Raw genomic sequence first — 446966 nt, forward strand, 5'->3', positions numbered from 1 at the left:
GACGGCTCCGACGCCGTGTCGGACTGGCCCCTGCTGAACGCCCTGCTGAACACGGCCTCGGGCGCCAGTTGGGTGTCGCTGCACCACGGCGGCGGGGTCGGCATGGGCTATTCCCAGCATTCCGGCGTCGTCATCGTCGCCGACGGCACGCCGGAGGCCGCCCGTCGGCTGGAGCGGGTGTTATGGAACGACCCCGCCACCGGCGTCATGCGCCACGCCGACGCCGGCTACGACATCGCCAAGGCCGCCGCCCGTGAGCACGAACTCAACCTTCCCAGCCTCGCCTGATCCAGTGTTTCAGGGCTGATCGACAGCCCGCCCCGCCTTCGAGGAAAGTCGCATGGAATTCGCCGCCGTCGCCCTGCCTCTGGCCCTGGGGATCATCATGTTCGGCCTCGGGCTGGATCTGACGCCCGCCGACTTCGTGCGCGTGGCTAAACAGCCCAGGGCGGCCGCCGTCGCCCTGGGCTGTCAGTTGCTGGTGCTGCCAGCCATCTGTTTCGCCCTTGTGCTTCTGTTCCGCCTGCCGCCCATCCTGGCGGTGGGGATGCTGCTGCTCGCGGCCTCGCCCGGCGGCACGACCGCCAACCTCTACAGCCACCTGTTCCGGGGCGATGTGGCGCTGAACATCTCGCTCACGGCGATCAATTCGGTCATCGCCGTCGTGACCCTTCCGGTCATCACCAACCTGGCCATCGCCTGGTTTCAGCCCGGCGACCTCAGCGTCGGCCTGCAGTTCAAGAAGACGCTGGAGGTGTTCCTGATCGTTCTCGCGCCGGTCGCACTGGGCATGACCGTGCGGGCGCTGAAACCGGGCTTCGCCAAGGCCATGGACAAGCCGGTACGGATCGCCTCGGTGGCGATCCTGGTCCTCGTGATCCTGGGATCGGTGGCCAGCAGCTTCGACCTGCTGGCGGCCAACGTCCTGCTGCTCGGCGGGATCGCCATCGTCTTCTGCGTCCTGAGCCTGACGGTCGGCTACGTCGTTCCGCGCCTGCTGAAGATCGAGAAGAGCCAGGCGGTGGCCAGCGCCTTCGAGGTCGGCATTCACAACGCCACCCTCGCCATCGTCATCGCCCAGGGCGTGCTGCAGCAGCCGGAAATGTCGCTGCCGGCGGCGGTCTATGGGGTGCTGATGTTCCCGATCGCGGCGCTGTTCGGCCTGTGGATCTCACGGCGGCCCGGCTGAGCCGCAGCCAGAAAAGAAGCAGACATGACCCTTATCCTAGGCCAATCCCCCCTCACCCTCGCCCAGTTGCGCGCCGTCCTCGACGGCCCTGTGACGGTCGAACTGGCGCCCGCCGCCTGGACCGACGTGGACCGGGGCGCGGCCGTGATCGCCGACATCGTGGCCCAGGGCCGCACCGTCTATGGCGTCAACACGGGCTTCGGCCTGCTGGCCAACACCTCCATCGCGCCGGAGGATCTGGAGACGCTTCAGCGCAATCTGGTGCTCAGTCACGCCTGCGGCGTCGGACCATTGCTGCCCGACGCGGTGACCCGCCTGCTGATGGTGCTGAAGATCGCAAGCCTGTCGCGCGGCGCGTCTGGCATTCGTCGCGAGACGCTTGAGGCTCTGATCGCCCTGGTCAATGCCGACATCCTGCCCTGCATCCCATCCAAGGGTTCGGTCGGCGCCTCGGGCGATCTGGCCCCGCTGGCCCATATGTCCTGCGTCCTGATCGGCGTGGGCGAGGCGCGGCTGAACGGCGAGACGCTGGAGGCTGAAGCGGCCCTGGCCAAGATCGGTCTGACGCCACTGACGCTCGGCCCCAAGGAAGGCCTGGCCCTGCTGAACGGTACACAGTGTTCGACGGCGCTGGCTCTGGCGGGCCTGTTCGCAACCGAAGCCGTGTTCGCCGCCGGCATCGCGGCCGGGGCCTTGTCGGTCGATGCGCTTAAGGGCTCCGACGCCCCCTTCGATCCGCGCATCCATGCCCTGCGTGGCCAACCGGGCCAGATCGCCGTCGCTGCACGCCTGCGTGAACTGATGACCGGCTCCGCCATCCGCGACAGTCACCGCGACGACTGCGCCAAGGTGCAGGATCCCTATTCCCTGCGTTGCCAGCCCCAGGTCATGGGCGCGATCCTGGATGTGCTCAACACCGCCGCCGCCACGCTGGAGCGCGAAGCCAACGCCGTGACCGACAATCCGCTGGTCTTCATCGAAGACGGCGACGTCATATCGGGCGGCAACTTCCACGCCGAACCCGTTGCTTTTGCAGCCGATCAGATCGCTATGGCCCTGTGCGAGATCGGCAATATCTCCGAGCGCCGCACATCAATCCTGGTCGATCCGAAGATGAGCGAACTGCCGGCCTTCCTGGTCAAGGAAAGCGGCCTGAACTCCGGCTTCATGATCGCCCAGGTGACCGCCGCCGCCCTAATCGCCGAGAACCGCATGGTCGCCCATCCTTGCAGCGTGGACACGGTGCCCACCAGCGCCAATCAGGAAGACCACGTTTCCATGGCCACCCACGGCGCGCGGCGCCTGCTGGACATGGCCGAGAACACGGCGACGGTGTTGGGCATCGAACTTCTGGCGGCGGCGCAGGGGCTGGAGTTCCACCGCCCCCTGACCAGCTCCCCCGCCCTGGAACAGGTCTTCGCCATCGTGCGAGAGGCGGCCGCCCCCTATACCAGCGATCACTATTTTGCGCCCGACATCGCACGCGCGACAGAAGGCGTGCGCGACGGTCGCTATCGGGCCTTCGCCGCGGACCTCCTGCCCTCAGCCTGACGAGTCAGCCGCCCAGAATACCCAGGTGTTCCAGCAGGATCGCCGTGCCAAGGCCGATCAGGGCCACGCCGCCGATAATCTCGGCAGACTTGCCGAACCGGGTTCCCACGGCCTTGCCGATCAGCATGCCGATGGTGGTCAGGACGAAGGTGGTGAAGCCGATCGAGGCGGCGATCACCCAGATGTTCACGCCGATGAAGGCCAGACCCACGCCGACGGCCGCCGCGTCGATGCTGGTGCCGATGGCGGTGGCGATCAGGGCCCAGGGGCCGGACCGGCGCGGCGCAGCGTCGTCTTGCGCATCGCGCGGCTTGGCGCCTTCCCAGATCATCTTGCCGCCGACGATCAGCAGAAGCGTGAAGGCGATCCAGTGATCCACCTTCTCGACCAGGCCTGCGGCGACGATGCCCAGTCCCCAGCCGATCAGGGGCGTGATCGCCTCGATGACGCCGAACACCAGCCCCGCCTTGATCGCGTCCTTCACGGCCGGACGATGCGAGGCCCCGCGTCCCACGGCGGCCGCAAAGGCGTCCGTGGACATGCTGAGGGACAGGATGGCGATTGTTCCCGGGGTCATGGACTGCACTCGACCGGACGCAAGACAGCGGCTCCACTCCGGCCGGTGCGGCGGTGGAACGCGCTGGTCTCGCTAGGCGGTGATGGTCCGCTGATCGCGCCACGCGCCGAAACGCGAGTGTGTTGACACGATCCCGACGTCTCGACGCCGGAAGCTACTCCCCAACAGGAGGCGGTCCTCTACACGCGGCGCCGACGGATTGGCAACCGTGCAGATCAGTCGAAGGGGTGCAGCGGCGCCCGTCTCAGAGCCGCCAGATTGGCGGAGTTGGTGCAGAAACAGGCGGTTCTCAGCTGTCGAATGACCAGCTGGAAATGATCCACGACGGCCTCGGTCGAGAGCGTCGCCGCCGCCAGAACCCCCGCCGCCTGCCCCGCCACGTCCGCCCCGAGCCGAATCGCCTTGGCGACATCCAGACCGTTGCGCACGCCGCCAGATCCAATGATGACGGCGTCCGGGCAGGCGCGCCTGACGTCCACCAGCGCGTGGGCCGTCGGCGTGCCCCAGTCTGAGAAGACGGCGGCATGGGCCTTGTCCGCCGGATCGACGGCGCGCTCGCCCTCGACCAGACCCCAGTTGGAACCGCCAGCTCCGGCAACGTCTACGGCAGCCACGCCCATGTCCACCAGTCGCCGCGCCGTGTGGCCCGACAGGCCGGCCCCCGTCTCCTTGACGACGACCGGAACCTCCAGCTTGCGGACCAAGGCTTCCAGCGCCGCCCCGACGCCCCACCAGTCGCGGTCGCCCTCGGGCTGACAGGCTTCCTGCAACGGGTTCAGGTGAACGACCAGGGCGTCGGCGTCGATCATCTCGACCGCCCGCCTGGCTTCGTCCAGCCCGAAGCCCCGCGTCAACTGGGCGGCGCCGATGTTGGACAGGATAAAGGTGTCCGGCGCCCGACGACGCAGTGTCCGGTCCAGACCGCCCGCCGCCCCGCCTTCGACCGCCGCGCGTTGCGAACCGACGGCCAAGGCGATGCCCAGATGCTGGGCCGCCTCGGCCAGGCGCGCATTGATCGCCTCGGCGCGCGTCGGTCCGCCGGTCATGGCGCTGATCAGCAATGGCGCCTTCAGCCGCCTGCCCAGGAAGTCGGCGCCGAGGTCGATCTTGTCGTGATCCAGATCCGGCAGCGCCTCATGGACGAAATGCACCCGGTCGAAACCCGCGTCGCGCGCGTGTCGGCCGCGCCCGGCCAGCACCACGTCCAGGTGTTGATCCTTGCGATTTGGCGGGGTGGCGTCGGTCATCGCCTTATTTCGGCATCACGACGACGGGCGCCTCATCGTGAGCGGCGGCCGATGCGCCGGCCGGTTGACGCTCGACCGTCAGGGCATAGGCGCCCGTCTGGTTGGGGCCATAGGCGCGAGCGCGCACCAGATACCAGCCATCGTCCGGCGCGGTCCAATCCAGCTTGGCGTGGGCGTCCGACAAGCCGTCGTCGTCGGTGGCCAGGCTGGAGAAGTCGCCGTCGTCATCGACTTGACCCAGGTCGATGAAGGAATCGAAGGCGTTCGAGACCATGGTGATCCGCAGTTTCTCGTCCTTCTTGGCCTGGAACCGATAGGCGTCGAAATAGGCGCCTTCGTCGCTGAGCGCCGCGCTGTTGGACAAGGTTCCACGAACCGTCCCGCCGACCAGCAGGCTGCCCGGCTTGGGTTCAGGCCCGCGATCCAGCAGTTCGAGCGCGTAAAGCCCCTTGCCTTCCGAATCCAGCGGCGAGGCCCGCACCACATAGTCGCCGGCCGACGGCAGGGTGAAGTTCAGGCGCGAATCCGTGCCTTCCGCCAGGCCGTCGTCATCGCTGGCCAAGGCTTCGAACGTATCGCCGACCTCGCCGACCTCCAGATAGGCGTCGAAGTCGCCCGAGCGCAGGATCGCCTGGACGCGCTGCCCTTCCGTTCCGGTGAAGACATAGGCGTCATAGCGTTTGCCGTCGTCGCCCTGAGGGTCTTCTTCCGTGATCTCGCCCTCGACCTTCTCCCCGAGGGTCGCCGGGGTCGGTGGAGGCGGCGGCGCGGTTTCGGTCAGCTTCAGCGTATAGTCGCCCTCCGCGTCGTCGTTGAATCCGCGCGCCTCGATGATGTAGTCGCCATCGGCGTCCAGGGTGCGGGCGATGCGGGCATCCGTTCCCGATCCGGCGCCGTCGTCATCCTCGGCCAACACGGTATCGTCCGATGCGCGTCGTAGGGTCAGATAGGCGTCGAAGTCGCTGGACTTCATCTCGATGGCCACGCGCTGGCCGTTGGTGCCGGTGAAGCGATAGGTATCGGCGCGCTGGCCGCCGTCGTTGACGGCGCTGTCTGACCCCAACTCGCCCTTGATCTCGTCGCCCACGGCGATGGGCTTGGACGGCGCGGCGGGCGGTGCCTCAGCCAGACCCACCTCATAGCGGCCCAGGCCGTCTTCCAGCGACGTGGCCCGGATCACATATTCGCCTGCCGTCGGCGCCGTGAAGGTCAGGCGCGAATTCAGTCCGCCGCCAGGCGCGTCGTCGTTGGAGCCGATCTCCACAAAGTCGGGACCGTTCATCCGCCCGACCCGCACCAGGGGATCGAAGGCCTCGGAATCCAGCGTCACGACGAACCGGTCGCCGGCGTTGGCGCGGAAGGCGTAGGCGTCATAGCGGCCGCCGTCCTCCTGCTCTGGATCGCGCGCGGTCAGTTCCCCGCTCTCGGTCGCACCGAGGCGGATGCCGCCAGGTCGAGGCGCGCGGGGCGCAGCCGGACGTTCCTGCAGCGACAGGCGATAGTCGCCGCCGTCCAGCCCGCTCAACGTCCTGGCCCGCAGGACATAGGCGCCGGCACGTTCGGGCGTGAAACGCAGACGCGCGTTCGTGCCGTCCTCCAGACCGTCGTCGTCAGTCGCCAGCGGCTCGCCCTCGGCGCCGTCCGCATAGATGGCCAGATAGGCGTCGAAGGCGTCGGACCTCAGAATGGCTTCCAGTCGCTGGCCCGCCCGTGCGTCGAACCGATAGTCGTCATAACGATATTCGTCGTCCGTCGCCTTGCCGTCTGCGTCCGTCAGGGCGCCGTTCACCGTCGCGCCGATCCGCAAGGGTTGCGCGTCCTGGGCCAAAGCCGGCGCGGCGGCCCAGAGAAGGGCGACGGTGCTGACTGCGGCGACAAGAGACGGACGATTCATGAATTCCTCCAGCATTGGACGGGGATCATAGACGCCGAACCGTGACGGCTGTAAATCGCCGCCATCCTCATTTCCCGCCAGACGGAGCTGCCATGTCGGCCCAATCCACGCCTGCGACCCTGATCGACGGCAAGGCCTTTTCGGTCGCCTTGGTGGAGCGTGTCGGCGCGGCCGTCGCCCGACTGGAGAGCGCACACGGCGTCAAACCCGGCCTGGCCGTCGTCATCGTCGGCGAGGATCCCGCCAGCCAGATCTATGTGCGCAACAAGGGCGAGACGACCCTGCGCGCCGGAATGCGCTCGGACACCCATCGCCTGGCCGACACCACCAGCCAGGACGAACTGCTGGCCCTGATCGCCCAGTTGAATGCGGATGCGGGCATCCACGGCATACTGGTGCAACTGCCCCTGCCCGCCCACATCGACGCCTCGGTGGTGCTGGACGCCATTTCCCCGGACAAGGATGTGGACGGCTTCCACGTCGTCAACGCCGGTCGTCTGGCCGTCGGCCTGCCGGGCCTCGTGCCTTGCACCCCTCTGGGCTGTCTGATGCTGCTCAAGGATCAGTTGGGCGATCTGTCGGGTCTGAACGCCGTCATCGTCGGCCGCTCCAACATCGTCGGCAAGCCGATGGCCCAGCTTCTGCTCGGCAAGAGCTGCACCGTGACCGTCGCCCATTCGCGCACGCGCGACCTGTCCGAGGTGTGCCGCCGCGCCGACATCCTGGTCGCCGCCGTCGGTCGCCCCGAGATGATCAAGGGCGACTGGATCAAGCCGGGCGCGACCGTCATCGACGTGGGCATCAACCGCGTCCCCTCGGCCGATCCGGTCAAGGCCGCCGAGGGCAAGACCCGCGTCGTCGGCGACGTGGCTTTCAAGGAGGCGGTCGAGGTCGCCGGTCGCATCACCCCGGTGCCGGGCGGCGTCGGCCCCATGACCATCGGCTGTCTGCTGGCCAACACCTATTCGGCGGCCTGCCGCATCAACAATATCCAACCGGAGCCATTGGACGCTTGATGCATTCATGCGGCGGGTCAATATTCGACCCGACGGCGATCTGCGCCGACAGGGAGATGTCATGGTTCGCCTCAACGCTCGCGCCGTCGCTCTGACCGGCGCTCTGATGATCGTCCCCGCCGTCGCCGGCTGCGGCTACAACACCATTCCGACCAAGCAGGAGCGTGCTGAAGCGGCCTGGGCCGATGTTCAGAGCCAGTATCAGCGCCGCGCCGACCTGGTTCCCAATCTGGTCGCCACCGTCCAGGGCGCGGCGATCCAGGAACGCACCACCCTGACGGACGTGATCAACGCCCGCGCCCGCGCCACCTCGGTCAACGTCTCGGCCGACGACCTGGATAACCCGCAGGCCTTCCAGCAGTATCAGGAGGCCCAGGGCCAACTGTCCGGCGCCCTGTCGCGCCTGCTGGTCACGGTCGAGGCCTATCCCCAGCTTCAAGCCAACCAGAACTTCCTGACCCTGCAGTCGCAGCTGGAAGGCACCGAGAACCGCATCGCCATCTCGCGCCGCGACTACAACGAGGCTGTTCGCGACTACAACACCACGCTGCGCACCTTCCCGCAGGTGATCTGGGCCAAGACGTTGCACGGCGGCTCGCAGCCGATGCAGTTGTTCAACGCCACCGCCGCCGCCCAGTCTGCGCCCCAGGTCAACTTCAACCTGAACGCCCCGCCCGAAAACGCCTCGGCGCCCGGCGGCGGCGCGCCGACCGTGGCGCCGGGCGCGACCCCGCCCGCCCAGTGACAGGCCTTCAATCGGCGGCGTTGCGTCCGACGGGCCTCGTCGCCCTCCTTCTGTGTCTGGTCGCCGCCCTGCTGTTTGCCTTTCCGGCGGCGGCCCAAACCAAGATCGACTTTCCGCCCCTGACCGGGCGCGTGGTCGATCAGGCCAATCTGCTGGATCCCGCGACCGAACAGGCTCTGACGGAAAAGCTGGCGGTTCTGGAGGCCGGCAGCACCGACCAGCTTGTCGTCGTGACCGTGAACAGTCTTCAGGATCGGGAGATCGAGGACTACGGCTATCAGCTGGGTCGCGCCTGGGGCATCGGCCAGAAGGAAAACGACAACGGCGCCCTGTTGATCGTCGCCCCCAACGAACGCAAGGTCCGCGTCGAGGTCGGCTATGGGCTTGAGCCGATCCTGACCGACGCCTTCTCGTCTCAGGTCATACGCGACGACATCCTGCCGTCCTTCCGCGACGGCGATTATCAGGCGGGCGTGGTCAATGGCGTGGACGCCCTGATCGCCCAGCTGTCGCTCGATCCTGCAGAGGCTCAGGCTCGGGCTCAGGCGGCTGCGGCGCAGCAGACTGACACCAAGGCCGAGTCCATCATCCCGGTTGTCATCATCGCGGCCATCTTCCTGTTCATGTTCCTGATCGCCATGCGGTCCGGGCGCGGGCGGCGCAGCAACGTCGGATCCGTTCTGCTGTGGGCTGCATCCGAAGCGCTGCGAAGCTCGGGACGCGGCGGCGGCGGATGGGGCGGCGGCGGTGGAGGCTTCGGTGGCGGTGGCGGTGGGTTCGGCGGAGGCGGCGGCAGCTTCGGCGGCGGCGGCGCCTCGGGGGGATGGTGATGCAGATCACGGACAACGACCGCAGCCGAATCGCCGAGGCCATCTCGGCGGCCGAGCGACAGACGTCGGGCGAAATCTTCTGCGTGATCTCGCGACGGGTCTCCACCTACCTGGACGTCAGTCTGGCCTGGGCGGCAGGCGCCGCCCTTCTGGCGCCCATCGTCTTCATTCCCTTCTTACTGGATTTCCGCTGGCCCGGCGACGGCTGGGAAGCCGCGCATGATGCCGCCCAAGCCGCCACCACGGGTCAGGCCCTGGCCCTCTATGCCTTGTCTCAAGCCTTGGTCTTCGTCGGCGTCTTCCTGCTGACGCGCATTCCCGCCATTCGTAGGCTGGTCACGCCTGCCGGGGTCCGTCGTGGTCGCGTCAGAGAAGCCGCCTTGCAGCAGTTCCTGGCCCAGGGCGTCCATGTCACCACCGAACGCACCGGCGTCCTGCTGTTTGCTGCTCTGGACGAGCATCAGGTCGAGCTGATCGCCGACGAAGGCATCTACGCCAAGGTGGATGAGGATGCCTGGGCCCAGGCGGTCGCCGTCCTGACCCGCGAACTGCGGGCCGATCGTCCAGTCGAGGGTTTCGCGGCGGCTGTCGATCTGTGCGGACAGGTTCTGGCCCGACACTTCCCGCCGCGCCCCGACAACCCCAACGAACTGCCCGATCACCTGATCCTGCTCTGATCGTCGTATCGGGGTCGCATTCGCGCGCCAGAAGGCCTAGCCCACGCTCAACGCCCACACAGCTGCACGCCATGCCTCGCCTTCTCACCTATAATGTCCATCGCTGCGTCGGCACGGATCGACGGCTGGATGTCGGCCGTATCGTCGCCGTCATCGGCGAGTTCGAGCCAGACATCGTCTGTCTTCAGGAACTGGACGTCGGCCGCGTTCGCACCGGCAGCGTGGACCAGGCGCAGGCGATCGCCACAGGTTTGGCCATGACCTCACGCTTTCACCCGGCGATGCGGGTCGAGACCGAACAGTATGGCGACGCCATCCTGACCCCCCATCCTGAACGCCTGATCCGCGCCGGCGCCCTGCCCACCGTATCCGGCATTCCGGGCCTTGAGCCGCGCGGCGCCATCTGGTCCGAGATCGAGATCGACGGGGCCGCCATCAATGTCCTGAACACCCATCTGGGCCTGGTCCCCCGCGAACAGCGGCTTCAGGCGGCAGCGCTGGCCGGCTCGGGCTGGGTCGGCGCCTGCACGGGACCGACGCTGCTGGCGGGCGACTTCAACGCCACCTCCATCACCCGCCCCTATCAGACCCTGTGCCGCAGCCTTCAGGACTGTCAGCGTCAGCTTGGCTTGAAGCCCAGCGTGAAGACCTTTCCCTCGGCCTTCCCCGCCATCCGCATCGACCACTGTTTCGTCAGTTCGGAAATCCGCATCCGCGCGGTGCGCTCGGCCTTTTCGCCCCTGGCGCGCGTGGCCTCGGACCATCTGCCGCTGATCATCGATTTCGATGTGGTTCAGCCCGGCGCGTGACCGCCCTCGGACGCCGGTCGGGTGCGTTGGGACCGTTTCAGCCGCTTCCACGGCCGCCAGGCGTCGGTCGAGGAGGTCGGGTCGCCTAACTGCCACTCGGCGAACATCCGCTGGATGCGCGTCGGCGGGTCAGACCCTAGCGGCTTCAGCCGATCCGTCTCGAAGCTGCAAATCGCCGCCCCGACCGAGCCGAATACGCCCTCGACCGCCGCATAATCCTTAGTCGCCACGCCCAGCCAGTGGGCGATGGTGCGGTGACGATAGGCGGTGATCACGGCTCGCCCGGCGTCATCCGTCGGCTCGGCGGCGATGTCGCACTCCGAGTCCAATCCCATCGAGCGGTTGTTCAGGTTCGTGGATCCGATTCTCAGCAGCCGGTCGTCGATGATCGTCACCTTGGCGTGGACGATGATCCGGTCGCCATGCTCCGTCAGGGGGGCGAAAGCGAAGAAGCGGTTGTAGGTGTCGGCCTGCTCAAGCCGATGCAGCACCTCGGCCCGCGCCGTGTCCATGGTCAGGCTGTCGAACCAGCTGGGGCTTTTCGCCGTCGAGATGACGATCACCTGCGGCCCGTCCACCTCGGCCAGCCGTTCGGCCAGGGCGGCGGCGATGATCGGCGAGGTGAAATACTGGTTCTCGAAATAGATCAGTCGCTTGGCGCGACGAATGGAGTCCAGATGCAGCGCCTCGTTTTCGCGCACCTCGTGACGACCGGACCATTTGGGCTCGGTGCGGGCGATGCCGACCGGCACGTCGGTCATCTGCACCGGTACGCCATCCGGCCAAGGATCGCCTTCGACCTCATCCGGAGTAGTGCGTTCCCACGTCGCCTTGAACCAGCGCTCCCGCGCCAGATCGCCCAGCGCACGCGCCGCCGGCCCGTCCATCACGGCCATGACCTCATGCCGGGCCTTGCAGATCAGGCCGCTGGGCAGGGCGCGGCGCGGATCGCCGTCCAGATGCTCGTCGGAATCCCAGCGGTCGGTCGAGATGTCTCCGCCGCCGCAGAAGGCCACCTTGTCGTCGATGACGATGACCTTCTGATGGTGACAGGCGCCGATCGGCCCCGGCGAGTCCAGCCGGAACTCGACCATTCGCTTGCGGAACCAGCGCTGCGCCCGGTGAGGATAAAAGCCCTGCGACGCCGCGATCAGCAGCGGCGACTTCCAGATCAGCAGTCGCACGTCCAGATCCGGCTTCTTCTTCACCATCATGCGCAACTGGCGACCGATCTCGGCTGATTTGTCACCGGGCCGTGTCTCTGGGTCCAGGTGCGTGCGGGGATCGAACTGCCAGCCTAGCAGGACGATGGACCTCTCGGCCTTGTGCAACGCCGACGACAGGGCGTCGAAATAGGCCTCGTTCTCCATCAGCACCGAAAAACGATGCGCGACCGCAGAGGTCCACAGGCCTGGACCGGGCTCCAGAAGACTACCTTCGTAACTGTCGCCGCCTTGCGTCATGCGACCCATCTGCCTGATTCGCGTGACACGGTGTCGGAGCGTCCGCATCCTCCGTTCCACGCACGTCTCGTCGGGTCAATCTTTCAGGGCGGGATTGTGACGTTCGTCGATTTGGCGCATAAGGAGCGTAGCCATACAGGCAGCGAGGGAGGGTAGAATGCAGGGGCTTGTCGAACTGATCGCTGGCTTCATCGCCCTGCTGGCCGCCGTCGTCCTGTCGCAGTTCGGCGTAGACACCCACACACCGAACCATGCCGACCGCGAAGTGCGCCGTGTCGCCGAGTGTCGCGACGCCGGATCACAAGCGCCCCTGCTGTCCGAAACCCAGCGCGACTGCTGATCGCATCGCGCCTTCTGGTGCGTCGGCGCAGCGGTTCATCGACAGGTTGCGGTCTTGAGTCGGTTTCGTCCGCACCAATCATGCTCTAGGGTTTCCTCGGCGCTGTCGGACGCCCGCGTAGAGATCGAGTTTTAGAGCTGATGAAGTCTCCCAAACGGCCGCCGCTTAAGCTGACCGACGACGAAGGCGTTACGCCCGTCGAACTGTCGATCACGGACGAGACGCCGTCGGATGATGCGACTTCAGAACTCGAACCGATCCCCGAGCCTGATTTTGAAATCATTCAGCCGACGTTCGAGGCGCCCCCGTTCGATCCACCCATGTCCGAGCGCCGTCGCCGTCGCCTGTTGGAAGAACAACGCCTCGCCGAGGAACGCGCCCTGGCGGCGGAACGTGGCCCCATCGAGCCGGAGCCGATGGCAACGCCTGAACTGAGCGCAGAGCCTATGCCGGAATCGACCGCCGCCGTCGAAATGGCCGTCGCCGCAGGAAAGCCGCCCGCAACCTTCGAACTGTCCAACCCGCCGACCGTAAAGACGGTCGCAGCCAAGACTCAGCCCGAACCTTCCGGCCGGCACGCCTATCTGATCTCCGGCATCGCTTCGGCGCTCTGGATCGGCGGCGTCACGTCCTGGGCCGCCTATGAGTTCGGCGCCGGCGGGACGGAGCTGGATCCGCTGCGGATCGCCATCTATGTCCTGATCGCCCTGGCCCCGGCCGGTCTGGCGATCATGCTGGCCCATGCCGTGCGTCAGGGGGCCGGCCTCGCCGCCGAGACCCGTCGCGCCCGGCAACTGGCCGAAGCCCTGGTCGCCCCGACCGCCCTGGCCGCGCAGCAGACCGGCGAAGTCCTCCAGTCGCTGCGTTCCGACATCGACCATGCGACGCTGGCGGCCGAACGCGCGCGCAACGACATGGCCCTGCTTCGTGAAGCGCTTTCGCAGGAAACCACGCGTCTGAACGAGGCGGCCGAGAACGCGGGCCGCACCGCCCGACGCCTGACCGAAAACCTGGGGCGCGAGCGCGACCAGATGCAGACCCTGGGCATCCATCTGGACACCCAGGCCGCCGGCGTCATCGACGCGGTGGAACGGCAATCCCGCATGGTCGCCGACGCCTCCGACCTGGCGCAGGCGCAACTGCGTGAGGCCGAGGCCGCCCTGGCCGCCCGCGCCGCCGATCTGGCCGCCGCCGCCGGCGAGGCCCAGGACGCCGCGCGGATCGCCTCCGACGATCTGGCGCGCCAGACGATCCGTCTGGAAAACGCCGGCACCGGCGTGGCCGAACAGATTCAGTCTGTCGAAGAAGGCCTGGGCCAGCAACGCGCCGCCCTGGTCACCGCCGCCTACGCCCTGCGCACCGATCAGGAGGACTTCTCCGCCCAGGTCGAGAGCCAGCGCGCGCAGTTGATCGAACACCTGTCCGCCACGCGCACCGCCGCCGGCGATCTGGATCGCACGTCCCAGACCTCGGTCGAGTCGATGCGCGACCTGGTCGAGGCCGCCGCCGATCAGTTCCGCGCCCTGGTGGACATGTCGCAGCGCGAGGCCGACGGTTTCGATTCAGCCACCAAGGTCGCCCTGGACCGCTTCGAAGCCCTGGCGGCCGAGGCTCGCGACGCCCTGATGGAAGAAACCCGCCGCGCACTGGAGCAGATGCGGGCCACGGCCGAGGATTCCCGCGCCGCCGCCGCCGACGCCGCTGAACAGGCCCGTCTGCGCACCGACCGCCTGGGTGAATCCCTGTTCGAAGCCGCCCAGAAGGCCGATACGGCCGCCGACGCCCGCATCGCCGACGCTCGCCGTATCGTCAACGAAACCTCCGGCCTGGTGGACGAGGCCGGCGAGCGGATGGCCAATCGACTGGAGACCCTGGTCACGAGACTGAGTTCGGCCCTGTCGGAGATCGACACCGCCGTCGCCGACATCGACGAACGCGCCGCGCGCTTGCCGCAGGAGGCCCGCGCCCGCGCCGACGCCGTCCGCGCCACGGTCGAAGACGGTCTCGCCGCCCTGTCCGCCGCTTCGCGCAAGGCGGCAGAAGATACTGAGGCGCTGGATGTCGGCTTCCAGGAACGGGTGCGTCGCAACTACGACATGCTGACCGAGGCCGTGCGGCTGATGGGCGTGGTGTCGGGCGACGCGTCGCCACAACGCCGTCGCGAGCCGCCCCCGGAAATCGAAGCGCATCCCGAGCCTCGCGCGTCGCGCATGTCACCGCCGGAGACGCCGCCAGAAGAGCGCCGGTTCGGCCTGCGCAGTCGCCTGCGGCTGGAACCCGCCGAAACTCCGCGTCCACCGTCGGAAAATCGGCTGGACTGGAGCGATCTGATCTCAGGCGACGACGAGAACGAGGCGCCGCTGGAGTTGGATACGCCCTCCCCTTCGCCCGCCGAAGCCGAGGCCCTGTCCGAGCGCGTGGCCGCCGCCATCCGGCGCATGGGCGTGGATCCCAACGCCCTATTGCCCCGCTCGCGCGTCGAAGAAGCCGCGCGCGCCATCAGCAACGGCGATCCCGACGCCGCGCGCCAGATCGTGCGCCGTGTCGCCCCGGCCGCCGTGCGTAGCGTCTCGCGCCGCGTGCTCAGCGACGCCGAACTTCGGGCCGACGCCGAACGCTATGTCCGCAACTTCGCCGTCATGTTGAACGCCTCGGCGCGTGCGGGCGACAGTGCGGCGGTGCAGACCAGCCTGGCCTCCGACGGCGGCCGCGCCTTCATGTTGCTGGATGCGGCCGTCGGCGACCTGGGTTAAGGATCATCAGGACTTGACCGCGTTCGGAAGTTGCCGCCTCTTGCGCGTCACCGAACTGTCATGGATGGGGCTATGGCCGGCACGATGAACGAGATCGACGGCTCTGGCAGCGTTGACCGCCGCCCTGGCATCATCATCTGCACCTACGATGGCGAAGACGACGGCTGGGATCTGGTCGAGAATCTGTCCGGCGAAATCTGGAGCCCCATCGGCGCCCGCGCCGTGCCCATCGCCGCCGCCGACCCCGACGAACTGGTCTCGACCCTGGTCGCACGCCTGAGCAGCGGCGATTGCCGCGCCGTCTTGCTGGTCGGGCGCACGCACAAGGGCTCCGGTTTTCGGGTTCAGATGCGCGCCGAGAACCGCACGCTGGATTACAAGAACCGCCTGTCCAGCACCGGCCCCGGCATCGCCCGCACCACCGCACCCGTCGCCGACATGCTGCGCGCCCTGACCGCCGCCGGCCTGCAAGCCGACGCGTCGTCGGAGGCCGAGGAAGATGTCGGCTCCTACCTTCTCTACCGCGTGCTGGCGGACCTGCCGGACGGCCCGCTGACGCCCTCCGTGGGCCTGTTGCGCGCGGCTGCGCCAGCCAACGAGGCCGCTGTGCGCAAGGGCATCAAGGCCGCCGCCTCCGCGATGGCCAGCCATCTGACGCCGCTACCACGCGCCGGTTAACCCTTCCTGATCACAGACATTCGAGATGCGCCGGGTTAGGGTTCTCGAATGCCAGTGAGTCGCAATCTGATCGTTTTCGCCGCCCTGAACGGCGCCATGGCCGTCGCCGTCGGGGCCTTCGCCGCGCACGGGGCCGGGCCGCAGATCAAGACCCTGCTAACCACAGGCGCCCAATATCAGATGGTCCACGCCGTCTTCGCCTTCGGATGCGCCCAGTGGATCGCCGGCGGGCGGTTGGCGCAGATCGCCGGTTGGCTCGGCGCCTTGGGAGGCTTGATCTTCTGCCTCTCCCTGGCCTTGATCGCCTTCCTCAGCGCCCCCGCCTTCGGCGCGGTTGCACCGGTGGGCGGCCTGCTGATGATCGCCGGCTGGGTCTGCCTGGCCATCGCCGCGCTTCGTTCCTAATCGCTTCGTCCTCGCAGAAAGACCGCCCCTCCATGGCCTTCCCTACGCCCGCCGAGCCGCGTCGTGTGCTCCACCCCGAGATCGAATCCTATGCCTCGGGCTGGATGACGACCGAGGGCGTGCACGAAATCTATTACGAGGAATCCGGCAATCCGGACGGTCTGCCCGTCCTGGTCCTGCACGGCGGACCGGGCGGCGCGGTGAACCCCGGCATGCGTCGCTTCTTCGACCCGGCCGTCTATCGCATCATCATGTTCGATCAGCGCGGTTGCGGCCTGTCGCGGCCCCATGCCTCGCTTGAGGACAACACCACCTGGACCCTGATCGACGACATCGAGCGTCTGCGGGTGCTCTGTGGCATCGACAAATGGGTTGTGTTCGGCGGCTCTTGGGGTTCGACCTTGTCGATGGCCTACGCCATCACCCATCCTGATCGGGTCATCGCCCTGCTGCTGCGCGGCATCTTCCTGCTGACGAAGAAGGAACTGCACTGGTTCTACCAGGACGGCGCCTCGATGATCTTCCCCGACGCCTGGGAACGTTTCGTCGCCCCCATCCCCGAGGCCGAGCGCGGCGACCTGATGGCCGCCTATTACAAACGTCTGATCGGCGACGACGCAGCCGAGCGCGAACGCTGCGCCGTGGCCTGGTCCAGCTGGGAGGGCGAAACCGTCAGCGTCGAGGGCCCCAACGCCCGGCCGGACAAGTTCGCGGAGCCTGATTTCGCCGTCGCCTTCGCCCGGATCGAGAACTGGTTCTTCACCAACGCCGGCTTCTTCGAGGAAGACGGCTGGCTGCTCAAAAACGTGGACCGGATGCGTCACATCCCGTGCTGGATCGCCCAGGGGCGGTTCGACGTGGTCACGCCGATCTCGGGCGCCTGGGCTCTGCACCGCGCCTGGCCAGAGGCCCATCTGGACATCGTGGGCGACGCCGGCCACGCCTCGTCCGAGCCGGGTATCGTCGACAGCCTGGTCCGCGCCGCCGACTGGGCCGCGACCCTCCAGGCGTGAAAAGCCGCCGCGCCCAACAGCGCGGCGGCTCTCCTTGTCTTAGAAATCAGAACCGCTTTGCGCTGCGGTCGTCGATGCTCCACGCGCCGGGACCGGCCGTGAAGATGTAGAGGAAGACGAAGCAGAACAGGATGGCCGCATCGCCGCCGTTCACCGCCGGATAGGGGCTGCTCGGGAAGTGGAACATCCAGTAGGCGACCGCCATCTGGCCCGAGGCGATCAGTGCAGCCGGTCGTGTGAACAGGCCCAGGATCAACAGCAGGCCGGTGACCAACTCGATCAGGCCGCCGATGCCGAACAGCGACAGCAGCTCCTGCTGACCCGGCTCGGCCCCGGCGGGAAAGCCGAACACCTTGACGACGCCATGCGCTAGGAACAGCAGGCCGGAGACGATCCTCAGCGCCGCCAGCGCGTGAGAAGACCAGCCATTCACTTGATTGAACATTTCTTTCCTCGGCTTTCAAAAGCGGACGTCACGGTCGGAACGGGTCCGACCGTGAAGCTTGACCCTAAAATCAGGCGGCGTCCACCAGCACGATCTCGGCGTCCGACAGCGCCTTGACCGTCACCACATCCTCCTGGGCGATGGCCGCGCCGTCGCGAGCGCTCAGCTTGATGCCGTTGACCTCGACCTCGCCCTTTGCCGGCACCAGATAGGCCCGGCGGTCGGCGCCCAGCGGATAGTCGGCGCTGTCGCCCGCCTTCAACGTCGCCGCCACGATCCGCGCATCGGTGCGGATCGGCAGGGCATCCGTATCGCCCTCGAAGCCCGAGGCCAGGACCACGAACTGGCCCGAACGTTCGCCTTTGGGGAAGGGCTTGGAGCCCCAGCTGGGCGCCTCGCCACGCTTGGTCGGCTCGATCCAGATCTGGAAGATCCGCGTCAGCTCCGGCTCGGCATTGTATTCGGCGTGGCGGATGCCGGTGCCCGCGCTCATGACCTGGACATCGCCTGCCACGGTGCGGCCCTTGTTGCCCAGGCTGTCCTCATGGGTGATGGCCCCATCGCGGACATAGGTGATGATCTCCATGTCGGCGTGCGGATGCGGCGGAAAGCCAGAGCCGGCGGCGATCTCGTCGTCGTTCCAGACCCGCAGATTGCCCCAGCTCATCCGCTTGGGATCATAGTAGTTGGCGAAGGAGAAATGGTGTTTGGCGTTCAGCCAGCCGTGGTTGGCGCCGCCGAGGGATTCAAACGGTCTACGCTCGATCATCGAACTCGTCCTTTCGCGTCGGAACCGTCCGACGCCTTTGCTTGACGCCAAGATAGAGATCGGCGACCGAACAGAAATAGAAACAATCGAAACTCATCGTTTCACGACGCGGAGCCGCCCATGTCCCGCCTGCCCGACCTCGAAGCCTTGGCCATCTTCGCCAAGGTCGCCGACAGCCAGTCGTTCTCCGGCGCGGCCGAGACCCTAGGCCTGTCCAAGGCCACGGTGTCCAAGGCGGTGACGCGGCTGGAGCAGCAGCTGAAGACCACCCTGCTCCATCGCACGTCGCGCCGGTTCGCCCTCACCGACGCGGGTCGAACCCTGGCAGCCCGCGCCGCCCATATGCTGGCCGAGGCCGAGGGCGCGGTGTCCGAGGCGTTGGACATGTCCGTCACCCCGCGCGGCCTGGTGCGGCTGGCGGCGCCCATGTCGTTCGGCATGGCCTATGTCGCGCCTGCCCTGCCCGAGTTTCTGGCCACCCACCCGGACGTGTCCATCGACCTGCACCTGTCGGACGAGGTGATCGATCTGGTCGGCGGCGGCTTCGACTGCGCGCTGAGGATCGCGGCCCTGGCGGATTCGTCCCTAACGGCGCGCAAGCTGCGGCCCGTGGCGCGCGCCCTGGTGGCCTCGCCGTCGTATCTGGAACAGCGCGGTCGCCCGACCCACCCCGACGACCTGGCTCGCCACGCCTGCCTCGGCTACGCCTATATGCCCAGCCCCGACACCTGGCGGTTCACCAATGATGCAGGCGAAGAGGTCGTCGTGCATCCCCGCGGGCCGCTGCGGGCCAACAACTCCGACGCCCTGACCGCCTCGCTGTGCGCGGGGCTGGGCCTCTTCCCCCAGCCGGACTTCATCTACTGGAAGGACGTCGCCGACGGCTGTCTGGAGACGGTAATGACCGACTGGCGCCTGCCGCCGATCGCGCTGCATCTGGTGGCGCCCAGCGGCGGCCCGCGTCCCGCACGGGTCACCGCCTTCATCGATTATCTGGCCGCCAAGTTCAGCGGGCCGCTCTGGCCCGGCGACACCGTTGGACGCTGAACCCTTAGCCGCACTTCACTTCGCGCACGATGCTGGTCGCCTCGTCATAGACGAAGTTCACCCGGTTCTCGCGGTAGTCCATCGTCGCCGCGCAGGTCGTGCACAGAACCCGGAAGGTCTGGCCCGCAGGCGCGGTGGGGATGGTCGAGCGGTTGCGCCCGACATAGCTCTGATAGTCTTCGACCTTGCAGGCCTTGAAGGCCGTTTCCGAACCCGGCGCGGGCTCGGCGGTTTGCGTCGGCGCACAGGCCGACAACGCCAATGCGCCGGCGGCCATCAGGGTGCTCACGATAATCTTCATAGTCTTCTCCTTCGCGTCAGCCGCAGCGAACCTGTTCGATGACGCCGGTTTGCTCATTGTACAGAATGTTCAGCCGATAGGCCGAGAAGTCGTGGGTGACCGGGCAGGTAGTGCAGGTCACGCGTCTGTTCACAACGTCCACCGGGACCGGGATTTCGGTGCGAGACCGGCCGACGAGATACTGCATCTCGCCCGCCTTGCAGACATCGTCGGTCTGTGCGGTCGGCATGCGGCTGCCGACCGGCGGATTCATCTGTGCCTGTTCGATGGTGCGAGGCGCAGGCGCATCGGCGACAGGCGTCGAACAGCCCGCCAGCAGAACCATCCCGATCAGGCCGCCTTTTCCCAGCGCCCTTCGTCGGTCTGACGCCAGTAGGCCAGGTTCGCGCCCTGCCCCTTCAAAGTCTTCCAGCGCCCGCGCGCGTGCTGCAACGCCGGCTCGTCCCGACCGTCGAAAATAATGAAGCATCGTTCGAACCCTTCCGTCGCGCCCAGTTCTGCGTCGTCAACGATGAACAGCGCCTGAGCGCCGTTCAGGTTCTCTCCCGATTCGCTCAACAGCACAGGCTGACGATCCGCATTGGGCTGATCCGCCCGCCCGTGCGGCAGGAAACTGTCGTCACGAAAAGTCCACAGCGTCTCGTCGACCTCGTCCAGCCGATGCGAATGCGACGACTTGATCAGCGCCCGCCAACCCCGCTCGATCGTTTTTTCGAGCAGGGTCGGCAGCACCTGATCCAGCGTCGACCGCTCCAGGTGGTAGAACCAGATTTCGGGCTTGTCGCTCACCCGGCTCTACCTCCGGCGATCAGGCTTCGTAAGTGTCGGCGACCATGCGATCCAGCGTGCGCACGGCGAAGCCGACGCCGCCTTCCGGCACGGTGGGGCTGGGGCTCTTGTTGGCCCAGGCGGTCGGGGCGATGTCAAGGTGCGCCCAAGGCACGCCGTTGGTGAAGCGTTGCAGGAACAAGGCGGCGGTGATCGAGCCGCCGGCGCGGCCGTTGCCGGTATTCTTCACATCGGCGATCTTGGAATCGATGTGCTGCTCGTAGATGGCCGGGATCGGCATGCGCCAGAAGTTCTCGCCCACCTTCTTCGACGCCGCCAGGATCGGATCGGCGACATCGTCGGAGTTGGAGAAGACGCCTGCGTAGTCCAGGCCCAGGGCCACGATCATGGCGCCTGTCAGGGTGGCCAGGTCGATCATGAACTTCGGCTTGAAGCGCTGCTGCGTGTACCAGAGGGCGTCGGCCAGAACCAGGCGACCCTCGGCGTCGGTGTTGATCACCTCGACCGTCTGGCCCGACATCGACACGACCACGTCGCCCGGACGCTGGGCGTCGCCGTCCGGCATGTTCTCGACCAGGCCCAGAACGCCGATGACGTTCGCCTTGGCCTTGCGGCTGGCCAGGGCGATCATGGTTCCGGTCACGGCGGCCGCGCCGCCCATGTCCCACTTCATGTCTTCCATGCCGTCGGCCGGCTTGATCGAGATGCCGCCGGTGTCGAAGCAGACGCCCTTGCCGACGAAGGCCAGGGGCTGGGCCCCCGCTTCGCCGCCGTTCCATTTCATGATCGCCAGCTGGCTTTCGCGACGGCTGCCCTGGCCCACACCCAGCAGGGTGCGCATGCCCAGCTTCTCCATCTCGGCCTCGCCGAGGATTTCGACCTCCAGGCCCAGGCTCTCCAGCGCCTTGACGCGCTTGGCGAACTCGGCCGGATACAGGACGTTGGCGGGCTCGGACACCAGGTCGCGAGCGAAGATCACGCCGTCAGCCACGGCCGACAGCGGCTCCAGCGCAGTCTCGGCGGCGCGCAGGTCGGAGGTGACGACGCGGATCGCGGTGATCGACGGAATCTTGTCCGGCTTTTGCGTCGTGCGATATTTGTCGAAGCGATAGGCGGCCAGACGCGCGGCGAAGCCGACGCGGGCGGCCTGCTCCGGCGCCAGGTCGGAAGCGTCGATGGTCAGAACCTCGGCGCCCGACAGTTTCACGGCCGCATAGGCGTTGCCGCCGAAAGCCTCGACCGCCAGATCGTCCAGCTTGTCCTTGGCGCCCGCGCCGACCAGCAGCACGGTATCGGCGTTAACGCCGGCCGGTGCGGCGACGCTCAGGCTCTGGCCGGCCTTGCCGGTGAAACGGCCCTTGCCGGCCGCCTTGGTAAGGGCGCCGCTGGTCTTGGCGTCCAGAGCGGACCCAGCCGGCGTAAACGCACGGTCTTCAAAAATCGGAACCGCCAGAATCTCGGCGGCGTCCACGGCGGCGACGAACTCGATCTTCATTCAAACAACTCCAGCCAGGCCCCACCCGGCGTCTGCAAAAGGCAAAAAGACAACGGCGCGTCTGCTTGTCGCGGACGCGCCCTGATGTGCTACTAGATGCGCCTCAATATCGCCGCCTGCAACCGGGCGAAGTCCAACCGCCCATGAACCTGATTCAAAGATACCTTTTCCGCCAGATCCTGTTCCCCGTGATCGCTGCGTGCGCAGCCTTGGCGGGAATTGGGATTCTGAGCCAGAGCCTCGACCAACTCCAGGTCATCGTGGAGCGGGGTCAGAGCGTGTGGGTCATGATCAGATTGACCCTGCTGGCCCTGCCGCAACTGCTGTCGGTGATTCTGCCCATCGGCCTTTTCGTCGGCGCCCTGATCGCCCTGACGCGGTTGCAACGCGAACAGGAACTGACGGCGGCTTTCGCCGGCGGCATGACGCGCTGGCAGTTGATCTCGCCCGCCGCCCGCATCGCTGTTCTGGTCGCCTTGGTCACCCTGCTGGTCAACGTCTTTATTCTGCCGTGGGCGCAGCAGGAGGCCCGGCGTCAGGCCTTCGACATCCGCACCGACCTAGCCGCCCTGCTGGTCGAGGAAGGCCAGTTCGTCCAGGCGCCGGACGGCCTGACCGTCTATGTGCAGCAGATCGAACAGAACGGCCTGCTGAAGAACCTGTTCGTCTATCTGGACGACAAGGACAAGGTCACGACCTGGAACGCCTCCGAGGCTCGGTTCAGCCGTGACGCAGGCGGGACGCCGGTCCTGACAATGCTCGACGGCTCGGCCCAGCGTTACTCGTCGGGCGGCGTGCTGGAGACCCTGTCGTTCGGCCGATACGACTTCTCGCTCGCCCCCTTCGTCGGCGTCACCGACACGATCCGCTACAAGCCGACGGACCTTTATCTGCGCCAGTTGCTGAACCCGACGGCCAAGGTGATCGAAGTCGCCGGATCGCGGGGTGAACTGTTGGCCGAGGCCCATTCGCGCCTGTCCTCGCCGCTCTATGCCCTGGTCGCCATGGCTCTGGCCCTGTCCGCAATCCTGGGCGGCGCCTTCAGCCGCACCGGCTATACGCTGCGGATCGCCAAGGCGGCGGGCCTGTTCCTGCTGCTGCGCGTCATCGGCTATGGCCTCGTCGCCGCCAGCGCCTGGAATGGCTGGATGAACATTCTTCAATATGTGGTGCCCGTCATCGCCATCGCCGTCGCCCTGCGCGTCCTGTTCCGCGCGCTGAAGCCGCGACGCAGCAAGCGCTGGCTCTTCGTGCGCGACCTGAAAGCGAGGTTCGCATGACCACGGCGCTCATGCCGGCCCGTCGTTCGCCGCATATTCCCCGTCTCGGCGGGATTGAACGCTATGTGCTGGTCCAGCAGCTCAAGTCGCTGGGCGTGGCCCTGGCCGTGATCTCGGCCCTGGTCATGCTGATCGACTTCGTCGAGGTCTCGCGCGGCGTCGGCTCGGCTCAGGATCTGTCGGCGGTGCGGATCTTCGGTCTGGTGCTGCTCAAGTCGCCGTCGGTGATCGTGCAACTGATGCCGTTCGTCTTCCTGTTCGGCACCCTGTCGGCCTTCATCAGTCTGAACAGGCGCAGCGAGCTGATCGCCATGCGCGCCGCCGGGGTGTCCGCCTGGCGCTTCGTCCTGCCGGCCGCCGGCATGGCCTTTGTCCTGGGCGTGCTGACCGTAACCGTGCTGGGACCGCTGGCCTCGGCCGGCGACGGCCTGTGGCAACGCGAACGCGCTCGCATCTCCGGCACGGCGCCCGGCGGCGACCCCAAGGAGGCGATCTGGCTGCGCGAAGGCGACGACCAGCGTCAGATGATCATCCGCGCCGGACAGCAGGACCGCGCCAACGCCCGCCTGCTGAACGTCAGCTTCTTCATCTACACGACCGCACCCGGCGGCGGCCGCACCTTCTCCGAGCGGATCGACGCCAAGTCGGCCTCGCTGAATGCGGGCGCCTGGCGCTTGACCGACGCGGTCGGCGCCCAGATCGGCCAACGCGCTGTGACCTATTCCAGCCTGACCCTGGTCTCCAGTTTGGCCGACGAAGAGGCCTTCGACCGTTTCGCGCGCCCGCAATCGACCCCCTTCTGGTCCCTGCCCAACCAGATCAGCCGGATCGAGAACGCCGGCTTTACCTCCACGGCCTACCGCCTGCGCTTCCAGCAGCTTCTGGCCACGCCGCTGGTGTTCGCCGCCATGTCCATCTTGGCCGCCGCCTTCTCGCTTCGGCTCATGCGCCTGGGCGACCTGGCGCGGATGAGCGTGTCCGCCGTGGTCCTGGGTTTCGCCTTCTTCTTCCTGAACCAGTTTTCTTCGGCGATGGGATCGGCCGAGGTCGTGGCGCCCTTTGTCGCCGCGTGGCTCCCGCCCGTTCTGACGGCGCTCGCAGCCTTTACCTTGCTGTTCTATACCGAAGACGGCTAATCGGGCGCTCGCTTCTCAGAATACGGATGGCCTATGCAGGGTGATCGCCGCGATCGGCGCTTCAACGCTTTCAGAGCAAGGCTTCTCGCCGGTGCGACCCTGGTCGCCTGCGCGCCCTTCGCCATGCCTGTTCTGGCGCAAACCGTTCCGGCCGCGACCACGACCGCGCCTGCCGACGGCCTGCCGCCCGAAGCCGTCTATGTCGATGCCGACAATGCCCGCCGCGAGGGCGACAACATCGTCGTCAGCGGCACGCCCGAAAACCGCGCCTATGTGCGCACCCGCGGCCATGTGCTGCGCGGCGAGAATCTGTCCTATGACCTGAACGCCGGTTCGGCGACCGGCGAAGGCCAGGTCGAGGCGATCGCGCCTGACGGAACGGTCGTCTACGCCAGCCGTCTCGAACTGGACAAAGACCTGACCACCGGCGTCGCCGTCGATTTCGCCACGCGCCTGTCGAACGGCGCCAGCCTGATGGCCGCCACGGCCGTGCGCCGCAGCGAAAACGTCAACGAACTGAACTACGCCCGCTTCACCCCCTGCCCCATCTGCGACGACGGCGGGCCGAAGACTCCGACCATCTCGATCCAGGCCGAGAAGGTGGTGCAGGACGAGCAACTGCGAGCCATCCTGTATCGCAACGCCGTCTTCTACATCGGTCCCGTACCGGTCTTCTACACCCCCTTCTTCGCTCACCCCGACCCCACGGTAGAGCGGGCGTCGGGCTTCCTGGTGCCGATCGTCAACTATGACGAAGGGCGCGGCGTCTCGGTCGAGGTTCCCTACCTCCACGTCGTCTCGCCGTCCGAGGACTGGTTGATCAGCCCCCAGATAAACACCTCCGTCGCCCCGCTGCTGAACCTGCAATGGCGCCGCCGGTTCGCCAACGGCATGATCGTGGCGCGCGGCGGCTATACCTACGCCCGCGAGTTCGGCGATTTCGATCTGGACGGCGACGGCGACTTCGAGAGCAACGTCGATTTCGGCGACCGCAAAAGCCGCAGCTATCTGCTGTCGCACGGCGAATTCGATCCGTCCGGCCCTTGGCGCTTCGGCTTCACGGCAGAGCGCACCTCGGACAAGACTCTGTTCGACCGCTACGATATCCGCGATCCCTATCAGGACAACGGCCTGTACTACGGCGACCGCCGACGCCTGATCAGCCAGATCTACGCCGAGCATCAGACCGACCGCTCCTATGTTTCGGTCGCCGCCTTCTCGATCCAGAGCCTGCGCCTGAACCCCGCCTTCGCCGCGAACGACTTCCGCGACGCCAACGGCTTCAAGGTGTTCGAGAACGACGACACCCTGCCCCTGGTCGCGCCGCTGATCGATGCGCGGTGGGAGCCGCACGAACTGGTCTTCGGCGGGCGTCTGCGCCTCAAGGGCTCGGCCGTTTCGCTTTATCGCGACGCCTTCGTTGGGACTCCGATTCTCAACCCCGAGATCGTGCCGGCCGTCACGACGGGTCTTAGCGGCGTCGACAGCCGCCGCATCACGGGACAGATGGAATGGCGTCGCACCGTCATCCTGCCGGTCGGGATCCGCGTCGAGCCCTTCATCGACACCCGCGTCGATCTCTATTCCATGTCCGACCTGCCGCCGATGCTGGGCATCGACAGCGACGCGACCGTCAGCCGCTCGCGCCTCAGCGCCGGCGTGGATGTCAGCTATCCTCTGGTAAAGCGCATCAGCGACGCCGACATCATCCTTGAGCCGGTCGGCCAGCTTTCGGTCTCCAACAAGGTCAGCCTGGATCGCCGCATCCCCATCGAGGACTCCCAGGTTCTGGAACTGGACGAATCGTCCCTGTTCCGCATGGATCGCTTCTCGGGCTACGACCTGCTGGAGGGCGGCGTGCGCCTGACCGCCGGCGGACGCGCCACCATCCGCTGGGCCGAGGGTCGCAAGGCCAGCCTGTTCGTCGGCCGCAGCTATCGCTTCGACCAGCAGGACGAGTTCCGCACCTCGATCCCCGACGATCCCGCGCGCCTGTATGATCCGACGGGTCTGGCCGCCGAAACGTCCGACTGGGTGGTTCAGGGCGACTATTCGCCGTCCGACCGCATCCGCAGCTGGGTTCACGCCACCATCGACGGCTCGGGCGACGTGCGTCGCGCCGAGGCAGCCGTCGATGGCCGCTGGGGCCGTCGCAACCTGGCCACCGTCAGCTACATCCTGGATCAGTCGAATCCGATCGATGGCGTGCTGAACAGGAACTACGAGTTCGTCCAACTGGCGGGTCAGCAGTTCGTCTATGGCGACTGGGGCGTCGCGGTCGCCGGCATCGCCGATCTGGATCAGAACGAGATCACCCGATCCGAAGTCGGCGTGCTCTTCGACGACGATTGCCTTCGCTTCGAACTGGGCTACCGCCGCGACAATACCCGTGCGCGGCCCGGCGGCCCGTCGGAAGGCATCTATGTGCGCCTAAACCTCGCCACTTTCGGAGGTTCAGGTTATGGACAGGGCGATATGCGTTGAGCATGACGCTTTACGGGGCGCGACCGCCTGCCGGCCTGGCTGGCGGACCGCTGTGAGGAATCAGGACGACCAATGGGTTTGATGCGTTATTCGACGGGGGCTGCGCTCGCGGCGTTCCTGCTCGCCGGTTCTGCCCATGGCCAGACGGCGCCCGCGCCCGTTCAGGCTCCCGCGCAAGGCCCTGCGGCCGGCGCGCCCAATCCTGCTGGGGAGGAGGCGCCCGCCACCGCTCGCGCCGAACCCCAGTTCGAGATGGCCGACGGCATCGTCGCCACCGTCAACGACAAGATCATCACCGGCTATGATCTGCGCCAGCGCATGCTGATGCTGATCGCCTCATCCCAGGTCCAGCCGACCGAGCAGAATCTGCCCGCCATCCAGCAGGCCGCCCTCAACGCCCTGATCGAAGATCGCCTGAAGACCCAGGAGATGGCCAAGTTCGAGAGCCTGAAGGTCACGGACGAAGAGGTCGATGCCGAGATCGCCGAAATGGCGCGTGCGGCCGGCACGGCGCCCGCCGCCTATCTGCAGTTCCTGCAACAGGGCGGCATTCAGCCCGCCGCCTTCCGCGAGAACCTGCGCACCCAGATCGGCTGGGGTCAGCTGATTCCCGGCCGTTTCAACAGCCGCGCCCGCCCCAGCACCCTGCAGGTCGATCAGGAAGTCCGTCGCCTGAACGAAGCCGCCTCCAAGCCACAGTTCCTGATCGGTGAAATCTACATCGACGCCGCGCGCGTCGGCGGCGCCCAGGCGGCGCTGAACGGCGCCCGTCAACTGGTGCAGCAGATCATCGGCGGCGCGCCTTTCCAGGCCGTCGCGCAACAGTTCTCCTCGGCCCCGTCCGCCAACGCCCGCGTCCCCGGCGACGCCGGCTGGGTGGTGAAAGATTCGCTGCAACCGGCCGTTCAGACCGTCCTGGAACAGCTTCAACCGGGTCAGTTGTCCAACCCCATCGTCGTCGATGGCGGCGTCTACATCCTGTATCTGCGTGACAAGCGCGACGGCGCCTCGACCAGCCTGGTCTCGCTGCGGCAGGTCATGGTCGAACTGCCCGAAACCGCCTCGGAAGCCGATGTCGCGGCCGCCGACGCCAAGCTGGAAGCGATGCGGACCGGCCTGACCTGCGACAACATCATCTCCCAGGCGCGCGCGACCGAGGGCGTCCTCGGCGCCGACCTGGGCGAATCCGACGTCGCCAACCTGGCGCCCCAGTTCCAGCAGTTCGCCCGCACCGGCGAGATCGGCACGGTCTCCACGCCGATCCGCACACCGCTGGGTCTGCACCTGGTCGCCGTCTGTGGTCGTCGCGTGGGCGGCCCGGAAGCGCCGAACCGCCAGCAGGTCGAAAACCGCCTGCGCGCTCAGAACCTGGCCGTGCTTGAGCGTCGCTATCTGCGTGACCTGCGCAGCGACGCCCTGATCGAGTTCAAATGACCCCAGCGGTCGCGCCTCTGGTCCTGACGCTGGGCGAACCCGCCGGCGTCGGGCCCGAGATCGTGGCCGCCGCCTGGAAGACGCTGAACAGCAAGACCTTCGCCTTCGCCGTCATCGGCGACGCCGCTCTGCTGCGCGCCCAGGGCGTTCCCGTCGTCGAGATCAATGGCCCCGGCGACGCCCAAGGCCGCTTCGCCTCCGCCCTGCCGGTCATCCACCGTCCGCTGCCCGCGCCGGTCGAGGTCGGACGCCCCGACCCAGCCAACGCCGCCGCCGTCGCGGACGGTATCGAAGAAGCCGTCAGCTTCGCCCTGTCCGGCGAGGCGTCCGGCGTCGTCACCGCCCCCATCGCCAAGGCGCCGATGTACGCCTCAGGCTTCCGTTTTCCCGGCCATACCGAGTTCATCGCCGAACTGACCGCCGACGCCCCCTATTCCGGCACGCGCGGGCCCGTGATGATGCTGACGGCGCAAAACCTGCGCGCCTGCCTGGTGACCATCCATGTGGCCTTGGACCAGGTGCCGGAACTGGTCACGGCCGAGCGCGTCGCCCGAACCGCCCGCGTGGTCCATGAAAGCCTGAAGCGCGATTTCGCCATCGCCCGTCCGCGCCTGGCCATGGCCGCCCTGAACCCCCACGCGGGCGAAGGCGGTGCGCTCGGTCTTCAGGAACTCGACATTCTGATCCCTGTCGCCGAACAACTCCGCGCCGAGGGAATCGACATCACCGATCCCAAACCGGCCGACACGATGTTCCATGACGAGGCCCGCGCGACCTACGACGCCGCCATCTGCATGTATCACGACCAGGCCCTGATCCCGGTCAAGACGCTGGACTTCTGGGGCGGGGTGAACGTCTCGTTGGGCCTGCCCATCATCCGCACCTCGCCCGACCACGGCACCGGTTTCGACATCGCAGGCAAGGGCGTCGCGCGCGCCGACAGCCTGATCGCCGCCATTCGTCTGGCTTCTGAGATGGCGGCGGCGCGCGCCGCGCGCTAACAGGGCGTGTGACCGACCTTCCCTCCCTCCGCGAAACCCTCGACGCCCACGGCCTGCTGGCCAAGAAGAGCTTCGGCCAGCATTTCCTGCTGGACCTCAATGTGACGCGCAAGATCGTCCGCCTCGCCGGCCCGTTCGACGGCCGGGCCGTGATCGAGGTCGGCCCCGGCCCCGGCGGCCTGACCCGCGCCCTGCTGGAATCCGACGCGGGCCCCGTGGTTCTGGTCGAAAAGGATCCGCGCTTCATTCCCCTGCTGACCGAACTGGACGACGGCTCCGGCCGCCTGACCATCGTCGAGGCCGACGCCCTGAAGGTGAAGGAGGCCGATCTGGTCTGCGGCCCCGCCCATATGGTCTCCAACCTGCCCTACAACGTCGGCACGGCCCTGCTGATCAAATGGCTGACCGGTCCCTGGCTGCCCTACAGCCTGACCCTGATGTTCCAGAAGGAAGTCGCCGAGCGCGTCGCCGCTGCGCCGGGCGACGACGCCTATGGCCGCCTGGCGGTCATTTCCCAGGCCGTCTGCACCGCCCGCATCGTCATGCACCTGCCCGCCGCCGCCTTCACCCCGCCGCCCAAGGTGGCCTCGGCCGTGGTCCATCTGGTCCCGCTGGACGAGCGCCCATCGCCTGAACGCCTGAAGAAGCTGGAACGCGTCACCGCCGCCGCCTTCGGCCAACGCCGCAAGATGCTGCGATCCAGCCTGAAACAGCTGGGCGGCGCGGCCCTGTGCGAGGCCGCCGGCATCGAGCCGGACGTGCGGGCTGAAACCGTGGACGTGGCGGGCTTCCTGCGTCTGGCGGATGCTCTGGCATGACCGTCGAACCCTTCCGCGCCATCACCATCAGCCGCCTAGCGCATCAGTTGAAGGCGAAAGGCCGGTCGATCATCCATATGGAATTCGGCCAGCCCTCGACCGGCGCGCCCGCCGCGGCCATCGCCCGCGCGCATGAGGTGCTGGACGCCGACGCCATGGGCTATTGGGAAAGCCCCGACCTCCGCGCCCGGATCGCACGCCTGTATGACGACCGCTACGGCGTCATGGTCGATCCCGACCGCGTTCTGCTGACCTGCGGCGCCTCCCCCGCCCTCGTCTTGGCGCTCAGCACCCGCTTCAGGCCGGGCGACCGCATCGCCCTGGCTCGCCCCGGCTATGTCGCCTATCGCAACACCCTGCGCGCCCTGCATCTGGAACCGGTCGAGATCGCCTGCGGTCCCGAAACCCGGTTCCAGCTGACCGCCGCCCAACTGGAAGCCCTGGATCCCGCCCCCGCCGGCGTCATCATCGCCAGCCCCGCCAATCCGACGGGCACCATCATTCCAGACGCCGAACTCGCCGCCATCGCCGAGGTCTGCCGCGCGCGCGACATCGCCATCGTCTCGGACGAGATCTATCACGGACTCAGCTACGTCGGCCCGACCCCGTCGATGCTGCAGTTCGCGCCCGACGCCGTGGTGATCAACAGCTTCTCCAAATACTGGAGCATGGCCGGCTGGCGCCTGGGATGGCTGCTGGTCCCAGAGGCCCGGATCGACGCCGCCCGCGCCTATATCGGCAACATGTTCCTGACCCCGCCGTCGCTCAGCCAGCACGCCGGCCTCGTCGCCATGGACGCGGTCGATGAGTTGGAAGGCCATATCCACAACTACGCCCGTAACCGCCAGTTGATGCTGGACGCCCTGCCCGCCCTGGGCCTGAAAAAGATCGCGCCGCCGGACGGCGCCTTCTACATCTGGGCCGACATCGGTCATCTGACGAACGACAGCGTGGCCTTCTGCGAACGATTGCTGCGCGACACCGGCGTCGCCACCGCGCCCGGCGTCGACTTCGACCCCGTCGACGGCCATCGTTTCATCCGCTTCAGCTTCGCCGTCTCGACGCCGGAGATTGAAGAGGCGCTTAACCGCCTGCGCCCCTGGTTCGCAGCCTTGACCTAAGCGGCTTCGGCCTGCCCGCCCGACGACGTCGCCTTGTGCAGGGCGTCGTAGAGCTTGCGAGGCTCCAGCGGCTTGGCCAGCCAGTCCGTCATCCCCGCCGCATAACAGGCCTGAACCTGCGCATCCTCGGTCCCCGCGCTGAACCCGATCACCGGAACCGCAGCGTTGATGCCCCCCGACGCTCGCAGACGGCGCGTCGCCTCATTGCCGTCTATGCCCGGCATGTTCACATCCATCAGCACGACGTCGAACGGCCGTTCGGCCAGCAGCGCCAGAGCCAGATGACCGTCCGAGGCTGTCGCCAGGTCCACGTCCAGCGGCTGGAGCACCAGGGCGATGGTGCGACGGTTGATCTCGTGATCGTCCACGGCCAGCACCCGGATACGGCGCGCCAACACCGGCGCCGAGGCATCCAGGCTGTTCTCGGCTTCCGTCGGCTCGCCCGCAGGCAGGTCGACGCACAGGGTGAAGGCGGCCCCCTGTCCCGGCACGCTCTCGACCGTCAGGTCACCGCCCATCAATCGCGCCAGCTCGCGGCTGACGGTCAGGCCCAGCCCCGTCCCGCCATAGGTGCGCGCCACCTCGGCCGATCCTTGCGCGAACGGCGTGAACAGTCGGCTCATGGCTTCAGGCGTGATGCCTGCCCCCTGATCGGTGACAGTCAGGGTCAGACGATGGCGGTCATCGGCGCGAGGCGCTGCGGCCTGCAGCCGGATCGTGCCGGCCGGCGTGAACTTGATCGCATTCGACACCAGATTGTTGATGATCTGGCGCAGACGATAGGGATCGCCCCGCAGCCAGACGGCGTCCCCTTCGCCCCCCGACATCTCCAGCGTCAGTCCCTTCTCCGCCGCCGGCGCCGCCCAGAACCGCGCCGTGTCGCGCATCAGGTCGCCCAGTTCGAAGTCGCGGCTCTCCATCGACATCGCCCCGGCCTCCATCTTGGAGTGGTCCAGCAGGTCGTTCAGCATCCCGGTCATCAGCTGTCCGGCGTCAATGATCAGGTCGGCGGTCTCCTCGCGTTGCTCGGGCAGTTTGCCGCCGCGAATGACGTGGGCGCCGGCCAGGATGGCGCTGACGGGCGTGCGCAGTTCGTGGCTGACGATTGCCGCCATTGCCGCGCGATCCGCCATGGCCGCCTGCGCCTGCTCGAGCCTCTGCTCGGCTTCTGCGCGCGACTGGATCTCAGCCTGACGTGCAGCGTGCACCCGCCAATAGACGTTCAGGATCGCCCCCGCGAACAGGGCGGCCGACAGGGTCATCACCACGACGCCGTGGGTGTCGCCCTGAAGGATCTTGACCACAGGCATCAGCGTCAGCACCGCCAGATAGGGTCCGCCGCCGATGAAGAAGATCGTGCGCGAGCCGATCCCGGACGCCACATTGGTCAACAGACCGCCCGCCAGCGTCAGGGCGGCCAAGGTCACCAGGGCCGGATGATTGGACGACCAGATGATCAGCGCCATGCCGCCATAGGTCGTCGCCATCAAGGTTGTGGAGGCCAGGGCCAGTGCGACCCAAAACCGTCGGCGGGAAGGTTCTGCACGCCTGAATGGCGCCATGGCGACTAATTCGAACGCCTGAACCAGCAGCGCGACGGCAAGCCAGAGTGGAATCCACCGTCCCATGTCGGCCGCATACATCGCCCAGGCGACCACGACTGCCAGCAGAAGCCTCACCGGAACCTGCTTGACGCGTTCCTTGGCGCTGCTAGCCAAGAGAGGCCCGATTGAATCCAGAAAACGCATGATACCCCCGTTCACCGCCTAACGTTACGTCAAGAGGGCGAACAGGACGTAAACCACGCGTGTCCAGCCGCTAGGGAATGTTCCCTATCGCTGCATTTACCGTCTGAAACCTTCTGTCTGGCAAAACGGCTTCAGTAGCGTAGCGTTGAGTAACCCGCAGCGCCGCCGGTCACCCCCACGGCTTGCGGCGCTGCTTTTTATTCAGACGACCTCGCGCAGCAGCGCGGTGCGATAATCCTCGACCCACAGGTTACGGAACCGGCGCGACCGCTCCGCATGATAGATGTGGGCCAGTTCGGCGTAGGATCGGTCGAAGTCCTCGTTAACCAGCACATAGTCGAAAGCGTCGCAGTGTTCGATCTCGCCCTTGGCGTTGGCGACACGGCGCTCGATCACGTCGTCGGCGTCCTGCGATCGCGTCACCAGACGTCGGCGCAGCTCTTCCAGACTGGGCGGCAGGATGAAGACGCGCACGGCGTCCTCCGGGCATTTCTCGGCGACGTCGCGCGCGCCCTGCCAGTCGATGTCGAACAGGACGTCGCGCCCCTCGGCTAGCGCCCGATCCACTGGCGCGCGCGGGCTGCCGTAGCGATTGCCGTGAACGTCCGCCCATTCCAGGAAGGCGTCCTGGTCGATCAGCCGCTGAAACTCGTCGTGCTCGACGAAATTATAGTCGCGCCCATGCACCTCGCCCGGGCGAATGCCGCGCGTCGTCATGGAGACGGACAGCTCCAGCCCGCCATGGTCCGCCATCAACCGGCGACACAGCGACGTCTTGCCGGCGCCCGACGGGCTGGCGACGATCAGGAGGACGCCCCGGCGGGGCGTGCGTTCATTCGACATTCTGGACCTGCTCACGCAACTGTTCGATGACGGCCTTGAGCTCCAGGCCGATTCCGGTGAGCGCGGTGGTAGCGGATTTCGAGCACAGCGTGTTGGCCTCACGCATGAATTCTTGCATCAGGAAGTCGAGTTTACGCCCGGCGGGCGCCGAGGCCACAAGCTGACGCGCCGAGGCGACGTGCGCCGTCAGCCGATCCAGCTCCTCGCGCACGTCCGCCTTGGTCGCCAGGACGGCGGCCTCCAGGAAAATCCGGTCTTCCAGGCCCGGCGCATCCAGCGCCAGTTCAGTGATTCGACGCGTGAAACGCTCGCGAATGGCTTCGACCTGGGCTGTCGCCTCGCCTTCGGCCTGCATCGTCAGCGTCTCGATCCGGGCGATGAAGTCTTCCAGCACCGGCGTCAGCTGCGCGCCCTCGTTCTGGCGCGAGGCTTTCAGCGCATCCAGCGCCTCTTCGACGGTGCGGGCCATGGCCGCCTCCACCGCAGCCCGCGCCTCTGGATCGTCCACCTCTTCCGGCGCCTCGATCACGCCGCGCAGGGCCAGCAGGCCGTCGGCCGACGGCGGCGTCGCGCCGTCCTCAGCCAGTTCATTGGCCAGGGTCAGATAGCGCGCCAGCACGGCGGCGTTGATCGTGACCGCCGCCTCGCCTGCCTCTGCTCGTTTGGCCTGGACGCCAACAGTGACCTGGCCCCGCGCGAAACGCGCCTGGCCCGCCGCCTTGGCCGACCGCTCCAACGCATCGAAACCGTTCGGTCCCCGGAACCTGATCTCCAGATTGCGCCCGTTGACCGAGCGCGCCTCGACCGACCAGGTCCAGCCCTCGCCTGCCCCGTCCGCCCGGCCAAAGCCGGTCATTCCAGATAGGCTGCTCATCGTGATCCCTGCGTCGCGCCTGCCGGAAGCGTGATCGTCGCCTGTCCGCCCGCAACGGGCGCAGCGGCCGGCTCGGTCGTCATCGGCGCCGCACTGGTCCCAGGCGTCACAGGCGGAGCGGCCTCGGGCGGCAGTCCAGCCTTCTGCCGCTCGATCTGGCGCCAGCGCGCCACGTTCTGCAGATGCTCGTCATAGGTCAGGGCGAAGGCGTGTCCGCCCGATCCGTCGGCCACGAAGAACAGGGCCGGATCAGCCGGCGGGTTCAGCACGGCCTGCACCGCCTCCTTGCCCGGATTGGCGATGGGCGTCGGCGGTAGGCCGTTGATCTGATAGGTGTTCCAAGGTGTCGGCGCCAACAGCTCGGAGCGCCGGATGCCGCGCCCCAGCGGTCTTCCCTTCGTCACGCCATAGACGATGGTCGGATCGCTCTCCAACCGCATCCCGGCGCGCAGCCGGTTCGAGAACACCGCCGCCACGCGCGGGCGCTCGGCCGCCAAGGCCGTCTCCTTCTCCACGATCGAGGCCAGGATCACTGCCTCCTCGGGCGTGCGCGCGACCGTAGCCGGCGAACGCTGGCTCCACAGCAGGCGCAGGTTCTCGTTCGCCGCACGCTGCATCCGGTCGATCACCGACTGACGCGTATCGCCGCGCGAGACCTCATAGGTGTCGGGCCACAAGCTGCCTTCCTCGGGCGTATCGGCGACAACGCCGGTCAGCACCGGCTCCTTGTTCAGGATGTCCACCGCCTGCAGCGACGACCAGCCCTCAGGCAAAGTCACAAAATGGCGCATCACCCGTCCCTCGACCAGCAGGTTCAGCACCCCAGCCAGGGACGTGCCCGACGGCACCTCGTATTCGCCGGCTCTCAGCCGACGATCCGCCCCGGTCAGGGTCGCCGCCGCGCGGAACAGATCCGTCGAACGGATCACCCCCGCCGCCTTCATCCGCGCCGCGATGGCCGAGACCCCCGATCCGCTGGCCAGGGTCACGACCGTCTTGTCGCCCTGCCGCGCCGACGGCCCCGGCGCATAATAGATCGCCCACACCGCGATCAGCGCGGCGAGCAGGAACAGGCCGAAGGTGGCGGACGCGGTCAGCAGCGAGACCGTGAACCCCGACCGCCCGCTGGATTTCTCGACCCGTCCCCGCCCGAACATCTCAGTCGACCTTCTTGAAGATCACCGAGGCGTTGGTGCCTCCGAAGCCGAAGCTGTTGGACATCGCAACATCGATCTTCATCGGCTTGGCCTTGTTGGGGACCAGGTCGATGGGCGTCTCCATCTCCGGGTCGTCCAGATTGATGGTCGGCGGCGCGACCTGATCGCGGATCGCCAGCACGCAGAAGGCCGCCTCGATGGCCCCGGCGGCGCCCAGCAGGTGCCCCGTCATCGACTTGGTCGAACTGACGGTCAGGTTCTTGGCGTGATCGCCGGCCAAGCCCTCGATCCCCTTCAGCTCGATCCAGTCGGCCATGGTCGAGGTGCCGTGGGCGTTGACGTAGTCCAGGTCCGACGGCTGCATCCCCGCCCGTTTCAGCGCCATCTTCATGGCCCGCACCCCGCCTTCGCCGTCCTCGGACGGGGCGGTGATGTGATAGGCGTCGCCGCTCATGCCGTAGCCGACGACCTCGGCGTAGATCTTGGCCCCGCGCGCCTTGGCGTGTTCGTATTCCTCCAGCACCAGGATCCCGGCGCCCTCGCCCATGATGAAGCCCGCATGGCCCCGATCATAGGGACGCGACGCCTTCTCCGGCGTGTCGTTATAGGCGGTGCACAGCGCCTTGCAGGCCAAAAAGCCCGCGATGCCGATCGGCACGACCGAGCTTTCGGCCCCGCCCGCCACCATCACATCGGCGTCGTCCAGCGCGATCATCCGGGCCGCGTCGCCGATGGCGTGGGCGCCGGTGGCGCAGGCGGTGACCGCCGCATGGTTCGGCCCCTTCAGCCCATGCCGAATCGAAATCTGCCCACCGGCCAGATTGATCAGGGCGCTGGGGATGAAGAAGGGGCTGACGCGTCGCACGCCCTGTTCCTTCAGGACGATGGCCGTCTCCGCAATCGGGCCCAGGCCGCCGATGCCGGAGCCGACCATCACGCCGGTGCGCTCCTTGTCCTCGTCCGTCTCGGGCTTCCAGTTCGCGTCGGCCAGGGCCTCGTCCGCCGCCGCGATGGCGTACAGGATGAAGTCGTCGACGCGCTTTCTGTCCTTCACGGACATGATCTTTTCGGGGTCGAAGTCGCCTTCGCCGCCGCCGCCACGTCCATCGACGCTCGGGATTTCTCCGGCGATGGTGCAGCCATAGCCCGTGGTGTCGAACGACGTGATCGGACCGATGCCCGATCGTCCTTCGACGATCCCCTTCCAGCTCTTCTCGACGCCCCAACCCAGGGGGGTCAGCAGACCGATGCCCGTAACGACGACGCGGCGCATGGTGCGTGCTCCCTTATCTCCAGCCCGACCTTTCAGAATCATCGCGGATTCCCAAGGGTCAGAAACAGTAAAGGCCGCCGGGCGTCTCCGCTAGGAGCGCCGGGCGGCCCTGTGAACCGTCAGCCTGTTCGGCCGATGTCGGCGACTGAAATCAGCCGGCCGACTTTTCGTCGATGAACTTGACCGCATCGCCGACCGTCTGGATGTGCTCGGCGGCGTCATCCGGGATCTCGATGTCGAATTCTTCTTCGAAGGCCATCACCAGCTCGACGTTGTCGAGCGAGTCGGCGCCCAGGTCGTCGATGAAGCTGGCCTTTTCCGTAACCTTGTCCGGATCGGCGTCCAGGTGGTCGATGACGATCTTGCGAACGCGCTCTAGGGTGTCGGACATGAGTGTCTCTCTGCCTGTTTGAAATCGCCGCGGAGGCGGGGGTAGCTAAGAAATCGCCGTCTCACGGCAGCGAAGGCGACGCAAGCCCGAAAGCCCGAACCGCCGTTGCATCTAGCCCTTTAGCACAGGCTTTTGGGCTGGAAATAGTCTGTTGCGCGTCGTGATGACGGCAGACGACCTTAAATCATCGCCATGCCGCCGTTCACATGCAGGGTCTGGCCCGTCACATAGGCGGCTTCGTCGGACGACAGATAGACGGCGGCGGCGGCGATCTCGTCGCCCGAACCCAGTCGGCCGGCCGGGATACGGGCCAGGATGGTCTCGCGCTGCTGGTCGTTCAGCACATCCGTCATCGGCGAGGCGATGAAGCCCGGCGCGATGCAGTTGACGGTTATGCCGCGCGACCCGACCTCCTGCGCCAGCGACTTGGAAAAGCCGATCATGCCGGCCTTGGACGCCGAATAGTTGGTCTGGCCGGGATTGCCGGTCACGCCGACGACCGAGGTCACGCCGATGATTCGGCCCGACCGGCGCTTCATCATCCCCTTCACCGCCGCGCGGGTCAGGCGGAAATAGCTCTCCAGATTGATCTGGATGACCGATTGGAAGTCCTCGTCCTTCATCCGCATCAGCAGGCCGTCCTTGGTGATGCCCGCATTGGCCACCAGAATGTCCAGCGGCGCGCCCGCCGCCGCCTCGGCCGCTGCGACCAGATTGTCGACCGATTCCGGGTCCGACAGGTTCGCCGTGGCGAAATGCGCCCGCTCACCCAACTCCTTGACCAGATCCGCCAGCACCGCCTCGCGCGTGCCCGATAGCACCACGGTCGCGCCCTGGGCGTGCAGCGCCCGCGCCACGGCCCCGCCGATCCCGCCCGTGGCGCCGGTCACCAGGGCGGTCTTGCCTGCAAGATTGAACATCTGTTCCCTCTCCTGTTCCTTCTCCCCTTGCGGGAGAAGGTGGCCCAAAGGGCCGGATGAGGGGTCACGCGGACCCCTTCGGTTAATCACTATAGAGGGAGACGGCTCCAGCCGAGAAACCCCTCATCCGTCGCGCGTCGCGCGCCACCTTCTCCCGCAAGGGGAGAAGGGTCACAACGACTTCGCGAAAGCTTCCAGCTCTTCCGGCGTATTTAGCGGCAGACACTCGGCCTCCGGCGCAATGCGCTTGGCCATACCGGTCAGCACCTTGCCCGAGCCGATCTCGACGAAGCGGGTCGCCCCACCTTCGCCCGCCATCCACTCCATGCTCTCGCGCCAGCGCACTCGGCCGGTCACCTGTTCGACCAGCAGTCGGCGGATGACTTCAGGATCGCGCTCCGGCCGCGCCAGCACATTGGCCACCACAGGCACGACCGGCGCCAAGATGGTCGCCGACGCCAGCGCCGCCGCCATCTCGTCCGCCGCCGGCTGCATCAGCGGGCAGTGGAAGGGCGCCGAAACGTTCAGCGGGATCGCCCGCGCACCCAGTTCCTTGGCCTTCTCGATAGCCCGGTCCACCGCCGCCTTCTCGCCCGAGATGACGATGTTGCCGTTGTTGTTGTCATTGGCGACCACGCAGACACCGATTTCCGAACCGGCCGCCGCCGCCGCTTCCGCCAGGGCCAAATCGGTCTTAGGCCCGATCAGCGAGGCCATGGCGCCCTGCCCCACTGGAACGGCGCGCTGCATGGCCTGGCCGCGCAGCTTCAGCAGCCGCGCCGTATCCGACAGCGACAGGGCCCCCGCCGCCGCCAGGGCCGAATATTCCCCAAGCGAGTGACCGGCGACATAGGCCGCCTTCGCCACGTCGAAACCGAACTCGACCTTCAGCGCCCGCATCGCCGCCACGGACACCGCCATCAGGGCCGGCTGGGCGTTCTCGGTCAGGGTCAGCTGGTCCTCGGGCCCTTCGCGCATCAGCACCGACAGCTTCTGGCCCAGGGCCTCGTCCACCTCGGCGAAAACGTCGCGCGCGGACTGGAAGGCGTCGGCCAACTGCGCGCCCATGCCGACGGCCTGGCTGCCCTGGCCCGGAAACAGAAGTGCGAGGGTCATCGACCCCTCCCTGAATCATTGATCAAGAGCGCGGACCCGTAAGGCCAGACTTCCGTGAGGGCAAGCGGGGTGGCTGCCGTCATGTCCTCCCCACTTCGTCGGGAGGAGGACCGCACCACGTCCCACAGGCGCCTCTCCCTCCCCTTCATGGGGGGGGGGGACGATCGCGCAGCGATCCGGGTGGGCCGTAAGAGCAGGGGCAGTGCTTCACACGCCCCCACCCCGGCTGCGCTCCCCTTCGCCGCCCCTCCCCATGAAGGGGAGGGAGAAACGCGCTCAGCCATCACAATGCCGCTGGTGCATTCGCAGCGATTCCAATCGCTTGCCGATTTATGTCCCCGTTCTCCTGCCCACGGGGTCAAACCACCGCATAATATACCCGTCCCGTCGCCCGGAGGGCTCGTAAGGCCTGCGACCTTGCGGCGGCGGGAGCGGATGGAACGGGAGCGGGTCTGGAACGGCCCGCGCCGACATCGACTCATGGAGCGGTGTCGGAGGGTCGAGGGGGATACTCGATCGCACTCGGGACAGTCCTCGCAGGGACTGCCGACCCGTCGCAGGCTTATGGGGTTAGGCGATAAGACCGCCACCGCTCGACGCCCCGAGCTTGCAGGCCAACCTTCCGCGCGGAGGTCAACCCTTCGTCGAAACGGTACTTACAAACTCACACTCCGGGCGAAGGTCCGGCGCTCCGCCCAGCCCTCCAAGAATGGGCCTCCTTCCACGCCCCGGCTCGCGCCGAGGGCGGGCTCAGACGCGTCCGGTCTTTCTCAACAGTCTATCCCGCGCCGCATTGACGCGCACGGCCAGGCCTTTGGTGCCGCCCTGATCCGGGTGGGCGCGCGCCATGGCCCGTTTCCAGGCCGCCCGTATCTCGGCCTCGCTCGCCCCCGCCCCCACGCCCAGAACGGCGCGGGCGTCGGCTTCGCTGATCGGTTCGGATCGGATCACGGGCCGGATGCGCGAGGACCAGGCCAGATAGAGCCCCGCCCCCGCCAGTACCGCCGCCGTCAGCCACGATCCGCGAAACGCCGCCAGAGCGCCGCCGGCCAGCATGACCGCCCCCAGCAGGGTCGCCGTCACGCGCCAATGCGCCCGACCGCGTCGCTCGGTCTGCCGGCCCAGTCGCACCAGCGCCCAGACGGCGATCGCCGCCAGGGCCAGCCAGATCAAGGCCATCAGGAAATCAGGCCGCCACGTCCAAAGGGCTGAGCGCCTGTTCCAGTCCCATCGCCTTCATCAGATTGCGCATTTCCTGGCGTGCGGCGACGTGGGCCAGCGACACCGCCACAGGCCGGATGTCGTTCGACAGGTCCGCAACCGTCAGGCCAAACGGGAACAGTTCGCGATAGATGACCCGGTCGCGCAGGCCCGGCCCGACGCGGAAGCCGACCCGTTTGGCCAGCTTGGTCATCCGCTCTTCCAGACGTTTGCGGTTGCGCGCCTCGGCGACGGCCAGGCGATTGGTGACCACCAGCCAGTCGATGGTGGCGTGACGCCCCTGGGCGATGGCCCGCTGCTTGCGCGCCTCCCAGACGCTCTCGGAATAGATCGACGGCTTCAGCAGATCCAGCGTCACCGGGTCGACGTCGCCCAGCAGGTCGAAATCGACGAAACTGTCGTTCATCGGCGTCACGATCTGGTCGGCGCGGGCGTGAGCGGCGTTCGAAACGGCCGTGTCGCCTCCGGGGGTGTCGATCAGGATGCAATCCACGCCCTGCGCCGCCGCCTCGTCGAAGGCGCGCTCGAATACGGCGATCTGTTCGGCGACATCCGCCTTGGCCAGGGCCTTGCCGTCGCCCATGTCGGGAATGAAGGGCTGCGGCAGCGTCTGCCCATTCGCGGCCAGCCAGGCAAGGCGATTGTGGAAGAAGCGCTGCATCGACCGCTGGCGCAGGTCCAGGTCGATGATCGCCACCGTCCGGCCAGCGTGCAGCATGCCGGTCACGATGTGGATGGCTAGGGTGGACTTGCCCGCCCCGCCTTTTTCGTTGCCGAGGACGATCACATGCGGCTGCGTCATTCGAGGGAATCCTCTGTGCTGACCACGCGACTCAAGCTGCGCGGTCCTAGGTCCGGCGAGATTCGGCTTCCACGCCGCAAACGTCAACGGAACCTTAACGCAGACCTGTGGACGGCGAGCGGGCGGGCCTCAGCTGTTGCGCGCGCACCATGCGTCCGCGACATCGGCCGACCGGCACACGGTGGCGGCGGTTTCGGTCGAGACCGGCCCGACCTTCAGCCGCGTCAGGCTGCGACCATTGACCTGAACCTCTTCGAACACCGGCGACAGGCCCGCCAGATCGGACTTGCCCTTCAGCCGCGCCCACGCCTGTTGCGCGCCGGCGGGACTGGAATAGGCGCCCAGCTGAATCGTGCGCCCCTGCGTTGGAACACTCAGGCTGGCGGGACGCAACATGGGCGCCTGAAACCGCGCGACCGCCTCGTCCGTTGCGGCCTTGACGACGGCGGGCGCCGCCGCCTGGACCACGGGCTGGGTGACGCGGATGACGGCGTCGCGCAGACCCGTATCCTCCGCCTCGTGGCGAATGTCGGCCTGGGCGTCGCGGGCGTCCCACATGGCGTGCGGGTCCATGACGGCGACCTTGACCGGCGTAAACCGGGCGGGGCGCAGACCCTCCTGCTCGGCGGATCGATGTCCGCCGTCGCGGGCGCCGGGCGTAAGCGGAACGTCGATCGCGGCGACGTTCTCGGCCATCGAACGGAAGCGATGAGGATCGCTGTCCACCGCCCCGCAGCCGGCCAAGGCCAGGCCGCCGGCGCAGGCCAGGGCGATCAGAACTGGACGGGTCGCTTCTGCGGGCGTCATAAGCACGACCCTAGAGCCCAGACTTTGCGGTCTGGTGCATCAACAGGCTTAAGCGGAAAGGTTAATCGCTTCATAATGATAGACGCCGCCCCCCTCCCCGTCGTCCGCACCGTCGCCGAACTGCGTGCGATCGTCCGAGACTGGAAACGACAAGGCCTGAGCGTCGGCATGGTTCCGACCATGGGCGCCCTGCATGAAGGCCACCTGACCCTGGTGCGCGAGGCCGCGAATCGCGCCGACCGCGTCGTCGCCTCAAATTTCGTCAATCCGACCCAGTTCGCCGCCCACGAAGACCTGGGCAAATATCCCCGTCAGCAGGAAGAGGACGCGCGCCTTCTGGCCGGCGCCGGCTGTCACCTGATGTTCGCGCCTTCGGCCGAGGAAATGTATCCCGACGGCTTCGCCACCAGCATCGCCATGGCCGGTCCGGCCCTGGGCCTGGAAGGCGATTTTCGGCCTCAGATGTTTGGCGGCGTCGCCCTGATCGTCACAAAGCTGTTCAACCAGGTCCAGCCCGATGTCGCTGTCTTTGGCGAGAAGGACTACCAGCAGCTGATGGTCATCCGCCGCTTCGTGCGGGATCTGGATCTGCCGGTCGAGATCGTCGGCGCCCCGACCGAACGCGACGGCTGGGGCCTGGCCCTGTCCTCGCGCAACGGCTACCTGTCGGAGGCCGAGTTGGAGATCGCGCGGCGTTTGAACGGCATTCTGGCTGAAGCCGGCATCCAGGCCGCCAGCGGTCGCCCCCTGCCCGGCGTCGAGCGCGAAGCCTATGCCGCCATCCTGAAAGCCGGTTTCGAGCGCGTCGATTACGTCGTCATTCGCCATGCCGAGGATCTGACGCCGTTCCGCAACGACATCGTCGACGCCCCCGCCCGCATCCTGACCGCCGCCTGGCTGGGCAAGACGCGCCTGATCGACAATATGGCCGTCTGAAACGACAGGGGCCGCATCCGTTCGCCGGATGCGGCCCCTTTCAGATCAGCCGATGGCGCCGACGCAGCCCTCGGCCTCGCCCGGCGCCAGGTCGGCGTCGGTCAGGGCGATGGTCCAGCCGTGATGCGTATTCAGGCCCCAGCGCCGGGCGCCGCCTCCGTCGCCCGCGTCTCCGCCGGCCGTCACCACGACGCGGCGGCCTTTCGGCAAGGCCGGCGGATCGATCTTGCCCACGGCCAGAGACGTCGGCGTCTCGCCGCCGTATCCGTCGAACACGCTGAGCATCGACCATTCGCGACGCAGGCCCATCCACCAGGCGTCCTCGGTGTTGATCGCCAGCACCGCGATGCCGTGCCCCTCGGCGGCGAAGGCCAGGGCCTTCTGTGGATCGCGCACCATTTTGATGTCGGCGGCGGCGCCGAAGCGCAGGCGGGCGCCGTCATAGGCGCGGGTCGGTTCAATCGGCGCCCAGACCTGGACCTGCAGCCGGCCCTGGCGCGCCAGGCCCCAGCCGACGATTTCGCGCCACAGATGCTCGACCGCCTCGGCGTTCTCGGGCTGAGCCTGTTTCAGCATCCGCGACAGCACGGTCTGCTCGCGGTCGGGACGAAGTTTCGTATGCGGGCCTGTCGGCGCATCCTTGGCTCGGCCCACGGTGGCGGCGACGGCGAGACGCTGCTCGAACAGGGCCAGTATCTGGTCGTCGATGCTGTCGATTTCGGCGCGCAGCGCGGCGAGCGCCTGCTGCTCGGGCGTCAGGTCGGCCATGTCAGGCCACACTTTCTGGACGTTGGAATTGGGCATGGGATCGGGCTTTCGGCATTCTGGATTTCGATATGTGCAAGGGCGAACAGCCGCTCTGATCCAGAGCGGTCGCCGGTGAGACTGTCAGGGACGAAGTGCGCCCGACGCCTCAGCCGGCGTATCGAAAGCCGTAAAAGCCGTAGCCGAAATAGAGGCCGGAAACCGCGCGCGAACGGTCGGAAGAAACAGAAAGAGCGCGCTGGCGGGACATGGTCCGGTTCCGGTTATGCGGATCGTTTTGCGATCCGTGCAGGTCTTAAGGACGCAAAGACCGTGCGCCGTCAACCCTCAGGGAAGCTCAACAGGACAAAACGCGTCTGATTATCGCTGGAATCCTGCAAGTCGTTGCGCAGGATCGACAGGCCATAGACCTCGGCGGCGCCGACCGGGGCGATGGCCGCCCGCGTTGGATCACCCGCTTCGGCGACATCGCGCGCCGCGCCTGCGGTGTCGTAATGCTCGATCACCTCGACGTTCAGGCCGGCCAGCGTGCCCTTACACTGGGCCAGGGCGATGGGGTGGCTTTCCACCGTCTTGATGTCCGACAGCCGCGCGCCCGGCGTCGCCATCAGGGCGTGACGGATCGGCCGCCAGACCTCGGCCACAGGCTTCACGCCAAGTCCGCCCACCAAGGTGGCAGCCGGCTCCACCATGCCGATGGTCGAGTTCTCGACCGGGATCAGGGCGCAGCCGCAATCGCCAGCCCGAAGCGCATCCAGCGCCTGGACGAAGGTCTCGAACGCCACCGCCTCGTCCCACGGCCGCAGCGCCAGGCAGGCCTCGTGGCTGAACGAGCCGGGCGCGCCCTGATAGGCGACCCGACCGGGTTTTTCGTCAATCTGAGCCGCAACTTCCATCGATCACTACCTCGGAGTCGTCCCGATCTGGCGCTGCGGAGATGGCGTCACCATGACCGGATCGGCCCGCATTTTAGGCGCTGACGGGGCCTAGGCTGCCGCCGACTGCGCGACCCGCCCCGCCTTGAGCCGCTCGGCGACCAGGAAGGCCAGCTCAAGCGCCTGGTCGGCGTTCAGGCGCGGGTCGCAGTGGGTGTGGTAGCGGTTGGACAGGTCATCCTCTGTCACCGCCTGGGCGCCGCCGATGCATTCGGTGACGTTCTGGCCGGTCATTTCCAGGTGAACGCCGCCAGGGTGGACGCCCTCGGCCTCGGCCACGTCGATGAAGGTCCGCACCTCGCCCAGGATCCGGTCGAACGGCCGGGTCTTGTAGCCGTTGCCGGCCTTCAGCGTATTGCCGTGCATCGGGTCGATCGACCAGATGACCCTGCGGCCCGAGGCTTTCACTTCGCGCATCAGCTTGGGCAGGCGCTCACCCACCTTGTCGTGACCGAAGCGGCCGATCAGGGTCAGGCGGCCCGAGACATTGTCCGGGTTCAGGGCGTCGATCAGCGGCAGCAGGTCGTCGGCCGTCATGGTCGGCCCGCACTTCACGCCGATTGGGTTCTTGATCCCCTTCATGAACTCGACGTGGGCGCCGTCCAGCTGACGGGTGCGCTCGCCGATCCACAGCATGTGGGCCGAAGTGTCGAACCATTCTCCTGAACCGCCGTCCAGCCGCGTCAGGGCGCTTTCGACGTTCAGCAGCAGGGCTTCGTGGCTGGTAAAGACCTCGACACGGCTCAGGTCCGGATGGGTCTCGGGCGTGACGCCGACGGCCTCCATGAAGGCTAGGGCCTCGGTGATCTTGTCGGCCAGTTCGCGGTACTGGGCCCCGGCGGCGTTGTCGCCCGCGAAGCCCAGGGTCCAGCGATGGATGTTGTACAGGTCGGCATAGCCGCCGCCGGCGAAGGCCCGCAGCAGGTTCAGGGTCGAGGCCGACTGGTTGTAGGCCCGGATCAGGCGCTGGGGATCGGGCGCGCGCTCTTCCGGCGTGAACCCCATGCCGTTGATGATGTCGCCGCGATAGCTGGGCAGTTCGACACCGTCGATCTCTTCCAGCGGCGACGAGCGCGGCTTGGCGAACTGGCCGGCGATCCGACCGACCTTCACCACAGGCTTGCGGCCGGCGAAGGTCAGGACGACCGCCATCTGCAGGATCAGGCGGAAGGTGTCGCGGATGTTGTCGGTCGAGAACTCTTTGAAGCTCTCTGCGCAGTCGCCGCCTTGCAGCAGAAAGGCGTCGCCCCGCTCCACCTGGGCCAGTTTCGACGTCAGGCGGCGCGCCTCGCCGGCGAAGACGAGCGGCGGCAAGGCGCGCAACTCGTCCTCGACGACGGCGAGGGCTTTGGGATCTGGATAGTCCGCCGGCATGTGCAGGGCGGTCTTGGTTCTCCAGCTTTCGGGGGTCCAGCGTGTCATCGTGCAAGAATAGGACTTTGCGCCTGTCCAAACAACGAAAAGACGGATGGATTTTGCGGTAAAGCGTCAGTCTTCGGCGGGCGGCGCCTTTTCAGTCGCGGTTTCGGCCTTGCGTTCGGCCTTGGCCGCCGCCTTCTCGGCCGCCTTTATGGCTGCAGCGCGGTCGCGTTCCTGACGCTCGAAGCTGTAGTTGGGTTTGCGGGCCATTGGCGTCCTCGTCTCATGTCCTAGTCTGACGGTGAAGGTGGCGATGCATCGCGTTCAACGCAATCGCCAAATCCTGCCGCGCACGGATTGCTCCTCAGAGCAGCCGTTCCTTGCGTGTCAGAATCTTCGTCGTGGCGTCCAGCGTGATCAATATGCGAGCAAGAAGTGTCATGGACGATAAACGCCTTAAAGCACTCCGCGTTCAGTCCCGCGAACCTTCGTCGCACCCAACAGGCGAGCCACAATGACCCAACCCATCCTGCTCGGCGGCGTCGAGGCCGGCGGCACCAAATTCATCTGCGGCGTCGCGGACGTCGGCGGCAGGATCATCGACCAGATCCGAATCCCCACCACCACGCCAGACGAGACGCTGGATGCGGTCGCCGCCTTCTTCGTCGAGGCCCAGGCGCGGCACGGCACGCTGGCGGCGCTGGCGATCGGCAGCTTCGGTCCCCTCTCCTTGCGCTCTGACGCGGCCGATTACGGCACGATCACCACGACGCCTAAACCCGGCTGGAGCAACGTCAATCTGCTCGCCCATCTGCGGCGCACGCTGGATGTGCGGATGACGCTAGACACCGACGTGAACGGCTCGGCCATCGGTGAAGGCCTGTTCGGCAGCGGAAAGGGCCTGGAGACCTTCTGCTACGTCACGGTCGGGACCGGCATAGGCGTCGGCGTGATGATCGGCGGCGCGCCTCATGGCGGGGCGAACCATCCCGAAGCCGGTCATATCCGCCTGCCCCGCGCAAAGGGCGACGAGACGTTCGCGGGCGTCTGCCCCTTCCACGGCGACTGCCTGGAAGGCCTGACCAGCGGCCCCGCCCTTCACGCCCGCTGGGGCGAGCCGGCCGAGACCTTTGCGACAGACCACCCGGCTTGGGCGATTGCGGCCGAATATATCGCCGGCCTCTGCACGAACCTGACCTACACGTTACGGCCCGAGCGAATCATCATCGGCGGCGGCGTGATGCAGCCGCAGATGTACGATCTGGTTCGGCAGGCGCTCATCCGCCAGCTGGGCGGCTATGACGCCAGCCTCCGCGATCTCGACATGGAGGCCTATGTCGCGGCTCCGACCGCCGGCGCTTCGGCTGGCCTGATCGGCGCCTTCGCACTCGCCTATCGCTCGATCACAGGCCAATGGCCGCAAGACTGGGCGATGCAAGGCTAGATCGGAAATGGGGAAGATGGTGGACGCGACAGGGATTGAACCTGTGACCCCCTCGGTGTGAACGAGGTGCTCTCCCGCTGAGCTACGCGTCCTTGCCTTGCGGAGGCGGCGACATAGCCCGGTCGCCGCCCCCGCGCAAGCGTCCGTTTCAGATTCCGGCGGCTCGAACCCCTTCGGCCGTGTCGGCCTCCGGGTCACCCGGCAGCCAGGCGACGTGACCGTTGTAGATGTCCTCGTTCAGGATGCCCTCCTCCTTGGCCACCAGCACCGGCACCAGCATCTGGCCGGTCACGTTCGTCGCCGTGCGCATCATGTCGATGATCCGGTCGATGGCGACGATATAGCCGATGCCTTCCAGCGGGAGACCGGCCGTAGACAGGGTCAGGGTCAGCATGACGATGCTGGTCCCCGGCACGCCCGCAGTCCCCAGCGAACCCAGCACCGCCGTCAGGCCGATCAGGATGTATTGCGTCAGGGTCAGGTCGATCTGGAAATACTGGGCGATGAAGATCGAGGCTATGGCCGGATAGATGGCGCCGCAGCCGTCCATCTTCACATTGGCGCCCAGGGGCACGGCGAAGGCGGCGTAGGCCTGAGGCACGCCCAGACGCTCGACCGTCTGGCGCAGGGTGATCGGCAGGGTGCCCAGCGACGACGAGGTGGCGAAGGCCGTCTGCTGGGCCGCGAAGGCGCCGCGGAAGAAGCTGGTGACCTTCAGCCCATGCAATTTCAGCAGGCTCGAATAGACAATCAGGATGTGGAACAGGCAAGCGGCATAGATGGCGCCGATGAACTTCAGCAGTGGCAGGAGCGCCTCCCAGCCATAACCGCCGACGACCGAGCCGATCAGGCCGAACACACCGATGGGCGTCAGCTGGATCACCCAGCGGGTGATGCGGAAGATAACGGCCGCGCCCTCGTCCACCAGCCGCCGCACCCCCTGCGCCCGGTCGCCCAGCGCCACCAGCGCCATGCCCACAAGGGCGGAGAAGAAGATGATCTGCAGCACCTTGCCCTCGGCCAGGGCCGCGAACGGATTGGTCGGCACCACGCCGATCAGCACCTCAAGCGGCGTGGGAATCACCCGGTCCTTGACCTCGCCCAGCGGCAAGTTGGACAGGCCGACGCCCGGATTGATGATGTGCCCGAACGCGAACCCAACCAGCACGGCCAGCAGCGAGGTGATGGCGAACCACACGATGGTCCGCACCCCCAGCCGCACGGCCCCCGCCCCCTCGCCCAGTTTGGCGATGGAGCTGGCGATAGTGAACAGCACCAGGGGCGCCACCACCATGCGGATCAGGTTCAGATAGACGTCGCCGATCGGCTGAAGCCAGACCTCAGCCTGCTCCCGCAGGATCAGCCCGGCGATGATGCCGAGGATGAAGCCGGCGGCGGTGCGCTGCCACAACGGAATTTTGAAAAATCTGGCGAGCATGGAGTTGCTTTCAACAGGGGTGCGCCAATCTGTCCATCGCGGCGTCGATCCGCAACCGCGCCGGCGATCATTCAGCCGATAGATTTCTTGTCGGCGCCCCTCAGAATTTCAGCGCCTTCATGACGTAGAAGTCCGACAGGATGCCGTCGATGGCCTCTTCAACATCCTCGAAGTCGTCGATCAGCACGTCGGCGCCCAGGTCCTCGACCGGCACGGGCGTGAAGCCGAAGGTGACCAGGATGCACGGCATGCCCGCATCCTTGGCCGCATCCGCGTCGGGCGCCGCGTCCCCGACCATGATGGCCCGCTCTGGATCGCCGCCGGCCTTGACGACCGCCTCCTTCAGATGCGCGCCCGACGGTTTGCGGGCGCTGACCCGGTCCGGTCCGACGATGGCGGCGAATTGACGGGTCAGGTCCAGCTTTTCCAGCAGCATTTCCGACAGGTCCGACCGCTTGTTGGTCGCCACGACCAGGATCGCTCCGCGTTCGCTCAACCGCTCCAGCGTCTCCACCACGCCCTCGAACGGCTGCGACCCGTCGGCGATATGGGCGGCGTAATCGACCAGGAACCGTTCGAACAGTTCGTCGGACTTCGCCCGTTCGACCGAGGCCCCGGCGGCCTCGAACCCATGAACCAGCAGCGCCCGCGCGCCCGAACCGATCAAGGTCGAGGCGGATTCCATCGGCACGGGCGGCAAACCCTCCTCGACCAGCAACCGGTTCAGAGTTCCGATCAGATCCGGCGCGGAATCGACCAGCGTCCCATCCAGATCGAAGGCGATAGTCCAGCCTTCCAGATCGCGATCGGTCATCCACATCTCCCGCTGGCCCGCATGATGGGCTAGATCGCAGGACGACTAGACTGCGAGACGATTCATGACCAGCCAGACGCGCGCCCGCGCCGCCATCATTCTCGCCGCCGGCCAGGGCACGCGGATGAAGTCGCCCCTGCCCAAGGTGCTGCATCCGGTGGCCCATCGCGCCATGCTGGACCACGCCATCGACGCGGCCGAGGGCCTGGGCTGCGAACGGATCGTCGTCGTGGTCGGAACCCACTCCCCCGAGGTCCGCGCCCATGTGGTCAAACGCCTGGGTGAGGCCGCTATCGCGGTCCAGGATCCCCCGCTGGGCACTGGCCACGCCGTCCGTGCGGCCGAACAGGCGCTGAAAGGCTTCGACGGCGAGGTGGTCGTCACTTACGGCGACGTGCCCCTGCTGAAAGCCGCCGACATCGAATCCGTCTTCAACGCGGACGGCGTGACGGTGATCGGTTTCGAGGCCCGCGATCCCGGCGCCTATGGGCGGTTGATCCTAGACGGCGACGCCTTGACCGCCATCACGGAGGCCAAGGAAGCCTCGGCCGAAATCCTTGCCATCACCGCCTGCAACTCCGGCGTCATGGCGGCGCCCGCCGCCCTGCTGTTCTCGCTGCTGGCGGATGTCCGCAACGACAACGCCAAGGGCGAATACTATCTGACCGATGTGGTCGAACTGGCGCGTCGCGCCGGCCATCCGACCCGCGCCGTCTTCGCCGCCGAGGACGCCGTCATGGGCGTCAACTCCCAGGCCGAACTGGCCCAGGCCGAGGCCCTGTTCCAGACCGTCCAGCGTGAGACCTTCCTCGCCGCCGGCGTGACCATGAGCGCGCCCGACACCGTCCATTTCGCCTGGGACACCCAAGTCGGCGGCGGAACCGTGATCGAACCCTTCGTGGTCTTCGGCCCCGGCGCGGTGATCGAGGGCGGCGCCCGCATCCGCAGCTTCAGCCACATCGAGGGCGCCCGCGTCGCCTCCGGCGCCGAGGTGGGCCCCTATGCCCGCCTGCGTCCCGGCGCTGACCTGGCCGAAGGGGTCAAGATCGGCAATTTCGTCGAGGTGAAGAACGTCAAGATGGCCCAGGGCGCCAAGGCCAACCACCTGGCCTATCTAGGCGACGGCTCGGTCGGCGCAGGCGCGAACATCGGCGCCGGGACCATCTTCTGCAACTACGACGGCTTCAACAAGGCCCGGACCCAGGTCGGCGCCGGGGCCTTCGTCGGCTCGAACTCCAGCCTGGTCGCCCCGGTCGTCATCGGCGACGGCGCCATCGTCGCCTCGGGCTCGGTGATCACCGAGGACGTGCCGGCTGACGCCCTGGCCTTCGGCCGTGCGCGACAGATCCTCAAGCCGGACGCCGGTGCCGCCTTCCGCGAGAAGGCGAAAGCTCAGAAAGCCGCAAAATCCAAATGAGCGACATCCAGAAGAAGAACGCCGGCGAAGCCGCCGCCGCCCATGTCGAGGCCGGCATGGTCGTCGGCCTGGGCACCGGCTCGACCGCCGCCTGGTTCGTCAAGGCGTTGGCGGCGCGGGGCCTGCCCGGGCTGTGCTGCGTCCCGACCTCGGAAAAGACCGCTGACCTGGCGCGCGAACTGGGCCTGACCCTGTCGACGCTGGAAGACACGCCCCGCATCGACCTGACCGTCGATGGCGCGGACGAGGTCGGTCCTGGCCTGGCCCTGATCAAGGGCGGCGGCGCGGCCCTATTACGCGAGAAACTGGTGTGGGAGGCGTCGGCGCGCTGCATCGTCATCGCCGACGCCGCCAAGGTGGTGCCGGTGCTGGGGATCTTCCCCCTGCCGATCGAGGTGGTCGCCTTCGGCCACAAGACCACGGCCAATCGTATCGCCGACGTCTTGATCGATCATGACATCAATCAGCCCGCCCGCGTCCGCCAGGCGGATCGCGGCCTGGTCCGCACCGACGGCGGCAATCTGATCTATGACGCGGGCTGCAAGGCCATCCACGATCCGGTCCGCCTGGCCGACGATCTGAAGCTGATCACCGGCGTCGTGGAACACGGCCTGTTCCTGGACCTCGCTGACCTCGCCATCATCGGCACGGATGAAGGCTTCGAGGAACGCCTGCCCTAATAGACGCCCTTGCGGCTCAATACAGCCGGGATCGTGCGCGCCAGGATCATCAGATAGACGCGCACCGTCCGGTTCCTGACCAGCCAGACGTCCATCGCCACCCGACGCGGATAGGGCACGTCGTTGCGGCCCGACACCTGCCATAGGCCCGTCAGGCCCGGCCGCACGGCGCAATAGTCGGCCAGCCGCCGCCCATACAGCGTCGCCTCGTCCAGCACGATCGGGCGTGGTCCGACCAGCGACATCTCGCCCCTCAGCACGTTCAGCAACTGCGGCAGCTCATCCAGGCTGGAGACGCGCAAGACACGGCCCAAGCGCGTGACCCGCGTATCGCGTCGAAACTTGCGCGCCGCATGCCATTCCGCGTCCACGAGGTCCGGCAGGCTGGCCTCGGCGTCGATGGTCATGGACCGAAACTTCAGGCAGTCGAACACCTGTCCGCCTCGCCCGATCCTTTGCTGGCGGAACATCGCCGGTCCCCCGTCCTGCGCCCTCACCGCCAGGGCGGTCAGCGCCAGCAGCGGGAGCAGGATCACTAAGGCGCACGATGACAGAACGACATCCAGAATGCGGATCGGGCCGGAACCGTCGTTGCTACGCCGTATGGTGACGGGACTTGCAGGTTCAACCCGACGCCCGGCAACCTCCATTGTCGACATTCATCCAGTCCCCCCAGAATCATCATTTCTCAGGGTTGTGGAATTATCAACCTAAATGCGACAGCCGCCGCATCGAGATTGACCGCCAATCAACATGCTACCATAAGTTGATTGTGACCGAGAAATCTCCCCGATCCAGCGAACCAACTACTGTTGATGCCGAACCGCGCTGGTCCGGCCTCCGGTCTGTCGGCTTTATCGTCGGCCTCAGCGTGCTTCTCTGGATTCTGATCGCGACCGGGGTCTATCTGGCCGTCCGAGCCATCCTCTGATCAGTCGCCACCCCACCAGCTCAGCGCGAAGGCCGTGCGCTGCCCATCAACCGAAACCGTTCCGGTGATGACGGGCGTCTGGTCGCCGAGATTGCGCCGCGCCGTCGCCAGCGCGCCCTGGTCGATCCGCCCCTGCAGCCGCACGACGCCGCCGCCCGGCGCGGAACCTGTCATCTGCACAGTGTTGTCGGCGATCGCATAGGCGTCTGGGTTCACCCGCATCGCCCCCTGCGGCCCGACCAGCGACAGGATCAGCGGCGGCGAGCTGCCTTGTCCCGCCTCCCAGGCCGTGAACGCCGTCGCCTGACCGACAAACAGCGACGCCTCCTGGCTGCTCCCCTGGCCGACAGGGCGATAGTCGCCCGAGATGTCGGCGCTCAGTCGATGACTGAACCGTGCGGTTTCAGGCGTCGGCGCCGCCGCCTCCCGACGCTCGCAGGCGCTGAGGGCAAGCAAGCCCATGACGACGATCGCACCAAGGCGCCGTCTCATCGATCCAGCGCCTGATCCAGCGCGCGGAAGCCGGCGATGGCGATCTCGGTCGCGCTGGTGAAGACCGACGGCGTGATCCGCTCGAAGGTGTCGCTGGGGCGGTGATAATCGGGGTGATAGTCCACACCCATGTAGAGGAAGGGCACGCCCGCCGCGTGGAAGGCGCCGTGGTCGGACGCCTCGACCCAATTGTTCTCGCCCGTATCCTGCGGCGTGTCTTTGCCGAAAGCGAAGGACACGGCCCCGTTCGGCTGCACGACCTCCAGCACTGGTCTCAAGTTGGGATGTTGATAGGTGCCGGTGACCCACAGATGGCCGTCGGTCTCGGCCCGCGCCGTCATGTCGAAGTTCAGGTTCAGGCTGATCGACGACAGCCGCACCGGCGGCGCCTTGACGAACTCGCGCGCGCCCAACAGACCCCGCTCCTCCCCGTCCAGAGCCACGATCAGCACGCTGTGTTCCGGCGGCTGGGCCTTCAGCCGCGCAGCCAGCTCCAGCATGGTCGCCACGCCCGAGGCGTTGTCGTCCGCGCCATGGAAGATCTGACCGTCGTTGACCCCCACGTGGTCGTAGTGCGCCGTCACGACGATATAGCGATCCGCAACGCGCGTTCCGGGGATCAGGCCGACAATATTGACGCCGCTGAACGTCTTGACGCCTTCGCGCGTGCGGCCCAGCGCCTCGAACGGTTGCAAGCGCCCGAACGGCGGCGCCTGCACGCCGATGGCTTCCAGCCGGGACACGATATAGGCGCGGGCCCGCTCTCCGCCCGGCGATCCGGTGTCTCGCCCCTCCATGTCGTCCGCCGACAGGATGCGAACGTCCTCCAGCAGTTGGCTCGGCCCCGTCGCGACGGGGGTGACAGAGGCGACAGGCGTCGTTGCGACGGGAACGGCGTTGCAGCCGGTGATTATCAGGGCGGCGCCGGTCAGGACAAGGCAGAGAGTCGAACGATTCATACAGGCTCCAACACAGAATCCGGACCCTAGCGCCGACCGATCGGGCCGTCAGCCTACGGTTCTGTCATCATCGGCTTTGCGCGATGCACGGCCGCCGCGACAGATGATATGACGGCGAAATGGCCTCCGCGATTCCTCTCGAAACTCCTGTCGAAGATCTGACCGCCGAAACGGCCGCCAAGGCCCTGGCCTGGCTGGCGGCCGAGATGGCGCGCCACGACGCCCTTTACGCCGAGGCGACGCCCGAGATTTCGGACGCGGACTACGACGCCCTGCGCGCCCGGAACCTTGAGATCGAGGCCGCCTTCCCCGACCTGGTCCGCCCCGACTCCCCGTCCAACAAGGTCGGCGCCGTCGCCTCCAGCCAGTTCGCCGAAGTCCGCCACGGCGTGCCCATGCTGTCGCTGGACAACGCCTTCGATGAAGGCGAGGTGCGCGACTTCGTCGCCCGCATCGCCCGCTTCCTGAAACTACCCGCCGACGAACCCATCACCTTCGTCGCCGAGCCCAAGATCGACGGCCTGTCCGCCAACCTCCTCTATGTCCATGGCAAGCTGACTATCGGCGCCACACGCGGCGACGGCCGCTCCGGCGAGGACGTCACCGCCAATCTGAACACCATCGCCGATGTGAAACAGACCCTGGCCGGCGAGGACTGGCCCGACCGGATCGAGATTCGGGGCGAGGTCTACGCCCCCAACGACGCCTTCGCCGCCTTCAACGCCGCAGCGGAAGCCGAGGGCCGCCGCACCTACGCCAACCCCCGCAACTTCGCCGCCGGCTCCCTGCGCCAGAAGGACGCCCGGATCACGGGCAAACGCCCGCTGAGCTTCTTCGCCTACGCCTGGGGCGAACATTCCAGCGACTTCGCCGAGACCCAGTGGGAAGCCCTGCAAAAGCTCAAGACCTGGGGCTTCCCCGTCAACGCCCGCTCGCGACGTGTCGAGGGCGCGGAAGGCCTAATCGCCGTCTATCGCGAGCTGGAACGCGACCGCGCGACCCTGGGCTATGACATCGACGGCGTGGTCTACAAGGTCGACCGCCTCGACTGGCAACGCCGCCTGGGTTTCGTCGCCCGCAGCCCCCGCTGGGCCATCGCCCACAAATTCCCGGCGCAACAGGCGACCACAGTGCTGGAAGGCATCGACATTCAGGTCGGCCGCACCGGCTCCCTGACCCCCGTCGCCCGTCTGCATCCAGTCACGGTGGGCGGCGTCGTCGTCCGCAACGCCACCCTGCATAATGAAGACGAGATCGAACGTCTGGACGTCCGCATCGGCGACACCGTCCGCCTCCAACGCGCCGGCGACGTCATCCCCCAGATTCTGGGCGTGGTCCCCGACCAGCGCCCGGCCGACGCCGTCCCCTATGTCTTCCCCGACGAATGCCCGGTCTGCGGCTCCGAGGCTGTGCGCGAGGGCGACGAGGTCAAGCGCCGCTGCACCGGCGGCCTGATCTGCGACGCCCAGATCGTCGAACGGCTGAAGCACTTCGTCGGCCGCCGCGCCTTCGACATCGAGGGCCTGGGCGAGAAACAGCTGGTCGCCTTCAACGCGCGCGGCTGGATCAAGGAGCCGGCCGACATCTTCCGCCTGGCGCGCGACGAGGCGCGGCTGAAGGAACTGGAACGCGAAGACGGCTATGGCGAAACCAGCATCCGCAACCTGGTCGTCGGCATCGACGCCCGCCGCGTTATCTCGCTGGACCGGTTCCTGTTCGGCCTGGGCATACGTGACATCGGCGAACAGACCTCCATCGTCCTGGCCCGCGCCTTCGAAACCTGGCCCGCGCTGAAGGCCGCCTGTCTCCAGGCCGCCTCGGGCGTCTCGTCGGACGCCTGGACCACCCTGGCCGCCGCCCACGCCATATCGCCCCGTGTCCTGACCCTGATGGCCGAGGCCACGCCCCCCGCCGCCGATCCCTGGCCCGAGGCGACCCTGGACATGAAGATCAGCCAGGCCTTCCCCGGCATGGCCGCCCCCGCTCGCCGTTCGCTGGCGACGATGACGGACGACTGGTCCGGCCTGGTCGAACTGGCCCGCGTGGCGCGCGAGGAAGGCCCGTCCGAAATGCTGAACCAGATCGCCGGCGTCACCGGCGTCGGCCCCGTCGCCGCCCTGGCCCTGGCTCACTTCTTCCACGAGCCGCACAATCTCGAAGTCGTCGCCGCCCTCGAAGCCGAGTTGACCGAAATCCTCGACGCCGAACGCCCGAAGTCCGACACCCCGGTCGCCGGCAAGACCGTCGTCTTCACCGGCGCCCTGGAACGCTTCACCCGCGACGAAGCCAAGGCCCGCGCCGAAAGCCTGGGCGCCAAGGTCTCGGGTTCGGTGTCGAAGAAGACCGACTATCTGGTCGCCGGCCCCGGCGCGGGATCAAAGCTCAAGGACGCCGAGAAGCACGGCGTCCAGGTTCTGACCGAGGACGAATGGCTGGCCCTGATCGACGACCAAAGTTGACTTAAGGTCCGGTTTTCGTTGGCGATACCCGTTGTTTCAGCCTTGTTTTCAACTGAAACCGGGATCAACGTCGCCTTCAACGGGCGGCGCAACCGCCCGACGAAAGGGAACGACTATGAAGATCAAGATCATGCTGGCCGCAGCCACCCTGGCGGCCGCCCTCGCCTCCCCGGCCCTGGCCGGCGATCCGACCGGCCTGTGGCAGACGCCGACCAACGGCGGCCAGGTTCGCATCGCGCGCTGTGGTCAGGCGCTGTGCGGCACACTGGTGACTTCGAACCATATCCGCACCGACGCCAACGCCCGCGACACGCAGAACCGCGACACCGCCCTGCGCAGCCGCACGCTTCGCAACCTGCCCATGCTGACCGGCTTCACCGGCGGCCCGACGGAATGGCGCAACGGCTCGGTCTACAACCCGGCTGACGGCCGCACCTATCGCGGCACCATCACCATGACCGGGGACAACAGCCTGAACCTGCGCGGCTGCGTCGTCGCCCCTCTGTGCAAGACCCAGACCTGGACCCGCATCCAGTAGGATCGAAGCCCCGTACAGACGAAAGGCCCGGCCGGAGCGATCCGACCGGGCCTTTTTCGTGTCCGCCTATCGGCCTTAGCGATTCAAGGCCGCCCGCGCCGCCTCGGCATAGCGGTGCCCCGTCGCGGCGCCCTTGGGGAAGACCGCCTCGATGCGCGCCAGATCCTCGGGCGTCAGGACAACGTCCGCAGCCGCCGCGTTCTGCTCCAGGGTCGCGATGAGGCGTGTGCCGGGGATCGGAACCAGATCCTCGCCCTGCGCCAGAACCCAGGCCAAGGCCAGCTGGGCGGCGGTGACGCCCTTGTCAGCGGCGATGGTCTTCACGGCTTCCACCAGATCCAGGTTCTTCTGGAAGTTCTCGCCCATGAAGCGCGGATTGGTGCGACGGAAGTCATCGGCGTCGAGATCGTCGATCGAGGTGATGTCGCCCGACAGGAAACCCCGGCCCAGCGGGCTGTAGGGCACGAAACCGATGCCCAGTTCGCGCACGACCGAGAACAGCTCCTCCTCGGGATCGCGCGTCCACAGCGAATATTCCGTCTGCAGCGCCGTGATCGGATGGGTCGCATGGGCCTTGCGCAGGGTCTCCGGCGCGGCCTCGGACAGGCCCAGGAAGCGGACCTTGCCCTCTTTTACCAGTTCGGCCATCGCCCCGACCGTCTCCTCGATCGGCGTGTCCGGATCGACGCGGTGCAGATAGTAGAGATCGACGTGATCGACGCCGAGGCGTTGCAGGCTGCCCTCGATGGCGCGGCGAACATTGGCCGGGCTGCCGTCGGTCATAAGCTTGGTGCGGTCGGCGTTGTAGTTGATGCCGAACTTGGTGGCGATGAAGGCCTGGTCGCGCCGGTCCTTGAGCGCCTTGCCCACCAAAACTTCGTTGGTGTGGGGACCGTACATCTCGGCGGTGTCGAACAGGGTAATGCCGAGATCGAGCGCGCGATGAATGACCGAGATGGACTGGGCCTCGTCCGAGCCGCCGTAGAAGGCGCTCATGCCCATACAGCCCAAACCTATGGCCGAAACCTCGGGGCCGTTCGGACCCAGCTTGCGCGTCTTCATGAGGCCTTCTCCTGTCGATGTGGGGGATCGACCCAAAACCCTAAAGTGGGGGGCCGATAATCAGGAGATGGTCGCTGCAACAGCGGGCTTCAAGCCCGGCCGCGCTTTGCGATGGTACCGCCTCTCAGGCTTGAACTGAGGACCTCCGGTTCCACAAACCGGCGCTCTAACCAACTGAGCTAAGGCGGCCCGCGCATCGCGAGGCGCGTTCTCTACCGGGCCTGCGGGAAGCGATCAAGCGACTTCGTGACATTTCGCGAGAGATTTCAGACGCAGACTGCACAAACGAACAACGCCCCGGAGATTGCTCTCCGGGGCGTCTTGTCTATTGCCGTGGCGATCACCCGAGGGTGAAGGGCACCCGGACGCGGAACGTGGCGTCTTGAGCCGCACCATCGACGGTCCGCGGGGACAGTTGTCCACGCTGAACCACCCGAATGGCGGCGCGGCCGAAGCCCATGCCGGCGGGCTCTTCCGAGATCACGCGGCAGTTCGCCGGTGCGCCGTTCGAGCGCGCAGTGCACTCGACCGTAGCCGAACCGCTGATTTCCCGCTCCAGCGCACGCGCCGGGAAGTCGTCAGCAGTAGGACGCGGCTGACGCGACCACTGAACGTTGGTGATCGTCGACGGGCGCGGCGGAGCCGGAGGGGCGGGCGGAGGCGGCGGTCCAGGAATATTGACGGGCGGACCCGTATATTCGACGCGGTCTTCCTTCTTCGTCGGCGTGATGTTCACCGGCGGAGGCGGCATGACGTTGGGAACCGGGGCCGGAACGCGCACCTGAAGCTTTGGCGGCGGAGGCGTATCCGTCGGCGGAGGCGGCGGGGGCGGAGGCGGCGGAGGCGGCGGAACCGGCTCGACCAACTCGACCTCGACGGACTCGTCGACGTAGTTGAACTCCTTCAGCTTGAACTTCGACTGTTGCAAGAAGAAGATCAGCAGAGCGAACAGGATGGTGACGACCAGCAGGCAGACGATCAGCACGGGGTAGGACACCCCCATGAAGCCCTTGGCCTTCGGTACGTCGTAACGACTGCGATGATATTCGACGTCTGTCATTCTATCTCCGCACCCTAATTCGTCGCCTGGTCTTCGCCGACCAGTGCAACACTATAGAAGCCGTTATCCTGGAGCGCATTCATGACCTGCATGAAGTCGCCGTAACGGGTGTTCTGGTCGCCCCGAATGAAGATCCGCTCATCCGCCGGGTTCCGCGCGCCGATCTGTTCTTTCAGATCGTCACCCAGAGATCCGACGTCGGTCCTGAAGTCGCCCACATAGACGTCGCCGTCATTCTGGATCGAAATATAGACCGGCTTGGGCGGGTTCGGGGCCGCCTTGGCGACGGCGATTGGCAACTCTACCGGCACCGACACGGAAGCAAGCGGAGCCGCGACCATGAAGATGATGAGCAAGACCAACATGATATCAACGAAAGGCGTGACGTTGATGTCGCTGTTGGCCTCGACCTGGTTGCCGCCGCCGCCCGATTTAATCTTGGCGGCCATCCGTCTTATGCTCCCTTGTCGAGCTGACGCGAGATGCCGTTCAGCAGCTCAGCAGCGAAGCCGTCGGCGCGGGTGCCGTATGCGGCGATCCGCGTGTTGAAGTAGTTGTAGAACACAACGGCCGGGATAGCGGCGAACAGACCGATACCGGTGGCCAGCAGGGCCTCGGCGATACCCGGAGCAACGACGGCCAGGTTGGTCGTGTTGGACTGAGCGATGCCGATGAAGGAGTTCATGATGCCGTAAACGGTGCCGAACAAACCGACGAACGGACCGATCGAACCGACCGAAGCCAGGAACTGCTGTCCGCCCGACAGGCGCAGGGCCAGACCGGATTGAACGGCGGTGACGGCGGCGGCAGCGCGGCCCAGAGCCGAGTCGAGGTGATCGCCCGTGACGGACAGACCGGCCTGACGCGACAGCTCGACTTCCTCGGTGGCTGCGGCGGCCATGTCGGCCAGCGGGTTGCCGTCGAACTCTTCCTGGGTCGAGACGGCGCGCATGTCAGCGATGGTGCGGGCGCCGCGGAAGCTTTCGAGGAAGTTGTCCGTCTTGCGGTTCAGAGCGCCGAACTCGAACAGCTTGATGAGCAGAAGGGTCCACGAGAGGATGGAGGCCAGCATCAGGCCGGCCATGACGACCTTAACGACGACCGTAGCTTCCATGAACATGGAGATCGGCGTGATGTCGCCGCCGTGACCGCCGCCAACGGCTTCGTTCATGCTTTCGGGGTTGGCCGCGTCGGCGGCCGGAGCCATTGCCGTCGGGGTCGCCGCAGGTGCGGCAGCCGGGGTCGGCTCGGCCGGGGCCTGAGCCAGGACCGGCGAGCTCGCCATCAGCGCGGCGGCGCCCGCCATGGCGAGAAGGATGTTCGTCTTTTTGCTGTTCAGCATAATTCGCCAGTTCCTGCTTGGTCTGACTCGTGGAACCAAAGGTGCGGCCATAGTCAGCGACCGCCCCCCAACCTGAAATGTTTCCTTCAACGCGCCCCGTCCTATCGAGGATCCGAGCCCGCTGAAATCTTCGGTAGAGACTGTCCGGTCGCCCGCCCAGCCTCTGATGATCGAACCTTCGGAGAGCGCGTCTCCTGTAATCCGTATTAACGCCTCCTTGGGAAGGCGTCTCAACCCTTTGACGAACCCTTACCGGAGCGTCAAGGGACAAGAGCGGCTTTTAACCCGTCGAGAGACATGGAGAAAAGTTCCACCCAACCCCACATTAAAACGTAGAGACGCGACGTTTTCATGATGATCCAGCATCATTTAGAGCAGGATTGCCGGAAACCGGCCTCTCATGAGGGAAACTTCCCTGAATGGTCGAAACAAAGACCATTCCCTCCATCACCCGCACGTTGACCCTACGACGCAAGGCGTCCCGGCAATGGATGATGCCGCAAACGTATGACGTTGTGATGTGAGATAAGTGATGGTGCCTGGAGGCGGGTTCGAACCACCGACACGCGGATTTTCAATCCGCTGCTCTACCAGCTGAGCTATCCAGGCGCCGACGCGGCGTCGCGAGAGGCGGGTCTATAGGGGAGGCTTTTCCGCCTGTCCAGCGCCCAATCAGTCCTTTTCGCCATCATCTTCGGCGCCCTCGTCCAGGGCGGCCGGAATGGCGTAGCCGCCGGTGAACCAGCGCTGCAGATCGACCTCGGAACAGCGGCGCGAGCAGAATGGTTTGTATTTCGGATCGGCGTCGGCCTTGAGGCAGATGGGGCAGGTCGCCATGGCTCAACTCTCTTCTATTCGAGCGCGTCCGACGGGGACGGCGACATCGGCCTGCACATGGCCCCGCGGCCCCAGTCGCGCCGCCAGTGGGCCCGCAATAGCGGCTTCCTCGGGCGCGCAGCGTGCGGTGATGCGCGGAGATAGTGTGTCGGACAAGAGCTGACGCCGCAGAGATCGCACCAGCGATAGGGCGCGGGTCTGGACCGAGGGGCGTCCACTGGCGTCGAACAATACCTCCTCAATCGGCGTGCGTCGCCAAGGCAGCGACACCTGCAACAGGCCGAATCGACTGATGGGTCCGAAGACGGCTTGCGGTTCATGGGCGAAGGCGGCCCTGGCGCTCTTGGCCTGCGCCTCGGCGTCCTGACCATCCCCGACCAGGTCGATGACGACCAGACCGGCCCAGTTCCGAAGCCCGATCAGCCGCGCCGCCTGTCTTAGCCCCTCACGATTCGCGACCGCCCTCGCCTGTTTCGGATCACGACCGGGTATAGAAGCGAAATCGATGTCCACGGCCACCAGGGCGCGGGTGCGTTCAATAGCCAAGTCGATTCCGTGCGACCCGAAGACGCAGGACCGGGCCAGGGCCTCTTCTTCAGCCTCTATGACCGCGTCGATGGCGGCGAGTCCGACGATTGATTCCTCGCCTGGCGCGAGTTCGCGCAACTGTTCGGCGACGCTGGGCGCGGCCTGAAGCAGGCGAGGTGTCCCCTCCCCCGACCCTAGACAGCGAACCACAGCGCCCTTGCCGGCCCGAGGCTCAGCGGTGACGACGACTTCCAATCGTTCGCCCTGGCTCAATTTATCGTTCCGGGGGAAGGGCAGGAAGGCAGCGGCAGCCGCACCGATATCGACGAAGGCGCCGCGCAAGCCCTGATTCACCTCGGTCACCCGCCCGATTGACCGTGCGCCGAGCCGCGTCTGGGCCGCGTCGTCGTCACGATGGATCAGAAGATGGGTGTAGCGCCCGTCGCGCATGACCGCGCCGCGCGTCTCGCCGGGCGTCTCGTCGAGGAAGACCTCGACCGCGCCGCTCATGCGCGCCAGCCGACGCCGTTCAACAGCTGGACGGCCTCATAAACCGGCAACCCCATCACCGACGGATGGCTGCCGACAATTCGCTGGACGAAGGCTCCGGCCGGCCCCTGGATGCCATAGCCGCCTGCCTTGCCGCGCCAGTCGCCTGTGGCGACATAGGTCGCGATCTCGTGGTCCGAAAGCGGCTTGAAGGTCACGCGCGTCTCATTGACCCGCGACGACAGCTTGCCGTCGCGCACCACCGCCACGCCGGTGAAGACGCGGTGATTGCGGCCGGACAGCAGTTTCAGGAAACGGATCGCCTCCGCCTCGTCCGCCGCCTTCTCCAGGAAGCGACGACCGACCGACACGACCGTATCGGCGGCGATAACCACGGCGTCGGGGCGCCGTGCCGCTACCACCTGGGCCTTGGAGGTCGCCAGACGTTCGGCGAGACGCGACGGCGTCTCGCCCTTCAGAGGCGTCTCGTCGATGTCGGCGGGATCGATATGGTCGGGCGTAATCCCGACCTGCGCCAGCAGTTCGATGCGGCGCGGACTGGCCGAAGCCAGCACCAGTTCGGGACGACCCGCGCTCACTTACTTGAAGCGATAGGTGATGCGACCCTTGGTCAGGTCGTAGGGGGTCATTTCGACCAGGACCTTGTCGCCGGCCAGCACGCGGATGCGGTTCTTGCGCATCTTGCCCGCCGTGTGGGCGATGATCTCGTGGTCGTTCTCAAGCGTCACGCGGAAGGTGGCGTTCGGCAGCAGTTCGCTGACGGTGCCGGGAAACTCAAGTAGTTCTTCCTTAGCCATGCGGCCTCTCACGCCCGATTAAAATGCGTTCGACCCCACGCCGGGCGGGCGCGAGGGGCGGAATGGAGGGGCCTAATGCCCGAAAACGCAGAGATAGTCGAGGTCAGCCGCGACGGTAGAGCGCACACAGTAACGTAAACAGCCGCCGCGCCGTTTCATGATCGACGACGATCTTGCCGTCCAGTCGTGTCTTCAACTGGTCTGCCCCCTCGTTGTGCAGGCCACGACGGCCCATGTCGACCGATTCGATCTGGATGGGGGACGAGCCGCGCAGGGCCTCGTAATAGCTGTCGCAGATCAACAGATAGTCTTTGATCACGCCCTTCAGCGGCGTGAGGCTGATGGCGTAGGTACGGCTGAAGTTCTCGCCGTCGATGTCGAACACCAGTCGGTTGTCCTGCAAAGACAGCTTGAGCTTATAGGGCCCACTCTCGGCGCCCACGGGCTCGAAGCTGTTCTTTTCGACCAGATCGAAGATGGCGACCCGGCGCTCGTGCTCGATCTCGGCCGTCGCGGCCGGCAAGGTGAGCGCATCCAGTTCGACAGAGGCCAGCTTGTGAGGACCGCTCATGCCGCACTCCCTTCATCGCGTTTGGGGGCGTCCAGATCCGGACCGTCGAGGTGGGTCGGCGCGACCCGCGCGGGCCACCGCTCTGAAATGTCGGTGACCACGGCGTCCAGGCATTCGACGTCGACCCGCAAATCCCCGCCGCCGGCGAACATCAGAATGACCTTGCCGCCGGGCGCATCCGTCGGGATGAAATCAAGCGCCAGCAATTCCAGCGAGGCGTCTGGGCTACGCGACAGGCGACGGCTCTTGACCGCCAGCACGTCGCCGAACTGCATGGCGCACATCACCCGCGTCCCGCCGCATTCCCAGCAGAAGCGGCTGAAGGCAATAGTCAGGGTGCGCGCACTCTTCTCCCACACGATATCGACCGGCCGCAGGATGGCGTCCTGCAGCGCTGCGGAAATGATCTGAAGATCGTCGGCATCCTCGGCCAGCAGGCGCAGCGGCTCGACCGGCGCCTTGGCTTCGGAGATGACGCCGTCGATCTCAGTGCTCATCACCTGTTCCTTTTATGCGTCGAATGTCCGCGCCGCACGCGCCGAGCTTTTCTTCCAAACGCTCGAAGCCGCGATCCAGATGATAGACGCGTCCGACCGTCGTCTCACCTTCGGCGACCAGGCCCGCGATGACCAGGCACATGGAAGCCCGCAGATCGGTCGCCATGACCTGGGCGCCATGCAGCGCCTCGACACCGTTGACGTGGGCCTCGCCGGCGTGGACCGAGATGTCCGCCCCCAGCCGCGCCAGTTCCGGCACGTGCATGAAGCGGTTCTCGAAAATGGTCTCGCGCACCGTGCTGACGCCCTCGGCCGTCGTCATCAGGGCCATGAACTGGGCCTGCAGGTCGGTGGCGAAGCCGGGATAGATGGCCGTCTCGATGTCCACGGCCTTAAGCCGCTGCTTCGGATCACGCTTGATCAGCACGCCGTCGGCGGTGGGCGATACTTCGACCCCAGCCTCGATCATCTTGTCGGTCAGCGAGCCGATCAGCTCGGCCCGCGCCTTGGTCAGGCGCACCTCGCCGCCCGCCATGGCGGCGGCGACGGCATAGGAGCCCATCTCGATCCGGTCGGGAATCACTGACCAGGTCGTCCCGTTCAGCGACGAGACGCCGGTGATGGTCAGGACGTCGGTGTCGATGCCCTCGATCTTGGCGCCCATGGCCGTCAGACAGTGGGCCAGATCGCCGATCTCGGGTTCGCGCGCCGCGCGGCGCAGCACGGTCGTCCCCTGCGCCAGAACGGCGGCCAGTAGGGCGTGTTCAGTCGCCCCAACCGAAACGAACGGAAACTCGATCTCGGCCCCTCGCAGCCCTTTGGGCGCGCGAGCAGTGACATAGCCCTCGTCCAGCTCGATCTCGGCGCCCAGCGCCGTCAGCGCCTGAAGGTGCAGATCCACCGGACGCGCGCCGATTGTGCAGCCGCCGGGCAGCGAGACCTTGGCCTCGCCTGTGCGGGCCAGCAGCGGCCCCAGCACATTGAACGAAGCCCGCATCTGGCGAACCAGATCATAGGGGGCGAAGGTTGAGGTCAACTCGGCCGCATGAAACAGGCTCTCCTGCCCGTCCGCGCCGTCGCGCTCGGTCACTTCGATGCCGAACTGGCGCAGCAGCTGGCCCAGGAACCGGGTGTCCGCCAGACGCGGCATATTGGTCAGCAGCAACGGCTGATCCGTCAGGATCGAGGCGGCCATCAGCTTGATGGCGGAGTTCTTGGCGCCGCTGACGGGAATATCCCCGAAAAGCTGGGCGCCGCCCTGAATGGCGATACTGTCCATAACGTCCTTAAGCGCGCCCGAAGGAAACGCCTCGGGGGGATGGTTCTCTAGCAAGCGGTTGGGCGCTTGCCAAAGGGCTGCGAGGTCGCGAGCCGATGACTTTCAGTTGCGAGGCGTCAGTTGCTGTCGCGCGGCGCAGCCGGCGTCCGCGCCGGGGCCTTGCGGCGGCGCAGGTTGGCGCGAAGCGCCGAAGCCAGACGGATCGCCTTCTCGGCCTTGGCCCGCGCAATCTCGAATTCCGGCCCCGATTCGACGGGCGGCGTCGCCGCAGTGGCGGCGGCAGGCGTATCGGCGTCATGCGGAGGATGAGTCATGGCCGGATGATGCCGTGATAACGGGCCATGTCCAAACTTTCTTTCGGAGGATCAAAAAGGCGCTTCCCTCCCCGGAAGGGTTTGGCTATACGGCCGCTTCCTCAGTCGGGGCCGCCGTAGCTCAGTGGTAGAGCGCATCCTTGGTAAGGCTGAGGTCGTGGGTTCGATTCCCCCCGGCGGCACCATCTGAGAACTGAAAAGGCCCGGCTTTCGCCGGGCCTTTTTGAGTTTTCGGGGCGGGCCTTGAGGCCGTCAGTCGTAGCCGTACTGCCCACGGCGATACGGATCGCGGTCGTCTGCATCGCCGTCCTTGCTCCAACTGAAGCCCATGGACATCGACTTGGTGGTGGTGTCCGCGCCATAGCCCCGACCGCGCCAGCCGCCGCCGTAGGGCGAGTAGAAGCCCGGTCCACGCAGGCCGTAACCGCCGTAACCATAGCCCCAGGGCTCGTTGCGCCCCTCGCGATAGGCCAGGTCCAGGCGACCATTCTCGCCGACAGGCAGGGAGACGGCGGCGCCATAGCTGCGATAGCCGCCTGTGCCGATTCCAGCCTCGACCATGCCGTGCATTTTGCGCTCGGCCGGCGGACCGGTCTCGGCGGCTTCGTCGAAGCTGGCGCCCGGCGTGCGCGAGCTGATCCAGTTCTGGATCTGCTGTTCGGTCGTCAGGCCGTGCGGAGCAGCGTCCTGGGCCGTCGGAGCGGTCACCGATTCCTGAGGCGCGACGGCCATGGCCTGGGCCAGGGTCGGGGCGTTGGACGGCGCGGTCGTGACGACACCGTCGGGGTCACCGCCCGCCGCGACAAGGGCCGCACTCGCCAAGAAACCTGCAATCAGCATGGGCCGCCTCCGTTCGAAATCATCCTAGCACAGCGATTGAGGCCAAGGTCAGGCGGCGCCGTCGCCCCGCCGAAGCGGGTCGGGCAGAGCCTCACCTTCGGCGACGAAACTGAGCGCGACCGAGTTAATGCAATAGCGATTTCCAGTCGGCGGCGGGCCGTCGGGGAAGACGTGACCCTGGTGACTGCCGCAACGGGCGCACTGGGTCTCGATGCGGATCATGCCGTAGCTGGTGTCGCGAATCTCGTGAACGTGGCGCTCGTCCACCGGCTGAGTGAAGCTGGGCCAGCCGGTGCCGCTCTCGAACTTGGTTCCGCTCCTGAACAGCGGCAGGCCGCATTCGCGGCAACAGAAGACCCCTGCCCGCTTCTCGCCCAGCAAAGTGCCGCAGAAGGGCGCCTCAGTGCCGTGCGACAGCAGGACGCGTTTCTCCTCGGGGCTCAGGTCGGCCTCCAGACGGGCGCGTTCCTCATCGTTCGGCGGAGTCAGGTCGAAGCCCGACGGCGAACGCAGGCTTTCGTGTGTTGGGGCGAGATCGGTCATGATCTGCAAATGGGAAGGGGCGGGCCGGGGTTCCACCCCCTGCCCGCCCCCTGTTCCGCCAGATACAGCGATTTCTTACTGGAACAGCGTGCCGACCCAGGCGCGCACGGCGGTCTCGTCGGTCGCCGAGCCCGTGTAGGCCAGGCCCTGCGCCGGGGTGAACGGTGCGTCGTTGCCGCGCTGACGCGTCGTCCAGGCCTTGTGACCATAGGTCAGCTCGGCATAGTTCGACGGCAGGCGCAGGACCGTGGGCTCGATGAAGATCGAATCCTCGGCTGTGACCGAACCGGCCAGGCGCACGTTCGGCAGGCGCGTCAGCAGGTCCAGCGTATCCAGGCAGCCGCTGGTGCAGCCGCTGTCGACCAGGACCACCACCTGACCGGCGACCAGGTTGGCCGCGCCCGTATCCGCCACGGATGGACGGCCCGGCATGGTGAAGGTCGGCTGATTGGCGGCGAGCGCCGAATCGAAGGCTGCGACGATGGCTTGAGTCTGTTCGATCACCGGACCGGATTCGGCGACGAAGCGCGGATCGGCCTGCATCCGCGCCAGGGTGTCGGCGAACCACTGACGGTTGGCTGTCGTGGCGCGATAGGTGATCGAGCCGGCCTCAGGCTGGCGGCTGACGGTGAACTCCGGCGTCCAGATGCGGTTGGCCAGGCCATAGCCCTTGCCCGTCGCGTTCAGCGATGCGCCGTTCGCGCCGCGCAGATCGATGACCAGGCCTTGGGCGCCGCGAATAGCGGGCAGTTGGGCCTCGACGGCGGCGAAGAAGGCGTCCCATCCGGCGTCGTCGGCCAGGGTGTGGACGTGGATCCAGGGACGGCCGTCGACCGTCTCGACCGACAGCGGATTGGCGCCGGGCATATAGATGGTGGCGCGGTAGGCGGCCTCCAGGCTGGCGGCGTCGGCCGGCTGGGGCTGCATCTGGAAGTCACGATCGCGACGACCGACCTTGAAGGTGCACAGCGACGGCACGCCGCCGGTGAAGGGGTTGTTGCGGTTCCACAGCAGATAGGGGGCGGTGCGGACGCGACCGGCCTCGGTCGTCAGATCGCCTTCCCAACGGTCCAGCCGCTCTTCGGCCAGTTGGGCGGCGGTTTTGTCGCCGCATTTGACCAGGGTCGCCCCGACTGGCGGCACGTTGCGCACGCCCGGCTTCACATAGGAGACGACATATTCGCCGTTGCGCCAGGCCGTGGTCACGCCCGGCCAACTGGTCGCGAAGAACGGACCGAGGCCCTCGTAGGTCGGGCGGATCGCGATGTTCGAATCGCGGAAACCGTTGGCGTAGTAACGCATCAGATAGGCGTGGCTGTCGCCGCTGTTGACGCGGCCGACCTTGCCTTGCGCGTCGGCCAGACCGGCGTCGATCCAGGTGCGGAAGGCTTCGCTGGGCGCGCCGGGGATGACGGCGGCGGGGTGGTTGGCGGCCAGGGCGTCATGCGCGGCCTGAAGGTCCTGTTGCGCCAGGGCGCGAAAATCCTGTGCGACTGCGGCGCCGGCGGCGACGGTCAGCGACAGAACGGCGGCCGATGCGGCGGCGATCATGCGGTTCATGGAGGTTTCCTGCGGCCTTCTATTTCAAGCTCGTGGCGATGGTTAAACCTCATGCGTCACGCGCTTGCCAACCCCGCAGGTCAGGATTTCGCCCGATTGTCACACCACCTGCGGCGATGCGGCGCGCTCAGAGCGGCGCCACAGCCTCGGCCGCCGCGCCGAATATCCGATCGAAGCTGCGTCGCAACGCCTCGTCCGCCTCGTCCATGGTCGCCAGCACGCCCAGATCGACCAGGCTGGTGACGCCGTGGTCCTGAATGCCGCACGGCACGATGCCGCCGAAATGGTCCAGGTCCGGCTCGACGTTCAGGCTGATGCCGTGGAAGCTGACCCATTTGCGGACCTTGACGCCGATGGCCGCGATCTTGTCCTCGCGCGACCAGCCCGGCCCCTTGCGCTCGACCCAGACACCCACACGCCCAGCTCGGATATCCGCCTCGATGCCGAACTGGTCCAGCGCGCCGATCAGCCACAGTTCCAGCCCGCGAACGAAACACCGCACGTCCTTGCCGCGCCGGTTCAGGTCCAGCATCACATAGGCCACCCGCTGGCCGGGACCGTGGTAGGTGAACTGCCCGCCCCGTCCCGTCCGGTGCACCGGGAAACGGCCCGCATCCAGCAGGTCCTCGTCCTTGGCCGAGACCCCGGCGGTGTAGAGCGGCGGATGTTCCAGCAACCACACCATCTCCTGCGCCTTGCCCGCCGCGATGGCGGCGACGCGCGCCTCCATGAAGGCTTCGGCGGCGGCGTAATCGACATAGCCCCTCGACACGGCCCATTCGACGGGCCGCCCGTCGTCGAGACGCAGTTTCTGAAGGGACGGGCTTAACGGCTCAGCAAGCATGACGCTTCAATGTGATCGACGAGGCGTTTGCGCAAGAGACGGCCTTTCAGTGATCGAGAGCTTTACGTGACCCAAATCAACGCCGTCGACGTCGAAATCTCCGTGGTTCTGGGTCGATCAGTGCTGCCGATGTCGCAACTGCTGCGCATGGGCCGTGGCGCGGTGATCCCCCTGGACGCCGCAGAGGGCGACGAGGTCTGGATTCTGGCCAACAACTACCCCGTGGCGCGGGGCGAGATCGAGATCCGCGACGACCGAATCGCCATCACCGTCACCCGCCAGGCCGACGTCTATGACTTCATGGCCGGGTCCGCCTGAGGCTCGCATTCGCCGCTCTCCACGAACCGTTCAATTCGCCCTTTCCTTTTCCGGCGGCTTCGTCTATTCGCCGCCGCTCCGATGCGAGCGGTCGTGGCGGAATTGGTAGACGCGCAGCGTTGAGGTCGCTGTGGGGCAACCCGTGGAAGTTCGAGTCTTCTCGACCGCACCATCTGGCTAAACAGGGCGATTCATCGGCTAACTACGGCTGGACATACCAAGGGAGGCGACCACGTGAACACCACGGACTCCGCCTTCGCTCCAGCCGAAGCGCCCGATAACGAAGACCACGCCGCTCTGGACGAGGACTATGTCCTCACCCCTCAATTCGTCGAGAAAGTCGTGGACGCCGCCGACGACGGCGATGGGGTGCGACTGCGGTCACTGCTGGAAGACCTGCACCCGGCCGACGTCGCCGACCTGATGGGCTTCCTGACGGCGGAACACCGCGCCGTCGTGGTGCTGTGGTTGCCGCCGGAACTGCTGGCCGAGACCCTGCCCGAGCTGGACGACAACATCCGCGAGGAGGTGCTGGAGCGCGTGCCGCACGGCACCTTGGCCGTGGCGCTTCAGGAACTGGACTCCGACGACGCCGCCGCCGTGGTCGAGGATCTGGAGGACGATCAACGCGAGCGGGTTCTGGCCGCCATGCCCGAAGTCGATCGCGCCGCGATCGAGAACAGCCTGGGCTATGACGAGGAGTCCGCCGGTCGCCTGATGCAGCGCGAGGTGATGGCCGCGCCCCAGTTCTGGAGCGTGGGCGACACCATCGACCACATACGCAAGCAGGGCGACGACCTGCCCGAGCTGTTCTTCGACATCTATGTGGTCGATCCGTTGAACAGGCCGGTCGGCGGCGTGCCGATCAGCGGACTGTTACGCGCCGCGCGCAGCATCGCCCTGTCCGACCTGATGGAGCCGATCAACGTGATCGCCGTCGGTCAGGACCAGGAAGAGGTCGCCTATATCTTCGAGAAATACCACCTGATCTCTGCGCCGGTTGTTGACGCCGGCGGGCGGCTGGTCGGCCAGATCACCGTCGATGACATCGTCAACATCATTCAGGAAGAGAACCGCGAGGACATCCTGCGTCTGGCCGGCGTGTCCGACGAGGACCGCGGCTCGTCCGTGTCCGAGATCGTGCGCGGTCGCGTGCCGTGGCTGGCGATCAATCTGGCGACAGCGGCCCTGGGCGCCAGCGTCATCGGCCTGTTCGAAGGCACGATTCAGCAGATCGTCGCCCTCGCCGTGCTGATGCCGATCGTGTCCGCCATCGGCGGCAACGCCGGCACCCAGGCTCTGACCGTGACCGTGCGTGCGCTGGCGACGCGCGAACTGAACAGCTCGAACGCCCCTCGCACCTTCTGGCGCGAGATGGCGGTGGGCCTCGCCAACGGAATGATTCTGGCGCCCCTGATCGGCATCGCGGCCGGTTTCTGGTTCCGCGACGAAGACTGGAAGATCGGTCTGGTGATCGGCGCCGCCATGATCCTGAACCTGCTGATCGCCGCCAGCATCGGCGTCCTGACGCCCCTGACCCTTTCCAAGCTGAAGTTCGACCCTGCCGTGTCGTCCGCCGTGTTCGTCACGGCGACCACCGACTTCTTCGGTTTCTTGATCTTCCTTGGTCTGGCCACACTGGTGCTGCTCTAGACATCATCCACGCCGATCCGGCGCGGGCCTTGCTAATGATCGTGCGAGCGCCGCGCGCCTGTTTCCAATTGGGTCAACTGTGTCTGACGTCCTCCCCAAGCCCGGGCCCAAACCCGGCCCCAAACCCAGCAAGGTGTCCCGCGAGGGCGTCCTGCTGATCAAGAGCTTCGAAGGCTTCCGTCCTCGCGCCATGCAGCGCAGCGACGGCCGATGGGTGATCGGTTACGGCCACACTCATTCGGCCCGCGAGGGCGCCACGGTGTCCGAACAGGACGCCGAACTGCTGATGCAATATGACCTGATCCCTGTCGTGAAGGCTGTGGCCGATCATGTTCGCGTGACCCTGAACCAGCACCAGTTCGACGCCCTGGCCAGTTTCGCCTTCTCCATCGGCGCGGATCGGTTCGCGTCGTCCGACGTGGTCGAGCAGTTGAACGCCGGCGCCGCTCGCCAGGCCGCCTTGGCCCTGTCCGAATGGGCGGATGACGCCGCCGCCGAAAAGCCGACGCGCCGACGCTCGGCCGAGCATGCGCTGTTCAACGCCGCGCCCGGCGCGCCCGTGACCCTGGCCGATCTGCTGGCTGCCCCCCTGCCGTCTCCATTCGAGACGCCACACCCGACCCTTGCCGCCGTCGAGGGCGCGCTGGACGAAGCCGTCGCTCCCTTCCCCGCGCACGACGAGACCGCCGCGCCGGCTGCGCCTCAGCCCCATTCCATCTATCCCGCTACAGCCGTCGGTCCCGTCGCCGCCAATGACCTGCAGGCGCAGCTAGAAGCCGAGCCCCTCGCCGCCTCGAAGGCAGAGTTCACCAGCGCCGAGAAAGCCAGCGTCGTCCTGACCGCGCCGGGCCTTTCGGAACCGGAGGCCGTTGCACCCGTCGATGCCGAAGTCGAGCCGACCTCCGAACCGGACGCGACACCCGTCGAACAGCCGCCGAGCACGCGCGAAGTCGTCGCCCGCGCTCGGGCCGCGAAACGCCCCGGTTGGGGCGAGACGGCCACCTTCCTGATCATGGGCGGTCTGGGCATGCTGTCCTTGGGCGTCGCCATGGCGGCCTTTCGCCGCGCGTCGGTGTCGAACAGCAGCGACACGGCCACCGTCGCCTGGGTGCTGGCTCTGATCGCCGTCGCCTGCGTCGGGGTGTCGGGCTACAATCTCTATCGTCGCTGGGGACGGGCTGACCGCACCTGACAGCGCTTGGCGAAAGGCCGTGCGCAATGCTACGCCTCAGCGCATGAGCATTCCCTTCGCGCCCCAATCCATGGAATTCGGCCTTGGCGAAAACGCCGACGCCATCCGCGACACGACCGCCCGCTGGGCCGCTGATCGCCTGGCCCCTCTGGCGGCCGAGATCGACGAGAAGAACGCGTTCAAGCGCGAGCTTTGGCCCGAAATGGGCGAACTGGGCCTGCACGGAATCACGGTCGAGGAAGAGTACGGCGGCCTGGGCCTGGGCTATCTCGAACACGTCGTGGCGATGGAAGAAGTGTCGCGCGCCTCGGCCTCGATCGGCCTGGCCTACGGGGCGCACTCAAACCTTTGCGTCAATCAGATCCGTCGCTGGGGCACGCCCGAGCAGAAGCAGAAGTATCTGCCCAAACTCATCAGCGGCGAACACGTCGGCTCTCTGGCCATGTCGGAGGCCGGGTCCGGTTCCGACGTCATGTCGATGCGCACCCGCGCCGACAAGAAGGGCGACCGCTACGTCCTGAACGGCACCAAGTTCTGGATCACCAACGCCCCCCACGCCGACACCCTGGTCGTCTACGCCAAGACCGATCCCGAGGCTGGCTCGAAGGGTTGCACCGCCTTCCTGATCGAAAAGGGCATGAAGGGGTTCAGCGTCTCCAAGAAGCTGGACAAGATGGGCATGCGCGGGTCGGACACCGCCGAACTGGTGTTCGAGGACTGCGAAGTGCCCGAGGAAAACATCATGGGTCCGCTGGGCGGCGGCGCCGGCGTGCTGATGAGCGGTCTGGACTATGAGCGCGCGGTCCTGGCCGCCGGCCCCCTGGGCATCATGCAGGCCGCGCTGGACGTGGTCCTGCCTTACGTTCGCGACCGCAAGCAGTTCGGCAAGCCCATCGGCTCCTTCCAGCTAATGCAGGCCAAAATAGCGGACATGTACGTCGCCCTGAACAGCGCCCGCGCCTATGTCTATGCCGTCGCTCGCGCCTGCGATCAGGGCAAGACCACCCGCTACGATGCGGCCGGCGCCATTTTGCTGGCCTCGGAAAACGCCGTGAAGGTCAGCCTTGAGGCTGTCCAGGCCCTGGGCGGCGCCGGCTACACCAAGGAATGGCCGGTCGAGCGCCTGGTCCGCGACGCCAAGCTGTATGACATCGGCGCCGGCACCAACGAAATCCGTCGCTTCCTGATCGGCCGGGAACTGCTGGGAAGCTGATGGTTTGTCTCCGCACAAGGAGACAGCCGATGCCCGCCAAATCCGCAGCCCAGCAAAAGGCCGCCGGCGCCGCCCTGTCGGCCAAGCGCGGCGAGACGCCGAAGTCGAAGCTGAAGGGCGCGTCCAAATCCATGGCCGCGTCCATGACCGAGACCCAACTCGAAGAGCTCGCCGCCACCAAGCGTAAGGACAAGCCGGAGCATGTGCAGGACTGAGACATAGGCGAATTATCTGATCGCCTTTCCGTTCTGTAAGTGGCGATCCAAGCGCCGACCGCCTAGATGGGCGCAATCCCTAGCCGAGCGCCCTGCCTGATGCCCGCCCAACCGCCTCCGAACGACGACCTGCGGCGGTTTTCCGACGTCCTCGAAGATCTCGGCCACGCCCCAGAACCCAAGCTGACCATGGCCGAACTGGTCGCGTCCTTCGGCGAGCGCGGCTTCGGGGCGATGATACTGATTCTGTCGCTGCTGGCGCTCCTGCCTTGGCCTCCTGGCGGCAAGGCGGTCTTCGCCGTGCCGATCATCCTGATGTCGCTGGAACTGGCGTTCCAGAGACAAACCGTCTGGCTGCCGCGCTGGATGTTGAAGGCCTCGGTTTCGCGAAGCGCCTACAACGCTCTGATCGCCACGCCCTTCGCCGCCCCGGCCTGGCTGCGCCGCTGGGTCCTGTCGTCCAGAGTTCGAATCGCGCAACGCCGCTACATGTTCGCCGACGGCATCCGGCGGGCCGTGCGTCGGCGGCCAAAGGGCGCCAGCGTCCTGAAACTGGTCCGCGCCATCGAAAGGCTGACCCGCCCGCGCCTGCCCCTGCTGACCGGCGATGTCGCCGACACCTTTACCGGCCTGGTCTGCGTCGTGCTGGCGCTGATCATGGCCCTGCCCATCCCATTTGGAGACGCCCTGCCCGGCATCGCCCTCGTCCTGTTCGCCCTGGGCATGATGCAGCGCGACGGGGTGGCGATCCTGCTGGGCATGCTGGCGACAGCAGCGAGCGCCCTGTACCTGTTTCTGATCTGGGCGACGGTGGTCGAGGTCGGCGAACACGTCGCCGGTTGGTTCGCTCGCTTGTTACACTGACCGCCAAGGAAAAGGGCCGCCGAGTTTTCCTCGACGGCCCTCCACTGTCTGACCGCGAACGGCCCGACTGCAACTCAGTCTGAAAGGCTCAGACCAGGCCCTCTCCGAGGACCAGGGTCGCGGTCGCCGCTCGCGATTGATGACAATGAGACACTGGATCACCTCCTTTCGACTGTTGAACAGGGAGATGAAACATAAGCTGCCTCAACGCCTTGCGCCAAGAGGCTTCGCGTTATCGTGACCGCGTCGATCTATTGCGTGGGCGACGCCCCGCCCGAAAGGCCCTGCATGATCATTCGATTGATGTCGATCAGGTCCTGAAACGTCTCTTCCCCCCGCATCACCGCCGAGGAGTGGCGATTGATGAACAGGCTCAGGGAAATGATCTGCGCACGCATGGGCGCCCCCAGGGCGTTGGCGGGATCGCTGCAATCGCCGGCCAGCGTCGACCACAGGCGCCGGTTCCAGTCCAGCGCATCGATGCGCGTGGCAAGGTCGGAGGGATCGACGGTCGAGGCATGAACCAGCGCGCGTGTGACCTGACCGAAAAGACGGTACTCCAGGTCGCGCGGGCTCTCAGCTCTCGCTGTCGCCGCTGTGTAGGCCTGAAGCGACATTCAGCACTCTCTCTTCGTATTCGACAATCTTACGAGCCGACATCAGGGCCTTGTAGTATTCTCGCGCCAGCACGTGACGCGAGGCCGAGACGCATTCCGCCAGGATGGCCGGGTTCTGCGTCGCGCCCATGAACTCTGTGATCCGCAGCGCCAATTCGTCGTAAAACTTCGCCGCAGAACTCTCTTCCAGATACATCATCATGATGGGGAAGTAGATGCGTCGGGCAGGCGTGATGACGTCCTCGGCCTGCATAATGTCCTTCTCGCGCAGGACACTGGCGCGGTTTTGAAGGATCAGTACGCCCCGTCGGTCGCCATTCTGGACCACAGCGCCATTCAGGACGAACTTTTCGCCGGGTTTCAGCGACAGCTTCAAGGCCATTGAGGACCGAACTCCAGATGGAACCGAGCCGGTCGTATCCGACAGGCGTTGAATCGAACCTTAGCCCGCCATCAGTTAACCATCTCTTGTGAACCGGCCCCGCTGGAACGCGTATCGTCGCCGCTGCGTTGGTTTCTCGAAGAGGAGACGACAATGCCGGACAACGATTATCAGGATGATCAGGAACAGTCGGAAACTTTCGACGAGACCCATCTGGACGACGAAGGCGACGGTGAGTTCCTGCTCGACGAAGCCGATCAGGTATTGGACGTGACGCAAGCCGACGGTGACGCCGACGAAGAGGAGTTCGACGAGGACGCCGAGGTCGATCTCGACGATCAGTTGGCTTTGGACGGGATCGAGCGCGAGGCCGACGCCCTGCTGGGCGTGGACGGCGAAACCCGCAGCCAGTCCGACGCCGACGGCGAGCCCCAATCAGCGCCCAACGAAATCGAACTCGTCTATTCCGGCTTGATGGAAAATGAGCGCGGTGCCCAGGCCAGCGCCGCCCATTGGGAGGCCAAACGCCTCTCTGACGACGACATCTCTGATCTGGGCTACGGCCCGGACGGCGAACAAGACACTCCGGCTACATCAGGGCCGGCTCGATAAGGGAGACATCGACATGACCGATAACAAGGCACGCCAAGACGCCTCGTCCGACACCCCTCACGCCAAGCGCAGCCCGTCCGAAGACGGTATGCCCGATCAGTTGGACAAGATCGAAAAGAGCGAAAGCCGCCAGGAGGCCCTCGTCGATGAAGGCTTGGAAGAGACCTTCCCCGCCAGCGATCCTGTCTCGGCCAAACGCATCACCTGATCACTGTTCATGCGGATAACGATCCGCTACCCATTTCGTGGAGACACGGAGTGGGTTTTTCATGAGCCGGTTCGAAGGCACTGATCGATACATCGCCACCGGCGATCTGAAGGTGGCGGTCAATGCCGCTGTGGCGTTGGAACGCCCGCTGCTGATCAAGGGCGAACCCGGCACCGGCAAGACCGTGCTGGCCTATGAGATCGCCAAGGCGTTCGACGCGCCGCTGATCACCTGGCACGTCAAATCCACGACCAAGGCCCACAGCGGCCTCTATGAATATGACGCCGTCAGCCGTCTGCGCGACAGCCAGTTGGGCGAGGCGCGCGTTCATGACGTCCGCAACTATCTGAAGAAGGGCAAGCTGTGGGAGGCCTTCACCGCCCCTGCCCGCCCCGTCCTTCTGATCGACGAGATCGACAAGGCCGACATCGAGTTTCCCAACGACCTGTTGCAGGAACTCGATCGCATGGAGTTCTACGTCCAAGAGACCGACGAGACGATCCGCGCCGAGGTCCGCCCGATCGTCATCATCACCTCCAACAACGAAAAAGAACTGCCCGACGCCTTCCTGCGTCGCTGCTTCTTCCATTTCATCCGCTTCCCCGATCCCGAAACCCTGTCGGCCATCGTCGATGTCCACTTCCCCGGCATCAAGCCCCGCCTGGTGTCCGAGGCGCTGAAGACCTTCTACGAAATCCGCGACACCCCGGGCCTGAAGAAGAAGCCATCGACATCCGAACTGCTGGACTGGTTGAAGCTGTTGCTGGTCGAGGACATCGACGCCGAGACCCTGCGCGAAAAGACGCCAAACAAGCTGATCCCGCCGCTGCACGGCGCCCTGCTGAAGAACGAGCAGGACGTGCATCTGTTCGAACGCCTGGCCTTCCTGAACCGCCGCGAAGGCTCGCGCCCCGGCGGCTGATCGCGTGATTACCGCGATTTCACTGGATTGGACGGCAGCAGCGCGCAGTATGGAGGCCACGAGAGGTTCGACCATGCGTCACGTCCTGCTTTATCTAGCCCTCAGCGCCAGCTTGACCGCCTGCGACGGCGACAACTCGGTGCGGATCACCACCACCTCGTCCGGCGACGATCAAGGCGCGGGCGTCCTGAAGGTCATCGACGCCCTGCAATGCCCCGACAGTGTCGGCGTTCTGACCCGCAAGGGTCTGATCGCGGCCGGCGGCACGAGCTGCGTCTATGGCGGACCAAAGGGCGCCGACGTGGTGCTGCATCTGGTCAAGCTGGACGGACGTTCCGTCGATGACGTGCTGCGCGATTTCGAGACGCGGGTCAGCACCGACCTGCCCCACACTGTGGCGCGTCTGGCTCCCGGCGCCGGCGACGCCTCGCCCGCGCCATCGACGACAGAGCCGACCGAGACCGCCTCGGTCCAGGCGCCCGGCGTGGATATCCGGGCGCGTGGCGACGACGCCTCGGTCAATCTTCCCGGGCTGAAAATCGAGACCCAGGGCGATAACGCCAGCGTCCGTATCGGCGGCATCAACATCCAGTCCAAGGATGGACAGAACATCCGCACGGAAACCTCCAGCGTCAGCATCGACACCAATGACAAGTCCACACGCGTGCGCACCCGTGCGCCGGGCGCCGCCACCCGCATGACCTACATCCTGGCCGACGATCAGCCCAGCAACGCCGGATGGCGCCAGGTCGGGTTCGAGGCTAGAGGCCCCAGTGGCGGCCCTATCGTGGTCGCCGTGGTCCGGTCCAAGGATCGCGAGAACGGCCGCATCTTCGACGACGCCAAGGATCTGGTCGCGCTGAACGTCGGCCGCTGACGCCCGTCGAAAGGGCCCCTTTTCCCCGTCCATCAGCATGGATGGGCCCATGCGGCTTGATCCCGGCGCGTCTTTGGGTCACCTGACCCCCCGACAAGCGATCAGGACACGCCCTTTGGCCGAGCGCACACCCAAGAAGAACGCACCGCGCGCATGGCAGCGCATGCTGTCAGGCCGTCGTCTGGACCTGCTCGATCCCTCGCCCTTCGACATCGAGATCGAGGACATCGCCCATGGCCTAGCCCGCGTCGCCCGCTGGAACGGCCAGACCATCGGCGAACACGCCTTCTCGGTCGCCCAGCACTCGTGCGTCGTCGAAGAGATCGCGGCCCACATCAAGCCGGGCCTGGATCCGAAATGGCGCCTGGCCGCCCTGCTCCATGACGCGTCGGAATACGTCATCGGCGACATGATCTCGCCGTTCAAGGCGGCCCTGGGTTCAGGCTACAAGGACTTCGAGGCCCGACTGGAGGCCGCCATCCACCTGCGATACGGCCTGCCGCCCAAGACGCCGCAGACGATCAAGACCCTGATCAAGAAGGCCGACAAGGCCTGCGCCTTCTTCGAAGCGACGCAACTGGCCGGCTTCACCGAAAAGGAATCGCTGGGCTTCTTCGGCAGTCCGCCCGAGGGCTACAGCCTGACCATCGAGCCTCAGCCCGCGCCCGTCGCCCAGGCCCGCTATCTGGAACGCTACCGCGTCCTCGCTGGCGCGGTCGGCCTGATCCCCGCCGACGACGCCTGGCACACGGAATAGAACCATGACGCAAGGGGCGGAGGACGGCGTTCGCATCGGTCTGTCGGCGGTGGTCATGACGCTGAAGGCCCGCCAGGCCGTCGTCCTGACCACCCCGGCCGAGGACGGCGCGCGCGCCCTGCCCTTCGGTCCGTTCGACCCCTTGCGCGACCGCACGTTCGAGCGCGCCCTGCGCGACTTCGTGACGGCCCAGACTGGGTTCCGCCTCGGCTTCGTCGAACAGCTCTACACCTTCGGCGACGCGGGCCGCGCCTCGCCCCGCGCGACACCCGGGCCCGGCCGTCACCGCGAGGTCTCCGTCGGCTATCTGGCCCTGACGCCCGACGCCGCAGAGGGCCAGACGCACGACGCCCGTTGGGACGCCGTCTTCGACTTCTTCCCCTGGGAAGACCGACGCGGCGACCACGACGCCGCTCTGGCCGACGGCCTGCTCACCTGGGCCGCCGGCGACGAACACCGCTTAGCCCGCGCCCGCGCCCTGTTCGCGCTGACGCCTGAGCACCGTTGGAACGAGGAGCGGGTGCTGGAGCGCTACGAGCTGCTGTATGAGGCGCGCCTGGTCGCCGAGGCTTGGCGCGACGCCAATCAGCCTTCGCCCCGCCCCATGCCCGGCCGCATCATGACGTCGGATCACCGACGCATCCTGGCCACCGCTCTTGGTCGCCTGCGCAGCAAGCTGAAATACCGCCCTGTCCTGTTCGACCTGACCCCCGGCGTCTTCACCCTGTCCCAGCTTCAGGCCGGCGCCGAGGCCGTCTCGGGCCTAAGCCTGCACAAGCAGAACTTCCGGCGCGGGGTGGAGCGAACGGGCCTGGTCGAACCCACCGGGCAGCTCTCCTCGACCACAGGCGGCCGACCCGCCGAACTGTTTCGATTCAAGGGCGTGGACGCCCAAACCGGCGCCGCGCCGGGCCTGTCCCTGCCCGCCCAAAGATAGCGTCGGATTTCTTTCACAGACGGGTTGCGAAGCGCTGCGGCTCCGACTAGAGAAGCCCCTCGCTCGACCAAGCGATATCGGCGCCGCGGAGAGGTGGCAGAGTGGTCGAATGTACCGCACTCGAAATGCGGCGTGCCTGGAAGGGTACCGTGGGTTCGAATCCCACCCTCTCCGCCATCCGTCAGCGTCGGCGCTGACAACTGCCAAATTACACAGATCATTGAAGTTTAAAGCGCGCCGCGAAACCACTCGCGCTCGCTGTCGCCTATCGCGCACAAGAAAAAGAGGCGGCCTTTCGACCGCCTCTTCCAAAATGATTCATCATTGAAAGGCCGAGCCGCCGCAGCGGCTCGGCCTTCCGATCAGAAGCGATACCGCGCGCCGACGTAAACCTGGCGACCGGTGTGGTGATAGACGTAGGTGCTGTCACGCGAGGTGCCGATGTCGCCGTGGTTCTGGCGGTTTTCCTCATCCGTCAGGTTCAGACCCTCGACCGAAATGCTCAGATTGTCGGTGAGGTTGTAGGAGGCCGAAGCATCGATCGTCGTGGTCTCGGTCTTGCCCTGATACGGGATCAGGCCAGTCGCACCGTTCGACCCCGGAACGTTCTGGAAATAGGTGTCGCGATAGGCGGCGGAGACGCGGGCGTTGAACTTGCCGTCGTCGTAATACAGCGTCGCATTCCAGGCGTTCGGCGACAGATTCACCAGGTCAGCCGTGACAAAGGCTGCGCAAGTGGCTGTTACGCAATATTGGATCTCGGACTCGACGTGCGTGTAGTTCAGTTGAGTGCCCAGGCTGGAGAGCAGGCCCGGCAGGAACGAGAAGGTCTGCTGATAGCTGATCTCAAAACCTTTCAGCGGCCCGCCTGGCGTATTGGTCGGCGTACTGAACTGATAGGTGTCGTTTGCGGGGCGTGCGCCGGCCGGGAATGCAACCGGATTTAGCGTCGTCAGTTGGCTGTAGGACAGCGGCTCCGTCGTCGTCTGCACATAGGTCGAAATGTCCTTGTAGAAATAGGCGAAGGACAGCAGAGCCTCAGGCGCGAAATAATACTCGACCGACAGATCGTAGGTCGTGGCCCGATAAGGCTCCAATTCCACATTGCCGAGCGACGCCGTGTTGGTGGCCGCTCCGACCGCGCTCAGCGTAAAGACCGGCACGAGGCTGGTGACTGGCGGCCGCGCCATGACCTTGGCGGCACCGACGCGGACGATCAGGTCCTTCATCGGCTCGATTGAGATGTTCAACGACGGCAGGGTGTCGTCGTACTCGTTCTCCCCCCTCACCGGCGTGGCGACGCCCCCGACATTGGAATAGCCCAAGGCATCAACCTCAGTCTTGACCTGACGAACGCCGACGTTGCCTCGGAACGGAACCCCCATCACTTCGGTGTCCCAGTCCGCCTGAACATAGGCGCCGGTATCGGTTTCGGTCACATCGCGCCAGTTGCCGTAGGTCGATGTATTGCCGTTCAGGCCGATCAGACGGAAGTCGCCGCCGGCTACGCCAGTGTCGCAGTTGCAGTTGTAGTTCCAGACGGACTGAAGCGCGGCCAGATCGGGACGGACCCAGGAGGTCGCGGAACTCGAAGGCAGGTCGAGGTTACGGCCGAAGCCTTCGAGCAAGTTCGTGACCGACGCCATCGTCGTCCCCGCCGGAAGGGCCGGAGAGCCATTCGCGTTGTTGGGGCGCGCGAAAGCTCGGCTGCTGGATTCATATTCCTTCCGGCTGACGCCGGCCTTCAGGGTTAGCCAGCTGCTAAGATCAAACTCGAAGCTGGCTTCGCCCGTTGTATAGACGTTGTCTTGGAAGTTGGAGCTGATGCGAAGTTCCGAACGCGGCTGGGCGCCGGTCGGCCCGACCACGCTCCACTGTGTCGGATCCGCAACGTTGAAGCCCCAGTTGATCGCAGGCAAATCCCGGTTCTGGCGGAAGTCGTAGGAATAGCCATCGACGTTCTGGCGGTCGATGATGGCGCTGACCTGAACCGGGTTGGCGAAGCTGGATTCGGCGCGACCGATCAGACCATCGAAACGCAGCCGATCCGAGAACTCATGCTTGACCCCAAAGGTCATCTGCTTGAACTCGGTTTCCAACTCATCGAACCGCTGCTCGCTGCGAATGTCCATATCGTCGAGCTGGGCGTAGATCATCTCGCCGGTGTCGGGATCGACTTCGAAGTTGACGATATCGACCTGCGGCTTTCCGCCTTGGTCAGCGCCGCGGCTCAGCGACCAGGCTTGCAGGAAGTTCTCGCTACGGGTCGAGTCGAGCTTGGAATACAGCATATCCAAGGTGAAGAGCGTCGGGCCGTTACCCGGCCGCGCCTGCAACGACAGGGTCGCGCCCAGACGTTCCTGGCTATGCTCCAGGCTGCCGTAGCGCGGAATACGCGGATGGTAGGTGCGTGCGGCGTTGGGAAGGACGCTGCCGTTCTGGAAACCGCCGTCGGCGCTGGCTGGCCCCCAGCGGACCGAGCTGAAGCCCTCTTCCAGGCTGTCGCGTTCGCTATAGGCGATGGAGAACAAGGCGCCGAGCTGATCGTCGGCCCAGGTGTTGGATACCAAGGCGGCAAAGCGCGGGCTCCAGTCTTGCGACAGGTCGTTGTAACCGTATTGGCCAGACACGGCGCCTTGGAAGCCGACCTTGTCGAACGGCCGGCTGGTCTGCAAATCGACGGTGGCGCCCAGCGAGCCTTCCTCAACCTCTGCCGAGGCGGTCTTGCGCACCGTGATGTTGTTGAACAGCTCAGAGGCGAAGACGTTAAAATCGAAGCCGCGACCCCGGTTCACGCCGCCAGAGGAGTCGGTCGCGCCGGTCGAGGACTGGGCTTCGGTGCCGTTGATGCGGGTGCGGGTGAACTCCGAGCTCAGACCGCGCACGGTGATCGAACGCCCCTCGCCCGCATCGCGATCGATGGAAACGCCGGGGATCCGCTGGATCGATTCGGCCAGGTTGGTGTCTGGGAAGTCCGCAATGTCTTCGGCGGAAATCGCATCGACGACGCCGGCTTCGCGGCGCTTGATGTTCAGGGCGTTCTGCAAGCTGGCGCGGAAACCGGTGACGACGATGTCGTCAACTTCGGCCGCGTCGTCCTGTTGAGGCGCAACGGCCTCGGCCGTCTGGGCGGCGGCCTCATGCGCCATCATGGCCAGGGCGAGCGCGCCCAGCGACGCGGTGGCGACCAGCGCATGGCGCGCAAATTTGTGGCGTTGGGTCATTCTCTTGTCTCCTCCCAAGTGTGGCATGCCGAGGATCGAAATGTCCCCGTTCCAGCCGCCCGCTGCTGGCGGGCGACACCGGTGTCAACGCTTGTTTGCCAAGCTGCTGCCACCGGTGTCATAAATGTTTAGCCACACATGTCGCCGTGTGGCAAGAACGTGACCGCCATGATCTCGAATTTGTAATCTAGCGAATACAGCAGTGCTCAGAGGCTTCTGAACCAACGCCCAGCGCGCAAGACGCTGGCGAGAGGAGGGAAGAATGATCTTCAAGACATACACTTCAGTGTTTTACACGCAGACGGCGGTAAGAACGATGTTCCAGCCCGTTGTCGGTGTTGCGACATGATCACCAGACGCTCGGCTATCGCCGCCGGCCTCGCAGGCGCCGCCTTGCCCTTCGCGGCAAGAGCTGATTCTCACGATCCCCAGGTGCGCACCACGGCTGGGCCGGTGGTCGGAATGCGCCGCGAGGGAGTCAACGTCTTCAAGGGCGTGCGTTACGGCGCGCCGACCCGACGCTTTCAGCCGCCGGAGCGGCCCACCCCTTGGCGCGCGCCAATCCGCGCCACCGAATACAGCGCGGCCTGCCCTCAACGCGGCGAAGAGGCGAATCAGAGCGAGGACTGCCTGTTCCTGAATGTCTGGACGCCGGGGACCGACGCCGCCAGACGGCCCGTGATGGTCTATATCCACGGCGGCGCCTATTCGAGCGGGTCGGGATCGGACCCGCTGTATGACGGGACGCGGCTGGCGGCGCGCGGCGACGTGGTGGTGGTTACCTTGAACCACCGGCTGAACGTCTTCGGCTATGCCTATCTGGCGCGGCTGGCGCCGGGGTTTGAGGACTCGGGCAACGTCGGTCAGATGGATCTGATCCTGGCGCTGCAGTGGGTGCGGGACAATATCGCGGCCTTCGGCGGCGACCCGTCGCGGGTCATGCTGTTCGGCCAGTCGGGCGGCGGAGCCAAGATCGCCACCCTGATGGCCACGCCCGCAGCCCAGGGCCTGTTCCACCGCGCCGCGACCATGAGCGGCCAGCAGGTCACGGCGTCCGGCCCGATCAACGCCACGACGCGGGCGACGGCCTGGCTGAAGGCCCTGGGCTTGACGCCGGACCGGGCGGCCGAGGCGGCGACGATGCCGGTCGAACGGCTGCTGGAAGCGCAGAGCGCCGAGGATCCGATCCTGGGCTTCGGCGGCGTGTATTTCGGGCCGGTGCTGGATTTCTGCACCCTGCCCCGCCATCCTTTCTATCCCGACGCGGCGCCTCTGGGCCGGTCGATCCCGATGATCATCGGCAACACTCGCGAAGAGACGCTGGGCTTCATGGGCAATGATCCCAACAATGTCGGCCTGACGTGGGAGACCTTGGCCTCGCGGTTATCGCCCGGCGTCATGCGGATCGACATCACGCCCGAGGCGGTGATCGCCGGCTATCGCGCCATGCATCCCGACTGGTCGCCCGATCAGGTGCTGATCGCCGCCACGACGGCGGGCCGGTCCTGGCGCGGGGCGGTGATCGAGGCCGAGGAACGGGCCAAGGCCGGGGCGCCCGCCTGGGTCTATCAGCTCGATTTCCCCGGCGAGATGGCCTCGGGTCGCAAGGGCGCCTTCCACACCGCAGACATCCCCCTGGTGTTCGACAATGTCGAGGCGGCCGGCTCGCGGACGCGGGGACCGGGTGCGCAAGGCCTGGCGGACCGGATGAGCGACGCCTTCATCGCCCTGGCCCGCGACGGCGATCCCAATCATGCCGGCCTGCCGCGCTGGGACCGCTATGAGTTGCCTCGCCGCCAGACGATGCTGATGGACGTGCAGCCGCGCATGGCCGATGACCCACGCGGCGACGAACGGGCCTTCTTCTCGGCCATTCCCTACATCCAGCCAGGAACCTAAAGCGCGAAATCGAGCCGGGCGGTCCAGGTGCGGACCAGATCGGGCCATACCTGAGCGGGCTTGCCCTGGATCAGACGGATGCCGAAACCGTGGCCGCCTTCCTGGAACAGATGCGCCTCGGTCGGGACGGCGGCGGCCTTGAGCGTGGTCAGCAGTTGCAGGCTGTTCTCGACCGGCACCGAGGCGTCGTCGATAGCATGCAGCAGGAAGACGGGCGCCGCGCCCCCCCAGTTCATCCGCTGCAGAGAATAGGCCGCGATGCGCTCCGGCGACGGCGTCTCGCCCAGCAGGTGGGTGCGCGATCCGGCGTGGACATAGGGGTCCGCCATGGTCGCCACAGGATACATCAAGACGGTCAGGTCCGGGCGAAGCGACAGGGCGTCGGCGGCGTCCGTTGGCGCATAGGTCGCATCCGTCCGCGCACTGGCCAGACCCGCCAGATGCCCGCCGGCCGAAGCGCCTAGGACGGCGATCTTCTTCGGATCGACCCCATAGTCGGCGGCCTGACTGCGGATCAGCCGGATGGCGCGCTGCGCGTCCTGAAGCGGCGCATCGGCCCCGGCGGCCCATCCGTCGGCCGGCAGGCGATAGCGCAGCACGAAACAGGTCGTGCCGCTGGCCGCAAAGACGCGCGCGACGTCGTAACCCTCCTTGTCCAGCACCGCCCAGCGATAGCCCCCGCCGGGGATCAGCAGCATGGCCGAACCGTTCGGACGCTCCGGCCGGAACACGGTCAGGATCGGGTCGGTCGTGTATTGGGCGTAGCGGTCATGAAAGGCGGGATCGGTCGAGCGCTCGGGCACGATCGGCGTGACCGTCACCCCCTGCCCGCCTGGCGCGCCGTCGGGCCACAGGCGGATGATCTCGGTCGGATCGGCCGGACCAAGGCGTCCGCCGTCAGCGATCGTCTGCGCCCATGCGCCCTTGACCCTCAAGGCCATCCCGGCTCCGGCCGCCAGTCCAAGAAGCGTCCTGCGTTCCATATCCATCGTCGTACCTCGCATATTTGAACGGAAAACGGCCAGACGATCGCTCGCCCGGCCGCAATCCTCGATGCGTCAGGGCCTATGCCCCAGCGCCGTTTTTCAGACCTTGGCCGGTTCGTATTTCGGCATGATAAGGTGAATGACCAGAAGCGCGATCAGATAGACCGAACCGGCCACGATGAAGATGGGCGTGTAGGTGCCGATCTTCTCCAGGATCTGGCCGACGTATTTGGAGAAGACCATCCCCCCGATACCGCCCAGCATCCCGCCGATTCCGACCACCGATCCCACGGCCTTCCTCGGGAAGACGTCGCCGGGCAGGGCATAAAGGTTGGCCGAGAAGCCCTGGTGCGCCGCTGTGGCCAGGCCGATGATCAGGACCGCGACCCACAGGTTCGACGCCTCTGCGGCGAACATGACCGGCACGGCCAGCACGGCGCACAACAGCATGGTCAGCTTGCGCGCCTTGTTCAGGCTGATGCCCATATGCATCATCCGCGACGACAGCCAGCCCCCGCCCACGGAACCCACGTCCGACAACAGATAGATGGCGACGATAGGCGGACCGAAGGTCTTCAGGTCCAGGCCGTAACGCTTGCCCAGGAAGTCCGGCAGCCAGAACAGGAACATCCACCAGATCGGATCGATCAGGAATTTGCCCGCCGCATAGGCCCAAGTCTCCTTAACGGTCAGCAGCTTGAGCCAGCCCACCTTCTCGTCCGTGTCGGCCGGATCCTGTTCGATATAAGCCAGTTCAGTCGCCGACAGGCGCTTTTGCTCGCGGGGCTTGCGATAAACCAGCAGCCAGATCGGCAGCCAGACCAGACCCAGGACGCCGGTAATGACGAAGGCCATTTGCCAGCCGAACGACAGCACCAGAATCGGCACGATCAGGGGCGTGACGATGGCCCCGATGTTGGTGCCGGCATTGAACAGGCCGGTCGCCAGAGCGCGTTCCTTCTTGGGGAACCACTCGGTTACGGCCTTGATGCCGCCCGGGAAGCCCCCGGCCTCACCGGCGCCCAGCACCATCCGGGCCATGATGAAGTGGGACAGATCGCGCGCGCCGGCATGCAGGATATGGCCAACCTGCCAGATGGCGAATGCGATCCCCAGCCCCCACCGGGCCCCGATCTTGTCCATCAGCCGGCCCCAGATCGCATAGAACAGGGCATAGGTGGCCTGAAACCAGAAGACGATGTCGGCATAGTCGGTCTCCGACCAGCCCATCTCGACGGACAGGGTCGGCTTGAGGAAGCCGATCATCTGCCGGTCGACGTAGTTGATCACCATGGCAGCGAACAGCAGCCACATGATCAGCCACCGGTACTTGCCCGGTGACGGCGCCTTGATCTGGATTGGCGGCGCGACGGAAGCGTCTGACATGGTTATAAAAACCCGTTCCTAAATTTCCTCGACGCTTCCCTGCTCTTTCCGTCCCTGAACGGCGGCGGGGTGGGCGTCCGATGATGTTTACTTGGCCTCGGCCCTGACGACCGAACAATGAAGTTCTGCGATACCCTTGAAGATGCACACGGCCTCGTCGCCCGCGTGGACACGGTGAACGCCGGTGACGGCGCCGGTCGAGACCAGCGTGCCCGCCTTCAGCGGACGGCCCCAGCGCGCGCAATGCTCCAGCAGGAAGCGCACCGATTCCATCGCGCCGCCGGCTAACGACAGCGAGCCGCCCGTGCCGACGCTGGCGCCGTTGATCACGGTCTCGACCTTGATGCCGTCCAGACGCTCGCGCCAGTTCTCGACCTCGGGACCGATCATCAGCCCGCCGTTGTTGCCGAAGTCGGAAGCCACGACGGCCGAGCCCAGGTCGTTGATCGCCGAGAGAGGGCTGCCGGCCAGTTCGACGCCGATGAAGACCTTGTCCACGGCGGCCGTGGCCTCCTCAGTTGTCCAGTCGGTCTTGGCGGGATCAGCGTCTGCGCCGATGCGGGCGATGAATTCCGATTCGACGGCGGCGAAACCGCCCTCGATCTCGGGCAACGGCACGACGGTGTCGCCGGGCGCGGGCCAGACGTTGCGCGCGAAAATGGCGCCGGCCAGGCGGTGGATGCCCAACGTCGGCTGTTGCGCCGGCGGCACGCCGCCCACCTTCCAGCCCACGACCTCGTCGGGGAAGAGACCGATGGCGATGTCCTGAATGGCGTAGGATTCGGCCATGCTTTGGGGAATCGCGCCCGGATAGTCGGGCGTGCAGCGCGCAGCCAGGCGGGCCTCGACGAACTGTCGGGCGATGTCGGCGTGGTCGGCCGACAGGGCGGCGGCCGGACCGGAATCCGGGACGGGCGTCGCGCTCATTGGGCGTGGCTCGCGAATGAAGGGGTCGAAGTCAAAGCAGTCGCCTCGTGAATAAGCTTCGATAAGAGCGGCGAAGGAAACCGGTGTCAATGCGCTTTAGCAACGCCCCATGGCGCTGACCGCGAGTCGCGGCTATGCCTTTGCATTGCACATAGAGAAGGAGCCGAACCTTGGCTCAGGACGATCCGCGATCCGGCAAACCGGGCAAGCGGGCCACGATCAACGATGTCGCCAGAGAAGCGCAGGTCTCCAAGAAGACCGTCTCGCGGGTCATCAACCAATCGCCGTTCGTCAAGGAAGACACGCGCGAACGGGTCAATGCGGTCATCAAGACCCTGGGCTTCACCCCCGATCCCCAGGCGCGCGGCCTGGCGTTCCGGCGCTCGTTCCTTGTCGGCCTGATCTACGACAACCCCAGCCCGACCTATGTCGTGAACATGCAGCAGGGCGTGCTGGATGCGCTGAAGGGTTCGGGGCTGGAGCTTGTCGTCCACCCCTGCAACCGCAACTCCCCTACCCTGCTGGAAGACATTCGCGGCTTCGTCGAGCGTCAGCGGCTGTATGGCGTCATCATGCCGCCGTCGGTGTCGGAGGACGAACAGGTCATCGACCTGTTGCGAGACCTGGACTGCCCCTATGTCCGTATCGCCTCCGTGTCGCTGGACGAGCCGCAGGCCATGGTGGTCACCAACGACTGGATCGGCGCGGCCGAGGCGGCGGCGCATCTGGCGGACCTCGGGCACCGGCGAATCGGACTGGTGCGCGGCCCGGACCTGTTCCGGTCGTCCGCCGTCCGTGGCAAGGGGTTCCTGGACGCCCTGGCCGAGCGGGGCATACCGCTGGACCCCGCCTATGACTTCAAGGGCGCCTATACGTTCGAATCGGGCGTTGAGGCTGGGCATGCCCTCTTGGCGCTGGATACGCCGCCGACCGCCATCTTCACCCTGAACGACGACATGGCCATCGGCGTGATGCAGGCGGCGCGAGATCGCGGGCTGGAACTGCCGCGAGACCTGTCGGTCGTCGGCTTCGACGACCTGCCGATGGCGGCGCGGGTATGGCCCAACCTGACATCCGTGCGCCTGCCGATCCGCGACATGGGACGGATGGCGGCCGAGAAGCTGCTGGCGCCGATGCGCGGCGTCGATCCGGCCAAGATGCAGCAGCCGGAAGTCCGCCCGGCCCTGGTGGTGCGCAAGTCCGCGATCCCTGCGGCTTGAAAAAGTCGGTCGGCGCGCGTGATCGCGCGCCGACCTCTATGTCTTAAGCCGTTTCGAGAACGGGCTTGGCGGCGAGAACGCCCTTCAGATACTCGCGAATGCCTTCGTCCGTGGCGTTGGCGAAGAAGTATTCCTGGAAGCGCTCGCCGGCGATCGCGGCCTTCAGCAGGTCCTGGTCCATCGTCTTCAACACCGTCAGCATGTCGTGGCAGGTCACGGCCTTCAGGTCGCTGAGGACGCCACGGTTCTTGCGCATGATCTCGGCCCGCTCCTTGGGATAGCCCAGGCCGCGCTCGCCTTCGAACAGCTTGCGATAGACGTCCTGAAGGTTCAGTTCGGCGGCCCAGCCGAAGCCTTTGGCGTAAGGCATGGCGATGGCGTTGCCGTCATTGATCTGGCCGAACAGGAAGGCGTCGGTGGGGTCGATGATCAGACCGCAGAAGACGCCCGGCATGGCGTTCGCGGCCAGCATCGAGCCCGTGCCCGTGCCGCAACCGGTGACGACGAAATCGGCTGCGCCCGAATTCAGCAGGATGCCGGTCAGGACGCCGTTCATCACATAGGTCAGCGACGCCTTGTCCTCGGCCGCATACATTCCATAGTGGAAGACTTCATGGCCCAGGGGTTCCGCGACGGCGGTCAAGGCGGCATGCACCGTCTCGCTTTTGGCGGCCTGGCTGTTTTCAATGATGAGAGCGATCTTCATGGGGGAATCCTCAAGACGGTGGCGAAGCGATGCCGAACAGATGTCGGCGATTATGGTGTAATCCATTGCATCATAATATGACACCGGTTACCTAGTCCACAGAAGGACGGACGCAAGATCCGTCAGTGGCTCGCGCTGCGAGCTTCCAGGGAGAGCCGCATGTACGACCCCATGTACGACAAGGTCTATCAGGCCACCCATCCCGACATGATGGACGGCGCCACGAACCAGCAGCTGCGGGATCGCTATCTGATCGAGGGCCTGTTCGTTCCGGGCAAGATCAGCCTGAACTATTCCCACCACGAGCGGATGATCATCGGCGGCGCGACCCCGGCCCAGACCGCCCTTACCCTGCCCACCCATTCGGAGCCGCCGTCGCTGGCCGGCGCGGCCTTCCTGCAGGCGCGCGAACTGGGCGTGGTCAATATCGGCGCCGCCGGTTCGATCACCGTTGACGGCGAGACGATCGAACTGGGCTTCCGTGACGGCCTTTATGTGCCGATGGGATCGAGGGACGTCAGCTTCGCCTCGAACAACCCGGCCGAGCCCGCGAAATTCTATCTCGTCGCCACCCCGGCCCACGCCCGCTATGACCTGACCAAGATCTCGATCGACGAGGCCGTGCCGCTGGAAATGGGCGCGCTGGAGACGTCGAACGAACGGACCATCTACCAGTATGTCGTGCCGGCCAAGGTGAAGTCCTGCCAGCTGCTGTTGGGCGTGACGGTGCTCAAGCCCGGCTCGGTGTGGAACACCATGCCGCCGCACATTCATGACCGCCGTTCGGAAGCCTACCTCTACTTCGGTCTGGGCGAGGACGACCGCGTCTTCCACTTCATGGGCGAGCCGGACAAGTCACGCCACATCGTCGTCGCCGACGGCGAGGCCGTGATCTGCCCGCCGTGGTCGATCCACACGGGCGCAGGCACTTCGAACTACACCTTCATCTGGGGCATGGGCGGCGAAAATCTCGACTACACCGACATGTACAAGCTCGACATCTGTCAGTTGAAGTAATCAGGACAAGAGGAAGAAAAACATGAGCAATCCGTTCGATCTGACCGGCAAGGTCGCCCTGGTGACCGGCGGCAACGTGGGTCTGGGTCAAGGCATCGCCCTGGCTCTGGCCGAGGCCGGCGCCGACATCGTCTCCGTCGCCCTGTCGGATTCCGACGACACAGTCGCCAAGGTGCAGGCGCTGGGCCGTCGCGCCCACGCCATCAGCGCTGACCTGACCTCGATCGAGCCGGTCGAGCGCGTGGTTCAGGAAGCACTGGCCGCCATGGGCCGCATCGACATACTGGTGAACAACGCCGGCCTGATCCGTCGCGCCGACGCCGTGGACTTCACCGAAGCCGACTGGGACCTGGTGATGAACATCAATCTTAAGACGGTCTTCTTCATGAGCCAGGCGGTCGCCCGCCTGTTCATCAAACAGGGCGACGGCGGCAAGATCATCAACATCGCCTCCATGCTGTCCTTCCAGGGCGGCATCCGTGTGCCCTCCTACACAGCGTCCAAGTCGGGCGTCGCCGGCCTGACCAAGCTGATGGCCAACGAATGGGCCCCGCACCGCATCACCGCCAACGCCATCGCGCCCGGCTATTTCGCCACGGCCAACACCCAGGCCCTGCGCGAAGATCCCGTCCGTTCGGCCGAGATCCTGGGCCGCATCCCGGCCGGTCGCTGGGGCGAGCCGTCGGACCTGGGCGGCGCGGCCGTCTTCCTGGCCAGCCGGGCCTCGGACTATGTCCAGGGCGCCATCCTGCCGGTCGATGGCGGCTGGCAGGCGCGCTGATACCCAGCTAGCCTTGCGACCATGACAGACCACGCCTCATCCAGACGCATCCTCTGCTTCGGCGAGATGCTGCTGCGGTTTTCGCCGAACCAGAACGAACTGCTGATGCAGTCCCCCGCCCTGACGATCCGTCCGGCGGGGGCCGAGGCGAACGTCGCCGTGTCCCTGGCCCGCTTCGGCGCGCCAACCGGCATGGCGACGGTCCTGGCCGACAATGCGCTCGGCCGGGGCGTGCGCGACGAGGTGCGCAAGCACGGCGTCGACACCTCGCCCGTCGTCTTCAAGCCTGGGCGGATGGGGCTGTATTTCCTCACGCCCGGCGCCGTGCGTCGCCCGTCGGAGGTGCTGTACGACCGCGGCGGCTCGGCCTTCGTCGAACATGTTCACACCGCCTTCGACTGGGATCAGTTGCTGGACGGGGTCGAATGGCTGCACGCCTCGGGCGTGACGCCGGCGACGGGGCCAAACGGCTCGGCCGCTGCGGTCGCCATCATCGAGGCCGCCGTCCGCAAGGGCGTGATGGTCAGTTATGACGGCAATTTCCGCGGCAAGCTGTGGGAGCAGTGGGCCGGCGATCCGCCAACCACCCTGGGCAAGATGCTGGCCGGCGCCACCGTCGCCTTCGCCGACGACCGCGACTTCGCCCTGGTGCTGAAGACCCGGTTCGACAGCGCCGACCCGGCCGTTCGCCGCCGCGAGGCCGCCAAGGCCGCCTTCGCCGCCTTCCCCCGTCTGCAACGCATCGCCTGCACCCTGCGCGTCCAGGACAGCGTCACCGACCAGGCCTTGTCGGCGGTCATGCTGACCCGTGACGGGGACAATGTGATCGAGACCAGCGCCGAGGCCATCCACATGGCCGGCGTCGTGGACCGGGTCGGCGGCGGCGACGCCTTCGCCTCCGGCGTGCTGTTCGGCCTGTGGAGCGGATGGTCGGACCAAGAGGCGCTGGACTTCGGCTTGGCCGCCGCCGGCCTGAAGCACTCCGTGCCGGGTGACTTCAACCTGTTCACGGCCGACGAGGTGCGCGCGGCCATGGGCGACGGCGGGTTCGATATCCGCCGCTGAGGCCGCAAACATCGTGATTTGCTGGAGGCCGCGTGGAGAAGTCCATGCGGCCTTTTTCATTGGCTTGCTAGGACTAGGAAACCGGTGTCAGTCATGCTTGAGTGGCGCTTCGAAACGGTCGCCAAGAACCGTCCGAGAGAGGTCACACCAGGAGTTCCCATGTCCGTAACGTCCATGAACCGCCGCGCTCTGCTGGCCGCCGGCGCCGCCGCCACCTTCGTCGCCGCATCCGGCCCAGCATTGGCCCAGGCCTCGCCCGAGCGCGCCGCCGTCCTGGACGCCATGAAGCGCGCCGCCCGGTTCATGAGCGAGGAGGCCGCCGTAGAGGGCGGCTATGTCTGGCAATATCTGCCCGATTTCTCGCGCCGCTGGGGGGAACTGGAAGCCAGCCCGACCATGATCTGGGTCCAGCCGCCCGGCACGGCGACCGTGGGCCACCTGTTCCTGGACGCCTATCACGCCACCGGCGACGCCTTCTATTACGAGGCCGCCAAGAAGGCCGCCGACGCCCTGGTCAAGGGCCAGCACCCGGCCGGCGGCTGGAACTACGTCATCGACACGGCCGGTGAAGAGTCGCTGAAGCAGTGGTACGGCACGGTCGGCGCCAACGCCTGGCGGCTGGAGGAATTCCACCACTATTACGGCAACGCCACCTTCGACGACGCAGGCACGGCCGAGGCGTCGCAACTGCTGCTGCGGGTCTATTTGGAGAAGAAGGACCGCAAATATCTGGCGCCCCTGAACAAGGCGATCAGCTTCGTGCTGGAGAGCCAATATGAAAACGGCGGCTGGCCCCAGCGCTATCCGTTCGTCCAAAACGGCGGCCTGCACGGGCGCGCAGACTATACGCCCTACATCACCTTCAACGACGATGTGGCGGGCGAGAACCTGGAGTTCCTGATCTATGCCTATCACGGCTTGGCGCGGAACGGCCGGGGCGATGCGAAGATCCTGGACGCCATCAACCGCGGCATGGACATCTTCGTGAAGACCCAGCAGCCGCAGCCGCAGCCGGCCTGGGGCCTGCAACACTTCCCCGACACGCTGAAGCCGGCCGGCGCCCGGACCATAGAACCCCAGGCCTTCGTCACCCATGCGACGGGAACCAACATCAAGTCGATGCTGGGCTTCTATCGCCTGACCGGCGACCGCAAGTATCTGGCGCGCCTGCCCGAGGCCATGGACTGGCTGGATCAGGTGGCGACCAAGCCGCCGCTGAACACGGCGGGCCGCACGCACCCGACCTTCGTTCTGGAGGGCGCCAATACGCCGATCTACATCCACCGGCGCGGTTCCAACATCGCCAACGGCCAGTATTACGCCGACGACAACCCCACCAATCTGATCGTCCACTACGGCTCGTTCCGCAACGTGGACACCCCTGCCCTGCGCGCCGAATATGCGCGCCTGTCGGCCCTGCCGGTCGATGAGGCCACACAAGGCTCGCCCTTGAAGGCTCGTCCCGGCTCGCTGAACCTGCCGAAATATTTCACGCTTCAGGACGTGGACGTCTGGGACATGTCCAGCGACGCGCGCCGTCCGACCCCCCCGCACGCCAACCGCGCCGCCGAGGTGATGGCCGGGCTGAACGCACGCGGCTACTGGTCCACGCCTCTGACCACGACATCCAATCCCTACAAGGGACCGTCCCCCACGACGGTGACCGGCGGCGAGTATCAGATGACCCGCGTCGGCGACCTGTGGGACACTTCGCCCTATCAGACAGACTTCCCGGTCGAGGGCGTCTCAACCTCGGTCTTCATCCGCAACATGGGCGACCTGATCGAGGCGTTGGGCGTCTAAGGATCTGGGCGTCTAAGGACCTGGGGACCTAGAGATAGGCCCCCACCTGCCAGGGCACGAACTCGTTGTCGCCGATGCCCAAGGCCTCGGACTTGGACGGCTCGCCCGAGGCGACATCGAGCATCTTCTGGAAGATGACGGCGCCGACCTCGGCCAGGCTGGTCCCGGTCAGCACGGGCGACGCGTCGATGTCCATGTCCTCGTCCATCCAGTTCGCCAGTTTGGCGTTGGAGGCGACCTTGATCGACGGCGCAGGCTTGGCGCCGAAGACTGAGCCCCGGCCCGTGGTGAAGACGATCAGATTGGCGCCCGAGGCGATCTGACCCGTGGCCGAGCAGGGATCGTAGCCGGGGCTGTCCATGAAGCTGAGGCCCCGCGCCTCCAGCGGCTGCGCATAGCCGATCACGTCGTTCAATGGGGTCGAACCCGACTTGGCCACCGCGCCCAGCGACTTTTCCAGGATGGTGGTGAGGCCGCCCTTCAGATTACCGGGCGACGGATTGTTGTTCAACTCCATCTGGTGCCGGTCGGCGTAGTCACGCCACCAGGCCAGGCGAGCGTTCAGCTTGTCCGCCACCTCTTGCGAGGCGGCGCGACGCAGCAGCAGGTGTTCGGCACCCCAGATCTCGGGGGTTTCAGACAGCATGGCCGAGCCGCCGTGGGCGACCAGCAGATCGACAGCCGCGCCGAGAGCCGGGTTGGCGGTGACGCCGGACCAGCCGTCCGAACCGCCGCACTGCAGACCGACGGTCAGGTGGGAGGCGGACACCGGCTGGCGTTCGATCTTCGCCGCCTCGGCGACCAGATCGCGGACGACCTCGATCCCGGCCTCGATGGCGCGGGCGGTGCCGCCCGCCTCCTGGATGGTCAGGGCGCGCAGGTGCGGACCGGCGTCCAGACCCTCGTTGGCGAGCCAGGCGGGGATCTGGTTGGCCTCGCAGCCCAGGCCGACGATCAGGATGGAATGGAAGTTCGGGTGCTTGGCGTAGCCGGCCAGGGTCCGCTGCAACAGGGTCACGTCGCTGCTGAGCGACGAGCCGCCGCAACCGCCCTGGTGTGTGAAGGCGACGACGCCGTCCACGCCGTGGGGCAGACTGGAGTCGGGGAAGGCGTCGGCGATGCGGCGCGCGACGGTGGCCGAACAGTTCACGCTGGTCAGTACGCCGATGTAGTTTCGTGTGCCGATGCGACCATCCGGGCGGACGATGCCGTTGAAGGTCGCGCCCGACAGCGGCGCGGGCGGGCGTAGATCAGCGCCGACCTCGGCCTCACGCCCGTCCTCGGCCATGGCCAGGTTTTGGACGTGGACGTGGTCGCCGGCGGCGATGGCGGTCCTGGCGCGGCCGATGACCTGGCCATAGCGGCGGACCAGCCCCCCCTCCTCCACCGCATGGCGGGCGATCTTGTGCCCGGTGGCGATGGCCGCGCGGGCCGGCGCGTCCAAGCCGTCGGGCGTATCGCCGGTCGCGATGTCGTCCAGGGCGATGGCGACGTCGTCGGCGGGGTTCAGGATCAGGACGCGGCTCACGGCTGCACTCCAGTATGTCCGCTCATCACTTGGTCTCGTCCACGATCTGGGCCGCCGCTTGAACCGCGCCGTTCCGACTGAGCGACAGATAGGCGCGGGTGACGGCGGCCACGAACCGATCATCGGCGGCCAGGGTGGGCGGGAAGACGGCGGACAGGCTCAGCAGGGCCGATACCCGCGCCGGGTCGCTCTCGGCGTCGGCCAGAAGCGTGGCCGTCTGCGGGGCGAGGGGATCATCGACGGCGAAGGTCTCGCCGCCTTCGGTTACGCCCGATTGCCATTTCATCCAAGAGGCGACGCCCAGCGCCATGGCGTCGATGCCCTGCCCGGCCGCCAGACGTTCTGCGGCCCCGGCCAGCAGCCGCTGGGGCAGTTTCTGCGAACCGTCCATGGCGATCTGGCGGGTCCGGTGCATCAGAGCTGCGTTGGAGAACCGGGCCATCAGCGCGTCGCGATAGGCGGGGATGTCCAAGCCCGGCGGCGGGTTCAGCGTCGTCTCCGCCTCGTCCCACAGGGCCTCGACATAGGCGCGGAAGGCAGGGACCGCGACGGCCTTGTGGACATGCTCATAGCCCGACAAGGCGCCAAGATAGGCGATGGCCGAATGGGCGCCGTTCAGCAGGCGCAGCTTGGCGTCTTCCCACGGTTCGACCGCATCGGTCAGTTGCACGCCGAGAGACGCGAAGTCCGGCCGTTCGCTGGCGAATCGGTCCTCGATCACCCACTGGGTGAAGGGCTCGGCCTTGACCATGCCCTGGTCCTCGACGCCGAGACGGGCCGTCAGGCGGGCGATGTCGTCGGGAATGGTCGCGGGGACGATCCGGTCGATCATCGTCTGCGGGAAAGCGCCTTCGGCCTCGATCCAGTCGGCCAGCGAAGGGTCGATCCGACGGGCCATGGCGATGACGCCGGCGCGGATGCGCTTCCCGTTGTGGGGAAGGTTATCGCAACTGATGACGGTGAAGGGCTTGAGGCCTGCGCCCTTCCTCGCGCGCAATGCTGCAACGATGAAGCCGGGCGCGGTGCGGGGCGCGGCGATATCGGCCAGATCGGCGGCGACATCCGCGTCGTCCAGCAGCAGGTCGCCGGTCGCCGGGTCGAGGCGATAGCCCTTCTCCGTCACGGTCAGGGTGACGATGTGAACGTCGGCGTCGGCCATGGCCGCGACCAGGGCGGCGGGATCTTCCGGCCCAACCAGAACGCCGCGACCGGCGCCGATCACGCGCAGATGTTCGTCAGATCCGTCGCGGACGACCAGGGTGTAGAGGCCGTCCTGGGGGTTCAGTTGGTCGCGCACGCCGGGCGACCGCAGCGAGGCGCCCAGCACGCCCCAGCGCAGGTCGCCGCTCGCCAGGGCGTCGTCGAACACGACCGCCTGGTGGGCGCGGTGGAAGGCGCCGATGCCCAGATGGACCACGCCGGTCTTCACCTGGGCGCGGTCGTACCCGGGAATGGCGACATCGGCGGGCAGGGCCGAAAGGGCCGTGTCGGAAAGACGGGTCACAGCTTATAGGCCGCCTTGACCAGACCATAGGTCAGGGCGTGGGCCAGTTCGTGGGCCTCGTCCTCCTCCATCCGATGTTCGACCACCAGCTTGGCCAGGAAACCGCAGTCCATGCGTCGGGCGACGTCGTGACGGGCCGGGATCGACAGGAAGGCGCGGGTGTCGTCGTTGAAGCCGACGGTGTTGTAGAAGCCCGCCGTCTCGGTGACCTGCTCGCGGAAGCGACGCATCCCCTCGGGGCTGTCGTGGAACCACCAGCTGGGGCCCAGCTTCAGCGCCGGATAGTGGCCGGCCAGGGGCGCCAGTTCGCGGCTGTAGCTGGTCTCGTCCAGGGTGAAGAGGATCAGCGACAGGCGGGTGTCCGACCCGAACCGGTCCAACAGCGGCTTCAGCGCCCGGACGTAATCCGTCCGGGTCGGGATGTCGCATCCCTTGTCGCGGCCGAACCGGTTGAAGACGGTGGCGGAGTGGTTACGGAAACTGCCGGGGTGCAACTGCATCACCAGCCCGTCCTCGACCGACATCGCAGCCATTTCGGTCAGCATCTGCCCCCGGAACAGTTCGGCGTCGGCAGGCGTCGCGGGAGCCGTCGAGACGCGGCGGAACAGGGCCTCGGCCTCGACCTTCGACAGATCGGCGGTGAAGGCGGTCGGGTGGCCGTGATCGGTCGAGGTGGCACCCATTTCGGCGAAGAAAGCGCGTCGGTCGCGCAGGGCCTGGAGGTAACCGTCCCAGCTCATCGTATCGCGACCGGTCTGTTCGGCCAGAACTTTCAGATTGTCACGGAAGCCCTCGTAGTCGGGGTCCAGCACCGGGTCGGGACGATAGGCGGTCAGCACCCGCCCCTTCCAGCCCGAGGCCTTGATGGCCTTGTGATGCTCCAGCGTCTCGAGCGGCGACTCCGTCGTGGTCAGGACCTCGATATTGAACCGCTCGAACAGGGCGCGGGGGCGGAAGGCGTCGGTCTTCAGCGCGGCGTCGATGACGTCGTAATAGTGATCCGCCGTCTCGGCCGACAGCCGCACGTCTATGCCGAAGGCCTCAGCATAGACCCAGTCATGCCACATCCGCGACGGCGTGCCCCGGAACAGGTGATAGTTCTCAGCGAACCGACGCCAGATCTTCCGCGGATCGGTCTCGACCGGGCCGCCGTCCGCGCGGGGAACGCCCAGGTCCTCCATCGCCATCCCTTGCGAGTGCAACATGCGGAAGACGTAGTGGTCGGGCGTGATCAGGAGTTCAGCCGGATTGGCGAAGGGCTCGTTCAAGGCGAACCAACTGGGGTCCGTATGGCCGTGCGGGCTGATGATCGGCAGGCCCTTGATCTCTGCATAGAGGCGCCGCGCCACCGCGCGGGTGTCGGCGTCGGCCGGAAACAGGCGATCGGAATCGAGCTTGAGCGGATGAGCCATGACGTCCTTCACTGGTCCTCAATACGGAGGCGTTGGATCGCCTCGCGAGACTGATCCCCACCAGATACTATGCCGGGGAGAAAAAGACACCGGTTACCACGATATTGGAGAACCAGTTGCTGACACGAAGGCGCGCACTAGTGCGTTTTGTCCGCCGACGGATGCAAGGTCGCCTTGCGTCCCGGCGCGAGGCTGGACATAAGGGCCAACACCGCACTCGCGGGCCGGCTTAGCTCAGTTGGTAGAGCGCCAGTTTTGTAAACTGGATGTCGCGGGTTCGATTCCTGCAGCCGGCACCATCTCTATGCGACCATCGGGGACATGGCCGACACAACCAACAAGCTGGGCCACAAGATCGGTGCGCGCGGCGGGAGAACCCGCCAGGCGATCCTCGACGCGACCCAACGCCTGTTGAACGAGCGGCACTACGGCGAAATCCGCGTCGCCGATCTGGCCCTGGCGGCGGGCGTATCGCCGTCGAATTTCTACACCTATTTCAAGACGGTCGAAGAGCCTGTTCTGGCATTGTGCGAGGTTGCGGCGACCGATTTCCAGGGTCTGGCGACGCATTTCCAGGCCGACTGGCCGGGTGACAAGGCCTTTGCAATCGCCCGCGCCTTCATTCTGGACGTTATGGCGATCTGGCGAAGCCACGGCCAGGTGCTGCGGGTCGAACATATGCTGGCGGACAATGGCGACGTGGCCTTCGTCGAGAGCCGGGTGCGCCGGCTACGCCGCCTTCACCTGGCCATCGAACGCCGCGTGGCCCAGGCCCATGCCAGCGGCCTGCATCCCAAGGACTATAATCCGCGCCTGGCCTCGTACCAGATCGCCTCGATAGCAGAATCGACGGCGGCCAGTTTCGACCTGCTGCGGCGTGCTGACACGCCGGAAGCTATTCTGGACACGGCGGCCATCATCATCGTCAAGCTGACGACCGGGCGTTAGAGCCCCAGCGGCCCGTATAGCCAGGTCAGCCATATCCCCACGGCCAGGAAGACGCCAAAGGGCAGCTTTTCGCTTCCGCTGACCGTGCGACGCACCACCAGCATGCCGAAGACGAGGCTGAGGCCGACGGCGCAGGACCACAGCAGCACGCTGGGCAGACCGATCCAGCCGACCCACGCCCCTGCCCCGGCGAACAGGAAGGGATCGCCCCCGCCCAGGCCGTCGCGCTTGCGGATCGCCTTATAGAGCCAGCCGACCAGCCACAGGCCGCCGAACCCGACCACGCCCCCAATCAGATGCGACAAGGCCAGATCCCAGCTCGTGCAAATGGCGACGACCAGACCCGTGGCGATCAATGGCAACGTCAGGACGTCGGGAAGCCAGAAGTTCTCGCCGTCCACAATGGCGATCAGAAGCAATTGCCAGCCCAGCACCGCCGTAGCCGCCATCAGAAAGACGGACGTCCCGCCGCCGGCCGCCCAAAGCGCGGACCAAATGCCGACCGCCCCTGCCGCCAGTTCGATCAGCGGGTAGCGTTGGGAAATGCGAGTCGAACACCGCGCGCAACGGCCTCGCAGGGCCAGCCAGCTGAACAGCGGGACCAGCTCCCAGGCGCGCAAGGGCTGGTCGCAGCCCCGGCAACGCGAGCGCGCCACGACGATATCCTCGTCACGCGGCAGCCGCACGCTGACGGCGCCGATGAAACTGCCGAAAATCAGGCCCAACCCGCCCATGACGGCGGCGGCGATCACAGGGTGCATCGAGACGTCCAGACGGCGGCGAACCGCCTTGGCTTAGCCGCCTCCGAGCGCCACCGCCACATGATAGGTCACCAGCGACGCCAGATAGGCCAGACCGAACATGTAGCCGATCATGATCCAGGTCCATCTCCACGAGTTGGTCTCGCGCTTGACCACGCCCAGAGTCGCCACGCACTGGGGCGCGAAGATGTACCAGGCCAGGAAGGATAGAGCCGTCGCCAACGACCATTGCGCCGACAGGGTCGAAGCCAGGAGACCGGTGGCGTTCTCGGTGTCGGCAATCGCGTAGGTGGTGGCCAAAGCCGCCACCGCGACCTCACGCGCCGCCATGCCGGGGATCAGGGCGATGACCATCTGCCAGTTGAAGCCGATGGGCGCGAAGATCGGCTCCAGCGCCCGACCCAGCATGCCGGCGAACGAATAGTCGATGGCCGGCAGGGTCGCGTTCTCGGGCGGATAGGGGAAGGTCGCCAGCACCCACAGGATGATCACAGCGGGCAGGATGATGCGGCCGGCGCGGTTCAGAAAGATCTTGGCCCGGAGCCACAAGTTGAAGCCCACGCTCTTCAGGTCGGGCGTCTTGTACGTCGGCAGCTCCATCATGAAGGGCTCGACCGCCCCGCGCCAGAACACCTTGCGGATCACCAGCGAAACCAGAAGCGCGCTGACGATGCCGGCGGCGTAGAGGCCGAACATCACCAGACCCTGCAGATTGGCGAAACCCCAGACTGTCTCGTTGGGAATGAAGGCCGCGATGATCAGCGTATAGACTGGTATCCGCGCCGAGCAGGTCATCAGGGGCGCGACCAGGATGGTGGTCAGGCGGTCGCGCTTGGAATCGATCACCCGCGCCGCCATCACGCCGGGAATGGCGCAGGCGAAGCTGGACAACAGGGGAATGAAGGCGCGGCCGTGCAGGCCAGCCCCGCCCATGATCTTGTCCATCAGGAAGGCCGCGCGGGCCATGTAGCCGAAGTCTTCCAGGGCGATGATGAACAGGAACAGGATCAGGATCTGCGGCAGGAAGACAAGCACGCTGCCGACGCCGGAAATGATTCCGTCCACGATCAGGCTTTGCAACAGGCCATCGGGCAGGACATTGGCGACCAGACCGCCCAGCCAGCCGATGCCGGCCTCGATGCCGTCCATCAGGGGCGCGGCCCAGCTGAATACGGCCTGGAACATGACGAACAGAAGGGTGAACAGGATGACGAGGCCGGCGACCGGATGCAGCAGGATCGAATCGATCTTGCCGGTCAGGGTGTCGGGCCGCTCGGGCGGGCGCACGCAAGCCTTCATGATCCGCTCGGCTTCACGGGCGGCGGTGCGCAGCTGGGCGGCATCGGGGCTATGCCACTGGCTTTCGGAAACGGCGGCGACGGCGGCCCGGTCTTCGATGGCGGCGATCAGATCGTCGATACCGCGCTTGCGGGTGGCGACCGTGGTGATGATCGGCACGCCCAGTTCGGCGCCCAGCCTTTCCAGATCGATCCGCAGCCCCTGACGCTGGGCGATGTCGTACATGTTCAGCGCCAGAACCATGGGCCGACCGACCGCCTTCAGCTCCAGGATCAGACGCAGGACCAGGCGCAGGTTGGTGGCGTCGGCGACGCAGACCACGACATCGGGCGGCGTCTCTCCGGCCAGACGCCCCAGGACGGCGTCGCGCGTGACCTCTTCATCGGGACTACGTGCGCGCAGGGAATAGGTGCCGGGCAGGTCCAGCACCGACATGGTCCGGCCCGAGGCGGCGCGGATCAAGCCTTCCTTGCGCTCCACCGTGACGCCGGCGTAGTTGGCGACCTTCTGGTGCGCGCCGGTCAGGGCGTTGAACAGGGCCGTCTTGCCGCTGTTGGGATTCCCGACCAGGGCGACGCGAGCGGTCTTCAGGGCGATGTCCATCAGTTGGCCTCAGACCGGGCGGCGTCCAGCTTTATCGTCAGGCTCTCGGCTTCATGGCGGCGGAGGGCCACGCGCATGTCGTCCACCTTCATGGCGATTGGGTCCTGACCGAATAAGCCTTCGTGCAGCAGTTCGATCTGCGCGCCCTCGACGAAGCCCAGTTCGAGCAGGCGGCGCTCCAGCTCGACTGCTTCTCCTTGATGGTGACAATGGGCGCCCACCTGGACGATGACGCCGCGATCGCCGCGTCGGGCCTGGCTCAGCTTGATGGTGTCAGTCAATTTTACGCTCGCACGGGCGAGGCCGCTCCCCAGCGGCTCCGCGTTTCTTTGACACTGATTATCAGGTGCGAGCCCCCCGCGTCCAGCAGGACAGCTTGACCAATTGCCGCGCCGACGCATTGCGCTATCACAGGCTGAACAGGAGCCGCCATGACCCGTTTCGCCCTCGCCGCCCCGCTTCTTCTTGCCCCCATCGTCGCCTTGGCCGCCTGTGGTCAGGGCGAGCCGTCATCGACGGCCCCGACCAAGCCCGTTCACGTCCTGACGGAAACGGAGAAGGCGACGCTGCTGGCCTCCCTGCCCGCCCCTTACAATGCTGGCGATCTGGAGAACGGCCGCCGCGTCTTCGCGCGCTGCCGCGCCTGCCACACCATCGGCGAAGGCGGCCCAGACATGGCGGGGCCGAACCTGTACGGCGTATTCGGGCGAAAGGCGGGGGATCGGCCGCGCTACAACTATTCCAACGCCATGCGCACTGCAGACTTCACTTGGGATGCGGAGAAGCTGGATCACTGGCTGGAGAACCCGCGCACCTTCCTCCCCGGCAACAAGATGACCTTCCCCGGCCTGCCCGACGCGACGGATCGCCGTGACGTCATCGCCTTCCTGAAGGTGGAGACGGGTTACCAGCCTGAGCCGGCGCCCGCCTCCTGATCCATCAGCCTTCCGGCAGTTCCTTGGGTCCGCCTTCGCGCATTTCCTGGGCTTCCCATTCCTCGATCTTGCGCGAGGTCCATTCCGGCGACTTGGTGAAGCGGGCTAGGACGCCATAGATCACGGGCACCACGAACAAGGTCAGGACGGTGGCGAAGATGGCGCCGGTGAAGATCACCACGCCGATCGTCTGACGGCTGCCGGCGCCGGCGCCCTGCCACAGCACCAGCGGCAAGGCGCCGAAGGCGGTAGCGATCGAGGTCATGATGATCGGCCGCAGACGCAAGGACGACGACTCGATGATCGCCTCGCGGATCGACCGGCCCTGGTCGCGCAGCTGGTTGGCGAACTCGACGATCAGAATGCCGTTCTTGGCCGCGACCCCGATCAGAATAATCAGTCCGATCTGGCTGTAGATGTTCAGGCTGGACCCGGCCATCAGCAGGCCGAACAGCCCGCCCGCCGCCGCCAGCGGAACCGTCAGCATGATGACCGCCGGCGTGATCCAGCTTTCGAACTGGGCCGCCAGCACCAGGAAGACCAGCAACAGCGCCAGTCCGAAGGCCGCGAACACCGCTCCGCCCGCCTCCTGCTGGTCGCGGGCCGCGCCGCCCCACTGAGTGACGACACCGCCCTGGGGCTGTTTGGCCGCCTCGGCGCCGAGGAACTGGATGGCGTCGTCGATGGTGGTGCCGGGGTTCAGGTCGGCCTGCAACGAGATCGACCGCTGACGATCCAGACGGCGACGGTCCGGCGTGTCACCGCTGGTCTTGGTGGTGACCACGGCCGACAGCGGCACCAGTTGCCCGCCACCGGTTGCGACATACAGGGCCTCCAGGTCCGCGACCTCACGCCGGTTGTCGCGCTCGGTTTGCAGGATGACATCGTATTCCTGCCCGCCCTTGATGTAGGTGGTGGCGGTACGCGATCCGAACATGGTCTCCAGCGTGCGACCGATGGACTGGGACGACACGCCCAGCGCCGCCGCCTTCTGCGGATCGACATCGACCAGCAGGCGCGGCGAGTTCGGCTCATAGTTCAGGCGCGGACGCGAGAAGCCGGGATTGGCCTGGGCCGCCGCCAACATCGGTTGAAGCCAGTTGTAGATCTGCTGGTAGTCGGTGCCCGTGGCGATCAGCTCGATGGAGTTGGAGTTGCCGCCCCCGCGTTGGAAGGCGCCGGGGGTCGAGGCATTGACCTGGGCGTCCGTCTGCCCGCGCAACTTGCCGTTCAGTTCCTGGGCGATCTCGGCCGCCGTCCGGTCGCGCATGGACCAGTCGGCAAGGGTCAGGACGGCGTTGCCGGAGTTGAAGCTGCCGCCGCCGAAGCCCGGCGCGGAGACCAGATAGCTGTCGGCCTCGCCGTTCGCCTTGTATTCAGCCAGCAGAGGTTCCAGCCCCAGCATGATCTTGCGGGTATAGTCAAAACCGGCGCCCTCGGGGCCGGCGACGCGCACCGTCACCCGGCCACGATCCTCGTCCGGCACCAGTTCGTTGGGCAGGGTCAGGAAGATGCCGCCCGCCCCCGCCGCTACCAGCAGGATCAGGGCGCCGACGCCGATCACCGCTATCCGCCGGCCCAGCATCATGTCCAGCGATCGCGCATAGGAGCGCTTCAGCCGATCCATGCCCCAGTCCACCCGACGCGCGACCCAGCCGCCGCCGTGCGCTGGTTTCAGAATCTTGGACGCCAGCATCGGCGACAGGCTGAGCGCAAGGAAGGCGGAGAAGGCCACGGCGGCCGCGATGGCCGCCGCCAGTTCGACGAACAGTCGCCCGACATATCCCGGCAGGAACAGCAGAGGCGCGAACACCGACAGCAGCACGATAGTCGTGGCCACGACGGCGAAGAAGACCTGACGCGCGCCGCGTTCCGCCGCGACCAGAGGCGGCTCGCCCAGGTCCAGACGACGCTGGATGTTCTCGACCACGACGATGGCGTCATCCACCACCAGGCCAATGGCCAGCACCAGAGCCAGCAGAGTCAGAAGGTTCAGCGAGAAGCCGAGCGGCGCCAGGACGATGAAGGTCGCCAGCAGGCAGATGGGCGCCACGATGGACGGAATAAGCGCCGCCCGCAGACTGCCCAGGAAAATAAAGTTGACCAGGGCCACCAGGGCCATGGAGATGCCGATGGTGATCCAGACCTCGTCGATGGCGTGCGAGGTGAAGACCGAGTTGTCCGACCCGATCTCGATCGTCACGCCCGGCGGCAGAGTCGGCCGGATTTCGTCGATCATCTCATGGACGCCGTCGGAGATGGCGAGGTCGTTCGACTGGGCCTGACGTGTCACAGCCAAGCCGATCTGGTCCATGCCGTTGCCGCGGAACAGGCGACGATCCTCCTCCGGCGCCTCCTCGACGCGGGCGACGTCGCCCAGACGGGTGACGTAGGTCGGCTGGCCTTGAATAATGGCCGACGAGCCGCTGCCCGTCCCTGTGGCGACGGACGCCGAGGCCGAGGCCGAACCGGCGGTGCCGATGGGCAATTGTCGGAAGTCTTCCGGCAGGGCGTAGGTGCGCGCCACGCGGACGGTGTAGTCCTTGTCCGTGGATTCCAGCGAACCGGCGGGCAGTTCGACGTTCTGGTTGGTCAGGGCCGTCTCGACGTCGTTGACCGTCAGGCCGCGCGCAGCCATGGCGGCGGAATCCAGCCAGAGCCGCATCGAATAGCGCTGCTCGCCATAGATGTTGACCTGGGCCACGCCGGGCACGGTCGCCATCCGATCGACCAGATACCGGTCGGCGTAGTCGGTCAGCTGAAGCCTGTTCATGCTGGTCGAGCGCAGGAAGACGATGATGATCGGCTGGCTGTCGGAATCGGCCTTGGCCACTTCCGGCGGGTCAGCCTGGTCCGGCAGGCGTCCGACCACGCGACTGACGCGGTCGCGCACGTCGTTGGCGGCGTCGTCGATGTTGCGGTCCAGCGAGAACTCGATGTTCACGTTCGAACGGCCGTCGCGGCTGGTCGAGTTAATGCGCTCGACGCCCTGGATGCCGGCGATCTGCTGTTCGACAGGCTCGGTGATCCGGCTCTCGATCACCTCGGCCGAGGCCCCGGCATAGGTGGTGTTGACCGAGACGATGGGCGGATCGACGTCCGGCAGTTCGCGAACAGGCAGGAAGAAGAAGGCCGCCGCGCCGATAACGCACAGCACGATAGCGGCGACGGCCGCGAAGACGGGCCGCCGGACCGAAACGTCGGACAGCATCATTGGGCGGCGCCCGACTTGCGGTCGGCAGCCGACTTGCGATCTGCGCCCGCGACGCTGACCGGCGCGCCCGGCTGGATGCGGTTCAGGCCTGAACCCACGATACGGTCGCCGGGTTCGATGCCCGACAGGATTTCGACGAAGCCGTTTTCGACGGCGCCGGCCTCGACCTCGACGCGCTGGGCGGTCGAGCCGTTCTGGCCGGGCGCAATGCGATAGACGAAGGCGCCGGCGCCCTCATATTGAACGGCCGATTCCGGGGCAGCCGCCGCCTGGCGCTGGCCCTGCTGAACCACGACGCGCAGCAGCATGCCGGGGCGGATGCGGCCGCCGGGATTGGCGAACTCGGCGCGGGCCGTAGCGGCGCGGGTCGTTTCGTTGACGCGGGTGTCGATCAGGGCGATCCGGCCCTGGAAGGGTTCGTCGCCATAGGCGTCCGCCGTCGCCGTCAGTTGGGCGCCGGGCTGAAGCAGGTTCAGGTAGCGTTCCGGCAGGGGAAAATCGACGCGAATGGTCGAGGTGTCGTCCAGGGTCGCGATCACCGCGCCCGGATTGATCAGCGTGCCCGCCGTCACCGTCGTCAGACCCATGCGGCCCGCGAACGGCGCGCGGATAACGCGGTCGCCGCGTCGCGCCTGTGCGGCCTCAAGCGAAGCTTGGGCGGTCTCCAGCCCCGTCTCGGCCTGTTCCAGCATCACCTGGGGCGCGATGCCCCGGTCGGCCAGGGCCTTGTAGCGATCATATTCCCGCTGGGCCTGATTGACGTTGGCGCGGGCCTCGATGATGGCGGCGTCTTCCTCGCGCGCCTGAAGCTCGACCAGGGGCGCGCCGGCCGACACCAGCTGGCCGTCGGCGAACAGAACGCGCGTGATCAGTTCGGTGGTCGAGGAGGTGATGTTCACCGACCGCTGCCCGCGCGCCACGCCCAGCACCCGAATCTGGTCCGAAAACTGACGCTGGCCCACGACGGCCTGCGACACCTCCTGTCCGCCACGTCGGCCGCCTGCGGCGCCCGGCCCTTGGGCGGACTTTTCGTCTCCGGTGGTGATCTTGACGATGGCGGCGACGACCATCAGCCCCAGTAGAACGGCTGCGGCGATGAGGAAGAAGTGACGTTTGATCACGCGGGGGTCTCTCGGTCAGGGGGACGCCGCATGCATTACCGGGTAATGAAGTGCGCGCAATGTTACGTATCAGTAACGTGGCGGATCACATTTTCCGTCGCAGAAATCTTCCCCTAAAAACGACGCCACATCGCCAGGACAGGCCCACGGGCGATTGCGGCCTCTCGGCCTGCGACGGTTTGTCTCCATCCGGCCTGCACGCTCCAGCCCCCGAAATCGCGCACCACCGAGGTTTCCAGCGATAGCCAGCGCGACCCGCCGTCCGCCGCCCCGCCGAACGCCTGGCCCAGCACCATCCAGTCGCGACCGATCCGCGCGCCCGCCGTGGCGTCGATGCGCGTCTCGTCCGGCAGGCCGTCGCGCAGGCGCCGCGCGGCCTGAAGCTCGACGAACGATCCGTCCATGCCCCAGCGCGCGCCCATTTCGCCCAGGGATCGGCCGACCGACACCCGCGCCTCCCAATCGTGCTCGCCGACGCCCGGCTGGGCATAGCCGGCGTTGCGCCCCTCCCCGGCCCAGGTGTAGCCGCCATATAGGCTGACGGCGTTGCGGTCGTCGCGCCAGACCTGCCAGGTCGCGCCGATCTCGATGGGGCCGCGCCCGTTGTAATCGACGAAGGCGTCCTCGCCGTCCTGCCAGTCGGCCTTCAACTGCAGGGTCAGCCGGTCCGATGCGCCGTATTCGGCGAACAGGCCCAGCGCCGCGTCGCGCCGTTCGCCGGGCAGGTCGCGCTCCTCGCCAGAGGCGTCGAAACCGCTATCGGCGCTCAGCCGCTCATATTTGACGATCGCCTGCCCCTTGCCTTTGGGCTGAACCCAGGCGCCGGCGAAGGCCGGAGCGGGCGTCAGCGCACCTAGCGCCAACACCGCCGCAGCCCCGGCGAGACCTAGGCGTCGTAGCCCGGCGACTTGCGGTCCAGCTGACGCAGGGCGCCCGGCCAAGCCAGGGAGGAGATGAAGCCAATGCCCCGCCCCTGTTCCTTGGTTTCCGCCTGCGCCTCGTCGGGGGCCAGCAGAATGTGCTGACGCCCGCCCGACAGGGCCGCGACCTGCTGCGCGCAGGCCCTCTCCAGAAAGAAGATGCCGATCCATGCCTGAGCCGCCGTTTCCCCGACCGCCAGCGTGCCGTGGTTTCGCAGCAGCATCAGCGGTTTGTCCCCCAGGTCGGCTACCAGACGTTCGCGTTCGTCATGGTTCAGGGCCAACCCCTCGTACCCATGATACGCAACCTGATACTGTAGTAAACACGCGTTCTGGCTGATCGGCAGCAAACCTTCGGCCTGGGCCGCCACGCCGACGCCGTTCACGGTGTGCAGGTGGATGACGAACTTGGCGTCATCGCGCGCGGCATGGACGGCGGAGTGGATGGTGAAGCCCGCCGGATTGATGAAGTGGGTCGTGTCCTGGACGATGTTCCCTTCCAGATCGACCTTCACCAGCGACGAGGCCGTGATCTCATCGAAATAGAAGCCATAGGGATTGATCAGGAAATGATGCTCGGGCCCCGGCACACGCGCCGAGATATGGGTGAAGATCATGTCGTCCCAACCGTGCAAAGCGACCAGCCGATACAGGGCTGCCAGCTCGACGCGGACCTGCCATTCGGCCTCGGACACGCGCGATTTGATCGAGGGACTCGTTCCGTCCGCCATGGTTTCCTCCTGCCTCTGAACGGGCTTTGAGAAACCGTCGCCCTGCCCGCGTGCGCCGTCAACCCGCCATGACTGATGTTGACGCCGCGTCATCAGGCAGTCGTTAGCTTTGCTTAACGCCGTCTTCACGACCGCGCCTTATGGTTAAGCATCGTCGTCGGTTCGGGGAGCCGCTGTGTCTGTCGTTCAATTGGAGCCGCCCCGCGACGCCTGGGACGACCGGACCGTTTCCCAACTTCTGACCCTGGCGCAAAGCCGCTCGGCGGAAGACCGCCAGCGCCTGCTACTGAAGGTCACCTCCCTTTGTGAAGCCACGCGTCCGCCAGCCGAGGTCGGACCGCTGCTCAGCGACATTTTCCTGACCCTGGCCGCCCAGGCCGAGAGGGACATTCGTCTGGCCCTGTCCGAGCGTATCGCCCGCGTCGATTGGGCGCCGCCCGCCCTGATCAACATGCTGGCGCTGGACGAGATCGAGATCGCCCGGCCGGTCATCACCTCCAGCCCGCTGCTGAAGGACACCGATCTGATCCGGCTGCTGATCGAGGCGACGCTGGAGCATCAGATCGCCGTTGCGCGCCGGCCCCAGCTGTCCCGGCCCGTGGCGGACACGATCATCGACCGGGGCGAGGCCGTGACCATGACGGCCCTGGCGTCGAATCGTTCGGCGGACATCAGCGAAGACGCCATGCGAAAGCTGGTCGATCATTCGCGGCGCGTCGCCGGCCTGCGCGCGCCTCTGACGCGTCACCCCCGCTTGAACGAACAACTGGCCCAGCAGCTCTACCAATGGGTCGGCCAGGCCCTGCGCCAGTCGATCGGCGAACGCTTCCGCATCGACGACGCCCAGTTGAACGCCGCCGTCCAGCAGGCCGCCGCCAAGGCCGTGGGCAGTCCCGAGTGGCGCGTGGCCACGACCAGTCGGCTGGTCGAGGAACGCGAACGCAGCGAGATGGAGCGCCGCCTCGTCGACAAGCTTCAGGCCGCCGGTCAGCTACGTCCCGGCCTGCTGATCAGAGCGCTGCGCGAGCAGAGGTTCGAACTGTTCGAACAAGCCCTGGCGGCCTTGGGCGGTTTCAGCGACGCACAGGTGCATCAAGCCGTGCGCGCCCCGACCGCCGAACCCCTCTATCTGGCCTGTATCGCCGTAGGCGTGGACAAGGCGGTCTTCGCCTCATTGCTGGTCGAGGTGCGCAAGCTGTCAGGCGGCCTGCCTGCCGACGGCGGCTGGACGGCGACGCCGATGAACGCCCATTCCGCCTCGCGCGCCTTCCGCCAGATAATGGAAAAGCCCGCGATCGTTTGACTTCGCCGTCAAGCTCGGCTCACGTCCCGCCGTGACCCAGCCTCGATCCTCTCCCATTCCGGCCTCGCCATCCTTGGCCTTCGTCGCCAGCGACCGGCCTGAAGCCCAGGAGGCGCGCAAGGCCCTGATCGCGCGTTATGGCGCAGTGCCCGAGGCCCAGGCGGACGTTATCGTCGCCTTGGGCGGCGACGGCCAGATGCTTGAGACGCTGCATGGCAATCTGCGCGGACGCACCCCCGTTTACGGCATGAACCGCGGTTCGGTCGGCTTCCTGATGAACGACTATGAGGAGGACGGCCTGCTGGAGCGAATCGCCGCCGCCGAACGCACCGTCATCCATCCGCTGCAGATGGACGCCTGGACCGAGAGCGGCGAGGTCCATACCGGCCTGGCCATCAACGAGGTCTCGCTGCTGCGTCAGACGCGCCAGAGCGCAAAGCTGCGGATCACGGTCGACGACCGCGTGCGGCTGGAAGAACTGTCCTGTGACGGCTGCCTGGTGGCGACGCCGGCGGGATCGACCGCCTATAACCTTTCGGCGCATGGCCCGATCATTCCGCTGGACGCCCGCATCCTGGCCCTGACGCCGATCAGCGCGTTTCGGCCCCGTCGCTGGCGCGGCGCCCTGTTGTCGCATGGCGCCAAGGTGCGGTTCGAGGTTCTGGAGGCCGACAAACGCCCGGTCTCGGCCACCGCCGACAACTTCGAGGTCAGGCGCGTCGCCCGCGTCGAGGTGCGCGAACGGCGCGACCTCAGCCTGACCATGCTGTTCGACGCCGGACGTTCGTTCGACGAACGCGTGATGGCCGAACAGTTCGCCAACTGATCCGGTCACGGGTTCTTAAGCTCGATCCCGTACTTTGCCGTCAAAGTCCTATGGAGCCCGCCATGAGCAATCCGGCGCAAATCACCCCCCCGACGAACGCCCTGCGCATGAAGGTCGGCGGCGGTTTCGGCATCAACGCCGACGCCATCGCCCGCGCCGAAGAGGCGTTGAAGGCCATGTCGGCCCAATTCGGCCAGTGGCTGAACGACGAAATCGTTAAGCTGGACAAGGCCCAGGCCGACATTCGCGAACAGGGCTACAATCCAACCACTGCCGAAGCCCTGTATTTCCGCGCCCATGACTTGAAGGGTCTGGGAACGACCTACGAATACCCGCTGGTGACGCGCATCGCCGGTTCGCTGTGCAAGATGCTGGACGACGCCGATCGTCGCATGACCGCGCCGGTTGTCGTACTGGACGCCCACATCGACGCCATCCGCGCCGTGGTCCGCGACCAGATCAAGACGGACGAACACCCCACCGGCCGCGCCCTGGCCGAAACCCTGGAAGCGCGCGTCGCAGACCATCTCGCAGGCTGAAACGTCCCCCCTCAGCCATGATGCGAAAGGCCCGCCGAATGGCGGGCCTCTTTTTATGCGGCGTTGGCGGCGGACAGCGCCGGAGACGGCGACTGATCCAGCCGTTCCATCAGATAGGCCAGGTCGTCTCGCTGGACATTGGGGCGCTGGGTCAGGAACCGTTCCAGCATCTGCTCGCGGAAATAGGCGCTGGACGTGTCGATCCCCTCGGACGCCAGCATCCTCCAGGTATCGACCCCCGCGCGGAAGGCCTGGAACAGGCGCGGCGGCAAGCCCGCCCGGTCATAGATGGCCTTCAGCCCCAGCGGCCCCGCGTCATGTACCATAAGCCAGGCGCGGTGATGGGGCGTGTTGGCCAGTTCGGCCAGGCCGTGTTCGAACATCGCCATCTGACCGCGCGCCAGCCCGCGCAACAGCAGCGAGGCGTTCAGGACGCGACGCGCGTTCAGATGGGTCATGAAAGCGGCCAGATCCGAACTGACGGCAGCCTGATCGACCAGATCGACAGTCGTGCGCTCGCGCGCATATTGAGCCAGACGGATGGCGGTTTCCGGCGCGACGGCGTGGCGGCTGATCAGATGCTCGCGCACCGCGTCGCTGGCCAGCTGGATCAGGCGCTCAGTCACGCTCATCGGCAGGACCTGGCGATAGGCCACGGCCGTCAATACCTCTGGCGCCTCGGCGAAGCGATCGACCACGGCCGCCAGCGCGGCTTCCGACAGGTCGGCGTTGTCGTTGGCCGCCACAGTGCGAACCGCCTGTTCGCAGCCTTCCTCGGCCAGCACGGTCGCGACATCGCGCGACACGCGCGACCGCCCCGCCACCGCGACCTGACGCACGACAGAGCCGGCGCGCACGATCTCGATCAGATCCTCGTCGCTGAAGGCCGGAGAGGCGGCGATGATCGGCAGGGCGATGCTGTCCAGATCGCCGGCCAGCTTGCGTGCCACATCATTGGGGATCAGGTCCGACGCCTTCAGCGTGACGGCCATGGCGCGTCGCACCAGTTCGGCGGCGTCATTGGCCAGCAGACGCAGGATTTTCTGCGCCGCGGCCCGGTCGTCCTCGTCAAGGTCGGCGCGTTCCATGTTGCGGCACAGCTTGTGCGCCGCCTCGGCCCGTTCATCGTCGTCCGTCGCCTTGATGAGGCGTCGAATATCCACTTCTGTGAGGCGTGCGCGGAAGGCGATCATGGACGGCTCGTCATGGAATCGGGCGTGGATCCCAGAATGAGACTGCCATGCTTAACGGCTGGTTTACCATCGGTTGCAATGCAACGACTCAGGTCGATTGTTTGCCATTCGGCGAGAAAGCGCCGCCGAAACCACTGCCGGAGGATCCGTCCTGACCAAGCAGCAGGGCCAGCAGCCCCTGATCCTGCTTCAGCCGATCCATCCGCGCCGCCAGCATCTGATCCTTGTCGCTCAGATTGGGGACAGAATACTTGGTTTCGCCCGTCCCGGCAGCCGGCGCGCCCTCGCCCGCCGTGCGTTGCAGATTCGCGTGAACCTCGGCGACGGTGGCGGCGCGTCCGCTGCGATAGAAGATGCTGCGATTGGCCCGCGCGGCCTCGGGGAACATGGCGACGGCGCTGGCCCCCGGATTGCGATCCATCGCCTGCATCAGGCCCGCCGCCCCCGCCGGACCCAGGAAGTGGGCGGCATAAAGATCGCCGGCCCCCGGCTCCTTGCCCGTTCGACCGCGCAGATAGGCCGCATTCGAGGCCGTCAGCTCGGCCGCCATGGTCGAGGCGGCATGGGGATCGAAACGCAGGTCCAGCACCACATTGCGCGCCGAACCCTCCACCCGCCAGCGCCCGTCCGATCCACGATGGATCAGGTCGGCGTACTGGCCATAGCCGTGCTGGGCGCCGTGCTGTTTGACGGTGCCGAGCCAGGTCTGTTCGATGAACTGAAACAGGCCGGCCGCCGAAGAGGTCGGCGCCTTGGCGGACGGGTTCATCGCACTCTCGCGACGCGCCGTCTTGATCAGAAAGTCGTAGTCCACGCCCACAGCGTTAGACGCGCGCCGAATGGCCGCCTCTACCCCGCCTGTCGATGGAATCGCTCCGATGCCCATGTGCGGATGGTCGGCGAACGTAGTTAACCAACCCTTAATTCTTAACGCCGCCGTTAACGGATCGACATTGGTCGAACCCCGAAACCTCCGCCGCAAAGCCGCCACAACCTGCGCGCTCAACTTGCAGTTACGGGCGCTGCGGGGGCGGTGAACGAGGGAGTGAAGTTATGATGATCCGTGCCGCCGGTGGCCCCGGCTTGATCAGCCCCATCGACTTCGGGGAACGCAAGAAACCCATCCCGCGCTGGATGCTGGGCGCCATCGGCGTCTCGGTCGTCCTGCACGTCGCGGCGGGGGTGGCGCTGTATAATCAGCGGTTCGAGTTGAGCGGGATGACGCAACCCGCCGAGCCCGACAAGCCCATTGATGTCTTCTTCCAGACGCCGCCCAAGCCCAAGCCGCTTCCGCCCACGGTCACGGCAGCCCCGCCGACGCCGATCCACAAGCCGGTGTTGACCGTGCCCGCCGATGTGCCGACGCTCGCCCTGACGCCGCCCGAGAACCCAGCCAATACGGCTCCGCCCGGACAGGTGATCGTCAGCACGGCGCCCACCGGCGTCGAAGGCGGCACGGCCACGGTCGAGACCCCGCCGCGCCCGCCCTCTGTGATCAACAACCCGACCTGGGCCAGCCGCCCGTCGCCGGCGCAGATGGCGCGCGCCTATCCTACCCGTGCAGCGGAGAACGGCACGCCGGGTTCGGCCAGCCTCAGCTGCATGGTTCGCGTGGACGGCGGCCTGACCGGCTGTCGTGTCGTGGGCGAAACGCCGAGCGGCCAGGGCTTCGGTCGTGCGGCCCAGAGCCTGACGCGCGACTTCCGCATGAACCCGCGCACTGTGGACGGCCGACCCGTCGACGGCGCCACGGTCAACTTCACCGTCCGCTTCGCGATGGCGGGCTAGAACCGACCAGGATCGAGGGCGCGGGCTTCCGTCGAGGCCGCCCGCCCCTCGATCGCATCGGCGACAACCGCGCTCACCAGCGGCCCCAGCAGCCAGCCATTCCGACGCGGCGCCAAGGCCATGAACAGACCCTGCTCGTCCGGCGCAGCGCCTGCCAGCGGCAGACCGTCCGCCGTCGCGCCGCGCACGCCCGCCCGCCAGTCGATGTGCAGCGGTTCGGGCATCCGATCCAGCACGCGCCAGGCCGCCTCCGTCAGACGTTTTGACGTCTCCGCATCCGGCGCGGTGTCTCGCCGCCCCGGCTCCATCGTCGCCCCGATCACCGCACCCGAGGCCATCGGCGCGATATAGGCCCCCGGCCCGCGCACGACATGATCCACCAGATCTCGGGCGGCGACGCCGATCTGTCCCCGGATCGGCTGGATGGCGTCGATCAGAACCCGCGCTGACTCAGGCAGACCCGCGACAGCCTTGCCCGCGCCAGTCGCCAGCACCACCGCCTCGGCGTCCAGCAGCTTGTCGCCGACAGAGACCCGCCAGCCGTGATCGGTGCGCACGATCCCCGTCACCCGCCCTATGATGACGGCCTCGCCCATCGCCTGCCTCAGCGCCGCCAACGCCTGTGCAGGATCGACCTGATAATCCTCGTCGGTCGTGACACGGTCGCCCTCGCGCCGAGCGTCGAAGCCCAGCGCACGCAGTCGCGCCTCCATCCCGTCTACGTCGCCGCCCCGCCATTCGGCCGGTCGATGCGCCAGAACGATCTCCGCCGCCGCCGCGAACGCGGGCCACAGGTCGCGCCCCGCCCGGAACAGCCGGGCATGATCGGGCGACACGTCGTCGATTGCCGATTCCATCGCCGGCGCGATCATCCCCGCCGCGACCAGTGAGGCGTTCACCTCTCCCGGATCGACCACCACCACCGCCTGGCCGCGCCGATGCAGTTCGAACGCGGTGCACAGGCCAAGCACGCCGGCGCCGACGATCACGATGGGAGGGGGAGACATCACGGGCCGTCTGATCGACCCGCGACGCCCCTATTGCAAGATGCCTGCGCCTATTCCGCCGCCATTGAGGCCGCGCCCGCATCGTCCAGGCGCGCGACCAGGGCCGTATGCTGGTCCCACAGGGCGGTGGGCAGCCGGTCGCCGAACTGGCGATAGAAGTCCGGGATCAGCGCCGCCTCCTCGGCCCAGACGCCCGCATCCACGTCCAGCAGGATCGAAAGCTGCACCGGCGTTAGATCCAGACCCGACAGGTCCAGCGCAGCGACTGACGGCACGCGACCAACCGCCGTGTCCACCGCCTCGGCCTCGCCGTCGATCCGTTCGCTGATCCATTTCAGCACGCGCGCATTGTCGCCGAATCCGGGCCAGACGAACCGCCCGTCCTGATCCTTCCTGAACCAGTTGACGAAGAAGATGCGCGGCAGTTTCGACGCGTCGCGCCCCTGCCCCATCTTCAGCCAGTGCGCGAAATAATCGCCCATGTTGTAGCCGCAGAAGGGCAGCATGGCGAAGGGATCGCGGCGCAGTTCCCCGACCTTGTTCTCGGCCGCCGCCGTGCCTTCGGACGCCACGGTCGAGCCCATGAAGACCCCGTGCTCCCAATCGAACGCCTCGGTCACCAGAGGCACGGCGCTGGCCCGCCGACCGCCGAACAGGATGGCGTCGATCGGCACGCCCCTGGGATCTTCCCATTCCGGCGCGATGGCCGGGCACTGGCTGGCGGGCGCGGCGAAGCGGGCGTTGGGATGCGCCGCCGGTTCGCCGGACGCCGGATCGTGCGGCTGGCCCTTCCAGTTCGTCAGGCCCTGCGGAGCCTCCTTGGTCAGCCCCTCCCACCACACGTCGCCGTCCGCCGTCAGGGCGGTGTTGGTGAAGATGGTGTTGGTCGCCAGGGTCTCCAGCGCATTGTGGTTGGTGTTGCGGCTGGTGCCCGGCGCGACGCCGAAAAAGCCGGCCTCGGGGTTCACGGCATAAAGCCGCCCGTCCTCGCCGAAGCGCATCCAGGCGATGTCGTCGCCGATGGTCTCGGCCTTCCAGCCCGGCAGGCTGGGTTGCAGCATGGCCAGGTTGGTCTTGCCGCAGGCGCTCGGGAAGGCGGCGGCCACATATTTCGCGCGCCCCTTCGGATCGGTCAGCTTCAGGATCAGCATATGCTCGGCCAGCCACCCCTCGTCGCGGGCCATGATGGAGGCGATGCGCAGGGCGTAGCATTTCTTGCCCAACAGGGCGTTGCCGCCATAGCCCGAGCCATAGGACCAGATTTCCCGCGTCTCGGGGAAATGCACGATCCACTTGTCGTCGTTGCAGGGCCAGGGCACGTCGGCCTGCCCTTCGACCAACGGTGCGCCCAGCGTATGGACGGCCGGCACGAACACACCTCTGTCGCCCAACTGGTCCAGCGCCGGCTTGCCCATGCGGGTCATCACCCCCATCGACAGGGCGACATAGCCGCTGTCAGTGATCTCGACGCCCAGGGCGCTGATGGCCGATCCCAGCGGCCCCATGCAGAAAGGCACGACATACATCGTCCGCCCCGCCATGCAGCCATCGAACAGCCCGTCCAGACGCGCGCGCATCTCGATCGGATCGGCCCAGTTGTTTGTGGGACCGGCATCGGCCTCGTCGTCCGAGCAGATGAAGGTCCGGCTCTCGACCCGCGCCACATCGCGCGGATCGGACGCGGCATAGTAGCAGCCCGGCCGCTTGTCCTGATCCAGCGCCTTCAGCGTGCCCTTGGCCAGCAAGTCGGCGGTGATGGCCGCCTTCTCCTCTTGCGACCCATCGCACCAGTGGACGCGGGCGGGCTTGGTCAGGGCGGCAATCTGCTCGACCCAGGCGACGAGGCCGGAATGGGCGGTCGGCGCCGGATGGAGTCCGGGTGTGGCGGAAAGGGGCAAGGGCGTCTCCTGAGCGAATCGGCCCGACGATCTGACGCCGTCGTGACCTTCAGCACGCGACGATCACGCACTGTTACAGGCGAAATGCTCCGGTCTTTCCGCCACGTCAAACCGTGCAAGAAAGCGCCGATGTCCACCGGTGTCTCCGGCAAAAGATCGCAGGTGTCAGCGGCGCGATCGGGCGCTAGAAGGGCGTGTGCAAACGCTGGATTCCCTCTCCGCCCTGCCTGACGGCGCCCTCAGCTCGCCCGCTGCGCGTCGCAATGCGGAGGCGATTCTGCAGGTCCTGCGCGCCCATCTGCCGGCGCGCGGACGCGTACTTGAGATCGCCTCGGGATCGGGCCAACACGCCGCCGCCTTCGCCGCCGCACTGCCTGGCCTGGACTGGACGCCCAGCGACCCCAGCGAACAGGCGCGCGACAGCATCACCGCCTGGACGCGCCAGCTCGCGCTGGCGAACCTGAACCCGCCGCTGGCGCTCGACGCGGCCGATCCGACGACCTGGCCCCAGGGGCCAGTCGATGCGATCTATTGTGCGAACATGACGCACATCAGCCCCTGGTCGGCGACAGAGGGGCTGATGGATCTGGCAGGTCGCGTCCTGCGACGCCCCGGCGGTCTATTGGCGCTCTATGGACCCTATCGCGAGGACGAAGTCGAATTGGCGGCGTCGAACGCCGCCTTCGACGACAGTCTGAAGGCGCGAAACGCTGAATGGGGTCTACGCGACCGTGAAACGGTCGAGGCCCTGGCCCGCGCGCATGGCCTTGCGGCCACGCTGCGGGTTCAGATGCCGGCGAACAACCTCATCCTGCTGTTCCGCGCCGTCTGATCAGGCGATCGCGCCAACGATCTTGGACAGTGCGCCGTTGTCGCTCAGCAGGGTCACGGCGCCGTCCTTGAACACCGCGCCATCGGCCTCGGCCGAAACGCCGAAGCTCTCGGCCGCCAGGGCCACGCCGTCAGCAAAGGCGATGACCGTAAGGGCGTTGGCGCGCGCCAGATCCAGCAGCGACTTGACCGCCGCCAGCGACGCCTCGTCCGTCGAACCGCCCGGCACGACCAAACCCTTCAACCGACCTTCGATGATGTCCTTGGCCGTCGCAGTGGCCAGCACGGTCACGCCGCCGGTGATCAGGCTGGCGTCGCCCGTCGAGATCGGGGCCAGACCCACGCCTTCGGCTCGCAACGCGCCCTCCACGTCGCCCAGCTCGCCGAACTCCATGTCACGCCGCATCACCAGCCCCATGCGCAGACGGGTGGGAACAGGACGGTTATAACCGGTGCGACGGGGGCCTGCGGAAGATTTGTTTTGAGCGAACAAGACGTCTCCTTGAAATGTTTCAATACTGATCCAGATTCGACAAGCGACGCTGTCGAACCGCCCACGCCAATGATCAGAAAAACGAAAATCGACGGGTCCGACGGCTGTCGTCCCGCACTCTGGATCATTTGTGGAATGCCGTCAGATATAGTGGCGATCCCGTCAGGATCAACCTGCCAATTCGAACAGACTGGCCTTCCTGATCCTGAAAACCGCGTTTGGCTTGCTCACGCGCCTGCCCGGCTCTAGACAGCGACATCGACTAGACGACGGAATCGCATGGCCTTCACCCGCACCTATGACGGCGAAGAACCCGTTCGCGTGAACAAGTGGCTGGGCCAGACCGGCGTCTGTTCCCGGCGCGAGGCCGACACCCTGATCGCCAACGGCCTGGTCTCCATCGACGGCGAGACCATCAGCGATGCGGGCCGCAAGATTCAACCCGGCGAGACCCTGACCCTGAACGACACGGCCCAGGCGGCCCTGGCGTCGGGCATGACCCTGGTGCTGCACAAGCCGGTCGGTTACGTCTCGGGCCAGCCCGATCCCGGCAAGATTCCCGCCGTGCGCCTGCTCACGAAGCCCAACCGTATCGGCGAGGGCGAGATTCCCGCCCGTGACGCCTCCCTGCCCCCCATCGGTCGGCTGGACGAGGATTCGCGCGGTCTGTTGCTGCTGTCGTCGGACGGCGTCGTCGCCAAGGCGGTGATCGGCCCGGCGTCGGAACTGGACAAGGAATATCTGGTCGTCGTCGAGGGCTTGATCACCGAGGGCAAGCTCAGCCGCCTGCGGCACGGCATGGAACTGAACCACAAGCCGCTTAAGCCCGCCCGCGTGACCCAGATTGGGCCGCAGCGAATGCGGTTCATCCTAGATGAGGGTAAATACCGCCAGATCCGTCGCATGTGCGAACTGGTCGGGCTGGAGGTCGTGGACCTGTACCGCACCCGCATCGGCCCGCTGGAACTCGGCGACCTGCCGGAAGGGCGCTGGCGTCATCTCACGAACGAAGAGCGCGCAATGCTCATCGCCCATTCCGCATCCTGAGTTCAGCGCCCTAATCCAGGGCCCTGAACCACTGATCCAGCAGCTGCGCCTCGGCGCGGCGCGCCTCTGTGCGTTCGGCCGCCTCCGCGTCCACACCCCACTGGTCTTCCTGGAACAGCTCGTCGATCCGCGACAGGTCGAACGCCGCGCCGCCGTCCAGCGCGCCCTGCTCCACCGCCATGGCCAGCACCGCCGACCCCAGCAACGGCACGGCCGTCGCCAGCCCCGTCAGGCGGAAGTCATCCAGCGACAGGGCGTGCGCCTTGACCCGCGCGATGGCGTCCGGCGACTGCGGCCGATGCACGATGCCGGCCACAGGCTCCAGCACCACGCCCATCTCGCGCGCGGCCCAGTCGCGCCACGGCCCCCATTCTCGCGCCTGGCGCTCGACCAGCGGCGTCGGATGTTCGGCCAAGTAGCAGACCACGTCCGATCCGGCGTAGGCGGCGATCTCGTCCGCCACCGGCTCGCGCGCCTGACCGATCCGGTCGATTGCGGTCGAGGCCAGCCGCGTCGCCGGCATGGTCGAGGGATCCAGGAACTTGCCCTGCGCCGCCCATTCGTCGGCGACTAGCTGGGCTGCGGCCTGCGTCGGCAGGACCAGCGCCGCCTTGTCCGGCGTCTTGGGCGTGCGCCCGTCCAGCAGCACGGCCCAGCCGCCGTCTGCATGCGGACCGACGACCGCCTCCTTCCAGAAGCGCGAGATTCGGTCCGGCGACTGTTCGACGAAACGCGGGCGATGCGGGGCGGGCTTGTCAGTCATCAGAAGTCCGTTGAAATCAGGCCGGCACGACGTCGAAAGCCAGCGTCAGACGCGACGCCTCGCCGCCGAACGGCTGGGTGCCGTGCCACATATAGGAAGGAAACAGCACCAGCGTCCCCGGCTGGGGCTGCACATGGTGTTCGGCTGCAAGGTTCGGCAAGCTGGGCGGCGCGCCGAACCGCAACCAGCCCTCGCGCCCCTCGCCCGCCACTGCAGGAGGCAGTTCGATATGGCAGGCCGACGACAGCCAGCCGTTCGAATGAATATGGTCGGCGTGAAACCCGTTCGGCCGCAACCGCACCGACCAGCTGCCCTGGATGCGATAGTCGCCGGTATTGCGCGCCCTCAACGGATCGTCGCCCTGACCAACCGCCGCCATATAGTCGCGGATCGGCCTGTCGATGGCTTGGAAGAAGGCCCGGATAGCCGGATCGTCGCTCTCGGACAGCGCGGCGGCGGTCTGCGATCCCCCGCGCAATGACTGCCCCACCGGATGGGTCTTCAGCGTGTGCAGTTCATGCAGCGCCTTGGCCAGATCGACCAGATAGGCCTCCAGCGACGCCCAGCCTTGCGGCGTCTCCAGCCGATAGGGACGCACGAAGGCGTCGTAGTCGTACATCCGGCCATAACGATCATCGCCCAGCATCCGCCAGGCGGTCGCCTGGAAGGCCAGCACATGCTGGTTCAACGGCTCTCGCGCCCGCAGCGCCTCGATCAGAACCAGCGCCGCCTCGGCCTCGCCCAAGGCCAGTAAACACTCGACCTGGGTCACCATGATCGCCGCGACCTCGCCGCCGGCCAGCGCCGCCGCCCGGTTCGCATGATCCAGGGCGCGTCGCGCATCCAGCATCAGGCACGCCTGCGCCGCCGCCAGCTCCCCCGGCCCATCCAATGGCCCGGCGACCAGCGTGCGATAGGCCCGCTCCGCCTCCCCGGCGTATTCCAGCAGCCGCGCCTTGATCTGACGCGGCATGGGCGCGGCGGGCGATGCAGCGATGGCGATGTCCAGCGGCGCGCAGGCGGCCTCAAGATCGGCGTCGCGCATCCAGATCAACTGGCACAGATCCCTAAGCGCATCGCCATAGCCGGGCCGCCGCGCCAGCGCCTGACGATAGGCGTCTTCGGCCTCATCGAACCGGCTCTGCGCCTGCAAAGCTCTCGCCAGCACCAGCCAGGTCTCCGGCGCATCCCCGCCGATGGCCATGGCGCCGCGACAGGCGGCCTCCGCCTCGGCCGCCCGGCCCAGATCGCCCAGGGTGGAAGCTAGATTGTGCCGCGCCGGCACGCTGTGCGGTCGAACCGCGACCAGTCGCTGGGAGGCAGCCGCGCTGTCCGCCAGACGCCCCGCACGTTTCAGCAAGTCGGCCTGGACCGACAGGGCCTGCCACGGCGCATCGGCCTTCGCGACCACCCCCGCCAGAACCTGAAAGGCCTCGTCCAGCCGCCCGGCGGCGACCAAGGCCTTTGCATGCTCGACCTGTGCCTGCCCGACCGCCGTCACCGGATTCGCTTCACGCCCAGGAAGGGATCGTCCTCCGCCTCGTCCTCGGAGAAGCCGAAGTGGGCGAAGCCGGCCTTCATCTCGGGGCTGAGCGGCGCCGTGACCTTCAGCGTTCCGCCGCGCGGGTGATCCAGCTCAATGCTGCGCGCATGCAGTTGCAGCTTCAGCGGTCCGGATAGTTCCTTGGATTTCTCGTCGCCGTATTTCGGATCGCCCAGGATCGGGTGACCGATCCCCGCCATATGGGCGCGCAGTTGGTGGGTCCGTCCGGTGAAGGGCCGCAGCGCCATCCAGGACGCCCGGTGCGAGGCGCGGCTGACGGTGCTGAACGCGGTCTCGGCCGGCTCGGCCTTGGGGTCCTTACGCTCGGCCGGGCGCATCATCTCGAAGTCGTTGATGCCGGTCTTCTTCAGCGGCATGTCGATCTGGCCCGAATAGGGTTTCGGGTTGCCGATCACGATGGCCCAATAGGTCTTCTTGGCCTGACGCCGCGCGAAGGCGCCGGCCAGCCGCTTGGCCGCCTCCGGCCCCTTGCCCAGCAGCAGGACGCCCGATGTGTCGCGGTCCAGACGGTGGACCAGCCGCGGCCGGTTGACCCCCTCGCCCCAGGCTGACAGCAGACGGTCGATGTGGCGACTGGTCTTCGTCCCACCCTGCACCGCCAGGCCGTGCGGCTTGTTGATCGCAATGACCATGTCGTCCTCATAGAGGACCAGCGACTTGACGAACCGGATGTCCTGTTCGGACAGGGTGTGCATGTCCCCGGCCTGGCGCGAGGTGTCGTCGGGGATCGGCGGCACGCGAACAGCGGCGCCGGCGGTCAGGCGGCCTTCGGGCTTGATGCGGGCGCCGTCCACGCGGATCTGGCCGCTGCGGGCCATCTTCTGCACCTGGATGTTCGACAGGTGCGGCCAGCGGCGGCGGAACCAGCGGTCCAGGCGAATGCCGTCCTCGTCCTCTGCAACGTAGATCGTCAGGACTTCGCGTTTCGGGGCGTCCTTGGCGGCGTCTTTTTCAGCGTCATGCGGCTCGTCCGCTGGAGAATATTCGGTCAAAGCGGAGCTCCAAAGGCGCGGCGGGCGATCATCAGGCCGACGAACAGAGCCAGGATGGCAAGAACCACCGAGCCGGCCACATAGGCGCAGGCCAAGCCGATCTGGCGGCGCTCGATCATCTGCACCGCCTCCAGCGAATAGGACGAAAAGGTCGTGAACCCGCCCAGCACGCCGACGGCGGCGAACAGCCTGACGGCCTCCTGCTGCGCCCCGCCCCGGAACGCCAGCCATCCGACCAGCAAGCCCATCAACAGGCCGCCGACGACATTGGCCGCGAACGTGCCCAGCGGCCAGCCGACATTAGGCGCCAGCCGGCCGACGGCGAGCCCCAGCCCATAGCGGGCCATGGAGCCGATGGCTCCGCCCGCCGCAACGAGAAGTAAACGTGTCATCGTGCGGCCTTCTATACGCCGCACGCGCCGAAAGCGATGGTCAGCGCGGGATAGAGCCCTGTACCGAGCGCGCATCATAGGCGTTGGGCCGGTCCGGCTTCTGGCCTCGACCCAGAACGACTTCCAGCGTCGTCGAGGTCGGCTGCGGACCACTGAAGTTCAGCCCCACGCCCACGCCTACTCCCGATGCGGAATAGCCTCCGTAGCGGCTGCTGCCGCCGCCGATGGACACGCTGGGACGAACCCCGCCCGCCCCACCCGGCCGCCCGTCAGTCCAGCTCTGGGTAACCTCGAACCAGTCATAACCCTGCTCGGTCGTCAGATCTGCGGCGCGCAGCAAGGCCCAGTCAGCGACACGCCCGGCGGCCCCGACGCCATTATAGCTGACGCGATAGCGGTTGGATTCGATCCGCTGCTCTGAATACCCCTGCCCGCTCGGTCCCTGCTGGGCGCCATAGGGGGTCAGGCTGGCGCAGGCGCTCAGCGCGAGGGCGGAAAGGCCGGTCAAGGCGATGGCGAGACGCTTCATCATAGGTATCCTTTCAACCACATAGCGCCAAAACCGACACGACGTTCCCTCAAGAGACGGGCGACCTACAGGCCCAGAGCCGCGCGAAGTCTGGCGAAGTCCTCGGGCGGGGGGGCCTCCACCGTCGTCGTGCCGCCTTCGGGATGGGGGAAGCTCAGCCTGGCGGCATGCAACATCAGACGCGGCGCCGGCCCGACCGGGGTGGTCAGGGCGCCGCCGTAACGCACATCCCCAATCAACGGCCGACCGATATGGGCCATATGCACCCGCAGCTGGTGCATCCGCCCGGTCAGCGGCTCCAGCTCGACCACTGCCCCCTCAGGTCCCGAGGCCAGGGTCCGGTATTTGCTCTGCGAGCCCTGCGCGCCCGACGCATCGAAGGCGACGACGCGCATATAGCTTTCGCGACCGATTTCCTCGCGGCGCAGCGGGGCGTCGATGGTCGCAGACGCCGGTTCGGGTGCGGCCGACAGCAGGGCCAGATACTGTTTCCTGAACCGCCGCATCTGCAGCGCCTTGCCCAGAAAGCTCGCCGCCGGCTTGGTCTTGGCCGCCAGGATCACGCCCGAAGTGTCGCGATCCAGCCGATGCACCAGCTCCGGCCGCTTGCCGTTCGACCGCGCAAACGCCCACAACAGATCGTCCAGCGTATGCGCCTGTATCCTTCCGCCCTGGCTAGACAGGCCCGGCGGCTTGGAAAAGGCGATGACATGGGCGTCCTCGTGGATCACCCACGAACGGACGGCTTCGATGTCTGCGGGCGAGAGCTCTACGGGGGCGCGGGTCACCGCGCGTCCATACGCGACGACACGGCCGTCGTCAGCCCATCAGCGCAGAACGCCGCGTTTGCGCATGTTGAAGGCATAAACGAACAGTAGAACCGCGATCAGCAGGATGACGAACGGCATCCAGCCCATAACCGCCATTTCAGCCGGAGCAGGCGGTAGCGGGTCGATGAATTTGCCATAGATCAGGCTGGCCAACGCAGCGATCAGCGACAACGCGAAGGCCTGAACCGCCCAGCGTCGTCGCAACAGCAGCAGCACCGAACCGATCACCGCGCCCCAGACGCCCAACGTCCACGGAACATAGATCCAGGCCGGCATGGCCAAATGATAGTCGATCATGGCCTGATCGAAGCCCATCTCTCGCATATAGGCCTCTCCCCGCGTCGTGGTCTGGATGAAGTCGAAGGCTCCGAACCCATTCCACAACAAGGACAGCACGCCCACCAGCCACAGATGCCAGGGCGTCTTAACCGTCTCGCTCATCGTCCCCTCCCAAGGATGTCAGACGGAGACGCTAGACCCGACGCGGGCGCGCGACAATGAACGGCGTTCAGTCAGACGCGCCCTCGGCCTGCATCCGCGCCCGCATCTCGGCCCAGCGGTCCAGCCGCGCCTTGACCTTCTCCTCATGCCCCTCGCCCTTGGGCTTGTAGAAGGTGCGGCGTTCCATCTCGTCGGGGAAGAAGTTCGCGCCCGAGAAGCCCTCGGGCGTGTCGGGGTCGTACTGATAGCCCTTCCCGTACCCCAGCGACTTCATCAGCTTGGTCGGGGCGTTGCGGATATGGGCGGGCGGCATCAGCGAGCCGGTCTCATAGGCCGCCTTTTTGGCCGCCTTGAAGGCTTCGTACACCCCCACCGACTTGGGCGCGGTCGCCAGATGGACCACAGCCTGCGCCAGAGCCAGTTCGCCTTCGGGACTGCCCAGGAAGTCGTACGCATCCTTGGCCGCATTGGCCACCAGGATCGACAGGGGGTCCGCCTCGCCGATGTCCTCGACCGCCATCCGCACGATCCGCCGCGCCAGATACAGCGGATCTTCGCCCCCATTCAGCATCCGCGCCAGCCAATACAGCGCCGCGTCCGGGTCCGACCCCCGCACCGATTTATGCAGGGCGGATATGAGATTGTAATGTTCTTCTCTCGACTTGTCGTAAGCCGGTGCGCGCCGCTGCAGCACGCCGGCCAGCCCCTGCACGTCAAGCCTCTCGCCTTCAGGCAGGTCGAACAGCACCTCCGACATGGTCAGCAGATAGCGACCGTCGCCGTCGGCCAGGGCCAGCATGGCCTGACGCGCCTCTGGCGACAGCGGCAAGGCCTTCTCCATATGCGCCTCGGCCCGCGCCAGCAGCTGATCCAGCGCCGCATCGTCCAGCCGCTTCAGCACATAGACTTGGCTGCGCGACAGCAGCGCCCCGTTCAGCTCGAAACTGGGGTTCTCGGTCGTGGCCCCGACCAGGGTGACGACCCCGGCCTCGACGAAGGGCAGAAAACCGTCCTGCTGGGCGCGATTGAAGCGGTGAATCTCGTCCACGAACAAGAGCGTCGATTGCCCCGCCGCGCGCCGCATACGCGCCGCCTCGAACGCCTTCTTCAGATCGGCCACGCCGGAAAACACCGCGCTGATCGCCTGATATTCATAGCCCGCCGCCTGGGCCAGCAGGCGGGCGATGGTAGTCTTGCCGGTGCCGGGCGGCCCCCACAGGATCATCGAGCCCAGCCGCCCCGCCTCGATCATGCGCCGGATCGGCCCGCCCGGTCCCAGCAAGTGATCCTGGCCGACCACCTCGTCCAGCGTGCGCGGACGCAGGCGGTCGGCCAAGGGCGCGTCGGGAGGCAGAATGCCGGAGGCTTCGAACAAATCGGTCATGCGTGCGACCTATGTAGTCATTCGCCGGGCGCTTTTCACGCGCTAGTATGGCGGCCCGCCAAGGAGACCGCCTTCATGACCGCCGCCAATCCGAACCAGGGTCCGACTGCGGGCCTGACGCCCCATCTGACGATCCCGTCGCGCGGCGCCTCGGCAGCGGTGGATTTCTACATCATCGCCTTCGGGGCCGAGGTGCTGGACCGCAAGCTGGCCGACGACGGCGAACGCCTGATCCACGCCCATCTGAAGATCAACGGCGCCAGCGTCATGCTGAACGACGAGTTTCCGGAATACGCGGGCGGCCAGGACGTGCGTCCCGCCGGCGTCACCCTTCACCTCCAGGTCCTTGATCCTGACGCCTGGTGGACCCGCGCCATGACCGTCGGCGGCGCAGAACCCGTCATGGACATGGCCGACCAGTTCTGGGGCGACCGCTACGGCGTCCTGCGCGACCCCTTCGGCCACACCTGGTCCATCGGCGGTCCGACGAAGGGCTAAACCTTAACGCAGCATGCCGCGGATCTGGCGGCCGCCGCGGTTGACGACGACCTCCCACGGGCCGCGACCGGAACTGGCGGTCTCGACGTCGCGGGCGCTGGCGATGGCGCGGCCGTTGATGCTGACGATCAGATCGTTTTGGCGGAAGCCCGCGCGGGCGGCGTAGCCTCGGCCCGAGACGCCGGTGACGATCACGCCCGTCGCGAACGGATCGCCGCCCAGCCGGTCGGCCAGGGCCGGGTTCAGGGCCACGACCTCGGCTCCAGCGAAGGGACCGGCGGCGATGGTGACGCCCTGTTTCGGGTCGGCGTCGCCCGGCAAGGGCTGAACGCGGGCCGTGAGGGTCTGCGCCCGGCCGTCGCGCAGGATGGCCACCTGAACCTGATCGTTCGGATTGCGTGAGCCGACGCGGTAGTTCAGCCCGCCCTGGTCGTTGATTTCCTGACCATCGACGGCGGTGATCACGTCGCCCTGGCGCACGCCCGCGCGGGCGGCCGGGCCATTGGCGTAGACGTCTGTGACGACGAGGCCTTGCGGCCGGGTCAGGCCCAGGCTGCCGGCGATGTCGCCGGTGACCGTGTCGCCCTTTAACCCCAGCCAGGGCCGAACGACCGTGGTCGCGCCGCCCAGCGCCGAATCCACCACGCGCTTGACCATGGCCGCAGGCACCGCGAACCCGACCCCGGCCGACGAGCCTGAGCGTGAGAAGATGGCGGTGTTGATGCCGATCAGGTCTCCGTCCATGTCCACCAGGGCGCCGCCCGAGTTGCCGGGGTTGATGGCCGCGTCGGTCTGGATGAAGGAGCCGCTGTCGGAAATGCCGGTCTCGGTCCGGTTCAGGGCCGAGATGATGCCGTTGGTCACGGTCTGGCCCACGCCGAAGGGATTGCCGATGGCCAGGACCAGGTCGCCGACCTGCTGCTCTTCCTGATCGTCGATGGCCAGAACCGGCAGGCGGTCGCTGACGTTTTCCAGCCTCAGCACGGCGATGTCGCTGCGCTGGTCGGCCAGGATTACTGTGGCGGGAAACTCGCGCCTGTCGTTCAGCACGACCTTGATCTGCTGGGCGCCGTCGATGACATGATTGTTGGTCACCACGATCCCGTCCGAACGGACGATGACGCCCGACCCGACCGATTCCGCCACCCGCGCCTGGGGGATGCCGCCGCCGAAGAACTGGAAGAAGGGATCGGCCTGGACCCGCTGCACGCTACGGGCCGAGATATTGACCACGGCGGGCGCGGCGGATCGCACCACGGGCGCAAAGCTCGATTTCATCCCCGCCGCGTCGGACGGCGCCGCGCGCGTCGGCTGGGCGAACTCGCCCTCCTGCGCTTTCGAACTGTTGGGATTGCCGCACGCCGACAGGGCGAAGGCGGCGGCGAGCACGATCGATCGGGTCTTCATGGGCATCCAGAAAATCAGGCTTCAAGCGACGCCATACCGCACCCCGTTTCGGGCCGGATCAAGGCGTGGAGCTCCGATCAACGGACAAGCTTTCGGCCCGTTCCGTCGGGCGCTCTGGATAATATTACAGCTCAGCAGAGGCTCGAACCTTGACGCCCCATTCCCTGCGGCGGACTGTCGCGGCGCCCCGATCCAGTCTGCAAGAGCCCCTGATGATCCGTCCCTGCCTGCGCGCCGCCACTCTCGCCTTCCTGCTCGTCTCGACCGCCCCCGCCGCCCTGGCGCAACAGGCCTCGACCTATCCGCCCGCCCTGCCCGCAGCCCTGCCGCCGATCCCGGAGGCTCAGGACGTCGCCTACCCCGGCGTCATCACGCTCGACGTCGACGCCACCAACCTGGCCCAGCACATCTTCGCGGTGACCGAGACCATCCCCGTCGCCCAGGCCGGTCCGATGACCCTGTTCTTCCCCGAATGGCTGCCCGGCAACCACGGCCCCGTCGGCCCCATCGCACAGTTGGCAGGCATCGAGATCACCGCCGACGGCCAGCGCGTCGAGTGGGTGCGCGACACCCTGCACCCCTTCGCCTATCACGTCGTCGTCCCGGCCGGCGCGACCGCGTTGAAGATCACGATGCAGCACCTGTCGCCGACGGCGGCCAACCAGGGCCGCATCACGATGACGCCCGAGATGCTGAACATTCAGTGGGAGAAGATGCTGCTCTATCCCGCCGGTCACTGGTCGCGGAACATCACGGTCCAGCCCACGGTCAAGTTCCCGACCGGCTGGCAGTTCGGCACGGCGCTGGAGCCCCAGACCAAGACCGGCGACGTCCAGACCTTCAAGCCGGTTAATCTGGAGGTCCTGGTGGACAGCCCCGTCTTCGCCGGCCTCCACTATCGCCAGATCGACCTGAACCCCGGCGGCCGTTCGCCGGTGCGCGCCAACTTCGTCGCCGACGAGGCCAAGAGCTTGGAGGCCACGGACGAGCAGATCCAGATCCTGCGCAATCTGGTCGATCAGATGGACCGCCTCTACGGCGCGCGCCACTTCGACCACTACGACTTCCTGATCGCCATGACCGACAAGCTGGGCGGCATCGGGCTGGAGCATCACCGCAGTTCCGAGAACTCTGTCGATCCCGCCTTCTTCACCGGCTGGGACACCCATCTGGCCGACCGCGACCTGCTCAGCCACGAGATGAACCACTCCTGGGACGGCAAGTGGCGCCGCCCCGCCGACCAGTATGTGCCCAACTTCAACTCGCCCCTGCAGAACAGCCTGCTCTGGGTTTATGAGGGCCAGACCCAATACTACGGCCAGGTCGTCGCCGCCCGTTCCGGCCTGCTGACCAAACAGCAGGCGATGGACTCTCTGGCCATGACCGCCGCCACCTTCGACACCCGCGTCGGTCGCGAATGGCGCGCCATGCAGGACACCACCAACGACCCGATCATCAGCCAGCGCCAGCCCAAGGGCTGGTTGTCGTGGCAGCGTGACGAGGACTACTATTCCGAGGGCCAGCTGATCTGGCTCGACGTCGACACGACGATCCGGGAGAAGACCAACGGCCGCAAGTCGCTCGACGACTTCGCCCGCGCCTTCTACGGCGTCCGCGACGGCGACTATGCCCCCGCTCCCTACACCTTCGAGGATGTGGTCGCGGCCCTGAACGGCGTCGTCGCCAACGACTGGGCGACCTTCCTGCGCACCCGTCTGGACGCCGACGGCCCCGACGCCCGCGCCCCGCTGGACGGCCTGGCGCGCGGCGGCTGGCGGCTGGCCTATTCGGACACGCCCACCGACTACATGAAGACCCTGTATGCCGAGCTGAAGCGCAACGACTTCACCTATTCCCTCGGTTTCCAGACCGGCGAAGCGAACAAGATCCGCAGCGTCCAGTGGAACAGCCTGGCCTTCAATTCGCGTCTCGCCGCCGGCATGGAGATCGTCGCCGTCAACGGCCAAGCCGCCACCGCCGACCGCCTGAACGAAGCCGTCACCGCAGCAAAGGACCCTGCTGTCCCCATCACCCTGATCGTCAAGGACGACGACCAGTATCGCACCGTCATCTTCGACTACCACGACGGCCTGCGCTACCCGCGCCTGGAACGGATCGCGGGCACGCCCGACCGCCTGGGTGACATCCTGACGCCGCGCAGGCGCTGACCCACGTCACCTCCCCATCGGCGAAGGCCGATGGGGAGGACAGGCGATCGCGTCAGCGAGCGCCAGGAGGGGGCGACTCGGTGTCAGAAGCTGTTGTGGTCATCACTACGGCCTGAGTCGCCCCCGCCTGGTCGCTCCGCGACCTGTCCTCCACGCGCCTTCGCGCGCGGAGAGGTGACGTTGTGTCCCTTGACGCATCGCGCCGCGCCCCCGACGGTGCGGCTCCCCCTGCCGATGTGGATGACCTGATGCCGCGTACCCGCCTGACCGCCGCCTGCCTCGCCGTTTTGATGACGGCCGCCGCCGCTCCGGCCCTGGCCCAGACCTTCCAGTCCACGCCCGTCGTCACCGACGCGACCCAGGCCCCGCTGGCCCTGCCCCGCGCCCAGCCGGCCATCCCCGCGCCCCAGGACACGCCCTATCCCGGCGTCATCCAATACCGCGCCGACATCACCGATCTGGACCGCCGCATCATCAACGTCAGCCAGACCATTCCCGTCGCCGGCCCGCTGACCTTGCTGTATCCCAAGTTCCTGCCCGGCAACCACGCCGCCACAGGCCCGATCCAGCTGATCTCCGGCCTGACCGTGACCGCCAATGGTCAGCGGATCGAGTGGCTGCGCGACACCCTGGACCCCTACGCCTTCCACCTCGATATCCCCGCGGGCGTCACCAGCATCGACGTCGCCTTCCAGCAGCTGACCCAGCCCGACAGTTCCAACTGGCGCGTGCTGATGACCCCGGCCATGGTCAATCTGCAGTGGGAGAAGGCCATCCTCTATCCGGCCGGCTATTTCAGCCGCCATATCCAGGTCGCCCCGAGCGTGGTCCTGCCCGCCGGCTGGAAATACGGCACGGCCCTGAGCACAGCCTCGCAAGACGGCGACGTGGCGACCTTCGCCCCGACCGACCTCTACACCCTGATCGACAGCCCCATCTTCGCCGGCGCCCACTATCGCCGCGTGGACATTGACCCCAGCGGCGACCGCATCCACCTGAACCTGCTGGCCGATGAGGCCAAGGGCCTGGCCGCCACAGACGACCAGCTGAAGCTGTACGAAAACATGGTCCAGCAGGCCGACCGCCTGTTCGGCGCCCGCCACTTCGACAACTATGAGTTCCTGTTCGCCCTGACCAATCAGATGGGCGGTATCGGGCTGGAGCATCACCGCAGTTCGGAGAACACCGGCGCGCCCGACTTCTTCACCAACTGGACCAAGAGCGCCGGCGACCGGGGCCTGCTGCCCCACGAGTATGCCCACTCCTGGAACGGCAAGTTCATGCGCCCGGCGGACGAGCTGACCGCCAACCACAACGTCCCGACCCAGAACACCCTGCTGTGGGTCTATGAAGGCCAGACCGAATATTGGGGCGATGTGCTGGCTGCCCGTTCGGGCCTGCATTCCAGCGAGGTGGCGCTGGCCACCCTGGCCAATGTCGCCGCCTTCTATGACGAGCAGCCGGGCCGCCAGTGGCGCGCGCTGCAGGACACCAACAACCACAATCTGCTGGGCTATCGAGTGCCGGGCCAGTTCCCCTCGTGGATGCGCGGCACCGGCGACTATTACCGTGAAAGCCTGCTGGTCTGGCTGGACGCCGACACCCTGATCCGCGAGGGCACGAACGGGCGCAAGTCCCTGGACGACTTCGCCAAGGGCTTCTTCGGCCACGACGACGGCGAATGGGCGCCCCAGGGATACAGGTTCGAAGACGTTGTCGCCGCCCTGAACGCCGTCTACCCGCACGACTGGGCCGAGTTCCTGCGCAGCCGCCTCGATGCCGTCGGTCCGGACGCCAAGGCGCCCCTGGCCGGGATCGAACGCGGCGGCTGGAGGCTGACCTACACCGACACGCCGTCGGCGGCGGAGAAGTCGGTCCAGACCGGCTGGGCCAACGATTTCCAGTATTCGCTGGGCTTCACCCTCAGCGGCGACAAGCTGACCAACATCCGCTGGGGCGGCCCAGCCTTCGAACAGGGCATCGGCGCCGGCTGGAGCCTTGTCGCGGTCAACGGCAAGGCCGGCTCGGCCGAGGCCTTGCGCGACGCCGTGACCGCCGCGAAAGGCACCGACGTCCCCATCGAACTCCTGCTGAAATCCGGCGACCGCTTCCGCACGGTCGCCTTCGCCTACCACGACGGCCTGCGCTATCCCCGCCTGGAGCGGATCGAGGGAACGCCGGATCGCTTATCCGACATCTTGGCGCCCAGGCGGCGCTAAGGCCGTCTTCCTCCCCAAGTCCTGGGGAGGAAGACTGGGGGCGGCAAAAGGCTTTAGTCTTTCGGCTTCGCGGTGGCGGCGGTCGCATCACCGAGCACAAGCTGAGCGAATCCCATAGAGGCCACGAGCGCCTCAAGCGTGCAGCGCACGTGGTGATCCTCGACCATACTGGACCTTTCGGCGTCTGACAGACCTGCGCGATAGGCGACCAGTACACGATCCCATCGGCTCACGTTTCCACGCCCCGCAAGCTTGCCCATGTAGTAGGTGACGTTCGAAACGATGGCGACATTCTGCGCCTCGTCGACGCCTGCCGTCTCCATCCCCACCATGACGCATTGCATGTCCGCAAGGTCGGCGCCCTCGACCCGAACGGTCTGCGCCTTCGGCTCGCCTGCCAGGCCCGCCACCGCGGCCAGAGCCGCAAGTCCTGCGAAACCCAAGATCACGCCTGGCTCTTGATGCGCGCCAATTCGAAGCCGTCCACGACCTGATCCCCGACCGCCGCATTCACGCTTTCCACCACCCCATCGAACGGGGCGGTCAGGGCGTGTTCCATCTTCATGGCTTCCAGCACCACGACCGGCTGGCCCTTGGTCACCGCGTCTCCGGCCTTGACCGGCGTGGCGACGATCTTGCCGGGCATCGGAGAGCGCAGGGAGCCGTCGGAGACGGCGCCGGCAGATGTGCCGCGCGGCCCTTCCATTGAAACGCGGTAGGGCTCGCCGTCATCAAAATAGATTGTCGTCGCGCGGTCAGGTTCAAAGTGAATATATTCGGCGACCACGCTGTCATCGATCTCAAGCTGGCGACGCTTCCCGTCCACGAAAACTGTCTGAGTGAGTCTCGCGTCACTGTTCAGTCGAAAACCCTGAGCGCGACAACGTTGAGACCACGGCGAAACATAGTCTTCCCCTATGTCTTCAATGCCGTAACGCAAAACACGGGCGGCTTGCTGTAAAGCTCGAGCACTGATCTCGCGAGTCGTAAGTGCTCCCCCCTCCGCCGCGATGAAACCCGTGTCCACGTCGCCCGCGACGAAGCGCGGATGCACCAGGCAGCGTTTCAGGAAGCCGGCGTTGGCCTTGACCGGCCAGACCTCGACCTCGCCGGCCGCCTCGGCCAGACGCGCCGCCGCTGCCTCGCGGGTGTCTTCATGAACGATCAGCTTGGCGATCATCGGGTCGTAGAACTGGCTGACCTCGCCGCCCTGCTCCACGCCGGTATCGACGCGGATGCCGTCCGGCATGACGAAATGCTCCAGTCGGCCGATCGAGGGCAGGAAGCCGTTCGCCGGATCCTCGGCATAGAGGCGCGCCTCCATGGCCCAGCCGTTGAGTTTGATTTCGTCCTGCTTCAACGGCAGCGACTCGCCCGCCGCGACGCGGAACTGCCATTCGACCAGATCGACGCCGGTCACGCTCTCGGTCACCGGGTGCTCGACCTGCAGCCGAGTGTTCATCTCCATGAACCAGATGCCGTCGGCCTTCAGCCCGTCAGAGGCGTCGGCGATGAATTCGATGGTGCCGGCGCCGACGTAGTTCACCGCCTTGGCCGCCTTGATCGCCGCGCCCGTCACGGCGGCCCTCACGGCCTCGCTCATGCCCGGCGCCGGCGCCTCTTCGATCACCTTCTGGTGGCGGCGTTGCAGCGAGCAATCACGTTCATACAGGTGGACGACATCGCCGTGCTTGTCGCCAAACACCTGAACCTCGATATGGCGCGGACGGGTGATGTAGCGTTCGATCAGCACCCGGTCGTCGCCGAAGGCCGCGGCCCCCTCGCGCTTTGCGCTGGCCAGACCGGCGGCGAAGTCGGCCGGATCGTCAACCCGCTTCATCCCCTTGCCGCCGCCGCCCGCAACCGCCTTGATCAGCACCGGATAGCCGATCCGCGCGGCCTCGGCCGTCAGGGTCGCCTCCGACTGGTCCGCGCCCTGATAGCCCGGCGTCACCGGCACCCCGGCCTGGATCATCAGGTCCTTGGCCGCGTCCTTCAGCCCCATGGCCCGGATCGAGGACGGGTCAGGCCCGATCCAGATCAGTCCCGTCGCCGCGACCGCTTCCGCAAAGTCCGCATTCTCGCTCAGGAAGCCATAGCCGGGGTGGATCGCCTCCGCCCCCGTCGCCTTGGCCGCGGCCAGCACCTTGGCGCCGTCCAGATAGCTTTCGCGCGCCGCCGCCGGTCCGATCAGCACCGCCTCGTCGGCCTCGCGCACATGCAGGGCGTCGGCGTCGGCTTCGGAATAGACGGCGATGGTGCGTAATCCCATCCGCTTGGCGGTGCGGAAGACTCGGCAGGCGATTTCGCCGCGGTTGGCGACAAGGACGGACTTGAACATGAAGCGTTCTTAGCCGGATCGTGCGAGGCAGGCGAGAGCTTCTCCCTCCCCTTCATGGGGAGGGAGAAGCGCAGCGTAGCCAGGGTGGGGCCGTCATGACCATTTCGCTCACGCCCCTTCGGGCCCCACCCCGATCGCTCCGCGATCGCCCCTCCCCAAAATGGGGAGGGAGAGTATTCAGCCGCCTTCACAAGCTTTAAGCCCGACCTCATGTCCCTGCGCTCCCTCTTCGTCACCCAGGTCTATGAAGCCTCCCTCGCCGACGGCCGGGGCTGGCCCGAGTTCAACGAACAGCTGATCGACGTCATCCGCATGATGGCCGAGGAGGATGCGGCGGGCCGCCGCTGGTGCCGCGACAACGCCTATCGGGGCTATACCTCCTACGGATCGCTGAATGACCTGCCGCAGCGGTTCCCCGAGTTCGCCGAGCTGAAACGCCACCTGGATCGCCACGCCGTCGCCTACGCCAAGGCGCTGAACTTCGACCTGGCGAGGAAGCCGCGCCTGGACAATCTGTGGGTCAACATCCTCAAGCCCGGCGGCGGCCATACCGGCCATATCCACCCGCACGCCTTCCTGTCGGGCACCGTCTATATCGACATCCCGGACGGCGCCTCGTCGCTGAAGCTGGAAGACCCCCGTCTGCCCTTCATGATGGCTCGCCCCTCGGTGACCGAAGAGGCGTCGGAGGCCGAACGGCCGTTCGTGTATTTGAAGCCCCAGGCGGGCACGGTGCTGATGTGGGAAAGCTGGCTGCGGCACGAGGTGCCGACAAACCTGGCCAAGGCCGACCGGATTTCGATCAGCTTCAACTACGCCTGAACCTTAAGGCCGAACCGGCCGCCGAAAGCGACGGCCGGTTCAGTCGCGATCAGACCGTCCAGCTAGCCTTGCGCTTTTCCAGGAAGGCCAGGACGCCCTCGCGGCCTTCGTCCGACACGCGGGCGCGGGCGATACGTTTGGCGGTCTCGTCCAGCAGGCCCGAGTCGATCTTGTGGTGGGCTATGTCGTTGACCAGGCGCTTGGCCTCGCCCATCGCACCCGGCGCATTGCCGGTCAGGCTGTCGCTCAGCATCGAGATGAACTCGTCCACCGAACCCTCGGGCAGGACCAGGTCGATCAGGCCGGCGTGGGCGGCGTAGTCGGCGTCGAAGCTGTTTCCGGTCAGGAACAGCTGACGGGCGCGGCGGGCGCCGATAGCTTCGACGACATAGGGGGCGATGGTCGCCGGGATCAGGCCCAGCTTGACCTCGGAGAAGGCGAACCGCGCACCCTCGACCGCCACGGCCATGTCGCAGGCGGCGACGATGCCGGCCCCGCCGCCCATGGCGTTGCCCTCGACCACGGCCACCGTCAGGGCCGGAATGTCGTGCAGCGCCTTCAACATTTTCGCCAGGCCCATGGCGTCGTCGCGATTGTCGCTCTCGGACCAGCCGGCGGCGTCGCGCATCCAGTTCAGGTCGGCGCCGGCGCTGAAGGTGCCGCCCGCCCCGCGAATGAAGACGGCGCGCACGCGGTCGGCGCCGTGCAGGGTCTCGAACGTCTCGTGCAGCGCGGCGATGGTCGCGGCGTCGAAGGCGTTCTTCTTCTCAGGCCGATTGATGGTGATGAAGACGATGCCGTCGGTGGTCGAATCGATCTGGACCAGGTCGTCGTTCGCGTCAGGCGCGGCATCGGGGACCAGCGGCTGGGCGATGGAATTGATCTCGGCCGCCTCGGCGTCGGTCACGTCCAGGGCGTTGAGGTCGGCGTCAGTGGGTTTGTCGGTCATGGAAACTCCTTCGATCGGAGAACGCAATGGGATGCGATCTGTGCCTTCTCCCCTTGCGGGAGAAGATGGCTCGCGAAGCGAGACAGATGAGCGGTCTTCCTGCGCCCAACCTCATCGCGTGTCGAGATTGAACCGACCCCTCATCCGAGCCCTTCGGGCCCACCTTCTCCCGCAGGGGGAGAAGGAACAAAATCACATCCTGAACAGGCCGAAGGTCGTCTCGGGGATCGGGGCGTTCAGGCTGGCGGAAATCGCCAGGCCCAAGACGTCGCGGGTCTGGGCCGGGTCGATGACGCCGTCGTCCCACAGGCGGGCGGTGGCGTAATAGGGATTGCCCTCGTCCTCGTACTTCTGGCGGATCGGCGCCTTGAAAGCCTCGGCGTCGTCCGCGCTCCAGGTCTCTGCGTCACGGTGAACCGTTGCCAGGACCGAAGCCGCCTGTTCGCCGCCCATGACGCCGATCCGGCTGTTGGGCCAGGTGAAGAGGAAGCGCGGCGAATAGGCGCGGCCGCACATACCGTAGTTTCCGGCCCCAAAACTGCCGCCGATCAGGACGGTGAACTTGGGCACCTCGGCGCTGGCGACGGCCGTGACCAGCTTGGCGCCGTCCTTGGCGATGCCGCCAGCCTCGTACTTGCCGCCGACCATGAAGCCACTGATGTTCTGCAGGAACAGCAGCGGGATCTTTCGCTTGCAGGCCAGTTCGATGAAGTGGGCGCCCTTCTGGGCGCTTTCCGAGAAGATGACGCCGTTGTTGGCTAGGATGGCGACCGGATAGCCCCAGATGCGGGCGAAGCCGCACACCAGGGTCGAGCCGTACAGGCTTTTGAACTCGTCGAACTCTGACCCGTCCACCAACCGGGCGATGACCTCGCGCACATCATAGGGGGCGCGGACGTCGTCGGGGATCAGGCCGTATAATTCTTCGGCTGCGAAGGCCGGCGCGCGGGGTTCGCGCACGTCCATGTCCACGGCCTTGGTCGTGTTCAGATTGGCGACGATGGACCGCACGATCTCCAGCGCATGTTCGTCGTTCTCGGCCACATGATCGACCACGCCCGAGCGGCGGCCGTGGGTCTCGGCCCCGCCCAGTTCCTCGGCGGAGATGACCTCGCCGGTCGCGGCCTTCACCAGAGGCGGACCGGCCAGGAAGATGGCGCCCTGGTTGCGCACGATGATCGTCTCGTCCGACATGGCCGGCACATAGGCGCCGCCTGCGGTGGACAGGCCCATGACGCAGGCGATCTGGGCGATGCCCTTGGCGCTCATCCGGGCCTGGTTGAAGAAGATGCGGCCGAAATGGTCGCGGTCGGGGAAGACCTCGGCCTGGTGCGGCAGGTTAGCCCCGCCGGAGTCCACCAGATAGACGCACGGCAGGCGGTTCTGCTCGGCGATCTCCTGGGCGCGCAGGTGTTTCTTCACCGTCATGGGGAAATAGGCGCCGCCCTTCACCGTCGGGTCGTTGCAGACGATCATGACCTCGCGGCCCGACACCCGACCGATCCCGGCGATGACGCCGGCGGCCGGGGCCTCGCCGTCATACATGCCGTGGGCGGCCAGCTGACCGACCTCCAGGAAGGGCGAGCCGGGGTCCAGCAGCCGCTCGACACGGTCGCGCGGCAACAGCTTGCCACGGGCCACATGGCGCTCGCGCGACTTGTCGGACCCGCCACGCGCGGCCTTGGCCACATGATCGCGCAGTTCGGCGACCAGGGCGCTGTTGTGCGCATGCAGGGACTTGTATTTGGGGCTTTGCGGATCGACCGCTGACGTCAGCTTCGGCATGAGGTTGGTTTAGGCGGGGTCGCGAGGCGTCACAAGCGCCTGCCGTCATCCTTGCTTCCCTGCCCCTTTTCCCCTATAGGCCCCGCCTTTCCAGGGCTTCGGTCCTGTCGTGGAACACCAAAGGGTTGGACGTTCGGTCCGGCCGCCGCGCCAGGAGCCATCGTGGGGATCGACTTACCCGGTCGTTTCCACGCCGACGCCCACAAGGGAGAATACCGCATGGCTCTTTACGAGCACACGGTCATGTCGCGCCAGGATATCTCGGCGCAACAGGCCGAAGCGCTGAACGACACCATCAAGGGCTTGATCGAACAAGGCGGCGGTTCCGTCGCCAAGATCGAGTACTGGGGTCTGCGCAACCTGACGTACCGCGTGAAGAAGAACCGCAAGGCTCACTATTCGCTTCTGGCCGTCGATTGCCCCCCGGCCGCCATGGCCGAGGTCGAGCGTCAGCTGTCGATCAACGAAGACGTGCTGCGTTGGCTGACCGTCCGCGTCGAGGAACTCGACCTGGAACTGTCGCCGCTGCTGGCCCGCCGCGAGCGTGAACGCGAGCGTGAGCGCGAGCGCACCCCGCGCGAAGACGCCGCCGCCGACGCCGAATAAGGAACCCGGAACATGACCGATACAACCGCCCCGACCCCGGGCGCACCGGCTGGCTCCGGCGCCGCCGGCCGCCGCCCCTTCTATCGTCGCCGCAAGGTCTGCCCGTTCTCGGGCGCCAATGCGCCGAAGATCGACTACAAGGACGTGAAGCTGCTGCAGCGTTACGTCTCCGAACGCGGCAAGATCGTGCCCTCGCGCATCACCGCCGTCTCCCAGAAGAAGCAACGCGAGCTGGCCAAGGCCATCAAGCGCGCTCGCTATCTGGCCCTCCTGCCTTACGTGGTGAAGTGAGATGAAGGTCGTTCTGCTTGAACGCGTCGAGAATCTCGGCGCCATCGGCGACGTCGTGTCCGTCAAGGACGGCTTCGCCCGTAACTTCCTTCTGCCGCGCGACAAGGCCCGTCGGGCCACCGCCGCCAACCTGAAGGCGTTCGAACTCGACCGCGTCGCCATCGAGCAACGCAACGACAAGAACAAGGCCGATGCACAGAAGGTCGCCGACAAGATCGACGGCCAGACCTACATCATGATCCGTCAGGCCGGTGAAACCGGTCACCTGTACGGTTCGGTCGCAGGCCGCGACGTCGCCGAGGCCATCCAGGCCGAAGGCGGCAAGGTCGAGCGTTCGCAAGTCGTCCTGAACACGGCGATCAAGAACCTGGGCGTCCACGAAGTGCCGGTCCGCCTGCACGCCGAGGTCCGCGCCACGGTCAAGATCAACATCGCCCGTTCGATGGACGAAGCCGAGCGTCAGGCCAAGGGCGAGGACGTGATCCGCAGCCAGTTCGACGATGAGCGCCAGGCCGCCGAGCAATCGGCCCAGGAACTGATCGAAGGCGGCGCCGGTCAACAAGAAGGCTTCGGCGACGAAGCCTGATTGACCCCCGGCCTTCGGGCTGGATCGCCAAGACATCAAGGGCGCGTTCCGCAAGGGACGCGCCCTTTTTGCTGCGCGCCGCCCGCCGCCCTGTCTATGACAAGTTTACAACAAGCAGTGATCGTTGTTCGTCTGGAATACGACTTAGACAAAGAGCTTGCTTGACGTCGCCGCTTTGCGGTCACAGCCTCCAATCACGACCGATTTCGGCCCGAACGGCGAAAGATTATTGCGCCCGACGACGAGCCGGCCGAGGGGCGACGGCATGGCGGCCTGTCGAACGTCCGCGCACATGGCCGTCGTGCTTTCGTCGGGGATCATCAATGCAAATCGGACACGGCCGTCGGGCCCTGCTGGCCTTCGCTTCCACCAGCGCGCTTTTCATGGCGTCATCCGCCTTCGCTCAAGTCACGCCGCCGCCGACTGACGACACGACCGAAGTGGGCGAGATCATCGTCACCGGCACGCGCACCGTGGGCCGCAGCCGCCTGGACAGCGTCGCGCCCGTGGATGTGATCACCGGCGAGACCCTGGCGAAACAGGGCACGGGCACAGAGCTGGCCGCCGCCCTGGCCGCCACCGCCCCCTCGATCAACTTCCCGCGCCCGGCCATTTCTGACGGATCCGATCACGTCCGCCCGGCGACCCTTCGCGGCTTGGCGCCCGATCAGACCCTGGTGCTGATCAACGGTCAGCGCGGCCACGTCGGCGCCCTGGTCAACGTCAACGGCGCACTGGGACGCGGCTCGACCGCGTTCGATCTGAACACCATCCCGTCGATCAGCCTGGGCTCGGTCGAGGTCCTGCGCGACGGCGCCTCGGCCCAATACGGCGCCGACGCCATCGCCGGCGTCATCAACCTGCGTCTGCGCGAGGCGTCGAGCGGCGGCGGCATCACCGCCAACTACGGCATCTACGACACCGACTTCACCACCGCGCGCGGCGACCACAGCCGCCGTGACGGCGAACAGACCTCGCTCGCCGGCTGGGTCGGCCTGCCCCTGTTCGGCGATGGCTTCCTGACCCTGTCGGGCGAGGTGCAGAAGCGCCAGCCCACCAACCGCTCCGACTATGCCGCGACCAGCGCCGTGAACGGCGGCAGCGCGACCACCGTTATTGGCCGTTTCGGCGACCCCTATACCGAGGCCTACACGGGCTATTTCAACGCCGGCAAGCCGCTGAGCGGCGAATGGGAGGCCTATGCCTTCGGCGGCTATCAGAAACGCAAGTCGGAAGCCGCCGCGACCGCCCGCGCCTTCAACAACTCCAACAATGTTGCGGCCATCTATCCCAACGGCTTCCTGCCGATCATCGCCGCCGACATCACCGACTACAACATCTACGGCGGCGCCAAGGGACCGGCCTGGGGCTTCGACTGGGATCTGTCGGTCGGTTATGGCCGCAACGAACTGGATTACAGCGTCCTCAACTCACTGAACGCCTCCTACGGTGCGGCGTCGCAGACCGAGTTCGACGCCGGCTCGCTCAGCTACGGCCAACTGACCATCGGCATCGACGCGGTGAGACAGGTCGAGGTCAATCTGTATGAGCCGTTGAACGTCGCCTTCGGCGTCGAGTATCGCCGTGAGGACTTCAGCGTCTCGGAAGGCGAACCGACCTCCTACAACAAGGGACCGGTCACCGCCGGCGGCGCAGGCTCGCAAGGCTTCCCCGGTTTCGCGCCGTCCAACGCCGTCGATGTCGATCGCAACAACATCAGCGCTTACATCGATCTGGAGGGCAAGTTCTCCGAACAGTTCACCGTCGGCCTCGCCGGCCGTTACGAAGACTATTCCGACTTCGGCGATCAGTTCACGGGCAAGATCTCCGCACGGTACGACTTCACCGACGCCTTCGCCCTGCGCGGCGCCATCTCGACCGGCTTCAAGTCGCCCGCTCTGCAGCAGCAGTTCTTCAGCTATGTCGCCACGAATCTGGTCGCGACGAGCGCCGGCGTCGTGCTGCAGCAGAACGGATCGTATCGAGTGGATGATCCCATCGCCATCGCCCTGGGGGCCAAGCCGCTGGAGCCTGAGACCTCAACCAACTACTCCCTTGGCGCCGTCTTCCGTCATGGAGGTTTTGAGCTGACCGTCGATACATACCGCATCGATGTCGCGGATCGGATCATCTACTCCGAAACCCTTGGCGTTTCGCGTCCCAGCCAGACTGCACAGTCCACTGCGGCGATCCAGGCCTTACTGGCTCCGTTCGGCGTGACCGGTGCTCGGTTCTTCCTGAATGGTGTCGATACTTCGACCAGCGGCGTGGATGTCGTCGCGCGTTATCGCACGCAGCAGGACATCGGCCGGTTCGATTTCACCCTGGCGGGCAACTTCAACTCGACGGAAGTGACCAAGACCCCGGCCGTGCCCAGCAACCTGACCATCGCTCCATCCGACGCGTTCCTGTTCGACCGGTCATCGAAGCTGTCGTTCGAACAGGGCACGCCGGAGCAGAAGATCGTCGCCAGCGTCGATTGGTCCTTGGGCGACTTCGGCGCGACCCTGCGCGGCACCAGCTACGACAGCGTCCTGGTCGCCAACAACAACGCCACGCTGGATTACGAGACGGGCGACGCCCTGCTGCTGGATCTGGAAGGGCGCTACACCCTGCCCTTCGGCGTCGCACTGGCGGTGGGGGTCAACAACCTGACCGACGAATATCCGACCGCCACGCCGATCAACATCAATGGCGCGACGGGGTCCGTAGGCTATCCCAGCTACTCGCCCTACGGCTTCAACGGCCGCTTCTTCTACGGTCGTCTGAGCTACAGCTTCTAAGGCGACCGACAGATCCAAGGAACGGGGCGCTCTTCGGAGCGCCCCGTTTTGCATTGCGATAGATTTTCTACTGGCCTACCGCAGAAAACATGGACTTCTGCGCTGATTGACCCGCCGCACCTTCGCCCTGATATGGCCATGACCGCCGGGATCTCCCCGACCGTGCGGTTGGAGACGGCGATGACGAACACCCCCCATTTCGCGGCGATGCTGCCCGCCCGTGGGCGATGTTGCGGCTGAGGCCGCACGACACCTGAACTCCAGATCGACTTCAAAGCTCGCCGTAACCAGCGGCGGCGATGCGCGCTCGCGCCAAAAACAAGCCTTAGGAAATCTCTCAATGCGCAATACCCTGCAACGGGCCGCCGCCCCGGCCCTGTTCGCGACCGTCTCGACGCTCGCCCTGCTGATCGCCGCCCCTGCCTTCGCCCAGACCGCTGAACCCAGCGTCGATGACGCCGCCCAGGTGGACGACATCGTGGTCACCGGCACGCGGGTCCAGAACCGCTCGCGCCTGGACACCCTGGCGCCCGTGGACGTGGTGACCGCCGAGGCGCTTCAGACGCGCGGCACGACCGAGTTCTCCACCGCCCTGGCCCAGGCCGTCCCGTCGCTGACCTTCCAGCGGCCGTCCGCCAACGACGGCACGGACTCGATCCGCCCGATCACCCTGCGCGGCCTGTCGCCGGATCAGACACTGGTGCTGGTCAACGGCACGCGTCGCCACGCCTCGGCCCTGGTCAACGTCAACGGCGTCGTGGGTCGAGGCTCGGCCGCCGTCGACCTGAACACCATCCCGACCGGCGCCTTGGACCGGGTCGAGGTGCTGCGCGACGGCGCATCGGCCCAATATGGTTCTGACGCCATCGCCGGCGTCGTGAACCTGCGCCTGAAGGAGGCCTCCAGCGGCGGCGGCGCCAGCGTGACTTATGGCCAGTATTTCACCACGGTGAAGACCGCGCGCGGCGAACGCGACGAGCAGGACGGCGGCACGGTGACGGCCTCGGCCTGGCAGGGTTTCTATCTGGGCGACGACGGCTTCCTGACCCTGTCGGCCGAATATCTGAACCGCGAATCGACGAACCGCTCGGACTACGACCCCCGCGCGACAGCGAACGGTGCGATCACCGCCCGCTTCGGCGACCCGGACGTGGAGCAATGGACGGTCTTCGCCAACGCCGGCAAGGGCCTGGGCAATGGCTGGGAGGCCTATGGCTGGGCCGGCTATCAGGACCGCGACAGCGAAGGCGCCGCCTTCCCTCGCCTGTCCGACAACGCCAACAATGTCGCCGCCATCTATCCCAACGGCTTCCTGCCCAAGGTGGCGATCAACTCGAAAGACGCCTCGCTGGCCGGCGGCCTGCGCGGCGAACTGGCCGGTTGGAACACGGACGTCAGCCTGACCTACGGCCGCAACGCGCTGGACTTCCGCACAGAGGATTCGCTGAACTCGACCTATGGCGCCGCTTCGCCGACCAGCTTCGATTCCGGCAGCCTGATCTATGATCAACTGGTGCTGGGCACCGACTTCAGCCGAGAATTCGAGGTCGGCCTGTCGGGCGGCCCGCTGAACTTCGCATGGGGCCTGGAGCAGCGCTGGGAGAACTACATGATCGAGGCGGGCCAGCCCGAGAGCTACAACCGCGGCCCGCTGGGCGCCAACACGGCCCTGACCGGCGGCGCCCAAGGCTTTGTCGGCTTCCAACCGTCGAACGCCGTCGATGTCGATCGCGACAACTTCGCCGCCTACGCCGACGTGGAAATCCCCCTGACCGACAAGCTGCGCGTCGAGGGCGCCGTGCGGTTCGAGGACTATTCCGACTTCGGCGACACCCAGACGGGCAAGCTGTCGGCCCGCTATGACTTCACGCCCAGCTTCGCCCTGCGGGGATCGGTCTCGACCGGCTTCCGCGCGCCTTCGCTGCAACAGAGCTTCTTCACCTCGACCGCCTCGGTGATCCAGAACGGCGCCGTGGTCGAAACCGGCACCTTCCCCGCCACCAGCGCGGTCGCTGCGGCCCTGGGCGCGCGTCCGCTGAAGGCCGAGACCTCGACCAACTATTCGCTGGGCGCCGTCATCCGCCTGGGCCGGTTCGACCTGACGGTGGACGCCTACAAGATCGACATCGAGGACCAGATTGTCCTGTCGGAACTGATCAACCGCTTCTTCTCTCCCCAGGTCGCCAGCCTGCTGGATCCGCAGGGCATCCAGGCGGCGCGCTTCTTCCTGAACGGCGTCTCAACCTCGACCGAGGGCGTGGACATCGTCGGGCGCTATCGTCTGCCGACAGACACGCTCGGCGACTTCGACTTCACCGTGGCGGCCAACTTCAACGACGTGTCGGTCAACAGCCTGCCGACCTCGTCGTCGGTGCTGAATCCGGTCCCGACCCTGTTCGCCCGCCAGCGCATCCTGACCATCGAGGACGGCACGCCCGACACCAAGGTCTCGGCGGCGGCGGACTGGAGCCGGGACAAGTGGGGCGCCACCGTGCGCGCCACCTACTATGGCGATGTGCTTCAGGCCGGATCGGTTGCGGCCAACGACTACAGTACGGGCGCCAAGACCGTCGTCGATCTGGAAGGCCGTTTCCAGCTGACGGAGCGCGTCGGCGTGGCCATCGGGGTGGACAATGTGTTCGACGAATACCCGGACTTCGTGCCGGGAACGCTGAACTCCAACGGCGTGCTGGGCTTCCCCTACTATTCGCCGTTCGGCTTCAACGGGCGCTACGGCTATGCGCGCGTCAGCCTGAAATGGTGAGGTCGAGCTGACGAGCCATGAGGCAAGGGCGCTCTGCGGAGCGCCCTTTTCTTTGATCGGATTACGAAAGCTTCAGCTTGGCCCCTCCACCGCGCCGCAGTTGCGACACATATCAGCGTTCAACCTTGGCCTTGCCAGAGGGGGCTTTGGAGGGGACCGACATGAAGACCAGATTGATTGCAGCAGGCGTCTTGGCGCTTTCGCTGATCGCCGGCGCAGCCAGCGCCATGACGGTGCAGGAGTTCCTGACCACCGCCAACGCCATCCCCCAGAACCCGACGGCCCTGCTGCGCTCCGACACGCGCCGGCTGATGGCCGAGTTCCGCGGCGCTGTCCGCACGGTTCGGACCGAACAGACCGCAGCCACGACGGCGGGACGCACGCCTGCGACCTGCATGCCGGACAAGGTCGGGTTATCGCCGAACCAGATCCTAGCCCGCTTCAACGCCATCCCCGCCGCGCGTCGCAACATCAGCGTGACCCAGGCGATGCGCGAATGGATGGCGGCGGAGTACCCCTGTCCATAAGGCCAGATGGATCGACGATCCTTCGCAGGACGGACGAAATCCGATTGAGGAATTCCGGTTCGTCCCCAGCCCCAACGATCTGTCCACGGCGCAGGCGGCGTCCCCGTCTGACGTAGAGGCGTGAGAGGGCTAAAGCGTTAATCGATGAACGCCTTCGCCCCCATGCCCTTCTCGTCCTCGCCCCTGGAAAACGGCGGCGTCAGTTCGATGCCGCATAATCTGGAAGCCGAGCAGGCGCTGCTGGGCTCGCTGATGTTCGACAACGCCGTGTTCGAGCGGCTGAACGACCGGCTGCGCGGGGTGCATTTCTACGAACCCTTCCACCAACGTCTGTTCGACGCCGTCGAGGATCACATCCGCCAGGGCATGCTGGCCGAGCCCACCATTCTGATGGAGCGGTTCAAGCAGGACCCGGCCTTCCAGGAGTTCGGCGGCCTGCGCTACCTCGCCGACCTGGTCGACCGCGCGCCCCCCGCCGCCAACGCCCCCGATTATGCCCGCGTCGTCTATGACCTGGCCCTGCGCCGCGACCTGATCCGTATCGGCGGCGAGATGATCAAGGAGGCGCCCAATCCCGAAACGCCTGCCGACGAACAGATCGAACAGGCCGAACAGACCCTGTATTCGCTGGCCGAGACGGGCAAGCCTTCGTCCGGTTTCGTCAGCTTCTCCAATGCCCTGTCCGGCGCCGTTCAGATGGCGGCCGAAGCCTATCAGCGCGAAGGCAAGCTGGCCGGCCTGGCCACCGGCCTGAACGATCTGGACCGCAAACTGGGCGGCCTGCACCCTTCCGACCTTCTGATCCTCGCCGGTCGTCCGTCGATGGGCAAGACGGCGCTCGCCACCAACATGGCCTTCAACGTGGCCCGCGCCTATCAGTGGGAGCCCACGCCGGAGGGTCGCAAGACCGTCAACGGCGGCGTGGTCGCCTTCTATTCGCTGGAAATGAGCGCCGAACAGCTGGCGATGCGTATCCTGGCCGACGCCTCGGGCGTGTCGTCGGACAAGCTGCGCAAGGGCGAGATCGACGCCACCGACTTCGGCAAGCTGCGCGACGCGGCGGTCGAGATCGGCGAGGCTCCGCTCTACATCGACGCCACCGGCGGCCTGTCCATGTCCAAGCTGGCCGCGCGGGCGCGCCGCCTGAAGCGGATGGAACACGGGCTGGACCTGATCATCGTCGACTACCTGCAACTGGTCACGACCGGCAACGCCGGCGGCCAGAAGAACCGCGTGCAAGAAGTGTCCGAGATCACAGGCGGGCTGAAGGCCTTGGCCAAGGAACTGTCGGTGCCGATCATCGCCCTGTCGCAGCTGTCGCGTCAGGTGGAGCAACGCGATGACAAACGCCCCCAACTGTCTGACCTGCGCGAATCCGGCTCGATCGAGCAGGACGCCGACTGCGTGATGTTCGTCTATCGCGAAAGCTACTACCTGGGTCGCGCCGAACCGCGCGAGGGCACCGAGGAACACCTGCAATGGCAGCAGGACATGGACCGCCTGCAAGGCCAGGCCGAGGTCGTCATCGGCAAGCAACGCCACGGTCCCATCGGCATCGTCAAACTGGCCTTCGACGCCGACACGGTGCGCTTCGGCAATCTGGCGCATGGGTATGAAGAGGTCAGCTACGAGTAGGCGGCTGTTCCATCGACCGGAACTTGGCGCATAAGGGCGCAATGACTGTCTCTGTCCCCGCCCCCGCCGCTACACCCGCCGTCCTGTCCGTCGATCTCACCGCCCTGGCGCGAAACTACCACACGCTGGGCGCCGTCAGCGGCCAGCCGGTGCATCCGGTGGTCAAGGCGGACGGCTATGGGCTGGGGGCGCAGGCGGTGGCGACGCGGCTGATGGCCGAGGGGGCGCGGACCTTCTTTGTGGCGCGGGCGGCCGAAGGTGTGCGGCTGCGGGCCGCGCTGGGGCCGCAGGACTCCGATGGTCCCGTCATCTATGTTCTCGACGGATGCCACGGCGACGACGCCGAGAGGCTGAAGGCGGCCGATCTGCGGCCGGTGCTCAACCATCCGGAGCAGATGCAGGCCTGGGCGGCGGCGGGCGGCGGGACGTGCGGCCTGCAGATCGACACCGGCATGAACCGGCTGGGCGTCCGCCCCGAGGATGCGCCCGAGGCCTTCGACGGCCTGGCCCTGGTCCTGACCCACCTGGCCTGCGCCGATGAACCTGCCAATCCGATGAACCGGCGCCAGCGCGACGCCTTTGCAGGCGTGGTGGATCGCTATCCGGGCGTGATCCGGTCCTTCGCCAACTCCAGCGGTTGTTTCCTGGGCCCGGATTTCGCCTTCGACACCGTGCGGCCGGGCATCTGCCTTTACGGCGGCGGACCGGAGGGGCGGCCCGATCCCCGGATCTCGCCCGTGGCTGCGCTGACGGCCCAGGTGCTTCAGGTGCGCGAAGTGCCGGCGGGCGAGAGCGTCGGCTATTCGCGCGGCTTCATCGCCGAGCGCCCGATGCGGGTCGCGACGGTGGCGGCGGGCTATGCGGACGGGCTGCTTCGGTCCTACTCGCCCCAGGGCGCGGTGTGGATCGCGGGCGAGACCCGACCGCTGCTGGGCCGGGTGTCGATGGACGTCTGCGCAGTGGACATCACCGGCCTGGACGTCGCGGTCGGCGATCCGGTCGAGTTGTTCGGCGCCAACCGCTTGCTTGACGACGCGGCGGCGGCTGCGGGGACCATCAGCTATGAGTTGCTGACCTCGATCACCACGCGCGTGCCGCGTCGCTACTTAGATTAGACGGCGCGCAGAACCGCTGTTCAGCGCGCATCCTTGACCACCTCGCCGCCCTTGACGACTACGGGCACGGTCTGGAGTGTGGTCACGTCGGCCAGCGGATCGCCCGCCACCGCGATCAGATCGCCATAACGGCCCACCGATACCGCACCCACATCGGCCTCGCGTCCCAGGGCCTGCGACGCGTTCCAGGTGGCGGCGCGAATGGCCTCGGCTGGGCTCATGCCATAGCGGACCATGACGGCGAACTGCTCGGCGTTGCGGCCGTGCGGATAGATGGCGGCGTCGGACCCGAACACCATGCGCGCCCCGGCGTCGTGGGCGCGGCGGAAGTTGTCGCGCTGGGCCTGGGCGATCTCGCGGTCCTTGCGCAGATTGTCTTCCGTGACGCCGAACTCGGTGCCCGTCGCCTGGGTGAAGTCGGTGTTGTAGATGTCCATCGACAGCCACGTTCCGTGCTCGCGCGCCAGGCGGATGCCTTCGTCGTCGATCAGCGAGGCATGTTCGATGGTGTCGATGCCGGCCCGGATAGCGGCCTTGATGCCCTCGGTCCCATGGGCGTGGGCGGCGACCTTGAGGCCCCACATGTGCGCCTCGTCCGCGACGGCGCGCAGTTCGGCCTCGGTCATCTGCTGCTGGCCGGGTTCGGTGTTGTGGGAGAAGACGCCGCCGGTGGCGCACACCTTGATGACCTGGGCGCCGTATTTGCGCACCTCGCGCACGCTGTGGCGCGCGGCGTCGGGGCTGTCGGCGTTGTATTCGTTACGCATCTCCATCGCATGCGGCATGCCGGTGTGGTCGCAGTGACCGCCTGTCGCGCCGAAAGAGACCCCCGCGGGGACGACCCGCGGCCCCTCGACAAAGCCCCCGTCGATGGCCTGGCGCAAGGCGACGTCGGCGAAGGGCGGGCCGCCCAGATTCCGCACCGTAGTGAATCCGGCCATCAGCGTCGCGCGCGCATGCGGAACTTGCAGGATCGGCTCGAAGTCGTCTGCGAACCGCAGAGCCTCGAAGCCCGCGACATAGGGGGTGCCGCCCAGGTGGACATGCATGTCGATCAGGCCGGGCAGTAGGGTCAGCCCCGGCAGGTCCAGACGCTTAGCATCCGTCGGCAGGTCAGCGGGGACCCGGTCGCCGACGGAGACGATACGACCATCGGTGATCACCACCACAGGCGCGGCGACATAGACGCCCCGCTCGACATCGACCATGCGGTCGGCGGTGACGACCAGCGTCTCGGCCCAGGCGGCGCTCGCCATCAAGGTCATCGCCAGCGTCGCTGCGCCGGCGACTGCGCGTTTGCAGAGTGTCATGAAAATCCCCGTCCCCGTGATGCGCCGATCCTGCCACGGAATCGGCGGAGGGGAACGGGGAAAGCGATCAGAGGCCGGTCGCGGCGGGGGCCGTCAGCCAGGAGCGCTGACTTCGACCCCCACCGCGCGCCGGGTCTATCTCAGTAGCCTGCGCCCATGGCGGCCAGACCAGCCGTCGAGGCGACGAAGGTCAAGGCGATGGCGCCGAGGATGGCGGCCATCACGGCGTAAATCACGATGCCGGCGATCAGAATGACGATGTAGTAGACGACCTTCTTGTCTTCCGGGACCTTCATCAGGATCGGCAGGCCCAGGAACAGCAGGACCAGGCTGTAGATGCCGCCGATGATCGACACCCAGCCCAACAGCGGGATCAGGTTGAACACGCTGGCGATCCATGAGGCGGTCGAGGCATAGACCGCCAGCTTCATCGCCTGCACCGGATTGGGCGCGCCGCCGAAGCTGGACGCCAGGGCGTTGATGATGAGGCCCAGAATGAAGACGCTGGCCAGCGACAGGCCATACGAGACGATGGCGAGCACCAGGGCGCTGACGATCGAGGCGTGGCCGAAGACCAGGCTGCCGATCAGCGTCGCGACCGGACCGATGGCCGCCAGGATCATCGCGTAGCGCGTGAACAGGCTCTTGTTGGTGGCGAACTCGCCGTCGATGCGCAGCCATTCGATCTTGGGCTGAAGCAGGATGCCCTTGACCCTGGCGACGAGCGCCGGATCGACGGCGGGTTGGGAATGGGACGTCGGATCGGTCATGGGCGCCTCGGCGATGGATAAGATCGGATGTTGACGTTGCGTCGCCTCAAGTAGCAAGGGCGTGCGACAGATTCTCAATACCTTGTTATGGCAAAGGTTGCACCTGCGTCCGAAACTGTCGTGGATACGCTCCATGCGTTGTCGAACAGGCGGCCCAAACCGTTCGACCTGCTAAGGAAGCCCATGGCTCGCGATTCCGCCCTCTACGTCTGTCAGTCCTGCGGCTCGGTCCACGGCAAATGGTCGGGCCAGTGCAGTTCCTGCGGCCAGTGGAATACCCTCAGCGAAGAAAGCCGTTCGGCCCCGCCCGGCGCGATCAAACCTTCGGCTGCGACCTCGGCCCGGACGCGCGGCATTCAGTTCGAGACCCTGCAATCCGACACGCCCGAACCGCCGCGCATCATCACGGGCGTGGCCGAGTTCGACCGCGTCTGCGGCGGCGGGGTGGTGCCCGGCTCGGCCATCCTGCTCAGCGGCGACCCCGGCGTAGGCAAATCGACCCTGTTGCTGGAGGTCGCGGCCAAGGCGGCGCTGAAGGGATCGCGCGTCGCCTATATCTCGGGCGAAGAAGCCGTCGAGCAGATCCGGGCGCGGGCCAAGCGGATGGGTCTGGCGGATGCGCCGGTCAATCTGGCGGCGGCGACGGCGCTGCGTGAAATTCTGGGCACGCTGAAACGCGAGCATTTCGACATCGTCATCGTCGATTCGATCCAGACCCTGTGGTCCGACGTGCACGAGAGCGGCCCCGGCTCGATCACCCAGGTCCGGGCCTGCGCCGGCGAAATGGTGCGACTGGCCAAGTCCCAAGGCGTGGCGGTCATCCTGGTCGGTCACGTCACCAAGGACGGCCAGGTCGCCGGTCCTCGCGTGGTCGAACATCTGGTCGACGCCGTCATGACCTTCGAGGGCGAGCGCGGCTATCCGTTCCGCATCCTGCGCGCCGGCAAGAACCGCTTCGGCGCCACCGACGAGATCGGCGTGTTCGAAATGGGCGACAGCGGTCTGCGCGAGGTCGCCAATCCGTCCGCCCTCTTCCTGGGCGAGGGCAAGGAGCGGGCACCCGGCGCCGCCGTCTTCGCCGGCATCGAAGGCTCGCGCCCCGTGCTGGTCGAGATGCAGGCCCTGGTGTCCAAATCCGCCTATGGCACCCCGCGTCGGGCCGTGATCGGCTGGGAGACGGGGCGCCTGGCCATGGTGCTGGCCGTGCTGGAGGCCCGCTGTGGTTTCGGCTTCGGCGATCAGGACGTCTATCTGAACGTCGCGGGCGGCCTGCGCATCAACGAGCCCGCTGCGGACCTCGCGGCGGCGGCGGCCCTGATCAGTTCGGCGACCGGCGTCTCCCTGCCCCAGGGCTGCGTCGTCTTCGGCGAGATCGGCCTGTCGGGCGAGGTCCGCAGCGTCGGCCGCGCCGAGGCCCGCCTGCGCGAGGCCCAGAAGCTGGGCTTCGATCAGGTGCTCAGCCCGACGCTGACGGCCAAGACCAAGGGCGTGAAGGTGACATCGGTGACGCGTCTGACGGATGTGGTCGAACGAATCTCGCAGAACCGCTATTAGACCCCGGTAGCAACCGCAGGATCCCGAACGCGTGACCGGATACGACGTCTTCGCCATTGTGGTGATCCTGTTTTCCGTCGCCGCCGGCTGGGTGCGCGGCGGGGTGCGCGAGATCATCACCCTGCTCAGCGCGACCCTGGCGGCCCTGGTGGCGCTGATCAGCCTGCCGTGGACAGCAAGCATCGGCCGGTCGTTCGTGGATCCCGAATGGGCGGGGTCGATCCTGGCGGCCGTCCTGACATTCTTCGTCGTCTATTTCGGCCTGCGCCTCGTCGGGTCGATGATCTCCAAGAGCGCCAAGGACAATCCGCACCTCGGCGGCGTCGATCGCATGTTCGGCCTGCTGATCGGCGGCATTCGCGCCCTGGTCCTGATCGGGGCGGTGCATCTGGTCGTCGTGGCGGCCCTGCCGGGCGAGCGAACGCCGCGCTGGCTGACAAATGCGGCCCTCTATCCGGTCAGCGCCATGGGCGCCCGCGCCATCCAGATCGTTCTGCCCAGCCTCGGGCGTGGGGCCGACGCGATCACGCCGGTGGTCGATTCGTCCGTACGCAGGGGGTTTTCGGACGACGAAGCCTTGCCCCCGACGCAATCAGAGCCTAACTCGCCGCGCGAAGCCGCCCCTTAAGTTTCCCCGGTCATCGGAGCCCCACGATGCGCCACCATATCGCCGATCCCGTCGTTCACCGCGAGCACTGGCGCGAGCCGGAGGACGACCAGCTGCGGCTGGAGTGCGGCGTCTGCGGCGTCTGGGGCGCGGACGAGGACGAAGGCTCGGCGATCGTCGCCCTGGGCCTGCACGCCCTGCAGCATCGCGGCCAGGAAGCCTGCGGTATCGCCAGCGTCAAGGACGAGCGGTTCCACACCGAACGCCACCAGGGCCTGGTGGGCGAGGCCTTCGGCGGCGCCGACCTGATGACCCGAATGCCCGGCCGCGCAGCCGTGGGCCACACCCGCTATTCCACCGCCGGCGGTTCGTTCCTGCGCAACATCCAGCCGATGTTCGCCGACCTGGACCAGGGCGGCATCGCCATCGCCCACAACGGCAACCTGACCAACTTCAAATTCCTGCACAGCCAGTTGGTCAGCGAAGGCGCCATCTTCCAGTCGACCTCGGATTCCGAAGTCATCCTTCACCTGATCGCGCGCAGCCGCAAAGCCAAGATCGTCGACCGATTCATCGACGCCCTGGCGCGGATCGAGGGCGGCTATGCGCTGGTCGCACAGACGCGCACCAAGATGATCGGCGCGCGGGACCCGCTGGGCATCCGGCCGCTGGTGCTGGGCCAGGTCGGCGAGGCCTGGGTGCTGGCGTCAGAGACCTGCGCCCTGGACATGATGGGCGCCACCTTCGTCCGCGACGTCGAGCACGGCGAGATCGTGGTCATCGACGACAGCGGCTTGCGTTCGCTCAAGCCCTTCCCGGCGCGCGTCGCCCGCCCCTGCCTGTTCGAATACGTCTATTTCTCGCGCCCGGATTCGGTCGTGAACGGTCGTTCGGTCTATGAGGTCCGCAAGGAAATGGGTCGGGGCCTGGCCCGCGAGCTGGGTGTCGACGCCGACATCGTCGTGCCGGTGCCGGATTCGGGCGTGCCGGCGGCCCTCGGCTACGCTCAGGAAAGCGGCATCCCCTACGAGATGGGCATCATCCGCAGCCACTATCTGGGCCGTACCTTTATCCAGCCCAGCCAGGGCGCCCGACAGAAGGGCGTGCGCATGAAGCACAGCCCGAACAAGTCGGCCCTCGCCGGCAAGCGCGTCGTGCTGATCGACGACTCCATCGTGCGCGGCACCACCTCGCTGAAGCTGGTTCGCGCCGTGCGCGCCGCCGGCGCGACCGAGGTCCACCTGCGCTCGGCCAGCCCCCAGATCCTCTTCCCCGACTTCTACGGCATCGACATGCCGGAGCGCGCCCAACTGCTGGCCGCCAACAAGACTCTGGAAGAGATGCGCGACCTGCTGGAAGTCGATTCGCTCGGCTTCCTGTCCATCGACGGCCTGTATCAGGCGATGGGCGAGACCGGCCGCAACAACGCCGCGCCCCAGTTCACCGACCACTATTTCACCGGCGACTATCCCACCCGCCTGCTGGATCGCGAGATCGAGGAAGGCGGCCGCGAGTTCGGCGCCAAACAACTGTCTCTGCTGGTCAGCGCCTGACGGACCTCAACCCTGGTCCTGGGCCGTGTGGAACAGGCGGATGATCTGGACCTGGCCGCCGTCATCGCCGTCGGTCAAGGCGTAGACGATCAGGTATGGCGCGCCGGTGACGAGCTTCTCATACGTCCCCGGCTGCTTGCCCGGTCGCCCGATGGGCCGCTTGGCCAGCTTTTCCGTCGTCTCGATGATTCTCAACTCGATCCGTTGGGCGGCGGACAGATTTCGCTGCGCCAGATAGTCGATGGCATGGGTCAGTTCGATCAAGGCCCGCCGCGACCAGACGACGGCGCGCATCAGGATTCGTATTTGGCGATGGTCTCGCGAATCCGACGCATGGCCTCATCGTGCGGAACGACATCGCCATTGCGAAAATCTTCCAGGCCCTGCTCGACGGCCGCCATCATTTCCAACTCGCGATCTACGTAGCCAGAGATCGCGCGTTCAGCGAGAAAGGACTGGGTTCGTTGGGTCTTCTCGGCAAGCAGCCCTAGCCGCTCCTTGAGCGTTCCGCTCATGCGGACAGTGACGGTCGTGCTGGCGGCCATGGCGGAATGCTCCTGTGCACATCTGAACACAGGATAACACATTGACCCGTCGCATCGCCACTCCTACCACCCCAGCATGACTGAAGCCCTGCCCCTGAAAGACCGTATCGCCCTCGTCGTCGGCGCCTCGCGCGGCATCGGCTATGAAAGCGCGCTGGCCCTGGCCAAGGCGGGCGCGCACGTCATTGCGACCGCTCGCACCCAGGGCGGGCTGGAAGAGCTGGACGACGCCATCTTCGCCGCCACGGGCCGCCACGCGACCCTGATCCCGTTCGACCTGGTGGACGGCGGCGCCATCGACCGACTGGGCGGGGCCATCTTCGAACGGTTCAAGAAGCTGGACATCTGGGTCCATGCCGCCGCCACAATGGGGCCGTCGGGCCTGACGCCAGTGTCCCACGCCGATCCGCGCGAGTTCGCCAAGATCGAGAAGACCAACTTCACCGCCGTCTATCGCCTGATCCGCTCGCTGGAGCCGCTGCTGCGCGCCTCTGACGCCGGTCGCGCCATCCAATTCACCACCAGCGTGGCCAGCGCGCCCAAGGCCTTCTGGGGCATGTACGCCGCGACCAAGGCCGGCGCCGAGGCCCTGGTGAAGGCTTGGGCCGACGAGATCGAGAGCACGCCTGTCCGCGTCAGCATCGTCGATCCCGGCCGCATGCGCACGGCGATGCGCGCCCAGGCCTATCCGGGCGAAGACCCGTCCGGCCTGCCCCACCCGTCCGAGATCGGGCCTCTGGTCGTCGAACTGGCGAACGGCGACGCCACGCCCCCGCTGACGATCCGCTTCCGCGACTGGAAGGCCGGACCGACGACGGAAGCGCTGGTCTAGGCCGGGGTCAGCCCCAGGCGCTGGCGCCCGGTTCCTCGCGGAAGGCAAAGTCGCCGTCGGTCGATATCGACAGGTCGCGCCAAGCGTCCATCTCCGTCGTCAACCCGGCGATCTTGCCCTCGATCATGCGCACGGCGTCCGTTCCGGCCGCCCATCGCACGGGCGGGTTTTCCGCATCCGCCAAAGCCACCAGCGCCTGCCCCAGCTTGGCCGGATCGCCCGCCTGGTTATGGCTGCGAGCCTCATAGAATTCGCGTAGCGCAGCCGAGGCCTGGGCGTAGTCGGCGATGGGGTTGGCGGCGTAGACGACCGAGGTCGCGTCTAGGAAGTCGGTGCGGAAGAAGCCCGGCTCAACGATGGTGACGTGGACGCCAAAGGGGCCGACTTCCTGGGCGATCGACTCGCTGAAGCCCTCGATGGCGAACTTCGACGCGCAATAGATCGCACCGGACGCCCCGCCGACCATGCCACCCACGGACGAGACGTTGAACACATGGCCCGAACGCTGGGCGCGCATGACCGGCAGGACGGCGCGGGTCATGTCGAACAGGCCGAAGACATTGGTGTCGAACTGGCTGCGCGCGTCCTGGGCGGTCGTCTCCTCGAAGATGCCGAGGTGGCCGTAACCGGCGTTATTGACCAGCACGTCGATGCGGCCGAAGCGAGCCACGGCGGCCTCGACGGTGGCGGCGATGGCGGCAGCATCCGTGACGTCCATCGCCACGGACAGGACAGTATCGCTATCGGGGCCAAAGGCCTTGATCAGGGCGTCGCGATTTCGACCGGCGACGACGACGCGGTCGCCGGCGTCCAGGGCGGCGCGGGCGATGCCCGCTCCCAGGCCACGGGCCGCGCCGGTCACGAGCCAGGTCTTTTGAGTTGTCGTTGTCATGGGAAGTCTCCTCTGTCTGACGATGTTGAGAAGACGCCGTTTCAGCCGGATGGTGTTAAGTCGATCCGGGCGAAGTCTTGCACGATCCTGTCAAACGCGCTCGCCCGCTTGCGCACACCCAGAGACAGGCGTTGGATGTATCCATGAGCTTCTTGCCGGAAATGACGGACATCGTCGCGCGCCACGCGCCGCCCGATCTGTCGCGCTCCGCCGTGCCGGGCCTGCGCCTTTATGGCAGCGACGCCCCGACGCGGATGGTGGCTGTTCCCTACGATCCCATGCTGTGCCTGGTGGTGTGCGGAGCCAAACAGACGATCCTGGGCGAGACCGTCTATTCCTACCGGGCCGGCGATTGCCTGGTGGTGTCGGCTGAACTGCCGGTGTGCGGCAGCATCATCGAGGCGCCGTACCGCGCCCTCAGCTTCGATCTGAACCCCGCGACCATCGCCGGCCTGATGCTGGAGATCGACGCCCCCGATGCCTCGGATCAGCCGCCGCCGACCGGCCTCCAGGTGACCCGGCTGGAGAACGAACTACTGGAGCCCATGGCGCGCCTGCTGCGCCTTCTGGACCGACCGGGCGAGATCGCCGTGATGACGCCGATGATCGAGCGCGAACTGGTCTGGCGCCTGCTCCACAGCCGGCACGCCGCCACCGTGCGTCAGATCGGCTCAGCCGAAAGCCGCCTGTCGGGCGTCAGCCGCGCCATCAGCTGGATCCGCGCCCACTACGCCGAGCCGATACGGCTGGACGCCCTGTCGAACATGGCCGGCATGAGCCTGTCGACCTTTCACCGCCATTTCCGCACCGTGACGACCATGAGCCCGCTGCAGTTCCACAAACAGGTGCGGCTGCGCGAAGCGCGCGCCCGGTTGCTGACCGGCGTCGATGGCGCGGCCGAGACCGGCTTCGCCGTCGGCTACGACAGCCCCTCCCAGTTCAGCCGCGAATATGCCCGCCAGTTCGGCCTGCCGCCCGGTCGGGACGCCGTGCGGATGCGCGAAAGCCTGATGGTCGACGTGCCGACCGGGAGCCGAGCCGCTTAGGGCAGGTGCGCCAGAACCCGCAGCCAGCCCTCGGCCTGGGCCAGGTCGATGGCTTCGAACAGCGGGATCGCCAGCAGGAAGACCAGACCGTCGCGGATGGTCGTCAGGAAGAAGGACGGCCGGACCGACAGTTCCGCCTCGTCGCGCCACAGGGCGAAGTTGGGCCAGAAACGCGGTGTCCGGGCTTTGTAGGCCGCGTATTCAGTCCCAAAGGTCGCGCCCAGCCAGGCTTCTTCACGGCGAACGGTCAGGTAGAAGACCGCTAGGGACGCCAGGGTGAACAGCACCGCCAGGGTCAGGCTGCCGCTCTGGGCACCGATGCCGAAGGCGCCGAAGAAGCTGAAGATGTAGAGCGGATTGCGGCTGATCGAGTAAGGGCCGCGCGACACGATCTCGGCCTTCTTGCGCCCACCGATATACAGCGAGCACCAGGCACGGCCGACGATCGCGAAGACGATGGCGGCCAAGCCCACGGCCTCGACGCCTTCATGCAGCGGACTGTCCACGCCCGTCACGGACTGGGACACCATGGTCAGTCCGATCAAGGCCAGCAGGGCGACGAGGACGGCGCCCTTGCGGATTTTCTGCACCGCCTGAAGGTCGAACACTGGGATCGTGGTCATGACGCGCTCCGATTGATCGGAAAACTCAAGCGCCGCTTTGCGCGGCGGAGCAAGCGGTATGTTTGCGAGCGAAAATCGGTCTCGGCAGGTCTGAGACGAAGGGTTCACAGCCCTTCCAGAATATCCGCCAACTCCGCCGGCCAGATCGTCTCGGTCGTGGTGCGGATGTCGGCGATGCTCCACCAGCGATGCGCCACCAGAACGTCCCGCTCCTCCTCGGTCCATCCGGCGGACGACAGGTCGAACGCCTCGGTGCGCAGCAGGAAGAACCGCTGATCCACATCGGCCATGCGGCCGTCGGGCAGGCGGAAACTGACGCGGACACGCGCGACCTGCGGGCCGGGATCGGCGACGACCAGCCCCGTCTCTTCGCAGAGTTCCCGACGGGCCGCGTCCTCATAGGTCTCGCCCGGCTCGGCGCCGCCGCCCGGCGTGGCCCAGAAGGCCGTGCCGGCCAAAGGGCCGTTGGAAAAGACAAAGTGGAACAGCAGCACCCGCCCCTGCCCGTCCAGGATCAGCCAGCGCGAGGTCGGCCGGTCGGGAAGGACGGGCGCGACCGCGTCGGTCACGCCGTCACTTCTTGGCGCCGCCCTTTTGGCCCGTACGAATCCGGCCGGAACGCGAGACCTGACGCGCGCCGCCACGGGCGCCCTTCTGGACCGCAATGGACGACCCGGCCTTCTTGGACGCGCTGGACTTCAGGCCGCCCAGGACCTTGGGCTGGGCCTTGCGAGTCTTCTTCTGCTCCAGCGCCTTGCCAGGCAGTTTGGACAGCGCCTCTTCCTTCTCGGCCTTCTTGATCACCCGGCGCGGCGCGGTCTTGGCGTCGCCCTTGTAGCGTTCCGGTCCCGACTTGGCGCCGCCCTCGGCATAGGGGTTCACCCCGCTGGATTTGACGTTCAGGCGGATCGGCGTGCCCGGCAGGTCGAAGCTCTCGCGGATCGAGTTGACCAGATAGCGCTTGTAATGCTCCGGCATCGACTCGGCGCGGTTGGCCATCAGCACGAAGGTCGGCGGACGGGCCTTGGTCTGGGCGATGTATTTCGGCTTGATCCGCTTGCCGTCCACGGCGGGGGGCGGGTGCCGCTGGGTGGCCATGGCCAGCCAGGTGTTCAGATCCTTGGTCTTCACCTTGACCGACCAGGTGTCATAGGCCTGAAGCACCGCAGGCATCAGGCGTTCGACGCCCCGGCCCGAATGCGAGGACAGGGCCACGAAGGGCGAACCCTTCAGCTGGGGCAGCTTGTCCTCGGCCATGCCCTTCAGCTTGGCCATGCGGGCCTGGGGCTCGTCTTCCAGGTCCCATTTGGACGCGACATAGACCAGGGCGCGGCCTTCGCGCTCGACCAGGTCGGCCAGCTGCAGGTCCTGGGTATCGAAGGCGTCGTCCTTGTCCATCATCAGGATGACGACTTCGGCGAAGGTGATGGCCCGGATGGTGTCGGCGACCGACAGTTTCTCCAGCTTCTCCTGCACCCGCGCCTTGCGCCGCATCCCGGCCGTATCGACCAGGCGGATGTTCTTGCCCTCGAACTGCCAGTCCACCGAAATAGAGTCGCGGGTGATGCCCGCTTCCGGCCCGGTCAGCAGACGGTCGTCGCCGATCAGACGGTTGATCAGGGTGGACTTGCCGGCGTTGGGACGACCAATCACGGCGATGCGGATCGGCTTATCCGGCTCGTCGATCTCTTCGATGAAGATGTCTTCGGAGGCGGCGCGAATAGCCTTGTACAGGTCGGCCATGCCCTCGCCGTGCTCGGCGGAGATGGCGACCGGCTCGCCGAAGCCCAGGGCGTGCGCCTCGCCGACGCCGCCGCCGCTCTCGCGGCTCTCGGACTTGTTGGCCAGCAGGATGATCGGCTTGTGCACCTTGCGCAGACGCTCGGCGAAGATCCGGTCCAGCGAGGTGACGCCTTCGCGGGCGTCCATCATGAACATGACCAGTTCGGCGTCGTCCAGCGCGGCCTCGGTCTGCTCACGCATCCGGGCTTCCAGGCTGTCGTCGGTGACATCCTCGTAGCCGGCCGTGTCGATCAGCGTCAGATCCATGTCGCCGATATTGCCGTCGGCGTAGCGCCGGTCCCGGGTCACGCCGGGGCGATCATCGACAAGCGCGAGGCGCTTGCCGACGAGGCGGTTGAACAGTGTCGATTTGCCCACATTGGGGCGGCCGACGATGGCGACCTTCAGAGCCATGTCGGCTTTCTAGCTTAGTTCGGGCTGAAAATCAGCGGATGCAGATCAGCTGACCGTTATCGGTCAGCACGTACAGGGCGCCGTTGTAGGCGGCAGGCGCGATATAGGCGGGCGCGCCCAGCTTCAGGGTCGTCTGCGCGGCGCCGGTCTTGGGATCGAAGGCGACGGCCTCGCCGAACGAGTTGACCATCACCAGGCGGTTGGAGGCCAGCAGCGGCCCCGACCATTGCGGCGTCAGTTCGCGGTCAAAGAAGCCGAAAAATCCGCCTTCCTTGCGGATGCGACCTTCGTTCAGCTCGCGTGTCCAGTAGATCTGGCCGGTGTCGCGATTGACGGTGATCAGCTGACCCGACTTCGACACCACAAAGACGGCGTCGCCGACCGGCAGGGGCGCATTCACGCCCGTCACCGGCAGTTGCCACTTGGGTTGGCCCGACCGCAGGTCCAGCGCCGACAGCACGCCAGAGTGGCTGACGCCATAGACCATGCCGCGGCTGATGACCGGACGGCCCGCGACGTCGCGAACCTCGGACAGGGCGCTGGTGCGGCTGGTGCGCGACAGGGTTTCTTCCCACACGGCCTGACCGTTCAGCGTGCTGAGGGCGACCAGTTGGCCCGAGGCGAAGGGCGCGACGACGGTGTTGCCGCTGACGGCCGGGCTGGAGGCCCGCATGACCCGCGCCGGCTCGGCGATGCCGCGATAGGTCCAGTCCTGAGCGCCGGTGGCGGCGTCGAAGGCGAACAACTGGCTGTCCACATCGACGACGAAGACGCGGTTGCCCGACACGGTCGGGGCGCCGTGGATCGGGGCGTCCACCAGCTGGGTCCAGACCACCGCGCCGGTGTTGGCGTCCAGCGCCGACATCGACCGATAGCCCGATGAGACGAATACCTTGCCGCCGCCCACCGCCACGCCGCCGCCGAAGCCGCCGTTGCGATCGCGCTCAGCGTTCTTGACGTTGGCCTTCCACAGAACCTCGCCGGTGTCGGCCGACACGGCCGACACAGTCGATTCGCCGTCCAGCACGAAGATCTTGCCGTCTGCGGCCACGATGGGCGCCATGACGTTGCCGACGCGGGCCGAGCCCTCGCCGATGTTGCGCTTCCAGGCGATCTGGAAGTTCGGAGCCGCGATGACGTGCTCGACCAGGTTCTCGGTCGTTCCGCCGGGCTGGGTCCAGGCCGTGATCGCCTGGGGACCGGGAAGGAAGTAGTCGCGGCCCGACAGGGCGGCCGACGGGGTCAGCGTCTGTTCGAACTCCAGCACCGAAATCCGCTGACCGGCCGATGCGGTCGCCCCCGCCTCCTCCTGGCCGCCCAGGCCGAACGGCAGGTTGCGGCGCACGGTGCCGCAGGACGCCATGGTCGCGGCGACGCCGCAGATCAGCGCGACTTTCAGAACTCGGTTCATCTGGGGCGTCCTGTAAGGGGTCGTCACTATTGGGCGGCCGGGGCGGCGGCGGGGGCCGCTGCAGGCGCCGAAGGGGTCATCGCATTCGCGGCGCCGGGGGCCGGCGGCGTGGCCTTGGCGGCGGCGTCGATGATGGGCTTGATCGCGCCTGCGGTGCCGGCGTCGATGGATTCCACCGCGATCTGGGCGCGTTGACGCACCGAATCCGGCACGTCCTGACCCAGTTGCAGCAGGACGAAGGCCTCGCGGGCCTCCTTGGTCTTGCCGTGCTGGAGACGCGCCAGGGCTAGGGCTTCCTGGGCGAAGGCGTGCAGCGGACGGTCATCCTCTGCCAGCGGCGTCAGGCGGGCCTCGATATCGGCCAGGGGCGCGGTGTCCATGATCAGGAAGGCGGCCTTCAGCGCGGGCGGATCCGACAGCAGTGGATCGCTGGACGCCTTGGCGGCTTCGTCGAACAGGCGGACGGCGTCGGGGAACTTGTTGGCGCTCACGGCCAGGCCGGCCTGCTGTTGCAGAGCCAGGACCTTGTAGGCGCCGTTGCCTTCCTTGACCGCTTCCTCGAAGGCGGCGCGGGCGTCCATCGGCTTGTCGGCCCTCAGAGCCTCCATGCCGCGATCATAGGCCTCGGCGCCCTTGCCGGCCTTGTTCGTGTTGAGGCTGTCCCAGCCCCACCAGCCCAGCGCGCCGATCAGGGCGACCACCAGCACCACGCCGAAAACGGGCAGCCAAGTCTTGGCCAGGCGCTTCACCTTTTCGGAGCGAAGCTCCTCCTCGACCTGCTCGAAGACATCAACCACTGAAACGTCGCCCCAAAATCGCGAAATGCAAACCGGCGCGGACCCTAGAAGGTCGGCTCCCCGCCCGCAACGTCGTCCGTTACTGCGAAGCCGGCTTTTTCGAGAAGTAGGTCTCGACTTCGGCAGGAAAACGGCGGGTTTTCACATCGGCGGCGAAAGCGGCGGCCGCGCGGTCGATCTCTGTGCGCAGATCGGCGTATTTGCGCACGAACCGCGGCGTCCAGTCGAACATGCCCAGCATGTCGTTGATCACCAGCACCTGACCGTCGCAGGCGGCCGATGCGCCGATGCCGATGGTCGGGGTGTCGATGGTCTCGGTGATCTCGCGCGCCAGCGATTCGGCGACGCCCTCGATGACGATGCAGAAGGCGCCCGCCTCTGCCGTGGCCTTGGCCTCGGCCATCACCCGTTCACGCTCGTAGTCGGTGCGCCCCTTGGCCTTGAACCCGCCCTCGGCCAGGATCGCCTGGGGTCGCAGGCCCACGTGGCCCATAACGGGAATGCCGCGCTTGACCAGGAAGGCGACGATCTCGGCCAGTTCGATGCTGGTTTCCAGCTTCACCGCCTGGGCGCCCGTTTCTTGCATCACCCGCACGCAGTTGGCGTAGGCGATCTCCTTGCCGCCCTCGTACGAGCCGAACGGCATGTCCACGACCACCATGGCCCGCTTGGCGCCCCGCATGACCGCCTGCCCATGCAGGATCATCATCTCCAGGGTGACGCCCACCGTATTGGGCAGGCCGTGAACCGCCATGCCCAGGCTGTCGCCGACCAGCAGCACGTCGCAGTGCGGGTCCAGCAGGGCCGCCATCGGCGCGTCATAGGCGGTCAGGCAGACGATCGGCTCGCCGCCCTTGCGACCGGCGATATCGGGAACGGAGATCCGTTTCACGGTCTCCTGCGTTTGAATGGACATCCGGCGGGCCTCCTGTCTGAACGCGGTTCAGATAGGCCCGCCCGCCGGCGAAGTCACCTTCAGACGTCCTGCGACAACCGCGCAGCGCCCGCCGCCAGCACGGCCGCCATGGCCCCGGCCACGATCCAGAAGGCCAGAACACCTGTGCCGCTGGACAAATCGACCGAGCCGACACCCAGGCTATCCAGTCCCGACTGGGCCGCGCCCTGCGCCGTCGCCGCCGCCGCGCGAAGTCCCTGGTCCAGCGTCGTCTCGCCGCCAGAGGCGAAGTTCACGCTCAGCCCCTCGCGAATCGCCAGCGCCCCGCCGACCAGCCCGGCCACCGTCAGGGCGAGCACCCGCCAGCGCGACTGCTTCTCCATCCGCGCCTGCAAGGTCGCCAGGAACAGGGCCTCGTCGGCCAGTCGCGGGCTTTGCGCGAACATCCGCTCGATCATCGGATCGAATTCATCAGCCGACATGGATCGACCTCCCGTCGCCCTGCGCCGGTTGAAGCCGCGCGCGAAGTTTATCCAGACCACGTTTGACATGGGATTTCACCGTTCCGAGCGGCAAATTCATGGCCGCCGCGATTTCGGGATGTGACATCCCCGCGCCGTGGCACAGGGACACGCACACCCGCTCGGTTTCGTTGAGCGTCTTGAGCGCCTCGTCCAGATCCATCAGGCCGCCGCGATCGACCACGACATCCGCCTGATCCGTCTCGACCTCGGCGACATAGCGAGCCTCCTTGGCGACCCGCTTCAGATAAAGCCGCGCAGCGATCTTCTTGATCCAGCCCGCAAAAGTCCCCTGCCCGTGAAACTCAGCGCAGCGCTGAAACCCTTGCAGGAAGGCGTCCTGCGCCACGTCGTCGGACAGGGACGGCGTGGCCCCCATCCGTCGCAGCAGCCCCCGCACCGCCGACCCGTGCCGACGGACCAGTTCGCCATACTCTCGCCGCCCGCCGGCCGCCGCCTGGGCGGCCAGCTCGACATCGTGGAAATCACGCAGAGATTTGCCCATGACAGCCCCCTTTGCTGTCCTCCGTCAGTCCGCGCCCTTGTTGAAGAAGCTCAGCACGATGAAGGCCAGGCCGATGGTCACGGGGATGCAGGCGATGCCCAGCAGACCGTTGTCGACATTGTTGTTCCAGCCGCCGCTCCATTCCGTAACGACGGAGAAGGCGGCGATGCCGATGCCGGTCGCCAGCCAGATGATGCCGCGTCGGACATCCTTGGTGCGCGACGGCAGGCTTTTCTGCACATCCTTGGTCATCACATCGATCAGTTCGGGCGGCAGTTGCTGGCCCTTGTCGACCGCGTGACGCACGGTCTCCTGCATGTCGCGCTTTTCGCGATATTTCAGGAAGGTGGGGCCGAAGACGATGGCCGTGATCGTGCCGAACACGGCGAAGATGGCGAAGAGCGGAATGAAGTCTTCCATGACGAGTATCCCTTGAACCGTTGCAGCAGCCTGATGCGGCGGCCTTCTGATCACAAGAGGCTGCGGGATGCGCCCACGGATGCGCCGCGTTACGTGAAATCTTCGTAAGGTCGCCGTTCCAGCCGCCGCCGGTTCGGTCTAGGGTCCGAACATCAACCTTCAGGAGCGCGTCCCATGGCCCATGTCACCTATCGCATCGTCGAACACGACGGCGGCTGGGCCTATATGTCCGGCGGCACCTATTCCGAGACCTTCGCCACACATGACGACGCCAAGGCCGCGGCCGTCCGCGTTTCGCGCGAGCAACGTGTGCCGGACGAGACCGCCTCCATCGAATATGCGACCGCAGACGGAACGTGGGTGACCGAGCGCGCCGACGGCCATGACCGCCCCATCACGGATGTCGAGGGCTGAACACGGCGTGATCGGGCGTCGCACCCTTCTGGCCGCCGCAGCGTTCGCGCCGCTGGCGGCCTGCGCCTTCACCCCGATGGCACGCCCCGCCGCCGGGCTCCGGCTCGTCACCTTCAACATCTGGCACAATCTCGGCGACTGGACAGCGCGTCGGCCGCTGCTGATCGCGGCGCTGAAGGCCCAGGATGCCGACGTCATCGCCCTTCAGGAAGTGCTGGAGGACGCGAACGTCGGCCTGGAGAACCAGGCCCGAATGCTGGGGCGCGAGCTGGGCGGCTATCACGTCGCCTTCGTCTCGACCGATCCCGAGGGAGCGCCGCGCCGATACGGCAACGCCCTTCTGACCCGCCTGCCGGTGCTGGCCGAGGATTCGATCAAGCTGGAGCCGCTGGACGATTTCCGCACCGCGCTGCGTCTTCGCGTCTCGGTTCAGGGACGCCCGGTCGATGTGGTCGTCACCCATCTGGCCTGGCAGCCCGACGCCGGCCCGGTGCGCGCCCGTCAGATCTCGTCCTTGCTCAGTTGGCTGCCGCAGGAGGGCGTGCCCCTGATCGTCATGGGCGACTTCAATGCGCCCTTGGAGGATTCAGGCCTGGCGACCCTGACCGGCCCGCGCTTCCTCAGCGCCCCGCCCCGCAATGCGGCCTCCACCACCCTGAACCCGGCCAAGGGCCACCCGAACCGCGTCATCGACCACATCTTCGTCGAGCCGGAGTTCTTCGCCCCCGTCGAGGCCTACGTCTTCGGCGACGCGCCCACGAACGGCGAATATCCCTCCGACCACTTCGGCGTCGCTGCGACCGTCCGGCTCAGGTGAGCGCGGCGGCGTAGACCTCGGGCTTGAACCCCACCAACCGCCGATCCCCCAGGTCCAGCACCGGCCGTTTGATCATCGACGGCTGCGCCATCATCAGCGCGATCGCCTTGGCCTTGTCGATGTCCGCCTTGTCCGCATCCGGCAACTTCTTGAACGTCGTCCCGGCCCGGTTCAGCACCGTCTCCCACCCATGCTCGTCGATCCACTGCCCCAGCTGCCCCGCATCCGCCCCGGCCTTCTTGTAGTCATGGAAGACATAATCGACCCCCTGCTGCTCCAGCCAGACCCGTGCCTTCTTGACCGTGTCACAGTTGGGAATGCCGTAGAGGGTGTAGGTCATGGGTGTCTCGGGATGTCGGATTCGTGCGGGCGAGTTCATAGCCGTTTTCGACCCTCAGTGAGACGTCTGGCCGCTCAAGTCTAGGCGCGGGACTCAGCTAGCGCACGCTCTTCGCCTAGACCGTCGGTATCGTGCCGCCGTCGATCACATACTCGCTTCCATGGATGGCGGCCGCCCTGTCCGAAGCAAGGAAGGCGATCAGCTCGGCGACCTCCTCGGGTTGCGCCGCTCGCCCCAAGGGGATTCCGCCCAAGGCCTTCAGCACGCCCTGGCGAGCGTCTTCCACCGTGCCGCCCGTGCCCTCCGCGATCCTCTCCAGAAGAGCGCCCGAGGCCTCCGTGGCGATCCAGCCCGGCGACACGACATTGACCCGAACGCCCTTCGGCCCAAGCTCCTTGGACAGGGACTTGCTGTAGGTGGACAGGGCCGCCTTGGCCGCCGCATAGGCGGTCGTGGATTCCGGCAGCGGCAGGGTCCGCTGAATGGACGAGACGTGGATGATGGCGCCGGAGCCGCGCGCGATCATCTGCGGCGCAAGCAGACGATCCAGGCGAACCGCCGGCATCAGGTTCAGATCAAGCTCGGCGCGCCAGTGGTCATCCGTCAGGGCGGCGAAACCGCCGGCCGGCGCGGACGATCCGCCCACGACATGCACCAGAATATCCACGCCGCCCAACCGATTGACGGCGGCTTCGGCCAAGGTCTCGCACCCCTCCAGGGTCATCAGGTCGGCCGCCATAAACTCAGCCCCAGTCGAGGTTTCCGGGGCCGAACGCGCGGCAGTCATGACCTGCGCTCCACCCGCCAGGAAACGCGCGACGGTCGCCCGGCCCGCGCCCTTGGTGCCGGCGGTGACCAGAACACGTCGGCCATTGAACTCGGAGGGATCAAGACGCGCGGTCACAGCGAGATCTCCAGCGTGCGGATGGCGTCGCCTTCCAGTGTGAATCGCAGGGTGAACCGCAAGGGACTGCCCTTGAACGCACCAAACGTCAGGCCCTCGACGACAACCTGGCCGCCCTCATGGCGCATGGCGTCCGGCGTAAAGACCGCCTTGCTGGCGACTATGGACTCCTCGATCCACCGCCTCAGCTCGGGATGCCCATGATGGCGTCCCCCATCATCCTGAACAACGGCGTCAGGTGAAAAGGCGTGCAGCATGCCATCGACATCGAGGCGCGAATTGGCCTCCACATAGTTTGCGATCGGCTTGGGAAGGTCGGCAATCATCAGGAGCTCCGGGTTGGATCGTTGCGTTCGATCCAAACTGGAAATAAGCTTGCGAGATGGCAAGTACGGACGAAAAAGTAAGGTACTCACCTGAAGGTGAGCGCGTCGACTACACCCCGCAGACGGCGGCGCAGAGCACGCAGAACGTGATCCGAGTGCTAGAGGGGCGATGGAAGCTGGTGATCCTGTTCCAACTGTTCGGTTCGAACGTTCGTCGGTTCTCGGAACTGGAGCGCGCCATCCCCGGCGTGTCGCAAAAGATGCTAATCCAGCAACTGCGTCAGCTGGAAGTCGACGGCGTGGTCGCGCGCATCGTCCACGCTCAGGTTCCGCCCAAGGTGGAATATCACCTCACGGAATGGGGACAGTCGCTTTGTCCCGTGCTCGACAAGCTCCTGAACTGGGCCGAGGCGGCGCCGGTCGATGTCCGCGAGCGTCTGATCGAACGCGATCAGCCGACGCCTATTCCAGCCTAAGCCCGCGAACGATCCGCAGCGTTTTCAGTCACTTCAAGTCCCGCAGCGTCAATCCGAGCCAACGCCCTCCAAGCCCCAAAGGATCATCTTGGTAAGCTTGGAAACACAATGTTCATCGGGCAGCGCTAGGATCGTCTGAACGTCACGATGCGGTTCCGTACATGAACATTTCCGCCGCCTTCACGCGCTTAAGGGCCTTGATGAAGACCCGCGCGGCGCGCTCCGCTGCGTTGATGATCGGTACGATGAAGGCGATGATGGCTGCGATGGTTTTCGCGGTTTTCAGCAACCTGTCCACCATCCAGACCGCTGACCGCTCGGTGCTGCACACGGCCGCGGTCGAGAGGGCCGCAGCCGACCTGCTGGCTGCGGCGCTGGATCAGGAAACCGGCGTAAGAGGCTATTCCGAAAGCAATGGCGACCGCGCCTTCCTGCAACCCTATGTCGCCGGAGAGCAGGAGTTCGCCGATGGTTTGTCCACCCTGTCGCGCTTGACCGCGGACAACGCGTCGCAAACCATCCGACTGAACAAGCTTCGTCTGGCCATGATCCGGTGGCGGTCCATCTACGCCGACCCGCAACTGTCGCGGCCGCAGAGCGAGGCTCGGGATCCGCTATTGGCCGAACGTGGCCGTCTGGCCATGGACGACCTGAGACGGTTGGTGGGCGACCTGCGGGCGGAAGAGGCGGCGCTGACGTTGGAACGCGAGGATGCGCGTGACCGGGCCTATGCATCCGCCCGTCTGACAGTGGCCGGTGTCGCGCTGGCGGCGCTGGGACTGGGCGCCAGCCTGGCCATCTGGGCGGTTCGAGCCTCAGCACGACGGGAGCGCGAGACCCTCGCCTACGCCAAGGCCAAGACCCAAACCCTGGCGATCGTCAGCCACGAAATTCGAACGCCGTTGAACGGCATGCTGGGCATGCTGCAAGTCATGGCGAACGAGCCGATCCCCCCGGCGCAGAAGGAGCGCCTGGAAGTCGCGCTGGAATCCGGCGAGACGCTGACGGCCCTGCTGAACGATCTGTTGGACGCATCGAAGATCGAGGCCGGCCGCCTGGAACTGTTGAACGCGGATTTCGATCTGGCACGGCTGCTGGCCCGCATGGATGCGGCCTTCGGCGAGGTGGCGCGCAAGAAGGGCGTGGTCCTGCGGATCGACGTGGCCCCAGACGCCGCTGGCGACTGGATCGGCGACAAGGTGCGCATCGGCCAGATCCTGGCCAACCTGATCTCCAACGCCGTGAAGTTCACCGACAAGGGCGAAGTGCTTGTGTCCGTCGGCGCCTTGGGCGCGGGCGGCCTGCGCATCGCGGTGCGCGACAGCGGCGTCGGCATGGACGAGACCACACAGGGGCGCCTGTTTGCACCCTATGTTCAGGCGAGTGCGGAAACGGCCCACAAGCACGGCGGAACGGGTTTGGGTCTTTCGATCTCTCGTTCTCTCGCGCGGATGATGGGCGGCGACATCACGGTTGAAAGCGAACCGGGCCAAGGCTCGTGCTTCACCGTCGAGCTTCCGTTGACGCGCGGCAAGACCGCCATGGCGGACGTGGACAGCGGACCTGTCCTGGCCGATCTGCGCATCCTCGCGGCCGACGACAACGCCGTGAACCGCCAGGTTCTGTCTGCCATCTTGCCGAACCTCGGCATGCAGGTGACTGTAGTGAACGACGGCGATCAGGCGGTCGCGGCCTGGCGGGACGGCGACTATGACTTGGTCCTGCTGGATCTGCGCATGCCGATCTGCGACGGATTCGAGGCCGCCCGACGCATCCGCGCCGAAGAGACGCCGGGACAGCGCACGCCGCTGATCCTGTTGTCCGGCGACGTCTCCACCGAAGTACGCCGGCAAGGTGTGGAAGCCGGGTTGGACGGCTTCGTCGCCAAGCCGCTGGAAATCCACGCTCTGATCGAGGCGATCACCGCAGCCCTCCCCCCCGCCAAGCGCCTGGCGGCCTGACGATCCGATCAGAACCGTTTGGTCAGACCCAGGCTGAACACCCGACCGCGTGGATCGGCGACGACCGGGTCGTAACCCAGGGCAAACTGCGCCAGCGGCGGCGCCTTGTCCGCGACATTGACCACCCCGACCGCCAAATCGAGGTCGGCGCCGAGGGTGCGGCTGTAGAGCAGATCGACCGTCGTCTGGCTGGCGATGCTGACGTCCGTGATCCCGCTACGGTCGTTGGCGTAGCCGTCGATATAGTGGACCAGGGCCGTCACGGCGTGGCCGCCGCCGCTCCAGCCCAGGGCGAACTCCCCGCGATTGCGCGGCAGGGACCGGCCGATGTTGTTCAGATTGGTCGATCCCGCGCCCGACACCTGGGCCGCCGAGGCGTTGAGCCGAATGTCATAGGCGTCCACATAGGTCCAGGTCGCAGCGGCCGACGCCTCCCCGCCCCACAGGCCGTGGCGATAGCGAGCCGAGAGGTCGATCCCTTGCGTCTCGATGGACGAGGCGTTGACGAAATAGAGCTGGACGAAGGTCAGAGCGCCGCTGGGCGAGCGTGTGATGCGGCCCTGCGCATCCGTGCCGCTCAGGCCCCCGGCCGAATCCGCCGCCGCCTGATCGATGATGGCTTGCGCCGATTCCTTGACCACCTGGTCCGTATAGTCGAACCGCCAGGCGTCCAGGCCCAGCTCCAGCCCCTCTATCGGCTTCCACAGCGCGCCCAGGCTGAGGCTCTCGGACTTCTCGGGCTTAAGGTCGGCCCGGCCCGAGGTCAGGGTGTTGACGAAGACGAAGGCGCCCCGGTCGAACACCGACAGCTGCGACGCCTGGGCGCCGGACTGGGCGTAGACCGACGGCGCGCGGAACCCCTGCCCCCAGGACGCGCGCAGGGCCAGGGTGTCGGTGACATCCCATCGGATGGCCGCCTTGGGGCTGAACCGGCCCTCGTCGCCGTCATAGGATTCGTAGCGGCCGGCCAGCTGCGCTTCGATCCGGTCGCCCAGATGGAGGCGCGCCTCGGCGAAGGCGGCCAGCGCCTCCTGATCGCCCTCGAAGTCGGGCGACACGCCCGCCGTCAGCAGGTCGCCCGCATTGACCAGATCGCTCCAGTCGTGGCGGAAAGCGCTGCGGCGATACTGCGCGCCTATGGCGACATCGACCGATCCGCCGCTCCAGGCGAAGGCCTCGCCGCTGGTCGAGGCGTCCGCCGTCGTCAGGGTGGATGCGCCGCGCAGGCCGGTCGAGCCGATCAGACTGTCGATCAGCGCGGCGCTGTTGGCCGTGCCGGTCCCCAGATAGGCGCTGCCGAACGGGTTGAAATACTGACAGCCGCCGACGCCGGGCGCGCCGGTCGCCGGGTTGCAGCCGGCTCCGCCCAGGCCGTTCAGGGCGTCCTGCAGGGCGCTGCCGATGGTGTCGGGCTTGTCATAGGCGACGTGCTGACGGCTGCTGGTCGCGCTCAGGTTCCAGGTCCAACCGTTGGAAAACCGTCCGTCCAGGCCGCCGGCGATGCGCCAGGTGCGATAGTCGAACTCGGCCTGCGACGCCCCTGCCTCCGCACCCAGCAGACGCCCCCGGAACAGCACCGCCTCGCCGAACGGATTGTCGGGATGCGACGCCGGCACCGTCAGCGACCGCGCCAGGATCGGCAACGACGGCGACTGGCGCGCGATGGTGTTGGTCGCCGACCAGGCCGCTTGCAGCGACAGGGTCATGTCGCCCACCGGACGACGATAATCCGCAAACAGCTGCGTCCGCGTCTCTTCCGGCGTCAGATCGAAGAAGTCGGAATAGTCCAGCCGGCAAAACGAATCCGTCGGCGCGTTCAGATAGGCGCTGGCGAACGCCGGATCGCCGCACGCCGGATCGGGCGAGAACCCGTTGCGGCTGGGCCGAAAATAGGAGCCTGGCTTGCCATAGCTGGTCACGGCGGTCCAGGCGGCGCGGCCGTAGCGTTCAGCCTGGGTGAAGTCCCGCTCGTCCGATCCCAGGGCCGACCGATGGAAGTGCGACGCCGCCAGCGTGAGGTCGCCGCCCAGTAGTTTCAATCCGCCGACAGCCTCGATCACGCTCTCTTCCGACCCGTCGGCGACGGCGTATCTGGCGCTGACCTCGGGCCAGGCGACATCGCGCCGGGTGATGAAGTTGACCACCCCCGCCACCGCATCCGAGCCATAGACGGCCGAGGCGCCGTCCTTGACCACCTCAACCCGCTGAAGCGCGATCATCGGCACGAGCGAGTTGATATCGACGAAGGCCGAGCCATCCACCGCCACCACTGCGCTGTTGGTCCAGCGCTGACCGTCGACCAGCACCAGGGTCGATCCCAGGCCCAGATTGCGCAGGTTGAACTGAGCCGTGCCCGAGCTCTGCGGCTGGTTCAGTTGATCGACCTGGGCTTCCGAGCCCGAGTTGGCTGTGACCAGACGGACCAGTTGTGACGCGTCGGCGATCCCGGCGGCGGCGATCGTCTCGCGCCCCACCGTCTCGACCGGCGCGATCCGGTCCCCGCCCGCGATCCGCGAGCCGGTGACGACGATGTCCTCGACCTGTGACGCGTCCTGCGCCTGCACGGCCGAGGCCGTCAGCCACGCGACCGAAGCCGTCGCCATCAAAATCTTGCGCTTCATCATCTCAGGCTCCCCGCGATCCGAGGCGGGCTTCTAGCCAGCGCCGCTGGATTGCGAAAGATCAATTTTGCAGTTTTGCAAATTCGATTTCAGCTGAGACCTATCGCGCCATTGATCCGGCGATGTAACCGGTTACGGTGCGGCAAAACAGAAACGGCCCAACGAAGGGTCCAAGGAAAGCAGGAAGCATGGCGAACGTCCGTCTGGTCGACGTGAAGAAGGCGTTCGGCGCCGTCGAGGTGCTGAAGGGCGTCGATCTGGAGATCGACGACGGCGAGTTCATCGTCTTCGTCGGCCCTTCGGGCTGCGGCAAGTCCACCCTGTTGCGCACCATCGCCGGTCTGGAAGAGGCGACGACGGGCCAGGTCTCCATCGGCGACCGCGTGGTCAACGACCTGTCGCCGTCGGATCGGGGCATCGCCATGGTGTTCCAGTCCTATGCGCTTTACCCGCACATGACGGCCTATGAGAACATGGCCTTCGGCCTGAAGCTGGCCAAGACGGACAAGGGCGAGATCGACCGCCGCGTCCGCGCCGCCGCCGAGGCGCTGAGCATCACCGACTATCTGGACCGCAAGCCCAAGGCCATGTCGGGCGGCCAGCGCCAGCGCGTCGCCATCGGCCGCGCCATCGTGCGCGAGCCCCAGGTCTTTCTGTTCGACGAGCCCCTGTCCAACCTGGACGCCGCCCTGCGGGTGCGGATGCGTTACGAGTTCGCGCGCCTGCACGCCGAACTGAAGACCACCATGATCTACGTCACCCACGACCAGGTCGAGGCCATGACCCTGGCCGACCGGATCGTGGTGTTGAATGGCGGTCGGATCGAACAGGTCGGGGCGCCGATGGAGCTTTACGACCACCCCGCCAACCTGTTCGTCGCCGGCTTCATCGGCAGCCCCAAGATGAACCTGCTCGCAGCCGAGATCGTCGAGGCTTCGGCTACCGGCGCGACGGTGAAGACCACGGCCGGAGAGACGATCCGCGTCGCCGTGGACGGCGCAACCGCCAAGTCTGGCGACGCCGTGACCCTGGGCGTCCGCCCGGAACATCTGACCACGACCGGCGACGGCGATGCGCTGAACGCCGAGGTCATGTTCGTGGAAACCCTGGGCGCGACGACCATGGCGCATTTGAAGCATCCGGCGTCGCAAGACACGCTGACGGTCCAGTTGGCGGGCGAACTGCGCGCCAAGGCCGGCGAGCGATTGACGCTGCACGTCCCCGCCCGACAGGCGCACCTGTTCGACGCGAGCGGCAAGGCGTTCAAACGCCTCTAAGCCCTTCTCCCCTCGGGGGAGAAGGTGGCTCGCGGAGCGAGACGGATGAGGGGGTTGCTTCCGCAGCCTCGCTCTTACCGTTTCGAGGCGGATAAATACCCCTCATCCGAGGCCTTCGGCCCCACCTTCTCCCCCAAGGGGAGAAGGGTCAGCGCAACTCCACCCGCCGCGCCCCTGCCGGAATCACCAACTCGTCGCCCGCCCACGTCGCCGCCCGACCGTCGATCCGCACCCGTTCCGGCCGTCCCTGCCCCGCCGGCCATTGCAGGACAAACCCGCCCGGCGGCGTCGCCCCGTCGCCCAAGGTCAGCACATACGCCTGCTGTTCCTTGCGATAGGCGTAAGTCAGCGGGCCATAAGCGGTGCGCAGGTCGCGCACGCCGACGCCTTCTTCCGAATCCAGCCACGCCTCCGGCACGCCCGCTGCCAGCACCAGGGCGTGGTCGCGGTCCCGTTCGTAGGCGAACAGATCTAGGGCCGAGCGAATGTAGTCCGAGCTGATCCAGGCGTGCGGCATGTCGCCGATGAAGCGGGGCTCGCGCTTTTCGCGCCCCACCACCTCGGCCCAGCCGTTCCAGGCCTCGGGCCGGCGGTCGGCCATCAGGAAGTCCAGCACCGCCAGGGCGCGGTCCTTCTGGCCCAGCCGCACATAGGCGCCCACCAGCCGCCATTCGTAGGGGGTATAGTCCTTCCACGCCGTGCGATTGGTCAGCCGGTGCTGGAAATTTTCCCAATAACGGTCGAAGGTTCGCGCCATGAGTTCGGGCGGAAGATTATCCTGCTCGCCCGACGGCGACAGGGCGATCGTGGTCGAGGTGGCGTCGAAATCGCCCCGGTCGGCGGCGCCTGCGATCCAGTCGATGTCGTGATGCTGGGCCGTCGCCGTGATTGAGGCGCGGATATCGGCGGCGAACTGGTCCCGCGCGGCGGCATAGCGGGCGGCGGCCTCGGCGTCGCCCAAAGTCTCGGCGATGAAGACCGCATCCTTGTAGCCCAGCAGGCCCCAGAAATCGTCCCAGTAAGAATAGGCCGCCTTGTCCGAATAACCCTCGTGGCTGATCGTCGGCGGCAGCAGGCCGTACAGATGGCGCTGGTCGGGGGTCTGGAAGGCGGTGGTGCGGGTGGAGGCGCGCAGATCGTCCATATAGGCGACGGCCTTCTGAACCTGGGGCCAGACCTGGCGCAGCAGGGCCTCGTCGCCCGTGTAGCGATAGGTCTCGGCGGCCAGGAAGACGAACTCGCCGTGGCTGTCGTTCTCGGGCACCGGATCGGCGCCGCGCGCATCGACGCAACACGGGACCTTGCCGTTGTCGAACACATAGGGGGCGTACCAGCGCAGATAGTCAGCCGAATGCTCGGCCATGCCCAGCCGGTTCAGCCCCTCGGCCATCATGGCCCCGTCGCGGATCCAGGAGCGGTTGTAGCTGCGGGTGCCAGGCTGCAGGATCGGCCCCTGACGCGACATCAGCATATGGGCTAGGGACGACTTCAGCGCGTCCTCGATCCGCTGGGCGGCGAGCGGCAGGGTCAGGTCCACCCGGTCCAGCTTCTCGCGCCACTCCGCCGCCAGCGCCTGCTCGGCCTGATCCAGCGCGGCGACGCCCTGCCCGGCCAGCGGCGGATGGCCCGCCAGGGGCGACAGGAAGCCGAAGGTGCGTGTCTCGCCGGGCTGAAGCATCACCTCATACAGCAGGGCGCCGGCCGGCAGGTCGGTGGCGTCGGAGACGGCGACCGGCTCGCCGGCGGGCCGTCGCGCCGTCGCCAAAATCAATGATTGAGGATCAGCCCCTGCATCGAAGCTAGAAGCGGCCACGGCGTCCGGCGCGGTCAGGGGCTGGACCCGGACGTCTTCGTTCAGCGTCAAGCTCGCGCCGTCCCAAGCAATCCGCTCCACCGACGCGACGCCGCCCGGAATGGCCAGAAACTGCACCGGCCCGTTGACTTGGAACGGTCGCGCCGTCAGGGCCAGGGTCAGGCTGCGCGGCCGGTCGGAGGTGTTGGTCAGGTCATAGCGGCCCCACAGCCGCGCCCGGTCCGGCGCACCATCGGCGAAGCTGGTGATCTTCAACGTCCAGTCGTCGGCGGTCCAGGTCACGGACGGTATGGGCAGGTCGTCGTCCCTCAGCCCCTGTTCGATATTGACGTCGGCCCAGGTGATCAGCCGCCCGTTGTCGACCACGAAGGGTTCGATGCTGGGGCCGGCGCGGCGCAGTTCGATGGCGCCGTCCTCGCCGATCAGACCGCTCTCTCCGCCGCCGTCCACGCCGACCAGGGTCCAGTAGGGCTGTTCCCCGAAGAAGCCGCGTGGATAGAGGCCTCGCCGGTTCTCCTTGGCCACCGCCTCCACGAAGGCCGTAGCGTCCTCGCCGAAGGCCAGGGGTTCGACCTCGATCTCGTTCAACGCATAGGTCGTCGCCGGCGCGGCGCCCAGCCGCTGGCCCGCGCCAGAGGATCCGACCACGTCGGGCGCCGGAACGGGCCGTAGCGGCTCCAGCTTCAGCCAGCGCGCGGTCGCCTCGGGCGTCCGCAGCCAGTCGACGCCGCCGTTGCCGCCCTGGACCGAAACCAGCTCGCGCCAGTCACGCCCATCGGTCGAGGCCGAGATCCGATAGTCCGCCGCCGCCCCCCGCTCGCCCCAGCGCAGAGTCAGGCCGCCGAACTCGCGCTCGTATCCCAGGTCCAGGGTCAGAGCCGACGGTTCGCCCACCGGCGGGGTCCAGGCGGTCTTCGGGTCCAGATCGACGGCGTTGGCGGCGGTCGTCTGCGTCCGGCCGTCGCCGGCGACCGGCTGCGGCGGCACGGCGGGGTCGACCGGCAGGGCGCGAAGGCTCAGTTGGTCGATCTCGACCGCTCCCTTGCCGCCTTCGGCCGCGACCACGACAAACTCGACCCGCTCGGCGCGGCGCAGCACCGTCTCGGGACTGGGGCCCCACGCCTTGGACACCTGGCGGCGCTTGATCACGAACTTCGTCCAGCCGTCGGGAAAGTCGTAACGCGCCGTTTGCTTCCACCAGACATTGTCGGCCGAGGCGTCGGTCAGCTTGACCTCGAAGGTGTTGGCCGGCCCGGCGCCGCGCAACCAGAAGCTGATCTCGTAATTGTCGGGCAGGTCGACCGGCAGGGCGCGGCTGAGCACCGCATAGCCGGCCTTGCCGTCGAAATCGTAGTCGAGCCGCACCGCCTGCCCATCATGCCCGGCGACGGCGGAGACGACGGCGTGAACGTCGGTCGAGGCGCTGGCCTGCCACCGCGAGGCGTCGTCCATGCTGTCGAGAACGCGCGTGTCCTGCGCTACGGCGGGGGCGGCCATGAGGGCGGCGCTGAGAGCGAGGGCGGAGGTCAGGATACGCATTCGGATTACTCCAATGGCCCCCTCCTGCAGTCATCCTCGGGCTTGTCCCGAGGATCCATACGCCCCGGTGTCGAAGGCGTGCGTCCCGTTGTCGACGGTGGCTATGGATCCTAGGCACAAGGCCTAGGATGACGGCTTTGGAGGAGTGGGAATGGGAACAGGAATCACCCCTTCACGCTGCCCGCGAGCATGCCGCGGATGTAGTAGCGTTGCAGGGCCAGGAAGAGGATCAGCACGGGTGCGACCGTGACGACGGCGCCGGCCATCATCAGTTCGATGTCCTGCACATGCTCGCGCGACAGGGCCGCCAGCGCCACCGGCAGGGTGTAGTTCGACTGGTCCGTCAGGACGATCAGCGGCCACAGGAAGTCGTTCCAGCTGCCCAGGAAGACGAACAGGCCCAGGGTGACGATGATCGGTTGCAGGGTCGGCAGGACGATGCGGCGGAAGATCTGGCCCTCGCTGGCGCCGTCGATCCGGGCGGCCTCCAGCATCTCGTCGGGAATGCTCAGCGCATACTGGCGCACCAGGAACAGGCCGAAGATCGAGGCCAGCCACGGCACCAGAGCGCCGGCATAGGTGTTCACCAGCCCCATCCCCTTCAGCATCAGAAACAGCGGCAGGGTGCCGATCTGGGCCGGCACCACCAGGGCGGCGACCAGGAACTGGAACAGCCGCTCGCGCCCGGTGAACTTCAGCTTGGCGAAGGCGTAGCCGGCCGGGACGGTGAAGCTGAGCGCCAGGATCGTCGCCAGGGTCGCCAGGGCGAAGCTGTTCCACAGATAGCGGCCCATGCCCTGGTTCAGGAACAGGTCGCGGTAATGCTCCAGCGTCCAGCGCGACGGCACCAACGGCGGCGGGAAGGTCGCGGCTTCGCCGGTGGGCATGAAGCTGACCGACGCCATCCAGACCAGTGGGAACAGGACGACGAGCGCGATGAGCGCAACGGCGAGGTTGAGGAAGATGGAGCGGATTTTCATTGGTACGCCCCCACCCGCTTGGCCACGGCCAACTGGACCAGGGTGATGGCCAGGATGCACAGGAACAGGACGAAGGCGACCGCGCTGGCGGAGCCCAGGTTCCACCATTTGAAGCCCTCTTCGTACATGAAGTAGAGCACCGTCACCGTGCTCTGGGCCGGGCCGCCTTGCGTCATCACATAGGGTTCGGCGAACAGCTGGAAGAAGCTGGCCACCGAGATGATCGAGACCAGCAGCATGGTCGGCGCGATGGCCGGCAGGGTGACATGGCGGAACTGTTTCCACGGCCCAGCGCCGTCGATGCGGGCGGCCTCATAGAGGTCGTCCGGCACGGTCTGCAGCACGGCCAGGAAGATCAGCATATTGTAGCCGAAGATCTTCCAGACCACGAACATCAGGATAGCGGGGATCGAGGTCGAGGGCTGGCCCAGCCAGTCCACCGCCGGCAGGCCGATGCTCTCCAGCCCCCAGTTGATGACGCCGTAGCGGGTGTGCAGCAGATAGCGCCACACTACCGCCGTCGCGACCAGGGTGGTCACATAGGGGGCGAAGAACATCACCCGCCAGATCGGCCGCCACTTCACCACCCGCGCATTCAGGATCACCGCCGCCACCAGGGAGGCCGCGATGGACAGGGGCACGCCCAGGACGGCGAAGGTCAGGGTGTTCTTCATCGCCCCCCAGAACAGCGGATTGGTCATCAGCCGCTCGTAATTTTGCAAGCCGACGAAACGCAGATTGTCGAGGTTCGCCAGGGCGTAGATGTCGAAGTCGGTCAGGCTGAGCAGTAAGGCCGCAATCACCGGAAGGGCGAAGAACATGCCGATGGCGATCAGGGCGGGGGCGACGAAGGCCCAGGCGGCGCGTTCGCGGGCGCCGCGTTCCCGCGACGGCTTCACCTTCTCTAATGTCGGATCGACGACGGTCATACGGCCCTGCCCTGTTCGATCATCCAGCGGCGCTTTTCCAGAAGCCGGTCTGCGCGGCGGTCGATCTCGGCGGCGGCGGTCTCAGGGCTGTATTCGCCGCGCACCATCCGTTCGGCGACGATCTGCATCTCTGTCACGATCCGCTCCCACTCCGGCACCTTGGGCACAGACTTGGCGCGTTCCAGCTGAGCCCGGAAGGGCGCCAGCATCGGGTCGCGTTCGACCTGGGCGATGTCCCAGGCGCTCTGGCGCGCGGGCAGGTCGCCGACGATGGTGTTGAACCGGGCCTGGACCGCCGGTTCGGACAGATAGCGGACCAGGGCCCAGGCTGCGTCCTGATGCGGCGAGGACTTGAACACCGCCAGGCTGGAGCCGCCCGGCGCCGAGGCGCCCAGGCCGCTCGGTCCCGGCACCCCGGCCGTGGCCCAGTTCGGCTGGAACGACGCCGGCAGGCGCGAACGGAAGTCGCCGACGCTCCACGGGCCGGAGAAATAGAAGCTGAAATAGCCGCGCGCGAACTCGGTCCAGACGTTCGAGATCTGCGCCGAAGACGCCAGGGGCGCCAACCCCTCGACGAACAGGCTGCGATAAAAGGCCAGGGCCGCGATGAAGCCGGGGCTGGAGAAGTTGCCCCGCGTGTCGCGATCGCTCAGCAACGGCTCGTCGATCTGAAGCCCGAATGTCAAAAGCTGCTCGAACTCGTTCAGCGGCAGCAAGATGGCGAAATTGTCGCCGCCCGCCGCCCGCTTGACCCCGTGCATGGCCCGCTTCCATTCGGCCCAGTCCTGCGGCGGCGCGTCGAAACCCGCGCGGGCCAGCAGATCCTTGCGATAGAACAGCAGCCGGGTGTCCACATACCAGGGGGTGGTCATGGCCCGGCCGGCGATCTGGTTGGTCTCCAGCACCGCCGGAAACTGGTCGGTCAGCAGGTCGGCGGCCTCGGGCGGGGTCGGCGACAAGGCGCCGATAGCGCTCAGCTCCGCGACCCAGGTGTTGCCGATCTGGCTGACGTCCGGCAGCGAGGCGCCGGCGTAGGCGGTCAGCAGCTTCTCGTGGGCCGCGGTCCACGGCAGGGGCTGGACCTCGACCCGGACGCCGGGATTGCGCCGTTCGAACTCGGGCATCAACTGACCGACCGTCCCGCCCTCATTGCCCATGGCCCAGAAGCGCAGCACGGTCTCGCCCGACCGGCGTGGGGTGCAGGCCGCAGCCGCCCCTCCCGCCATCAGGGCCAGCGCGCTCCTTCTGTGTGGATTGGGCCTGTGGGCCGTCTGCGTCATGCGTTCAGCCATCCGCCGGTGAAGCCTGCGATCTCCAGCCCACGGCGGATATTGGGCTCGCCGCGCATATAGCGCCAGACGAAGTCGGACCTGTGGTTCTCGGTCATGATGACGATCGGCCCCTGGTCGATGCCCAGATAGTCGCCGTCCACCCAGCCGACGCCGTCCACGATCTTGCCGTGCTGCAGCGGCCCGTCGCGCACCGTAAGGGTCGGGTTGAAACTGTCGAAGAAGCCCCACTCGGTATAGATGCCCGCCCCGTATTTCTGCTTCATCGCCTTGACGCAGGGCACGACGATCTCGGGCGCGAAGGCGATGGAGCCGACGGCGGCCGTCGGTGCGATGGTGCCGTCGTCGCGCTCGCCCGGGCCGCGCGCGGAATAGCTGAAGAACTCGCGCTCCTTGCCGTCGATGACCTGTTTGAAGTCGCCCGGCCCGTCGCAGGCCGTCAGGCCCCAGACCTCGGACGAATAGCCGACCCAGCCCGCGACATTGTCGTGGGCGTATTTCTGCTGCGCATAGACGGCGCGGCGGCTGTTCTCGAAATAGTCGAGTTGTTCGCCCAGCTGAACAGACTGACCTCGCATCCAGGCGTCCTGAATGCCGCGGAAGTCGATAAACATATGGCTGTACTGATGCCCAAAGATGGGCGCGAAATTCAGGTGCCAGCTGCCCCAGCGGTCGGTCCAGCTCTCGTCGTAGCTGGCGGCCCATTCGTGCCAGACATTGACCGACACCGGATGGGTCGGGCTGCCCACGGCCAGCAGCAGCACCAGCATGCCCTCGTTATAGACGTGCCAGTCCGAGGGGATGAAGCCGCTCTCGGGATGCCAGCCCATGGTGATGCGGTTGTCGCGGATGACGGCCCAGGGCCATTCGATCCGTTCGTAGATGGCCTGGGCCTTCTGACGGATTTCCGCCTCGTCGGCATGACGGCCGTCGAAGTAGCGGGCGGCGAACAGCATCCCGCCGATCAGCAGGGCCGTATCGACGGTGGACAGCTCGTTCTGCGCGAACCGCAGCCCGGTCTCCATGTCCAGGAAATGATAGAAGAAGCCCTTGTGCCCCGCCGTGCCGGTCGCTTCCGGTCCCTGCGGCAAGTCATGGAAGAACCGCAGCGTGGTCAGGGTCCGCTCGCGTGCCTCGGCCCGGCTCATCCAGCCGCGCTCGACGCCCACCGGCCAGCAGGTCAGGGCGAAACCAACCGCCGCCACCGAACAGAAGGACGGCGTCGGCCAGCGATCCGGCGTCAGGCCCGTGCGCCGGTCCGTGACCTTCTCGAACCAGCGGAACGTGCGTTCCTGAAGCTCGGCGATCTCGCGATCCAGCCTCAAGGGCCGCCGCTCCGTCCCGTTCACCGCCCCCGTCACCGCCTGCTGCGCTGCCGCCCCCACCGGAACCCCGACCGCCACCGCGGCCGCTCCAGCCGTCGTTCGCATCAGAAAGTTTCGGCGGTTCATGGGCACGCTCACTGTTTTACTGAAATCACAAAAGAAAGGCCGCCTTCCGACAAGCGGAAGACGGCCAAGGCTCAGGCTTTTAGAAGGAGTAACGCAGGCCCACCTGGAAGCTGCGGGTGGGCAGGAAGACCCCGGTTCCCGCGCCGTAGCGTGGGCTGTTGAAGCCGGTGTCGAACGCATTGTAGTTGGTGAAGTTGAAGATGTTGATCGCGTCAGCGATGAACTCGACCCGCTGTCCGCCGAAGACGTCGAAGCCCTTGGTCAGGCGCAGATCGACCTGGCGGTAGGCGAAGTTCAGACCCGGCAGGAAGGCGCGCTTCTCCGGATTTCCAGCATTCCAGCAGATGTTGGGGCCGCCGGCCGGTGCGCTCGGGCAGTCGTTGATGTTGTACGGCAGACCCGAACCCAGGGTGACGATGCCCGACAGCAGGAAGTCGGCGGGCAGGCCCAGGGTGCCGGACGCCACGATCCGATGGCGTTCGTCCGAGGACGACCGGAACTCCGGCGACAGTTCCGGCGTGTTGTAGTCGAAATCGAACGCGCCATAGCCGTTGTCCCGGCTGCCGTTCTGGGTCGCATCCATATAGGTGTAGGCGAGATTGAAGCCCCAGCGATCCTCGGCGTTGTAAGGCTTGTCGGCGGTGAAGTAGATCGCCTTGTAGTCCCGCTCCTTGTCCGTGTTCTGGAAGAAGATCGTGTTGCGGAACTGCGTGAAGCCGACCGATCCCGGCGTCGGGCCATTGAACCGACCACCGGTTTCCGTCAGGGCGTTGGCGATATACCAGGCGGATTCACCCTCGGTATGACCGGCGGCCAAGGTCAGGGCCGTCTGCCAGCGTCCAAACTTCTGACGCACGCCGATGTTGAACTGATCCGTGCGCGGGGGCTCGAAGTCGTTCTTGACAAGGAAGACCTCGCCCGCGCCGGGGCTTGCCGCTAGCAGCGGGTCGAGACCGGCGGGCGTCAGGTAACGCGGATCCCAGGCGATCGTCTGCTGCCCACCGACCGGACCACCGGTGTTGGAGAAGTAGATGCTCTTGTTGAACTGGAAGGGCTTGAACCGCTCGTCGAAGGCGAAGTTGAAGCCGACACGGTCGTAGTAGCGGCCTGCGCCACCGAAGATGACCGTCTGCTCGTCGCCGAAGACGTCATACGAGAAGCCGAAGCGCGGTTGGAAGGCGCCCTTGAACGCCTTGCGATCACCATCGGAAATATAATCCGCAGGGTTGAAATAGGACGGGAAGTCGTAGCCCGGCAGATTCTGGATCGCTGCCAGCATGTCCCGGATGGAGTCGGGCGTGCGGTAGTCGTTGTTGACCGCATTGTCCTCGTAGTCCCAACGGATGCCGAGGTTGATTTCCAGCTTGTCGGTGATCTGCCAGTCGTCTTGGATATACAGGCCGATGACGTTGTTATCGACGTCTGCCGGCGGCACGGCGACGCCTAGGTTCACGGCGACCGGGATCGTCTGGCTGCCATTGATTTCAGAACGACCCTCGATATCGTAGACGAATGTCGGGTTACGTCCGAAGTCCTTCTGCACGAAGTAATTCTGCATCGAATATTTCGCACCGATCTTGATCGTGTGCGTGCCCATCCAGGCCAGATCCGGGATGGTCAGGTCGTTGCGGATCGTCGTGCTCTTCTGCTCCAGGAACTGGGCATCGGCACGACCGCCGGCCGTAAAGACGGTCGAGTCGCGGTTGTTGATATTGTACTGGAAGCCCGGCGTGGTCGCGCTGTCATCGCGGAAGATGACGTATTCGCGGCCATAGTCGGAGCCGTTGATCACCGACTGCTCATAGCTCGACTTCAGATAGTCGATCGCGAACTCGTTCAGGAAGCGCTGACCCTGGAACTGGTGTCGCAGGTTGAAGGCCTGGGTCTCGCCGTTGTTTCGGGCTGCGCGGCTTGGGGCGTTCTGGCCGCTGGCGCCGCGAATGTCCTCTTCCTTCTTGTATTCGGTGCTGAACTCCAGACGCTGACGGTCGTCGATCTGCCACGACAGCTTGCCGAAGAAGACGTCCTGCTCGTAGGGCGTCGAGACCGTGCCCAAATCCCCAGCGAAGAAGTCGTTGTATTCGGTGCGGTTCAGGAACGACTGAGCCACCCGTTCTTCATCCTTGCGCTCATAGGCGCCGAAGAAGTGCAGGCGGTCCTGGATGATCGGTCCGCCCAGGCTGGCGCCGTATTGCAAACGACGCACCGGGGCCTTCTCGGCGCCGCGACGCTCGGAAATCTGATCCTGAGCGACCCAATCCGGGTCCTGATAGAAGGCGAAGACGTCGCCGTGGAACTCGTTGGTGCCCGACCGGGTCACGGCCGTGACGATGGCCGAACCGGCCTGCTCGTACTCGGCCTTGAAGTTCTGGCTGATGACGCGGAACTCCTGCACTGCGCCTTGAGGGAAGGGCGTGCCGCGGCTGTCGTCCTGGCCGGCGACGCCGCCGTCGCTGATCAGCGACTTGCGGTTCTGACCGTCGATGAAGACGTTGATCGCCTGGGCGGTCTGACCGCCGGCGGAGATCGTCCGCTCGCTGTCGTCCTCGGTCACGCGCAGGCCGGGAGCCAGGGCGGCGAAGTTGAGGAAGTTGCGGCTGATCTGCGGTAGGTTGTTGATCTGCTGCTGCGTCACATTGGTGGCGACCTCGGGCGTGCGAACCTCGAAGACGCGGCGGCCGGTGACGACGATCTCGCCCAGCTCGGTGGCTCCGTCCGTCGCTGCGCCGGTCGTGGCTGCTGCGGCCACGTCGAGGTTCAGCGTGCCGACCTGACCCAGCGAAAGGGTGACGGTCTCCTCAGCCGTCTGGCCGTCGGCGCTGGTCACCTGCACCCGATAGGTGCCGGGACGTAGGCCCGAAAGGACGTAGCGCCCGTCTGCGCCGACGCGCGAGCGGGTCGCGTAGCCGGTGGAGACTTCGGTGGCGACGACCGTCGCGCCGGTCTCGACCGTCTGGCCGTCGAAGACGGCGCCACGCAGCGTCGTCGTTGCGTTCTGCGCCTGGGCGGCGCCGACGAACGCCATGCTTATGGCGATGGCCGATGCGGCGGCCAAGGCGGCCTTACGCGTGTTGAACTGGTTCATCCTGAGCTCTCCCCTCCTGATGGGATCGGTTTGCGGCGACATGGCTGGACCTACCCTTTGTTGAACCTGGCGGACGATGCCGCCGCGGTGGACTGGCGTTCGACCAGGATCGGCCGAACGATTTCGCAAGCGGTGTCCTGGGCGTCGGCGTGCTGTCCGGCCTGAACGAGACCGATCAGGCGTTCGACGCCTCGACGGCCGATTTCCGCGATATTGACGCGCATGGTGGTCAGCGCGGGCCGCATCAGGGCGGCGATGGGCACGTCGTCGAACCCGACGACTGCGATGTCCTCGGGGCAGCGCACGCCGGCTTCCTGGAAGGCCAACAGGGCGCCGACGGCCATCATATCGTTGGCGGCGAAGACGGCGTCGGGCCGTTCAGGCATGGCGAGCAGTTGTGTCGCCGCGCGGTGGCCCGAGGCCTGGGAGAAGTCGCCCTCGACGATGATGGGGGCATGGCCGTCCAGCGCTGCGGCATAGCCCGCCGCACGCGTGTCGGCCTCGATGTTGCCGGCGGCGCCGCAGATGTGGGCGATGCGACGGCGTCCTGTGGCGATCAGATGTTCGACGGCGCCGACGGCGCCCCCGTGGTTGTCGATCATGATGGCGGCGCGTCCCGCATCGGCCGTTCCGCCGTTCATCAGCAGCACAGGCATGCGCCCGGCGAACTCGGACGCCAGGTTCGCGGCGCCGAGATGGGGCGACAGCACGATCATGCCGTCCACCCGGCCCCGCATCGACCGAACGGCCGCCAGGGTGTCGTCGGCCCCGTCATGCGAGCTGGAGACGATCAGGTGTTTGCCGTGGGCGCGCGCAGCCAAGTCCATGCCGCGGATCAGCTCGGAGAAGAACTCGCCGAACAGGTCGGGCAGGATGACGCCGATCGTGTCGTTCTTGCTGGTCGACAGGCTGCGGGCGCCGAAGTGCGGCACATAGCGAAGATCCTCGACGGCATCGAGAACGCGCTGGCGTGTCGCGTCCGATGTCACGCCCAGTCCGTTCAGCACGCGGGAGACCGAGGCCACCGACACCTGGGCGCGTTCGGCCACGTCGCGCATGGTGGCGGCCTTGGCGAAAGGCGGCCCTTCCTGCCGTGCAGACGCAACGCTGGGCGCAGCCATGTCCAATCGGATTCTCCCTGCTCCCTACCGTCCCGGCTCCTTCTCGAAGATCCGTCGATAGATGATGTAAGCGGTTACATGACACAGGAGCAATGTGAGCCGCAAGCCATGTTCGGCCGCATTTCGGGCTATTTTTCAGCGAAGCTTGGTCGTCGAAAACGCCGAGTAAAGACGCACCTTCCGACAAGCCGTTGCGGACGCTGGATTTTTTCAGGTTGCGTCCGCGAACGCCGTCCCCACGGCCAGGCTGCGCCGCGCGGCTTGGTCGCACCGGCGATGCGCTGGTCGAATTGACCGACCGGACACGAAGACGCCCGCACCATCGACGGGCGCGGGCGTCATCATCGATCGACCTTGTCAGGCGGGATTCAGATCCGACAGCCGGCCGCGCAGCATCTGCAGCATGGCCGAAAAGTCGCGACCGCCATGACCGATGCCGTCGAACAGGGCGTACATGGCCTCGGCCTGCGCACCCAACGGTGTCGAGGCGCCCGATTTGGCCGCCGCATCCTGGGCCAGTTTCAGATCCTTCAGCATCATGGCCGTGGCGAAACCGCCCTGATAGTCGCGGTTCGATGGCGCGGTCGGCACTGGGCCGGGCCAGGGATAATAGCTGGTGACACTCCAGCACTGACCCGAAGACTTGGACGCAATCTCGAAGAAGCGCTCGGGATCCAGGCCCAGCTTCTCGGCCAGGGCGATGGCCTCGCAGGTGCCCAGCATGGAAATGCCCAGCAGCATGTTGTTGCAGATCTTGGCCGCCTGCCCCGCCCCATGGTCGCCGGCGCGGATGGTGATCCGGCTCATGGGCTCCAGCGCCGCATTGACGCTAGCAAAGTCGCCCTCGTCGCAACCGACCATGAAGGCCAGCGTGCCCGCATCCGCCGCCGCCGTGCCGCCCGACACCGGGGCGTCGGCGAAGGCGTAACCGGCGGCCTTGGCCAGACCGGCGACCTTGCGCGCCGTCTCCACGTCGATGGTCGAGCAGTCCAGCAACAGGGCCGACGACGGCGCCGCGCCGATGATCAGTTCCGAATAGACCTTCAGCACATGCGGCCCGGCCGGCAGCATGGTGATGACGACCTCGGCGTCCTTGACGGCCTCGGCGACCGATGCGGCCGCAACGCAGCCGGCCGCGCTGGCCCGCTCCAGCGCCTGCGCCGACAGATCGAAGGCGGCGACCTCGTGGCCCGCCTTGGCTTGGTTGGCGGCCATGCCGCCGCCCATATTGCCCAGGCCGATGAAGGCGATCTTGGTCATGGTCTCTCTCCGTATGTCGGCGTCGTGGTCAGGCCAGCGGCGTCCATTTGTCATTGTCCGGCAGGGGCGCGAACAGCGCATCCAGCGTCGCATCGGTAACGCCCGACAGGTCCGCCGGGGACCATTTCGGGGCATTGTGCTTGTCCACGATCACGGCCCGCACGCCTTCCTGGAAGTCGTGGGTCGCGCCGATCCGGCCGCTGACGGCGTATTCGACGGCCATGTTGTCGCTGAACGACACGGCCTTCGCCCCCTCGCGGATGTGGCGCAGCGTGACCTTCAGCGAGGTCGGCGACTTGGTCTTCAGCGTCGCCAATTGCGCCAGGGCCCAATCCGACCCGTCCGCCTCCAGCGCCGCAAAAATCTCCTCGACCGTATCGAAGGCGAACAGCCGGTCGATGGCCTCGCGATGGGCGGTCAGAGGCGCAGGCCCGGCGTCCTTCGCATGACGGGCGGCGACCGCAGCCGGATCGGTGGGATCGGCCAGCAGATCGGCCTTCAAGGCCTCGACGGCGTCGCTCGGGACGAAATGGGTGTGGATGCCCAAGGCCACCGTATCCGCCGCCTTCAGCCGTGCGCCCGTCAACCCAATCCAGACGCCGGTCTGGCCCGGCAGACGCGGCAGGAACCACCCGCCACCGACCTCGGGATAGAGGCCGATGCCCGTCTCCGGCATGGCGTAGGTGGTGCGTTCGGTGGCGATGCGGACATCCGCCGGTTCCGAAATCCCGACCCCGCCGCCCATGACGATGCCGTCGACGATGGCGGTGATCGGCTTGGAATAGCCCAACATCAGGGCGTTCAGCCGGTATTCGGCCAGGAAGAAGGCCTTGGCGTCCACGCCGTCGCCCGCCCCACTGTCCGCGATCATGCGGATGTCGCCGCCGGCGCAGAAGCCGCGCTCGCCTGCGTGATCGATCAGGACGGAGGTCACCGCCGCATCCTCGCGCCACTCCAAAAGCGCCGCAATCATCGCCTCGCACATTGACCGGTTCAGCGCATGGATCGCTTTGGGCCGGTTCAGGGTGATGCGACCGACGCCAGCTTCGATGAGGGCTATGATTTCGGAGTTATCGATCATTCGAAAGCGTTCCTAAAAAGCGCCAAGCCTTTCCATCCATCACCATTCAGCTCTGGAGAAAGCTGACCAATGATGAGGCCAACCCAGCCTTTGCGTTCGTCACCCATCTTGTCTGCTATTTCTTTGGATAGGGAGAATGGTCTCCAACTAACCATGTCGCCTGGCTTGAGACGGGGGCCGTACGGAGCGGAGGTTTCCGCAATGGTCTCGAAGCCTCCCCCGTCGCCACAAACGTGGATGAGCGCAACCTGAATACCGTCGTCACGCTCCAGCACACTTTTCGAAGCACCAAACAACTTGGATGGGTCCAAAACAACGGCTGGCAAATCGGAACCGGGGCGAATTTTACAGACCATGTAGGCCGACGCATATTCAATAGCCGCTGCCCCATCCTTAAAAACCAATGGGTATGGGAGTCCAAGCGGCGACCTTCTGGATTTACCCCAGCCGAACATTTTCACCTCCGATTTTGTCCTACCGCGCCATCTCCCGCGCGATGATCACGCGCATGATCTCGTTGGTCCCTTCCAGGATGCGGTGAACCCGCAAATCCCGGACGATCCGCTCCAGCGGATAGTCCTTCAGATAGCCATAGCCGCCGTGCAGTTGCAGGGCCTCATCGGCGATCTGGAAACAGGCGTCGGTGGCCAGCCGCTTGGCCATGGCGCACCATTTGGTCTTTTCAGGGTGGTCGGTGTCGATGGCCCAGGCGCCGCGCAGCACCATCAGCCGCGCCGCCTCCAGATCCGTGGCCATGTCCGCCAGACGGAACTGCAACGCCTGGAACTCGCCGATCGGACGGCCGAACTGTTTGCGCGTGGCCACGTAATCCTGAGCCGTCTCCAGCGCCAGCCGCGCGCCGCCCAGCGAACAGGCGGCGATGTTCAGCCGCCCACCGTCCAGCCCGGCCATCGCGTAGCGGAAACCCGCTCCCTCTTCGCCCAGCAGATTGGCAACCGGAACGCGGCAGTCGTCGAACTGGACGATGGCGGTCGGCTGGGCGTTCCAGCCCATCTTGCGCTCCTGCGCCCCGAACGACAGGCCGGGCGTCCCGGCCTCGACGACGATGGCGGACACGCCTTTGGCCCCGTCCCCGCCCGTACGGACCATGACGACATAGAGGTCGCTTGTCCCTGCACCCGAGATGAAGGCCTTGGACCCGTTCAGCACATAGTGGTCGCCGTCACGCACGGCCGTGGTCCGCAGCGCCGCCGCGTCCGATCCCGACCCCGGCTCGGTCAGACAATAGGAGGCGATTTTCTCCATGCCGACCAGATCCGGCACGAACCGCGCGCGCAGATCGTCCGAGCCGAACCGGTCGATCATCCAGGTCGCCATATTGTGGATCGAGATGAAGGCCGCCGTCGCCACGTCGCCGCGCGACAGCTCCTCGAAGATCAGCGCCGCCTCGACCCGGCCCAGGGCCATGCCACCGTATTCTTCGCCGGTATAGATGCCGCAGAAGCCCATCTCGGCCGCCTGCTTCATCACCGCGACGGGGAAGTGTTTCTCCTCGTCCCAGCGGGCCGAGTGCGGAGCCAGTTCGGCCTCGGCAAAGGCGCGCGCCGCGTCCTGTATGGCGCGCTGATCGTCGGTAAGGGCGAAATCCATGATCTCTAAACCTGCTCCGTCATCCTCGGACTTGATCCGAGGATCAGACGCGGGGGCGAATTGTGAGTCCCCGTCGTCGCATTAGCGGCGGACAATCCGGCCCTCGGGTCAAGCCCGAGGGTGACGGCGTTTTGGGGTCAGCGCATCGTCGGAATGACGAACGAACTGTCCGAATGCTCCAGCGCGCTGTCCGGCCAGCGGGCCGTCACGGTCTTGGTCTTGGTCCAGAAGCGGACGCCCTCCATGCCGTGCTGGTTGATGTCGCCGAAGGCCGAGCGCTTCCAGCCGCCGAAGGTGTGATAGGCGACCGGCACCGGGATCGGCACATTGATGCCGACCATGCCGACATTGACGCGGGCGGCGAAATCGCGGGCCGCGCGGCCGTTCTGGGTGAAGATGGCGACGCCGTTGCCGTACTGGTGGTTCGACGGCAGGGCCAGCGCCTCCTCGAAGGTCTCGGCACGCACGATCTGCAGGACGGGGCCGAAGATTTCCTCCTGATAGGACGACATCTCGGGCTTCACATGGTCGAACAGCGACGGGCCGATGAAATAGCCCTTCTCGTGCCCTTGCAGGCTGAAGTCGCGGCCATCGACGACCAGTTCAGCGCCTTCCTGAACACCCTTTTCGATCCAGCCGGCGACGCGGTCGCGGTGCTGGGCGGTGACGACGGGGCCATAATGGGCGCCGGCGTCGGTCGAGACGCCGACGCGCATCGACGGGATTTCCGCCACCATTCGCTCGCGCAGTTCGTCGGCTGTCTTTTTGCCGACCGGGACCACCACCGGCAGGGCCATGCAGCGTTCGCCGGCCGAGCCATAGGCGGCGCCCGCCAGATCCTTGATCACCTGGTCCATGTCCGCGTCTGGCAGGACGATGCCGTGGTTCTTGGCCCCGCCCATGGCCTGGACCCGCTTATGGTTCGCCGCGCCCGTCTGATAGACATAGTGGGCGATGTCGGACGAACCGACGAAGCTGACCGCATGAACCAGTGGATGGGTCAGGATGGCGTCCACCGCCGTCTTGTCGCCATGCACCACGTTCAGCACCCCATTGGGCGCCCCGGCCTCCAGCATCAGCTCTGCCAAGCGCACCGGCAGGGACGGATCCCGCTCGGACGGCTTCAGCACGAAGGTGTTACCGACCGCGATGGCCACGCCGAACATCCACATCGGGATCATGCCGGGGAAGTTGAACGGGGTGATGCCCGCCACCACGCCCAGCGGCTGGCGCATCGAATAGACGTCGATGCCGGGGCCTGCGCCTTGCGTATATTCGCCCTTCAGCGCGTGGGGGATGCCGCACGCGAACTCGATCACCTCAAGCCCGCGCTGGATGTCGCCCTTGGAGTCGGCGATGACCTTGCCGTGTTCGCTGCTGAGCAGCTCGGCGAGCTCATTCATCCGCGCCTCGACCAGGCGCTTGAAGTCGAACATGACCCGGGCCCGGCGCTGGGGATTTGTCGAGGCCCAGCCGTCGAAAGCGTTCTGCGCCGCCTGGACCGCACGATCGACCTCGCCGGTCGTCGCGAGCTGCACGCGCGCCTGAACGTCGCCCGTGTTGGGATCGAACACGTCGGCGAAACGCCCGGACGCGCCGTCGAAGGCCGCACCGTCGATGAAGTGGCGGATGTCGCGCATGGCCGGATCTCCCTGATCGTTCTTTTGTTCGCCTATGGCTATCACCCCGGCGCGCGTGTCGATAATGCAAAGTTGCAGCCAGCTTTCTGCGTTTTTGCATGACAGGAACATTCGCGATGTTCGACTGGGACGACCTTCGCATCTTCATCGCCGCCGCGCGCGCGGGATCGCTGGGCGGCGCGGCCGTGCGCCTTGGCGTCGATGCGGCCACCGTCGGGCGACGTGTGGCGCGGCTGGAAAGCACGCTGAAATCCACCCTCGTCGTCCGGTCCACCACTGGGCTTCAGCTGACGGCGGCGGGCGCCCAGTTGCTCGACATGGGACTGGAGGCCGAAAGCGCGATGGAGGCCGCCGCTCGCGTAACCCAAGCCGACACCTTGGCCGGCGTCGTCCGCATCAGCGCCTCGGAAGGGTTTGGCGTCAGCATCGTGGCCCCCGCCCTGCCCGCCTTGCGCCGCACCAGTCCCGGCCTGCGGATCGAACTGGCGGCGACCTCCGGCTTCCTGTCGCCGACCCGGCGCGAGGTGGACATGGCGATCACCCTGGCCGCGCCCGACGCCGCGCGCCTGATCGTCGAGCCCCTGACGCCCTATCAGTTGGCCCTCTACGCCTCGCCCGACCATCTGGCGCAGCACGGCGCGCCCCAGACCATCGACGACCTGACCGCCTTCGACATCGTCGGCTATATTGACGACCTGATCTATGCGCCCGAGCTACGATACCTCGACGAGGTGCGCCCCGGCCTGACGCCTCACGTCGCCTCGTCCTCGATCCGCGCCCAGAAGGAAATCATCGCGGGCGGCGGCGGCATCGGCGTCCTGCCCTGCTTCCTGGCCGAAGGTCTGGTGCGCGTCCTGCCGTCCATCCTGATCGAGCGGCGGTTCTGGCTGGCCACCCACAGGGACGTTCACGACACAGCCCGCATGCGCACGGTTCGCACATGGCTGAAGGCCTTGTGCGAGGCCCGCCAGGCCAGCCTCAGACCGTTCTGAGCCCACCACGCGATAGCGGTGTGTTTTTTCTGACGCAGGGTGTCGGGTTTTCCAGCTTTCAGGGAACAGAGGTCGGGCTCAAATCTTAATAGAGGGCGAACGAGGCCCGTTATGACCCTGACCCTTAGCCTGACCCTGATCACGACGCTTTTGGGCGCTCCGACTGCGCCCATGCTCAAGGACGCGGCCTTGTACGCCGCGCCCAAGGCCGCTGTGGAGCAGACTTTTGCACCACAGGCCTCCACCGAGCGGTTCAGCGTTCGCCTGCGCTGCACGGCGCTGGCGTCGGGCCATGTCACGGACTGTGTCGTTCTGGAAGAAACGCGTCCGGGTCTCGGCTTTGGTGAAGCGGCGCTGGCCCTGATGGACGGCGCGGAAGTGACGCCGATCATAGAACGCGGTCGGGCGGTGGATGCCCCATTCGAACGCACCATCGACTTCACGCCCTGAGCCCAGCGTCGCTCGAAGACACGCCTCTCACCCGAAGATATACTGACATCGCATTCAAACTCGTCTGGACGCTAGGTCCAGGTGACGTTCGAAACCGACGGCTCACCCAGACGATTGGGTGAGCCGCTTTTCGTTCAGCGTGTCGGAGCGATGCGCCAGACTGTGTTGGACAGATCGTCGGCTACCAGCAGAACGCGCTTGTTCGGATCGAAGGCCACGCCAACCGGGCGGCCGCGCGCTTCGCCGTTCTTCAGGAAGCCGGTGGCGAAATCGACCGGCGGGCCCGCCGGGCGACCGCCGTTGAAGGGCACCCAGGCGACCTTGTAGCCGGACGGATCCTGGCGGTTCCAGCTGCCGTGCATGCCGATGAAGGCACCATTGGCGAACGCGCCGCCGAAGCCGCCATTGCGGGCGAAGTCGATGCCCAGCGCCGCGACGTGCGAGCCCAAGGCGTAGTCGGGCGCGATGGCCTTGGCGACCATCTCCGGGTTCTGCGGCATCACGCGCGGATCGCGGTTCTGACCCCAATAGCTGTAGGGCCAGCCATAGAAGGCGCCGTCCTTCACCTGGGTCAGGTAGTCCGGCACCAGTTGCGGGCCCAGCTCGTCGCGCTCGTTGACCACCGACCACAACAGGCTGGTCGTCGGCTCGATGGCCAGGGCGGTCGGGTTGCGAATTCCGGTGGCGATGGTCCGGCGGGCGCCGGTCGCGCGGTCGATCTCCCAGACCACGGCCCGCTCTTCTTCCACGGCCATGCCGCGTTCGCCGATGTTGGAGTTGGAGCCGATGCCGACATAGAGCTTGGTCCCGTCGGCGCTGACGGTCAGGGCCTTGGTCCAGTGGTGGTTGATCCGCGAAGGCAGTTCGGTGACCCGCTCGGCCGGCGTCGCGATGCCGGTCTGGCCCGGCTGGAAGGCGAAGCGGACCAGCGCGCCCTGTTCGGCGACGTAGAGAGACCCATCGACATAGGCCAGGCCGTAGGGCGCATCCAGGTTTTCGACCAGGACGGTGCGCAGTTCGGGGATGCCGTCATTATTGGCGTCGCGCAGCAGGGTGATGCGGTTGCCGCCTTTGATCTTGGTGTTGCCCTGTTTCTTGATCACGCCGGCGATCACGTCCTTGGGCCGCAAGGGCGGAGCGTGGCCGCCGCGTCCCTCGGCGATCAGGACGTCGCCGTTCGGCAGCACCAGCATCTGGCGGGGGATTTTCAGGTCGGTGGCGAAGGCGCTGACGGTGAAGCCTGCCGGCACGGTCGGCGTCTCGCCGTTCCAGTTTGCGGGCGGGCTGATCTTCATCGCCGGGACCAGGGTTTCGTTGACCTGGGGCAGGTCGGGCGTGGCACCGGTCTGGTTCAGCTTGGGATCGCTGGCGTTGCCGCACGAGGCGACTGTCAAGGCCATGGCGAGGGTCGCGGCGCTGGCGGCGAGCATATTCTTGTTCATCGGACGCTCTCCCGCGCGGCATAGGCGGTCCAGCCGGCGACCAGGACCAGGATTGTGCAGAGGACGGACAGGATCAGGCCGAATGCGCCGACCGAGCTCCAGGCGTCCTGACTGTGCTTAAAGGCGTTGACCAAGCCCAGCACCCAGGCCAGGGCCAGGGCGACCAGATGGATCAGCGCGCGGCGCGACCGGCCGAAAACGAAATCGACAATGGAAAAGATCCCGGCGACGCCGCCGAACACCAGGGCGCCGGCGATCAGCCAGGCCGAGAAGTTGGTCCACTGGATCTCGGCCGTCTTCAGATAGGCGATGTCGGTGAACAGGGCGAAGGTGAACAAGGCGATCGGAAACGCCAGCAATAGGCCGTGCAGCGGTCGAACGACCGCGCCTGATAGTCCGTGGGTGCTCATATCGGCCCTCTCCTGAAGTCTAGCTTGGCTAACCGTCTGATCGGGAAATGGTTCACCCGCTTTGAATATCGGCGCCGCGTCATTTCCGCCCGACGGTCGCTCAGACTGGCGCCAGAAGCACCAGGGTCTGAAACACCACGCCGATCCCGCCCAGCAGTCCGCCTGCGACCGCCAGTCGAAGGCCGAAGGCGCGGGTCTCGTCCGTGGGCTTCATTCGCAGCCAGACGATGCAGCGCCAGCAAAGGCCGGCGATCACCAAAAGACAGATCAGGCTGAAGACCAGCCCCGCTCCGTTCCACGCCCCGGCGTCGTCGCGGGCCACGTCGCTGGCGCTCGACAGCAGGTAAAGGCCCATAAAGTGGGCGGCCCAGATCAGCAGGCCGCCCAGCATCAGCAGCCAGAACCTCATGCGCCCACACCGGGGAACAGGCGGATCAGCAGGGTCGTCGCCGCCCCCTGAACCGCCGTGAAGGCGACGAACAGGGCGACCACTTCAAAGGTCGCCGGGTAGCGGGACGACACGAGACCACAGAGCCAGCGCAGCAAGACGAACGGTCCCATCAGAAGCGAGATGCCGACGAACGTCCCCTGCCAGGCCAACAGCGCATAGACGGTCGCGCCCTGGCTGGACGCGTCGGGACGCAGGCCCGAGTTCCACCAGGCGGACGCCTCCGCCGCGAAGGCCCCGCCCGCCGCCACGGTCGCGGCCAGCATCAGGACGGCGGCGATGCCGGCGCTGCGGGGCCGGTCCAGTTTCAGTGCGCCTTGAGACGCCCAGGCGCCGACGCCGGCGGCTGCGAGCAGGCCCAGCGTCAGCGGCAGCGAACCGATCTCCGGCGGCGCCTGCCACAGATCCGGCCGACGGCTCCACAAGAAGACGTAGGAGAAACAGGCCATGATCGCGACCATGCCCGACACGATCAGGGTGATGACCATGGCCCACCAGCCATGACTGCTGGGGCCGGAGACATAGGTCGGCAATCGCACGCCGCCGCCCACATCCACCGTCGCCGGGCCGCTGGGCCGATCCAGGCCCCAGCACCATTTGAGGATGCAATAGATGGCCAGAACGCCGCTGATGACCGACGCCAGATAGGCCTGGATCGTCAGGATCAGGAAGAATCCCGCCGTGAAGATCGCGCCCCACACATACCAGCTGGACGGCCGGGGCATGCGTTGCAGATATTGCGGCTCGGCGTTGATCGGACTGGTGATCATCGTCTCGCGCTCGCCACGTGGCGCGCCGGGCAGGAAGTAGCGGCCGGCCTCCACGTCTCGCGCCAAGTCGGGCTGGTCCCAGACGGGATACAGGCTCTTGATCACCGGGACAGAACGCAGCGAATACCTGCCGGACGGCAGCCACTCCAGCCCCGGCCCGCCGAAGACATTGCCCGCGTCCTTGTTCCCGAACGGACGGAAGTTGCGGACCATGTCGACGACCCACAGCAGGACCGCCAGGCCGAACATGAAGGAGCCGACGGTCGAGATCATATTGGGCAGATCCCAGCCTCGCTCCGGCAGATAGGTATAGACCCGGCGCGGCATGCCCATCAGCCCGGTCAGGTGCATGGGCATGAAGGTCACGTTGTGGCCCACGAACATCAGCCAGAAGATCCACTTGCCCCACCGCTCGCTCAGCGGCCGGCTGCTGGACATCGGGGTCCAGTAGTAGATGGCCGCGAAAAGGGGGAAGACCATCCCGCCGATCAGGACATAGTGCAGGTGAGCGACGATGAAATAGCTGTCGTGGGCCTGCCAGTCGAACGGGACCATGGCGACCATCACCCCGGTCAGCCCGCCCATGACGAAGATCATCAGCCCGCCGACCGCGAACAGGCCGGGCGTGTTGAACCGCATCTTTCCGGCCGCCAGGGTGGCGATCCAGGCGAAGACCTGCACCCCCGCCGGAACGCTGACGGCCATGGAGGCGGCGCTGAAATAGTTGATCGAGATCTGCGGCATGCCCGTGGTGAACATGTGGTGGGCCCAGACGCCGAAGCTGATGAAGCCCGTCGCCAGCATGGCCAGCACCACCAGCCGATAGCCGACCAGCTTGGTCTGGGCGACCGCCGGGATCAGGGTCGACATGGCCCCCGCCGCCGGCAGGAAGATGATGTAGACCTCGGGGTGGCCGAAGAACCAGAACAGGTGCTGCCACAGCATGGGGTCGCCGCCCTTGGCCGCATCGAAGAAGGGCCAGCCCAGGGCGCGTTCCAGCTCCAGCAGAAGCGTGGACAGGATGATCGACGGAAAGGCGATGATGATCATGCAGGCGAAGATCAGCATGGCCCAGGCGAAGATCGGCAGCTTTTCCAGCGTCATGCCGGGCGCGCGGGTCTTCAGCACCCCGACGATGATCTCGATGGCGCCGGCGATGGCCGAAATCTCGATGAAGCCGATGCCCAGCAGCCAGAAGTCGGCGTTGATACCCGGCGAATAGGTGGTCGAGGTCAGCGGCGGATACATGAACCAGCCGCCGTTCGGCGCCAGGCCGAAGAACAGCGAGGCGAAGAAGCACAGCCCCCCGACCAGATAGGCCCAGAAGGCGTAGGCGCTGAGCCTCGGGAACGGCAGGTCGCGCGCGCCCAGCATCTGGGGCAACAGCAGTACGCCCAGCGCCTCGACCGCCGGGACGGCGAACAGGAACATCATCACCGTGCCGTGCATGGTGAAGATCTGGTTGTAGGTCTCCTGCGCCAGGAAGCCCGTCATCGGAAGGGCCAGCTGGGTCCGCATCAGCAGGGCCAGCACGCCTGCCAGCACGAAGAACAGCATGGCCGCGCCGACGTAATAGACGCCGATGTAGTTGTTGTTGATCGCGGTGATCCACTCCCACGGACGACGCGGGCCGCACCAGACCTCTTCGAGCTGCTCCAGCTCGCCCTCGGGCCGGGGCTCGGTCGTGGGGAAGCGTTTGTAGAGTTCGGGATCGAACCCGGTTTCCGAACTCATTTCAGGCTTTCCAGATAGGCGGCGACGGCGCGCACGTCCTGGCCCGACAGGACCGCATAGGACGGCATCCGGTTACCCGGCTTCAGGCTCTGGCTGTCGGAGATCCAGCCCGCCATCGTCCCCTGATTGTTCGGCAGGATGCCGGCGCCCAGCGTCTGACGCGATCCGACATGGGTCAGGTCCGGGCCAGCCAACCCGTTCGCCTCGGTCCCGCGAATGGTGTGGCAGGCGGCGCAGCCCGAGGCGGCGAAGACGTTGCGCCCCTGGTCGATGAGCGCCAGCGGTCCTTGGGCTGACGGCACGGCGGCGGCAGGCCGCGACTGGCGCTCAAGCCACGCCGCATAGTCTTCCGGCGCATGGGCCACAACCACCAGCCCCATCAGGGCGTGCGGCCCGCCGCAATATTCCGCGCACTGACCGCCATAGGTTCCAGGCTGATCGGCCTGAAGGCGCATGAAGTTGCGACGGCCGGGGATCATGTCGGTCTTGCCGCCCAGGCGCGGCACCCAGAAGCTGTGGATCACGTCGGCGCTTTCCAGCTCGAACACCACCGGCTGTCCGGCGGGGATGTGAACCTCGTTGGCGTCCTGGACGATCTCGCGACCCTGGCCGTCCAGATAGGCGACGCGCCACCACCACATCTCGCCCGTGACGCGCACCCGCATCTCGCCCGGCTTTGGCGCATCGGCGACCCGCGCCGTCGTGGTCAGCCCATAGATCAGCAGGCCCGTCAGCACGACTACCGGAAACACCAGGCCGGCAATCCAGATCAGCCGCTCGCCCCCGACCCGCCGCTTCCACTTGCGCGGCCCGAACAGGGCGACGCCAAGCGCGACCAGAACCACGACCATCACCACCGCCGCCATGACGAACAGCACCCAGGCCACGGTCTGGATCGGTCCGGCGAACGGTCCGGCCGGGTCGAGCACGGGCGGGGGCCAGCCAGCGATTCCGGGAGGAGCTTCAGTCTTCATCGAGCGTATACAGATAGGCCGCGATGTCGCGGGCTTGGTCTTGCGTCAGGGGCATGGGCGGCATGGCGGTTCCGGGGTCCATCGACGGCGCGTCGATCAGCCAGCGGATCAGGACATCGGGCTGGTTCGGCAGGCGCCCGGCGATCAGGGGCCGCGCGCCAAAACCGGCCAAGTTCGAGCCCGACCGTCCCTCGGGCCAGGCGACGCCGGGAATCCTGTGACAGGCGGCGCAACCGACCTCCTCGATCACCGCCAGTCCTGCGGCCGCGTCGGCCTGAACCACCGGCCGGGGCAGGTCGGCCTTGTCCACGCAGGCGCACAGGGCAAGCGCCAGCGCGCCGACCGTCACCCGTCCCATCGCCTCGCCCGTCGTCCTAAAACCCATCCGCCCCCCAAAGCTTCGCCTGACCAATCCCCTTGCCGGACGGAGGTTCCCGACTGCGACATGGAGCCCCGTCGAAATCCAATGCGGAACCTCCGCCATAAGCAGGTGTTGCACAGCCGTGCGCGCCACCCTTTCCGCCCTACTCCTGCTGACCGGCCTGTCCGCCTGCGATTCCACGCCGGGCCAGACGGATCGCGCTTTTGCCGCAAACGGCCAGGTGATCGCCATGAGCGGCGGGGCTGGCGGAGCGGCTAACGCCTGTTTCACCTGCCACGGTCTGGACGGCGGCGGAGACGGCGTGGCGGCCCCGCGTCTGGCGGGTCTCGACGCCGGCTATCTGCAGAAACAGATGGAAGACTACGCCTCAGGCCTGCGCCCCGATGACGCCATGACCCGTATCTCCAAGGCGCTGGACCAGCAGGGCCGGCGCGAGGTCGCAGCCTATTATGCGTCCCTGCCCGTTCCACAAACCCAGGTGCCGGCCGCGGCCCCCGCGCCCGCGATCTATCTCCAGGGCAACGCTTCACGCGGCATCGTCGCCTGCGCCTCCTGCCATGGCGCGGACGGTCAAGGGTCCGGTCAGGGCGGCAATCCCCAGATCGCAGGCCAGCCCGCCGCCTATACGTTGGAACAGATCCACCGCTGGAAGTCGGGCACGCGCCGCAACGATCCGCGCGGGGTCATGGCCGCCGCCGTCAAATCGCTTTCGGCCCCAGAAGCCCGCGCCATAGCGTCCTGGCTGTCGACGCAACCCGCTTCTCCAGCGCCCGCCAGCGCCGCTGCCACCGGGTCCGCTTCCGTTGCCGCAGCGGCACGACCGGCAGCATCGCGTGAAACACGTCGTCCCTATCGATCAGATGGTGCTTGAGCGCCGCGCCCGCGTGGATCGGGATCATCAGCAACAGGGTCACGACCAGGCCCCAGTGCATCCATTCCGCCGCCGCCTCGATCGCCCATAGCTGAGTGTTCGACAAGTCCTGAAGCGGCAACAGCGGCCATTTGATGAAACCCAACGTCTCCAGCTGCCGCGTCCGATCCGTCGCCGAGATCATCGCCCAGCCCGACAGCGGCAAGCCGAACAGGCAGATGTAGAAGACATAGTGGGTCACATGGGCGGCCATGCTCTCCCACCCCGGCTTGTCCGCATCATTGATCAGATTGGGCGCCAACAACCGCCACGACAGCCGCCCGATCACCAGGATCAGCATCAGCACCCCGACTGCGAAATGCAGGTCATAGGCCGCCATCATCGCCCCGCCCGCGGGTTGACGCCCCATCCACCAGCCCCAGCCGAGCTGGAAGATCACAAGGGCCGCCATGACCCAGTGAAACAGGATGCCGACAGGCGAATACCGCCCCTCGTCATGGTGCCCCGCCGCCCATGCGAGCAGTTGCGTAAATAGCTTCTCGATCACGCCGCCCGCGCCTCGACATCAGGCCCGATCATTTGACCCAGCCGCCAAAGCGCCGCGAACAGATACAGCGCCGCTGCCGGCGCCCACATGATCAGCCCGGCCGCCTGCTGGTCCTCCAGCGGCGTCATGCCCCAAGCCAGGGTGGTGTAGGCATGCGGCGCATAGACGGCCTGCCCCGCAAAGGTCAGCACCGCTCCCAGCAGCCCCATCGCCAACATGGCCGCCAGAAGCGCCACGACCGCCGCCGGCGCCGTGGTCGCCCGCGCGCAGGCCCAGAACCAGACTGCGCTGGCAAGCAGACTGATCTGCATCACCCAATAGGCGCCGTCATTTGACAGGGCGGCGAAATAGGCCCCTGGCGCATGCCAGGCCCAGAAAATGACCGCCTGAACCGCCGTCGCCAGCAACAGCGACCCATATCGCCTGACCGGCAAGGCGCCGGCCAGCAGAGGCGCGGCCACGCCGACCAGCAAGACGTGATGCACCGTCCGCGCCGAGAACAGCGCCGAACTCAAAGCGCACAAGGGCGAGACGAACCCCACCGCCAGCACCGCCATCGCCGCCAGACCAAAGACGCGTCGCCGCCCTTCGAGCCGCAGCGCAATCAGACCCGTGGCGACGGCCAGAACCACCAGCAACACCGGATCCAGATTCCACCGCCACTCGCCGAAGTCAGGGGCGACGCCGCAATAGGGCGTCCACATCCCCCCCGCCCTTATAATCGCACCTTCGGCTGCCATACGCCCCCCTCAAGCTTATGCTTGAAAGCCGATCATGGCCTCAACGGTTCCCGTAGAAATGAATTGGCATCTTATCGGGTCGCCGTGGACGCTCCGCGACATCTTCGATCGGCGGCCCAAAGTCTGGTGGATGCACGACTGCGCCCCTTCGTCGCCGGCGCAATCACAGTATTGGTCATCGTCGGCGAGATATGCACGGGCGCGCTGCCGTTGCCCAGCTATCTCCCATCAACTCGCCAGAGACGTTCCGTTGATGTCCCCCACCGACTTCACGCCGGTCAACGTCATGGCCACCCGCATCTCCTTCTCGAACAGATCGAGTAGATTGCCCACGCCGGCCTCACCGCCCGCCGCCAAGGCATAGACGAAGGCCCGGCCCAGCATGACGGCGTCGGCGCCCAGGGCGATGGCGCGCACCACGTCCAGCCCGTTGCGAATGCCGGAATCGACCAGGATCTTCAGATCGCCCTTCACAGCCTCGGCGATGGCCGGCAGGGCGCGGGCGGACGACAGCACACCATCTAACTGACGCCCGCCGTGGTTCGACACCACGATGCCGTCGGCGCCGAAGCTGACCGCGTTACGCGCGTCCTGAGCGTCCAGTATACCCTTGATGATCATCGGCCCGTCCCAGAAGTCGCGGATCCACTGCAAGTCCTTCCACGAGATCGACGGATCGAAGTTGTTGGCCAGCCAGCCGATATAGTCGGCCAGGCCCGTCGGCTTGCCCAGATAGGCCGAGACATTGCCCAGGTCGTGCGGCCGGCCGTTCAACCCCACATCCCAGGCCCACATCGGATGGGTCATGGCCTGGACCATGCGGCGGATCTCGGCATTGGGGCCGCTCATGCCCGAATGGGCGTCGCGATAGCGCGCGCCGGGGGTCGGCATGTCGACGGTGAAGACCAGAGTCTTCACCCCCGCCGCCCTGGCCCGCTCCAGCGCATTCCTCATGAAGCCCCGGTCGCGCAGCACATAAAGCTGAAACCACATAGGCCGGTCGATGGCCGGCGCCACCTCCTCGATCGGACATACCGAGACGGTGGATAGGGTGAAGGGCACGCCGCGTGAGGCCGCCGCCCTGGCCGCCTGAACCTCGCCGCGCCGGGCGTACATGCCGGTCAAACCGACGGGCGCCAGGATGATGGGCAGGCGCAATGTCTCGTCGAACAGCCGGGTTTCCAGACTGAGGCTGGTCATGTCCTGCAGCACGCGCTGGCGCAGCGCGATGGCCTGCCAGTCCTCGACGTTGCGGCGCAGGGTCTGTTCGGCGTAGGCGCCGCCGTCGATGTAGTGAAACAGGAAAGGCGGCAGCTTGCGCCGCGCCGCCTCTCGGTAATCGCCCGGCGACGAGATGATCACGCGCCCGTCCTACTGGAAGTTGGCGAAGGCGCCGCCGTCAACCAGCAACGCCGCGCCGGACATGTAGGCCGCCATGTCCGAGGCCAGGAAGGCGACGACCGAGGCGATGTCCTCGGGCTTGCCCAGACGCCCCAGGGGGATGCGGCCCTCCATGTATTCACGCTTGGTCGGGTCGGCGAGATCGTCCTTGTTGATGTCGGTGGCGATGGTGCCTGGCAGGACCGAGTTGCAGCGGATGCCGTGACGCCCCAGGGCGACGGCGCAGGATTGCATCAAGCTGTGCACCCCCGCCTTTGTCGGGGTGTAATGGGTCTGCATCTCGCCGCCGACCAGGGCCGAGATCGAGCTGATGGCGACGATGGCCCCGCCCCTTCCCTCGGAATCTTGGCCTTGTTTCACCATCTGGTTCGCCGCCGCCTGGGTCATGAAATAGGCCCCGTGCAGATTGACCTCCATCGTGCGGCGCAGGGTCTCGACTGGCATGTCGAGGAAGGCGTGAAACGGACAGATGCCGGCGTTGGAGACGAAGACGTCCACGCGCCCGAACGCCTCGACCGCCGCATTCACGAAGGTCGTCGCGCTGTCCGGTTGGGCCACGTCGGCGTCGACCACGATGGCCTTACGGCCCAGGGCCTTGATCTTGGCGACCACCTCGGCGGCGACGGCCTCGTCCTTGTAGGTGTTGAGGGCGACGTTCGCGCCCTGGCGTGCGGCTTCTATCGCCGTCGCCCGTCCAATACCCCGCGATGCGCCCGTGATCAGGACGACCTTGTTTTCAAGCAGCATGCGGGCTCCGACGTTTTACTGTGTTCAGGGTTTCGGCAACCAACCGAGGTCGGCGCTGATGGCGTTGGCGGCGTCGGTGACGGTCTTGGTCAGTTCCGTCATCCGGGCGTCGGACATGTATTGGGCGGCCGAGGAGACGCTGAGCGCGGCGACGATATGGCCATCGACCGAACGGATCGGGGCGGCGACGCAGCGGATCTGGTCCTCGTTCTCTTCCAGGTCGAAAGCGTAGCCCTTCTGGGCATAGCCGTGCATCCGCTCCAGCCAGACGGCGCGGGCCGACGAATCATAGGGCGCACCCTCGGGCGCATAGAAGTCGATCCACTCAGGCTCGGACTTGTCGAGAATCAGGGCCTTGCCCAGACCGGTCGAGGCGATGGGATGCCGTTCGCCCAGGCGCGAGCCGATGTTGATGCGGCGGCGACCGGCGACCTTGTCCAGATAGAGAGCGTGGCGACCGTCCAGGACGCCCAGATGAACCGTATCGTCGGTCTGGGCCGACAGCTGTTCCAGCCAGGGCCGGGCGACGCGCGGCAGATGCATCTGCTGGCTGGCGGCATGGCCCAGCTCCAGCAGTTTCGGACCCAGGCTGTAGCCCTCTCGCGGGCGGAACGACAGCAGGCGACGATCCACCAGGGCAGAGGCCAGGCGGTGGGTCGTGCTGCGGGTCAGGTCCAGCTTCTCGGACAGCTCGGCCAGAGGCAGAGAGCCCTCCATCAGGGCGTCGATCACGTCCAGGCCGCGCAGCAGGGTCTGACTGCCGGACGCCTTGGCGCCGACTTCTTCTTCCCCATCGACCTGTGCGGTCTTGATTGACGCCACTCGTCCCATTTCGTAATCCTCATTCTCAGAATGTAGCAAAACACGCAAGCTTGTCCGGAAAACAGGATCGAGTTTGACGCGGCGCACGGAGGAAAGCCAGTGAAATCCCGCATGATGGGAGCAAATCACCAGATGCCGGTGATTTCTCAATGAGCCGCCTTCCGAAGATCAAACACGTCCGCGCCTTCGTCGTGAAGAACGAAGGAACCGGCGGTGGGGCCGACTATCACGATCAGGGTGACGGTCACTGGATCGACGACCATATCGCTACGCCGATGGCGAAATACCCCGAATATCGCCAGAGCCGCCGCAGCTTCGGCATCAATGTGCTAGGCACCCTGGTCGTCGAGATCGAGGCCGAGAATGGCGTGGTCGGTTTCGCGGTGACGACCGGGGGTGAACCCGCCGCCTACATCGTGGAGAAGCATCTGGCCCGTTTCCTGGAGGGTCGCGATCCGTCCGAGGTCGAGAAGATCTGGGACCAGATGTATTTCTCGACCCAGTACTATGGCCGCAAAGGTTTGGTCGTGAACGCCATCTCGGGCGTCGATCTGGCCCTGTGGGATCTGCTGGGCCGCCTGCGTCAGGAGCCGGTCTTCGCCATGCTGGGCGGGGCGGTGCGCGACGAGCTGACCTTCTACGCCACCGGCGCGCGGCCCGACAAAGCCAAGGAGTTGGGCTTCATCGGCGGAAAGATGCCCCTGCACCACGGCCCCGCCGAAGGCGAGGAAGGTCTGCGCAAGAATCTGGCCGAGCTGGAAGCCATGCGCAACGCTTGCGGCGACGACTTCTGGTTGATGTTCGACTGCTGGATGGCGCTGGACCTGAACTACGCCACCCGCCTGGCGCATGAAGCACACAAGCTCGGGCTCAAGTGGATCGAGGAGGCGCTGAGCCCCGACGACTACTGGGGCTATCAGGCGCTGAAGAAGAATGCGCCCAAGGGGATGCTGGTCACCACCGGCGAGCACGAGGCGACCCGCTGGGGCTTCCGCATGCTGCTGGAGATGGAGTGCTGCGACATCATCCAGCCGGACGTGGGCTGGTGCGGCGGCGTGACCGAACTGATCAAGATTTCCGCCATGGCCGACGCCAAGGGCGTGCTGATGATCCCGCATGGATCGTCGGTCTATTCCTACCACTTCGTCGTGACGCGCCATAACAGCCCGTTCGCGGAGTTCCTGATGATGGCCCCCGGCGCCGACGAGGTGGTGCCCATGTTCCATCCGCAACTGATCGGCGAGCCGGTTCCCGTGAACGGCAGGCTGAAGGTGCCCGACACGCCCGGGTTCGGCGTCGAGCTGAACCGCGACATCGCCCTGCTTCGCCCCTACGCGCGCTAAGACGAAAGACACTCAAGAATGAAACTGCTGCGTTATGGTCCCAAGGGCCAGGAAAAGCCGGGCACGCTGGACGCCGAGGGGCGCATCCGCGACCTGTCGGGCGTTGTCGCCGACATCACGCCGGATCAACTGCATGGCGCGGCGCTGGAGGCGCTGAAGGCCATCGACCCGACCACCCTTCCCCTCGTCGAAGGCGAGCCCCGCTATGGCGTGCCGGTCAACGGCAGCCGCAAATTCATCGCCATCGGCCTGAACTTCGCCGACCATGCCGCCGAATCCAACCTGCCCATCCCGGCCGAACCCGTCGTCTTCACCAAGGCCATCACCTGCCTGAACGGGCCGAATGACGACGTGATCATTCCCCGCGGCTCGGAAAAGACCGACTGGGAAGTCGAGCTGGGCATCGTGATCGGCAAGCCCGCCACCTACGTCACCCAGGACGAGGCGCTGGATCACGTCGCCGGCTATGTGCTGATCAACGACGTGTCCGAGCGCGCCTATCAGACCGAGCGCGGCGGCACCTGGGACAAGGGCAAGGGTTGCGACACCTTCGGCCCCGTCGGCCCCTGGCTCGTCACCACCGACGAGGTCGGCGACGTTCATAACCTGGACATGTGGCTGGACCTGAACGGCAAGCGGATGCAGACCGGCAACACCAAGACCATGATCTTCGGCGTCGCCGAGATCGTCTCCTATCTGTCGGAGTTCATGACGCTGGAGCCCGGCGACCTGATCACCACCGGCACCCCGCCCGGCGTCGGCCTGGGCCAGAAGCCGCCCCTGTATCTGAAGCCCGGCGACACGGTTCGCCTGGGCATCCAGAAGCTGGGCGAACAGGGCCAGACCTTCGTGGAATGGACCCGATGAGTGCTTACAAAGGGCGGTTCGAAGGCCGCACCGCCGTCGTCACCGGCGGCGCCTCGGGCCTGGGAAAGGCCTCGGCCGCCCGCATCGTCGCCGAGGGCGGCATGGTCGTGCTGTGGGACCTGAACGCCGATGCGCTGAAGGCGACGGCCGAAGAGGTCGGCGCGACCCACGTCGTGGCCCTGGACGTGTCTGACGCCGACGCCGTCGCTGCGGCGGCCGAGCAATCGAACACGGCCCTGGGCCGCATCGACATCCTGATCGCCTCGGCCGGCATCACCGGCGCCACCGTGCCGGTGCACGAATTCCCGATCGACAGCTGGAAGCGGGTCGTCGACATCAATCTGAACGGCGTCTTCTACTGCTCGCGCGCCATCGTGCCCTTCATGTTGGCCAACGGCTATGGCCGCATCGTCAATGTGGCCTCGGTCGCCGGCAAGGAAGGCAATCCCAACGCCAGCGCCTATTCGGCGTCCAAGGCAGGCGTGATCGGTTTCACCAAGTCGCTGGGCAAGGAACTGGCCGGCAAGGGCGTCATCGCCAACAGCCTGACCCCCGCCACCTTTGAAAGCCCGATCCTGGCCCAGATGCCGCAAAGCCAGGTCGACTACATGCGCTCCAAGATCCCCATGGGCCGTCTGGGCGAGGTCGATGAGAGCGCCGCCATGGTCTGTTTCATGGCCTCGGAAGAATGCAGCTTCACCACCGCCTCGACGTTCGACACGTCGGGCGGACGCACGACCTACTAGGCGCGCGCGGGTGGCTTCTGATCTTCGTATCGTCGATGGCCACGTCCACCTGTGGGACCTGTCGCGGGCGCGCTATGGCTGGCTTCAGGACGATCCCCTGCCGAACAATCCGGCGGGGGACATGTCGCCCATCGCGCACGAGAACTATCTGCTAAAGGACTACCTCGCCGACACGGCCGGCTGGCGCGTGGACAAGATCGTCCACATCGAGGCCGGCCAGCCCATCGGCCGGCAACTGGCCGAAACCGATTGGCTCCAGTCGCTGGCGGATGACTACGGCTATCCGCACGCAATCGTCGCCGGCGCCGACCTGCTCGACCCCGACCTCGACGCCCTGCTGGAGGCCCACGCCGCCCGGCCGCACGTGCGCGGGATCCGCCAGATCGTCTGCTGGCACGAGGATCCGCTGAAGACCTATACCGACCGCGACCTGCTGCGCGATCCGCAGTGGGTCGAGGGCTTCGCCAAGCTGGCGCGTCACGGTCTGTCGTTCGACCTTCAGCTCTATCCATCGCAGATGGGGACCGCCGCCATCATCGCCGCGCGCCATCCCGACATCCCCATGATCGTCAATCACGCCGGCCTGCCGACCGACCGCGACGACATCGGCATGGAGCGCTGGCGTACGGGCCTGCGCCTGCTGGCCGCCCAGCCCCAGGTCTCGATCAAGATCTCGGGCCTGGGCATCACCGACCGCACGTGGACACCCGACAGCATCCGCCCCGTCGTTCTGGACTGCATCGACGTCTTCGGGACCGAGCGGGCCATGTTCGCCTCCGACTTCCCGGTCGAGAGCGTCCACGGAAGCTTCGACGCCTTCTACTCCGCCTTCGCCACGATCACGGCCGACTTCTCGGCCGACGAACGCGACCGCCTGTTCGCCGCCAACGCCGAGGCGATCTACCGCATCTGACACCCAGTCCGCCGAAGCCGCAGCAAGACGGCTAGGCCCGAGGAAATCCAGGAGAGTAACCCCATGGTCATCGAGACCGACGCCGCCCACACCCCCGGAGGCCTGGCCAAACCCGCCGGTTCGCTGAAGGGGCCGCTGGCCTTCGCCATCGCCTGTTTCCTGATCTGGGGCCTGGCCTACGGTCTGCTGGACGTGCTGAACAAGCATTTTCAGGAGACGCTGAGCATCAGTCAGGCCGACAGCGCCTGGCTGCAGATCGCCTATTTCGGCGCCTATCTGCTGCTGTCGATCCCGGCGGGCATGTTGCTGCATGCGCGAGGCTACAAGTTCGGCATCGTGTCGGGCCTGGCGGTCACCGCCATCGGCGCCCTGTTGTTCATTCCGGCGGCGGGCGCGGGCGCCTTCCTGCCCTTCGTCGGCTCGATGTTCGTGCTCGCCGCCGGCCTGTGCATCCTGGAGACCAGCGCCGATACCTACGTCAACGTCCTGGGCGATCCAGCCAAGGCCTCGCAGCGGCTGAACCTGGCCCAGTCGTTCAATGCCCTGGGCGTCTTCTTCGGCCCGCTGATCGGCGGCGCCGTCTTCTTCAGCCCGACCACGACCGAAGCCCTGGGCGGCGCGACCCGCTCGATCCAGATCGTCTACGGCCTGATCGCCGTCGGCGTGGTCCTGTTCGCCCTCGCCGTCTGGCGCGCCCGCCTGCCGGAGACCGGCCTGTCGGACCACGGAAACGCGGTTGAGGGCGACGCCCCCGCCCTGCCCCTGTCGAAGCAGCCGCACTTCATCGCCGGCGTGATCACCCAGGCCCTCTACATCGGCGCCCAGGTCGGCATCGGCGCCTATTTCATCAATCTGGTGACCCACAACTGGCAGGGCCTCACGTCGCAGCAAGGCGCCTTCATGCTGTCGCTGGCGGCCATCGGCTATCTGGTCGGTCGCTTCTTCGCCACCGCCCTGCTGCTGAAGGTCAGGCCCCGCGTCCTGCTGACCACCTATGGCGTGATCAACGTCGTCCTGACCCTGGTCGTTGCCGCCGGCATCGACAAGGTCTCGCCCATCGCCCTGCTGGCCGTCTTCTTCTTCATGTCCACCATGTTCGCCACCATCTTCGCCCTGGGCACCACCGGCCTTGGCGCCGGGACCAAGAAGGCCTCGTCCCTGATGGTCATGGCCATCGGCGGCGGCGTCCTACTGCCTTGGCCCATGGGCAAGATCGCGGACTTGTACGGCGCCAACGTCGCCTTCCTGCTGCCCGCCGTCTGCTTCGCCGTCGTCGCCTGGTACGGTTGGAAGGGCGCCGGCCTTGGACTGAAGAAGGATGCCGCCTGATGCGTCTTCGCACCGCCCTGCTCGCCTTCACCCTGCTGGCCGGCCCCACAGCCGCCTGCGCCCAGACGGTGACGCCTACCGCCGCCGTCGCGCCCGCCGCGCCGATAGATCGTCACGCCCTGGTCACGCGCCACAACGTCAGCCTGACCGCCATCGACCGCCATGCCCCGATCATGCTGGGCAATGGCGACCTGGGCTTCACCGCCGACATCACCGGGCTCCAGACCTTCCCGGAACAGTATTCGGAACTGTCGCCCCTGCTGACCATGGCCCAGTGGGCTTGGCACAGCTTTCCCAATCCGAACGGCTATACCGAACAGGACGGCCTGATCGACGTGCCCGTGCCGGGTCGGGGCGAACAGCCCTATGCCTGGATGAAATCATGGGACGTGGCGGAAACCCAGCCCGCCTACACCTGGCTGCGGGCAAATCCGCATCGGTTCTCGCTCAGCCGCATCGGCCTGACCTTCGCCGACGGCCAGCCGCTGGACTTCGCAAAGGTCTCCGACACGCGCCAGACGCTGGACCTGTGGTCCGGCGCTCTGACCAGCCGCTTCACCTATGACGGCCAGCCGGTCGAGGTCGTCACCCGCGTCCACCCGACGCTGGACATCGTCATGGTCGAGATCGCCTCGCCTCTCGTTGCAGCCAATGGTCTGGGCGTCCAGGTCCGCTATCCCGGCGTGAACCCCGCCATCAATCCCGACCCGACGACGTTCGAGGCGTCGGGCGCGCAAAGCCTGAGCGTCGTCGCCCACGACACGGGCGACGTCCGCATTCGCCGCACCTTGGACGACACCACCTATTATTCCGGCATCACCGCTTCCGGTAAGATCGAACAGAGCGGCGCCGACACCTTCCGCGTGGCCGCCGCTGGTCGCGACCGGCTGACCGTCATGGTCCGCTTCGACCAACAGGCCCAGACGCCCGCCACGCCCGCCTACAGCGCCGGCGTCCAGGCGACGACCGCCCACTGGAACCGCTTCTGGACCCAGGGCGGCGCCGTGGATTTCACGGGCTCGACCGACCCGCGCGCGGCCGAGCTGGAACGTCGCGTTGTCCTGTCACAGTATCTGTCAGCCGTGAACGGCGCCGGCGAATTGCCCCCGCAGGAAGAAGGGCTGTTTTCCAACAGCTGGTACGGCAAGTTCCACCTGGAAATGCACCCTTGGCACGCCGGCTGGCAGGCCATGTGGGGCCACCCCGACATGCTGGAGCGCAGCCTGCCCTGGTATGTCGGCAATCTGGACAACGCCCGCGCCGAAGCCGCCCGTCACCATGTGAAGGGCGCCTGGTGGCCCAAGATGGTCGGGCCCGAGGGCCGCAACAGCCCCAGCCTGGTCTCGCCCTTCATCATGTGGCAGCAGCCGCATCCGATCCTGCTGGCCGAACTGGTCTGGCGCGCCGAAAAGGATCCGGCCGTGCTGGATCGATATGGCGAGGTGGTCGAGGCGACCGCCGACCTGTTGGCCTCCTGGCCCATCGAACACGGCGGCCGGCTGAACCTGGGCACGCCGATGATCCCGGCCCAGGAGAACTACGATCCCCTGACCACGGTGAACCCGACCTTCGAGGTCGAGTATTTCCGCTGGGCGCTGGAAACCGCGCAAGCCTGGCGTGAACGCGAGGGCCAGGCCCGCCGCGCCGACTGGGATCAGGCCCTCGCCAAGATCGCGCCGCCGCCGATTAAGGACGGCCTGTATCTGCCGATCGAGAACCTGCCGGACTTCTGGGAAACAGCCATGTCCGACGCCTGCCGCAAGCACGCGGCGGCCGCCCAGTGCAAGAACCGCGACCACCCCTCCTTCCTGATGGCCTATGGCTTCATCCCCGGCGCGCGGATCGATCCCGCCGCCATGCGCCGCACCTTCGAGGCGGTGGAGCAGACCTGGGACGTGCGCCAGACCTGGGGTTGGGACTTCCCGATGATGGCCATGACCGCGGCCCGCATCGGCGAGCCGGAAAAGGCCGTCGATTGGCTGTTCGCCGACCTGAAAAACAATCAATGGGGCGTCACCGGCATGACCCCGCGCGTTCACCTGGACGAGCACGCGGACGAACTCGTCCCCGTCTCGGCCGGCGCCGGCGGCGTCGAGATGGCGGTCAATCCCGACGGTCCCGGCTATCGCCGCGCCGCCGAGACCTATTTCCCGTCCAATGGGTCGCTGCTGATGGCTGTCGGCCTGATGGCGGCGGGCTGGGACGGATCGAGCGGCCACGCCCCCGGCTTTCCGAAGGACGGCTGGACCGTCCGGGTCGAAGGCCTGACCCCCGCGCCGTAATCAAAAAGAAACCGAGAGGAACGCCCCCAATGACGACCTCCAGACGCACCGCCCTGAAAGCCTTGTTCGCGGCCCCCGCCGTCGGCGCCTTCGCCACGACGACCGCTCAGGCCCACCAGGCCGTGCCCGCCGCCCCGCCTGCGCCGGGCCAGACCCCCGTCTGGCCCGCGCCCAACACCGCACCGCCCTCGACCCAGGAAACGCCGATCGAACGGCCGCGCTGGGACGGCCCCGTGCCCACCGAGTGGGTCGATCCCAAGACCGGCCACCTTATCCGCCGCGTCTCGCCCGACGGCGGCGGCGGAAAGCCCTATTTCTACAAGAACATGTTCCTGCCGCCCAAGGCCGGCGAGCCCGACCTGATGGTCATCTCGACGCCCCAGGGCATCTCGACCGTCGATCTGGCGAGCTGGGCCGTCAGCGTCCTGGTCCCCGATCACGACGCCGACCTGATGTTCACCGGCCGCAAGAGCCGCAACGTCTATTATTCCGTCACCGCGCCTGGCGAAGGCCAGTTGATGGACCGCGCCAAGACCCTGTTCGTCATCGACGCCGACACCAAACAACGTCGCGAAATCGGCCGGATTCCGAACGGCCAAATCAACTCGGTCAACGCCGACGAGACCCTGCTGCTGGGCTTCGTCGCCTACGACAGCCAGCCGCTTCAACCGACCGTGCCCGATCCCCGCAATCGCCGCTTCGACCAGGCCGAATACGAAGCCAATGGGCCGGACGGAAAACCGCTGAACTTCGCCCGCGCCAAGGGCGTGCGGATGCTCCAGCGCTGGGCCGCCCGCTATCCGATGGAGATCTTCGTCATCGATCTGGCGACGGGCGAGCGGCGCGTGATCCACAAGACCAACGAATGGATCGGCCACACCCAGTTCTCACCCACAGATCCGCAGCAGATCATCTTCTGCCACGAAGGCCCCTGGCACCGGGTGGACCGGATGTGGGCCATCCGCGCCGACGGCACGGGCCTGAGGAAGACCCACCAGCGGACGATGAACTTCGAGATCTTCGGCCACGAATGGTTCAGCCCGGACGGAAAGCAGGTGCTCTATGACCTGCAGACCCCGCGCGGTCAGGTCTTCTGGGTCGCCTCGGTCGATCTGGAGACGGGCCGTCGCGTCTATCGCCGCGTCGAGCAGAACGACTGGTCCGTCCACTACAACGTCTCGCCGGAAGGGACCCTGTTCGCCGGCGACGGCGGCGACGGCGACATGGTCGCCCATGCGCCCGACGGCAAATGGATCGTCCTGCTGCGTCCCGAACCGATCGTCGACGCCGATCCGTCCAGCGACAAGGACGACCAGATCTTCGTCGAATATCTGCGGTCGGAACGGCTGGTGGACCTGTCGAACCACGACTACCGGCTGGAGCCGAATCTGACCTTCACGCCGGACGCCAAATGGATCGTCTTCGTGTCGAACATGCACGGCGCCAACCACGTCTATGCCGTCGAAGTCGAGCGCCGCGCCTAGAAACATCGACAACTTGTCGAGACCCGACGCCTGAGTTGTCGAGGTTTTGTCGAGAATTTTCGACGGATTGTCCCGGCCCGGACATCAGCTTGTTGCAAAATGCGGGAAGCTGTTGCAATAAACGACACGTCGCAAATCCGACTATGCGCGACAGCATATCAAAAAATGACACCGGTGCCAGATGGCCGCCGGGATGGGGAGAGAACGAATGCGACGGACCAACACCCGGACTCTGTGCGCCGTTGGCGTATCCCTGGCGGCCCTGATGGGCGCTTCGTCGGCGCTGGCTCAGACCGCCCCGGCCGCCGAGCCCGTGACGGGAGAAGCCGTCCAGGACGACGCAACCGTCGTCGATGAAATCGTCGTCACCGGCTTCCGCTCCAGCCTGCAGCAGGCGCTGAACATCAAGCGCAGCGAAGCCGGCGCCGTGGACGCCATCTTCGCCGAAGACATGGCAGACTTCCCTGATCAGAACCTTGCCGAGGCCATTCAACGCCTGCCCGGCGTGACCATTGAACGCGTCAACGGCCAGGGCACGACCATCTCGGTTCGCGGCCTGGGCTCCGACTTCACCCGCACGCGCATCAACGGCCTGGAAGCCCAGGCCGCATCAGGCGGCAACCGCAACCGCAGCTTCGACTTCTCCATGTTCGCGTCCGAGCTGTTCAACAGCATCAAGGTGCGCAAGACCCAATCGGCCGAGATCGAGGAAGGCTCACTGGGCGCGACCGTCGATCTGCAGACCGGCCGCCCGCTGGACTTCAGCGGCAGCGGCTTCAACTCCGCCCTGTCGGCGCAGGCCTCGTACAACGACCTGTCGGAGAAGACGATCCCGCGTCTGGCGGGCCTGCTCAGCTGGTCAAACGAAGACCGCACATTCGGCGCCCTGCTCTCGGTGGCCTACTCCGAACGTTCGCCGATCCTAGGCAGCTTCAACACCACGCGCTGGCAGAAGGGCAATCCGCTGGACGTCAATCCAGTGACCGGCTCGCCTTACGGACGTGGTCAGAACTTCGGCAACTGCATTCCCTGCACGACGACGGCGCAGCGTGATGCGGTCCTGAATGCCTTCTATCCGCGTATCCCCCGCTACACCCTCGGCAATACTCAGGAAGATCGCCTGGGCATGACCGGCTCGCTGCAATGGCGGCCCAGCGATCGCACCGAGGCGGTGGTGGACGTGCTGTGGTCGCGCTTCAACTCGGAACTGGAAAGCCCCAACATCGAGGCCTGGTCGTTCAGTCGCGCCAATGTGAACAGCGTCGTGGTGCGCGACTACGAGATCGACGCAGACAAGAACATCCTGTCGTACGGCGTCTTCGACAACATGCTGGTTCGGGCCGAGAACGGCTTCACGCGTAACGAAAGCAACTTCTACCAGGCGTCGCTGAACGTGCGCCACGACTTCACGGACCGCCTGCACGGCAATCTGAAGATCGGCGCCAACCGTTCGGAAGCGCGCACGCCGATGAACGTCGCCTATGCCTTCGAGGCTGCTGGCGTGAACGGCTACAGCTTCGACTTCCGAGAGGATGACCGCAAGCCGACGATCAACTACGGCTTCGACGTCACTTCAGGTCAGCGTTTCACCCTGGTCAACGCCACGCGCAGCACCTCCGGTGGCAATTTCGACAACCAGGTCGGCGCCGGTTCGCTGGCCTACGACTGGTCCGACTCGCTGACCTTCAAGCTGGGCGGCGAATACCGAACCTATGGGTTCGAGACCTTCGGCCTGACGCGCACCAAGACCAATCCGACCGGCGCGGACCGCCTGACGGGCGTGGACAGCATCGGTCGCGTCGTCGACATCTCGGGCGGCGTGGATGCGGGCGCGGGCTCCGACCTGTCGTTCATCGTTCCCGACATCTCGAAGATCGCCGACTTCCTCAGCTTCTACGACGACCCCTTGGTCGCCAACCGCAGCGAGCGGGAAGTGGACGAGACGGACAAGGGCGTCTTCCTGCAAGCGGACTTCAACACGACCGTCGCCGGCATGGTCCTGCGCGGCAACGCCGGCATCCGCTACGCCCAGACCGAGGTCACGGCCAAGGGTTGGCAGACGATCGTTGCAGGGACGCCGCCCGTCACCACCTACGACTACGTCACGACCGAGAACGACTACGAAGACGTGCTTCCGTCCTTCAACCTGGCGCTGGAACCGCGTGAGGACCTGGTCATCCGCCTGGGCGCCGCCAAGGTGATGTCGCGTCCGACATTGGGCGACCTTACGCCAGGCGGCAGCGTGTCTCCGACCACGCGAACCGTCTCCTACGGCAACCCGCTGCTCGATCCGTTCCGCGCCACCAACTACGACTTCTCGGTCGAATGGTATTTCCAGAATGAAGGCCTGCTGGCCGGCGCCCTCTTCTACAAGGACATCGACAGCTTCATCACGTCCGAGACGGTGGGCATTCCCTACAACCAGTTGGGCCTGCCGAACGAACTGCTGCAAGGCGCGGCCTCCCCGACCGACATTTTCCAGGTCACACGTCGCCTGAACGGCGCAGGCGGGGCGCTGAAGGGGATCGAGATCCAGTACCAGCAGCCTTTCACCTTCCTGCCCGGCCTGTGGTCCAACTTCGGCTTCACCGGCAACGTCACCTGGGTCGATTCCGAGGTCAGCTACGGCACGGCCGGCAAGAACCGTCTGACGGGCCAGTCGAAGAACACCGCCAACGCGACCCTGTATTATGAGGACGGCCCCTTCCAGGCCCGCGTCTCGGTCGCGCACCGAAGCCAGTATCTGCTGTCCTTCCCCGGCTCGAACGGCAACTCGGAAGAGGGCGTCAACGACACCACCAATATCGACGCCTCCATGTCGTACGAGTTCACGCCGAACCTGACCTTCTCGCTCGAAGGCATCAACCTGACCGACTCTTATACAGATCGCTACGTCGATGTGACGGACCGAGTGTCCGACTACCGTCACACCGGCCGAGAGATCGCCGTGGGATTGCGCTGGAAGTACTGATCTTCCCTCCCTGACGCTTCTAGCGCGATAGACTAGAGGCCCGGAGCGAACCGCTCCGGGCCTTCTTTTTGTTCGGCGCTTAAGGTTTGCAGGCGGGTGTCAGGCGACCCGTGGGCGCAGGCCGGTGACACCCATCGAGTCCGTCACCTTGGGGCCCTTGCCGTCGAGGGTGTCGATTTTGCAGTCGCGGAAGCGCCAGTTCTCGGCGTTGGCGATGGCGCCTGCGTCCTGCACGTCCCAGTCCAGCCGTTCGAAGGTGAAATCCTTCAGCGGCGCCTCGGGATAGGCGGCGGCCGCGAAGCCGACCTTGCCGCCGACCGCCTTGATGTTCGACAGGCGGACATCGTGGATGCGGGGGATGCCCTGCTCGCGCGGGACTGGCGTGGCCAGGGCGCGCCAATAGTCGGGGATGTCGGTGATACCCGCCGGGATTTGGGCGTAGCTGTAGTTCGGATACCAGTTCAAATTGACCTGCATCAGCGTTCGCACGTCCTGCAGATGGATGTCGCGCAGGCGGATGTTGGAGATGACGCCGCCGCGCGTGTGGCCCGACTTGAAGAAGATGCCCAGCGGCACGGGGTATTCGATCCGCAGGCCCGAAACCTCGATGTCGTCGAAGCCGCCCGAGGTCTCGGAACCGAAGGTCATGCCGGCCAGGGCGTCGCGGACGATGCAGTCGCGGATCTTCACCTGACGGCACGGGCGAGCGACGCGTAGGCCGTCCCAGTCGCGACCGGCCTTGATGCAGATGGCGTCGTCGTTGACCGACAGGTCGCAACGCTCGACCAGCACCCGCTCCGACGAGTCGATGTCGATCCCGTCGGTCGAGGGACCACGGCCGCCCAGATTGTTGCGGATGATCAGGTCGGCGACCTTCACATCGCGCGAATAGCAGACGTGAACGGTCCAGAAGCCGGACCGCGCCAGGTTCAGGCCCGACACCTCGACCTGTTGCGAGTCATAGATATGGATCAGGCGCGGGCGGCGGCAATCGTAGTCGGCGGCCCAGCGCAGGTCGCGCGGGTCATAGTCCCGGCGCATGGCCCAATAGCTGTCCCAGAAGACCTTGCCGTCGCCATCGACCAGGCCCTCGCCGGTGATCCTGGCGTTCTGCTGTTGATAGATGTTCAGCAGGCCGGCGGGCCAGTCCATCTCCACCCCGGCGACGCGGGTGCGGACCAGGGGATAGGCGGCGACATCCTGAAGCCCCCGAATGGTCGCCCCACGCCCGATCATCAGGGTCACGCCGGACTTCACGAACAGGGAGCCGGACAGATACAGGCCGGGCTTCAGAACCACTGTCCCGCCGCCCTGCCCGGCCGCAGCATCAATGGCGGCTTGGATTCGGAGTGTGTTGATCGTCTCGCCGTCGCCGACTGCACCGAAGTCGGCCGCGTCAAATATCTTTCCGGCCGTCGCTTGGGCCAGCGCCGGCGTCGCGGCGGTCAGCGCCCCGGTAAGGCCAAGCTGCAGGAGGGTGCGGCGATTTGCTAACAATGGACATTTCCCACATTCTGTTCTTTCGTCTCACGATAACGGACGATATGCTCATGGCAAGGCCGCTGGAGATGCGCAGCCGATTGGCCGCACTTGAATTGACACCGGTTGCCATGCCGCGCCGCCCCCTTTTGGACGCAAAGAAAACAGAGCGACGCCAGGATGCGTCGTCGGAGGAAAAGCTCATGTCCCTGCCCTCTCGCGCCGGCGTAGGCCTGATCGCCGCCCTGATGTCGACTGTCGCCCTGCCCGGCTCCGTTGTGGCGCAGGCGGCCCCCGTCTTGGCGCCAGGCGTCGAGGCGGCATGGTTGACCCCCCGTCCTCGTCCCGCGCTCTACACCGAGGCGACCGGCCTGCCGTCGCGGCAGGAGACTATGGCGGCGGTGGAATATGTCGCCTCCGCGCAGATCGCGGCGATGGCGGACGAACCACTGGCCCTGTCGACCGGCAGCAACCTGACGCAGATGTCGTCGAACTGGGTGGCGGCGACCTTCTATGTCGGCGCGGCGCGCCTGGCGCGGGTTTCGGATGACCCCGAGACGCTGCGTTTCCTCAGCGCCGTAGCCGACCACTACAACTACAGTCTCCGCGGCGCGCGGTCGGGCAAGACCCTTCTGAACGCCGACGACATCGCCATCGGCGATCTTTATCAGGAACTCTATGCCCGACGCGGCCAGGAGGGCGTGCTGATGCCGCTGCGTCAGCGGCTGGACTGGCAGGTTCCATACCTGGCCCGCGCAGAGGATACGCCAGCCCTGGTGTGGTGGTGGGCCGACGCCCTCTACATGGCTCCGCCCGTCCTGGCGCGGATGTCGGTCATCACTGGCGACCCCAAATATCTGAATGCGGCGAACAAGGAATGGCGACGCACGGCGGAGCGTCTCTGGGTTCCCGAAGAGAAGTTGTTCCTGCGTGACGAGCGGTTCAAGGATGAGAACCACCGCGACGCCGACGGCGACCGCATCTATTGGTCGCGCGCCAACGGCTGGGTCATGGGCGGCCTGGCGCGCTGGCTGGAATCGATGCCGGCGGACTTCGCCGACCGGCCGTTCTACATCGACATGTTTCGCAAGATGGCGGACCGCATCGCCGGGCTTCAGCAGGAAGACGGCCTGTGGCGCGCCAGTCTGCTTGACCCCCAAACCTATCCCGAGGCCGAGACCTCGGGCTCGGTCTTCTATGTCTATGCCCTGGCCTGGGGCATCAACCACGGCCTTCTGGATCGCGACGTTTACCTGCCTCACGTGCTGAAAGGCTGGGCCGCGCTGAACCGCCACGTACTGCCCAGCGGTCTGGTCGGCGCCGCCCAGAAGACGGGTGACCAGCCGGTCGCGACGGCGCCGGGAGACGTGGGTCTTTACGCCAGCGGGACCTACATCCTGGCGGGCCTGGAGATCGCCGACCTGAACGGGCCGGCTCAAACGCTTCCTGAAGCCGAACCCGTCCGCGACACCCCTGAGGTCATCGCCGCCACGACCCCCGTTCCCCCCGCGCCCGTGACCGTCGTGGGCCCCGAGGAGACGCGTCGGCGTGAGTCCGAGATGCGCGCCACGGCCGCCCTGTCTTACGATCCCGCAGCCCTCGGCCGGCCCGCGACCATCGAGCGACTGACCCCGCCGACGCCGCAAGAGCAGATCCCGCGCGCCGTCGCACGTTTTGCTCCCGACCGGCTGGACGATCTTCTGTGGGAGAACGACCGCGTCGCCCACCGTATCTACGGCCCGGCGCTGGAGGCGCGCGAGGCGCCCTCCGGCTCTGGCATCGACGTCTGGGCCAAACGCGTCCGCTACCCCTTCATGGACCGTCAGCTGAAGTTCCCGAACTATCACACCGATCGAGGCGAGGGGCTGGACTACTACGACGTCGGGCGGGGACGCGGAGCCGGCGGCCTCGGGATCTGGTATGACAACAAGCTGTGGACCAGCCGCAATTTCTCGACTTTTGAGATCGAGGAGACCGGCGGTGACGAGGCGCGCTTCAGCGTCGCCTACCGCCCCTGGCCAGTCGATGTGGTCCGCACCGTGTCGGAGACACGCGAGTTCAGCCTGCCGCTGGGGTCCAACTTCACACGCATGACGTCTACGCTGACCTCGAACACGGACGCGCCGCTGATTGTCGGCATCGGCATCTCCAAACGACGTAACGAGAACGGCGCCGGGTTCGTCACCCGCGACGCCGAAAACGGGCGTCTGATGTTCTGGGAACCCGACAGTCCTGAACACGGCAGCCTGGGCATCGCCTTGGCGGTCGATCCCGACACGGTCGAAGGCTTCGCCGAGGACGCCGACAACTATCTGATCCTCGTGCGGGTCACGCCGGGGCGCCCCTTCACCTACTATATGGGCTCGGCCTGGTCCGGCGGCCTCGACTTTCCCGACCGACAGTCTTGGGACGCCTTCGTCGCGGGCCATCGCTTCGATTTCCAACCCTGAAGATCGAGCGCTCGGGGCTGGCAGGCCAGCGTAAACCGGTCCTCCTCCTGAGCGCAGGACCTCATTCCATCAAACCGCTATCGCAAGCGGCAATACTCACCAGCGGCGGGTGCTGTCCGCCGCTCAGTTCCGGATTTCCGCCGCCTTTTTATCGATTTACTATCGATAGTCGGAACGCTGCGAGAGTGGAAACTATTCCCACTCGATTGTTCAACGGTTCAGAAGGTGCTGATTTATCAGCGCCTTTTCCTTGGCCATAGAAGCATACCGTCAGCATTTGCGTTATCAAAGTGAGGCTTATGAAAACAAAGACGAATTTGCTCGCGATAAAATTCGAGTGATGTCGCTGTCGATCGACAGACGCAGACAAAGGTGGGTTCTGCAAGCTGCAGCCATCGAGATCTCAAAGCCGCATCTTATACCAACCTATCCATACCGACACGCTGGAATTCGCCTTAAGCCGAGACCGTCATCTCAGTCATCGGGGATCGTCATCAATGCGCCAGTTGCCCACGTTGGCATATTGCCGAACAGCTACCGGGTCCCGCCTATGCCGTGGCCGACGCCCTGGCGAGCTACCGGATCGATCGCTGGCGCGTCCAGCTGAACGCCTACAACCTCTTCGACGAGAACTATGTGGACTCCGGCTCGCCGACGGGCACGCGCACGGTTCTGCTGGGCGAACCCTTCACGATGAAGCTTTCCGTCGGATTTGCGTTATAGGCGCCGCGACGCTGGCGAAGTGAGACCCAGGTGAGACAGAAGACCAGCCCGGCCGGGAACGGCGCCGATCTGCGCCAGAGCGTCTGGCGCTGGCATTTCATGGCCAGCCCTCGTTGAGGTCGGCGCACGAGGTGCGGCTCACCCGGGGGGTCTGTTTTATGCTGCGCAAGTCACTGCTGCTTTCGAGTTCGATATGGCTGGGCGCGGCCCTGCCGGGGCAGGCGCAGGAGCCGGCCGAACCCGCCCTCCTCGACGAGGTGGTCGTCACCGCCACGCGAACCGAACGCAATCTGCTCGAGGTTCCTGCCAGCGTGACGGTGCGCAAGATGGAACAGCTCTACAGCGAGGGCTTCCTGTCCAGCCCGGACGAGCTCCGCGGCGTTCCCGGAGTCTTCTTCCGCCGCGGCGAGGGCGACAACGACGAATTCCCCTCGGTCAGCATCCGCGGCGTCACTGGCAATCACGGTAACGACACCTTCCTCGCCCTCGTTGACGGCATCCCCTTCATCAGCGGCAATGAAGAGGTCTTGCTGAGCGAAGTGCCTTTCGCCGCGGTGGACCAGATCGAGGTCGTGCGAGGCCCGGTTTCGGCGCTCTATGGCCGCGGCGGCATCTCGGGCGCGGTGAACTATATCACCCGGACGCCGCGACGCGACGCGACTACCCTGGCGGTTTCCGCCGGCTCGGACGACTACTATCGCGCCGGTCTGACGGCGGAACGGGTGTTCGACGCCGGCAGCCTGCTGGCCGACGTCAGTCACGAAGAGTCGGAAGGCTGGCGCGAGTCCAACGCGCGGCGGATCTTCAACGTCTTCGTCAAGGGCGTGGCGGATCTGACGCCGGACACCACCCTGACCGCCTATGTGAACTACGGCGACCGACGTCATGAGGTCGGCAGCGTCATTCCGACTTTCGCCGACGGCACGCCCGTCGATATCCTGGGCGGGCGGGAAGGCGCGATCCAGTATGGCGCGCCCTTCAGTGTGACCGAGACCCTGATGGGCGCGGTAAGGCTTGATCATCGGCTCAACGACGACCTCAGTCTGCAGCTTACGGCCCATGCCCGACGCGCCGACAGCAACAACCTCCTGAACTTCTATGACGCCTGGCTGTTCGATCCGGCCAACGACATCTTCGGGGTCAACGGGTTCGAGGCTACGACCCGGTCAGACACCGCCTTCCTGGAAGCGACGGCGAACTGGACGACCGGCCGTCACGACATCGTCGGCGGCGTGAACATCGAACGCGTCGATCTGGTCGGCCAGAGCATCTGGTCCGGTCAGAACGGTTTCACTTTCGCCTGCGGCTTCAACTTCTTCGCCATCAATCTCAACTATCAGACCGGCGAGGTGGTGAACGCCGGCGCGCCCTGTTTCGTGCGCCAGCTCGAGGACGACACCGACACCACCAACCATTTCTGGTCCGCCTTCCTCCAGGACGAGATTCGCCTGACCGACCGGCTGACCCTGACCCTCGGTGGACGCTACGACAGTTTCGAACGGGAGACCCTGTTCAAGCCGACCTTCGCCGGCGACGTCGCGCGCACCCTGAACGACGACGAGAGCGCCTTCTCCCCCAAGGCCTCGCTCAGCTACGATTTCAGCGGCGGGATGATCTACGCCGCCTATGGTCGCGGCTTCAGTTCCAACTTCGGCCCCACCTTCCAGTGGGACGCGAACCAGTATGAGCGCGACAGCCGGCCGACCACGCTGGACAGCTATGAGGTCGGCATCAAGGGCCGCCCCCTGGAGCGCCGACTCACCTACACCCTGACGGGCTTCTATCTGGAACAGAAGAACCGGCTGTTCATCATCGACAACGACGATCCGGCGGGGCCGCCCAACCTTGCGACGACCGGCCAACTCTATACCTCCCGGGGCATTGAGGCGACAGCGGATCTCAGGCTCGACGAGGCCACCTCCCTGCGCGGCAGCTACACCCTCACCCAACCGGAATGGCAAGAATATGAGGTCGGCGGCCTGGTCCTCACGGGCCTGACGCCTACGGGCGTGCCGGAGCACATGGGCTTCGTTGAGCTGGGGCATCGGGTGAACGACCGGGTCGAACTCAAGGCCTCCTGGGAGATGTACGGCGACTATTTCGTCACCCGCGACAATGGCGTGAAGGCCGGGGGGTACGCTCTGCTGAACGCCTCGGCGCGAATCGACCTTTCGCCGTCCCGGGGCCTCTCGCTCGACCTGGCCGCGACCAATCTCCTCGACGAGGCGTACGACTATCTGTTCGGCGGTCAGAGCGCGGCCACCCATCTGACGCCGGGGGTTCTCCGCCAACTGCGCGCCACCCTGCGGGCGCGCTTCTGATGAGCAGAGCGATCGACCGTCGCCGGATGCTGGCCGCCTCCGGCATCGGCGGCCTGGCGCTCGCCCTCGGCGCCTGCGATCCCCGGGCGGCGGAGCCAGGATCGGGACCCGCGGCCGGCGCGGGCGAACAGATCCCCCTGCGTCACGCGCGCTACCTCAAGCTGGAGCGCCACGACGGCTTCATCGTCGCCCGATTGCGCGCCCCGGTCGCCGACCAGAGCGGCGGTCAGGCGCAGGAACAGGCGTTCGTCCTCGTCCTCGCACCGAAAGACGGCCCCGCCCCTGTGCTGACGGGCGAACTGCGGCAGGCGACCGTGATCCGCACGCCGGTGCAGCGGATCGCGGCCAACGCCAGCCCCGATGAAGCTTTTCTGGCCCAGTTGGGGGTCAAGGACCGGCTGGTCGCCGTGGGCGGTCTGACCTCCTACGACGACGAGATCCGCGCTCGCGCGGTGGCGGGCGAGATCGGTCAGATCGGCTACAACTGGCACGCCCCGCCCAACCTCGACGTTCTGGTGGCAGCCGATCCCGATGTCTTCCTGATGCGGCTTTCGGACCTGTCGCACACTCCCGCGCTCGATCGCGCACAGGCGTTGGGCGTCACCGTGGCCCCGACGTTCGCCGAGGACGAGCCGACCTATATGGGCCGGGCGGAGTGGATCCGTCTGCACGGGATCCTGACCGGTCGCGAGGCCGAAGCTGAACGGCTGTTCGGCGAGATCGAGGCGCGGGTCGCGGCCCTCAAGGCCATGGTCGCCGACCGGCCCCGGACGCCGGTCCTGTGGGCCTATCCAAACGGCGGCGACCGATGGATCGCCACGGTGCGCGGCAGCGAACACGCCTATCTGCAGGATGCCGGCGGCGAGAACCTGCTCGCGCGGCAGGAAGACCCGGCCCGCTATTCCTCCGAAACGATTTCCACCGAGACCCTGCTCCCACTCGCCGACCGGGCCGACGTCTGGATCGTCGGCGACATTCACGCCGTGCCCCCGCGAAACCCCGCGATCGCCGGCAGCTTCCGCGCATGGCGCGAGGGACGGCTTTTCGGCAACACCGGGCGTATCAATCCGCGGACCAACGCCTGGGCGCGTTCAACGCAACAGCCCGAGCCGCCGCCCCCGGGGGCGGCGCCTTTGGCCCAGCCAAGGCGGCGCTGCTGGCCCGGCATGTGCGGGACGCCTGTGACGGACTCGACGGCGTCGCGAACGGCATTGTCGCCAACCGCGCCGCCTGCACGGCGGAGCGGACAAGGCTGGAGTCCCTGCGCTGCGTGGACGGCGTCGATGCCGGCGACACCTGTCTCTCGGACGCCCAACTCGCCGTCGTCAACGCCTGGACCGCCGACCACGCCTTCCAGGGATCGAACGCCACCTATTCAAGCAAGGGGTATGCCTTGTCCGGCAATGAGGACGACCCGTCCGGCTTCGGCCTTTGGGCCACCGGAAACGGCGATGTCCGCCAGAGCGGCTACTTCGTCATGCAGGACAGCACGGTGCAGTACTATCTCGCGAAAGATCCGAAGGCCGATTCGCTCGGCTACACGCCCTGGGACCGCAACCCGCAAGCCCTGGACGCGATGGCGGCGCTCAACGATGCCACGGACCCGGACATCGGCGCCTTCATCGCGCACGGCGGCAAGCTCATCGTCTGGCAGGGTGGGTCGGACGCCGCGCTCAGCGTCGACTCGACGATCGACTACATGATGCAGATGGCGCGGGCCGTGGGCCCGGAGCGTGCGGCGGCAGCGACCCGTTTCTACGTAGCGCCCGGCGTGAACCATTGCGGCGGAGGCGTCGGCCCCGACCAGACCGACCTCCTCGTCGCCCTGGATCGTTGGGTCATGGAAAACGCGGCGCCGGCCACCTTGTTGGCGGAAAAGTTCGACGCCGAGGGCGCGCCGGTCCAGTCCCTGCCGCTCTGCCAATACCCGCTGTATCCACAGTACGCCGGACCGCCGAACGATGCGGCTGCGTCCAAAAAGGCGGCTAACTTCATTTGCGTGGCGCCGCAATCAGATGGGTCATAGCGCCAGCCGAACGCGTTCCGCTTCGTCGATCCCTGTCGACCCTGATCTCATTCCATTGCCGGCCCCGACCATGAAGTCGCAGCCTGCGTCGATCTCCGCCCCCGCGCATTGCGTCCTAACACAAAGGAGTCACCCATGATCAGAACCCTCGCCCTGTCCGCCGCTCTGTCCTTCTCATCTCTCGCCGTCGGTCCCGCCCTCGCCCAGTCGTCCGTCACGCAACCGTCCTCCGGCCAGACCGCGACCGCCGCCTTCGCCCTCCCGGCCCTACCCTATGCCGCAGAAGCGCTTGAACCGGCGATCGATGCGGAGACCATGCGTGTTCACCACGGCCGGCATCACAAGACTTATGTCGACAACCTCAACGCTGCGGTAGCGGCTGACCCAGCGCTCGCCGGCGTCTCCATCGAAGACCTTCTGGGCCGCGTCTCCACCCTGCCCACGGCCATCCGCAACAACGGTGGCGGCCACTGGAACCATAGCCTGTTCTGGACTCTGCTCGCGCCCGTCGGTCAGGGCGGCGAACCTTCCGCCGAGCTGACGGCGGCCATCACCCGCGATTTCGGCTCGATGGACGCTTTCAAAACCGCCTTCAACCAAGCCGCCACGACCCGCTTCGGCTCCGGCTGGGCCTGGTTGATCGTCAAGGACGGCAAGCTGCAGATCACCTCGACAGCCAACCAGGACAATCCCTTGATGGACCTTGCCGAGGTCCGTGGCGCGCCTGTACTCGCCGTCGACGTCTGGGAACACGCCTACTATCTGAAGTACCAGAACAAGCGCGCTGACTACCTCACCGCCTGGTGGACCGTCGTGAACTGGAACACGGTCAACCGTCTCTACGCCGAAGCGCAGTAGCGCCTTTCCATCACCCCGCGCCGTCGTCTGACGGCGCGGCGCCGCTCCGGGGATCTTGATGACCGACGACTATCGCCTCACAGCTGAAACGCCCTCCCCCGCCGACTATCTGAGACTGCGCGTCGAGGCGGGTCTTTCACCGAAAACGACCGAGGGCGCGGCGGCCGGCCTGCCCAATACCGTCTATGCTGTGGTGATCAGACGGAATGGCGAGGCTGTCGGGATGGGCCGGATTATTGGTGATGGCGGCCTCTTCTTCCAGGTGGTCGATATCGCGGTCCAGCCCGCACACCAGGGCCGGGGACTGGGCAAAGCCATCGTCGCCGCCCTGGTCGATCACTTACGAGCAACCGCCCCCAAGGGGGCCTATGTCAGCCTGATGGCGGATGGAGAGGCGCATCGACTCTACGCCCAGTTTGGCTTCGCGCTTACCGCACCTCGCTCGGTTGCGATGGCGTTCGTGATCTAGGTCGCTGGAAGACGCGCCTCCACACGAAGCCCCCCATCTGCTGACCGGAGAAACTGCACCTGTCCCCCATGAGCCTTCACAGTGGCGAGGACGATGGAAAGGCCCAGACCGCTCCCTCCGGTAGGGGCATTCGACGCGCGGAAAAAGCGCCGTCCCAAACGATGCAGATCCGAGAAGGCCACGCCCGGTCCGTCGTCCTCGACGATCAAGCGTCCGGAAGTCGGGTCGTAGCTGATCAGGATTGAAGACTCTGCGTGCGCCTGTGCGTTGGCAAGGAGATTGGCGGCCGCTGCCCCGAAGCGATCCGGATCCACATTCAGCAGGGCGTCACCTTCGACGATCGACACCCGGGAATCGCCTTCCGCTCCCGCAAACAGTGATCGGAGCGTCACCCAGCGGCGATCTTCGTCGCTAACCGGCATCTCGTCCTCGCGCGCCAGGGCGAGAAGCCCCGTGACGAGGCGGGCGGTGCGATCGACAGAGGTCTGAATCTGCTCCAGCGCGCGGCTTCGAACGGCAGGATCCGAAGACGACGCCGCAATCTGCGCCTGGACACGCAGCCCTGCCAGAGGCGTGCGCAACTCGTGCGCGGCGGCGGCCGTGAACTCGGCCTCGCGACGCCGCGCTGCGCCAAGGCGTGACATCAGGTCGTTCAGCGCCAGGGCGAAGGGACGGAGTTCGCGGGCGTCCGGCGATACGTCCAACGCCGTCAGATCTTCCGCATCCCGTACCGCAAGGCTGCGGGTCATTTGTCGAATAGGGGCCAGCCCCCGCCCAACCGACCACCAGATCAGCACGCCCAGCGCCAGCAGGCCGAGGACCGCCGGACCGATCAAGGCGGTGACGACATTGCCGACCAGGTGTTCGCGAACGGCCAGATTGTCCCCGACCATGACCCGGAAACCGGCGTCACGATCATGCACCGTATAGACACGCCAGCGCTCGCCCCGGATCGTGCGCTCAGAAAATCCGTCGCCCCCTTCCGACAACCGCTCGGCAGGCGCGCTTTGGGAACGGCCGATCAGATCGCCTTCCAGCGACCAGATCTGGCAGGAGAGCTGACGGTCGTAGACATCGGCGGCCCCGGTGTCCGGAGCCTGGATCGCCGGGCGCACGCTGCCGGCCTGCATCAAGGACGAAACCATGCGGGCCGACTCCATCAGGCGCCGGTCCAGCACCCGTTGCACTTCGGCTCGGGTTTGGATTTCAACCCAGACGACCGCGCCGCCCCAGACCAGGGCGGTCACGAGCGCGAGAGTGACGAACAGACGCAAGCGGATCGAGCTCATTGCAGGGTGTATCCCACGCCGCGGACGGTGCGGATGAAGCCGGCTCCCAACTTGGCCCGCAGATAGTGGATGTGCACTTCCACGGCGTTGGAGCCGATCTCCTCCTGCCAGCCGTACAGGCGTTCTTCCAGCTGACTGCGCGAGAGGACCTGTGCGGGCCGTTCCATCAGGGCCTCCAGGATAGCGAACTCACGTCTCGAAAGGGGCAGGTCCCCCTCTTCACGCCAAGCCAGACGCGACTTGGGATCGATGGTCACCCCGCCGTGGCGCAAGGCGGGGGTCGAACGTCCGAGCAGGCGACGCCGCACCGCGCGCAATCGCGCGGCCAGCTCGTCGAGATCGAACGGTTTGCCGACATAATCGTCCGCGCCGGCGTCCAGACCCACTATGCGGTCCCGACTGTCATCGCGCGCCGACAAGACCACCACGCCGACATCCATGTCGCGCTCTCGAACGAAACGCAGCACCGAAAGGCCGTCGCCGTCAGGAAGACCCAGGTCCAGCACGACCGCATCGAACGCCGAGCTTTCCAGCGCCGCGAGGGCGTCCTCGACCCGCCCGACGACCTCGACCGTCCAGCCACAGGCGCTGAGCCCGACCTGGAGGCCGTCAGCGAGAACGGGATCGTCTTCTATGGCGAGCAATCTCATGCGTTGTGACGTGCAAGCTCCGGCTTAAGCCTGACTTAAGCTCGCTTGCCCACGAGATGGCCATGAGGTTTTTCCGCCGACTGCTGCCCGCCGCTCTCGCTCTTCTGTCCTTCGCCCTACCGGGTTCGGCCTTGGGTCAGGCTCCGCTTTCGCCTGACAAGGCCTTCGCCCTGACGGTGACGCGTGAGGCTGACGGCGACCTGGCCTTCGCCTGGGACATTGCGCCTGGCCATTATCTCTATCGTGACCACACCGTCGCCAGCACGCCGGGCGGGAAGGAGTCTCTGCCGCTGGAACTGGCCGCCGGCGAAACCAAGGACGATCCGGGCTTCGGCGTCGTCGACGTCTGGCATGACGCGGGTCGCGCGATCCTGTCGGCGCAGACGTTGACGCAGGCCGGCGAGCCGACGTCGGTCAACATCACCTATCAGGGCTGCCTCGAAGACTCGATCTGCTACCCGCCGATGACGCGCACCATCGACGTGCCGACCCGGCCGCAGTCCGACGTGGCCGCGCGGGAGGCCGATGCGCAGACCGCACAGGCCGCGGCCATGCTGGCGATCCAGGCGCCGGGCGCTGCACCCGCGCCCGAGAACGACGAGGGAGCGGCGGCGCCTTCGCCGGTCGCGTCATCGCCGGCGGTCACTCTGGACGCCAACCCGGGCTTCGTCGATCGCCTGGCGCTGCAGGGCGGGGCGACCTGGGTCCTGCTCTCCTTCTTCGGCTTTGGCGTGCTGCTGGCCTTCACGCCCTGCGTCTTTCCCATGTATCCGATCCTGGCCGGCGTCATCGGACGCGGCGTGGACGGGCGCGGTACGCGCCGAGGCCTGATGCTCTCGGTCGCCTATGTGCTCGGCCTTTCCATCGCCTTCGCCCTCCTGGGCGTCGCGGCCGCCTGGTCCGGACAGAACCTGCAGATGGCGCTCCAGTCGGTTTGGGCCGTGGGCGCTCTGGCTGTCGTCTTCGTCATCCTCGCCGCCTCCATGTTCGGCGGCTTCGAGTTGCAACTGCCCTCGACCTGGACCAGCCGCCTCTCCCGCGACGGCGGCGATGGCCGGCGGTCCCTGCCCTCAGCCGCAGGTCTGGGCTTCGTCTCCGCCCTTATCGTGGGGCCTTGCGTCACCGCGCCCCTGGCGGGCGCCCTGCTCTACATCGCCCAGACCGGCGACGTTGGGCTGGGCGCGGCGGCCCTGTTCTTCCTGGGCCTGGGCAAGGGGGTGCCCTTGATCGTGTTCGGCACGGTCGGCGCGCGCTTCCTGCCCAAGGCCGGGCCGTGGATGGACCGGGTGAAGATGCTGTTCGGCTTCATCTTCCTGGGCATGGCCTGGTGGCTGGCCAGCCGCATCCTGCCGCCGAACGCGACGCTGGCTCTCGGCGCGGCGCTGGCGCTCGGTCTGGCGGCGGCCCTCGGCCTGTTCCAGCCGCTGAGCCCGAACCTGAGAAACGGCGTCGCCCGCGTCGCCGGCCTGGCGGCCGCGACCTGGGGCCTGTTGCTGCTCGTCGGCCTCAGTCTCGGGGCGGACGACCCTTGGCGTCCGCTTGAGCCCCTAGCGCGTCCCGCCGGAGCCGCAGCCGCCGCGCCGGTCGAAACCGCGGCGGTCGTGCTGGATCAGACGGCGCTGGACCGCGCCGTCGCCGATGCCGGCGCGCGCAAACGTCCCGCCCTGGTCTATTTCACCGCTGACTGGTGCGTCAGCTGCAAGGTGATCGAGCGGACGGTGTTCGAGGACCCCGCCGTCATCGCCAGCCTTTCGAACACCGACCTCATCAAGGTCGACGTCACGCGCAGCACGCCCGAGGCGCGCGCGCTTCTTGAGCGGCACGGGGTGGTCGGACCGCCGACGATGATCTTCCTTTCGCCCTCGGCGACCGAAGCGCCGGGCAGCCGACTGATCGGAGAGATGTCGGCCCAAGACGTCGCATCCGCCCTGCAGAGCGCCGGAGCCGCCGCATGAACGCCATCACCCTGGGCCCGCTCGTCCTGTCGGGAGAGCGGTTCGCCATCATCGCCGGCGTGTTCGTCTTCATGATCGGCGCCGGACTGCTGGCCAGCCGGGTCAGCCCGCGCTTCAATCTGTGGAGCACGGTTCTGGTCTTCGGCGGTCTGGCCACCGCCCGCCTCGGTCACGTGGCGACGCACTGGGAGTATTTCGGGGCCGACCCGTGGCGAGCGCTCGCGATCTGGCAGGGCGGGTTCAGCTGGATCTGGGTCGCGCCGGTCATGATCCTGGCCACGATCCTGCTGCTGCGCACGACGCGCGAACGCGCCTGGGCCATTGCGCCTGTGCTGGCCAGCGCCCTGGTTTGGACTACCGCCCATCAGTTGGCCTCGGCGACGCAGCCCATGGCGCCGCCCGCCCTGACGCTGGCCGCGATGGACGCCCCGCCCATCAACCTCTCCGCTCCGGGCGACCGGCCCACGGTGATCAATCTCTGGGCCACCTGGTGCCCGCCCTGCCGGCGCGAGATGCCGGCTTTGGCCCAGGCCGAAAAAGCCCATCCGAATGTGCGCTTCCTCTTCGTCAACCAGGGCGAGGGCGAAGCCGGCGTTCGGGCCTTTCTGCAGAGCCAGGGGCTGGCCCTCGACCATGTGCTGTTCGACGAGGCCATGGCGGTGCCCCGCCACTACGGCACGGCCGGCATTCCGGTGACCCTGTTCCTCCACGCCGACGGCCGTCTGGCCAAGGCCCACATGGGGGAAATCGCCCCCGAACAGATCGCGACCGAAATCGCGCGTCTGCACTGACCCCTCGCCTCACGGAGCTTCCATGAACCGCACCTTCGCCCCTGCCCTCGCCGCCGTCCTGGCGCTCGCCGCCTGCGGCCCCGCCGACGCCGACAACGGCGCGGCGCCCGCCAGCCCTTCCGCCGCCTCCGGACAAGACATGCCGCCCATCGCCCAGGTCGGCTTCAACGATCTGCTGCGCGACCCGGCAGCGCCCTTCATCGGCGCCGAAAACGCCGATGTGACCATCATCGGCTTCGTCGATTACAACTGCCCCTACTGCAAGAAGATGCAGCCGGAGATCGACGGCCTGCTGAAGGCGGACCCCAAGGTGCGCGTCCTGTACAAGGACTGGCCGATCTTCGGCGACGTCTCGGAGACCGCCGCCCGGACCGCCCTCGCCGCCAGTTACCAAGGCAAGTACGAGGCCGTCCATAACGCCTTCATGCTGTCGCCGTCGCGCATCGGCGACCAGGCGGACATCACGCGTCTGGTCCAGTCGGCCGGCGTGGACATGGCGCGCCTGAATCAGGACCTGGCCGATCACCGCGCAGACATCGACGCGGTGCTCGACCGAAACGGCCGAGAAGCGGCGGCCCTGGCCCTGCAGGGCACGCCCGCCTTTATCATCAACGGCAATCTGATCCCCGGCGGCATGCCCCAGGCGCAACTCGAAGCGGTGATCGGTCGTATCCGCTCCGGACAACCGCTGCGCTGAGACCGGCCATGACCACCTTGACCCTGCTCCAGCTGAACGACCTGCACGGCTATCTCGAGCCGCATCCCGAACTGGTGCGCACCGAAGGCGGCTGGCGGTTCGAACGGCTGGGCGGGGTCGCCCGCATCGCGCGCCTCTTCGAAGAGGCGCGCGCCGAAGGTCCATGCCTGACCCTGGACAACGGCGACACCTTCCATGGCACGCGGGTCGCCGTCGCCAGCCGGGGCGAGGCCTTGGTCCCGATCATGAACGCCCTGAAGATCGACGCCATGACGGCGCACTGGGAGTTCGCCTATGGCCCCGCGGGGTTCAAGGCGTTGGCGGCGCGACTGGATTATCCCGTCCTGGCCGCCAATGTCTTTCGCAAGGATGACGGCGCGCCGGTGTTCGACGGGCGATGGGTGTTCGAGCGCGGCGGTCTGAGGATCGGCGTGATGGGCCTGGCCTGCCCCATCGTCGACAAGACCATGCCCCCCGCCTTCTCCGAAGGCGTGCGGTTTGAAATGGGTGTGGCCGAAGCCCGCGAGCAACTGCACCAGCTCCGCGAGGAGAAGGTCGATCTGGTCGTCCTGCTGTCGCACCTCGGCTTTCCGCAGGATCTGAAGTTGGCCGCGGAAACACCGGGCATCGACGTGATCCTGAGCGGCCATACCCATAACCGCCTGCACGAGCCGGCCCGCGTCGGCGACACCCTGATCATCCAGTCCGGCTGCCACGGCGCCTATATCGGCCGGCTGGACCTCGAGATTGCAGAGGGCCGCGTGTCCCTGCGCCGCCATCGGCTCATAGCCGTGGACGCTGGCCCCCAAGACGATCAAGTCGCCGGCTTGGTGGAGACGGCCCTGGCGCCCGAGCGGGAGCGTCTGGCGCGCGTCGTCGGCCGCACGGCCATTCCCCTTCACCGCTACGCCATGGCGAGCGCGCCGATGGACGACGTCCTGCTGGCGGCGGCGGCGCAGGCAGCGGGCGTGGACATCGCCTTCTCGAACGGCTGGCGGTATGGCGCGCCCGTCGCGCCGGGTCCGGTCACTCTGGGCGACCTCTACAATATCGCGCCGATGAACCCGCCCATCTCGCGCACGACGCTGACCGGAGCCGAGTTGAAGGCGATGCTGGAAGAGAATCTTGAGCGCACCTTCGCCGCCGACCCGTATGAGCAGATGGGCGGCTACATCAAACGCTGCCGGGGCCTCACGGCCTTTGTGAAGCTGGAGAATCCCAAGGGGCAGCGCCTTGATCGCCTGCTGGTCGGGGACCGACCTTTCGAGCCGGAGGCGGACTATCCGGTGGCCTTCGTCACCGCCCAGGGCGTGCCCGAACATTACGGGCGGGACCGCCGGACGCTCGACATCGACACTGTGGGCGCGCTTGAATCCTGGTTCGCCGACCATACGCCCGGCGAGACCGATCTGCCCGCCAGCGTCCTCATCATATGAAGGAACACCTTATGGACTCCGTCGCCGCCCGCGACTTCTGGAATAGCCGCTATGACCGCCAGGACTATCTGTTCGGCAAGACGCCCAACGCCTTCCTGGCCGCTCAGATCGCGCGGCTCCAGCCCGGCATGACCGCTCTGGCGGTCGCCGACGGCGAGGGACGAAACGGCGTTTGGCTCGCCGAACAGGGCCTGACCGTCACGACCACGGACATCGCCCCGCGCGCGATCGAGAAGGCCCTCGCCCTGGCCGAGCGACGCAGGGTCACACTGGACGCCCAGGTGGCGGACCTCGAGACCTGGGCCTGGCCGCAGGATGCGTTCGACGTCGTGGTCGCCGTCTTCATTCAGTTCGCCCCGCCTCCCCTGCGCGACCGACTTTTCGAGCGTATGAAGGCGGCCGTGAAGCCTGGCGGCCTGTTCCTGCTGCAGGGCTATCGGCCGGAACAGATCGCCTATGGAACGGGCGGTCCGGGCCAGGTCGAGAACCTCTACACCGAGGCGCTGCTCCGCGACGCCTTCGCCGACTTCGACATCCTGCATCTGAAAAGCCACGACAGCGACGTCTCCGAAGGCGCCGGCCACAGCGGCCGGTCCGCCCTGATCGATCTCGTCGCCCGCCGTCCCTGACCCCCAGCGCCCGCACACCGGAACCGGCCATGAAAACCCTCCTCCTCGCCCTGTCCCTGGCCGCCTCCCTGGCGGCCTCCCCGAGCTTCGCTCAAGCTGTTTCAGGCTTCGGCGGCTTCAAGCCCCTGCCCGAGGCCGGCGAACAGCCGGATCCGTCGCGCGTCTATCGGGTCATCTTCGACGTGTCCCAGGGCGGTCCGGACGACAGGCCGCTGAAGGGACTGGATCGCGTTGCGCGGCTGGCGAATATGCTGGCGGCGGGCGGCGTGGACGCCGACCATCGTCAGATCGTCGTTGTGCTACACGGCGCCGCCACCCCTGCGGTCCTCTCCGACGCCGCCTGGGCCGCGCGCGGCAAGGGCGACGCCAACCCCAACAGCGCCCTGATCCGCAGCCTCATCGCCGCCGGCGTCCAGGTTCGGCTGTGCGGCCAGGCCATGGCCGGGAACGGCATCGCGCAAGCCGACCTCGAACCGGGCGTGAGCGTTGATCTCGCCGCCCTGATGACGGTCATCCACCTTCAACAGGCCGGATATGCCCTGGTTGTGAACTGACGTCTCGGCATAGGCGGAACCTTCACTGGCCATAAGAACTATTAGTTTGGGTAAGTGTGTATGTAAGTGTTCAATGGGGCGTCTGAAGGAGACATCGACATGACCGGACTGCCCCGCCTCAACGAACCCGCCCCCGACTTTCACGCCCGCACCACGCACGGGGATCGCAGCCTGGCCGATTACCGCGGCAATTGGCTGATCCTCTTCTCCCACCCGTCGGACTTCACCCCGGTATGCACGACCGAGTTCATCGGCTTCGCCAAGCACGCGGATGAGTTCGCCGCTATGAACTGCGAGCTCCTGGGGCTCTCGATCGACAGCATCTTCTCGCACCTGGCCTGGACCCGGAACATCAAGGAGAAGTTCGGCGTCGAAATCCCCTTCCCCATCATCGAGGATCTGAAGATGGAGGTGGCCCAGGCCTACGGGATGATCCACCCCGGGGCGGCCGACACCTCGGCTGTCCGCGCCACCTTCCTGATCGATCCGGAAGGCAAGCTGCGCGCCATGGTCTACTATCCCATGAGCAATGGCCGCAGCATCGAAGAGTTCGTTCGGCTGCTCACCGCGCTCCAGGCGTCCGACGCCAACGGGGTCGCGACGCCTGAGAACTGGCGCCCTGGCCAACCGGCTATCGTCCCTCCGCCCAAGACCGCCGAGGCGGCCGAGGCTCGCGCTTCCGAGGGTTACGTCTACACCGACTGGTATTTCTCGACGCGCGACCTCCCCGACGCCCCGAAAGCCGCCTGATCGGACGCTGGCCGGACCGCGCAAGCGGTCCGGCCCTGTTCTTCGCAAACCAAACGGAGCCTTCATGCAGATCATCGACCACGGCGGAGCCCGCATCGCGGCGCTCCACGACAAGAAGACCGGCAGTTGGCAATATGTCGTCTCCGACCCGGTCAGCCGCAAATGCGCGATCATCGATCCGGTCTGGGATTTCGACGAGAAGGCGGCGGCGACCTCGACCCGCAACGCCGACGCCATCCTGGACTACGTGAAGGCTGAAGGCCTAACCGTCGAATGGCTGCTGGACACCCATCCCCACGCCGACCACTTCTCCGCCGCGCCCTACCTCAAAGAGAGACTGGGTGCGCCGACCGCCATCGGCGAGAAGGTCATCGGCGTCCAGAGGCTGTGGAAGGACATCTACGGCCTGGACGACGACTTCCCGACCGACGGTCGCCAGTGGGACCGTCTCTTCCAGGCCGGAGATACGTTTGCTGTCGGCGACCTGCAGGGGCGGGTCATCTTCTCCCCAGGCCACACCCTGGCGTCCATCACCTATGTGATCGGCGGCAACGCCTTCGTCCACGACACCTTGATGATGCCCTATGCCGGCACCTCGCGCGCCGACTTTCCGGGCGGCGATTCCAAGGCCCTCTACCGAAGCATCCAGGACATCCTGGCCCTGCCCGATGAGACCGGCATCTTCGTCGGCCACGACTACGGTCCCGATGGCCGCGAGCCCGCCTGCTTCAGCACCGTGAGAGAGCAGAAGGCGGACAACATCCATGTCGGCGGCGGACGCGGAGAGGCGGATTTCGTGCGGCTTCGCGACGGCCGGGATGCCACCCTTCCCCTGCCGAACCTGATGCTCTACGCGCTTCAGGTGAACATCCGCGGCGGGGTGCTGCCGCCACCCGCCGAGGACGGCCGCATCTATTTCAAGATCCCCGCCAATCACTTCGCCGCGCCCCAGGAGAACTCTTGATGCGTCCTTCCACCCTGGCCCTGGCCGCCCTTTTGAGCACGACGGCCCTGGCCGCCCACGCCCAGACGCCCGCCGATCCTCTTCATGTCTACGGTCCGGGCGGCCCCGCCCCCGCCATGCGCGAAGCGGCGAAGGCCTATGAAGCGCGCACCGGTCGCGCCGTGGCCGTCGTCGCCGGACCCACGCCCCAATGGCTGGACCAGGCCAAGGCGGACGGCGACCTGATCTTCTCCGGCTCCGAGACGATGATGACCGACTTCGTCAGCGCTCTGGAGGGCCGCATCCGCGCCGAGGCGGTCGAGCCGCTCTATCTGCGCACCGCCTCCATTCTCGTTCGCCCGGGAAATCCGAACGGCATCGGCGGCCTGGAAGATCTCTTCCAGCCGGGTCGCCGAGTCCTGGTCGTCAACGGCGCGGGCCAGAACGGCCTGTGGGAAGATATGGCCGGTCGCACCGGCGACATCGCCAAGGTGCGCGCCCTGCGTCGCAACATCGTCGTCTACGCCCGCAACAGCGCCGAGGCCCGACAAGCCTGGATCGACGGCCCGACGCTCGACGCCTGGATCATCTGGGGCATCTGGCAGGTCGCCAATCCGGACCTCGCTGATGTGGTCGAGGTCGAAGAGCCCTATCGCATCTACCGCGACGCCGGCGCCGTTGTGACCGAGACCGGCCGCCAGGACGCCGACGCCCAGCCGTTCCTTGAATTTTTGAAGTCCGACGAGGGAGCCGCCATCTTCGCGCGCTGGGGCTGGCGGACCGGCCAACCTTAAGCCTGCCTTAAGGTGAACCCCGCGGTGTCGGCGGCATGGCCAACCGTCGCTCCTTCACCCTGAACCGCCGACACCTGCTCGCGGCGGCCGCGGCGCCGCTCTGGCTCTCGACAACCGCCCGAGCCGCATCGGCGCCCGCCGCCTTGAACATCAGCGCCCTGACCGCAGCCTTCTACGCCGCCCGCGGCGGACGCCCGGCCTGGGCGGGGCCAGCGCGCCGGCAAGCCATGGACGCCCTGGCCCTGGCGGACCGCCACGGTCTATCAGCGCCCGACGGTCTGGCCCTAAGTGAAGCCGAACTGACCCAGGCCGTCCTGACCCTGGCCGAGGCGCTCGCCCATGGCCGGGTCGACCCGGCATCCGTCGAGACCCTTTGGGAGATGGGTCGCAACCAGGTCGATACGCCGCCGCTGCTGGCGACGGCGGTCGACGACGGAACGTTGGCCGAGACGATGGCGGGCCTCGCTCCCCAGGACCGCGGCTATCAGGGCTTGTGCGACGGCTTCCTTCGCTATCGCGCCATCGCCGACCGCGGCGGTTGGCCGCCCTTTGCCCTGGGCGCGACGATCGAACCGTTTGCGTCCGACCCCCGCCTTCCCGCCCTCCTGCCGCGCCTTCGGGTGGAAGGCGATCTCACCGACGCCGCCGCCGCGATGGTCGGCCCGTCTGGCGGTGACTACGGGTCGGTGCTGCAAGAGGCCGTTCGGGTGTTCCAGGTGCGCCACGGTCTGGAGGCGGACGCCCGCATCGGCCCGGCGACCCAGCGGGCGCTGTCGATTTCGGCCGAGGCCCGTGCTCGCCAGATCGCGCTCAATCTGGAACGCCGCCGTTGGCTAAAGAGAGACGTCGCCCCGGAGCGGATCGAGGTGAACACCGCCGCCTCCATCATGGTCTACTGGAAGGATGGTCGGCCCGTGCATTCGATGCGGGTCGTGACAGGTGACGCCGACAATGCGACGCCCAGCCTCGAACGGCCCTTCGCCTCGGTCGTCGCCAATCCGCCCTGGACGGTCCCGACCTCCATCGCCCAGCGCGAGATCCTGCCGCGCGGCGCCGCCTATATGCGGGCGAACAACATGACGATCCAGAACGGCATGGTGGTTCAGCGCGCCGGCCCGAACGCCGCCCTGGGCCAGGTCAAGTTCGAACTTCAGGACAGCTACGCCATCTTCCTGCACGACACCCCGTCGCGGGGTGCGTTCGACCAGAGCTTCCGCCATCTCAGTCACGGCTGCGTGCGGGTGCAGGACGCCGTCGGCTTCGCCCGCCTTCTGCTGGCGCCCGACCCCGAGAGGCTCGCCCGCTTCGATGCCGCGCTGGACAGCGGCCAGACCGTCCGTGTGGCGACCGGTCGGCCGATCGACGTACGTCTGCTGTATTGGACCGCCTTCCTGGACGGCCAGGGCCGCGTCGCCTTTCGCGATGACATCTATCGTCGCGACACCCGTCTGGCGGAGGCGTTGGGTATCGCCCTGCACCTGCCGCGGCCCGACGACCGGCGCGCCGATGCTGACGACGTCGGCCCCTGACGGTTATTCGGTCGTGCGGCCGTCGAAATGCTCGTGGTCGGCGGAGGCCTCTTCCACCGTGGCGTGAACCGTCCCGTCGAGATGCTCCGGCGGGCCATAGAGGGTGTAGAGCCGAAGCGGCTCGGACCCCGTGCTGACCACATTGTGCCGGGCGCCCTGAGGGACGATGACCCCGTCGTCCGCCTTCACGGCGTGACGAACGCCGTCGATCCAGATTTCGCCCTCGCCCGCCTCGATGCGGAAGAACTGGTCGCGGTCGTCGTGGACCTCTTCGCCGATCTCCTGACCGGGCGGAATGGCCATGAGGACGAGCTGCAGATTGTGGCCGGTGTAGAGAACGCGGCGAAAGTCTGTGTTCTCTTCCGTCAGACGTTCGATATTGTCGATGAAGCCCTTCACGAGAGTCTCCTGTGCGGGTTGGCCGTCAGCGACGTGCGACGGCGGTGATGCGCGCGAACTGAGCCGTGTCGCCGCGAGCCGGCGTCGATGGACGGGGCGCCGGGGCGGCGACGCGCGCGCCGACCGCCTTCGCATCGCCGCAGAAGATTTCGTACAGCATGCCCATCACCGCCTGGGCCCGTTCGTCGGCGATCGAGTAGAAGATCGAGCGCGACTGCCGACGCGTCTTGACCAGACCGTACTGGCGCAGCTCAGCCAGCTGCTGGGACAGCGCAGGCTGTTTGATGCCCAGGTCCGCCTCGAGCTGGCCCACCGACCGTTCCTCCTCGGCGATGTGGCACAGGATCAGCAGCCGGTTGGCGTTGGCCAGCTGGCGCAACAGCTCTGCGGCCTCCGGCGCCTTTTCCTTCAACCGCTCCATGGCGGCCGCTTGATCGTCGGTCATGCGCGGCGCTCGCGATAGTACCAGGGCGCATCGCCGTCACCGTCGGCGATGGCGGCGTCCAGGGTGGTGGCGGCCGGCTCCAGGAGAGCGTCGCCGGGCGTCCAGCCCGCCGGCGTGGAGGCCGCCTCGCGGTCCGAGGTCTGCAGGGCGGTCACGAGACGCAGCAGTTCATCAACCGAGCGGCCGATGTTCATCGGGTACCAGCTGATGGCGCGCACCACGCCTTCGGGATCGATCACGAAGGTGGCGCGCACCGTCGCGCTGTCGCTCGAGCCGGCGTCCACCATGCCGAAGGCGTGGCCGATGGCCATGGAGGGATCTTCGATGATCGGGAACGGCACCTTCACGCCGAAGCGGCGGTAAATGTCCTTCAGCCAGGCCAGGTGAGAATACAGACTGTCCACCGACAGGGCCATCAGATCGCAGTCGATCGCCGCGAAGACGTCGGCCTGCCGGGCCAGGGCCACGAACTCGCTAGTGCAGACCGGCGTGAAGTCCGCCGGATGCGAGAACAGCACCAGCCAGCGTCCACGGTAGTCGCTGAGGCGCTTTTCGCCCTGCGTCGTGCGCGCGCTGAAGTCCGGCGCCGTATCGTTGATGCGCAGGGCGCGCATTGCGGGGGGATAGACGGCTGGCCCGGTGTCGATCGTTTCCATAGCCGCAAGCTAAGCGCTTCCCACCGTTTCCGCTATATTAAAATACATACTTGCACGAACTATGAATGGGTATATGTGTTGAGTCACCGAAACGGAGACACGCCATGTCCTCGCCCATCCCCGATCCCGCCCGCGACCACGCCGCCGACATCGTGCGCGCCGCGCTGGGCGATCCTCGCCAGCGCCCTGTCGTCAGGTCATTCTTCGACGAGGCCACCTTCACCGTCAGCCATGTCGTGCGCGATCCCGGCTCCGACGTCTGCGCCATCATCGACAGCGTGCTCGACTACGATCCGGCGTCCGGCCGCACCGCCCACGCCTCGGCGGACGCCCTCATTGATTACGTGAAATCCGAAGGTCTCACGGTCCAGTGGCTGTTGGAGACCCACGCCCACGCCGATCACCTGTCGGCGGCGCCCTATCTCCAAGAAAAGCTCGGCGGTCAGCTGGCCATCGGCCATGAGATCCTCACCGTCCAGGCGGTCTTCGGCAAGATATTCAACGAAGGGACCGACTTCCGCCGCGACGGCAGCCAGTTCGACCATCTGTTCAACGACGGCGACCGGTTCGAGATCGGCGGGCTGAAGGCCACGGTGCTGCATGTGCCCGGCCACACCCCGGCCTGTCTGGCCTATGTCATCGGCGACGCTGTCTTTCCCGGCGACACCATGTTCATGCCCGACTACGGCACGGCGCGCTGCGACTTCCCCGGCGGCGACGCCGGGACCCTGTATCGCTCGATCCATCGCCTGACCTCCCTGCCGGACGAGGCGCGGGTCTTCCTGTGCCACGACTACAAGGCGCCTCCGGGCCGGACCGAGTTCGCCTGGGAGACCACCATCGGCGCCCAGCGCACCGGCAACATCCATATCCGCGACGGCGTCAGCGAGGACGAGTTCGTGGCCATGCGCACCCAGCGCGACGCCACCCTGCCCATGCCCAGGCTGATCCTGCCGTCAGTCCAGGTGAACATGAACGGCGGCCGCCCGCCCGAGCCCGAGGACAATGGGGTGCGCTACCTCAAGGTCCCGCTGAACGCGCTGTGAGGCGAGCCCCCCCATGCCTGAACCCATTTCCTTCGTCTGGCCGCTGGCCGGCGGCCTGCTGGTCGGCCTGTCCGCCGGCCTTTATCTGCTGCTGAATGGGCGCGTGGCCGGGATCTCCGGCCTGACCGCCGCGGCGACCGGCCTGTCGAAAGGCGCGCCGCGCACCCTGGACCTGCTTTTCATCGCCGGCCTGCTGGGCGGCGCGGCCCTGGCCTCAGCGCTGATCCGCAGGCCCGAGGTGCAGATCACCTCGGACATCTGGCTGCTGGTGCTCGGCGGCCTGATCGTCGGTTTCGGCACCCGCTGGGGCTCGGGCTGCACCAGCGGCCACGGCGTCTGCGGCCTGGCCCGCCTGTCGCCCCGCTCCATCGTCGCCACCGGCGTCTTCATGGCCGTCGCGGCCCTGACCGTCTTCGTCACCCGCCACCTGTTGGGAGGCCTGGCATGAACCGGCTGATCGTCGCCGTCCTGTGCGGCCTGCTGTTCGGCGCCGGCATGGTGGTGTCCGACATGATCAACCCGGCCCGCGTCCTGGCCTTCCTGGATGTGACGGGCGCCTGGGACCCCTCGCTGGCCTTCGTCATGGGCGGGGCGCTGATCCCCTCCGCCATCGCCTATCTGATCCGCCGGCGCATGGAGACGCCGGTCGCGGCCGAGACCTTCCATGTGCCTGAGAGCCGCACCATCGACACCCCTCTGGTCGGCGGGGCCGTCCTGTTCGGCCTGGGGTGGGGGCTGGTCGGTCTGTGCCCCGGCCCGGCGCTGGCGGCCCTGACGACCGGCGCCTGGCAGGCCTTCGTCTTCGTCGGCGCCCTCGTGGCCGGCATGGCGCTGTTCCGCCTGACGCTCGACCGAAACGCCTGAACCAGAAAAGACCCTAGGGAGACAAAGCCATGGATATCCGCCCCCTGGACGAGGCCCTATCCGCCTCGCCCCAGATCGCCCCGGAAGACCTGCCCGCCATCGCGGCCCAGGGTTTCCGGTCGGTGATCTCCAGCCGACCCGACGGCGAGGAGCCCGGCCAGCCCAGCGCCGAGGCTCTGCGCCAGGCCGCCAAGGCCGCCGGCCTCGCCTTCGCCCACGTTCCCGTGGTCGGCGGCGCCATCTCCGACCAGGACGTGGCGGACTTCCGCGAGGCTCTGGCTGACCTGCCCCAGCCCGTGTTCGGTTTCTGCCGCACCGGCACGCGCACGACCACCCTGTGGGCGCTCACGAACGCCGGCTCGGAGAGCCCCGATCATCTGATCGCCCGCGCCAAGAGCGCCGGCTACGACCTCGGCGCCCTGCGTCCCCGTCTTGAAGGAGCCGCGTCATGAGCGCCCAATACGCCCTCCTGGATTCCTGCGATGTCCTGATCGTCGGCGGCGGATCCGCCGGCATCGCCACGGCCGCCAGCCTCCTGCGCCGCCGCCCAGGCCTCGATGTTCGCATCGTGGAGCCGTCCGAACATCACTACTATCAGCCCGGCTGGACCATGGTCGGCGCCGGCGTCTTCACGCCCGAGCGGACCCAGCGCCGCACCGAGGACCTGATCCCCCAAGGCGCCCAGTGGGTGCGTGGCGCGGTCGCGGCCTTCGACCCCATCCATGATCGCGTCGAACTGACCGACGGCCGCTGGATCGGCTATCGGATGCTGGTCGCGGCGCCGGGGCTGAAGCTGGACTGGGCGGCCATCCCTGGCCTGGCCGAAACCCTGGGACGCAACAACGTCACCTCCAACTACGGCTACGAGACTGCGCCCTACACCTGGAAGCTGGTGCAGGCGATGCGCAGCGGCCGGGCGATCTTCACCCAGCCGCCCATGCCGATCAAATGCGCCGGCGCCCCGCAAAAGGCCATGTATCTGTCAGCCGACCACTGGCGCGACAACGGCCGCAACGACATCGAGATCGAATTCCACAACGCCGGCCCGGTGTTGTTCGGGGTCAAGGACTACGTCCCGGCGCTGATGGAATATGTCCGCAAATACCGCATCGACCTGAACTTCGGGTCGAAACTCGTCGCGGTGGACGGCCCGGCGCGGATCGCGACCTTCGCCGTGACGGGTGCGGACGGCGAAGTGCGCCAGGCGCGGCGCGAGTTCGACTTCCTGCACGTCTGCCCGCCGCAGACCGCGCCGGACTTCATTCGCGAAAGCCCGCTGGCCGCCGAAAGCGGCTGGATCGAGGTGGACGACGCCACCTTGCGCCACAAGCGGTTCGAAAACGTCTTCGGCCTGGGCGACGCCTGCTCGGCGCCCAACGCCAAGACCGCTGCGGCCGCCCGCAAACAGGCGCCCGTCGTGGCCGAGAACATCCTGTCGCTGCTGGACGGCCAGCCGATGCGGGCGGTCTATGACGGCTATGGCTCATGCCCGCTCACGGTCGAGCGCGGCAAGATCGTCCTGGCCGAGTTCGGCTATGGCGGCAAACTTCTGCCAAGCTTCCCGAAATGGATGCTCGACGGCACGAAGCCGACCCGTCTGGCTTGGCACCTGAAGGCTCAGGCCCTGCCCGAGATTTATTGGCTGGGCATGCTGAAGGGCCGCGAATGGCTGGCCAGTCCCGAGCACGTCGAGCCCGCGATCCAACCTCGTCCCGCCGTCGCCTGAGCCGGATCATGGACCTGTCCCCGCTGCAGTACGGCCTCGGCGCCGGCGCCGGCTCGCTGGTCGGCTTCACCCTCGGCCTGGTCGGCGGTGGCGGGTCCATCCTGGCCGTGCCGCTGATCGTCTATCTTGTGGGGGTCAAGGATCCGCATCTGGCGATCGGCACCAGCGCCTTCGCCGTCGCGGCCAACGCCTTCGCCAATCTGCTCAACCACGCGCGCCACGGCACGGTGAAATGGAAGATCGCCGGCCTGTTCGCCTTGGCCGGCGTCTTCGGCGCCTTTCTCGGCTCCAGCCTGGGCAAGGCGGTTGACGGTCAGAAGCTGCTGGCTCTGTTCGCCGCGCTGATGCTGGTGGTCGGGGTGCTGATGCTGAGAGGCCGCTCGGCCTCGGGGGACCCCGACGTGGTGCTAACGCCGGGCAATGCGCCGAAGCTCGTGGGAGCCGGCGCCCTGACAGGGATCATGTCCGGCTTCTTCGGCATCGGCGGCGGCTTCCTGATCGTCCCTGGCCTGATGGTCTCGACCCGCATGCCCATCTACTATGCGGTCGGCTCGTCGCTGGTCGGCGTGACGGCCTTCGGCCTGACGACGGCCTTCAACTACGCCCTGGACGGCTGGGTCGACTGGCCACTGGCGGCCGTCTTCATCGGCGGCGGGGTGTTGGGCGGTCTGGTCGGCGCACGGCTGGCCAAGGCCCTGTCAGGACAAAAAGGCCTATTGAACACAGTGTTCGCCGGGCTGATCTTCGTCGTCGCCTTCTATATGCTTTACCGCAGCGCCGGCGCGCTCGGCCTGATCGGGTGAGACCACACCATGGAACTTGACGCCCTGATCCTGGCGCGGATGCAGTTCGCCTTCACCGTCGCCTTCCATATCGTCTTCCCCGCCTTCTCCATTGGCCTCGCCAGCTATCTGGCCGTGCTGGAGGCCCTGTGGCTGAAGACGGGGCGAGACCTCTATCTGAACCTGTTCAAATACTGGCTGAAGATCTTCGCCGTGGCCTTCGGCATGGGCGTCGTTTCGGGTTTGGTCATGTCCTACCAGTTCGGCACCAACTGGTCGGTCTTCTCCGACAAGGCCGGACCGGTCATCGGCCCCTTGATGGCCTATGAGGTGCTCAGCGCCTTCTTCCTGGAGGCGGGTTTCCTGGGCGTCATGCTGTTCGGCCTGAACCGCGTCGGCAAGAAGCTGCACTTCCTGGCCACCCTGATGGTCGCGATCGGCACCTTCGCCTCGGCCTTCTGGATCCTGTCGGTCAACAGCTGGATGCAGACCCCGCAAGGCTACGCCATCAACGAGGTCGGCCAGTTCGTACCGGCCGACTGGTTCAAGATCGTCTTCAATCCCTCCTTCCCCTATCGCCTCGCCCACATGCTGCTGGCGGCCTATCTGACCACCGGCCTGGTGGTCGGCGCGGTCGGGGCCTGGCACCTGATGAAGGAGCGGACGAACAAGGGGGCGCGCAAGATGTTCGCCATGGCCATGGGCATGATCCTGGTCGCCGCCCCGGTCCAGATCTTCATCGGCGACATGCACGGGTTGAACACCCTGGAGCATCAGCCCGCCAAGGTCATGGCGATGGAAGGCCATTTCGAAAGCCACCCGGACGGGGCGCCGCTGATCCTGTTCGGCATTCCTGACCGCGAGGCGGCCACCGTCCACGGCGCGGTCGAGATCCCCAAGCTGTCGTCCCTGATCCTGAAGCACGATCCGAACGCGCCCCTGGCCGGTCTGGACACCATCGCCCGCGCCGACTGGCCGCCGGTCGAGATCGTCTTCTGGTCCTTCCGCGTCATGGTCGGCCTGGGCATGGCCATGCTGCTGCTGGGGCTCTGGGGGCTTTATGCTCGCCTGCGCAAACGCCTCTACGATGCGCCCTGGCTGCACCGCTTCGCCCTGATCATGGGGCCGATGGGCTTCGTCGCCGTGCTGGCGGGCTGGATCACCACCGAGGTCGGCCGTCAGCCCTGGACCGTCTATGGGCTGCTCCGCACCGCCGACAGCGCGGCGCCCCTGGCGGCGCCCGCCGTCGCAACCTCCCTGGCCGCCTTCGCTGTGGTCTATTTCACCGTCTTTGGCGCCGGGGTCTTCTACATCCTGCGTCTGATGAGCCATGCGCCGCACCGGGACGAGCCGGGCGTGGCGGAAACCCCGATCCGCACGGCGGGCATCACCCCCGCCCCCGCCATCGACCCGGACCGCCCCATCCCGACCGGCGAGGAGACCGATCATGAGCGTTGATCTGACCCTGGTCTGGGCCGGCCTGCTGGCCTTCGCCGTCTTCGCCTATATCGTCATGGACGGGTTCGACCTGGGCGTCGGCATCCTGTTCCCGACGCTGAAGGCCGGGGACCAGCGCGACAAGGCGATGAACTCGATCGCCCCGGTGTGGGACGGCAATGAGACCTGGCTGATCCTGGGCGGCGGCGGCCTGTTCGCCGCCTTTCCCCTCGCCTACGCCGTGTTGATGCCGGCGGTCTATACGCCGATCATCGCCATGTTGCTGGGCCTGGTCTTCCGGGGCGTGGCGTTCGAATACCGCTGGCGCACGGTGCGGGCCAAGCCCGTCTGGGACGTCGCCTTCTTCGGCGGCTCCCTGCTGGCCGCCTTCTCCCAGGGCGTCACCCTGGGGGCCATCCTGCAGGGGGTCGAGGTGTCGGGCCGCGCCTATGGCGGCGGCTGGTGGGACTGGCTCAGCCCCTTCAGCCTGCTGACCGGCGCCGCCGTCGTCGTCGGCTACGCCCTTCTGGGGGCCACCTGGCTGAACATGAAGACGGAAGGCGCGCTCCAGACCCACGCCCGCGCGCAAGCCTGGAAACTGGGTCCGGCGACCCTGCTGATGATCGGCGCGGTCAGCCTGGCCACCCCCTTCCTCGACGGCGAATACGCCCGGCGCTGGTTCGACTGGCCCGGCGTGCTTCTGACGGCCCAGGTGCCGTTGCTCGTTCTGATCGTCGCGGCCGCCTTCTTCTGGACCATGCGTCAGAAGCGCGAAGTCTGGCCCTTCCTGCTGTCGCTGGGCCTGTTCGCCGTCACCTTCGCGGGTCTGGGCGTCAGCGTCTTCCCCTACGCCGTGCCCGACGAGATCACCCTCTGGCAGGCCGCCGCCCCGGCCTCCAGCCAGCTGTTCATGCTGGTCGGCGCCCTGATCCTGATCCCGATCATCCTGGCCTACACCGCCTATGCCTACTGGGTGTTCCGGGGCAAGGTCGGCGACGACGGTTACCACTGATGCGTCGCGACTCCAGAAACGGGCTCCGGCAGGGCCTTTGGTTCGTCGCCCTCTGGGTGCTGGGCGTGGGTGTCCTGGGCGTGATCGCCTATCTGCTGCGCGGCGTTCTCAAGCTGGCCGGCGGGTGACGCCGCAGGCGCCGAACCGCTGGCCCTGGCCGCCGCTCATCACGGGCGGCGCCGTCCTTGTCGCGCTCATCACGGCGCGTCTATGGACTCCGCCCGCCCTCTTCCCCGGCGCCTTCGCCGCCGGCGGCCTCCTGGTCGGGCTCGCCCTTGGTCTGGACCTCTGGGCCATGCTGGAGATGCGGCGGCGGCGCGCCAACATCTTGCCGCACCGGGCGGCGACCGCTCTGGTCACGACCGGTCCGTTCGCCTGGAGCCGCAACCCGATCTATCTCGCGAACGGGCTGCTTCTGCTCGGCCTCGGGGGCCTGTTCGACAACGCCTGGTTCTTCGTGGCCGCCCCCGTCGCCGCCTTCGCCACCGACCGTCTCGCCATCCGGCGCGAGGAACGACACCTGGCGGCCCTCTTCGGCGCGGCGTGGTCCGTGTACGTGGGCCGGGTGCGCCGCTGGCTGGGCCGGCGGATGACGTCGTGATCCCCTTTCGCCCGGCCCACAGACGCCTCCCTATCCCGTCGCTTCGTCACTACCGTGAGGTTACGGGGCGCGGCATGTGAACCAAGCAGCTATGCTCCGCTCATTACTCCGCAATCATCTCGTCAGGGGGCGCCTTATGACTGCCCCTCACTCCCACTCGATTACACAAATTACCCCAAGCCGCTGATCGGCTTGGGGTTTTTTCTCGCATCTCGGTCGCCGGACCGATTGAATAACCGACAAACGGGAAGTATTCTGAAAACATTCAGAAAATTCTAAGCAATAACATTTGCGTGAATTCGTCATCTTTTGCGGTCTATCGGACTTTCTGAGCACCGAGATGCAATGCAACGAGTTCGATTCGCCTTGCCACTTTGCACCATCACTCGGACGTACACTGTATCTCATGCGCATGTTCGTCGTCGAGCTTACCGGCTCGATCGTATGGCGATAGCGACAAGCGTCGTCGATGCCTGTCATGCCGCGCTCGACGACCGGAATGCAAACGCCGCACTGGCTTTGCGGCCGACGGCGTCCTGATTTTCGACGACGGCGGGACTGGCCGATCGGTCTTTCGCCACGAGGACGACAGATGGCGGATTACGCACATCCGTTGGTCCTCGGACGCGGTGCCCTGATCTCGCGATCAGGCGGCGGGAGTCGCTGACGCTCCCTTCTGGGCGAGCCAGGCGTCGATCAGGGTGATTTCGCGCTCCTGAGCCGAGATCACCGCCTGGGCCAGGTTCCGCGCTTGGGCGTCCTTGCCTTGCGCGAGCTCCACACGGGCCATCGAGACGGCTGCGACGTGGTGACCTCGCATCTGCGTCATGAAGTCGATGTCCGCGTCCCCGGTGAAGGGAGGCATCGCCTCCATCATCGTGTTCATCGATGCCTTGTAGCCTTGGGTGGCGACGGAGTCGCCGGGCGCAGGCGCAGCCATGCCGCCCTCCATTCCGCCATGGGCGTCCGCCGCTGCGGCGGCCTCAGGCGCGGCTACGGCGGGCTCTTCGGCTTGCGGGGAACAGGCCGTAGCCAAGGCGCAGGCGGCGAGGACGAGGCTGATGCGTTTCATGACGGCTCCTTGGGATCCGACGTTAGCGACCAGGAGGGCCCATTCGTTCCGCCAACTCTACCGTCCGGCCCGCGCCAAGAGCTCGATCAGCTCGCCGGCCTTGGCCTTGCGATCCTCGGGATCGTCGCCGGTCATGGCGCCCATGACGCAGTGGTCGAGGTGATCCCGTAGCACTTCGGTCTCCACGCGATGGAGCGCGGCTCGAACGGCCTGAAGTTGGGTCAGCAAGTCGACGCAATACCGGTCATCTTCAACCATGCGGGAGATTCCCCGCACCTGGCCTTCGATCCGGCTGAGCCTGTTGAGGACTTTGGGTTTCGTGTCGGTTTGCATGCGGCCTGTCCTCCTGAGCGCCCCCATATACCCCAGACGGGTATCTTGCGATATACCCCCCATGGGTATATGTGAGCCCTTCGGTCAGCCGGAGAGAGCGACATGTCCACGCATCCTCACAATCATGCCTCGGGTCACGCCTGCTGCGGGGCGAAGGCCTTGGATGGCGCGGCTACGGTCAAGGATCCCGTCTGCGGCAAGTCGGTCGATCTCACGACTACCGCTCACCGAGCCAGTCATGGCGGTCAGGACTATTTCTTCTGCTCGGCGGGGTGCCGGACCAAATTCATCGGCGATCCGATGCGTTACCTGAACCCTCGCGTGGAGGCCGAGCCGGCCGTTCCCGGCGCCATCTACACCTGCCCGATGCACCCCGAGATCCGGCAGGAAGGCCCAGGCTCCTGCCCGATCTGCGGCATGGCGCTTGAGCCGGAGACGGTCACGGCGGAAGCCCCGCCCAACCACGAGCTGATCGACTTCACCAGACGCTTTTGGGTTGGTCTGGTCCTGACCCTGCCGGTCTTCGCCCTGGAAATGGGCGGACACCTGGCCAATCTCCACATGTTCATCCCGGGCCAGATGTCGAACTGGATCCAGTTCGCTTTGGCGACCCCCGTGGTTCTCTGGTGCGGCTGGCCCTTCTTCGAGCGCGGCTGGACATCGCTGCGCACCCGGCGGCTGAATATGTTCACCCTGATCGCCATGGGGGTCGGCGTGGCATGGCTTTACAGCGTCGTGGCCGTCGTCGCGCCAACCCTGTTCCCGCCCGCCTTCCTGAAGGCCGACGGAAGCGCGCCGGTGTATTTCGAGGCGGCGGCGGTCATCACCGTGCTGGTCCTCGTCGGGCAGATTCTGGAACTGCGCGCCCGCGAACAGACGTCGGGCGCGATCCGAGCCCTGCTGGACCTCACGCCCAAGACCGCGCGCCGAATCCGGGCGGACGGCGTCGATGAAGATGTCTCGCTTGACCAGATCGCCGTCGGCGACCGCCTGCGGGTAAGGCCCGGAGAGAAGATCCCGGTCGATGGCGAACTCCTGGAGGGTCGGGTCGCTGTCGACGAATCCATGGTGACCGGCGAGTCCATGCCGGTGACCAAGGATGTCGGCGACCGCGTCGTGGCCGGCGCGCTCAACAAGACCGGATCCTTCATCATGCGCGCCGACAAGGTGGGCGCCGACACCCTGCTGTCGCAGATCGTCCAGATGGTGGCCCAGGCCCAGCGCAGTCGCGCCCCGATCCAGCGGCTGGCCGATACGGTCTCCGGATGGTTCGTTCCCACGGTGATCGCGATCGCCCTGCTCGCCGCCGTCGTCTGGGGCCTGGTCGGTCCCGAGCCCCGTTTGTCCTACGCCCTGGTCGCCGCCGTTTCGGTGCTCATCATCGCCTGTCCCTGTGCGTTGGGTCTGGCGACGCCGATCTCGATCATGGTCGGGGTGGGACGTGGCGCCCACGCCGGCGTCCTGATCAAAAACGCCGAGGCGCTCGAACGCTTCGAGAAGGTCGACACTCTCGTTCTGGACAAGACCGGCACCCTGACGGAGGGCCGTCCGTCGGTAACGGCGATCCTGCCCGCCCTCGGCTTCGTTGAAGCCGACATCTTGCGTCTTTCGGCCAGCCTCGAGCGGGGCAGCGAACATCCGTTGGCCGACGCGATTGTCCGGGCAGCCAAGGACCGGGACATCCCCCTTACCGAGGCCGTGGACTTCGACAGCCCGGTCGGTCGCGGCGTTCGCGGGACGATTGAGGGCCGCCAGGTCGCCCTGGGCAACACCCGTTTTCTCGGCGAGCTTTCGATCGACGTCTCCGCGCTGGAGCCGAAGGCGGAGGCCCTTCGCCACGACGGCGCCACCGCCATATTCGTGGCGATCGACGGAAAGGCGGCCGGGGTCATCGGCATCGCCGATCCCATCAAGGCCACCACGCCGGCTGCGATCCTCGCGCTGAAAGCGGCCGGTCTGCGGCTGGTGATGATGACCGGGGACAACCGGACGACGGCCGAAGCGGTCGCGCGTCGCCTCGGCATCGACGAAGTCCAGGCGGAGGTTCTGCCGCAGGACAAGGCGTCTGTCGTTCAACAGCTTCGTTCGCAGGGTCGGATCGTCGCCATGGCGGGGGATGGCGTCAACGATGCCCCTGCCCTCGCCGCAGCCGATGTCGGCGTCGCCATGGGGGCGGGTTCGGACGTCGCCATCGAGAGCGCCGGCGTCACGCTGCTGGGCGGTGATCTGCAAGGCATCGTGCGCGCACGGCATCTGTCCCGTGCGGTGATGGGCAACATCCGCCAGAACCTCGTTTTCGCCTTCGGCTACAACGCCCTTGGCATCCCCGTGGCGGCTGGCCTGCTTTATCCCGTCTTCGGCTGGCTTCTCTCGCCTGCCCTTGCGGCGCTCGCAATGGCGCTCTCCTCGGTCAGCGTCATCGGCAATGCGCTGAGACTGCGCGCGGTGAGGCTTTAGCCAAGATAGGCAATCAACAGTCCGCCCACCCACCTAAGGGAGGAACCGGCTGTGACGGGCCGGATTGATTTAGACGCTGACCGCAGTCTCCAAGCATTCGCAGCGGCAGGCGATGACGAACTGAAATTTCTGAAGAGGATACGGACGATGTCTCATCAACAGATGGACCACGGCGGTCAAGGCAACGCTCGTGGACTTGGCCCTTACCGAAGCCTGTACCTGGAGTTGGCGCTCGACTTCGTCATCATGTACCTGGTCATGTACACGATGATCGCCACGCTCGGTCACTTCTATCTCAACCTGAACAACGTCTACATGACCCTGATGATGGTCGCGCCGATGGCGGTCCTCATGCTCGTCTTCATGCGGTCCATGTACCCGTCGCGCAAAACAAACCTGGCCATTGGCGCGGTCGCGGCCGTGATCTTCGTCGGCAGCTTCATCGGCATGCGCACCCAGGCGTTCGTTGGCGACGACGAATTCCTGCGATCGATGATCCCGCACCATTCCGGGGCTGTGTTGATGTGCGAGCAAGCCTCCCTGACAGATCCGGAGATCATCGCTTTGTGCGACGGCATCGTGCGTGGTCAACAGGCGGAGATCGCCCAGATGCAGGCGCTCCTCGAGAAGCGTCGCCGCTGACCCCGGCGTGCGGGGGAAGGCCTCAGCCGCCGCCCGCTTCCTCTTCATGAGGGACGCGGTCGTGTGGCGCGTAGAGAAGCAGAAGGCCGGGACCGGCCAAACGTCTGGAGACTGAGTATGCGTTACTTCCACCCCGCGCCCTTCATCGCCGTCGCGGCGGTCGTGGCCTTCGCCGCCGGACCGGCGGCGGCCCACGCTCGCCTGGTCAGCGCCACCCCGGCGCCCGACTCCACCGTGGCCGCGACCCGGACGCTGACCCTGACCTTCAGCGAACGCAGCGTTCCCGCCTTTTCCGGCTTCGACGTCGTCAATGCGGCGGGGGAGAAGATCGCGATCCGCACCTCGGTGGCCGAGGACGGCAGGACCCTCACGGGCGCGCTGGCTCGCCCGCTGGCCGCCGGCGCCTACCGTGTCGACTGGCGTATCGCGTCGAGCGACGGCCACCGCATGACGGGATCCTACGCCTTCACGGTGCGCTGACGCCGTGCTGGAAGTCGCGGTCATCGCGCTTCGCTGGCTTCAATACGGCGGCGGCGTCGTCCTTCTCGGCGCGCCGCTGTTCCTTCTCTACAGCTTCAAAGACGCCGACGCGCCGAACCTGGAATGGTCGCGACCGACATTGCGCCTCGCCGCGATCATCGTCGCGCTCGGCTCGCTCGCCGCCCTGGTGGCACAGACGGCCGTCATGGCGGGGTCGCTGGGCGAAGCCGTCAAACCCGCGTCCCTGTCCTTCATGGTCACCGGCACGGCCCTGGGCATGGCGATGGTCGTGCGGGCCGCCGCCGCCTTGCTTGGGCTCGTCGCCTTGGTCGCCCTGAAACCCGGTCGCGCGCTCTGGAGCGTGACGGCCGCCTTGGGTCTGATCGTGGCCGCCAGCTTCGCATGGACGGGTCACGGCGCGGCCACCGAGGGTCCGGGCGGGCCCATCCATCTTGTCGCCAACATCATTCACGCGGTGGCAGCGGCCTTGTGGCTGGGCGCCCTGGCGGCGTTGACGGCCCTGCTTCTGCGCCGAGCCGGTCCGGACGACTTTGCAATCCATCGCGCCCTGCATGGCTTCGCCGGCCTTGGAACGCTCGCGGTCCTGTTGCTGGTGCTGACCGGTCTCGTGAATAGCCGGTTCCTGATCGGTCCCGAGCGCGTGGCGTCGATCGCGGGCAACCTCTACGGCCAGCTTCTGGTCGCCAAGCTCGTCCTCTTCGGTTTGATGCTTGCGCTGGCGGCGAGCAACCGGTTCCGGCTGACGCCGACACTGGGCTATGCGCTGGAGACGGGCCAACCCTCCGTCGCCGCCATGAGCGCTCTCCGGCGCAGCCTGTTGATCGAAACGGGTCTGGGACTCGCCCTGATTGGCGTCGTGGCGGTCATGGGAACCCTGCCGCCCCCGGCGTCTCTGTAGGCTCGATTGCGATGATCAAAATGAGATCGTCGCTCCGCCGACCGTTGAAGTATGATCAGACAATGCCGTTCCTGCGTCATGACCTCCTCCGACTGACGACCGCGCTGCTCGCGGCGTTTGCCGTGCTGTTCGTGTCCACCGCTTCGATCGCCTGCGAAGCTCCGGTCGATCAGGATATGGCGTCCATGTCGATGAGCGGCGACGGCGTCCCGTGCGAGCCGAAGACCGTCAGGATCTCGTGCCATAAGGCGTGTCTGGCCATCTGCCAGGGCCTTGTCCCCCAAGGCGGTGAATCCACCCCCGCACGGGTCTATGCGTCTGTCCTCTATCCATCCCTTGATGCGCGGCATGCCGATTTCACCGTGGAGGCGGACGACCCGCCCCCACGACGCTGATCCTGTTGAAGATGACCGGACTCATTCAATCAAACAGAGATCAAAACCATGAAACGCACTCTCACCCTCGCAGCCCTGGTGCTGCTGGCTTCCGGTTCAGCCGCCTTCGCGGCCGCGCCGGACGCCGTGGCGCAGGCCGTATGCGCTTGCTGCGACGCTATCGCAGCCTGCGCGGAAGCCTGCACCTGCTGCTGATCGTATTATCGGGGACGCCCGCCCGCGAGGGCGGGCGTCTTCCCGATGTTCCTCACCGACGTCGCAGGGCCGGCGACCCGCTGGCGCGGGCCTGAGCGTCAGCCGGGCGCGCGCGACGACCAGTGAATGTGGTGGATGCGCCAGCCGTCGGCATGGCGTTTGAGGACCATGGTTTCGGTCGTCAGGCGGTCTACGGCGCGGCCGTTGAATTGGCCCGTGGTGCGGCCTTCGCTGGTGATCCAGGCGATGTCCCCGTCGGCCCATCCCGATCTGCGCGTCACCGTCGCTTCAGAGGCGGCGGCGAAGGCGGCGTCCGAGCCCAGGTGATGGGACGCATACTCGTCGCGCGATCGCTCCGCGCCACCCTCCTCGAAGATCATCACATCCGGCGCCATAATTGCCAGGGCGACGTTCGTGTCGCCGGCCTTCAGGGCGACGTGAAAGGCGTCGACGGCCGCCGCCGCGTCCGCAGCTTCCGCGGCGACCGAGCCGGCGGCTTGGGCATGCCCGTGGGCGTGGTCCTGGGCGAAGGCGGGTGTCGCCGAAAGAACGGCGAGCGACAGGACGAGGGCGAGAGAGGTGCGGGACATGGCGAACTCCGGATTGTGGGTGATCTGAACGGGCTGAGCGCGATCTGCGTCAGGCCGGCGGGTTGTGGCGGGCGAACACGCGGGTCGCGCCCGAGCGAAGCACCAGCAGGGTGTCGTAGGGCTCCTTGCGCCCCTGCGGCGTCTCCATGCCGGGCGAACCGAGCGGCATGCCCGGGACCGCGACGCCCACCGCCGCCGGTCTCTCGGTCAGCAGTCGAATGACGTCCGGGGCCGGCACATGACCCTCGACCAGATAGCCATCGATCAGACCGGTATGACAGGAGGCGAGCGCGTCCGGCATGCCCCGGCTGCTCCGGACCGATTGAAGGCTTGGAAGGACGGTGATGGTGGTGGTGAAGCCCGCCTGGCGCATGTGCGCGATCCAGGCGTCGCAGCAGGCGCAGGTGGGCGTCTTGAAGACCGTGAGGTTTCTGGACGGACGGGTCTGGGCGCAGGCGGACCCGCCCATGCCGATGAAGACGGCCGCGCCCATGAGTAGACGACGGTTCAGATTGGCGGGATTCAAAAGGGTTCTCCCTGATCGCTGTGGACGGATCGCTGCGCCTCGACAGGGTCGGCGCGCTGCGGCGCCAGCCGCGCCCGCAACCACCGTCGGCCAGGCTGCTCGACGAAGACATGGATGGCGGCCGCGGCGGCGAGCGTCAACACAAGCATGGCGGCCAGTTCGACCAGGCCCATTCGATAGTCCGCACCCCAGCCGGAGAACGCCTGCGCCGCATTGCGCCACACCATCAGGATGGGGATGTGGACGAGATAGAGGGCGAACGACGCTTCGCCGGCGAACAGAAGGACGGGGTGAGACAGGAAGGTCCGGACCGGAGCCTTGGCCAACAGGGCGAGCGACAGGATGAAGGGACCGGCCGCCGCCACGATGACCCGGTCGTCGGCGCCGATCTGCATGAGCGTCAGCAGCAGGGTCGTGGCGACCAGGGCGCCCATGAGGGACATTCGCGGCGAAGGCGTCCAGCGCTGACCGAGATAGTAGAGGCCAATGCCGTAGAGGAATTCGGGAATGATGCGCAGGATCCCGAGGCTGTCCTCGGCGCGAGGCAGCATCCGGCCGAACCAGGCGCGGTAGAAGGCGTCCAAAGCGACGAAAAACAGCATGGCGAGTGCAATCAGGACCCACGGCCTGGCCCGCAGCCGGAGCGCGAGGGCGGCATAGGCGGGGAAGGCCAGATAGGCGAACCACTCCGCCGACAGCGACCAGGCCGGTCCGTTCCAGAGCGCCATGCTCTCGCGCGGGAACCACGCCTGTACGAGCAGAAGGGTGCCCGCGAAGTCGACGGGATTAAACCGGCCAGGCTCCAGCCCGACGCCGAACACCGGCGCGATCAGCACCAGCCCAAGCATGGCCAGGAGGATGAACAGGTGAGCCGGATAGATCCGGGCCAGGCGCGCCGCCAGGAATCGACCGTAGTTCGGGGCCCGGTCTCCCTGCAGGTAGACGTGGGTCAGGATGAAGCCCGACAGGATGAAGAAGACATCCACGCCCAGGCGCGCGCGGTTCAACAAGCCCGCGCTCTCCGCCGGGAGGGTCCAGTAGAGCTGGAAGTGGAACAGCACGACGCCGAGGGCGAGAAAGAACCTCACGCCCGTGAGCGGATCGAGCACGTCGGGGAATGGAACCCGCCTGGGCCCTGCTCTGTCGCTCACGTCTTTTCCCCGGACGACAGGGCGCGTCCCGGTCGTCTCTGGTATCTACGCGGGCGACGGCTCGTCCCCTCGTGAGGGGACCGGAAGGCCGGCGCGTATGGCAAGTGGGGCGTGACGCAGGTGCGCAATGACTGACGACATGAATGAGTTGATCGCAGCGGTCGGGCCGGGCGACGCCGGCCGGCTGGTCGGCATGGAAGACGCGGTCTGGGTGCGGATCGGCGAACGCAGGGAGCGTGCCCGCATGGGTCAGGTTCGGGTCGCCGCCGTTGCGCTCGCTCTGGTGATTGGCGTCGCGAACGGAGGGCTGATGCTCGTGGCTCCACGGCCGGAGCCGTCCGAGATGCGGATTTTCACGGTCTCGGCGGGCTTGTCGCCTCTCTCCGGCCTGGACGTTCGGGGATGAGGGCCGCCTGGAAGTCGATCGTTATCACGGCCATCCTGGCCGCGCTGGCCAGCGGCGCGGCGACCTGGGCGAGCGCGACCTGGGTCATGCGGGAGCGGCAGCCGCCAAGCCTGCACAGCGTCGTCCATGAGAAACTCGACCTGAGCCCTGAGCAGGATCGACGGCTCGACGTGGTCGAAGCCCGGTTCGCCGCTCTGCGGCCGGCGCTCGAAGCGGAAGTGCGCGCGGCCAATCGCGAACTGGCGGCCGCCATCGCCGCCAGTGACGGCGACACGCCCCAGGTCCAGGCCGCGGTCGATCATTTCCACGCCGCCATGGGCGATCTGCAGAAGGCGACAATCACCCATGTGTTCGAGATGCGATCCGTCCTGACCCCGGCGCAGGCCGAGGTGTTCGACGCCGCGGTCGTCGAGGCCCTGCACGACGACGCCGGCTAAGCGGCGCGCGTGTGTGCTGAGCAGAGCATCGAGGCCCGTGCGGCGACCGGAGACCGGGCCGCCTTCACCGCCTTGATGGCCGCCACAAAGGCCGATCTCTACCGGTTCGTGCGCCGCTATGTCGGCGACGAGTCCGAAGCGCATGACGTGCTTCAGGAAAGCTATGCGTCCGCCTGGCTCGCCCTGCGGCGGTATGATCCGGCGCGGCCGTTCGACGTCTGGCTTCGCTCCATCGCCCTCAACAAATGTCGAGACTGGGGCCGGCGGCGCGCGGTCCGCCGGGTTGTGCGCGGCGTCATGGGCCTGGAGGCGCCCGAGGCGGCGGCGGTGGGCGACGATGCGCCGTCACCCGAGACACGGCTGGACGATCAGCGCAGGGCCGAAGCTCTGCAACGCGCCTTGCGGGACCTTCCCGACGCCCTGAAGGGGCCGCTTCTGCTCGCCACGCTCGAGGGACGGTCTCACGCCGAGATCGCCTCGATCCTCGGTATTACGCCCAAGGCGGTCGAGACCCGCGTCGCCCGCGCCCGCAAGACCTTGACGGCGGCTTTGGCCCAAGCTTCCGGCGGAAACGCTTGACCTTGCCCTGATGGGAAGATGCACAAGCTGCAATCCCGACGTCTGCGGCATCCTGACGCGAGGGATACGCCGCCCGGCCGCGTATCTGAACGAACGGCTGAATAGCCCGACCAAGGAATTTCTCGCCTATGTCCACGCCCCGCCTCGATCGCCGAACGCTTCTCCGTGGCGCAGCCGCCGGCGGCGGGCTGCTGGGCCTGCAGGGTCTGCTCCCCGCCTGGGCGCAAACCGGATCGGCGGGACTGCGGGCGGATCTTCCGACGCTGACGGGACCGAACATCGACCTGACCGTCGGACACACGCCCTTCACCGTGGGCGGCCGCACCGGCCATGCGGTGACCATCAACGGCGTTCTGCCGGCGCCGCTGCTACGCCTTAGAGAAGGCCAGAACGTCCGGCTAGCGGTGACCAATACGCTGGACGAGGACACCTCAATCCACTGGCACGGCCTGCTCGTCCCGTTCCAGATGGATGGTGTTCCTGGCATCAGCTTCCCCGGCATCAAGGCCCGTGAGACCTTCGTCTACGAGTTCCCGATCAAGCAGTCGGGCACCTTCTGGTATCACAGTCACTCTGGCCTACAGGAGGCGATGGGTCACTACGGCCCAATCGTGATCGACCCGGCGGGCGCCGATCCGGTCGCCTACGACCGCGAGCATGTGCTGGTCCTGTCGGACTGGAGTTTCATGCATCCGCACGAAATCCTGGCCAAGCTGAAGAAGAGCCCGGGTTACTTCAACCAGCAGCGCACCACGCTGGCGGGGCTCATGGACGGCAGCGACCGCATGAGCCTGGAGGAACGGCGCATGTGGGGCCAGATGCGGATGGACCCGCGCGACATCCTCGACGTCAGCGGGTCGACCTACACCTATCTGATCAACGGCCATGGACCGCAGGAGAACTGGACCGGCCTGTTCCGGCCCGGCGAGCGGGTGCGGCTGCGCATCATCAACGCGTCGGCCATGTCCATCTTCAACGTTCGCATCCCGGGCTTGCCGATGACCGTGGTGCAGGCCGACGGCGAGAACGTGCGCCCGGTCGAGACGGACGAGTTCCAGATTTCGGTCGCCGAGACCTACGACGTCATCGTCCAGCCGACCGAGGACCGCGCCTACACCATCGTCTCCGAAGCCATCGACCGGTCCGGCATGGGCCGGGCGACCCTGGCGCCGCGCCTGGGCATGACCGCCGAGGTCCCTCCCCTGCGAGAGGTCCCGAACCTCACCATGCGCGACATGGGCATGGGCGGAATGGATCACGGCGCGATGGCCGACATGTCCGGTATGGATCATGGCGCGATGGCCGGCATGGACCACGCGGCTCCGGCCCAGAACGCGCCCGCGGCCGGCGAGATGGCCGGGATGTCCATGTCGGGCATGAACATGCGCGATCCCGAGAACGCTCCGCCCGACATGGCGGTGGGCGTCGGCGTCGATGCGATCGCCATGGATCCCGCCAACCGTCTGGGTGAGCGTCCGATCGGTCTCACTACAGTCGATCATCGCGTCCTCGTCTACACCGACCTGGTGTCGCTCCAGCCGAACAAGGACCCGCGCCCCCCGTCTCGGACGATGGAGATCCACCTGACAGGCAACATGGAGCGGTTCATGTGGGGCTTCGACGGCCGAAAGTTCAGCGAACTGGTCGAACCGATCCGCTTCGAGCGCAACGAGCGGGTGCGGGTGACCCTGGTCAACGACACCATGATGGCCCACCCGATCCATCTGCATGGTCATTTCTTTGAACTGGTGACCGGCGGACCCACCGGTCACCAGCCCCTCAAGCATACGGTCAACGTCGCGCCCGGCGGCAAGGTGACCTTCGATCTGACCGCCGACGCGCCCGGCGACTGGGCCTTCCACTGCCACATGCTGATGCACATGCACGCCGGCATGTTCAATGTTGTGACGGTGCGGCCCATGGACGGAGCCGCGTCATGAGCCGCCTCGCCGTCGCCCTCGCCCCGCTGGTGCTCGCCGTCAGCGCCTTCAGCGCCCAGGCCCAGGACACTCACACGGGCCACACTATGCCGGCGACCGCGGCGCCGGCCCGACCGGCGCAGGATCCGCACGCCGGTCACGTCATGCCGCCCGCGCAGACGCCGCCCGCCGCGGATCCGCATGCAGGCCACCGGATGCCGGCGCAGCCCGCGCCCGTAGACCCGCAGGCGGGACACCAGATGCCGGCGGCGACGCCCGGCCAGGCTGATCCACACGCGGGCCACGACATGTCGGCCATGTCACCCGCGCAGACCGACCCTCACGCCGGGCATGACATGTCGACCATGAGCATGGGGCCGCCCAATGTGGCGACCAGCGCCGACAACCCCGGCCGTCCTCCGGAGGACCCGCTCCCGCCCGCCGCCCTGGCCGGCCCTGTCCACGCTGCCGATCTCGTCTTCGGCGCCGAGGCCATGGCCGCCTCTCGCCGGACCCTGATTCACGAAAACGGCGACGTCCGCACCACGGCCGTCATTCTCGATCGCCTCGAAGCCGGCTTCGGCGACGGCGGCGAGACCTACCTCTGGGACGTCCAGGGCTGGACGGGCGGCGACATCAACCGCTTCTGGTGGAAATCCGAGGGCGAAGGCGATTTCAACGGCGCGCTCGAGGACGCCGAAGTCCAGGCTCTCTACAGCCGCGCCGTGACGCCCTTCTGGGACCTCCAGGCCGGCGTGCGACAGGACTTCCGGCCCGACGGCGAAGATACGACGCATCTGGTCCTCGGCCTGCAGGGCCTGGCGCCCCATTGGTGGGAAGTCGACGCCGCCGCCTTCCTGTCGACCGACGGCGACCTGACCGCCCGCGTCGAGGCCGAATACGACCTGCGCATCACCCAGCGCCTGATCCTTCAGCCCCGCCTCGAAATCGACGCTTCGGCCAGCGACATTCCGGAACTGGAGATTGGCTCGGGCGTGTCCTCGGTCGAGGCGGGCCTGCGACTGCGCTACGAGTTCCGCAAGGAGTTCGCCCCCTATGTCGGCGTCGAGTGGAGCCGCGCGCTCGGAGACACAGCCGGCTACATCGAAGCCCGCGGCGGCGAGGCCGAGGACATCCGGTTCATCGTCGGCCTCAAGGCCTGGTTCTAACCGAAGGAGACCACCCCTTGATCCGCATTCTCACCCTCACGGCGGCCCTGGCTTTCGCCGGCGCCGCCTCCGCCCAGGATCCGCACGCCGGCCACAGCATGCCGGCGCAGGCCGCCGCGACCCAGTCGGGAGTCACGACGGCTCCCGCGAACGGGGCGATGACCCAGGGCTCGCCGGAACGCTTCAGCGTCACCTTCCCGCATACGATGGTCCTCAAGACGGTCACGCTCACCGCCGAAGGTCAGGCCCCGGTCGAAGTGAGTGTCCCCGCAGCGCCCGCCGCCGCGACCGTCGGCGTGGCTCTTCCGCGTCTGGCCCCAGGAACCTACACTGCCGCCTGGACCGCCGAGGGCCCGGACGGCCACAAGATGTCCGGCTCGGTCAGCTTTATGGTTCACTAGGAGAACGACGATGAAAGTTTCCAACCTGCTGGCCGCCGCCGGCGCGATCCTAACCCTGAGCGCCGGCGCGGCCCTCGCCGCCGAAGGTTGCGAGTGCTGCAAGGACATGGCCGCGGACGCCGCCATGAGCTGCTGCGACGAGATGAAGACCGAGCCCGCCCCGCCCGAGACGACGCCGCCCGCCCCGGCGCCGTCGGATACGCCCGCGCCTCAGGGCCACGCCGACCACAACTGATCGTCGCATCGATGGTTTCCGGCGGTTTCCCGTGGGGGAGCCGCCGGACGCCTCAGTTCTGGATAAGGCGGATCAAGTTTCCGTCCGGGTCGATGAGCGCGCCGATCCGCAGTCCCGACTCCTCAAGCTTCGGCGCGTGCAGGCGAGGGTGGCCCCAGCAGGTTTTCGGCAATCCTGAAACGACGCACTCTGCGTAAAACCCGTCCAGGTCGTCCAGCCGCAGGCAGCAGCTGAAGTTGCTGGTCAGCGGATCCACGTCCGGATGCGGGAAGAACTCCAGCGTCAAACCGCCCCTTTTCAGGATCATCCAGCCTTTGTCGCGCCAGTCCTGTTCGAAGCCCAGTCGAGTGTAGAACTGGGACGTAACTTCGAAATCCCGCGACGGTAGGTTGGGCGTGGCGTGGTCGGTCACGGCGAACTCCGGGAATGCAGCAATGCCGCCGTAGCCTAGCTGCAACACCCCTTGCCATCTACCTGGATCGGCGGACACGGCACGTCGGCATAGGAGCAGAACACGCAGCAGTCGCCGGGTAGGGGCTTCAGCTTCACGCCGCAGCCGAGACAATCGTAAAACCAGATGCAGGCGTCGGTGGGCATGGTCTCCGTCGCGACATGACCGCAATCCGGGCAGGTCAGCGTCGAGTCTAGAACGATGGCCCGGGTCATCGCATGGCCGCCAGTCGCGTCATGGCCCACGGCTCGATGTACGGCTGCCAGGCCATGGACAGGACGATCAGCAGACTGGCGATCACCAGCAGCCAGAAGGCGAGCCGCGAAGGGTGGCGGCAGGCCCCGTCTTTCCGACACATCCGCAGGCGACGCCAATGCAGCAGCCAGCCCGCGGCCAGGATGACGGCGGCCAGAAGCGTCAGCCAGTTCCGCGCACCCGCGATGACCGCGGCGCCGGCGAAGGATACGCCCGCCACGGACAGAGCCAGAGGCAACACACAGCACGCGGCCCAGGCGAACACCGAGGCGACACCGCCGAGGGCGGCCGAGGCGCTGACGGCGACCTCGGGCATGCGGGGCCGGTCGTAATCGATGGCCATGGGACCTCCCGTTCGATTTCTGCTACAGGCTACAACCCGTAGCCGCTACGGGATCAAGAGCCATGTCCGCACGAAGTTTGACGATCGGGCGCCTCGCTGACAGCGCCGGGGTGAACCTGGAAACGGTGCGCTACTACGAACGTATCGGGCTGATGCCCGCGCCGGCCCGGACCGAGGGCGGCCACCGCAGCTATGAGCCGGAACACGCCCAGCGTCTGCGCTTCATCCGCCGGTCGCGCGAACTGGGCTTCGGCATCGACGCCATTCGGCGCCTGATCGCGCTGAGCGAGCCGGGCGTTCAGGCGTGCTGCGAAGTCCGCGACATGGCCCAAGACCACATCGCCAGCGTGGACGCCAAGATCGAGGATCTGCAGAGGCTACGGAAAGTGCTGAGGCAGGCTGTGGCCGACTGCAGTGAAGGCGGACGGGTTAGGTGCCCGGTGATTGATGAGCTGGGCTCGAGCTAGCGTCGAAGATACGACCCTGTGCCGATGACAGCGGTCAGCCTCAGTGCCGTGAAGGCCTGATCGACGCGGCCGCCTCGCGGCAAGCATCTTCGCAACGCCGGCATTCTTCGGCGCAGATACGGCAATGCTCGTGCATCTCGGCGTGCTTCTCGCACTCGATGGCGCAGTCGGCGCAAGCCTCGGCGCAGGTCTCGAGCATGCGCTTGATCAAGGCCTCGTTGCTGCCGGCGCGCCGCACGGCGAGCCCGGCCGTAGCCAGACAGACATCGGCGCAGTCGAGATCGAGCCGGATGCACTGGGTCAGGTCCCTGACCATCTCCTCGGCCAGGCAGGCGTCAGCGCAGATGCGGCATACGGCGGCGCAGCCGTAGCCCGCTTCGATCGCGCGAATGAGGCTGTCGTTCACGCTGCCGCGTACGTCGGGGTGGGTGCTGATCATTGGTTGGATTTGCATCGGAGGCTCCCTCGGGTGATCGGGATCCAACCCCGGCGCCGGGACGATGTTCCGAACGGCGACGCCTCCCGACCTCGTCAAACCCGTACTTCGCCGAGCCGAGATCATGTGGAAATGCGGTGGACCGGACATCAGGGGCCGGCCGGCGACCTCAAGCTCACATGCATTCGACCACGGATCACTGAACCGCTTGCGATTTGGATCTCCGCACTTGCCCGCGAGTTCATCTACAATCGGCGGCGCAACCGAGATTGTGGGGTCGGCGGGCTCCGGAACAGAGAGGCGCTGGTCTTGAGCCAGGGACGTAATGCGTCGGCCCGGGCGCGCCGGGCCGGCCTCGTCCTCGCTGCCCTCGAGGGCCGAAGGCTCGTCTTCGCGAGCGGGCCCGCGCGAAAAGTCAGCCTGTTGGTCGCGCGCGCCGTGTTGCGCCTTATACGGCCGGGCGGAGGCCGTTGCCGCTCACATGCAGTTTTTGGCGCCTTCGGGGCCCCGCAAGCGTCGGCGGGCTAGCTCTCGACGCCACGGTTCGCCGCAGCGGACGCTTCGCCTCCGGCTTCCGCCGGCTCCTCAATCCCGTCGCCCATGACCATTCCACGGGGATCAGCGCTTGCGTGACCGGCCTCGTACGGTCGCGATACGTCAGCGAAGGCATGGTTGCGAGACCCCGGGCGCCTCAGGCGAACGGATTCGCTTGGCCGGGCCGGCCGAGCAGGGGGCTGTGTCCTGCCCGGGCGGGTGCGGGCCTTCTACCAGAGGTTCCGCTGCGATATGGGCGGACTTAGCCGGCGCTCAACGCCTGGGCGACGTCAGGTCAGGGCGCGACAACTGCGCCCGTCGCCAAACCGGCCCGCGCCCGCCATGGTGGGATTTGGACTCCCAAGGAGCGCTCACTTTGGTTCAAACTCGCCCGCGCTTGTCCCGCCGGACCCTCGTGTTCGGCCTGCCCCTGGTCGCCGTGGCCGGCCCGGCCCTCGCCGCGCCCCCGAAACGGATGATCGCCTACAAGACGCCATGGTGCGGCTGCTGCGGCGGCTGGATCGCCCACATGCGCCAGGCGGGCTGGATCGTCGAGGTCGTCGAGCGCGAGGATCTCGCCCCGATCCGGGCCCGGCATGGCATTCCGGACCGCCTCGCCTCGTGCCACACAGCGGTGGTCGGCGCCTACGCCATCGAGGGCCATGTTCCGTCGAGCGATGTCGAGCGGCTGCTCGGCGAACGCCCCGCCGCCCGCGCACTAAGCGCGCCCGGCATGCCGGCGGGCTCGCCGGGCATGGAGGCCGCCGGGCGCGAACCCTATGCGACCGTCCTGATCCTCAACGACGGTTCGACCCGCGTGTTCGGTCGCCACAACGGGGCCTGAGAAGGCGCACCGCCGGCAGTCACGACGGTTGACGACGCGGCGTCCAGCGCAGCAGGCGCATGGCGTTGGCGGTGACCAGGACCGTGGCTCCGGTGTCAGCGAGGATGGCGGGCCACAGGCCCGTCACCCCGATCACGGTGGTGACCAGGAACACCGCCTTCAAGCCTAAGGCGATGGTGATGTTCTGCCGGATATTGCCCATCACTCCGCGGGACAAGGCGATCATGTCGGGAATGTCCCTGACCCGGCCGTGCAGGACGGCGGCGTCCGCCGTCTCCAGGGCCACGTCGGTGCCGCCGCCCATGGCGATTCCGACATCCGCCTGGGCCAGGGCCGGGGCGTCGTTGATGCCGTCCCCAACCTTGGCGACCACCAGACCCTCGGCCTGAAGCGCCTTGACGATCACCAGCTTGTCCTGCGGCAGCAGCTCGGCCCGGGGCTCGATGCCCAGCGCGGCTGCGACCGCCTCCGCCGTGCGGCGGTTGTCGCCCGTCAGCATGACGGTGCGGATGCCCCGCCCCTTGAGGTCAGCCAGCCCCTGGACCGCGTCGGGCCGCGCCTCGTCGCGCATGGCGAGGAAGCCGGCGACGCCATCCCCGACGACAAGGACGGAAACCGTCTTGCCCTCGGCGTTCAGGGCGGCGATGGCCGCGTCCTGGGCCGGCGTGATCGGGGCGCGTCGGGCCGCGGCCAGCGGCGAGCCGAGGAATATGCGTTCGCCGCCGACCTCGCCTTCCACGCCCTCCCCCGGAATGGCCTGGGTGGCCGAGGCCGGCGGCGCCGTGATCTTGTCCGCCTCAGCTCGGGCGAGGATGGCGAGGGCGAGCGGATGGCTCGATCCCGTTTCCAGCGCGGCCGCCAGCGTCAGCAGGGTGGAGGCGTCCCGCGTTCCGGCGACGACGTCCGTAACGACGGGCTTGCCGGCGGTCAGGGTCCCCGTCTTGTCGAAGGCAATCGCCGTGATCTTGCCGAGCGTCTCCAGCACGGCCCCGCCCTTCATGAGCAGGCCGCGCCGGGCGCCCGCGGACAGGCCGGCGGCGATGGCGGCCGGGGTGGAGATGACGAGGGCGCAGGGGCAGCCGATCAGCAGCACGGCGAGGCCCTTGTAGACCCATTCGCTCCACGTCCCGCCGAACAGCAGCGGCGGCGTGACCGCGACGAGGGCGGCGAACACGAGCACGCCCGGCGTGTAGATTTTCGAGAAGCGGTCGATGAACCGTTCGGTCGGCGATTTCGATTCCTGCGCCTCCTCGACGAGACGCACCACCCGGGCGATGGTGTTGTCCGAGGCCGAGGCCGTCACGCGCACCCGCAGGACGCTGCCGCCGTTAATCGTGCCGGCGAACACAGGATCGCCCACGACCTTGCGCCTGGGCACGCTCTCGCCCGTCACCGGGGCCTCGTCGAGGTCTCCCGCGCCCTCGATGATCTCGCCGTCCGCCGGAACGCGGTCTCCGGGCCGGACCAGGATGATCGCGCCCACCGCCACGGTCTCGGCGGCGACCTCCGTGGTCACCCCGTCCGCCTCGACGAAGGCGGTCTTGGGCACGAGGGCGGCGAGCCCCTGGATGCTCTTGCGCGCGCGTCCGGCCGCCACCCCTTCGAGCATCTCGCCGACCAGGAACAACAGGACGACGGCGGCGGCCTCTTCCGCGGCCCCGATGAAGACGGCGCCGACGGCGGCGATGGTCATCAGCATTTCGATGGAGAAGGGCGTGCCGTGGCGCGCCGCCGAAAAGGCGCGCGACGCGATCGGAATCAGCCCCACGGCCAGGGCGGCGAGGAAGGCGTATCGTTCGAGGGAGGGGAACAGCGTGCCCAGTCCATAGGCGGACAACAGCGCCAGGCCGCAGAGCGCGGTGAGGCGGGCCTTGCCGGTCCACCACCACGGGGCGCCCCCGGCCCGGGCGGCCGCCGGAGGTGGGCCCGCCGCCGCAGCGACGGCTCCGGACGTCGGCGCGGCCGCTTCTCCGCTGTAGCCGAGGTTGCGCAGTTGCTGCAGGACCGCCTCGTCGGCGAGGTCTCCGCCATGCCGGATCTTGAGCACGCCGGTCTGCACCGCCACCGAGACGTCCTCGACGCCCGGCAGCCTGCGGATCGCCGTGTCGATCTTGCGGCCGCAGCTGGCGCAATCCATCCCGGTGACCCGGTATCGGCTTTCGAGGGGTTGCGCCGTCATGTCTGTTCCTTGTGATCTCTATAGGGCAAGGCTACCTCCTCCAGCGACTGTAGGTGCAAGCTAAAAAATGAGCCCGCCGTTCCCTTGGAGTGGAGAGCGCCGTCCGACGAACCCTGGAGGCGGGCCCAGCCCCTCGATGACCTCGCCTTGTCCGCACGACCGTGAGACCGCGCCGCCAACGGCCGCACAGGTGGAACGCGCCCTGGACGCTGCCGCCGCCAGCGTCGCCGCCACCGGGGACAAGCTGACGCGCCCCCGGCGCAGGGTGCTGGAGCTCCTGCTCGTCGCGGGCGCTCCGGCCAAGGCCTATGATCTCGTGGCGACGTATCACCGGGAGGCCCGCGTCGCGACGCCGGCGACCGTCTATCGGGCGCTGCAGTTCCTCGAGACCCGCGGTCTGGTTCATCGTCTTTCCAGCCTTAAGGCCTATGTGGCCTGCGATCCCGAACGCCTCGGTTCGCCTGCGGTTTTTCTTCTGTGCGACTGTTGCGGCTTCTGTCGCCAGATCCCTTCGTCCGGCATGGCGTCGCTGGGCGCGGCCGCGACAGCGGCGGGCTACGAGATCGAACGGATCACGCTCGAAGGCCAGGGTCTGTGTCCGGCCTGCCGCCCGCAGCGCCCCGGCGCGGCCCGGGATCTGGCCCCCCAGACAGGGCCGGAGGTGGCCGCGGGGTCCGGGCCCACAAGCACTGAGCCGCGCCCCTGATCAAGCCCGGGGCGGGTCGATGGCGGCCTGCCCCGGGCGCCCGGGCGCGGCGACGCCGGGGCCCGCGGCCCATTCCATGGCCTGTTTGGTGGCGGCGGCCGACATTCGGGTCGCCCCCCCCCGTCGGGACGGACTAAGCCAGGTCTGGACCGGTCGGTCGAAGCCGTAGCGAAACACGGCGGCGGCCACGAACGCCCCGACCAAGCCGATGGCCCACAGGACCCAGCGAACGTCGGACGACCACGCCTCCTGTCCAAGGGCGTCGAGCAGGCCGAACCAGACGATGCGGCTCACCTCATTGGTGAGGAACATCGAGAACGACATTAGGGCCAGATGCTCGATCAGCCGTGAAGGACTGCGCACCGGCACGGCGCCGGCGGCCCAGATGATCACGGTCATCAGGCCCAGCGACAGCAGGCTGAAGGCGCCGAAGGCCTGCAGCCCCACGAGCGCGAAGGCGGCGGCGAGGCCGATCGCCCTGGCCCGGTGTGGCGCGACACAGACCCGCGAACCGTAGAAGGCCGCCGCGACCCCGAGCAGGAAGAGCGGCAGGGCGCGCAGGATGCCGTAGCGCATCGGCAGGCGGTAGATCGGATCGCCGAGCCACAGCGAGGCGGCGATATCGGCGGCGACGACGAGGAGCGTCGCGCCGATCACCACTGCGACCGGCGGCCAGCGCCACAGGGCGCGGCAGATCCAGGGCAGCAGGAGATAGCAGCCGATCAGGGCCGAGAGGGTCCAGGTCGGGGCGTTCCACCCCTGCCCGCCCGGCACGCCATAGGCCTGGACCAGTAGCACCTGCGCGGGCAGTTGCGACCAGTCGAACCAGCGCGGATTGCTGGGCGCGATCCCGGCCAGGGCGGCGCCGCCGACGAGCAGCACCAGAACGAGGCTGACCGCCAGGTGGGCCGGAATGACCCGCAGCAGGCGCTGGCGCGCATAGGCGCGCAGCGAGGCCTGTCCGGACGCGAGGCGATCACCGTAGATGCGGGCCAGGACATAGCCGGAGTCGATGATGAAGAAGTCGGTGAGCAGATAGCCGCGCTCGAAGACTGGATGCAGTTGTCCGAGAGGCACAGGCGCGGCCTCGCGGAAATGGTAGAGGATGATCAGCGCCCCTACGATAAAACGCAGCGCGTCCAGCCAGCCGCCGCGCGCGATCCGGATGGGGCGAGGCGACGGCTCGGTCAGCGCGGCTTCGGGCATTCAGTCAGCCTTCCGTGGCGCAGACCCGGCGGCGGCGCTGCGGTGCTCATGTGGACGCAGGACGATCTGGTCTCGCGAAGCGTAGAGAACGGCCGTTCCCAAAACCCAAACGACGACCAAGCCTCCGACGACCATCAGTCCTGGCCTATCGCGGGGTCCAAACACAAACGAGCAGCCGATCACGCCGCCCAGAATGGCCCCGTACCCAAAATGCAGCGGCACCTTGTGTGCGCCCAGCAGCAGAAGGGCCATGCAGAAGACCAGGCCTCCTGCGAACAGGCTGACCCCGATGGCGACGAGCGTATCGAGCACGGGCCGTGGCTTCAGCGGGCGTGTCTGGAGCCGCCGCCTCCCTCGTTGGCGATAGCGGCCTTCCCGCCAACGGATGCTCCGGCCGCGTACGGTGAAGCGTTTGCCGGCCACGAGTCAGGGCCTTGCGTTGGGTGCGCGCGTGTCCTCATGGCGCGCAAGAAGGATTCTCATCCGGACAATTTCGGATTCCTGGGCCCCGATGATCTCATCGGCCAGATTGCGCACGTCGCGGGCTTCGCCATGCTCGACGGCGATCTTGGCCATCGCGAGCGCACCTTCGTGTTGAGCGATCATTCCGCGCAGGAAGTCGATGTCGGCGTCGCCCGTGTAGTTGATGCTCATGGCCTGGTGCATCTGCGCGCTGGCCTCGCGATAGGCGCGGGTCGACGCGCTGTCTTCGGGCGCGCCAGCGTGGCTTGCCTCGGTGTCGATCGGGCGGGCCTCCACCGGCGGCGGCGCAGGCACTTCGCGGGTTTGCCGCGAGATCATGCCGAAAGCGAAAGCCGACAGGGCAAGAAAGACGGCGACGATGGAGGTCCATCCGAAACGCTTCATGACGATGTCCTCGGGAGACCCGGCGAGACGACGGGGCCTGCCGGGATTGCGGTTAGAAGAATGGGCGCGGCCCGGTCGCGGTAGCCGAGCAGGCGCAAGGCGTTGAATACCACCAGGAGGGTCGATCCCTCGTGGAGCGCCACGGCCGGACCTATGCCAAGGCCGAGGATCGTCGCCGGCACAAGGAAGGCGACGATTCCGAGGCTGACGTAGAGATTCTGGCGAATGATGCGCCGCGTTTGTCGGCTGAGACCGACGGTGAACGGCAGTTGCGACAGGTCGTCCGACATCAGGGCGACGTCAGCGGTTTCGAGCGCAACATCGGAGCCGGCCGCACCCATCGCAATTCCGACGGTCGCCGTGGCCATGGCGGGGGCGTCGTTCACCCCGTCGCCGACCATGGCGATCTTGCCGTCCGCGCGGAGGCGTTTGATGGCGTCGACCTTGTCCTCGGGCATGAGGTCGCCCCAGGCTTCTGTCAGACCGACTTGTCCGGCGATCGCCTGGGCGGCTTTCTGATGATCGCCCGAGATCATGATCATCCGCCCGATGCCTAGGGCTCGAAGAGCTGTCAGGGTCGGTCGCGCCGCCGCGCGAGGGGTGTCAAGAAGCCCAATGACACCGAGATCGCGCGTGCCGCGTCGCACCACCATCAGGGTTCGCCCCTGCAGTCGCAACTGAGCGACGACAGAGGTTGTTTCGTCGCCGAGCGGCGCGACGCCGTCGACGCCGAACATCTCCGGCTTCCCTATCCAGATCGTCTCGCCAGCCAGCAGGGCGGTCACACCCCTGCCCGTCAGGCTCTTCAGGTCAGTCGCGGCCGGGATGATCGTATCGCGCAAGCGTTCGGCGCCGTCGCGCGCGATGGCCTCCGCCAACGGGTGGTCGCTGAGCCGTTCGACCGCCACAGCGACCGCCAGAAGATCGCCCTCCTTCGTCCCGCGCACCGTCATGACGTCGGTGATCCGCGGCCGTCCCTCGGTCAGGGTGCCGGTCTTGTCGAAGGCGATGGCGTTGAGCGAGCCGAGGTTCTCCAACGGCGCGCCGCCCTTGATCAGGACACCGGCGCGCGCCGCACGGGCGACGCCCGAGAGGACGGCGCTCGGGGTGGCGATGGCGAGCGCGCAAGGACTCGCGGCGACCAGCACGGCCATGGCGCGATAGAAGCTGTCGCGGAACGGCTCATCGACGACGACCCAGGCGAACAGCAGGACAAAGGCGAGCGCCAGCACCACAGGCACGAAGATGCGTTCGAACCTGTCCGTGAAGCGCTGGGTCGGCGACTTCTGCGTCTCGGCCTCACTCACCATCCGAACCACCTTGGCCAGGGTGGTGTCGCTCGATGTGCGGGTCGTCTCAATCTCGATGGCGCCTGAGCCATTGATGGTGCCCGCGAAGACGAGAGACGGCGATCCGACCTGGGCCGGTCTCGCCCGCGCCGCCTCGGGGTCCGCGACGGGCTGCTTGTCGACAGGCATGCTTTCGCCGGTCACGGGGGCTTGGTTGATGCTTGTGGTGCCGACCACGACAAAGCCATCAGCGGGCAGTCGTTCGTTTGGACGCACCACTACGGTATCGCCGACGACCAAATCTTCGACAGGCAATTCGACGACCTGCCCGTCGCGTCGCACATGGGCTGTCCGGGGGGCAAGCTCGGCCAGGGCCTCGATCGCGCGTTTGGCGCGGCCCATGGCGTAGTGTTCGAGCGCGTGGCCGATGCTGAACAGGAACAGCAGGAGGGCGCCTTCGGCCCAGGCCCCGAGCGCCGCCGCGCCTGCGGCAGCAACGAGCATCAGGGTGTCGATCTCGAAGCGCTTTTGTCGAAGGTTCTCGAAAGCCTCTCGCACCGTGAAGAAGCCCCCGAAGATGTAGGCGACGACGAAGAGGGCGATGGGGATCCAGCCCGGAAGGCCTGTCGCAAGCTTTTCCAGGGCGAATCCAAAGCCCAGGGCGAGGCCGCTGGCGAGGGCGAAAATCAGCTCGGTATTGGAACCGAGAAGGCCGCCGTGACGGTGGTCGTCGGACTCGCTTTCGGCATGGTCCGGTCGTGTTGTGCTGGTGGTCATGAACATAGTTCCGGCTGGGGGGCGGCCCTTGCGGGTCGGCTATGGCGGCCGCTCTCGGCGACCGACGCGATCGAGAGGGCGGGATCACGACCTGGGTGGCGGCGGCGCATACTGCTGCTTGGCTCTGGCGTCGTCCGCTTGCAGGTCGTCATCCCGCTCCTCCCAACCTCAAGGCAGGGGCAAGACGGCGTTGAAGCCGCTGAGCCGCTGAAGTTGTTCGAGCGCCTCGAAAAGCGGAAGCGCGAGGAGGAAGACGAAGCCGTCGCGCACCGTACGGACGAAGAAGACAGGCCGGATCAGGACTTCCGCCTCGTCCCGCCAGAGGGAGGGCTTGGGCAGGAACCGGGGGGTGCGCTCGCGGTAAGCTTGGTAGTCGTTTCCGAACGTGTCGGAGAGGTAGCGTTCCTCGCGACCGACCACGATCCGGAACACCGCCCAACAGGCAAGAGCGAAAATCAGGCCGACGCTGAGGCTGCCGGATTGGGCGCCGATGCCAAACGCGCCGATGAAGCTGAAAACGTAGAGCGGATTGCGGCTGACTGAATATGGTCCTGCGGAGACGATTTCCTGCTTCTTCCGACCGCCTATGTAGAGGGAACACCAAGCCCGGCCGATGATGCAGACCATGATGGCGATCAGACCCAGATGCTCGACCGGATGCTCGAGCACGGGCCAGGATGTGAAGAGCGCCGCGCAGACAACGAGAACCAGCCCGCCGACGACAATGCCCGCCTTGCGCCACCGTTGGACGGATTGAATGTCGATCGATGATCCGCCGGTGGCTTCAAGGGACGGCGGGCCGGACTGATCGGTGTTGACGGCTTTCGAGACGCCGGAGAGATCATCGGAGGAACGACGCCGCATCATTGCGCCTTCTCCTCACCCGGACCATCACGCGCCGCGTCGCGCAGAATGTCGATGCCACCCTTGAGTGCGATAGCGGCTACGAGCACCCCGACTACGAGATCCGGCCACGCCTGGCCGAGCCAAAGCACCAGTCCTCCTGCGATAAGGATGCCCCCGTTGGAGGCGAAATCGTTGAAGCTGAAAGTCTCGGCGGCCTTCATGTTGACGTCGCCGCTATGCTGGCGGCGGATCAACTGCAGGCAGATGAGGTTGATGATCGCCGCGACGATCGCGAGCCCCATCATGGTCGGCCCGATCGGTTCTGTTCCGACGAGGAATCGGCGGCCGGCGTCCAGAAGGACGCCGGCGCCGAAGATGAGGAGCATGACGCCCGAGAAGCGCGCTGCGCCCCGCTTCCACGAGCCGGCCCGGCCAATCGCGAGGAAGCTGATCAGATAGACGGCGGCGTCCGAGGCGTTGTCGACGGCGTTGGCCAGCAGGGCGCTGGAGTCGGCAGACCATCCGCCGACTCCGAGCGCGACCGCCAGGCCCGCGTTGAGCGCGAGAACCGTCAGCAGGGTGCGCCCCTGCTGACGGTCGTCCTGATTGCGAGCAATCAATCCTCGACCCCCTCGTCCTTGCGGTGACGCACCGCCTTGGCCGCGAAGGTCGGCAGAACCAGCAGGGTCAAGGCAGTCGCAGTAAGAAGGCCGCCGATGACGACGGTCGCCAGAGGCTTTTGAACCTCGGCTCCCGCCCCATGGGCGATCGCCATCGGGATGAAGCCGACGATGGCGACGAAGGCCGTCGTCAACACCGCCCGCAGCCGGCTGGATGCGCCTTCGATCGCCGCATCCCGAGGCGCGAGACCAGCCTGCAACCGCTCGCGTATGGCCTGCATCAGGACAAGCCCGTTCAGGGTCGCCACGCCCGAGACGGCAATGAACCCGACGGCCGCAGACACCGAGAACGGCATCCCCCGCAAGAGCAGCGCCAGGGCGCCGCCGATTAGGGCAAGGGGTACGCAGGCGAAGACAAGTCCGGCCTCCGCAAACGACCCCAGGGCCATGAACAGCAACACCCCGATCAGGACGAAGACGATCGGAATGACGAGGCCCAGCCGCTGTTCGGCCCGCTTGAGGTTCTCGAACTGACCGCCCCAGGTCAGGCGGACGCCCGGCGGGAGCTGGATCTGGTCGACCTTCGCTTGAGCGTCAGTGACGAAGCCGCCCAGATCACGGCCGCGGACATTGGCCTGAACCACCATCCTGCGACTACCGTCGTTGCGGCTGATCTGGTTCGGCCCCTCGGCGCTCTGGATGCGCGCCACAGAGGACAGAGGCACGGTCACGCCCGTCGAGGAGACGATGGGCAGGGCCGCGAGCGCCGCCGGATCGTTCCGTGCACCGTCCGGAAGACGAACAACCACGTCGAAGCGGCGATCGCCCTCGAAAATCCGGCCTGCCTCCGCGCCACCGATTGCGGCCGAGACCGCTTCGGAGACGTCGGCTGCCGACAGGCCGTAGCTGGCCGCCGCGAACCGATCGACGCTGACCGTCAGAGTCGGCAGGCCCGACGCCTGTTCGACGCGCACGTCAGCGGAGCCAGTGGTTTGCCGCAGCGCGCCGGCCACCTCATCGGCGACCCGCTGCATGGTGTCGAAATCATCGCCGTAGACCATCACCGCGAGGTCGGTCCGAACCCCGGAGATGAGCTCGTTGAAGCGGAGTTCGATGGGCTGGCTGAACTCGAAATTATTGCCGATCTGCTGATTGGCAAGCTCTTCGAACCGCTCGAGCAGGGCTTCCTTCTTGAGACCGGAATCAGGCCAGTCCTTACGGTCTTTCAGAACGATGACGCTGTCCGAAATGTTGGGCGGCATCGGATCGACGGCCGCCTCGGCGGTGCCGGTCCTGGAGAACATGGTCTCGACTTCCGGCTGGGCGGTGATGACCCGTTCCAACGCCATCTGCATGGCGAGGGACTGTTCCAGCGACGCCGAGGGAACACGCAACGCCTGCATGGCGATGTCGCCCTCGTCCAGAGTGGGGATGAACTCCCGTCCCAGGGACGAGAAGGCCAGACCACCGACAACGACCGCGCCGAGCGCCGAGATCAGGACGATCTTAGGACGATCGACGGCGGCGCGGATGGCCGGCTGGATCCAACGCCGCGCGTGGCGGAGCAGGAAGGTCTCATGTTCGTGGGCGTGGCCGTGTTCGTCGGTCTCGACCTTCTTGGGTTCCCGCACCAGCAGGGCCGTCATGGCCGGAACGAAGGTGAAGGAGAAGATGAAGGCCCCGACCAAGGCCAGCATCACCGTCGCCCCCATGGGGACGAAGGTCTTGCCCTCCACCCCCTCAAGCATCAGCAGGGGCGTGAAGACCAGCAGGATAATCAGCTGACCGAAGGCGGCCGGTTTGACCATCTTGCGGGCTGCGGCAACCGCGACATCAAGGCGTTCCCGACGGGTCAGAGCCCGTCCCAGATCGATCCGCCGCTGCGACAGCATCAACAAGGTGCTTTCAACAACGATGACGGCCCCGTCGACCAGAAGGCCGAAGTCCAGAGCGCCCAGGCTCATCAGGTTTCCACTGATGCCGAACCGGTTCATGCCAATGACGGCGAAGAGGAAGCTGATGGGGATCATCAGCGCTGTGATGCTGGCCGCACGAATGTTGCCGAGCAGCAGGAACAGCACGACGATGACTAGCAGGGCGCCCTCGGTGAGGTTACGCGCCACGGTCGAGATGGTCGAGTTGACCAGGGCGCTACGGTCCAGAACAGTCACCGCCTCGATGCCTGCGGGCAGGGTCTTGCGAACTTCCTCAAGGCGCTCCCCGGCCGCCTGGGCCACCGTGCGGCTGTTGCCGCCAGCGATCATCAGCGCCGTTCCGAGCACGGCCTCGTGGCCGTCACGGCTGGCGCCGCCCAGGCGCGGAGCCTGGCCGATCTCGACAGTGGCGACATCGGCGACCCGCACGATCAGGCCATTCCGGTTGACGACCGGCGCCTGAGCCAAGTCCTCCACGGTGGAGGCCAGGGCGTCTGTGCGAACCGTCAAAGCTTCGCCGGCGCGCTGGATGTAGCCCGCGCCAGCCTGGGTGTTGGCGCGGTCGAGAGCCTGGATCAGGTCACCCATTCCCAGGCCGTAGGCGGAGAGACGCGCGACGTCGGGACGGACCGCGTACTCCTTCACATAGCCGCCGACGGTGTCGACGCCGGCGAGACCGGGGGCGGTCCGCATTTGCGGCGCGACGATCCAGTCCTGCACGGTGCGAAGATAGGTGGCGCGCTGCTGCGGGGTCGAAAGCAGATCGCCTTCGGGCGTCAGATAGGCTCCGCCCGCCTGCCAGCCCGTCTCACCAGGCTTGGCGAGGTTCTGACTGCTGAACGGCTTGTAGTCGATCGTCCACATCAGCACTTCACCGAGGCCCGTCGTGATCGGGGCCATGGTCGGCTCTACCCCTTCGGGCATGGCCTCCCGCGCGCCGGCAAGGCGTTCAGCGACCTGCTGACGGGCAAAGTAGATGTCCGTCTGGTCAGTGAAGATAACGGTGACCTGGCTGAAGCCGTTTCGGCTCAGGGATCGGGTCGTCGTCAGGCCGGGAATGCCGGCCATGGCGGTTTCAATGGGATAGGTGACCTGCCGTTCGATCTGTTCGGGCGCAAGCGCCGGAGCGACCGTGGTCACCTGGACCTGGCGATTGGTGATGTCCGGCACGGCGTCGATGGGAAGCCGTGTCAGTTCGAGCAGTCCGTAGGCCGCGACAAGCGCCGTGGCGAGGACCACGAACCATCGGAATTTAACCGAGAGTTCGATGATGAATTTGAACATGCGGTGCGCCCCTAGTGACCGTGCTCGGCCTCGCCCTTGGCGAGCTCGGCTTTGAGGAGGAAGGCGTTTGTGCCAGCGACCCGTTCAGCCCCGGTGAGGCCGCGCAGGATTTCAGTCCGCCCCCCGGCCTGACGACCGGCGAGCACCGGACGGGCCTGGAAGCCGTTCGGGACTTGAACGAAGACGACGGTGTTCCCGTCGACGGTCTGGACGGACTCGGTCGGAACGGTGAGACCGCCCGTGGTTTCGCCCGTCACGATCGCACCGGTAACGGCGGAGCCGGCCGGTGGGAGGACGGAGCCCGTCGGTCGGGCCCGGATGACCGTGGCGCCGCTCTCGCCGCCCGCGCCCGCGGCGACGCCGGTGACGACGGCGTCAAAATCGCCGCTCGGGCTGCTGACCCGCAGAGGAGCCCCGGCTCGTACATTGGCGGCCAACGCAGGCGGCGCGTTGAAGACGAGCTCAACCCTGGCCGGGTTCGTGACTTCGGCGACAACGCCACCCTGGGCGACGAAACCGCCCGGCCCGACCTGAACGCTGGTCACGACCCCGGCGATGGGGCTGGTGACGCTGAGGCGGCCCGACGCGTTGGGCGAGCCCGCCGCGCTGGACCGCGCGCGAGCCGCCCGTGCGCCGGCTTCGGCGCTGAGCAGTTGCGCGCGGGACGCCTCGACTTCCTGTCGGGCGACGACGCCCTGATCCGCCAAATTGCGGTTGCGTTGATAGGCCTGGCGCGCCGCCTCGGTCTCAGCGGCCGCAGCGTCCGCATCCGCCCGGAAGGTTGCGGCTTCGCCGCTCACGACGCTCGCCAGAGGCTGGCCGATCCGGACCGTCTGACCCGGCGCCACGAGAACCCGCTCAACGCGCCCGCCGACGGACGCCGCGACAGCGGCGCGCGCGTCGATCATTGGCTCGACCCGCCCGGAGAGACGGGTTTCCGCCCCCCCTCCCCGACCGACGCCGACCACAATCAGGCTCGCGGCCTGGGCCTGGGCCGCGCTCAGTGCGACGAAGCCTTCTGGCGCTTCGGCCTCGCCTTCGGCATGGGCGCCTTCCTCCGCGTGACCCGCCTCACCTTCGGCAGCGGCCGGTGCGGCCGCTGGAGCGGCATCCGGTCCGCGTGTGAGCAGGAAGAGCCCGCCTCCACCGAGAAGGACGATGGCGGCGGCTCCGCCGATGAGCAACGTCTTGTTGGATGTGCGCTTGCGCATCACTGGGCTCCTTGGAAGGGGGCGCGGCCGTCCTGGCGCGCAAGTTCGATCTCGGCCTGGACGCGCGCGAGGCGCGCATCGACGGCAGACGTCCGGGCAGAAATCAGGGCTGTGCGGGTGACCCGCAGTTCAAGCTGGGAAATGCGCCCCGCTTCGGTTCCGATTCGCGACAGGCGATAGGCTTCCTCCGCAGACGCCACTCCCGCATCGGCGGCGGAAACCCGGCTGACGGATGCGGCGAGCCGCGCCCGCGCCGCGGCGCGATCGGCCTGGGCTTCCTGACGGGCGCCAAGGAGCCGCGCATCCGCGGCACGGAAGTCCGCCTGCGCCGCAGCGATGTTTCCGCGGTTCCGGTCGAACAATGGCAGCGGCATGCTGACGCCGAACGTCAGAGCCGTTGCGTCTTCCATCTCGTAGCGACGGACACCGACGCTGGCGTTGATGTCCGGACGAGAGCGTATCCGCTCGACGTCGATCCGGCGTTCGGCGGCCGCCCGTTGCGCTTCCGCGACACGAACGGTCGGTGCATCCGCTGGCGCCACAAAGGCGGGGGCAGGCGGCAGGTCGAGCAGGCTGGTGTCGATCGTTGTTACTGGCGCCGCCAGCATGGCGACAGCGGTCAGCCTGGCGAACGCCGCGTCGCGTTCGGCGATGGCCTCATCCCGCGTGGCGCGCGCTGCAGCTGCTTCGCTTTCACCCTGAATGCCGCGTAGCAGGGGCTCGCGCCCTTCCTCGACGAGAACAAGGGCGGCCCTTGCATCGGCGATGGTCAGGGTCAGGCTTTCTTCAGCGAGGACGGCCCGCCTTTGGGCGGCTTCCGCATCGGCATAGACCTGCGCGAGTCTTCCAGCAGCGTCGATGACGGCGAGATCGCGCTGCAGAGCCGCTGTCCCAGCCTCCGCGCGGGCGACATTGACCCGAGCGGTCCGGCGTCCCCAGAGCTCGAGGTCCTGGCTGATCGACAAGGTGGTTTCGGCATTGGCGTAGCCCGAGAAGGGCCCCGTGCCGAAAGCGTTCTCGGCGTCGAGAGCGATCGTCGGATTAGGCCTCGCACGGGCCTGGCGGACACGTGCTTCGGCGGCGTCCGACAGGGCGCCGGCTTCAAGGGTGGCCGGGGTTTGACCCAGCTGGGCGAGCAGCTCGGCGAAGGACGGCGCGGGGTCAGCCCAAGCGGGACTGGCCAGCACGGCCGCGAATGCGGCCAACGCGCAGCCGACCGCGAAACGCGGCGGCCTGCGATATGAGGGAGGCATGATTCATCTTCCAGAAATTTGACACGAGTTCGCGCGCACGGCGGCGCAGACGTCCGGTCAGACTCTGGGAGGGCGCTTCAGGCCGTCGGGAGAGATCGACGACGGAAAATCACTCGAGGGGAAGGCGTGAACAGGCCGCGCGTGGATCTGCATCGCGATGTGGTCGGCGACATCCGCACGGGCAGTTCCGTTGTGGTGGCAGTGGCCGTGGGTGCAGACTCCGTGCCCAGCGCCAAGGTCGACCTGGTCGCCATCGCCCGCATCTTCAACGACCATGGCGTGAGCCGATGCCGTCTCCGGGACGCAGGTCGCGGCGTCAGCGATCGGGGCGACGAAAAACACGGCGGAGACCAGGGTCACCGCCAGTATCAGTCTTGCCCATGTCGCAATTGGCCACGCCATCGCGTGGTGGATACTTTCATTCGGGCGATCAAGCAATCTGTTACAGTGTTCGGGGGCTGCGACTGTTTCGAGTGACCACCAATCCGCGGTGAGGGAGAGGGAAAGTCGACATGCAAGGCCGAGAGTGGCGCATCGTCGGCCATCTCGACCTATTCAGCAACGTCGAGCGATCTTTAAGCGAGCGCACGCTGATCGCGTCCGATTCTTTCGCTGCGTCTGCAGGTGGATCGAGATTGCAGAATGCGCAATCTTCACCTGAGTAGCGCTGCCGCTATCAGGTCGGGCCATCGTGAACCGGTCAGCCAGACCGCTCCGCCGGTCGCCGCGACGCCAGGCTCTGGATAAAGTCGTTGCGCGCGCATAGCCAGAGCGAGCGGACGTTGGAGTCGCCTGCGCAGTGGCGGACCAGCAGTAAGCCGGCCAGGGCGTTGGCGAAGAAGCCCAGAGCGCCCAGTCCCGTGATGCCACAGGACGGCGCCCCGGAGGTGGCTCGCGAGATCGCGTAGCTGAGGAATAACAGCACCAACGCAACGAGGCTGGCGCCTTGGCCATTGGCCGCCCCGGACTGCACGGCGACCGAACGTCCGATCACGGCCAGGCTGATGCCGTAGGTGGCGCGTCGGCCAGGAAGTCGAGCACATTGGCGCCCAGGGGGCGCCGAGCCTTGCAGGGAGGCGCCGCTGGCTATGGCCATAAAGGCGGCGCCGTTGACGGCGATCACCGCCATCAGGATGCGCCGGTAGGCGGGGTGGCGCCGTCGAACCTGGAGGCCACGCCGCAACTGCAGCCGGCGAGGAAGTGCACAGGACGAGAGGGGGTTCAGTCATCGGATTACCCTTTCGCGAGAAGCATGCATCTCCCATTGGCTAGACGATCATGCCGAGAATGCATGGCTTCCATGAAAGAAACGCCCGTCAGATAAAACCCGCTTGATCCTCTAGTAACTAGAGGGCCCAAAATCAGTTGAAATCCATTGGAGGCTTCATGATCACCATGCACCCGACGCGACGCGTTCCCGGCCGCCTGCAGACGATCGCCTTCACGCTCGCGGCGCTGATCGCCGTCGTGGATCAGGCCGCCAAGGCCGCGGCGCGCGCTCAGCTGGACGCTCCGATCGACCTCACGCCGTTTCTCTCGCTGCGTCTCGGGTTCAACCCCGGCGTCACCTTCGGCCTGTTCGCCGGCTCAGGCGCCGTCGGCCGCTGGGCGCTGAGCGCCGTGGCCTTCCTGATCATCGGCGCCCTGCTGGCGTGGATCTGGCGCACGCGCAGCGCCGTGACGGCGGCCGCCGCAGGCCTCATCGCCGGTGGAGCGATCGGGAACCTCGTCGACCGGCTACGCTTTGGCGCGGTCACCGATTTTATCGATCTTCATTGGGGGGCGGCGCACTGGCCGACCTTCAACCTCGCCGATGCGGCCATTGTCTGCGGCGTCGCGCTGCTCCTCCTCACCGTCCGGGGCTCGGACAGCCGCGCGGCGTCCTCGACCCTGGGACGGGCGGCGCGATGAGGCTTCCCGCCGAACAGAGGGCGATCGCCGTCCGCTCGGCGCCGGCGATTCTCATCACCGCCTCAGCGGCGGCCTCCGCCTGGCTGCGGCTTTCCCCGCCCCTTCTCGGCGCGGCGCGCGACATGGCGACGGCCGATAGGCTGGCCTATGCCCTGCAGGCGAATCTCCCGGTCTTCCTGTGGCTCGCGGGGTGTTTGAGGGTGGTGGCCAGCATCCGTTTCCGGTCCGACGCCGACCGGCCGGGTCCGCCGATGCGGCGCCCGGCGCCAGGCTCGCCGTACCCGCCGCCGTGCTACAGAACTCGCTTGAACAGACCGTTCTGGCGGTGAGCGCCCACCTGGTGCTCGCCACCGTGCTGCGCGGCGAGGAGATGATCCTGCTGCTGGTGTTGGTCCCTCCTTATCTGGTCGGTCGGGGTTTCTTCGCCCTGGGTTACGCGCAGGGCGCGGCGGTCCCGGCCTTCGGCATGGCGCTCACCGGCGCCTCCACGATCGCCGCCTTCGGCATCGCCGTCGTCCTGATGGGGCTGGGCCGATGATCCCTCCCCGCCCCAGATGCCTTTCACCCGCCGTTACGAGCTGACGCGATGCCCCTCCCCTCTCCCGCCTCGTCCGGGTTGCGCCCCATCGGCAAACTGGCCGCCGCCACGGGCGTCAAGGTTCCGACCATCCGCTTCTATGAAGAAATCGGCTTGCTTCCGCCGCCGCCGCGCACCGCCAGCGACCGGCGCATGTATGACGACGCGGCTGAGCGCCGCCTGTCATTCATCCGGCATGCCCGCCAGCTGGGCTTCGATCTGGATTCGATCCGCTCCTTGCTTGATCTGTCGGATCACCCCGATCGGCCCTGCGCCGAGGCCAGCACCCTGGCCGAACGTCATCTCGCCGATGTGAAACAGAAGATCGCCCGGCTCCGCGCCCTCCAGCGCGAACTGTCGCGGATGACGACGGAATGCGCCGGGGGCCGGGTCTCCGCCTGCAAGGTGATCGAGGCGTTGCACGATCCATCCGCGCCACTTTGACCCTGTGGAAGATCCGGAAGGCGCAAAGACCCCGGAGCCATTAGCCCACCGCGACGTTTGGAGGCGATTGGCGGCTCCCGTCGCGGACCGCCCGTCCTTGTGGAGGATTTCGATGACGCATCGGCCGACCTCGCGACACGGCGACCAGACCCTGGCCCTGCTGACAGACCCTTATCGGCGCCTTTCCCACCTGTTCGAGCAGGCCGGCGCCGACGTCGTCGAGACCCGCCTGGCGCTGAAGGAGACGACCTGTCTGAGAGGCCGCGAGGCGGCGCGGATCTTCTATGACGAGACCCGCATCGTGCGGGCGGGCGCCATGCCGGCGCCGGTCCGCCGCACGCTGCTCGGCGAGGGCGGCGTCCAGGGGCTGGACGGCGAGGCCCACCGCGCTCGCAAGGGCGTGTTCATGTCCCTGATGTCGCCAGCCCGTGTCGCGCGGCTGGGCGAACTGTTCGAAGCGGAGTGGCGGCGCGCGACCGTCGAATGGGCCGGCGAGGAGGACATCGTGCTCTATGACGCCCTGCAGCCGGTGCTGACGCGGGCCGTCTGCGCCTGGGCCGGCGTGCCGCTTGAGCCGCACGACGAAGCGAAGCGGGTCCGTCACCTGAGGGCGCTGTTCGACGCGGCGGGATCGCGGGGCCCCCGGCATCTGTGGTCGAGGCACGCGCGTCGCCGCGTCGACGCCTGGCTGGGCTCGATCATTGAAGACATTCGCGCCGGCCGTCTGTCGCCGGATCCGGACACGGCCGCCCACGCCTGGGCCTGGACCCGCGCCGAGGACGGCGAACCGTTGCCGATCCACACGGCGGCGGTCGAACTGGCCAATGTATTGCGGCCGACTGTCGCGACCTCGGTCTACATCGTGTTTGTGGCGCACGCGATGCAGGCTCACCCGGATGCGGCCCGTCTGGCCGTCGCCGACCCCGGACGTCGCCGCGCCTTCGTCCAGGAAGTCCGACGCTTCTATCCGTTCTTCCCGGCAGTGATCGGGCGTGTGCGCGCGCCGTTTCGCTGGCGCGACCTGGTCTTCCCGGAGGGCCGTCAGGTGGTCCTCGACCTCTATGGCTCCAATCACGATCCCGCACACTGGACTGATCCCGAGGCGTTCCGGCCGGAGCGGTTCAGCGACGGCTCCGGAGATCCGTTCGGTCTCATCCCCCAGGGCGGTGGGGATGCGGCGACCGGTCACCGTTGCCCTGGCGAAGGGATCGTCCTGGAGCTGATGGAGCGCGCCGTCGGCCTGCTCGCCGACCTGAACTACCGGCTGCCGGATCAGGATCTGGAGATCGACTTCCGCCGCCTGCCGGCCCTCCCCGGAAGCGGGTTCCGAATGGAGACGCGCGACGCGGCCCTCAATGAGGGGGGCGCCTGATGCCGGTTCCTCGGGCTGGCCGGGGCCCTTCTCTCCCATCCACTCGCAGCAAAGGCTGACGCCATGAGCCGTTCGACGACCTCCTACGACCTGGTGATCATCGGCGGCGGGCCGGGCGGATACCCGTGTGCTATCCGGGCGAGCCAACTCGGCCTGTCGGTGGCGGTCATCGACGACCGCGAACTGCTCGGGGGGACCTGCCTGAACATCGGCTGCATTCCGTCCAAGGCGCTGCTCCAGGCCACCGAGCGGCTGGAGATGGCGCGCAATCTCGAAGCGTTCGGCGTCATGGTCGACAATGTGCGGGCCGATCTTGACGGTGTCATGCGGCACAAGGGCAAGGTGGTGACCGAGCTTGGCGAAGGGGTCGCCTACCTCCTGCGCAAGCACAAGGTCGCCCGCTTCCAGGGCCGCGGCCGGCTGCTGGCGCGCGACCGGGTGGAGGTGCGCGCCGCGGACGGCGCTTTCGAGGTGCAGGCCCGCAAGGCGGTGGTCATCGCCAGCGGATCGGAAGCGGCGACCTTGCCCGACCTGCCCATCGACGAGCGGCGGATCGTCACCTCCGCCGGCGCCCTGAGCCTGACGGCGGCGCCGCGCCATCTAGCGGTGATCGGCGGCGGCTACGTCGGACTGGAGCTGGGGTCGGTCTGGCGTCGGCTCGGCAGCGAGGTCACGGTCATCGAAGTGCTCGACCGGATCGCCTCCGGCGTCGACTCGGAGATGTCGGCGACGCTGCACAAGGTGCTCGAGGCCCAGGGCTTCCAGTTCTGCCTTGGGCACAAGGTGGTCGAATCGCGGATGGAGGGCGACGACGTCGTCCTCGACGTCGAGCCCATGGGCGATGGCGCGCGAGGAACCATCAAGGCCGATGTCGTGCTGGTCTCCATCGGCCGACGGCCCGCCACCGCCGGGCTCGATCTGGAAACGGTCGGCATTGCGCCCGACCGCAGGGGCTTTATTCCGGTGGACGAAGGGTTCCGGACCAGCGCCGACGGGGTCTACGCCATCGGCGACGTCATCGGCGGCGCCATGCTGGCCCACAAGGCGGAGGAGGAAGGGATCGCCCTGGCCGAACGCCTGGCGGGGGGCGCGGGCCATGTGGACTACGGAACGATTCCGGCGGTCGTCTATACCTGGCCGGAACTGGCTTCGGTCGGCCGCACGGAGGACGACCTCAAGGCGGCCGGCGTGGCCTACCGTGTGGGGCGCTTCCCCTTCTCCGCCAACGCCATGGCCAAGGCGCGTCTGGAGAAGAACGGTCTGGTCAAGGTTCTGGCCGACGCCGCGACGGACAAGATCCTCGGCGTGCACATCCTGGGCCCCGAAGCCGGCGGGTTGATCCATGAAGCGGTCGCCGCCATGCAGTTCGGCGCGGCAGCCGAGGATCTGGCGCGGACAAGCCACGCCCATCCGACCCTGCCGGAAGCCCTGCGCGAAGCCTGCCTGGCGGTAGCCGAGCGCACGATCCACCTCTGACGGCCGCGCGTTACGAGGTCTGACCCGCCGGAAGCCGCGATCGCGGCCGCCTCTGCGGGCCCGGGCGCGTCCGCGGTTTAGACGCGACAGCGGCGTCGCTTGAATGCTATTGCGAGCCGCTCACAACTAGGTCTCCCATGCGTCCTCTGCTCCGTCTGCTCACCCTGCTGTTCGCCCTAGGGCTGGCCGCCCCGGCCCTCGCCCAGGCGCCGTCCGCCTCGGAGGCCCAGGTCGCCTGGCGGCTGCTGGATTATGTGGCGGTCGACTACGCCGGCGCAGTGGCCGACGGCGAGGTCGTCAACCCGGCCGAATACGGCGAGATGATCGAGTTCAGCACCCAGATCCGGACGCGTCTGGACGCCCTGCCGGCCAACCCGGCCAAGGCCGCCCTGATGCGCGACGCCGAGGGCCTGCAGGCGGCCATCCGGGACAAGGCGGATCCGGCCGTCGTCGGCGCCCGGGCCAAGGCCCTGGCCGGCGCGGTGCTGGCGGCCTATCCGAGCCCGCTTGCGCCTTCGTTCCCGCCCGACCTGGCCCGCGGCGCCGCCCTCTACGCCGAGCAGTGCGCGGTCTGCCACGGCGTGACCGGGCGCGCCGACGGCCCCGGCGCCGAAGGGCTCGATCCGCCGGCGATCGCCTTCGCCGACGTGGAGCGCGCGCGCCAGCGCAGCGTCTTCGGGCTCTACCAGGTGATCGACCAGGGGCTGGAGGGCACGGCGATGGCCAGCTTCTCGCACCTGCCGGCCGAGGACCGCTGGGCGCTGGCCTTCTATGTCGGCCGCTTCGCCTTCACCGACGCCGAAGCCGCCGAGGGCAAGCGCCTGTGGGACGGCGATCCGGCGGTCCGCGCGGCCTTCCCCGACCTGGCCGCCCTCACCCAGACCACGCCGGCCGAGCTGGCCACCCGCCTCGGCGAACCCCGGGCGCGAGCCCTGACCGCCTATCTGCGACGTCATCCCGAGGCGGCGGCGCGCCCGGCCGGATCGACGCTGACCCTGGCGCGGACGCGCCTGGCGGAGAGCGAGGCCGCCTATCGACGGGGCGATCGCAAGGCCGCCACCGACGCGGCGCTGTCCGCCTACCTCGACGGCGTCGAGCCGATCGAGCCGGCCCTCGGCGCCCGGGACGGCGCCCTGCTGCGCCGGGTCGAGACCGCCATGACCGAGCTGCGCGTCTCGATCAGCCGGGGTGCGCCCGCCGAGGAGGTCGCCGGTCGGGTCGCGCGTGCGAACGCCCTGCTGGACACGGCCGAGCGGGCCCTCGCGCCCCAGGAGGCGGACAATGTCGCCAGCTTCCTCGGCGCCTTCACCATCCTCCTGCGCGAAGGCCTAGAGGCCCTTCTCATCGTGGTGGCGATGATCGCCTTCCTCAGGAAGGCCGAACGGCCCGAGGTGCTGCGCTACGTCCACGGCGGCTGGGTCGCCGCGCTGGTCGCCGGCGGGGCCACCTGGGCGGCCGCGACCTTCTTCATCTCCATCAGCGGTGCCAGCCGGGAACTGACCGAAGGGTTCGGTTCGCTTCTGGCCGCCGTCGTGCTCGTCTCGGTGGGCATCTGGATGCACGGCAAGTCGCACGCCGACGCCTGGCAGACCTATATCCGCGACAAGCTCTCCCACGCGCTGTCGAAACGGTCGGCCTGGTTCCTGTTCCTGCTGTCTTTCGTCGTGGTCTACCGGGAGGTGTTCGAGACCATCCTCTTCTATGCGGCGATCTGGAGCCAAGGCGGCCACCTCGGCATGCTGGCCGGCGCCCTGACGGCGGTGGTCATCCTGGCCATAGTGGCCTGGGCCCTGCTGGCCTACAGCAAGCGCCTGCCGATCGGCCGGTTCTTCTCCCTGAGCTCGATCCTCATGGCCATCCTGTCGGTCGTCCTCGTCGGGAAGGGGGTGGCGGCGTTGCAGGAGGCAGGCTGGCTCGATGTCCACCCGCTGGCCTGGATCCCCCGGATCGAAGTCCTCGGCCTCTACCCGACGGTCGAAGGCGTCGCCGTTCAGCTGCTGACGATCGCCATCCTCGTGGTCGGCTTCTCCCGGCATGCGGCGCCGAAGGGCGCGCGGCCGGCGGACATCGGCTAGGGTCGCCAGCCCTTCACCTAATCTTCCGCCCCGCCGGGCGCCGGATGGGCAGGCGCCGGCTTCCGGTTCCTGAACCGCCCCTCCGACCCCGGAGTTCGCAGCCGGGCGACGGCCTTATCGGACGATGGGTTTGCCTCCGGCGGGCAGCACATCGGGCTCTTTCGTTGGAATGTCGTCGCTTGCGGGATCAAGAACCTCCGGCACGTTGCGATGCAGCTCGTCGATCCAGACCTGGCCATGAGCGTCCGAGGGCATGCGCCAGTCGCCCCGCGGCGACAGAGAACCGCCTGTCGTGACCTTGGGTCCGTTCGGCAGGGCCGAGCGCTTGAACTGATTGGCGAAAAAGCGCTGCAGGAACACCTCCAGCCAGCTGCGAATAGACCCGATGGGGTAGGCCCGCTTTTGCTCGTCCGGAAAGCCCGGCGGCCAATTCCCGGCGGCGGCGTCCTGCCAGGCGTGCAAGGCCAGGAAGGCGATCTTGGAGGGCCGCAGCCCGAACCGGGTGAGATAGTAGATCCAGAAGTCGTGGAGCTCGTAGGGGCCGATCTTGCCTTCGGTGCTCTGCGACTCGCCCTCGGCCGTCTGCGGGATGAGCTCCGGTGAAATCGTTGTCGCCAGGATGTCGAGCAGGACGTCGGACACCGCGGGGTCGAACAGGCGGTTCGCCGCTGTCCAACGGACGAGGTGTTGAATGAGGGTTTTCGGGAGCGAGCCGTTGACGTTGTAGTGGCTCATCTGGTCGCCAACGCCGTATGTGCACCAGCCAAGCGCAAGCTCGGACATGTTGCCGGTGCCGAGCACCATGCCGTTTCGCTGATTGGCGGCCCTGAACAGGAGATCTGTCCGGAGCCCGGCCTGCACATTCTCGAACGTCGTGTCGTACACAGGTTCGCCCCTCGCGAACGGATGGCGCAGGTCCTGCAGCATCTGCTGGGCGAGCGGCTTGATGTCGATTTCCTCGACGGTCACGCCGAGCCCGTTCATCAAGGCGTAGGCGTTAGACTTGGTCCTCGCGCTCGTGCCGAAGCCGGGCATTGTGATCCCGAGAATGTCCGTGCGCGGACGTCCAAGCAGATCGAAGACCTTGGCCGCGACGATCAAGGCGTGCGCGGAATCCAGCCCTCCGGACACGCCGATGCAGATCTTGGCTGTTCCGGTCGCCTCAAGCCTCTTGGCCAGCCCGCTCAACTGTATGTTGAACGCCTCGTAGCAGTCCTGGTCGAGGCGGGAGGGATCGTTGGGCACAAAGGGAAAACGGTCGATGCGTCGTCGCAGGCCGAGGTTGTGAACTGGCGGATCAAGATGGAAGGTCACCCGGCGAAAGCGCCGGTCGGGCATCCCGTTGGCGATCGCGGCCTCGTTAAAGGTGCCGGTACGCATACGTTCCAGCTGCAGCCGTTCCACGTCTATGTCCGCGACGGCCATCTGGGACCCCAGGCTGAAGCGCTCGGTCTCCGCGAGCTGCGCCCCCAGCTCGTAGATACAGGCCTGTCCGTCCCAGGCCAGGTCGGTCGTCGATTCTCCATACCCGGCCGCGGAGTAGATGTAGGCCGCCCAACAGCGGCCGGACTGCAGCTCGCAAAGTCTTCGCCGCGTGTCCGCCTTTCCCACCACGATGTTGCTTGCGGACAGGTTCGTCAGAATCAGCGCGCCGGCGAGCGCGGCGAAGTCGCTGGGCGGCGCGGGCGCCCACACATCCTCGCAAATTTCGACATGAAAGATCAGGCCATCGACGTCGTCGGCCTGGAACAGCAGATCCATTCCGAATGGAACGGTCTCGCCCCCGATCGTAATCTCGCCTTCCACATCCCGCCCGGAGGCGAACCATCGCTTTTCATAGAACTCGCGGTAGTTGGGCAGATGGCCCTTTGGCACCACGCCAAGGATCCGCCCCCGGTGGATAGCCACCGCACAATTGTACAGCCGTCCCTCACGACGGAGGGGCGCGCCGACCAGTATGACCGGGTGGAGATCGCGGCTTTCGGCCACGAGGTTCACGAGTTGCCGCTCGACCTCGTCCAGCAACGCCCGCTGCAGAAACAGGTCGTCGATGGAATAGCCCGACAGGCCGAGCTCCGGGAAAACCATCAACGCGGTCCCGGCCTCGTTCCCCTCACGGGCGAGCCTCAGGGTCTGCTCCAGATTGAACGCCGGATCCGCGATCCTGCAAACGGGACGGCACGCAGCGACCCTCACGAAGCCTTGCTGGTAAATCGACAGGAAATCGGCTGCGTTGCGAGGCACGTCCTGCTCCTATTCCGCTTCGGGCATTACTGTTCTCGGCCGGACGGCCCGCGCCTGGTCCCCCTTGCTAAGCGCGGCAAGGGCCTGGAGGTTCGTCAGGATGAGAACGTCACCCGGAGAATAGCCTTTCGCCACTTCTGGCGAGTTACGGCCATCGCGATGCTCGGCGGCCGCCGCGGCCATGGCGTCAAGGTCCGTATTAAGGCGGGAGGAATGCGAGGCGTGTTCGCGTGGTCGAGGGGAGGTCACGCCTGGCGCGCGATGACGATCCCCGACAGATCGGAGGCGGCGTCGAGGGGAATCCCGGCCGCCTTGCGCTCGGAATAGCGGTCCACCAGCTGGGCCGCGTGCGGCCGGGTGAGGATGGTGAAGCGCACCAATTCCTCCATCACATCGACGATCCGCTCATAGTAGGCCGAGGGCTTCATCCGGCCGGCCTCGTCGAACTCCTGGAAGGCCTTGGCCACGCTGGACTGGTTGGGGATGGTGATCATCCGCATCCAGCGGCCCAGCAGGCGCAGGGTGTTGACGGCGTTGAAGCTCTGCGACCCGCCCGACACCTGCATCACCGCCAGGGTGCGGCCCTGGGTCGGGCGCAGGCCGCCCAGGCTGAGCGGCAGATGGTCGATCTGCAGCTTCATCAGGCCGGAGACCTGGCCATGCCGTTCCGGACTGCACCAGACCATGCCCTCCGACCAGAAAGCGTGCTCGCGCAGCTCGCGCACCGCCGGGTGGTCGTCGTCGCCGGGCGCGCCCGGCAGGGGCAGGTCGGAGGGGTCGAAGATGCGGGTCTCGCATCCCATTCGCTGCAGCAGACGGGCCGCCTCCTCGACACAGAGCCGCGAATACGACCGCTCGCGCAGCGATCCATACAAGAGAAGGATCCGCGGCGCGGGATCGGTCGGACCTAGCCCCCGGGCGGGGTCGGCGGACAGATAGGCTGCATCCAGAGCCGGCAGGTGATCCGGATCCGGCAGCGGCCGCAGGCGGGCGAAAGTCATCAGAGGTCCTTGATGAGATAGGCCGCTGACGCCGGGCAGACGTCCGCGAACTCGCGGGTTTGCCGGATCGCAAGGGGCGCGGACGCCCGTTCGGCGGAGACGAAAGCACGCCGGGCGAAGAATAGCTCGGCCGTCGTGGTGAGCAGGTGAAGCCGTTCGCTACCCAGATCGCTCGCCATGGCCTCGACGGCGGTCAGTATGCGGCTCCCGATCCCTTGGGCCTTCAGGTCGGCGAGCACGACCAGGGAGCGCAGCAGGAGATCCTGCCCCTCCCCTTCCAGGCCGACATAGCCGGCGATGCCGCCGTGTTCGTGGGCGGCGAAGTATCGACCAGCGCCAGGCTCGGGCAGACCCGCGCCGCGCAGGGCCGCGATCAGGCCGACGTCATCCGCGTCCAGGAGATGCAGGACGACCATCAGGCCGCGTCCGCCGGCGGAGCCGTATCCGGGAACCAGCGGCGTCCCATCCACAGCGCGACCGACACCAGCAGGATCAGCACCGGCACCTCGACCAAGGGACCGATGACGGCCGCAAAGGCGACCGGCGAGGTCAGGCCGAAGGCCGCGATGGCGACGGCAATGGCCAGTTCGAAATTGTTCGAGGCCGCGGTGAAGGCCAGGGCGGTGGTGCGCGGATAGTCGGTCTCGATCAGCTTGCCCATGAGGAAGCTGACCACGAACATCACAAGGAAGTAGATCGTCAGCGGAATGGCGATGCGCAGGGCGTCCAGCGGCAGGGCCACCACCTCCCCGCCCTTGAGGCTGAACATGACCACGATGGTGAACAGCAGGGCGATCAGGGTGATCGGTCCGATGCGCGGCAGAAAGCGCCGCTCGTACCAATCGGCGCCCCGGCGGGCGATCAGGCTGCGACGGGTCAGGAAGCCGGCCAGGAAGGGAAGACCGAGGTAGACCAGGACCGCCCCGGCGATGGTCCAGACGCTGACGTCCACCACACTGCCCTGCAGGCCGAACAGGGGCGGCAGGACGGTGAGGAAGATCCAGGCGTAGAGGCTGAAGAACAGGATCTGGAAGATCGAGTTGAAGGCGACGAGACCGGCGACATACTGGTTATCGCCCCGCGCCAGCTGGTTCCACACCAGCACCATGGCGATGCAGCGCGCCAGTCCGATCAGGATGACGCCGGTCATGTATTCCGGCTGATCGCGCAGAAAGATCACCGCCAGCGCGAACATCAGCACCGGGCCCAGCACCCAATTCTGGAACAGCGACAGGGCCAGCACCCGCTTGTCGGCGAAGACACGCGGCAGCGCCTCGTACCGGACCCTGGCCAGCGGCGGGTACATCATCAGGATGAGACCGACGGCGATTGGGATGTTGGTCGTGCCGATCGAGAGGCTATTGATCCAGGCGGGCAGACCCGGCGCCAGCGTCCCCAGAGCCACGCCGAGACCCATGGCCACGAAGATCCACAGCGTCAGCCAGCGGTCGAGGAAGGACAGGCGACGCGGCGACGTAGTCGTCACGGGGGTGTCGATCATCGCTTCACCCGCTGGCCGGCGGCGTCGATGACGACCTCGCCGTCCTCCTTGGTAAAGGGTTTGAGATCGTCGTCGGGCAAAAGATCGAGCACGGCCTCCGATGGCCGGCAGAGTCGAACGCCCAGGGGACTGACGACGATCGGGCGGTTGAGAAGTATCGGATGGGCCTCGATCGCGTCGAGCAGTTGATCGTCCCTGAGGCCTGGATCACCGAGGCCCAGTTCGGCGAAGGGCGTGCCCTTTTCGCGTAACAGGTCGCGCAGCGGCGCGCTGGTGCGTTCGGCCAGCCAGGCGATCATGGCCCGCGACGGCGGGGTCTTCAGATACTCGACGACGTGCGGCTCCATGCCGACATGGCAGATCAGCTCAAGCGCGTTGCGCGACGTCCCGCAGGCGGGGTTGTGATAGATGACGACGTCCATGGGATCCTCAGGGGCGGCAGGGTGCGAATTCGGCCAGCAAGGGCTGACACAGGTCCGCCCTCCCCTCGCAGCAGTCCTTAAGCAGGAACAGGACCAGCCCGCGGAACCGGTCCAGGTCGGCCCGGTAAATGATCGAGCGGCTGCGCCGCTCCGACCTGATCAGCCCCGCGCGGGTCAGAACGCCGAGATGGGACGACAGTGTATTGGCCGGGATGGCCAGATGGTTCGAGATCTCACCGGCCGGCAAACCGCCGGGTTCGTGGCGCACGAGGAGACGAAACGCCTCCAGCCGCGTAGACTGCGCCAAGGCGGCGAGAGCGAGAATCGAGGCTTCCGTTTCCATAGTTCTGAATTAGTCGAACTATGGAAACAATCAAGCTTTAGCGTTCCCCTGATCAGGCTGACCGACGTCCCAGCCCGGGGATGCCGCGGATGTAGACCAACTCCGCCAGGAGCTCGATCAGAGTCTGGGTGACGATGATGGCCGGGACCAGGGGGATGGCGCCGGGCACGACCAGGGCCAGCGGCAGGACCACGAGCGAGTTGCGGGTCCCGGCGCTGAAGGCGACGGCGCGGCCGGCTTCCGGCGTCAGCCCTGCGAGCCGCGAGACGGCCCATCCGATGAGCGGCGCCAGCACGGAGAAGGCGACATAGACCGGCACGACACTCAGGGTCCGGTCGAGGGTCTGTCCGAGTTGCGGCATGACCGCGGCGACGACGATGAAGAGCACCAAGGCCGTGGCCGGCACCGGCGCCAGGCCGAGACCAGACGAGACTCGCTCGCCCGTTTTGCTGCGGGCCGCCCAGGTCTGGACCAGCGCCGCCAGAACGAACGGGATGGCGATCAGCCAGACGAAGGCGTGGATGAACGGACCTGGCTGCACATAGGCCGCCGCCTCGGCGCCGAGGAACAGACGCAGATAGATGGGCAAGAGCGCCATCTGGGCAATCAGCAGCACCGGTGTCGAGGCCAGGAGCAACCGGGCATCCGCTCGACCCAGATGAGCGAAGGTCACGACATAGTCGATGCAGGGACAGAGCAGCACCATCAGCACGCCGAGACGGATCAGGGGATCGGCCGGCAGGAACTGCACCAGGCCCAGGACAAGCAGAGGCACGGCGATGAAGTTCACGGCCAGCAAGGCGCCCATGAACCGCAATTCCTGAAGCGCCCGGCCGAGGGCGGCGACGGGCACCTGCAGGAAGGTGACGAACAGCATCAGGGCCAGCGCCGGATTGATCGCCGATTCCAGCACCGCCGTGCCCGGGATCACGAACCCAATGGCCGTCGCGACGATCACGGCGGCGAAATAGATCCAGACCTGTCGGGCTTCGAGGCCGTCGCGAAGTTCAGACGTGTTCATCCCGGATCCTGACTTCGCACTGCCCCCCCCCTAACGGGCGCGAACGCCCCGGCCTGTCAAGCCTCGTCCTGCGTTCCGCGGGTCAGAGGGTGGACCGATCACTGGCGGCGTTCGAGCGGCGTCGGCGCACGCCCGCAAGCTCTGGCGCGCGCACCGCACTCAAGGGTTTGGCTTGGTTCCTACTCCGGCTAAGATGGTCCCCGGCGGGCCTCGACCGGATAGCCTTTGATCTTGAGCCAGGGGACGTTCTGCGTCGGCGGCGATCACGGGTGAAGACGTCGAGCTTCACACAGAAGTTCCCGGCCCGCCCCCTCCCCTCCTCACCAACGGGCGGCGCTGAGGCGACGCCAACGATCCTTCTCCGCCAGAGGCACCTCGGCCAGATCGGCGTGATCGCGCCACCGAGTGATCACGCCCTTCTCAACCTCGAAAACGTTGATGACGCGGACGTTCATGACGAGGCCACGGTTCGCGGCCAGCAGATAGAGGCTTTCGGCGATGACCAACTCGCCCTGGGTGACGGACTTGAGGATGTGAAGTTCGAACAGAGAATAGCTTTGGAAAAGCCGACGCCAGAAGCCGAGAAGCGCTGTACGTCCGACGAGTTCGCCCGCGATGTCGAACTGGGCCGCGACCTGCTCCGACAGATAGGATTCGAGGCGACGCACATCGCGTGATGCGATCTCCCCGGCGAAAGCTTGGACGACGTCTCCGGGCATAAGCGACCTGATCACCGTTCAGGCGCGCAATCATGCTCCGATTCTCATCGGAAAACTCGCGTATCGCGTGTGACCAACGATGTCACTCCGGTTCGATAACCCCAGCCCCCACCCCGACCGCGACGGCCTCTATCCGGGTGCGCACGCGCAGCTTCGAGCACACCTTCTCAAGGTAGCTGTCGACCGTGCGCGGCGACAATCCGAGGATGGCGCCGATATCTCCCGAACTCTTGCCGCGACTGACCCACAAAAGGCACTCCAGCTCTCGCGGGCTCAAGGCGAATACTCGAGAGCCGACATTCGGTTGGAGGTTCGGAGCCATGATTTCACTCGCGATTGACCGGTGAAGGCTGAACGGACCAGCGGCCACGAGCAACACAGGGGAGTTGCGCATTCTCCGCAAGAAAGTTGCGGAGAATCGACGTCGGACCCGCCGCCCCTCAGGATCGAAGCCAGCGCCAGAGACTGATTGCCCCTGCTTTGGCGACCGCTTACACAGTCCGGCGTCGGGCGCCGTCAGATACGGGCGCAACTTGAGCCGGGGTCCGTCAGCGGCGGAGGCGGCGTTTCACCCTGAAGTAGCGGGCCTCTTCGCAGAGGATTCCTCGCCCGACCCCTCCGCCTTGCACCGGGACTCGCTTTGATTCATTGTCGGCCGTCGGCGCTTGCGTCGACAGGGGCCGGGAATCCCCTGTGCGAAGCTCAATCTTTACGACCGCGCCTCGACGCGCGGCGTCCGTCCGCTGGTGACCGCGGCGCACCCCTGTGTGCGCCCGGTCGAGGCGGGCGCGCTCTCGGATTCCTGCCTCCTGAAAACCGGCGGGAGGTCGCCTTGAGCGATGTGAAGGAGATGGATCCGGGCGCTGCGGCGAGCCTGAATGGGCTCTACCGACGCTATTCGGGGTGGTTGGGAAGACGGCTGCGCGGACGTGTGGGCGCCGATGAAGCCGCCGATGTGGTGCAGGAAACCTATCTTCGCCTGGCTCCCTATCTCCTCGAAGATATCCGCCACCCCAAGGCTCTGCTTCTTCGCGTCGCGCTAAACCTGGTTCGCGACGAGCGACGCCGGATGGCGCTGCGGGACCGGGCGATGCAGGGGGCGATTCCTATGTGGGTCACAGCGGCCGACGCGCCTGTCGACCGGCTTCACCTCAAGCAGGTTCTCCTGACCATGCCGCCGCTGTATCGGGACGTCTTCGTCTTGAGCCGGTTTGACGGTATGACATATCCGGAGATTGCTCTGGCCCACGGGATCAGCCTGGCTACGGTTGAACGGCGGATGGCCAAGGCTGTTGAGCACTGCATGGCCCAACTGGACGTCTAAGGCACGAACGATGACTGCCGATAATGACCTGGACGTAAGACGACGCGAGGCCGCGTCGTGGTTCGCCACCCTCAACCAGAAGCGGGTGGCGGCTTCGGACATCACTGCTTTCAGTCAATGGCGCCGCACTCCTGCGAACGCTGAAGCCTATGCCCGGATAGAAACGATGTGGGAGGCGGCCGGGAGCCTCAAGGGCGACGCCGATATCGCCGCCTTGACTGCAGGGGCCCGCGCACGCGCCGACGCCTCGCGCAAACTGCAGGGCCGCCTCGCCAAAGGCCTTTTACCGATCGGCGCCGTGGCGGCCGTCGCCGCCGTGGTTGTCGGCGTGACAATGTGGTCTGCCCGTCCTCTGTCCTATGAAACCGGGCTGGGCGAACGGCGGATCGTCGTCCTGGCCGATGGGTCAAAGGTTACCCTGGACACCGAGTCTCGCATCACCGTCAGGCTCACCGGCCGTCGCCGTGCTGTAGAGCTGGCGAGCGGCCAGGCCTTCTTCGATGTGGAGGGCGATCCTGCCCGCCCCTTCGTTGTTCGCGCCGGCGCGACCGACGTCACCGCCGTGGGAACCCGGTTTGACGTCCGCCGCGCGGGCGGCGGCGCGCAGGTGACGCTCGTCGAAGGCAAGGTCGATGTCGTAGACCGGGGGCAAGCCACGCCGCGATGGTCCCTCGCCCCGGGCCAGCAGATTGTCACCGCCTCGCCTCGTCCAGCCGTCCGGTCGGTGGATGCGGCGTCGGAGACCAGCTGGACATCCGGCCGCCTCATCTTCGCCGGCGACACCGTCGAAGCCGCTGTGGCCGAGGTCAATCGCTACACCGCGTCCAAGGTCGTCCTGGATGCGCCCGCCATCGCCGATATCGCTGTCAGCGGCGCTTTCAACACGGGCGATGTCGAGGGCTTCGTGTCCGCGCTGACCGAGCTCTATCCGGTCGTCGCCGACCGCACGGCTTCCGGTCAGATCGTCATTCGTGACGCCCCCGCGAAAATTATGAGCGCGCGCTGAGGGGTTTTGCCGCGCCCCTTCGTCTCTTCCCCGAACCGCGTCTGTGCGGATATCCATTTCGGGGGATTATTATGCGTATCGGTCTCTGTTCGTCTGCTTTCGGAGCACTCGCTGTCGCGGCGGCAATGCCTGTCGTCGCCCAGGCGCAATCCCCTGCCGTCCAGTTCCGCGTCCCGGCCGGCCCGCTAGAAACCACTCTTCCGCTGTTCGCGGCGCAGAGCGGCGAGCAAATCCTCTATTCCACCGACCTCGTAGCCGGCCGTCAGTCTCCGGGCGTCAGCGGCGCGCTGCGGACCGATCAGGCGCTGACCGCGCTACTGCAGGGCACGGGCCTGAGGGCGCGGCGCACGAGCCCGAACACTCTGGTCGTCTTTGATCCTTCCGTCCGGGCGGAGGCAGCAGATGAGGCGATTGAGATCGACGAGGTGATCGTCACTGGCAGTTTGATCCGCGGCGTCGCTGACGGCCCGTCGCCAGTCATCACCGTGACCCGGGGCGATATCGACCGACAGGGGCATGGAACAGTTGCCCAAGCGCTTGCCGCCCTGCCCCAGAATTTTGGCGGCACCGGTAACGATGCCGCAATGAGCAACGGCGGCGACCGGACGGGTACGAACAGCTTTTACGCCTCGGGCGTCAATCTGCGCGGCTTGGGCAGCGATGCGACTCTCGTTCTGGTCAACGGCCGACGAATGGCGGGCACAGGAAACAAGGGCGACTTCGCCGATGTCTCCACAATACCGACCAGCGCCGTGGCCCGCATCGACGTGCTGCTCGATGGTGCGTCAGCGCTGTACGGAGCGGATGCCGTGGGCGGCGTGGTCAACATCATCCTGCGTGAGGACTATGACGGCGCCGAGACGCGGGTCCGGTACGGCGTCACCTCGGATGGGGCGAGCGATGAGCTCCAGATTGCCCACACCGTAGGGAGCCGGTGGTCGTCAGGCTCGGTCCTGGGCACCTATGAATACAATGACCGCAGCCGCCTGGCGGCATCCGAGCGGGACCGGGCGAACGACGCGGACTTGCGGCGGTTCGGAGGATCCGACCGGCGTCGCATCTTCAGCAACCCCGGCAACATCGTCGTCTTCGACGCCGCAGCCGGCGGCTATGTCCCCACCTACGCCATCCCCAGTGGGCAGAATGGCGAAGGCCTGAGCCCGAGTGACTTCATCGTCGGTCAGGGCAATCTCTACAATCACCGCGAGGGCCTGAACGTCCTGCCGGAGCAAAACCGACACAGCGCCTATCTGGTCCTCAATCAGGACCTCGGCGACCGCGTCTCGGTCAACGCCGATGTTCGCTATGGCCTGCGCGAGTTTGAGGCGGTGTCTCAAGGGTTTCCAACGACCTTCACCGTGACCGCAGCTAACCCCTATTTTGTGTCTCCGACAGGCGCGACATCACACATCATCGCCTATAATTTCGGCCGCGATCTCGGCAATCCGAGGATCGAAGGCCGCGCCGAAAGCCTGGGCGGTTCGATCGGGGCCAAGATCGATCTGGCAGGAAGCTGGCGGCTGGACACTTACGCCGCCTACGCGCGCGAACACGGTGAAAACTCAAGCAGCAATCAGCTGAACTCTACCTTCCTGCGCGAGGCGCTCGGCGCGATCGCCGATAATCCGGCGACCGCCTACAGCGCACCGCGCGATGGATACTTCAATCCCTTCGCCGACGGCTCGAACAGCTCGCCGGCAGCCTTGGCGTTCATTGGCTCCGGCTGGGCGCGCGGGGTCGGGGAGACGACGGTTTCGTCCGTCAATGCCCTGGCGGACGGGTCCCTGTTCACCCTTCCCGCCGGGGACGCCAAACTGGCCGCGGGCGTCGCCTTCCGCCGCGAGACCTTCGAACGTCAGGACACAAGCTTCACATCAGGCGTAGCGCCGTCGGTCGGCGTCCCCGTCGCCTTCGACCGCGAGGTGGCGTCCGCCTTCGCGGAAGTCCGCATCCCCCTCTTCAGTGCCGCAAACCGCCGCGCTGGATTCGAGAGGCTTGAGCTATCGATCGCCGGTCGGTTCGAGAATTATTCCGACGCCGGTCAAACGACCAGCCCCAAGGTCGGGGTTCTGTGGCAGCCCTATTCCGAACTGATACTGCGCGCCAACTACGGCGAGTCCTTTCGGGCGCCGGCGCTGCGCGAACTGAACGAGACGGCGGACCAGAGCCCGACGTTCCTCCCGCGCGGATCGCAGCAGGTGCTTGCCGAAATTCTCTACGGCGGCAATCCCGACCTTGAGCCCGAGCAGGCCAAGAGCTGGACGCTTGGCGGAGACTATCGGCCAGTGGTTCTTCCCGGCCTTCGCGTGGGCCTCAATCTGTTCCGGATCGATTTCGACAACCAGATCGGTCAGCCCGCCTTCACGGCCCTCACCACCGCCCTCACCAACCCCGCCCTGTCGGCCTTCGTTCGCATCATCGATCCGATCAACAACGCGCAGGACCGCGCCGACATGCAGGCGTTGCTGGACCTGCCGACGACAGCGCTTGCCGATCTGTTCCCCGCCGAGGCCTACGGCGCCATCGTCGATGCCCGGTTTGTGAACACGTCCAGCGTGCTGCTCGAAGGGATCGACGCCAATCTCGGCTACGCCTTCGACGTCGGCGACCATGCGTTCGAGCTCGACGCCAACCTGACCTATCTCGACCGGTTCGATACCCGCGCGACCCCGACCGCGCCCGTTCAGTCCGGCATCAATGGTCCCAACCTGCCCGTCGATCTGCGGGCGCGGGCGTCGGCAAGCTGGACCCGTCGCGACTGGGGCGCCTCGGCGGCGGTCAACTACGTCGGGGGCTACCCTGACGTTACGGGTCGCCCCATCGGCTCATGGACGACAGCTGACGTCCAGATTCGCTACGCGCCGATGCGCGGACCGCTCGAAGGGACGACGCTGACGGTGAACGTGCAGAACCTTCTCAACACCGATCCGCCCTTCTACGACGCCCCCGAGGGCGTCGCCTACGACGCCGCAAACACCAATGTTCTTGGCCGATTCATCGCCATCCAGTTGACGCGGGCCTGGTGATGAAACCGTTCCTCGGCCTTGTGGCCGCGGCGACCCTTCTGGTCGCCGCGAGCCCGACCTTGTGTCAGACGCCCGCCCAGCCCGGCGGCCTTCCCCCCTTCACGATCGACGACCTGGTCGGGCAAGAAGGCATCGGCAATGTCCGCATATCGCCGGACAGCCGCTGGATCGTCCTGGAGCGACAGGCACCCTGGAACAGCGCGAGCACCTACAAATACGACTTCTACACCGAGACGCTTTTGAGCCGGCTGCAGGTCTTCTCCGCGACAGACGGCGTCCTTCGTCAAAGCCTTGAGGATCCGGGCCATTCGAAGGGCTTCGTGTCGGGGCCATTCTCGCCAAGCGGCGCGCAGATGGTGGTCTATCGGCTCTCCGAGACCGGCTGGAGCCTGGGGGTGATGACGCTGGCCACCGGCGCGATGCGGTGGCTCGACCTGTCACCGGAGCCGGCGCGCTTTGGTGAAACCGTCGTCTGGCGCTCGGAAAGCGAGCTCCTGGTCGTCGCCCGGCGAAATGGTGTGTTGCCCTACATCATCGGGGTCTACGCCCAGTCGGTCGTGAAGCAGACCGAACTCTGGCGGCGGGCCGAGGCCGGACATTCGCCATCGTCGATTTCCATCTCGAGTGGGGCGGCGCGCGACACCCGGGACAAAGGCACGCCGCTTCAACTCCTTCGAGTCGATCTCACAACGGGGCGCGAGACCCTCCTCGTCGAAGGCGCCATCATCGACGTCTCGCTGTCGCCGGACGGGCAGACGGCAGCGGCTCTGCTTGACGGCGCAGACATCCAGTACGGCCTGGACACGGTGCTCTTCACCGGAACGCCGAAACGGGTTCGGCGCATCCTCCTGGCCGACCTTGAAACGGGATCGTCTGTCGAGCCTTTGCCCGATCAGGATTTTACATCGCACCTGATGACATGGTCGCCGCGCTCGGACCGGCTGATCGCGTTCGCGAGACAGCCCGGGGGCCGTTTCGAGGCCGGGCGGTTCTGGCTGCTTGATCACAGCGGCTCCGCGCAGGCGATCGACCTGGACACGGCCACACCGTGGATCGACGGCGATAGCCAGACGATCCCCATCGCCCGGGCCAGTTGGGACGACGATCGCCCTGTCGTTCAGGTTCGTCTGGCCGACGGCTCGAAAGCCTGGCTGACAAACGATCGTAGCGGACGACGCCGGATCTTTGCCCAGGTCGAGGACGGCGAAGCCCTGGTCCGCTTCGACGGCGCAACCTTCCTCGCGCGACAGACAGGCCTGACGCCTCTCAGAGGAGAGCCCTCTCCCGCCGACCTCCAGGGACGGCTCGTCGATGCCGGGACGGCGAGCGATCTCGGCGCGCGGGCCACGCAAAATCCAGCGCCCGAGCGGCTCGGCCAATCTGTCCTGCTAAACGCGCAGGACTGTTTGCGACGATCCAGCGGTCCGGCGCACTGCTTCGGCGCCCTTGCCGACGACGAGACCGTCGTCGCGGCAAGCCCGGACGCCACCTTCGTCGTCACCCGCCGCCGTTCGCCGGGCGGTGCGACGCAGGTCCGCCTGCGAACCGACACCGGAGCGGTCGAGCTGGCCTCCGTCAATGACGACCTCGATCGCCGCAGCTGGGGCGCTGTCGTGCCGATCGAACACACGGGTTCGGAGGGGCAGCCGCTGCGCAGCTGGTTACTGTTACCCGCCGTCCCGACGTCCAGTCCTCCGCCGGTGGTCGTGATCGCCTATCCCGGCCAGACCTTCCCAACGCCGCCCGGACGACTCCTGCCGGGCACCCTCAAGCTGCACATCAATCCGGCCATCCTTTCAGCGGCTGGCTACGCCGTGCTCATGCCCAGCTTGCCGCAGCAGGCCTCACCCACCTCGGACCTCGATCACCTAGGACCTGAGCTCGTCTCGATCGTCCAGATGGGCTGCGCGGCAGACCGCTGCGACGCCACGCGCGCGGCCTTGGTCGGTCACAGCTTCGGCGGATACGGCGTCCTTCGCGCCGCGACGCAGACGGATGACTTCAAGGCGATCATCGCCTCAAACGGCTATGGCGACCTCAGCGAAGCCTATGAGCCACGCCTGTATTCACAGTTGAGCGGGGAAGCGGGCGTGGCCATTCAGAGCGGGTGGCTCGAGGGCGGACAGGGTGGCCTTGGCGTGCCCTTGGGGACCAATCCGAACCGCTACGTCGAGCGCAGCCCGCTTTATGCAGTGGATCGGATCCGCACGCCCATCCTGCTTATCCAAAGCGACTTCGACGGATCGCGCTTCGATTCGATCTTCGGCGCCCTCTACCGTCTCAATCGCGAGGCGGAGCTGGTCACCTACTTCGGGCAGAGCCACGAATTCGCCAGTCCTGCGAACATCAGAGACCTGCACCTACGCATTCTCGACTGGTTCAACCGCTACCTTGGCCCGTCTCACCCGATCGAGACGCCCCTCCCAGCTTCGCGCCCAAACCTCGATCGCACCGAGGATGAGAAAACGGTTGGTCGCGGGATCCCAGATTAGGTGCGCATCGGAGAGGGCTTTGTCGAAGTCGTCGGTACTGATCAAACCCTTTTCCGCCAACCGTCCCTCGACGAGCAGGTCGGTCACAACATCCACGCTCTGGCGCACGACCGAAGCATAGAAGCGGCTAAGATCTCCCTTGTCGCGCCGCTCAGTGATCGACGGCGGCAACCGGTCTTCAAACGCGATCCTGGCCAGGCCGCGATCCCGTGCGCCGCGTGTGAGACAGTCCGTGGGGATGGCGAGGCAATGCTCCATGACCGGCTGCGTCAGCAGCGGATGCAGGAGGGTCGCCGAGCGGGCGCGCAGGCAGTCGCTCCAGAAGGTTTGGCAGTTGGCGAGTTGCAGAACCTGGCGCGCCTTGGCGGGCGGCAGCGCCTCCGCCCCTTCGACCCACCGATGGCGTCGCGTCGTGGCGGGCGGGCGCGGCTTCGGAAAAAGACTATGTCTGGCGATGGTCCAGACGGAGTGCCGGGTCCACCGCGCCACGGACGCCACATAACCCGGGTTCAAACCTCTCAGGCCCTCGCGCCGGAACCTGTCCGCCACGACCAGGGGGTCGGGTGACTGGAAGAAGACGGCGTCACCGCCTTGCCCCGTGAGCAGCCCCGTGGCGCGGACCTTGCGCGCCCGGCCGGCCATCTCGGCGTCATAGACCATGTCGATGCCGTGGAGCGCTGGGCGAACGCTTTGACCGAGCGGGTCAAACTGCTGTCGGGTCAAGGCTGCGACCGGCTTGTGGACCTCCTCGAGATCAACGCCCAGCGTGTGAGCCGCCGCTCGGGCGAAGGCGCGCTCATCGCCTTCCGGCTGGTCGTCAAAGTAGTTCACGAACCGGGACTTCGGAGCCCCGCCGTTCGCCACCAAGCTGGCGGCCACAATCGCCGAATCCAGGCCGCCTGAGATTTCGGTGACGATGCGATTGTGACCCTCAACCAGCGCCGCAACGGTCCGATCGACGACGCCGACCAAGGCCTCCGGCCTGTCGTCCCAGTCACGGACGGTCGCCGCGAACCGGGCGGGCGTCCAGATCGCCTCCTGAGTGACACTGTGAGCCAACCGGGCCAGGCTCCCTGGCGTCACCGCGTGCAGCCCCGTCAGGGCGAGGTGATCCGAGGCCAGATTCACCGCGCCGATGATTTCGCCCAGAACCGTCCAATCGATCGCGAGGTCGTCTGGAAAAACGGCGTTCAACGCCTCCGGAGGTTGGCTGGTGGCGACCCAGCTCGCGCCATAACGCCAGCAGATGCAGTCAAGCGCGCCACTGGGATCGCGCAGAAGGCGCAGATCGCCGTCATCGCCGCGCCAAACGAGGACGTAACGACCCCAGCCCTGAGACACGACGGCTTGCGCCAGGGCGGCGTCAGATCGGTGCAGCGCAATCAAGGTCGATAGAAATTCATCCCCTCCCCGCCAGTCCCCAATCAGGAAGTGTTGCCGATGAACCTGGGTCACCTTCAAGGGCGAGTCCGGCCCCAGGAAGATGATCATCCCATTGATGTCGAGCGCCTTGCGCCACCCTGCAGCAAGAAGCTGGCGAACGGCTTCGACCCACTCCGGGCGATCCCGATCGGCGCCATCCTGGTCGATGACCACATAACCCCGGCGATCGGGCGTGGAGACGTTCATCGGCAATAAATCGGCGTGTAGGCCGCCAGACGTTCGATATCGTCGTTGAGGCAGAGATCGTCGATCTGGACCCAGCAGTGCGCCGCGAACGGCCAAAGACGAACGCCGAAGACCCAGTCCGCTGATAGCCCGGCGCGGCGCAGGTAGCTCATCAGCATCGCCGAGCGGACGAGGCATTCGCCCTCCATGGGCAGCCATGGCGAGAGGCGCCAGAATGTTTTGGCCGCGTGGGCGACCGCCACCCGGTCCACCACGCGATCATGATCTGGAGCGACCGCGAGGATGGGATGCAGCCCCTCTCCGCGAAGCGCCCGGCGAATGTCCCGGACAGCCCCAAGCCCCCTCAGCACATCGCCAAGCGAGACGTTGGGGGCTGTGTCGTGGATGAGGGTCAGGCTCGGCAAGCCCGGTGGCCTTCTGATTGCGGGGCCCGCCTGATCGGCCCCCAACCCCGCTTCCACGACGGCGGCGGCGTTCGGGCCGGACAGGCGCAAGATGCTGCCATCGCCGCCGAGCCCCGATGCGCCGCCCGGGAGACACAGATAGGCGTCGGCGCCGATGTCCAATAGGGCGAGATCTTCCCCCACCGCCACGCCGTATACGCCGGCTTTCAAAAACCGCTCGGGCGGGTCCTGGGGCCTTGGAAGGGCGTGTGGGATCGCTGGCTCTCGGCTCGAGACTCCATCGGATAGGGCGGTCAGCCGCGCTCTTTGTCTCATCGGCGGGATGCCCCGCGCAGCGAGGTCGGCTGGTTGTAGAAATAGGGCGGGATCAGCTCGGTTCGATCGCCGAAATCACAGGCACGGGTCGTTTGCCGAACGGCGCCACAAAAGATCAGTCCCGACGCGAGACGTTTCATAATCATCTCCTTGAGCGAGCGGAGCCCCCGGCGCCGCCGGAGGCTCCGCCGACCGCTCAGCTGAGGCGGACTTCCGCTGTGGCGTAGCGAAGCTCGGGCACGAGTTCGGCCCGTTTGCCGTCCTCGACCGCCCGGGTTTCTTCCCGCGCGGAGCCCAGACGCGTGACCTCGGATCCCACACCGGCCTTGGTGTAGAATTGGCCGCCGATGAGCTCCATGTGGGTCCCGTCGGAAATGGCGCGGGTTTCACGCCGCGCAGAGCCCAGTGCGATCAGGCTCGACATCGTTGTCTTCAGCATGACTTGCCTCCTTCATCCGGCCGGAATGACCGGTCGCAACAGGAGGGGCCGCAAACATCGTATTTTCAAACTATATTTGGAATATACTTCAAGCAGATTGCCGCATCACTTTCTCAAGAGACGGCGAAAGGGCGATTCTCTGTTCGTGATACTCGTCCAGATTTTCCGCCACAGCGTCCCACTGCCCCTCTCGCCGAAGACTTTCAATCCGCAGAACGCTGTCCAAACCGGTGTCCTGCAGCAGAACTTCGATCCGGCGGATCGGCCTGAGTTGGAGACGAATCCGGCGGTAGGCTTCGAGCACCGCACTGTTAGCGCCTCTCTCGGCGAGCCTATCAAACACGCTTTCGATCCGCAGGACCTCGTCGACCGGCGGGTCCATGGGCGACACCTCTTGCGGAACATCGGTGGTCGAGGACCACAGAAGGAACTGAAGGTGAAGCTCGTATAAGCCAGCAATATCAGCCGCTGTCGGGCTAGGCGCGAAATAACCTCGGCCCGGTCGATGCTCGATTATCCCTTCACCGGCGAGGTGGGCGAGGGCCTCGCGGACGGGCGTCGGGCTGAGGCCGAGTTCGGTGGCCAGGCTGGTGGCCACGAGCGGATGCCCCCAACCGAACCGCCCGGCTGCGGCGTACCCTGCCAAGGCGGTTCGGGCCACGGCGAACTGGTCCCGCTCACGCATCACAGGCCGCCCAGCTGCGGCGCATGGCCATTGGTTCGCGCATTCTCCACCGACGCCACCCACTCCATCCACAGATTATAAGCAGCCAAGAACCGGCCGAAAGTTTTCATACGATAACCGCCTGTTCTTTGCGCACCTTGCGCAAGACTTGGGACACCGTGAGCTTCCCGTCTTTCATTTGATGCTCAACTGCCGCATTTTTCAACCACCGGGAGTAAGGCGTCGAGAATCGCGTTGACCTCCACAACCCGAGGCAGCCGAGCAGATGGAAAGCGATCGTCCCCGCTCTCAAAACGAAATCCTGGCGTCAGCCCTGCGCCTGATCCGACTTTATCGGCGGATGAAGCCGGCCGAGGTCGCCGAGGCTATGGGCATGGCCAAGCGGTCCTACGAACACTTCGAGGCCGGGAGGGGAAAGATCAATCTCGAGCGTATCCACCGCTTCGCGGAGGCCACGGACAGCGATCCTTACGCCATCATCGACTGCATGGCGTTGGGGTCCCCGGAGTTCGCCGTTCGCTGCGCAGACAACAAGGCGATGCTCGCGCTTCGGGTCGTGACCCAGGAGTTCGACGAGGAGGTCGGCGACGCGATCATGGAGCTCGACACACGCTCGATCATCAACGCTTTTACCCGAACCCTGAAGGATCTCGGAATGCAGGCCGTGAGACGCGATGACGCGGCCAAGGCCTGGCTCGATGAACGGATCGGACGGTTGGTCACGCCCTCGAAAGACGAGGAAGACTGATCACGGTTCGCCTCACACCGTAAATTCGCTGCGTGAACCTTGCGGTCTTGCCGCAAACTTCGATCCGGGTCTGGCTTGAGTCTATGACCCAGTCGCTTTCCCTCCCGCCCGATCACGCCCTACCGCGTTCCAGCGACGGCCTATCCGCTCGCCAGGCCGACTGTCTGCGTCTGGCCGGCCAGGGGCTGTCATCTCGGCAGATCGCACGCCGCCTCGGCTTGTCGGCCCGCACGGTCGACGACCACATCCTGCTGGGGTGCCGGTGGCTCGGGGTCAGGACCCGAGTGCAGGCCGTCGCTCTTCTGGTGAGAGACGATCGCCGCGCCGCCGAGCCCCGGAGCTTCACCCCGTAGCTCTCCGGTGGCGCCCTAGCGGATCGAACGTGCGCGGCCGATGCGGTCTGCTGAGGGCTCTCAACGGAGCCCTGCCTTGCTCGATCTCGCCCTCGTCCTCGCCCTTTCCGCCCAGTGCGCGCCCGGCGTCTCACCGCAGACGCTGGCCGCGATCGCGCATACGGAAAGCCGCTTCAACGCCCTGGCGATCGGCGTCAATCGCGGCGCCGCCGTGCGTCAGCCCAGGACGCGCGAGGAAGCGGCGCGGGTCGCACGCCGCCTGATCGCCTCGGGCGCCAACATCGATCTAGGTCTCGCCCAGATCAACTCCAGCAATCTGGGATGGCTGCGTCTGAGTGTAGAGGACGCCTTCGACCCCTGCCGCAACCTCACCGCGGCAGGGACCGTGCTGCGCGCCGGCTTCGATCCCGCATCGACGGCCTTTGACCGTCAGCAGGCCCTGCGCGTGGCCCTGTCCCGATACAACACCGGTCATCCCGATCGCGGCTTTCGCAACGGCTATGTCGCGCGCGTGGAAGCGTCCGCGGCGCGCCTGGGCCTGGCCGTCTCCGCGCCGCCGCTATCCGAAGCCGCATCAGGCTCACTCCCCGATCAGGTGGCGCCAGACCCCGTCGCGCCACCCGCCGCCTGGGACGTGTTCGCGCGCGCCACCGCCAGCGCGATCGTCCTCTTCGCCCCCGCCTCACAGACCCAAACCTGGAGCGTCAACCCGTGACCCTGTCCCCCATTCGACGCCGCCAATGCGCGGTCGGAGCGATCGCCCTGGCGACAACCCTGATGTCGGTGCAGCCCGCCTTCGCCTCGGCCAATGTCGAGGGCCTGCTGCAGAACGTGGTCGACATGCTGACCGGCAACACGGCCAGGCTGTTGGCCATCCTGGCGGTCGTCATCGTCGGCATCCTGTGGATGTTCGGCCTGTTCGATCTGCGGCGCGCCGCCATCGTCATTCTCGGCATCGTGGTGGTCTTCGGCGCCGCCGAGATCGTCGGCCTGATCACGGGCGGCGCCTGATGGCCCGGGCCGATGCCTGTCTGATCGTCGCGGGGATCGCCGGCGGCCTGGCGCTGACGCTGATGCTCGGCGTCCGGCTGATCTCGCCGGCACGCTTCGCCCAGGCTCTGGGCGGCGGTCTGGTCGGTCTCGCCGTGGCGAAAGCCGCCCTGGTTCTGAGCGGGGCGGACCATGGCTGAGGAACGACTGATCGAAGAGCCTCTGTTCCTCGCCTGCACTCGGCCGGCGATGATCCTGGGCGTGCCCATGGAGGCCATGGGCGTCAACGTCATGATCTCCGGCCTGGCCTTTCTCGTCGGCGGCAGCCTGCTCAATCTGCTGATCGCCCCGGCCCTGCATCTGGTCTTCCGGGCGATCTGCAAGGTGGACCACAACGCCTTCCGGCTTCTGCTGGTCTTCGTCGACACCAAGGGCCGGTCCCGCAACGGCGCCCTGTGGGGCGGCAGCTCGGCGACACCCCTCCCCCTTGTCCGGCGTTACAGCGCAAGGGAGCTGCTCCGTGGGTGAGCTCCGTCTATCGCCGTCGCGTCTGCGCAGGGAGGGCGACGCCCTGGCCGGCCTGCCCTATGCACGCCACGCCTCGGACCACATCGTCACGCTCGATAGCGGGGCGCTGATGATCGCCTTCCAGCTTCAGGGCGCGGCGTTCGAGACCGCCGACCCGCGCGATCTGAACGACTGGCACGTCAAGCTCAACCAGACCTGGCGCAACCTCGCCGACGACCGGTTGGCGGTCTGGCACCACATCGTTCGGCGCGAGGTCCAGCCCGAGGTCATGGGCGGGTTCCGCTCCGACTTCGCACGCGATCTGAGTCAGGCCTACGAAGCGCGGCTCGGAGGCCGGCGGCTGTTCGTCAACGAACTCTTTGTCACCCTGGTGCTCCATCCCGGCCGTGATGCCGGCGATCGCGCTGCGGCGCTCATGCGTCGCCTGCAGACCGCCCGCCGTCAGGACACGGAGGTCGCCCCCGAACTGATCAAGCGGCTCGAGGACGCCGCGCGCGATCTTGAGCAGTATCTCGGCCGCTATGCGCCGCGCCGCCTTGGCCTGTACCAACACGGAGACATCTGGTGCTCCGAACCGATGGAGCTGGTTCGGCTCGTCCTTACCGGGCGGCCAGGACGCGTCCCCATCGTTTACGGCCATCTCGGATCCGCGGTTCATACGGTGCGCGTCATCTTCGGACGCGAAAGCCTGGAGCTTCGGGACGTCGACGCAGGCCGTTACGCGGGCGTCCTCGCCATCAAGGAATATCCGCCCTCGACCCGGCCCGGACTGTGGAACGCGCTGCTGAGCGCGCCTTTCGGGTTCGTCATGACCCAGTCCTTCGCCTTCCTGTCCAAGGCGGCCGGGCGATCGGTGATGGAGCGCAAGCAGAACCAGATGGTCTCCGCGCGTGACCGCGCCGCTTCCCAGATCGACGGCCTTTCGGACGCGCTGGACGATCTGGTCAGCAACCGGTTCGTGCTCGGCGAACACCAGGCGTCCGTCCTGGTCTACGGCGACACGCCCGCCGCCCTGGCCGACCACCTTTCGAAGGCGCGGGCGTATCTGGCCGACTCCGGCCTGGTCGTCGCCCGTGAGGACCTCGGCCTCGAGGCCGCCTTCTGGTCCCAGTTCCCCGGCGGCTTCGCGCGGCGCACGCGTCCGGCCGCGATCACTTCACGCAACTTCGCCGCCCTCGCGCCTTTCCACGCCTATCCCGTCGGAAAGCCTCACGGCAATCACTGGGGACCGGCTGTGGCGACGCTGCGCACGACGGCCGGATCCCCTTTCTACTTCAACTTCCACGTCGGCGATCTCGGCCACACCTTCATCTGCGGCCCCTCCGGGTCGGGCAAGACGGTCGTCCAGAACTTCATGCTGGCGCAGCTGGAGCGGTTCGACGCCCAGCAGCTGTTCATCGACAAGGACCGGGGCGCCGAGATCTTCGTTCGGGCCTGCGGCGGCACCTATCTGGCCCTGCGCAACGGCGTGCCCACAGGGTTCGCGCCCTTCAAGGCATTGGAGCCGTCACCCGCCAATCGCGCCTTCCTCAGCCGACTGGTGCGGACCCTGGTCGCCCGACCGAACGAGACCCTGTCGGTCCCGGAAGCGCGCGCCATCGACGAAGCGGTCGCCGCGCTTGAGGCCCTCCCGCGCGAGCGACGCTCGCTTTCGGCCCTGCGCAGCTTGCTCGGTCAATCGGACGTGGGCGGCGTGGGGGCGCGGCTGGAACGCTGGGTCCGGGGCGGGCCGCTTGGCTGGGCTCTGGACGGCGAGGACGACGCCCTGTCGCTCGACGCCCGCTTCGCCGGTTTCGACATGACCGATGTGCTGGACCACCCCGAGGTCCGCACGCCGATGATGCTCTACCTCTTTCACCGGATCGCCCAGCGGGTGGATGGGCGCAGGCTCGTCCTCGACATCGACGAGTTCTGGAAGGTGCTGGGCGACGCCGCCTTCACCGACCTGGCCCAGGACGGCCTGAAGACCTGGCGCAAGCAGAACGCCCTGATGGTGTTCGGCACCCAGTCCCCGGCCGACGCGCTGCGCTCACCGATCGCCCACACCATCCTCGAACAGTGCGCGACCAAGATTTTCCTGCCGAACGCCCACGGCCAGGCCCGCGACTATGTCGAAGGCTTCGGCCTGAGCGAGGAGGAGTTCCGACTGATCCGGGACGAGCTGACGCCGGAGTCTCATCGCTTCCTGGTCAAACAGGGTCACGACAGCGTGGTCGTGGAGCTTGACCTCAAGGGGCTGGATGACGCGCTGGCCGTCCTGTCCGGACGATCCGAAACCGTCGCCCTTCTCGACCGGCTGAGAGCCGAGACCGGGGACGACTACGCCGACTGGCGGGGCCCCTTCCATTCCCAGAGGAGACTGACATGAGACGCTCCATCCTTTCGATCGCCGTCGCCCTGGCCGCGATGACCGCTGTTCCGGCCCACGCCCAACAGGTTGTCTATGACCCGACGTCCTTCGCCCAGATGGTCAAGGATGCGCGCACTGCCATCGAACAGCTCGACAGCCTGAAGGCCCAGGTCCAGCAGGGCGAGGAACTCTTCGCCAGCCTCAACGACCTGTCCAACGTCAACGCTATCGCTGCACGGCTGGGCCTCCCCGATATCCGCAATCCCCTGCCCGACATGGCCACCCTGCGGTCGGCCGCCGACGGGGACCTGTCGGCGCTCGGCGAACTGGCCGAGCGGGCCGACGCGATCCGCCGCGAGACCCGCGTCTATACGCCAGCTGCGCCGTCCACCGCCGCCGACGCCCTGGAGCGGTCAGGCGCGCGGACCGCCCGTGATCTGGCGATCGGCGAGGCCGTCGACCGGTCGGCGACCGATCGTCTCGAAGGCCTGGAGACGCTGCGTCGCGCGCTCGACACCGCGCCGAACGCGCGGGCCGTGATGGACCTGAACGCCCGGCTCGCGGCGGAACAGGCCCTGATCCAAAACGAACAGGTCCGGCTGCAGGGCCTGGCCCTGACCCAGGCCGCCGAAGCCCGTCTCGAGGAACAGCGGGCGCGGGAGCGGATCGCCGCGGAACGGTCGGCCCGCATGGACGCCTACCGTCAGGCTTTTCAGTGAAAGCCGCCCTGGTCCTGCTCGGCCTGCTGGCGGGTTGCGGCGAGCCGGAATCTCCGAGGGCTGAGCCGCGCCCGGATCGCGCCGCGCTCGAGGCGGCCGTCGTGGACTGCGAACGCGGCGCCCGCCGGCACGGCTGTGACGCCGCCCAGGCGCGGCTCGCCGAGGTCCGGCGGGCCGACCGCATGGCCGCCTACCGGCAGGGTTTCTAGGAGGTCGCCATGTCGTTTCGGGTCTTTGAGCCGGCCTATGTCTTCCTCGACGAACGGCTGAGCGCCTTCCTCGGGGACCGGCTGGGCGCGGTGATCGCCGAGGTCGAAGGCCCGCTGCGCATCGCCCTGGTCCTCTACATCGTCCTCTATGGCTTCGCGATCTTCCGGGGCGCGATCAGCGAACCGGTCATGGATTTCGCGATCCGCGCGATCAAGCTGCTGTTCATCTATGTGCTGGCCACCACCCCGGCCTATTCGGACTTCGTCACCGAGCCGCTGTTCCGCGACCTGCCGAACCTTCTGACGCGGGCCATCAGCGGTGCGGAGACGCCGAACGTCGGCGCGGCCTTCGACCAGTTCCTCGCCTACGCCGGCTATCTCGGAGAGAAGATCGGCAGCGAAGGATCGGCCTTCGACCCGTCGCCCTGGATCGTCGCCGCGGTCGTCTTCATCGTCGGCGCCCTGGCCTGCGCGCTCGGTTTCGGCGTTGTTCTTGTCGCCAAACTGGCGCTGGCCCTTCTGGTCACGCTGGGCCCCATATTCATCGCCTGCGCCCTGTTCGACGCGACGCGGCGCTTCTTCTTCGGCTGGCTGTCCCAGGCAGTGAACTACCTGGTCCTGTTCGCCCTGATCATCACCATCTTCCAGCTCGTCCTGTCGCTGGTCCGGGATCAGTGGGGCGCGATCGAGGGCGGCGACCCGATGGTCGGCGGCCTGATCTTCATCGCCCTCTGCCTGCTCGGCGCGATCTTCTTCCTGCAGACACCCGCGATCGCGGCCGGCATCGCCGGCGGCGCCAGCGCCGGGCTCGCCGACTTCGCCAACGCCGCCTCCCTGGGATCCAGCCCCAGCGCCGTCGCGCGGGGTCCTCTCGAGGCCAGCCGTCAACCGCCGCGCGGCGGCGGATCCATCCGTCCCACAGGAGCCCGCTGATGCCCTTTCTTCGAACATTGTCCCGCGTCGTATCGATCACCCTGGCGGTCCAGGCCGTGTCCGCCTGCGCCACCTTCCGGACCGCCGATCCGCCGGTCTGCGACGGCCGCCATCGTCGACCCGCCAATCCCTACGGTTCGATCCTCTCGCCGGCGGCGTCGCACACGCCCGCGCCCGCAGCCGACGCGGCTTCGTCCATCGATCCTGGCGCGGGAGGCTGCACATGACCGGCGTCCCCTCCCCCGATCTGAAAGCCTATTTCGCCGAAGCGCGGCGATGGGATCAGGACCGGCTCAGCGCCGCCATACGATCGCGCCGGCTGGCCTGGACCGTGGCGGCCGTGGCCGCCGGCCTGACCGTCGTCGCCGTCGCGGCGGTGGCGGTGCTGACCCCGCTCAAGACCACCGAACCCTTCGTCGTGCGGGTCGACCAGACCACCGGCGCGGTCGATGTGGTGCGGGGTCTCTCTTCGGCCGAAGGCCCGGCCACCTATGCCGAGGCCGTCAGCAAATACTTCCTCGGCCAGTACGTCCGGGCCCGGGAGGGCTATCTCGACCCCGCCGCCGAGGAAAGCTTCGCCCTGGTCTCGATCCTGTCGGGCGCAACGGAGCAACGCCGCTGGGCCGACCTCTATCGCGGCTCCAACCCAGCCAGTCCGCAGAATCTCTACGGACCTGAGGCCGAGGCCGTGATCGCCATCCGCGCCATTGGCTTCATCAATGAAGGCGTCGCCAATGTGCGGTTCCATCGCACGGTGCGTCAGGCCCAGCAGATCGTGGAGAGCGATTGGATCGCCACCATCGCCTTCACCTATACGCGCGCGCCGATGTCGGAGCCGGATCGCCTGCGCAATCCGCTCGGATTCCAGGTGACCTCGTACCGCGCCGATCCGGAGGTGGTCCGATGAGAACCCTGTTGATCGCCCTGGCCGCCGGCCTTGCGCTGACGTCGGGGCCGGCCTGGGCCGAAGAGCGCGACGCCCGGATGGTGGAGGTCGACTACGCCCCGGGCGCCGTTTACCGCATCGCCGGGGCCTTCCGTACCGCCACCCAGATCGTGTTCGGTCCGGACGAAGCCATCCGCCATGTCGCGATCGGTGACAGCGTCAGTTGGGAGGTCGCGGCCGAGGGTTCCGTCCTCTTCCTCAAACCCCGCGAACGCCTGCAGGCGACCAATCTGCTCGTGGTCACCGAACGCGGAGGCGCGACGCGTCACTATGCGTTCGAACTTGCGGCGCGAGACGCCCGCGATCAATCCTCCATCGCCTACCAGATCCGGTTCCGCTACCCGGCCGACCTCCAGGCCGCGACCGTGGCGTCGCTCGACGCCGCCGCCGAGGCGATCGAAGAGCGCGTGATCGATCTGACGCTCGACCAGGCGGCCCTCTCAGGCCCCCGCAACCTCGCCTATAGTGTCCAGGGCGCGTCGGACTTGCAGCCCAGCGAGGTCACCGACAACGGCCGCTTCACCGTGCTGAGGTTCCCGGCGAACCAGCCCCTTCCTTCGATCTTCGCTGTGTCCGCCGACGGCGAGGAAAGCCTGGTCCCCTTCGATGTACGCGGCGAGTTCGTGGTCATCCACGCGGTCGTTCCGGGCCTGCGGCTGCGCCGCGGCGCTTCGGTGCTGTGCATCTTCAACGAAGCCTACGACCCGCGCGGTGTCGCCACCGGTACCGGCACGGCCTCGCCGATCGTGGATCGAAGCGTGACGCAAGGAGCCCAACCATGACCGCCTCGCCCGAACCGAAGGACGCCGCCGCAGCGGAAGCTCGTTCCGAAGGCCAGGATCTGCCGCCAACGACCGACAGGGGCATATCGCCCATCGGCGGCCGTTTCGGCGGTCGCGGGTCCAAGGTCGTCACCCTGACCGCCCTGGGCCTCGGCTGCGCTGTCTTCCTCTTCGCCACATGGGATCGTGGCGAGGGGGATGACCAGAAGGCGGCGGCAGACGAACCGGCCCGGCAGGTCGTTCCGTTCGAACCGGCACGCCGTGATACCGAGCCGCCCCTGCTGACGGACCAGTCTTTCGATCCCGACGCACCGGTCCTGACGTCGTCGGACGAACAGGTGCCGGCGCTCGAGACCTCGCCCTCCCCTGCATCGAACGGCCCCTCGGCAGCCGAACGGCGCCAGACCCTGACCGACGAAGCGAGGCGGTCCCCGGTCCTCGCCTATAGCCGTCAAGGCTCCGGCGTCGCACCGACGGGCGTCCTTTCCGCTGCGGCTCTTGCGGCCGGGATCCCTGCGCCGATGCAGGCCCGCGTCACCCCGCTCGACGGCTTGCGCCAGACCTCGCCGATCGGTGAGGCGCGCGCCGGCCAGCTGGGGGATCGCAACCTCTTGCTGACGGCGGGAGCCTCCATCCCCTGCATCCTCCAGACGGCGATGGACAGCGCGACCCCGGGATTCGTCAGCTGCATCCTCCCGCGACACGTCTACTCGGAGAGCGGAACCGTGGTGCTGATGGAGCGCGGCACCCGGGTGCTCGGCGAATACCAGGGCGGTCTGCAGCAGGGCCGCAACCGGCTCTTCGTCCTGTGGACCCGCGCCGTCACGCCTGCGGGCGTCACTGTGGGCCTGGCGTCTCCGGCCGCCGACGCCCTCGGGCGCGCAGGCTTCGACGGCCGCGTGGACACCCATTTCTGGGACCGGTTCGGCGGCGCCCTCCTGCTGTCGCTGGTGGACGACGGTCTCTACGCCGCCGTCGGACGTGACGACGCGGTGCGCCAGACCGCGCGGGTGCCTTCGGACGCGGCCGGCGTCGCGTTGCAGAACTCGGTCGACATCCCCGCGACCCTGCGCAAACCCCAGGGCGCCGAGGTCTCCATTTTCGTCGCCCAGGACCTGAATTTCGCCGGCGTCTATCGGCTGAGCGCAAGATGATGGACGACACCGCCGTCCTGGAACACTACCTCGCGCCGCTGCGACCCCTGCTCGCGCCAGACGACGTGACCGAACTGGTGATCAATCGCCCCGGCGAGGTCGGGATCGAACAGGGCGGCGGCTGGTGCTGGCATGAAGAGCCGCTGCTCACCGAGACCTGGCTTAGGACGCTTGCCGTCGCCGCCGCCGCCTTCACCAAACAGGATGTCAGTGACGCCCGGCCGATCTGCTCGACGACCCTGCCCGGCGACGAACGATGCCAGATCGTTCTTCCGCCTGCGGCCCCGGCCGGCACGGTGTCCCTCACGATCCGCAAGCCCTCGCGCCGGCAGTTCGGCCTCGACGCCTTTGCGACCGGGGGATTGTTCGATGCTGTCGTCGCGGCGGATGACGCGTCCGCCGATCCGGTCGACGCCGAACTCCTCGCCCTGAAAAGATCGGGAGACTGGCCGGCCTTCTTCAAACTGGCCGTGGTCTCACGGCGCAACATCCTCGTCTCCGGCGCCACCGGCTCGGGCAAGACCACCTTCGCCAAGGGTCTGGTGGAGGCTATCCCCGACCATGAGCGCCTGCTGACGATCGAAGACACGCGCGAACTCGTCGTGCCTCACCGCAACGTCGTCCACCTGACCTATTCCAAGGAAGGCCAGGGCCTCGCGCAGGTCACCGCCAAATCCCTGCTCGAAAGCGCCCTCAGGATGCGGCCCGACCGGATCCTGCTGCAGGAACTGCGCGACGGCACGGCCTTCTTCTATCTTCGCAACGTCAACTCCGGCCATCCGGGCTCTATCACCACTGTCCACGCCGACAGCGCCTCTCTGGCCTTCGAGCAACTGACGCTGCTGGTCCGCGAGTCCGACGGGGGGCGCGATCTGCCGCGGGAAGACATTCGGGCCCTGCTGCACCTGCTCGTCGATATCGTGGTCCAGATGCGCAAGACCGATGGCCGGTTCCGCGTGACGGAGGTCTGGCATGACCCGGTTCGAAAACGCCAGCCCGGCCGCTAGGACGACGCTCGTCGTCATCGGTGTCATGCTCCTGCTGGTTCTGGCCGGAACCTCCACCGCGATGATCGCCCTGGCCGGTGTCGGGCGCCTGTCGCCGGACATCGATCCCGCCCGTGTTCCAGCCTGGCTATGGTACTATCGCGCCGACCCCGACCTTCAGCGCTGGCTTCGGATCGGCGGTCTGATCAACATTCTCCTCGCCGTCGTCATCGTCGCGGCGGTTGCGCTAAGCATTCGCCGTCCGCTTCATGGCGCGGCGCACTGGGCCGCTACGCGCGATCTGAAGGGGGCCGGGTTGGCGGCGCGCGAAGGCATCCTGCTCGGTCGGCGAGGTCGCTCATGGCTGATCGCCGGCGGCTCGGAGCATGTGATGCTCTACGCCCCGACACGCACCGGCAAGGGAGTCGGGATCGTCATTCCCAATCTCCTGACCTGGCCGGGCTCGGTCGTGGTCCTCGACATCAAGCGCGAGAACTACGAAGCGACGGCGGGTTTTCGAGCCGCCGCCGGGCAGACGGTGCTGCTGTTCGATCCCCTCGCCCCGGACGGCAGAACCGCGCGCTTCAACCCGCTGGCGCACATCACGCGATCGTCGGCTTCCGCTGTCCTGGACGAGCTCCAGCGCATGGCCGTCATGCTCTTCCCCGGTCACGATCATGCCGATCCCTTCTGGTCGGAAGCCGCCCGGACCGGCTTTATCGGGGTCGGGGGGTATGTTGCGGAAACGCCTGATCTCCCCTTCTCGCTCGGCGAGATCTTCCGGCAACTCACCCAGGGCGATGCGAGGGAACGGTTCCCCGGCCTGATCAAGGCGCGGGCGCTGGCAGGAGCGCCGCTGTCCACCGGATGCGCCTCGGCCCTGTCGGACTTCTGCAGTTCCAGCGAGAACACCTTCGCGTCCATCCGCCAGACGATCACCAGTCGAATGGGATTGTGGCTCAACCCCGCCGTAGACGCGGCGACGGCCGCCAGCGACTTTGACCTGCGTGACCTGCGCCAGGGCCGCCTGTCGCTCTATCTGGGCGCCTCGCCCGACAACATGCTGCGGGTGGCGCCGCTCTACAGCCTGCTCTTCCAGCAACTCGTCGACCTGAACAGCCGCCGGCTTTCCGGCCCTGACGATCGCCCCGTGCTGGTCCTGCTGGACGAGTTCGCCCGGCTCGGTCGCGCGCCCGTGCTCGCCGCCGCCTTCTCCTACCTCGCCGGCTACGGCTTTCGACTCCTGCCGGTGATCCAGAGCCCGTCGCAGCTCCGGACCCTCTACGGCCCCGACGTGACCGAGGACATCCTGACCAATTGCGGGATCGAGGTCGTCTTCGCGCCGAAGGAGCTGAAGGTGGCCCAGGAGCTGAGCGAACGGCTCGGCTACTACACCTATCAGGCCCGCAGTCGCAGCCGCCCCATGGGCCTCGGGTCCGGCCGGCGCAGCACGACGACATCCGATCAACGCCGGGCGCTGATGATGCCCCAGGAGCTGATGCAACTCCCTGAACGAAGCCTGATCGTGCTCAAGGCCGGGATGCCGCCGGCGCGCGGCGAGAAGATCCGGTTCTTCCGAGAACGGGTGTTCACTCGCCGGCAACGGCCGGCGCCGATCCCGCCGAGACGGCCCGTCGCGCCCGAGCTCGCCTCCGCCACCCCCGTCACACCAGCCCCAGCGCTAGAGGAGACTGATATGAGCTACGAGTCCGTGGTTCAGGCCTTCACCGAACAGGGATGCCCCCCGCCCGAGATCGGCGCCAGCGAGAACGAAGTCGCCGATTGGCTGGACCAGATCATCGACGCCATCGTGCCTGCTCCTGATCGGGACGACGACCGATGAGCCCACGCCCTGCCAAAGCGCCAGAACAGTCCGCCGAAAACACGGTGGCGCCGACACCCGCCAAAGGGGGCGACGCCCGATCCCGTACCCGGGGTGACGCGCCTCAGGCCATCTTGGATCGCTATCTGATCGAACGCGACCGCCAGGGTCGCCCGGCCCGCTTCTACCGGGATCACCGCGCCGCCGAACCGATGTTTCGGGACGAGGGCCGCAAACTGACGACGACGCTGTCCTATCCTGACGCCGTCGCCGACATGCTGAAGATCGCGCAGCACCGGGGCTGGACCGGAGTGCGGGTCTCCGGCGACGAAGGATTTCGTCGCGAGGCCTGGATCCAGGGGCGGTCTCTCGGCGTCGAGGTCAAGGGCTACCGGCCGCGCGATCGGGATCGGCAGGCGGCCGGCGAACCGTCCCTCGCCCGATCTCCGTCAAGCCGACACCTCGCCGAGCGGGCCGTTGAGGACCGACTTCGCGCAGCCTCGGTCGTGGTCAAACGGTTGATCGAAGACCCGGCAGCCCGGACGCGGCTGATGGAGCGCGCTGTCCAACGTCTGCACAACCAGGTTGACCCCGCCCGCACGCGAGATCGCGACGACTCACGCGACCGACGGTCCTGAAGGTACCCGCCCCAGCCGACCTCACAATTATCGCTGCGGTCGTGCTGGCCACTGATGTCTGCAAGGCATATGACCGGACTAGATCAGACTTTGGAAGCCGACATTCCTTAGTGGTTCGTCGCGCGATGGGCTGAGCGAGGTTGGAGACGACATGGGCAGGGACGGTGTCTTAGTCACGTCAATCGTCAATCAAGCCGCCTCAACAAGCCCGTCCTCGGTGGGGAGAAGTGTTGGATCAATGTGGATCAGCTCCTCCATGGCAGCCTCGGATGGCTCAAGAAGAAGCTGCAGCCACGCGGCATCTTTTTTGTTGTCGGGGTTGTCAGCGATGACGATGGACGTCCCCATCGGGCCCTTCGCTTTCACAGCCGCTCCTTTGATGAGGAACCCGCTGATCAACTGATCTTCGTTCTTCTCCTTCAGAAACTCGGACAGCTTGGCCTTGTCGTCATCGGACAACGTGTTGGTGTCGACGGTTCTAAGCGCGTCGACCAAGGCATGGATGAACGAGCGTCGAAGCAGAACCTTATGTCCCTGTCCGGCTTCGCCGCGTTCGGGAAACACGGTCGCCATGGCCCCCTCCTCTACCTTAATCAGCTCCATCGCGCTCGTGGCCTTGCCAACGGTTCGTCGTATGTGAACTGTTATCTTGGCGTCGACCCCCATGGTCGGCGCGACGGCGAGACCAATTCGGCTCAGATCCGTGAGGGCCATGCGCTGAACTTCCTGAGCATAAAGGGGTCGAAGACTGCCAAGAAACTCAAGACCCTTCACCTGCCGAAGCGATCCGGCTCCTTCAACGGGAAAGGTCATCAGGCGTTTTGGATTCCACCGGAGGCTGAAGGGCTTCTTTTTGTAGATGATGAACTGATCGGCGGAGGAACTGTCGTCCTGAAACGACTTGAGTTCCCCTTCCATGGCCAAGACGCGCTCGACCTTTGTCTTTCCTTTTCGAGGCACCAGATCGCAATCCGGCGTGATCACGACAAACGCGGTCTTCTTGGTCGGATGGACGAACAGATCGCCCAAAGCGTGCCGGGACCGATGCTTCGGCAGATGCTCGTCGACCTTGATACGATGGAATATCTTCGCAATCGCCGTCGAGGGGCCATCGAACGCCCCTTCGACGCCTTTGCTGAGATTTCCGTCGTCGAGTTTTTTGAACGGCTCACTTTGCCAATCCACGCTCTCAGCCGTCGATGCCCGCAGACTTTCTCCAAACAACCATTCGAGATAGTCGCCCATGCGCTCGCCTTCGCTGGCCAGGCGGAAGCGGAAAAGATAGGCGAAATCCTTCGGCTCGAGCTTGCCGATTTCGCCCAGTAGCGTCTGCAACGCCTCCTCAGCACCCTTGCGCCATTGCAACAGAGCTTGCTGCAGAACCTTGCCAAACACATAGCCCTGGCTCGTATCTAACAGCGCGTCTGCGGCTTCGTTCTGAATCTTGATGGCCCCGGCCGGCTGTTGGCTGATCCAGCCTTTCTGCAGGAACCGGAACCGAAGGGCGAGGACCCAAGCTCCCTTCTTCTCGACAGTCTCGCGGAAGTCATTGGCCTCCTTCTTGACCTGTTCAGACGACATGAGAACAATCGCAGGATGGTCGTCGGTGCAGTTCTTGAGAAGCTCACTGAGCAGATTGATGGAGGCGGCGCGCGCGCCCTTCTTGACGGCGGCTGTCAGCCCGGCGCCCACGGCGTCCTGACTCAGGTAGTAGTCGAGGAAAACCACCTGAGGACTAATCTCCTTGAAGCGCTGAGCCCCGTTCCCCAGGCCTGCGGTATGGACCGTCACGTCAGGCCCACACTTGCTCAACAAGGCAATCAGCGGGTCGAGCACGCCCAGGGTGACGTTCTTCAACGTCGCGAAGTTTCCAGGATCGAAGCGCGCCTCGCGCGTCTCAACGTATTTCTTGTAGAGCGCTTCCACGACCGCGGTCAGATCTTCCGAGTCCGGATTGCTTTCATTCGCGGCTGTCGTGGCGGCTGTGATCACATCGTCGGCGAGGCCGGCGGCCTGGCAGGCGTTGATACCATCGATGTCGCCCAGGAAGTCCAGCAGCTCGCCGGATATCTCAGACAAGACAGGCGCGTCATACACATCGTCGATGACGAGGATCTGCGTGATCTCGTTTTCGGTGAACGCGGCGACAATTCTCTTTTCGTGTCCCATTAGCGTCCCTCCGACCTAACCCATATCAAGAACGAACATGTTCAGGCGGTCCTTGCGAACGCGCCCGACATCGGAATCCATGTAGAGTTTCCAGCCGTGGTACTCCGCGAGCTCGCGCGCAATATACAACCCAAGCCCGCGGCCCTGCCCGGTCGGTTTGCTGGTGATGAACGGCTGGAATATCCGCTCTTTACGATCCTCGGCGACGCCCGGACCGTTGTCTTCGACGGTCAGGCTCCTGACCGCGGCGTCGAGCGTCACCGTGATTTTCGGATCAAAACCTGGCTGGAATCTTTCCTGCTGCTTTAGCCAGTAGGCGGAGTTCACGATCAGGTTTTCGAGAATCTGGATCAGCATTCCCCGCACGGCCTTGATGACCAAGGGGGTGTCCGGTCGATTGAAGACCAGACGTATCCCGTGACGGTCGAACTCGCGCGCGTGATTGGAAAGCACTTCGTCGGCGAGATCTCCCAGATCAAAGGTGCTCTTGGATTGCCGTTTCTCGCCTGTGAGCTCATCAAAGGCCGCGATACGCTTCTGCAGCGTCTTCAACTGCTCTCGCAGGGAATCGATCGTCGACTGGCGCAGGCTGCCCCCCGCCAGAAGATCCATCGTGTGGCTCACCGCCCGGTCGAGCTCGTGGAAAATGAACTCGGTCATCAGGCCGATGCCGGCCAGATAGACGAACTTTTCGCGCTCACTATCGGCCTCAGCGATGACCTTCTCGATCCGGTCCACGAGCGAGCTCGACTGGGCCGTCAGCCGGCTGACCGCCTTGTCGACGTCGTCCATCAAGGGCTCGGCACCCTCGCCGACTTCGGCGCGCAGACGCGCCAGAGCTTCATCGACCCGTTTCCGGGCGCTGTTGGCGAGCTTGGTGTCCTGTTCGGACTCGCGGCGCTCAATAAGCTCAATTTCATCAGCTTCGTTGATCAGGCCGCGCATCTCGGTGTGGACCACCCACGTCAGGATCTTTCTCAAGGCATCCGCAGCCTCAGACTGCATCAGACCTTCACGGTTGGTCTGCTCGCTGAGCGCTGTATGCGGCGTCTCAAGCAGGACACGCCCCATCACCTGCTGACGGTTGAGCTTGAAGCCCGAAGCGCCGAAAGCGTTTTCATCCAAGGCGAGCCAATCGTCGCTTGGATCTCCATAGGGCAGAATCCGGAACCCATAGCGGTAGAGCATCGGCCCTCCGCTCCAGTTGGAAACCTCCTGTCGGGTTTCGCGCATATTGCTGGTCAGCCCCTCGACGGCGTCGACCACGCGCCGGTTGAACCAGTAGATATCGGCCTTGAAGCCGCCCAGCGCTTGCAAGGCCGATGGCCTGACCGGCACGAGTTTGAAGGCGGCGTGCCCGCGTTTCGCCCGCCGCTTGACCGTACTTTGTGCGACCGAGTAGACGCCCGCGCCTCGCTCATCGAGCTCTATGCGACGATGGCGATACCGATAGTCCACGAACCCGGTCAGCACCGGTTCGTCTCCGTCAAACTTCAATTCAACCTGGCAATAGGCATGTGCGGACTGCAGGAGTTGAGCCGGAACCGACGGGACGGAAATCCGGACCCCGTTATGTCGGGCAATCAGCAGCTTGTTTCCCAGGCCGGGCTGGAAAGGATCGACCATTCGGGCAATCCGCCCCTGGAGCAAATCAGTGAAGCGGATCACATCCCAATCGCCGACCAGGCTGGAGATGACGACGCTTGTGCCCTGATCGGCGGCCGTGAACTTTTCCTCGCCTATCACGGGCTCGACGCTGATCTCATCAACCGTCTTGCGCGTGTCGTGCGAAAAGAGAGTCCAATCGATATCGAGGAGGTTCCAGTGGGTCTCGCCGGCTGTCGATGTCTTGACCTGAAGCCGATCACCCAGCCGCATGGCCGAGAGCCGACCGATGCCTTTGTCACCGAGATTCTTCGCCCCTGCGATGTTTTCAGTGCGCCGCGAACGCGTGCCGATCCGTAAGAACACGTCGGTCAGACCCAGAAGGGTCATCCCACTTCCCGTATCGCGAATCTCGATCGTATTCAGTTCGTTATAGGCTGCCATCAGGGCGCCGATAAATTGCCCACGGTCATCTCCGGTCGAGATGCGGGTCATGAACTGGACGGCGCGATCGCGCTGCACGTCGATCAAGGCGCTTTGCAGATAATCGCGAACTTCGGAGGTGGTTTTGCCGTCCTCGATCCGCGTCAGGGCTTCAACGAAGTCGGAATGCGTCAGGCAAACATCCACCAGGATCTCCACCTTGGGAGAGCCGGCGTCGACGGCGTTCTTGATTAGTTCGTAGAGCGCGACTTCATCAGAACTGATCAGTTCCTTGCCAAGCTCAAGCAGCGTCCGCGCCTCGAAAGTGAAGCTCACAGACAATCAGCCGGAAAATGTGAAGCGTCGATGTTCAAACGGGAACCCTTGGATGCGGGAAATGGATAATGCGCGCGGGTTAACAGTTCGCGCAAGCGTTGAACGACCTTCTAGGCTTTAGCTCAGATTGAGCAGACCAGACACCCATCCCGGAGATGGGGGTCGTCCTCGGCCTCCAGTCCTCCCAGGGTCTCGGCCAGAGAGATGTTCTTTCTGTTCGCCTTGCGGCGCGCCTCGGATTTCGCCCAGTTGTCCTTGATCGCCTGGACCCGTTCGGGCCGCGCCAGTTCGCGTAGGGACTCGGTCTTGCACCAGTAGAACTGCTCGCCGACCTTAACGGCCTTCTCTTCGTAGCCCATGGCCAGCTCATAGTAGGCGGGATGCGTCTCCAACAGTCGCACCCACTCGATCTTCTGCTGATAAAAGCAGAAGAAGCAGCCCGAACGCGATCGGCCCCAATCCATATAGGGCGGCAATCCCAAGCCTGAATCCTCAAGGATTCGGATGACGTCGGCGCGCACGAGGCCGTCGTCCTGGAAGGGATAGACCGCCACAATATTGGGCTTGGTGCTGATGTAGCCCGTGCGGTTTTCGTCGGCGCGCAGGCCGACGTAGTTGATCACCGGTCCGTCTCCGACATAGGTCTCGAACGGCTTCAGCTTCAGCATCTTGGTGCACCACCGTCGATGGTTCGACGGCAGCATGCCATTGTAGACGGCCAGCCAGTGGTCGAAGGAATCCTCCGGGGTCGTCCGGACGATCGGCTTGCCCAGGATGGCCTCGAGCCTGGCGATATAGTCGTAGGTCTCGGGCAGTTCCTTGTCGGTGTCGTGGAAGATGTACTCCACGTCTGGCACCCGGTCCCGCAGATAGATGGCGAGGGCGGCGCTGTCCTTGCCTCCGGACAGGCTCAGGATGTGACGCGGCGGCTCGCTGCCGGCCACGAGAAGGTGATCGTATCTGCCGCTCATGCTCGCCTCGCCTCGGTCGTCTCGTCCGTCTGTTCGGCCGCCGCCGGAAGGTCGTCCCACATCAACCGGGCCAGAATCTGGAGCCGCTCGGCCTTGCTCTTGGCGTTCAACTCCTTGCCGATCTTCTCGACCAGCCTCTCGGAGGCCTGACTGAGCTTGGCGCTCTGGACGACCAGACCCCGGTCGTCGCCAGAGGCCTGGGTCAGCTTGACCAGGACGGCGTCCTTGTCGCCATGGAGCGATCCGTTCTCGAACGCCGCAGTCTCGACCCGGTGGAACAGCTGACTGACGCTGGCGAGTTCATCTAGGCAGCGCTGCTCGTCAGCGGCGTTCCAGCGCGCCGGCGGCTTGGCGATCAGGAAGCTGGCGAGCGCTTCCGCCCAGGCCTCGTCGGTGGTGTTACCGTCTCGCAGGCGAAGCGCGAAGGTTCTCAGCTTGGGCAAGGAGGCGGTCGCCGCGACGCGCGAGGCGCGCTGGGCGAGCGCGAGACGATCGAAGACCGCATCATCCTGACCGATCGCCGCCGCCGTTGTGTCGATGATCCGCCCCAGCAGCTTGGGATAGTCTGTTCGCATGTCCTCGATGGCGAGCTCAAGCCGGCTGACGAACAGGCCTGCCTGATCGACGTCGCCGCCGCCATCGGTCGCGAACGGCTCGACATCACAGGCGATCGGAAGATCGCGGAACAGCATGGTCGCCGGCTCGGTCGCACTAAGCAGGACGTCGCGAACCTTTGCCGAACGCGGCTGAAGATTGCCGGCCCGCCGCGTGTATTCCGGAAGCTTGGCGGCGAACCGCGCCAACGGCTGCACAACGTCGAGAATCTGGGGATCGCGGGCGGCCTGAGGCTCGGCAAAAGCCGACGCCAGTCGGGCGAAGACTTCTGCCCGGACGCCTTCGACACGGCACTGCTGGAGGTCGAAGGTCTCGGCGCCCTTGATCAGTCGAACAAAGTCGGCCCCGCCAAAGGAGGACCGGAAGGTGCCGTTCTCATAGACGGCCAATTCATGAAGGCGCAGCTTCATGATGACGGCGAGCAGGAGCGGCGCCACGCCGGCGCGAACACCGAAGGGCCGCTCCGCCAGGGCGTTCAGGATATGCCTGACATTGACCTTCTCTCCCTCCGACGCGTCGAGCAGGCGTTCGATCTCCAGGAGGGCGGGACGCAGGCGAAGCGGATCGCTCTTGGGCGGCAGGGCCAGACTGAGGCCCGCGAGCACCGGTTGCTGCAGTCCCCCCGCCTGGACGACCGACAGGAACATGGACTTTTCGGGCGGCGCTTTGGTGGCGTCGATCCCGAAGAAGGGCTTGTCAGAGGCCTCGAACAGGCCCTCAATCAGCCGCATCCGGGCGGCCGCGGCTGGGCTGCTGAGGACCTTGCGGTTCAACAGCTCGTTCGAGATCCTGGGCGCATCCTCGTAGAGCGTTTCGCAGATGGCCGAGAGCTGGAACGACAGGCCCCGGTCCGTCTCCAGGGGCTCGCCCCTCCAGCGCCACTGGACCGAGGTCACGCCCCTGTGGCGTAGAGCCCCCGTAATCCCCAGGGAGATTTCGAGAGCGCGCCGGCCGGACGCTACCTGGCGAGAAACTTCCGCAGCCGCGTACGAGTCGTTCACCAGCTCGGGCGTGTGCTCGGCGACCCAGCGCCACGCCATGAGATCCTTCACATCGCCCAGGAGCGCAGCCAGCGGCCGCGTGACGCCGATGACGACATCGTCCCGGTCCGCCAGTTCGGCGCCTTCCGCGAGCGCAAGGGCGCGCGCCTGATCGGCCGGCGTGTCGGCAAGGGCGATGACGACCAGGCCGTCGGCGAGCGTCGGCTTGGCGATCACCTGGACCAGACGATCCACTGAAGCGTAGCGGACCTCAAAGAACCGCATCGTTCCGCGATCGATATAGTGACGGCGCGCCAGGAGGGGCTCGTTCTCCAGGAAGCCTGCGAGGTTGCCGCTCACATCGTCCAGCTCACCGACGGCTCGCGCACCGTCTTCCAGGGCGGCATGGAGATTGACGCTGGTGTTAGGCCAGAGCCTGTAGCCTCCGACCTTGCCCCGCTTGAACAGCAGCCCCCGGTCCAGCAGGGTGGTGACGGCGGCGTTGACCTGGGCCTTCGTCGCGGGTGTCAGGCACGCCCGCAAAGCGGTGTCGGTGGCGAGGAGTTCGGGAAAGTCGAGCAGGCTGAGGAGCGCCGTGACCTTGAGCGCGCGCACTTCCAGCTCATCCAGATCCGAAGCAGTGTCGACCGTCGCAGCGATCCGCAGCCAGTTCGACTGGTAGCTGTTGCCCTCCAGCCGGTGTCCGAACACTGCCCGGACGTAGTCGTAGAATTCCGGCAGACCATACCAGACGCCGCGCCCTGCCGGTCGCTCCGCGAACGCCTGGAGTCCGAAGGGCTCTGACGACAGGAGGAACCCGAACAGAGAGCGCTCGTGCTGACCGAAGCGCGAGAAAAACCTGACCAGGGGTGGCAGGAGCGTGGGATGAAGCGGATAGAGTTGGGCGGTCTCAAAATTCAGGGCGGCGCTGGTCGCGCCGCTCATCCAGCCCATGGTAGCGGTGGCGCTGGCCGTCTCACGCGCCGCCTCGTGAACATCCCGGCCCAGGCTTTCGGTGCGGATGCGCAGCGCGCCTGAGACCAGCGCCGCGGTATGAGCCATGGGCTGGTCGAGAACGATCTCTTCGAAACGTCCCGCGACCTTGTCCCATTCGTGACGCGCCACGGTCGGCAGGCGTTCCGCATAGGCCTGGAATCCCTGATGCAGCAGGCCGACGAAAAAGAACGGAATCTCCCCGCTCCGGGCCGCCGCCTGCGCCAGCCGCTGCAGGAGATAGACATCTTCGCGGTCCGGCTCGCCCGCCGCATACTCGAGCAGCTTGCCGAGCTCGTCCACCACCAGAAGGACCCCGGCGTCGTGATCGGCGGCGAAGTCGCGCACCTCGTCGAGCAGAGCGACGACGGCGTCGGCGTCCGGATGAGCCTGAACAGCCTTCGCCCGGGCCGCAAGCCTGGCCCAGCGCCCGCCGGGCTTTCTCGGTCTGCGGCGTTCCAGGCCTTCGCCGATCCCTCTCGCCAGGGCGACGGCCAGGCTCTCGCGGGCGCCGGTCACAAGGAGAGGCCAGAGACCGGGCCGATCCGCGTCCGCCGGCCATCCCATGGTCACCGCGACAGCCTCCGCCCTGGCGCTCGGCGCGCCGCTCAGCAGATGGGCGAGGACCACGGCGAACGACGACTTGCCGACGCCGTAGTCGCCCGTGATCCGCCAGGCGCGCTGGCGCGAGCCCGGCGCCATCCCCTTGGCCACCCGCTGGAAGGCGGCGGCCATCGCAGGGGTGACGATATAGTTCTCGAGCGCATGGGGATCGTCGTAGTCCCGCTCGAGCAGGACCGACCGCATGAAGCGGCTCGGGATGTCGAACAGGTCGATGATGTTCGGCGCGGACTTAGACATGGTCGAACTCCCGGCCGTAGACGGCGTCGAGCGTGACAGGGGCCACGCTCTTACGCAGGGTCAGCAGGCCCTGCACTGCGGACGGCTGATAGCTGTAGGGCCGTTCGTGACGACGTTGTCCGTTTTCTTCGAGCCGGGCGCGGATATCGTCTTCGGTCAGTTTGAAGACCTGGCCCGGGGATCCCTCGCCGACCGTGACCTCGCGCAGCGACAGGGTGTCGTCGTTGCGGCTCAGCCCGGCCCAGAACTCCATCAGGCAGTAGTCGAACAGGGCGTCGGTGATGTCGGGCTTCGGTTCGCGCCGGAAGCCAAAGACGGTCTCGAAGCGACCGCCCTCGCCCTTCCGCTCGCCCATCGGCACCAGAAGGTTGAGGTCCACGAGGGGGCCATCGAGCGAGTCCTCTATCGAACCGCCGCTGCGGCTCGGCACATAGGTGTGCAGGAAGACGTCCAGGTGCTGTCCGAGGGTCGTTTCAGAGTGATCCGCGCCGAGTTTGCGCGACTCGCTGTGGAAGGCGGCCAAGGCTTCGCTGCGCGAGAATTCGGGCCGGGGCCAGCGGCTGAAGAGGTAGTTCCACGCGAACAGGGGACGCTCCCGTCTGGACGCCAGCGTCCAGTGCAGAAGCCACAGAGTCCGGACGTCTTCGAGATAGGGGTCAAAGCCCTCGGCATCGAAAATCCCGCGGCCGAACTCGGTCAGCTCCAGGCTCCGGCTCCGATCCCGGCTTTCGGCCATGCCGGTCGCCTCGACCCAGAACCGCAGCGAGCGAACCATGTTCTTGCCGATCCCCAGGACCTCCATGGCCTCTTCCTCACGGCTGAAGATGGCCGGATCCTTGAGGATCGCGCGATACGCCTTGGGCAGCCAAGCATAGCGCAGAGCGAAGCTCTCGTGTCCTGAGAACCGGGGGGGAAGCGTCGTGGCTTCGATGTCGCGGAGCGCTTCGGCGATCATGCGGCGGACTCGATAGGGGTCTGGACCTGTTCCAGAACGGTGATGAGGAGGGTCCCAGCGCGTCTCACGTCCTCGGCGGTCGTGGTCCGGCCCAGGCTGATGCGAAGGGCACTGTCCAGTCGCCATGGCTCCAGACCCATGGCTTGCAGCACATGGGACGGCGCGTCCACCCCGGCCATGCAGGCCGCTCCTGTGGAGATAGCGACCTCACTCCTCAGATTGGCGACCACGATGTCGTTCTGGGCTCCTGGGATAGAGATATGAAGGTTGTTGGACAGGCGCGCGTCCTGGTCGCCATTGACCACCAGCGCCGGAAGAGCCTCCTGCAGCCTCGCCTGCATCAGGTCGCGCAGGGCGGCGATCCGGACCTCGTCCTCGGCCATCTCCAGCAAGCGAAGACGGCAGGCTTCGCCCATACCCGCAATGCCAGGGACATTGGGGGTCGCGTTGTGGAAGGCGTAGCGGGACGGCGGCGGCATCTCGGCAAGGTCCGGCCCGACCAGGGCGCCCACGCCTTTGGGTCCATAGATTTTGTGCCCGCTGAGAACGAGGTAGTCGACACCGCTCTCGGCCATCGACAGGGGAATACGGCCGGCCGCCTGGGTGGCGTCGACAAGCACTTCCGCCCCGCTGGCCTGTGCGAGAGCGGCGGCCTCGCCGAAAGGCTGGATGGTGCCGACCTCGTTGTTGGCGGCCTGAAGGCAGAACAAATCGACCTTGGCCTTGAGCGCGGCCCGAACGGTGTCCATCAAGACCCGACCCTTGCCGTCGACCGGCATCCAGACGATGCGGTAGCGCCCGTCCCGCTCTCCGGCGCGAAGTTCGTCGATGAGGGCGGGATGCTCGACCCGAGACGCGGCGACCAGGAGGGGGGCGCCGCCCTTGCGATCACAGGCGTAGGCGAGCGCAAGACGCAAGGCCTCGGACGCGCCGGAGGTGAACCTGACGCCGTCCGGCTGCGCCCCGACCAGCCTGGCCACGGCGACCGCCGCATCAAGCATCACCCTGGCGGCGTCCTGACCCCAGGCATGTTGGGCGCTGTTCGGATTACCGAAATCCTCGGTCATGACCCCCACCATCAAGGCCGCCACGCGGGGATCGACGGGCGTCGTGGCGTGGTGGTCCAGATAGATCCGTGCCGGTGACGGGGGCGTTCGCGGGGTTTGCGCCGCCGTTCCGGGCTCGGGCGACGGCTCCGGCCGATGGGCAGGGTCTGGGAGGATGGGTCTCATAACCTCACCTTCGCCCGATTCTGCGCCTCGCGGATCAGTTGTAGCAGCTCCGGTTGGGGTGCAATCATGAACTCGCCGCCGATCGACCACCTGCTGGCGTCCGCGGCGTCGAGGAAAAGCCGCTCGGCGGCATGGGCTTTCGTGGCGCTGTCGAACGGCACGGTGTCGATCAGGGTCCACGAAAGGCTGGAGGTCGGGGGAAACCCGGCGCTCAGCTGGGCGACCCGACGATTGACGTCATTGGAGCGGCCGACCTTGGCCACGATCAAGGGCGGATCGACCCGCCGTGGCGCAAACAGGGCCTGCACTGGCCCCTCAAGCCTCAGGAGATAGAGGACCGCTTCGCCGTCCGATCGTTCACCGGAGATCGTCCCGACGCTGGGCGCCGGTCCCCGGGAGCTTCGGGGTCCGTCTGCCCCCTCCGGGCGTGGCTGGACGGTGTCGACGACAACCTTCCCGATGATCGACGCCTTGCGGGCGGCAAGGCTCTGGGGGTCGCCCGAGAGCTCGCTCCAGACCAGGGCGTCGATCGCCACCGGACGAAGACCCTTAAGCCCGAGTTTGCGCCAGCCGGGGTCCTGCTGAGCCATGGCCTTGAGCTTCATCGCCACCCCTTCGGGATTGCGATAGGTGTCTGCGGCCGCGACACCGTGCTCGCGTCCAAGTCGGCGGAGGATGGCGGACGTTTCGATCACAGCCGGATGAGTGGGCGGCGCCCGCCCCGCGCGTTGGTAAAGGTCGAGCAAGAGAACCGTTTCCGCATAGGTCCAGGAGGGGTTCCGAGGCGCTCTTTCGAACGCCGCCCGCGCGGACCCGATGCTCGCCGTGTGGTTCCTCATGACCGCCTTTGTAGTAGACTCACCCAGCGACGTCCGTCGCTGTTTTGGATCTTGAGCGATATGGCTGTGACAGAGAGTGAAATCTACCAGCAGCAGTGCGAGGATTTTCGGGCGCTGAACACGGTGTTCTGGCAGCTGCCGGTGATCATGATGACGCTCAACGGCGGGCTCTGGTTCGCCCTGGCCAGTCTGGATCTCACCGAGATGGGCCAGCGGTTCATACTTGTCTTCGCCGTCCTGGTCGATCTCGCCTTCCTTGTCGCCCTTGTCCGCCTTCGCCTGCTTCTCGGGGCTCTGCTCGACCGAATCCATAAGGTTCAGGGGGAGATGAAGGCGCCGTTTGGCTGGTTCACCGTCAGCGCCTTCTGCACGGTGCTGTTCGTGGCGGCGGTCGGCGCCGGCGTGACCGCCCTGAAGCCCGCCGCCGTCCTGGCTAGGACCGCCAAGCCGGCTTCTGTCGTCGTCTGCGTCGTGAATGGCGCCGTGAAGCCAGGGACCTCGTCTGAGGCCTGCCCTGCCCTGACACCGCGGTGAGTTCGGTCTCCGACCACTACGCCGCATCGGCGGCCGGGCTCCGGAACCAGTACGCCTCGGTCGATTTCGAGCAGGTTCACGCGGCGGTCCTGCCCTTCCTGCCGGAGCCGGGCGCGCGCATCGCCGACATTGGCGCCGGTTCCGGCCGGGACGCGCGGGCGCTGGCGGACAGAGGGTATTCCGTCACCGCCGTCGAGCCCTCCGCAGCGATGCGGCGCCACGCCAGTCTGATGGACAGGCGAGCAAACCTGAACTGGATCGACGATCAGTTGCCGGACCTCAGCCGCCTCACGGCGTCGGACAGCCGGTTCGATTTTATTTTGTGCTCCGCCGTCCTGATGCACATCTCAGGCGCCGACTTGCCCCGCGCCTTCGAAACCTTCCGGACCCTGATGGTCCCGGGGGCAAGGCTCGCCATCAGTGTTCGACCGCCACGTTCCGGCGACAGGCCAGGCGTTTTCAATGACCACTCCCTCGATGAGATCGTCCCCGCCGCCGCCGGCGCAGGCCTCGATCTCCTGAAAGCAGGCGCTGACGTGGACCTTCTCCAGCGCATCGATGTCGAGTGGTCTTGGTGCGTATTCAGCCGGCCGCCGGGCAGCCCGGATCCGAGCCGACTACCGGAACGCTAGACCAAACTATGGTGCAAGGCCGTCTATTTGGCACCCCGCACTTTGGCTTAGCTTGACCTGATCCTGCTCAGATGGGTTGTCACCTTTTCCGTAACTGCCGCTGCGGTGAGGATAGCGTTGTCAGGCTGGCGGCCCAGGGGCGAGGAACCCCAACCTAGCTGGACGTGAGCGACGCCGCAGTCCAGACGGTATCAGCCTGCGCTCGGAACCGACGTAGTGTTGATCGGCTGAGCCGGACTTACGAAAAGCGCACATCCCGAATTTCTCCAACGAGTCAGCACCGCTCGATGGGCCGCGCGCCACCGCAAGAAGAATCGAGCACTTGCGGATGCTCCTTTGTTGGGACGAAACGGCGCCAAGATGCGCGTTAGGTTCACCACCCGGGAACGCCGGCCCCTCCGTCAGCGCTGTCTCGATCGTCCAGGAGGCCGCTTGCCGTTCTCCTCATGCTGCCGACGAAGGTCGATCTTCGCGGAAATCGCCTCACCGCGAGTCCGAACCGACGGCATATCTTTCACGAACGCCGCGAGCGCCGCACCTAGTTCACGATCCTCGCCTCGGTCCGAACGGGACAAGGCCAAGGCCTGGGCAGCGAAATAGCGCCGGACGTCCGACTGTCGCGCGCGACCCGCCTCGACCCAAGGCGTCTTTCTCGCTTTGTCGAGCGCGTCCCGCACAGCCGCCACGTCGACATTGAGCGGTTCGCCCTGGCCCTGGCTGAAGCGAGACCGAATTCTCCGGAGAACCCCCTGCTCCGCCTTGCGCACGACGCCTCGCGTTCGCCTCGGCGTCGCCTCGGCCTCAACCCCGCGATCCCGCAAAGCGGCCGCAAAAGCCTGCCGCCACTGTTCGAGATCGGCCTTGCGCGGGTTGAGCTTGTGTCCGTCGTGGCCAAGGGTCCGAACCGTCAGATGGACATGGGGATGTCGCTCATCGGTGTGGAAGGCGAAGACATAGGGATGGCTGTCGCCGAACGTCTGGCCGGCGAAGACCCGCGACGCATCGTGCATGCGGAACGGGTCCGTGCCCGGCGGCATGCTGAGCACAATGGACAGGGTGACCGCGCTATCCCTGCGGCGACGTGGATCCGCCTCTACCTCCGCCATCCAATCTCCGACGAGCCTCCCGACCTCGGCCCGGGACTGAAGCCGCTCGCCGTCCGGCCCCTCAAGCGGAAGCTTTCCGTTCCGCCCGATATAGGCCAGATGGTTTTGGAGGTGACCGCCGTCGCGGGTCCGCCCCGTGATCTTGACCATCACTTCCGGCACGCGTCGGGCGATCCGATCGAGCCGGGCACGGGGGGTCATGTCGGGGCGGGATCGTGCGATCTGCCCTGGCGGATCGGTCAGGCGCGCGCGCCTTTGCCGGACCGGTGGACGCACCGCTTCCTCGAACCCCCGAACCTGGACGAAGTCCGCCATCAGCGGTCCGACCAATAGTGGAGATTGCCCTTGAAGGCGTCGTGGACCCCGCCGAGATGAGCGCGGATCTCGACGGCGAAATCGGCGAGTTGAGCGACCTCCAGCTCGAGCACCTTGCCCTCGAGGACGGCGGTGTTCATCGCCCTGGCGATCTGGTTCACGTTGACGCCGATGCGCCGCAACTCCCGCTGGATGCCTATGAAGGCGATGGCTTCGGACGGCGAAAGCTGAGGCCGCTCATGGAGGCGCCGTCGGATCAAGGCGACCGTCCATTGGGTGCGGGACAGGCCCGTGCGAGCCGCCTCGAGCTCCAGCAGCGTTAGGTCGTCAGAGGTCAGGCGGAGAGACAGTTTGGCGTCGAGCCGATCCACGGACGGTGCGGCGACCTCTGGAAGGGCGGCCTGTGCAGCGCCCTCGATGAGACGACGCAGGAGGCGCGACCGACCGCCTCGCCCGACCGCCGCGGCGTCGAACCGTCGGATCAGATCAGTTGGCAGGCGTACGGTGAGGCGGTCCATGGGCGAGGTGATGTGTCTGACAATGCCGGCGCAAAGCCTATCCTGCCCTAGACCGTCACCATCCTCACCCCGTAGGCCTCCGGTGCTGTCCGCCCTCCCCTCGGCGTCCGAAGCCGGCCGCTCGCCCTCCGCCCTGAACGGCGCCCCAGCCGGGCGGGTGCTGGACAACCGCGCATTCCACCGCCACCTCCATCACTCCCTCGAACCTGTCCCAGGATCACCGCACCCGTGTCGCCGCTCGACGACTTCTCCCGGTTCTCCGCGATCTCAAGCGTCCACGCCTTTCCGAAGATGCGGTTGATGGCGCGTGACCATGAGCCGGATCTGGTCGCCGGTTCGGGGGAGCTTCGGGTCGTCTCCGCCAACCGCTTCGAGTTCACCCTGATCGGGGAGCCCGAGAACCCCGCCTATGTGTTTGAACAGATGCGGCGCCAGCAGGGTGACCGCTATGACGGACTATCGCGGTTCCGATTGGTGCTCGAGGACGACGAGGGAACCGAGTACGCGGGCGGATGGACCGTCCCAAGCTTCCGCACCGGCGACGGCGCCTGGACCTTCGAGGGCGAAACAGAGTCCTTCATGGGGGGCGGCCGCTCTGAACTGACGCCGACAGGATCGACAGAAGTTCGCTTCCTCATCCCGACCAGGCATCACGCCGCGCAAATGCTGGCGCACTTCGTCACGACCCCTCGTGACCGCCTGCCGCCAGAACCGAGATTCGACCTCGAGGTGATGGGCCAGACCGTCACCTTCAGGTTCGATCGCGCCCTTTCCATGCTGACGATTTCAACACCAGCCTCGGAGTCGCTCCCGCTGACCTACACAGAGAACTGGCTGGGCGAACCTCTGCGTATCCTGTTCGGCCAATTGGTGTTTCCACGCATGGTCGCCCGTGTTCAATCGGACGGTCACGCGATGCTCGCTGTAAGGCCCTCCCCTCCCTGGACACGGGACTCCGACTGGACGGCCTTGTGGATCGACGAGACCGCCGGATGGGACAAGGCCGGGTTCTGGACCCTGTACGCCGCGCTCCTGACGCATGTCGCCTCGGCGCGGACGGGAGATGGACGAAACTTCGAGGCAAATCCGGTCACCCACTTCCATGAGGAGGTGATCCAGGCGTCGCGCGGGTCACGTTGGGTCTGGGCCATGACCCTCGCCAGCAGCATCGAGGGCCTGGTCTCGATGCTGTACTCTCGCGGAACCCGGCGGGAGGACGCCGATCTTGACGCCAATACACAACTGATCTGCCACATCCGCGCCTGGTCCGGGGACCACGCTCTGAAGGAGGCGGCCATCCGCGCCGTGCAGAGAACGGCCGAAGTCACGACGGCCGTCGCGATGCGCGCGCTCGTCGCCGACGCCGCGATCACGCGAGATCAGGTCAAGGCTTGGCAGAAAGTCCGTCATGCGGTCATGCACGGAAACCTCGTGTCTCCGTATTCGAGCCAAGAAGACGACGAGACCCTTGTCGCGCTCGCCGATCTGATGCGCGCCCTCATCCGGCGCATCGTGGGCGTTGGGCCGGTCGCCGGGGATGCCGCGCGACCGGCGAACGTTTAGCACTCGAGTTCAGGGCGGAGGCTGCAGCGCCTTGAGGTGATCGACAGCCTTCTGCGCGTGGGAAGCGGCCGAGACCACAAACCGCACGTCGTCTTTCAGCACCTGCAGCCAACTGGCGATGTAGGCGGCGTGGTCATCGCGAGGTTCGAGCGCCAAGCCGAGATCCGCGCAGAGGAAGGCCGCGCCCAGTTCGGCGACGAGCTCTTCGCGCGCATAGCCAGCGTCACCGAAGCGTTGGCGGCCGAAGTCCCGGTCGAGGCGGGTGGGGTGCCGGGTCCAGTGGGTCATCTCGTGACCGAGAGTGCTGTAGTAGGCGTCCGCCGTCTCGAAGCATTCGAACGGCGGCATCTGCACATGGTCCGGACCCGGCGCGTAATAGGCGCTGCCTCCGCCGTGGCGAACCTCGGCGCCGCAGTGCTCGAAGAAGGCGTCGAGGCGGGCGATCCGCTCGTCCGGATTGATCTCGATCGTCTCGGGCTGGTCGTAATGATCCGGCAGGCCTTCGATCTGGTCGACGTTGAAGACCGTGTACGCCTTCAGGAAGGGGATGCGCTGCTGGACATCCGCTCCCGTATCGTCGGTCTCATCGCGGACGATCTGGTTGGCGTAGACGACCGTTGCCCCGCGCTCGCCCTTGCGGACGTGGGCGCCGAGGGCCAGCGCCTGGCGGAAGGTCATCCAGGTCGACCGTGTGTATCCGCGGTCGGCGGCCTCGCCCCAGAGCAGGACGACGTTGATGCCATTGTAGGGCGTGCCGTCATGGCGCAGCGGACGGCTGACGGAGGCTGAATGGCTCCAGGGTCGGGTCCAGGGCCGAACCCCGGCTTCAAGCTGACTAATGATCTGTTGGGTGATCCGGGCGTGGATGTCCGGGCGTGCGGGAGCGGCGGGGCGCATCATGGCCTCCTCGAAACGGATTGTGGGAAGAAGGAGCGGCGGCGCGATCTCCGCGCCGCCGCGGCTCTTGGGTCAGCGGGACCAGATCAGGCTGTGTCCGCCCTCGACCTCCACCAGGGAGGCGTAGATCGGCGCCGGGAAGCTGGGGTCGTCGAGCTTGACCGAGAGGTAGTCGCGGTTCTGCTGGCTCGTCTTCTTCCAGGCGGCGCCGAACTCGGTCTGGCCGGCGAAGATCCGGAAGTCGGGGGCCTTGTCGTCGCTCTTCTCGTTGGGCCGCAGGACCGCCGCCTTGACGTTGAGGGTTAGGGTCTTGATCGAACCGGTGTAGCCGTCGCCTTGGGCGGTGAAGGTGCCGATGGTGGCCATGTCAGTCTCTCCTTTGCTTCGGGCCACGCCTGCCGCGGCCTCGATGGCGATCGGCAGACCGAAGTTCGGGCGGCGCGCAGGGAGAGCGAAGCGAGCCCCCGCAGCGAAGCGAAGGACCGCGATGAGAGACTTTCTTGTTGCGCGAGGAAGGCCGTCAGGCCGGGGATGAAAGTCGCGAAAGCGGTTGCGCCAGCCGACCGGGCTTCGGTCAGATCCGCCTCATCGAGAGGCCGCGCCGGCTGGCGCGAAAAGGATGCGAGACGTTGGCCGCCGCCTCACCTCCGAAACCGCTGGCGACACACGACCGGCCGCTCAGCCCCCCCGTCGTTCAGGCTCAGGCCGTGCTCGAGAAGACCGTCTCGACGTCGAGGCGCCCTGCGGGCAGAGCCGGCCCTGCATCAGACCCGGGACGCTGAAGGTCGAGCCAGGCCGCACCCGCCTCGGGCCGCAGAAGCACGATCCGACGGCCGTGGCGGGGGGGCGATATTCGCTCCCGCTTGGTGGTCGGCATGGCGCAGGCGCCATCCTCGATCAGGTCGCCCGAACGAGCCGTCGGCGGGGCAGTCGAACGCCTTTCAGGAGTCCTCAGACGAGGTCGAGGTGGTCATCTGAAGAGTCAGAAGACGTCGCAGCAGGGTCGATGCCTCATCACGCGCGCGGTGGAGGTCCGCCAGATCGCCGCGATGGTAGATGCCCTGTCTGAGGCGATTGACCTGTTTGAAGGCCCGCGCATCGCTCTCCAGATCGTCTGATCCCCAGCCGAAACAGGTCAGCAGGAAGTTGTCGGTGATGCTGGGTCGGTAGTCTTCCGCCGTGCGCCGCTCGAGCACCTTGGCGATCAGAGGATGGATCATGCCCAGCGCTCCGGCTTCGATCCGTGCAAGGCTGGCCTGAAAGGCGCCGTTGATGATCCGTTCGATGGCCGCCCACGCGGCCAGGAAGCCAGGCAGCGGACTCACCATGTGATCGAAAGCGGAATGAACGAGACCCAGGTCGGACAGCGCTTCAGCCGTGATCACGGTTCGGAAACGATCGCGATCGACCGTGTCTTCGCGCCCCGCGACCCAGGCGCTGGCTGTAGGCGCCGTGAGTGTCACGACGCTCACAGGCCGGTCGTCCGTCGGAATGCGCACAAGCGTGGTGCGATCGAACAGGCTGAACTCGGGGGAATGGTTGGCGGGGATGCTCAGGGAGAGTGCCGTGAGCACCCGGGTCTCATCGGAAACCAGATCGGCCACTTCGGCCTCGGTCGCGCCGATCGGAAAACCCAGGCCGACCGCGTCGCGCCAGCCCAGCGTCATTTCGGCATGACTGCACGCACGCTGCAGACGGATACAGACGGCGGCGCCCGAGCGAAGCCGCGCCCTCAGTCGTTCAACCGCGCCGTCGGCGCTCCAGGCCGGCGGCGGCGGACCGCCGAGAATCGAGCCGATGGGCGGCCGATGCGCCGCAGGCGGCAGCCCCTCCGCGATCGCGCGCTCCGGAGACGAGGTGACGAGGACCGACCCGCCGTCGAAGGTTTCGTGCAAATCCTCGGCGGGGATGATCCCGCGATGCACGTAAACGGCGTAGCGAATGATCGTGGCTGCGCCGCTGTAGCGGGGCAGCTCAGTCTGACCTGACATTCCGGCTACGCGCTATGGCTGCTCATCGGCGCCGTCAGCCTCGTCGCGCAACTGGCCAAGGCGTTCCTGACAGACCCTCACGGTCAGCTCCCGCAGCACATCAACCCGTTCGGTCAGCCAGGCCAGTTCCTCGGCGCTGATCTTGTAGTGCTCGGAGTAGCGCGCCTTCACATAGGCCTCGCGCAGGAGTTCGAAACAGCGTCGTTCGAACTTGGTCTCGCGGGGCCAAGCCTCGGCGAGGCGGGGGTCGATGGCCTCGGCCTTCTTGCGCAGGAAGGCGAGGTTGTGGGCCTTGCCGCTGTAGAGCGTCACGACCAGCAATATGCAGTGATAGAGATGTTCTGACGCTTGATGCAGCGAGAACGCTGCCAAGTTCGAACTGCCTCGCTCTATGTAGAAACCGGCTCCTGCCTGAAACTCAGCTGAACTAGACATCCACTTCGCATAGTGCCGCTCAGCCTCCTCCAGCGCGACCCGCGCCTTGAGGTCCGCCGGCTTGTGCAGCTTGGCGCCCGGCGTGTCGTAGAGCAGCACGCCCTCGCGTATGATGTCGGCGAAGAAGTAGCGCCCGCGATCCAGTTGCTCGTTTACGTCGTCGAGCGAATGGACGATTAGGCTGACTGGAGTGCGGATGTCAGGCCCGATAGGCATGGTCCGGTTTTCGGCCTCGTGCCAGAATTCGCCGTCGGTCAGGTCTTCATGATCGACCACGATCAGCAGGTCGAAATCCGAGAAGTAGCGTCCGACAGGGTCATGAACCCAGTCGCCGCGCGCATAGCTGCCGTAGAGGATGACCTTGAGAATCTTGCCGTCCTTGAGCCGCGCGGCGCGGCGGGTCGAGATGGCCTCCTCGAACGCTGCGCGCACGGTCTCGACCACCTGACGGAGTTCGGCCTGTTTGCGCAGCGGCAGATGATCGAGGCTTTTCTTCATGGCGGGAGTCTCCGCGATACGGGCGCACACGGCAAGGCTGAATACGCCGTCTTCAACCTGTCCGCCTCCCGAGCGAGCGTTGTCCCGTGCCAACGGTGGTCTTCACCGCCGCACGGCGGCGCCCACGAAAAAGCCGCGCGCCCCCAAAGGGCGCGCGGCAAGTTTTCAGTCTCTGAACAACGGCTATTCCGCCGCGAACGCATAGGCGTCGTCATCGCGCGGTTCGTCCGCGCTTTCGTCCTCCGGCTCCGCCGCATCGGACACCGTCCGCAGGACCGGGGGCAACCACCCCTTGCCCTCCACCAGCCGTTCCGCCGCCTCGGCCATGTCAACCTTCTTGAACCCGGCGATGCGGCCCGCCTCCTCCACGTTGACGGCCTCCGTCACCGCCTCCAGCACCCGCGTCTTCGGCACCCGCGTGAAGTAGCTGGCCGCCGTCGCCGACCACGTCCCGGTCATGTCGAGGCCGACCACCGTCGCCAGCGCCTCGGCCTGCGCCAAGGCGCCGGGTCGCCGGTCGTATGGGTCCCGCACGGCGTAGAGGCCGACCCCAGCGCAGCAGGCCATCAGGTCCAACTGGTCCGATGGAGCCAACCCGAACACCACGCCCCACAGGTCCTCGGCGCGCTCGGGCAGTCGCGCGCCCCACGCCTCGCACCGGTCGCGAACCCGCCGACCGGCAGGACCGTCGTCCACGCCCGGCGCCAGCCGCTCCAGACCGCTGACGGACAGTCGAAGCTGAAGCGGCGTCCAGAGGCCATATCCCGGATAGAAGACCTGCAGCGCCAAGGCATGAACCACGGTCGCCAACGCTACGCCCACATCGGCCTGCACCGCGTCGCGCAGGCCCATGGTCTTGTGGGCCGTAAGGTCGATGACCAACCGGTCGGACAGGGCGCTCCCGACCTCTTCCGGCTCCGGTGCGCTCCCGCCCTGCTCGGCGTCTGCGTCGCCACCGTTGCCCTCGATGTCCGCCTCCTCCGGGGTCGGCGTCACCGCGTCCTCGGCGCGGACGAGTCCGCGCTCGAAGCGGGCCAATCCGTCGTGGCCGAGCATCACCATGACGCCAGCTCGCGTCTTGGCTTCGGCGGCGTAGTCGAAGTCAGGGCCGAAGGCCTGCAAGGCCTTGTCGATCTCCTCCAGCCGCGCGTCCGCTTCGGGCGACAGCCCCTCCGCGCCCGCTTCGGAGACGATCCGGTCATACTCCTCCGACAGGGCCGTGATTTCGGCGGCGTCCGCCTCCGACCGTTCGACAGCCACCGGATAGACCCGTCCGAAGGCCGAGACGTCCGGATAGTCCAGGGCGGGCTCCGCCCATTTCCAGCCCTCCCGCTCGCGCGCCTCATCGGCCAGCCCGGCCAGCTTTTCCCCGACCAGTCGATCCAGCAGGACCACGTCTTCCAGCCAGCCGCCGCCGTCCTCGGTGAACAAATCCCGGACGATGCCGCCGCCTTCGGCCTCGTAGGTTTCGACGCCGACGAAGCGGACGCGCCGATCGCCGACGCTCACCTTGGCCTCGGTCATGGCGCGCCGGATGGCGTAGGCCGGGGTGTGGGGGCCGACCTGCTCCAGCACCTGCCGCTGCCGGTCCTGATCCTCGCTGACGCAGAAGGCGGTCAGTTGGTCCAGCGCCAGCGTCCCGGCCCGGTAGGCCGACATCAACTCCGGGGCCGCTGACCCGAGCCGGAGACGCTGACGCACGACATGGACGGACACCCCAAACCGGGCCCCGATCTCCTCGGGGCCGTAGCCCTTCTCGACGGCCAGCCGCTGGAAGGCCTCGAACTGATCGGCGGGATGCATGGCCTCGCGCGTCATGTTCTCGTCGAGGCTGATCTCGTGGGCGTCGTTCTCGGCGTCCACGATCACGCGCACCGGATGGGTCCGCTTGATCGCCTTGCGCTTGGCCAGCAGCCGAAGCCCCTGACGGCGCCCCTCGCCAATCGTCACTAGGTAATTTCCCGTAGGTTCGCCCTCCTCGGTCCGCTCGATCTCGATCACGGGCGGCTGCAACACCCCCTTGGCCTTGATGGAGGCCGCGAGGGCCTCGATGGTCGCGGGCGCATGCGGCGTCTTCCTCGCGTTCTTCGGCGCGGCCTTGAGCCGATTAAGCGGCACGATGAGTTCCGCGCCGTGTTGTGGCGCGGTCGCTTCAGTCGCGACGGTTTCGGTGGATTGAGCAGTCATGTCTGCCTCCTTTGGGCTTGGGTTGCAGGCACGCGAACTGCGCGCCTGAAACCCTGCCCGTCGGCGAGACCGGGGTAGCAAGGGCCAGGGCGGACCGGCCGGAGGGGGATCACCCGACCTGCACAAGCCTGACCCTGATTGCGGCTATGATGACGATCGTCGGCGCGGAAGGTCGGGGAGACCGGCCGGTCCGGCGGCGCAGCCGCTTCACCCTGGCGCGCGCGAGGGCGGAGCCCTTAGCTCTGCAAGCCCGACGAACCGTGCATTCCGTCGTCAAAGTCGACCGCTAAGAACCGGAGCTTATCGGTCACTGGCCACGATACCCAGTTGCAGCGAGGAAGGAGCCTGAAGAAGGCGGCGCCCATCCTGCGGTGCGGGATGACCGCGGCGGAGTGACTGGGATCGGTGACCCGTCGACTAAGCGACCGGGCGTCATCAGACGACGTCTGCGCAGACGGTGCTGAGAACCGTAAGACCAACACCGCGGGCCTGCGTGTTTTCCCTGCGGCATCTTTCGGTTCGAATCGACCCGAACGAGGAGATGCATCATGGGACAGACCCATTCGCCCCTGCCACGGACGATCAAGAAACCGGAACTGCGCCAGATGGTGCCGCTCGCAGACAGCACCATCTGGGAGATGGAGCAGCGCGGGGAGTTCCCCAGACGCTTCCGGCTGACGCCGCGATGCGTGGTCTGGGATCTGTCGGAGGTGCAGACCTGGCTGGAGAAACGCCGCCGCACCCCCGTCACGCCGGCCAAGGCTCCGGATGTGCGCCTGCGCCGATCACGCCCCGTCCACGACGGGCCGGGCGCCTCCCGACCGCACCTGTAAGCCGCGCCTCGCTTTAGAAAACGGCGAGCGGATTATCGACTGCTTCAGCCGGGGATGGCGGAGGCAAGGGGGACGGGACACGGGCTTCCAGGGCCGATAATTGATTTCTTCACCCCCGCGAGCTATATGTCGTCCCGAGGCCAGATCGGTTGAAACAGCCTCACCCGCCTCTTCGGAGGTCCACGCGTGAGCGAGATAGGGATTTCGATCCCGGAAGCGGCTACCGAGTGACTTCTGATAAGGGCGCCTCCGGGCGCCCTTATCTTCTCCGGTGGAACTTCAGCTTTTCGCCCTTCAGCGTCTTGTCGATCAGAACGGCGAAGCGAACCTTGCTCATGTGCGCAATAGCGAGCGCCTGCGCCGGCTCCGGGCTGTAGGCGCTTTCCACGAAGAGCTTGAGATCGACGCCCGCGTCGGCGCCGCGCTTGACCCGGAAGAAAACCCTGTAGTCCCCTGCTCCGCCGTCGTTGCGCACACCGATCCGCAGGAAGTTCGCCTCCGGGGTCTGATAGACGTGCGCCGTCGGCAGACCCTTCAGGATATGCGGGAGCGCCTGCGACAGCCCATAGCGGATCGGACAGAAGACGCGCCGCCTCGGACCATCCCAGACCGCGACCGCAGTTTCGTCGTGCTGGGCGGCGTCGAAGGTTTCACTGAAGCAGTGGTTGCTAAACCGGACATCGATCTTCACGCCGTTCGGACGCGACTGGGTGGCCATCTCCAGCACGAAGGGCTCGAGATGGTCGAACGCGAGCGTCTGCCCCGCGACTTCCAGCGGCGGAAAATACGGCCCGGCCATGGCCTACAGTCCCAACAGGTCCGGCGACCGCTTGCGCAGTCCCGGCCGGACGGCCGTGCGCTTGGTGGCGGCAGCCTTATCCCGCGCGTCGATCATGTCCTTGTCCCTGCATTTTCTGCTGGCATCCCGACGCATTTCAAAATTTCGGATCAAAACGCGGTGCGCTGACCTCTGACACGGTCAGAACCGGCGTGTAGGCGCGGCCCGCTTCCCAGGCGTCCACGGCGTTCGACCATTCCTGCGCCATGTGGCGGCGCTGGGTCTCGAACTCCGCCTTGTTGTAGACGCCTCGCGAAGATCGCTCTTCGTGAGCGAGCCCTTTCTCGATCCAGTCCGAGTTGAAGCCCATCTCGTGCAGCAGGGTCGAGGCCGTCCGCCGCAAGTCGTGGACGGTGAAGGGTTCGAGCGGGAGATCACCCTTACCGGCCTTCTCAGCGATCGCACTGGTGACGCGGTTGAAGGTCGCCCGCGACATCGGCGCATCGGCGTCGTAGCGCGACGGCAGGATGTATTTCGAGTTGCCGGCGCAGGTCTTCAGGGCGACCAGGATGTCCAGCATTTGGGTGGAGAGGTAGACGTTGTGAGGGCGTGAGCGCTTCATGCGCGCCGCCGGGATCGACCAGACCGCATTGTCGAAATCCACCTCGGTCCATACCCCGTCCTGAAGTTCGCTCTTTCGAACCATGCTGAGCAGGATGAACTTCAGGCCGAGCCTGATGGTTGGCAGGGTCGCCACCTCACCCAGAAGCATCAGCATGATCCGGATTTCGGCGGGGGTGAGCGAGCGGTCGCGCGGTCGGAAGGTCGCGATCGAAGCCGGACCCACGTCATCCGCAGGATTGTCGATCTTCTCGCCGTGGAGGATGGCCCAGCCGTAGATCTGTTTGACGATATCCCGGACATGGATCGCCGTGGCGGGCGCCCCGCGATCCACAATCGCCTTGCAGTGGGCCCGCAGATCGTCGGGTGTGATCTCGCTCAGCAGGCGGTTCTTCCACTTCGGCAGGATGTCCCGATTGAAAATCGCCCGGCGCATGTCGCGGGTGCTGTCCGCCATCGGCGCGCGGTCCATCCAGCCCTGGGCGACCTGTGCGAAATCGTGAGCTTCCTTCAGGCGACGTTTGGCGCGCTGCTTTTCAACCGCGGGCGACACCCCGTCCGCGATCGCCTTCTTCACCTCGATCAGCCGCTCACGGGCTTGGGCCAGCGTCAATCCGGCGCTGCCGTAACGCCCGAGCGTCAAGGTCTCTCGACGGCCGTTGAACCGATAGTCGTAGCGGAATGAGATCGCGCCGCCCGTCGAGACATAGACGTACATACCGTCCCTGTCGGTACTCTTGTAAGCCCTTGCTTTCGGACGCAAATTCTTCAGTGCGGTGTCGGTTAGCACGGTATAATCGCCTCTGGCTGTCGGTCCTCGAATTCGGGCGCGCCAAGACAGCTTTTTATCATCCATTTCAGAGACTTGCTGGAAATGAATACCGTCAGGGCTTGGCCCGATGTCAGGACGGTATGAGCCCGAGTCCGCCAGATCAATGCAGCGGCGTACCGTCGGGCAGTCCGACAAAACGAAAAAAGACCCTCCGAATGGCTCCGAAGGGTCTCGACAGAATTCACAATGTTGTCAGCCCTTTAGAGGCGGCTTCGGAAGCGATACCGAATGCTACCGAAGGGTCGGGACTATTCCCACTCGATCGTGCCGGGCGGCTTGGACGTCACGTCATAGACGACCCGGTTCACGCCCCGGACCTCGTTGATGATGCGCGTCGCGGTCTTGGCCAGGACGTCCCAGGGGAATTGGTAGAAGTCGGCGGTCATGCCGTCGGTGGAGGAGACGGCGCGCAGGGCCAGGACTTTTTCGTAGGTGCGGGCGTCGCCCATGACGCCGACGGTCTTGACCGGCAAAAGCACGGCGAAGGCCTGCCAGATGTCGTCGTACAGGCCGGCCTTGCGGATTTCGTCCAGATAGATGGCGTCGGCCTGTTGCAGGGTCTCGACGGCGTCCGGCGTGATCTCGCCGGGAATGCGGATGGCCAGGCCCGGTCCGGGGAAGGGGTGACGTCCTACGAAAACGTTCGTAAGTCCCAGTTCGCGGCCCAGGGCCCGGACCTCGTCCTTGAACAGTTCGCGTAAAGGTTCGACCAGTTTCAGCTTCATATAGTCGGGCAGGCCGCCGACATTGTGGTGACTCTTGATGACGTGAGCCTTGCCGCTGGACGACGACACGCTCTCGATCACGTCGGGATAGAGGGTGCCCTGGGCCAGGAATTCGGCGCCCTCGATCTTGCTGGCCTCTCGATCGAAGATCTCGATGAAGACGCGGCCGATGATCTTGCGCTTGGTCTCCGGATCCGACTGGCCCGCCAGCTCGCCCAGGAATTCCTTCGACGCATCAACATGCACCAGCGGAATGTTGTAGTGCTCGCGGAACAGAGTCGTGACCTGGGTCGCCTCGTCCTTGCGCAGCAGGCCGGTGTCCACGAAGACGCAGGTCAGCTGATCGCCGATGGCCTCGTGGATCAGCACGGCTGCGACCGAACTGTCGACGCCGCCGGAAAGGCCGCAGATCACCTTGGCCGAACCGACCTGTTCGCGGATCTGGGCGATCTTCTCGTCGCGATAGGCGGCCATGGTCCAGTCGCCCTTCAGCCCGGCGATGCCGTGGGTGAAGTTCTTCAACATCTGGTGGCCGCGCGGGGTGTGCATCACCTCGGGGTGGAACTGGACGCCATAGAAGCGGCGGGTCTCGTCGGCGATCACCGCATAGGGCGAGCCGGCCGAGGAGGCGACGACGTCGAAGCCCTCGGGGATGGCGACGATCTTGTCGCCGTGGCTCATCCAGACCGTCTCCTCCTCGCCGACCGGAGCCAAGCCGGCCAGCAGGGGCGAGGCCTTCTCGACGGTGATCTCGGCGCGGCCGAACTCGCGGGTGTGGCCGCCCTCGACCTTGCCGCCCAGTTGCTCGCACATGGTCATCTCGCCGTAGCAGATGCCCAGCACCGGCACGCCGGCCTCGAACACGGCCTGGGGCGCGCGGGGGCTGCCCTCTTCGTGGACGCTCTCGGGACCGCCCGACAGGATGATGGCCGCCGGGTTCATCGAAGCCAGAGCCGCCTCGGCCTTCTGGAACGGATGGATCTCGCAATAAACGCTGGCCTCGCGCAGGCGGCGCGCGATCAGCTGCGTCACCTGGCTGCCGAAGTCGACGATGAGGACCTTTTGGTGGTCGTGCGGCGTGGTCATGGCGTGATCGAATCCGGGGAGAGTTGCGCGGGGTCTTGGCCTTGTGCGGCCGGGATTTCAAGGGCGGCGAGGCCGTCGGCCTCCAGCACGGCGATCAGACGATCTAGAGCGGCGGCCAGGTTTTCGTCCACATGGTGCAGGGTCGAGGTCCAGTCCTCCAGCGCCTTCAACTCGGCACGGCCGTCCGACACGCCGCGCAGGGCGATCAGAGGCACACCGAAGGTCTGGGCCGACCGGACCAGGGCCCAGGTCTCCATGTCCACCATCTCGGCCTCGATGGCGTCATAGGCGGCGCCGGAGACGACATTGGCCCCGGTCGACAAGGTCGCGGTCGGGACGCCGGGGATTGGACACGGCAGGGCCAGGACCGCAGGCTGGTCCAGCAGCGGCGTCATCCCCTTGGGGAAGCCCAGGGCGCTGGCGTCCATGTCGCGATAGGCGACCGAGGAGGCCTGATAGACGGCGGCGTGCTCCAGCACCCGCGAGCCGCACGACCCCAGCGACACGATCAGGTCCGGCAGGTCGCCCGCCGCCTCCAGGCGCGCCAGCGCGGCGGTCAGGACGATGGCCGCTTCTACCGGACCGACGCCGGTCATCAGGGGCTGGATGCGGGCTTGGAGATGCAGGCCATATTCGGCGGGCGCAGCCATGACGCACAGGACGGACACGGGTCCGAACCGGTGCAGGCCGTGGCTCACTTGCGCGACCCCGTCAGATAGGTGTTCTCAAGCCAGAGGTTGCGCTCAGCCGTCCAGGTCAGCAGGCAGTCGGTCCGGGCGGCCCTCGCCAAGGCCGGGTCCGACTGATCCGCCGCGCGGCTGTCGCCAGCCGCGTCGCGCGCCCGGATCCAGGCGCGTTGGCGATCACGCAGTTGCAGCACTTCGGCCCGGTCCAAGCCCTGACGCGCCGCACGATAGGCGGCGTTCAAGAAGCGATCCTCGTTCGCCAGGGCGTTGTCGAGACAGGCCTGCAAATCCGCGCCCTTGGACTGCGACTGACAGCTGAAATAGGCGTCCGAGCGATCCTGAACCGCCATGGGGCCGGCGGTCAGCGCAAGGACCAGCGACAGGATCATGCCGTGCGCTCGTACACGGCGGCGAAGAAGCCGTCGGTGTCCGCCGTGGCCGGCGACAGGCGCAGACGCGCGCCCGAAGCCAGTTCGGCGAGCTTCGTCCGAGCGGCGTCGCTCAGTTGCGGCGCGGACAGGAGATCGGCGACCGGGACCGGGCGGAACTCAGGGTTTGCCGCCTCGAAGGCGTCGACGCTGGCCTCGTTCTCGCGCGCCAGCAGCGAACAGGTGACATAGACCAGACGGCCGCCCGGCTTCACCAGCTTGGTCGCCTGGCTCAGGATGCGCACCTGCAGCGCGTGCAGCTTCTCGACCTCTTCGGTCGTCAGACGCCAGGCGTCCTCGGGCCGGCGGCGCCAGGTGCCCGAACCCGAACAAGGCGCGTCCACGAAGACCAGATCGGCCTGGCCGTTGACCGCCTCCAGCCCGCCGCCGTTCTGGCCGATCAGGACCAGCTCGGCCTCGACGCCCGCACGTTGCAGGCGGGGCCGGATGTTCTCCAGCCGCTTGTTGACCACATCGGACGCGACCAGCTTGCCCTGCCCCGTCATGGCTTGCGCCAGACCCAGGGTCTTGCCGCCGCCGCCGGCGCAATAGTCCACAACCGTCGTGCCGGGGGTCGCCCCGGCCAGCCAGCAGACGACCTGGCTGCCCTCGTCCTGGATCTCGAACTTGCCGGCCTTGAAGCCGTCTAGCGCCTGGATGTTGGGCGGCGGTTCCGACGGCACCCGCAGGCCCAGCATAGACCAGGGGGTGCGCGACACCTCAAGCCCGGCGGCCCGCAGTTCGGCTTCGACCTCTTCCACCGTAGCGGCCGCATCATTGACCCGCAGGTCGATGGGCGCGCGCGGCGTCATCAAGGCGTGGGCTTCTTCGGCCCAGCGGTCGCCGAAGGTGGCCTTGAAATCCTCGACCGCGAACTCCGGCAGACCCGCCGCGACCCAGCCCGGAACCTCCCCCTGACCTATGGTAATGCGGGAGCGTTCCTGTTTCGACAGCGGGCGCGGGCCATAGCCGTCGCCCGAGTGCAGAGCCTCGATCTCTTCCACCGACAGGCCGTCGATGGCGTGCAGCGATCCGATAACCAGGGCCCGGCCGTCTTCGCGCCCGCCCATGATCCACGACAGTCGGCCGCGCGCGCGCAGCACCTTGTAAACATGATCGGCGATGGCCCGCCGATCCTTGGACCCGGCATAGCGGTTGGCGGCCCCCCAGGCCTTCAGGACGGTTTCGGCCGGTTGGCGGCCCTGGGCCATGGAGTCCAGGATGGAGGCGGCGGCGGCAAGACGGGCGGCTGGGGTCAATTCAGGCTTTCAGGAAAAACAGGGACGCCAGGACCATGACCAGTCCCGCAAGCGAGACCACCCAGACCAGCGACCGGACATAGGGAACGCCGAAGGCGTAAAGGGGCACATAGACAACGCGCGCCCAGAAATAGAGCGCCGTCCCCCACAGGGTCAGGGGACCGGCCGCGCCGATCACATGGGCGATCAGCACCGCGCCGATGAACAGCGGCAGGGTCTCGAACAGGTTGGCCTCAGCCCGTTCGAGACGGCCGGTCAGCGGCTTCTTCGCTGCCGGCGTATCGTCGCGCGGACCCGCATTCCACTTCGAGCCGAACTCGACCGTCCGTGCCCCGGCCGGCAGGAAGATCTGCACCAGCGCCAGGATCAGCGTCAGGCCCAGATAGGTCAGTTCGGTCGTCATGGCCTTATCCCTGTCTGTAGTTCGGAGCCTCGCGCGTGATCATCACGTCGTGGACGTGGCTCTCCCGCAGGCCCGCGCCGGTGATGCGCACGAAGCGGGCGCGCTCTTGGAAGTCCGCGATGGTGCCGGCGCCCACATAGCCCATGGAGGCGCGAAGCCCCCCGACCATCTGGTGCAGGACGGGGCTGATCGGCCCCTTGTACGGCGTCTGCCCTTCGATGCCCTCGGGCACCAGCTTTTCGGACGAGACTTCCTTCTGGAAATACCGATCCGCCGAGCCGCGCGCCATGGCGCCGACCGAACCCATGCCGCGATACGACTTGTAGCTGCGCCCCTGGTACAGGAAGACCTCGCCGGGGCTTTCGTCGGTGCCGGCGAACATCGAGCCCATCATGGCCACGTTGGCCCCGGCCGCGATGGCCTTGGCCAGGTCGCCTGAATATTTGATCCCGCCATCGGCGATGACCGAGGCGCCCGTGCCTTTGGCGGCCCGCGCCGAGTCCATCACCGCCGTCAGCTGCGGCACGCCCACGCCCGCCACGATCCGGGTGGTGCAGATGGAGCCCGGACCGATGCCGACCTTCACCGCATCCGCGCCCGCGTCGATCAGGGCGCGCGTCGCATCATAGGTGGCGACGTTGCCGGCGATGATCTGCAGCCGGTTGTTCTCGCGCTTGATCCGCTCGACCACCTGGGCGACCGAGGCCGAGTGACCGTGGGCGGTGTCGATCACCACCACGTCGCAACCCGCCTCGGCCAGGGCCATGGCTCGCTCGTAGCCAGCGTCGCCGACCGTAGAGGCCGCGCCGACCAGCAGACGACCCTGGTCGTCCTTGGCCGCATGGGGGAAGGCCTGGGCCTTCTCGATGTCCTTCATGGTGATCAGGCCGACGGCCCGATAATCTTCGTCCACCACGACGACGCGCTCGATCTTGCGGGTCTTCAGCAGTTGACGCGCCTCTTCACGCCCGGCGCTCTCGCGCACCGTGATCAGGTCGCCCGTGGTCATCAGCGATGCGGCCGTCAGGTTCAGGTCGCTCTCGAACCGCATGTCGCGGTGGGTCAGCATGCCGACCAGCTTCCCGGTCGCCGGATCGACGACGGGGAAGCCGGTGATCTTCTTGGCGGAGACGATCTGGCGAACCTCGCCCAGGGTCGTCTGCGGGCCGACGGTCACGGGATTGACCACCATGCCGCTTTCATAACGCTTCACGGCGCGGACCTGATCGGCCTGCTCCTCGATGGTCATGTTCCGGTGCAGAACGCCCAGGCCGCCGGACTGGGCCATGGCGATGGCCAGGCGGCTTTCCGTCACCGTGTCCATGGCCGAGGACAGCAGCGGGATGTTCAGTCTGATGTCGCGCGTCAGCTGGGTCGAGACATCGACCATCGCCGGCATGAACTCGGACGCGCCGGGTTCGAGCAAAACATCGTCGAAGGTCAGTCCTTCGCGTATCTCCATATGGAGTCTCCGTTTTGCGGGCCGCGTATAACGGGCGGCGGGGGGCCACGGCAAGGGTCTTGCGGCTTATGGACCCAATAGATTTTATTGCTTTGCAACCGGCGGGGCCGATTACCATTCTCCCTGCATGGTCGGCGTCATCCTCAGCACCGCGCGCAAACTGGCTCTGAAGATCGCCAGCTACGGCGTCATGCACCTTGTCGTGGCCATCCTGGTGGCCTTCGCCATTACCCGCGACTGGCGCATCGCCCTGGCGGTCGGCATGGTCGAGCCGATCTTCCAGACCATCGCCTACACCGTCCATGATCGCGTCTGGCACAAGGTCGAGCGCCGACGCATGGCGTCCAATATCGAAGAAGCGACCGAGGCCTTCACCGCCCGCCTCGACATCATGTCGCCCGAGGAGCAGCAGCGCTCTCACGACGCCCACGGTCATCGCGGCCACAGCCACGCCCTGCCCCGCTCCCTCAAACAGGTCGCGCTAAAGACCGTGACCTATGGCGTCATGCACTTCGCCGTCGCCGTCACGGTCGCCTACGCCCTGACCAACGACATCCGCACGGCCCTCGCCATCGGCATGATCGAACCGCTGGTTCAGACCGTCTTCTTCACCCTGCACGACCGCATCTGGGCCCGGATCGAGGACCGCCGGGCGCGCGAGAGCACGGCGACCGCCTGACGCCTCAGCGCTTGTTCAGCGCCACCAGGAAGACCTCGGCGCTGTTCTTTCGGCTCGACTCCGGCTTGACGTATTTCACCGTCTCGAACTCCTCGCGCAGCCGCGCCAGAACCCCGCCGGCGTCGCCGCCCTGGAAGTTCTTTGACACGAAATTCCCGCCCGGTTTCAGGGTGCGGATGGCGAAGTCGGCGGCGATCTCGATCAGGGCGATGATCTTCAGGTGGTCGGTCTGACGATGCCCGACCGTATTGTGCGCCATGTCCGACAGCACCAGGTCCGGCGCCCCGCCGATGGCGTCGATCAGCTGCTGGTCCACGCCCGGATGGGTGAAGTCGGCCTGCAACAGGGTCGAACCGGGGATCGGCTCGATCATCAGCAGGTCCACGCCCGCCACCGCGCCCGCCCCGCGATTGACCGCCACTTGGATCCAACCGCCCGGCGCCGCGCCCAGGTCGATGACCTTCGAGCCGCGCTTGATCAGGCGGAACTTGTCGTCGATCTCGATCAGCTTGAAGGCCGCGCGCGACCGCCAGCCCTCGGCCCGCGCCTTCTCCGACCATTTGTCGGCAAGTTGCCGTTTGATCCATTGCTGGCTCGACATGGACTTGGTGTCGGCCGTCTTCATCTTGGTGCCCATGCCGCGCCCGGCGGCGGTCCCGCCCGTAGGCGGTTTGACCATGCGGCGGCGTTCTTGGGGCTTTTCGTCTTCACTCATCGTTCCCACATAGCCCCGACCGGCGTTGCGGGCTATGTCCCGCCTCAAATCAACCCCCAATAGGACGACCGAAATGGCCGAAACCCTGACCTTCACCCTGGACACCGGCGACGGCGAAGCCCGCGACGTGGTTATCAAACTGCGCTCGGACCTGGCTCCAGGCCACGTCGAACGCATCACCGAACTGGCCTCGGAAGGCTTCTACGACGGCGTCGTCTTCCACCGCGTGATCCCGGGCTTCATGGCCCAGGGCGGCGATCCGACCGGCACCGGCACCTCGGGCTCCAAGAAGCCGAATCTAAAGGCCGAGTTCTCGGCCGAGCCGCACAAGCGCGGCGTCTGCTCGATGGCCCGGACGTCCGATCCCAACAGCGCCAACTCGCAGTTCTTCATCTGCCTGGATGACGCCACCTTCCTGGACCGCCAGTACACGGTCTGGGGTGAAGTCGAATCCGGCATGGAACACGTCGACGCCCTGCCCAAGGGCGAGCCGCCGCGCGCCCCCGGCAAGATCGTCAAGGCGACGGTCAACTAAGACTGCAATCTTGACGTTTCTCGACGATGACTTTCAGTTGCGGGACTGAGCCATCGTCGGGGGACGGCATCCTTGCGCATACTTCTGGTCATTGAGCCGTCCGGCGGCGGCTCGGGGCGTCATGTGGTCGATCTGGCCCGCGCCCTGATCCAGAGCGGCCATCAGGTTTCCCTGATCTATTCGCCGCGACGAGCCGACGCCTGGTTTCAGACCGAGGTCGCCGCCCTTCCCCTGAACGCCCTCGAACGCCTGCCGATGCGGCGAGGCGTCGGTCCGTGGGACATCGCCTGTCTTCATGCGCTCAACCGCCTGATCGCGCGTCTCGGCCCGTTCGAGATCGTGCACGGCCATAGCGCCAAGGCCGGCGCCCTGGTTCGCCTGGCCCACGCCCCCGGCGCCGCCCGCATCTACACCCCCCACGCCCTGCCGATGATGGGGCCGCCCGGCCTGTCGAAGACGGCGGCAGGCATCGCTGAGTTTCTACTGAACCAGGTAGGCGGCGACGCCGTCATCGCGGTCTCCGACGAGGAAGCCGCCGTCGCGCGCCGCTTGGGCCTGCCTTCACATCGCCTCCACGTCGTCCCCAATGGCCTCGCCGCCCTGCCGTCCACAGATCGCCAGGCGGCCAGACGCGCGCTGAACCTTCCCGACGACGCCCTCGCGGTCGGCTTCGTCGGTCGGCTTTGCGCGCAGAAGGATCCCGTCCGCTTCGCCCAGGCCGTGCGTCTGGCCAACGCCGCCGACCCGCGCGTTGTCGGCGTCCTGATCGGCGACGGCGACCTGGCCCCGGCGGTCGAGGCTGCGGGCGGCAAGGCCGTGCGGCTGATGGGCGGACGCGACGCCCGATCCCTGATGGCGGGTTTCGACCTGTTCGCCATGACCAGCCGCTATGAAGCCGGCGCCTACGCCATGATCGAGGCCGCCGCCCTGGGCCTGCCGATCGTGACCACCGATGTCGGCGGCGTCGCCTGCCTGATCCAGGCCGGCGCCCGCATCGACCGCCTGCCCCAGGACGCCGCGCCGGACCTTCTGGCCCAGTCGATGCTCGCCGCACTGCAAAGCCGCGTCGTCCCCCTGCCCGTCGCAAGGACCGCCCTGTGTGCGTCGCGCATGGCCGAACAGACGATCCAGATCTACCGCGACGCCTTCGCCCTGCGGCGCCTGGGTGACTGAGCCCCACTTCATCAACGGGCGCTTCCTGACCCAGCCCCTGAGCGGGGTGCAACGCTATGCCCGCGAGATCGTCCGCGCCCTGGACAGACGTCCCGACGCCGCCGACCGCTACGTCCTGCTCACGCCCGTCTGCGCCGAAAACCTTCAGCTCACGACCCTCCCCGTCCAGGCCGTGCCGGGCGGACGCGGTCATCTGTGGGAACAGACCGCCCTGGCCTGGGCGTCGCGCCACGGCCGGCTCCTGTCGCTGGGCGGCTCAGGGCCCGTTCTGCATCCCCGGCAGGTCGTCGTGGTCCATGACGCCGCCGTCTTCCGCCATCCCGAACATTTCCGTCGAGGCTACGCCGCCTTCCACCGCATCCTCGGCCGACGGCTGGCGCGGCAGGCTCGACTGGCGACCGTGTCCGACTTCTCCCGCCGAGAACTGGCGGCGGCGCTGAACCTGTCGCCCCCCAACATCACCGTGGCCCCGAACAGCGCCCACCATCTTCACGACGTCACGCCGGATCCCGCCGTCATCGACAGCCTCGACCTGACGGACCGCCCCTATTTCGTGGCCCTCGGCAATCTGACGCCGAACAAGAACCTCTCCGTCGCACTCCGCGCCCTCGCCCGCCTCTCAGACCCGACCGTTCGCCTGGTCCTGATCGGCGCGCGCCCGTCCGCAATCTTCGATCAACCCGCCATCCAGGCCGACCCGCGTCTCATCTTCGCCGGCCGACGTTCCGACGCCGAGATCGCAGCCCTGCTCGACGGCGCCCACGGCCTCATATTCCCCAGCCTCTACGAAGGTTTCGGCATCCCTCCGCTGGAAGCCTTCGTCCACGGCTGCCCCGTAATCGCCTCGGACATCGCCGCGACGCGGGAAGTCTGCGCCGACGCCGCCCTCTATTTCGCCCCCCACGACGACGCGACCCTGGCCGGTCACATGACCCGCCTGCTGACCGCGACAGACCCCGCCCGCCGCGACGCCGGCCTGCGCCGCGCCGCGCTCTATTCCTGGTCCCGCTCGGCCGAAATCCTGGACGACCTTCTGACCAGCACCTGGCGATAGATCGCCCTGTGGGCCTCGACGATGGAGGCCTCGGTCCACATCGGCGAACCGGCCCCGGCGAACCGCCAACGCTCCGGCCCCGCCAGCACCTCGCCCATGGCCCGCGCCAGCGCACCCTCGTCGCCCGGCTCGATCAGGATCGCCGCTCCCGCCCCGCTCGCCGCATTAGGCAAACCACCGATGCGTGACGCAATCACGCCCCGTCCCTGCTGCACCACCTCGACCACGACCCGCCCGAACGGTTCGGCCCAGACGGACGGCGCGACCAGCACATCGACGGCAGGCCAGAAATCCGCCGCCTCCACCTGCCCCAGCCAGACGATGCGCGGATCGGAATAGGCCCGCCTCAACCGCTGAACATAGGCGGCCTCGCCCCGCCCCGCGATCCTCAGCCGCCAGTCGCCCTCCAGCCCCGTCGCCGCGCGCAACAGGACTTCGATCCCCTTTTCCGGCTCGACCCGCCCCATGAAGCCGAACTTCACGACCGGATCGTCCGCCAGCGACGGCCGAGCCGAAACCCCCGCCTCCGCCGCCGCATTGCCGATCACCGACGCCGCCGCGTCCCGAAAATATCCGGCGGCCCTATGCGCCTCCAGCACCGGCCGGCTCAATGCGATCACATGATCCACCGCCTGCGCACGAGCCCGCTTGCCCGCCGTCAGCACCGCGCATGATCCACACCGCGTCTCGCATCGCCGTTCGCGCCGGAACATCGACGCCCGCGCGCACATCATCGACCAGTCCCTCAGCGTCTGCACCACCGGCAGGTCCCGCCGCGCCGCCGCCCGATAGACCGACAGCGAAAACCCCGTCGTCAGATGCAGATGGATCAGGTCGGGCCGCACCCGCTCCACCACCTGATCGACCGCCTCATCCATCCACGGATTGGCGGCCTCAAGCCCATGCCACACGGCGCGCCGAACCGCCGACCTGCGCTCTCCGTCATAGGGCCAATAGAGGTTGTTCAACGGCAGGCGACGCACCGAAACGCCCCCGACCACCGCCTCGACAGTCTCCCGTCCCGACTGAAGCGTCAGCACCGACACATCGGTCCCCGCCCGCACCAGCCCCTGCGCCAACTGCGCCACGCTGCGTTCCGCGCCTCCGACCTGATGCGGCGGATACAGGGTGTTGACGATCAGCACCCTCACGGCGCCACCGGCCTTCGCCCTACCAGCGCCGCCACCAGGCACGACAGGAAGACGAACCCGGCCCCCTGCGTCAGGTCCTCGCTGAACAAGGTCGTCACCAGATAGACCGACAGCGGCGTCAGCGTATCCAACCGCGCCGCCGACCACAGATGCAGCCCCAGCATGACCAGGGCCGCGATCACCCCCACGGTCCGCGCCATGAACAGATAGCCGTTGTGGCTGACCGACAGCGCCCGAAACGCCCCCATCTCGTCCGCCGACGACCAGCCCGCGCCCATCGGCCGTTCGACGACCAGATCGACAGTCCGCCGCCAGGTCAGCATCCGCCCCGCCAGATTGTCCTCAAGCGTCGCCCGGTCGAACCGCCCTGCAAACCGCCCGCCATCGATATCGAAACCCCCGGTCTGTAGCGCCAGCAATCCGGCCGCCAGTACGCAGACCGCCAGCACCATCCCCAATGGTCTGAACCCCTCGCGCCGCCGCCATCCCACGACGATGCGAGCCAGCCCCGCCAGAACCGCCGCCGCCATCCCGCCGCGCGACAGGGTGCTGACGAAACCCAGGACAGCCAGCCCGGCCCCGCCCCACGTCGTCGGCCGCACTGCCCACCGCCGCCCCGCCAGGATCACCCCGGCCGGAACCGCCAGTCCGATCATCGCCATCGCCGCGTTCGGATGCTCGGCCAGGGTCGTGAGCCGGGTCTGGGCGACGGTCGTGGTCAGCAATGCGCGCGGCGAGGCCAGCCCCACATCCTGCAACCGCTCCAAGCCGACCAGCAGCGCCAAACCATAGGTCGCCAGATGACAGGCCGCGCCGATCAGGATCGCGGCGAAGAACAGCCGCCGCCGTCGCTCTTCCCTCACGATCAAACTCGCCGCCGCCGGTGCCACCAGGGCCGCGACGATCCACCGAAACCAGAACGCCCCGTCCCCGGCGTTCAGCCGCTCGCCGACCTGCGACGCTTGCAGCAACAGCGTGACCGTCAGAAACGCGGCCGCGACCGGACCGGCCGCCTTCAGAGCCGGCGTCATCCGCCGCCATTCCATCACCGCCAATGGCAGGGCGACGGCCAGCGCCAAATCCCCCAACCGCGACCCGCTGACATGACCCGGCGCCAGAAAGATCGGCAGCGTCACGCCCAGTCCCAGCAGGACCAGCACCGCCTGCCGATAAGCCGCGCCCACCTGGGACCACCTTAGCGTCGCCCCTCGTCGGCCGCTCACGACGGCGTGCAATGCTCGACCTTCGGATCGAACCGCGCCCCGTCCACGACCCCCGCCATCAGCACCCCGGCCTTGCGCCACCGCCCCTGCAACGCCAGCCGTCCGGCGATCCGCAAACGCGACGCGACATAGCGAAGAGCCGACGCCCGGCCCTCATGCCGCCGCTTGGCCAGGATGACGTTTCGGGTCAGATAGCGATGCAGCCGCTCGCGCCCCGGATCGGCCTCGGTCTCGATGGTCAGATGCCCCGGCGCCGCGCGCACGTGCACCACGCGGCTGGCGGCGACCAGATAACCCGGCCCGTCGCGCGACAGCCGCAGCGTATATTCGGTATCGTCGCCCCAGATGAACATGGGCGCCAGCGGCAGGCCGTGCCGCATCACCGCCACCCGGCCGACCATCATCGACACGAAGGTCGCCTGCCGCACCGGGATCAAACCCTGCTCAAGCCGCTCACCCCATTCGGGATAGCAAAGCACATTCCGCCGTCGGTCGATCTCCGGCGTATTGGTCAGATGCCCCTGCGGCGAGCGCACGCTGGAACACAGAAAGGCCGGCGTCACGCCCTCGCCTTCCAGCATCGTCTCCGCGCGTAACAGTGCCTCCAGCGCATCGGGCGCGGCCAGCACGTCGTCGTCCATCAGCCAGACCCGGTCCGCCCCGGCCTCGACCGCCGCACGGATTCCGGCATTGAACCCGCCCGCCCCGCCGGTGTTGACCGGCATCCGCACCACCAGCGCCTTTCCAGCCCAGGCGTCGGCCAGCATCTCGGCCGTGCCGTCGTCGCTGGCGTTGTCGACCACCACCACGCCGTCGCATTGACGCGTCTGGGCGATCAGATGCGCCAGACAGCGTTCCAGCAGTTCACGCCGGTTCCACGTCACCACGACGGCCCAGACCGAACCCGTCACGCCGCCATCCTGGCGATGGCCGGCGCCAGCGACTTCTCGACCAGGCTCAGCGCCCGCCCCACCGCCTGGTCCATATTGTAATACTGAAAATCCGCCAGCCGTCCTGCGAACCAGACCTTGCCCGCCAGCGTCGCCGCCATCGCCCGATACTGCGCCGCCAACCCGCGAGAGGCCTCTGACAGGACCGGATAATAGGGTTGGTTCACCCCGACCTCATGCGCGACCGGATATTCGGTCACGGTCGCCGTCGTCGCGCCCCGCTCGCCGGTCAAATGGCGAAAATCGGTGATCCGCGTGAAGTCGAATTCGTTGGGATAGTTGACGGTCCCGACCGGCAGGCCTTCCTCGACCTCCACGACCTGATGCTCAAACCGCACGCTGCGATACGGCAAAGCCCCCGCCGACCGCCCGAAATAGTCGTCCAGCGCGCCGCTATAGACCATGCGGTCCCACGTCTGCGCCTCGACCTGATCCATGTCCGTGTTCAGCGACACATGGATGTTGGGATGATCCAGCAGCCGCTCGAACAAGGCCCCGTAACCGTCGCGCGGCATGGCCTGATAACGGTCGGTGAAATATCGGTCGTCCCGACTGATCGCGATCGGCACGCGCGCCAGGACCGACGCGTCCAAGGCATCGGCGGCCACGCCCCACTGTTTGGCGGTGTAGTTGGCGAACAGCTTGTCGAACACATAGTCCGACAGGAACGTAAGGTCCGCATCGTCCGCCGCCTGTCTCAGGTCATGGATGCTGGGCCGCGCGCCAAACCCGAACCGCTGGACCAAGGTGTCCGACAGCCGTTCCGCCATCCGTTCGGGAAACAGCAGCCGCATCGAATCCAGATTGAACGGCACGGGAACCAGCCGTCCGTCCACATGCCCCCGGACCCGATGGAAATAGGGGCGCCACACCGTGAACTGGCTCAGATAGTCGAAGATCCGCGCGCTGTTGGTGTGAAACACATGCGGTCCATAGGGGTGGATCAGCCGCCCGCCCTCGTCGCGTCGGTCGTGCGCATTGCCGCCGACATGATCGCGCCGGTCGATCAGCAGCACGGTCTGGTCCAGCCCGCGCGCCAGCCGCTCGGCGACCACCGCGCCGGTGAAGCCCGCCCCGACGATCAGCCAGTCATACCGCCGGGACATTACGCCTCCTGCGGGTCTGAAACAGCGCGCCCCAATGCGCCTTCAGGCAGATCAGGCAGGCGACCACCACCGCCGTCTCGCCGACGATCCGCGCCCACGCCATACCTGTGGCGCCATACATGGGCGCCAGCAGAACCGCCGGCACCAGAGTCGCAACGCATCCCACCCCGACGATCAGGGAGAACCATCGATCCATGCGCAGCGGCGTCATCAGCTGAAGCCCCAGCACCTGGCTGATCGCCACCAACGGCAGAACCCAGGCCAACAACCTCATCACCTCGACCGCCGGCGCGAACCCCTCGCCGAACAGCAGCCGCAACAGCACCGGCGCCGCCAGTGTCAGACCCGCCGCCAAGACAATGAACCCCGCTGCCGACAGCCCCAACACCCAGCGCGCCGTGCGAAAGGCCGCCCCCGCATCCTCCAACAGCAGACCGGCGATCCGGGGCGCGATCAGTCCAGCCAGCGGGCGCATCAACGATCCCGACGCCGAAACCAGCCGGTCCGCCACGCCGTAAAGCGCCGCCTGCACAGGCCCGGTCAGGGCCGCGACCATCAGAACCCCCGCTCCCGTATAGGCGACGACTGCCGCCCGGCTGGCGAACAGAGGCGCGCCCTCGACCAGCGCCCGACGCACGAACCCGCGCCCCGGCGCCGTTACCCCATGACGCCGGAACAGCAACACGGCGCCTGCTGCCAGCCCGGCCCAGACGCCCGCCGCCTGAACCGCCATCACCCCGCCGACGGACAAGGATGGCCATGCCAGCACTGCGACCGTCGCCGCCAAGGCGAACCCGACCTCCAGCATCGCCGCCGGGGCCGGATCGCGAATTCCCTGAAAGAACCACAACAGACTGGCGCCCTGGCCTACGCCCAGCAGGATCGCCATCGCTGCGACGAAGCCCGCGCCATCCAGAACGGGATTGATCATCGCCAGACCGACGCCGACCACGACGGCCGGGGCCGCGAGCACGCTGCGCATCGCCAGCGCCTGACCAACGATGGCGCCCCGCCCCTCGACCGTCCCGGCGATGTCGCGTGGACCCGATATCGAAAGCCCGTAGTCGACGACCACCGCGACGATCAAAGCCAGCGCGATCCCCGCCGCATAGATCCCGAACCCGTCCAGCCCCAGCCGTCGCGTCAGGACCGGATAGAGCAACAGGGGCGAAACATACCGGGCGACATGGGCGCCATACAGCCAGCCGACGTCGGCCACGCCACGCGCAGACAGCAATCGGTGACCGCCTTCTCCCAACTGCCGCCCCCGCGCTCAACTCAGGGGTGATGTTTAGACACGCATAACCATGTTCGCAAGCTTGGTGTCGGACGCCCTGTTCAGCCGAAACGGCCCTCGGCCCAGCGCGCGGCGAAATAGCCGCCCGTCGCCGAGACCATGGTCAGGGTCGTGCCCCAGATCAGGTCGATGATCGTCAACTTGGTCTGCCACACCGCCAGCGTCGCCTGATTGGTCAGGTCGTAGGTGGCGTAGGCGACGAAGCCCAGGACCGCCCCGTTGATCGCCGCCCGCGTCCAGTTCCCTTCCTTCAGGGCCGGAGCGATGGCCAGGAAGACCGTTCCCGCGATGGAGATCAGGTAAAAGGCCACCGCCGCCTTCATGTCCGGCTTGTCCGCCATGATCGGCCCCAGCACCGGCTTGTAGAGCCGGTCGGTCATGGTCGTCAGCCAGACGAAATCGATGGCGGCGAACGTCAGGCCCGCCCCGAGGTATGCAGCGACATATTTGATCATGCTCGTGTCCTCATTTGGGTTTCAGGCGGCCGGTTTCAGGCGATAGTGGCTGACCCGCCAGGTGCGGCCCTCGTCGTTGCCGAACAGACCGGCCGTCGCCAGGTAGAAACGCCGCCAGCGTCGGGTCCACAGTTTGGCGTCGTCGCCATAGGTCTCGCGCATCAACACCGCGACCCGATCGGCGTTCCGGTCCATGTTCGCCAGCCAGTCGTTCGCAGTCCTGGCGTAGTGGCCGCCGTTCCAGGTCCATTCCTGCTCGACCGCGAACAGGTCGGGGAACTGCCGGATCAAACCATGGCTGGGCATCACCCCGCCTGTGAAGAAATGCTGAGCGATGAAGTCGCCGCTGTCGGTATGGTCGAACCGGTAAGGGGCGTCGCGGTGCGTGAAGACGTGGATGAACATCCGCCCATCGGCCTTCAGCCACCCCCGCGCCTTGGTCAGCAGGGCGCGCCAGTTGGCCATATGCTCGAACATCTCGACCGAGACGATGCGGTCGAAGCGTTGCTCGGTCTCGAAGGCGTTCATGTCGCGCGTGATGACGGTCAGGTTGGTCAAGCCGCGCTGCGCCGCCTGGGCCTCGATATGGCCGCGCTGCCCATGGCTGTTGGACACCGCCGTGATCTTCGAATTGGGATAGGTCTCGGCCATCCACAGCGAGAGCGAGCCCCAGCCGCAGCCCATCTCCAGGATCGTCTGCCCGTCCATCAGTTCGGCATGGGCGCAGGTCTCGGCCAGCGCCGCCTCCTCCGCCTGGTCCAGCGTCTCGCGCCCGGTGGGATAGAGGCAGCACGAGTATTTCAACCGCTTGCCCAGACAAAGCTGGAAGAACTCGGGCGGCAGTTCGTAGTGCTGCTGGTTCGCCGCATCGGTGTGTTCGGCGATGGCGCGCTGGGCCATCTCGTGCGCGAACGCCGCCTCGTCGTGGGGGCCGTCGCGATCCAGCCGCTTGCGCGCCTCCGTCACCAGGCTGTCGATCGCCGGCCGCGTCACGAAATCCGGAAACGGCGCGTCCTGAAGCTGGCGAATGGCGACATTGGTCAGGTTCATGAAAACGTCCTTGGCGATCAGGCGCAGCGTGCAGGTGTCATGGAATACGCCGCCCCGCCTCCGGCGGATGCATCCGCCCTTGAACGACGCGCCGACGATGCCGACATAAGGTCCGAGCCTGCACGATTTCAGACGAAGTACACACTTTGCACCCTGTTTTTCGAAGCCGGGTCGGCGTCGTTTCAGACCAATTAGACGAATTAGACTCTGTTTTTTGCGTCGACCGTCTGAAATCCCCACGTCGGATCGACGCTGCGACTTGCCCCCCGCCTGCCCCCGCGTTAGGCGTGGTCAAAGCGCCGATATTCATCAGGCAATGAAAAAGGGAGAGCGATGGGAAAGATCTACGCTGACGTCACGTCCGCGCTGGAGGGGCTGACCTTCGACGGCATGACGGTCATGTCCGGCGGCTTCGGCCTGTGCGGCATCCCCGAGAACCTGATCGCCGCCCTGCGCGACAGCGGCGTCAAGGGCCTGACGGTCATCTCCAACAACGCCGGCGTCGACGGCTTCGGCCTGGGCCAGCTGCTCGGCACCCGCCAGATCGCCAAGATGATCTCCTCCTACGTCGGCGAGAACAAGGAGTTCGAGCGCCAGTATCTGGCCGGCGAGCTGGAGCTTGAGTTCAATCCCCAGGGCACCCTGGCCGAGCGCATCCGCGCGGGCGGCGCCGGCATCCCCGCCTTCTTCACCGCCACCGGCGTCGGCACTCTGGTCGCCGAGGGCAAGGAGGTCCGCAACTTCAACGGCCGCGACTACGTCATGGAGACCGGCCTGATCGCCGACCTGTCCATCGTCAAGGCCTGGAAGGCCGACGAACGCGGCAACCTCGTCTTCCGCAAGACCGCCCGCAACTTCAACCCGATGATGGCCACCGCCGGCAAGGTCACCGTCGTCGAGGTCGAGGAGATCGTCCCCGTCGGCTCGCTGGACCCCGACCACATCCACACGCCCGGCGTCTATGTCGATCGCCTGGTCCAGACGGTGTCCGAGAAGCGCATTGAGCAGCGCACCGTCCGCAGCCGGGAGACCGCATAATGGCTCGTACTCGCGAACAACTGGCCGAGCGCGCCGCTCAGGAGCTGCAAGACGGCTTCTACGTGAACCTGGGCATCGGCATCCCGACCCTGGTCGCCAACTACATCCCCGCCGGCATGACCGTGACCCTCCAGTCCGAGAACGGCATGCTGGGCATGGGCCCCTTCCCCTATGAGGGCGACGAGGATCCCGACCTGATCAACGCCGGCAAACAGACGATCACCGAGATCCCCGAGTCCTCCTACTTCAGCAGCGCCGACAGCTTCGCCATGATCCGCGGCGGCCATATCAACCTGTCCATCCTGGGCGCCATGGAGGTGGCCCAGAACGGCGATATCGCCAACTGGATGATCCCCGGCAAGCTGGTGAAGGGCATGGGCGGCGCCATGGATCTGGTTGCGGGCGTGAAGCGCGTGGTCGTGGTCATGGAACACGCCAACAAGCATGGTCAGTCCAAGGTGTTGAAATCCTGCACCCTGCCCCTGACCGGCACGGGCGTGGTCAGCCGCATCATCACCGACCTGGCCACCTTCGACGTCAAGCCTGACGGCGCGGGGCTGGAGCTGATCGAACTCGCCGACGGCGTCACCCTGGACGAGGTCGCCGCCAAGACCGAGGCCGCCTATACGATAGCAGGCGGCCTCAAGGCGGCCTGACCTTTGCGACCCTGGCGACGTGCCTGATCAACCCTCGACGTGAGGGGGGCACGTCGGCACGGCGTCATCAGAAGTCTCCAGACCGCCGACCACGATCTGAATGACGGGCTCGTTCCAATGCTCGAAGTTCGCCATGCCCGAGGGGACCGTGCAAACCGAGGTGGCGGCCGGGCCTCGCGCCTGGCCGCCCACATACCTCACGATGAAACCTGCATATTTCAGCCCCTCGCCCTGGCTGTTCTCCACCTTGAGCAACGAGCCGACATCCTGTCGGGCATGCAGTCCGAACCTGATCGTTCCAGGCTCGGCCTCATTCAGCGGGCCGCGCGAACCCTCCGCAGGCGGCAGGACGTCGCGGACCTCGATGCGGTCGACCTTCACGAGGTCGTAGGTGCCATTCGCGTTCCGACGCAGGGTCGCCCGTTCGCCTGCGGCGACGTTCAGCGTGCCCTGTACGAAGCTGGACCGTCGGCCCGCAAACTGCTGAGGGGTCGGTGGATGCGGGGGCTGTGCGTCCTGCATCAGAACCCCTGCCATTAAGGCTGCCAACAGCATGATGATCTCCGGTTGCGCGCCGAATAGCTCTTACCCCGACTGATCCGTCAAGGGCCGCCCTCGTCCAATACTGCGGCCTAACCCTGTGCGTCGAGCGGCCGATAGGCCGCGCCGACGAAGGCCATCGTCAGCGGCGCCTGAAGGCCCGTTAGCACGACGGCGAACACGATCCAGCCCGCCGTCCCCGACAGCAGTCCCGCGCCCCACAGCAGCACCAGGCCGATCTTGGGCGCCGCCGTCACGATCAGGCCGACTAGCAGGGGCCAGAAGGCGCCGCGCGCGATGCTCATGCTTTGCAGCGACACCATATGGCGGCGCCCGATCGTCGCCGGCGCGAACAGGGACAGCCGCACGCTAAAGGCGACGACGGCGAACAGGGCGAAGGCCGTCACCAGCGCCAGCAAGGCCAGTTTCCAGACCGGACCCACCGCACTCCACTGGCGCAGCTCGATGGCCCGGGCGTTCAGCTCGGCCATGCCGAACAGGGCCAGCAGCACCAGGGCGACCACCGACAGGATCATGGCCAGGAAGACCGCACACAACAGGCCGGCGCCCAGCAGGCGCAGCTCCGGCCGGCCGAACTGAAGCCCCGCTGGCCCCAGGCCCAGCCGCCGCGCCTGCGGCAAGTCCTCCGTGATGGCGATCCGGCCGAGCGCCCCGGCCAACACCAGTGTCGCGACTAGGCCGACCGCCGCCCAGATCATTCCGGCCGCGCCGACCACCCAGGCCTTGGCGCCCCAGACCACAACCGCCAGCAGGATCGCGCCCCAGGCCCCGCGCCACAGGCGAGGCAGGGCATCGATTGTCGCCCGCAACGTCTCGCCCAGTCGCAGAACCCGATGCCCGTTCAAATCTCGCCCCCGATTACCGGCGGCGGATATAGCAGGGGACCATGACACCGCGCCACCCGCCCGCTAGAAGGCCGCGATGATCGCTTCCTCCTCTTCCCCCATTCACGTCATCGGCGGCGGCTTAGCCGGCTCCGAAGCCGCCTGGCAGATCGCCAACGCCGGCGTGCCCGTCATCCTGCACGAGATGCGCGGCGTGCCCGGCGTCAAGACCGACGCCCACCACACCGATGGCTTAGCCGAGCTAGTCTGCTCCAACTCGTTCCGCTCGGACGACTGGGAGCACAACGCCGTGGGCCTGCTGCATGCCGAGATGCGCGCCCTCGATTCGATCATCATGGCCTGCGGCGACATCAATCAGGTGCCAGCCGGCGGCGCCCTGGCCGTGGACCGCAACGCCTTCTCACAGGCCGTGACCGCAAAGCTGTCGGCCCATCCCCTGATCACCATCGTCCGCGAAGAGATCGCCGGCCTGCCGCCGGAAGACTGGGACAACGTCATCGTCGCCACCGGCCCCCTGACCTCGCCCGCCCTGGCCGAGGCCATCCTGAAGGCGACCGGCGAGGAGAGCCTCAGCTTCTTCGACGCCATCGCCCCCATCGTACACGCTGACTCGATCGACTTCGACATCGCCTGGCGTCAGTCGCGCTATGACAAGGAAGGCCCCGGCGGAGACGCCGCCGCCTACGTCAACTGTCCGATGAACAAGGCGCAGTACGAGGCCTTCATCGACGCCCTGGTGAACGGGCCCAAGGCCGAGTTCAAGGACTGGGAGCACGTCCCCTATTTCGACGGCTGCCTGCCCATCGAGGTCATGGCCGAACGCGGCCGCGAGACCCTACGCCACGGACCGATGAAGCCCGTCGGCCTGACCAACCCGCGCGATCCGCTGGTCAAGGCCTACGCCATCGTGCAACTGCGTCAGGACAATGCGCTGGGCACACTGTTCAACATGGTCGGCTTCCAGACCAAGCTGAAGCATGGGGCGCAGGCCGAGACTTTCCGCATGATCCCAGGCTTGCAGAACGCCCAGTTCGCGCGTCTGGGCGGCCTGCACCGCAACACCTATCTGAACAGCCCGCAACTGCTGGACCGTCAGTTGCGCCTCAAGGCCATGCCGCGCCTGCGCTTCGCCGGTCAGGTGACGGGCGTGGAAGGCTATGTCGAAAGCGCCGCCATGGGCCTGTTGACCGGCCGCCTCGCCGCCGCTCAGGCGCTCGGTCACGACCTGTCGCCGCCGCCGCCCGAAACCGCCATGGGCGCCCTGGTCGAACACATCACCGGCGGGCATCTGGAAGGCTCGAAGTTCCAGCCAATGAACATCAACTATGGCCTGCTGCCGCCGCTTGAGGCGCCCAAGGTGGACGAGGCCGGCGTCAAGATCCCGCTCAAGGAACGGGGCCGAGCCAAGAAGCGTCTGATGAGCATCCGGGCGATGGAAAGCCTCAAGGCCTGGCGCGACACGGCGGCTACTCGCTAAGGATCTTGACCACTGCTGAAATGATCACCAGCAGTAGTGGCGGGCTGGCGATCATTATGGCGACGCGATAACGTCTGAAGACAAAGATCGCCCAGCCTGTCAGCGGACAGACCAATAGGGAAACGTAGAAAATCATAAAAGCGAGAGCCGAGCCGAACCTCTCGCCTTTTTCGAAATCGTCCAATGCGAAAAGCACGGCAAGCGACGCGACGTATGTTCCAAAGAGTCCGAAGAGCGTCGCAACGGCGAGAATGACAAGGGCCGGATTTCGCCAGTCATCCCGAGAATAACGCGTCATTGCCAAATGCCGGTCCGATAGGTTCGAGGTGCCGCAGCCCACTATTCACGCTCTCTCAGCGCGAACAAGTCCTTCAGCGCAGCTTGGGCAGGCCCGGCCGGAACCCCAGCGTCATCACGCCCAGCAGAATCACGCCGACGCCCATCAGCACCCAGGCTTGGGTCAGGTCGGCCATGTGATCGCGCAGCAGGCCGGCGCCCAGCGGCGACAGGCTGGCGATGATGTAGCCGCCGCCCTGGACGAAGGCGAGCAGGTCGCCGGACCGCGCAGGGTCGTCGATCTGATCCATCGCCAGGATCAGGCTGAGCGGAAAGACGGCGCCGATCCCCAGGCCGAGGACCAGCACTACCGGCACCGCCAGGCTGACCGGCGCAAACACCAGTCCGGCCAGACCAAGCAGGGCCAACACCAGCGCCGTCAGGATCGGTCCGCGCCGATCCGGGAACCGCCCGATGGTCATCGACACCAGCAGCCCCGCCATGACCTCGGCGCCGGTCATACCGCTGAGCAGATAGCCTGCCGTCGCCCTCGGCTGGCCCAGATCGATATAGAAGGGCGGCAGCCAGGCCAGCACCAGCGTATAGGCCGACGTGCCCAGCCCCATGATCAGGATCAGACGCCAGGCCCGGCCCTGACGCCAGAAGGGAAGTTCCGGGTCCGTCGCCTCGACCACGGCGGCGCGGTTCGGCTCTTCAGCCGCCGGATCGCGTGACGCCGCCAGCCAGATGATCGCGGCGACGAAGGCCGGCACGCTCCACAGCGCCAGGGCTCCGGCCCAGCCGACCGCCTCGGCCAGGCCCGCCGCCGTCGCCGCCGCGATGGCCGCACCGCCCATGATGCCGGTGGTGTAGAGCGCCATGACCGTGCCGAACCGGGTTGGAAAGGTCCGCTTGATGACGACCGGCGCCAAGGCCTGGATCAGGGCCACGCCGACCCCGACGACTGCCGCGCTGGCGATCAGGCCCGCCGTATCGCTCAGCACCGCCCGCACCAGGCAGGCCCCGCCGATCAGCAGCGCGCCCAGCAAGACCCCGCGCCGCTCGCCCAACCGCCGACGCAACGGCCGGATCGACAGGGCGCCGAGACCGATCATCAGAACCGGCAGGGTGGTCAGCAGGCTGGCGGCGGTCGAGCCCATGCCCGTCGCGCCTTCGATCAGGTCCAGTAGCGGCCCGACCGCCGCCATCGCCGGACGCAGGTTCAGCGCCAGGGCGACGATGGCCGCCAGCAACAGCAGCGCCGCGCCACGCGTCGACGCGGCGTCAGATCGTGCGGTCATGATGAGGACTCCGACTGAAAATCGCGCTAGTCTCTCGACCTCAAGTATCTCGATGTCAAGATAACCATGCCCGACAGAGCCTCTCGCGCCGCGGCCCAATGGGCCGTGCAACGCCCCGATCTGGACATGCTGCCGATGGAGGTTCTGGGCCGCCTGAACGAGGCGTCGCAACTGGTGATCCGCGAGCGCCAGACGCCGCTGTTCGCACGCTATGGCCTGCAGCATGGCGAGTTCGACGTGCTGGCGACGCTGCGTCGCTCAAGCGAGCGAGACGGGCTGACGCCGACGGCGCTGTTCGAGGCGGCGATGATGTCGTCCGGCGGCATGACCGCCCGCATCGACCGGCTGGAAAAGGCGGGTCTGGTCGAGCGCCGGCCCCACCCGAGCGACCGTCGGGCCACCCTGGTTCGCCTGACCGACAAGGGGTTCGACCTGATCGATTCGATCATGCCCAGCCATCAGGACACGTCGCGAGAGGCGCTGGCCGGCCTGTCGCCTGAGGAGCAGAAGACGCTGAACGCCCTGTTGGCGCGCCTGATCGCCGGCCTGAACGGCTAGGTCAGATGCGGCCGCGCAGCACGGCCCACAGCAGGCGCAGCCGCTTCAACGGTTCGGGCCGGTTCGGGTCGGCCAGAGCGGCGTGGGCGACGGCGGGGAAACCGACAGGCGGCAGACGCTTCAGCGCGGTGTTGGCGGCGGATCGCAGGGCCGCCGCCTCTTCTGCTCGGCCGGTCTGAGCCAGTCCCCAGACACGGCCTGCGTCGGCGACGACCGTGTCATGGCCCTCGCCTGCCAGGATCAGAACCCCAACCTGCATCGGCCCGACGTAGAAGGCGTCTAGGTCGTGCGGCTCTTCGCGCACGCGGCCGATATGGGCCTCGATCAGGGCGTCGAACGGGGCGCGGTTCAGGCCGTGGCGGGCGACGAGATCGGTCAGGGCCTCCAGCACCGGATGGCCCTTGCGCGGCACACCGGCGAAAACGCCGTCCATCTGTTCCGCCCACCAAGTGTAGCGCATCTCGGCCAGCAGGGGCTGGGTCACGCGCGTGGGGATGGTCATCAGCTCGGCCTCGAAGGCGTAGAGCGCGATCAGGTCGGCGCGGGCGCGTTCGTCCGAAACCAGGCGGCTGGACAGCCAGCGGTCGAGGTCGGCGGTGCGGACCTGTTGGTTGAGGGTATCCGCAGCCTCGGTCAAGCTGCGCGCGACACCGCGAAATCGGCGAGGTCTTCCAACGCCGTGCGCCAGTCGCTGGACGGCAACACCGACAGGGCCGCCTTGGCCTGATCGGCATAGTCGCCGGCCAGGTCCAAGGTCGCGCCGATGGCGCCCGAACCGATGATCAGTTCGCGGGCGCGGGTGAAGTCTTCGGGCGTGCGCTCGCCCTTGGTCACGGTGCGCTCCCAGAAGGCTTCTTCGCGGCCCTTGGTGCGGGAGACGGCCAGCAACAGCGGCAGGGTCGCCTTGCCCTCGTTGAAGTCGTCGCCGGCGTTCTTGCCCAGAGCCTCTGCCGTCGCGCCGTAATCCAGGGCGTCGTCGGCCAGCTGGAAAGCGATGCCCAGGGCCATGCCGTAGGCACGCAGAGCCTTGGTCGCGGCCAGATCGGCGCCGGCGCCCACCGCACCCGCCTCGGCGGCGGCGGCGAACAGTTCGGCCGTCTTGGCCGAAATGATCTGCAGATAGGTGGCCTGATCCAGGTTCAGGTCGTGGGCGCGGGTCAGTTGCAGCACCTCGCCCTCGGAGATCACGCGCGACGCCTCGGCCAGAATGCCCAGGGCGCGCATCGAATCGGTCTCGACCATCAGTTCGAATGCGCGGGCGAACAGGAAGTCGCCGACCAGGACGCTGGTGGGCGCGCCCCAGATCAGGTGGGCCGCGACCTTGCCGCGACGCAGCTCGGACGCATCGACGATGTCGTCATGCAGCAGGGTTGCGGTGTGGATGAACTCGACCGCGGCGGCCAGCTTCAGCGGCGCGTCGATGTCACCCTGGGCGCCCACAGCGCGGGCGGCGGCGACGGTCATCAGCGGGCGCAGGCGCTTGCCGCCCGCCGACACCAGATGCTCCGCCAGTTTGGGGATGATCGGCACGTCCGACTGCATCCGGTCCAGGATCAGGGCGTCGACGGCCGCCATGTCGATCTCAGCCAGCCGGACAAGGGCGTTGACGTCCCCCTTCGGGCGGGGAGCGGCGGCGATGGCGACGTCCAAACGGATACTCTTTCACTGGCGCGGCGGACCGCGTCGAAGGATTTTGCGGCCGGGCCGGCTTGCCCCCGCGAGTTGCGGCGCACAATGATGTTCGACCCCTTGAGGGTCAAGGAGATTGAGGCTTGGACGCGGTCGAAACGCTGCCGACGGAAATCGTCGAGAACGGCCTGTTGAACGGCCGGGTGCGCCTGCGTCAACCCGCGCGCGGCTATCGCGCCGGGATGGATGCGGCCCTGCTGGCGGCGGCGGTCCCGGCTGAAGCGGGCCAGAGCGTGATCGAGGCAGGATGCGGCGCGGGCGCCGTCCTGATGCAGATCGCGGCACGACGGCCGGGGGTCGTGCTGACGGGGCTGGAGCGCGATCCCGCGATGGCGGCTCTGGCGGTGGAGAACGCGGCCCTGAACGGCGTCGCCGCGACCACCGCGATTCGACAGGGCGACGTGGCGGCGGGCTTCAGGACGCTGGCGGTCGAACCTGGCGACTGGGCCGTGTCCAATCCGCCCTTTTTCGACGACGCAGGGGCTATGCGCGCGCCGGCCGAGGGCAAGCGCGGGGCCTGGATGGCCGACGACGGGCTGAAGGCCTGGACCGACTTCCTGCTGAAGGCGGTCAAGGAAGGCGGGCGGATCGTCGTGATCCACAGGGCGGATCGGCTGGCGGACCTGTTGGCGCTGTTGGGAGAAAAGGCCGGTTCCTTCGCCATACGGCCCGTCCACTCTTTCGCCGACGAGCCGGCCAAACGTGTGCTGGTCCACGCCATCAAGACCGGGCGGGCGCCGCTGCGACTGCTGCCGACGTTGGTCCTGCACGACCGCGATGGCGCCAAGCACACCGATCAGGCCGAGGCCATCCTGCGCGGCGAGGCGGCGCTGGACTGGTGATCCGGCGCGGCGCTCGGGTGGTCAATCGCCGCCGGAACGCCTAAATGCCGCCTCCTGACGAAAACGAGCGCGCTCCGTGTCAACCGACGACCTTCCGCATGATCTGCCCCGAGATCTCGAAGATGGCCTGATCTCCGTCGGCGAGGCCGCGCGCGATCTGCGCGAGCCGTGGTGGATTTTCGGCGGCGCGGCCATGGCGCTGTATGGTCTGACAGACCTGCATGTGCCCGACATCGACGTGCTGTGTGCGCCGCGCGACGCGCGCACGCTGCTGGCGGAACTGGGCGGCGACGTGATCGCCGATCCGGGCGAAGGCCTGTTCCGCTCGGCCGTCTTCGGTCGTGCGCCTGACCAGCCGATCCTGGTCGAGGTCATGGCCGATCTGGAGACCCGCGACGGCGCCGACTGGACCCGGGTCGCCTTCGCCTCGCGTCGCCTAATCTACGTCGAAGACACGCCCCTGTTCGTGCCCGACATCCGGGACCACATCGCCCTTTACCGCCTGTTCGGCCGCCCCAAGGATCTGGCGCGGGTCGAGCAGCTTGAACGACTGATCGCCTGATGCCCTTCGCTTTCGATATCTCCGCCACCGAAGGCCGCGCCCGCACCGGCGTGCTGAAGACCGCGCGCGGCGACATCCGCACCCCCGCCTTCATGCCTGTGGGCACGGCGGCGACGGTCAAGGCGATGACGGTGGACCAGGTCAAGGCGACCGGCGCCGACATCCTCCTGGGCAACACCTATCACCTGATGCTGCGCCCCGGTCCCGAGCGGATGGAGCGTCTGGGCGGCCTCCACAAATTCATGGGCTGGGACAAGCCGATCCTGACCGACAGCGGCGGCTTCCAGGTCATGTCCCTGGCCGGGATTTCGAAGGTGAAGGAGGAGGCCGTGACCTTCTCCTCCCACATCGACGGCTCCAAACACGTCCTGACGCCCGAACGCTCGATCGAGATTCAGGCCGACCGGATCGGCGCCGACATCTCGATGCAACTGGACCAATGCGTCTCCTGGCCGGCGGAACGCACCGCAGCCCAGAAAGCCATGGAACTGTCGATCCGCTGGGGCGCCCGCTCCAAGGCCCGGTTCGGCGCGCGTGAAAACCAGGCCCTGTTCGGCATCCAGCAGGGCTCGACCTATGAGGACCTGCGCCGCCAGTCGTCGGACCAGCTTCAGGAGATCGGCTTCGACGGCTACGCCATCGGCGGCCTGGCCGTGGGCGAAGGCCACGACGCCATGTGCCGGGTGCTGGACTATGCGCCCGAGATGCTGCCCGCCGACCGGCCGCGCTATCTGATGGGGGTGGGCAAGCCGATCGACCTGGTCGAGGCGGTCTATCGCGGCGTCGACATGTTCGACTGCGTCCTGCCCACCCGCGCCGGCCGCCACGGCCAGGCCTGGACCTGGGACGGCCCGCTGAACCTGAAGAACGCCCGCTTCGCCGAAGACCAGGACCCGCTGGACCCCGCCATCGACGGGCCGTCATCGCAATATTCAAAGGCCTATCTGCACCACCTGATCCGCGCCGACGAAATCCTCGGCAAAGTCCTGCTCAGCTGGCACAACATCGCCTTCTACCAGGCCCTGACGGCGGCCATGCGCGCCGCGATTTCGGAAGGCCGGTTCGAAGCTTTCCGCCGCGACTTCCACGCCCGTCACACGTCGAACTGACATGCGCATCGAGAAGTCAGGCTTCCACGCCTACAACACCTATCTGGAAGAGCCGCCCCGCGACGCGGGGAACGAGACGGCCCTGCACCGCCACGTCATCATCATCGGCGGCGACAAATATTCGTTCTTCGCCCACTGGTCCGGCAAGTTCGCGCACAAGGGCGAGCGCATCTCGTTCGACTGGGACTGGGACCGGACCGGCGAGTTCCGCAACATCGAAAAGCGGTCATTCGAGGCCTTCGCCAAGGACGGGACGGTCCAGATCAGGGGCGACCGTCGCGACAAGCCTCGCCCCGGCGGACGCCGTTAACGCTGTGGCCGTTCCGTCGGCCGGAACCAGCTAGGGGCCGCCGGCGGGGCGCAGTTTCTCTGCATCCCCATGCCCTTCAGGAAGGCGCGTCGCATCCGGCCGGACTGGATGGCGGACTGGACATGCTTGCTGTGCTGCTCGGCGCCGCTCAGGCGGCGTATCCAGCTTCGGCCGGGGATGAAGTCGGTCGTGGTGTCGCGGATAGCGTTCAGCGCCGCCTTGGCCGCCGCATCGGCGGCGCGTTCGCTCAGAAACGAACCGTCCTGACGCGGCGGCTCGTCCGTGTCCGGCCCCAGCGCCTCGTTCAGCCGCGCCACTTCGGCGCCGATGGTCGTGCATTGGTTCAGGTTGCGCAGATCGTAGGGGTTGGCTTGCGCCTGCAACAGCACCGTCGGGATGATCTGTCGGCGCAGGTTGAAATCTTCCAGCGGCGCCGTCGCCGCCGCCGCAAACCCGGCCCCGACCTGCTCGGCGCCGCCCATGGCGGAGCGGCCCGCATTGCAACCCGTCAGCGCGAGCGAAAGGAGGGCGGGCAGGAAGAAACGCTTCATGGGCCGGGCTTAGATCATGCCGCGTTCTTCAATCAAAGCGTGGCCGGAGCTGACGCGGACGAAGATTTCTTCCATGGTCGGCCGTTCGAAGTCGTTCTCATCCTCGGCTCGGGCTTGGAAGTGAAGACAGCGTTCCAAGGAGCCCGAGGTCGTGGCGCGCAAGGTACGCGAGACGCCGGCGGCCGAGCTGCTGCGCTGTCCCGTCGCCGTCTCCGGCTTGCCGACCGACGGCCGGGCCTCGATCCCGGCCGACTGACGCGCCGGCATCCACCGCCTGGCCAAGAGCCGGGGCGACCTGTTCGACCAGGTCAGCCGCCTGATCCAGTTCCATACGGGCGAGGCGTGCGGCTGATGCTCTCAAGTGAGGATCGAAAGAAACTGTTGGCCCTGATGGCGGCAGAGGTGGCTCGCCGCCGTTTTCTAGTTGGCGCGATCACTGGGTTTTGGGTCTGTCTTTTGTTCTGGCGCTCTAGCTTGGCTGGCCTCAATCTCTTCTAGCTTCTTCTGCAAAAGTGCATTTTCCAGCAGCACCGAACGCAAGATGCTTTGCACGCGAACCTTGTCTTCAAAAGTCGGCTCAGTCGCAGCCTTGTCGATACTTAGGCTTTCTCTGGCGATTTCGGTCTGTTCTTTCGAGAGTTGATAACTGGCTTGTGCGTAGTACGTCCCGATCACCGCTATGATGAACGTCGCCGTATTGAAGCTCGCTCGAAAAGCCTTCATCACACTCGCGAGAGCGGGACTGAGTTTCTCCGCGGCTTCAACGGCTTGTTCGGCAGACAGATCTCCCGCCCGCACACCTTCTAAAATGCCCGATAGAGCTGCGTGCATCGCATGCGTAAAATCCGGCGCGGATACGATACGCAGGGCGGCGCCTGTTAGGTCGAAAAGACCTTCCGCTAGGATTGCGCCCTCGCTCCAGCATCGCGGGCACTGCTCAGTGGCGCCCCAATTTCTGAAGTAGCCGCCGCTGAAAGTGAAATTCACCGATGGCGATATGCGCTTGCAAGACGGACAAAATATTGGAAGTGCAGGGCCGGTCAGAGGGCGCGAGTATGCGGATCGCGAGCCTGGGGCATATCGCGGATCATCGTGAATGCGCACATCGGTCGTTGTGACGTTCGAACCGTGAGCGAGATCAAAGGGTTTTGTCACGCCGCGAGTAGAGACGTTGCGCATCTCAATATCGACGGGTGTGTTAGATCGAATTAGCCCAGCGCCACCGACCATGTGGACGTTGTTCAAGATCACTTTCTGTCTTTTGCGGTCAGTCATTCTGATTGCCTAAACCTCGAACACTTGCCGGCATCGTTGTGACTTAGAAGACGACGTTTCGGCCTTTGATGACGGTCCCATTCCCGGGCGCCGCCCGACAGAAGAAAGCCGCACCGTCGGGGTCCTCGCCACCTTCGATCACGAAGGTCATCAGTCGAGCCCACCCGCCCTCGTAAAGCAGGATGTCCCCGACCTTTGGCGCCTGATCGACCTCTTGAAGCGTCAAAGAGCTGCCGTCGCTGCCGTCATCGTTTGGGATCAAAACCTTGATACGCATTGCAGTCTCCTCTGAGTTGCAACCATGCGGACCGAATCAGTCTCTATTCAAGGTCTGCTTTCTGGATCGCCCGTCGAGGCGCGCCAGGGCGGCGCGCTGGTTGGCGTCGTGGCCATCGTCCCAGAACCGGGGCTTGAGCGGGATGGTGAACAGCTTCTCGCCCTGAGCCATGTTGCGCCGACCGATCTCCAGCGATGTGGCGAAGGCGCCGCAGCGGCGGCATCGAAAGCGCATGATCTGAAACGGATCGTCGGCCATCCGTGCGCCGATGGTCCAGACGTTCATCTCCACCATGTAGCGACAGCCTGAACAGTTGGCGGTGACGACGACCTGTCGATCCACCACCACGTCGCGCGGCGTCAGGCGCTCCGGCGTCCAGTTGTCCCTGTTCATGTCATCGCCTCGGCCGCGCCACCGACCGGGGCGCGGTGTAGCGCCGGGGCGGACGTGAACGCAAAGGGAACATCAGAAGCTAGGTCACACATGTGACTTCGACAAAGTCACAAAGTTCACTTTTGTTCTGCCTGCCAGACAGCAAAAAGCCCGCCGAAGCGGGCTTTAAATGGTACGCCCTCTCGGGCTCGAACCGAGGACCCTCTGATTAAAAGTCAGATGCTCTAACCAACTGAGCTAAGGGCGCACCGTGCGACGTCCGGGCGCTCCCGAACCGTCGAAGGGCGCCTTCTGTTGTAATCCGGCCTTCCGGTCAAGAGCCGGTCTGCTACTCATGTGGCATGCAACCGTTAAATGGCGTCCGTATCATCGAATTCGACGGCCTGGGGCCGGTCACCTTCGCCGGGATGATGCTGGCGGACCTGGGGGCGGAGGTGGTGCGGCTGACGCGCGACGCCTCGGCCGGGCCTGCCGTGTTCGACGAGGTGGGCGGGGCGGTGCTGCATCGGGGACGCGCCTTCGTGCCCGTCGACCTGAAATCGCCCGACGATCGCGAGCGCATCCTTCAACTGGTCGATGGCGCGGACGCGGTGATCGAGGGGTTCAGGCCCGGCGTCATGGAGCGGCTGGGCTATGGGCCGGAGGTATTGCAGGCGCGAAAGCCTGGGCTGGTGTTCGGGCGGGTGACGGGCTGGGGCCAGACGGGGCCGCTGGCGAACGCCGTGGGGCATGACCTGAACTACATCGGCCTGTCGGGGGTGCTGCACGCCATGGGCGAGGCGGATCGTCCGCCCTCCCCGCCGCTGAACCTGGTGGGCGACTATGGCGGCGGGGCCATGCTGCTGGTGGTCGGCGTGCTGGCGGCGCTGGTGGAGGCGAGGACCACCGGTCAGGGTCGGGTGGTCGATGCGGCCATGACCGACGGGGCGGCCCTGCTGGGCGGACTGTTCCAGGCCCTGCGTGGACAGGGGATGTGGAGCGAGCGGCGCGGAGCCAATCTGCTGGACGGGGGCGCGCCCTTCTATCGGTGCTATGCCTGTCGCGACGGCGGGTTCGTGGCGGTGGCGGCGCTGGAGCCGCGATTCTATTCCGCCCTGCTCGCGGGGCTGGAGATCGATCCGGCCGAAGCGGTTCAGTACGACATCGCCGCCTGGCCCGCCTTGCAGGCCCGGCTCGCCGCCCTGTTTGCGACCCGGGACCGCGACGACTGGAGCGCCCATTTCGCCGGGACCGAGGCCTGCGTCACGCCCGTCCTCAGTCTGGCCGAAGCGCCCGACCATCCGCACAATCAGGCGAGGGCAACATTCCACGACGGCCTGCCGCGACCTGCGCCCCTGTTCGACGGCAAGGCGGCGGAGCCGGGTCCCAAGTCTGCGCTGACGCTGGACCAGATGGTCACAAAATGGTCCCATCGCGCGGGATGACCAGCGCAGTTTTCGGCGCTAAGGGAACGGCTTAGCGCGACAGGCGTTGCATGGGCGAAGACCCGGGGACTTTCATGACACGCTCGACTTTCGTTCTGGCCGCCGCCGTATTGAGCGTGTTTGCGCTCTCGGCCTGCGACGACCGTCCGTCGAGGAATGACGACGATTACGTCGAAGCGCCGGTCGAGGCGGCTCCACCGCCGGTCGAGGAAGAGACGCCGCCGCCTCCGCCCGAGGTGCAGGACCCGACCCCCACGCCCCCGCCGTCCAGCAGCCTTCCGCCTGATGAACGCACGTCGGAACAGACGGTCCAACCCGAGAGCGAGACCCTGTTCTACTAACGAGCAGGTTTGCCGGGGGGCGTAGTTTTGACGAGAGATCGAGTTTGACGTTCAGGCCTAACCTGCTGGTCGCGACCCTTGCGGCCTTTTCGGCCTGCGCTCATGCGGCGGCTGCGGACCCCCGAGCCCAGATCCGCGGCGACATGGACGCAGAGCTGCGCCGGGCCCTGGAACGCGCCGTGGGCGAGGTCGATGGTGCGCCGGCCAGCCGGTTCGAGGCCCGCCGCCGGGCGGAGAGCGCCGTGACCTCGGCCACCGCCCTGCTGCGCTCGGAGGCCTATTACCAGCCGGTCGTGGAAGACATCGTCGAGGGCGAGGAGACGCCGGTCGCAATCGTCTCGGTCGAACCGGGTCGCCGGTTCCTTCTGACCGACCCGACCATCCAGTGGGTCGATCCCGCGCCCGAGGCCGAAGCCGCGGACAAGGCCAGGACGGCCATCGCCCTGAAGGCCGGCGATCCCGGTCGGGCGGCGGATGTCATCTCGGGCGAGGGGCGGCTGGTGGCGACCCTGGTGCGTGACGGCTACGCCGACGCCAAGGCCAATCCGCGCCGGGTGGTGGTGGACCACGCCGCCTTCACCGTCGCACCGGAATACCGCATCGCCTCGGGCGCCCTGGTGCGGCTGGACGGCGTGCGTCTGTCGACACGAGGCCGGACCAATCCCGAGTGGGTCGCCGGCCTGGCGCCGTGGAACGAGGGCGACCGCTACGACCCCGACCAGGTCGCCGAGCTGGAGCGCCGGCTGCTGGACACCGGCGTCTATGACGGCATCGGCGTGGCCCTGTCGCCGCTAGATCAGGTCACCGCGGACGGTCTGCGTCCCGTGATCGTCAGCCTGCAGGACCGGCCGCGCCGCGTGCTGGAAGCGGGCGCCACCTGGTCCACGGCCGAAGGCGCCGGGGTGGACGTGATCCAGACCCGCTACAACCGCTTCGGCCGCGCCGACACCCTGCGGCTGGAAGCGCGGCTGGCGGACATCGACAGCCGGATCGGCGCGGACCTGTCCCTGCCTCACTGGCGCCGGCCCGGTCGAACGCTGAAGCTGGGCGCGGCGGTGGTAAACGAAGACACCGACGCCTATGTGCGCACAGCCTTGGTCCTCTATGCCGACCTGCAGCAGCGCATCGGCAAGACCTCCTATTTCAACTACGGCATTGGGCTGGATGCGGGCCAGTACAGCGAGACCCGCTACGACTTCACCACCCTGCCCCCGCAGCGCGTCGACTTCGACCGCAACCTGGCGATCGTCACCGCGCGGACCAGCGCCTATATCGACCATTCCAACGATCCGCTGAACCCGACCAAGGGCTGGCGCGTCAATCTGGCGGTGCAGCCGACGGCGGTGACGGGCGACAGCAACATCCTGTTCTTGCGCACCGAGACGCAAGGCACGGCCTATTTCCCAGTGGCCGGCGACCGCACGATCCTGGCCGGACGCATGAAGATCGGGTCTATCGTCGGCGGCAGCGAGCTGAATGTGCCGTCGGATCGCCTGTTCTATTCCGGCGGCGGCGGGTCGGTGCGCGGCTATTCCTATCAGGGCGTCAATCCGCAACTGCCGGACGGGACGCCGCGCGGGGGTCTGTCGCTGTTCGAGACCTCGTTCGAAGTGCGTCAGTCGATCGGCCAGAGCTTCCAGGCCGTCGCCTTCGTGGACGCCGGTTCGGTAGGCTTCCAGGAAACGCCGAACCTGACCAACATGCGCTACGGAGCGGGCGTGGGCGTGCGCTACATGCTGCCGTTCGGGCCGATCCGGGCGGACGTGGCCGTGCCGTTGAACAAGAGTGAAGGCGACTCGGCCTTCCAGATTTACATCAGCATCGGGCAGGCGTTTTGACCGACACACCGCCTGAAGCCACGCCGCCCGAACCCACGCCGGAAGAGACGGCGCCCACCGAGGCCGCGCGACCCAAGAAGGCGCGTCGCGGGCTGGTCAAACGCATCGCCCTGATCGCGGGCGGAGTGATTGCGGGTCTGCTGGTGCTGATTGCCGCCGCCCTGGTGGGCGGGCGTTACTACATCGCTTCGGACGGTGGGCGCGAGATGGTGTTGCAGCGGCTGCAGGACCTCAAGATCAGCCGCTATGGCCGACTGAAGGTCTATGGGCTGAAGGGCGATTTGCTGAGCGATTTCACCATCGACCGCGTCACCCTGGCCGACAGTCAGGGCGTCTGGCTGGAGGTGAACAACCTCAGCATGGACTGGTCGTATCTGGCGCTGGTGGGCCGCAGCTTCCACGCCAACGACATCAAGGCCGAGACCGTTCGCGTCCTGCGTCGGCCGGTGGTCGAGCCGCCCAGCGGCGAGCCGCCCAGCCCGCAGCCGATCTCGGTTCGGATCGACAAGTTCTCGGCCAATATCGAACTGATGGAGGGCTTCTCCAAGGAATACGGCCGCTGGAGCTTGTCGGGCGACGCCAGCCTGCCGCGCACCGGGGCCAAGAGCGCCACCGTCAACGCCGACAGCCTGAACCGGCCGGGCGACTATCTGCGCCTGGCCGCGACCTTCGGCGGCAAGCTGGAAGACACGCGCCTGAACCTGCGCGCCAACGAGGTCCAGGGCGGGCCGCTGGCCGGCGCCCTGGGCTATTCGCCTGATCAGCCGTTCTCGGCGGTCGCGGTGCTGAACGCCGATGTCGTCAACGCCCGCGTCCAGACGGGGCAGTTCGTCCCCCTGATCGTCCAGGGGCATTTCGGCGACAAGGGATCTCGCGTCTCGGGCTTCGCCGACTTCAGCGGCTCGGACCTGCTGGAGCCGTTCGTCACCCGTGTCGGCCGCACGGCGCGTTTCGGCTTCGCCATGGTCCCGACGCCGGACAAGGCCAGCCAGGGCGTGGCGTGGAAGCTGATCTCCGACAACGTCCAGTCCGAAGCGCGCGGCTTGATCCGCAACGCGGACCGCAGTTCCCCGGACGGGATCACCCTGAACATCCAGACGGCGTCGCTGAGCCGACTGGTCGGGTCCGATGTCGCCGGGCCGGCCGCCTATTCCGGCCTGTTCAAGGGCGACGCCGAGACCTGGAGCCTGAACGGTCAGGCGACGCTGCTGAACGCCAATGTCGCCAGCTATCGCGCGACCCGCATCGCCGGGCCGCTGAACGTCTCAGTCAAGAACGGTCGCATGGACTTCGACGGCGACATCCGCGCCAACGGCGGTTCGGGCGAAGGCATCATCGGCGGCCTGCTGGGTTCGTCGCCGCGCGTGCAGATGCAGGCCGCGCGGATGAAGGACGGCGCCATACTGCTGGAGAAGGTCGATCTGCAGGGCCAGGGTCTGAGCCTGAACGGCTCGGGATCGCGCAACCTGCTGGGCGGGATGAGCTTCCGCGGCAACGCGCAACTGACCGACGCCTCGCGCGTCCTGCCCGAGGCGCGAGGCGCCTTCGGCGGGCCGATCCGGGCGTCTTCGGCGCGGACGGGCGCGCCCTGGCTGCTGAACTTCGACGGGCGGGGACGAAACCTAACCGTCGGCATGTCCGAGCTGGATCGCCTGCTGGGCAAGACGCCGCGTCTGCAACTGGCCGGCAGGCTGAACGGCGGGCGGATCGAGGTCGAGCGTGGCGAACTGACCGGAGCGGCCGGTCGCGCCGGAGCCAAGGGCATCATTGAGACGGCGGGCGATCTGAAGCTGGCGCTGGACTGGAACGCGCGCGGGCCGTTCGCGGCCGGGCCGGTCGAGATCGGCGGCGACATGAACGGACGCGGCGCCCTGACCGGCACCCTGTCCCAGCCGCGCGTCGATCTGACCGCCGGCTTCCAGCAGGTCACGGCCGGCGCCCTGACGCTGAACAACGCCGATCTGACGCTGAGCTTCCGCAAGGGCGCGGATGCGTCCGACGGCCGGATCATGGTCGTCAGCGGCTCGAACTATGGCCCCGCGCGCGCCTCGGGCAACTTCTTCCTGGGCGGCAAGCAGATTCGCCTGACGGATCTGGACGTGGACGCAGGCGGCGTGACGGCCAAGGGCGCCGTCGCCCTGTCGGACAATATCCCGTCCAGCGCGGACCTGACGTTCACGGCGCGCGCCGGGGCCTTCCTGGCCTCGGGCGAGGCCAACGGCCGGGTGCGTCTGACGGACGGCGGCGGATCGGACAGCGCCATCCTGGACGTCAACGGACGCAACGTGCGGCTGGCGGGCCAGAGCTGGATCATCCGCACCCTGGACCTGGACGGACGCGGTACGTTGAACAACCTGCCCTTTACCCTGGCGCTGGACGTGGGCGGACCGACGCCGGCCCAGTTCAACGGCGCAGGCGTCTATTCGCGCCAGAACACCACCCACGGCCTGACGCTGCGGGGCGGCGGTCGGGTGCGCGAGGTGGCCTTCACGACCCGCAGCCCGGCCTCGATCACCCTGAACGGCGCCAATCGCACGGCCCATCTGGACCTGGGCGTCGGCGGCGGCGTGCTGCTGGCCGACCTGCGCCAGGATGCGCGCACGTTGGCGGTTCAGGCCGACCTGACGCAGGTGGACCTGGGGTCGATCTCGCCCGAACTGCGCGGCAGCGTGACGGGCGAGGTGGCCATGCGCGGCACCGGAAGCGACCTGTCGGGAACGGCCAACATAGCCCTGCAGAACGTGCGCAGCATCGATGCGCCGCGCGGCCTGGCCGTGGACGGACGGGTGGACGCCACCCTGTCTGGCGACCGGCTGACCATCAAGGCGACGGCGGTCGACGAGGGCGCGGTTCAGGCCTCCGCCGACGTCGTCCTGCCCGTCGAGGCCTCGGCGGCGCCGCTGCGCCTAGCCATCGCCCGGACGCGCGAGATGTCGGGCCGAGTGTCGATCAACGGCCAGATCCAGCCGATCTGGGACCTCTTCCTGGGCGGCGAACGCAGCCTGGCGGGTCAGGTCAACGGTCAGGCGACCCTGGCCGGCACCCTGAACGCGCCGCGCCTGAACGGTCGGTTCGACCTGAGCCAGGGCAGCTATCGCGAGAACGCCGTCGGCCTGGTGCTGGGCGACATGACCCTGCGGACCCAGTTCGACGACACCACCGCATTGATCGAGACCTTCACGGCCAACGACGGCTCGGGCGGCACGGTCTCGGGCCAGGGACGCGTCGGCCTGCGCCAGGGATCGGGATCGAACGCACAGCTGACGCTGAGCCGCTTCCGCGTCATCGACAACGACATCGCCGAGGCGCGCGCCTCGGGTCCGATCACCATCGTTCGAGGGGCGGACGGCAATATCCAGTTGGGCGGCCGGATCGACATCGACGAGGCCAATATCCAGCCGGAACTGCCCGGCGCCACCGGCATCGTCGGGATGGACGTGGTCGAGATCAACCGGCCCGGCGGCGACCCGGAAGAGACCGAGCAGAAAGCGCGCGGCCCGCAGATCGGCATGGACATCGCCCTGCGCTCGACCGGGGGCAAGGTGCGGGTCAACGGGCGCGGTCTGAACGTGGTGCTGGACGTCAATGCGCGGGTGCGCGGCACCATCGCCAATCCGCAACTGACGGGCTCGGCCAATGTGGTGCGCGGCGACTATGAGTTCGCGGGCAAACGGTTCGTGTTCGACGACACCGGCCGGGTCACCCTGTCCACCGATCCGAAACAGATCCGGCTGAACCTGGCGGCGACGCGAGAGGATGCGGCCCTGACCGCCTCCATCAACGTCACGGGCACGGCGGCCGAGCCGAAGATCGCCCTGACCTCGACCCCGTCCCTGCCCCAGGACGAGATCCTGTCACAGGTGCTGTTCGGACGGTCCGCGTCGCAGCTGTCGGCCTTCGAGGCGGCGCAGCTGGCGGCCGGGGTCGCGGCGCTGGCGGGCGGCGGCGGGTTCGACGTGATCGGCAACCTGCGAGAACTGGCGGGCCTGGACCGGCTGTCCTTCGGCGGCGACGCCTCTGCGGTCACGGTCGCGGGCGGGCGCTACATCACCGACGACGTCTATCTGGAAGTCATCGGCGGCGGCGAGAGCGGCGCGGCGGTCAAGGTCGAGTGGCAGCCTCGGCGCAACATCGCCGTCAGCTCGCAGTTCGGCGGCCAGGGCGACACCAGCCTGTCGATCCGCTGGCGCCATGAAAGCCGCGAGGCCGGCGACCGTCGCCCGAACCGAGGCCGCCGCACCCGCTGAGACGGCCTCTCGACTAGAGAACCGCCAGCACCCGCTCCGGCGGACGGCCGATGACGGCGCCCTTGTCAGTCTCGACAATGGGGCGTTCGATCAGGATCGGCTGGGCGATGGCGGCGGCCAGTAGGGTTTCATCGTCAGCTCCACGCCCTGCTCGCGCAGCAGCGCCAAGGCGTTGCGCGACGTGCCGCATTTCGGATTGTGGAACAGGACGACGGCCGTCACGGCTCGTTGCGCAGGCGGTGCAGCAGCATCGCGCCCTGCAGGGACGCCACATATATAACGGTCGAGACCGCGGCCGCCGGCCAGGTGGTCAACAGGATCCACAACGGCAACTCGGGGGCCGGCATCGACCCCAGCAACCGCATGCCCATATTGGCCACCAGGCTGTAGGCCATCAGGGCCAGCATGATGATCGGGATCGCGCGCGTCATCATCCGCCACTGAACCGCAGCCAAGGCTCCGTACAGGATCACGGAAAAGATCGCACCGAAGCCGATGGCGTAGGGCCAGATCACCTTCATGAACTCGCGTTGCGTCGCGACCTGATCCGACGACAGACCCATGCGGGCGTATTCGGCGCTCATCGCCGTGTCGAACCAGCCGGACGTGAACATCCACCAGGTCGGAATCAGGCCGACAACCAAGGCGATGCCCAGGCCGATCACCATGGACCGCGCGGACCGTTGCGCCTCGGCCATGCCGCGCGGCAAGATCAGCGGGTTCATGGCCCGGAGCCAAAGATCGATCGTCGTGCGTGTCATGTCGCCTCCCTGTTCGGGCGGAAACTAGCGGTGATCGGCGATGACTTACAGACCCCCACCTTCACCTTTGCAGTCGGGGCGTCTAGGGTCCGGCCGATGCGGATTCTGACCTCTGACCAGGCCGTCCTCGACCACGTCGCCGCGCGACGCGAGGCCATCATCGGGCGCACCATCGACTGGGCGAACATCAACTCCGGCAGCCGCAACGCAGCCGGACTGAACGCCGTGCTGGACGCGCTGGAAGCGGCGGCGAAGGCCCTGCCCGCCACGGTCGAGCGTATCTCGACGCAAGGCTCGACCAGCGTCGGCGACGACGGTTCGGTGCGCACCGAGGCCCATGCCGACGCCCTGAAGATCACGGCCCGGCCGAGCGCGCCGATCCAGGTCGTGCTGACGGGCCATTACGACACGGTCTTTCCCGCCGAGAGCCGTTTCCAGACCGTGACCACGCGCGCCCACGGCGCCCTGAACGGGCCGGGCGTCGCCGACATGAAGGGCGGGATCAGCGTGCTTCTGGCCGCGCTGGAGGCGTTCGAGACCCATCCAGACAAACACGGCGTCGGCTGGACCGTGTTGCTGAGCCCCGACGAGGAGATCGGTTCGCCTGCCTCGGCTCCCCTGCTGGCCGAACTGGGCGCACGGGGGCATGTCGGCCTGACCTATGAGCCGGCCCTGGCGGACGGGACGCTGGCGGGGGCGCGCAAGGGCAGCGGCAACTATCATCTGATCGTGACGGGTCGTGCGGCCCACGCCGGTCGCGCCTTCGAAGAGGGCCGCAATGCGGTCGCCGGCGCCGCCATCATCGCCGCCGCCCTGCATGGGCTGAACGGTCAGCACGAGGGCGTCACCGTCAATGTGGCCAAGATTTCGGGCGGGGGCGCGCTGAACGTCGTCGCCGACAATGCGGTGGTGCGCTTCAATGTGCGCGTCCCAGACAAGGCCGCGGCCGACTGGATCGACGCCTCGGTGCGCGCCATCGCCGCCGCCCCGCCGTTCGAGGGGCTGACCCTGGACCTGCACGGCGGCTTCACCCGCGCGCCCAAGCCGATGGACGCCGCCCAGACCGCCCTGTTCGAGGCGGTGAAGGAAGCCGGCGCACTGCTGGGCCAGCCCATCGCGTGGAAGCCGTCGGGCGGGGTGTGCGAGGGCAATAATCTGCACGCCGCCGGCCTGCCGAACATCGACACTCTGGGGGTGCGAGGCGGCGACATCCATTCGGACCAGGAGTTCGCCTGGCCCGACAGCTTCGTCGAACGCGCCCAGCTGAGCGCGCTGATCCTGTGCAAGATCGCCTCGGGCGAAATCGACGCGGCCAAACTGAAATCCCTGCGGATGGAAACTCTATAGAATGCTTGTCGTCCGTCCCGCCGGCCCTGCCGACCTTGATCATCTGCTGGAGCTGGCCATCCTGTCCGGACCCGGTTTCACCAGCCTGCCCGAAGATCCCGACGCCCTGTCCGATCGGCTAGAACTGAGCCAGGCCAGCTTCCGGGGGCAGGTCACGCCGCAGGAGGCCTGGTACACGCTGATGCTGGAAGACGGCGACACCGGCGACATCGACGGGGTCGGATCGGTCAAGGCTACGGTGGGGCTGAAGCGGCCGTTCTTCTCGTTCCGGGTGGTCCACAATACGGCGTCGTCGCCGTCTCTGGGCGTCAAGCTGGATCATCAGACCCTCGTGCTGGTCAACGAATGCACCGGCTGGACCGAGGTCGGTTCGCTATTCCTGAAGGCGGATCGACGCAAGGGCGGCGCGGGCCGTCTGCTGAGCCAGTCGCGCTACATGCTGATCGGCGCCCAGCCCGAGCTATTCGCCGAGAATGTGCTGGCCGAGTTGCGCGGGGTCTTCACGCCCGACGGCGCCTGTCCGTTCTGGGACCATGTGGCGCACAAATTCTTCCCGATGGAGTTCGATCACGCCGACCGGATGAGCGGATCGACCGACAAACAGTTCATCCTGGACCTGGCGCCGCGCCACCCGATCTATACCGAGCTGCTGCCCGAACCGGCGCGCGCGGTGATCGGCAAGGTGCATCCGCAAGGGGTGCCGGCGATGGCCCTGCTGGAAAGCGAGGGCTTCCGGCCCAATGGTCTGGTAGATATCTTCGATGCCGGTCCCACCGTGTCGTGCGGGCGCGACAACATCCGCACCGTGCGCGACGCCCGCCGCCTGACGGTCGAGATCACCGACCGGGTCGAGGCCGAACTGCCGGCCCTGATCTCGACCGACAGCATCGCCGCCTTCCGCGCCGTGCGGGCCAAGGCGGACATCGAGGGCGACGTAGTGCGCCTGACCGCCGAAACCGCCGCCGCGCTGAAGATCAAGGCCGGCGCCACTGTCCGCGTGAAATCATGAACACATTCAAATCCATCGACCCCGCCACCGAAACGACCAACTGGGAGGGCGAGGCCGCCACTCCGGCGCAAGTGCAGTCCGCCGTGGACGCCGCCCGCGCCGCCTTCCCGGCTTGGGCCGATGCGCCACGCGCCGAGCGGATCGAGGCCGTCAAACGCTATCAGGCCGTGCTGAAGGACCGCGCGCCCCAGATCGCCGAGGCCATCGCCCGCGAAACCGGCAAGCCGCTGTGGGAGACGAAAACCGAGGCTGCCGCCATGATCGGCAAGGTCGACATCTCGATCCGCGCCTATGATGAACGCACCGGCGAACGCACCAGCGACACGGCCTTCGGTCGCGCGACCCTGCGGCACCGTCCGCACGGGGTGGCGGCGGTGCTGGGCCCGTTCAACTTCCCCGGCCACCTGCCCAACGGCCATATCGTCCCGGCTCTGCTCGCGGGCGACACCGTCGTGTTCAAGCCGTCGGAAGAGACGCCTCTGGTCGGTCAGGTGATGGCCGAGGCCTTCGCCGTCGCCGACCTGCCGACCGGCGTGGTCAATGTGGTTCAGGGCGGACGCGAGACCGGCGCGGCCCTGCTGGACGCCGGGATCGACGCCCTGATGTTCACGGGGTCCGGCGCGGCCGGCGCGCACTTTCGCAAGAAGTTCGCCGATGATCCGCACGTCATCCTGGCGCTGGAGCTGGGCGGCAATAATCCTTTGGTGGTCTGGGATGCGGCAGACGCCGAGGCTGTGGCGGGCATCGCGGTCCAGTCCGCCTTCATCACCACCGGCCAGCGCTGTTCCTGCGCGCGTCGCCTGATTGTGCCGGAAGGCCCGCAAGGCGATGCGATCATCGAAGCCGTCGCCGCCCTGTCTGACCGCCTGGTCTTCGGTCCTTGGGACAGCGATCCCGAACCCTATGCCGGACCGCTGATCTCGGCCCGCGCCGCCGAGGCCGCCTTGAAGGAGCTGCAACAGCGGATCGACGCAGGCGCCAAGGTCATCCGCGCCTCGGGTCCCGTCGCCAACCTGCCCGGTGCCTTCGTCAAACCGGCCATCATCGACGTAACCGGGATCGACGTCCCGGACGAGGAGATGTTCGCCCCCTTCCTGTCGGTGACCCGCGTTCCGACTTTCGAAGCCGCTATCCAGGCGGCCAACGCCACCCGCTACGGCCTGTCCGCCGGTTTGGTCAGCGACGATCCGGCGAACTGGGTGCACTTCATTCGCCGCATCCGCGCGGGCGTCGTCAACTTCAACCGCCCCACCACCGGCGCCGCCGGCGACATGCCCTTCGGCGGTCTGGGTGCCAGCGGCAACCACCGCCCCAGCGCCTACTACGCCGCCGACTACTGCGCCTATCCGGTGGCGAGCTTCGAAGCTGATGCGGTCGCGAACATCGAGGGCGAGATCAAGGGGCTGAGGGCGTGAGCGGGCGGCCTAAATCTCCCTCCCCTTTATGGGGAGGGGTGATCGCGCAGCGATCGGGGTGGGGCCCGAAAGGGCGTGAGCGAGATCTTCGTACTGCCCCACCCCGGCTCCGCTGCCGCGTCGCCGCCCCTCCCCATGAAGGGGAGGGAGAATCTTGGTGAGCGCCGTCGAAGCCAACGCCGACGGCCTGATCGGGCCGACACACTCCTACGCCGGCCTGTCGCCGGGCAATCTGGCGTCCAGCCTGAACAAGGGCGAAGCGTCCAACCCGCGGGCGGCGGTGCTGCAGGGGCTCGACAAGATGAAGACCCTGGCGGACCTGGGCCTGCCCCAGTTCGTCCTGCCGCCGCACGAGCGGCCGAACATCCCGTTCCTGCGGACGCTGGGGTTCACAGGATCAGACGCCCAGGTGCTGGAGCGGGCGTGGAAGGATGCGCCCAGCTTCGCCGCCGCCGCCTGTTCGGCCTCGCCCATGTGGGCCGCCAACGCCGCGACCGTGACGCCCAGCGCGGACGCGGCGGATAGCCGGGTGCATTTCACGCCTGCCAATCTGATCACCAATCTGCACCGGTCGCTGGAACACCAGCAGACGAAGCGCGCGCTGGACGCCCTGTTCCCGGATCCCGAGCGGTTCGCCGTTCATGACGCCCTGCCCTCGGTCGCGCATCTGGCCGACGAGGGCGCCGCCAATCATGTGCGCCTGTGCGCCGATCATGGGGCGGCGGGCGTCAATCTGCTGGTCTGGGGGCGAGAGGCGTTCGAGCCTTGGGACGGTCCCTACCCCGCCCGCCAGACGCGCGAGGCGTCGCAGGCCGTGGGACGTCGCCACGGGGCGAGCGGCGTTGTTCTCGCCCAACAGTCGAAGGCGGCCATCGCCGGCGGGACCTTCCACAACGACGTCGTCTGCGTAGGGGCGCTGGAGACCCTGTTCTTCCACGACCTGGCGTTCGAGGACACGGCTGGAACCCAGGACTCGATCTGCCGCGCGGCCGAAGGCCTGTTCGACCCAATCTTCGTCGAGGTCTCGTCCGCCGACCTGCCCCTGGCCGACGCCATCAGCTCCTATCTGTTCAACTCCATGCTGATCCAGATTCCGGGCGAGGATCGTCTGACCCTGATCTGTCCGACCGAGACCCGCGACAACCCACGCAGCCATGCGGTCGCGCAGGGTCTGGCTGCCTCCAACGGCCCCATCGGCCAGGTGCGTTACGTCGATGTGCGCCAGTCGATGCGCAACGGCGGCGGGCCGGCGTGTCTGCGTCTACGGGTCGTGCTGAACGCGGCGGAGCTGGCGGCGACGAATCCGGCGATGCGGCTGACCGACGCCCTGCACGCCCGGCTCAAGACCTGGGGCGAGCGCTGGTATCGCGACGAACTGCGTCCCGCCGATCTGGCGGACCCAGCTCTGCTGGACGAGAGCCGGGGCGCGCTGGATGAACTAACGGCGATCCTGCACCTGGGCGAGGACTTCTATCCTTTCCAGCGCTGACTATGTTCGTCTCGGCCCGGCGAGCCATTTCGTTTCCCGTCGTTCGCGGCGCGAGGAGGTAACGGCCCTCCGCCGGACCAATCAGGCCGCGAAACGCCCGCCGCGCTGGGCGTAGGCCTGGGTGCCTCGGGTGAAGACCTGATCGGACGGCAGGACCATTTCGATGGGCAGGTCGGCTTGGCCCTTCAGCGCCGCATAGACAGGGCCGAAATCCTTGAGCGTCTCGTCCTTCAGGGCTTCCAGGCTATCAATGACGAAATAGACCTGCTGGAAGTCGTCGATTCGGTACAGGGTGCGCATCACCCGCTCCAGATCGAAGCCCAAGCGGTTGGGCGACGGGTCGTCCAGCGCAAAGACGCTCTCGGTCGCCGAGGACACGATGCCGGCGCCATAGATGCGCAGGCCGTCGGTGTCCTTCATCAGGCCGAACTCCACCGTGTACCAGTACAGACGCGCCAGGTTGGGCAGCATGCCCAGGCCCGCCGCGCGCTGGCCGCCCTTGCCATAGGCCTCCATATAGGCGGCGAAATCGGGGTCGGTCAGCATCGGCACATGGCCGAAGACGTCGTGGAAGATGTCGGGTTCCTGGAGGTAATCCAGTTGGTCCGGCTTACGGATGAACTGGCCCGATACGAAGCGGCGGTTGGCCAGGTGGTCGAAGAAGACCTCGTCCGGCACCAGACCGGGCACGCAGACCACAGTCCAGCCGGTCAGGGCCTGGAGCTTGGGATTGATCACATCGAAGTCGGGAATGCCCCCGGCGTTCAGGTCCAGCGCGTCCAGGCCGCGCAGGAAGGCGTCACAGGCGCGGCCCGGAAGGATTTTCATCTGGCGAGCGTACAGGGTGTCCCAGGTCTGATGCTCGACCTCGGTATAGGCGAGCCAGTTCTGAGGAATGGTCCAGTCTGCGGCCGCGCCCTCGGGCGGCTTTTCGAAGACGTGTTCGAAGTCGGACATGGCGTATTCCTCTTTTGCCGACAGTCTAGCCCGGAGCCGCCGCGCCTTCCAACCGCCAGTCCAAAAGTCAGTGCAGTTGTTCATCCAGAGGCGCGTGATGGCCCAAGCCGTCGGTCGTGAACCAGCGCTCCGCATCGTCGGGCAGCAGAACAGATTGACCGTCCTCCAGCACGCCCTCGGCGGCATAGGCGACGAAGCCGCCGTCGTCGCCCAGGGCATAGACGCGGTAGAAGGGCTGATCGGCAGCGACGAGGCCGGTCTCTCCAGCCGGGCCGTCATAGGCGTGGTCGACGTCCATCACCACGCCGCGAAAGGCGTCGTCGCGGTGGCGGACGATCTGACCGATGGCGAAACGGGCTGTGTGAACCTGGGTCATCGGTTCTGATACGACCCGGCGTATGACCCGGACGCCTACAGGTCTGTTCATCTTCCTGACAGAATGGCTTGGCGCGGACGATCCTCGCGGGTTAGGCTGATCGGGACGGGTGCCGTTTTGGACCGCCCACATCGGAATGACGACCCATGCCGGAGACCCACGGCGCGCCCCGACGGCGCGACGAGCGGTCCCAGCCTTCCCGTTCGCGGGATGCGTCGGGTCGGGATGCGCCGCTGTATGGCGCGCTCGATCTGGGGACCAACAATTGTCGGCTGCTGATCGCGCGGCCGTCGCGAGAAGGCTTTCGCGTCGTCGACAGCTTCAGCCGCATCGTGAGGCTGGGCGAAGGCCTGTCGCGGACGGGCCTGCTCGATCCCCGCGCCATGGACCGGGCCTATGACGCCTTGGCCCTGTGCGCCGAACGCATCGTCAGGAAGGGTGTCGATTCCGCCCGGCTGAGCGCCGTCGCCACCCAGGCCTGCCGCGCCGCCGAGAACGGCGCCGACTTCATCGACCGGGTGCGCAAGGGAACGGGTCTGCGCCTGCGGATCATCGATCCGTCGGAAGAGGCGCAGTTGGCGGTCGAAGGGTGTCTGAACCTGATCGATCCCAAGGCCGAAGCGGTTCTGGTCATCGACGTGGGCGGCGGCTCGACCGAGATGTCGTGGCTGAAGCGTGAAGGCGTGGAATGGACCACCACAGCCTGGATGTCGGCGCCGGTCGGGGTCGTGACCCTGGCCGAGCGGCACCCGGAACCCCCGAACTCGGGCGAGGCCTGGTACGAGGCCATGGTGGCGGACATGGGCGCGGCCATTGCGGCCGGCGGCATCGTCGATGAACCGATGCTGGAGCTGTTTCGCCAGGACCGGGCCCATCTGGTCGGCACCTCGGGCGCGATCACCAGTCTGGCCGGCATCCACCTGAACCTGCCCCGCTATAACCGCGACCGGGTCGATGGGTTGTGGATGACGCGCGGAGAATGCGAGGCGGCGGCGGATCGGCTGAAGGCCCTAGGGCCAGACGGGCGGGCGCGCGAGGCCTGCATCGGTCCCGACCGGGCGGACCTGGTGCTGGCGGGCGCCGCCATCCTGGAGGCGGTTCAACGCGCCTGGCCGTCCGAACGGGTTCGGGTCGCGGACCGGGGCCTGCGCGAGGGGCTGCTGCTGCAGCGGATGCGCGAGGACAAAAAGCCGTCGAAGAGCCGCAGGCGTCGGCGCGGTCGGGGTAGAGGGCCAGCCCCCGCCGCCTGATCAGGCCGGGGGCGTGATCCGCACCGGCAGTTCGATGTCGCAGACCGAGAAGTCCGCGCCGCGCGCCTGACGCGCCTGCTGCACCAGGGTCTGGAAGGTGGCGGAGTTGGTGTTCAGCACCTGCGCCGTGGGGCGCTCAGTAGCCGCCAAGTCAGAGGCGACGCGGACGCGGGTCATCTGGTCCGGTCCCTGAACGAGACCGTCGGGCGTGCCGCTGGCCTTCAAAGCGCGCACCACGTCCAGACCGGACACGACGCGACCCCAGACGGTGTAACGCTTGTCCAACGCCGGATAGGCCTGACGCATCAGAAAGAACTGGCTGTTGGCGGTGTCGTTGCCCTCGTCGCGCGCCATGCCGGCGACGCCGGGGCAATAGAGGGCCCAGCCGTGGACCTTGTTGTCGCCGGTGCCAGACATCAGGGCATCGGGCTGGGTCTGGACGGGAATGGAGTCGATGAAGCCGACCAAGGCGCCGACGGGGGCCGCGACGGGAGTGAAGGCCATATCCGCCCCGCGGCGGAAGGTGAACTCGCCCTTCAGGTCGGGATACCAGCTTTGCCCCTCGCCGGTGCCGAGCGGGTCGCCGGTCTGGGCCATGAACCAGTCGATCACCCGGTGCCAAACCAGATTGTCGTAGAAGCCGCGCGAGGCCAGCAGCTTGATCCGTTCGACGTGGGCTGGGGCGATCTGGGGCGCCAGCTCGACCAGGACCTGCCCCTTGCTGGTGTCGATGACCAGCAGGTTCTCGGGCGCGACGGTGCGCCACTCGGCCGGAGGCGGCGGGGGCGCAGGCACGGCGGTCGCGTCCTGGGCCAGGGCGGCCCCGGCCGTCGCAGCCAGCACGGCCGTGGCGATCATCAGACTACGCATCGTCATCGTCCCCTCCCCCGTCGTCTTGAAAACGTCAGCCGCCGACGACCTCGGCCACCGGTTGAACGTCGCAGATACTGAAGCCGTTACCGCGCGCAGCGCGTGTGGCGGCGATCCGCTCGGCGAAGGCGGCGCTGCTTGCGTTCAAGACGCGCACCGTCGGACGGCTGGCCTCCGGCATGGCCGACGCCATGCGGACCTGGGTCATGGTGTCGGGGTCGGTCACCTTGCCGTCCTCGGCGTCCGAGCCCTTCTTCAGCTTGCCGACCACATCCAGACCGGAAACCACGCGACCGAAGGCCGTGTAGACGCCGTCCAGCTGGTCGCGCGCGCCCATCATCAGGAAGAACTGGCTGTTGGCGCTATCGGGGGCGCCCGAGCGCGCCATGCCCAGCACGCCGGGGCAGAACAGGCCGTGGGCGTCGACCTTGAAATCGGCGGTGACCATCATCTGGGCGTCGGGCTGGGTCTGGACCGGCAGATCGCTGACCAGGCCGCGCACGCCGGGGCCGACGCTGGGCACGGCGACGAAGCCGGCGTCACGACCGCGCCGGAAGCTGAACTCGGCCTTCAGGTCGGGAAGCTCGCTGCCGCCTTCGCCGGTGCCTTGCGGGTCGCCGGTTTGCGCCATGAATTCAGGAATGACGCGGTGGAACTTCAAGCCATCATAGAAGCCTTGGTTGGCCAGGGTGCGGATGCGTTCGGCATGGTTGGGCGCCGCGACCGGAACCAGCTCGACCAGAACGCGGCCCTTGGACGTGTCGATGACCAGCAGGTTTTCCGGCGCGATGGTGCGCCAGTCGGAGGCCGCTGGCGTGGTCTGAGCCACAGCCGGGGCCAAAACCTGGGCCTGCGCCGCGCCGGACGCCAGGAGGGCGGCGACGGTCGCCGCGATGATCGCCTTACGCATAGTCTATCAAATCCCGTTCTTGACCTTGGCCCGCACGCGCTCGGCGATGGCGGGGCTGACGAAACTGTCGATCGCGCCGTCCAGCCGGGCGATCTCCTTGACCAAGCGCGAGGCGATGGCCTGATGACGCGGATCGGCCATCAAAAATACCGTCTCGATGTCCTGATTGAGGCGCTGGTTCATCGCCGTCATCTGGAACTCGTATTCGAAGTCGGCGACGGCGCGCAGACCCCGGATGATGACGTTGGCGTCCAGCTCTTCCGCGAAATGCATCAGCAGGGTCGAAAACGGCTGGACCACGATGTCGCCGCCAAAGTTGGCGACCTCGGCCTTGAGCATCTCGACCCGTTCGGCGGTGGAGAACAGCGGCCCCTTGTCGTCGTTCTGAGCCACGCCGATGACCAGCCGGTCCACCAGCTTCAGCGCGCGCTTGATGATGTCGGTATGCCCGTTCGTCACCGGGTCGAAGGTGCCCGGATAAAGCCCGATGCGCATGCGTGTCTCCCCAGCCTGTCGCGTGCCGTTGCGGTCGTTTAGCAGGTGCGAAATCAGCGGCCTAGCCGGCTGACGCCATCGTCATCGTCGCGGGCGTCATCGTCGCGCGCAGCGATGGGTTGCGGCGGTTGGGCGGACCAGGCGGCCTCGATCTGGGCCAACAAAGCCGGATCGTTGGCGAAGGCGACGCCGTCGATGGCGGTGATGGGGCAGACGGGTGTGGCGCTGTTGCACAGGAAGGCGGCGTCGAAGGCGCCGATTTCAGAAATGGAGACCGGCCGGGTTTCCGAGGTCAGGCCCGCCTCGGCCATACCGCGCTGGATCACCGCCTGGGTCACGCCGGCCAGCATCGGCGCCTGGGGCCAGACGATGCTGTCGCCCTGGACGAAACCGATGTTCCACAGCGTGCCTTCGGATACCTGCCCCTGCTGGTCCACGAACAGGGCGTCGTCGAAACCGGCGGCCCGTGCGGCGCGGCGCGCGCGGATCAGGCCGAAGGTAGCGAGGTGTTTCAGATGCGGGGCTTCGCGTTCGTAGGGAACGGCGGTGACGCGCACGCTGCTCGCCAGCGGCGGCGGCGCGGGCGAGACCACCGTCATCACCTTGAGCCGGCCGAAGAAAGACGGGTTGCGATGGCCGATCTCGGGCGAGAACAGGCTGATACGCAGCCAGCACGCGTCGTAGCCGGCGACGGCGAGCGCCATTAGGCGGCGAAACTCGGTCTCGCCTGGGCTTTCGCCGAACAGTTCGACGGCCGCCTGGTTCAGGCGGGCGAGATGCAGATCCAGGCCCCGGACCGCGTCGTTCTCGACGCGGAAGGAGGTGTAGGCGCCGTAGTTGACCAAGGCCTGATGGGTGAGGTCGTCGGGCGTGGCGGGGTGGCCGTCGATCAGGATGTCCACTGTCCGCTCCCGTTCAAGTCTTTCCTTCTCCCTGTGGGAGAAGATGGCCCGAAGGGCCGGATGAGGGTCCGCCGGTGGGCCAAGTCGCACCACCTGCCCCTCACCCTTTCGCACAAGAACGACGGCTTCGCCGCCGTGTGCTCAAGTCCTCTCCCGATGGGAGAGGGTCTTGGTCTTAGGCTTCGGTCTCGCCGCCCTCTTCACCCGCGACATCCACGTCATCCGACCCACCGCTGTCGGGCAGGCGTTCGACCGAGACGACCTTTTCGTCCTTGCCGGTGCGGAAGATGGTGACGCCCTGGCTGGAGCGGCCGACGATGCGGACCTGGTCTATGCGGGTGCGGATCATCTGACCGCCCGAGGTGACCAGCAGCAGGTCGTCGGTTTCCTCGACCGGGAAGGCCGCCGCCAGGCGCGTGCCCGCGCGACCGCCCAGGCCGTGAGCCGTCAGACCCTGGCCGCCGCGACCGGTGCGACGATACTCATAGGCCGAGGACCGCTTGCCGAAGCCGGTCTCGGTGACCGTCAGGATGAACTGTTCGGCGGCGCCCAGTTCGGCGATCCGTTCGACCGACAATGCCGCGTCGGCGACCTCGTCTTCAGCCTCGGCCGGAGCCGCTATATCCTCTTCCGCGTCCGCGCCGGCCAGGGCCTTGCGCATGGCGTTGGCGTGTTTGACGTAGGCGGAACGTTCTTCCGGGGTTGCATCGACCCGGCCAAGGATGGCCATGGAGATGACCTCGTCGCCGTCCTGCAGGCGCACGCCCCGGACGCCGGTCGAATCCCGGCCCTTGAACACGCGCACGTCGTCGGCCTTGAAGCGGATCGCGCGGCCCAGGGCCGTGGTCAGCAGGATGTCGTCATCGGCGGTGCACAGGCCGACGCCGACCATGCGGTCGTCGCCTTCCAGCTTCATGGCGATCTTGCCGGCGCGGTTGACGGTGGCGAAGTCCGACAGCTTGTTACGGCGCACGTCGCCCGCCTGGGTGGCGAACATGATGTCGTAGTCGCCCCAGGTCGTTTCGTCCTCGGGCAGGGGCAGGACGTTCATGATGCTGTCGCCCGGCTCGATGGGCAGCAGATTGACGAAGGCCTTGCCGCGCGAGGTCGGATTGCCCAGCGGCAGGCGCCAGGTCTTCAGCTTGTAGGCCTTGCCGTTGGTGGCGAAGAACAGGACCGGGGTGTGGGTCGAGGCGGAGAAGACGCCGGTGATGGCATCCTCGTCCTTCATCGTCATGCCGGACTTGCCCTTGCCGCCGCGATGCTGGGTCCGATAGGCGTTCAGGGCGACGCGCTTGACGTAGCCGCCGTGGGTGACGGTGACGACCATGTCCTCGCGCGGGATCAGGTCCTCGTCCTCCATCTCGCCGTCGCCTTCCCCGATCAGGGTGCGACGCGGCACGGCGAACTGATCCTTCACCGCGATCAGGTCGTCGCGGATGATGGCCAGGACGTTCTTGCGGTCCGACAGGATGGTCAGGTGGCCCTGAATCGTATCGGCCAGGCCGCGCGCCTCGCCGAAGATGTCGTCACGGCCCAGGCCGGTCAGGCGCGACAGGGTCAGGGCCAGGATGGCGCGGGCCTGTTCGTCGGTCAGTTGCAGGCTGTCGCCGTTGATGACGACGCTGCGGGGGTCGGCAATCAGTTCGACCAGGGCCATCATGTCGCCGACGGGCCAGGCCTTGCCCTGCAACCGCTCGCGCGCCTCGGTCGGATCGGCTGAGGAGCGGATGATGTGGATCACTTCGTCGATATTGGCGACGGCGACGGCCAGACCGACCAGGACGTGGCCGCGATCACGCGCCTTGTTCAGCTCAAACTTGACGCGGCGAACGACGACTTCCTCGCGGAATTCGAGGAAGATCTGCAACAGGTCGCGCAGGCCCATCTGCTCGGGCCGGCCGTGGTTCAGCGCCAGCATGTTGACGCCGAACGAGCTCTGCATGGCGGTGTAGCGCCACAGCTGGTTCAGGATCACGTCGCCGGAGGCGTCGCGCTTCAGCTCGATGACGATCCGCATGCCCTGGCGGTCGGATTCGTCGCGGACGTCGGAGATGCCTTCCAGACGTTTCTCGCGCACCATTTCGGCGATGCGTTCGATCAGGGTCTGTTTGTTGACCTGGAACGGCAGTTCCGTGACGACGATGGCCTCGCGATCCTTGCGGATTTCCTCGACCGAGGCGCGGCCGCGCACGACGACCGAGCCGCGACCGTCGCGCAGCGCATTGCGCGGCGCGGTGCGGCCCATGATCTCGCCACCGGTGGGGAAGTCGGGGCCGGGCACGATGTCCAGCAAGGCGTCGTCCGAAATGTTCGGATCATCCAGCAGGGCCAGGGCCGCATCCACGACCTCGCCCAGATTATGCGGCGGGATGTTCGTCGCCATGCCGACGGCGATGCCGCCCGCGCCATTGACCAGCAGGTTCGGAATCCGGCTCGGCAGAACGACCGGCTCCAGCTCCTTCTCGTCGTAGTTCGGCTGGAAATCGACGGTGTCCTTGTCGATGTCGGCCATCAGGGCGACGGCGGCCGGGGCCATACGGGCCTCGGTATAACGCATCGAGGCGGGCATATCGCCATCGACCGAGCCGAAGTTGCCCTGGCCATCGACCAGCATCAGACCCATCGAGAAGGGCTGGGCCATCCGCACCAGGGCCATATAGACCGAGGCGTCGCCGTGGGGGTGGAATCGGCCCAGCACGTCGCCGACGACGCGGGCGCATTTCGAATAGCTGCGCTCGGGCGTCATGTTCAGGTCGTGCATCGAATACAGGATGCGACGGTGAACCGGCTTGAGGCCGTCACGGGCGTCAGGCAGGGCGCGCGAGACGATCACGCTCATGGCGTAGTCGAGGTACGAACGCTTAAGTTCGTCCTCGATCGTGATCGTGGAAATGTCGGAGCCGCCGCCTCGACCGTTGATCGGGGTTGCGGCGTTTTCGTAGCTGTCGTCGGTCAATGAAGCGTGGCTTTATGCGGCCGGAATCGGAACGTGATCCGCTGTGATGATTTCTAGCATTCCAGGGGCTCGGTGGCAAAGCGACGTCGCCGTGAAAGCCCGTCTCTGAAAGGACTTTTCACATGCGCGCCTACACTCTCGCCGCCGCCCTTATGATCGCCTCCCCGCTGGCCCTGACCACGGCCTGCGCCGCGACCGGCAACGCCCCGCAAACCCACGTCGAACGCGCACCCGTCGGCGCGACGGGACAGGCGGTCCTGATCAACGCCTCGGGCGCCAACATCGGCCGCGTCGATCTGCGCCAGGGGCCGACAGGCCTGGTGATCAAGGTCGAGGCCTCGGGCCTGAAGCCCGGCTGGCACGGCATCCACATCCATGCGACCGGCGAATGCGCCGCGCCCTTCACCTCATCCGGCGCCCACATCAATCACGGCGAGCCGAAAGCTCCGCACGGCTTGCTGAACGCGGCGGGCCCGGACGACGGTGACCTGCCCAACATCTGGGCCGGCGCCGACGGCAAGGTGAACGCTGAACTGTTCACCCCGCGCGCCCGCATCTCGTCGGAAGGCCCTGGCCAGTGGCTGTGGGACGCCGACGGCTCGGCCATCATCATCCACGCCAATCCCGACGACCATTCGACCCAGCCCATCGGCGGCGCGGGCGACCGGGTGGCCTGCGCGGCGCTGAGCGCAAGCTGAACTTTCCTTAAACGTTGAAGACGGCCCGCTGAACGCCGTTCAGCGGGCTTCTTTTTGCGCTAGCAGTCGCCGGATCAGCTCGGTCTGCTCTTCCTGGCGCGCGGTCAGGTGCTCGACCTTTTCCAGCAAGGCCATGATCTCGATCTCGGCCTTCAGGTTGACCTGATAGTCGTTGCCGGCGTCCAGACGGTCCTTCTGCGCCTGACGGTTCTGGCTCATCATGATGATCGGCGCCTGGGCCGCCGCGATCATCGACAGCATCAGGTTCAGGAAGATGAAGGGATAGGGATCGAAGGCGTCGCGCCTCAGAACCAGATTCAACACGGTCCAGACCATCAGAAACAGGCCGAACGCGATCAGGAAGGTCCAAGACCCGCCGAACGTCGCCACCCGGTCCGCCAAGCGCTCGCCGAAGGTTTGACGGTCGTCGAAGGTCTCGTTGATGTCCTCGGAGATCGGGCGGCGTTCAGCGGCGCTGCGAACCACACTGGCCTCGTTCGCGGCCAGGTCATGCGTCGCCTTGCCCAGCCAGCGGCGGGAGACGTGGTCGGCGTCGAGGGGGGCGTGGGACACGATGATCTCCTGAAACGGTCAGGAACAGATCAAGCCTTGGCGGCCCCGGCGCGCAAGCCCCGTTCGGCCAGGGCCACAAGCGCCACCCCGCCCATGGCGATGGCCGAACCGGTCAGGATTTGCGGCGTCAGCACGTCGCCCATGAAACCCCAGCCGATCAGCATCGACACCACCGGCGTCACCAGCAGATAGGGCGTCACCCGCCCCGCCTCGCGCCGCTGGACCAGCCAGAACAGCAGGGTCGTCGCCAGCACTGACGACACGATCCCGGCCCAAGCCAGCGACACCCAGACCATGGGTGTGGCAGTCTTCACCGCCTCCCATTGCCCGTGTTCGAACACCGCCGAGCCAAAGGCCATGACGGGAAAGGCCCCCAGCGCCAGCAGGCCCTGCATCTTCAGCGGCGGGATGGAGGTGGTGCGACGCGCCACCACCGTCGTCACACCCCAGGCCGCGCCCGCCGCAATGGCGACCAGAATGGCCTTCCAGTCCTGCAAGGCGTGGGCGTCCAAGGTCATCCAGGCCACGCCGACAAAGGCCACGCCCATGCCGACCAGGGCCGCCTTGGACAGCCGCTCACCCAGGATCAGGAAGGCGAACAGGGTGGTGAAGGGGATCCACAGCTGGTTGGCCACGGTCACCGGACTGACGTCGGTCGCCAGCCAATAGGCGGTATAGGCCAGGCCATACTGGATCGGCCCGCCCAGGATCACGATCAGCAGCAGACTCTTCCAGTCCGGGAACGGCGGCCGGACGAAGGCGATCAGACAGGCGCTGGCGAGACCGAACCGGATAGCCCCGACCAGCAACGGCGACAGATGCTCTGTCGCCAGCTTGGCCCCGGCGTTGTTCACCCCCCACACCACGATGATCGCCACGATGGCGGCGATCTCCAGCCCGGTCAGGGCGTGGGGCTTTGCGGGCAGAGGGGCTGGCGCTGGAGCGACGTCGGTCATCAGCAGCCTATGACACGGCTTTAGTCGCGCGTCGGCTCACATTGGATGACCCCAGGTTTCGGCTCAGAATTCCGGCTTGGCGACCATCAGCCAGTAGATGGCCAGGACGCCGGCGAAGGCGGGCCAGCCCAGGGCGAACCACCAGCGGAACAGGCGATGATAGGCGGTCGGCAAGGGCGCGCCCTGCCCTGCCGCCTGTTCGGCCAGCTTCATCATCCGGAACTGGATCCACACCACCGGCAACCAGCAGACGCCGATCAAAACATAGAGGCCATAGGCGGCCAGCAGCCACGCACTGGTCAGGGACCAGCCCTGCAGATGGATCAGGCCCAGCCCGCTGATCGGCTGAATGACCACAGCAGTCGCTGTGAAGACGAAATCGGCCAAAACGACGATCCTGCCCACATCCGCGACCGTGCGCGCATCTTTCGTCGCGTGGGCGCGCAGCATGAAGAAGGCGATGCCCGCGCCGGTCCCAAACAGCACAGCGCCGGACAGGATGTGGACGATCTTCAGCAGGATATACAGGCTCATCGGCGCGCGTCCGTGGCGGCCACGAACAGACACAGGGCCATCATCGGCAGCACCTTGAGCCACGGCCCCAGCGGGTCGATCCAGTAGTGCGGCAGGCTGGTCGTGCCCGCGATCAGATAGCCGACGGTGGCCAGGCACATGAAGATCGCCACCCGCGCCGTCCACGGCCGCACGAACAGCATCAGCCCCAGCACCACGTCCAGCAGTGCGCCCCACCAGGCGATGGGTCCGGCCATGCGGCCATAACCGCCCTCGTGCAGGATGGCGACGGCGCGGTCCCAGCCTGGCCCGAAGCCGATCAGGCCGGTGATCAGCCAGAACAGGCCCAAGGTCAGGATGGAGACCGGCCGCACGAACCACAGCCGAGCATGCCAGACATCCTGAACCGAGGCCGGGGTCTCGGCCAGGAACTGTGTGAAACCGCGCGGCGGGACGCCCAGCGCCTGCGCCCAGCCGCTGTCGCGGCCCGACACGTCATGGTCCATTTGTTTGATCGCGGTCGTGCGGATCGGCGAGGACCAGCCCAATCGACCCAGCAGATCGCCGATAGCCAGCGCAGGCGCGGCCAGGGGGCGCGGCACGCGAACGACAGGCGCGGGCGTCAGTCCCATCCAGCCGCGATACAGGCGCAGCGTCTCGACCATGGTCACCGGCTCTGGCCCCGGCATGTCGAACGACTGGCGCGAGGGAGCGCCCGGTTTCAGCGCCGCAACGACGCCGGCCGACAGGTCGCCCAGCGGTATCGGACGGAAGGTCTGGTCGCCACCTATCACCGGGCTGAACAACGGAAAGGCCGCCAGCGCGCGGATCAGGCCCGTGCCGCCGAACGCCGCGCGGTCCACCACCAGCGACGGCCGCAGGATCAGCCAGTGCAGGTCGCTGGCCTGGATCAGGCGTTCGGTCTGGGCCTTGGTGCGGGCGTAGTCGGTGCCGGCGTCATCGTCCGCGCCGACGGCGGAAACATGCACGAGCCGTCGCACGCCCGCCGCCTCGCAGGCCGCGATCAGGGCGCGCGGACCATCGACATGGGCGGCGCGGGTGCTGTCGCCCGCCCCGTTCTGAAGCACACCCACGCCGTTGACCACGGCGTCAACGCCGACCAGCAGAGGCGCCCAGGCCTCGGGCGTCGTCAGCTTGGCGAAGTCGGCAACGACCCAATCGAACGTCGGCGCGCGACGGGCCGGCTCGGCGATGCGACGGGCGCCGGCCCGCACGGACCAGCCCGCAGACGACAGGGCCGCCGCAACATGCGAGCCGATGAAGCCGTTGGCGCCCAGCACCAGCACCCGTCCGCTCATTGCAACACCCGGTCCGTCAGATCGACCCCTTGCGGAGGCGTGGCGCACCAGGTCGCACCGGGAAACCGGCGGCGACGGCGCGCGATAAAATCATAGAGGGTGTCGCGAATGACCCTCGGCACGATCCGCCCGAGGACCGCCAGCCGATAGGGCGGCGGCAGCAGGGCCGCGATGCCCAGGACGCCGTCGGACCTCTGTCGCGCCACGCCGTTCTGAATCAACAGCATCGTATAGGGATCGTCGGCATCGACGCCGTAGTGAACCAGCAGCGCCCGCCCCAGCGGCGACTGCGTCGGCGCGAGGCGGATGCGCCCGGCCCGGTCGTGCTTCAGGATCTTGCGCGCCGAGCCCGAGCAGAGCGCGCAGTCGCCGTCGAACAGAACCAGGGGCCGGTCGTCCGGGAAGGCCGGAACGGCGGGATCCTCACGATAGCTGTAAGGCCCCCGCCCCATGGTCGGTTCGGATCGGCCTTAGAACGGGATGTCGTCGTTCAGGTCATAGCTTTCCTTGGGGCCGCTCGGCTTGTTGGCGCCGCCGGTGGAGAAGCCCGAGGAATAGTCGTCGTCGCCCCGACCACCGCCGCCGCCGGCATAACCGCCGCCTTGCGATCCGCCTTCCGAACGGCCGCCAAGCATGGTCAGTTCACCCTTGAAGCGGCTGACCACGATCTCGGTCGAATATTTCTCGACGCCCTGCTGGTCGGTCCATTTGCGGGTCTGGAGCGCGCCTTCGATATAGACGGTCGAGCCCTTCTTCACATAGTTCTCGACCACCTTGACGATGTTGTCGTTGAAGATGACGACCCGGTGCCACTCGGTCTTTTCCTTGCGCTCGCCCGAGGACTTGTCGCGCCAGGTTTCCGAGGTCGCGATCGACAGATTGGCGATGCGGTCGCCGTTCGGCATGGAGCGGATTTCGGGGTCGCGCCCCAGGTTGCCGACCAGAATGACCTTGTTGACGCTGCCCGCCATGGAAACTTCCTTCTCGTGTGAGGCGGCGACTGCATCGCCCGCCCCGTCAATTCAGTCCGATGTCTGACCGGGGCGACGCCTTATCGCCAGTCGCTTTCGACATCGCACCCGCCAAACCGGTGGATTAACGAAATGTTCCACCTTTGTTCACGCTCTGCAAGTCCTACTTCGCGGCGGGGTCCGCGGCAATGGCGATGGGACGACCGGTCTCGTCACGCTGGATAGCGCCGGGGATCGCCAGGCGGCCGTCGCCGGTGCGGGCCATGGCGAAGAAGCGGCTGCCGTTCAGGCTCTTGCCGATCTTGACCCCCTCACGGTCGATGAAGATGAATCGGCCCTGATAGGCGCCCGCGATCTCCTGGTTCGAGCCGCCCATGCGCAGGAAGCGCAAACGCATTTCTTCCAGGCGCGCGGCGCACTGTTCCAGCTGTGGCTGGTCGTCGGCGATCTTCTGCAGGCGAGGCGGCGCATTGTCCGGCGTCGCCACGAAATAGCAGGCGCCGTCGGCGAACTCATACTTCGGTTCATTCGAGCAGGCGCCCAGCAGGGCGGTCCCGGCGACGGCGGCGAGAACGACGAGGCGCATCAGTTCATCCCAGGAAATTGGCAGTTTCGGTCCTGCTCAGCCAGCGTCCGGAAACGTGAATTGTCGCCCGACTGTTCCACCCGGCGCGGCACTAGGCGCAGCGTCGTATCGCCCCAGCGGCCATATTGGGCGTCGCCCGGTCCGACGCAGGTTCCGGCATAAAGCGCCTGGACGCAGGCGTTCAGGCTCATGTTCGAAGACAGGGTGCGCCAGTCGGAACCGCTGTGACGCAGGCACGGGCTGCCGTTGGCGACGGGCGCGGGTCGCGGCGCGGGGCTCTGCTCAACATAGGCCGGCGGCGTGGTCTCGGCCATCTCAACGGCCGGCAGCTCGGGCGGCGGGGCGAAGGCGGCGGTGGGGGCGGCGGCCAGGGCGCCGGTCGCGTCCAGACCCACGTCCAGAGCGTCGGTCGCCAAACCATTACGCTGAGCGCAGACGGCCAAGGTCGCCATGCCGACGAACTGACCATCGACGAAGCAGCGCAGCTCGCGCGTCGGCTCCAGCGAAGGCGCGTCGGCCAGGTTGACCACCAGCCCGCCCTTGGACGCGGGCGAGGCCTCCGGTGTCCTGTCGCCGCCGCCGGTGAAGATCAGGGCCAGCACGACGGCGGCGATGATCACCAGACCAGCGCCGACCACGATGATGACGCGGTTGTCTTTCGGAAGGGCCATGAAGGGGCTTTCGCGGATGAGGAGGTCAATAACTCCGACCGGGCGCCGGGCGTCAACCGGCAAGCGCCGCGCAACGCCCATGCAGATGATATTCCAAGGGGGCAAAACCCGAAGGATGTTGCAACCCATGCGAGACGATTGACGCCGCTGAAGGCGATAGCCAAGCTTCACCTCATGACCCCGACCGCCCCGCCCTTTTCGTCGCCAAGCTTTCTGTCCGCCGTGACGCCGGAGAAACGCACCTGGCGCGCCTTCGCCACGGCCGGCGCGTTCATCGCGGCCATGATCTTGGTCGCCGTGGCGCTAGGATTAACGAACCTGGCAGTGCCGGGTTTCCGCGACGCATTCGAACTCTCCGAAGCAGCGCAAACGTCAAACCGACTTATCGAAGAGATGCGCGTGATGGGCGCGTTGGCGGTGATTCTGGGCCTCACCGCCGCCTTGGCTTTGTGGTTCGCCAGCCTGATCCATCATCGGCCCGCGGTCAGCTTCCTGTGGCCGAATCGTAAGCCCTCGATCCGACTGCTGCTGCTCGGCGCGGCGGTGTCGGCCCCAATCACGGCGATCATCCTGTTCGGCTATGGCTGGCTACAGGGGGAGGCGCTGCTGTTCCCGGTTCTGGACTATCGATATCCGCTGATGCATCGCGTCTCTTACGCCTTGGCGGCGGTCGCCGCCCTGTTCGTGGCGGCGCTGGCGGAAGAGGTGCTGTTTCGCGGTCTTGTGCTGCAGGCGACGGCCGCCTTCACGCGCCGGATACTCGTGATCTGTGCGATCAACGGCGTGCTGTTCGCCGCCTTCCATCTTTATGCCGACCCGGTGGTGTTTATCAGTCTGGCTATCGCGGGCTCACTCTGGGCCTGGGTCACGCTGGAGCTGGGCGGCATCGAGTTCGCGACAGGCGCTCATGTCGCGAACAATCTCTGCGTCGTTCTTCTGGCCGAGCCGTTCACTCTGGGCTGGGACACCGCACCGACGGCAGCGCCGATGATATTGGCGTTCGACCTGTTCATGGTGTTGGCCGTGGCCGTCGCGGTGAAGACGCTGAAAGCCAGCAGAACGACAGCCCTGGCCTAGATCAGGCCAGCAGACGGCTGAGCGCAGCTTGATAATTGGCCAGCTGGGTCTGCTGATAGGCGGTCGAAGAGCCGTTGCCGGTCTGGGTGTTGGTGATGCCGCCAGTCGACGGCGCCAGCGAGCGATAGGAGGACCGCACCGCCGTCATGGCCTGGGCCAGCGATTCGATTGCGGCCTTGATCGAAGCCGGGTCGTTGAGGCTCAGCTTGTTCGACAGGTTCAACCCATAGGTCTTGGTCGCATCCTTGTCCGGCTTGACCGGGCCGACGAAGCCGGGCGACAGGCCCAGCGCGCCAAGCGCATCCTTGCCGACTGCCCCGGAGGAGATGATGGCGCCGTCCTTGTTCGCCGCCGTCTTGATTTCCAGACGCTGGACGACGGGCCTGGCCTTGAGGTCGGTGATGACCTTGGCGTCCAGCTGGCGGCCCGAGGCGGCGTTGATCTTCTTGGCCAGGCTCTCCAGCGTGTCCTTGGCGTCGATAGTCACTGTGACGGCGCGGCCGCCGGCGGCGGGGGTGATCGAGAACTGATCCCCGACCCGGGCCGAGGTGGCGACGGTCAAAAGCTTGGAATCCGCCTGCATGATCTGCCCTTGCGGCAGGCCCAGCCGGTCCAGCACGCTGGCGCCGCCCGAGGCGATGCTGAGACTGGTCGGCATGGCCTGGTCGCCGTCGGCGCGCCAGGTCCGGTTGGATTGGACCGCCCCGGTGGCCAGATCGATCTGGGCCAGATAACCCGAAGTGGGGTCGTCCTTGCCCGCACCCTCGGCCCGGTTCGTGCCGGTGATCCAGACCTTGCCGTCCTTGATGGCGACATCGGCGGCGGTGTCCGCGCCCGCCCCGCCGAAATAGGTCAGGCGGTCGTCGCCTGATGCCTGAAGATCATCGGACAGGGTGGCGATGAAGACGTCGCTGCCGCCGACATGGGCGTTCGTCACCGCGCCGATGTCCAGGGCCGCGTTTTCGGTATGGCCGGTAACCACGACCTTGCCATTCTCGACCGAAATGCCCGCGATCGCGCCGCTGGCGTAGCCAAGGTCGCGGCTGGAGGCCAGGGTCGGCACGCCGGCTGCGTCCAGAGTGAAGCGGCGCACGACCGCCTTCCCGTTCTCGACACCCGCCGTATAGAGGTCGTTGCCCGACACCGTCATGGCCTGGACGGAATCGTCGCCGGCGCTGCCGAACTGAATCGTAGAGACATTCACGCCGACGTCCGGGCCGTTGATCTTGATCGGCTTTTCCTGGAAGGCCTGAAGATAGGAATCCCAGCCGCCCAGAGCCGCATTGCCCGGCATGGCCGATTTCGAGCGCCCGGCGACATAGACCATGCCGTCTGCGCCGAAGCGGACCTCGGTCGCCTCGTCGGCCGCCTTGGCGCCGCGACGCTGGGTCCATAGCTCCTTGCCCGAACTGTCGAACACGGAAACGAAACTGTCGGCGACGGCGGCGTTGTCGCCGCTCTTGCCCGGCTCCAGTGCGCCGGTCACCGACCCGGCCAGAGCCACACGGCCGTCGTCGTCGATGGCGATGGAGAAGCCGTTGGCGCTGGACGCGGCGCCCAGCAGCTTGGTCTGCATCAGATTGCCGCCGGAATCATATTTCATCAGGGCGACGTCGCGCGCGCCCTTGATCGGCTGGTCGCCCTCGCCGGCCGTCAGCTCGGCGACGACCCAGACCGAGCCGTCGGGCGCGACGGCGCTGGCCTTAACGGCGGCGACGCCGTCAGGCAGGTCGGTGTGCCCCACCCTGCCCTCGACCCAGAACGGATCGTCCACGCCCTGCTGCGCGGCCGGCGCGGCGCCGCCGTCGGCCTGGAATTTGAGCAACTGACCGGCGGTGCCGGCCTTGCCGACGCCCTGTGTCACATAGACGGCGTCGGAGGTGTCGACGGCCTGGAAGCTGATCGCCTCGCCCGTTCCGCCGTTGACCTTCAACGCCCATTGATCCGGCCCGGCCGGCAGGGTGATGGTCTTGGTTCCGCTCTTGATCGTCTTGGGTTCGGCAGGGATCATCTGGACGCCCATCCGCGTCGCGACGCCTGCGGCTTCCAGCTTGCCGTTCATATAGGCGACGACATTGCCCATTGACCGATCGGTCGCGCCCATCTCGGACAGGTCCATCTCGACCGCCTGGGTTCCCGCCGTGGTCTTGACCGTCATTGAGAACTTCACGTCGCCCTCGAACGCCTTGACCGTCGAGGTCGCAGCGCCGTCATGCAGGGGTGCGGTGAGGAAGCTGGTCGGCGCGCGTTCCAGCGCATAGGTGCTCTTGACCGAGGTCTGGGCCACGCCCTGAACCAGCCGCATGTCCTCGAAGCTGGCGGTGCTCAGATAGGTGGACATCTCGGCCATGCCCTCGCCGAACCGCTTGGACAGCAGGGCCGCTTCGGACGCGGCGAGACCCTTGACACCGGCCCGGTCGGCCAGGGCGCTGAGACTGTTGAGGCCCTGGTACAGGGCGAACATCTTGCGATAATCGCTGGAGGCGCCGGCGAGATCCAGGCTGACGTTGCCCTCGTCGATCAGGCGGCGGCCGGCCAGGGCCGCACGGACCATGTCGCTGGCTTTTGGCGGGGTCGCTGTGGAAGACCAAGGCGCGGTCGGTTGGGTCTTCTTGGTCTTCGCAGCCGTGCTCGCGCCAATGAGTGACGACGACGTGTCCGTCGTTATCCCATAAAGACCCAGCAGATAGCTGTTGTTGATCATTCAGACGGCTCCGACCCTATCGTGCGCCTGCGCCCGATAACGAACCGTTAAGCTGTGCGATCAGCCCTTGAACAGCGACAGGATGATCTGCGGCGCCTGGTTGGCGATCGACAGAGCCTGGACGCCCAGCTGCTGCTGGACCTGCAGGGCCTGAAGGCGCGCGCTTTCCTTGGCCAGATCCGCATCCACCAGATTGCCGATGCCGGCCTCCAGCGCGTCAGACAGCTTGCCGACATAGGTAGTGTGGCGTTCGATCTGCTTGGACTGAGCGCCCAGTTCGGCCAGGCGCGCCGTGCTGGTGGAGATGGCGGCGTTGATCCGCGTCAGGGCATCGTCGGCGTTCGGCTTGGTCAACAGGTCCGGCGCAGCCGCCACCGGCGCGGTGGTCGCTGCGAGACCGAGCCCCGTCAACGTCAGATCCTGGCGGTCCAATGTGATGGTCTCCGCGCCGTCGGCGCTGGCCAGGAAGTTGATGCCTGCCGTCGCCGTGCCGTCGAGGATGTTCGAGCCGTCGAAGATCGCATTGTCCGCGAACGACTGGATCGACTTCAGCAGCGACTGGAACTCGTCGTTATAGGAGGTCCGCATCGCCAGGGTGGCGCTTTCGTCCGACGCGGCGGTGGCCTTGCCCTTCAGCTCGATCAGCAGGTCCGAGATCTGTTCGCCTGCGGCCAGCGTCACGTCTGCGATGGAGGTGGCGCGGTTCAGGCTGGTGGTCACCGCTTCCAGCGAGCCGCGATCCGCGCGCTGTCCCTGTGCGACGGCCCAGACGGCGGCGTTGTCTCGTGCGCCCTGAACCTTCAGTCCAGTATTCACCCGGCTCTGAGTCGACGCCAACTGGTCGTTGGTGCGGTTCAGATTCTGCAGGGCGATCATCGCCGAGGTGTTGGTGTGGATGCTGGTGGTCATGGCTTCAAGCCCCCGGACGTTCTGTTGGGTACAGGATTAACCATGAGTCGTAATCACATGGTTAACGGCATAGAAATCATGATTGCACCGCACGGCAAGCCGGCGGCGCTGGGCATTCGTGAACGACGACGGCCGATCAGACGGCGGTGTCGACCAATCTTCCTCCGCGATAGGTCGGGTCGCTGCTCAGCGTCTCGACATCCTCGCGCGGCAACTGCCGAACCACCTCGCCCGTCACGCGGTCAAGAACCTTGTATACAAAGCGGTTATCACCCAGCGACTCGATGGTCAGCCGGTAACGGCTGGCGTCATTGTTGTCGTTTCGAGGCGTCGGCGGCGGAGGCGACGGCTTGGCGGTGATTGCGGCGTCGGGGATCGGCGGAGGTACGCTTACTGTTCTAGCAACATTGTCTGTCATGGCTCCATGCGCGGGTCGGCCCGCGCCCTCTAGAGAAGCAAACGATCAGCCGGAGCGGTCGTGAGACCGCTCCGGCCGCGCGTCTTAGCGGAACAGGCCCAGCAGGATCGAGCTGCCCTGGTTGGCGATCGACAGCGCCTGCACACCCAGCTGTTGCTTGGTTTGCAGAGCCGTCAGCTTGGCGCTTTCCTTGGCCAGGTCGGCGTCCACCAGATTGCCCACGCCGGCTTCAAGAGCGTCCTGAAGCTTGTTGACGAAGGTGATCTGGCGACCCAGCGACTTGGACTGGGTGCCCAGCGTGGCCAAGGCGCCGGTGACGGTGCCGATGGCCGTATCAACCGCCGCCGTGGTGGCGGCGCCGGCGGCGAGGTTGCCGGCTGTCAGAGTGGACAAGCTGGCCAACGGCGTCGTCAGGCTGTTGACGCTGTCGAACGAGGCGCCGGTGATCGCCGAGGCGATTTCCGTGCCCAAGGCGTTGAAGTCGGCCAGATAGGCCGTCTGCGCCGAACCGGTCGACGAGGCGATGCTGACCGACAGCGACTTCATCTCTTCCAGGGCGGAGGTGATGGTGTCGCCGGCGGCCAGGGCCACGTCGGTGATCGACTGGGTGCGTTGCAGGCCGGCGCGAACGGCGTCCTGCGAGGCGGCGGTGGCGCGTTGCGACGTTGCGATCGCGAAGATCGCTCCGTTGTCCTTCGCCGACGACACCTTCATCCCGGTGCTGATCCGGTTTTGGGTCGTTTCCAGCTGTTGGCTGGTCTTGTTCAGGCTCTGCAGAGCGACTGCGGCGCCGTAGTTCGTGTTGATGCTGGTAGCCATTTTGGCGTTCCTTTTTCACTTCGTGAGATCCGCCGCCATTTTGGCGACGGGAGCATTTTGCTCGGGGTTCAAGGCCATGACCCCGCCGCCGAGGCGGCGAGGTCGCCGGGCCTTAGCGGAACAGGCTCAGCAGGATGGAGCTGCCCTGATTGGCGATCGACAGCGCCTGCACGCCCAGCTGTTGCTTGGTTTGCAGGGCGGTCAGTTTGGCGCTTTCCTTGGCCAGGTCTGCATCGACCAGGTTGCCGACGCCGGCCTCCATGGCGTCCTGCAGCTTGTTGACGAAGGTGATCTGGCGACCCAGCGACTTGGACTGGGTGCCCAGCGTGGCCAGGGTGCTGGTCGTCGCCGCGATGGCGGCGTCGACGTTCGCCGTCGTGGCGTTGGCAGCGGTGATGCTGCCGGTGTTCACGGCAGTGATCGCCGCATTCGCGCCCAAGGCCGTCAGGCTATTGGTGCTGTCGAACGTGGCGCCGGTGATCGCGGTGCCGATTTCCGTGCCCAGAGCATTGTAGTCGGCCAGATAGGCCGTCTGCGCCGCGCCGGTCGACGAGGCGATGTTGACTGCAAGCGACTTCATCTCTTCCAGAGCGGAGGTGATGGTGTCGCCGGCGGCCAGGGCCACGTCGGTGATCGACTGGGTACGTTGCAGGCCGGCGCGAACGGCGTCCTGCGAGGCGGCGGTGGCGCGTTGCGACGTTGCGATCGCGAAGATCGCCCCGTTGTCCTTCGCCGATGACACCTTCATCCCGGTGCTGATCCGGTTTTGAGTCGTGTCCAGCTGTTGGCTGGTCTTGTTCAGGCTCTGCAGAGCGACTGCGGCGCCGTAGTTCGTGTTGATGCTGGGCATTTCTAGCCCTCCTTTTTTCACTTCGTGAGATCCGTTGGCGTTTTGCCGACGGGAGCGTTTTGCTCGGGTTCAAGGCCACGACCCCGCCGCCTAGGCGGCGAGGTCTCCGGGCCTTAGCGGAAGAGGCTCAGCAGGATCGAGCTGCCTTGGTTGGCGATCGACAGCGCCTGCACGCCCAGCTGTTGCTTGGTTTGCAGGGCGGTCAGCTTGGCGCTTTCCTTGGCCAGATCGGCGTCCACCAGATTGCCCACGCCGGCTTCCATCGAATCCTGAAGCTTGTTGACGAAGGTGATCTGACGACCGACCGACTTGGACTGGGTGCCCAGGGTGGCCAGAGCGGTGGTCACGCCCGCGATCGCCAGATCGACGTTCGCGGTGGTGTAGTCGGCGACGTCGGGCGTCGCCGCCGTGAACATCGCCAACTGCGTGTTGGCGCTGACGGCCGTAGCCGTGCCCAGGCGATAGGTGCCCGAACCCGTCTGAAGGTCGGTCGTCGCGCCCGCCGCCGTGTTCAACAGGTTGATCCCGTCGAAGGTGGCGCCGGCCAGCGCACTGCTGATTTCCTTGCCCAGGGCAGTGAAGTCGGCCTCATAAGCCGTTTTCGCCGAACCTGTGGATGAGGCGATGTTCACCGAAAGCGACTTCATTTCTTCCAGAGCGGAAGTGATGGTGTCGCCGGCGGCCAGGGCCACGTCGACGATGGACTGACCGCGTTGCAGCGAGCTGCGAACCGCATCTTGCGAGGCGGCGTTGGCGCGCTGTTGCGTGGCGATGGCGAAGATCGCGCCATTGTCCTTGGCCGAGGAGACCTTCATCCCGGTGCTGATCCGGTTTTGGGTCGTCTCCAGCTGTTGGCTGGTCTTGTTCAGGCTCTGCAGGGCGACTGCAGCGCCGTAGTTCGTGTTGATGCTGGGCATTTCTAGCCCTCCTTTTCACTTCGTGAGATCCCAGGCGTTTTGCCGGGGTGAGCATTTTGCTCAGGTCCGGCCGCCGGAAACCGACGACCGATGGATGCGGCTTTGGCCCGACCGCGGAGCGGTCGGGCCGTCGGCCTTAGCGGAACAGGCTCAGCAGGATGGAGCTGCCCTGATTGGCGATCGACAGCGCCTGCACACCCAGCTGTTGCTTGGTTTGCAGGGCGGTCAGTTTGGCGCTTTCCTTGGCCAGGTCTGCATCGACCAGGTTGCCGACGCCGGCCTCCATGGCGTCCTGCAGCTTGTTGACGAAGGTGATCTGGCGACCCAGCGACTTGGACTGGGTGCCCAGCGTAGCCAGCGAAGAGGTCACCGTGCTGATGGCCGTATCGACGGCAGCCGTGGTGGCTGCGGCGCGAGCGACCGAGCCGCCGGTCAGACCGGTGACGGCCGCAACGCCGAGGGGGGTCGTCAGGCTGTTGGCGCCATCGAACGTGGCGCCGGAGACCGCCGAGGCGATTTCAGTACCCAGGGCGTTGAAGTCTTTCAGGTAGGCGATTTCCGCGTCTGAACCGGCGACCGAAGATTGGATGCTGACGGCAAGAGACTTCATCTCCTCAAGCGCCGTCGTAATGGTGTCGCCGGCGGCTAGGGCCACGTCGGTGATCGATTGGTTGCGTTGCAGTGTGTTGCGCGTGGCGTCTTGCGAGGCGGCATTCGCACGCTGCTGGGTGGCGATGGCGAAGATCGCGCCATTGTCCTTGGCCGAGGAGACCTTCATCCCGGTGCTGATGCGGTTCTGGGTCGTCTCCAGCTGTTGGCTGGTCTTGTTCAGGCTCTGCAGGGCGACTGCGGCGCCGTAATTCGTATTGATGCTGGTAGCCATTTTGGCTGTTCCTTTTTCACTTCAGTGATTTCCAACGGCATTTTGCCGCGGGGAGCTTTTTGCTCGGTAGGTAAGAAGCAATTGCCGGGCCATTTTTGCCGCATGCAATTTGTCATAAGTAACTGTTTTTACTTGTTTGCCTTTGATTTACCCTCCTTCCGACCCGGCAACTCCTGCCGGGCTGACCTACGAACCGGGCAAGTTTTGCCGAGCGTGCGACGAGTTCAGTCTGCGCCGGCGGTCCGTCACCGCGCGACGAAAGGTGAAATGTTCAGCCCTGAGGGCTTAGCTGCGGAACAGGCTCAGCAGGATCGAGCTGCCTTGGTTGGCGATCGACAGGGCCTGCACGCCCAGCTGTTGCTTGGTTTGCAGAGCCGTCAGCTTGGCGCTTTCCTTGGCCAGGTCAGCATCGACCAGGTTGCCGATGCCGGCCTCGGTCGAGTCCTGCAGCTTGTTGAGGAAGGTCATTTGACGACCGACCGACTTCGACTGGGTGCCGATGGTCGCCAGGTCGGCGGTGATCGTCGCAATGGCGGTGTCGACGATGGCGGTCGTGGCTCCGGCGCGGTTTGCGGTGCCGGCCGAGACAGCCACGACGGAGGCGGCGGCGGCCTTGTCGACCGTGCCGAAGCCGATCTGATAGGTCCCGCCGCTGACATTGGTGGTGATGCTTGTCGCGGTCGTGGTGTTCCACAGGTTGACGCCGTCGAAAGTCGCGCCCGTCAAGGCCGCATCGATTTCCTTACCCAAGGCATTGAAATCGGTCAGATAAGAGGTTTCAGCGGCGGAGCCGGCGACCGAGGACTGAATGCTGACAGCCAGCGATTTCATTTCTTCCAGGGCGGCGGTGATGGTGTCGCCGGCGGCCAGGGCCACATCGACGATGGACTGTCCGCGCTGAAGGGAGTTCCGGACCGCATCCATGGCGCTCATGTTGGCGCGCTGGGTCGTGGCGATGGCGTAGATCGCGCCGTTATCCTTGGCCGAGCCCACTTTCAGGCCCGTGCTGACACGGTTTTGCGTGCGCTCCAACATGGCGTTGGTCGCATTGAGGTTTTGCAGGGCGACAGCTGCGCCGTAGTTCGTATTGATGCTCGTAGCCATTTTGGCTTCCTGTTCACTTCGTGTGATGTCCGGCGCCATTTTAGCGCCAGGAGCGTTTTGCTCGGTCTCTAGGAGAGCAAGGGCGGGGCCAGGTCGAAACGGCGCGCCCGTTCGACGCTTTCATTGATTTCATTGATGTTATCTCGCCGTTCGGCGAGGCGACCCGGCAAGCTTTCACCTCATGCGGCAGAAGTTGCCGAGTCGTTTGTGCAGGGTGTCAGTCAGCCGAGCGCTTCAGCCCGTTCTGAGCGTCCTGCATCGCCCGTTCGGCCAGCAGGGTCTCGACCGCCAGCCGCCGCGCGCCGCCGCAAGCGACGATCTGGGCGCCGCGCAGCACATAGGCGGCATCCAGATCGCCCGCCGTAGGTTCAGCCGGCAAGGTCGCCAGGGCGCACGGCCGTCGCGCCGCCTCTGGCAACGTCAACCGCGCCGGCGCAACCGTCGAGATCGGGGGCGAGCCGGCACAGCTCGCGGTCATGGCGGCGCAGACGATCAGCGCGGCGGTGTTCCAAGGAATAGTCGGCGTCATCGGCGCTCCTGGCCTGTGCGACGGCGGTCGCGGTCGCCCGCTCCACCGCCGTCGTCCTGTGTTGATAGTGATCGACGCGCACGGCCTGAGCCGCCGCCCCTGCGGTCTCGATGCGCCTGGCTTCGGCTTGCGCCTGGGCGGCTGCGGCGTCTCGCGCCTGAGACAGAGCCGTCGCCAAACGTTTCTGTTGCAGGTCCAGCGGGTCCCAGCGAAAGCCGAGACCGCCCAGCAGAACGGCCCCTGCCCCTAACACCGCCACGCCTGTCGCCAGCCAACCCCACGGCGTCAGCGCGCGCAGGAGGGCGCTCACGGGAAGGCCTTTCGATCCAGCTCGAAATGCGGGCCGTCGCGCAGTGTCTTCCAGTCCCCGCCCCAGATCAGGGGCGTCTTCAGATCAGCGGCCGCCGCCTTGAACGCCTGGGCGATCCGGCCATACAGCGGCCAGTCCCAGCGCACCTGACCCTCGACCAGGGCGGCGACATCGACCGCGTGACCCGTCAAATGACGCGAGCGCAGCGTGCGGCTGGCCCCCGCCTTGACCAGCGCCGCCTGACGCGTCGCCGTGCGCAGGCCCTCCGTGATCATGAAATCGACCGGAGATCGCAGGATCGCCGCCTCGACCACCGCCGTCAGCGCCGGATGGACGCCGACAAGCCGCACCCGCGACCGGGTGGAAAGCCGAAAGCTCATGGCCGGCCTCCCATCATCTTCAGCCGGGCATTGGCCACAAGGGCGACCAGTTGTTGGGCGGTGGGCGCCACCAGATAGAGGACCAGGATCAGGGCCAGCAGCCCCATCAGCCCATCCGTCATCCTGGGCAGCATCTCGGGCGGCATCCGCCCGACCGTCCGCATCAGCAGCACCCACAGCCCCGCGCTGACGGCGAAGGCGTAGAGGCGGCGAAACAGCCAACGCCCTTCCGCCAGCGGCTCTATCGTCGGTCGGGTCATTGTTCGTCCTCCTTGTCATAGGTTTCCACGATGCAGCGCCCGTCCCAGCCAGACTGGGCGCGCCATTCGCCGTCGCTGAGGCTGTCGGGCGCTTCCCACGCCTCGGCCTCCAGCACTTCCACCGGCTCGGCCGGATGCCGCCGCCGGCTCATCCGACGGCCGTGATGCGAACCGCGCCCGCCGCGCCTGCGCCGCCCGGGCCTGCGGCGGTCAGGCCTGCGCCTCCCCCGCCGCCGCCTGCGCCGAAGGTCGCGCCTGCGCCGCCGGGACTTCCGGCGCCGCTCGCCGATGCGGTCCCGCCGCCGCCGCCTCCACCGGACAACGACAGATGGGGCATGGCGGCGATCGAACCCGCCGCACCCGCCGCCCCACCCGCGGCCAGACGTCCGCACCAGCCGCCGGCCCCGCCCGGTCCTCCAGCACGCGCGACATCGGACGCACTCAGCCCGCCGCCAGCGCCGCCGCCGCCGGGTCCATAGGGACAGACCGTCTCGCCGCCGGTCGCTGCTGTGGTCGTGATCGATGAGCCGCCGCCGGGGTTGGCGACGCGCAAACCCAGACCGCCGGCGCCGCCCAAGCCCGCGCTGGCGCTACCTGTCGCACCGCCGAGGCCGCCCGAGGCGCGCAGCAGGACCTCGCCACCCGCCGCGATGCGGCTCTCGCCGCCCGCAGCACCCCCAACGCCGCCCGCGCCGACGGTGATCGTCAATGCATCTTCGAGATCGTCAGTGGACCAGCAGCCTTGCGTCAGGCCGCCCGCGCCGCCGCCCCCACCCCCGAAACGCGCGGTTCCGGCCGGCCCAGCCAGCCCAGCGCCGCCCCCTCCTCCGCCGCCGACGCAGGCGACTTCGAGCCAGCGCGCCCAGGACGGCGGGACGTAGTCGCCGTCGCTGGTGAACAGGGTCGTCTCGCGCCTTACCGCGCCTTGATCAAAGGCGACGCGGCCCGTGGCGCGGTCCACGCTAAACACCGTCCGCCAGGCGCCCGCGTCGTCGCAGGCCTTGAGCCCCAGATCGTCCTCGCCGATCAGGCCAAGTTCGGCGCGCGCCGCATAACCGCTCTGGAACAGCAGCGACAGCACATCGGCCGCCGTTTCCTTGTTCAGCGTCAGACGCAGGTCGCCGTCGCCGCCCTCCTCCACGCCGCGCGCGGTGAACAGGGCGGCGTTGATTTTGGCGGACAGGGGATTGGCGTCATCGGCGGTCGTGCCCAGGCCCAGCCGCGCCAGGCCTTGGGCCTCGCCCAGCCGTTCGCCGAGCGCGACCCAGCCCGCGTCGGTCCGCACCAGAACGGCTGGCTCGTCCAGCACCACGGCGATCAGGCCATTGGGCGTCGGCACGACGGTCCAGCCGCCGGCTTCGAACCGCATCAGGTTTCCGCTTGCTCGCCCGGCCCAGGCGGTCCCCTCCGCATCGTCCGGCACGATATAAAGGTCGCCGTCGGTCGGCGCGTTCGGCTGGGCCTTCGTCGTCCGGCTGACCACCGCCGTTTGCAGCAGGGCGTCCAGCCGGGTCAGGGCTGTGTTCAGGGTCACATGCTTCTGCATCTGTCCCGCCGCCAGATAAGGCAGGGCCAGACGCGCACTGAAGTCGTCGCTCATCATTCTCTCCGTTGTCGTCGGAGATCAGTCTGGGCGCGGCCCTACCTCAGGCCGGAAGATGGTCTATACGATGGATTAGGCCGTTGTTTTCAGACGGCTTCGGTTTGCAAAATACGCAGGCTAGACCGGTTCAACCCGCGCATCTCAGTCGTGCAGATAGACGATCCGCTTCAGCGTCTGGTCGTTTTGAACCCGCGCCTCGTGCATCTCGTGGTCGCCGCTGGCGCGCGCATTGGCCTCGGTGTCCTCGACCCAGTGGGTGCTTTCGATGTGCTTCTGCAGCGCCCGCGCCGCCATCAGCTGGCCGGGGAAAAAGGTGTCCACGATGTCGCCCGCGAGGGGCACCGTGCCGGTCGCCGTGTCGATGGCCATATAGGCCCCCATCCGCGCGAGGGTCGCCGGCGTCGCCTTGGCCCGCACGGCCTGAAGCATCAGCCAGCCCCCGGTTCCGACCGTATAGACCGTGCCGACCACCGGCACCCAGGTCAGCATGGCGTCCAGCCCCAGGCCGAACGGCCCGATGCCGATCACGCGGTCGGACAGCTTCTTTACGCCCTCGACATTGGACCAGATGTTCTCGATATCCCGGATCGACCGTCTGGCCATGTCGCCCTCCAAAGCGTCGCTTTAACGCGGCGCGACGCTTCCCGTTCAATCCAAGAGATACGTCTTCGATGACCCTGATCAAGCTGGCGGCGAATGTGACGGCAAGCGCCCTGTTGCTGGGGCTGGCGGCGTTCGGCGTCGCGGCCCTCAGCGGGATCGGACATCGGTGGGTCGACATCCTGGCCCAGTTCACGTCGCCGGTGCTGCTGGCGGCCGTCGGCGTGACCCTGATCTGTCTGGTGCTGCGACTGTGGCCGGCCTCGATCATCGGCGGACTGGCCTGTCTGGTGCTGACCATTTCGGTCTGGCCCCAGTGGACGCCAACGAAGGGCGTCCCTGTTCCGGACCAGCCCATCGTGCGCGTCTATTCCGCCAATCTGTGGGTGTTCAACACCGACGTGGCGGCGATGCGCCGGTCCATCGCCGCCGCCGACGCCGACATCCTGGTGCTGGTCGAGATGGGTCAGGCGCCGGAGTCGCGACTAGATACGCTGCTGCCGGACTATCCTCACCGCGCCTTGATCGGCCAGGCCCGTTCAGGCGATCACGCGCGGTCGATCATCGCCTCACGCTATCCGATCCTGCAACGCCTGCCCGAACGGGCCGACGGCCTCAGCGCCGTGGGCGCGACCGTCCAGACGCCCATCGGCCCGATCAACGTCTTCGGCGTCCACCTGACCCGGCCCTGGCCCTATCAGTATCAGTGGGGGCAGATCAGCCAGGTCATGGCCCTGACCGAGCGTCGCAAGGCCGCGCCGGACCACCCGGTCATCGCCGCCGGCGATTTCAACAGCGTCTCGACCGCCCGCATCGGTCGTCAGATCCAGGCGGACATGGGCCTGATCCCTGCGCCCGGTTGGCCCGCCACCTGGCCCAGCCAGGCCCCGGCCTTCGCCGGCATCACCATCGATCAGGTCTATCGCTCCCCCGACCTGGCCCTGATCACGCGACGGTTGGGCCAACCGACGGGGTCCGACCATCGCCCGGTCATCACAGAGTTCACCCGCGCGCAGTCGCCGAAATAAGCGCCTTCAACCGCGCCTCATGCCCGTCGGTCGGAAAGTCGTCGGCGACCCAGCCGTCCTCGAACGCCTTGATCAGGCGGCCGGTCTCAGGCCCTGCGGCGAGGCCCAGCCGCGCCAGATCGCGTCCGCCGACCGGCATCTTCGGCGGTGGCCAGTCGGCGGCCAGAGAATGCAGCCGCGCCCCGTCGCCCTCGCCTGCCGCCTCGGCGCGCATCAGCCGATCCTCGAACGCCCTGCGCCCCCGCCGATAGATCGCCGCCCGCGCCTCGGCGTCGCTCATGCGCGGCGACACAGTCGGGCCGTCCCCGACCGCCGCCGCCAGTCGGTCCCGCACCGCGTTCGACAGGCGTAGAGTGCTCGCGATCCCGACCACTGCCGCTGCATCGGCGGGCAGAAGCGCCGACAGCCGCATCACCGGATCGCCGGTCAGACCGCTCATCGCCTCGAACAGCGCCAGCGGCTGCACCTGCGGCAGCACCTGGGCCAGCACGCCCGTTTCGGCCATCGCCCGCACCGCCGCACGCGGATCGCGCGCCGCCAGCAGTTTCAGCAGCTCCTTGGACACCCGTTCGGCCGACAGCTGCCCCATGCCCGCCTTCAACGTCGCACAGGCCGCCAGCCCGACCGCGTCCGGCGCACCCCGCCCATACCAGGCGTAGAACCGGAAGAAACGCAGGATGCGTAAGTAATCCTCGCGAATGCGCGTCTCCGCCTCGCCGACGAAGACGATCCGCCCCGCCGCCGCGTCGTCCAGCCCCCCGCCGGTCGGGTCGAACACCGTCCCGGCCGCATCGGCATAGAGGGCGTTCAGCCGGAAATCCCGGCGGGCCGCATCCTCGGCCCAGTCCTCGGTGAAGGCGACGACCGCGCGGCGTCCGTCCGTCTCGACGTCGCGGCGAAGGGTCGTGATCTCATAAGGTCGCCGCTCCGACACCCCGGTCACCGTGCCGTGCTCCACCCCGGTCGGCACGGCCTTCAGCCCGGCCGCCTTCAGCGCCGCGATGGTCTCTTGGGGCCTCAGCCGCGTGGCGATGTCGATGTCGTCCACCGACTGGCCCAGCAGGCTGTTGCGCACGCAGCCGCCGACGAACCGCGCGCAGCCCGGACCGCCCGCTGCCTCCAGCGCCGCCATCACCGCCCGCGTCGCCTGGCTTTCCAGCCACGGCTGTCCCGCCATCGAGAGGCTCATGCGGCGTCCTCGTCCGCCGCTGCTTCGGGGGCGGCCTCATCGCCGTAAAGCCGGACGTGCAAAGCCTTCAAGATTCCCGCCGTCACGCCCCAGATGTAGCGTTCGCCCCAGGGCATGGCCCAGAACCAGCGCCGCAGCCCCTCGTCCATGTCGTAGAAGTCGCGCCTGTGGTTGGCGGCGTCCATCAGGAAGTCCCAAGGCGTCTCGAAGACCTCTGCCACCTCGTCCGGCGAGGGTGTCGTGACCGGCGCCTCGCGCAACCAGCCGATCACCGGCGTCACCAGAAAGCCTGTGCCGGTCTCATAGGCGTCGGACAGGCCCAGCACCTCGACCGCAGCCGGGTTCAACGCCACCTCCTCGTCCGCCTCACGCAAGGCCGCCTGGACCGCGTTTTCGCCGGGATCCAGCCGTCCGCCCGGAAAGGCGATCTGGCCCGTGTGCCGCGCCAGGGTGTCCGCCCGCCGCGTCAGCAGAACTGTCGCCCCCTCAGGTCGCGCCACGATCGGGATCAGCACCGCCGCCGGCCGAAGCTCCTTGGCCGTCCGCGTCGCCTGAGGGTTCAGATCGAAGTCCGACCGCGCCGCGACCAGTTCCGGCCGCCAGGTCTCGATCGGCGCCAGCCGCTCGACCAACCGCGTTCTGAGAGTCTCAAGGCTCACGCCACGGCGCCCAGCGAGAAGGTCTGGCCGTTCGATTTAACGACCAGCCGCCCATCGACCTCCTCGGCCATCTCGACCAGTTCGTAGAAGACCGGGCGTGCGATCCGCGCCCACAGGTCTCGCCGCACATGGATGCGCGGCGCCGGTTCGCCCGTCGTCGGATCGGTCTCGACCACGACGGGATCGGCCTCGCTCGCCCGCACCTCGTCCCCGACATCGGTCGTAAACACCAGGTCGTCGCCGTCGCGCGTCATCGCCACGGCCCGGAACGGCAGATCCTCGACCTGGATCTTCAGCTTTTCGACCGGCGTGACAAGATGATAGCCGTCCGGGTCCTTGCGCAACACGGTCGAGAACAGTCGCACCAGCTCCTTGCGGCCGATGGGCGAGCCTTCATGCATCCAGACGCCGTCGGCGCGGATGACGATGTCGATCTCGCCGCAATGCTCGGGATGCCACAGATGAACCGGCGGCAGCCCTTTGCCGGGCGCCTGTTTCGCCGCCTCCGCGACGGCGTTCAGTCCTGACTTGGGATCATTCATCCTTCTGACTTAAGCCCCGCAAAGCGTGCGGGAAAGGTCAGCCGATGCGAACCGGTCCCGAAACCTGATCCACGCCGGTCGCCAGCCACAGGACGCGGCGGCGATCCACCGGCCCTGGCAGGATCGCCTCGGGCCCGCCGACGAAACCAAACCGCTCGAAATAGGCCGCGTCGCCGACCAGGAGCACCCCGCCGACATTCAGCGTGCGCGCTTGGTCCAGACAGGCCTGCACAAGTTCCGCGCCCAGGCCTTCGCTGCGCTGGCTCGCATCCACCGCGATCGGCCCCAGGAACAGGGCGGGAGTGTCTCCGATCGTCACCGGCCACAGCCGCACCGAACCGATCACCCGCCCGTCCAGTCGCGCGACGAAGCCCACGGCGGCTTGCGAGCCTTCACGCAGCCGCTCGGCAGTCTTGGCGAACCGCCCCGGCCCGAAGGCGGCCATGACCAGAGCCTCCACGCCTTCGGCGTCGGCCGGGGTCTCGGCTTCGACCCGGCTCAGGGCCGCAGGTATGGCGAGGGCGTGCGACATCTGCGCTCCAACAAGCGCGGGCACCTAGAAGCAAAGCTGCGCCAAATCAAGGCGCGCTTCGATGACCGTCATCCGGCCTTGGAAAAGTCCGGCGCACGCTTTTGCGTAAAGGCCATGAAGGCCTCCATGGCTTCGGGGCTCTTCATCTGCGAGCCGAAGGCCTCGCCCTCGCGCTGCATCAGGGCCCACAGACCTTCCGCGTTACGCATCAGCCGCTTGGTCTTGCGGATGGAGTTTGGCGCGCGAGCCGCCACCCTGGCGGCCAGGTCCGCCGCCGTCGCCTCGACCTGATCGGCCGGGACCGCGCGGTTGGCGATGCCCCACGCCAGGGCCGTGCGACCATCCAGCGGCTCGCCCAGGGCGAACAGTTCGAAGGCCCGCTGATGACCGATCACAGCCGGCAGCAGCAGACTGGACGCCGCCTCGGGCGCCAGGGCCAGGTTGACGAAGGGCACGGACAACAGGGCGTCCTCGGCCACCACCACCAGGTCACAGTGCAGCAGCATGGTCAGGCCGATTCCGACCGCCCGCCCCTTCACCGCCGCCACGGCCGGCTTGTCCAGGTCCGCCAGCGCCTTCAGGAAGCGGAACACCGGCATCTCGCCCGGTCCCGCGCCCTGCGACCCCAGGGCTATGAAGTCCTGGATGTCGTTGCCGGCCGAAAAGCTGTCGCCCTCGGCGCGCAGCAACAGCACTCGCACCGCATCGTCGGTCCGCGCCCGCTCGGTCGCCTCGGCCAAGGCCGAATACATGGCCTGGGTGATGGCGTTCTTCTTGTCGGCCCGGTCCAGCGTGACTCTGAGGACGCCGTTGGCCAGTTCGCTACGGATATGTTCGCTCACGTCGTTTCCTCGTCCTGTTCGACGGCTGCCCACCAGTCCACGCCGTTCTCGTCACGCGTCCGCATCGCGCGGCCGCGTCTCTCCAGATAGTTCAGGTGCGCCTGGGCTTCGCCCGTGGCCATGCCCAGTACCCCGTCCCCGACCGCCCGACCGAACACGGCCGGGAAGGCGTCGAGCACCCTAGACGGTTGACGCAACGTCCGCTCAAGCCGTTTCAACGCGACCTCATGTCCGCGTTTCAACGCATCGAGCCGCGCGTGAACCCCATAGAAGGGCTCGCCATGCGCCGGCAGGACGAACGCCCCCTCGGGAAGCAGTTCCCGCAGCTTTGCCAGCGAGTCCATCCAGTCGCCCAGCGGATCGGCCTGCGGCTCAGTGGGCCAGACCGACACATTTGACGAAATGCGCGGCAGGATCTGATCGCCCGCGATGAAGACATCGTCCGACCGTCGCCACAGGCAGACATGCTCGGGGCTGTGGCCGGAGCCGACGACCACGGTCCAGTCGTCGCCGTCGATGCTCAGGGCGTCGCCGTCCGACAGCCGGCGGTAGCTGCGCGGCATCGGACTCACTCCCTTCGCGAACCCGCCATAGTCCGCGCGCCAGCGTTCGATCTGGACCTCGTCCCACCCCGCCGCACGATAGAAGACCTCGCCGTCGGCCGGCGCATCACCCGCCTGCTCGGCCATCAGCATCCGGCCGGTGATGTATTCGATTTGCGACATCAGAAGAGGCGCGCCCGTCCGTTCGCACAGCCAGCCGGCCAGGCCGATATGGTCGGGGTGCATATGGGTGCAGATCAGCCGCGTCACCGGCCGCCCCTCCAAGGCCCCCGCCAGCGCCGTTTCCCAGGCGGCGATGGAGCCGCGCGTGTTCAATCCGGTGTCGATCACGACCCAGCCCTCGGCGTCGCGGATCGCATAGACGTTCACATGATCCAACTGGAACGGCAGGGCGAACCGTAGCCACAACACCCCGCGCGCAACCTCGATCGCCTCGCCAGGCTCCGGCACGGTTTCGAAAGGATAGGTCAGGCCCCTTGCGTCCTTCGCCACCGTCGTTCGCGTGCTGCCGTCGGCCAAGTCAGTCTCCAATCGAAACGCGCAGACACTAGCCTCAGTCCGGCCTCAGCGTCCACACTCGCCTTGACCGCGCTCGAATACAGCGCCACGAAGTGATCATGCATTCAGAACGCCAAGGTGTTTCCATGAAGTCCCGTCTCGTCGCCGCTGCTGCGGCGCTCCTGTTCAGCGCCTTTGCAGTCGCTCCTGCTACCGCACAAGATCCGAACAACATGGGGACCGGCAATGGCCCCGCAGGTTCGCGAAACGGCATCGATGCGCCCAGTGAACGAGTGATGCCATCGCGCACTCAGCGCCCCAGCAACAACCAGCCGCGGCGGGAACGCCAGCCCGCACCCCCGACGCCCGAGCAAATTCTGGCGTCTGCGCAGGAACAGGCCAGCCTGGCCAACACGAACTGTCAGGTCAGCGAAGCCAAGCTGCTGGGACAGACTGCAGAGAAAACCTCCGTTTATGAGGTCGCCTGCGCCACCGGTCCGGGATTCATCCTTGAGTCAAAGACGCCGCCGACCGTGACCAGCTGTATTTCTCTCGCCTATTCTGCGCGCGTCGCGCGCGAACGCGATCCTGCCGCAGATGTCGGTCTGCAGTGCACGATCACCGCAAATACGGACACGGACAAGTTTCTGCGCGAGTACGCCCAGCAAGCGGGCGTCCCTTGCGCAGTTGATCAAACCAAGGTTCTCGGCCAGTCGAACGGCGGCGTTGTCGTTTACGAAATCGGTTGCTCCGACGGTCCAGGATTCTGGATCAAGCAAGAAGCAGGCGCTTGGAACAAGACTCCGTGCATTCAGGTGCTGGCGGAGAACGGCACCTGCGAATTTACCACCCCGGCGGAGAACGCAGCCTATGTGAAGACTCTTTTGGCTGGTTCGGAAGCGGCATCCTGCAATGTCACCGAAGCCCGCCTGATGGGCCAGAACGCCAACGGCACATTTTATGAAGCCAAGTGCGACGGCGCAGACGGGGTGATCGCCCGCTTGAACGCCGAAAACGCCGTCCAGCAAATCTATCCCTGCGCCACGGCCCAGCGAATCGGCGGCGGCTGCAAGCTGACGACGGCTCCGGCCGCTGCGGCTGCGCCGGCCGGCGGTCGCCCGTAAGCGAAGCCACAGACTGAGCGAAGGGCCGTCGGAGCGATCCGGCGGCCCTTTTGTTTTGCGCGGCCTCTTTTCCGAAACCGTGACGCGCCCTACCGTCGCCGTCATGCGCATCGCCACCTGGAACGTGAACTCCGTCAACGCCCGCCTGCCCACCGTGCTGGCGTGGCTGGAGCAGGCCGCCCCCGACGTCGCCTGTTTTCAGGAGATCAAATGCGTGGACGAGAAGTTCCCGCGCGAGGCCTTCGAGAGCCTGGGCTACAATGTCGAGACCCACGGTCAGAAGAGCTACAACGGCGTCGCCCTGCTGTCGAAATACCCGCTGTCCGACATCCGGCGCGGTCTGCCCGGCGACGACGCGGACGAACAGGCCCGCTATATCGAGGCTCTGGTCGAGGCGCCCCGACCCATCCGCGTGGGGGCCATCTATTTGCCCAACGGCAATCCGATCGGGACCGAAAAGTTCGCCTACAAGCTGGCGTGGTTCGAGCGTCTGAACCGCCACGCCCGGGACTTGCTGGCGTTCGAGGAACCGCTAGCCCTGTGCGGCGACTACAACGTCATCCCCGAGGCCGAGGACGCCAAGAACCCCGCTGCCTGGACCGACGACGCCCTGTTCCAGCCCCAGAGCCGCCAGGCCTTCCGCGCGCTGAAGAACCTGGGCCTGGCGGACGCGCATGAGATCGGCGGCGAACCGTCGGGAACCTACACCTTCTGGGACTATCAGGCCGGCGCCTGGCAGCACGATCACGGCATCCGCATCGATTTCGCTCTGCTGTCGCCCCAGGCGGCCGACCGGTTCCGGGGGATCGAGACCCATCGCGACGCCCGCGACATGGAAAAGCCCAGCGACCACGTCCCCGTGGTGGTCGATCTGGATCTCGCCAGAGACGAGGAGGCCTGACGCCCATGGCCGACGCCTTGCGGGTGGTTCTGCTGATCGCCTTGGCGGCGGCCCTGCTGACGACGTTGGCCCTGGCCTTGTCGTGGTGGATGGAGCCGCCGCGTCGCCTGCACCGCGCCATGCTCAAGACGCTGGGCGCCGCGCCCGAGGTCGAGGCCCTGTCGCCGGGCGAGGGTCGCGCCTGCGCGCTGAACTTCGACATCGAGCAGGTGGTCGTCCTGTGGGCCAACGGCGCCCACGGCCTGGTCTATGCTTTCGACGAGGTCGACGGCGGCGAGATCATCGTCGACGGTCATGTGGTCGCCCGCGTCCGTCGGGGCGAGGCCCGCAAGTCTCTGGATGTTCTGGCCCCCGACGCCGAACAGGTGGTGCTGCGCCTGATGTTCGCCGACGCCCGCCATCCCGAGTTCGAACTGGCCCTGTGGGACGCCGCCCTGCCCGCCCAGACCGGCTCGCCCGGCGAGGCGCTGCGGCTGGGTCGGCGCTGGCTGTCGCATCTGGAAGCCCTGCTGAAGGGCTGAGACGCGACAGGGCCTTTCGGTCGCCGCGATGGAGCGCTAGAAGCCCCGCTCATTCCTGAAGACACGCCTTTATCAAGGAGGCCGCCTTGGCCCGCCTTTTCGACGCCTATATCGTCGCCGACTGGACCGCAGCCGAAACCAAGAAGCTCGGCGACACCTCCCTGTGGATCGGGGTGGCCAAGCGCGACGTGCGTTTCCGCCTCTATACCGAGACGCACAATGTCGCGACCCGCGCCGAGGGCGAGGCTCTGCTGGCGTCCATCCTGGCGGACCACAGGAAGCGCGGAGACCGGGTGCTGGTCGGGCTGGACTTCAACTTCGGCTATCCCGTCGGCACGGCCGCGCGGCTGAAGCTTGACGGAACCCCGTGGCAGGCGATGTGGAAGTTCATCGCCTCGAACGTGGTGGACAAGGCCGACAACACCAACAACCGCTATCAGGTCGCGGCCAAGATGAACCGGCTGATGACGGACGAGGCCTGGCCGCTGTGGGGGGCACCGGCCAAGCAGGCGCAGCGCTGGCTGACCACGACCAAGCCGCCGGTCGGCGCAGGCGCCGACATCCCCGAGTTTCGCGCCACCGAGAACGCCGCCCGCAAGGGTCGGCTTCAGCCCAAGAGCGTGTGGCAGATGCACGGCGCGGGCGCAGTCGGCGGCCAGACCCTGGTCGGCATCCCGGCCGTGCGGCGGCTGCTGGAAAGCCTCGGCCCGTCCGGCGCCGTATGGCCGTTCGGCACCGGCTGGCGCGAACTGACGCCCGACGACGTCGAGCCCCTGTCGGCCCTGGTCGTCGAGGTCTGGCCCTCGATGCATGAGACCAAGCCGAACGAGGGCGAGTTCAAGGACCAGGCCCAGGTCCGCTCGACCGCCGAAGCCCTGGCTCACATGGACGAGGCCGGTGATCTGGCCAAGGCCTTCGGCCCGCCCAAGGACGCGACGCCCGAGTTGATCGCACAGGTCGAGCAGGAAGAGGGCTGGATCCTGGGCGTCTGAATCAGGCGGCGGCCGGCACACCCTGCATCGCGTCGGAGACGGCGCGAATCAGGGCCTCCGCCGCCACCGGCTTGGACACCGCGCCGCAGAAGCCCTGGGCCAACAGCTCCCCCTCCATCCCCTCGCCGGCGTCCGCCGTATAGGCCAGGATCGGGGTCAGGCGGTTGGGGCCAGAACCCCCGCGAATCCGGTTCAGGGCCTCGACCCCGCCCATCTTCGGCATCCGCAGGTCCATCAGGATCACGTCAAATACAGCGCATTCGGCGCACTCGACCGCGTCGGCGCCGTCCACCGCGTCCTCCACTGTCGCGCCCATGCCGTTCAGAAAGGCGCGGGCCAGTTCACGATTGGCGGGATGGTCGTCGGCGACCAGCACGCGCAGACCCCCGACATCTGCGCCGCCCATCGGCCGGGCGCCGACCGCGACCTCTTCTTGTGCGGCGGGCGCCGGGATTTCGAACCAGAAGACGCTGCCCTTCCCCTCGACGCTATCGGCGCCGATGGCGCCATTCATGGCTTCCACCAAGCCTTTGCAGATGGCCAGGCCCAGGCCCGTGCCCCCATGCGAGCGTGTGTGCGACCCGTCCACCTGGGAGAAGCGGCGGAACAGTTGGTCCAGCTTGTCGGCGGCGATGCCGTCGCCGGTGTCATGCACAGCAACGCGAAGCCGTTCCTCGTCGGCGCTCCAGCGCACGGCCAACCGCACTCCGCCCCGGCTGGTGAACTTCACCGCATTGCCAATGAGATTCAGCAGGATCTGGCGCAAACGGTCGGGGTCGGCGACGATAGAAGACCGATCCGTGGTCAGTTCAAGCTCCAGATCCAGATCCTTGGCGCCGGCCTGGGGCGTGAACAGTTCCAGGGTCGAACGCGCCAGGGTCTCGATATCGGTCGGCGCGGGCCGGATGGCGACCTGCCCGGCCTCCAGTTTTGAAAAGTCCAGGATGTCGTTGACCGTGCACAACAGGGCGCGGCCCGCGTTGTCGACCCGGCCGACATAGTTGCGCACCAGATCCGGCAACGGCTGTTCCAGCGTCAGGCCCGTGAAGCCGATAATACTGGTCAGGGGCGTGCGCAATTCGTGGCTCATATTGGCGAGGAACTCGGCCTTCACGGCGGCGGAGGCTTCGGCCTCGGCGCGGGCCTGTTCCAGTTGCACCTCCAGCGCCTTGCGGCGCGAGATGTCGCGGATGACGACCACGGTCTCGACCGGTCGGCCGGTCTTGTCTCGCACCAACTGCATTCGGGTCTCGCACCAGACCGGGTGGCCGTCACGGTGCAGAAGACGGTTCTCCAGGGTCGCTGAGCCTCGCCCGCGCGCCATCTGGGCGAAGGTCTCGGCCAGACGAACACGGTCGTCGGGATGGACGAAGGATTCGGCCGTCCGTCCCGCCATCTCGTGCGGCTTCCAACCCAACAGTCGCTCGACGGCCGGGGAGATATAGTTGGAATGCCCATCCAGTTGAATGCGAGCGATGACGTCGGCGGCGTTGTCGGCGAGCAGCTTGAACTGACCGTGGCTGCGCGCCAGCGCGTCCATGGCCGCGCGCTGGTCGGTCACGTCCTGAAATACGCCGAACATGGCCAAAGGCTTGCCGTCCGGCGAGAACTCTGCGGCGCCCTTGCTGACGACTTGACGAACGACGCCGTCATTGCGGCGGATGCACATATCCAGCTCGAACGGGCCCTCCCCCTGCAGCGTTCGCTGCCATTTTTCTTCCAGCAATGCGCGTTCGACTTCGGGATAGAAGGCTGTCGCCGTCTCGAAATCGGGCGAGAAAGTCTCGGGCGAGACGTCGTGAATCTTGTAGACTTGGTCCGACCAGAAGATGGCCGGATCGACCACGTCCACGCGCCAGTGACCGACGCCGGACAGGGCCTCGATCATACTCAGCATATGCTGCTGCTCGCCGCGTTGACGTTCGGCGCGCGCGCGTTCCAGTTCCGCCACCACCAACCGCGCCAGGTCGCGTAACCGATCAAGCGTCGCATCGTCCGGTCGCGGTCGGACCCGCGTATCGATAACGCACAGCGTGCCGTAGTTTGCCCCGTCCGATCCCGTCAGCAGGGCGCCGACGTAGAAGCGGACGTGTGGCTCGCCCGTCACGAATGGGTTGTGCGCGAAGCGAACATCTTGCGTCGCATCCTCGACCACCATCACTTCGTTGGCAGGCAGATCGAGCGCGTAGGTGCAGAAGGATACATCGCGAGGTGTCGAGCAGCCGTCCATGCCGATGTTGGCCTTGAACCACTGAATATCCTCGTCCAGCAGCGTCACCAAGGCGATGGGACAGTCCAGAAGATACGCCGCCAGATTCGCGGCCGCTTCAGTCGCCGCATCGCCCTCTGCACCCACAGCATGCAAAGAACGAACACTGGAGAGACGCTGGCTTTCGTTCATCGACGCGGCACCCGGATACTGACTGGGGTCCGACCATGCGCAAACTTGCCTACTTTAACGTTACCCAGCGCTAGGTAAGTTTCCTGATCGTCAACCTATCAAGGCCCGCGCCGCCGCCCGCGCCTCGTCGGTGATCTCGGCGCCGGACAACATCCGGGCGATCTCTTCCTGGCGGCGTTGGTCGTCCAGGGTGACGACCGTGGTGGTCGTCAGGCCGTCGCGGTCGGCCTTCATCACCTTCCAGTGGGCGTGACCGCGCGACGCCACCTGGGGGCTGTGGGTCACCACCAGAACCTGGGCGCCGTTCGACAGGCGTTTCAGACGCGAGCCCACGGCCTCGGCCACGGCGCCGCCCACGCCCTGATCGACCTCATCGAAGATCATCACCGGCTGGCGCATGTCCTCGCGGCTGGCCAAGGCGGCCTTCATCGCCAGGGCGAAGCGGGCCAGTTCACCCCCGGACGCGATGGCGTCCAGCGGCCCGAAGTCGGTTCCGGCGTTGGTGGCGATCTGGAACCGCACGGTCTCGACGCCGTCCGGTCCGCGACGCCCCTCGATCGGTTCCAGCGCCACCCGGAAACGCGCCCGCTCCAGCTTCAGCGGGCCCAGTTCGCCCATGACGGCGGCGGTCAGGCGCTCGGCCGCCGCCTCGCGTGCCGAGGTCAGGAAGGTGGCGGCCAGATCGTAGGATTCGGCGGCTTCCGCCGCCTCGCGCCCCGCATTGGTCAGGGCCTCCTCGCCGTCCTCGATCAGCCGCAGCTGCTCGCGCAATCGGATGCGAAGGCTCGGCAAGGCATCGACCGTGGTGTTCAGCTTGCGGGCGGCGGCGCGCAGGGCGAACAGCCGCTCTTCGGCCTTGTCCAGTCGGCCCGGCTCGTAATCGAAGGCGCCGGCGGCCGCGTCCACGGCGGCGACGGCCTCCGCCGCCTCGACCATGGTGCGGTCGATGGCGTCCACAGCGGCGGACAGTTTCAGGATGACGGGGTGATCGCCCTCGGCCCCCGCCTGCCCCGCACGCTGGCGGGCGTGTTCGACGGCGCGCAGGGCCGCGCCTAGCTTCTGGCTCAGCTTGTCGCCGCCCAGCTGGGTGCGGGCGTCGGCCAGGTCGGCGATGGCCTTTTCGGCGGCGCCCAGCAGGGCGCGTTCGCCCGCCAGTTCCGTCTCTTCATCGGCGCGCGGATCGAGCGCGTCTAATTCGGACAGGTTGAGCGTGATCTCCTCGACGCGCGCGGCGGCGTCGGCCGCCTGCGCCTTGAGCTCCGCCAGCTTCGCCTCGGCGGCCTTCAGCTTGGTCGAGGCTGCCGCGACCGCCAGCAGTTGCGGCTGCAAACCGCCATAGGCGTCCAGCGAGCCGCGGTGCGTGCGCCAGTCCAGCAGGCCAACGGTTTCGTGCTGGCCGTGAACCTCGACCAGGGCCGCGCCGATCTCGCGCAGGGCCGTGACCCCGGCAGGCTGGTCGTTGACATAGGCGCGGCTGCGGCCGTCGGCGCCCAATACCCGTCGCAGGATCAAATCCTCGCCCGCCTGAACCTCAAAGCCGCGATCAGCGATCAGGGCCAGCAGATCAGGATCGTCGGGTGCGGAGAAGACGGCGGTGGCGACCGCCTGTTTCGCGCCATGCCTGACCAGGCCGGCATCGCCCCGCCCGCCCAGCGCCAGGCCCAGCGCGTCCAGAATGATCGACTTGCCGGCCCCGGTCTCGCCGGTCAGCACGGTCAAGCCGCTCTCGACGTCGAGATCGAGCGCATCCACCAAGACGACATCGCGAATTGAAAGGGCGGTCAGCATCGGTTTAGGCGCCGGAACGAATCATGACCGACAGAATCCCGATACTGGCCGCATTGCACAAGCCGTTGCGTGATCAGCCCGGAATGATCCGTTGCAGCCAGCTCTCGCGCTTGCCCTCGGGGGCCTTGTCCGGCGTCTCGCCGTTCTCGGTCAGCAGGGCGTAGGCCTCGGCGTACCAGGGGCTGCCGGGGAAGTTGTAGCCCAGAACGGCGCCGTTGCGGGTCGCCTCTTCCTTCAGGCCCAGCTGCAAGTTCACCTCGACAAGACGGTACAGGGCCTCAGGCGTGTGCGAGGTGCGCTGGAAGTCGGGGTTGGCGATGACCGACTTGTAGCGGTTCACCGCCGCCAGCGGCTGGTTGGCGCGCTGATAGTAGCGGCCGATGTTCATTTCCTTGCCGGCCAGCTGGTCGTTGACCATGTCGATCTTGACGGCGGCGTCCGAGGCGTAGGGCGTCCCCGGATAGCGGCGCGAGACGTCCTTCAGACCCGCGAGGGCGGCGGTGGCGTAACCCTGGTCGCGACCCACGTCCGTGATCTGTTCGAAGTTGCAGACCGCCTTCATGTAGAAGGCATAGGACGCCGACGGATTGCCGGGGAACAGCGCGATGAACCGGTCCGCCGCCGCGATTGCGTCGGTGTAGGCGTTGTTCTGATAGTAGGCGTAGACCTGCATCAGGATCGCGCGGCGCGCCCAGTCCGAATAGGGGTGCTGGCGTTCGACTTCCTGGAAATAATCGACGGCGTCGGACCAGCGGCGCTGCTGCAGGCGCTCATAGCCGGTGTTGTACAGAGCCTCGACCGGACGTTCTTCATAGGCAAGGCGCGGGCGCTCTTTGCCGGCGCAGCCTGAAATCGTCACTGCGGCGATCGCCGCAGCCATCAGCACCATGCCGGAACGGAACTTAGAAGCGGACAAGGACGACCCCATGACGTGTGAAGGAAGGCCTGAAAGCCTTTCCCCCGGAAACCAACGCGGCGACCTCTAGCACCCGCAACCGAGCCGCGCCATGCCGAGGAAATCTCAGCGTATGACTTGCCCTGCCCGGCTCCACTGGTAAAGAGCGCGCCAACCGACCGCCGTTCATGGGGGGCGGATGACGGCGAAAGGATGACCGGCCGATGAAGCTGCTCTCAGGCAACTCCAACCGCGCACTGTCCCAGGCGATCGCCGACCACCTGGATGCGCCGCTCACCAAGGCCCAGGTCAAGCGGTTCGCCGACAACGAAGTCTTCGCCATCATCGAGGAAAACGTGCGCGGCGAGGATGTCTTCATCCTGCAGTCGACCTCCTATCCGGCCAACGACAACCTGATGGAGCTGCTGATCATCACCGACGCCCTGGTGCGAGCGTCGGCGCGGCGGATCACGGCCGTCATCCCCTATTTCGGCTATGCGCGTCAGGATCGAAAGACCGGCGGCCGCACGCCGATCTCGGCCAAACTGGTCGCCAATCTGATCACCCGCGCCGGCGCCGACCGCGTCCTGACGATGGATCTGCACGCCGGCCAGATCCAAGGCTTCTTCGACATTCCGACCGACAATCTGGTCGCCACCCCCGTACTGGCTCAGGACATCAAGGAAAACTACGCCCGCGGCGACGACCTGATGATCGTCTCGCCCGACGTCGGCGGCGTGGTGCGCGCGCGTTCGCTGGCCAGCCGCCTGGACGCCGATCTCGCCATCGTCGACAAGCGCCGGCCCAAGGCGGGCGAGAGCGAAGTCATGAACATCATCGGCGACGTTCAGGGCCGCCGCTGCATTCTGTTCGACGACATCGTCGATTCGGGCGGCACCCTGGTCAACGCCGCCAAGGCCCTGATCGATCAGGGCGCGACCGAGGTCTCGGCCTACATCAGCCACGGCGTTCTGTCCGGCCCGGCCGTCCAGCGGATCACAGACGGCCCGCTGAAGGAGCTGGTGATCACCAACTCCATCGAGCAACCCCACGAAGTTTTGAACTGCCCGAAAATCCGAACGGTTTCCGTGGCTCCGCTGGTTGGCGAAGCTATCCGACGGATCGCGAACGAGGAATCGGTTTCGAAGCTGTTCGATTAACCTTCGGATAACCATAGGGACCGCCTTATAAGCGCCAACAGTGTTGGCGCTTTGTGCGCGCGTGATCGCCTGAGGAAGTCTTCATGAAATCGGCCCCCCTGAGCCGCGGCCTCTCCGCCGCCGCCCTCGCCGTCGCCGTCCTGCTCGCCAGTTGCGAGAGCGGACCGTCGAAGGCTGAGCTGGAAGCACAGCGCCTTGCGGCGGAACTGGCCGCCCGCAAACCGCCGCCCGTGTCGCTGAACCAGGGCGTGGCGGACGCCGCATCCATCTACGTCGCCTTCCTGCGCGAAGCGCAAACAATCCAGCCTGGCGGGTTCCCCGATGCGGAATCGATCCAGGTCGCCCTGCGCAAGGGTTCGGCCTATGACGCCGATCAACTGTCGCGCGGCCTGATCGCCTATGGCGCCATCATTGCCCTGCAGTCGCCCGAGTTCGTCGCCGGCGTGCAGCAGTTCTCCGTCGATCCGACCCAGCGCCAGCAGATGGTCGCCCAGATCGTCGCCGACCCGGCCTACGCCGCCTCTCTGCCGGGCGCCGACGCCGCCGCCGGCCTGATCTCCGCGACCATCGGCAAGGACGCGATCGCCATGCGCGCCATCGCCGAGGCCATAGAGCAGGACGCCTACACCATCCAGGGTCGCAGCGATCCGCGCCGCCGCTGGGCCATCGTGCCGATCCCGAACCGCGAAATCCGGCTGGAAAGCGCCAAGACCCTGTCCGCCGTGACGATGCTGCCGTCCGCCCAGGAAGCCAGCCAGTTGTTCGCCGCCGCCAACAGCGGCACGGGCCTGGGCCTGGCGGCGTCGCGCAAGGGCCCGCCCTATACGCCCGCCGTCGTTCGCTCGCTGGCCATCGCGGCCCTCGGCGCCCTCGGCGCAGGCGGCGACGAGGCGCGCGTCAACACCGAGGCCCTGACGCGCGAACCGAACAGTGAGTTCTGCATGGACATGTCCAAGCTGATGCTGTTCCAATGCCTGGCCGCCTCGCGCCCCAGCTATGAGGACATCTTCTGCCTGGGCCGTCACGTCACCCGCGACCTGGCCACCTGCACAACCGAGGCGACCCAGATCACCACCATCGTCGTCGGCGATCCGCAGGAAACCGGAGCCGCCCCGGCTCGCACCCCCATCTCGGTCACCGTGCCGCAAGCCACGCCTGTCCCGACGCCGGCGGCAGCGACCACCCAGTCTCTGAACACGACCCCGGCCGGCCCGCGCTAAACAGCCTCCACAACGAAACAAGGCCCGCCCCGAGCGATCGGAGCGGGCCTTTTTCTTTGGGCGAACGGCCTATTCGTAACCGTGCGCGGCCTCATTGATCACCTGAGACGGCATCGACGAGAAGTCCACGGCGACCGGCGTCGCGGTCTTGGCCTGATAGGTCCGCAGCACGTGCGTCATACGGCGGCGCACCTCTCGCTCGGCCTCGGTGCCGGTATCGAGCGCCAGGGGCGCCAGGCAGAAGTCGATGATGGCTTCGGTTCGGGTCAGCGGTTCCATTTGGGCGGTTCCTTTTCGGGTTAAGCCGCGTGGGTGAACTGGGCGGTCTCGGTCGAGTCCTTCAGCGCCGTCGTCGAAGACGTGCCGTTGGAGATGACTGTGGCGACCTGATCGAAATAGCCGGTGCCGACTTCGCGCTGGTGGCGCGTGGCGGTGTAGCCTATGGCTTCGTTAGCGAACTCGCGCTGCTGCAGCTCCGAATAGGCCGCCATGCCGCGATCGCGATAACCGTCCGCCAGCTCGAACATGGAGTTGTTCAGGCTGTGGAAGCCGGCCAAGGTCACGAACTGGAACTTGTAGCCCATGGCCCCCAGCTCGCGCTGGAACTTGGCGATGGTGGCGTCGTCCAGCTTGGCCTTCCAGTTGAACGAGGGCGAGCAGTTGTAGGCCATCAACTTGCCCGGATGCTCTTTCTGCACGGCCTCGGCGAACTTCTTCGCGTCATCCAGGTCCGGGTGCGACGTCTCCCACCACAGCAGGTCGGCGATGTTGGCGTAGGACAGGCCGCGCGCGATGCAGTGATCCAGCCCCGTGCCCTCCTTCAGGCGGAAGAAGCCCTCGGGGGTGCGGTTGTCGCGGTCGATGAAGGGCTGGTCGCGCTCGTCGATGTCCGAGGTGATCAGCTGGGCGCTTTCGGCGTCGGTGCGGGCCACCGTGATGGTCGGCGTGCCCATGACGTCGGCAGCCAGACGGGCCGCGACCAGATTGCGCTCATGCGCCTGGGTCGGGATCAGGACCTTGCCGCCCAGGTGGCCGCACTTCTTCTCGGACGCCAGCTGGTCCTCGAAGTGGACGCCGGCCGCGCCCGCCTCGATGAAGGCCTTCATGATCTCGAAGCTGTTCAGCGGACCGCCGAAGCCGGCCTCTGCGTCGGCGACGATGGGCGCGAACCAGTCGCGCTTGGCCCCGCCCTCGGCGTGCTCGATCTGGTCGGCGCGTTGCAGGGTGCGATTGATACGGCGGCACAGCTCGGGCGCAGCATTGGCCGGGTACAGCGACTGGTCCGGATACATGGCGCCGGCCGTATTGGCGTCGGCCGCGACCTGCCAGCCCGACAGATAGATGGCCTTCAGCCCCGCCCGGACCATCTGCATGGCTTGGTTGCCGGTGACGGCGCCCAAGGCGTTGATGAAGGGCTCGTCGTGCAGCAGCTGCCACAGGCGATTGGCGCCACGCTCGGCGAGCGTATGGGTGACCGGCACCGAGCCGCGCAGGCGCAGGACGTCTTCGGGGGTGTAGGGGCGCTCGATGCCATCAAAACGGCCGGCGGGCGAAGGAACCAGATCGGCGAAGGTGGTCATGGTCGAACTCGGTCTCTGAATGGCGCGGCCGCAGCCGCCGTCTCGGAGACAAGAACACGCGGAAGTCATGAATGACACAGAGATAGGCGCTCATTTAAAGTCATTTTGTCATACTATGACTTTGCCTATTCAGTCACATTATGACATTCTGCGCCTATGGAGACGTCCGCTGACCGCAAACTGTTCCTTGGCGCGCGACTGAAGCGGCTGCGGCGCGACCTTGGGCTGACCCAGACGGCGATGGCGACCGATCTTGAGGTTTCTCCCAGCTATCTCAATCACATCGAACGCAATCAGCGCCCGGTTTCTGCCCAGTTGCTGTTGCGCCTGGCCGACACCTACGACGTCGATCTGCGCGCCCTGAACCAGGGCGGGGCCGCCGATGAGGCCCGGCTGACCGAGATCCTTGCCGATCCCCTGTTCAAGGGGCTGTCGGCGCCGCGGCACGAACTGGTGCAGGTGCTGGAGGAGGCGCCGGGCATCGCCGACGCCATGCTGCGCCTGTATCAGGCCTTCGACGACGGCCGCACCCGGGCCCGCGCCGCCGCCGAGAACGGCGAGGGCCTGGTCGAAACCAGTCCCGCCGAATGGGTGCGCGAATATATCCAGTCGCGCGGCAACCACTTCCCCGAACTGGACCAGATGGGCGAGGCCCTGGCCGACGCCCTGGCGTCCGAGGCGCCCGCCCACGCCGACGGTTTCGAACCCGCCGCGCGTCACCGGCTGGCGGCGAAACACGACCTTGGGGTCCGCACCCTGCCCGCCGAGGTCATGGTCGAATGGACCCGGCGCTACGACCTACACCGCCGCCGTCTGCTGCTGTCCGAGACCCTGGGGCCGTCGTCGCGCGCCTTCGCCATCGCCTATCAGCTGGCCCTGGTCGAACACGGACAGGCGCTGCACGACATGGTCCAGACCTCAAGCGCGCCGGACGCCCCCACCCGTTCCCTGCTGAAGGTGGCCCTGACCAACACCTTGGCGGCGGCGACCCTGATGCCCTACGCCGCCTTCCAGCGCACGGCTGAGGAGACGGGCTATGACCTGAGCAGGCTCCAGGCCCGGTTCGGCGTCAGCTACGAACAGGCCGCCCACCGCCTGACCACCCTGTCACGCCCCACGGCGCGCGGCGTGCCTTTTTTCCTGATGCGGGTCGATCAGGCCGGAAATATCTCCAAACGTTATGCGGCCGGCGCCTTTCCGTTCTCGCGATTCGGCGGCGCCTGCCCGCGCTGGCGTCTGCACAGCGCCTTCCGCACGCCGGGCCGCATCGTCACCCAGATCATCGAGACGCCGGACGGAAGCCGCTGGTTCACCTTCGCCCGAACGGTCGAACGCCAGGGCCACGACGGGTTCGGCGAAAGCCATGACCTCGCCATCGGCCTGGGCTGCGAACTGCGCCACGCCCACCGCCTGGCCTATGCCCACGGCCTGGATCTGGACAAACCCGACGTCACCCCCATCGGCCCCGCCTGCCGCCTGTGCCACCGCCACCCCTGCGCCGAACGCGCCGCAGCCCCCATCGACCGCCCGCTGGCCGTCGACGACTGGTCGAAATCGGTCAGCCCCTATCCGTTCGCGGCGGCCTGAGACCTACCGCCGCTGATCAGCCGTGCGGTCGCGGATGGCGTTGAACTCGGCGGTCGGTTTCCACGCCGGCCAGCCTTCGCTGTCGGCCACCGTCAGTCCCAGCCGATACAGCAAATCCAGGTTCTGCAGCGCGGCCGTGAAGTCGTAGTCGGCGCGCCATTCGTCGGTCAGCTTGTGATAGTAGCGCGCCATCTGCCCCTCATAGTAGGGCTTGCCTGCGTCGATCCCGCCCTCGACGAAATCACGCCCCGTCCACGGCATCAACGCCGGCACCCCGCCCGCCGCGAAGTTGAAATGGTCCGAGCGGTAGTAGAAGCCCTCCTCGGGATAGCCGTCGCCCGTCACCACCCGCCCCTGCACGGCGGCGAACCGCCCCAGGATGTCTTCCAGCTCCGACTTGCCGACCCCGAACACCGCCACGTCCCGCGTCGCAGGCGTGAAGGGCAGCATGTCGATATTGATATCCGCCGCCGTCTTCGCCAGCGGATAGACCGGATCGGCGGCATAGGCTTCCGACCCCAACAGCCCCTGCTCTTCGGCCGTGACGTGCAGGAAGACCACGGTGCGTTTCGGCGCCGGCCCCGCCTTGAACGCGCGCGCCATCTCGATCAGGCCCGCCGTCCCCGACGCATTGTCCCAGGCGCCGTTGAAGATGTCGTCGCCCTCGGCGTTCGGTGTGCGCGCCTTGCCGACGTGATCCCAATGGGCGGAATAGAAGACGTATTCGTCCGGCCGTTCCGTGCCGGGGATTTTGGTCAGCAAGTTATTGGAATGGATGACCTCGGTCGTCTCGGCGATGTCCACGCTGACCCGCGCGCCCATATCGACTGCGCCGCCCAGCGCCGCCGTCTTGCCGCGCTCAGCTATGCCGATGAAGGCCTCGCCGCCGATGGCCGTTGCGGTGGCCATGTTGATCGCGCCGGTGAAGCGGGCGTCCTCCGCGCCCTTGACCGTCATCTGCGGCCGGGTCGCCCCGCCCACGGCGCGCCGCCAGCGGCCATCCTGATCCTGAAGCGTGATGACGCCGACGGCGCCGCGCCTCAGCGCCTCCTGCGTCTTGTGCGTGGTGGAGCCGTAGAAGTTCGGGTCGGCGCCCATGACGCTCGGCTGGCCGCGCAGGACGACCACGACCTTGCCGGTCAGGTCCGCGTCGCCGTAGTCGTCCCATTGCGGGGCCGAGATGCCGTAGCCGGCGAAGACCAACGGTGCGCCTTCGACCGTCACCGCTGGATCAGCCGGTCCGGCGCGCAGGGTGATGTCCATCCCAGAGACCAGCGGATGCGTAGCGCCATCCGCCCCGGTCCATGACGCCGTCGGCGCTCGCGCAGGGGTAAACCGCACCAGATCGACCGGCTGCAACCACGATCCGTCGCGACCGCCGGGCTCCAGCCCCATCGCCTCATACTGGGCTTGCAGATAAGCCAGGGTCAGACGCTCGCCGACCTGGCCGGGGAACCGGCCCTCCATCTCGTCCGACGCCAGATATTTGATGTGGTCCGACAGGCGCTGGGCGCTGAACTGCGGTGTTGCGGCCGAGGCGACGGCGAAGGCGTCCAGTCGGGGCGCCGGTGCAGAAACCGGCGCGGTCGCACAGGCGGCTAGGGTAAGCGCCGCAAGGGCGACGAAAGACGAACGGCGAAGGATCATGAAGCGTACTCGACAGGGACAACGACGAAAGGGCGGAGACACATCCCCGCCCCTTCTTTTTGATTTCCGAGACTTAGCGGCGTTCCGACGCGGTGGTCGCACGCGCAGGCGCGAACTCCGATCCCGGCTTCCATTCCGGCCAGTCGCGGCCGTTCGCCAGGGCGCGGCCGACATCATAGAAGACCGTCAGATCCTCGATCATGCCGCGATAGTCCCAGTCCGGCGACCATTCGTCCGCCGCCTGGTGATAGCGGTTGGCCCCGTATTCGGCCCGCGCGGCCTCGCGCTCGGCGATCGGCGCATCGCGGAACTCGCCCCGGCTTCCGGCATAGGCCATCGGCACGCCGCGCTTGGCCAGGGGGAAGTGGTCCGAGCGATAGTAGGTGCCCGCGGCATTCTCGTAATCGGGGACCAGGGTGCGTCCCTGCGGCTGGATCGCCGCCGCCAGACGCTCGTCGAAGTCGGACTGACCATAGCCGGTGACCCCCAGGCCGGTGACGCGGCCATAGACGTTCATCGAATCCATGTTGAACCCGCCCACCGTCTTGGCCAGGGGATAGACCGGATTTACGGCATAGTATTCCGACCCCAGCAGGCCGCTTTCCTCGGCGGTGAAGCTGATGATCACGATGGACCGTTCGGTGCGCGGCGCACCGCCGAACATCCGCGCCAGCTCCAGCAGGCCTGCCGTGCCAGAGGCGTTGTCCACGGCGCCGTTGAAGATGCGATCGCCCGTCGCGTCCGGCTCGCCCATGCCGATATGGTCCCAGTGGGCGGTATACAGCACCGTCTCGTCCGGATGGGTCGTACCCGGCAGGCGGGCGATGACATTGTGGCTGGTGACCTGATTGGTCGCCACGTCGAACTCGGTCGAGAAGCCGGCTCCAGGCAAGGCGACGGGCTGGAAGTCACGGCTGCGCGCTTGGACCTTCAGCGCCTCGAAATCCAGACCGGCGCGGCGGAACAGATCGACCGCCACGTCACGCTGGATCCAGCCCTCCATCGAAACCCGCTCGGCTGCTGCATTCTGGCGCAGGATGTCGAACTGCGGCACACCCCACGAATTGGCGACGGTCTGCCACCCGTAGGAGGCCGGCGCCGTCTCGTGCACGATCAGCACGCCCGCCGCACCATGCTTGGCCGCCTCTTCGTATTTGTAGGTCCAGCGGCCGTAATAGGTCATAGCCTTGCCGCCGAAGGTGTTCAGCGCCGGCTCCTCGAAATCGGCGTCATTGACCAGCACGACCAGGATCTTGCCGCGCAGGTCCTGACCCTTGAAGTCGTTCCACTGGCGCTCGGGCGCATTGATTCCGTAGCCGACGAAGACCAGCGGCGCGTCCTTCAGGCTGACATGCTCGGCCGGGCGGCGGGTCGAGATGGCGACCTCGCGGCCTTGCGTCATCGGCAGGGTCCAGTCGCCCAGCTTCAGCGAGGCCTGGACGTTGGATTGCACGAAGCGGTTCAGCACCACATCCTGCGTCCACTGGCCGTTCGGGCCGCCCGGCTCGAACCCGGCGGCGGCGTAGCCTTCGCTCAGATAGCGCACGACCTTCTCTTCGGCCGGGGTGGCGATGCCGCGTCCCTCATAGCTGTCGTCCGACAGGGTCTTGATGTCCTGCGAAATCCGCGCGGCGTCGAAGGCGGGGACTGTGTGAACGGCGCCGGGATTGGGCGCGGTCGCGCAGGCGGACAGGGCGGCGCCGGCCAAAAGCACAGCCGCGAACGAAGAGACAAGACGCATGAACAGTGGCCCCACAGCCGTAGATGATGACCGACCCTAGGCGGCCAAGCCCACCGTGTCGATTCCGTGTCCTGGACCATTCGTCGCAAACGAAAAAGCCCGCCGAAGCGAACTTCGACGGGCTCAAGATTTCGGGCTGGCGACGTTCCCTTAGTGGGCGACGCCCTTCCAGATCCGGCGATAGCTGGCGTAGGTCAGGCCCGCGAAGATCAGCAGGAAGATCATCACGCCAAACCCGGCCTGCTTGCGCTCGACCATCTTGGGCTCCGACGTCCAGGCGATGAAGGCCGCCACGTCTTTGGAATACTGGTCCACCGTCTGGGGCGAGCCGTCGTCATAGGTGACCTGGCCGTTTTGCAGCGGCGCGGGCATGGCGATGAAGCCGCCAGGCGGGACGTCCTTATGGTCGCCCGTCCAGAAGGGTGTCAGGTCGCCGGCCATATAGGGGTTGTAGTGCTGGCCATCGCGGATCTGCAGTCCAGCCGGTGCGGCCCGGTAGCCCGACAGCAGCGAGTAGATGTAGTTGGCGCCGTCGTGACGCGCCTTGGCCATGACCGACAGGTCGGGCGGCGCGGCGCCGCCGTTGCCCGCCGCCGCCGCCGTGGCGTTCGGATAGGGAACGCGGAACTTGTCAGCCGGGGTGGCGTCCCGCAGAATCGGCTCGCCGGTTTCGCTGTCGATATCCGGCACCTGGTTCTCGGCGGCCAGAGCCTTCACGACAGGGTTGTCGTTCGGGTTCGGATATTTCGGATTCCAGAACGGACCATGACGGTCGCCCAGGTTCCGATAGTGCATCAGGTTCATGCCGTGACAGGCGGCGCAGACTTCCTGATAGACCTTGTAGCCACGTTGCAGCTGGCCCTGGTCATAGGTGCCGAACGGCCCCTCGAAGCTGAAACCGCCCGAGCGCGGGTGAGCGGCGGCGCCGGCCGCCATGGCGGGGGCGGCGGCGCTGATCAGCCCCAGCGCAACGGCCGCCGAAGCGAGGATCGTCTTGATCGACACGGTCTTCATTCCAATCGTCATGCCCCTCAGCCCTTCTGCTCGACAGCGTCCGCGCCGGTCAGGACCGGTTCGGAGATCGTCGCCGGGATCGGCAGCGGCTGCTCCTTCAATCCGACCAGCGGCATGATGATCAGGAAGAAGGCGAAGTAGTAGAGGGTGAACACCCGCGTCAGCCACAGGTAGGAGTTCAGGTCGCCGTCGATCAGGGTGAAGGTCTTGAACGACCCGATCACCGGCGCGTCAGGCAACTGACCGCCGCACCAGCCCAGACCCACGCCCACCACCAGGAAGATGATGAAGAAGGTTCGCATCGTCGGGCGGTAGCGCATCGAGCGCACCTTGGACGTATCCAGCCAAGGCAGGACGAACAGCACACCGATGGCGCCGAACATCGCCACCACGCCGCCGAACTTGTCCGGAACCGCCCGCAGAATGGCGTAGAAGGGCAGCATGTACCACTCGGGCACGATGTGCGCCGGCGTCTGCAGCGGGTTGGCCGGAATGTAGTTGTCGGCGTGGCCCAGGGCGTTCGGCTGATAGAAGACGAAGATGGCGAACAGGATCAGGAACAGGATGATCGCGAACCCGTCCTTGACCGTGAAATACGGGTGGAAGGGCAGCATGTCCTTCTTCGCGCGATCCTTGGGGATCAGGATGCCGACCGGGTTGTTCTGACCGGCCGAGTGCAGCGCCCAAAGGTGCAGCACGACGCAGCCCAGGATGGCGAACGGCAGCAGATAGTGCAGCGAGAAGAAGCGGTTCAGCGTCGCATTGTCGATCGCCGGTCCGCCACGCAGCCAGATCAGGATCGGCTCGCCCAGCACCGGGATGGCGCCGATCAGATTGGTGATGACCTCCGCGCCCCAGAACGACATCTGGCCCCAAGGCAAGACATAGCCCAGGAAGGCGGTGGCGATCATCAGGAAGAAAATCACGCAGCCGATGATCCAGATCATCTCGCGCGGCGCCTTATAGGAGCCGTAGTACAGCCCCCGCAGCATGTGCAGATAGACCGCGATGAAGAACATCGACGCGCCGTTGGCGTGGACATAGCGGATCAGCCAGCCGCCGTTGACGTCGCGCATGATGCGCTCGACCGAGGCGAAGGCCAGGTCCACGTTCGGCGTATAGTGCATGGCCAGAACGATGCCGGTGACGATCTGCGTCATCAGGCACAGGGCCAGGATGCCGCCGAAGGTCCACCAGTAGTTCAGGTTCCGCGGCGTCGGCAGGGACATGTAGTCCGCGCCGAAACGGATGATGGGCAGCCGGGTGTCCAGCCACTTCTCGACGCCCGTTTTCGGGACGTAGGTGCTCTCGTGATCGCTCATGATCCCCCCTTGGTCCTCAACCGATCTTGACGCGGGTGTCGGACGTATATTCGTAATCCGGCACAACCAGGTTCAGGGGCGCAGGCCCCTTTCGAATGCGACCGGACGCGTCGTAGTGCGAGCCGTGGCAGGGGCAGAACCAGCCGCCGTAGTCGCCTGCGTTGAACGTGGGCACGCAGCCCAGGTGCGTGCACGAACCGACGACAACCAGATAGGGCTCGTGACCGGCCTTGGTGCGTTCTGCGTCGGTCTGCGGGGGGCTGCCGACGGCGCCCTCCGACTGGACCTTCTGAATTTCGGCCGGCGTGCGATAGCGCACGAACACCGGCTTGCCCTGCCATTTGATCACGACCTGCTGGCCCTGCTGAACCTTGGTCAGGTCGAACTCGATCGAGGCCAGGGCCAGGGTGTCGGCCGCAGGGTTCATCTGGTTGATCAGCG

At 66.8% G+C, this 446966-nt stretch carries 440 protein-coding genes, 8 tRNA genes and 3 pseudogenes (2 of these 451 running past the window's edge); 197 read left to right on the forward strand and 254 right to left on the reverse strand.

Translation table 11 applies throughout. The features are described 5' to 3' along the window. The 3 genes in view from hutU to hutH are tightly spaced (at most 52 nt apart) and all read left to right on the forward strand, a layout consistent with a single transcriptional unit that may run on beyond the window. Window positions 1–288 carry the end of a urocanate hydratase gene (gene hutU, locus ACP7BH_RS04460; protein WP_425983347.1) on the forward strand. 1374 nt of this gene lie to the left of the window's left edge, so the window shows 288 of its 1662 coding nt (coding positions 1375–1662); its start codon lies off the left edge, out of view; the stop codon is at window positions 286–288. Window positions 289–340: 52 nt separating this feature from the next. Next, complete coding sequence (locus tag ACP7BH_RS04465) at window positions 341–1189, forward strand: bile acid:sodium symporter family protein (protein ID WP_425983345.1); 849 nt, start codon at window positions 341–343, stop codon at window positions 1187–1189. A 24-nt stretch (window positions 1190–1213) separates the two neighbouring features. Continuing rightward, window positions 1214–2740, forward strand: coding sequence for a histidine ammonia-lyase (gene hutH / locus ACP7BH_RS04470; protein ID WP_425983343.1), 1527 nt, complete (start codon window positions 1214–1216; stop codon window positions 2738–2740). Between the two features lie 4 nt (window positions 2741–2744). On the opposite strand, the gene ACP7BH_RS04475 is transcribed toward hutH, so the two are convergent. The 3 genes from ACP7BH_RS04475 to ACP7BH_RS04485 form a co-directional block, all read right to left on the reverse strand. Next, on the reverse strand, window positions 2745–3317 hold the full coding sequence (locus ACP7BH_RS04475; RefSeq protein ID WP_425983341.1) for a manganese efflux pump MntP family protein: 573 nt from the start codon (window positions 3315–3317) through the stop codon (window positions 2745–2747). A 215-nt stretch (window positions 3318–3532) separates the two neighbouring features. Then, window positions 3533–4564, reverse strand: a complete 1032-nt coding sequence (gene fni / locus ACP7BH_RS04480; RefSeq protein WP_425983339.1) for a type 2 isopentenyl-diphosphate Delta-isomerase — start codon at window positions 4562–4564, stop codon at window positions 3533–3535. A 4-nt stretch (window positions 4565–4568) separates the two neighbouring features. Continuing rightward, window positions 4569–6458 (reverse strand): PPC domain-containing protein, encoded by a 1890-nt coding sequence (locus tag ACP7BH_RS04485; protein ID WP_425983337.1) that lies wholly within the window; start codon window positions 6456–6458, stop codon window positions 4569–4571. A gap of 92 nt (window positions 6459–6550) precedes the next feature. Here ACP7BH_RS04485 and ACP7BH_RS04490 point away from each other — a divergent pair, with 92 nt between their 5' ends. The 5 genes from ACP7BH_RS04490 to ACP7BH_RS04510 all read left to right on the forward strand — a co-directional run bounded on the left by ACP7BH_RS04490 (window position 6551) and on the right by ACP7BH_RS04510 (window position 10535). Then, the gene (locus tag ACP7BH_RS04490; RefSeq protein ID WP_425983335.1) at window positions 6551–7474 is read left to right on the forward strand and encodes a bifunctional methylenetetrahydrofolate dehydrogenase/methenyltetrahydrofolate cyclohydrolase; all 924 of its coding nucleotides are present in this window, start codon (window positions 6551–6553) and stop codon (window positions 7472–7474) included. Between the two features lie 61 nt (window positions 7475–7535). After that, window positions 7536–8219 (forward strand): LemA family protein, encoded by a 684-nt coding sequence (locus tag ACP7BH_RS04495; RefSeq protein WP_425983333.1) that lies wholly within the window; start codon window positions 7536–7538, stop codon window positions 8217–8219. Next, window positions 8216–9049, forward strand: coding sequence for a TPM domain-containing protein (locus ACP7BH_RS04500; RefSeq protein ID WP_425983331.1), 834 nt, complete (start codon window positions 8216–8218; stop codon window positions 9047–9049). The genes ACP7BH_RS04495 and ACP7BH_RS04500 overlap by 4 nt, the downstream gene beginning before the upstream one ends. Further along, on the forward strand, window positions 9049–9726 hold the full coding sequence (locus ACP7BH_RS04505; RefSeq protein WP_425983329.1) for a TPM domain-containing protein: 678 nt from the start codon (window positions 9049–9051) through the stop codon (window positions 9724–9726). The genes ACP7BH_RS04500 and ACP7BH_RS04505 overlap by 1 nt, the downstream gene beginning before the upstream one ends. A 71-nt stretch (window positions 9727–9797) precedes the next feature. Beyond that, entirely contained in the window at window positions 9798–10535 is a 738-nt protein-coding gene (locus ACP7BH_RS04510; RefSeq protein WP_425983327.1) for an endonuclease/exonuclease/phosphatase family protein, read from the forward strand. On the opposite strand, the gene ACP7BH_RS04515 is transcribed toward ACP7BH_RS04510, so the two are convergent. Next, a complete protein-coding gene (locus tag ACP7BH_RS04515) occupies window positions 10520–12007 on the reverse strand; it encodes a phospholipase D-like domain-containing protein (RefSeq protein WP_425983325.1) in 1488 nt (495 codons plus the stop codon). The genes ACP7BH_RS04510 and ACP7BH_RS04515 overlap by 16 nt on opposite strands. Before the next feature lie 148 nt (window positions 12008–12155). On the opposite strand from ACP7BH_RS04515, the gene ACP7BH_RS04520 reads away from it, so the two are divergent. The 5 genes from ACP7BH_RS04520 (at window position 12156) to pip (ending at window position 17187) form a co-directional block, all read left to right on the forward strand. Beyond that, window positions 12156–12338: a hypothetical protein gene (locus ACP7BH_RS04520; protein ID WP_425983324.1), complete on the forward strand. Its 183-nt coding sequence runs from the start codon at window positions 12156–12158 to the stop codon at window positions 12336–12338. 140 nt (window positions 12339–12478) lie between these two features. After that, on the forward strand, window positions 12479–15091 hold the full coding sequence (locus ACP7BH_RS04525; RefSeq protein ID WP_425983322.1) for a tipN: 2613 nt from the start codon (window positions 12479–12481) through the stop codon (window positions 15089–15091). 72 nt (window positions 15092–15163) lie between these two features. Next, window positions 15164–15769, forward strand: coding sequence for a hypothetical protein (locus tag ACP7BH_RS04530; RefSeq protein WP_425983320.1), 606 nt, complete (start codon window positions 15164–15166; stop codon window positions 15767–15769). A gap of 48 nt (window positions 15770–15817) precedes the next feature. Continuing rightward, entirely contained in the window at window positions 15818–16174 is a 357-nt protein-coding gene (locus tag ACP7BH_RS04535) for a DUF423 domain-containing protein (RefSeq protein ID WP_425983318.1), read from the forward strand. 32 nt (window positions 16175–16206) lie between these two features. Continuing rightward, window positions 16207–17187, forward strand: coding sequence for a prolyl aminopeptidase (gene pip, locus ACP7BH_RS04540; protein ID WP_425983316.1), 981 nt, complete (start codon window positions 16207–16209; stop codon window positions 17185–17187). Between the two features lie 46 nt (window positions 17188–17233). On the opposite strand, the gene ACP7BH_RS04545 is transcribed toward pip, so the two are convergent. Both ACP7BH_RS04545 and ACP7BH_RS04550 read right to left on the reverse strand, forming a co-directional pair. Beyond that, entirely contained in the window at window positions 17234–17632 is a 399-nt protein-coding gene (locus tag ACP7BH_RS04545) for a DoxX family protein (protein ID WP_425983314.1), read from the reverse strand. A gap of 70 nt (window positions 17633–17702) precedes the next feature. After that, window positions 17703–18401, reverse strand: coding sequence for a pirin family protein (locus tag ACP7BH_RS04550; RefSeq protein WP_425983313.1), 699 nt, complete (start codon window positions 18399–18401; stop codon window positions 17703–17705). Window positions 18402–18521: 120 nt separating this feature from the next. On the opposite strand from ACP7BH_RS04550, the gene ACP7BH_RS04555 reads away from it, so the two are divergent. Next, entirely contained in the window at window positions 18522–19448 is a 927-nt protein-coding gene (locus tag ACP7BH_RS04555) for a LysR family transcriptional regulator (protein WP_425983311.1), read from the forward strand. A 4-nt stretch (window positions 19449–19452) separates the two neighbouring features. Here the strand turns inward: ACP7BH_RS04555 and ACP7BH_RS04560 are convergent, their stop codons facing one another. Genes ACP7BH_RS04560 through ACP7BH_RS04575 form a run of 4 tightly spaced genes read right to left on the reverse strand, consistent with a single transcriptional unit; the run spans window position 19453 to window position 22033 of the window. Next, complete coding sequence (locus ACP7BH_RS04560) at window positions 19453–19749, reverse strand: I78 family peptidase inhibitor (RefSeq protein WP_425983309.1); 297 nt, start codon at window positions 19747–19749, stop codon at window positions 19453–19455. A 16-nt stretch (window positions 19750–19765) separates the two neighbouring features. Further along, complete coding sequence (locus ACP7BH_RS04565; RefSeq protein WP_425983307.1) at window positions 19766–20074, reverse strand: hypothetical protein; 309 nt, start codon at window positions 20072–20074, stop codon at window positions 19766–19768. Window positions 20075–20079: 5 nt separating this feature from the next. Next, a complete protein-coding gene (locus tag ACP7BH_RS04570) occupies window positions 20080–20538 on the reverse strand; it encodes a DNA polymerase III subunit chi (protein WP_425983305.1) in 459 nt (152 codons plus the stop codon). A gap of 19 nt (window positions 20539–20557) precedes the next feature. Further along, entirely contained in the window at window positions 20558–22033 is a 1476-nt protein-coding gene (locus ACP7BH_RS04575; RefSeq protein ID WP_425983303.1) for a leucyl aminopeptidase, read from the reverse strand. A 143-nt stretch (window positions 22034–22176) separates the two neighbouring features. Between ACP7BH_RS04575 and ACP7BH_RS04580 the strand changes: the two genes are divergently transcribed. The 7 genes from ACP7BH_RS04580 (at window position 22177) to ACP7BH_RS04610 (ending at window position 31307) form a co-directional block, all read left to right on the forward strand. Continuing rightward, window positions 22177–23313 (forward strand): LptF/LptG family permease, encoded by a 1137-nt coding sequence (locus tag ACP7BH_RS04580; RefSeq protein ID WP_425983301.1) that lies wholly within the window; start codon window positions 22177–22179, stop codon window positions 23311–23313. After that, window positions 23310–24449: an LPS export ABC transporter permease LptG gene (lptG, locus tag ACP7BH_RS04585; RefSeq protein WP_236547547.1), complete on the forward strand. Its 1140-nt coding sequence runs from the start codon at window positions 23310–23312 to the stop codon at window positions 24447–24449. The genes ACP7BH_RS04580 and lptG overlap by 4 nt, the downstream gene beginning before the upstream one ends. A gap of 33 nt (window positions 24450–24482) precedes the next feature. Further along, a complete protein-coding gene (locus ACP7BH_RS04590; RefSeq protein ID WP_425983299.1) occupies window positions 24483–26933 on the forward strand; it encodes an LPS-assembly protein LptD in 2451 nt (816 codons plus the stop codon). A 72-nt stretch (window positions 26934–27005) separates the two neighbouring features. Next, window positions 27006–28367, forward strand: a complete 1362-nt coding sequence (locus tag ACP7BH_RS04595; protein ID WP_425983297.1) for a peptidylprolyl isomerase — start codon at window positions 27006–27008, stop codon at window positions 28365–28367. Continuing rightward, a complete protein-coding gene (gene pdxA / locus ACP7BH_RS04600; RefSeq protein ID WP_425983295.1) occupies window positions 28364–29368 on the forward strand; it encodes a 4-hydroxythreonine-4-phosphate dehydrogenase PdxA in 1005 nt (334 codons plus the stop codon). Before ACP7BH_RS04595 ends, pdxA begins: the two co-directional genes overlap by 4 nt. 8 nt (window positions 29369–29376) lie before the next feature. Beyond that, window positions 29377–30186 (forward strand): 16S rRNA (adenine(1518)-N(6)/adenine(1519)-N(6))-dimethyltransferase RsmA, encoded by an 810-nt coding sequence (gene rsmA / locus ACP7BH_RS04605; RefSeq protein ID WP_425983293.1) that lies wholly within the window; start codon window positions 29377–29379, stop codon window positions 30184–30186. Then, complete coding sequence (locus tag ACP7BH_RS04610; protein WP_425983291.1) at window positions 30183–31307, forward strand: pyridoxal phosphate-dependent aminotransferase; 1125 nt, start codon at window positions 30183–30185, stop codon at window positions 31305–31307. Before rsmA ends, ACP7BH_RS04610 begins: the two co-directional genes overlap by 4 nt. Here the strand turns inward: ACP7BH_RS04610 and ACP7BH_RS04615 are convergent. The 11 genes from ACP7BH_RS04615 to ACP7BH_RS04665 form a co-directional block, all read right to left on the reverse strand. Continuing rightward, window positions 31304–33055 (reverse strand): ATP-binding protein, encoded by a 1752-nt coding sequence (locus ACP7BH_RS04615; protein ID WP_425983289.1) that lies wholly within the window; start codon window positions 33053–33055, stop codon window positions 31304–31306. The genes ACP7BH_RS04610 and ACP7BH_RS04615 overlap by 4 nt on opposite strands. Before the next feature lie 201 nt (window positions 33056–33256). After that, window positions 33257–33898: a guanylate kinase gene (gmk, locus tag ACP7BH_RS04620; protein ID WP_135195780.1), complete on the reverse strand. Its 642-nt coding sequence runs from the start codon at window positions 33896–33898 to the stop codon at window positions 33257–33259. After that, complete coding sequence (locus ACP7BH_RS04625) at window positions 33888–34772, reverse strand: YicC/YloC family endoribonuclease (RefSeq protein ID WP_425983287.1); 885 nt, start codon at window positions 34770–34772, stop codon at window positions 33888–33890. The genes gmk and ACP7BH_RS04625 overlap by 11 nt, the downstream gene beginning before the upstream one ends. Further along, entirely contained in the window at window positions 34769–35929 is a 1161-nt protein-coding gene (mltG, locus tag ACP7BH_RS04630) for an endolytic transglycosylase MltG (RefSeq protein ID WP_425983285.1), read from the reverse strand. The genes ACP7BH_RS04625 and mltG overlap by 4 nt, the downstream gene beginning before the upstream one ends. Window position 35930: 1 nt before the next feature. After that, entirely contained in the window at window positions 35931–37202 is a 1272-nt protein-coding gene (fabF, locus tag ACP7BH_RS04635; protein WP_425983283.1) for a beta-ketoacyl-ACP synthase II, read from the reverse strand. A gap of 151 nt (window positions 37203–37353) precedes the next feature. After that, complete coding sequence (locus ACP7BH_RS04640; protein ID WP_008264317.1) at window positions 37354–37593, reverse strand: acyl carrier protein; 240 nt, start codon at window positions 37591–37593, stop codon at window positions 37354–37356. A gap of 179 nt (window positions 37594–37772) precedes the next feature. Continuing rightward, window positions 37773–38513: a 3-oxoacyl-[acyl-carrier-protein] reductase gene (gene fabG / locus ACP7BH_RS04645; protein ID WP_425983281.1), complete on the reverse strand. Its 741-nt coding sequence runs from the start codon at window positions 38511–38513 to the stop codon at window positions 37773–37775. 171 nt (window positions 38514–38684) lie between these two features. After that, the gene (gene fabD / locus ACP7BH_RS04650; RefSeq protein WP_425983279.1) at window positions 38685–39629 is read right to left on the reverse strand and encodes an ACP S-malonyltransferase; all 945 of its coding nucleotides are present in this window, start codon (window positions 39627–39629) and stop codon (window positions 38685–38687) included. A gap of 750 nt (window positions 39630–40379) precedes the next feature. Continuing rightward, the gene (locus ACP7BH_RS04655; RefSeq protein ID WP_425983277.1) at window positions 40380–40808 is read right to left on the reverse strand and encodes a J domain-containing protein; all 429 of its coding nucleotides are present in this window, start codon (window positions 40806–40808) and stop codon (window positions 40380–40382) included. 7 nt (window positions 40809–40815) lie between these two features. Further along, the gene (locus tag ACP7BH_RS04660) at window positions 40816–41652 is read right to left on the reverse strand and encodes a division plane positioning ATPase MipZ (protein WP_425983275.1); all 837 of its coding nucleotides are present in this window, start codon (window positions 41650–41652) and stop codon (window positions 40816–40818) included. Window positions 41653–41781: 129 nt separating this feature from the next. Then, entirely contained in the window at window positions 41782–42459 is a 678-nt protein-coding gene (locus ACP7BH_RS04665; RefSeq protein WP_425983273.1) for an SPOR domain-containing protein, read from the reverse strand. Window positions 42460–42534: 75 nt separating this feature from the next. Here ACP7BH_RS04665 and panC point away from each other — a divergent pair, with 75 nt between their 5' ends. Then, window positions 42535–43395 (forward strand): pantoate--beta-alanine ligase, encoded by an 861-nt coding sequence (gene panC / locus ACP7BH_RS04670; RefSeq protein WP_425983271.1) that lies wholly within the window; start codon window positions 42535–42537, stop codon window positions 43393–43395. A gap of 45 nt (window positions 43396–43440) precedes the next feature. Here panC and ACP7BH_RS04675 read toward each other — a convergent pair whose 3' ends face one another. The 4 genes from ACP7BH_RS04675 to ACP7BH_RS04690 form a co-directional block, all read right to left on the reverse strand. Then, a complete protein-coding gene (locus tag ACP7BH_RS04675; RefSeq protein ID WP_425983269.1) occupies window positions 43441–44199 on the reverse strand; it encodes a chorismate mutase in 759 nt (252 codons plus the stop codon). A 281-nt stretch (window positions 44200–44480) separates the two neighbouring features. Then, a complete protein-coding gene (locus ACP7BH_RS04680; protein ID WP_425983267.1) occupies window positions 44481–45056 on the reverse strand; it encodes a prephenate dehydratase domain-containing protein in 576 nt (191 codons plus the stop codon). 90 nt (window positions 45057–45146) lie between these two features. Further along, the gene (locus ACP7BH_RS04685) at window positions 45147–46517 is read right to left on the reverse strand and encodes a class II 3-deoxy-7-phosphoheptulonate synthase (RefSeq protein WP_425983266.1); all 1371 of its coding nucleotides are present in this window, start codon (window positions 46515–46517) and stop codon (window positions 45147–45149) included. 66 nt (window positions 46518–46583) lie between these two features. Next, window positions 46584–46724: a hypothetical protein gene (locus ACP7BH_RS04690; protein WP_167762578.1), complete on the reverse strand. Its 141-nt coding sequence runs from the start codon at window positions 46722–46724 to the stop codon at window positions 46584–46586. 244 nt (window positions 46725–46968) lie between these two features. Here ACP7BH_RS04690 and ACP7BH_RS04695 point away from each other — a divergent pair, with 244 nt between their 5' ends. Then, window positions 46969–47898: an ROK family protein gene (locus tag ACP7BH_RS04695; RefSeq protein ID WP_425983264.1), complete on the forward strand. Its 930-nt coding sequence runs from the start codon at window positions 46969–46971 to the stop codon at window positions 47896–47898. A 17-nt stretch (window positions 47899–47915) separates the two neighbouring features. Here ACP7BH_RS04695 and ACP7BH_RS04700 read toward each other — a convergent pair. The 3 genes from ACP7BH_RS04700 to ACP7BH_RS04710 form a co-directional block, all read right to left on the reverse strand. Next, window positions 47916–47990: transfer RNA gene (locus tag ACP7BH_RS04700), tRNA-Val, on the reverse strand. Between the two features lie 56 nt (window positions 47991–48046). After that, window positions 48047–49336, reverse strand: a complete 1290-nt coding sequence (locus tag ACP7BH_RS04705; RefSeq protein WP_425983262.1) for a dicarboxylate/amino acid:cation symporter — start codon at window positions 49334–49336, stop codon at window positions 48047–48049. A gap of 100 nt (window positions 49337–49436) precedes the next feature. Continuing rightward, window positions 49437–50156, reverse strand: coding sequence for an HAD-IA family hydrolase (locus ACP7BH_RS04710; protein ID WP_425983260.1), 720 nt, complete (start codon window positions 50154–50156; stop codon window positions 49437–49439). A 58-nt stretch (window positions 50157–50214) separates the two neighbouring features. Here ACP7BH_RS04710 and glmU point away from each other — a divergent pair, with 58 nt between their 5' ends. Both glmU and rpiA read left to right on the forward strand, forming a co-directional pair. Continuing rightward, complete coding sequence (gene glmU, locus ACP7BH_RS04715; RefSeq protein ID WP_425983258.1) at window positions 50215–51567, forward strand: bifunctional UDP-N-acetylglucosamine diphosphorylase/glucosamine-1-phosphate N-acetyltransferase GlmU; 1353 nt, start codon at window positions 50215–50217, stop codon at window positions 51565–51567. Further along, entirely contained in the window at window positions 51564–52247 is a 684-nt protein-coding gene (rpiA, locus tag ACP7BH_RS04720) for a ribose-5-phosphate isomerase RpiA (RefSeq protein WP_425983256.1), read from the forward strand. The genes glmU and rpiA overlap by 4 nt, the downstream gene beginning before the upstream one ends. Here rpiA and ACP7BH_RS04725 read toward each other — a convergent pair. Next, complete coding sequence (locus tag ACP7BH_RS04725) at window positions 52244–52906, reverse strand: sugar transferase (protein ID WP_426043331.1); 663 nt, start codon at window positions 52904–52906, stop codon at window positions 52244–52246. The two genes, rpiA and ACP7BH_RS04725, sit on opposite strands and share 4 nt — an antisense overlap. On the opposite strand from ACP7BH_RS04725, the gene ACP7BH_RS04730 reads away from it, so the two are divergent. After that, entirely contained in the window at window positions 52864–53178 is a 315-nt protein-coding gene (locus ACP7BH_RS04730; RefSeq protein WP_425984834.1) for a hypothetical protein, read from the forward strand. The genes ACP7BH_RS04725 and ACP7BH_RS04730 overlap by 43 nt on opposite strands. On the opposite strand, the gene ACP7BH_RS04735 is transcribed toward ACP7BH_RS04730, so the two are convergent. Both ACP7BH_RS04735 and ACP7BH_RS04740 read right to left on the reverse strand, forming a co-directional pair. Beyond that, window positions 53179–53670, reverse strand: coding sequence for a hypothetical protein (locus ACP7BH_RS04735; protein ID WP_425983254.1), 492 nt, complete (start codon window positions 53668–53670; stop codon window positions 53179–53181). Then, window positions 53667–54629 carry a M28 family peptidase gene (locus ACP7BH_RS04740; protein ID WP_425983252.1) on the reverse strand — a complete coding sequence of 321 codons (963 nt, stop codon included), beginning with the start codon at window positions 54627–54629 and terminating at the stop codon, window positions 53667–53669. The genes ACP7BH_RS04735 and ACP7BH_RS04740 overlap by 4 nt, the downstream gene beginning before the upstream one ends. Before the next feature lie 119 nt (window positions 54630–54748). Here ACP7BH_RS04740 and ligA point away from each other — a divergent pair, with 119 nt between their 5' ends. Both ligA and ACP7BH_RS04750 read left to right on the forward strand, forming a co-directional pair. Beyond that, the gene (gene ligA, locus ACP7BH_RS04745; RefSeq protein ID WP_425983250.1) at window positions 54749–57088 is read left to right on the forward strand and encodes an NAD-dependent DNA ligase LigA; all 2340 of its coding nucleotides are present in this window, start codon (window positions 54749–54751) and stop codon (window positions 57086–57088) included. Window positions 57089–57203: 115 nt separating this feature from the next. Continuing rightward, window positions 57204–57626 (forward strand): DUF2147 domain-containing protein, encoded by a 423-nt coding sequence (locus tag ACP7BH_RS04750; protein WP_425983248.1) that lies wholly within the window; start codon window positions 57204–57206, stop codon window positions 57624–57626. 75 nt (window positions 57627–57701) lie between these two features. Here ACP7BH_RS04750 and ACP7BH_RS04755 read toward each other — a convergent pair whose 3' ends face one another. The 14 genes from ACP7BH_RS04755 to ACP7BH_RS04820 form a co-directional block, all read right to left on the reverse strand. Then, window positions 57702–58688: an aldo/keto reductase gene (locus ACP7BH_RS04755; RefSeq protein ID WP_425983246.1), complete on the reverse strand. Its 987-nt coding sequence runs from the start codon at window positions 58686–58688 to the stop codon at window positions 57702–57704. Between the two features lie 112 nt (window positions 58689–58800). Further along, window positions 58801–58877 (reverse strand) — tRNA-His (locus tag ACP7BH_RS04760). 151 nt (window positions 58878–59028) lie between these two features. Further along, window positions 59029–59748: an energy transducer TonB gene (locus ACP7BH_RS04765; RefSeq protein ID WP_409714808.1), complete on the reverse strand. Its 720-nt coding sequence runs from the start codon at window positions 59746–59748 to the stop codon at window positions 59029–59031. A gap of 14 nt (window positions 59749–59762) precedes the next feature. Then, complete coding sequence (locus ACP7BH_RS04770) at window positions 59763–60197, reverse strand: ExbD/TolR family protein (RefSeq protein WP_425983244.1); 435 nt, start codon at window positions 60195–60197, stop codon at window positions 59763–59765. Window positions 60198–60202: 5 nt separating this feature from the next. Beyond that, window positions 60203–61090 (reverse strand): MotA/TolQ/ExbB proton channel family protein, encoded by an 888-nt coding sequence (locus ACP7BH_RS04775; RefSeq protein ID WP_346495468.1) that lies wholly within the window; start codon window positions 61088–61090, stop codon window positions 60203–60205. Between the two features lie 533 nt (window positions 61091–61623). Then, window positions 61624–61699, reverse strand: a tRNA-Phe gene (locus ACP7BH_RS04780). 63 nt (window positions 61700–61762) lie between these two features. Further along, window positions 61763–61927 carry a DNA gyrase inhibitor YacG gene (locus ACP7BH_RS04785; protein ID WP_425983242.1) on the reverse strand — a complete coding sequence of 55 codons (165 nt, stop codon included), beginning with the start codon at window positions 61925–61927 and terminating at the stop codon, window positions 61763–61765. 3 nt (window positions 61928–61930) lie between these two features. Beyond that, complete coding sequence (locus ACP7BH_RS04790; RefSeq protein WP_425983240.1) at window positions 61931–62965, reverse strand: ribonuclease E/G; 1035 nt, start codon at window positions 62963–62965, stop codon at window positions 61931–61933. Next, complete coding sequence (locus ACP7BH_RS04795) at window positions 62962–63543, reverse strand: Maf family protein (RefSeq protein ID WP_425983238.1); 582 nt, start codon at window positions 63541–63543, stop codon at window positions 62962–62964. Before ACP7BH_RS04795 ends, ACP7BH_RS04790 begins: the two co-directional genes overlap by 4 nt. Further along, on the reverse strand, window positions 63544–63762 hold the full coding sequence (infA, locus tag ACP7BH_RS04800; protein ID WP_008261544.1) for a translation initiation factor IF-1: 219 nt from the start codon (window positions 63760–63762) through the stop codon (window positions 63544–63546). Between the two features lie 103 nt (window positions 63763–63865). Continuing rightward, a complete protein-coding gene (locus ACP7BH_RS04805; protein WP_425983237.1) occupies window positions 63866–64333 on the reverse strand; it encodes a UPF0262 family protein in 468 nt (155 codons plus the stop codon). Next, complete coding sequence (locus ACP7BH_RS04810) at window positions 64330–64830, reverse strand: DUF2948 family protein (protein ID WP_425983236.1); 501 nt, start codon at window positions 64828–64830, stop codon at window positions 64330–64332. The genes ACP7BH_RS04805 and ACP7BH_RS04810 overlap by 4 nt, the downstream gene beginning before the upstream one ends. Beyond that, entirely contained in the window at window positions 64820–66109 is a 1290-nt protein-coding gene (gene murA / locus ACP7BH_RS04815) for a UDP-N-acetylglucosamine 1-carboxyvinyltransferase (protein ID WP_425983235.1), read from the reverse strand. Before murA ends, ACP7BH_RS04810 begins: the two co-directional genes overlap by 11 nt. 116 nt (window positions 66110–66225) lie before the next feature. Further along, entirely contained in the window at window positions 66226–66423 is a 198-nt protein-coding gene (locus ACP7BH_RS04820; protein WP_425983234.1) for a hypothetical protein, read from the reverse strand. Window positions 66424–66533: 110 nt separating this feature from the next. Here ACP7BH_RS04820 and ACP7BH_RS04825 point away from each other — a divergent pair. Further along, window positions 66534–66608: transfer RNA gene (locus ACP7BH_RS04825), tRNA-Thr, on the forward strand. A gap of 67 nt (window positions 66609–66675) precedes the next feature. Here ACP7BH_RS04825 and ACP7BH_RS04830 read toward each other — a convergent pair. The 4 genes from ACP7BH_RS04830 to lipB all read right to left on the reverse strand — a co-directional run bounded on the left by ACP7BH_RS04830 (window position 66676) and on the right by lipB (window position 70210). Beyond that, window positions 66676–67263, reverse strand: a complete 588-nt coding sequence (locus ACP7BH_RS04830; protein ID WP_425983232.1) for a hypothetical protein — start codon at window positions 67261–67263, stop codon at window positions 66676–66678. Window positions 67264–67311: 48 nt separating this feature from the next. Then, on the reverse strand, window positions 67312–67806 hold the full coding sequence (gene msrB, locus ACP7BH_RS04835; protein WP_425983230.1) for a peptide-methionine (R)-S-oxide reductase MsrB: 495 nt from the start codon (window positions 67804–67806) through the stop codon (window positions 67312–67314). Window positions 67807–67881: 75 nt separating this feature from the next. Next, window positions 67882–69366, reverse strand: a complete 1485-nt coding sequence (locus ACP7BH_RS04840) for a hypothetical protein (protein ID WP_425983228.1) — start codon at window positions 69364–69366, stop codon at window positions 67882–67884. A gap of 127 nt (window positions 69367–69493) precedes the next feature. Next, window positions 69494–70210 carry a lipoyl(octanoyl) transferase LipB gene (lipB, locus tag ACP7BH_RS04845; protein ID WP_425983226.1) on the reverse strand — a complete coding sequence of 239 codons (717 nt, stop codon included), beginning with the start codon at window positions 70208–70210 and terminating at the stop codon, window positions 69494–69496. Window positions 70211–70237: 27 nt separating this feature from the next. On the opposite strand from lipB, the gene ACP7BH_RS04850 reads away from it, so the two are divergent. The 7 genes from ACP7BH_RS04850 (at window position 70238) to ACP7BH_RS04880 (ending at window position 75665) form a co-directional block, all read left to right on the forward strand. After that, the gene (locus ACP7BH_RS04850; RefSeq protein ID WP_425983224.1) at window positions 70238–70528 is read left to right on the forward strand and encodes a FliM/FliN family flagellar motor switch protein; all 291 of its coding nucleotides are present in this window, start codon (window positions 70238–70240) and stop codon (window positions 70526–70528) included. An 87-nt stretch (window positions 70529–70615) separates the two neighbouring features. Next, a tRNA-Leu gene (locus ACP7BH_RS04855) sits at window positions 70616–70700 on the forward strand. Between the two features lie 62 nt (window positions 70701–70762). Continuing rightward, on the forward strand, window positions 70763–72181 hold the full coding sequence (gene mgtE, locus ACP7BH_RS04860; RefSeq protein ID WP_409714773.1) for a magnesium transporter: 1419 nt from the start codon (window positions 70763–70765) through the stop codon (window positions 72179–72181). A gap of 79 nt (window positions 72182–72260) precedes the next feature. Next, window positions 72261–73373 (forward strand): glycoside hydrolase family protein, encoded by a 1113-nt coding sequence (locus ACP7BH_RS04865; protein ID WP_425983222.1) that lies wholly within the window; start codon window positions 72261–72263, stop codon window positions 73371–73373. Window positions 73374–73416: 43 nt separating this feature from the next. Beyond that, on the forward strand, window positions 73417–74586 hold the full coding sequence (locus tag ACP7BH_RS04870) for an isovaleryl-CoA dehydrogenase (protein ID WP_425983220.1): 1170 nt from the start codon (window positions 73417–73419) through the stop codon (window positions 74584–74586). 29 nt (window positions 74587–74615) lie between these two features. Then, window positions 74616–74801, forward strand: a complete 186-nt coding sequence (locus ACP7BH_RS04875; RefSeq protein WP_135195727.1) for a DUF3008 family protein — start codon at window positions 74616–74618, stop codon at window positions 74799–74801. 99 nt (window positions 74802–74900) lie between these two features. Next, a complete protein-coding gene (locus ACP7BH_RS04880) occupies window positions 74901–75665 on the forward strand; it encodes an exopolysaccharide biosynthesis protein (RefSeq protein WP_425983218.1) in 765 nt (254 codons plus the stop codon). A gap of 251 nt (window positions 75666–75916) precedes the next feature. On the opposite strand, the gene flaF is transcribed toward ACP7BH_RS04880, so the two are convergent. Together flaF and flbT are read right to left on the reverse strand one after the other, a co-directional pair. Further along, the gene (flaF, locus tag ACP7BH_RS04885) at window positions 75917–76282 is read right to left on the reverse strand and encodes a flagellar biosynthesis regulator FlaF (RefSeq protein WP_409714756.1); all 366 of its coding nucleotides are present in this window, start codon (window positions 76280–76282) and stop codon (window positions 75917–75919) included. After that, the gene (gene flbT, locus ACP7BH_RS04890; RefSeq protein WP_409714753.1) at window positions 76242–76664 is read right to left on the reverse strand and encodes a flagellar biosynthesis repressor FlbT; all 423 of its coding nucleotides are present in this window, start codon (window positions 76662–76664) and stop codon (window positions 76242–76244) included. The genes flaF and flbT overlap by 41 nt, the downstream gene beginning before the upstream one ends. A gap of 153 nt (window positions 76665–76817) precedes the next feature. Between flbT and ACP7BH_RS04895 the strand changes: the two genes are divergently transcribed. From ACP7BH_RS04895 to ACP7BH_RS04925, 7 genes are all read left to right on the forward strand, one after another. Beyond that, the gene (locus tag ACP7BH_RS04895) at window positions 76818–77276 is read left to right on the forward strand and encodes a hypothetical protein (RefSeq protein WP_425983216.1); all 459 of its coding nucleotides are present in this window, start codon (window positions 76818–76820) and stop codon (window positions 77274–77276) included. Between the two features lie 13 nt (window positions 77277–77289). Then, on the forward strand, window positions 77290–77484 hold the full coding sequence (locus ACP7BH_RS04900; protein ID WP_425983214.1) for a hypothetical protein: 195 nt from the start codon (window positions 77290–77292) through the stop codon (window positions 77482–77484). Between the two features lie 61 nt (window positions 77485–77545). Continuing rightward, window positions 77546–78406, forward strand: a complete 861-nt coding sequence (locus ACP7BH_RS04905) for an AAA family ATPase (protein WP_346495511.1) — start codon at window positions 77546–77548, stop codon at window positions 78404–78406. Window positions 78407–78479: 73 nt separating this feature from the next. Beyond that, window positions 78480–79283 (forward strand): methyltransferase type 11, encoded by an 804-nt coding sequence (locus ACP7BH_RS04910; protein WP_425983212.1) that lies wholly within the window; start codon window positions 78480–78482, stop codon window positions 79281–79283. 115 nt (window positions 79284–79398) lie between these two features. Then, a complete protein-coding gene (locus ACP7BH_RS04915) occupies window positions 79399–80040 on the forward strand; it encodes a YfbR-like 5'-deoxynucleotidase (protein ID WP_135195719.1) in 642 nt (213 codons plus the stop codon). Between the two features lie 4 nt (window positions 80041–80044). After that, entirely contained in the window at window positions 80045–80977 is a 933-nt protein-coding gene (locus ACP7BH_RS04920; protein WP_425983210.1) for an NUDIX hydrolase, read from the forward strand. 87 nt (window positions 80978–81064) lie between these two features. Beyond that, window positions 81065–81154, forward strand: a tRNA-Ser gene (locus ACP7BH_RS04925). 185 nt (window positions 81155–81339) lie between these two features. On the opposite strand, the gene ACP7BH_RS04930 is transcribed toward ACP7BH_RS04925, so the two are convergent. Then, the gene (locus ACP7BH_RS04930; RefSeq protein ID WP_425983208.1) at window positions 81340–84201 is read right to left on the reverse strand and encodes a TonB-dependent receptor; all 2862 of its coding nucleotides are present in this window, start codon (window positions 84199–84201) and stop codon (window positions 81340–81342) included. A gap of 345 nt (window positions 84202–84546) precedes the next feature. Here ACP7BH_RS04930 and ACP7BH_RS04935 point away from each other — a divergent pair, with 345 nt between their 5' ends. Continuing rightward, window positions 84547–86100 (forward strand): carboxylesterase/lipase family protein, encoded by a 1554-nt coding sequence (locus ACP7BH_RS04935; RefSeq protein ID WP_425983206.1) that lies wholly within the window; start codon window positions 84547–84549, stop codon window positions 86098–86100. Here the strand turns inward: ACP7BH_RS04935 and ACP7BH_RS04940 are convergent. The 3 genes from ACP7BH_RS04940 to ACP7BH_RS04950 all read right to left on the reverse strand — a co-directional run bounded on the left by ACP7BH_RS04940 (window position 86097) and on the right by ACP7BH_RS04950 (window position 89399). Then, window positions 86097–87083 carry an alpha/beta hydrolase gene (locus ACP7BH_RS04940; protein ID WP_425983204.1) on the reverse strand — a complete coding sequence of 329 codons (987 nt, stop codon included), beginning with the start codon at window positions 87081–87083 and terminating at the stop codon, window positions 86097–86099. The two genes, ACP7BH_RS04935 and ACP7BH_RS04940, sit on opposite strands and share 4 nt — an antisense overlap. Window positions 87084–87185: 102 nt before the next feature. Further along, window positions 87186–88472, reverse strand: a complete 1287-nt coding sequence (locus ACP7BH_RS04945) for an MFS transporter (protein ID WP_425983202.1) — start codon at window positions 88470–88472, stop codon at window positions 87186–87188. Between the two features lie 87 nt (window positions 88473–88559). After that, the gene (locus tag ACP7BH_RS04950) at window positions 88560–89399 is read right to left on the reverse strand and encodes a 2-keto-4-pentenoate hydratase (protein ID WP_425983200.1); all 840 of its coding nucleotides are present in this window, start codon (window positions 89397–89399) and stop codon (window positions 88560–88562) included. A gap of 170 nt (window positions 89400–89569) precedes the next feature. On the opposite strand from ACP7BH_RS04950, the gene ACP7BH_RS04955 reads away from it, so the two are divergent. Beyond that, window positions 89570–90619: a LacI family DNA-binding transcriptional regulator gene (locus ACP7BH_RS04955; RefSeq protein ID WP_425983198.1), complete on the forward strand. Its 1050-nt coding sequence runs from the start codon at window positions 89570–89572 to the stop codon at window positions 90617–90619. A 43-nt stretch (window positions 90620–90662) separates the two neighbouring features. Here the strand turns inward: ACP7BH_RS04955 and ACP7BH_RS04960 are convergent, their stop codons facing one another. Beyond that, a complete protein-coding gene (locus tag ACP7BH_RS04960) occupies window positions 90663–91325 on the reverse strand; it encodes an RpiB/LacA/LacB family sugar-phosphate isomerase (RefSeq protein ID WP_425983196.1) in 663 nt (220 codons plus the stop codon). A gap of 171 nt (window positions 91326–91496) precedes the next feature. Here ACP7BH_RS04960 and kduI point away from each other — a divergent pair, with 171 nt between their 5' ends. The 4 genes from kduI (at window position 91497) to ACP7BH_RS04980 (ending at window position 95991) form a co-directional block, all read left to right on the forward strand. Then, window positions 91497–92342, forward strand: coding sequence for a 5-dehydro-4-deoxy-D-glucuronate isomerase (gene kduI, locus ACP7BH_RS04965; protein WP_425984795.1), 846 nt, complete (start codon window positions 91497–91499; stop codon window positions 92340–92342). Window positions 92343–92364: 22 nt separating this feature from the next. Next, entirely contained in the window at window positions 92365–93123 is a 759-nt protein-coding gene (gene kduD / locus ACP7BH_RS04970; RefSeq protein ID WP_159850826.1) for a 2-dehydro-3-deoxy-D-gluconate 5-dehydrogenase KduD, read from the forward strand. Window positions 93124–93144: 21 nt separating this feature from the next. Beyond that, window positions 93145–94188, forward strand: coding sequence for a PfkB family carbohydrate kinase (locus ACP7BH_RS04975; RefSeq protein ID WP_425983194.1), 1044 nt, complete (start codon window positions 93145–93147; stop codon window positions 94186–94188). 159 nt (window positions 94189–94347) lie between these two features. Further along, window positions 94348–95991 (forward strand): pectate lyase, encoded by a 1644-nt coding sequence (locus ACP7BH_RS04980; protein WP_425983192.1) that lies wholly within the window; start codon window positions 94348–94350, stop codon window positions 95989–95991. Between the two features lie 28 nt (window positions 95992–96019). Here ACP7BH_RS04980 and ACP7BH_RS04985 read toward each other — a convergent pair whose 3' ends face one another. The 3 genes from ACP7BH_RS04985 to uxaC are packed head-to-tail and all read right to left on the reverse strand — an operon-like array spanning window position 96020 to window position 100435. Next, window positions 96020–97519 (reverse strand): UxaA family hydrolase, encoded by a 1500-nt coding sequence (locus tag ACP7BH_RS04985; RefSeq protein WP_425983190.1) that lies wholly within the window; start codon window positions 97517–97519, stop codon window positions 96020–96022. 25 nt (window positions 97520–97544) lie between these two features. Further along, window positions 97545–99023 carry a mannitol dehydrogenase family protein gene (locus ACP7BH_RS04990; RefSeq protein ID WP_425983188.1) on the reverse strand — a complete coding sequence of 493 codons (1479 nt, stop codon included), beginning with the start codon at window positions 99021–99023 and terminating at the stop codon, window positions 97545–97547. Next, window positions 99020–100435: a glucuronate isomerase gene (gene uxaC, locus ACP7BH_RS04995; RefSeq protein ID WP_425983186.1), complete on the reverse strand. Its 1416-nt coding sequence runs from the start codon at window positions 100433–100435 to the stop codon at window positions 99020–99022. Before uxaC ends, ACP7BH_RS04990 begins: the two co-directional genes overlap by 4 nt. 223 nt (window positions 100436–100658) lie before the next feature. On the opposite strand from uxaC, the gene ACP7BH_RS05000 reads away from it, so the two are divergent. Both ACP7BH_RS05000 and ACP7BH_RS05005 read left to right on the forward strand, forming a co-directional pair. Next, window positions 100659–100734, forward strand: a tRNA-Thr gene (locus tag ACP7BH_RS05000). A 22-nt stretch (window positions 100735–100756) separates the two neighbouring features. Continuing rightward, a complete protein-coding gene (locus tag ACP7BH_RS05005) occupies window positions 100757–101383 on the forward strand; it encodes a TetR/AcrR family transcriptional regulator (protein ID WP_425983184.1) in 627 nt (208 codons plus the stop codon). Here the strand turns inward: ACP7BH_RS05005 and ACP7BH_RS05010 are convergent. From ACP7BH_RS05010 to ACP7BH_RS05020, 3 genes are read right to left on the reverse strand one after another with little or no spacing between them, the layout of a single operon-like run. Beyond that, window positions 101380–102144 carry a prepilin peptidase gene (locus tag ACP7BH_RS05010; RefSeq protein WP_425983182.1) on the reverse strand — a complete coding sequence of 255 codons (765 nt, stop codon included), beginning with the start codon at window positions 102142–102144 and terminating at the stop codon, window positions 101380–101382. The two genes, ACP7BH_RS05005 and ACP7BH_RS05010, sit on opposite strands and share 4 nt — an antisense overlap. A gap of 33 nt (window positions 102145–102177) precedes the next feature. Continuing rightward, a complete protein-coding gene (gene feoB, locus ACP7BH_RS05015; RefSeq protein WP_425983181.1) occupies window positions 102178–104046 on the reverse strand; it encodes a ferrous iron transporter B in 1869 nt (622 codons plus the stop codon). Next, a complete protein-coding gene (locus ACP7BH_RS05020) occupies window positions 104046–104327 on the reverse strand; it encodes a FeoA family protein (RefSeq protein ID WP_425983179.1) in 282 nt (93 codons plus the stop codon). The genes feoB and ACP7BH_RS05020 overlap by 1 nt, the downstream gene beginning before the upstream one ends. Before the next feature lie 150 nt (window positions 104328–104477). Here ACP7BH_RS05020 and ACP7BH_RS05025 point away from each other — a divergent pair, with 150 nt between their 5' ends. Further along, window positions 104478–104981: a c-type cytochrome gene (locus ACP7BH_RS05025; RefSeq protein WP_425983177.1), complete on the forward strand. Its 504-nt coding sequence runs from the start codon at window positions 104478–104480 to the stop codon at window positions 104979–104981. A 4-nt stretch (window positions 104982–104985) separates the two neighbouring features. On the opposite strand, the gene ACP7BH_RS05030 is transcribed toward ACP7BH_RS05025, so the two are convergent. The 4 genes from ACP7BH_RS05030 to ACP7BH_RS05045 form a co-directional block, all read right to left on the reverse strand. Continuing rightward, the gene (locus ACP7BH_RS05030; RefSeq protein ID WP_425984793.1) at window positions 104986–108192 is read right to left on the reverse strand and encodes an efflux RND transporter permease subunit; all 3207 of its coding nucleotides are present in this window, start codon (window positions 108190–108192) and stop codon (window positions 104986–104988) included. Then, entirely contained in the window at window positions 108192–109316 is a 1125-nt protein-coding gene (locus ACP7BH_RS05035; RefSeq protein ID WP_425983175.1) for an efflux RND transporter periplasmic adaptor subunit, read from the reverse strand. The genes ACP7BH_RS05030 and ACP7BH_RS05035 overlap by 1 nt, the downstream gene beginning before the upstream one ends. A gap of 113 nt (window positions 109317–109429) precedes the next feature. Beyond that, window positions 109430–110182: a hypothetical protein gene (locus tag ACP7BH_RS05040; RefSeq protein WP_425983173.1), complete on the reverse strand. Its 753-nt coding sequence runs from the start codon at window positions 110180–110182 to the stop codon at window positions 109430–109432. Window positions 110183–110202: 20 nt separating this feature from the next. Then, entirely contained in the window at window positions 110203–110967 is a 765-nt protein-coding gene (locus ACP7BH_RS05045) for a class II aldolase/adducin family protein (RefSeq protein WP_425983171.1), read from the reverse strand. Window positions 110968–111142: 175 nt separating this feature from the next. Here ACP7BH_RS05045 and ACP7BH_RS05050 point away from each other — a divergent pair, with 175 nt between their 5' ends. The 3 genes from ACP7BH_RS05050 (at window position 111143) to ACP7BH_RS05060 (ending at window position 113635) form a co-directional block, all read left to right on the forward strand. Then, the gene (locus ACP7BH_RS05050; protein WP_425983169.1) at window positions 111143–112270 is read left to right on the forward strand and encodes a DUF2336 domain-containing protein; all 1128 of its coding nucleotides are present in this window, start codon (window positions 111143–111145) and stop codon (window positions 112268–112270) included. A gap of 73 nt (window positions 112271–112343) precedes the next feature. Continuing rightward, window positions 112344–113096, forward strand: coding sequence for an NAD kinase (locus tag ACP7BH_RS05055; protein ID WP_425983167.1), 753 nt, complete (start codon window positions 112344–112346; stop codon window positions 113094–113096). Window positions 113097–113158: 62 nt separating this feature from the next. Then, on the forward strand, window positions 113159–113635 hold the full coding sequence (locus tag ACP7BH_RS05060; RefSeq protein ID WP_167762575.1) for an Hpt domain-containing protein: 477 nt from the start codon (window positions 113159–113161) through the stop codon (window positions 113633–113635). Between the two features lie 53 nt (window positions 113636–113688). On the opposite strand, the gene ACP7BH_RS05065 is transcribed toward ACP7BH_RS05060, so the two are convergent. Continuing rightward, window positions 113689–114828 (reverse strand): DUF2336 domain-containing protein, encoded by a 1140-nt coding sequence (locus ACP7BH_RS05065; RefSeq protein ID WP_425983165.1) that lies wholly within the window; start codon window positions 114826–114828, stop codon window positions 113689–113691. 88 nt (window positions 114829–114916) lie between these two features. Continuing rightward, window positions 114917–115714, reverse strand: a complete 798-nt coding sequence (locus ACP7BH_RS05070; protein WP_425983163.1) for a transglycosylase SLT domain-containing protein — start codon at window positions 115712–115714, stop codon at window positions 114917–114919. A 167-nt stretch (window positions 115715–115881) separates the two neighbouring features. Here ACP7BH_RS05070 and ACP7BH_RS05075 point away from each other — a divergent pair, with 167 nt between their 5' ends. After that, window positions 115882–116616 carry a TonB family protein gene (locus ACP7BH_RS05075; protein ID WP_425983161.1) on the forward strand — a complete coding sequence of 245 codons (735 nt, stop codon included), beginning with the start codon at window positions 115882–115884 and terminating at the stop codon, window positions 116614–116616. On the opposite strand, the gene ACP7BH_RS05080 is transcribed toward ACP7BH_RS05075, so the two are convergent. After that, on the reverse strand, window positions 116613–117623 hold the full coding sequence (locus ACP7BH_RS05080) for an NAD(P)/FAD-dependent oxidoreductase (RefSeq protein ID WP_425983159.1): 1011 nt from the start codon (window positions 117621–117623) through the stop codon (window positions 116613–116615). The two genes, ACP7BH_RS05075 and ACP7BH_RS05080, sit on opposite strands and share 4 nt — an antisense overlap. 50 nt (window positions 117624–117673) lie before the next feature. Beyond that, window positions 117674–119521, reverse strand: coding sequence for a phosphoenolpyruvate carboxykinase (GTP) (locus tag ACP7BH_RS05085; RefSeq protein ID WP_425983157.1), 1848 nt, complete (start codon window positions 119519–119521; stop codon window positions 117674–117676). 196 nt (window positions 119522–119717) lie between these two features. Here ACP7BH_RS05085 and ACP7BH_RS05090 point away from each other — a divergent pair, with 196 nt between their 5' ends. Next, a complete protein-coding gene (locus ACP7BH_RS05090; RefSeq protein WP_425983155.1) occupies window positions 119718–120353 on the forward strand; it encodes a DUF938 domain-containing protein in 636 nt (211 codons plus the stop codon). On the opposite strand, the gene ACP7BH_RS05095 is transcribed toward ACP7BH_RS05090, so the two are convergent. Beyond that, the gene (locus ACP7BH_RS05095) at window positions 120354–120758 is read right to left on the reverse strand and encodes a hypothetical protein (protein WP_425983153.1); all 405 of its coding nucleotides are present in this window, start codon (window positions 120756–120758) and stop codon (window positions 120354–120356) included. A gap of 366 nt (window positions 120759–121124) precedes the next feature. Here ACP7BH_RS05095 and ACP7BH_RS05100 point away from each other — a divergent pair, with 366 nt between their 5' ends. After that, window positions 121125–121892, forward strand: coding sequence for a pseudouridine synthase (locus ACP7BH_RS05100; RefSeq protein WP_425983152.1), 768 nt, complete (start codon window positions 121125–121127; stop codon window positions 121890–121892). Between the two features lie 10 nt (window positions 121893–121902). Here ACP7BH_RS05100 and ACP7BH_RS05105 read toward each other — a convergent pair whose 3' ends face one another. The 8 genes from ACP7BH_RS05105 to ACP7BH_RS05140 form a co-directional block, all read right to left on the reverse strand. After that, window positions 121903–122655 carry an ATP12 family chaperone protein gene (locus ACP7BH_RS05105; RefSeq protein WP_425983150.1) on the reverse strand — a complete coding sequence of 251 codons (753 nt, stop codon included), beginning with the start codon at window positions 122653–122655 and terminating at the stop codon, window positions 121903–121905. Window positions 122656–122671: 16 nt separating this feature from the next. Continuing rightward, a complete protein-coding gene (locus tag ACP7BH_RS05110) occupies window positions 122672–124156 on the reverse strand; it encodes a putative 2OG-Fe(II) oxygenase (RefSeq protein WP_425983148.1) in 1485 nt (494 codons plus the stop codon). After that, window positions 124153–125133, reverse strand: coding sequence for an RluA family pseudouridine synthase (locus tag ACP7BH_RS05115; RefSeq protein ID WP_425984791.1), 981 nt, complete (start codon window positions 125131–125133; stop codon window positions 124153–124155). Before ACP7BH_RS05115 ends, ACP7BH_RS05110 begins: the two co-directional genes overlap by 4 nt. 74 nt (window positions 125134–125207) lie before the next feature. Beyond that, entirely contained in the window at window positions 125208–125603 is a 396-nt protein-coding gene (gene crcB, locus ACP7BH_RS05120; RefSeq protein WP_425983146.1) for a fluoride efflux transporter CrcB, read from the reverse strand. Between the two features lie 40 nt (window positions 125604–125643). Then, window positions 125644–126132, reverse strand: a complete 489-nt coding sequence (locus ACP7BH_RS05125) for a CC0125/CC1285 family lipoprotein (protein WP_425983144.1) — start codon at window positions 126130–126132, stop codon at window positions 125644–125646. A gap of 65 nt (window positions 126133–126197) precedes the next feature. Then, complete coding sequence (locus ACP7BH_RS05130) at window positions 126198–126920, reverse strand: RluA family pseudouridine synthase (protein ID WP_425983142.1); 723 nt, start codon at window positions 126918–126920, stop codon at window positions 126198–126200. A gap of 39 nt (window positions 126921–126959) precedes the next feature. Next, window positions 126960–127403: a hypothetical protein gene (locus ACP7BH_RS05135; protein ID WP_425983140.1), complete on the reverse strand. Its 444-nt coding sequence runs from the start codon at window positions 127401–127403 to the stop codon at window positions 126960–126962. Between the two features lie 67 nt (window positions 127404–127470). After that, entirely contained in the window at window positions 127471–128787 is a 1317-nt protein-coding gene (locus tag ACP7BH_RS05140; RefSeq protein ID WP_425983138.1) for a replication-associated recombination protein A, read from the reverse strand. Window positions 128788–128862: 75 nt separating this feature from the next. On the opposite strand from ACP7BH_RS05140, the gene ACP7BH_RS05145 reads away from it, so the two are divergent. Next, complete coding sequence (locus ACP7BH_RS05145) at window positions 128863–129285, forward strand: VOC family protein (RefSeq protein WP_425983136.1); 423 nt, start codon at window positions 128863–128865, stop codon at window positions 129283–129285. 3 nt (window positions 129286–129288) lie between these two features. Here ACP7BH_RS05145 and ACP7BH_RS05150 read toward each other — a convergent pair whose 3' ends face one another. Further along, on the reverse strand, window positions 129289–130692 hold the full coding sequence (locus tag ACP7BH_RS05150) for a Do family serine endopeptidase (protein ID WP_425983134.1): 1404 nt from the start codon (window positions 130690–130692) through the stop codon (window positions 129289–129291). A 212-nt stretch (window positions 130693–130904) separates the two neighbouring features. On the opposite strand from ACP7BH_RS05150, the gene ACP7BH_RS05155 reads away from it, so the two are divergent. After that, window positions 130905–132860: a M61 family metallopeptidase gene (locus ACP7BH_RS05155; RefSeq protein ID WP_425983133.1), complete on the forward strand. Its 1956-nt coding sequence runs from the start codon at window positions 130905–130907 to the stop codon at window positions 132858–132860. A gap of 248 nt (window positions 132861–133108) precedes the next feature. Further along, the gene (locus ACP7BH_RS05160) at window positions 133109–135079 is read left to right on the forward strand and encodes a M61 family metallopeptidase (protein WP_425983131.1); all 1971 of its coding nucleotides are present in this window, start codon (window positions 133109–133111) and stop codon (window positions 135077–135079) included. 53 nt (window positions 135080–135132) lie between these two features. Here the strand turns inward: ACP7BH_RS05160 and ACP7BH_RS05165 are convergent, their stop codons facing one another. After that, window positions 135133–135528 carry a hypothetical protein gene (locus ACP7BH_RS05165; protein WP_425983129.1) on the reverse strand — a complete coding sequence of 132 codons (396 nt, stop codon included), beginning with the start codon at window positions 135526–135528 and terminating at the stop codon, window positions 135133–135135. Next, complete coding sequence (locus tag ACP7BH_RS05170) at window positions 135525–137420, reverse strand: biotin carboxylase N-terminal domain-containing protein (protein ID WP_425983127.1); 1896 nt, start codon at window positions 137418–137420, stop codon at window positions 135525–135527. Before ACP7BH_RS05170 ends, ACP7BH_RS05165 begins: the two co-directional genes overlap by 4 nt. A gap of 210 nt (window positions 137421–137630) precedes the next feature. Between ACP7BH_RS05170 and ACP7BH_RS05175 the strand changes: the two genes are divergently transcribed. Beyond that, entirely contained in the window at window positions 137631–138242 is a 612-nt protein-coding gene (locus ACP7BH_RS05175; protein ID WP_425983125.1) for a TIGR02466 family protein, read from the forward strand. 49 nt (window positions 138243–138291) lie between these two features. Here the strand turns inward: ACP7BH_RS05175 and ACP7BH_RS05180 are convergent, their stop codons facing one another. Both ACP7BH_RS05180 and ACP7BH_RS05185 read right to left on the reverse strand, forming a co-directional pair. Beyond that, entirely contained in the window at window positions 138292–139191 is a 900-nt protein-coding gene (locus ACP7BH_RS05180; protein WP_425983123.1) for an enoyl-CoA hydratase-related protein, read from the reverse strand. 192 nt (window positions 139192–139383) lie between these two features. Continuing rightward, a complete protein-coding gene (locus tag ACP7BH_RS05185; protein WP_425983121.1) occupies window positions 139384–140976 on the reverse strand; it encodes a carboxyl transferase domain-containing protein in 1593 nt (530 codons plus the stop codon). A 219-nt stretch (window positions 140977–141195) separates the two neighbouring features. On the opposite strand from ACP7BH_RS05185, the gene rpsF reads away from it, so the two are divergent. From rpsF to rplI, 3 genes are read left to right on the forward strand one after another with little or no spacing between them, the layout of a single operon-like run. Beyond that, a complete protein-coding gene (rpsF, locus tag ACP7BH_RS05190; RefSeq protein WP_135193337.1) occupies window positions 141196–141582 on the forward strand; it encodes a 30S ribosomal protein S6 in 387 nt (128 codons plus the stop codon). Between the two features lie 12 nt (window positions 141583–141594). Next, the gene (rpsR, locus tag ACP7BH_RS05195; protein WP_008259463.1) at window positions 141595–141873 is read left to right on the forward strand and encodes a 30S ribosomal protein S18; all 279 of its coding nucleotides are present in this window, start codon (window positions 141595–141597) and stop codon (window positions 141871–141873) included. 1 nt (window position 141874) lies between these two features. Continuing rightward, entirely contained in the window at window positions 141875–142459 is a 585-nt protein-coding gene (gene rplI, locus ACP7BH_RS05200) for a 50S ribosomal protein L9 (protein ID WP_135193070.1), read from the forward strand. Between the two features lie 144 nt (window positions 142460–142603). On the opposite strand, the gene ACP7BH_RS05205 is transcribed toward rplI, so the two are convergent. Further along, window positions 142604–142780, reverse strand: a complete 177-nt coding sequence (locus ACP7BH_RS05205) for a hypothetical protein (protein ID WP_425983119.1) — start codon at window positions 142778–142780, stop codon at window positions 142604–142606. Window positions 142781–142782: 2 nt separating this feature from the next. Here ACP7BH_RS05205 and ACP7BH_RS05210 point away from each other — a divergent pair, with 2 nt between their 5' ends. The 5 genes from ACP7BH_RS05210 to alr all read left to right on the forward strand — a co-directional run bounded on the left by ACP7BH_RS05210 (window position 142783) and on the right by alr (window position 151283). Then, complete coding sequence (locus ACP7BH_RS05210) at window positions 142783–145242, forward strand: TonB-dependent receptor plug domain-containing protein (protein WP_425983117.1); 2460 nt, start codon at window positions 142783–142785, stop codon at window positions 145240–145242. A gap of 340 nt (window positions 145243–145582) precedes the next feature. Next, on the forward strand, window positions 145583–148006 hold the full coding sequence (locus tag ACP7BH_RS05215) for a TonB-dependent receptor plug domain-containing protein (protein ID WP_425983115.1): 2424 nt from the start codon (window positions 145583–145585) through the stop codon (window positions 148004–148006). A 161-nt stretch (window positions 148007–148167) separates the two neighbouring features. Then, on the forward strand, window positions 148168–148533 hold the full coding sequence (locus tag ACP7BH_RS05220; protein WP_425983113.1) for a hypothetical protein: 366 nt from the start codon (window positions 148168–148170) through the stop codon (window positions 148531–148533). Window positions 148534–148677: 144 nt separating this feature from the next. Further along, on the forward strand, window positions 148678–150168 hold the full coding sequence (locus ACP7BH_RS05225; protein WP_425983111.1) for a replicative DNA helicase: 1491 nt from the start codon (window positions 148678–148680) through the stop codon (window positions 150166–150168). A gap of 41 nt (window positions 150169–150209) precedes the next feature. Next, on the forward strand, window positions 150210–151283 hold the full coding sequence (gene alr / locus ACP7BH_RS05230; protein ID WP_425983109.1) for an alanine racemase: 1074 nt from the start codon (window positions 150210–150212) through the stop codon (window positions 151281–151283). Between the two features lie 20 nt (window positions 151284–151303). Here the strand turns inward: alr and ACP7BH_RS05235 are convergent, their stop codons facing one another. Then, a complete protein-coding gene (locus ACP7BH_RS05235) occupies window positions 151304–152593 on the reverse strand; it encodes a metal-dependent hydrolase family protein (protein ID WP_425983107.1) in 1290 nt (429 codons plus the stop codon). Window positions 152594–152733: 140 nt separating this feature from the next. After that, a complete protein-coding gene (locus ACP7BH_RS05240; RefSeq protein WP_425983105.1) occupies window positions 152734–153363 on the reverse strand; it encodes a Yip1 family protein in 630 nt (209 codons plus the stop codon). A 183-nt stretch (window positions 153364–153546) separates the two neighbouring features. Here ACP7BH_RS05240 and radA point away from each other — a divergent pair, with 183 nt between their 5' ends. From radA to purF, 3 genes are read left to right on the forward strand one after another with little or no spacing between them, the layout of a single operon-like run. Further along, window positions 153547–154917, forward strand: coding sequence for a DNA repair protein RadA (radA, locus tag ACP7BH_RS05245; protein WP_425983103.1), 1371 nt, complete (start codon window positions 153547–153549; stop codon window positions 154915–154917). Between the two features lie 31 nt (window positions 154918–154948). Beyond that, complete coding sequence (locus tag ACP7BH_RS05250; RefSeq protein WP_425983101.1) at window positions 154949–155545, forward strand: CvpA family protein; 597 nt, start codon at window positions 154949–154951, stop codon at window positions 155543–155545. Between the two features lie 26 nt (window positions 155546–155571). Then, on the forward strand, window positions 155572–157077 hold the full coding sequence (purF, locus tag ACP7BH_RS05255) for an amidophosphoribosyltransferase (RefSeq protein WP_409718481.1): 1506 nt from the start codon (window positions 155572–155574) through the stop codon (window positions 157075–157077). Window positions 157078–157083: 6 nt separating this feature from the next. On the opposite strand, the gene ACP7BH_RS05260 is transcribed toward purF, so the two are convergent. Both ACP7BH_RS05260 and ACP7BH_RS05265 read right to left on the reverse strand, forming a co-directional pair. Then, window positions 157084–157371 (reverse strand): type II toxin-antitoxin system RelE/ParE family toxin, encoded by a 288-nt coding sequence (locus ACP7BH_RS05260; protein WP_425983099.1) that lies wholly within the window; start codon window positions 157369–157371, stop codon window positions 157084–157086. Continuing rightward, window positions 157371–157622, reverse strand: coding sequence for a CopG family ribbon-helix-helix protein (locus ACP7BH_RS05265; protein WP_425983097.1), 252 nt, complete (start codon window positions 157620–157622; stop codon window positions 157371–157373). Before ACP7BH_RS05265 ends, ACP7BH_RS05260 begins: the two co-directional genes overlap by 1 nt. Before the next feature lie 76 nt (window positions 157623–157698). Here ACP7BH_RS05265 and ACP7BH_RS05270 point away from each other — a divergent pair, with 76 nt between their 5' ends. Next, window positions 157699–158454: an SDR family NAD(P)-dependent oxidoreductase gene (locus ACP7BH_RS05270; RefSeq protein ID WP_425983095.1), complete on the forward strand. Its 756-nt coding sequence runs from the start codon at window positions 157699–157701 to the stop codon at window positions 158452–158454. A 7-nt stretch (window positions 158455–158461) separates the two neighbouring features. Here ACP7BH_RS05270 and ACP7BH_RS05275 read toward each other — a convergent pair whose 3' ends face one another. Further along, complete coding sequence (locus tag ACP7BH_RS05275) at window positions 158462–159346, reverse strand: oxidoreductase (protein ID WP_425983093.1); 885 nt, start codon at window positions 159344–159346, stop codon at window positions 158462–158464. 143 nt (window positions 159347–159489) lie between these two features. Here ACP7BH_RS05275 and ACP7BH_RS05280 point away from each other — a divergent pair, with 143 nt between their 5' ends. Next, the gene (locus ACP7BH_RS05280) at window positions 159490–160392 is read left to right on the forward strand and encodes an AraC family transcriptional regulator N-terminal domain-containing protein (RefSeq protein WP_425983091.1); all 903 of its coding nucleotides are present in this window, start codon (window positions 159490–159492) and stop codon (window positions 160390–160392) included. Here the strand turns inward: ACP7BH_RS05280 and ACP7BH_RS05285 are convergent. From ACP7BH_RS05285 to ACP7BH_RS05325, 9 genes are all read right to left on the reverse strand, one after another. Next, window positions 160389–161015 (reverse strand): methyltransferase family protein, encoded by a 627-nt coding sequence (locus ACP7BH_RS05285; RefSeq protein ID WP_425983089.1) that lies wholly within the window; start codon window positions 161013–161015, stop codon window positions 160389–160391. The two genes, ACP7BH_RS05280 and ACP7BH_RS05285, sit on opposite strands and share 4 nt — an antisense overlap. 104 nt (window positions 161016–161119) lie before the next feature. Continuing rightward, entirely contained in the window at window positions 161120–161584 is a 465-nt protein-coding gene (locus ACP7BH_RS05290) for an NUDIX hydrolase (RefSeq protein ID WP_425983087.1), read from the reverse strand. A 4-nt stretch (window positions 161585–161588) separates the two neighbouring features. Further along, window positions 161589–163211, reverse strand: a complete 1623-nt coding sequence (der, locus tag ACP7BH_RS05295) for a ribosome biogenesis GTPase Der (RefSeq protein WP_425983085.1) — start codon at window positions 163209–163211, stop codon at window positions 161589–161591. Window positions 163212–163242: 31 nt separating this feature from the next. Then, window positions 163243–164622 (reverse strand): PQQ-binding-like beta-propeller repeat protein, encoded by a 1380-nt coding sequence (locus ACP7BH_RS05300; RefSeq protein ID WP_425983083.1) that lies wholly within the window; start codon window positions 164620–164622, stop codon window positions 163243–163245. Between the two features lie 26 nt (window positions 164623–164648). Continuing rightward, the gene (locus ACP7BH_RS05305) at window positions 164649–165419 is read right to left on the reverse strand and encodes a tetratricopeptide repeat protein (protein ID WP_425983082.1); all 771 of its coding nucleotides are present in this window, start codon (window positions 165417–165419) and stop codon (window positions 164649–164651) included. Window positions 165420–165498: 79 nt separating this feature from the next. Next, entirely contained in the window at window positions 165499–166335 is an 837-nt protein-coding gene (gene panB, locus ACP7BH_RS05310) for a 3-methyl-2-oxobutanoate hydroxymethyltransferase (protein WP_425983080.1), read from the reverse strand. 59 nt (window positions 166336–166394) lie between these two features. Then, window positions 166395–166796, reverse strand: coding sequence for a hypothetical protein (locus ACP7BH_RS05315; protein WP_425983078.1), 402 nt, complete (start codon window positions 166794–166796; stop codon window positions 166395–166397). Continuing rightward, a complete protein-coding gene (locus ACP7BH_RS05320; protein WP_425983076.1) occupies window positions 166786–167340 on the reverse strand; it encodes an RNA polymerase sigma factor in 555 nt (184 codons plus the stop codon). Before ACP7BH_RS05320 ends, ACP7BH_RS05315 begins: the two co-directional genes overlap by 11 nt. A gap of 24 nt (window positions 167341–167364) precedes the next feature. Continuing rightward, window positions 167365–167760, reverse strand: a complete 396-nt coding sequence (locus tag ACP7BH_RS05325) for a DUF6249 domain-containing protein (RefSeq protein WP_425983074.1) — start codon at window positions 167758–167760, stop codon at window positions 167365–167367. Window positions 167761–167934: 174 nt separating this feature from the next. On the opposite strand from ACP7BH_RS05325, the gene ACP7BH_RS05330 reads away from it, so the two are divergent. Together ACP7BH_RS05330 and ACP7BH_RS05335 are read left to right on the forward strand one after the other, a co-directional pair. Further along, window positions 167935–168174 carry a hypothetical protein gene (locus tag ACP7BH_RS05330; RefSeq protein WP_135193096.1) on the forward strand — a complete coding sequence of 80 codons (240 nt, stop codon included), beginning with the start codon at window positions 167935–167937 and terminating at the stop codon, window positions 168172–168174. Next, window positions 168143–168991 (forward strand): endonuclease/exonuclease/phosphatase family protein, encoded by an 849-nt coding sequence (locus tag ACP7BH_RS05335; RefSeq protein ID WP_425983073.1) that lies wholly within the window; start codon window positions 168143–168145, stop codon window positions 168989–168991. The genes ACP7BH_RS05330 and ACP7BH_RS05335 overlap by 32 nt, the downstream gene beginning before the upstream one ends. Here ACP7BH_RS05335 and ACP7BH_RS05340 read toward each other — a convergent pair. The 3 genes from ACP7BH_RS05340 to ACP7BH_RS05350 form a co-directional block, all read right to left on the reverse strand. Next, window positions 168984–169331, reverse strand: coding sequence for an ArsC family reductase (locus ACP7BH_RS05340; protein WP_425983071.1), 348 nt, complete (start codon window positions 169329–169331; stop codon window positions 168984–168986). The genes ACP7BH_RS05335 and ACP7BH_RS05340 overlap by 8 nt on opposite strands. Window positions 169332–169446: 115 nt before the next feature. Next, on the reverse strand, window positions 169447–170235 hold the full coding sequence (locus ACP7BH_RS05345) for an SDR family oxidoreductase (protein WP_425983070.1): 789 nt from the start codon (window positions 170233–170235) through the stop codon (window positions 169447–169449). Continuing rightward, window positions 170232–170561, reverse strand: coding sequence for a nuclear transport factor 2 family protein (locus tag ACP7BH_RS05350; RefSeq protein WP_425983068.1), 330 nt, complete (start codon window positions 170559–170561; stop codon window positions 170232–170234). The genes ACP7BH_RS05345 and ACP7BH_RS05350 overlap by 4 nt, the downstream gene beginning before the upstream one ends. A 146-nt stretch (window positions 170562–170707) precedes the next feature. On the opposite strand from ACP7BH_RS05350, the gene ACP7BH_RS05355 reads away from it, so the two are divergent. Beyond that, the gene (locus tag ACP7BH_RS05355; RefSeq protein WP_425983066.1) at window positions 170708–171037 is read left to right on the forward strand and encodes a winged helix-turn-helix transcriptional regulator; all 330 of its coding nucleotides are present in this window, start codon (window positions 170708–170710) and stop codon (window positions 171035–171037) included. Window positions 171038–171198: 161 nt separating this feature from the next. Beyond that, entirely contained in the window at window positions 171199–172998 is a 1800-nt protein-coding gene (locus tag ACP7BH_RS05360) for an ATP-binding protein (RefSeq protein WP_425983064.1), read from the forward strand. An 8-nt stretch (window positions 172999–173006) separates the two neighbouring features. Here ACP7BH_RS05360 and ACP7BH_RS05365 read toward each other — a convergent pair whose 3' ends face one another. Continuing rightward, window positions 173007–175619 (reverse strand): TonB-dependent receptor domain-containing protein, encoded by a 2613-nt coding sequence (locus tag ACP7BH_RS05365; RefSeq protein WP_426043332.1) that lies wholly within the window; start codon window positions 175617–175619, stop codon window positions 173007–173009. Between the two features lie 188 nt (window positions 175620–175807). Here ACP7BH_RS05365 and ACP7BH_RS05370 point away from each other — a divergent pair, with 188 nt between their 5' ends. After that, a complete protein-coding gene (locus ACP7BH_RS05370; RefSeq protein WP_425983060.1) occupies window positions 175808–176896 on the forward strand; it encodes an ABC transporter ATP-binding protein in 1089 nt (362 codons plus the stop codon). 148 nt (window positions 176897–177044) lie between these two features. Here ACP7BH_RS05370 and ACP7BH_RS05375 read toward each other — a convergent pair whose 3' ends face one another. The 12 genes from ACP7BH_RS05375 to ACP7BH_RS05430 form a co-directional block, all read right to left on the reverse strand. Next, the gene (locus ACP7BH_RS05375) at window positions 177045–180248 is read right to left on the reverse strand and encodes a discoidin domain-containing protein (RefSeq protein ID WP_425983058.1); all 3204 of its coding nucleotides are present in this window, start codon (window positions 180246–180248) and stop codon (window positions 177045–177047) included. Between the two features lie 164 nt (window positions 180249–180412). Continuing rightward, a complete protein-coding gene (locus ACP7BH_RS05380) occupies window positions 180413–181228 on the reverse strand; it encodes a carbohydrate ABC transporter permease (RefSeq protein ID WP_425983056.1) in 816 nt (271 codons plus the stop codon). Beyond that, entirely contained in the window at window positions 181225–182157 is a 933-nt protein-coding gene (locus tag ACP7BH_RS05385) for a carbohydrate ABC transporter permease (RefSeq protein WP_425983054.1), read from the reverse strand. The genes ACP7BH_RS05380 and ACP7BH_RS05385 overlap by 4 nt, the downstream gene beginning before the upstream one ends. Further along, window positions 182154–183437, reverse strand: a complete 1284-nt coding sequence (locus tag ACP7BH_RS05390) for a sugar ABC transporter substrate-binding protein (protein ID WP_425983052.1) — start codon at window positions 183435–183437, stop codon at window positions 182154–182156. The genes ACP7BH_RS05385 and ACP7BH_RS05390 overlap by 4 nt, the downstream gene beginning before the upstream one ends. Beyond that, window positions 183434–184897 carry a glucoamylase family protein gene (locus ACP7BH_RS05395; RefSeq protein ID WP_425983050.1) on the reverse strand — a complete coding sequence of 488 codons (1464 nt, stop codon included), beginning with the start codon at window positions 184895–184897 and terminating at the stop codon, window positions 183434–183436. Before ACP7BH_RS05395 ends, ACP7BH_RS05390 begins: the two co-directional genes overlap by 4 nt. A 79-nt stretch (window positions 184898–184976) precedes the next feature. Continuing rightward, window positions 184977–187982, reverse strand: a complete 3006-nt coding sequence (locus ACP7BH_RS05400; protein WP_425983048.1) for a TonB-dependent receptor — start codon at window positions 187980–187982, stop codon at window positions 184977–184979. Between the two features lie 50 nt (window positions 187983–188032). Next, window positions 188033–189103 (reverse strand): LacI family DNA-binding transcriptional regulator, encoded by a 1071-nt coding sequence (locus tag ACP7BH_RS05405; RefSeq protein ID WP_425983046.1) that lies wholly within the window; start codon window positions 189101–189103, stop codon window positions 188033–188035. Between the two features lie 357 nt (window positions 189104–189460). Beyond that, a complete protein-coding gene (mmsB, locus tag ACP7BH_RS05410; protein WP_425983044.1) occupies window positions 189461–190363 on the reverse strand; it encodes a 3-hydroxyisobutyrate dehydrogenase in 903 nt (300 codons plus the stop codon). Between the two features lie 28 nt (window positions 190364–190391). After that, complete coding sequence (locus ACP7BH_RS05415) at window positions 190392–191444, reverse strand: enoyl-CoA hydratase/isomerase family protein (RefSeq protein ID WP_425983042.1); 1053 nt, start codon at window positions 191442–191444, stop codon at window positions 190392–190394. Further along, on the reverse strand, window positions 191441–191899 hold the full coding sequence (locus ACP7BH_RS05420; protein ID WP_425983040.1) for a hypothetical protein: 459 nt from the start codon (window positions 191897–191899) through the stop codon (window positions 191441–191443). The genes ACP7BH_RS05415 and ACP7BH_RS05420 overlap by 4 nt, the downstream gene beginning before the upstream one ends. 19 nt (window positions 191900–191918) lie before the next feature. Then, window positions 191919–193055 carry an isobutyryl-CoA dehydrogenase gene (locus ACP7BH_RS05425; RefSeq protein WP_425983038.1) on the reverse strand — a complete coding sequence of 379 codons (1137 nt, stop codon included), beginning with the start codon at window positions 193053–193055 and terminating at the stop codon, window positions 191919–191921. Between the two features lie 137 nt (window positions 193056–193192). Continuing rightward, complete coding sequence (locus tag ACP7BH_RS05430) at window positions 193193–194695, reverse strand: CoA-acylating methylmalonate-semialdehyde dehydrogenase (protein ID WP_425983036.1); 1503 nt, start codon at window positions 194693–194695, stop codon at window positions 193193–193195. Between the two features lie 116 nt (window positions 194696–194811). Here ACP7BH_RS05430 and ACP7BH_RS05435 point away from each other — a divergent pair, with 116 nt between their 5' ends. Further along, window positions 194812–195687 (forward strand): LysR family transcriptional regulator, encoded by an 876-nt coding sequence (locus tag ACP7BH_RS05435; protein ID WP_425983034.1) that lies wholly within the window; start codon window positions 194812–194814, stop codon window positions 195685–195687. 111 nt (window positions 195688–195798) lie between these two features. Further along, window positions 195799–196137: an energy transducer TonB family protein gene (locus tag ACP7BH_RS05440; RefSeq protein WP_425983033.1), complete on the forward strand. Its 339-nt coding sequence runs from the start codon at window positions 195799–195801 to the stop codon at window positions 196135–196137. Window positions 196138–196271: 134 nt separating this feature from the next. On the opposite strand, the gene ACP7BH_RS05445 is transcribed toward ACP7BH_RS05440, so the two are convergent. The 6 genes from ACP7BH_RS05445 to ACP7BH_RS05470 form a co-directional block, all read right to left on the reverse strand. Beyond that, on the reverse strand, window positions 196272–197567 hold the full coding sequence (locus tag ACP7BH_RS05445; RefSeq protein WP_425984789.1) for a PQQ-dependent sugar dehydrogenase: 1296 nt from the start codon (window positions 197565–197567) through the stop codon (window positions 196272–196274). 8 nt (window positions 197568–197575) lie between these two features. Beyond that, the gene (locus ACP7BH_RS05450; RefSeq protein ID WP_425983031.1) at window positions 197576–197989 is read right to left on the reverse strand and encodes a DUF2231 domain-containing protein; all 414 of its coding nucleotides are present in this window, start codon (window positions 197987–197989) and stop codon (window positions 197576–197578) included. Between the two features lie 100 nt (window positions 197990–198089). Beyond that, a complete protein-coding gene (locus ACP7BH_RS05455) occupies window positions 198090–198398 on the reverse strand; it encodes a hypothetical protein (protein ID WP_425983029.1) in 309 nt (102 codons plus the stop codon). After that, window positions 198395–200941, reverse strand: coding sequence for a cytochrome c oxidase subunit I (gene ctaD / locus ACP7BH_RS05460; protein ID WP_425983027.1), 2547 nt, complete (start codon window positions 200939–200941; stop codon window positions 198395–198397). Before ctaD ends, ACP7BH_RS05455 begins: the two co-directional genes overlap by 4 nt. Continuing rightward, the gene (gene coxB / locus ACP7BH_RS05465; protein ID WP_425983025.1) at window positions 200938–201915 is read right to left on the reverse strand and encodes a cytochrome c oxidase subunit II; all 978 of its coding nucleotides are present in this window, start codon (window positions 201913–201915) and stop codon (window positions 200938–200940) included. The genes ctaD and coxB overlap by 4 nt, the downstream gene beginning before the upstream one ends. Continuing rightward, window positions 201905–202300 (reverse strand): c-type cytochrome, encoded by a 396-nt coding sequence (locus tag ACP7BH_RS05470; RefSeq protein ID WP_425983023.1) that lies wholly within the window; start codon window positions 202298–202300, stop codon window positions 201905–201907. Before ACP7BH_RS05470 ends, coxB begins: the two co-directional genes overlap by 11 nt. Window positions 202301–202526: 226 nt before the next feature. On the opposite strand from ACP7BH_RS05470, the pseudogene ACP7BH_RS05475 reads away from it, so the two are divergent. Then, window positions 202527–202988: pseudogene (locus tag ACP7BH_RS05475) on the forward strand (c-type cytochrome); the annotation flags it as partial. 7 nt (window positions 202989–202995) lie between these two features. On the opposite strand, the gene ACP7BH_RS05480 reads toward ACP7BH_RS05475, so the two are convergent. From ACP7BH_RS05480 to ACP7BH_RS05500, 5 genes are all read right to left on the reverse strand, one after another. After that, window positions 202996–203715, reverse strand: coding sequence for a cytochrome b (locus ACP7BH_RS05480; protein WP_425983021.1), 720 nt, complete (start codon window positions 203713–203715; stop codon window positions 202996–202998). Continuing rightward, on the reverse strand, window positions 203712–204419 hold the full coding sequence (locus ACP7BH_RS05485) for a cytochrome c oxidase assembly protein (protein WP_425983019.1): 708 nt from the start codon (window positions 204417–204419) through the stop codon (window positions 203712–203714). Before ACP7BH_RS05485 ends, ACP7BH_RS05480 begins: the two co-directional genes overlap by 4 nt. 264 nt (window positions 204420–204683) lie before the next feature. Beyond that, window positions 204684–205817 (reverse strand): FMN-dependent L-lactate dehydrogenase LldD, encoded by a 1134-nt coding sequence (gene lldD / locus ACP7BH_RS05490; protein WP_425983017.1) that lies wholly within the window; start codon window positions 205815–205817, stop codon window positions 204684–204686. Between the two features lie 9 nt (window positions 205818–205826). After that, a complete protein-coding gene (locus ACP7BH_RS05495) occupies window positions 205827–206603 on the reverse strand; it encodes an SDR family NAD(P)-dependent oxidoreductase (RefSeq protein ID WP_425983014.1) in 777 nt (258 codons plus the stop codon). 24 nt (window positions 206604–206627) lie between these two features. Next, window positions 206628–207425, reverse strand: a complete 798-nt coding sequence (locus ACP7BH_RS05500) for an IclR family transcriptional regulator (RefSeq protein ID WP_209308097.1) — start codon at window positions 207423–207425, stop codon at window positions 206628–206630. Window positions 207426–207574: 149 nt separating this feature from the next. On the opposite strand from ACP7BH_RS05500, the gene rhmD reads away from it, so the two are divergent. The 8 genes from rhmD (at window position 207575) to ACP7BH_RS05540 (ending at window position 219360) form a co-directional block, all read left to right on the forward strand. Further along, entirely contained in the window at window positions 207575–208768 is a 1194-nt protein-coding gene (gene rhmD / locus ACP7BH_RS05505; protein ID WP_425983013.1) for an L-rhamnonate dehydratase, read from the forward strand. An 18-nt stretch (window positions 208769–208786) separates the two neighbouring features. Further along, complete coding sequence (locus ACP7BH_RS05510; protein WP_425983011.1) at window positions 208787–209635, forward strand: fumarylacetoacetate hydrolase family protein; 849 nt, start codon at window positions 208787–208789, stop codon at window positions 209633–209635. After that, window positions 209632–210381 carry an SDR family NAD(P)-dependent oxidoreductase gene (locus ACP7BH_RS05515; protein ID WP_425983009.1) on the forward strand — a complete coding sequence of 250 codons (750 nt, stop codon included), beginning with the start codon at window positions 209632–209634 and terminating at the stop codon, window positions 210379–210381. Before ACP7BH_RS05510 ends, ACP7BH_RS05515 begins: the two co-directional genes overlap by 4 nt. A gap of 10 nt (window positions 210382–210391) precedes the next feature. After that, window positions 210392–211294, forward strand: a complete 903-nt coding sequence (locus ACP7BH_RS05520) for an amidohydrolase family protein (RefSeq protein ID WP_425983007.1) — start codon at window positions 210392–210394, stop codon at window positions 211292–211294. Window positions 211295–211357: 63 nt separating this feature from the next. Further along, window positions 211358–212623: a sugar MFS transporter gene (locus ACP7BH_RS05525; protein WP_425983005.1), complete on the forward strand. Its 1266-nt coding sequence runs from the start codon at window positions 211358–211360 to the stop codon at window positions 212621–212623. Beyond that, a complete protein-coding gene (locus tag ACP7BH_RS05530; RefSeq protein WP_425983003.1) occupies window positions 212623–214905 on the forward strand; it encodes a hypothetical protein in 2283 nt (760 codons plus the stop codon). Before ACP7BH_RS05525 ends, ACP7BH_RS05530 begins: the two co-directional genes overlap by 1 nt. A 29-nt stretch (window positions 214906–214934) precedes the next feature. Next, window positions 214935–216389 (forward strand): oligogalacturonate lyase family protein, encoded by a 1455-nt coding sequence (locus ACP7BH_RS05535; protein ID WP_425983001.1) that lies wholly within the window; start codon window positions 214935–214937, stop codon window positions 216387–216389. Window positions 216390–216597: 208 nt separating this feature from the next. Next, window positions 216598–219360 (forward strand): TonB-dependent receptor, encoded by a 2763-nt coding sequence (locus ACP7BH_RS05540; RefSeq protein ID WP_425982999.1) that lies wholly within the window; start codon window positions 216598–216600, stop codon window positions 219358–219360. 99 nt (window positions 219361–219459) lie between these two features. Here ACP7BH_RS05540 and ACP7BH_RS05545 read toward each other — a convergent pair whose 3' ends face one another. Then, entirely contained in the window at window positions 219460–220857 is a 1398-nt protein-coding gene (locus ACP7BH_RS05545) for a glycoside hydrolase family 28 protein (RefSeq protein ID WP_425982997.1), read from the reverse strand. A 185-nt stretch (window positions 220858–221042) separates the two neighbouring features. Here ACP7BH_RS05545 and ACP7BH_RS05550 point away from each other — a divergent pair, with 185 nt between their 5' ends. The 7 genes and pseudogenes from ACP7BH_RS05550 to ACP7BH_RS05580 all read left to right on the forward strand — a co-directional run bounded on the left by ACP7BH_RS05550 (window position 221043) and on the right by ACP7BH_RS05580 (window position 229686). Continuing rightward, the gene (locus ACP7BH_RS05550; protein WP_425982995.1) at window positions 221043–223289 is read left to right on the forward strand and encodes a glycoside hydrolase family 88 protein; all 2247 of its coding nucleotides are present in this window, start codon (window positions 221043–221045) and stop codon (window positions 223287–223289) included. A gap of 555 nt (window positions 223290–223844) precedes the next feature. Then, complete coding sequence (locus ACP7BH_RS05555; RefSeq protein WP_219354412.1) at window positions 223845–224012, forward strand: TonB-dependent receptor; 168 nt, start codon at window positions 223845–223847, stop codon at window positions 224010–224012. A 158-nt stretch (window positions 224013–224170) separates the two neighbouring features. Then, window positions 224171–226333: a TonB-dependent receptor gene (locus ACP7BH_RS05560; protein ID WP_425982993.1), complete on the forward strand. Its 2163-nt coding sequence runs from the start codon at window positions 224171–224173 to the stop codon at window positions 226331–226333. Window positions 226334–226359: 26 nt separating this feature from the next. Then, window positions 226360–227244, forward strand: a pseudogene (locus ACP7BH_RS05565) (ABC transporter substrate-binding protein); the annotation flags it as partial. 113 nt (window positions 227245–227357) lie between these two features. Next, window positions 227358–228359, forward strand: a complete 1002-nt coding sequence (locus tag ACP7BH_RS05570; RefSeq protein ID WP_425982991.1) for a tannase/feruloyl esterase family alpha/beta hydrolase — start codon at window positions 227358–227360, stop codon at window positions 228357–228359. A 135-nt stretch (window positions 228360–228494) separates the two neighbouring features. Further along, the gene (locus ACP7BH_RS05575; protein ID WP_219354415.1) at window positions 228495–229217 is read left to right on the forward strand and encodes a superoxide dismutase; all 723 of its coding nucleotides are present in this window, start codon (window positions 228495–228497) and stop codon (window positions 229215–229217) included. Between the two features lie 58 nt (window positions 229218–229275). Next, on the forward strand, window positions 229276–229686 hold the full coding sequence (locus tag ACP7BH_RS05580) for a GNAT family N-acetyltransferase (protein WP_219354416.1): 411 nt from the start codon (window positions 229276–229278) through the stop codon (window positions 229684–229686). On the opposite strand, the gene ACP7BH_RS05585 is transcribed toward ACP7BH_RS05580, so the two are convergent. Together ACP7BH_RS05585 and ACP7BH_RS05590 are read right to left on the reverse strand one after the other, a co-directional pair. Then, entirely contained in the window at window positions 229683–230960 is a 1278-nt protein-coding gene (locus ACP7BH_RS05585) for an ATP-binding protein (protein ID WP_425982989.1), read from the reverse strand. The two genes, ACP7BH_RS05580 and ACP7BH_RS05585, sit on opposite strands and share 4 nt — an antisense overlap. A gap of 11 nt (window positions 230961–230971) precedes the next feature. Further along, window positions 230972–231625 carry a response regulator gene (locus tag ACP7BH_RS05590; RefSeq protein WP_008264155.1) on the reverse strand — a complete coding sequence of 218 codons (654 nt, stop codon included), beginning with the start codon at window positions 231623–231625 and terminating at the stop codon, window positions 230972–230974. A gap of 62 nt (window positions 231626–231687) precedes the next feature. Between ACP7BH_RS05590 and dsbD the strand changes: the two genes are divergently transcribed. The 10 genes from dsbD to ACP7BH_RS05640 all read left to right on the forward strand — a co-directional run bounded on the left by dsbD (window position 231688) and on the right by ACP7BH_RS05640 (window position 241703). Then, window positions 231688–233580 (forward strand): protein-disulfide reductase DsbD, encoded by a 1893-nt coding sequence (gene dsbD, locus ACP7BH_RS05595; RefSeq protein WP_244999702.1) that lies wholly within the window; start codon window positions 231688–231690, stop codon window positions 233578–233580. Further along, the gene (locus ACP7BH_RS05600; protein WP_008260699.1) at window positions 233577–234371 is read left to right on the forward strand and encodes a TlpA disulfide reductase family protein; all 795 of its coding nucleotides are present in this window, start codon (window positions 233577–233579) and stop codon (window positions 234369–234371) included. The genes dsbD and ACP7BH_RS05600 overlap by 4 nt, the downstream gene beginning before the upstream one ends. Before the next feature lie 22 nt (window positions 234372–234393). Continuing rightward, on the forward strand, window positions 234394–235068 hold the full coding sequence (locus tag ACP7BH_RS05605; RefSeq protein WP_008258895.1) for a DsbA family protein: 675 nt from the start codon (window positions 234394–234396) through the stop codon (window positions 235066–235068). Between the two features lie 8 nt (window positions 235069–235076). After that, on the forward strand, window positions 235077–236504 hold the full coding sequence (locus tag ACP7BH_RS05610) for a bifunctional metallophosphatase/5'-nucleotidase (RefSeq protein WP_219354419.1): 1428 nt from the start codon (window positions 235077–235079) through the stop codon (window positions 236502–236504). An 11-nt stretch (window positions 236505–236515) separates the two neighbouring features. Then, complete coding sequence (locus tag ACP7BH_RS05615; protein ID WP_244999703.1) at window positions 236516–237133, forward strand: class I SAM-dependent methyltransferase; 618 nt, start codon at window positions 236516–236518, stop codon at window positions 237131–237133. 29 nt (window positions 237134–237162) lie between these two features. Next, window positions 237163–237687 carry a DsrE family protein gene (locus ACP7BH_RS05620; protein WP_219354421.1) on the forward strand — a complete coding sequence of 175 codons (525 nt, stop codon included), beginning with the start codon at window positions 237163–237165 and terminating at the stop codon, window positions 237685–237687. Window positions 237688–237786: 99 nt separating this feature from the next. Beyond that, entirely contained in the window at window positions 237787–238437 is a 651-nt protein-coding gene (locus tag ACP7BH_RS05625; RefSeq protein WP_219354422.1) for a peroxiredoxin, read from the forward strand. A 64-nt stretch (window positions 238438–238501) separates the two neighbouring features. After that, window positions 238502–239401, forward strand: a complete 900-nt coding sequence (locus ACP7BH_RS05630; RefSeq protein WP_425982987.1) for an MBL fold metallo-hydrolase — start codon at window positions 238502–238504, stop codon at window positions 239399–239401. Continuing rightward, window positions 239401–240174: a substrate-binding domain-containing protein gene (locus ACP7BH_RS05635; protein ID WP_219354424.1), complete on the forward strand. Its 774-nt coding sequence runs from the start codon at window positions 239401–239403 to the stop codon at window positions 240172–240174. Before ACP7BH_RS05630 ends, ACP7BH_RS05635 begins: the two co-directional genes overlap by 1 nt. A 35-nt stretch (window positions 240175–240209) precedes the next feature. Then, window positions 240210–241703 (forward strand): L,D-transpeptidase family protein, encoded by a 1494-nt coding sequence (locus ACP7BH_RS05640; RefSeq protein ID WP_219354425.1) that lies wholly within the window; start codon window positions 240210–240212, stop codon window positions 241701–241703. A 3-nt stretch (window positions 241704–241706) separates the two neighbouring features. Here ACP7BH_RS05640 and ACP7BH_RS05645 read toward each other — a convergent pair whose 3' ends face one another. From ACP7BH_RS05645 to ACP7BH_RS05655, 3 genes are read right to left on the reverse strand one after another with little or no spacing between them, the layout of a single operon-like run. After that, complete coding sequence (locus ACP7BH_RS05645) at window positions 241707–242102, reverse strand: cupin domain-containing protein (protein WP_219354426.1); 396 nt, start codon at window positions 242100–242102, stop codon at window positions 241707–241709. 25 nt (window positions 242103–242127) lie between these two features. Further along, window positions 242128–242547: an ArsR/SmtB family transcription factor gene (locus ACP7BH_RS05650; protein ID WP_008259045.1), complete on the reverse strand. Its 420-nt coding sequence runs from the start codon at window positions 242545–242547 to the stop codon at window positions 242128–242130. After that, complete coding sequence (locus tag ACP7BH_RS05655; protein WP_244999704.1) at window positions 242544–243203, reverse strand: peroxiredoxin; 660 nt, start codon at window positions 243201–243203, stop codon at window positions 242544–242546. The genes ACP7BH_RS05650 and ACP7BH_RS05655 overlap by 4 nt, the downstream gene beginning before the upstream one ends. A gap of 104 nt (window positions 243204–243307) precedes the next feature. Between ACP7BH_RS05655 and ACP7BH_RS05660 the strand changes: the two genes are divergently transcribed. The 10 genes from ACP7BH_RS05660 to ACP7BH_RS05705 are packed head-to-tail and all read left to right on the forward strand — an operon-like array spanning window position 243308 to window position 250671. Further along, window positions 243308–244249, forward strand: a complete 942-nt coding sequence (locus ACP7BH_RS05660; protein WP_219354427.1) for an MBL fold metallo-hydrolase — start codon at window positions 243308–243310, stop codon at window positions 244247–244249. 13 nt (window positions 244250–244262) lie between these two features. Further along, window positions 244263–244697 carry a YeeE/YedE family protein gene (locus ACP7BH_RS05665; protein WP_008259836.1) on the forward strand — a complete coding sequence of 145 codons (435 nt, stop codon included), beginning with the start codon at window positions 244263–244265 and terminating at the stop codon, window positions 244695–244697. Continuing rightward, on the forward strand, window positions 244694–245113 hold the full coding sequence (locus ACP7BH_RS05670) for a DUF6691 family protein (protein ID WP_008259144.1): 420 nt from the start codon (window positions 244694–244696) through the stop codon (window positions 245111–245113). The genes ACP7BH_RS05665 and ACP7BH_RS05670 overlap by 4 nt, the downstream gene beginning before the upstream one ends. Window positions 245114–245142: 29 nt before the next feature. Beyond that, window positions 245143–245565, forward strand: coding sequence for a TIGR01244 family sulfur transferase (locus ACP7BH_RS05675; protein WP_008260019.1), 423 nt, complete (start codon window positions 245143–245145; stop codon window positions 245563–245565). Further along, entirely contained in the window at window positions 245562–246839 is a 1278-nt protein-coding gene (locus tag ACP7BH_RS05680; RefSeq protein WP_008260866.1) for an NAD(P)/FAD-dependent oxidoreductase, read from the forward strand. The genes ACP7BH_RS05675 and ACP7BH_RS05680 overlap by 4 nt, the downstream gene beginning before the upstream one ends. A gap of 8 nt (window positions 246840–246847) precedes the next feature. Next, window positions 246848–247642 (forward strand): sulfite exporter TauE/SafE family protein, encoded by a 795-nt coding sequence (locus ACP7BH_RS05685; protein WP_008264059.1) that lies wholly within the window; start codon window positions 246848–246850, stop codon window positions 247640–247642. 9 nt (window positions 247643–247651) lie between these two features. After that, window positions 247652–249079: a cytochrome ubiquinol oxidase subunit I gene (locus ACP7BH_RS05690; protein WP_008263196.1), complete on the forward strand. Its 1428-nt coding sequence runs from the start codon at window positions 247652–247654 to the stop codon at window positions 249077–249079. Beyond that, window positions 249069–250070, forward strand: coding sequence for a cytochrome d ubiquinol oxidase subunit II (gene cydB / locus ACP7BH_RS05695; protein WP_008259839.1), 1002 nt, complete (start codon window positions 249069–249071; stop codon window positions 250068–250070). The genes ACP7BH_RS05690 and cydB overlap by 11 nt, the downstream gene beginning before the upstream one ends. Then, window positions 250070–250198, forward strand: a complete 129-nt coding sequence (locus ACP7BH_RS05700) for a DUF2474 domain-containing protein (RefSeq protein ID WP_194943540.1) — start codon at window positions 250070–250072, stop codon at window positions 250196–250198. The genes cydB and ACP7BH_RS05700 overlap by 1 nt, the downstream gene beginning before the upstream one ends. Next, a complete protein-coding gene (locus ACP7BH_RS05705; RefSeq protein WP_008259823.1) occupies window positions 250195–250671 on the forward strand; it encodes a methyltransferase family protein in 477 nt (158 codons plus the stop codon). Before ACP7BH_RS05700 ends, ACP7BH_RS05705 begins: the two co-directional genes overlap by 4 nt. Before the next feature lie 646 nt (window positions 250672–251317). Here the strand turns inward: ACP7BH_RS05705 and ACP7BH_RS05710 are convergent. Together ACP7BH_RS05710 and ACP7BH_RS05715 are read right to left on the reverse strand one after the other, a co-directional pair. After that, window positions 251318–251743, reverse strand: a complete 426-nt coding sequence (locus ACP7BH_RS05710) for a DUF305 domain-containing protein (protein ID WP_008259726.1) — start codon at window positions 251741–251743, stop codon at window positions 251318–251320. A 57-nt stretch (window positions 251744–251800) separates the two neighbouring features. Beyond that, on the reverse strand, window positions 251801–252076 hold the full coding sequence (locus ACP7BH_RS05715) for a metal-sensitive transcriptional regulator (RefSeq protein WP_040349360.1): 276 nt from the start codon (window positions 252074–252076) through the stop codon (window positions 251801–251803). Window positions 252077–252178: 102 nt separating this feature from the next. On the opposite strand from ACP7BH_RS05715, the gene ACP7BH_RS05720 reads away from it, so the two are divergent. The 6 genes from ACP7BH_RS05720 (at window position 252179) to ACP7BH_RS05745 (ending at window position 257164) form a co-directional block, all read left to right on the forward strand. After that, window positions 252179–254533: a heavy metal translocating P-type ATPase gene (locus ACP7BH_RS05720; RefSeq protein WP_040349359.1), complete on the forward strand. Its 2355-nt coding sequence runs from the start codon at window positions 252179–252181 to the stop codon at window positions 254531–254533. A gap of 51 nt (window positions 254534–254584) precedes the next feature. After that, window positions 254585–255175 carry a DUF305 domain-containing protein gene (locus ACP7BH_RS05725; RefSeq protein WP_257903743.1) on the forward strand — a complete coding sequence of 197 codons (591 nt, stop codon included), beginning with the start codon at window positions 254585–254587 and terminating at the stop codon, window positions 255173–255175. 117 nt (window positions 255176–255292) lie between these two features. After that, window positions 255293–255655 (forward strand): copper homeostasis periplasmic binding protein CopC, encoded by a 363-nt coding sequence (gene copC, locus ACP7BH_RS05730; RefSeq protein WP_008260662.1) that lies wholly within the window; start codon window positions 255293–255295, stop codon window positions 255653–255655. A gap of 4 nt (window positions 255656–255659) precedes the next feature. Then, window positions 255660–256574: a copper homeostasis membrane protein CopD gene (gene copD / locus ACP7BH_RS05735; protein WP_425982985.1), complete on the forward strand. Its 915-nt coding sequence runs from the start codon at window positions 255660–255662 to the stop codon at window positions 256572–256574. Window positions 256575–256636: 62 nt separating this feature from the next. Beyond that, on the forward strand, window positions 256637–256969 hold the full coding sequence (locus ACP7BH_RS05740; protein WP_045811502.1) for a hypothetical protein: 333 nt from the start codon (window positions 256637–256639) through the stop codon (window positions 256967–256969). 48 nt (window positions 256970–257017) lie between these two features. Continuing rightward, window positions 257018–257164 carry a hypothetical protein gene (locus ACP7BH_RS05745; protein WP_164952583.1) on the forward strand — a complete coding sequence of 49 codons (147 nt, stop codon included), beginning with the start codon at window positions 257018–257020 and terminating at the stop codon, window positions 257162–257164. Between the two features lie 98 nt (window positions 257165–257262). On the opposite strand, the gene ACP7BH_RS05750 is transcribed toward ACP7BH_RS05745, so the two are convergent. From ACP7BH_RS05750 to ACP7BH_RS05760, 3 genes are read right to left on the reverse strand one after another with little or no spacing between them, the layout of a single operon-like run. Continuing rightward, on the reverse strand, window positions 257263–257754 hold the full coding sequence (locus tag ACP7BH_RS05750) for a YybH family protein (protein ID WP_165117299.1): 492 nt from the start codon (window positions 257752–257754) through the stop codon (window positions 257263–257265). Window positions 257755–257803: 49 nt separating this feature from the next. Further along, window positions 257804–258280: a DUF411 domain-containing protein gene (locus tag ACP7BH_RS05755; protein ID WP_084375403.1), complete on the reverse strand. Its 477-nt coding sequence runs from the start codon at window positions 258278–258280 to the stop codon at window positions 257804–257806. Beyond that, window positions 258277–259368: an acyltransferase family protein gene (locus ACP7BH_RS05760; protein WP_240893533.1), complete on the reverse strand. Its 1092-nt coding sequence runs from the start codon at window positions 259366–259368 to the stop codon at window positions 258277–258279. Before ACP7BH_RS05760 ends, ACP7BH_RS05755 begins: the two co-directional genes overlap by 4 nt. Before the next feature lie 190 nt (window positions 259369–259558). Here ACP7BH_RS05760 and ACP7BH_RS05765 point away from each other — a divergent pair, with 190 nt between their 5' ends. The 7 genes from ACP7BH_RS05765 (at window position 259559) to ACP7BH_RS05795 (ending at window position 264577) form a co-directional block, all read left to right on the forward strand. Continuing rightward, window positions 259559–259837 (forward strand): hypothetical protein, encoded by a 279-nt coding sequence (locus ACP7BH_RS05765; protein WP_426043333.1) that lies wholly within the window; start codon window positions 259559–259561, stop codon window positions 259835–259837. Further along, entirely contained in the window at window positions 259834–260274 is a 441-nt protein-coding gene (locus ACP7BH_RS05770; RefSeq protein WP_425982981.1) for a Spy/CpxP family protein refolding chaperone, read from the forward strand. The genes ACP7BH_RS05765 and ACP7BH_RS05770 overlap by 4 nt, the downstream gene beginning before the upstream one ends. Before the next feature lie 9 nt (window positions 260275–260283). Continuing rightward, the gene (locus tag ACP7BH_RS05775) at window positions 260284–260853 is read left to right on the forward strand and encodes an RNA polymerase sigma factor (protein ID WP_008260971.1); all 570 of its coding nucleotides are present in this window, start codon (window positions 260284–260286) and stop codon (window positions 260851–260853) included. 128 nt (window positions 260854–260981) lie between these two features. Further along, complete coding sequence (locus tag ACP7BH_RS05780; RefSeq protein WP_008264371.1) at window positions 260982–262793, forward strand: copper resistance system multicopper oxidase; 1812 nt, start codon at window positions 260982–260984, stop codon at window positions 262791–262793. Continuing rightward, window positions 262790–263941, forward strand: coding sequence for a copper resistance protein B (locus tag ACP7BH_RS05785; protein ID WP_040349356.1), 1152 nt, complete (start codon window positions 262790–262792; stop codon window positions 263939–263941). The genes ACP7BH_RS05780 and ACP7BH_RS05785 overlap by 4 nt, the downstream gene beginning before the upstream one ends. 17 nt (window positions 263942–263958) lie before the next feature. Next, a complete protein-coding gene (locus tag ACP7BH_RS05790; protein WP_008261639.1) occupies window positions 263959–264342 on the forward strand; it encodes a copper resistance CopC family protein in 384 nt (127 codons plus the stop codon). A 10-nt stretch (window positions 264343–264352) separates the two neighbouring features. After that, window positions 264353–264577, forward strand: a complete 225-nt coding sequence (locus ACP7BH_RS05795) for an ammonium transporter family protein (RefSeq protein ID WP_425982979.1) — start codon at window positions 264353–264355, stop codon at window positions 264575–264577. Between the two features lie 52 nt (window positions 264578–264629). On the opposite strand, the gene ACP7BH_RS05800 is transcribed toward ACP7BH_RS05795, so the two are convergent. The 3 genes from ACP7BH_RS05800 to ACP7BH_RS05810 are packed head-to-tail and all read right to left on the reverse strand — an operon-like array spanning window position 264630 to window position 265626. Then, window positions 264630–264989, reverse strand: coding sequence for a bleomycin resistance protein (locus ACP7BH_RS05800; protein WP_040349972.1), 360 nt, complete (start codon window positions 264987–264989; stop codon window positions 264630–264632). Between the two features lie 35 nt (window positions 264990–265024). Continuing rightward, on the reverse strand, window positions 265025–265243 hold the full coding sequence (locus ACP7BH_RS05805) for a GDCCVxC domain-containing (seleno)protein (RefSeq protein ID WP_083793340.1): 219 nt from the start codon (window positions 265241–265243) through the stop codon (window positions 265025–265027). Then, on the reverse strand, window positions 265240–265626 hold the full coding sequence (locus tag ACP7BH_RS05810; protein ID WP_008264030.1) for an MFS transporter permease: 387 nt from the start codon (window positions 265624–265626) through the stop codon (window positions 265240–265242). The genes ACP7BH_RS05805 and ACP7BH_RS05810 overlap by 4 nt, the downstream gene beginning before the upstream one ends. Before the next feature lie 62 nt (window positions 265627–265688). On the opposite strand from ACP7BH_RS05810, the gene ACP7BH_RS05815 reads away from it, so the two are divergent. Next, window positions 265689–266093 carry a MerR family transcriptional regulator gene (locus tag ACP7BH_RS05815; RefSeq protein ID WP_040349355.1) on the forward strand — a complete coding sequence of 135 codons (405 nt, stop codon included), beginning with the start codon at window positions 265689–265691 and terminating at the stop codon, window positions 266091–266093. Window positions 266094–266133: 40 nt separating this feature from the next. Here ACP7BH_RS05815 and ACP7BH_RS05820 read toward each other — a convergent pair whose 3' ends face one another. Continuing rightward, window positions 266134–266532: a four-helix bundle copper-binding protein gene (locus tag ACP7BH_RS05820; RefSeq protein ID WP_008261099.1), complete on the reverse strand. Its 399-nt coding sequence runs from the start codon at window positions 266530–266532 to the stop codon at window positions 266134–266136. Window positions 266533–267478: 946 nt separating this feature from the next. Here ACP7BH_RS05820 and ACP7BH_RS05825 point away from each other — a divergent pair. Beyond that, entirely contained in the window at window positions 267479–267907 is a 429-nt protein-coding gene (locus tag ACP7BH_RS05825) for a DUF411 domain-containing protein (RefSeq protein ID WP_425984787.1), read from the forward strand. 19 nt (window positions 267908–267926) lie between these two features. Here the strand turns inward: ACP7BH_RS05825 and ACP7BH_RS05830 are convergent, their stop codons facing one another. After that, window positions 267927–270086: a heavy metal translocating P-type ATPase gene (locus ACP7BH_RS05830; RefSeq protein WP_425982977.1), complete on the reverse strand. Its 2160-nt coding sequence runs from the start codon at window positions 270084–270086 to the stop codon at window positions 267927–267929. 190 nt (window positions 270087–270276) lie between these two features. On the opposite strand from ACP7BH_RS05830, the gene ACP7BH_RS05835 reads away from it, so the two are divergent. Further along, the gene (locus ACP7BH_RS05835) at window positions 270277–270792 is read left to right on the forward strand and encodes a Fur family transcriptional regulator (RefSeq protein WP_425982975.1); all 516 of its coding nucleotides are present in this window, start codon (window positions 270277–270279) and stop codon (window positions 270790–270792) included. On the opposite strand, the gene ACP7BH_RS05840 is transcribed toward ACP7BH_RS05835, so the two are convergent. The 9 genes from ACP7BH_RS05840 to ACP7BH_RS05880 all read right to left on the reverse strand — a co-directional run bounded on the left by ACP7BH_RS05840 (window position 270793) and on the right by ACP7BH_RS05880 (window position 282079). Further along, window positions 270793–271998 (reverse strand): acyltransferase family protein, encoded by a 1206-nt coding sequence (locus ACP7BH_RS05840; RefSeq protein WP_425982973.1) that lies wholly within the window; start codon window positions 271996–271998, stop codon window positions 270793–270795. Then, window positions 271999–272310 carry a hypothetical protein gene (locus tag ACP7BH_RS05845; RefSeq protein WP_422675200.1) on the reverse strand — a complete coding sequence of 104 codons (312 nt, stop codon included), beginning with the start codon at window positions 272308–272310 and terminating at the stop codon, window positions 271999–272001. Between the two features lie 114 nt (window positions 272311–272424). Next, window positions 272425–272865, reverse strand: coding sequence for a DUF305 domain-containing protein (locus ACP7BH_RS05850; RefSeq protein WP_425982971.1), 441 nt, complete (start codon window positions 272863–272865; stop codon window positions 272425–272427). Beyond that, window positions 272862–274931, reverse strand: a complete 2070-nt coding sequence (locus ACP7BH_RS05855; protein WP_425982969.1) for a heavy metal translocating P-type ATPase — start codon at window positions 274929–274931, stop codon at window positions 272862–272864. The genes ACP7BH_RS05850 and ACP7BH_RS05855 overlap by 4 nt, the downstream gene beginning before the upstream one ends. Before the next feature lie 168 nt (window positions 274932–275099). Next, the gene (locus ACP7BH_RS05860; RefSeq protein WP_244093366.1) at window positions 275100–275798 is read right to left on the reverse strand and encodes a methyltransferase family protein; all 699 of its coding nucleotides are present in this window, start codon (window positions 275796–275798) and stop codon (window positions 275100–275102) included. Beyond that, complete coding sequence (locus ACP7BH_RS05865) at window positions 275795–276397, reverse strand: cation transporter (protein WP_134581252.1); 603 nt, start codon at window positions 276395–276397, stop codon at window positions 275795–275797. Before ACP7BH_RS05865 ends, ACP7BH_RS05860 begins: the two co-directional genes overlap by 4 nt. Continuing rightward, window positions 276394–279615, reverse strand: a complete 3222-nt coding sequence (locus ACP7BH_RS05870; RefSeq protein ID WP_134581253.1) for an efflux RND transporter permease subunit — start codon at window positions 279613–279615, stop codon at window positions 276394–276396. The genes ACP7BH_RS05865 and ACP7BH_RS05870 overlap by 4 nt, the downstream gene beginning before the upstream one ends. Window positions 279616–279626: 11 nt before the next feature. Continuing rightward, window positions 279627–280826, reverse strand: coding sequence for an efflux RND transporter periplasmic adaptor subunit (locus tag ACP7BH_RS05875; RefSeq protein ID WP_339928424.1), 1200 nt, complete (start codon window positions 280824–280826; stop codon window positions 279627–279629). Beyond that, on the reverse strand, window positions 280826–282079 hold the full coding sequence (locus ACP7BH_RS05880; protein ID WP_339928422.1) for a TolC family protein: 1254 nt from the start codon (window positions 282077–282079) through the stop codon (window positions 280826–280828). The genes ACP7BH_RS05875 and ACP7BH_RS05880 overlap by 1 nt, the downstream gene beginning before the upstream one ends. A 141-nt stretch (window positions 282080–282220) precedes the next feature. Between ACP7BH_RS05880 and ACP7BH_RS05885 the strand changes: the two genes are divergently transcribed. Continuing rightward, entirely contained in the window at window positions 282221–282556 is a 336-nt protein-coding gene (locus ACP7BH_RS05885) for a hypothetical protein (RefSeq protein ID WP_156796407.1), read from the forward strand. 223 nt (window positions 282557–282779) lie between these two features. On the opposite strand, the gene ACP7BH_RS05890 is transcribed toward ACP7BH_RS05885, so the two are convergent. After that, complete coding sequence (locus ACP7BH_RS05890; protein WP_165117316.1) at window positions 282780–283208, reverse strand: hypothetical protein; 429 nt, start codon at window positions 283206–283208, stop codon at window positions 282780–282782. Window positions 283209–283465: 257 nt separating this feature from the next. Here ACP7BH_RS05890 and lspA point away from each other — a divergent pair, with 257 nt between their 5' ends. The 6 genes from lspA (at window position 283466) to ACP7BH_RS05920 (ending at window position 289934) form a co-directional block, all read left to right on the forward strand. Further along, the gene (lspA, locus tag ACP7BH_RS05895; RefSeq protein ID WP_134581258.1) at window positions 283466–283990 is read left to right on the forward strand and encodes a signal peptidase II; all 525 of its coding nucleotides are present in this window, start codon (window positions 283466–283468) and stop codon (window positions 283988–283990) included. 190 nt (window positions 283991–284180) lie between these two features. Continuing rightward, window positions 284181–284528 (forward strand): MAPEG family protein, encoded by a 348-nt coding sequence (locus tag ACP7BH_RS05900; protein ID WP_425982968.1) that lies wholly within the window; start codon window positions 284181–284183, stop codon window positions 284526–284528. Window positions 284529–284576: 48 nt separating this feature from the next. Beyond that, the gene (locus tag ACP7BH_RS05905) at window positions 284577–285011 is read left to right on the forward strand and encodes a MerR family transcriptional regulator (RefSeq protein ID WP_040349346.1); all 435 of its coding nucleotides are present in this window, start codon (window positions 284577–284579) and stop codon (window positions 285009–285011) included. 112 nt (window positions 285012–285123) lie between these two features. Next, window positions 285124–286383: a cytochrome P450 gene (locus tag ACP7BH_RS05910; protein WP_425982966.1), complete on the forward strand. Its 1260-nt coding sequence runs from the start codon at window positions 285124–285126 to the stop codon at window positions 286381–286383. A 63-nt stretch (window positions 286384–286446) separates the two neighbouring features. Then, entirely contained in the window at window positions 286447–287859 is a 1413-nt protein-coding gene (lpdA, locus tag ACP7BH_RS05915; RefSeq protein ID WP_425982964.1) for a dihydrolipoyl dehydrogenase, read from the forward strand. Between the two features lie 137 nt (window positions 287860–287996). Next, window positions 287997–289934, forward strand: coding sequence for an FTR1 family protein (locus ACP7BH_RS05920; RefSeq protein WP_425982962.1), 1938 nt, complete (start codon window positions 287997–287999; stop codon window positions 289932–289934). A 114-nt stretch (window positions 289935–290048) separates the two neighbouring features. Here ACP7BH_RS05920 and ACP7BH_RS05925 read toward each other — a convergent pair whose 3' ends face one another. From ACP7BH_RS05925 to ACP7BH_RS05965, 9 genes are all read right to left on the reverse strand, one after another. Beyond that, the gene (locus tag ACP7BH_RS05925; RefSeq protein ID WP_339928398.1) at window positions 290049–292178 is read right to left on the reverse strand and encodes an NAD(+) synthase; all 2130 of its coding nucleotides are present in this window, start codon (window positions 292176–292178) and stop codon (window positions 290049–290051) included. Between the two features lie 245 nt (window positions 292179–292423). Then, window positions 292424–293179 carry an arsenical resistance protein ArsH gene (arsH, locus tag ACP7BH_RS05930; protein ID WP_134581261.1) on the reverse strand — a complete coding sequence of 252 codons (756 nt, stop codon included), beginning with the start codon at window positions 293177–293179 and terminating at the stop codon, window positions 292424–292426. Next, on the reverse strand, window positions 293179–293595 hold the full coding sequence (locus ACP7BH_RS05935; protein WP_134581262.1) for a GNAT family N-acetyltransferase: 417 nt from the start codon (window positions 293593–293595) through the stop codon (window positions 293179–293181). Before ACP7BH_RS05935 ends, arsH begins: the two co-directional genes overlap by 1 nt. Beyond that, complete coding sequence (gene arsB / locus ACP7BH_RS05940; protein ID WP_134581263.1) at window positions 293595–294680, reverse strand: ACR3 family arsenite efflux transporter; 1086 nt, start codon at window positions 294678–294680, stop codon at window positions 293595–293597. The genes ACP7BH_RS05935 and arsB overlap by 1 nt, the downstream gene beginning before the upstream one ends. Beyond that, entirely contained in the window at window positions 294677–295102 is a 426-nt protein-coding gene (gene arsC / locus ACP7BH_RS05945) for an arsenate reductase (glutaredoxin) (protein ID WP_313633055.1), read from the reverse strand. The genes arsB and arsC overlap by 4 nt, the downstream gene beginning before the upstream one ends. 7 nt (window positions 295103–295109) lie before the next feature. Then, window positions 295110–295445 (reverse strand): metalloregulator ArsR/SmtB family transcription factor, encoded by a 336-nt coding sequence (locus tag ACP7BH_RS05950; RefSeq protein WP_313633057.1) that lies wholly within the window; start codon window positions 295443–295445, stop codon window positions 295110–295112. 52 nt (window positions 295446–295497) lie between these two features. Further along, the gene (locus ACP7BH_RS05955; protein WP_292036971.1) at window positions 295498–296466 is read right to left on the reverse strand and encodes an arsenic resistance protein; all 969 of its coding nucleotides are present in this window, start codon (window positions 296464–296466) and stop codon (window positions 295498–295500) included. A 320-nt stretch (window positions 296467–296786) separates the two neighbouring features. Further along, the gene (locus ACP7BH_RS05960) at window positions 296787–297185 is read right to left on the reverse strand and encodes a nuclear transport factor 2 family protein (RefSeq protein ID WP_292036970.1); all 399 of its coding nucleotides are present in this window, start codon (window positions 297183–297185) and stop codon (window positions 296787–296789) included. Between the two features lie 82 nt (window positions 297186–297267). Further along, complete coding sequence (locus tag ACP7BH_RS05965) at window positions 297268–297507, reverse strand: helix-turn-helix transcriptional regulator (RefSeq protein WP_313633059.1); 240 nt, start codon at window positions 297505–297507, stop codon at window positions 297268–297270. Window positions 297508–298026: 519 nt separating this feature from the next. On the opposite strand from ACP7BH_RS05965, the gene ACP7BH_RS05970 reads away from it, so the two are divergent. The 4 genes from ACP7BH_RS05970 to ACP7BH_RS05985 all read left to right on the forward strand — a co-directional run bounded on the left by ACP7BH_RS05970 (window position 298027) and on the right by ACP7BH_RS05985 (window position 305033). Beyond that, entirely contained in the window at window positions 298027–298509 is a 483-nt protein-coding gene (locus ACP7BH_RS05970) for an RNA polymerase sigma factor (protein WP_244093384.1), read from the forward strand. Further along, window positions 298454–299515, forward strand: coding sequence for a FecR family protein (locus ACP7BH_RS05975; protein WP_426043334.1), 1062 nt, complete (start codon window positions 298454–298456; stop codon window positions 299513–299515). Before ACP7BH_RS05970 ends, ACP7BH_RS05975 begins: the two co-directional genes overlap by 56 nt. 125 nt (window positions 299516–299640) lie before the next feature. Beyond that, window positions 299641–302541: a TonB-dependent receptor gene (locus tag ACP7BH_RS05980; RefSeq protein ID WP_425982960.1), complete on the forward strand. Its 2901-nt coding sequence runs from the start codon at window positions 299641–299643 to the stop codon at window positions 302539–302541. Next, window positions 302541–305033 carry a prolyl oligopeptidase family serine peptidase gene (locus ACP7BH_RS05985; RefSeq protein WP_313633063.1) on the forward strand — a complete coding sequence of 831 codons (2493 nt, stop codon included), beginning with the start codon at window positions 302541–302543 and terminating at the stop codon, window positions 305031–305033. Before ACP7BH_RS05980 ends, ACP7BH_RS05985 begins: the two co-directional genes overlap by 1 nt. A 9-nt stretch (window positions 305034–305042) precedes the next feature. On the opposite strand, the pseudogene ACP7BH_RS05990 reads toward ACP7BH_RS05985, so the two are convergent. The 5 genes and pseudogenes from ACP7BH_RS05990 to ACP7BH_RS06010 all read right to left on the reverse strand — a co-directional run. Then, window positions 305043–306662 (reverse strand): annotated as a pseudogene (locus ACP7BH_RS05990) (asparagine synthase-related protein); the annotation flags it as partial. Beyond that, window positions 306659–307276: a lasso peptide biosynthesis B2 protein gene (locus tag ACP7BH_RS05995; RefSeq protein WP_425982956.1), complete on the reverse strand. Its 618-nt coding sequence runs from the start codon at window positions 307274–307276 to the stop codon at window positions 306659–306661. The pseudogene ACP7BH_RS05990 and the gene ACP7BH_RS05995, both read right to left, overlap by 4 nt. 101 nt (window positions 307277–307377) lie before the next feature. Further along, window positions 307378–307521 carry a hypothetical protein gene (locus tag ACP7BH_RS06000; RefSeq protein ID WP_313633066.1) on the reverse strand — a complete coding sequence of 48 codons (144 nt, stop codon included), beginning with the start codon at window positions 307519–307521 and terminating at the stop codon, window positions 307378–307380. A 56-nt stretch (window positions 307522–307577) separates the two neighbouring features. Next, entirely contained in the window at window positions 307578–307820 is a 243-nt protein-coding gene (locus ACP7BH_RS06005; protein WP_304936750.1) for a hypothetical protein, read from the reverse strand. 88 nt (window positions 307821–307908) lie between these two features. Next, window positions 307909–308505 (reverse strand): GntR family transcriptional regulator, encoded by a 597-nt coding sequence (locus ACP7BH_RS06010; RefSeq protein WP_313633069.1) that lies wholly within the window; start codon window positions 308503–308505, stop codon window positions 307909–307911. 265 nt (window positions 308506–308770) lie between these two features. Between ACP7BH_RS06010 and ACP7BH_RS06015 the strand changes: the two genes are divergently transcribed. The 17 genes from ACP7BH_RS06015 (at window position 308771) to ACP7BH_RS06095 (ending at window position 321663) form a co-directional block, all read left to right on the forward strand. Further along, window positions 308771–309253, forward strand: coding sequence for a helix-turn-helix transcriptional regulator (locus tag ACP7BH_RS06015; protein ID WP_313633070.1), 483 nt, complete (start codon window positions 308771–308773; stop codon window positions 309251–309253). Between the two features lie 83 nt (window positions 309254–309336). After that, window positions 309337–309606, forward strand: a complete 270-nt coding sequence (locus ACP7BH_RS06020; RefSeq protein ID WP_425982954.1) for a LuxR C-terminal-related transcriptional regulator — start codon at window positions 309337–309339, stop codon at window positions 309604–309606. A gap of 76 nt (window positions 309607–309682) precedes the next feature. Next, the gene (locus ACP7BH_RS06025; RefSeq protein WP_313633072.1) at window positions 309683–310321 is read left to right on the forward strand and encodes a lytic transglycosylase domain-containing protein; all 639 of its coding nucleotides are present in this window, start codon (window positions 309683–309685) and stop codon (window positions 310319–310321) included. Further along, window positions 310318–310617 carry a TrbC/VirB2 family protein gene (locus ACP7BH_RS06030; RefSeq protein WP_244093369.1) on the forward strand — a complete coding sequence of 100 codons (300 nt, stop codon included), beginning with the start codon at window positions 310318–310320 and terminating at the stop codon, window positions 310615–310617. The genes ACP7BH_RS06025 and ACP7BH_RS06030 overlap by 4 nt, the downstream gene beginning before the upstream one ends. Further along, window positions 310617–310796: a hypothetical protein gene (locus ACP7BH_RS06035; protein WP_134581276.1), complete on the forward strand. Its 180-nt coding sequence runs from the start codon at window positions 310617–310619 to the stop codon at window positions 310794–310796. Before ACP7BH_RS06030 ends, ACP7BH_RS06035 begins: the two co-directional genes overlap by 1 nt. Then, window positions 310789–311124 (forward strand): type IV secretion system protein VirB3, encoded by a 336-nt coding sequence (locus ACP7BH_RS06040; RefSeq protein ID WP_313633073.1) that lies wholly within the window; start codon window positions 310789–310791, stop codon window positions 311122–311124. The genes ACP7BH_RS06035 and ACP7BH_RS06040 overlap by 8 nt, the downstream gene beginning before the upstream one ends. After that, on the forward strand, window positions 311117–313492 hold the full coding sequence (locus tag ACP7BH_RS06045) for a VirB4 family type IV secretion/conjugal transfer ATPase (protein ID WP_134581277.1): 2376 nt from the start codon (window positions 311117–311119) through the stop codon (window positions 313490–313492). Before ACP7BH_RS06040 ends, ACP7BH_RS06045 begins: the two co-directional genes overlap by 8 nt. Next, window positions 313489–314193, forward strand: a complete 705-nt coding sequence (locus ACP7BH_RS06050; protein ID WP_134581278.1) for a type IV secretion system protein — start codon at window positions 313489–313491, stop codon at window positions 314191–314193. Before ACP7BH_RS06045 ends, ACP7BH_RS06050 begins: the two co-directional genes overlap by 4 nt. Next, on the forward strand, window positions 314190–314402 hold the full coding sequence (locus ACP7BH_RS06055) for a hypothetical protein (protein ID WP_134581279.1): 213 nt from the start codon (window positions 314190–314192) through the stop codon (window positions 314400–314402). The genes ACP7BH_RS06050 and ACP7BH_RS06055 overlap by 4 nt, the downstream gene beginning before the upstream one ends. A 9-nt stretch (window positions 314403–314411) precedes the next feature. After that, window positions 314412–315335: a type IV secretion system protein gene (locus tag ACP7BH_RS06060; protein WP_134581280.1), complete on the forward strand. Its 924-nt coding sequence runs from the start codon at window positions 314412–314414 to the stop codon at window positions 315333–315335. Beyond that, entirely contained in the window at window positions 315335–315562 is a 228-nt protein-coding gene (locus tag ACP7BH_RS06065) for a hypothetical protein (RefSeq protein WP_134581281.1), read from the forward strand. Before ACP7BH_RS06060 ends, ACP7BH_RS06065 begins: the two co-directional genes overlap by 1 nt. Continuing rightward, entirely contained in the window at window positions 315559–316242 is a 684-nt protein-coding gene (locus ACP7BH_RS06070; RefSeq protein WP_134581282.1) for a virB8 family protein, read from the forward strand. Before ACP7BH_RS06065 ends, ACP7BH_RS06070 begins: the two co-directional genes overlap by 4 nt. Before the next feature lie 8 nt (window positions 316243–316250). Then, entirely contained in the window at window positions 316251–317063 is an 813-nt protein-coding gene (locus ACP7BH_RS06075; RefSeq protein ID WP_244093370.1) for a TrbG/VirB9 family P-type conjugative transfer protein, read from the forward strand. Further along, window positions 317060–318217: a type IV secretion system protein VirB10 gene (gene virB10 / locus ACP7BH_RS06080; protein WP_208542174.1), complete on the forward strand. Its 1158-nt coding sequence runs from the start codon at window positions 317060–317062 to the stop codon at window positions 318215–318217. Before ACP7BH_RS06075 ends, virB10 begins: the two co-directional genes overlap by 4 nt. Further along, window positions 318214–319224, forward strand: coding sequence for a P-type DNA transfer ATPase VirB11 (virB11, locus tag ACP7BH_RS06085; RefSeq protein ID WP_244093371.1), 1011 nt, complete (start codon window positions 318214–318216; stop codon window positions 319222–319224). Before virB10 ends, virB11 begins: the two co-directional genes overlap by 4 nt. Next, window positions 319190–321046, forward strand: a complete 1857-nt coding sequence (locus tag ACP7BH_RS06090; protein WP_425982952.1) for a type IV secretory system conjugative DNA transfer family protein — start codon at window positions 319190–319192, stop codon at window positions 321044–321046. The genes virB11 and ACP7BH_RS06090 overlap by 35 nt, the downstream gene beginning before the upstream one ends. Then, window positions 321043–321663 carry an LPD7 domain-containing protein gene (locus ACP7BH_RS06095; RefSeq protein ID WP_313633076.1) on the forward strand — a complete coding sequence of 207 codons (621 nt, stop codon included), beginning with the start codon at window positions 321043–321045 and terminating at the stop codon, window positions 321661–321663. The genes ACP7BH_RS06090 and ACP7BH_RS06095 overlap by 4 nt, the downstream gene beginning before the upstream one ends. A 189-nt stretch (window positions 321664–321852) precedes the next feature. Here the strand turns inward: ACP7BH_RS06095 and ACP7BH_RS06100 are convergent, their stop codons facing one another. The 7 genes from ACP7BH_RS06100 to ACP7BH_RS06130 form a co-directional block, all read right to left on the reverse strand. Continuing rightward, window positions 321853–323832 carry a hypothetical protein gene (locus ACP7BH_RS06100; RefSeq protein WP_313633077.1) on the reverse strand — a complete coding sequence of 660 codons (1980 nt, stop codon included), beginning with the start codon at window positions 323830–323832 and terminating at the stop codon, window positions 321853–321855. A 15-nt stretch (window positions 323833–323847) separates the two neighbouring features. Then, window positions 323848–326196 carry an ATP-binding protein gene (locus ACP7BH_RS06105; RefSeq protein WP_313633079.1) on the reverse strand — a complete coding sequence of 783 codons (2349 nt, stop codon included), beginning with the start codon at window positions 326194–326196 and terminating at the stop codon, window positions 323848–323850. 122 nt (window positions 326197–326318) lie between these two features. Then, a complete protein-coding gene (locus ACP7BH_RS06110; protein WP_313633080.1) occupies window positions 326319–327167 on the reverse strand; it encodes a phosphoadenosine phosphosulfate reductase family protein in 849 nt (282 codons plus the stop codon). Then, window positions 327164–330616, reverse strand: coding sequence for a hypothetical protein (locus ACP7BH_RS06115; protein WP_425982950.1), 3453 nt, complete (start codon window positions 330614–330616; stop codon window positions 327164–327166). The genes ACP7BH_RS06110 and ACP7BH_RS06115 overlap by 4 nt, the downstream gene beginning before the upstream one ends. After that, window positions 330609–331571: a DUF4007 family protein gene (locus ACP7BH_RS06120; protein WP_313633083.1), complete on the reverse strand. Its 963-nt coding sequence runs from the start codon at window positions 331569–331571 to the stop codon at window positions 330609–330611. The genes ACP7BH_RS06115 and ACP7BH_RS06120 overlap by 8 nt, the downstream gene beginning before the upstream one ends. Continuing rightward, complete coding sequence (locus ACP7BH_RS06125) at window positions 331568–332803, reverse strand: cysteine desulfurase family protein (protein ID WP_313633084.1); 1236 nt, start codon at window positions 332801–332803, stop codon at window positions 331568–331570. Before ACP7BH_RS06125 ends, ACP7BH_RS06120 begins: the two co-directional genes overlap by 4 nt. Next, entirely contained in the window at window positions 332800–333549 is a 750-nt protein-coding gene (locus ACP7BH_RS06130) for a GIY-YIG nuclease family protein (protein WP_313633086.1), read from the reverse strand. The genes ACP7BH_RS06125 and ACP7BH_RS06130 overlap by 4 nt, the downstream gene beginning before the upstream one ends. A 159-nt stretch (window positions 333550–333708) precedes the next feature. On the opposite strand from ACP7BH_RS06130, the gene ACP7BH_RS06135 reads away from it, so the two are divergent. Then, the gene (locus tag ACP7BH_RS06135; protein ID WP_426043335.1) at window positions 333709–334176 is read left to right on the forward strand and encodes a hypothetical protein; all 468 of its coding nucleotides are present in this window, start codon (window positions 333709–333711) and stop codon (window positions 334174–334176) included. Beyond that, window positions 334173–334808: a class I SAM-dependent methyltransferase gene (locus ACP7BH_RS06140; protein WP_425982948.1), complete on the forward strand. Its 636-nt coding sequence runs from the start codon at window positions 334173–334175 to the stop codon at window positions 334806–334808. The genes ACP7BH_RS06135 and ACP7BH_RS06140 overlap by 4 nt, the downstream gene beginning before the upstream one ends. A 401-nt stretch (window positions 334809–335209) precedes the next feature. Here ACP7BH_RS06140 and ACP7BH_RS06145 read toward each other — a convergent pair whose 3' ends face one another. Both ACP7BH_RS06145 and ACP7BH_RS06150 read right to left on the reverse strand, forming a co-directional pair. Then, window positions 335210–336229, reverse strand: a complete 1020-nt coding sequence (locus ACP7BH_RS06145; protein WP_313633091.1) for a relaxase/mobilization nuclease domain-containing protein — start codon at window positions 336227–336229, stop codon at window positions 335210–335212. Continuing rightward, the gene (locus ACP7BH_RS06150) at window positions 336229–336747 is read right to left on the reverse strand and encodes a MobC family plasmid mobilization relaxosome protein (protein ID WP_313633093.1); all 519 of its coding nucleotides are present in this window, start codon (window positions 336745–336747) and stop codon (window positions 336229–336231) included. The genes ACP7BH_RS06145 and ACP7BH_RS06150 overlap by 1 nt, the downstream gene beginning before the upstream one ends. Window positions 336748–336975: 228 nt before the next feature. Between ACP7BH_RS06150 and ACP7BH_RS06155 the strand changes: the two genes are divergently transcribed. Further along, window positions 336976–338310 (forward strand): hypothetical protein, encoded by a 1335-nt coding sequence (locus tag ACP7BH_RS06155; RefSeq protein WP_114816387.1) that lies wholly within the window; start codon window positions 336976–336978, stop codon window positions 338308–338310. A gap of 9 nt (window positions 338311–338319) precedes the next feature. Here the strand turns inward: ACP7BH_RS06155 and ACP7BH_RS06160 are convergent, their stop codons facing one another. The 5 genes from ACP7BH_RS06160 to ACP7BH_RS06180 all read right to left on the reverse strand — a co-directional run bounded on the left by ACP7BH_RS06160 (window position 338320) and on the right by ACP7BH_RS06180 (window position 344318). Then, window positions 338320–339207: an ArdC family protein gene (locus ACP7BH_RS06160; protein ID WP_425982946.1), complete on the reverse strand. Its 888-nt coding sequence runs from the start codon at window positions 339205–339207 to the stop codon at window positions 338320–338322. A gap of 72 nt (window positions 339208–339279) precedes the next feature. Next, the gene (locus ACP7BH_RS06165; protein ID WP_114816389.1) at window positions 339280–339573 is read right to left on the reverse strand and encodes a DUF736 domain-containing protein; all 294 of its coding nucleotides are present in this window, start codon (window positions 339571–339573) and stop codon (window positions 339280–339282) included. Between the two features lie 575 nt (window positions 339574–340148). Then, window positions 340149–340874, reverse strand: coding sequence for a hypothetical protein (locus tag ACP7BH_RS06170; RefSeq protein WP_425982944.1), 726 nt, complete (start codon window positions 340872–340874; stop codon window positions 340149–340151). Window positions 340875–341210: 336 nt separating this feature from the next. Next, window positions 341211–342131 (reverse strand): HEPN domain-containing protein, encoded by a 921-nt coding sequence (locus ACP7BH_RS06175; RefSeq protein ID WP_114816391.1) that lies wholly within the window; start codon window positions 342129–342131, stop codon window positions 341211–341213. A gap of 183 nt (window positions 342132–342314) precedes the next feature. Beyond that, window positions 342315–344318, reverse strand: coding sequence for a ParB/RepB/Spo0J family partition protein (locus ACP7BH_RS06180; RefSeq protein ID WP_425982942.1), 2004 nt, complete (start codon window positions 344316–344318; stop codon window positions 342315–342317). A gap of 548 nt (window positions 344319–344866) precedes the next feature. Here ACP7BH_RS06180 and ACP7BH_RS06185 point away from each other — a divergent pair. Further along, on the forward strand, window positions 344867–345151 hold the full coding sequence (locus ACP7BH_RS06185; protein WP_008260373.1) for a helix-turn-helix transcriptional regulator: 285 nt from the start codon (window positions 344867–344869) through the stop codon (window positions 345149–345151). Window positions 345152–345410: 259 nt separating this feature from the next. Here the strand turns inward: ACP7BH_RS06185 and ACP7BH_RS06190 are convergent, their stop codons facing one another. The 8 genes from ACP7BH_RS06190 to guaB all read right to left on the reverse strand — a co-directional run bounded on the left by ACP7BH_RS06190 (window position 345411) and on the right by guaB (window position 353431). Continuing rightward, window positions 345411–345950: a hypothetical protein gene (locus ACP7BH_RS06190; RefSeq protein ID WP_292036963.1), complete on the reverse strand. Its 540-nt coding sequence runs from the start codon at window positions 345948–345950 to the stop codon at window positions 345411–345413. A gap of 136 nt (window positions 345951–346086) precedes the next feature. Continuing rightward, window positions 346087–347340 carry a tyrosine-type recombinase/integrase gene (locus ACP7BH_RS06195; protein ID WP_292036962.1) on the reverse strand — a complete coding sequence of 418 codons (1254 nt, stop codon included), beginning with the start codon at window positions 347338–347340 and terminating at the stop codon, window positions 346087–346089. Window positions 347341–347630: 290 nt separating this feature from the next. Then, window positions 347631–349193 carry a glutamine-hydrolyzing GMP synthase gene (gene guaA, locus ACP7BH_RS06200; RefSeq protein ID WP_425982940.1) on the reverse strand — a complete coding sequence of 521 codons (1563 nt, stop codon included), beginning with the start codon at window positions 349191–349193 and terminating at the stop codon, window positions 347631–347633. Beyond that, entirely contained in the window at window positions 349190–349891 is a 702-nt protein-coding gene (locus tag ACP7BH_RS06205) for a 5'-methylthioadenosine/S-adenosylhomocysteine nucleosidase (protein WP_425982938.1), read from the reverse strand. Before ACP7BH_RS06205 ends, guaA begins: the two co-directional genes overlap by 4 nt. Continuing rightward, window positions 349888–350268 carry a lysozyme inhibitor LprI family protein gene (locus ACP7BH_RS06210; RefSeq protein ID WP_425982936.1) on the reverse strand — a complete coding sequence of 127 codons (381 nt, stop codon included), beginning with the start codon at window positions 350266–350268 and terminating at the stop codon, window positions 349888–349890. Before ACP7BH_RS06210 ends, ACP7BH_RS06205 begins: the two co-directional genes overlap by 4 nt. After that, window positions 350265–351566, reverse strand: coding sequence for an RsmB/NOP family class I SAM-dependent RNA methyltransferase (locus ACP7BH_RS06215; protein WP_425982934.1), 1302 nt, complete (start codon window positions 351564–351566; stop codon window positions 350265–350267). The genes ACP7BH_RS06210 and ACP7BH_RS06215 overlap by 4 nt, the downstream gene beginning before the upstream one ends. Window position 351567: 1 nt before the next feature. After that, window positions 351568–351969 carry an MAPEG family protein gene (locus ACP7BH_RS06220; RefSeq protein WP_425982933.1) on the reverse strand — a complete coding sequence of 134 codons (402 nt, stop codon included), beginning with the start codon at window positions 351967–351969 and terminating at the stop codon, window positions 351568–351570. A gap of 4 nt (window positions 351970–351973) precedes the next feature. Beyond that, complete coding sequence (guaB, locus tag ACP7BH_RS06225) at window positions 351974–353431, reverse strand: IMP dehydrogenase (RefSeq protein ID WP_425982931.1); 1458 nt, start codon at window positions 353429–353431, stop codon at window positions 351974–351976. Between the two features lie 127 nt (window positions 353432–353558). On the opposite strand from guaB, the gene ACP7BH_RS06230 reads away from it, so the two are divergent. Next, window positions 353559–354110 carry a DUF2061 domain-containing protein gene (locus ACP7BH_RS06230; RefSeq protein WP_425982929.1) on the forward strand — a complete coding sequence of 184 codons (552 nt, stop codon included), beginning with the start codon at window positions 353559–353561 and terminating at the stop codon, window positions 354108–354110. Window positions 354111–354114: 4 nt separating this feature from the next. On the opposite strand, the gene ACP7BH_RS06235 is transcribed toward ACP7BH_RS06230, so the two are convergent. Then, on the reverse strand, window positions 354115–354825 hold the full coding sequence (locus ACP7BH_RS06235) for an RlmE family RNA methyltransferase (protein WP_135193158.1): 711 nt from the start codon (window positions 354823–354825) through the stop codon (window positions 354115–354117). 73 nt (window positions 354826–354898) lie between these two features. On the opposite strand from ACP7BH_RS06235, the gene ACP7BH_RS06240 reads away from it, so the two are divergent. From ACP7BH_RS06240 to ACP7BH_RS06250, 3 genes are all read left to right on the forward strand, one after another. Next, a complete protein-coding gene (locus ACP7BH_RS06240) occupies window positions 354899–355360 on the forward strand; it encodes a peptidylprolyl isomerase (RefSeq protein ID WP_409717663.1) in 462 nt (153 codons plus the stop codon). A 72-nt stretch (window positions 355361–355432) separates the two neighbouring features. After that, window positions 355433–356533: a glycosyltransferase family 4 protein gene (locus tag ACP7BH_RS06245; protein ID WP_425982927.1), complete on the forward strand. Its 1101-nt coding sequence runs from the start codon at window positions 355433–355435 to the stop codon at window positions 356531–356533. Then, window positions 356526–357587: a glycosyltransferase family 4 protein gene (locus tag ACP7BH_RS06250; protein WP_425982925.1), complete on the forward strand. Its 1062-nt coding sequence runs from the start codon at window positions 356526–356528 to the stop codon at window positions 357585–357587. Before ACP7BH_RS06245 ends, ACP7BH_RS06250 begins: the two co-directional genes overlap by 8 nt. Here the strand turns inward: ACP7BH_RS06250 and ACP7BH_RS06255 are convergent. The 7 genes from ACP7BH_RS06255 to ACP7BH_RS06285 all read right to left on the reverse strand — a co-directional run bounded on the left by ACP7BH_RS06255 (window position 357527) and on the right by ACP7BH_RS06285 (window position 364819). Further along, window positions 357527–358738 carry a glycosyltransferase family 4 protein gene (locus tag ACP7BH_RS06255; RefSeq protein WP_425982923.1) on the reverse strand — a complete coding sequence of 404 codons (1212 nt, stop codon included), beginning with the start codon at window positions 358736–358738 and terminating at the stop codon, window positions 357527–357529. The two genes, ACP7BH_RS06250 and ACP7BH_RS06255, sit on opposite strands and share 61 nt — an antisense overlap. Further along, complete coding sequence (locus ACP7BH_RS06260; protein ID WP_425982921.1) at window positions 358735–359922, reverse strand: O-antigen ligase family protein; 1188 nt, start codon at window positions 359920–359922, stop codon at window positions 358735–358737. The genes ACP7BH_RS06255 and ACP7BH_RS06260 overlap by 4 nt, the downstream gene beginning before the upstream one ends. Before the next feature lie 35 nt (window positions 359923–359957). Beyond that, window positions 359958–360872 (reverse strand): glycosyltransferase family 2 protein, encoded by a 915-nt coding sequence (locus ACP7BH_RS06265; protein WP_425982919.1) that lies wholly within the window; start codon window positions 360870–360872, stop codon window positions 359958–359960. Continuing rightward, complete coding sequence (glf, locus tag ACP7BH_RS06270; RefSeq protein WP_425982917.1) at window positions 360869–362017, reverse strand: UDP-galactopyranose mutase; 1149 nt, start codon at window positions 362015–362017, stop codon at window positions 360869–360871. The genes ACP7BH_RS06265 and glf overlap by 4 nt, the downstream gene beginning before the upstream one ends. After that, window positions 362001–363254 (reverse strand): oligosaccharide flippase family protein, encoded by a 1254-nt coding sequence (locus ACP7BH_RS06275; protein WP_425982915.1) that lies wholly within the window; start codon window positions 363252–363254, stop codon window positions 362001–362003. Before ACP7BH_RS06275 ends, glf begins: the two co-directional genes overlap by 17 nt. Window positions 363255–363355: 101 nt before the next feature. Next, window positions 363356–363769, reverse strand: coding sequence for a DUF2177 family protein (locus ACP7BH_RS06280; protein WP_135193167.1), 414 nt, complete (start codon window positions 363767–363769; stop codon window positions 363356–363358). A 21-nt stretch (window positions 363770–363790) separates the two neighbouring features. Next, the gene (locus tag ACP7BH_RS06285; protein ID WP_425982913.1) at window positions 363791–364819 is read right to left on the reverse strand and encodes an SAM-dependent methyltransferase; all 1029 of its coding nucleotides are present in this window, start codon (window positions 364817–364819) and stop codon (window positions 363791–363793) included. A gap of 333 nt (window positions 364820–365152) precedes the next feature. Here ACP7BH_RS06285 and ACP7BH_RS06290 point away from each other — a divergent pair, with 333 nt between their 5' ends. Beyond that, window positions 365153–365857, forward strand: coding sequence for a CoA transferase subunit A (locus tag ACP7BH_RS06290; protein WP_271164096.1), 705 nt, complete (start codon window positions 365153–365155; stop codon window positions 365855–365857). Beyond that, on the forward strand, window positions 365857–366513 hold the full coding sequence (locus tag ACP7BH_RS06295) for a 3-oxoacid CoA-transferase subunit B (protein WP_425982911.1): 657 nt from the start codon (window positions 365857–365859) through the stop codon (window positions 366511–366513). The genes ACP7BH_RS06290 and ACP7BH_RS06295 overlap by 1 nt, the downstream gene beginning before the upstream one ends. A 27-nt stretch (window positions 366514–366540) precedes the next feature. Here the strand turns inward: ACP7BH_RS06295 and ACP7BH_RS06300 are convergent, their stop codons facing one another. Both ACP7BH_RS06300 and ACP7BH_RS06305 read right to left on the reverse strand, forming a co-directional pair. Then, window positions 366541–367068 carry a hypothetical protein gene (locus tag ACP7BH_RS06300; protein ID WP_425982909.1) on the reverse strand — a complete coding sequence of 176 codons (528 nt, stop codon included), beginning with the start codon at window positions 367066–367068 and terminating at the stop codon, window positions 366541–366543. Window positions 367069–367145: 77 nt separating this feature from the next. After that, on the reverse strand, window positions 367146–367919 hold the full coding sequence (locus ACP7BH_RS06305) for a hypothetical protein (protein WP_425982907.1): 774 nt from the start codon (window positions 367917–367919) through the stop codon (window positions 367146–367148). 76 nt (window positions 367920–367995) lie between these two features. Between ACP7BH_RS06305 and trmFO the strand changes: the two genes are divergently transcribed. After that, the gene (trmFO, locus tag ACP7BH_RS06310; RefSeq protein WP_425982905.1) at window positions 367996–369396 is read left to right on the forward strand and encodes a methylenetetrahydrofolate--tRNA-(uracil(54)-C(5))-methyltransferase (FADH(2)-oxidizing) TrmFO; all 1401 of its coding nucleotides are present in this window, start codon (window positions 367996–367998) and stop codon (window positions 369394–369396) included. On the opposite strand, the gene ACP7BH_RS06315 is transcribed toward trmFO, so the two are convergent. Both ACP7BH_RS06315 and ACP7BH_RS06320 read right to left on the reverse strand, forming a co-directional pair. Beyond that, the gene (locus ACP7BH_RS06315; RefSeq protein WP_425982904.1) at window positions 369386–369694 is read right to left on the reverse strand and encodes a hypothetical protein; all 309 of its coding nucleotides are present in this window, start codon (window positions 369692–369694) and stop codon (window positions 369386–369388) included. The genes trmFO and ACP7BH_RS06315 overlap by 11 nt on opposite strands. 73 nt (window positions 369695–369767) lie before the next feature. Then, window positions 369768–370973, reverse strand: a complete 1206-nt coding sequence (locus ACP7BH_RS06320; RefSeq protein WP_425982902.1) for an MFS transporter — start codon at window positions 370971–370973, stop codon at window positions 369768–369770. A gap of 66 nt (window positions 370974–371039) precedes the next feature. Between ACP7BH_RS06320 and ACP7BH_RS06325 the strand changes: the two genes are divergently transcribed. After that, window positions 371040–371531 (forward strand): MarR family winged helix-turn-helix transcriptional regulator, encoded by a 492-nt coding sequence (locus ACP7BH_RS06325; RefSeq protein WP_425982900.1) that lies wholly within the window; start codon window positions 371040–371042, stop codon window positions 371529–371531. Window position 371532: 1 nt separating this feature from the next. Here ACP7BH_RS06325 and ACP7BH_RS06330 read toward each other — a convergent pair whose 3' ends face one another. After that, window positions 371533–372168: a squalene/phytoene synthase family protein gene (locus tag ACP7BH_RS06330; protein ID WP_425982898.1), complete on the reverse strand. Its 636-nt coding sequence runs from the start codon at window positions 372166–372168 to the stop codon at window positions 371533–371535. Beyond that, a complete protein-coding gene (locus ACP7BH_RS06335) occupies window positions 372165–373181 on the reverse strand; it encodes a polyprenyl synthetase family protein (protein WP_425982896.1) in 1017 nt (338 codons plus the stop codon). Before ACP7BH_RS06335 ends, ACP7BH_RS06330 begins: the two co-directional genes overlap by 4 nt. 122 nt (window positions 373182–373303) lie before the next feature. Between ACP7BH_RS06335 and ACP7BH_RS06340 the strand changes: the two genes are divergently transcribed. From ACP7BH_RS06340 to ACP7BH_RS06355, 4 genes are all read left to right on the forward strand, one after another. After that, window positions 373304–374062: a tRNA1(Val) (adenine(37)-N6)-methyltransferase gene (locus ACP7BH_RS06340; RefSeq protein ID WP_425982894.1), complete on the forward strand. Its 759-nt coding sequence runs from the start codon at window positions 373304–373306 to the stop codon at window positions 374060–374062. 76 nt (window positions 374063–374138) lie between these two features. After that, window positions 374139–374624, forward strand: coding sequence for a hypothetical protein (locus ACP7BH_RS06345; RefSeq protein ID WP_425982892.1), 486 nt, complete (start codon window positions 374139–374141; stop codon window positions 374622–374624). Then, a complete protein-coding gene (tgt, locus tag ACP7BH_RS06350; protein WP_425982890.1) occupies window positions 374624–375733 on the forward strand; it encodes a tRNA guanosine(34) transglycosylase Tgt in 1110 nt (369 codons plus the stop codon). The genes ACP7BH_RS06345 and tgt overlap by 1 nt, the downstream gene beginning before the upstream one ends. A gap of 1 nt (window position 375734) precedes the next feature. Next, window positions 375735–376043 (forward strand): hypothetical protein, encoded by a 309-nt coding sequence (locus ACP7BH_RS06355; RefSeq protein WP_425982888.1) that lies wholly within the window; start codon window positions 375735–375737, stop codon window positions 376041–376043. On the opposite strand, the gene ACP7BH_RS06360 is transcribed toward ACP7BH_RS06355, so the two are convergent. The 4 genes from ACP7BH_RS06360 to ACP7BH_RS06375 all read right to left on the reverse strand — a co-directional run bounded on the left by ACP7BH_RS06360 (window position 376040) and on the right by ACP7BH_RS06375 (window position 378786). Then, window positions 376040–376594, reverse strand: a complete 555-nt coding sequence (locus tag ACP7BH_RS06360) for a hypothetical protein (RefSeq protein WP_425982886.1) — start codon at window positions 376592–376594, stop codon at window positions 376040–376042. The two genes, ACP7BH_RS06355 and ACP7BH_RS06360, sit on opposite strands and share 4 nt — an antisense overlap. Before the next feature lie 420 nt (window positions 376595–377014). Further along, on the reverse strand, window positions 377015–377869 hold the full coding sequence (locus ACP7BH_RS06365) for a hypothetical protein (RefSeq protein ID WP_425982884.1): 855 nt from the start codon (window positions 377867–377869) through the stop codon (window positions 377015–377017). Window positions 377870–378182: 313 nt separating this feature from the next. Beyond that, entirely contained in the window at window positions 378183–378539 is a 357-nt protein-coding gene (locus tag ACP7BH_RS06370; RefSeq protein WP_425982882.1) for a hypothetical protein, read from the reverse strand. A gap of 170 nt (window positions 378540–378709) precedes the next feature. Continuing rightward, window positions 378710–378786, reverse strand: a tRNA-Lys gene (locus ACP7BH_RS06375). A gap of 94 nt (window positions 378787–378880) precedes the next feature. Here ACP7BH_RS06375 and ACP7BH_RS06380 point away from each other — a divergent pair. The 4 genes from ACP7BH_RS06380 (at window position 378881) to ACP7BH_RS06395 (ending at window position 386389) form a co-directional block, all read left to right on the forward strand. Further along, entirely contained in the window at window positions 378881–379963 is a 1083-nt protein-coding gene (locus tag ACP7BH_RS06380; protein ID WP_425982880.1) for a CaiB/BaiF CoA transferase family protein, read from the forward strand. 74 nt (window positions 379964–380037) lie between these two features. Continuing rightward, window positions 380038–380304 (forward strand): hypothetical protein, encoded by a 267-nt coding sequence (locus ACP7BH_RS06385; protein WP_425982878.1) that lies wholly within the window; start codon window positions 380038–380040, stop codon window positions 380302–380304. Window positions 380305–380348: 44 nt separating this feature from the next. Continuing rightward, window positions 380349–382142: an autotransporter assembly complex protein TamA gene (locus tag ACP7BH_RS06390; protein ID WP_425982876.1), complete on the forward strand. Its 1794-nt coding sequence runs from the start codon at window positions 380349–380351 to the stop codon at window positions 382140–382142. Beyond that, on the forward strand, window positions 382139–386389 hold the full coding sequence (locus ACP7BH_RS06395; RefSeq protein WP_425982874.1) for a translocation/assembly module TamB domain-containing protein: 4251 nt from the start codon (window positions 382139–382141) through the stop codon (window positions 386387–386389). Before ACP7BH_RS06390 ends, ACP7BH_RS06395 begins: the two co-directional genes overlap by 4 nt. A gap of 13 nt (window positions 386390–386402) precedes the next feature. Here ACP7BH_RS06395 and ACP7BH_RS06400 read toward each other — a convergent pair whose 3' ends face one another. Further along, window positions 386403–386579: an ArsC/Spx/MgsR family protein gene (locus tag ACP7BH_RS06400; RefSeq protein ID WP_425982872.1), complete on the reverse strand. Its 177-nt coding sequence runs from the start codon at window positions 386577–386579 to the stop codon at window positions 386403–386405. 28 nt (window positions 386580–386607) lie between these two features. After that, entirely contained in the window at window positions 386608–387150 is a 543-nt protein-coding gene (locus tag ACP7BH_RS06405) for a hypothetical protein (RefSeq protein WP_425982870.1), read from the reverse strand. A gap of 96 nt (window positions 387151–387246) precedes the next feature. Here ACP7BH_RS06405 and ACP7BH_RS06410 point away from each other — a divergent pair, with 96 nt between their 5' ends. The 4 genes from ACP7BH_RS06410 to astB all read left to right on the forward strand — a co-directional run bounded on the left by ACP7BH_RS06410 (window position 387247) and on the right by astB (window position 392410). Further along, complete coding sequence (locus tag ACP7BH_RS06410; protein WP_425982868.1) at window positions 387247–388497, forward strand: hydrolase; 1251 nt, start codon at window positions 387247–387249, stop codon at window positions 388495–388497. A gap of 1 nt (window position 388498) precedes the next feature. Beyond that, a complete protein-coding gene (locus ACP7BH_RS06415) occupies window positions 388499–389506 on the forward strand; it encodes an arginine N-succinyltransferase (RefSeq protein WP_425982866.1) in 1008 nt (335 codons plus the stop codon). Then, complete coding sequence (gene astD / locus ACP7BH_RS06420) at window positions 389503–390921, forward strand: succinylglutamate-semialdehyde dehydrogenase (protein ID WP_425982864.1); 1419 nt, start codon at window positions 389503–389505, stop codon at window positions 390919–390921. The genes ACP7BH_RS06415 and astD overlap by 4 nt, the downstream gene beginning before the upstream one ends. A gap of 154 nt (window positions 390922–391075) precedes the next feature. Continuing rightward, complete coding sequence (gene astB / locus ACP7BH_RS06425; protein ID WP_425982863.1) at window positions 391076–392410, forward strand: N-succinylarginine dihydrolase; 1335 nt, start codon at window positions 391076–391078, stop codon at window positions 392408–392410. Window positions 392411–392491: 81 nt separating this feature from the next. Here the strand turns inward: astB and phhA are convergent, their stop codons facing one another. Next, entirely contained in the window at window positions 392492–393367 is an 876-nt protein-coding gene (gene phhA, locus ACP7BH_RS06430; RefSeq protein ID WP_425982861.1) for a phenylalanine 4-monooxygenase, read from the reverse strand. A gap of 67 nt (window positions 393368–393434) precedes the next feature. Continuing rightward, on the reverse strand, window positions 393435–393743 hold the full coding sequence (gene hspQ, locus ACP7BH_RS06435) for a heat shock protein HspQ (RefSeq protein ID WP_425982859.1): 309 nt from the start codon (window positions 393741–393743) through the stop codon (window positions 393435–393437). A 146-nt stretch (window positions 393744–393889) separates the two neighbouring features. On the opposite strand from hspQ, the gene ACP7BH_RS06440 reads away from it, so the two are divergent. Beyond that, a complete protein-coding gene (locus tag ACP7BH_RS06440) occupies window positions 393890–394993 on the forward strand; it encodes a Ppx/GppA phosphatase family protein (RefSeq protein ID WP_425982857.1) in 1104 nt (367 codons plus the stop codon). Here the strand turns inward: ACP7BH_RS06440 and ACP7BH_RS06445 are convergent, their stop codons facing one another. The 5 genes from ACP7BH_RS06445 to gyrA all read right to left on the reverse strand — a co-directional run bounded on the left by ACP7BH_RS06445 (window position 394994) and on the right by gyrA (window position 401129). After that, the gene (locus ACP7BH_RS06445) at window positions 394994–395863 is read right to left on the reverse strand and encodes a peptidylprolyl isomerase (RefSeq protein WP_425984785.1); all 870 of its coding nucleotides are present in this window, start codon (window positions 395861–395863) and stop codon (window positions 394994–394996) included. A 34-nt stretch (window positions 395864–395897) separates the two neighbouring features. After that, the gene (locus tag ACP7BH_RS06450) at window positions 395898–396773 is read right to left on the reverse strand and encodes a peptidylprolyl isomerase (protein WP_425982855.1); all 876 of its coding nucleotides are present in this window, start codon (window positions 396771–396773) and stop codon (window positions 395898–395900) included. Window positions 396774–396779: 6 nt separating this feature from the next. Beyond that, on the reverse strand, window positions 396780–397268 hold the full coding sequence (coaD, locus tag ACP7BH_RS06455) for a pantetheine-phosphate adenylyltransferase (protein ID WP_425982853.1): 489 nt from the start codon (window positions 397266–397268) through the stop codon (window positions 396780–396782). Window positions 397269–397321: 53 nt separating this feature from the next. Next, a complete protein-coding gene (locus ACP7BH_RS06460; protein WP_425982851.1) occupies window positions 397322–398170 on the reverse strand; it encodes an aminotransferase class IV in 849 nt (282 codons plus the stop codon). 175 nt (window positions 398171–398345) lie between these two features. Continuing rightward, window positions 398346–401129: a DNA gyrase subunit A gene (gene gyrA / locus ACP7BH_RS06465; protein ID WP_425982849.1), complete on the reverse strand. Its 2784-nt coding sequence runs from the start codon at window positions 401127–401129 to the stop codon at window positions 398346–398348. A gap of 122 nt (window positions 401130–401251) precedes the next feature. Here gyrA and ACP7BH_RS06470 point away from each other — a divergent pair, with 122 nt between their 5' ends. Further along, entirely contained in the window at window positions 401252–401827 is a 576-nt protein-coding gene (locus ACP7BH_RS06470) for a superoxide dismutase family protein (RefSeq protein ID WP_425982847.1), read from the forward strand. Window positions 401828–401866: 39 nt separating this feature from the next. On the opposite strand, the gene ACP7BH_RS06475 is transcribed toward ACP7BH_RS06470, so the two are convergent. The 8 genes from ACP7BH_RS06475 to ACP7BH_RS06510 form a co-directional block, all read right to left on the reverse strand. After that, window positions 401867–402400, reverse strand: coding sequence for a DUF1003 domain-containing protein (locus tag ACP7BH_RS06475; RefSeq protein ID WP_425982845.1), 534 nt, complete (start codon window positions 402398–402400; stop codon window positions 401867–401869). Window positions 402401–402429: 29 nt separating this feature from the next. After that, window positions 402430–403356, reverse strand: a complete 927-nt coding sequence (locus ACP7BH_RS06480; RefSeq protein ID WP_425982843.1) for a DMT family transporter — start codon at window positions 403354–403356, stop codon at window positions 402430–402432. A gap of 63 nt (window positions 403357–403419) precedes the next feature. Next, entirely contained in the window at window positions 403420–403890 is a 471-nt protein-coding gene (locus tag ACP7BH_RS06485; RefSeq protein WP_425982841.1) for a DUF2269 family protein, read from the reverse strand. Beyond that, window positions 403887–405188 (reverse strand): SDR family oxidoreductase, encoded by a 1302-nt coding sequence (locus ACP7BH_RS06490; protein ID WP_425982839.1) that lies wholly within the window; start codon window positions 405186–405188, stop codon window positions 403887–403889. Before ACP7BH_RS06490 ends, ACP7BH_RS06485 begins: the two co-directional genes overlap by 4 nt. Then, window positions 405185–405640, reverse strand: a complete 456-nt coding sequence (locus ACP7BH_RS06495) for a thiol-disulfide oxidoreductase DCC family protein (RefSeq protein ID WP_425982838.1) — start codon at window positions 405638–405640, stop codon at window positions 405185–405187. The genes ACP7BH_RS06490 and ACP7BH_RS06495 overlap by 4 nt, the downstream gene beginning before the upstream one ends. A gap of 18 nt (window positions 405641–405658) precedes the next feature. Continuing rightward, window positions 405659–406159 (reverse strand): single-stranded DNA-binding protein, encoded by a 501-nt coding sequence (gene ssb, locus ACP7BH_RS06500; protein ID WP_159850440.1) that lies wholly within the window; start codon window positions 406157–406159, stop codon window positions 405659–405661. A gap of 163 nt (window positions 406160–406322) precedes the next feature. Then, window positions 406323–406745 (reverse strand): hypothetical protein, encoded by a 423-nt coding sequence (locus ACP7BH_RS06505; RefSeq protein ID WP_425982836.1) that lies wholly within the window; start codon window positions 406743–406745, stop codon window positions 406323–406325. Further along, the gene (locus ACP7BH_RS06510) at window positions 406745–407416 is read right to left on the reverse strand and encodes a hypothetical protein (protein ID WP_425982834.1); all 672 of its coding nucleotides are present in this window, start codon (window positions 407414–407416) and stop codon (window positions 406745–406747) included. The genes ACP7BH_RS06505 and ACP7BH_RS06510 overlap by 1 nt, the downstream gene beginning before the upstream one ends. Before the next feature lie 138 nt (window positions 407417–407554). Here ACP7BH_RS06510 and ACP7BH_RS06515 point away from each other — a divergent pair, with 138 nt between their 5' ends. After that, window positions 407555–408493 carry a CPBP family intramembrane glutamic endopeptidase gene (locus tag ACP7BH_RS06515; RefSeq protein WP_425982832.1) on the forward strand — a complete coding sequence of 313 codons (939 nt, stop codon included), beginning with the start codon at window positions 407555–407557 and terminating at the stop codon, window positions 408491–408493. A gap of 1 nt (window position 408494) precedes the next feature. Here ACP7BH_RS06515 and ACP7BH_RS06520 read toward each other — a convergent pair whose 3' ends face one another. The 15 genes from ACP7BH_RS06520 to ACP7BH_RS06590 form a co-directional block, all read right to left on the reverse strand. Then, window positions 408495–411197, reverse strand: a complete 2703-nt coding sequence (locus ACP7BH_RS06520; RefSeq protein WP_425982830.1) for a transcriptional regulator — start codon at window positions 411195–411197, stop codon at window positions 408495–408497. 60 nt (window positions 411198–411257) lie between these two features. After that, window positions 411258–412106 carry a flagellin gene (locus ACP7BH_RS06525; protein WP_425982828.1) on the reverse strand — a complete coding sequence of 283 codons (849 nt, stop codon included), beginning with the start codon at window positions 412104–412106 and terminating at the stop codon, window positions 411258–411260. A gap of 136 nt (window positions 412107–412242) precedes the next feature. Beyond that, the gene (locus ACP7BH_RS06530; protein WP_425982827.1) at window positions 412243–412524 is read right to left on the reverse strand and encodes a flagellar protein FlaG; all 282 of its coding nucleotides are present in this window, start codon (window positions 412522–412524) and stop codon (window positions 412243–412245) included. Window positions 412525–412608: 84 nt separating this feature from the next. Beyond that, window positions 412609–413343, reverse strand: coding sequence for a flagellin (locus ACP7BH_RS06535; protein WP_425982825.1), 735 nt, complete (start codon window positions 413341–413343; stop codon window positions 412609–412611). Between the two features lie 112 nt (window positions 413344–413455). Further along, entirely contained in the window at window positions 413456–414193 is a 738-nt protein-coding gene (locus ACP7BH_RS06540) for a flagellin (RefSeq protein ID WP_425982823.1), read from the reverse strand. Window positions 414194–414306: 113 nt separating this feature from the next. Then, entirely contained in the window at window positions 414307–415110 is an 804-nt protein-coding gene (locus ACP7BH_RS06545) for a flagellin (RefSeq protein ID WP_425982821.1), read from the reverse strand. A gap of 136 nt (window positions 415111–415246) precedes the next feature. Next, window positions 415247–415993 (reverse strand): flagellin, encoded by a 747-nt coding sequence (locus ACP7BH_RS06550; protein ID WP_425982819.1) that lies wholly within the window; start codon window positions 415991–415993, stop codon window positions 415247–415249. A gap of 285 nt (window positions 415994–416278) precedes the next feature. Further along, complete coding sequence (locus tag ACP7BH_RS06555; protein WP_425982817.1) at window positions 416279–417097, reverse strand: flagellin; 819 nt, start codon at window positions 417095–417097, stop codon at window positions 416279–416281. Window positions 417098–417314: 217 nt separating this feature from the next. After that, entirely contained in the window at window positions 417315–417476 is a 162-nt protein-coding gene (locus ACP7BH_RS06560; RefSeq protein WP_425982815.1) for a hypothetical protein, read from the reverse strand. Then, window positions 417466–417936 carry a hypothetical protein gene (locus ACP7BH_RS06565; protein WP_425982813.1) on the reverse strand — a complete coding sequence of 157 codons (471 nt, stop codon included), beginning with the start codon at window positions 417934–417936 and terminating at the stop codon, window positions 417466–417468. Before ACP7BH_RS06565 ends, ACP7BH_RS06560 begins: the two co-directional genes overlap by 11 nt. Beyond that, entirely contained in the window at window positions 417933–418316 is a 384-nt protein-coding gene (locus tag ACP7BH_RS06570; RefSeq protein WP_409719224.1) for a M15 family metallopeptidase, read from the reverse strand. The genes ACP7BH_RS06565 and ACP7BH_RS06570 overlap by 4 nt, the downstream gene beginning before the upstream one ends. Beyond that, window positions 418313–418576 carry a hypothetical protein gene (locus ACP7BH_RS06575; protein ID WP_409719226.1) on the reverse strand — a complete coding sequence of 88 codons (264 nt, stop codon included), beginning with the start codon at window positions 418574–418576 and terminating at the stop codon, window positions 418313–418315. Before ACP7BH_RS06575 ends, ACP7BH_RS06570 begins: the two co-directional genes overlap by 4 nt. Continuing rightward, window positions 418573–418728, reverse strand: coding sequence for a hypothetical protein (locus tag ACP7BH_RS06580; protein ID WP_409719228.1), 156 nt, complete (start codon window positions 418726–418728; stop codon window positions 418573–418575). The genes ACP7BH_RS06575 and ACP7BH_RS06580 overlap by 4 nt, the downstream gene beginning before the upstream one ends. Continuing rightward, entirely contained in the window at window positions 418725–420176 is a 1452-nt protein-coding gene (locus ACP7BH_RS06585; protein ID WP_425982812.1) for a DUF2793 domain-containing protein, read from the reverse strand. The genes ACP7BH_RS06580 and ACP7BH_RS06585 overlap by 4 nt, the downstream gene beginning before the upstream one ends. 144 nt (window positions 420177–420320) lie before the next feature. Continuing rightward, entirely contained in the window at window positions 420321–420782 is a 462-nt protein-coding gene (locus ACP7BH_RS06590) for a DUF4112 domain-containing protein (protein ID WP_135193220.1), read from the reverse strand. Between the two features lie 68 nt (window positions 420783–420850). Here ACP7BH_RS06590 and ACP7BH_RS06595 point away from each other — a divergent pair, with 68 nt between their 5' ends. Next, window positions 420851–421807 (forward strand): endonuclease/exonuclease/phosphatase family protein, encoded by a 957-nt coding sequence (locus tag ACP7BH_RS06595; protein ID WP_425982810.1) that lies wholly within the window; start codon window positions 420851–420853, stop codon window positions 421805–421807. On the opposite strand, the gene ACP7BH_RS06600 is transcribed toward ACP7BH_RS06595, so the two are convergent. The 6 genes from ACP7BH_RS06600 to ACP7BH_RS06625 form a co-directional block, all read right to left on the reverse strand. Further along, window positions 421782–422996: a CCA tRNA nucleotidyltransferase gene (locus ACP7BH_RS06600; RefSeq protein WP_425982808.1), complete on the reverse strand. Its 1215-nt coding sequence runs from the start codon at window positions 422994–422996 to the stop codon at window positions 421782–421784. The genes ACP7BH_RS06595 and ACP7BH_RS06600 overlap by 26 nt on opposite strands. Beyond that, window positions 422993–423655 carry a CoA pyrophosphatase gene (locus tag ACP7BH_RS06605; RefSeq protein WP_425982806.1) on the reverse strand — a complete coding sequence of 221 codons (663 nt, stop codon included), beginning with the start codon at window positions 423653–423655 and terminating at the stop codon, window positions 422993–422995. The genes ACP7BH_RS06600 and ACP7BH_RS06605 overlap by 4 nt, the downstream gene beginning before the upstream one ends. Next, window positions 423652–424197, reverse strand: coding sequence for a DUF1285 domain-containing protein (locus ACP7BH_RS06610; RefSeq protein WP_425982804.1), 546 nt, complete (start codon window positions 424195–424197; stop codon window positions 423652–423654). Before ACP7BH_RS06610 ends, ACP7BH_RS06605 begins: the two co-directional genes overlap by 4 nt. A gap of 37 nt (window positions 424198–424234) precedes the next feature. Beyond that, a complete protein-coding gene (locus ACP7BH_RS06615; RefSeq protein WP_425982802.1) occupies window positions 424235–424729 on the reverse strand; it encodes a GNAT family N-acetyltransferase in 495 nt (164 codons plus the stop codon). A gap of 68 nt (window positions 424730–424797) precedes the next feature. Then, window positions 424798–425571 (reverse strand): enoyl-CoA hydratase, encoded by a 774-nt coding sequence (locus ACP7BH_RS06620; RefSeq protein ID WP_425982800.1) that lies wholly within the window; start codon window positions 425569–425571, stop codon window positions 424798–424800. Beyond that, the gene (locus tag ACP7BH_RS06625; protein ID WP_425982798.1) at window positions 425568–426653 is read right to left on the reverse strand and encodes an MBL fold metallo-hydrolase; all 1086 of its coding nucleotides are present in this window, start codon (window positions 426651–426653) and stop codon (window positions 425568–425570) included. The genes ACP7BH_RS06620 and ACP7BH_RS06625 overlap by 4 nt, the downstream gene beginning before the upstream one ends. Window positions 426654–426778: 125 nt before the next feature. On the opposite strand from ACP7BH_RS06625, the gene ACP7BH_RS06630 reads away from it, so the two are divergent. The 4 genes from ACP7BH_RS06630 (at window position 426779) to ACP7BH_RS06645 (ending at window position 430170) form a co-directional block, all read left to right on the forward strand. Next, complete coding sequence (locus ACP7BH_RS06630; protein ID WP_425982796.1) at window positions 426779–427756, forward strand: hypothetical protein; 978 nt, start codon at window positions 426779–426781, stop codon at window positions 427754–427756. Window positions 427757–427859: 103 nt separating this feature from the next. Then, complete coding sequence (gene xth / locus ACP7BH_RS06635; RefSeq protein ID WP_425984783.1) at window positions 427860–428657, forward strand: exodeoxyribonuclease III; 798 nt, start codon at window positions 427860–427862, stop codon at window positions 428655–428657. 5 nt (window positions 428658–428662) lie between these two features. Continuing rightward, window positions 428663–429178, forward strand: coding sequence for a hypothetical protein (locus ACP7BH_RS06640; RefSeq protein ID WP_135193229.1), 516 nt, complete (start codon window positions 428663–428665; stop codon window positions 429176–429178). 86 nt (window positions 429179–429264) lie between these two features. Next, the gene (locus tag ACP7BH_RS06645; RefSeq protein ID WP_425982794.1) at window positions 429265–430170 is read left to right on the forward strand and encodes a cobalamin biosynthesis protein CbiG; all 906 of its coding nucleotides are present in this window, start codon (window positions 429265–429267) and stop codon (window positions 430168–430170) included. A gap of 1 nt (window position 430171) precedes the next feature. Here the strand turns inward: ACP7BH_RS06645 and ACP7BH_RS06650 are convergent, their stop codons facing one another. The 3 genes from ACP7BH_RS06650 to ACP7BH_RS06660 form a co-directional block, all read right to left on the reverse strand. Further along, window positions 430172–432526: a PAS domain-containing protein gene (locus tag ACP7BH_RS06650; RefSeq protein WP_425984781.1), complete on the reverse strand. Its 2355-nt coding sequence runs from the start codon at window positions 432524–432526 to the stop codon at window positions 430172–430174. Between the two features lie 135 nt (window positions 432527–432661). Next, window positions 432662–434359 (reverse strand): DNA repair protein RecN, encoded by a 1698-nt coding sequence (recN, locus tag ACP7BH_RS06655; RefSeq protein ID WP_425982792.1) that lies wholly within the window; start codon window positions 434357–434359, stop codon window positions 432662–432664. Window positions 434360–434432: 73 nt separating this feature from the next. After that, entirely contained in the window at window positions 434433–435287 is an 855-nt protein-coding gene (locus ACP7BH_RS06660) for an outer membrane protein assembly factor BamD (RefSeq protein WP_425982790.1), read from the reverse strand. A gap of 191 nt (window positions 435288–435478) precedes the next feature. Here ACP7BH_RS06660 and ACP7BH_RS06665 point away from each other — a divergent pair, with 191 nt between their 5' ends. Together ACP7BH_RS06665 and ACP7BH_RS06670 are read left to right on the forward strand one after the other, a co-directional pair. After that, complete coding sequence (locus ACP7BH_RS06665; RefSeq protein WP_425982788.1) at window positions 435479–436414, forward strand: ribose-phosphate pyrophosphokinase; 936 nt, start codon at window positions 435479–435481, stop codon at window positions 436412–436414. A gap of 83 nt (window positions 436415–436497) precedes the next feature. Continuing rightward, entirely contained in the window at window positions 436498–437634 is a 1137-nt protein-coding gene (locus tag ACP7BH_RS06670; protein WP_425982786.1) for a hypothetical protein, read from the forward strand. Between the two features lie 69 nt (window positions 437635–437703). Here the strand turns inward: ACP7BH_RS06670 and ACP7BH_RS06675 are convergent, their stop codons facing one another. Next, window positions 437704–437913: a hypothetical protein gene (locus ACP7BH_RS06675; RefSeq protein WP_066550777.1), complete on the reverse strand. Its 210-nt coding sequence runs from the start codon at window positions 437911–437913 to the stop codon at window positions 437704–437706. A gap of 20 nt (window positions 437914–437933) precedes the next feature. Continuing rightward, the gene (aceA, locus tag ACP7BH_RS06680; RefSeq protein WP_346495164.1) at window positions 437934–439214 is read right to left on the reverse strand and encodes an isocitrate lyase; all 1281 of its coding nucleotides are present in this window, start codon (window positions 439212–439214) and stop codon (window positions 437934–437936) included. A gap of 156 nt (window positions 439215–439370) precedes the next feature. On the opposite strand from aceA, the gene ACP7BH_RS06685 reads away from it, so the two are divergent. After that, window positions 439371–440801, forward strand: coding sequence for a helix-turn-helix domain-containing protein (locus ACP7BH_RS06685; protein ID WP_425982784.1), 1431 nt, complete (start codon window positions 439371–439373; stop codon window positions 440799–440801). Window positions 440802–440804: 3 nt separating this feature from the next. Here ACP7BH_RS06685 and ACP7BH_RS06690 read toward each other — a convergent pair whose 3' ends face one another. The 5 genes from ACP7BH_RS06690 to petA all read right to left on the reverse strand — a co-directional run. Next, on the reverse strand, window positions 440805–442448 hold the full coding sequence (locus ACP7BH_RS06690; protein ID WP_425982782.1) for a M28 family peptidase: 1644 nt from the start codon (window positions 442446–442448) through the stop codon (window positions 440805–440807). Window positions 442449–442521: 73 nt separating this feature from the next. Then, window positions 442522–444189, reverse strand: a complete 1668-nt coding sequence (locus ACP7BH_RS06695) for a M28 family metallopeptidase (RefSeq protein WP_425982780.1) — start codon at window positions 444187–444189, stop codon at window positions 442522–442524. Between the two features lie 150 nt (window positions 444190–444339). Then, window positions 444340–445215, reverse strand: coding sequence for a cytochrome c1 (locus ACP7BH_RS06700; protein WP_425982778.1), 876 nt, complete (start codon window positions 445213–445215; stop codon window positions 444340–444342). Between the two features lie 5 nt (window positions 445216–445220). Continuing rightward, window positions 445221–446525: a cytochrome b gene (locus tag ACP7BH_RS06705; RefSeq protein WP_425982776.1), complete on the reverse strand. Its 1305-nt coding sequence runs from the start codon at window positions 446523–446525 to the stop codon at window positions 445221–445223. Between the two features lie 16 nt (window positions 446526–446541). After that, window positions 446542–446966 carry the 3' portion of a ubiquinol-cytochrome c reductase iron-sulfur subunit gene (gene petA, locus ACP7BH_RS06710; RefSeq protein ID WP_409719274.1) on the reverse strand. Its footprint extends 127 nt past the window's final position, so 425 of the gene's 552 nt are visible here — the last part of the coding sequence; the start codon falls outside the window, past its right edge; the stop codon is at window positions 446542–446544.

The sequence above is a fragment of the Brevundimonas sp. TWP2-1 genome (assembly GCF_049897645.1).
In the GTDB taxonomy this organism is placed as follows: domain Bacteria; phylum Pseudomonadota; class Alphaproteobacteria; order Caulobacterales; family Caulobacteraceae; genus Brevundimonas.

Excerpts from the sequence above, each read along its gene's own strand:
- ACP7BH_RS04465 (WP_425983345.1), top strand. The coding sequence starts at position 341 with ATGGAATTCGCCGCCGTCGCCCTGCCTCTGGCCCTGGGGATCATCATG.
- hutH (WP_425983343.1), top strand. The coding sequence starts at position 1,214 with ATGACCCTTATCCTAGGCCAATCCCCCCTCACCCTCGCCCAGTTGCGC.
- ACP7BH_RS04475 (WP_425983341.1), bottom strand. The coding sequence starts at position 3,317 with ATGACCCCGGGAACAATCGCCATCCTGTCCCTCAGCATGTCCACGGAC.
- fni (WP_425983339.1), bottom strand. The coding sequence starts at position 4,564 with ATGACCGACGCCACCCCGCCAAATCGCAAGGATCAACACCTGGACGTG.
- ACP7BH_RS04485 (WP_425983337.1), bottom strand. The coding sequence starts at position 6,458 with ATGAATCGTCCGTCTCTTGTCGCCGCAGTCAGCACCGTCGCCCTTCTC.
- ACP7BH_RS04490 (WP_425983335.1), top strand. The coding sequence starts at position 6,551 with ATGTCGGCCCAATCCACGCCTGCGACCCTGATCGACGGCAAGGCCTTT.
- ACP7BH_RS04495 (WP_425983333.1), top strand. The coding sequence starts at position 7,536 with ATGGTTCGCCTCAACGCTCGCGCCGTCGCTCTGACCGGCGCTCTGATG.
- ACP7BH_RS04505 (WP_425983329.1), top strand. The coding sequence starts at position 9,049 with ATGCAGATCACGGACAACGACCGCAGCCGAATCGCCGAGGCCATCTCG.
- ACP7BH_RS04510 (WP_425983327.1), top strand. The coding sequence starts at position 9,798 with ATGCCTCGCCTTCTCACCTATAATGTCCATCGCTGCGTCGGCACGGAT.
- ACP7BH_RS04515 (WP_425983325.1), bottom strand. The coding sequence starts at position 12,007 with ATGGGTCGCATGACGCAAGGCGGCGACAGTTACGAAGGTAGTCTTCTG.
- ACP7BH_RS04520 (WP_425983324.1), top strand. The coding sequence starts at position 12,156 with ATGCAGGGGCTTGTCGAACTGATCGCTGGCTTCATCGCCCTGCTGGCC.
- ACP7BH_RS04525 (WP_425983322.1), top strand. The coding sequence starts at position 12,479 with ATGAAGTCTCCCAAACGGCCGCCGCTTAAGCTGACCGACGACGAAGGC.
- ACP7BH_RS04530 (WP_425983320.1), top strand. The coding sequence starts at position 15,164 with ATGGCCGGCACGATGAACGAGATCGACGGCTCTGGCAGCGTTGACCGC.
- ACP7BH_RS04535 (WP_425983318.1), top strand. The coding sequence starts at position 15,818 with ATGCCAGTGAGTCGCAATCTGATCGTTTTCGCCGCCCTGAACGGCGCC.
- pip (WP_425983316.1), top strand. The coding sequence starts at position 16,207 with ATGGCCTTCCCTACGCCCGCCGAGCCGCGTCGTGTGCTCCACCCCGAG.
- ACP7BH_RS04545 (WP_425983314.1), bottom strand. The coding sequence starts at position 17,632 with ATGTTCAATCAAGTGAATGGCTGGTCTTCTCACGCGCTGGCGGCGCTG.
- ACP7BH_RS04550 (WP_425983313.1), bottom strand. The coding sequence starts at position 18,401 with ATGATCGAGCGTAGACCGTTTGAATCCCTCGGCGGCGCCAACCACGGC.
- ACP7BH_RS04555 (WP_425983311.1), top strand. The coding sequence starts at position 18,522 with ATGTCCCGCCTGCCCGACCTCGAAGCCTTGGCCATCTTCGCCAAGGTC.
- ACP7BH_RS04560 (WP_425983309.1), bottom strand. The coding sequence starts at position 19,749 with ATGAAGATTATCGTGAGCACCCTGATGGCCGCCGGCGCATTGGCGTTG.
- ACP7BH_RS04565 (WP_425983307.1), bottom strand. The coding sequence starts at position 20,074 with ATGGTTCTGCTGGCGGGCTGTTCGACGCCTGTCGCCGATGCGCCTGCG.
- ACP7BH_RS04575 (WP_425983303.1), bottom strand. The coding sequence starts at position 22,033 with ATGAAGATCGAGTTCGTCGCCGCCGTGGACGCCGCCGAGATTCTGGCG.
- ACP7BH_RS04580 (WP_425983301.1), top strand. The coding sequence starts at position 22,177 with ATGAACCTGATTCAAAGATACCTTTTCCGCCAGATCCTGTTCCCCGTG.
- lptG (WP_236547547.1), top strand. The coding sequence starts at position 23,310 with ATGACCACGGCGCTCATGCCGGCCCGTCGTTCGCCGCATATTCCCCGT.
- ACP7BH_RS04590 (WP_425983299.1), top strand. The coding sequence starts at position 24,483 with ATGCAGGGTGATCGCCGCGATCGGCGCTTCAACGCTTTCAGAGCAAGG.
- ACP7BH_RS04595 (WP_425983297.1), top strand. The coding sequence starts at position 27,006 with ATGGGTTTGATGCGTTATTCGACGGGGGCTGCGCTCGCGGCGTTCCTG.
- pdxA (WP_425983295.1), top strand. The coding sequence starts at position 28,364 with ATGACCCCAGCGGTCGCGCCTCTGGTCCTGACGCTGGGCGAACCCGCC.
- ACP7BH_RS04610 (WP_425983291.1), top strand. The coding sequence starts at position 30,183 with ATGACCGTCGAACCCTTCCGCGCCATCACCATCAGCCGCCTAGCGCAT.
- ACP7BH_RS04615 (WP_425983289.1), bottom strand. The coding sequence starts at position 33,055 with ATGCGTTTTCTGGATTCAATCGGGCCTCTCTTGGCTAGCAGCGCCAAG.
- gmk (WP_135195780.1), bottom strand. The coding sequence starts at position 33,898 with ATGTCGAATGAACGCACGCCCCGCCGGGGCGTCCTCCTGATCGTCGCC.
- ACP7BH_RS04625 (WP_425983287.1), bottom strand. The coding sequence starts at position 34,772 with ATGAGCAGCCTATCTGGAATGACCGGCTTTGGCCGGGCGGACGGGGCA.
- mltG (WP_425983285.1), bottom strand. The coding sequence starts at position 35,929 with ATGTTCGGGCGGGGACGGGTCGAGAAATCCAGCGGGCGGTCGGGGTTC.
- fabF (WP_425983283.1), bottom strand. The coding sequence starts at position 37,202 with ATGCGCCGCGTCGTCGTTACGGGCATCGGTCTGCTGACCCCCCTGGGT.
- ACP7BH_RS04640 (WP_008264317.1), bottom strand. The coding sequence starts at position 37,593 with ATGTCCGACACCCTAGAGCGCGTTCGCAAGATCGTCATCGACCACCTG.
- fabG (WP_425983281.1), bottom strand. The coding sequence starts at position 38,513 with ATGTTCAATCTTGCAGGCAAGACCGCCCTGGTGACCGGCGCCACGGGC.
- fabD (WP_425983279.1), bottom strand. The coding sequence starts at position 39,629 with ATGACCCTCGCACTTCTGTTTCCGGGCCAGGGCAGCCAGGCCGTCGGC.
- ACP7BH_RS04655 (WP_425983277.1), bottom strand. The coding sequence starts at position 40,808 with ATGGCCTTGATCTGGCTGGCCCTGGCGGCGATCGCCGTCTGGGCGCTG.
- ACP7BH_RS04660 (WP_425983275.1), bottom strand. The coding sequence starts at position 41,652 with ATGACGCAGCCGCATGTGATCGTCCTCGGCAACGAAAAAGGCGGGGCG.
- ACP7BH_RS04665 (WP_425983273.1), bottom strand. The coding sequence starts at position 42,459 with ATGACGCCCGCAGAAGCGACCCGTCCAGTTCTGATCGCCCTGGCCTGC.
- panC (WP_425983271.1), top strand. The coding sequence starts at position 42,535 with ATGATAGACGCCGCCCCCCTCCCCGTCGTCCGCACCGTCGCCGAACTG.
- ACP7BH_RS04675 (WP_425983269.1), bottom strand. The coding sequence starts at position 44,199 with ATGCCCAATTCCAACGTCCAGAAAGTGTGGCCTGACATGGCCGACCTG.
- ACP7BH_RS04680 (WP_425983267.1), bottom strand. The coding sequence starts at position 45,056 with ATGGAAGTTGCGGCTCAGATTGACGAAAAACCCGGTCGGGTCGCCTAT.
- ACP7BH_RS04685 (WP_425983266.1), bottom strand. The coding sequence starts at position 46,517 with ATGACACGCTGGACCCCCGAAAGCTGGAGAACCAAGACCGCCCTGCAC.
- ACP7BH_RS04690 (WP_167762578.1), bottom strand. The coding sequence starts at position 46,724 with ATGGCCCGCAAACCCAACTACAGCTTCGAGCGTCAGGAACGCGACCGC.
- ACP7BH_RS04695 (WP_425983264.1), top strand. The coding sequence starts at position 46,969 with ATGACCCAACCCATCCTGCTCGGCGGCGTCGAGGCCGGCGGCACCAAA.
- ACP7BH_RS04705 (WP_425983262.1), bottom strand. The coding sequence starts at position 49,336 with ATGCTCGCCAGATTTTTCAAAATTCCGTTGTGGCAGCGCACCGCCGCC.
- ACP7BH_RS04710 (WP_425983260.1), bottom strand. The coding sequence starts at position 50,156 with ATGTGGATGACCGATCGCGATCTGGAAGGCTGGACTATCGCCTTCGAT.
- glmU (WP_425983258.1), top strand. The coding sequence starts at position 50,215 with ATGACCAGCCAGACGCGCGCCCGCGCCGCCATCATTCTCGCCGCCGGC.
- rpiA (WP_425983256.1), top strand. The coding sequence starts at position 51,564 with ATGAGCGACATCCAGAAGAAGAACGCCGGCGAAGCCGCCGCCGCCCAT.
- ACP7BH_RS04725 (WP_426043331.1), bottom strand. The coding sequence starts at position 52,906 with ATGTCGACAATGGAGGTTGCCGGGCGTCGGGTTGAACCTGCAAGTCCC.
- ACP7BH_RS04735 (WP_425983254.1), bottom strand. The coding sequence starts at position 53,670 with ATGAGACGGCGCCTTGGTGCGATCGTCGTCATGGGCTTGCTTGCCCTC.
- ACP7BH_RS04740 (WP_425983252.1), bottom strand. The coding sequence starts at position 54,629 with ATGAATCGTTCGACTCTCTGCCTTGTCCTGACCGGCGCCGCCCTGATA.
- ligA (WP_425983250.1), top strand. The coding sequence starts at position 54,749 with ATGGCCTCCGCGATTCCTCTCGAAACTCCTGTCGAAGATCTGACCGCC.
- ACP7BH_RS04750 (WP_425983248.1), top strand. The coding sequence starts at position 57,204 with ATGAAGATCAAGATCATGCTGGCCGCAGCCACCCTGGCGGCCGCCCTC.
- ACP7BH_RS04755 (WP_425983246.1), bottom strand. The coding sequence starts at position 58,688 with ATGAAGACGCGCAAGCTGGGTCCGAACGGCCCCGAGGTTTCGGCCATA.
- ACP7BH_RS04765 (WP_409714808.1), bottom strand. The coding sequence starts at position 59,748 with ATGACAGACGTCGAATATCATCGCAGTCGTTACGACGTACCGAAGGCC.
- ACP7BH_RS04770 (WP_425983244.1), bottom strand. The coding sequence starts at position 60,197 with ATGGCCGCCAAGATTAAATCGGGCGGCGGCGGCAACCAGGTCGAGGCC.
- ACP7BH_RS04775 (WP_346495468.1), bottom strand. The coding sequence starts at position 61,090 with ATGCTGAACAGCAAAAAGACGAACATCCTTCTCGCCATGGCGGGCGCC.
- ACP7BH_RS04785 (WP_425983242.1), bottom strand. The coding sequence starts at position 61,927 with ATGGCGACCTGCCCCATCTGCCTCAAGGCCGACGCCGATCCGAAATAC.
- ACP7BH_RS04790 (WP_425983240.1), bottom strand. The coding sequence starts at position 62,965 with ATGAGCGGCGCGGTCGAGGTCTTCCTCGACGAGACGCCCGGCGAGACG.
- infA (WP_008261544.1), bottom strand. The coding sequence starts at position 63,762 with ATGGCTAAGGAAGAACTACTTGAGTTTCCCGGCACCGTCAGCGAACTG.
- ACP7BH_RS04805 (WP_425983237.1), bottom strand. The coding sequence starts at position 64,333 with ATGAGCGGTCCTCACAAGCTGGCCTCTGTCGAACTGGATGCGCTCACC.
- ACP7BH_RS04810 (WP_425983236.1), bottom strand. The coding sequence starts at position 64,830 with ATGAGCACTGAGATCGACGGCGTCATCTCCGAAGCCAAGGCGCCGGTC.
- murA (WP_425983235.1), bottom strand. The coding sequence starts at position 66,109 with ATGGACAGTATCGCCATTCAGGGCGGCGCCCAGCTTTTCGGGGATATT.
- ACP7BH_RS04820 (WP_425983234.1), bottom strand. The coding sequence starts at position 66,423 with ATGACTCATCCTCCGCATGACGCCGATACGCCTGCCGCCGCCACTGCG.
- ACP7BH_RS04830 (WP_425983232.1), bottom strand. The coding sequence starts at position 67,263 with ATGCTGATTGCAGGTTTCTTGGCGAGTGCGGCCCTTGTCGCGGCGGGC.
- msrB (WP_425983230.1), bottom strand. The coding sequence starts at position 67,806 with ATGACCGATCTCGCCCCAACACACGAAAGCCTGCGTTCGCCGTCGGGC.
- ACP7BH_RS04840 (WP_425983228.1), bottom strand. The coding sequence starts at position 69,366 with ATGAACCGCATGATCGCCGCCGCATCGGCCGCCGTTCTGTCGCTGACC.
- lipB (WP_425983226.1), bottom strand. The coding sequence starts at position 70,210 with ATGCTTGCTGAGCCGTTAAGCCCGTCCCTTCAGAAACTGCGTCTCGAC.
- ACP7BH_RS04870 (WP_425983220.1), top strand. The coding sequence starts at position 73,417 with ATGAGCATTCCCTTCGCGCCCCAATCCATGGAATTCGGCCTTGGCGAA.
- ACP7BH_RS04875 (WP_135195727.1), top strand. The coding sequence starts at position 74,616 with ATGCCCGCCAAATCCGCAGCCCAGCAAAAGGCCGCCGGCGCCGCCCTG.
- ACP7BH_RS04880 (WP_425983218.1), top strand. The coding sequence starts at position 74,901 with ATGCCCGCCCAACCGCCTCCGAACGACGACCTGCGGCGGTTTTCCGAC.
- flaF (WP_409714756.1), bottom strand. The coding sequence starts at position 76,282 with ATGTCGCTTCAGGCCTACACAGCGGCGACAGCGAGAGCTGAGAGCCCG.
- flbT (WP_409714753.1), bottom strand. The coding sequence starts at position 76,664 with ATGGCCTTGAAGCTGTCGCTGAAACCCGGCGAAAAGTTCGTCCTGAAT.
- ACP7BH_RS04895 (WP_425983216.1), top strand. The coding sequence starts at position 76,818 with ATGCCGGACAACGATTATCAGGATGATCAGGAACAGTCGGAAACTTTC.
- ACP7BH_RS04900 (WP_425983214.1), top strand. The coding sequence starts at position 77,290 with ATGACCGATAACAAGGCACGCCAAGACGCCTCGTCCGACACCCCTCAC.
- ACP7BH_RS04905 (WP_346495511.1), top strand. The coding sequence starts at position 77,546 with ATGAGCCGGTTCGAAGGCACTGATCGATACATCGCCACCGGCGATCTG.
- ACP7BH_RS04910 (WP_425983212.1), top strand. The coding sequence starts at position 78,480 with ATGCGTCACGTCCTGCTTTATCTAGCCCTCAGCGCCAGCTTGACCGCC.
- ACP7BH_RS04920 (WP_425983210.1), top strand. The coding sequence starts at position 80,045 with ATGACGCAAGGGGCGGAGGACGGCGTTCGCATCGGTCTGTCGGCGGTG.
- ACP7BH_RS04930 (WP_425983208.1), bottom strand. The coding sequence starts at position 84,201 with ATGACCCAACGCCACAAATTTGCGCGCCATGCGCTGGTCGCCACCGCG.
- ACP7BH_RS04935 (WP_425983206.1), top strand. The coding sequence starts at position 84,547 with ATGATCACCAGACGCTCGGCTATCGCCGCCGGCCTCGCAGGCGCCGCC.
- ACP7BH_RS04940 (WP_425983204.1), bottom strand. The coding sequence starts at position 87,083 with ATGGAACGCAGGACGCTTCTTGGACTGGCGGCCGGAGCCGGGATGGCC.
- ACP7BH_RS04945 (WP_425983202.1), bottom strand. The coding sequence starts at position 88,472 with ATGTCAGACGCTTCCGTCGCGCCGCCAATCCAGATCAAGGCGCCGTCA.
- ACP7BH_RS04950 (WP_425983200.1), bottom strand. The coding sequence starts at position 89,399 with ATGAGCGCGACGCCCGTCCCGGATTCCGGTCCGGCCGCCGCCCTGTCG.
- ACP7BH_RS04960 (WP_425983196.1), bottom strand. The coding sequence starts at position 91,325 with ATGAAGATCGCTCTCATCATTGAAAACAGCCAGGCCGCCAAAAGCGAG.
- kduI (WP_425984795.1), top strand. The coding sequence starts at position 91,497 with ATGTACGACAAGGTCTATCAGGCCACCCATCCCGACATGATGGACGGC.
- kduD (WP_159850826.1), top strand. The coding sequence starts at position 92,365 with ATGAGCAATCCGTTCGATCTGACCGGCAAGGTCGCCCTGGTGACCGGC.
- ACP7BH_RS04975 (WP_425983194.1), top strand. The coding sequence starts at position 93,145 with ATGACAGACCACGCCTCATCCAGACGCATCCTCTGCTTCGGCGAGATG.
- ACP7BH_RS04980 (WP_425983192.1), top strand. The coding sequence starts at position 94,348 with ATGTCCGTAACGTCCATGAACCGCCGCGCTCTGCTGGCCGCCGGCGCC.
- uxaC (WP_425983186.1), bottom strand. The coding sequence starts at position 100,435 with ATGGCTCATCCGCTCAAGCTCGATTCCGATCGCCTGTTTCCGGCCGAC.
- ACP7BH_RS05005 (WP_425983184.1), top strand. The coding sequence starts at position 100,757 with ATGGCCGACACAACCAACAAGCTGGGCCACAAGATCGGTGCGCGCGGC.
- ACP7BH_RS05010 (WP_425983182.1), bottom strand. The coding sequence starts at position 102,144 with ATGCACCCTGTGATCGCCGCCGCCGTCATGGGCGGGTTGGGCCTGATT.
- feoB (WP_425983181.1), bottom strand. The coding sequence starts at position 104,046 with ATGGACATCGCCCTGAAGACCGCTCGCGTCGCCCTGGTCGGGAATCCC.
- ACP7BH_RS05025 (WP_425983177.1), top strand. The coding sequence starts at position 104,478 with ATGACCCGTTTCGCCCTCGCCGCCCCGCTTCTTCTTGCCCCCATCGTC.
- ACP7BH_RS05030 (WP_425984793.1), bottom strand. The coding sequence starts at position 108,192 with ATGCTGTCCGACGTTTCGGTCCGGCGGCCCGTCTTCGCGGCCGTCGCC.
- ACP7BH_RS05045 (WP_425983171.1), bottom strand. The coding sequence starts at position 110,967 with ATGGCGGACGGAACGAGTCCCTCGATCAAATCGCGCGTGTCCGAGGCC.
- ACP7BH_RS05060 (WP_167762575.1), top strand. The coding sequence starts at position 113,159 with ATGAGCAATCCGGCGCAAATCACCCCCCCGACGAACGCCCTGCGCATG.
- ACP7BH_RS05065 (WP_425983165.1), bottom strand. The coding sequence starts at position 114,828 with ATGATCGCCTTCCGCGCACGCCTCACAGAAGTGGATATTCGACGCCTC.
- ACP7BH_RS05070 (WP_425983163.1), bottom strand. The coding sequence starts at position 115,714 with ATGGGCATCGGAGCGATTCCATCGACAGGCGGGGTAGAGGCGGCCATT.
- ACP7BH_RS05075 (WP_425983161.1), top strand. The coding sequence starts at position 115,882 with ATGATGATCCGTGCCGCCGGTGGCCCCGGCTTGATCAGCCCCATCGAC.
- ACP7BH_RS05080 (WP_425983159.1), bottom strand. The coding sequence starts at position 117,623 with ATGTCTCCCCCTCCCATCGTGATCGTCGGCGCCGGCGTGCTTGGCCTG.
- ACP7BH_RS05095 (WP_425983153.1), bottom strand. The coding sequence starts at position 120,758 with ATGCGGCGTGACATGGAGTTCGGCGAGCTGGGCGACGTGGAGGGCGCG.
- ACP7BH_RS05100 (WP_425983152.1), top strand. The coding sequence starts at position 121,125 with ATGGCCTTCACCCGCACCTATGACGGCGAAGAACCCGTTCGCGTGAAC.
- ACP7BH_RS05105 (WP_425983150.1), bottom strand. The coding sequence starts at position 122,655 with ATGACTGACAAGCCCGCCCCGCATCGCCCGCGTTTCGTCGAACAGTCG.
- crcB (WP_425983146.1), bottom strand. The coding sequence starts at position 125,603 with ATGACACGTTTACTTCTCGTTGCGGCGGGCGGAGCCATCGGCTCCATG.
- ACP7BH_RS05125 (WP_425983144.1), bottom strand. The coding sequence starts at position 126,132 with ATGAAGCGTCTCGCCATCGCCTTGACCGGCCTTTCCGCCCTCGCGCTG.
- ACP7BH_RS05135 (WP_425983140.1), bottom strand. The coding sequence starts at position 127,403 with ATGAGCGAGACGGTTAAGACGCCCTGGCATCTGTGGCTGGTGGGCGTG.
- ACP7BH_RS05140 (WP_425983138.1), bottom strand. The coding sequence starts at position 128,787 with ATGACCGATTTGTTCGAAGCCTCCGGCATTCTGCCTCCCGACGCGCCC.
- ACP7BH_RS05145 (WP_425983136.1), top strand. The coding sequence starts at position 128,863 with ATGACCGCCGCCAATCCGAACCAGGGTCCGACTGCGGGCCTGACGCCC.
- ACP7BH_RS05150 (WP_425983134.1), bottom strand. The coding sequence starts at position 130,692 with ATGAAGACCCGATCGATCGTGCTCGCCGCCGCCTTCGCCCTGTCGGCG.
- ACP7BH_RS05155 (WP_425983133.1), top strand. The coding sequence starts at position 130,905 with ATGATCCGTCCCTGCCTGCGCGCCGCCACTCTCGCCTTCCTGCTCGTC.
- ACP7BH_RS05160 (WP_425983131.1), top strand. The coding sequence starts at position 133,109 with ATGCCGCGTACCCGCCTGACCGCCGCCTGCCTCGCCGTTTTGATGACG.
- ACP7BH_RS05170 (WP_425983127.1), bottom strand. The coding sequence starts at position 137,420 with ATGTTCAAGTCCGTCCTTGTCGCCAACCGCGGCGAAATCGCCTGCCGA.
- ACP7BH_RS05175 (WP_425983125.1), top strand. The coding sequence starts at position 137,631 with ATGTCCCTGCGCTCCCTCTTCGTCACCCAGGTCTATGAAGCCTCCCTC.
- ACP7BH_RS05180 (WP_425983123.1), bottom strand. The coding sequence starts at position 139,191 with ATGACCGACAAACCCACTGACGCCGACCTCAACGCCCTGGACGTGACC.
- ACP7BH_RS05185 (WP_425983121.1), bottom strand. The coding sequence starts at position 140,976 with ATGCCGAAGCTGACGTCAGCGGTCGATCCGCAAAGCCCCAAATACAAG.
- rpsF (WP_135193337.1), top strand. The coding sequence starts at position 141,196 with ATGGCTCTTTACGAGCACACGGTCATGTCGCGCCAGGATATCTCGGCG.
- rpsR (WP_008259463.1), top strand. The coding sequence starts at position 141,595 with ATGACCGATACAACCGCCCCGACCCCGGGCGCACCGGCTGGCTCCGGC.
- rplI (WP_135193070.1), top strand. The coding sequence starts at position 141,875 with ATGAAGGTCGTTCTGCTTGAACGCGTCGAGAATCTCGGCGCCATCGGC.
- ACP7BH_RS05205 (WP_425983119.1), bottom strand. The coding sequence starts at position 142,780 with ATGATCCCCGACGAAAGCACGACGGCCATGTGCGCGGACGTTCGACAG.
- ACP7BH_RS05210 (WP_425983117.1), top strand. The coding sequence starts at position 142,783 with ATGCAAATCGGACACGGCCGTCGGGCCCTGCTGGCCTTCGCTTCCACC.
- ACP7BH_RS05215 (WP_425983115.1), top strand. The coding sequence starts at position 145,583 with ATGCGCAATACCCTGCAACGGGCCGCCGCCCCGGCCCTGTTCGCGACC.
- ACP7BH_RS05220 (WP_425983113.1), top strand. The coding sequence starts at position 148,168 with ATGAAGACCAGATTGATTGCAGCAGGCGTCTTGGCGCTTTCGCTGATC.
- ACP7BH_RS05225 (WP_425983111.1), top strand. The coding sequence starts at position 148,678 with ATGAACGCCTTCGCCCCCATGCCCTTCTCGTCCTCGCCCCTGGAAAAC.
- alr (WP_425983109.1), top strand. The coding sequence starts at position 150,210 with ATGACTGTCTCTGTCCCCGCCCCCGCCGCTACACCCGCCGTCCTGTCC.
- ACP7BH_RS05235 (WP_425983107.1), bottom strand. The coding sequence starts at position 152,593 with ATGACACTCTGCAAACGCGCAGTCGCCGGCGCAGCGACGCTGGCGATG.
- ACP7BH_RS05240 (WP_425983105.1), bottom strand. The coding sequence starts at position 153,363 with ATGACCGATCCGACGTCCCATTCCCAACCCGCCGTCGATCCGGCGCTC.
- radA (WP_425983103.1), top strand. The coding sequence starts at position 153,547 with ATGGCTCGCGATTCCGCCCTCTACGTCTGTCAGTCCTGCGGCTCGGTC.
- purF (WP_409718481.1), top strand. The coding sequence starts at position 155,572 with ATGCGCCACCATATCGCCGATCCCGTCGTTCACCGCGAGCACTGGCGC.
- ACP7BH_RS05260 (WP_425983099.1), bottom strand. The coding sequence starts at position 157,371 with ATGCGCGCCGTCGTCTGGTCGCGGCGGGCCTTGATCGAACTGACCCAT.
- ACP7BH_RS05265 (WP_425983097.1), bottom strand. The coding sequence starts at position 157,622 with ATGGCCGCCAGCACGACCGTCACTGTCCGCATGAGCGGAACGCTCAAG.
- ACP7BH_RS05270 (WP_425983095.1), top strand. The coding sequence starts at position 157,699 with ATGACTGAAGCCCTGCCCCTGAAAGACCGTATCGCCCTCGTCGTCGGC.
- ACP7BH_RS05275 (WP_425983093.1), bottom strand. The coding sequence starts at position 159,346 with ATGACAACGACAACTCAAAAGACCTGGCTCGTGACCGGCGCGGCCCGT.
- ACP7BH_RS05280 (WP_425983091.1), top strand. The coding sequence starts at position 159,490 with ATGAGCTTCTTGCCGGAAATGACGGACATCGTCGCGCGCCACGCGCCG.
- ACP7BH_RS05285 (WP_425983089.1), bottom strand. The coding sequence starts at position 161,015 with ATGACCACGATCCCAGTGTTCGACCTTCAGGCGGTGCAGAAAATCCGC.
- der (WP_425983085.1), bottom strand. The coding sequence starts at position 163,211 with ATGGCTCTGAAGGTCGCCATCGTCGGCCGCCCCAATGTGGGCAAATCG.
- ACP7BH_RS05300 (WP_425983083.1), bottom strand. The coding sequence starts at position 164,622 with ATGAACCGAGTTCTGAAAGTCGCGCTGATCTGCGGCGTCGCCGCGACC.
- panB (WP_425983080.1), bottom strand. The coding sequence starts at position 166,335 with ATGTCCATTCAAACGCAGGAGACCGTGAAACGGATCTCCGTTCCCGAT.
- ACP7BH_RS05315 (WP_425983078.1), bottom strand. The coding sequence starts at position 166,796 with ATGTCGGCTGATGAATTCGATCCGATGATCGAGCGGATGTTCGCGCAA.
- ACP7BH_RS05320 (WP_425983076.1), bottom strand. The coding sequence starts at position 167,340 with ATGGGCAAATCTCTGCGTGATTTCCACGATGTCGAGCTGGCCGCCCAG.
- ACP7BH_RS05325 (WP_425983074.1), bottom strand. The coding sequence starts at position 167,760 with ATGGAAGACTTCATTCCGCTCTTCGCCATCTTCGCCGTGTTCGGCACG.
- ACP7BH_RS05330 (WP_135193096.1), top strand. The coding sequence starts at position 167,935 with ATGGCCCATGTCACCTATCGCATCGTCGAACACGACGGCGGCTGGGCC.
- ACP7BH_RS05335 (WP_425983073.1), top strand. The coding sequence starts at position 168,143 with ATGACCGCCCCATCACGGATGTCGAGGGCTGAACACGGCGTGATCGGG.
- ACP7BH_RS05340 (WP_425983071.1), bottom strand. The coding sequence starts at position 169,331 with ATGACCTACACCCTCTACGGCATTCCCAACTGTGACACGGTCAAGAAG.
- ACP7BH_RS05350 (WP_425983068.1), bottom strand. The coding sequence starts at position 170,561 with ATGATTGCCGACCTTCCCAAGCCGATCGCAAACTATGTGGAGGCCAAT.
- ACP7BH_RS05360 (WP_425983064.1), top strand. The coding sequence starts at position 171,199 with ATGAACATTTCCGCCGCCTTCACGCGCTTAAGGGCCTTGATGAAGACC.
- ACP7BH_RS05365 (WP_426043332.1), bottom strand. The coding sequence starts at position 175,619 with ATGAAGCGCAAGATTTTGATGGCGACGGCTTCGGTCGCGTGGCTGACG.
- ACP7BH_RS05370 (WP_425983060.1), top strand. The coding sequence starts at position 175,808 with ATGGCGAACGTCCGTCTGGTCGACGTGAAGAAGGCGTTCGGCGCCGTC.
- ACP7BH_RS05375 (WP_425983058.1), bottom strand. The coding sequence starts at position 180,248 with ATGCGTATCCTGACCTCCGCCCTCGCTCTCAGCGCCGCCCTCATGGCC.
- ACP7BH_RS05380 (WP_425983056.1), bottom strand. The coding sequence starts at position 181,228 with ATGAAAATCCGCTCCATCTTCCTCAACCTCGCCGTTGCGCTCATCGCG.
- ACP7BH_RS05385 (WP_425983054.1), bottom strand. The coding sequence starts at position 182,157 with ATGACCGTCGTCGATCCGACATTAGAGAAGGTGAAGCCGTCGCGGGAA.
- ACP7BH_RS05390 (WP_425983052.1), bottom strand. The coding sequence starts at position 183,437 with ATGACGCAGACGGCCCACAGGCCCAATCCACACAGAAGGAGCGCGCTG.
- ACP7BH_RS05395 (WP_425983050.1), bottom strand. The coding sequence starts at position 184,897 with ATGAACCGCCGAAACTTTCTGATGCGAACGACGGCTGGAGCGGCCGCG.
- ACP7BH_RS05400 (WP_425983048.1), bottom strand. The coding sequence starts at position 187,982 with ATGAACCAGTTCAACACGCGTAAGGCCGCCTTGGCCGCCGCATCGGCC.
- ACP7BH_RS05405 (WP_425983046.1), bottom strand. The coding sequence starts at position 189,103 with ATGGCTGCGCCCAGCGTTGCGTCTGCACGGCAGGAAGGGCCGCCTTTC.
- mmsB (WP_425983044.1), bottom strand. The coding sequence starts at position 190,363 with ATGACCAAGATCGCCTTCATCGGCCTGGGCAATATGGGCGGCGGCATG.
- ACP7BH_RS05415 (WP_425983042.1), bottom strand. The coding sequence starts at position 191,444 with ATGATCGATAACTCCGAAATCATAGCCCTCATCGAAGCTGGCGTCGGT.
- ACP7BH_RS05420 (WP_425983040.1), bottom strand. The coding sequence starts at position 191,899 with ATGTTCGGCTGGGGTAAATCCAGAAGGTCGCCGCTTGGACTCCCATAC.
- ACP7BH_RS05425 (WP_425983038.1), bottom strand. The coding sequence starts at position 193,055 with ATGGATTTCGCCCTTACCGACGATCAGCGCGCCATACAGGACGCGGCG.
- ACP7BH_RS05430 (WP_425983036.1), bottom strand. The coding sequence starts at position 194,695 with ATGCGCGACATCCGCCACTTCATCGACGGTGCGGCCTTCGACGGCGCG.
- ACP7BH_RS05435 (WP_425983034.1), top strand. The coding sequence starts at position 194,812 with ATGTTCGACTGGGACGACCTTCGCATCTTCATCGCCGCCGCGCGCGCG.
- ACP7BH_RS05440 (WP_425983033.1), top strand. The coding sequence starts at position 195,799 with ATGACCCTGACCCTTAGCCTGACCCTGATCACGACGCTTTTGGGCGCT.
- ACP7BH_RS05445 (WP_425984789.1), bottom strand. The coding sequence starts at position 197,567 with ATGCTCGCCGCCAGCGCCGCGACCCTCGCCATGGCCTTGACAGTCGCC.
- ACP7BH_RS05450 (WP_425983031.1), bottom strand. The coding sequence starts at position 197,989 with ATGAGCACCCACGGACTATCAGGCGCGGTCGTTCGACCGCTGCACGGC.
- ACP7BH_RS05455 (WP_425983029.1), bottom strand. The coding sequence starts at position 198,398 with ATGAGGTTCTGGCTGCTGATGCTGGGCGGCCTGCTGATCTGGGCCGCC.
- ctaD (WP_425983027.1), bottom strand. The coding sequence starts at position 200,941 with ATGAGTTCGGAAACCGGGTTCGATCCCGAACTCTACAAACGCTTCCCC.
- coxB (WP_425983025.1), bottom strand. The coding sequence starts at position 201,915 with ATGAAGACTGAAGCTCCTCCCGGAATCGCTGGCTGGCCCCCGCCCGTG.
- ACP7BH_RS05470 (WP_425983023.1), bottom strand. The coding sequence starts at position 202,300 with ATGGGTTTTAGGACGACGGGCGAGGCGATGGGACGGGTGACGGTCGGC.
- ACP7BH_RS05485 (WP_425983019.1), bottom strand. The coding sequence starts at position 204,419 with ATGTGGACGCCCTATTGCGGCGTCGCCCCTGACTTCGGCGAGTGGCGG.
- ACP7BH_RS05495 (WP_425983014.1), bottom strand. The coding sequence starts at position 206,603 with ATGCTGCTTGAAAACAAGGTCGTCCTGATCACGGGCGCATCGCGGGGT.
- rhmD (WP_425983013.1), top strand. The coding sequence starts at position 207,575 with ATGAGCCGCCTTCCGAAGATCAAACACGTCCGCGCCTTCGTCGTGAAG.
- ACP7BH_RS05510 (WP_425983011.1), top strand. The coding sequence starts at position 208,787 with ATGAAACTGCTGCGTTATGGTCCCAAGGGCCAGGAAAAGCCGGGCACG.
- ACP7BH_RS05515 (WP_425983009.1), top strand. The coding sequence starts at position 209,632 with ATGAGTGCTTACAAAGGGCGGTTCGAAGGCCGCACCGCCGTCGTCACC.
- ACP7BH_RS05525 (WP_425983005.1), top strand. The coding sequence starts at position 211,358 with ATGGTCATCGAGACCGACGCCGCCCACACCCCCGGAGGCCTGGCCAAA.
- ACP7BH_RS05530 (WP_425983003.1), top strand. The coding sequence starts at position 212,623 with ATGCGTCTTCGCACCGCCCTGCTCGCCTTCACCCTGCTGGCCGGCCCC.
- ACP7BH_RS05535 (WP_425983001.1), top strand. The coding sequence starts at position 214,935 with ATGACGACCTCCAGACGCACCGCCCTGAAAGCCTTGTTCGCGGCCCCC.
- ACP7BH_RS05540 (WP_425982999.1), top strand. The coding sequence starts at position 216,598 with ATGCGACGGACCAACACCCGGACTCTGTGCGCCGTTGGCGTATCCCTG.
- ACP7BH_RS05550 (WP_425982995.1), top strand. The coding sequence starts at position 221,043 with ATGTCCCTGCCCTCTCGCGCCGGCGTAGGCCTGATCGCCGCCCTGATG.
- ACP7BH_RS05560 (WP_425982993.1), top strand. The coding sequence starts at position 224,171 with ATGCTGCGCAAGTCACTGCTGCTTTCGAGTTCGATATGGCTGGGCGCG.
- ACP7BH_RS05570 (WP_425982991.1), top strand. The coding sequence starts at position 227,358 with ATGGCGCGAGGGACGGCTTTTCGGCAACACCGGGCGTATCAATCCGCG.
- ACP7BH_RS05575 (WP_219354415.1), top strand. The coding sequence starts at position 228,495 with ATGATCAGAACCCTCGCCCTGTCCGCCGCTCTGTCCTTCTCATCTCTC.
- ACP7BH_RS05580 (WP_219354416.1), top strand. The coding sequence starts at position 229,276 with ATGACCGACGACTATCGCCTCACAGCTGAAACGCCCTCCCCCGCCGAC.
- ACP7BH_RS05590 (WP_008264155.1), bottom strand. The coding sequence starts at position 231,625 with ATGAGATTGCTCGCCATAGAAGACGATCCCGTTCTCGCTGACGGCCTC.
- dsbD (WP_244999702.1), top strand. The coding sequence starts at position 231,688 with ATGAGGTTTTTCCGCCGACTGCTGCCCGCCGCTCTCGCTCTTCTGTCC.
- ACP7BH_RS05600 (WP_008260699.1), top strand. The coding sequence starts at position 233,577 with ATGAACGCCATCACCCTGGGCCCGCTCGTCCTGTCGGGAGAGCGGTTC.
- ACP7BH_RS05605 (WP_008258895.1), top strand. The coding sequence starts at position 234,394 with ATGAACCGCACCTTCGCCCCTGCCCTCGCCGCCGTCCTGGCGCTCGCC.
- ACP7BH_RS05610 (WP_219354419.1), top strand. The coding sequence starts at position 235,077 with ATGACCACCTTGACCCTGCTCCAGCTGAACGACCTGCACGGCTATCTC.
- ACP7BH_RS05615 (WP_244999703.1), top strand. The coding sequence starts at position 236,516 with ATGGACTCCGTCGCCGCCCGCGACTTCTGGAATAGCCGCTATGACCGC.
- ACP7BH_RS05620 (WP_219354421.1), top strand. The coding sequence starts at position 237,163 with ATGAAAACCCTCCTCCTCGCCCTGTCCCTGGCCGCCTCCCTGGCGGCC.
- ACP7BH_RS05625 (WP_219354422.1), top strand. The coding sequence starts at position 237,787 with ATGACCGGACTGCCCCGCCTCAACGAACCCGCCCCCGACTTTCACGCC.
- ACP7BH_RS05630 (WP_425982987.1), top strand. The coding sequence starts at position 238,502 with ATGCAGATCATCGACCACGGCGGAGCCCGCATCGCGGCGCTCCACGAC.
- ACP7BH_RS05635 (WP_219354424.1), top strand. The coding sequence starts at position 239,401 with ATGCGTCCTTCCACCCTGGCCCTGGCCGCCCTTTTGAGCACGACGGCC.
- ACP7BH_RS05640 (WP_219354425.1), top strand. The coding sequence starts at position 240,210 with ATGGCCAACCGTCGCTCCTTCACCCTGAACCGCCGACACCTGCTCGCG.
- ACP7BH_RS05650 (WP_008259045.1), bottom strand. The coding sequence starts at position 242,547 with ATGACCGACGATCAAGCGGCCGCCATGGAGCGGTTGAAGGAAAAGGCG.
- ACP7BH_RS05655 (WP_244999704.1), bottom strand. The coding sequence starts at position 243,203 with ATGGAAACGATCGACACCGGGCCAGCCGTCTATCCCCCCGCAATGCGC.
- ACP7BH_RS05660 (WP_219354427.1), top strand. The coding sequence starts at position 243,308 with ATGTCCTCGCCCATCCCCGATCCCGCCCGCGACCACGCCGCCGACATC.
- ACP7BH_RS05665 (WP_008259836.1), top strand. The coding sequence starts at position 244,263 with ATGCCTGAACCCATTTCCTTCGTCTGGCCGCTGGCCGGCGGCCTGCTG.
- ACP7BH_RS05670 (WP_008259144.1), top strand. The coding sequence starts at position 244,694 with ATGAACCGGCTGATCGTCGCCGTCCTGTGCGGCCTGCTGTTCGGCGCC.
- ACP7BH_RS05675 (WP_008260019.1), top strand. The coding sequence starts at position 245,143 with ATGGATATCCGCCCCCTGGACGAGGCCCTATCCGCCTCGCCCCAGATC.
- ACP7BH_RS05680 (WP_008260866.1), top strand. The coding sequence starts at position 245,562 with ATGAGCGCCCAATACGCCCTCCTGGATTCCTGCGATGTCCTGATCGTC.
- ACP7BH_RS05685 (WP_008264059.1), top strand. The coding sequence starts at position 246,848 with ATGGACCTGTCCCCGCTGCAGTACGGCCTCGGCGCCGGCGCCGGCTCG.
- ACP7BH_RS05690 (WP_008263196.1), top strand. The coding sequence starts at position 247,652 with ATGGAACTTGACGCCCTGATCCTGGCGCGGATGCAGTTCGCCTTCACC.
- cydB (WP_008259839.1), top strand. The coding sequence starts at position 249,069 with ATGAGCGTTGATCTGACCCTGGTCTGGGCCGGCCTGCTGGCCTTCGCC.
- ACP7BH_RS05700 (WP_194943540.1), top strand. The coding sequence starts at position 250,070 with ATGCGTCGCGACTCCAGAAACGGGCTCCGGCAGGGCCTTTGGTTCGTC.
- ACP7BH_RS05710 (WP_008259726.1), bottom strand. The coding sequence starts at position 251,743 with ATGAAACGCATCAGCCTCGTCCTCGCCGCCTGCGCCTTGGCTACGGCC.
- ACP7BH_RS05715 (WP_040349360.1), bottom strand. The coding sequence starts at position 252,076 with ATGCAAACCGACACGAAACCCAAAGTCCTCAACAGGCTCAGCCGGATC.
- ACP7BH_RS05720 (WP_040349359.1), top strand. The coding sequence starts at position 252,179 with ATGTCCACGCATCCTCACAATCATGCCTCGGGTCACGCCTGCTGCGGG.
- copC (WP_008260662.1), top strand. The coding sequence starts at position 255,293 with ATGCGTTACTTCCACCCCGCGCCCTTCATCGCCGTCGCGGCGGTCGTG.
- ACP7BH_RS05740 (WP_045811502.1), top strand. The coding sequence starts at position 256,637 with ATGCCGTTCCTGCGTCATGACCTCCTCCGACTGACGACCGCGCTGCTC.
- ACP7BH_RS05745 (WP_164952583.1), top strand. The coding sequence starts at position 257,018 with ATGAAACGCACTCTCACCCTCGCAGCCCTGGTGCTGCTGGCTTCCGGT.
- ACP7BH_RS05750 (WP_165117299.1), bottom strand. The coding sequence starts at position 257,754 with ATGTCCCGCACCTCTCTCGCCCTCGTCCTGTCGCTCGCCGTTCTTTCG.
- ACP7BH_RS05765 (WP_426043333.1), top strand. The coding sequence starts at position 259,559 with ATGACTGACGACATGAATGAGTTGATCGCAGCGGTCGGGCCGGGCGAC.
- ACP7BH_RS05770 (WP_425982981.1), top strand. The coding sequence starts at position 259,834 with ATGAGGGCCGCCTGGAAGTCGATCGTTATCACGGCCATCCTGGCCGCG.
- ACP7BH_RS05780 (WP_008264371.1), top strand. The coding sequence starts at position 260,982 with ATGTCCACGCCCCGCCTCGATCGCCGAACGCTTCTCCGTGGCGCAGCC.
- ACP7BH_RS05785 (WP_040349356.1), top strand. The coding sequence starts at position 262,790 with ATGAGCCGCCTCGCCGTCGCCCTCGCCCCGCTGGTGCTCGCCGTCAGC.
- ACP7BH_RS05795 (WP_425982979.1), top strand. The coding sequence starts at position 264,353 with ATGAAAGTTTCCAACCTGCTGGCCGCCGCCGGCGCGATCCTAACCCTG.
- ACP7BH_RS05805 (WP_083793340.1), bottom strand. The coding sequence starts at position 265,243 with ATGACCCGGGCCATCGTTCTAGACTCGACGCTGACCTGCCCGGATTGC.
- ACP7BH_RS05810 (WP_008264030.1), bottom strand. The coding sequence starts at position 265,626 with ATGGCCATCGATTACGACCGGCCCCGCATGCCCGAGGTCGCCGTCAGC.
- ACP7BH_RS05815 (WP_040349355.1), top strand. The coding sequence starts at position 265,689 with ATGTCCGCACGAAGTTTGACGATCGGGCGCCTCGCTGACAGCGCCGGG.
- ACP7BH_RS05820 (WP_008261099.1), bottom strand. The coding sequence starts at position 266,532 with ATGATCAGCACCCACCCCGACGTACGCGGCAGCGTGAACGACAGCCTC.
- ACP7BH_RS05830 (WP_425982977.1), bottom strand. The coding sequence starts at position 270,086 with ATGACGGCGCAACCCCTCGAAAGCCGATACCGGGTCACCGGGATGGAT.
- ACP7BH_RS05840 (WP_425982973.1), bottom strand. The coding sequence starts at position 271,998 with ATGCCCGAAGCCGCGCTGACCGAGCCGTCGCCTCGCCCCATCCGGATC.
- ACP7BH_RS05850 (WP_425982971.1), bottom strand. The coding sequence starts at position 272,865 with ATGAAGCGTTTCGGATGGACCTCCATCGTCGCCGTCTTTCTTGCCCTG.
- ACP7BH_RS05855 (WP_425982969.1), bottom strand. The coding sequence starts at position 274,931 with ATGACCACCAGCACAACACGACCGGACCATGCCGAAAGCGAGTCCGAC.
- ACP7BH_RS05860 (WP_244093366.1), bottom strand. The coding sequence starts at position 275,798 with ATGATGCGGCGTCGTTCCTCCGATGATCTCTCCGGCGTCTCGAAAGCC.
- ACP7BH_RS05870 (WP_134581253.1), bottom strand. The coding sequence starts at position 279,615 with ATGTTCAAATTCATCATCGAACTCTCGGTTAAATTCCGATGGTTCGTG.
- ACP7BH_RS05875 (WP_339928424.1), bottom strand. The coding sequence starts at position 280,826 with ATGCGCAAGCGCACATCCAACAAGACGTTGCTCATCGGCGGAGCCGCC.
- ACP7BH_RS05880 (WP_339928422.1), bottom strand. The coding sequence starts at position 282,079 with ATGCCTCCCTCATATCGCAGGCCGCCGCGTTTCGCGGTCGGCTGCGCG.
- ACP7BH_RS05890 (WP_165117316.1), bottom strand. The coding sequence starts at position 283,208 with ATGGCGGTGATCGCCGTCAACGGCGCCGCCTTTATGGCCATAGCCAGC.
- lspA (WP_134581258.1), top strand. The coding sequence starts at position 283,466 with ATGATCACCATGCACCCGACGCGACGCGTTCCCGGCCGCCTGCAGACG.
- ACP7BH_RS05905 (WP_040349346.1), top strand. The coding sequence starts at position 284,577 with ATGCCCCTCCCCTCTCCCGCCTCGTCCGGGTTGCGCCCCATCGGCAAA.
- ACP7BH_RS05910 (WP_425982966.1), top strand. The coding sequence starts at position 285,124 with ATGACGCATCGGCCGACCTCGCGACACGGCGACCAGACCCTGGCCCTG.
- lpdA (WP_425982964.1), top strand. The coding sequence starts at position 286,447 with ATGAGCCGTTCGACGACCTCCTACGACCTGGTGATCATCGGCGGCGGG.
- ACP7BH_RS05920 (WP_425982962.1), top strand. The coding sequence starts at position 287,997 with ATGCGTCCTCTGCTCCGTCTGCTCACCCTGCTGTTCGCCCTAGGGCTG.
- arsH (WP_134581261.1), bottom strand. The coding sequence starts at position 293,179 with ATGACTTTCGCCCGCCTGCGGCCGCTGCCGGATCCGGATCACCTGCCG.
- ACP7BH_RS05935 (WP_134581262.1), bottom strand. The coding sequence starts at position 293,595 with ATGGTCGTCCTGCATCTCCTGGACGCGGATGACGTCGGCCTGATCGCG.
- arsB (WP_134581263.1), bottom strand. The coding sequence starts at position 294,680 with ATGATCGACACCCCCGTGACGACTACGTCGCCGCGTCGCCTGTCCTTC.
- arsC (WP_313633055.1), bottom strand. The coding sequence starts at position 295,102 with ATGGACGTCGTCATCTATCACAACCCCGCCTGCGGGACGTCGCGCAAC.
- ACP7BH_RS05950 (WP_313633057.1), bottom strand. The coding sequence starts at position 295,445 with ATGGAAACGGAAGCCTCGATTCTCGCTCTCGCCGCCTTGGCGCAGTCT.
- ACP7BH_RS05955 (WP_292036971.1), bottom strand. The coding sequence starts at position 296,466 with ATGAACACGTCTGAACTTCGCGACGGCCTCGAAGCCCGACAGGTCTGG.
- ACP7BH_RS05960 (WP_292036970.1), bottom strand. The coding sequence starts at position 297,185 with ATGCCCGGAGACGTCGTCCAAGCTTTCGCCGGGGAGATCGCATCACGC.
- ACP7BH_RS05965 (WP_313633059.1), bottom strand. The coding sequence starts at position 297,507 with ATGGCTCCGAACCTCCAACCGAATGTCGGCTCTCGAGTATTCGCCTTG.
- ACP7BH_RS05980 (WP_425982960.1), top strand. The coding sequence starts at position 299,641 with ATGCCTGTCGTCGCCCAGGCGCAATCCCCTGCCGTCCAGTTCCGCGTC.
- ACP7BH_RS05985 (WP_313633063.1), top strand. The coding sequence starts at position 302,541 with ATGAAACCGTTCCTCGGCCTTGTGGCCGCGGCGACCCTTCTGGTCGCC.
- ACP7BH_RS06000 (WP_313633066.1), bottom strand. The coding sequence starts at position 307,521 with ATGAAACGTCTCGCGTCGGGACTGATCTTTTGTGGCGCCGTTCGGCAA.
- ACP7BH_RS06005 (WP_304936750.1), bottom strand. The coding sequence starts at position 307,820 with ATGCTGAAGACAACGATGTCGAGCCTGATCGCACTGGGCTCTGCGCGG.
- ACP7BH_RS06010 (WP_313633069.1), bottom strand. The coding sequence starts at position 308,505 with ATGCGTGAGCGGGACCAGTTCGCCGTGGCCCGAACCGCCTTGGCAGGG.
- ACP7BH_RS06015 (WP_313633070.1), top strand. The coding sequence starts at position 308,771 with ATGGAAAGCGATCGTCCCCGCTCTCAAAACGAAATCCTGGCGTCAGCC.
- ACP7BH_RS06020 (WP_425982954.1), top strand. The coding sequence starts at position 309,337 with ATGACCCAGTCGCTTTCCCTCCCGCCCGATCACGCCCTACCGCGTTCC.
- ACP7BH_RS06035 (WP_134581276.1), top strand. The coding sequence starts at position 310,617 with ATGGCCCGGGCCGATGCCTGTCTGATCGTCGCGGGGATCGCCGGCGGC.
- ACP7BH_RS06040 (WP_313633073.1), top strand. The coding sequence starts at position 310,789 with ATGGCTGAGGAACGACTGATCGAAGAGCCTCTGTTCCTCGCCTGCACT.
- ACP7BH_RS06050 (WP_134581278.1), top strand. The coding sequence starts at position 313,489 with ATGAGACGCTCCATCCTTTCGATCGCCGTCGCCCTGGCCGCGATGACC.
- ACP7BH_RS06060 (WP_134581280.1), top strand. The coding sequence starts at position 314,412 with ATGTCGTTTCGGGTCTTTGAGCCGGCCTATGTCTTCCTCGACGAACGG.
- ACP7BH_RS06065 (WP_134581281.1), top strand. The coding sequence starts at position 315,335 with ATGCCCTTTCTTCGAACATTGTCCCGCGTCGTATCGATCACCCTGGCG.
- ACP7BH_RS06070 (WP_134581282.1), top strand. The coding sequence starts at position 315,559 with ATGACCGGCGTCCCCTCCCCCGATCTGAAAGCCTATTTCGCCGAAGCG.
- virB10 (WP_208542174.1), top strand. The coding sequence starts at position 317,060 with ATGACCGCCTCGCCCGAACCGAAGGACGCCGCCGCAGCGGAAGCTCGT.
- virB11 (WP_244093371.1), top strand. The coding sequence starts at position 318,214 with ATGATGGACGACACCGCCGTCCTGGAACACTACCTCGCGCCGCTGCGA.
- ACP7BH_RS06090 (WP_425982952.1), top strand. The coding sequence starts at position 319,190 with ATGACCCGGTTCGAAAACGCCAGCCCGGCCGCTAGGACGACGCTCGTC.
- ACP7BH_RS06095 (WP_313633076.1), top strand. The coding sequence starts at position 321,043 with ATGAGCCCACGCCCTGCCAAAGCGCCAGAACAGTCCGCCGAAAACACG.
- ACP7BH_RS06100 (WP_313633077.1), bottom strand. The coding sequence starts at position 323,832 with ATGGGACACGAAAAGAGAATTGTCGCCGCGTTCACCGAAAACGAGATC.
- ACP7BH_RS06110 (WP_313633080.1), bottom strand. The coding sequence starts at position 327,167 with ATGAGCGGCAGATACGATCACCTTCTCGTGGCCGGCAGCGAGCCGCCG.
- ACP7BH_RS06115 (WP_425982950.1), bottom strand. The coding sequence starts at position 330,616 with ATGTCTAAGTCCGCGCCGAACATCATCGACCTGTTCGACATCCCGAGC.
- ACP7BH_RS06120 (WP_313633083.1), bottom strand. The coding sequence starts at position 331,571 with ATGATCGCCGAAGCGCTCCGCGACATCGAAGCCACGACGCTTCCCCCC.
- ACP7BH_RS06125 (WP_313633084.1), bottom strand. The coding sequence starts at position 332,803 with ATGAGACCCATCCTCCCAGACCCTGCCCATCGGCCGGAGCCGTCGCCC.
- ACP7BH_RS06145 (WP_313633091.1), bottom strand. The coding sequence starts at position 336,229 with ATGGCGGACTTCGTCCAGGTTCGGGGGTTCGAGGAAGCGGTGCGTCCA.
- ACP7BH_RS06150 (WP_313633093.1), bottom strand. The coding sequence starts at position 336,747 with ATGGACCGCCTCACCGTACGCCTGCCAACTGATCTGATCCGACGGTTC.
- ACP7BH_RS06160 (WP_425982946.1), bottom strand. The coding sequence starts at position 339,207 with ATGCGCCCCGCCGCTCCCGCACGCCCGGACATCCACGCCCGGATCACC.
- ACP7BH_RS06165 (WP_114816389.1), bottom strand. The coding sequence starts at position 339,573 with ATGGCCACCATCGGCACCTTCACCGCCCAAGGCGACGGCTACACCGGT.
- ACP7BH_RS06170 (WP_425982944.1), bottom strand. The coding sequence starts at position 340,874 with ATGACGCTGGGCTGGCGCGACGCGGTCGGCCTGGGTTTTCCGATCGGC.
- ACP7BH_RS06175 (WP_114816391.1), bottom strand. The coding sequence starts at position 342,131 with ATGAAGAAAAGCCTCGATCATCTGCCGCTGCGCAAACAGGCCGAACTC.
- ACP7BH_RS06180 (WP_425982942.1), bottom strand. The coding sequence starts at position 344,318 with ATGACTGCTCAATCCACCGAAACCGTCGCGACTGAAGCGACCGCGCCA.
- ACP7BH_RS06185 (WP_008260373.1), top strand. The coding sequence starts at position 344,867 with ATGGGACAGACCCATTCGCCCCTGCCACGGACGATCAAGAAACCGGAA.
- ACP7BH_RS06190 (WP_292036963.1), bottom strand. The coding sequence starts at position 345,950 with ATGGCCGGGCCGTATTTTCCGCCGCTGGAAGTCGCGGGGCAGACGCTC.
- guaA (WP_425982940.1), bottom strand. The coding sequence starts at position 349,193 with ATGACCACGCCGCACGACCACCAAAAGGTCCTCATCGTCGACTTCGGC.
- ACP7BH_RS06210 (WP_425982936.1), bottom strand. The coding sequence starts at position 350,268 with ATGATCCTGTCGCTGGTCCTTGCGCTGACCGCCGGCCCCATGGCGGTT.
- ACP7BH_RS06220 (WP_425982933.1), bottom strand. The coding sequence starts at position 351,969 with ATGACGACCGAACTGACCTATCTGGGCCTGACGCTGATCCTGGCGCTG.
- guaB (WP_425982931.1), bottom strand. The coding sequence starts at position 353,431 with ATGGAGATACGCGAAGGACTGACCTTCGACGATGTTTTGCTCGAACCC.
- ACP7BH_RS06230 (WP_425982929.1), top strand. The coding sequence starts at position 353,559 with ATGGTCGGCGTCATCCTCAGCACCGCGCGCAAACTGGCTCTGAAGATC.
- ACP7BH_RS06235 (WP_135193158.1), bottom strand. The coding sequence starts at position 354,825 with ATGAGTGAAGACGAAAAGCCCCAAGAACGCCGCCGCATGGTCAAACCG.
- ACP7BH_RS06240 (WP_409717663.1), top strand. The coding sequence starts at position 354,899 with ATGGCCGAAACCCTGACCTTCACCCTGGACACCGGCGACGGCGAAGCC.
- glf (WP_425982917.1), bottom strand. The coding sequence starts at position 362,017 with ATGTCCCGGCGGTATGACTGGCTGATCGTCGGGGCGGGCTTCACCGGC.
- ACP7BH_RS06280 (WP_135193167.1), bottom strand. The coding sequence starts at position 363,769 with ATGATCAAATATGTCGCTGCATACCTCGGGGCGGGCCTGACGTTCGCC.
- ACP7BH_RS06285 (WP_425982913.1), bottom strand. The coding sequence starts at position 364,819 with ATGAACCTGACCAATGTCGCCATTCGCCAGCTTCAGGACGCGCCGTTT.
- ACP7BH_RS06290 (WP_271164096.1), top strand. The coding sequence starts at position 365,153 with ATGGGAAAGATCTACGCTGACGTCACGTCCGCGCTGGAGGGGCTGACC.
- ACP7BH_RS06295 (WP_425982911.1), top strand. The coding sequence starts at position 365,857 with ATGGCTCGTACTCGCGAACAACTGGCCGAGCGCGCCGCTCAGGAGCTG.
- ACP7BH_RS06300 (WP_425982909.1), bottom strand. The coding sequence starts at position 367,068 with ATGCTGTTGGCAGCCTTAATGGCAGGGGTTCTGATGCAGGACGCACAG.
- trmFO (WP_425982905.1), top strand. The coding sequence starts at position 367,996 with ATGATCGCTTCCTCCTCTTCCCCCATTCACGTCATCGGCGGCGGCTTA.
- ACP7BH_RS06315 (WP_425982904.1), bottom strand. The coding sequence starts at position 369,694 with ATGACGCGTTATTCTCGGGATGACTGGCGAAATCCGGCCCTTGTCATT.
- ACP7BH_RS06320 (WP_425982902.1), bottom strand. The coding sequence starts at position 370,973 with ATGACCGCACGATCTGACGCCGCGTCGACGCGTGGCGCGGCGCTGCTG.
- ACP7BH_RS06325 (WP_425982900.1), top strand. The coding sequence starts at position 371,040 with ATGCCCGACAGAGCCTCTCGCGCCGCGGCCCAATGGGCCGTGCAACGC.
- tgt (WP_425982890.1), top strand. The coding sequence starts at position 374,624 with ATGCCCTTCGCTTTCGATATCTCCGCCACCGAAGGCCGCGCCCGCACC.
- ACP7BH_RS06355 (WP_425982888.1), top strand. The coding sequence starts at position 375,735 with ATGCGCATCGAGAAGTCAGGCTTCCACGCCTACAACACCTATCTGGAA.
- ACP7BH_RS06360 (WP_425982886.1), bottom strand. The coding sequence starts at position 376,594 with ATGAAGCGTTTCTTCCTGCCCGCCCTCCTTTCGCTCGCGCTGACGGGT.
- ACP7BH_RS06365 (WP_425982884.1), bottom strand. The coding sequence starts at position 377,869 with ATGACTGACCGCAAAAGACAGAAAGTGATCTTGAACAACGTCCACATG.
- ACP7BH_RS06370 (WP_425982882.1), bottom strand. The coding sequence starts at position 378,539 with ATGAACAGGGACAACTGGACGCCGGAGCGCCTGACGCCGCGCGACGTG.
- ACP7BH_RS06380 (WP_425982880.1), top strand. The coding sequence starts at position 378,881 with ATGCAACCGTTAAATGGCGTCCGTATCATCGAATTCGACGGCCTGGGG.
- ACP7BH_RS06385 (WP_425982878.1), top strand. The coding sequence starts at position 380,038 with ATGACACGCTCGACTTTCGTTCTGGCCGCCGCCGTATTGAGCGTGTTT.
- ACP7BH_RS06400 (WP_425982872.1), bottom strand. The coding sequence starts at position 386,579 with ATGCGGCACGTCGCGCAACGCCTTGGCGCTGCTGCGCGAGCAGGGCGT.
- ACP7BH_RS06405 (WP_425982870.1), bottom strand. The coding sequence starts at position 387,150 with ATGACACGCACGACGATCGATCTTTGGCTCCGGGCCATGAACCCGCTG.
- ACP7BH_RS06410 (WP_425982868.1), top strand. The coding sequence starts at position 387,247 with ATGCGGATTCTGACCTCTGACCAGGCCGTCCTCGACCACGTCGCCGCG.
- ACP7BH_RS06415 (WP_425982866.1), top strand. The coding sequence starts at position 388,499 with ATGCTTGTCGTCCGTCCCGCCGGCCCTGCCGACCTTGATCATCTGCTG.
- astD (WP_425982864.1), top strand. The coding sequence starts at position 389,503 with ATGAACACATTCAAATCCATCGACCCCGCCACCGAAACGACCAACTGG.
- phhA (WP_425982861.1), bottom strand. The coding sequence starts at position 393,367 with ATGTCCGACTTCGAACACGTCTTCGAAAAGCCGCCCGAGGGCGCGGCC.
- hspQ (WP_425982859.1), bottom strand. The coding sequence starts at position 393,743 with ATGACCCAGGTTCACACAGCCCGTTTCGCCATCGGTCAGATCGTCCGC.
- ACP7BH_RS06440 (WP_425982857.1), top strand. The coding sequence starts at position 393,890 with ATGCCGGAGACCCACGGCGCGCCCCGACGGCGCGACGAGCGGTCCCAG.
- ACP7BH_RS06445 (WP_425984785.1), bottom strand. The coding sequence starts at position 395,863 with ATGCGTAGTCTGATGATCGCCACGGCCGTGCTGGCTGCGACGGCCGGG.
- ACP7BH_RS06450 (WP_425982855.1), bottom strand. The coding sequence starts at position 396,773 with ATGCGTAAGGCGATCATCGCGGCGACCGTCGCCGCCCTCCTGGCGTCC.
- coaD (WP_425982853.1), bottom strand. The coding sequence starts at position 397,268 with ATGCGCATCGGGCTTTATCCGGGCACCTTCGACCCGGTGACGAACGGG.
- ACP7BH_RS06470 (WP_425982847.1), top strand. The coding sequence starts at position 401,252 with ATGCGCGCCTACACTCTCGCCGCCGCCCTTATGATCGCCTCCCCGCTG.
- ACP7BH_RS06480 (WP_425982843.1), bottom strand. The coding sequence starts at position 403,356 with ATGACCGACGTCGCTCCAGCGCCAGCCCCTCTGCCCGCAAAGCCCCAC.
- ACP7BH_RS06485 (WP_425982841.1), bottom strand. The coding sequence starts at position 403,890 with ATGAGCCTGTATATCCTGCTGAAGATCGTCCACATCCTGTCCGGCGCT.
- ACP7BH_RS06490 (WP_425982839.1), bottom strand. The coding sequence starts at position 405,188 with ATGAGCGGACGGGTGCTGGTGCTGGGCGCCAACGGCTTCATCGGCTCG.
- ACP7BH_RS06495 (WP_425982838.1), bottom strand. The coding sequence starts at position 405,640 with ATGGGGCGGGGGCCTTACAGCTATCGTGAGGATCCCGCCGTTCCGGCC.
- ssb (WP_159850440.1), bottom strand. The coding sequence starts at position 406,159 with ATGGCGGGCAGCGTCAACAAGGTCATTCTGGTCGGCAACCTGGGGCGC.
- ACP7BH_RS06505 (WP_425982836.1), bottom strand. The coding sequence starts at position 406,745 with ATGCGCCTCGTCGTTCTCGCCGCCGTCGCCGGGACCGCCCTGCTGGGC.
- ACP7BH_RS06510 (WP_425982834.1), bottom strand. The coding sequence starts at position 407,416 with ATGGCCCTTCCGAAAGACAACCGCGTCATCATCGTGGTCGGCGCTGGT.
- ACP7BH_RS06520 (WP_425982830.1), bottom strand. The coding sequence starts at position 411,197 with ATGATCAACAACAGCTATCTGCTGGGTCTTTATGGGATAACGACGGAC.
- ACP7BH_RS06525 (WP_425982828.1), bottom strand. The coding sequence starts at position 412,106 with ATGACCACCAGCATCCACACCAACACCTCGGCGATGATCGCCCTGCAG.
- ACP7BH_RS06530 (WP_425982827.1), bottom strand. The coding sequence starts at position 412,524 with ATGACAGACAATGTTGCTAGAACAGTAAGCGTACCTCCGCCGATCCCC.
- ACP7BH_RS06535 (WP_425982825.1), bottom strand. The coding sequence starts at position 413,343 with ATGGCTACCAGCATCAACACGAACTACGGCGCCGCAGTCGCTCTGCAG.
- ACP7BH_RS06540 (WP_425982823.1), bottom strand. The coding sequence starts at position 414,193 with ATGCCCAGCATCAACACGAACTACGGCGCCGCAGTCGCTCTGCAGAGC.
- ACP7BH_RS06545 (WP_425982821.1), bottom strand. The coding sequence starts at position 415,110 with ATGCCCAGCATCAACACGAACTACGGCGCTGCAGTCGCCCTGCAGAGC.
- ACP7BH_RS06550 (WP_425982819.1), bottom strand. The coding sequence starts at position 415,993 with ATGGCTACCAGCATCAATACGAATTACGGCGCCGCAGTCGCCCTGCAG.
- ACP7BH_RS06555 (WP_425982817.1), bottom strand. The coding sequence starts at position 417,097 with ATGGCTACGAGCATCAATACGAACTACGGCGCAGCTGTCGCCCTGCAA.
- ACP7BH_RS06570 (WP_409719224.1), bottom strand. The coding sequence starts at position 418,316 with ATGAGCTTTCGGCTTTCCACCCGGTCGCGGGTGCGGCTTGTCGGCGTC.
- ACP7BH_RS06575 (WP_409719226.1), bottom strand. The coding sequence starts at position 418,576 with ATGACCCGACCGACGATAGAGCCGCTGGCGGAAGGGCGTTGGCTGTTT.
- ACP7BH_RS06580 (WP_409719228.1), bottom strand. The coding sequence starts at position 418,728 with ATGAGCCGGCGGCGGCATCCGGCCGAGCCGGTGGAAGTGCTGGAGGCC.
- ACP7BH_RS06585 (WP_425982812.1), bottom strand. The coding sequence starts at position 420,176 with ATGAGCGACGACTTCAGTGCGCGTCTGGCCCTGCCTTATCTGGCGGCG.
- ACP7BH_RS06590 (WP_135193220.1), bottom strand. The coding sequence starts at position 420,782 with ATGGCCAGACGGTCGATCCGGGATATCGAGAACATCTGGTCCAATGTC.
- ACP7BH_RS06595 (WP_425982810.1), top strand. The coding sequence starts at position 420,851 with ATGACCCTGATCAAGCTGGCGGCGAATGTGACGGCAAGCGCCCTGTTG.
- ACP7BH_RS06600 (WP_425982808.1), bottom strand. The coding sequence starts at position 422,996 with ATGAGCCTCTCGATGGCGGGACAGCCGTGGCTGGAAAGCCAGGCGACG.
- ACP7BH_RS06610 (WP_425982804.1), bottom strand. The coding sequence starts at position 424,197 with ATGAATGATCCCAAGTCAGGACTGAACGCCGTCGCGGAGGCGGCGAAA.
- ACP7BH_RS06615 (WP_425982802.1), bottom strand. The coding sequence starts at position 424,729 with ATGTCGCACGCCCTCGCCATACCTGCGGCCCTGAGCCGGGTCGAAGCC.
- ACP7BH_RS06630 (WP_425982796.1), top strand. The coding sequence starts at position 426,779 with ATGAAGTCCCGTCTCGTCGCCGCTGCTGCGGCGCTCCTGTTCAGCGCC.
- xth (WP_425984783.1), top strand. The coding sequence starts at position 427,860 with ATGCGCATCGCCACCTGGAACGTGAACTCCGTCAACGCCCGCCTGCCC.
- ACP7BH_RS06640 (WP_135193229.1), top strand. The coding sequence starts at position 428,663 with ATGGCCGACGCCTTGCGGGTGGTTCTGCTGATCGCCTTGGCGGCGGCC.
- recN (WP_425982792.1), bottom strand. The coding sequence starts at position 434,359 with ATGCTGACCGCCCTTTCAATTCGCGATGTCGTCTTGGTGGATGCGCTC.
- ACP7BH_RS06660 (WP_425982790.1), bottom strand. The coding sequence starts at position 435,287 with ATGGGGTCGTCCTTGTCCGCTTCTAAGTTCCGTTCCGGCATGGTGCTG.
- ACP7BH_RS06665 (WP_425982788.1), top strand. The coding sequence starts at position 435,479 with ATGAAGCTGCTCTCAGGCAACTCCAACCGCGCACTGTCCCAGGCGATC.
- ACP7BH_RS06670 (WP_425982786.1), top strand. The coding sequence starts at position 436,498 with ATGAAATCGGCCCCCCTGAGCCGCGGCCTCTCCGCCGCCGCCCTCGCC.
- ACP7BH_RS06675 (WP_066550777.1), bottom strand. The coding sequence starts at position 437,913 with ATGGAACCGCTGACCCGAACCGAAGCCATCATCGACTTCTGCCTGGCG.
- aceA (WP_346495164.1), bottom strand. The coding sequence starts at position 439,214 with ATGACCACCTTCGCCGATCTGGTTCCTTCGCCCGCCGGCCGTTTTGAT.
- ACP7BH_RS06685 (WP_425982784.1), top strand. The coding sequence starts at position 439,371 with ATGGAGACGTCCGCTGACCGCAAACTGTTCCTTGGCGCGCGACTGAAG.
- ACP7BH_RS06690 (WP_425982782.1), bottom strand. The coding sequence starts at position 442,448 with ATGATCCTTCGCCGTTCGTCTTTCGTCGCCCTTGCGGCGCTTACCCTA.
- ACP7BH_RS06695 (WP_425982780.1), bottom strand. The coding sequence starts at position 444,189 with ATGCGTCTTGTCTCTTCGTTCGCGGCTGTGCTTTTGGCCGGCGCCGCC.
- ACP7BH_RS06700 (WP_425982778.1), bottom strand. The coding sequence starts at position 445,215 with ATGACGATTGGAATGAAGACCGTGTCGATCAAGACGATCCTCGCTTCG.
- ACP7BH_RS06705 (WP_425982776.1), bottom strand. The coding sequence starts at position 446,525 with ATGAGCGATCACGAGAGCACCTACGTCCCGAAAACGGGCGTCGAGAAG.